Here is a 447917-nt window from a genome sequence, read left to right as displayed (position 1 = left end):
CTGCTGGCCGGCGATGAAGTTCAGGTTGTTCTGCAGCGCGGTGTCGAGTCCCCCGCAGTTCTCCTTGGGTGCCTCGGCCGCGTTGCTCGCGGGGCTGCTCAGCGCGATCGCGGCCGCGGTGACGCCGGAAACGCCCAGCAGCGCGGCCAGGCCGATGGTCGCTCGCTTGCGGTGCCGACCACTACTCAACCGGGGCATGTTCCGTTCCTCTCTGATCACCACCTCATCCGGAATACGGCCCGGTAACGAAGGTGGTTCACCGAGATGCGGGACTTTTTCGCCCTAGTTGCCCGAAGCCGAGGTCACGGGCTCGCCGAGGTGGTCCGGACCACTGACGCGCGCGGCGGTCGCCCGCGCCCACCGGCCGGTGGTGATCAGCCCCAGCGCGAACACCGCCACCCCGCAGCCGGCGATGATCACCCAGCCGGTGCGGCCCGTCCCCGGCGGCAGCCCGTCGCTCGAGGCGACGACCACGCCGACCACGGCCACGCCGAGGGAGATCCCGATCTGGCGGCTGGTCGAGGCGACGGCCGCGGCGAGCCCGGCGCGCTCACGCGGCATGCCGGACACCGCGGCGTTCGTGATCGGTGCGTTGAGCATGCCGAACCCGGCGCCGAAGCACACGTAACCCAGCATCAGCACGGGAATCGGGGTCGTCGGGCTGATCCCGGAGAGCACGATCCCCGACGCCGCGATCCCCGCGCCGGCGACGAGCAGCGGCAGCCGCGGGCCGCGCGCGCCGACGAGCCGGCCGGACAGTGGGGCGAACACCGCCGTCACCGCCGCCATCGGCAGCGTCAGCAGACCCGCGTCCAGCGCGGACAGCCCGCGGGCGTCCTGCAGGTAGAGCGAGTTGAGGAACAGGAAGCCCGACAGCGCCGCGAGCCCCGTGACGGCGGTCAGCGTCGCGCCGGAGAACGGCACGCTGCGGAAGAACTTCAGGTCCAGCAACGGATCCCGGCGACGGCGTTCGTAGGGCAGCAGCACGGCCAGCGCCACCGCGGCGAGCACGAAACAGCCGACGATCTCCGGCGAACCCCAGCCGGCGCCGCGCCCTTCGATGATCCCGTAGGTGACCGACGCCAGCAGGACGATGACCAGCAGCTGCCCCACCGGGTCCAGTCGGCGCGGGTACGGGGACCGCGACTCGGGGACGAACACCGCCGTGAGCACGATCGCGGCCACCCCGACCGGGACGTTGATCCAGAAGATCGAGCGCCAGCCCGCCCAGTCGACGAGCGCGCCGCCGAGCACCGGCCCGACGGCCATGCTCAGCCCGACGACCCCCGCCCAGACGCCGATCGCGCGGGCGCGTTCGCGGGGTTCGGTGAAGATGTTGGTGACGATGGACAGCGCGACCGGGTTGAGCATCGAGCCGCCGATCGCCTGCAGCGCACGGAACGCGACGAGCGAGCCGATGTTCGGCGCGATCCCGCACAGCAGCGAACCGAGGCTGAACAGGGCCAGGCCGGTCTGGAACGTCCGGCGGCGGCCGATGCGGTCCGCCGTCGAGCCCGAGAGCATGAGCAAGCTGGCCAGCACGAGCGTGTACGCGTCGATCGTCCACTGCAGACTGGACACCGACGCGCCCAGCTCGCGGCGGATCGACGGCAGCGCGAGATTCACGATCGTGTTGTCGAGCCCGACGATGAACAGGCTCATGCAGCAGACGGCGAGGACCACCCGCCGCCGGACCGGCTGTGGCACCCCGCACCCCGCTCAGTTGTCAGCGACAATACTTAGCACTGTACAACTAATTTTCCGCGGGGCCGGGTGACCCGAACCACGCCCGTCAGGCCGGGAACAGCTCCGTGAGCCGGGCCAGCGTCTTCTCGATGCCCTGGGCGTTCTTGCGCGGGAACGGGCTGAGGCTGATCGCGAGCGGGAACTTCGCCGTCGACCAATCGAACGTCTCGGTGACCTCGGTGCGGCCGCCGTCGAGGGGCTCGAGGCGCCAGCGCCAGCGGTGGCCGTTGAAGTGGCGCCACGCGATCAGGCGGCTTTCTTCGTACTCGACCACGGTGTTGAGGACCTTGTAGGACGCGCCCATCTTCATGTCCATGCCGAACTTCGTGCCGAGCGCGAGCCGGTCCGGGCCCCCCGGCTGGGGCGCCCGGACCGTGCCCGATCCGTCGATGAGCGGGTGCTGGGCCGGATCGGCCAGGAGCCCGAAGATCTTCTCCGGGGTCGTGGCGACGATCGTGGTGCGTGAGACCTGACGGCTTCCCATCACCCGAGCCTAGATCACTTGGTCGTCTTGAGTACGACCGTGCGCTGGTCCAGCGGCGCGGCCAGCGCGACGGAGATCACCGGGAACCGGATGTCCATCGTGCACATCTGGCCGGTCTGCGCCTTCGTCTCGCTCAGGTTGACGACGACGCGGTCGCCGGCCTGCTCGGTCGCCTCGCCGAGGGCGTGGCCGCAGCCGCCCTCCTGGGCGCGGATGTTGAGGATCGTGCCGCCGTTGGCCGTCCACACCTCGTGCGGGTAGCCGGCCGGCAGCGCCGCCGCGTCGACCTTGTTCGGCGGCACCGGGGTACTGCCTTCGGGCACGGTGAGCCGGGGTTTGCCCGGCGGGTTCGCCGAGGGCGCCGTCGGCAGCACCGACTCGCTCGGCGACGTCGAAACGCTGCCGGAGGGGGCCACGGAGTCACCCCCGGAAGCGGGCTGGCTGGTGGGCATGTCCTGGCCGGCGCAGGCCGTCGCCATCAAGAGGAGTGCGCCTGTCCCGACCACCTTCGCTGAGTACCTCATGCGTCCAGGACGGAACGGGTCCCGCACGGGGTTGCACGAAGATCGGTGACAATTAGGGAAGTACGTACTAATGTAGTGCTTCATCATGAAGCACGTAGATTTCACTCGTGACCCGGCCGGCCGGTTGTTCGACCCGGAGGTCCGGACGGCGCTCGCCGAGTTCGCCGTCGACGACGACACGGGCCTGCTGGAAGCGGCCGCGGCCGTCCGGACCGCCGCGCGGGGGCTGGACTGGCTGCGCTCGCACGGGACGGACAGCCGCGGGCTGAGCCCGGGCGCCCTCGACATCCTGATCCGGATCGGCGGCAGCGAAGCCGGGATCAGCATCAAGGACCTGGCCGGTGCCGCCGGGGTGAGCTCGCGGAACGTGACCGGCCTGGTGGACACGCTCGAGCGGGGCGGGCTCGCCGAGCGCGTCCCCGCCCCGGCGGACCGGCGGTCCGTGCTCGCCCGGATCACCCCGGCCGGGCGGACGTGGCTCGAGGAGTTCCGGCGCCCGTCCCAGGCGGCCATGGCGGCCGTCTTCCGCGGCTTCACCCCCGACGAAACCGCGGTGCTGCGGCACTTGTGCCTGCGTGTCGTGGAAAACCAGCACCACTTGGCCCGCTACCTGGAGGAACGGAAATGACGACCCGCGAGACTGTTCAGGCCTACCACCGGGCGAGGTTCGCCGGCGACGTGCCCGCCGCGGCTGCTCGCCTCGCCGACGCGTTCACCTTCGAAAGCCCGCTGCTCAGCGCCGACGCCGACGGTCACCTGGCCGGCCTCGCCGGCTTCCTCCAGGTGGTCTCGGGCGTGGAGATGATCAGCGAGCTGTACGGTGAATCGGAGGCCACGCTCGTCTACGACGTCCACACCGCGACGCCGGTGGGCACACAACGCACGGCGGAGCACTTCCGCCTCCAGGACGGCCGGATCGAGGCCATCACGCTGATCTTCGACGCCACCCGCTGGCACCCGATCATGGCCGCGGCCCAGCACCCTGAGTGAGCCAAAATCGCCACTTTCCCTACGAAAGATGCGTGTTTACGCGGGGCCGAGGTGACCCCTTCGTGGGGAATGCCACTTTGGAGTGATCTCGGGGCGTCAGCCTTGGCGGAGGACGACCGTGCGGGTGCCGAGGGGCGCGGCCAGCGCCAGCGGGATGCTGATCTCCTTGATGTAGTCCGGGCACATCTGGCCCTTCGTCCCGGACGTCACCGTGATCAGCACGACCACCTGCGCCACGCTCTGCTCGCCGACCCGGGCCGAGACGCGGCGGCACCCGCCCTCCTCCGCGCCCAGCAGCACCGTCTTGCCGTCCAGGCTGCGGGTCAGCGTGCGGGGGTAGCCCTCCGGCAGCCCCCGCGCGTCGACCTGCGTCTCGGCGATGACGTCGTCGCCCGGCGCGATGCCCTGCGTCGGGCGGCCGACCGTACCCGGGGGCGGCGGGTCGAACGTCGGCGTCAGCGTGCCCGGCGACGTCGGTGCTGTCGTCGGCGTCTCCGGTCCCGTGCTGCTGACCGGCGGAGCCGACGAAGCTGACGGGGCCCCGGCCCCGGTCGAAGAAGCCCCGCACGCCGTCATCGTGACCAGCAGCAGGCCCGTCCCCAGCAGTTCCACCGCGTTGCGCATACGTCCAGGACGGAACGCGGGGGCGTCTGGTTGCACGGCGCCTCCCAAGCGGCCCGGAACGTCACCGATGGGCGGCTCGTCCCCGGACCAGGCCCAGCAGGCTGACGCCTGCCAGCGTCACCACCAGCAGCAGCACCGTCGCCGCCGAAGCGAGGAACACCTGGCCGCGGTCGGTCAGCGCGAAGATGCTCGCCGGGAGCGTGCGCCAGTCCGGCGGGTACAGCATCATCGTCGCGCCCAGCTCCCCCATCGACATCGCCAGCGCGAGGCTCGCCGACGCCGTCATCGCCGGCAGCAGCACCGGGACGCGCACCCGCAGCAGCACCCGCACCGGCGACGCGCCGAGCGAGGCCGCGGCCTGCGCGAGCTGCGGGTCGACGCGGGCCAGCGCCGCGGAGACCGTGCTGTAGGCGAACGGCAGCAGGATCAGCAGGTGCCCGAGCAGCACGATCCACCGCGTCCCGTTGAACGCCAGCGGCGGCCGGCTGAACGCGACCAGCAGCGCCAGGCCGAGCACCACCGACGGCACCGCGATCGGCAGGTGGAACACCGTGTCGGTGAGCCGCCGCAGCCGTCGCGGCGCGGTCTCCGCCGCCAGCGCGGCCCACGTGCCGATCAGCACCGCCGCGGCGCCCGCGAGCACGCCCGTCTGGACGCTGACCGCCAGGCTCGCGAACGTCTCCCCCGACAACGCCTCCGTGTAGTGGCCGAGGGTGAACCCGCCCGGCAGCACGCCGGTCCAGTGCCCGGCGACCGACGCGAGCACGATCATCACCAGCGGCGCCGCGACGACCACCGCGAACAGCACACCGAACACCAGCCACAGCAGCGCCTTGCTACGCCGCGTCCACAGCAGCACCGCGGCTCCTTCCGCTCAGCATCCGGTAAGTCCCGTACAGCAGCAGGGAGATCGCGACGTCGACCAGCGCGACGACGCTCGCCGCCGGGAAGTCGAACGTGACCATCCCCTTGCCGTACACCAGCATCGGCAACGTCGTGACGCCCTTCGCGCCGAGGAACAGCACGATCCCGAACTCGTTCAGCGCGAGCAGCAGCGTCAGGCACGCACCCGACGCCAGCGACGGCAGCGCCGCGGGCAGCACGACCCGCCACAGCACCCGGCCGGGACGCGCGCCCAGTGCCGCCGCGACGTCCAGCTGCACGCCCGGGACCTGGCTGAACGCCGCGAGCGCCGGGCGCATCACGAACGGCGTGTAGAAGGTGATCTCGGCCAGCAGCACACCCCACGGCGAGTACAGGAACCCGCCGGCGCCGAAGACGCCCGCGCTGCCGTAGAGGAACGTGAACGCCAGCGCGATGAGGAACGACGGGAACGCCAGCACGGTGTCGACCAGCCGCGACAGCGTCCGCGCCCCGGGGAACGGGACGAACGCGACGACCAGCGCGAAGAACGTGCCGAGCAGCACGCAGCCGGTGGTCGCGCCCAGCGCCAGCAGCACTGTCTGCCAGGCCGCGTCCTGGAACTCGGCGGAGCCGAGCACCTCGGCCCACTTCGCCAGGCCGAAGCCGTTGTCCGTGGTCAGGGACTGCCCGGCCACCAGGACCAGCGGGTAGCCGAAGAAGACGGCCACGACCACCAGCGGCGGCAGCAACCAGAGCCCACGGCCGCGCCGCCCGGACGCCCGCCGCGGCGCCGGGGACACCGTGGCTTCGAGCGCCAGGCCGGTCATGAGCCGACTCCGACCAGCGGGCAACCGTCCGGAATGGACACTCCCACCGGGGTGCCCACCGCCAGCCCGGCGACGTCCGGGACCTCGGCGCGGATCGTGCCGCCCGTCGCCGCCAGTTCCAGGTCGAGGCGGTAGCCCGTGCCGCGCCACTGGACCGCGCGGACCAGCGCCGGGAGCGTGTCCGCGCCGGGTTCGCCGACGCCGACCCGGTGCGGGCGCACCCCGAGCGCCACCGCCTGCCCGGGGCTCAGCGCGCCGGTCGGCTCGGCGGTCAGCACGCGCTCGCCGAGCCGGACGGTCGACGGCGTCCCGGCGCGGATCACCTCGACCGGGATGAGGTTGGCCGCGCCGAGGAAGCTCGCGGTGAACCCGTCGGCCGGGCGCCGGTAGAGCTGTTCGCACGGACCGGTCTCGACCAGCCGGGAGTCGCGCATGACGGCGATCCGGTCGGCCAGCGCGAGGGCCTCGCCCTGGTCGTGGGTGACGTAGACCAGCGTCGTGTCCGGCAGTTCGGCGCGCAGCCGCAGCAGCTCCGCGATCATGTCCTCGCGCAGCGCGGCGTCCAATGCGGACAGTGGCTCGTCGAGCAGCAGGACGTCCGGCCGGATGGCCAGTGCCCTGGCGAGCGCGACCCGCTGCTGCTGCCCGCCCGACAGCTCGCGCGGGTACCGCCGGGCGTAGGCGCCCATGCCGACGAGGTCGAGGACTTCGGCGACGCGCGCGGCGACCTCGGCGCGCGGGGCCCGGCGCGCGTTGAGTCCGAAGGCGACGTTCGCGGCGACGCGCATGTGGGGGAACAGCGCGTAACTCTGCACGACGACGCCGAGGCCGCGCCGGTGCGGCGGCAGGTCGGTGACGTCGCGTCCGGCCAGGAACACCCGGCCCGAGCTGGGCCGTACGAACCCTGCGAGGGCCTTGAGCGCCGTCGACTTGCCGGAACCGGACGGCCCGAGCAGGGCCAGCGTCTCGCCGCGGGCCACGGCGAGGTTCAGCGAGTCCAGCGCCGTCGTCCGTCCGAAGTGGACGGATACGTCGCGGAACTCGACCGCCGGGGTCATCGGCCGACGGCCTTCTTGTACGCGGCGATGTCGGCGTCGAGCTTGCCGAGCACGGCGGTCCAGTCCGGGTTCCAGATGTCGACGCCCTGCAGCGCGGCCTGGATCTTGCCGGCGTTGGCGCCGGTCGCCGTGACGCCGGCGCGGGCGGGGATGCCGAACGCGTCGGCGGTCTTGGCCTGGACCGCGGGCGAGAGCAGGAAGTCGAGGAGCTTCTTCGCCTCGTCCGCGTGCGGCGCGTTCGTGACGAGCCCGGCGTAGTAGGGCAGCGCGAACGTCGAGCGCTTGCCCTGGGCGTCCGCCGGGAAGAAGACGTCGAAGCCGCCGCTCTTGGCGATCTCGGCGAGGTTCATCTGGACGTCGCCGTTGGCCACCAGCAGCTCACCCTTGGCCACCTTCGGCTGCAGCTTGCCGGTGGACGACGACGGCCCGGCGTTGTTCGCCTCCAGCTTGCCGAGGTAGTCGAGCGCGCCCTGCTCCCCCAGCACGTGCTGGAGCTGCAGCAGCACCGCGGTGCCGTCGCCGGCCTCGCCGGGCGTCGAGTACTGGACCTTGCCCTTGAGCTTCGGGTCGAGCAGGTCGTCCCAGGTCTTCGGGGTGGCGCCCGGGTTGTGGATGAAGCTGAGGTAGTTGTTCATCATCGCGAAGTAACGGCCCTGCGGGTCCTTGTCCGCCACCTGGTCCCCGCCCGCCGGGGTGTACGGCTGCAGGAGACCGGCGACGCGCTGGATGAACGGCGGCAGCGTGACGAGGACGTCGGCCTTGGTGTTGGCCTTCTCCTTTTCGACGCGCGAGGCGACCTCGCCGGAGCCGGCCGTCACGGCTTCGACGGTGATGCCGGTCTGCTGCTTGAACTCCGCGAACCGGGCGGTGTACCAGTCTTCCAGTCCGTCCACCGTGTACACGGTGACGGTCTTGCCGCCGGCGGACGCGGCGCCGGTGCCACCGCAGGCGGCGAGCAGGCCGGTCAGCGCCACGGCGAGCACGGCGATGGTCTTTCTCATCGGTTTTCTCCTAGCACGGCGGGAAGTTCGCGAACGGAATCGAGGACGTGGGTGGCTTCGAGGAGGTCTTCGCGGCGGCCCGCGCCGGTGAGGACGCCGGCGACGACCGACGCGCCCGCACGGCGGCCGCACAGGACGTCGGACGCGGTGTCGCCGACGACGGCGATCCGCCGCACGTCGGTGACTTCGAGCCGCAGGGCGGCGGTGAGGACGAGGTCGGGGAACGGGCGGCCGCGCACGCCGGCACCGGGGGCGAGCGCGAGGTCGGCCAGGTCGCGCCAACCGAGCGCGTCGAGGATGGCCAGCTGGGTCGCCGGGGCGAAGCCGGTGGTGAAGGCGACCTTGACGCCGTCCTCGCGCAGGCCGCGGACGACGTCTTCGGCGCCGTCGATCGGGGTGCACGCGCCGCCGCGCACGAGGTCGCCGTACGCGCCTTCGAACGCGGCGTTGGCTTGCTGCGCAAGGGTTTCGTCGTTGAGCAGGGCGCGGAAGACGGTGATCTTCGACTGGCCCATGGTGTCGATGACGTACTGGAGCATGTCCGGGTAGCGCTCATCGGGCACGCCGATGGCGCGGATCGCTTCGGTGAAGGCGCGGACGACGAGGCCGTCGTCCGCGACGGTCGTGCCGGCCATGTCCAGGACGACGAGTTCGGTGGTCACAGGTTCAGCTCCGCGGCGGTGTCTTCGGCGATGGCGGGGGCGCAGGTCATGCCGCGGCCACCCGGCCCGGTGACGAGCAAGGCGTTGTCCGCGACGCGCTCCCGGTGCACGATCCGGCCGGTGTCGGTGGTCTGCGCGTAGACGCCGGCCCAGCGGCGCCGGATGCGCGGCAGCGGCCTTCCGAGCAGCGCCGACGCGACGTCGGCGAGGTGCTCGTACGGGTCTTCGGTGACGTCGAAGGCGAACGGCTCGTCGTACTCGTGGGTGTCACCGATGGTGAGGGAGCCGTCGAGCCGCTGGACGAGCAGCAGCTGCATGCGGTGTTCCGCCGCGACGTCCCCCTGCGGCTGCGTTTCCGCCAGCGTGTCGAGGGCCGGCCCGCGGTAGGCGGGGTAGTAGCGGAAGCTGTCGCCGTCGGCGACGCTCGTGGTCAGCTCCTCACCGAGCGGCTCGGTCTGCGCCATCTGCAGCCGCACCTTGCGCACCGGCGGCTCGCCGGCGAGCTCGCGCACGAGCCCGCCGGTCCACGCGCCGGTGCAGAAGACGACGACGTCACCGTCGTGCCGCTCACCCCGGTCGTCGACGACGCCGGACGCGGTCAGGTGCCGGACCTCCCGGCCGGGCCGCCAGATGTAGCGGCCGCTGCGCTCGAGTTCGGCGCGCAGAGCGGGCTGCGCGACGCGCGGCTCGACGGCGGCATCGCGCTCGCACCACAGCGCGCCGCGGAAGTCCCCGCGCAGAGCCGGATTCAGGTCCTTTGCTTCGGCGGCGTCGAGCAGCTTGTACCCGCGATCGGCGGCCTCCGCGCCCGCGGCCACCTCCTGCGCCACGGCGAGCTCGGCCGCGGTCCGGACGACGGTCAGCGAGCCGTTCGCGCGGAAGCCGAGCCCCGCGACGCGCTCGCCGATCCGCTCCCACAGCGCCCGCGCCCGCAGCGCGGTGTCCAGTTCGGCGCCGGTGGCCCGGCCCCCGACCCAGACCAGGCCGAAGTTGCGCACGGACGCGCCCCGGGCCTCGGGTTCGCGTTCGAGCTGGATGACGTCGTGGCCGCGTTCGACGGCCTGCCAGGCGTGCAGCGTGCCGAGCACGCCACCGCCCACGATGAGGATTCGCACGCCGCCCACGCTCGCGGCCACGCGCCAACGGCGACTGTCCCGACGGCGAACACAGCGTGAAGCGCCATCGAATATTGGACCGGATGAGTTACCATTCTGTTATCACGCCGAACCAGAGGGCCGCGCACCAGCGAGCGCCGGGAGATGTCGAGCAGCCACGGCAGGATCACCGGAGAGAACATCGCTCGAGCCGGTTGTCCACAGGCACGCCGTGATGTGGACAGCGAGGCCCAGCAACGCACATATCCGGCTTCTCGTCGGATACCCCCGATACGATGGACTGGGGACGCCCCCCGGAGAGGGTGGGGGACGTTCTGGGCGCGGCGGCCGCGAACTCGCGTGGGTGCGGCCGACTTCGATCGGCGAACCTCCGCGCAGGACGGCCGCCCGAGCGACGCGGCAGGTCAGTCCACGCGGCCCAGGCGGGTCATGAAGCTCAGCCGGTCGCCGCGGTACAGCGAGCGCACGCGCTCGAACGGCGCGCCGTCCGGGCCCCACGACACGCGGTGCATCAGCAGCATCGGCAGGGCCGGGTTCGTGCCGATCAGCAGCGCCTCGCGCGGGGTCGCGAGCACCGTTTCGACGCGCTCCTCGGCGCCGTCGAAGACCACGCCGAGCCGCTGGCTCAAGCACGCGTAGAGGGACTGCTCCGGGTCGAAGACGTCCATCAACGTCGGAAACCGGGCCGCGAGGAGATATGTCGACTCCAGGCCGACGCGTTCCTCGTCGGCCAGCAGGACGCGCTCGATGTGGATCACCTCGGCGTCCGACGTGACCTGCAGGTCGGCCGCCAGCGCGCTGCCGGCGACGCGCCGCTCCAGCGTCACCACGTTGCGGCCGGGGCGGATGCCCTGGCGCCGCAGGCCCTCGGTGTAGCTGACCAGGGCGAGCGGCTGGATGAGCTTCGGGCCGGCGACGTACGTGCCGCTCCCCTGCCGCCGGCTGAGCTTGCCTTCGAGGACCAGCTCGCTGACCGCCTGCCGCACCGTCGCCCGCGACACCTCGAACCGCTCGCACAGTTCCCGTTCCGTGGGCAGCACCGAGCCTTCGCCGAGTTCCGCGATCACCGCCAGCAGTTCGACTTTGACCGCGTAGTAACGCGGGACACGGCCGTGCTCGGGAATCCCGTCGAGCACGGGACCGTCGGCGGACAGGCGGGAATAACGCGAAGGGGCGGGCACGGAATCGACCCTATTGCCTTACGCCGACGCCGTGGTTGGCTGTGGCGCGTAACACGGCCGACTCACGGAGGATCACCCGGATGCGCTCGGCACCACTGACTCGCCGGCTCGGCCTCGCCGACGCCGTTTTCCTGGGCCTGGGCTCGATGATCGGCGCCGGCGTGTTCGCCGCGTTCGCGCCGGCGGCGCACGCCGCGGGGGCCGGGCTGCTGCCCGCGCTGGTCGTCGCGGCCGTCGTCGCGTACTGCAATGCGACGTCTTCCGCGCGGCTCGCGGCGATTCATCCGGAATCCGGCGGAACCTACGTATACGGCCGGGAAAGGCTCGGTGAATTCTGGGGCTACCTCGCGGGCTGGGGATTCGTCACGGGCAAGACGGCCAGTTGCGCGGCGATGGCGCTGACCATCGTCGCCTACGCCGCGCCGGGGCTCGGGCAGCCGTGGCGGAGCCTCCTCGCCGTCGCGGTGGTGGCCGCGCTCACCGGCGTCAACTACTTCGGCGTCCACCGCTCGGCGCTGGCGACGCGGGTGATCGTGACGTGCACGCTGCTCGTGCTCACCGTCGCGGCGGTCACCATGGGTCTGGGTCCGCACGCGAGCGGCCCGCTCGTCGCCTGGCCCGGCACCGGCGGGATCCTCGAAGCGGCCGGGCTGCTCTTCTTCGCCTTCGCGGGCTACGCACGGCTCGCGACGCTCGGTGAGGAGGTCCGCGACCCCGCTCGCACCATTCCGCGCGCCATCCCGATCGCCCTGGGCGTCACCCTGGTCGTCTACGCCGCGCTCGCGGTGCTGCTGCTCGTCCGGCTCGGCCCGGCCGCCCTCGCCGCGAGCCCGGACCCGATCGCGGCCGCCGTCCCGGGCTGGTTCGCGCCGGTCGTCCGCGTCGGCGCGGCGCTGGCGGCGCTCGGCTCGCTGCTCGCGCTCGTCCTCGGCGTCTCGCGTACGACCCTGGCGATGAGCCGCGACGGCCACCTCCCCCGGTTCCTCGCCGCCGTGCACCCGCGCTACGGCGTGCCGCACCGGGCCGAACTGGCCGTCGGGCTGGTCGTCGCCGTGCTCGCGGCGACGCTCGACCTGCGCGCCGCGATCGGCTTCTCGTCCTTCGCCGTCTTGAGCTACTACGCGATCGCGAACGCGGCGGCGCTGACGCTGCGCTCGTCACGCTGGGTCGCCGTGATCGGCTTGGCCGGGTGCGTGGTGCTGGCCTTCAGCCTGCCGTGGACGTCGGTGCTGATCGGCGGTGGCGTGCTGTTACTGGGCGCGTCGGCCTACGGCGTTCGCCGGATCCGCCGGTGAGAAATCACCCAACCGCCCGAAACATCCGAAGAAAGTCGGTTGTCCGGGTGTGCGGACACCTGGTGTAGTCGTGGGGCCGCCGTCGGCAACCGCTTCCTTTGTGGACACTGGAAGGACTGATCCCCTTGGCTCCCAAGCGCTGGTTCACCCTGCTCAGAAACGTCACCACCGCCGTAGCGGCCGTCGCCGCGGCCGCGTCGTTCGCCACCCCGGCGATCGCCACCGCCGCCCAGCCGCCGTCCACCGACGTCGTCGGCGGGACCCGGGCCGCCCAGGGCGAATTCCCGTTCATGGTGCGGCTTTCCATGGGCTGCGGCGGCGCGCTCTACACCAACCAGATCGTGCTGACGGCCGCGCACTGCGTCAGCCGGACCGGCTCGAACACGTCGATCACGGCGACGGTCGGCGTGGTCGACCTCAACAGCACGAGCGCCAAGAAGATCAAGTCGACCTACGTCTACCAGTCCCCCACCTACGGCACCTCGACCGGCGGCGACTGGGCGCTGATCAAGCTCGCCAGCCCGGTCACCGGCCTCTCGACGCTGCCGATCGCGTCGACGTCGACCTACAACACCGGCACGTTCACCGTGGCCGGCTGGGGCGCGGCGACCGAGGGTGGCGCGCAGCAGCGTTACCTGCTGAAGGCGACCGTCCCGTTCGTGGCCGACAGCACCTGCGCCGCCCAGGGCGGCAGCTACCCCGACCTGATCCCGAGCGCGGAGATCTGCGCGGGCAACCTGAGCGCGGGCGGCGTCGACACCTGCCAGGGTGACTCCGGCGGCCCGATGTTCCGCCGGGACAACAACAACGCCTGGATCCAGGTCGGCATCGTCAGCTGGGGTGACGGCTGCGCCCGGCCGCACGCCCCCGGCGTCTACACCGAGGTGAGCACGTTCGCGTCGAAGATCGCCGCGGCCGCCGCTTCTCTCTAGCCCAAAGCCGTGAAGGCCTCCTTACCGGCTCTTATGGCCGGTAAGGAGGCCTTCACGGCTTTCAGCGGGTCTTGTCCAACCGGGACAGTGCGGCTTCGTAGCCGGTCACCAGGTCCGCGACGACGTCGGCGACCGGGCGGACGCCGTTCATCCGGCCGACGATCTGGCCGACCGGCATCGAGACCACCGTCGGGTCGCTCGCCGCGTGGATCCGGTTGTGCGCGTGGGAAACCAGCAGGTTCTGCAACGGCATCGGCAACGGCTCGGGCGCGTCCGCCGCGGCCCAGGCCTCCGTCCAGCGCGTCTTCAGCAGCCGCGCCGGCTTGCCGGTGTAGATCCGCGTGCGGACGGTGTCCGACGACGTCGCCGCGACCAGCGCCTGCTGCATCGCCGCCGACTCGCCCATCGTCTGCAGGTACTCCTCGGTGGCGAGCCAGTACGAGCCCATCCAGACCCCGGACGCGCCGAGCGCGAGCGCCGCGGCGACCTGGCGGCCGGACCCGATCCCGCCGGCGGCGAGCACCGGCACGTCGACGGCGTCGACGATCTCCGGCACCAGCACCATCGACGCGATCTCACCGGTGTGCCCGCCGGCCTCGTAGCCCTGCGCCACCACGAAGTCGACGCCGTTCTCGACGTGCCGGACCGCGTGCTGGGCCTTCCCGGCGAGCGCGGCGACCGGGATGCCGCGGTCGTGGCACTGGCCGATGACGTCGGGGGGCGGCGAGCCGAGCGCGTTCGCGATCAGCTTGATCGGGTGGTTGAGCGCGACCTCGACGTGCGACCGGGCGACCGAGTGCAGCCAGCCCAGGACGCCCGCCCGTTCGTCGGTGTCGTCCGGCAGCGGCGGCACCGCGAGGTCGCGCAGCACGCGGTCGACGAACTCGCGGTGGCCGTCCGGGATCATCTTCGCGAGGTCGACCTGGGTGCCCTCGGCGGGGATCTTCGCCGGCATGACGATGTCGACGCCGTAGGGCTTGCCGCCGGTGTTCTCGTCCATCCAGGTGAGCACCCGGTCGAGCTCGGCCGCGTCGTTGAACCGGACGCAGCCGAGCACCCCGAGCCCGCCGGCCCGGCTCAGCGCCGCGGCGACGTGCTCCGAAGGCGTGAACCCGACGATCGGCAGGTCGATGCCGAGCCGGTCGCACAGCGATGTCCGCACTCGTGTTCCTCCTCAGACGTGCTGGGCCGTGGCCGGGTCGTGCTCGGCCGCGTAGCGCTGGGCCCACGGGTAGTCCGGTTTGCCGCTCGGCGAGCGGCCGATCTCGGCCGTCAGCCACACGGTGCGCGGCACCTTGTACCCGGCGACCTCGTGGCGGACGTGCTCGTCGATCCCGGCGAGGTCCGGCTCGGCGCCCTCCCGGAGCTGGATGACGGCGGCGACGCGTTGGCCGGTCCGCGCGTCCGGGATGCCGATGACGAGCGCGTCGAAGACGTCGGGATGGGACTTCAGCGCCCCTTCGACCTCTTCGGGGTAGACCTTCTCGCCGCCGGTGTTGACGCACTGGGAGCCGCGGCCGAGCAGGGTGACCGTGCCATCCTCTTCGTAGCGCGCGTAGTCGCCGGGGACGACGTACCGGACGTCGTCGATGTCGACGAAGATCGTCTTGCTCTTCTCGGGATCGCCGTAGTAGCCGAGCGGGACGTGCCCGCGTCGGCCGATCAGCCCGATCGCGCCCGCCTTCGGCTCGACCAGGTGGCCGTCGTCGTCGAGCAGGATGGCGTCCTTGCCGAAGCTGACGCGCGGGCCGGCGCTGTGGTCGGAGTCCTTGCCCACCATGCCGATCCCGGTGAAACCGCTTTCGGACGAGCCGATCGCGTCGGTGATCACGGCGTTCGGCACGAGCGCGACGAACTCCTGCTTGACCGACTGCGAGAACAGCGCGGCGTGGCTCGACACGGCGACGAGCGACGACGCGTCATAGTCACCCTCGCGGAAGGCCTCGATGAGCGGGCGCGCCATGGCGTCACCGACGATCGTGAGGACCTGGACCTTGTGCTCCTGCACGGCTTTCCACACCTCGTGCGCGTCGAAGCGCGGCACGAACACCACCGGGCTGCCGGTGAACAACGCGCCGAAGGCGGCCCACTGCGCGGCGCCGTGGATCAGCGGCGCGGCGGGCAGCCGCGTCAGGCTGCCGGACTTGCCCTGCTCGGCGAGCGTCCACTCGTCGGGGACGTACTCGCCGGTGACGAAGTTGATGCCGCCGCCGAGCGCGCGCCAGATGTCCTCGTGGCGCCAGAGGACGCCCTTCGGGTAGCCGGTGGTGCCGCCGGTGTAGAGGATGTAGAGGTCGTCGTTGCTGCGCTCGCCGAAGTCGCGCTCGGGCGACTGCGCTTCGAGCGCTGCTTCGTACTCGACGCCGCCGTAGCTCCCGAAGTCACCGTCGCTGCCGTCTTCGACGACGACAACGTGTTTCAGTTTCGGCGCCTCGGGCAGGACGCCCCGCACCTTGTCGGCGTAGCTTCTCTCGTGCACGAGCGCGACGAGATCGGCGTCCGTGAAGAGGTACGCGAGCTCGCCGTGCACGTAGCGGTAGTTGACGTTGACGGCGATCGCGCGCAGCTTGTACGCGGCGATCATCGCCTCGAGGGCCTCGATCGAGTTGCGGGAGTAGACCCCGATGTGGGATCCGCGTCCCACGCCGTGCGCGGCGAGGTGGTGGGCGAGCCGGTTGGCCCGCGCCTCCAGTTCGGCGAAGGTGACTCGCCGGTCGCCGCACACGACCGCGACGCGCTCCGGCACGGCGTCGACGGCGTGCTCCAGAAGATCCGCGATGTTGAGTGCCACGCCCTCAAAGTAGAACATGTTATCGTTCCGGGCAATGGCACCGCGTTGTTCGAGGAGGTTTCGGTGGGTGAACCGCACGCGCTGGTTTCGCAGGAGGGGGCGACGCTGATCGTCACGATGAACCGCCCGGAGGCCCGCAACGCGATCACGGGCGAGATGATGTCGATCATGGTCGACGCCTGGGACCGGGTGGACTCGGACGACACGATCCGCAGCTGCGTCCTGACCGGCGCCGGGGGTGCGTTCTGCGCCGGGGCCGACCTGAAGTCGATGTCGCGGAACTCGCCGTCCGAGTCGTTCGCCTCGGGCAAGTTCGACCCCGCCCACATCCCGGGGCTCTTGAAGGGCCGTCGCTTGACGAAGCCGCTGATCGCGGCGGTCGAGGGCCCGGCCATCGCGGGCGGCACGGAGATCCTGCAGGGAACGGACATCCGGGTGGCGGGCACTTCGGCCCGGTTCGGAGTGTCCGAGGCCCGCTGGGGCCTGTTCCCGATGGGCGGCTCGGCGGTGCGGCTGCCGCGCCAGATCCCGTACACGGTCGCGGCGGACATCCTGCTGACCGGCCGTCACCTGTCCGCCGCGGAAGCCTTGGCGATCGGCTTGATCGGTCACGTCGTTTCGGACGGCTCCGCGTTGCCCCGGGCTCTCGAGCTGGCCGCGCTGGTCAACGCCAACGGACCGGTCGCGGTGCGCGCGATCCTGCGGACGATCCGGGACACCGAAGGACTCCACGAGGAGGAGGCCTTCAAGCTGGACTCGCAGTACGGCATCGAGGTTTTCGCTTCGGAAGACGCGAAGGAAGGGCCACGGGCCTTCTCTGAGAAGCGCAAGCCGGACTTCCACAACTGCTGACGCCGCAACCCGCGTGGCTGAGCACGTCACTCACGTGATCGAAGACGTAAGTCGCGTGAGTGGGGCCGGAACTCGCGAGTTCCGGTCCCAATCACGTGAGTTACGGCCCCGATCACGCGAGTGGCGGGTTACGACACGTACTTGGCTCGCAGGTGGCGCTTGTACAACTTGCCGTTCGGGTCGCGCGGCAGCTCCTCCAGGTAGTCGATCGACTTGGGGAGCTTGAACTTCGCCAGCCGCGTCGCCGCATAAGCCAGCAACTCGGCCGTGAGAGCGTCCGAAGGCGTGACTCCGGGAGCCGGCTGGACTACGGCCTTGATCTCCTCGCCCCAGTCCTCGTGGGGGAGGCCGAAGACCGCGACGTCCGCGACCGACGGGTGCATCACCAGCTCGCCCTCGATCTCCGCCGGGTAGATGTTCACCCCGCCCGAGATGATCAGGTCCGCCTTGCGGTCGTGCAGGAACAGGTAACCGTCCTCGTCCAGGTGACCCATGTCGCCCAGGGTGAACAGCTTGCCGACGCGCGCGGCGGCCGTCTTGTCCGGGTCGTTGTGGTACGAGAACTCCGACGAGCCCATCTGCATGTAGACCGTGCCCGTCTCCCCGGGCGGCAGCTCGAGCCCCGCGTCGTCCAGGACCTTGATCGTCGAGCCCGGCCACGGCAACCCCACCGAGCCCGGCTTGCGCAGCCAGTCCTCGCCCGAGATCACCGTGCCGCCGCCCTCCGTGGCCGCGTAGTACTCCGTGACCACCGGGCCCCACCACGCCAGCATCTGGCGCTTGACCTCCAGGGGGCACGGCGCCGCGCCGTGGATCATCACCCGCAGCGATGACAGGTCGTAACGAGCGCGGACGTCAGCAGGAAGGCCCAGCAGCCGGCGGAACTGCGTCGGGACCATGTGGCTGTGCGTGACGTGGTGGCGCTCGATCAGGCGCAGCATGTCCTCGGCGTCCCAGCGGTCCATCAGCACCGCGGAATGCCCCAGCTGCAGCGAAATCGCCACGAAGTTCAGCACCGCCGTGTGGTACAGCGGCGAGCCGCACAGGTGGACGTGGTCGTCGTGCGGGCCGAGGCCGAAGACGCCGAAGAACCACGTCGACGCCGCCGGCACCTCGTCCGGGTCGGTGCCCGTCAGCGGCCGCCGGACGCCCTTGGGCCGGCCCGTCGTGCCGGACGTGTACAGCATCGGCGAGCCCGCCGTACGCCGTGCGGGACGTCCGTCGCCTTCGCCGGCGCCCAGCTCTTCGATCCGGCGGAAGCCGGGGACGTTGCCGACCGCGAAGCGCGCCGAAGCGGGCAACCCGGCTTCGTCGGCCGCGGCGATCGCGACGTCGGCGAAGCGCTCGTGCGCGAGGAACGCCTTCGCGCCGCTGTCGCCGATGATGTACGCGACCTCCGGGCCGATCAGGTGCCAGTTGACGACCACGACGTACAGCCCGGCCTGGATCGCGGCGAAGTAGGCCGCCACCAGCTCGTCGCCGTTCGGCTGGAGCAGCACCACGACGTCGCCGACGTCGAGGCCCAGCTCCTGCAGCCCCCGGGTGTACCGGTTGGCCTTCGCGGCCAGCTCGCCGTAGGACACCGAACGGCCGTCCGGGTCGACCAGAGCCGTCTTCTCCGGCTCTTCCGCGGCGATGTTCCACAGGCCCAGCGTCTTCGCGGCAGTCGTCGTCATACCGCAAATCTAGAACGCGTTCCACCTACAGGCAACCGTCCGGCGGCGAATCTTGCCGACGAATCGAGAACGTGTTTCACTCAAGCCGTGACCGAGACACCGCTTGCGGCACCCCTCAACGTCGGCTTCGACTACACCCGCTCGACCGGGCCGGTGCTCGGCCGCTTCGTGAACGCGCTGCGTGAGCGCCGCATCGAAGGCATCCGCGGCAGCGACGGCCGGGTGCACGTCCCGCCGGTGGAGTACGACCCGGTCACGGCCGACCCGCTCAGCGAGTTCGTCCCGGTCGCCGAAGAGGGCACCGTCGTCTCCTGGTCGTGGTGCCCGCACCCCCTGGAAGGCCAGCCGCTGAGCCGCCCGTTCGCCTGGGCCCTGGTCAAGCTCGACGGCGCCGACACCGCGATGCTGCACGCCGTCGACGCCGGCTCGCCCGGGAACATCCACAGTGGACAGCGCGTCCGCGTCCGCTGGGCCGACGACACCGTCGGGCACATCCGCGACATCGCCTACTTCCTCCCCGCCGACGCGGAGGACACGACACCGACCGAGCCCGCTCCCCCGGTCGCCGAACGCGAAGAGGGCGCGCCGGTCAGCATCGTCATCACGCCGGTGCACCTGCGCTACCAGCACTCCGCGTCGCCCGAAGAGAGCCGCTACCTGCGCGGCCTGGCCGCAGGCAAGCTGATCGGCCAGCGCTGCCCCGCCTGCCAGAAGGTCTACATCCCGCCGCGCGGCTCCTGCCCGACCGACGGCGTGCCGACCACCGACGAGGTCGAACTCCCGGACACCGGCATCGTGACGACGTTCTGCATCGTCAACGTCCCGTTCCTGGGCCAGCGGATCAAGCCGCCGTACGTCGCCGCGTACATCCTGCTCGACGGCGCCGACATCGCGTTCCTGCACCTCGTGCTCGGCTGCGACGCCAAGGACGTCCGGATGGGCCTGCGCGTGCGCGCCGCGTGGAAACCCCGCGACGAGTGGTGGACGTCGCTGGAGAACATCGACCACTTCGAGCCGACCGGCGAGCCGGACGCGGCTTACGAAACCTTCGCCCACCACCTGTGAGGTCCTGATGCCAGACGTCGCGATCGCGGGCTTCGCCCACGCGCCGAACGTCCGCGAGACCGCGGGCACCACCAACGGCGTGGAGATGCTCGTCCCCATCTTCGCCGAGGTCTTCGCGCAGACCGGACTGTCCAAGCAGGACATCGGGTTCTGGTGCTCCGGCTCCTCGGACTACCTGGCCGGGCGCGCGTTCTCGTTCATCGCCGCGGTCGACGCGATCGGCGCGTTCCCGCCGATCCACGAGTCGCACGTCGAGATGGACGCCGCCTGGGCGCTTTACGAGGCCTGGCTGAAGATCCGGATGGGCGAGGTCGAGACGGCGCTCGTCTACGGCTTCGGCAAGTCCAGCGCCGGGCAGCTGCGCCGGGTGCTCGCGCTGCAGCTCGACCCGTACGTCGTCACTCCACTGTGGCCGGACTCGATCTCCATCGCCGGCATCCAGTCCCGGCTGGGTCTCGACGCCGGATTGTGGTCCGAAAAGGACCTCGCCGAGGTCGCCGCGCGCAACCGTGACCTCGACGCCGCCGAGCTGCTGGACACGCCGTACGTCGCGGACCCGTTGCGCGCCCACGACATCGCGCCGATCACCGACGGCGCCGCCGTGATCGTGCTGTCCACAGTGAAACGGGCGAAGGACATCGTCGAGCACCCCGCGGTGATCGCCGGGATCGAGCACCGCGTCGACTCCCCCGTGCTCGGCGCCCGCGACCTGACACGCTCGCCGTCGACCGAGATCGCGGCGAAGGCCCTCGACCTCGACGGCGTCGACCTCGCCGAGCTGCACGCGCCGTTCACGCACCAGGAGATCATCCTGCGCACCGCGCTCGGGCTCAAGGACAACGTGACCATCAACCCCTCGGGCGGCGCGCTGGCCGCGAACCCGATGTTCTCCGCCGGCCTCGCCCGCATCGGCGAGGCGGCGCGGCGGATCCACAGTGGAGAGTCCCGCAAGGCCGTGGCGCACGCGACGAGCGGACCGGCCCTGCAGCAGAACCTCCTGGCCGTGCTGGAGGCACGATGACCAAGCAGCTCACGGCCGTGCTCGGCACCGGCCAGACGCACCACCGCGCCAAGCGCACCGACGTCTCGATGCCGGGCCTGCTGCGCGAGGCGATCGACCGCGCGATGATCGACGCCCAGGTCGGGTGGGCCGACATCGACGCCGTCGTGCTCGGCAAGGCGCCGGACCTGTTCGAAGGCGTCATGATGCCCGAACTGTTCCTCGCCGACGCGCTCGGCGCGAACGGGAAACCGTTGCTGCGCGTGCACACCGCGGGCTCGGTCGGCGGGTCGACGGCGCTGGTCGCGGCGTCGCTCGTGCAGTCCGGCGTGCACCGCCGGGTGCTCACGGTCGCGTTCGAGAAGCAATCCGAGTCGAACGCGATGTGGGGCCTGTCGATCCTGCCACCGTTCCAGATGCCGGTCGGCGCCGGCGCGGGCGGCTACTTCGCGCCGCACGTCCGGTCCTACATCCGCCGCTCCGGCGCGCCCGAGCACATCGGCGCGATCGTCGCGGCGAAGGACCGCCGCAACGGCGCACTGAACCCGTACGCGCACCTGCGCCAGGCCGACATCACCGTCGAGTCGGTGCAGGCGTCGCAGATGCTGTGGGACCCGATCCGCTACGACGAGACGTGCCCGTCGTCGGACGGCGCGTGCGCGATGGTGCTCGGCGACGAGGCCGCCGGGGACGCCGTCGAAGGCGGGGCCGCCTGGATCCAAGCGACGGCGATGCGCACCGAGCCCACCACGTTCGCCGGCCGCGACCAGGTCAACCCGCAGGCCGGGCGCGACGCCGCGGCCGCGTTGTGGGCCGAAGCCAGGATCACGGACCCGATGTCCGAAGTGGACGTCGCCGAGATCTACGTGCCGTTCTCGTGGTTCGAGCCGATGTGGCTGGAGAACCTCGGGTTCGCCGCGGAAGGCGAAGGCTGGAAGGTCACCGAAGCGGGTGAGACGGCGATCGGCGGGCGGCTGCCGGTCAACCCGTCCGGCGGGGTGCTCTCGTCCAACCCGATCGGCGCGTCCGGCATGCTTCGCTTCTCCGAAGCCGCGAAGCAGGTCATGGGCCGCGCCGGGGACTACCAGGTGGACGGCGCGCGCGTCGCGCTCGGGCACGCCTACGGCGGCGGGTCGCAGTACTTCTCGATGTGGGTGGTCGGCGCCGCCAAGCCGCGTTGATACGCTCGACCCACCATGCCGAGACTCGCGGACCACGAACAACGCCGTCGCCAGATCGCCGAAGCCGTCTGGCGGATCGCCAGCGCGCGCGGGCTGGAAGACGTGTCGCTGCGCAAGGTCGCGGCCGAGGCCGGCGTCTCGCTGCGGCTCGTCCAGTACTACTTCGGCACGCGCAACGACCTGCTGCTCGGCGCGCTCGAGATCCTCAACAAGGTCGCCGAGGAACACACCCGCGCCGAGGTCGGGCCGGCGGCGGACGCGACACCGCGCCAGGTCCTGCGCACGATGCTGGTCGGGATGCTTCCGCTGGACGACGAGCGCCGCACGCGTTACCTCGTGCACCTGGCCTACTTCGTCCGCTCGCTGACCGACCCCGACCTCGCGACGGCGTTCAGTGCCGCGCCGCCGGAGCTGGAACGGCTGACCACCGATCTGCTGGTCTGGGGCCAGCAACGCGGTGAGGTGCCGCCGGACCTCGACCTGATGCCGGAGGCCGAGCTGCTCCTCTCGAGCGTCGACGGCCTGCAGACCAGCATCATCCTGGGGCAGCGCACCCCCGAGGCCGTGTTCGCGCTGATCGACCACCAGCTCGGGCGGCTGTTCCCCATCCGGCCGGAAGCAGGCGGAAATGGTCCGCAGGCGATCAGCGCGGGCCGCCCGTCTCCGCCGTGACTGAGGTCGGATGGGGAACGAACAGCACCGTCAGTCTCTCGAACGTCGCCACTTGAGCGCGAGCAGCGTCCCGAGCACTCCGGTCACGACGCCGACCGCGGCCGGCACCGCGACCGGCGGGTCCACCACGATCACCGGCTTCAGCTCCACCGGCGCCGGCGGCTGCACCGGCTTCGGCGGCGCGTCCGAACCGGTGGCCGTCCACGCCGTGACGTAGACGAGCATCCGCGCGATCAGCGAGATGAAGAAGATCAGGCCGATCACCGAGCCGAACGCGATCCCGGTCGGCGAGCTGCCGATCAGCCGCAGGTAGAAGCCACCGGCCAGCTTGAGCGCCTCGAAGCCGAGGGCCAGGGCGATCGCGCCGCGCACCGCGCTGCGCACGCCCACCGGCTGACGCGGCAGCCGGGTCAGCACCCAGAGGAACACCAGCCAGTCCGCCGCCAGCGAGAGCGGCACCGAAGACACGGAGACGAGCTGGTGCCCCCAGCTCGTGTCGTCGAGGCCGGCCAGCCGGAGCAGGTAACCGCCGAGCGCGGTGCCGGAGATGGTGATCGTGAACGACACCAGCAGCGCCGCCGTCAGGCCGAGCAACGCGAGCAGGTCGACGGCGATCAGCCGCGGCAGCGACTGGTCCGACCGGTTCTGCCCCCACAGCGCGGTGAGCGAGTCCCGCAGCGCGTTCATCCAGTTCCAGCCCGAGTAGAGGCCGATCACCAGGCCGAACGCGCCGACGCTCGTCCGCTGGTCGACGAAGCCGGTGAGCAGGTCGGTGGCCTTGTCCCCCAGCCCGCCCGGCAGCGTGCTGACGATCGCGCGCACCATCGTGTCGAGCAGGTGCGGCTGGCTGGCCAGCACGAACCCGGCCACCGACGACGCCACCATCAGCAGCGGCACCAGCGACAGCAGGCTGAAGTAGGTGATCGACGCGACGTAGTGGTAGCCGCCGCTGTCGACGTAGCGGTTGGTCGCGCGGGCGATGTGGTCCAGCCACCGGTACCGGGCACGGGCCCGCGCCCAGGGGCTCGGGGCCTTGGGGGAACTCTTCACGGACACTGTTTACCCAGCCGGGAGCCTCCTCGCGCACACAACACGCACTCTTGACACCCCATCACCCGCTCGCCGGACGTGCGGGGGCCTCAGAGTGACCTCGGCCAGGGGCGTCAGCTGAGCGCGACCAGCTCGGACCAGTCGTCCTGGGGCAGCTCGGCGTCCGTCGTCGCGAACACCGAGCTGCCCAGGAAGTCCAGGCTGCAGCCGAGGGTGGCCAGGAACGACGTGTCCGCGGCGTCGCGGCCGGTGGAGATGCGGAGCATCGTCTGGCGCGGTGCGAGGTGCGTGGCGTCGAAGACGTACCAGTGGCCGTCGATCGCGGCCTCGAACACGGCGTGGAAGTCCATCGGTGACAGCCCGGGCGCGTAGACGCCGACGTAGCGGGCCGGGATGTCGAAGAACCGGCAGAAGGTGACGCACACGTGCGCGAAGTCGCGGCAGACGCCTTCGCCGGCCAGGAGGGTGTCGATCGCGTCGTCGGTCGGCCGGGTGGCGCCGACGGTGTAGAGCAGCCGGTCGTTGACGTTCCGGACGATCGCGTCCACAGTGGACCGCGCGTCGGGGCGGCCGTACATCTCCGGCGTCGCCAGGCCGCCGATCCGATCGGACGGGCAGTACCGGCTCGGCCGGGTGAACACGGCGATGTCGGAGAGGGTGACGGGCTCGGGTTCGGCCGCGGCCAGGTCGCGCTCGGCGTGGTAGGTGACGCGGTGCTCCCCGAGCGGCAGGTCGAAGACGTCGGCCCGGGTACCGTGCTCGAACAGCACGGCTTCACTCCCGCCGTCCCAGGAGACGGTCAGGTCCTCGGTGTCGGCGTTCGCCGCCGCGACCGAGATCGCCGCCCGCCCGGGTTCGGTGACACGGATGGTGAACTCGACGTCGACACTCGCTCGCGGGGCCATCGCGCCATGATGACACCCGGGCCGCGTGCGACCATCACCCTATGGTGAACATCGTGGTCTTCCACTCGGTGCTGGGGCTCCGGCCGGTCGAGCTCGCCGCGGCCGAACGGCTGCGGGCGGCCGGGCACGAGGTTTACACGCCGGACCTCTACGCCGGCTCGACCGCGCCCACGCTCGAGGAGGGCTTCGCCCTGATGGACCACGTCGGCTGGACGACGATCAGCGGTCGCGCGTCCGACGCGGTGCGCGAACTGCCGCCCGCCACAGTGCTGCTGGGGGTGTCGATGGGCTGCGGCGTGGTCCAGGACGTCCTCCCGGACCGTCCCGCCGCCGCGGGAGTCCTGCTGCTGCACGCGTTGGGGGCCATTCCGGCGTCGGCGCGCGACGGCCTGCCGGTGCAGGTGCACGTCGCCGATCCGGACCCGATCGCACCGCCGGCCGAGGTCGCCGCCTGGCGAGCGGTCAACCCCGCGGCCGAGGTCTTCACCTACCCCGGCGCCGGCCACTTCTACACCGACGCCGAGGGTCCCGACCACGACGAAGCCGCGTCCGCCCGCACCTGGCAGCGGGTGCTCGACTTCCTCCGGACGCCGCCTCAGGCGTAGCGGACCGGGTAGTGCTTGATGCCGTTGAGCCAGCTGGACCGCAGGCGCACCGGGGGTTCCGCTTCGGTGATGTCCGGCATCACGTCGGCGATGGCGTTGAAGATCAGGTCGATCTCCAGCCGGGCGAGGTTGGCGCCGATGCAGTAGTGCGAACCGGTGCCGCCGAACCCGACGTGCGGGTTGTCCTCCCGCAGGATGTCGAACTTCTCCGCGTCGTCGAACACTTCGGGGTCGAAGTTGGCGGAGCTGTAGAACATCCCGACGCGGTCGCCCCGCTTGATCTGCGCGCCGCCCAGCTCGGTGTCGCGGGTGGCGGTGCGCTGGAAGGCGACCACCGGGGTGGCCCAGCGGACGATCTCGTCGGGCGCGGTCTTCGGGCGCTGGTCCTTGAACAGGTCCCACTGGGCCGGGTGGTCCAGGAACGCCTTCATGCCGTGCGTGATCGCGTTGCGCGTGGTCTCGTTGCCGGCCACCGCGAGCAGGATGACGAAGAAGCCGAACTCGTCGGAGCCCAGCGCCTCGCCGTCGACGTCGGCCTCGATCAGCTTGGTGACGATGTCGTCCATCGGGCACTTGCGGCGGTCCTCGGCCATGTTCCAGGCGTAGCCGATGAGCTGGGCCGACGCCTCGAGGGGCTCGAGCTGGTACTCGGGATCGTCGTAGGCGACCATCTGGTTGGACCAGTCGAAGATCTTGAGCCGGTCCTCCTGCGGGACGCCGATCAGTTCGGCGATCGCCTGCAACGGCAACTCGCAGGCGACGTCGGTGACGAAGTCGCCGGTGCCCTTCTTCTTCGCCTCGAAGACGATCTTCGCGGCGCGGTCCCGCAGCGTGTCCTCGAGCTTGGCGATCGAGCGCGGGGTGAAGCCCTTCGACACGATCCGCCGCAGCTTGGTGTGCTGGGGGGCGTCCATGTTGAGCAGGACCAGGCGGTTCGCGTTGAGGCGGTCCTCGGTCATGCTCTCGTCGAAGCGGATGATCGCGGTCTTCTCGCTCGACGAGTAGAGCGTGCTGTCGCGGGAGACCTCCTTGACGTCCGCGTGCCGCGAGACGACCCAATAGCCGTCGTCACCGAAGCCCGCGGTGTTGTTCTTCTGGGGGTTCCACCACACGGGGGCGGTCCGCCGGAGCTCGGCGAACTCGGCCAGGGGCAGCCGATGGGCGTAGAGGTCCGGGTCCGTGAAGTCGAAACCGGCGGGGATGAGCGGAGCGGCCACGTTGCCTCCCACGGTTCGCCACTGTGAAACACGTTCTAAGTGGATTTAAGCATACGGTGTTAACAAGCGGAAGGGCGTTCAGTGAAACCTGTTAACTTGACCGATGAGGCCAGGTGAACGAGCGCTCACTCGACCAAGATCGAGATCACGCCCGCGCTGCGACGCCTTGCATCGAACAATAACTTGTTCTAGTTTTTGGGCTACTGAACAGTCTTCCCGACGAACTTCCCGACGAAGGGGACCAGATGGGCGTGCCGGTCATCGTCGAAGCCGTGCGGACCCCGATCGGCAAGCGGGGCGGCCTGCTGGCCGGCCTGCACGCGGCCGAGCTGCTGGGGGCCGCGCAGCTGGCCCTGCTGGACCGCGCCGGGATCGACCCGGCGCTGGTCGAGCAGCTGATCGGCGGCTGCGTCACGCAGGCCGGCGAGCAGTCGAGCAACGTCACGCGCACCGCGTGGCTGCACGCGGGCCAGCCGGAGACGGCGGGCGCGACGACGATCGACGCCCAGTGCGGCTCCGCGCAGCAGGCCACGCACCTGATCGCCGGCCTGATCGCGGCGGACGCCATCGACGTCGGCGTCGCCTGCGGGGTCGAGGCGATGAGCCGCGTCCCCCTGGGGACGAACCGAGCGGGCGGCTCCCCCCGGCCGGCGTCGTGGTCGATCGACCTCCCGAACCAGTACGGCGCGGCGGAGCGCATCGCGGTGCGCCGAGGCTTGACGCGCCTCGACGTCGACGCGTACGGCGCCGCGTCCCAGCAGAAAGCGGCGGCCGCGTGGGAGGCCGGGCACTTCGACCGCGAGGTGGCGCCGGTGAAGGCCCCGGTCCTCGACGCTTCGGGCGCACCGACCGGCGAAACCCGGCTGATCACCCGGGACCAGGGCCTGCGCGAGACGACGGCCGAGGGCCTGGCCCGCCTCAAGCCGGTGGTCGAGGACGGCATCCACACGGCGGGCACGTCGTCCCAGATATCCGACGGCGCGGCCGCCCTGCTGCTGATGGACTCCACGCGCGCCTCGGCCCTGGGCCTGCGCCCGCGGGCCCGGATCATCGCGCAGGCACTGGTCGGCGCGGAGCCGTACTACCACCTGGACGGCCCGATCCGCGCGACGGAGCGGGTGCTGACGCGCGCGGGCATGACGATCGCCGACCCGGACCTGTTCGAGGTCAACGAAGCGTTCGCCTCGGTGCCGCTGTCGTGGCAGCGGACGCTCTCGCCGGACGAATCGCGAGTCAACGTCAACGGCGGCGCGATCGCCCTGGGCCACCCGGTGGGCAGCACGGGAGCGCGCCTCCTGACGACGGCGCTGCACGAGCTGGAGCGCCGCGACGCGTCGACGGCACTGGTGACGATGTGCGCCGGCGGCGCCTTGGCCACGGCGACGATCATCGAACGCCTCTGACCCGCGGTCCCCAGCCCGCCACCGTGTCGACCGCTCCGGCCGGCGTGCCGACTGCTCCCGCCAGCGTGTTGGCCACTCCCGTCGGCGTGTTGGCCACTCCCGTCGGCGTGTTGGCCACTCCCGTCGGCGTGTTGGCCGTCGCGGGCGGAGTTGGCCGCTCCGGTCACCGTGTTGGCCGCTCCGGTCACCGGGTTGGCCACTCCAGTCGCCAAGCTGGCCGCTTCGGTTACCGAGTCGGCGATGTCCGCGCGGCCGAAGTGACCGCCCGGCTGCTCAGCCGACGACGGCCGGGCCGATGGTTGTCGCCGAGTCCGTTCGCACCCGACCACAACGGCCAACACACCGGCCGGAGTAGCCAACACACCAGCGGGAACGGCCACCACAGCGACCGGAAGGGCCAACTCAGCTCACCGACGCCGCTCCAGCTCGCACCAGCCGCACGCCGTCGTTGGCTCAGCTTTGCCTTGCCGCCAAACGCATTCCTCCACGGTACCCGTCCTCCGTTACTCCACCACCTCTGCGGGACCGTTGCCCGGCCTGGCGAACTTCACCGTTCCCCGCCCCTCCTTCCAGCTCTCCACGAAGAGCGTGTCCTCGGCCACCCAGGTCAGCACGACCTCCCTGAGGTCCAGCCGGAACAGGTGGCACGGCTCGTCGTTCCCCTGCAGCGCCGCGATCTCCGCTGTGTCCGTCAGCTCCGCCACCACGCCCGCCAGCTTCGCGTCGCCGCCCTCTTCCATGCCCGGGAAGGCGTGGATCGCGAACCGGTTGTCGCGGCGCAGGTCGCGGGCCTTCAGCGCGTCCAGCATCGACCCGATGTAGGCCTCCGCGCCGCGGAAGTCCACCTCGGAGCCGCTCACCCGTGGCGCACCGTCGCGCCGCAATGTCGCCAGTACGTGCGACTTCTCCGCCGTGAACCGCGCGTGCACCCGCGAAGCCAGCGAAGGTGACTGCGCCGAGAACTCCTGCCAACTCGTCATGCCCAGCAGCGTCCCACCCACCACCGACAGTTTTCAGAGCCCGCCCACGACCAGGTGAACGAACGTCCCGGACAGCCCGTAGGTGCTGACCCCGGCCAACGCCCGCCCCGGGTGCGGCCATTCGGCTGGTGACGACGCGAGTGCGAGACCGGCCCAGTCGACCGCCGATGTCGGACGCGGGCAGTGCAGGGTCGCCGGAATCCGCCGTTCGCGGACCACCATCGCCGTCTTGATCAAGCCCGCCAAGCCGCCCGCCGCCTCCGGGTGGCCGATGTTCGACTTCACCGAACCCACCAGGCACGGCTGTCCCGGCGGCCGCCCGGCGCCGATCGCCTCGCTGATCGCCCGCAGCTCGATGACGTCGCCCGCCGGGGCCGCGTTGCCGTGTGCTTCCACGTAACCGAGCTCCGCGGGCGCGATCCCGGCCTGCGCGCACGCTCGGGTGATCACCTGCAGGTAGCCCTCGATGGAAGGGGCGATGATCGCCTTGGCCGTCCGGCCCTTGCTCGCCTGCGCGCTGCCCAGGATCAGCGCGTGGACGCGGTCGCCGTCGGCCAAGGCCTGGCCCAGGCGCTTGAGGACGACGACGCCCGCGCCGTCGCTGCGGACGAAACCGTCCGCGTCCTCGTCGCCGAAACGGCAGCGTCCGGTCGGCGACAGCATCCCCGCCGCCGAGTAGCCGAGCGTGTGGTCGGTGCCCAGGACCAGGCTGACGCCGCCCGCCACCGCCGTGTCGCACTCCCCCGTGCGCAGGCTCTGGCACGCGAGGTGCACGGCCAGGGTGCCCGACGAACACGCCGCGTCGACCGTGGCGCACGGGCCGCGCAGGTCCCAGGCGTAGCTGATCCGCCCGGACGCCATGCTCCGCGCCGCCGCGCCCGCGATCGCGTACATGTCGGCCGTCCCCTGCCGGCCGTCCCAGTGCTCGCCGGTGCTCTGCCCCATGAAGACGCCGATCTCGCGGCCCTCGATGCCGTCGAGCCCGGCGTCGGCCAGCGCGTCGCGCGTGGTCGTCAGGAGGACGCGGTGCTGCGGGTCGAGCACCGCCGCTTCCCGTTCGCTCACGCCGAAGAACCTCGGGTCGAACTCTTCGGAGCCGAGGAAACCGCCGGCCAGGCTGACGAGCCGGCCGCGGCGGCGGGGCACCGGGTCGTACAGCTCCGCCGCGTCGAACCGGGCGGCCGGTGCGGCGCCGACGACCGCGTCCCCGCGCGTGTCGAGCAGCTCCCAGAGCGCGTCCGGGCCGGCCGCGCCGGGGAACCGGCAGCCCATGCCGACGATCGCGATCGGCTCGTTCATCGTTCTCCTGTCGGGATGTCCACTGTGGACGGCAAATTCACCCGTCCGTGGCAGCGCGGGTTCCCGCGGCCGCGCACACCCTATGTGATCATTCAGGCCGCCCGGGTGATCGCCTCGGCGATCTCCCCTTCCCCGGAGGAATCCCCGTTATGTGTGGCATCGCGGGCTGGGCCGACCCCAGCTGCCCGCTCCCGGACGGCGGCATGACCGTGCACCGGATGACCGAGACCCTCGCCGCCCGCGGGCCGGACGACTCCGGCGTCTGGGCGGCCGCGCACGTCGCGTTCGGGCACCGCCGGCTCGCCGTCCTCGACCCCGCGAACGGCCGGCAGCCGATGGTGGCCTACGACGACCAGGACGAGGCCACGACCGTCCTGTCCTACAGCGGCGAGGTGTTCAACCACCGCGAGCTGCGCGTCGAGCTGGAGCTGCTGGGGCACAAGTTCCGCACGCACACCGACACGGAGGTCGTGCTGCACGCCTGCCTGGAGTGGGGCACCGACGCCCCGCGACGGCTCAACGGCATGTTCGCCTTCGCCGTCTGGGACGCGCCGCACCGCCGGTTGTTGCTGGTCCGCGACCGGCTCGGCGTCAAGCCGCTCTGCTACGCGCGGCACGGCGACGGCGTCCTGTTCGCCTCCGAACCCAAGGCGCTGTTCGCGTCCGGCCTGCTCGCCCCGGCCGTCGACGAAGACGGCCTGCGCGACTTCCTGGCCTCGGTCCGCACCCCTGGGATGACGCTCCACCAGGGCGTCCACGAGGTCCGGCCGGGCACGATGCTGCTGGTCGACGCCGACGGCGTCCGCGAGCGCCGGTACTGGTCGCTGGACGCGCAGCCGCACGAAGACGACCTCGCCACGACCGTCGACCGGATCCGCGAACTCCTCGAAGACATCACCGAACGGCACGTCCGGGCCGACGTCCCGCTCGGCGCGCTGCTGTCGGGCGGGCTCGACTCGAGCGCGCTCGCCGCGCTCGGCCGGCGGTTCACGACCGCGCCGCTGCGCACGTTCTCCGTCGGTTTCGCCGGCGAGTTCGTACCCGACGCGCTGCGCGCCACCCCGGACGCGCCCTACGTCCGGGACGTCGTCGCGCACTGCGGGCTCGACCACCGTGACCTGGTGCTCGGGTCGGCGGCACTGGCCGATCCGGCGGTGCGCCGGGCCGTCGTCCACGCGCGGGACGCGCCCGCGACCGGAGACATGGACACGTCGCTCTTCCTGCTGTTCAAGGCGGTCCGCGAGCATTCGACGGTGGCGCTGTCCGGCGAGAGCGCCGACGAGGTCTTCGGCGGCTACCCGTGGTTCCACCAGCCGCTCGCCGACGGCTACCCGTGGCGCTACTTCGCCGGCCGGAGCGGGACGTACCTCGCGCTGCTGCGCGACGACGTCGCCGCGGAACTCGCCATCGGCGCCCATCGCGAGACGCACTACCGGCAGGCGCTCGCCGAAGTTCCGGTGCTGCCGGGGGAAACGGCCGAGCGGCGCCGGATGCGCGAGGTCGTCCACCTGCACCTGACCCGCTGGCTGCCGGACCTGCTCGACCGCAAGGACCGGCTCAGCATGGCCGTCGGCCTGGAGGTCCGGGTGCCGTTCTGCGACCACCGGCTCGTCGAGTACGCCTTCAACACGCCGTGGTCGCACCACACTTTCGACGGCCGGGAGAAGTCGCTGCTGCGAGCCGCGGTGGCCGACCTGCTCCCGCGCAGCGTCACCGAGCGGGTCAAGGCGCCCTACCCGGCGACGCACGATCCCACCTACGACGTCGCGATCCGCGAGCAGGCCGCGGATCTGCTGGCCACGCCGAACGCGCCCGCGTGGACCTACCTCGACCCGGCGCGGCTGAGCGAGCGCCTGGCACGCCCGGAGACCGACCGGGCGACGCGTGCGGGCATCGACTTCGCGCTCAACCTGGACCTCTGGCTCACGCGCTAACCGGGCAGGTGCGCGTCGACCTCGATCTCGATCTTCATGCGCGGGTCGGCCAGGCCGGCCTCCAGCATCGTCGCGGCCGGGCGGACCTCGGCGAACGCCTTGCGCAGCACCGGCCAGCACGGCTCGAAGTCCGCCCGCGACGGCAGCAGGTAGCGCACCCGGACGACGTCGGCGAGGGTGCAGCCGGCCTCGATCAGCGCCGCTTCGATGTTGCGGAGGCACTGCGCGGCCTGCTCGACGACGTCGTCGGAGATCGTCATGGTCGAGTAGTCGAAGCCGGTGGTGCCGGAGACGTACACGCGGCCGCCGTCGACGACCGCGCGGGCGTAGCCGATCTGCTCTTCGAAGGTGGAGCCGCTGAGAATGGTTTGACGCGCCATACGCGCACGTTAGCGGCCCGCGCCAACCGAATTATCCGGCGCCGTAGACCGGTTCCGGGTCCGCCGACTCCGCCAGCAGCTCGGCCACCACCGGGCCCAGCTCCACCGGGGCCCAGCGCGCGCCCTTGTCGCGTTGCGGGCCGTGGCGCCAGCCGTCCGCGAGGCCGACGCGGCCGCCGTCCACCTCGAAGACCCGGCCCGTCACCCCCGAAGATTCCAGGCTGCCCAGCCAGACCACCAGCGGGGACACGTTCTCCGGGGCCATCGCGTCGAAGCCGTCGTCGGGGGCGGCCATGTCGAACGTCGTCTCGGTCATCCGGGTGCGGGCGGCCGGGGCGATCGCGTTGACCGTGACGCCGTAGCGGCCGAACTCCGCGGCCGCGACCGTGGTCAGCCCGAGGATGCCCGCCTTCGCCGCCGAGTAGTTGCCCTGACCGACGCTGCCGAGCAGCCCCGCTCCGGAGCTCGTGTTGATCACCCGCGCGACCCGCGTGCGGCCCGCCTTCGCCTCGGCGCGCCAGTACTCCGCCGCGTGCCGCAGGGGCGCGAAATGGCCTTTGAGGTGCACGCGGACGACCGCGTCCCACTCGTCCTCGGCCAGGTTGACCAGCATCCGGTCACGCAGGAAGCCCGCGTTGTTGACCAGGACGTCGAGGCCGCCGAAGGCATCCAAAGCCGCCCGGATCAGCGAAGCCGCGCCCTCCCACGAAGCGACGTCGTCGGTGCTCGCCACCGCTTCCCCGCCCGCCGCGCGGATCTCGTCGACGACTTCCTGTGCCGGCCCCGCCTCGCCGCCGCGGCCGTCCAGCGCCGCGCCCAGGTCGTTGACGACCACTCGCGCGCCCTCGGCGGCGAACGCGAGCGCGTGCGCGCGGCCGATCCCGCGCCCGGCGCCGGTGACGACCACGACGCGTCCTTCGACCAGCTTCATTCCTTCTCCTCCATCGCGTCGAGAAATGCCGGACGCTCGCCGCCGCCGTGCACCACGAGCCGCGCGCCGCTGACGTAGGACGCCAGCGGTGAAGCCAGGAACACCGCGCACGCGCCGACTTCCGCCGGTTCGGCGAGCCGGCCGAGCGGCACGGTCGCGCCGAGCGCCGCGGGGTCGCCGTACCCGTCGTCCGTGCGCACCATGCCGACGTCGAGCGCGTTGACCCGCACCTTCGGCGCCCATTCGACGGCGAGGGTGCTGGTCAGGTTGTCGAGCCCCGCCTTCGCCGCGCCGTAGGACGCGGTCCCCGGCGACGGCCGCAGCGCGCTCACGCTGCTGATGTTGACGATCGAGCCGCCCCGGTCCTGGTGCTGCATCACGGCGTTCGCGGCGCGCGAGACGATCAGCGGCGCCAGGAGATTCAGCCCGACGACCTTCTCGTGGAAGCGCGGCGACGCCGTCGACGTGTCCGCGAACGGCGCGCCGCCCGCGTTGTTCACCAGGACGTCCAGCCGCCCGAAGCGCGCCACGATCTCCGCGACCAGGGCGTCGACGGCGTCCGGATCCCGGATGTCACAAGGGAAGAACGCCTCCCCCGGCGACGACTCCGGCGTGCGCCGCGCGCAGGTCACGACCCGCGCACCCGCCTGCTCGAAGGCGTGTGAGATGCCGAGGCCGACCCCGCGGACGCCACCGGTCACCAGGACGACCGCACCGTCCAAGGCAAGTTCCAAAGCCACCGGCGACCTCCCGCTTTCGTCGTCCCGATGCTAACGTACCAAGCAAGTGCTAGGTTGTTAACCGCGAGAGGGTGCCGATGACGGTTTCGACGCACACCCCGGAGCCCGGGATCGCCGTGGTCACCGTGGCCGCTCCCCCGGTGAACGCGCTGACCGTGCGCGGCTGGTTCGACCTCGCCGAGGCGATCGAGAAGGCGGGCCGTGACCCGGCCGTGCACGTCGTCGTGCTGCGCGCGGAGGGCCGCGGGTTCAACGCGGGCGTCGACATCAAGGAGATCCAGCGCGACCCGGGGTACGACGCGCTGATCGGCGCGAACGAGGGCTGCGCGGCGGCGTTCTCGGCGGTGTACGACTGCCTCGTGCCGGTGATCGTTGCGGTGCAAGGGTTCTGCCTCGGCGGCGGCGTCGGGCTGGTCGGCAACGCGGACGTTGTCATTGCGGCCGACGACGCCGAATTCGGGCTGCCCGAAGTGGACCGCGGCGTACTCGGCGCGGCGACGCACCTGGCGCGGCTCGTGCCGCAGCACCTCATGCGCGCCTTGTACTACACGGCGTCGAAGATCAGCGCGCAGCAGCTGCACCACCACGGTTCGGTGTACGCGGTCGTGCCGCGCGAAGAACTCGACGAAACCGCGCTCGGCGTCGCCCGGCAGATCGCCGCGAAGGACACGCGGGTGATCCGCGCGGCGAAGCAGGCCATCAACGGCATCGACGTCCAGCCCGTGCACCGCAGCTACCGGTTCGAGCAGGGGTTCACGTTCCAGCTCAACCTCGCCGGGGTCTCGGACGGGGCGCGTCAGGAGTTCTTGCAGAAGGGAAAGCCTTGAGCGATAAGCGGATGAGCGTCGACGACGTCGTCGGCGAACTGCGCGACGGCATGACGCTCGGCATCGGCGGCTGGGGTTCGCGGCGCAAGCCGATGGCGCTGATCCGGGCCATCCTGCGGTCGCCGTTGAAGGACCTCACGGTCATCTCGTACGGCGGCCCGGACGTCGGGCTGCTGGCTTCGGCGGGCAAGATCCGGCGGCTGGTGTTCGGGTTCGTGACGCTCGATTCGGTGCCGTTCGACCCGTGGTTCAACCGGGTGCGCGAAGCCGGGTCGATCGAGGTCACCGAGTACGACGAGGGTGTTCTCGGCACCGGGCTTTCCGCGGCGGCGCAACGGCTCCCGTTCCTGCCGACGCGCGCCGGGCTCGGCTCCGACGTCATGACGTTCTCGCCGTCGCTGAAAACCGTCCGCTCACCTTATGAGGACGGTGAGGAGCTGCTGGCCGTGCCCGCGCTGCGGCTCGACGCGGCGCTCGTGCACCTCAACCGCGCGGACGCCCGCGGCAACGCCCAGTACCTCGGCCCGGACCCGTACTTCGACGAACTGTTCGCCCTCGCCGCCGACAAGTGTTACGTGTCAACGGAAAAAGTCATCCCCACCAGCGAGTTGACGGCGACGGCGCCCGTACAGAGCCTGCTGCTCAACCGTGCCAGCGTGCACGGCGTCGTCGAAACCCCACGCGGCGCGCACTTCACGTCCGCCGCACCGGATTACGGCCGGGACGAACGGTTCCAGCGGCACTACGCGGCGGCGGCGAAGGACCCGGACGCCTGGCCGGCGTTCGCGGACCGGTTCCTGGCCGGCGACGAGACGGACTACCAGCGGGCCGTCACGCGGTTCGCGGAGGAGGCGGCATGACGCGCGCGGACGTCACGGTCGTCGCGTGCGCGGAGCTGTTCCGCGGCGACGGCGAGATCCTGATCAGCCCGATGGGCTACGTCCCGGCGCTCGGCGCGCGGCTCGCGCGGCTGACGTTCGAGCCCGACCTGCTGCTGTCGGACGGCGAGGCGTACCTGCTCGAAAGCCCCGTCGGCGAGCCGGTGATCGAGGGCTGGCAGCCGTTCCGGAAGGTCCTGGACACCGTGGTGCCGCACGGGAAGCGGCACGTCGTGATGGGCGCCAACCAGGTCGACCGGCACGGCAACCAGAACATCTCCGCCATCGGCGACCACGAGAAGCCGAAGAAGCAGCTGCTCGGCGTGCGCGGCGGGCCGGGCAACACGGCCAACCACCGCACCAGCTACTGGGTGCCGCGGCACAGCACCCGGGTGTTCGTCGAAGACGTCGATGTCGTGTCCGGCGTCGGTTACGCCCGGGCACAGGCGGCGGGGTTGCGCTACCACGACGTCCACCGCGTGGTGACGAACCTCGGCGTGCTGGACTTCGGCGGGCCGGACCACGCGGCGCGGCTCGTGTCGACGCACCCCGGCGTCACGGTCGAGGAGGTCGTCGCGGCGACCGGGTTCCCGCTGGTCACCGACGGCGTCGCGGTGTCGAGGGAGCCGACCGGCGAGGAGCTGGAGCTGATCGCTCGGCTGGACCCGAAGTCGTTGCGGGAGAAGGAAGTCCCCGAATGAAGACGCGGCTGACCGAGCTGGCCGGCGTCCGGCACCCGGTCGTCCAGACCGGGATGGGCTGGGTGGCCGGGCCGCGGCTGGTGTCGGCGACCGCCGAGGGCGGCGGGCTCGGCATCCTCGGCTCCGCGACGATGACGTTCGACGAGCTGGAAGCCGCCGTCAAGGAGGTGAAGAGCCGGACGTCCGCGCCGTTCGGGGTCAACCTGCGCGCGGACGCCGACGACGCCGGCCGCCGCGTCGACCTGCTGATCCGCGAGAACGTGCGGGTCGCGTCGTTCGCCTTGGCGCCCAAGAAGGACATGATCGCGAAGCTGAAGGACCACGGCGTCGTCGTCGTGCCGTCGGTGGGCGCGGCGCGGCACGCCGAGAAGGTGGCGTCTTGGGGCGCGGACGCCGTCGTCGTCCAGGGCGGCGAGGGCGGCGGGCACACCGGTGGGGTAGCCACGACGCTGCTGCTGCCTTCGGTGCTGGACGCCGTCGACATCCCGGTGGTCGCGGCGGGCGGGTTCTTCGACGGCCGCGGGCTGGCCGCGGCGCTGGCGTACGGCGCGGCCGGGATCGGCATGGGCACGCGGTTCCTGCTGACGCGGGAGAGCACCGTGCCGGACGCCGTCAAGCAGGCCTACCTGGCGCGGGATCTGAACGGCACCGTCGTCACCCGGAAGGTGGATGGCCTCCCTCACCGTGTGTTGCGAACGGGGCTGGTCGACGGACTGGAGGCGTCCGGGACGCTCGGCGGGCTCGGCCGGGCCGCGGCGAACGCCGTCCGATTCCGGCGGCTGAGCGGGCTCTCGTGGGCGTCGCTGGTGCGCGAGGGCGTCCGGATGAAGCGAAGCGGGCAGCGGACGTGGGCGCAGGTGCTGATGGCCGCGAACACGCCGATGCTGCTGCGCGCGGGGCTCGTCGACGGCGACCTCGGAGCCGGCGTGCTGGCGTCCGGGCAGGTCGTCGGGCTGCTCGCGGATCTCCCCCGGGTGGGTGACCTGATCGAACGGATCGTGGGCGACGCCGAAGGAATCCTGCGCGGGCTGTGTGCTTGACTTTCCGGCATGATCTCGGAAAGCCGTTGCCCGGTGGAGGACGGTGAGCTCCAGGTCCGCCGCGGCGGTGCGGGGCCGGTGCTGCTGCTGATCGCGGGCGGCACCGGATCGGGTGACGCCTACCGGGCGCTGGCGAAGCACCTGTACGAGCACTTCACGGTCGTCACGTACGACCGGCGCGGCCACTTCGCCAGCACGGACACCACGACGGGCCCGGTCCCGGTGTCGCTGCAGGCCGACGACGCGCTGGCGGTGCTGAACCACGTGACGGGCGCGCCGGCCCAGGTGTTCGGCTCGAGCGCGGGCGCCCTGATCGGCCTCGACCTGGTGGCCCGCCACCCGGACAGCGTCACGACGCTGGTCGCGCACGAGCCCCCGGCGGTGCACCTGATGCCGGACGCGAGCGGCTGGCTCGACGCGGCGGCCGAGCAGGTCCGGTTGGCCCGTTCGGGTGACCTGATCGGCGCGGTGACCCGGTTCGCGGACGCGATCGCCGGGGCGGCGCTGCCGAACCTGCCCAACATCCGCCTGCCCCACGAGGCCGACTGGATCCGGCTGTTCGATCGCGAGCTGACGCCGTTCTTCGACTACCTGCCGGACCTGCGCGCACTGCGCCGGGCGAGCACGGAGATCCTGCCGGTGGCCGGCGAGGGAAGCCGGGGGCGGTATCACTACCAGCCGGCGAAGATCCTGGCGCTGGAACTGGGCTTGCCGTTCACGGAGACGCCCGGAGCGCACCTGGCACCGCAGCGAAACCCGGCGAAGTTCGCCGCGGCGTTGCGGGATCTGCTGGCCCCGGACGCGGCCTGACCTTCGCGCCGTGTCGTCGCCCCGATCACGCGAGCCGACGCCCTGATCACGCGAGCCGACTCTCCAGGCACGCCGGCCGACCCTCCGGGTACGCGAGCCGACTGTCTGGGTACGCGAGCCGACCGTCCAGGCACATTCGCGGCTGGTGGCGGGATCTGCTTTTCCGAAGCCCGACCTCGGCAGCCCCCCGCCCTTCCCTAGGGGGGGCGTCCCCAGGTCCAGTCTATCGGCGGAGCACGACAATTCGGCCGCGCGTGGCCTCCACGGCCGGAGTTGTCCACATCTGCCCCGGCCTGTGGACGACGCCGCACGGCGACCGAGCATCTGCCGTGACCAGACGGACGACACGCGTGCTCGTACGGACGACACACGTGATCAGGGGGACGACACGGCGTCAGACCACCCGGGTACCGTCCTTCCAGACCTCGCGGATGTTCGAAGCCAGCCCCGGGAAGTCGTACGGGTCCCCCGACACCACCACCAGGTCCGCCCGCAGGCCGGCCTCGATGCGGCCCAGCTCGCCGTCCAGGCCCATGAGCCGCGCCGCTGACGACGTCGTCGCCTCCAGGACATCGCCCGGGGTCATGCCGCACGCCGCCATCAGGGCCAGCTCCTCCAGGTTCGTCCCGTGTGGGCCGACGCCGCTGTCCGTGCCCATCGCGATGCGGACGCCCGCCGCGTACGCGCGGCGCACCGAGTCGCGGTGGGCCTCCACCACCTCGCGGGCCTTCGCGACGACCGCCGCGGGCAGGTCGACGCCCGCGTCGGCCGCGCGGACCACGTTCACCGGGGCGATCAGCGTGGGGACCAGCCACGTGCCGTGGCCGAGCATCAGCTCGATCGCCTCGTCGTCCAGGTAGATGCCGTGCTCGATCGACCGGACGCCCGCGCGGACCGCGTTCTTGATGCCCGCCGAACCCTGGGCGTGCGCCATCACCGGCCGGCCCTGCATCGCCGCCTCGGCGACCAGGACCTCCAGCTCCTCCGGCGTGAACTGCGAGTGCCGCGGGTCGTCACGCGGCGAGAGCACCCCGCCGGTCGTGCACACCTTCAGCACGTCCGCGCCCGCGCGCAGCAGCGTCCGGGCGACGCGGCGCATCTCGTCGGGGCCGTCGGCCGTCGCGTCCGGGCGGCCCGGGTGCGGCACCAGCAGCGGGACGCACATCCCGGACGGGCTCCACGCGTCGCCGTGGCCGCCGGTCTGGCTGATCAGCCCGATCGAGATCTGCAGCCGCGGCCCCGGGATCAGGCCGTCGTCCACCGCCTGCTTGATGCCGAGGTCCGCGCCGGACGCGTCGCGGACCGTCGTGATGCCCAGCCCGAGTGTCGCCCACAGGTTCCGCGCGGCCTCGTAGAACTGGTAGGAAAACGGTTTCTGCACCCGCGCCAGCAGCCCGATGTCCGACACCGTGACGTGCACGTGGCAGTCGAACAGCCCCGGCAGCAGCACCGCGCCGGCGCAGTCGACGCCCTCGTCGCCGTCCAGGTCCGTCCCGACTTCGACGATCCGGCCGTGCTCGACGGCGACGTCGGCCGCCGCCGGGTCCGAGCCGGTGCCGTCGAACACCGAACCGCCGGTGAACACCGTGCGAGTCACGCCGCCTCCTGGGGAGAAGCCTGTCGTTGGACCAGAGCGGCCAGTGCGAGGACGACGACGTTCGCGCCGAGCCCGACCAAGCCCACGTTGACGGTGCCGACCAGGTGAGTGTCCACAAAGGTCAGCCAGATGACGACGAGCTCGCCGGCGATCAGCCCGGCGAGCACCGGGCCCTTGCCGACCGGCACGCGCCGGAAGAAGCCCAGCAGGTTGGCCGGGGCCAGCTGGACCGACCCCGAATAAGTGAGCAGCAGCAGGTTGGCCAGCAGATCCGGCCGGAAGATGCCGAGCACAAGGGCAAGAGTACTCGCGACCACAACCGTGCCGTGGTTGATCCAGAACTGCTTGCGGCCACTGCGGACACGGACTATGTTGCGCGCCACCAGCGACGAGATACCGATCAGGATCCCGGCCGCCGGGACCATCGCGGTGGCCGTCGCGGCGACCACGACGATGCCCGTCACCCAGCCCGGCAACGCGTCCTTCGACAGCGTCAGCAGTACGCCGTTCGGGTCACTCCCTTTGGGCACCACGAGGATCGCGGCGAACCCGATGACCATCGGCAGCAGCAGGCACAGCTCGTACACCGGCATCCAGGCGTAGTTGCGCCGCAGCACCTTCGGGTCGCGCGCCGACATCAGCGCCGGCCACGAGTGCGGCAGCGTCATCAGGCCGACGCCGATGGCGCTGACCAGCATGCTCGTGATGAACCAGACGTGGTCGTTCGCTCCACTGTGGACGATCAGCTTCTCGGGGTGCAGCTGCTCGATCTTGTGGAACACCGCGGGAATCCCGCCCGCGAAGTGCGTCGGCACGGCGATGATGAGCACCACCAGCGCGACGAGCATGATGCCGTCCTTGAAGTAGGACGTCGCCGCGACGCCGCGCAGCCCGGCCCACAGCACGAACGCGACGATCAGCACGCTGCCGGTCACCATGCTGAGCGTGCCGGACGCGTTGTCGCCGGTGACCAGCCGGACGATCAGGCCCAGCCCGGTGATTTGCAGCTGCAGGTAGGGCAGCACGAACACGACGCCGAGCACCGCCGACAGCGTGCCGAGTGCCCGGCTGGAGTAGCGGTCCTCGAGGAAGTCGCCCTGGGTGAGGTAGCCGCGGTCCCTCCCCATCGTCCACAGCCGCTTGGCCAGGAAGAACAGCACGACGTAGGCGATCGGCACGTACGGCAGCGCGTACATCGCGGCGACGCCGCCGGAGAACGCGAGCCCGGCCATGCCGAGGAAGGTGAAGGTGGTGAACACCTCCCCCGCCTGCAGGAACCACATGGTCATGGCGCCGAAGCGCCGGCCGCCGACGGTCCACTCCGCCAGGTCGGCGACGGGCTTGCGGCGGCCGACGAAGCCGAGCACGCCGATCAGGACGATGCCCACCAGGGTGAAGGTGAGGATCACGCGTCGTCCTCCTCCCCCGCCGCGCGCAGCAGCCGTTCCGACAGCAGCAGCGCCGGGGTGAACATCAGGCACCAGAACGCGCCCCACACGACCATCCGCGGCAGCCCGAGCCACAGCCCGGTCGTGTTGACGAACGGCAGGAACGGCATCAGGACCAGCGCGAGCACCGGGAGCAGCGGCGGCCAGTGGTAGCGGCGCACGGCGTCACCCGGCCAGGAGCGCGAGCCGGCGGACGGCGAGCTCGGCCAGCAGCGCGGCGCCGTCGCCGAGCACGCTGTCGTCGAACCGCGCGCGCGGCGAGTGGTTGTCCGGCGCGGTCGCCGGGTCCGTCGGGCACGCGCCGAGGAACAGGTACGCGCCGGGCACGCGCTCGAGGACGCGGGAGAAGTCCTCCGACCCGGTGATCGGTTCGGCCATCTCGGTGAACCGCTCCGCGCCGAAGACGTCGCGGATGGTGGCCGCGACGAAGTCGTACGCGCCCGCGTCGTTGACCGTGGCCGGGTATTCGGGCTCGAAGGTGACGTCGATGTCGAGGCCGTGCGCGGCGGCGATGCCGCGGCAGACCTGGACGGCGCGGTCGCCGACGCGCGCCGCCGTCTCCGGCGAGAACGACCGCAGCGTCGCCTCGAACACCGCGTCGTCCGGGATGATGTTGCGCCGGGTGCCGGCGTGGAACGTCCCGACGGTGACGACGACCGGGTCGAAGACGTCGAAGGCCCGCGTCACCATCGTCTGCAGCGCGGTCACCATCTCGCAGGCGGCCGGGATCGGGTCGCGCGCGTCCTGCGGGGACGAGCCGTGGCCGCCCTCGCCCCGCACCCAGACGGCGAGCGCGCCGGAGGCCGCCATGAGCGTGCCGGGGCGGGCGGTGAACTGGCCCTTCGCGTAGCTCGCGGCCGAGACGTGCAGGCCGTACGCGGCGTCGACGTGCTTGCCGGACGCCGTCAGGACGCCTTCCTCGATCATGTGGCCGGCGCCGTCCCAGCCCTCTTCGCCGGGCTGGAACATGAACACGACGTCACCGGGCAGGTCGGCTTTGCGGGCGCAGAGCAGCCGGGCCGCGCCGACCAGGCCCGCGGTGTGGAGGTCGTGGCCGCAGGCGTGCATGGCGCCGTCGAGCGTCGAGCTGAACTCCTCGCCGGTCGCCTCGGTGACCGGGAGCGCGTCCATGTCGCCGCGCAGCAGGACGGTCCCGCCGGGTTTGCCGCCGCGCAGGACGCCGGTGATCGACGAGAGGTTCTTGCCGACGCTCAGTTCGAGGTCGAGGCCGTCGAGGGCGGCGAGGACGCGCTCCTGCGTGCGCGGCAGGTGCAGGCCGATCTCGGGGATGCGGTGCAGGTCACGGCGCAGAGCGACCAGATCGTCGAGCAGGACGGCGGCGTCGGAGCGCAGGGTCATCCGCCGATCATGCGAGAGTCGAGCACAATGGCGGGAGAAAATCCTCAAAACCACCGTTTCGAGGGCTGATGAGCGAAGAATCCGCCATGTTGGACGAGCAGGACCTCAAACTGGTCGACGCGCTGCAGGCGGCGCCGCGGGCGTCGTGGTCGACGCTCGGGAACGCGCTCGGGCTGGGCGCGGTGACCGCCGCCCGGCGCTGGGACGGCCTCGTCGAACGCGGGGACGCGTGGCTCACCGCGTACGCGGGCGGGGAGCTCACCGCGCAGCTCGCGCTGGCGTTCGTCGAGATCGACTGCGCGCCCGGCGCGGCGCTGCGCGTCGCCGACGTGCTGGCCGCCGACGTGCACGTCGTCACCGTCGAGTACCTCGCGGGGCGGTTCGACCTGCTCGCCCACGTCGTCGCGCCGACGTTGCGGGAGCTGGGCGCGCACGTGCTGGACCGGGTGACGGCGGTGCCGGGCGTGACGCGCGTGCGGACGGTGCTCTCGCCGCGGATGTTCACCGAAGGCAGCCGGTGGCGGGTGCGGGCGATCTCCCCCGGGCAACGGGAAGCGCTGACGCCGAAGCCGGTGCGCCACCGCGCCCCGCTGCGCTTCGACGACGCCGACCGGGCGCTGATCCTGGCGCTCGGCGTCGACGCGCGGGTGTCGGCGGCGGCGCTGGCGGCCGAGCTCAGCGTCGGGGCGACGACCGTGCGGCGCCGGCTGGACGCGCTGCTGGCCCGGGGCGCGATCCGCGTCCGGTGCGAGATCGCGCGGTCGGCGTCACCCGCGCCGGTCACCGTGACGCTGTGGCTGCGGGTCCCGCCGGACAAGCTGGAGACGACGGCCCGGTCGCTGGCCATGCTGCCGGAGGTCCGGATGTGCGCGGCGGTGTCCGGCGAGGCGAACCTGATGCTGGTGGTGTGGCTGCCGACGCAGCACGACACGGTGGCGCTGGAGAGCCTGATGGCCGCGAAGCTGCCGTGGCTGGAGATCGCCGGCCGGGCCGTCACGCTGCGGAGCGTCAAGCTGATGGGTCGGCTGCTCGACTCCGCGGGCCGGGGCGTCGGCCGTGTCCCGCTGGACTTCTGGGCCGCGGTCCCCGTGCCGGAGCACGGGGACCGCAGCTGAGCCGGTCCGGGGATGGGGGGTGAGGTGGAGGGAAGCATCCACCGGACCGGGGACTTCGGGGCCGGCGACCGAGGGGGCGGACGCCGGACCGGGATCCGGGCGGAGCGTGGAAGTTCCGACGCCGGATGCGCGTGACCGGAAGCGGATCTCGCGTGACTGGGGACGTGACTCGCGTGATGGGGGACGTGAGTCACGTGTCCAGAAGGGGATCTCGTGTGTCTGGAAGGGCATCTCGCGTGATTGAAGAGTCATCACGCGTGATTGGAGGGTCGACTCGCGTACCTGGGGAGTTGGGGGGTTCCGGGCCGGCAGGTTGGGGGGTGAGGTGGAGGGAAGTCGCCTGCCGGGCCGGAACTCGAGGGGCGGGGTCCGCACCCGCCGTTTCCTCCTTCGTCTGATCCGCGGGGATCGTTGTGGGGTAGGGAATCCCGGCCTGGTGGGCAAGGGGGGTGAGGTGGAGGGGAAACACCCACCGGGCCGGAACTCACGACCGGGACCGTGGTCCCGGGTACTGCTACCGGCCCGGCGAACGGGGGGGGTGAGGTGGAGGGAAGTGTTCGCCGGGCCGGGGATCGTGGGGCGGGTCAGTACCCGCCCGATGACGCTGCCGCAACCTGCTGGGCGTCGGGTTTGCGGGCCGGGTCGACCTTGCAGCCGCTGGGTTCCACGGCGTACCAGGTGTTCCCGACGCCGTGCCCGGTGGCTTCGCCGGGCGCGCCGTCCTTGCTGTAGGTGTAGACCGGCCAGCCGCCGACGGTCACCTGCATGGTGCCGTCCGGGCGCCGGATCTGGCCGATGAGGCCGGTGTCGACGCTCTCGGCGACGGTGATCCGGCCGTCCACCCGCACCGGCGGCCACGTCTTCGCGCAGGCACCGTCGCAAGTGGACTCACCGGAGTCCTTGCCGTCCTTGGTGAACAGGTAGAGCGTGTCGCCCGCCTGGTCGGTGAGGACCGGGCCGAGGCCGCCGACGTCGGTGGTACCGATCGTCGTCGGCTTGGCGGGTTCGGTGGCCGGGGCGCCGCTCTGGCCGGCCGCCTTCCCGCCGGTCGGGGTGATCGCCGCCCAGTCCGCGCTGACGTTCTGGCCGAGCGCGATGCCCCGGCCGGTGTCCTTGGCGTACCGGTAGACCGGCCAGCCGCCGACGGTCACCTGCCGCTGCCCGTCGGGTCTGGTGACCTCGCCGACGAGCTGCGCGTCCACGCCGGCGGCGAGCGCCGGGGCGTCGGAGACCAGCGGGGGCCACGTTTCCGCGCACGCGCCGTCGCAGACGGCCTTCGCGGGCTTGGCGCTGTCCTTCGCGTACCGGTAGAGCGTGTGGCCTTCGGCGTCGGCCAGGACCGTGCCGAGACCCTCCACTGTGGACGCGACGAGCTGGACTCGGCCGGCACCGGCCGGAACCGTGCTCGCCGGCTGCTGCTGCTGGAGACCGAGTGCCGCCGGCTGAACGTTGCCGGACGTGGCGTACGGATTGGTCCCGCAGGCCGTGACCAGCGCGAGGCCGGCGACGGCGAGCAGAGCGGCAGCGACCGGGCGAGCACGGTTCATGACGTTCACCCTTCCTGGAGCGATGACCGGTGGAGACGGTGGAGCGTTATTCCGCGCAGGCCTTGCCCGAGTTGACGCAGTTGACGAGGCGGTTCATGATCTTCTTGCTCATCACGTTGCCGAAGTCGTCGTGGTCGGAGCGCGGGTTGTGCTTCTCTTGGGCGAACGCGTCCACTTTGTACTGGCCGTTCTGCTGGACGTCCTGCGGGACGTCGTAGACCAGCGTCACCTGCAGCTGCGGGATGTTCTTGAACCCCTGCGGGCACTTGCCCTGCTGGTCGGCGAACACCACGTGGGTGCGGTGGTTCGCGCTGTCGGTGTTCTTGCCGTCCCAGCAGTTCGGGAAGGCGTGGATGCGCTCGACCTTGCTGCCCGCCGGGCAGATCGGGTAGAGGTCGGTCAGCCGGTCCTCGAACCCGGTGCAGGTCCAGCTGGGCCGGGCGTTGGCCGGGCCGTTGGTGCTCTGCTTGGCGTCACCGTAGAGGATCTTCAGTCCGAGCGGCATCGCGACGACGTTCTTCGCGCCGCCACCGATGAACTTCAGGGTCGCGGACTCGGGCTCGACGATCTCGCCGTCGTTGTCGCCGACCTCTTCGTTCGCGCCTTCGGGGCCGCCCAGTACCTCGGACGGCGGTGCCGCGGCGCTGCTGCTCTGGTTGCCGTTCTGGCCGCCCTGGTTCTTGCCGCCGCCATTGTTGTTCTGGCCGCCGTTGTTCTGGCCGCCGCGCCGGCGGTCCTGGCCCTGCTGCTGGTTCTGACCGTCCTGCTGCTGGGCGTTCTGGTCACCGCGCGTCGCGCCGCCACCGGTGTTCTTTTTCTTCTGCTGACCGTTCTGGTCCTGCGCGTTCGGGTCCTGCGTGGCCTGGTCCTGCGCGCTGGGGTCCGCGTTCGGGTCGGCAGCGTTGGGATCCGCAGCGTTGGGGTCGGCCGCGTTCGGGTCGGCCGCCGCCTGGTCCTGGCCCTGTCCGGCGGCGTCCGCGGCTTGGGCGTCCGCCGCGCTCTGGTCCTGCTGGACGTCGCCGGTCTTGCCCTGCTGCGACTGCTGGGCCTGCTGGTTTTCGCTCTCGTTCGCCGCGTTGTCCTCGCGGTCGATGCGGATGACCGGCCAGAAGTAGGCGGACTGGTCGCCGTTCTTGCAGGTGGTGTCGCCGGCGAGCAGGCTCTTGAGGCTCGAGTCGGCGTCGGTGGTCACGTTGCCGACGTAGTCGTGCAGGTGCTGCGCACCGTTCTTGATCCCGGGCTGGGCGATGAAGTTGTCCGGGTTGTGGTGGGCGCCATCGGCGTTCGTTCCACAGTCGACGGTGAAGGAGCCCTGCGCACCCTTCTTCTTCAAGGCCGCGTTGACGTTGTTGCCGGCGGGAACCTTGTTGATGTCGATGAAGAACGACGGGTCTGCGGGGTCCGCGCTGGCCTCGCCCGTGCGGCCCGTCGAGACCGCGACGGCGAGTGCGCCGACGGCGATCGCCAGGCCGAGCGCGCCCATCGCGATCTTGGTTCGACGGGCAACACGATGCTTGCCCGTCACGGGGGACCGAGAATTCCGGGGCATGGACTAGTTCACCTCGTTCGTTATTCCGGGCGCGCCGAACAGCGCGGCAGCCCGGGCAAGAACTACCGATAATTGAGGTCGTGATTGGTGCGGAACCCGGGGGAAGTGCCGACCGGGGCCTGCCGCCGTGCGTTCCGGCGTCGCTGCCCGGTGCCACTCGGTTCCGGCTCGGGGGCTATCGGGTGCATCGGGGGATGCATTGGGGGATACGGACGCTGGTGGTGTGAGGTTCAAAAGCGACCGGCCCGTTATCTTTTCGTTATCCAACGCCGCGCAACCGGACAGCATTCACCCAGGTCACCGGGGATCAGGCGGAAAAATGATTCAGTACTGCAGTCTCAACGTTGCACCATGACGAGGACGGTGCCGTCCTCACCACGGACCTCGAACCGGCCGATCTGGTCCATCGTCATCGACGTGGACCCCTGCAGCCGCAGCGGTTCGGGTGAGCCGGGGATGCCGAAGCCCTTGGGCGGCACCGACCAGCCGGTGACGACGCGCTCTTCGCCCGCGGCGGAGATGGCGACCAGCTGGCAGTTGAGCGGCCCGACGATCCCGCGCAGCTCGAGCTCGACCCGGCTGCCCCACTCGACGGGCAGGACGGTGACGAGCGCGTTGACGGCGGACCCGCCGCTGCCGCGGCCGTAGGTCTGGCCGCCACCGGGCGGCCGGCTCGTCGACGCGGCGGACGGCGGTGGCGTGGACGTCGCGGGGACGCTCGTCACCGCGGACGCCGGCTTGCCGCTCGGCGCGGACAGGGAGGCGGGCGGGACGGCGTCGGCGGGCCGGACGGCGAGCGTCACGAGCGGGCCGGCGATGACGAGCGCGGCGGCCGCGGTGCCGGCGATGATGCCGGCCCGGCGCCGGCGCCGCCGTTTCACGGACGCCTCTTCCATCAGGCCGCGCAGCACGCGGGGCCCGGGGGCGAGGGTGCGCGGGCCGGGCGCGGGCATCGGGGGCTCGGGCCAGCTGCGCTTGACGAGGTCGAGCACGTCCGGCAGCTGGTACAGCTCGATCAGGTCGAGCTGGCAGTCGGGGCAGTTCATCAGGTGGGCTTCGAACTGGTTGTTCTCGGCCTCACTGAGGACGCCAAGCACGTACGCGGCGACGTCGGTGTGTGCGGACCCGGCCACCTCAGCTCACCCCCGCTCGCGCAACGCTCGGCGCAGGGCGCGGACGGCGTGGTGGATGCGGGACTTGATGGTGCCCGGGGGCACGCCGAGGGTCGCCGCGACCTCGTTCACGGTCCGATCGCGCAGGTAGGTCTGCTGGATGGCCTCCCGCTGCTCGGGCGAAAGCCCCTGCAGCGCCTCGTAGACGATCATCGCGGCGAGCGTGCGGTCCGACTCGTCGGACACCGTGATCGCGTCCGATTCGATCTCTTCGAGCTCCTGGGGACGGACGCTGCGGCTGCGCCAGCCGTCGATGACGGTCCGCCGGGCCACCGTGAACAACCACGCGCGCAGCATCTCCGGCCGGCGGTCCAGCTTGTCCGCGTTCCGCCACGCCTTGATCAGGGTCTCCTGCACGACGTCTTCGGCCCACTGCCGGTCGTGGCCGGTCAGCCGGAGCGCGAACGCCATGAGGGACCCACCGAACTCCTGGTAGAGCGCCTTCGCCAGATCATCGGAGGCGTCGTTCGGCTCGACAACGACGACTTCTTGATCTTCGACGGGTCTCAGCGCTCGAGTGTGCCGTCCCACGCGGGACATCCTGGTGTGCCGGAGGCCCGGAGTCCAGTACCAAATGAGCCCGAAAGTTTTTTGAACCGTTTCCGGACCGTGTCCGTATCCCCTACCGAAGGCCCCCGACAAGGCGTTGTCCCCCGCAACGCTCCGCATCCACCCCGGACCAGTCGTCCACAGTGGATCTTCCGCGCGCTTTTTCGTTGCACCCCCGGCAACAGCGCGTAGTCATGCCCCACGGAGGAGCAGTGATCCGCATTCCCCGACCGGTGGTCCCCGCCGCCGTGTGCCTCACCGCACTCGCTCTGCTCACCGCCTGCACCGCCGGCGCCGCGACCACTTCCGGCGGTTACGCCGCAGGTGGGGGCGCCGGCATGCAGATGCCCGGCCAGCAGGCCCCGATGACCCTCGCCATGCCGCAGCCGATCACGGCCAACCCGAACGACCCCGCGAAGAGCCAGATCCGCGCCGCCAAGACGTTCGACCTCGGGCTCATGCTCGTCGACGGAACCGGCTACACGATCTACCGCTACGACCGGGACTCGTCCGACCCGTCCCGGTCCAACTGCACCGGCGCCTGCGCGACCAAGTGGATCCCGGTCAACGTCGGCGGCCCGGCGCCGATCGACGTCGACCCGTCCCTGATCGGGCAGCTCACCCGCGACGACGGCAGCCAGCAGCTCACGCTCGCCGGCTGGCCGCTCTACCACTTCACCGGCGACAGCGAACCCGCCGACACGTCCGGCCAGGGCGCCGAGCAGGCGTGGTACCCCATCGCGCCGGACGGCAAGAAGATCACGCTCACCCAGGACGAGTGGAGGCAAAATGCGTTCGGCCTCTGAGTTCGCCGCGCTGGAGCTCGACCCGCCGTCGCACCTCGAACGCTCCCGGCCGCTGGTCCGGATCCTGTTCGTGGTGGTCGCGGTGCTGGCGCTGCTCGCGCCGGGCTCGGCCTCGACCGCCCAGACCACGGCGGTCTCCCCCACCGACTCGGTGCTGCTGACGAAGGTCCGCCAAGCCGGTCTGTGGGAGATGCCCTCCGGCATGATGGCCATGCAGAAGGGCAGCCCGCTGGTCAAGGAAGTCGGCTTCGCGATCATGATGGATCACGGCCGGCTCGACGTCGCGACCCGCGCGCTGTCGGCGAAGCTGAACTCGCCGGTGCCCGACCAGCCCTCCGACGAACAGCGCGGCTGGCTGCTCGAAGAGATGAACGCGGCCCCCGGCCCGGCGTTCGACCGCGTCTTCACCAACCGGCTGCGCGCGGCGCACGGCCAGGTGTTCGCCATCCTCGCGCAGCTGCGGGCCGGCACCCGCAACGACGACGTGCGGGCGTTCGCGACCGTCGGCAACCAGGCCGTGATGCGGCACATGACGATGCTCGAGAGCACCGGGATGGTCGACTACACCGCCCTGCCCGAGCCCGCGGTGTCCACCACCGCGGCGCCCGCCGGGGCCTCCCTCGGCCTCGACACGTCCCAGATCGCCGTGGTGGCGGCCCTGTTCCTGCTGGTCGGTGGCGGCCTGTTCTACGTGCTGCGCCAGATCAAGGGCAACCGCGGCCGCGCCCGCGCCCGGACCTCGTCCCGGCCCGCCGGAGTGAGAACCGGGGGCAGTCATGGTTGAGACCTGGCACGACGCGACGATCCTGATCACCCAGCAGTTCCAGCCGAAGACCGACCCGGCGGCGCGCGGCCTCGCCGCTTTCGCGGCCCGGGCGTCCTACGCGGCGATGATGCTGACCCTCACCTGGGGCGTGCTCACCGCCACGGGCTGGGTGCGCTCGGTCACCGGCCGCAAGGCGCTGCGCAGCTCGCACCTGGTCCTCGCGACCGGCACGCTGATCTTCGGCGGCATCCACGCGCTGGGCTTCTTCTACCTGACCATCCAGCCCTACAGCCTGCAGTACCTGTTCCTCCCGTTCCTGTCCGGCCAAGAGATCCGGCACAGCATCGGCATCGTCGGTTTCGAGGTCATGGTGGCCATCGCGCTCACCGCCGGCCTGCAGCGGTTCACCTCCTACCGCCGCTGGCTGTGGCTGCACCGCTGCGCCTACCCGGCCGTCGCGCTGACCGCGTTGCACGCCTGGTTCGGCTCGATCGCCAACGGCCACCTCGCGGTCGTCTGGCTGGGCGGCATCACGCTGCTCATCCCGGCCGCGACGCTGTCGCTGCTGCGGTTCATGCCGGCCCGCACCCTCGAACGCATCGGACTCGTGGAAGAGCAGGTGGCTTGACATGCCGCTCCGTTTGCCCGGTGGCGGGCCCCGGATCAGCGTCGACAACGACCGGTGCGAGCTCTACGGCATCTGCGCCATGGAGGCGCCGGACGTGTTCGATCTCGGCCAGGACGGCCGGCTGCGCTTCCGCACGCGGCTGCTGGACGAAACCACCATGGAACAGGCGAAGATGGCCGCTCGCTGCTGCCCGATGCAGGCGGTCGTGATGAGAGGGGACCTCGATGGCTGACGGCGACCGGATCGTCATCGTCGGTGCGGGTGTCGCGGGGTTGCGCGCCGCGGAACGACTGCGGGAACAGAACTTCGACGGCGAGATCGTGCTCATCGGCGACGAGGCCCGGCGCCCCTACCACCGGCCGATGGTCTCCAAGGCCTTGGTGATGGGCACCGAACGGCCCAGCGACGTGGGCCTTTCGCACTACCTGCCGGACCTGGACGTGCACTGGCGCCTCGGCGCGCGCGTGACGCACCTCGACACCACCGAGCGGGTCGTGCACCTGCCCGGCGGCGAATCCCTCTGGTACGACGGCCTGATCGCCGCGACCGGCGTCTACCCGCGGCACCTGCCCGGGTCGCCGCGGCACGACCCGCGCGTGCGGATCCTGCGCACGGTCGAGGACTCGATGGCGGTGCGGCGCTGCCTCAACGCCAGCAAGAAGCCGGCCGTCGTGATCGGCGCCGGCCTGATCGGCAACGAGTTCGCCGCGAGCATGCGGCACATCGGCCGGGACGTCACGCTGATCGGCCACGCGAAGGCGCCCCTGCACCGCTTCGGCGACCGCGTCTCGAGCGGCGTCGTCGAGGCGCACCACGAGCACCGCGCGAAACTGTCGATGAAGAGCGAAGTGCGGCACTGGATCAGCACGAAGGACACCGTCGGGCTGCACCTGACGAACAACCAGCTGCTGGTCGCCAGCGTCGTCGTGCTCGCCATCGGCAGTGTCCCGTCGGTCGACTGGATGCGCGGCTCCGGCCTCGACATCAGCGACGGCGTGCTCTGTGACTCGAAGCTGTTCGCCGAGGGCGCGTCCGACGTCGTCATCGCCGGTGACATCGCGCGCTGGCCGAACCTGCGTTTCGACGAGACCCCGCGGCGGGTCGAGCACTGGATCAACGCCGTCGAGTCGGCCCGGCACGCGGCGGACAACCTGCTGCTGGGCCAGTCGAGCGCCAAGCCGTTCACCCCGCTCCCCCGGGCGTGGTCGACGCTGTACGACACGCGGCTGCAGATGTGCGGCATGCCTTCGCTGGCCGAAGACACCGTGACGCTGGCCGACGGCATCACCGGCTTCATCCGCGACGGCCGGCTCGTCGGCGTCTCGTCGTGGGACAAGCCGCGGGCCATGCTCGACTGGATGGCCGAGCTGGACCGCCGCCTTCCCGCCCCGGACTTCGTCCCGGAGCCGGAGCCCGCTCCCGCGGTGGCCGAGGTCCCGGTGGTCGAACCGTCGATCGCGGCACTGGCGGCCGAGGTGCCGCCGGAGTTCGAGAGCGGCTTCGACGCCCAGGCCTTCGAGCGCGAGTTCGAGAGCGAGTTCGCGAACAACATCCCGACGACCGCGTTCGCCGCGCAGTCCCTGCCCGCGCCCCCCACGACGGCGTTCGCCGCGCAGTCGCTGCCGGCGGAAGCGCTGCCGACGATGGCCATCCCGATGGGGAGGTAACCAAGACGGGGGCGAGGCTGCGCGCGGCGGCCCTCGCCCCTCGGCCGGTCACCACACACCCTCCGCGGCTGGGTGGCGTGGTGACCGGCCCCCACAACAGCGTCCCCCTGCCCGCCTCGCGCCCGGACTCGGGCCGAGCGTCCGGCGGGCCAGGAGAGGGCCATCCCGAGGGAACCCGACACCCCTCGAGATGGCCTTCTTCCGGCTCGCCGGACGGGGGTCCGGGGTCGTGCGCCACGGCGGTCCGCTGCCGGGGCGTGTGCCTCGTGAAGGCCTTCCCGCCCGGAAGGGTATGCCGGCGTGAAGGTCTTCACGGGGACTGAGTGCACAATCGGGGTTGCACCGGCCAGGGCCGGTTCGAGGGAACGGGAACCCTCGAACCGGCCTTCGCTGTGCGTGGGGCCGTCAGGTCCGGCACTCCCGCCGCTCCCCGAACGCCCCAATGTGGCGTTCGGTGCGTTGGACGCACCGAACGCCACATTGGGTGCGTCAGATGCACCCAACGCCACATTGGGGCGTACGGGACCCGCGTCAGGTCAGGTTTTCGACGATGGTCACGTTGGCCGTGCCGCCGCCTTCGCACATCGTCTGCAGCCCGTAGCGGCCGCCGCGGCGCTTCAGTTCGTGGACCAGCGTCGCGAACAGCTTCGTGCCCGACGCGCCGATCGGATGGCCCAGCGCGATCGCACCGCCGTTGACGTTCACCCGGGACGGGTCGGCGCCCATCTCGTCGATCCACGCGAGGACCACGCTCGCGAACGCCTCGTTCACTTCGAAAAGATCGATGTCACCGATCGTCAACCCGGTGCGACGCAACGCGTGCGCGGTCGCCGGGATCGGGCCGGTGAGCATCCAGACCGGGTCCGCCGCGCGGACCGACAGGTGGTGGATGCGGGCCATCGGCGCACACCCGTGGTCGCGCACGAATGACTCGGACGCGATGAGCGTCGCGCTCGCGCCGTCCGAGAGCTGGCTCGCCACCGCCGCCGTGATGCGCGATTCCGGCGACAGCGGTTTCAGTCCCGCCATCCGTTCCAGGGAAGTGTCGCGGCGCGGTCCTTCGTCCTTGCCGAATTCTTCGTAGGGCGCTATTTCGTCGTCGAACAATCCGCCGTCGGACGCCGCCGCCGCGAGCTGGTGACTCCGCAGCGCGAATTCCTCCATCGCGACGCGGGAAATGTCCCAGTGCCCGGCGATCATGTCCGCGCTGCGGAACTGCGACACCTCATTCGCGCCGTAGCGTTCCTGCCAGCCTTTCGAGCCGGAAAACGGATCCTCGAACCCGTATTCGCGCCCGGCGAGCATCGCCGCGCCGATCGGGACGGCGCTCATGTTCTGCACGCCACCGGCCAGCACCAGGTCCGCCGTGCCGCTCAGCACGGCCTGCGCCGCGAAGTGCACCGCCTGCTGGCTCGAGCCGCACTGCCGGTCGACGGTCACCCCCGGCACGTGCTGCGGGTAGCCGGCCGCCAGCCACGACGTCCGCGCGACGTTGCCGGCCTGCGGGCCCAGGGTGTCGACGCAGCCGAAGATGACGTCTTCCACCAGTTCCGGGTCGACGCCGGTGCGCTCGACGACCGCGCGGATCACGTGCGCGCCGAGGTCGGCCGGGTGGACCGCGCTCAGCGCTCCGCCGCGCTTGCCGACCGGCGTCCGCACCGCGTCCAGGACATACGCTTCAGCCACGCCGCCTCCGCTTGTTCGTTCCGATGCCGTCGAGCAGGATCCCGAGGTACTGCTCCGCGACGTCCTGCGCGGTGAGCGCGCCGTCGGGGTTGTACCAGCGCACGGCCACCCACACCGTGTCGCGGATGAAGCGGTAGGTCAGCTCGACGTCGAGGTCCGCCCGGAAGATGCCGTCCGCCACGCCGTCGGTGAGGATGCCGTTCCACAGCTTGCGGAACTCGGCGTTGCGGTCGTTGAGGTAGGCGAACCGCGGCAGCTGCATGAGGTGCTTGGCCTCGTTCTGGTAGATCGCGACCTGCGCCGGGCGCCGGTGGATCGAGTCGAACGACGCCACGACGACCGCTTCGAGCGTCTCGCGCGGGCCGAGCCCCTGGGCGACGATCTCGGCGTAGGAGCCGAACAGCTCGTCGAGGAAGCCGGTGAGGATCTCGTCGGCCATCGACTCCTTGGAGTCGAAGTGGTGGTAGAGGCTGCCCGAGAGGATGCCGGCGGCGTCGGCGATGTCGCGCACGGTGGTGGACACGTACCCGCGCTCGGCGAACAGCCGCGCGGCCAGGTCCAGCAGCTCCGCACGGCGGCTGTTCTTCACAGTGTTCATTTCTCCTCCGCGGGAAAAAGTACGTCGTCGGTACTCATCCAGGCACCTCACGCACGTTGCGAACTCACGGACACGACCTCGCCGGTGAGGTAGGAGGAGTACTCACTGGCCAGGAACACGATCACATTCGCCACTTCCCACGGCTGCGCCGCCCTCCCCGAAACCTCGCGGGCGGTCAGTTCTGCGAGCAGCTCGTCGCTGGTCACCTTGGCGAGGAACGGGTGCATCGCCAGGCTGGGGGCGACGGCGTTGATCCGGACGCCCAGCGGCGCGGCGTCGACGGCCGCACACCGCGTCAAGGCCATCACGCCGGCCTTGGCCGCCGCGTAGTGCGCCTGCCCTCTCTGGGCGCGCCAGCCGAGCACGGACGCGTTGTTGACGATCGCCCCGCCGTCGCCCTGGACGGCGAACCGGCGCAGGGCCGCGCGGGTGGCGCGGAAGGTGCCGTTGAGGGTGACGTCGAGGACGCGGGTCCACTCCTCGTCGGTCATGTCCACCAGGGACTTCGTGCCGCCGAGCCCGGCGTTGTTGACGACGACGTCGATCCGGCCGAACCGCTCGACGCTGCCGTCGATGAGGGCCTGCACTTGTTCCTCCTGAGTGACGTCGCAGGGGATCGCGTGGACGTCGCCGAGGTCCGCCAGCTCCGCGGCCTTCTCGCCGAGGCGGCGTTCGTGCCAGTCGCTGACGACGACCTTCGCGCCCTCCTCGAGCGCGCGTTTCGCCGTCGCGGAGCCGATCCCGGTGCCGGCCGCGGCGGTCACGACGACCACCTTGTCCCGCAGCAGGTTCGCGCCCTCGGGGTACTTCGGGACGGTGATCACGGGCGCGCCTCCCGGGGCAGGCCGAGCACGCGCTCGGCGATGATGTTCCGCTGGATCTCGTCGGAGCCGCCGTAGATCGTGTCGGCGCGGGTGAACAGGTAGAGCCGCTGCCAGTCGTCGAGCCCGCCGGGCGCGAGCAGCCCGGCCGCGCCGCGGATCGCCATGGCCAGCTCGCCGAGCGTCCGGTGCCAGTTCGCCCAGACGAGTTTCGCGACCGACGCCGTGCCGGGACCGGTGTCGCCGAGCGTGCGGATGGCGTGCGCGCGCATGACTTCGAGGCCGAGCCAGGCGCGGTCGACGCGCTCGGCGAGCACCGGGTCGTCGAGGGCGCCGGTGCTCCGGGCCAGGTCGGTCAACGCCGTCAGCTCGCGCCGGAAGCCGACCTGCTGGCCGAGGGTGGCGACGCCGCGTTCGACGGCCAGGGTGCCCATCGCGACGCGCCAGCCGTCACCCGGCTCGCCCACCACCAGGCCGCGCGCGGTGCGGGCGCCGTCGAAGAAGACCTCGTTGAACTCCGCCGTGCCGGTCAGCTGGACGATCGGGCGGACGTCCACTCCGGACTGTCGCATCGGGACGAGCAGGTAGGACAGTCCCTTGTGGCGCTTCGAGCCGGGTTCGGTGCGGGCGATGACAAAACACCAGTCCGCGTGCTGCGCCAGCGACGTCCAGACCTTCTGCCCGGTGACCACCCACTCGTCACCGTCGAGCCGGGCCGACGTCGAGACGGCGGCGAGGTCGGAGCCCGCGCCGGGTTCGGAGTAGCCCTGGCACCACAGTTCTTCGGCGGCGACGATCGGCGGCAGGAACCGGCGCTGCTGTTCCGGGGTGCCGAACGCGATGAGCGTCGGGCCCAGGAGTTCCTGGCCGAAGTGCCCGACCTTGGCCGGAGCGTCGGAGAGGGCGTACTCCTCGTGGAAGACGACCTGCTGCTCGAGGGTCGCGCCGCGGCCGCCGTGCTCGACGGGCCAGCCGACGCAGTTCCAGCCGCCGGTGGCGAGTTCGCGTTCCCAGGCCAGGCGCTCTTCGAACGCCTCGTGCTCGCGGCCGGGGCCGCCGCGGCCGCGCAGCTTCGCGAAGTCGCCGCGCAGGTGTTCGGCCAGCCAAGTCCGCACTTCGTCACGGAAGTCGTCCACCACGCCGCCTCCTCGACTCTGGCCAAAACCGGGGCTCCTGCGTAGGCTACCCTACCAAGCACTTGCTAGGGAGGCCGTGATGACGGAGACCGTCCCGGCGGCGCTCGACGCCGCGGCGGAGCGGTTCCCCGCGCGTGAAGCACTGGTGGACGGCGACGTCCGGCTGACCTGGCCGGAGCTGGCTTCGCGGGTGCGGCAGTGCGCGAACTTCTACGCCGCCGCGGGGATCGGGCCGGGTGACCGCGTCGCGGTCTGCGCGCCCAACACGTGGCACTGGCCGGTCGCGGCGCTCGGCGCGCACTACGCCGGCGCGACGCTGGTGCCGATCAGCACCCGTTTCACCGCGCGGGAAACCGCAGACGTCCTGACCCGCGGCGGCGTCTCGGCCCTCGCCATCACCGGGACGTTCCTCGGCGCCGACCGGCTCGCGGACCTGACCGAACGCCCGCCCACGGTCCTGCGGATCCCGGTCGAGGGCCCGGAAGACCCGGTCGACGGCGTCACCGAATGGGCCGCACTCGACAGCTTCGACGACACCTTCACCAGCCCCGCGCGGCCGGACGACGTCAGCGACATCCTCTTCACCTCCGGCACGACCGGCCGCAGCAAGGGCGCGATGTCGTCGCACCGGCAGGCCCTCGGCGTCGCCGCCGCGTGGGCCGAGTGCGGCGAACTGAACGCACACGACCGCTACCTCGTGATCAACCCGTTCTTCCACAGTTTCGGCTACAAGGCCGGGATCCTGGCCGCGACGCTGCACGGCACGACGCTCGTGCCGCAGCGCACCTTCGCCGTCGCCGAGACCCTCCGGCTGATCCAGGACGAGCGGATCTCCGTGCTGCCGGGCGCGCCGACGATCTTCCAGGTCCTCCTCGACGCCCCCGACCGCCCCGCGTACGACCTGTCCACGCTCCGGCTGGCCGTCACCGGCGCGGCGACCGTCCCGGTGGCGCTCGTCGAACGGATGCAGGCGGAACTCGGCTTCGACCTGGTCCTCACCGCGTACGGGCTGACCGAAGCCGTCGTCGCGACGATGTCGCTGCGCACCGACCCGCCCGACCTGATCGCGCGGACCGTCGGCCGGCCCGCCGCCGGGTTCGAGGTCCGGCTCGGCGAGCGTGACGAGGTGCTGCTGCGCGGGCCGAACGTGATGCTCGGCTACCTCGACGACCCGGCCGCCACCGCCGAGGCGATCGACACCGACGGCTGGCTGCACACCGGCGACGTCGGCGTCCTCACCGGGTCCGGGCACCTGCGGATCGTCGACCGGATCAAGGACATGTACATCTGCGGCGGCTTCAACGTCTACCCGGCCGAGGTCGAACAGGCGCTCGGCTGGCTCGACGGCGTGGCCGAGGCCGTCGTCGTCGGCGTGCCGGACCCGGTCTACGGCGAGGTCGGCAAGGCCTACGTCCGGCCGCGACCGGGCGTCACACTGTCCACTGAGGACGTCCTGAACCACTGCAAGGCCAACCTGGCGAACTACAAGCGGCCCCGGCACGTCGAGTTCCGGGACGAGCTGCCGCGCACGCCGTCGGGCAAGGTGCTCAAACGAGTTCTGCGGGAGGAAGCATGAGCGACATCGGCGAGGAGGTCACGTACGAGGTGCGCGGGCCGGTCGCGGTCGTCACCCTGAACCGGCCCGAGTACCGCAACGCGCAGAACTCGGCGATGACCTACGCGCTGGACGCCGCGTTCACCCGGGCCGTCGACGACGCCGAGGTGAAGGTGATCGTGCTGGCGGGCGCGGGCAAGCACTTCTCCGCCGGGCACGACATCGGCTCGCCGGGCCGCGACGCGGACGTCTCGTTCGAGCGCAAGGCCGTGATGTGGTGGGACCACGTCGACGCGGCGGGCGGTGACCAGCGGTTCGCGCGGGAGTCCGAAGTGTACTTGGGGATGTGCCGCCGCTGGCGGGAGATCCCGAAGCCGACGATCGCCAGCGTCCAGGGCGCGTGCATCGCCGGTGCGTTGATGCTGGCCTGGGTGTGCGACCTGATCGTCGCCTCCGACGACGCGTTCTTCGCCGATCCCGTGGTGCGTATGGGGATTCCCGGCGTCGAGTACTTCGCGCACCCGTGGGTGCTCGGGCCGCGCCGGGCCAAGGAGGTCCTGTTCACCGGCGAGCGCTTCACCGCCCAGCAGGCCCTCGACTGGGGCATGCTGAACCGGGTCGTCCCGCGCGCCGACCTCGAAGAGGAGACACTCAAACTGGCCACGAAGATCGCCGAGATGCCCCGGTTCGGCCTCGCGCTGGCCAAGAAGGCCGTGAACCAGGCCGAGGACCAGATGGGCTTGCGGTCCGGAATGGACAGTGTGTTCGGGTTGCACCACTTCGCGCACGCGCACAACGCCGAGACCGCCGGCGACTCCCTGGCCGGGTTGGACGCCCGGTCCATGCGGGATCGCTGATGGACCTCGACCTCTCCCCCGACGCCGAAGCGTTCCGCGACGAAGCCCGCGAATGGCTGGCGTCGCACGTCCCCGCCGAACCGCTCCCCTCGTTCGACACGCCGGCGGGCTTCGCCGCCCACCGCGAGTGGGAGGCCGAGCTGGCCGACGCGCGCTGGTCGGTCGTCTCCTGGCCGGCGGAGTACGGCGGCCGCGACGCGAGCCTCCTGGAGTGGGTGCTGTTCGAGGAGGAGTACTACGCGGCCGGCGCGCCACTGCGCGTCAACCAGAACGGCATCTTCATGCTGGCGCCGACGCTCTTCTCCCACGGCACCGACGAGCAGCTGGCCCGGATCCTGCCGAAGATGGCGCGCTCCGAAGAGGTCTGGGCGCAGGCGTGGTCGGAGCCGGAGGCGGGCAGCGACATCGCCGCGCTGCGCAGCACGGCGTCGCGAGTGGACGGTGGCTGGGTCCTCAACGGACAGAAGACGTGGAGTTCGCGGGCGGCCTACGCCGATCGCGCGTTCGGCCTGTTCCGCAGCGACCCCGAAGCCGAACGGCACCGCGGCCTGACCTACCTGATGGCGGACCTGCGCGCCGACGGCGTCACGGTGCGCCCGATCCCGCAGCTGGACGGCGAGCCGGGCTTCGCCGAGATCTTCTTCGACGACGTCTTCGTTCCGGACGCCGACGTCATCGGCGAGCCCGGCGCCGGCTGGAAGGTCGCGATGACGACGGCCAACAACGAACGCGGGCTGTCGCTGCGCAGCCCCGGCCGGTTCCTCGCCGCGGCCGGCCGGCTGACGGCGCTGTGGTCCGGCGCGGGCCGTCCCGAAGCCACCGCGGACCGGGTGGCCGACGCCTGGATCGGCGCCCGCGCCTACCAGCTCTACACGTTCGGCACGGTCACCAAGCTCGCCGAAGGCGGGCAGCTCGGGCCGGAGTCGAGCGTCAACAAGCTCTTCTGGTCGCACCTGGACGTCGAGCTGCACGAGACGGCGCTCGACCTGCTGGGCCCGGACGCCGAGCTGCGCGGCCCCTGGAGCGACGGCTGGCTGTTCTCGCTGGCCGGCCCGATCTACGGCGGCACCGACCAGATCCAGCGCACGATCGTCGCCGAACGCCTGCTCGGCCTGCCCCGGGAGGACCGATGAGGTTCGGATTGACCGCCGAGCAGACGGCGTTCGCCGCGTCCCTGCACGACCTGCTGTCCACAACGGACGACTGGCCGAAGCTCGCCGACCTGGGCGTCACGGCGCTCGGCGTCCCCGAGAAGCACGACGGCCTGGGCGCCTCCCCCGTCGACCTCGTGGTCGCGTTCGAGGCCCTGGGCCACCACGGCGTGCCGGGGCCGTGGACCGACACGGTGGCCGTGCTGCCCGCGTTGCTCGACGACCCGGTGCTCGCGTCGGTGGCCGCCGGCGAGACGCGGGCGTCGGTGGTCCTCGCGCCGCACGTGCCCTACGCGCTCGACGCCGACACAGCCGACCTGCGGGTTTTCCTTGATGGCAAGCGCTTGCGCACCTTCACCCCCGGCGATCAACTGTCCTCGGTGGACCCGTCACGACGGCTCTTCGAAGCCGTTCCCGGCGAGGACCTCGGACCGGCGCTCGACCCGGCGCGCGCGTTCGATCTGGGTGTCCTGGCGACGGCGGCCCAGCTGCTCGGCGCCGGGAACTGGCTGCTGACGACGTCTGTCACCTACGCCGGGCAACGGCGGCAGTACGGCCGCGAGATCGGGCGGTACCAGGCCGTCAAGCACCTGCTCGCCGACGTCGTCACGGCGCTGGAGCTGGCGCGCCCGTTGCTGTACGGCGCGGCCGTGACCCTCGCTTCGGAAGACGTCTCGGCGGCGAAGGTGGCCTGTGGCGAGGCCGCGTTGCTCGCGGCCCGCACGGGCCTGCAGGTGCACGGCGCGATCGGCTACACGGCCGAGCACCCGCTGGGCCGGCGGCTGCTGCGGGTCCGGGCCCTGACCACGGCGTGGGGCACGGCGGCGGCGCACCGGCGCCGGGTGCTGGCGGCGCTCGGATGACCCCGGAGCAGGACGAACTCCGTGCCACGGTCCGGAAACTCCTGGACCGGGAGGCCGAGCCGTGGCCCGCGCTGTGCGACGTCGGCGTACCCGCGCTGGCCATCCCTGAGGAGCACGGCGGCCTGGGCGCGGGACTCACGGAACTCCGGATCGTCGCGGAGGAACTCGGCCGCGTGCTGTCGGACGTGCCGTTCCTCGGCTCGGCCGTCACGACCCGGGCCGTGCTCGCCAGCGGCGACACCGCGCTGCTCCCCCGGCTCGCCTCGGGTGCGGTCGCGGCGCTGGCCTGGACCGGCGAGGACGGACGCTGGGACACGGCGGCCTGCCGGGACGATTTGTCGACCGTGGACGGACGCGCGCACTACGTCCTGGACGGCGACACAGCGGAAATCCTACTGGTTGCCACGGCCGACGGACTGCACGAAGCGGACCCGGCCGACGCGGTCCGCGAGCACGTGCCGTCCCTGGACGAGACGCGCCGGTTCGCCACGGTGACCTTCGACCACACCCCCGCCCGCCGTCTCGGCCCCCTGGACGTCGGCGCGCTACGCGACTTCGCCTGCCTGCTCCTCGCCGCCGAACAGACCGGCGCGGCGGCGAGGGCGCTGGAGATCACCGTCGACTACACGAAGCAACGGCAGCAGTTCGGCCGCCCGATCGGCGGCTTCCAGGCGCTGAAACACCGCATGGCGGACCTGCACGTCCTGGTGGAGACGGCCCGCTCGGCGGCATACGCGGACTTGGCGGCGGTGGCGAAGGTGTACTGCTCGGAAGCGCTGTCGGCGGTGGCAGCGGAGATGATCCAGCTGCACGGCGGCATCGGCATCACGTGGGACCACCCGGCGCACCGCTACTTCAAGCGCGCCCACTCGGCGTCGCAGCTGTTCGGTGCGCCCCACCACCACCTGCCACGCGTGCGCTGAGCGTTCAGCCGCCCGCTACCTCAAGCGCCCGCCAAGGCGCGCGGTCGCGGCGGACCACGGCCGCCGGGGACATCACGGCCCCCAGCCTGTGACGCCCGCCGGGGCGGCGTACCCGGGGGTACGCCGGCCCTTTTCGAAAGTCGTGCCGACGGGGTGTCGATTCCCGCTACGGTCGTTCGACGCACGGTCGAAGGACCACCCGGACGCAGAGGAAACCCCGATGATTGAACTGAACGCGGACACGGCCCGGCGCGCGATCGTCGAGCACACCCAGCGCCTGGCGGAAGCCGCCGCGACGGCCGGGCCGGCCGCGGCGGTGCCGACCGCGCCGGAGTGGACCGTCACCGAACTGGTCGCGCACCTGGGCCAGACCCAGAACTGGGTCGCGGAGATCGTCGAACGGCGGATCACCGACCCGACCCAGCTGCCCACGGAAGTGGTCGCGCTGCCCGCCGACCCCGGCGAGTGGACGGAGTGGCTTTCGGCGGCCGCGCGGCGGGTCACGAGCGCGTGCTCCGACGACGCACTCGACGCGCCGGTGTTCAACGCCGCCACGGACGGCCGGACCGGAACGCAGTTCTGGCTGTCCAGCATGCTGAACGAAGCCGTCGTGCACGGCTTCGACGGGGCCGCCGCGGCGGGCCGGCCGGCCGAGGTCGAGGCCGGCGTCGCCACCGCGCTGATCACCAACCACTTCGCGATGCTCACCTCGCCCACCTGGGCGATGCAGCGGCCGGAGTCCGCCCAGGCCCTCCGCGGCAGCGGGCAGACCCTGCAGTGGCGGGCCACGGACACCGCGGCCGCCTGGTTCGTCGAACGGCAGCCCGCCGGGGTGACGTGGCGGCCGGAAACCCGGCCGGCCGACGTGACGGTGACCGGTCCGGCCGGCGCGCTGCTGCTGGCCCTGACCCGCCGCGGCCCACTCGCCGGAGACGTCACCATCGAGGGTGACCCGGCCCTCGCGCAGCACTGGGTGGACCACTCCGCGCACGTCAGCGGCTGAGCCCTACCAGGCGCGGGGGTAGGGCCGGCCCCCCGAAACTCCCACCGGCCCGCAGGCTGCCGCACGACGCCGAATCCCCGAAGACTCGGCACGGTGACCGCAGACAACCTCGTGCACACCGGCAGCGACTTCGCCCGGCTGAGCCACCGCATCTCCGCCGCCGGCCTGATGAGGCGCCGGCCCGGCTACTACACCGCCCGGATCGCCGTCGTGACCACGCTCTTCGCCGCCGGCTGGGTCGCCTTCGCCTTCCTCGGGAACTCGTGGTGGCAGCTGGCCGTCGCCGCGTTCCAGGCCGTGATGTTCGGCCAGATCGCGCTGCTCTCCCACGACCTCGCGCACAAGCAGGTGTTCCGGCGCCGGCGGCCGACCGAGATCGCCGGGATGATCGCGGGCAACCTCGGCGTCGGCATGAGCTACGGCTGGTGGATGGACAAGCACACCCGCCACCACGCCAACCCGAACCACGAGGAGCTCGACCCCGACGTCGACCCGGACATCCTGGTGTGGTCGAAGGAGCAGGCCCGCGCCAGCCGCGGTGTCCCGCGGTTCATCGGGCGCTACCAGGCTTTCCTGTTCTTCCCGCTGCTCACCCTCGAGGGGCTGAACCTGCACTGGTCCGGCATCCGCGCGGTGCGCAAGCCGGGCCTGCGCCACCGCGGCGTCGAGGCCGCCCTGCTCGCCCTGCACTTCGCCGTTTACTTCAGCGCGCTGATCACGGTGCTGTCGCCGGGCATGGCCCTGCTGTTCTTCGCCGTCCACCAAGGACTGTGGGGTGTCTACATGGGATCGATCTTCGCGCCCAACCACAAGGGCATGCCGACGCTCACCGGGCGGCCCGAGCTCGACTTCCTGCGCAAGCAGGTGCTGACCTCCCGCAACGTCCGCGGCGGCGCGGTCGTCGACGTCGCCCTCGGCGGCCTCAACTACCAGATCGAGCACCACCTGTTCCCGAGCATGCCGTCGCGGCACCTGCGCCAAGCTCAGCCGATCGTCCAGGGCTACTGCGCCGAGCTGGGCGTCCCGTACCTGCAGACGAGCCTGGTGGAGTCCTACCGGCAGGCGCTCACCCACCTGCATGAAGCTGGGGCGCCTCTCAGGAACCGTTCGTAGACTCATCGTATGAGGAAGAAGATCGCGGCCCTGCGTGACCTGCCGGCGGCGTTCGGCGCGAAGGCCGCCGGGGCCCGGGCCGAGCGGGTGCGCCGGTCGCCGCAGTTCGACGGCAAGGTGTTCCGCAACGTGGCGCCGCGGCACCCGATGACCGCGGCGTCGATGAGCACCATCTTCCGCGAGATGTTCTTCGGGACCGACCGTGAGCTGCGCAAACCGGCCGGTGCGATCCCGATGGTGAAGGCCGCGCCGGTCGAGACGGCCGAGGGCCTGCACCTGACCTGGTACGGCCACGCGTCGACGCTGGTGGAGCTGGACGGCGCCCGCGTGCTGCTCGACCCGGTGTGGAGCGACCGCGTCTCGCCCGCGACGTTCGCCGGCCCGCGGCGGCTGCACGAGCCGCCGGTGCCGCTGTCCGGGGTCGGCCGGGTGGACGCCGTCGTCATCTCCCACGACCACTACGACCACCTCGACCTGGCGACCATCCGCTCACTGGTGACGTCGACCGCGGCGCCGTTCCTGGTGCCGCTGGGCGTCGGCGCGCACCTGGAGCGCTGGCACGTCCCGGCCGACCGGATCATCGAGCTGGACTGGCACGAAGAGGCGACGGTGGCCGGCGTCCGGTTCATCTCGACGCCGGCCCAGCACTTCTCCGGCCGCGGCATCACGAACGACGACACGCTGTGGACGTCGTGGGCGCTGCTCGGCCCGCGGCACCGGGTCTTCTACACCGGCGACACGGGCTACTTCGACGGCTTCGCGAGCATCGGCGCCGAGCACGGCCCCTTCGACGTCGCCCTGGTCCAGATCGGCGCGTACGCCCCGCAGTGGCCGGACATCCACATGACGCCGGAGGAAGGCGTCGCGGCGGGCCTCGACGTCCGGGCGAAACTGCTGGTCCCGGTCCACTGGGCGACGTTCTCGCTGGCGATGCACCCGTGGGGCGAGCCGGCGGACCGCGTCTGGACCGAGGCGAAGGCGGCCGACATCCCGCTGGCGATCCCCCGCCCGGGCGAGCGCGTGGACGTCGGCGAACCACCGGCGGTCGACGGCTGGTGGCAGGCCCTGTGAAGCTGAAGCTGGACCTCCACGACATCTACAACCGCGGCGGCGAGATCGACAAGGCCCTGCAGGGGATCATCGACGAGGCCGTCGCCAAGAAGGCGCCGCTCGTCGAGATCATCCCCGGCAAGGGCTCGGGGCAGCTGAAGAAGCACGTCCTGCGGTTCCTCGAGCGCAAGGACATCAAGGCGCTCTACCACCGGATCGAAAAGGACAAGGACAACTTCGGCCGGGTCTTCGTGCACTTCCGCTGGAAGTGAAGGACGCTCAGAACCGGCTGTCGTGGCGGGCTTGCGCCCAGGCCCGGTCCCACGCCGCGGCGCGGCGGCGGCCCAGGACGAACCGGGCGAGGCCGTAGAGCGCGGCCAGTGCTCCGGTGACGGCGACCCAGAGCAGGATCGCCGCGAACACACCGTCGGCCGCCGAGGTGGCCGGCGAGAGCGGCTCGGTCGTCAGCTCGCCGCGCTGGTCCAGCCACACCGACACGTGCGTGCCCTTCGGGCTGCCGGAGTCGGCGAGGACGTCGCCGGTGTGCCGGGTGCCGCGGGCGTCGGACCAGGCCGCCGGGACGGTCGTCTGGTCGGCGGGCGCGCCGGCACCGTCGGTGCTGTAGGTCTGCGTGGCGGCCGCGGCCAGCGAGGTCGCCGTCGCTGGCCGACGCGTGGTGCGCTCCTGCTCGGCGCGGGCGGTCTGTGCGGCGTAGGTGTCGGAGCCGACGGCGGCCGCGAACGGGAGCGTCAGCAGCGCCCCCGCGACCAGCAGGAGCAGCAACGCGGCTTCGACGCGGTCGCCGAACCGGGCGAGCGGGTTGCCGCCGGGGAACAACCGGCGCCGGAACCGGGCGATCCGACCCTGCATGCGCGGCACACTCCTCCCCGGGAACAGACTCTGCACCGTCAGTGTGCGCGCGAAGCGTCGGCTTTCTCACGTGAATGGGACGCGGCCCACCTGTGAACCCCTGCACAACCACCCGCCCGAGCTAACCGGCCGCGATCGCCGACCACAGCGCGTGAGCGATTTCCGGCCCGCGGACGTCGGTGTGCCCGCGCACGAACCCGTCGGCCCGCAGGTTGTGCGGCACGCCCGGGCGCCACGCGTAGCACCCGCCGACCGGCAGCAGCTCGCCCGGCACGGCTTCGGCGGTCCCCTGAGCGCCGTCCCGGCCGATGCTGCCGTAGCCCAGCCCGGTGACGCGCGACGCGATCTCGAACGCGACCCCGGCGACCAGGTCGTCCGCGGTGTGCGTGACGAGGATCGGGCCGGTCACGACGTGCGCGTCGAGCACGCCGCGGTACACCCCCGACTCGGCGAAGGCGTGGTGCGACAACGTCGCCTGCAGCAGGGTGAGCGTGCCCAGCGTCCCGGCGGGCCGGGCCAGCGCGGCCGCGGTGACCAGGCGGCCGCCGAAGCCGTGCCCGACCAGGTGAACGCGCAGGCCGGGCCGGGCGACCGCGCCGAGCAACGGCGCCAGCCCGTGCTCCCCCACCTCGCCCGCGCGCGCCTTCATCTCGTAGTACGTCAGGTAGTCCAGCAGCTGTCGCGCGGCCTCGACGAACCCGGACGCCGGTTTCGCGAGCCGGTCCATCACGGTGCCGCCGGGCAGGGCCAGCAGCTCCGCCGACGCGTCTTCGTGGTCCTGCGCGGCGGGGGCGGCCACCGACAGCAGCGCGGCGGCGAACGCGGTCCGCGCGGTCGAGCGGGCCGCGAGCGCCGGGACGAGCTCGGCCGCCGCGTCGATGGTCCGCCGGTGCTCGGGCACCAGCTCCCGCAGCAGGTCGAGCCGCTCCTCCAGACCGGCGGAGCCGGCGAACTTCCGCGACGGCCACAGCACGCAGGCGAAGGCGAGGGGTCCGTCGCACACCGAGCGCAGCGAGGACGCGAGATCGACGTACAGGTGCCTCGCCGTGCCGGGGTCGTCCCAGCCGTGGCTCAGCACGACGAGGTCGGTGGTCGCGCGGTCGGCGGCCAGCTCCCGCACCGCCGCGCCCCGATCGCCGGCAAGCGTGCCCGCGCGGTCGAACCCGACCTCCGCGGCCGGGAAACCGGACAGCTGCACGGGCTCCTCCTCGGGCGGCGGCGACCCAGTGAAGTCGCCTTCTCGACGGCCGTTGTTACCGCTCAGTCTTGCCGGGCGGTTAAGCTGACAACTGTCCGGTTACTGCGAAGGAAGGCTGGTGGCGTCGTGGCCACTCGGGAACGCCGGTCGGACGCGGTCGCCAACCGCGACCGGATCGTCGAGGCCGCACGGGCCGAGCTGAGCGAGTCCAACGGCGCGGCCGCCGACCTGAAGCTGCACCGGGTCGCCAAGGCCGCGGACGTCGGGCAGGGCACCCTCTACCGGCACTTCCCGACGCGCGAGCACCTGCTGGCGGAGGTGTACCGGTACGAGCTGACGCAGCTCGTCGACGCCGTGGGGCCGCTGCTGGCCGAGCACCCGCCGCTCGAGGCCCTGACCGCCTGGCTCGATCGGCTGGTCGAGTACGCGCGGGTCAAGCGCGGGGTCATGGCGGCGATCGAAGCCTCGGCGTGGCAGGACCTCTACTCGGGCCAGCACCACCGGCTCGACGAAGCACTCGAAATGCTGCTCCAGCGGGGAAAAGCCGTCGGTCGAGTGCGCGAAGAGATCGACGCGGCGGACGTCATCCTGCTCCTGGGTGCGCTGTCGCGGGTGCCCGAAGCCGAGTGGGACGCGCGGGTGCCCAAGATCGTGGCGGTGATCGTCGACGGCCTCCGCCCGCGGTGACGCGGGGTCAGAGCCAGTCGTCCGGGCGCGGCCACGGCATCAGCGCGGCGAGCGCGTCCCGCGCCGGCTCGGTGACCGAGTACTGCCCTCGGTGGAACAGCAACGGCCGCGCGTCCGACGGCGCGCCCAGCGCCGTGACGCGCCCGATCACCACGTAGTGGTCACCGGCTTCGTGCACCGCTTCCAGCTCGCAGTCGATCCAGGTCAGCGCGCCTTCGAGCAGCGGCGCCCCGGACGGCGCGGGTGTCCAGCCGAAGCGGGCGAACTTGTCCTCGCCGCGGGCGCCGAACACCGCGCTGACTTCCTGCTGGTTCTCGGCCAGGACGTTGATCGCGAACCGGCCGGCAGCCGCGAGCACCCCCCAGGTGCGGGACGTCTTCGCCGGGCAGAACAGCACCAGCGGCGGGTCGAGCGACAACGCGGCGAACGACTGGCAGGCGAACCCGGCCAGCGTGTCACCGTCGCGGCCGGTGACGACGGTGACGCCCGTGCAGAAGTGCCCGAGGACGCTGCGGAACGCGGTCTCCTCGACCGCCATCGCCGTCACGGCGCGCCGGGCGGCCGGGCGCCGACCGAGAAGTCGTGGCCCCACAGGGAAACCGCGGTACTCTCGCGGGCGATCCAGTTCTCGTCGTCGACCTGCCGGCCTTCACAGCCGAACTCGATGTCGAACCCGCCGGGGGTCTTCATGTAGAACGACAGCATCAGGTCGTTGACGTGCCGGCCGAGCGTCGCCGACAGCGGCACCTTGCGCCGGATCGCGCGGTCGAGGCACAGCCCGACGTCGTCGGTCTGCTCGACCTCGACCATCAGGTGCACGATCCCGCTCGGCGTCGGCATCGGCAAGAACGCCAGGCTGTGGTGGCGCGGGTTGCAGCCGAAGAACCGCAGCCAGGCGGGCGCGCCGTCGGCGGGCCGGCCGACCAGCTGCGGCGGAAGGCGCATCGAGTCGCGCAGCCGGAAACCCAGGACGTCACGGTAGAACCGCAGCGACGCCTCATCGTCCTTTGTGGACAAGACGACGTGGCCGAGGCCCTGCTCGCCGGTGACGAAGCGGTGCCCGTACGGGCTGACCACGCGCCGGTGCTGCAGCGCGACGCCGTGGAACACCTCCTGGGTGTTGCCGGACGGGTCGTCGAAGCTGATCAGCTCGTCGACGCGGCGGTCGGCCAGCTCTTCGGGCGTGCCCTCCTTGTAGGGCACCGACGCACTGTCCAACCGGGACCGGATCTCGGCCAGCTCGCCGGCGTTCGCGGCCTCCCAGCCGGTGGTCGTCAGCTGGTCGGCGTCGCCGGGCGAGATGACGAGCCGGGCCGGGAAGTCGTCCATGCGCAGGTAGAGCGCGTCGGGGTTCTCGCCCTGGCCTTCGACCATGCCGAGCACCTTGAGCCCGTATTCGCGCCACGCGGCCATGTCGGTGGCTTCGACGCGGAGGTAGCCCAGCGACCGGATGCCCATCAGGAACTCCCGAGGAAGTCGAGGGCCAGCCGGTTGAACTCGTCGAACTTCTCCAGCTGGGCCCAGTGCCCGCAGCCGCCGAACACGTGCAGCTGCGCGCGCGGGATGGTCTTCAGCGCGACCAACGCGCCGTCAAGCGGGTTGACGCGGTCTTCGCGGCCCCAGATCAGCAGCACGCGCTGGCGCAGCCGGTGGGCCTCGCGCCAGAGCATGCCCTCTTCGTAGGTTTCGGGCTGGGCGAACGACATCCCCATGGCCCGCATCGCGGCGAGCGACTCCGGGGTGTTCGCCGCGGCGAACCGGTCGTCGATCAGCTCGTCGGTGATGAGCGCCTGGTCGTGGACCATGATGCGCAGGAACGCTTCCATCCGCTCGCGGCTGGGTTTCGCGCCGAACTTCCCGAGGTTCTTGACGCCCTCGGTCGGGTCGGGCGCGAAGAGGTTGACGCTCAGCCCGCCCGGCCCCATCAGCACGAGCCGGCCGGCGCGCTTGCCGTGGTTCAGCGCCAGCCGGACTGCGGCCCCGCCGCCGAGCGAGTTGCCGATGAAGTGCGCGGTTTCGACGCCGAGCGCGTCCATCAGGCCTGCGACGGCGTCCGCGCTGTGGCGGAAGTACTGCGGGTGCGCGGTCGGCTTGCCCGACCGGCCGAAGCCGGGCTGGTCGACGGCGATCGTCCGGTAGTGCTTGGCGAACTCCGGCAGGTTGCGCCCGAAGTTGCTCCACGCCGACGCGCCGGGCCCGCCGCCGTGCAGCAGGATCACCGTCTCGGCGTGCTCGGCGCCGGCCTCGTGGTAGTGCAGCTTCAGGCCCCCCGCGACCTCGGCGTACTTCCCTTCCGGCGCGGCCATCAGTACATCGCGTTCTCGACGGGGAGCCCGAAGGCCCCGGTGCCGTACATGACGTAGGCGCGCTCGGCGTCGTTGGCCGCGTGCACCCGGCCCGCGTGCGCGTCGCGCCAGAAGCGCTGGATCGGCGTGCCGCGCTGGATGGCCCGGCCGCCGGAGTTCTCGAAGAGCCGGTCGATCGCGCCGATCGCGCGTTCGGTGCCGCGCACCTGGTCGCGCCGGACGCGCAGCCGCAGGTCCACGGGCAGCCGTTCTTCCCGCTTGGCCAGCTGGTACAGCTCGTCGATGTTGCGGGTCAGCTGCAGCCACGCGGCGTCGATCTCGCTGGCCGCCTCCGCGATCCGCACCTTGGCGAACGGGTCCTCTTTGGACTGTTCACCGGCGTACGCGGCGCGCACCCGCTTGCCCTGGTGCTCGACGTGCGCGTCGTAGGCCCCCTGGGCCATGCCGATGATCGGCGCGGTGATCGTGGACGGGTGCACCGACCCGTACGGCAGCCGGTACAGCGGCCCGGGGTTGACGGCCTGGCCCGGCACCTTGCACTTCGACGTCGCGATGAAGCTCAGCGCCCGGTGCTGCGGGATGAAGACGTCCTCGACGACGATGTCGTTGGAGCCGGTGCCCCGCAGCCCGACCGTGTCCCAGACGTCCACAATGGAGTAGTCCGCGATCGGCAGCAGGTAAGTACAGAAGTCGACCGGCTTGCCGTCCTTGAACGCCGGCCCGCCGAGCAGCACCCACGTGCAGTGGTCGCAGCCGGACGAGAAGCTCCACCGGCCGGAGAGCCGGTAGCCGCCTTCGACCACCTCGGCCTTGCCCATGGGGGCGTACGACGAGGAGATCCGGACGTCCTCGTCGTCGCCCCACACCTCTTCCTGCGCCTGAGCGTCGAACAACGCCACGTGCCACGGGTGGACGCCGAGGATGGAGGCGACCCAGCCGGTGGACCCGCACGCGCTCGCGATCAGCTTCACCGCGGTGTAGAAGCTCACCGGGTCCGACTCGAAACCGCCGTACGGCTTCGGTTGCAGCATCTTGAAGAACCCGGTCTCCTGCAGGGCCTTGACGGACTCTTCGGGGACGCGTCGCGCGTCCTCGGTGTCCTGGGCCCGTTCCCGCAGGACCGGCAGGAGGTCCCGGACCCCGGCGATCACCTGCTCGCTCATGCGCGGCCCTCGCTGACGCTCAGGCCGGCCTGAGCGGCGCGCGCAGTGTTTGATGATTCGCTCGCAGGCTCGCTCATGCGCATTCCTCTCTCGCGTTCACTCCCGCAAGACTAGAACACGTTCTCGTTTTTGTCGAGAACACCCTGCGCCAAGGCGGAGTTGATCCCCGCCCTGCGGCCGGAAAACACGCAGTCGGCCAGCGAGAGACCGCTGACGTAGGACCTGGAACAGATTCCCACCGCGGTGCGCCCGGCCGCGTACAGGCCGGGGATCGACGCGCCCGCCGTGCTCCGGACCGCGCCGGTGTCCTCGTCCACGACCAGGCCGCCGAGCGTCAGCATCGGCGTCGGGTAGCCGAGGTTGGGCCGCACCGAGACGTCGATGAGCGAGAACGGCGGGTTGTCGAGACGCCGGGCGAACTCGGCGGGCTTGCCCATCGGGTCCTCGGCACCGTGGTAGGCCTCGACACTCGCGCGCAGGCCCTGGGGGTCGACACCGGCCTTGCGTGCCGCTTCTTCGACCGTCGAGCCGACGACCCGCCCGCGCCGCAGGAGGTACCGCAGCTGGAGGCCCTGGAACCACTGGCTCTGCTTGGTGCCGTCACGCCGGGCCTCGGCGACGATCGGCGCGTCGACCAGCAGCCAGCCCTTGCTGTCGTGCCGCTCGATCAGCCGTTCGCCGACGGCGGCGCCGTAGCGCGACTCGTCGATGATCCGCCGGCCACCGGCGTCGACGATGATCCCGCCGAGGAACGCGCTCGGCGGCGTCACGAACCGCCACGCCGAGATCCGGCCGAGTTCCGCGGTCGCGCCGCCGGCTTCGACACCCAGCCGGATGCCCGAGCCGTCGTCGGCGGCGGTGCCCAGCGGCAGCCCGCCGCGGTAGGCGGGCGCGTGCTCGCGCACCATCGCGCGGTTGGCGATGAACCCGCCGGCGGCGAGAACGACCCCGCGCCGCGCGGTGATCCGCAGCTCGCGGGCGTGCGCGCGTTCGAGCCGTTCGACCCGGCGGTGCAGGGGTTTCCGCAGCGCCGGGACGTAGATGCCGGGCTTGGCGGAGTACTGCGCGAGCCGTCGGTGCCGGGCCTGCACCGAAGCCGGCGCGTCCCGCAGGCTGTCGGCGACGACCCCGGTGATGCCACCCTGGTCGTCGTGGATCAGCGAGCGCACCCGCGTCTGCGGCAGCACCCGGATCTCCCGGCGTCGCACGGCTTCGGCCAGCCGCGTCATCAGCATCTTCCCGGACGTGCCGGGGCCTTTGACGCGGTGGCCGCGCGGGGCCGGTTTCGCCGCGTCGCGGAACCCGCCGGCGGCCTCGCTGCCGGAGTAGTACAGGTAGTGCTCGTCACTCGGGTACGACGTCTTGTACGGGCATAGGCTGCCCTCGAACGGGACGCCGTTGCCCTCCAGCCAGGTGACCATCTCGCGACTGTCCTCGCAGAACCGCCGGAGCGTCTTGTCGGAGACGACGTCCCCGGCTTCGAGGCGCAGGTATTCGTACATCGCGTCGACCGTGTCGTCGACCCCCGCGTCCCGCTGCTGGCGGGTGCCGCCGCCCGCGTAGACCACGCCACCGCTGACCGCACTGGCGCCACCACCGGCGAAGCGCTCGACGATGACGACGTCCGCACCGGCGTCGGCGGCTTCGAGGGCGGCGCACGCGCCGGCCGCGCCGAACCCCACGATGACCACGTCCGCGACGAGTTCGTCCATGGTTCGCTACCCTAGAACTGAAACACGTTCTCGTCTATGGTGGCCGAAAGCGACCCTCAACTGGATACTTGTCTTGTGGAACACGTTATAGGTGAGGTGGCATGACGGAGCAGTTCGACGTCGTCGTGGTCGGCAGCGGCGCTGCCGGGATGACCGCCGCGCTGGCCGCGGCTCACGGCGGCCTGAGCGTCGTCCTCCTGGAGAAAGCGGCCTGTTTCGGCGGCTCGACCGCGCGCTCCGGCGGCGGGGTCTGGCTGCCGGGCAACCACGCGTTGCGCGCCGCCGGGATCGACGACCCACCCGAACGGGCGCGTGAGTACCTCGCCTCGATCGTCGGGGACGTCGTCCCGGCCGCCCGGCGCGACACGTTCCTCGCCCACGGCCCCGAGGTACTGCGGTTCGTCTGCGACCACACGCCGCTGAAGTTCCGCTGGGTCCGCGACTACAGCGACTACCACCCCGAAGCGCCCGGCGGGCGGCCCGGCGGCCGGTCCGTCGAGCCCGTCGCCCTCGACGGCCACCTGCTCGGCGACGAGCTGGCGCACCTCGAACCGCCGTACAGCGCTCCCCCGCTCGGCGTGCCGATCACCCAGGCCGACTACCGCTGGCTGAGCCTGCTCCTGCGGCACCCCCGCGGCGTCGTCCGGCTGCTGTCGCTGGGCACGCAGTGGCTGGTCGGCCGGATCCGGCGGCAGCACCTGCTGGCCATGGGGCAAGCGCTTGCGGCCGGCTTGCGGATCGGCCTGACCAGGGCGAACGTCGAAGTCCGGCTCAACACGGCGCTGGTGGACCTACAGGTCGAAGGCGACCGGGTCACCGGGGTGGTCACCGCGCGAGGAGTCATCGCGGCCCGCCGCGGCGTGATCCTCGCCAGCGGTGGCTTCGAGCAGAACCTCGAGATGCGCGAGAAGTACCAGCGCGCCCCGATCGGCACCGACTGGACCGTCGGCGCGGAGGCGAACACCGGCGACGGCATCACCGCCGGCCTCAAGCTCGGCGCGGCCCTCGACCTGATGGACGACGCCTGGTGGGGCCCGACGCTGCCGCTCACCGGCGGCCCGTGGTTCGCGCTGGCCGAGCGTTCGCGCCCGCGGTGCGTCATGGTCGACGCGCGCGGCGAGCGGTTCGTCAACGAGTCGGCGCCCTACGTCGAGGCCGTACACGCGATGTACGGCGAGGGCGACGGCCCGGGCGAGCACATCCCGACCTGGCTGGTGTTCGACCAGCGCTACAAGGACCGGTACATGTTCACCGGCGTCGGGCCGCGCCAGCCGCTGCCCGGCCGCTGGTTCAAGGCCGGGATCGCGGTCAAGTCGTCGTCGCTGGCCGGGCTGGCCGAGAAGATCGACGTCCCGGCGGATGCGCTGGAAGCCACGATCACACGGTTCAACGGCTTCGCGCGCACCGGCGTCGACGAGGACTTCCAGCGCGGGCTCAGCACCTACGACCACTACTACGGCGACCCGCGCAACAAACCCAACCCCAGCCTCGGCCCGCTCGACAAGGCGCCGTACTACGCGGTGAAGATCGTGCCCGGCGACCTCGGCACCAAGGGCGGGCTGCGGACCGACGAACACGCACAGGTCCTGCGCGAGGACGGCTCGGTCGTGCCGGGCCTGTTCGCCGCGGGCAACGTCAGCGCGGCCGTGATGGGCCGCACGTACGCCGGGCCCGGCGCGACCATCGGCCCCGCCATGGTGTTCGGCTACCTTGCGGCGACGCGGCTGGCGAACGAAGATCAGAGGACCACGGGAGGGCAGCGATGACGCAGGAATCGGTACGCACCATCTACGCCGGTGAGCCACCGACGCGGTTCGCCCGGGGCTGGCACTGCCTGGGGCTGGCCGAGCGCCTCCGCGACGGGAAACCGCACGCCATCACGGCGTTCGGCACCAAGCTGGTGGTGTTCGCGGACTCGAAGAGCGACCTGCACGTGCTCGACGGCTACTGCCGGCACATGGGCGGCGACCTCACCCAGGGCACGGTCAAGGGCGACGAGATCGCCTGCCCGTTCCACGACTGGCGCTGGAACGGCACGGGCAAGTGCGTCGCGATCCCCTACGGCAAGCGGGTTCCGCTGCGCGCGCGAACGCGCTCGTGGCAGACGCTGGAGCAGAACGGCCAGCTGTTCGTGTGGCACGACCCCGAAGGCAATCCGCCGCCGGCCGAGCTGGCGATCCCGCGGATCGAGGCGGCCTACAGCTCCGAGTGGAGCAACTGGACGTGGGACTCGATCTTCATCGACGGGTCCAACTGCCGTGAGATCATCGACAACGTCGTGGACATGGCGCACTTCTTCTACATCCACTACGCGTACCCGACGTACTTCAAGAACATCTTCGAAGGCCACATCGCGACGCAGTACCTGAACACCAAGGGCCGCCCGGACATGGGCATGGCGTCCAACTACGGCGGCGAGGACAACCTGCTGCGGTCGGAGGCGTCGTACTTCGGGCCGTCGTACATGATCAACGACCTGGTGAACTCCTTCCAGGGCTACGAGATCCAGAGCGTGCTGATCAACTGCCACTACCCTGTGACGCCGACGTCGTTCGTGCTGCAGTACGGCATGAAGGTCAAGAAGCAGGACGGGCTTTCGGACGAGCACGCCGACAAGATCGCGGCGAAGCTGGCGAAGGGCATCGGCGCCGGCTTCCTGCAGGACGTCGAGATCTGGAAGCACAAGACGCAGATCGAGAACCCGCTGCTGTGCGAAGAGGACGGACCGGTCTACCAGCTTCGCCGCTGGTACCAGCAGTTCTACGTCGACGCCGCCGACGTCACCGAGGACATGACCCGGCGCTTCGAGTTCGAAGTGGACACGTCGAAGGCGAACGAGGCGTGGTCGGCCGAGGTGGTGGAGAACCTGGCCAGGCAGAAGGCGGAGGCCGAGGTGTGACCACGCCGGAGACCGTCGAGTTCCTCACCGGCGGGCTGCGGCCGCACGAGTGCCGCGCCTGCGGGACCCGCGTGCTGGTGAAGAAGAACAGCATCAGCCACACCAGCATCCAGTGGACCACGAACGCAGCCGAGAGCTGCCCGGTGTTCGCCGACGCCGACCGCCCGACCGCGTTGCTCGACACCTGCCCGAAGCTGTCGGACAGCATCGACGACGCGGTGCGCGAAGGCACGCTGGCGGTCGCGGATGGCTGAGCGGGTCTACACCCTGACGGTCGCGGACGTCGTCGTCGAGACGCCGGACGCGCGCTCGGTGGTGTTCGAGATCCCCGGCGAGCACGCATCGGCGTTCTCCTACACGGCCGGGCAGTTCCTGACGCTGCGGATCCCGAGTGAGCGGACCGGTTCGGTGGCGCGGTGCTATTCGCTGTCGAGCGCGCCGCACGAGAACCGCGTCCAGGTGACGGTCAAGCGCACCGATGGCGGTTACGGGTCGAGCTGGATCTGCGACGAGCTGCGGGCCGGGATGACCCTGGACGTGCTGGCGCCGGCCGGGGTGTTCACGCCGTCCTCTGTGGACGAAGACTTCCTGCTCTTCGCCGCGGGCAGCGGGATCACGCCGGTGATGGCGATCCTCAAGACGGCGCTGGAGCAGGGCTCCGGCCGGGTCGTGCTGGTCTACGCGAACCGCGACGAGGCGTCGGTCATCTTCGCCGGCGAGCTGACGTCGCTGGCCAAACGCTACGGCGACCGGCTGGTCGTCGTGCACTGGCTGGAGAGCGTCCAGGGGCTGCCGGACGTGCCGCAGCTGCGCGGCCTGGCTTTCGCGTACCCGGCGTACGAGGCGTTCCTGTGCGGCCCGGCGCCGTTCATGGCGGCCGTGAAGGAGGCGCTCGGGCAGCTCGGCGTGCCGCGGAACCGGGTGCACGTCGAGAAGTTCTCGTCGCTGTCCGGGAACCCGTTCGACGCCGTCGAGGAGCCGGTCGCCGAGCCGGACTCGGACGAGGCGCCCGCGTCGCTGACCGTGACGCTCGACGGCGAGACGCGGTCGATGGCGTGGCCGCGCCGCCGCAAGCTCCTGGACCACCTCCTCGACGCGGGCCTCGACGCGCCGTATTCGTGCCGCGAGGGACAATGCAGTGCGTGCGCGTGCCGGATCACCTCGGGTGAGGTGAAGATGCTGCACAACGAGGTCCTCGACGCCGAGGACATCGCGGACGGCATCGTGCTCGCCTGCCAGTCGCTGCCGGTCACCGACGACGTCTCGATCAGCTACGAATAGGAGCACCGCGTGCCCATCGATCCCGCCGTCGCGATCGGCGCCGAAATCGGGGAAGTGAGCTTCGCCTGGACGTCGTCGGACGTGCTGCTCTACCACCTGGCGCTGGGCGCGGGCCCGGACGAGCTGCGTTACACCTACGAGCGTGACCTGGTGGTCGTCCCGACGTTCGCCACGGTCGCGGCCAACCTCCGGGTGTTCGAGCCGCCGGCGGTGTCGTTCCCGGGGGTCGAGATCGACCTCGCGAAGGTGCTGCACGGCAAGCAGGAGATCACCCTGCACGGACCGATCCCGGTCGAAGGCAAGGCGGTGGCCCGGTCGCGGGTCGCGGACGTCCACGACAAGGGCAAGGCGGCCGTGATCATCCAGGAGGTCGACGTCATGTCGTCGGACGGCAGTCCTCTGTGGACGGCCCGGTCGAGCATTTTCGCCCGCGGCGAAGGTGGTTTCGGCGGGTCACGCGGGCCGTCTGACCGCATCGAGTGGCCGATGCGCGAGCCGGACGCGGTGCTCGAGACGCTGACGCTGCCGCAGCAGGCGCTGCTGTACCGCCTGTGCGGCGACCGCAACCCGCTCCACGCGGACCCGGCGTTCGCGGAGGCGGCGGGCTTCCCGCGCCCGATCCTGCACGGGTTGTGCACGTACGGCGTGGTGGCCCGGGTCCTGATCGACGAGTTCCTGGACGGCGACCCGTCGCGGGCCGGGTCGTTCGCGACGAAGTTCGCCGGCGTGGTCTTCCCGGGCGAGACCCTCCGGACCCGGGTCTGGCGCGAGGACGACCGGCTGCTGGTGACGACGTCGGCCGTCGAGCGGGACGACGCCCCGGTTCTGGCGGACACGGTCCTGACGTTCGCCTAGCGAGCCTGCCGCGGCTTGTCGTGAGTGGTTAGGGCGGTTAGAACCGCCCTAACCACTCACGACAAGCCGGAGCGTGGCCCGCGTCACTCGTGTCCAGGTGGTGATCGACCCCTCGTGCGCGCGCTACCGTGGACGGGAGCGACCTCGGGAGGACGGAACACGATGCCGGAATACTTCGTGGTGCGGGGCACCGTCGAGCACGGCGACGAGCGCGGCCGGGAGCTGGGCTTCCCCACCGCCAACATCGCTCTCCGTGACCAGGACGGGTCCGTCGGCGACGGTGTGTGGGCGGGCTGGGTGCAGCGCGGGGACGGTACGCGCGTCGCCGCGGCCGTGTCCGTCGGGCGGCGGCCGACCTACTACGGAGCCGACGGCTACCGGCTGCTCGAAGCGCACCTGCTGGACTTCACCGGCGACCTCTACGACGAGACCCTCGTCGTCTGGCTCGGCGCCCACCTGCGGGACCAGCAGGCCTACGCCTCCGCCGAGGACCTCGTCACCGCGCTCAAGAACGACATCGCCGTCGCGACGCAGTGGACCGCCGGCCACCCCGCCGCCGCGCTGCCCGAGCCCGGCGACAGCCCGCTCGGCGAGGTCCGGCACATCCCCGGATAACACCGGGACGGTCACAGGGCCGCCGCGAGGAGCAGGTAGCCCATCCCGGCGCCCATCACCACCCGGCAGGCCGCGCGCGAGGCGTGCCCGGACACCGACACCACGGGGCCGCGCACCATGAGCACGCCCGTGCGCGCCGCGTCGACGACGAAGTAGGCCGCGGCGGCCACCGCGACCAGCGGCACCGCCAGCCGAGCGTCCATTGTGGACATCGTCAGCCACGGCCCGTGCGCCATCCCGTCGTCGGGCATCGCCGTGACCATGTAGAGCATCGCCGCCGCGGACAGCGCGTGGTGCGCGCAGCCGGACTGGCGGCCGCGCCACCAGGCGAGCGCGAACCAGCCCGCCGTCAGCACCAGGACCGCCTGCCAGCCGGCCGCCGGGATCGGGCCGCCGACCGGCGAGAGCATCGCCACCATCGCCACGACCAGCAGCAGCTCGGCCAGGTCGCCGTTGCGGACGCCGCGGCCGAGGCGGACGTAGTCGAGGCGGACGAGCCGCAGCACGCAGGGCAGCACCATCGCGGCGAAGACCGCGGTGAGCGCCCAGTCCACGCCGGCCACTACGAGACGGCCGGCGGCTCGGCGGGTTCACGCATGACGGCCTCACTCTGCGTCGCGGACAGTCCCTCCACCGTGACATCCGGAGCGAGCCCACACCAGCCGTCAAAGAGGTGACACCCGTTGACCCACAAGGGGGATCGTCAGTCACTCGTGAGGACGAGCCCGCTCGTCGGCACGCCGGTGCCCGCCGTGACCAGCACCCGGGACGCGCCGGGCACCTGGTTGACGGCGTCCCCGCGGATCTGCCGGACGCCCTCCGCGATGCCGTTCATGCCGTGGATGTAGGCCTCGCCGAGCTGGCCGCCGTGCGGGTTCAGCGGCAGCGCGCCGTCGAGCTCCAGCGCACCGTCGGCGATGAAGTCCTTCGCCTCGCCACGGCCGCAGAACCCCAGCTCCTCCAGCTGCATCAGGACGTACGGGGTGAAGTGATCGTACAGCACGGCGACGTCCACATCGGACGGTCGCAGGCCGGACTGGGCCCACAGCTGCCGGCCCACGACGCCCATCTCCGGCAGCGCGGCCAGGTCGTCGCGGTAGTAGCTGGTCATCACGTACTGGTCCGGCCCGCTCCCCTGCGCGGCCGCGGCGACGACCGCCGGCGGGCGGGCCAGGTCGCGGGCGCGTCCGACGCTGGTGACGACCAGCGCGACCCCGCCGTCACTCTCCTGGCAGCAGTCGAGCAGGTGCAGCGGCTCGGCGACCCAGCGCGACCCCTGGTGCTCCTCGAGGGTGATCGGCCGGCCGTGGAACCAGGCGTTCGGGTTGGTCGCCGCGTGCTTGCGGTCGAGCACCGCGATCCGGCCGAAGTCCTCGCTCGTCGCGCCGTAGTCGTGCAAGTACCGCTGGGCGACCATGGCGACCGTGGCCGCCGGGGTCGCGATGCCCATCGGGTAGTGGAAGGCGTTGTCCACACCGGACGAGTTGACCTGGCCGGCCGCGGCCGAGGACACCTGGCCGAAGCGCATCCCCGAGCGTTCGTTGAACGCGCGGTAGGCGACGACGACGTCGGCGACGCCGGTCGCCACCGCCATCGCGGCCTGCTGCACGGTCGCCGCCGCCGCGCCGCCGCCGTAGTGGATGCGGCTGAAGAACTTGAGCTCGGGGATGGCCAGCTCGCGGGCCAGCGCGATCTCCGCGTTGCCGTCCATGGTGAACGACACGAGGCCGTCCACTTCGGACGGCTTGAGCCCGGCGTCGGCCAGGGCGTGCGACACGCATTCCGCGGCCAGCCGCAGTTCGGTGCGTCCGGAGTCCTTCGAGAACTCCGTCGCGCCGATGCCGGCGATGGCCGCCTTGCCCGAGAGCGTCACGGCAGCGTCACCTCCACGGTCCCGGCGACGTGCTCGCCGAGACTGTCCACACCGGACACCGCCACCACGGCGTCCCGGCCTTCGCACGAGACCACGTGGCCGGTGAACGTCAGCGTTTCGTAGGCGTAACACGGCACGCCGAGCCGGATCTTGATCGACCGGATCAGCGCCTCCGGCCCGGCCCACGCCGAGACGAACCGCTGCACCAGGCCGGTGTCGGTGAGGATGTTGAGGAAGATGTCCTTCGAGCCGCGCCGCACCGCGGCGTCGCGGTCGTGGTGGACGTCCTGGAAGTCGCGGGTGGCCAGCGCCGTGCTGACCACGAACGTCGGGGTCGCCTCGATCGTCAGCGGCGGCAGTTCGGTTCCTACGGTGACGGTCATCGGGCCACCTTCCAGGCGGGCAGGGTCAGGTCGTCGTCCACGGTGATGAAGGCGGCCTCCACCGGGAGTCCGATGTGGACGTCTTCCGGAGCCGCGTCCAGCAGCTCGGCCATCACCCGGACGCCCTCCTCCAGTTCCACGAGGGCCACGACGAACGGGAGGTCCTTGCCCGGCACCGGCGGGTGGTGGTGCACGACGTAGCTGAACACGGTGCCGCGGCCGCTCGCCACGACGTAGTCCGGCTTGGCGTCGAGGTCGCCGTCCGGCGGCATCGGGCCCGGCGGGTGGCGCAGCGTCTCGCCCCAGCGCTGGATCCGCAGCTCCCCCGCTTTGAGGCCGTCCCAGAAGAACTCGGTGTCCTTGCTGATCACCGGCCGCAGCACCGGCGCCGGCGGCGGTTCCGGCGCGGGCGGCCGGAACTTGAGCACCCGGAACATCATCTCCGCGACCGGCTCGTCCTCGACGTACCAGGTCACGCGCGTGGTGACGAACCAGCCTTCGCCCAGTGCGGTCTTCTTGGGCCCGACCACGCTTTCCAGCGCAGTCCGCGCTTCGACCTGCTCGCCGTGACGCAGGTAGCGGTGATACGTCTGTTCGGAGTTGGTCGCGACGACCGAGGTGAACCCCGCCTCGTCGAGCAGCTCCATCATCAGGCCGAGCGGGTCGTCACTGCCGCGCAGCGAGTTCAGGCGGCCCATCGTCCACACCTGGGCCATCGCCGGTGGCGCCACGAGTCCCTTGTGGACGCTCTTCGCGGCGAACTCCGGGTCGACGTACACCGGGTTGTCGTCGCCGATGGCCTCGGTCCAGTTGTTGACCATCGCCTGGTTGACGGGGTCGCGCGCGAGGCGCGGCGCACACTCGCCGCGGGCGGCGATCTCGGCTGCGGCTTCCTTGATGTCGGTCATCGTGGCACCCTCGGCAGTCCCAGGCCGATCGAGGAGATCAGCTCCCGTTGGATCTCGCTCACCCCACCGCCGAACGTCAGCACGATGTTGCGTTTGGCCTGCAGGTCCAGCCATTCCGCCAGTTCCGCGGTGTCCGGGTCGGCCAGGTCGCCGTGCCGCCCGATCAGCTCCTCCATCGACCGGCCGATGCGCTGGATGACCTCGGAGCTGAACACCTTGGTCGCGGACGCGTCGGCGACGACGACCGGCGCGCTCGCGGCGGACGCGGCGACCTGCCAGTTCAGCAGCTCGTTGACCCGCGTCACGGCGAAGGCGTCGGCCAGCACGGCCCGGACGTCCGGCAGGTCCAGCAGCGCGTGCGCGGCGGCCCAGGTCCGCACCCGGTCGTACAGGCCGCCGATCCGGCCGGCCGGGCCGAGCATGACGCGCTCGTGGTTGAGCTGCGTCGTGATCAGCCGCCAGCCCTCGTTCTCCTTGCCCACCAAGCGGTTCACCGGCACGCGGACGTCCGAATAGTACGTCGCGTTGACGTGGTGGGCGCCGTCGCAGGTGATGATCGGCGTCCACGAGTAGCCGAGGTCGCTCGTGTCCATGATGAGGATCGAGATGCCCTTGTGCCGCGGCGCGTCCGGCGCGGTCCGCACGGCGAGCCAGAGGTAGTCGGCGTCGTGGCCGCCGGTGGTGAAGATCTTCTGGCCGTTGACGACGTACTCGTCGCCGTCGCGCACCGCCGTCGTCCGCAGCGCCGCCAGGTCGGTGCCGGCCTCGGGTTCGGTGTAGCCGATGGCGAAGTGGATCTCCCCGGCCAGGATCTTGGGCAGGAAGAAGGACTTCTGCTCGTCCGTGCCGTACTGCTGCAGGGTCGGCCCGACCGTCTGCAGCGTCACCGACGGCAGCTGGACGTCGGCGCGCGAAGCCTCGTCGACGAACAGGTGCTGCTCGATCCCGCCGAAGCCCTGCCCGCCGTACTCCACCGGCCAGCCGACGCCGAGCCGGCCGTCGCGGCCCATCCGGCGGACGATCTCGCGGAACACCGGCCCGTGGCGTTCGCGCCGCATCCCCTGACGCTCCGCCGGGCTGATCAGCCCGGCGAAGTACTCGCGCAGCTCGGTGCGCAGCTCCCGTTGCGCCGCGGTCAGTTCGACGTGCATCGCGCTCACCCCGCCACTCGTTCGCCGAGCTTGCCGAGCCGGTGCGCGGTGCCGCCGAGCGCCCGGCCGAGATCCTTCACCAGCGACGAATACCGGTGCAGTGGATAGGTTTCGTCGACGCCGACGCCGCCGTGCAGGTGGTGGCAGGTCGCCAGCGCGACCGGCGCCTGCTCGGCGAGCCAGTAGGCGGCGACGTCCAGTTCGGCGCCGGAGTCGAGACCCGAAGCCAGCCGCCACACCGCCGACGTCACGGCCAGGTGCACGGTCCGCGCGGCGACGTAGACGTCCGCGATCTGGCCGGCGACCGCCTGGAACGTCGCGAGTGGACGGCCGAACTGGACCCGCTCGCCGACGTGCTTCACGGTCAGCGCCAACGCGCCGGCCAGCAGGCCGTCACCGAAGGCCAGCGCGCCGGCCAGCGCGAACCGGTGCAGCGTCGCGATCGCGCCCCGGTCGGCGAGCAGGTCGGACTCCTCGACGACGACGTCGTCCAGGCGCACGGTGTATTCCGGCGTCCCGGCGGAGGTGCGCGTCAGGACCAGCGTGACGCCGTCGGCGCGCGGGTCGACCAGGAAGACGGCGGTGCCGCTGGGTGTCGTCACCGGCGTCAGGATCCGGACGGCCTCGCCGGCGTACGGGACAGCGGTCTTCAGGCCGCTGAGCAGCCAGTGGCCGTCACCCGCCCGGGTGATCGTCGCCGGCTGCTTCGCGAGCGGCGCGGACGGCTCGTGCAGCGCCGCGGTGAGCAGCGCCTCCCCCGCCGCGACCTGGGACAACAGCTCCGCGCGCTGCCCGGGCGTGCCGAGCGCCGCCACCGGCAGCACCCCCAGGGCGAGCGCGGCATAGGCGGGCACAGGCGCGGCGGCGCGACCGACCTCGGTGAGCACCTGCGCGACTTCGGCCACGCCCAAGCCGTCGCCCTCCAGGTCGGGGGGCAACGCGAGGGCGAGCAGGCCCGCGTCGGCGAGCGAGCGCCACGGGTCGTCGGCGCCCAGCACCTTCGCGGTGAGTGCGCCGATCTCCGTCTGCGTATCGTCAAGAGTGAAGTCCACGCCTGTCCTCCGGATCGGCGCAATACTGAAACCTGTTCTAGTCTTAGCCGTAAACGTCCTGGACGGCAACCCCTTGGAGGAGCGGAATGCCGGTGATCGAACCGGGCGGCGCGGGCTGGCGCGCGACCCGGCGACTGGTCACCGTGCCGCCGACCGCCGGGGTGCCCGACCCCGTGCCCCTCGACCTGCCCGGCCGCGGCAGGACGGTCGTCACCGACGTCGGCCCGCGGCACGCGCCCGCGCTCCTGCTGCTGCACTCGGTGGCCTGCACCGGCTTGCTCACCTGGTACCCGGCCCTCGAGCGGCTGGCGCGGCACTACCGCGTGGTCGTGTTCGACCAGCGGTGGCACGGCCAGGGCAGCCGTTCACCGGAGTTCCGGCTCGCCGACTGCGCCGCCGACGTCACCGCCGTCGCCGACGCGCTGGGCATCGGGCAGTTCGCCGTCGGCGGCTACTCGATGGGCGGGATGGTCGGGCAGCTCGTGGCCCACGCGGAACCAGAACGTGTTACCGGATTGGTGCTGTGCTCGACGGCGGGCAACTTCCGCCGCGGCCTGCGCCAGCGCGTCGCCCTCGACGTCTTCGGCCGCACGCTGACGCGGCTGCGCGAACGCGTCCGGCTCGGCACGATCCCCGGCGAGCCGCGGCGCGAGCAGCTGGCCCGGCTCGAAGACCACCGGTGGGCGCTGCGGGAGTTCCGCTCGACCACGCCGTGGGAGATCGCCGTCGCCCTCGACGAGATCGGCCGGTTCGACTCGACGCCGTGGCTGCACACGCTGCGGCTGCCGACCGCGGTCGTCGTGACCACCCGGGACCGGTTCATCGCCCCGGACCACCAGCGGTCGCTCGCGCGCCGGATCCCGGACGCGGCGACCTACGAAGTCCCGGCGGGGCACGCGGCCTGCGTGCTGGCCGCCGCCAAGTTCGTGCCCGCGCTGCTCGCGGCGGTCACGTCCGTGCACGCTCGCTAAGGAGTTCACATGGGACGCTTCAGCCTGCCCGACGAGGCCCCCGGCGGCCTGGACTCGCCGGTGACGGCCAAGGTCATGAAGTACGGGGCGAAGGCCCAGGTGGCGGTCTTCCGGCTGACCGGCGGGCGCGTCGGCAGCACCTGGCGGGTCGGCGCCGGCTTCCGCAAACCGGTGCCGACGCTGCTGCTGGAGCACCGCGGGCGCAAGTCCGGCCGGCTGTTCACCACCCCGCTGCTGTACCTGCGCTCCGGCGACGACGTCGTCCTCGTCGGCTCCCAGGGCGGGCTGCCCCGGCACCCGCAGTGGTACTTCAACCTGGTCGCGCACCCCGAGACGCGCATCCACCTCAAGGGGCGTCGCGACGTCGCCGTCACGGCGCGGATCGCCGGGCCGGCGGAGCGCGCCGACCTCTGGCCGCGGCTGGTCGAGCTGTACGCCGACTTCGCGAAGTACCAGGCGTGGACCGAGCGGGAGATCCCGGTCGTGGTGCTCAGCCCGCGGTAGGCCCGGCCTTCAGCAGCTCAGCGAGGGCCTCCGGGAGCGCGTCGGCCAGCGGCCAGAGGTCCTTGACCAGCTCGCGCGCGCCGATCAGGCCGATGTGCACCTTGCCCGCGTTGGACAGCACGGTGACGTTCAGCCCGGCGCCGTGGAAGACCGGCCCGAGCGGGTAGAGCCCGGTGATCCGCGCGCCGAGCAGGTACAGCGGCATCGGCGGGCCGGGCACGTTCGAGACGACCAGGTTGTGCACCACCGGGTGCTTTTCGGCCAGCCGCAACGCCGAGTAGGCGCGCACGGCCATGCCGAACGCCGTCGCCGCGGAGAACTGCGCCCAGTCCTGCAGCATGTCGGCGTCGATGTCGTGGTGGTGGTCCTTCGACAGCCGGTTGGCCTCGGCGAGGAAGAACACGCGCGCGGCCGGGTCGGCCAGGTGCGTCGGCAGGGAGGCGAAGAAGGCCGAGACCTTGTTGCTGCCGTGGTCGCGTTCGGTCCGGTCGTGCACCGACACCGGGACGGTCGCGACCAGCGGGTCCTCGGGCAGCTCGCCGCGCACGTCGAGGAACTCCCGCAGCGCCCCGGCGACGAGCGCGAGCACGACGTCGTTGACCGTGACGCCGAAGGCGTTCTTCACCGCCTTGACGTCGTCAAGCTCGAGCTGGGCGAACGCCACGCTGCGGTGACCGGTGATCGTGCCGTTGAGTGACGTCCTCGGCGCGGTGAACGGGATCGGCATCCCCTTGCCGCGCAACGCTTTCCCGAGCCAGCGCGGGACGAGCTCCAGCAGGTCCGGCAGCAGCCGGGCGACCTCCAGCGGCCCCTTCACGACGTTGAAGACGCTGGAACGCAGGATGTCGAACGCGGCCGGGACGCCGGAGTTGGCCCGCTCGGTGACCTCGGGCGCCGGCGCGTCGGGTTCGAGGCCGGCGAGGTAGGTGATCAGGCTGGCGCCGCTCACGCCGTCGACGGTCGCGTGGTGCATCTTCAGCAGCACGGCGATCTCGCCGTCGGCCAGGCCTTCGATGACGTAGAGCTGCCACAGCGGGTAGGCGCGGTCGAGCTGCTGCCCGGCGATGTGCGCGCAGAGTTCGGCCAGCTCGACGCGGTCGCCGGGAGCGGGCACGCCGATGCGGTGCACGTGGTGGTCGAGGTCGAAGTCCTCGTCCTCCACCCACACGGGGTGACTGAGGTTCCAGAGTGGATTGTGCAGTTTGCGGCGGAATGCCGGGATCACCCGGACGCGTTCTTCCAGGCGCTGCTTGAGCTTCGCGAAGGTGTAGCCGCCGGGGACGGTCGAGCCGTCGAGGGTGAGCAGCCCGCAGACGTGCAGCACCTGCGACGACGTCTCCAGGTACAGGAAGCTCGCGTCGAGGCCGCTCAGTCTCTGCATGGCGCCAGCCTAAGCCACTTCCCGTGAGCGGCGCGTCACCCTACTCGTCGGTACCATGACTGGGGTGCAGCCGAACTTCCTGATCCGTCGCGCGGTCCAGCTCGGCCTCGCCGCGAACGCGCTCCGCCCGCTGCGAGCGCGTTCGACGTCGATCCCGGCGTTCTTCGCCGGCTGGCTGACGAGTGAGCTCGCGCCACAGTTCCTGGCGTTGACGGCCGCCGACACGGCCGTCCACCTGGCGCGGCACGGCGCGAGCGACCGGTCCACCCGGGCCGGCCTCGCGCTCGCCGCGGCCACGGCCGTCGGCCTGGGCGCGTCGATCCGCACGGGCCACGGCGCCCGCGACGAGATCGAGCGCGCGCTGAAGGAGGCCCTCGGCGACGACTACGCCGAAGAGCTGGGCCGCTCCGACCTGGGCCTGCCGTGGGGCGAGCTGGCGCTGCCGTTCCGGATGGGCGCGCCGGACGTCAAGGTGGACCGCGACATCGCCTACGCCCCGGGCGGCAAGCGGTTCCTGCTCGACGTCTACCGCCCGCTGGAACCGGTGACCGGCGCTCCCGTGTTGCTGCAGGTCCACGGCGGCGCGTGGGTGATCGGCAACAAGGAGGAGCAGGGCCGGCCGCTGATGCGCTACCTGGCGCGTCGCGGCTGGGTGTGCGTCGCGATCAACTACCCGCTCTCCCCCACACACCGCTGGCCGGCGCACATCATCGCGGCGAAGCGGTCGCTGGCGTGGATCCGCTCGGAGATCGCTGCTTACGGCGGCGACCCGAATTTCGTCGCGGTGACCGGCGGTTCGGCGGGCGGGCACCTGTCGTCGCTGCTGGCGCTGACGCAGAACGACGCGGCGCTGCAGCCGGAGTTCGAGGACGTCGACACGAGCGTCCAAGCGTGCGCACCGCACTACGGGGTGTACGACTTCGCGGCGACTTCCGGCTCCCCGGCGAGCAAGTACCGCCTGGAGAGCCTGCTGGCGCGACGGGTGTTCGCGGCCGACCGCGACCCGGTGAAGCATCTGGACGACTACATCGCGGCGTCGCCGTTCGACCGGGTTTCGTCGGAGGCGCCGCCGTTCTTCGTGATCCACGGCCGTGACGATTCGCTCGTGCCGGTCCGGGAAGCACGCGAGTTTGTCCGGCGGTTGCGGGAGAAGTCGACGAACCCCGTGGCGTACGCGGAGCTGGCGGGCGCGCAGCACGCGTTCGACGTGTTCACGTCGGTTCGCAGCGCCCACGTGGTCCGCGGGGTCGCGCGGTTCCTGGACCACACGTACCTGCAGTGGAAGGCCGCTCAGTAGGCCAGGTCCACCGGGCTCGCCGAGGGCGGACCGTCGAGGCGCCACTCCGCGCCCGACCGCACGAAGCGGTACCAGCGGGCGTCACGGCCGTAGCGGAGCTGCCGGTCGCCCTGGGTGAGCCGGTTGCGCCAGATTCTCGGGGTGCCCGGGAAGCCCGCCTCGGCCAGGATCGCCTGGGCTTCGGCGAGCGGGCCGGGGCCGGGCTGCCAGGTCTCGCGCAGCGCGGTCAGGCCACCGCGGCCGGCTTCACGCCAGGCCGCTGCCCAGCGGGCCAGGTCGCGTGGCGGGACCTCGGCCGCCTCGGCCAGCGCGGTGACTTCGGCGGCGGACCGGCCGGCCGCGCGGCGGGTGAGGTCTTCTTCGAACGTCAGCTCCGCGGCCGTCGCGCCGCCGATCAGGATGTCCCGCGCCAGGGACGCCGCGTCCGCGGCCAGCGCGGACAGCGCCGCCGCCGTCCAGCCGGTGCCGGCCGGCGGGTCCAGGTCCAGCACCGCCGGTCGTCCCGCGGTGCGCGGCGGGGGCGGCAGCGCCGGGATCGCGCCCGGCCGCCGGGCGTAGGCGGCTTTCGGCGAGAGCCCGTGGTCCTCGGGCTTGGGCAGCTTCGGCCGCTCCCCGCGCGCCGGCGCCCGGCGGGCCCGCAGCTCGGCCAGGACGTCCGCCCGCGGCCGGCCGCGCAGCAGGAACAACACGAACGGGTCGCGGTCCACCTCGTCGGCGACCAGGTAGTACACCGCGGCGACGTGCTTGCACGGGTTCGCCGAGTCCGGGCACGAGCACCGCGGCCGCAGGTCACCCGGCCCCGGCAGCAGGTCGGCGCCCGCCTCGCGGGCCTGCTCGGCGAGCGCGCCCGGCAGTTCGCCGTCGAGCAGCGCCGCCGCGTGCCCGAGCTGGGTGCCGACCACACCCAGCAGGGTGTCCCATTCGCCGTCGGTGAAGGTGCGCATGGTGATCGTCACCCGGTAGGGCTGCGGCCGGCTGCCGCGCACCCGGGCGCTCACCGCCCCGGCCCCGACGCTCAGCTCGCTGACCGTGTCCTTCCGCGCGTAAGTCCGCCCGCGCGGCAGCCGGTTCGGGTCGAGCTTCGCGCGCTGCTCCAGCGCGTCGACCCAGGCCCGGCCCCACCACGTCGTGCCGAAGGTCCGCCGCGGCGGCATCACCCGCTCCCGAGCCGCACCAGGTCGGCCAGCTCGTCGTCGGACAGTTCGGTGATCCAGTCTTCCCCGGCGCCGACGATCGACTCGGCGAGCCCGCGTTTCCTCTCGAGCACGACGGCGATCCGCTCCTCCAGGGTGCCTTCGGCGATCAGCCGGTGCACCTGCACCGGCCGGTCCTGGCCGATCCGGTAGGCGCGGTCGGTGGCCTGGTCCTCGACCGCCGGGTTCCACCAGCGGTCGTAGTGGATCACGTGGGTGGCCTTGGTCAGGTTGAGCCCGACCCCGCCGGCCTTGAGCGAGAGCAGGAACACCGGGATCTCCCCGGCCTGGAACCGGTCGACCATGTCCTGGCGCTGCCCCGGCGAGCTCTCGCCGGAGAGCAGCTCGGTGGGCAGCCCGCGTTCCTCCAGCCGGCGCCGGAGCAGCTTGCACAGCTGTACGTACTGGCTGAACACGAGCACGCTCTCGCCCTCGTCGAGGATCACGTCCAGCAGTTCCTCGAACGCGGCGAGCTTGCCCGAGCGGCCGGTGAGCGCGCCGTGCGGTTCCTTGAGGAACTGCGCCGGGTGGTTGCAGATCTGCTTGAGCTCGGTGAGCAGCTGCAGCACCTGCCCGCGCCGCTGGATGCCCTGCGTCGCCTTGATCTCGGCCAGGTTCTCCCGCACCACGGCCTCGTACAGCGTGGTCTGCTCGGCGGTCAGCGGGACGAACCGGTCGGTCTCGGTCTTGGGCGGCAGCTCCGGGGCGATGTCAGGGTCGCTCTTGCGGCGCCGCAGCAGGAACGGCCGCACGGTCGTGGCGAGCCGCTCGGTCACGGCCTTGTCCCGATCACGCTCGATGGGCCGCGCCACGGTGCGGCGGAAGCGATCGAGCGGGCCGAGCAGCCCGGGCGTCGTCCAGTCCACAATGGACCACAGTTCGGTGAGCCGGTTCTCCACCGGTGTGCCGGTGAGCGCCACCCTGGCCCGCGCGGGGACCTTGCGCAGCTCCTTGGCCGTGGCCGACAGCGGGTTCTTCACGTGCTGCGCCTCGTCCGCGGCGACCAGCCCCCAGTCCACTTCGGACAGTGTCTCGCGGTCGCGGCGCAGCACACCGTAGGTGGCCAGGACGACTTCGTCGGGCGCGAGGTCGCCGAGGTGCCGGCGGCCACCGTGGAACCGGCGGACGGGGATGTGGGGCGCGAAGCGGGCGAACTCGCGTTCCCAGTTGCCGAGCAGGGAGGTCGGGCAGAGCACGAGGGTCGGCCCGCCGGGCTTCGGCTCGTCGCCCGGCGGGATGCCGGCGGCGGTCTCCGGGGAAACGTCGCCAGTGGGTGCTGTCGAGTCAGTGGGCGCCGTCGAGTCCGTGAGCGCGCGGCGGTGCAGGTGCAGGGCGATCAGCTGGATCGTCTTGCCCAGGCCCATGTCGTCGGCCAGGCACGCGCCCAGGCCCAGGCCGGTCATCGTCGCCAGCCAGGCCAGCCCCGCCTGTTGGTACGGCCTCAGCGTCGCCTGCAGGCCCGGTGGCGGGGCCGCCAGGTCGCCCGGGCGGTCGCGGAGGCGTTCCACCAAGCCGCCGAGGACCGAGGGGGCCGCGAACTCGACCCGCTCGCCGTCCAGTTCCAGCTCGCCCGTGAGCGCCGCCGCCAGCGCCTCACCCGCGCCGAGCTGGCGGCTGCGGCCGCGGACCTTGGCCAGCAGCTGCGGGTCGACGCGGACCCACTGGCCGCGCAATCGGACCAGCGGCCGCTTCGCCTCGGCCAGCGCCGTGACCTCGGCCTCGGTCAGCTGCTCGCCGCCCAGGCTGAGCTGCCAGCGGAACTCCAGCATGCTGCGCAGCGCGAAGTCCGGGCCGGTGACGCTCGCCGGCGCCTGCGTCGCGCTCGCCTTCGCCTTGACCTCGCCCGCGAACATGCCCTTCGACCAGAGCACCTCGATCCCGGCGCCGCCCAGGTCACGGCTGCCGTCGGTGAGCAGGTCGACGACCTCGTCGTCCGACAGCGGCAGCTCGGCGGGCGCGGACTCGGCCAGCACCCGGCCCAACGGCGGCCACGCCCGCGCGCCACGCCGCAGGCCGAGCAGCACCTGCGTCTCCACCTGGTCGCCGAGGCGGCTCAGCACCGCGTCCGGCGCGTCCCAGAGTGTCGCCGCCTCCACCACCAGGCTCGCCTCGGCCGTGCTGCGCACCGCGAGCACTCCGGCGAACGCGTCCTCGCCGCGCGCCTCGACCCGCAGGATCAGCTGGGCGCCCCGTGGCTCGCGCTCCGCCAGCTCGGCCAGCCAAGCCGCACCGTCCGGGCCGAGCAGCGCCGGTTCCCGCGCCGCGAACGCCGGGTCGCCCGCCCCGACCGGCGCCGCCGGGCTGCGCACCAGCAGGTCGGCCGTCGCGTCCCAGAGCGCGCGCACCAGCGAGTCCGGCGAGTGCAGCCGGATGCGTTTCAGCCCGGTCAACGGCAGCGCGTACGCCTCCGGTGGCAACGCGCCGGCGAGCCCGCGCAGCAGCTCCTCGTCCGCGGCGTCCAGCGGCCCGATCCGCCACGAGCCGACCCCGCTCGGCGTGACGGCCGGGCGCAGCCGCCCCCGCGCGACGAGGTTCACCCCGGCGTTGACGGCCGCCGACCACGCCGCGACGGCCGGGCTCGCTTCGTCCCCGACGGTCAGCAGCCGCGGCAGCGCGCGTTCGAGCGGGACGAGCTCGGCGTCCACCTTCGTCCGCGCGAACTTCCCGCCCCGAGGCAGCACGAGCTCGATCGTGGTCCCGCCGGCCACGTCACCGCCCCACAGCGCCAGCACGCCTTCCCTCGGCGGATCCGAGGGAAGGTAGGTGGCCTGGGTCTGTGCGCTGAACTCCACGCCCGCAACGCTAGATGACCGGTCCGACAGTTTCGGGTCCGGCGGCACGAACGGGCCGTTCGCACCGTCTCGCCATGCAACTCACACGCCGAAACGTCGTACCCGGACGGTCGGCCCGCGTGCCTGGAGAGTCGGTTCGCGTGATTGGACGGTCGGTTCGCGTGATTGGAGGGTCAACTCACGTGATTGGAGGGACGACTCGCGTGATCCGGGCCGGGTCTCGCGTGACTGGGGGCGTGACTCGCGTGATTGGGGGCGGGACTCGGTCAGCGGGGTAGGCCCAGCAGGCGTTCTGCGGTGAGGTTGCGGAGGACTTGGGTGGTGCCGCCGGCGATCGAGAGGCAGCGGGTCATCAGGAACTCGTGTTGCGCGGCCGCCGCGGGGCCGGTCGCGGCCATGGCGGCCGTGCCGGCCAGGGTCAGGGCGAACTCCGCGACGTCCTGGCGGTGCTGCACTCCGAGCAGCTTGCGGACGCTCGACTCCGCGCCCGGGTCCTGGCCGCCGAGCCGGCGCAGAGCCGCCCGGAGGTCAAGGACCGAGCCCGCGACGCCTTGGGCGACCAGCTCGCCGAGGCGATCGCGGGCGACGTCGTCCAGGGACGAGGCGTCCACTGTGGACACCAGCTGCTGCACGCTCTCGCCGACCGCCGAACCGCCGCCGATGGCCACGCGCTCGTTCGCCAGGGTCGTGCGCGCCAGCCGCCAGCCGCCGTTCGGCTCGCCGACGACGTCGGCGTCGGGCACGAAGACGTCGTCGAGGAACACCTCGTTGAACACGGCGTCGCCGGTGATCTCGCGCAGCGGCCGGGTGGTGATGCCCTCGGCGCGCATGTCGACCAGGAAGTACGTGATGCCCTTGTGCTTGGGCGCGTCCGGGTCGGTGCGGGCCAGGCAGATCCCCCAGCCGGCTTCGCGGGCCAGCGACGTCCACACCTTCTGCCCGCTCAGCCGCCAGCCGCCGTCGACGCGCCGGGCCGCCGTCCGCAGCGAGGCCAGGTCGGAGCCGGCGCCGGGCTCGCTGAACAGCTGGCACCACGTCAGCTCGCCCCGCAGGGTGGGCCGGGCGAACCGCGCGCGTTGCTCGTCGCTGCCGTGCTCGAGGATCGTCGGCACCGCCCACGCGCCGATGACCAGGTCCGGACGGCGAACACCGGCGGCGGCCAGCGCTCCGTCGATCCGCAGCTGGAGAGCGGCATCGGCACCACGGCCGAACGGCGCCGGCCAGTGCGGGGTCAGCAACCCCGCGTCGGCCAGCGCGACCCGCAGCTCGGCTTCGGGCAGCGCGGCGATCCGCGCGACCTCGTCCCGCAGTGAAGGATCGTCACCGACGTCGACGCCGAGAGTGCGTTCGGTCCCGGCGAGCGCGAGGGCCGCCGCCCGCCGCCGCCACGGCCCGGAGCCGCCGAGCCACTGCCGCAGCGCGATGGCCCGGCGCAGGTAGAGGTGGGCGTCGTGCTCCCAGGTGAAGCCGATCCCGCCGAGCACCTGGACGCAGTCTTCGGCGTTGGCGACGGCCGCGTCGAGGGCGACGACGGCCGCGCTCGCCACCGAGAGCGGGTGCTGCCCGTTGGCCGCGTCCCAGGCCAGCGCTTCGGCCGCTTCGGCGCGGCAAAGCATCTCGGCGCACAGGTGCTTGATCGCCTGGAATCCCCCGATCGGCTGACCGAACTGCTCGCGGACCTTGGCGTACTCGACGGCGACGGTGAGCGTCCGCCGCGCCACCCCGGCGGCCTCGGCGGCGGCCAGGGTCGCGGCGAGCTCGGCCACCGGCGGCAGCGTCAAGACCGCACCGGAAACATCGGCGACCCGGACGCGCCCCAACGGCCGGGAGAAGTCGAACGGCGCCACCGGTTCGATCGTGACGCCGGGAGTGCCGGGCGCGAGCAGCACGTGGCCGTCGCCGGAGGGCACCAGCAGCCAGGCGCCCGGGTGCGCGCCGGGCACGAGGACGTCGTCGGCGGGCTCGTCCAGCAGCACCGCGATCGTGGCCGTTCCTTCGGCCAACGCCGTCAGCAGCTCCTTGGCTTCGGCGACCGAGGCGAGCAGCAGGCCGCCGAGCGCGGTGCTCAGGACGGGCCCCGGCACCAGTTCCCCGGCCGCCGCGGCGAGCCCGGCGGCGAGATCGGCGATGCTGCCGTCGGCCCCGCCCGCGGCGGCCGGCAACGCGACGCCGAACAGGCCGAGGTCGGCGAACCCGGCGGGAATCCCCGCCGGGGGCCCGGTTTCCGCCGCCCGGACCGCGTCGCGCGGCCGGTGGGCGGCGGACCAGGCGTGGATCGCCGCGGCCAGCGCGGCCTGTTCGTCGGTGAGCGCGACCGGCATCGGGTCTCCTCGCGGTTACGGGACACTACTCGCGAGTGTAGAACGTGTTACAGTTTTTCGGCCAGTGGGTCATTGGTTGAACGTTTCGCCAGGACAGGTACTCTACGTCGTGAACTGGAACAAGTTCCGGAGGACGGGGGAAGCCGATGCCCGGCAAAGCCAAGGCACCGACCAAGGCGCGTGGTAACGGGCTGAGCGCGATCGGCGCCGACGAGCTCGGTTCGGCCGCCCAGCGCGACCGCCGTCGCCGGATCATCGACGCGACCCTCGCCCTGGCCTCGAAGGGCGGCTACGACGCCGTCCAGATGCGAGCCGTCGCGGAGAAGGCGGACGTCGCCCTCGGCACGCTCTACCGGTACTTCCCGTCGAAGATCCACCTGCTCGTCTCCGGACTGGCGCGCGAGTTCGAGCGGGCGCAGGAAAAGCTGGAGCGCCAAGCCATCCCGGGCGAGACGCCGGCCGAGCGGCTGATGTTCGTGCTGGGCCGCAACACGCGGCTGATGCAGCGCGACCCGCACCTCACCGAGGCGATGGTGCGCGCGTTCATGTTCGCCGACACGTCCGCCGCGGCCGAGGTGGAGCAGGTCGGCCTGCTGATGGAGAACATGTTCGCCCAGGCGATGGGCATCACCGACCCGACCGAGGCCGACCGCGACATCTTCCACGTCGTCGCGGACGTCTGGATGGCGAACCTGGTGGCCTGGGTGACCCGCCGCGCGTCGGCCGCCGACGTCGCGAACCGCCTCGAACTGTCGGTCCACCTGCTGCTCGACAAGTGATCCCGACGGCGGGGGTCGCCGACGCGCACCGCCACCTCCTCCGCGCCCTGGGCGGCCTGACCGACGCCGAGGTCGGCGCACCCACGACGTTGCCCGGGTGGACGCGCGGGCACGTCCTGGCCCACGTCACGGACGCCGGGCGCGCGCTGGCGGACCTGGTGGAGCACGCCGTGCGCGGGGTGCTGATCCCGCTGTACGACCCGGCGACGCACGACCGCGACGGCATCATCGAGGCGACCGCGGGCCGGACCGCCGACGAACACCGCAGCGCCCTGCGCGAGCACTCCGAACGGCTGGAAGTCGCGTGGAGCCGGGTCGCCGACTGGGACCAGCCGGTGAACTACCGCGACGGCAAGCTGTCCAGCACGGTGTTCGCGCGCTGGCGCGAGGTCTGGATCCACGCCGTCGACGTCGGAGCCGCGACGCCGGCCGACTGGCCGGGCGACTTCTGCGAACACGCCGTGGACTTCCTCAAGGAACGCCTGCCGCACGACGCGATCGTCACCGGGCCGCCGCGCGCGCTCGCCGGGTGGCTGTCCGGAAGGGACACCGGCGACGGCCTCACCGGCGACCTGCCGGAGCTGGGCCCGTGGCCGGGCGGGCGCCCCCGGAGCGGGGACGCCCGCTGAGCCGCTAGGCGTTGAGCTTCGGCAGGACTTCCTTGCCGAAGGTGCTCAGGAACTCGTCCTGGTTGCGGCCCACGTTGTGGATGTAGATCCGGTTGAAGCCGGCGTCGACGTACTTCTGCAGCGCCGCGCGGTGCACGTCCGGGTCGCTCGAGACGACCATGCGGCCCTCGAAGTCCTCGCGCCGCACCAGCTTCGCCATCTGCGCGAAGTCGAACGGCGAGCGGACGTCGGCCTTCGGGAACTTCATGCCGCCGTTGGGCCACTGGTCCAGGGCGTTGGCCCAGGCCGTCTCGTCGTCCTCGGCCCACGACAGGTGCACCTGCAGCAGCTTCGGCATCGAGTCCGGGTCCTTGCCGGCCTTCTTCGCACCCTGGTTGAAGTTGTCCACGATCCCGGCCAGCTTGTCGATGGACGCGCCGGGCGTGATCAGGCCGTCGGCCAGCTCACCGGTCTTGCGGGAGGTGTACGGGCCCGCGGAGGCGATGTAGACGGGCGGCGGCGGGCCGTCGGGCAGTGTCCACAAGCGCGTGTTGTGCAGCTTGAAGAACTCGCCCGAGTGCTTGACGTCCTTGCCGGTGAACAGCTTCCGGATGATCTCGAGGGCCTCGAACATCCGCCGGACCCGCTCCGGGGCCTCCGGCCAGTAGCCGCCGACGATGTGCTCGTTGAGGGCCTCGCCGGAACCGATGCCCAGCCAGGTCCGGCCCGGGTAGGTCGCCTCGAGGGTGGCCGCGGCCTGCGCGACCATCGCCGGGTGCAGCCGGAACGACGGGCACGTCACGCCCGGGCCGAGGTCACCGGTCGTGTTCTCGGCCAGCGACGCCAGCACGCTCCACACGAACGAGGCCTCACCCTGCTGGGGCACCCACGGCTGGAAGTGGTCGGCGGCCATCTGGCCGGAGAACCCCTGCTCCTCGGCCAGCTTCGCCAGCCGGATCGACTCCCGCGGCGAGAACTGCTCCAGCGCCGCGGCGAGACCGATTTGCACTTCACTCACGCGTCCTGCTCCTTCATCTTGATCCTCTCCCGCCATCGAACCACGATCACCGGTGCGCCGCCGCCACCTCGGCGAGCTCGTCGAGCGCCTTGAGCGTCTCGGCCTCCGGCAGGGTCTCCAGCATGAACGTGTAGCGCTCGGCGCCCGCGTCGCGGAAGCCGTCGATCACCTTGGCCTTCGTATCGCCGCCGAAGACGGCGAACTGGACGTCTTCGCGGCCCTCGGCGTTCAGCCGCTCGCGAACCTTCTTGGCCTCGTCGAAGTGCAGGTTCCCGCGCAGCAACCAGCCGTCGCCGTACTTGATCAGCCGCTTGATCGCGGCCTCGCTCTCGCCGCCGATGTAGATCGGCGGGTGCGGCTTGTGGACCGGCTTCGGCCAAGCGTAGATGGGGTCGAAGTCGACGTGCTCGCCGTGGAACTCGGCCTCGTCCTTCGTCCAGATCTCCTTGAGCGCGGCCAGCTGCTCGTCGATCAGCGCGCCACGGGTCGTCGGGTCGGTGCCGTGGTTGGCCATCTCCTCGCGGTTCCAGCCGACGCCGACGCCGAACAGCGCGCGGCCGTCGGAGATCAGGTCGAGCGAGGCGACCTCCTTGGCGGTGTGGATCACGTCACGCTGGATCAGCAGCGCGATGCCGGTGCCGAGCAGCAGCTCCGACGTCGTGGTCGCGGCCGCGGTGAGCGCCACGAACGGGTCGAGGGTGCGCTTGTACTTCTCCGGCAGGTCGCCGCCGCCCGGGTACGCGCTGTCGCGGCTCACGGGGATGTGCGAGTGCTCGGCCAGGAACAGCGAGTCGAACCCGCGCTCCTCCAGTGCGGCGCCCAGCACGTCCGGCCGGATGCCCTCGTCGGTCACGAACGTCGAGATCCCGAATTTCATACCAACGACTACCCCTCGCTCCGCCGCCGTATTCCCCGGGTTGACAGCCGGCCACCGACCGTCGCACGATGGAGTTATCTCATCATACGTTGAATAAGGGGGCAAGGATGACGAATCCGGGCACGAGCGCCGAAGATCTCGACTTCGAGCAGGCCTACCGCGGCGCCACCCCGATCGGGCGGAAGATGCCGTGGGACCTCGGCGCGCCGCAGCCGCTGGTGGTCGCGCTGGCCGACGCCGGCGGGTTCACCGGCGAGGTGCTCGACATCGGCTGCGGACTCGGCGACAACTCCGGGTTCCTCGCCTCGCGCGGGCTGAGCGTCACCGGATTGGATGGCGCGCCGTCGGCCGTGGAGCAGGCCCGCACCCGCGCCCCGGGAGTCACCTTCGCCGTGGCCGACGCGACAAAGCTCGAAGGCTACGAAGGCCGCTTCGACACGGTGCTCGACAGCGCGCTCTACCACTGCCTGAGCGAGGACGCGCGGCGCGAATACCTGGCCGCGCTGACCCGCGCGACCCGCCCGGGCGCACGGCTGCACCTCTTCTGCTTCTCGCAGGAGGTGCCGAACGCGTTCCCGGCGCCGTACCTGATCAGCGAGGCGAACCTGCGCGAGACCGTCGGCAAGGACTGGACGATCGAGCGGCTCGAGCCCGCCGTCTACACGACCGCGTTCGACGCGCGGGAGCTGCAGGCCAGCGTCCAGGCGTTCCTCGACCCCTCGGCCGACACGTCCGCGCTGGCCGGCCTGGACACCGACGCGGACGGGCGCGTGCTGGTACCGGTCTGGCAGCTGACGGCGGTCCGCAGCTGACCCGTCAGACGTTGCGGCGGTACTGGCCGCCGACCTCGAAGAACGCTTCCGTGATCTGGCCCAGCGAACAGACGCGGGCCGCGTCCATCAGGACGCCGAACAGGTTGCCGCCGCGGGTGGCCGCCTCGCGCAGGGCCTTGAGGGCCTGCTGGGCGTCTTCCTTGTGGCGGTGCTGGAAGTCCGACAGCCGGTCCAGCTGGGACTTCTTCTCGTCCTCGGTCGCGCGGGCGAGCTCGACCTCGATGTCGTCCTCGCCCGCGCGCGGGTTGCGGAACGTGTTGACGCCGATGATCGGCAGCGAGCCGTCGTGCTTCTTGCGCTCGTACAGGATCGACTCGTCCTGGATCTTGCCGCGCTGGTAGCCGGTCTCCATCGCGCCGAGCACGCCGCCGCGCTCGGAGATGCGGTCGAACTCGACCAGCACCGCTTCCTCGACCAGGTCGGTCAGCTCGTCGACGACGAACGAACCCTGCAGCGGGTTCTCGTTCTTCGACAGGCCCCACTCCTTGTTGATGATCATCTGGATGGCCATCGCGCGGCGCACCGACGACTCCGACGGCGTGGTGACCGCCTCGTCGAACGCGTTGGTGTGAAGTGAGTTCGCATTGTCGTAGAGCGCGCACAGCGCCTGCAGCGTGGTGCGGATGTCGTTGAAGCTCATCTCCTGCGCGTGCAGCGACCGCCCGGACGTCTGCACGTGGTACTTGAGCTTCTGCGACCGCTCGTTCGCGCCGTAGCGCTCCTTCATGGCCACGGCCCAGATCCGCCGCGCCACCCGGCCGAGCACCGTGTACTCCGCGTCCATGCCGTTGGAAAAGAAGAACGACAGGTTCGGCGCGAAGTCGTTGATGTCCATCCCGCGCGCCAGGTACGACTCGACGTAGGTGAAGCCGTTGGACAACGTGAACGCCAGCTGCGAGATCGGGTTCGCCCCGGCCTCGGCGATGTGGTAGCCGGAGATCGACACCGAGTAGAAGTTGCGGACGCCGTGTCCGATGAACCACTCCTGGATGTCGGCCATCATCCGGAGGCTGAACTCGGTGGAGAAGATGCAGGTGTTCTGACCCTGGTCCTCCTTGAGGATGTCGGCCTGCACCGTGCCGCGCACGTTCTTGAGCGCCCACTCGCGCAGCTCGGCGGTCTCGGCCTCGGAGGGATCGCGCCCGTGCTCGGCCTTGAACGCCTCGACGCGCTGGTCGATCGCGGTGTTGAGGAAGTAGGCCAGGATCGTCGGCGCCGGGCCGTTGATCGTCATCGACACCGACGTGTTCGGCGCGGTCAGGTCGAAGCCGTCGTAGAGGACCTTCATGTCCTCGAGCGTCGCGATGGACACGCCCGAGGTGCCGACCTTGCCGTAGATGTCGGGGCGGGTGTGCGGGTCGTGGCCGTAGAGCGTCACCGAGTCGAACGCCGTCGAGAGACGCTTGGCCTCGGAGTCGGCCGAGAGCATCTTGAACCGGCGGTTGGTGCGGAACGCGTCACCCTCGCCGGCGAACATGCGGGCCGGGTCCTCACCATCGCGCTTGAACGGGAAAACCCCCGCGGTGTAAGGGAAGTAGCCGGGCAGGTTCTCGCGGCGGAGGAACGACAGCAGCTCGCCCGACTCGGCGTACCGCGGCAGGGCGACGCGCGGGACGCGGTTGCCGGACAGCGTGTCGCGCCACAGCTGGGTGCGCAACTCCTTGTCGCGGATCTTCACGACCAGCTCGTCCTGGCGGTATTCCTCGGCCAGCGAGCGGAAGCGTTCGAGCAGCTCGGTCGCTTCGCCGTCCACATCGGACTTCGCGGTGGCGAGCAGCCCGTCGAGAGCGTCGGTCGACGCGTCCACCTTGGCCAGTTCCTCACGGGCGGTCGTCAGCGCCTCGTGCTTGCGGATCGCCGCGACCTGCTTCTCCGTCGTCGCGTGGTACCCGCGGACGGTCTCGGCGATGTCGGCCAGGTAGCGGGCCCTGGTGCCCGGGATGACGGTGCTCGCGTCCGTCGAGACCTTGCCCTCGACCTGCGGCAACGTCCCGGCCGAGACGGTCAGGCCGCGCTCGGCGAGCAGGCCCCGCAGCTGCTGGTACAGCGCGGTGACGCCGTCGTCGTTGAACTTCGCCGCGCTCGTGCCGTACACCGGCATGTCGTCCGGGCCGGACTCGAACGCCTCGCGGTTGCGCACCAGCTGGCGGGCGACGTCGCGGCGGGCGTCCTCGGCGCCGCGGCGCTCGAACTTGTTGATCGCGACGACGTCGGCGAAGTCGAGCATGTCGATCTTCTCCAGCTGCGACGCGGCGCCGAACTCCGGCGTCATCACGTACAGCGACTGGTCCACGAAGTCGACGATCCCGGCGTCACCCTGGCCGATGCCCGGCGTCTCGACGATCACCAGGTCGAAGCCGGCGGCCTTGCACGCCAGGATGGACTCGCTCAGGCCGGCCGGGATCTCACCGGACGTCGTCCGGGTGGCCAGCGAGCGGAAGTACACCGGAGAGCCGTCCAGGCAGTTCATCCGGATCCGGTCGCCGAGCAGCGCGCCGCCGCCCTTGCGCCGCGACGGGTCGACCGCGAGCACCGCGATCCGCAGCTTGTCCTCCTGGTCCAGCCGAAAGCGCCGGATCAGCTCGTCGGTGAGCGACGACTTGCCCGAGCCGCCGGTGCCGGTGATGCCGAGGACCGGCACCTCCCGCTTGGCCGCGGCTTCGGTGATCCCGGTCAGCACGTCGCCGGACAGGCGTTCGGCCTGCAGCTGCGTGATGACGCGGGAGAGCGCTGCGACGTCCCCGGACAGCACCTTGTCGAGGGCCGGGCCGTCGGCCGCCAGATCGACGTCGCAGGCCTTGATCATCATGTTGATCATGCCCGGCAGGCCCATCTCGTAGCCGTCTTCGGGCGAGAAGATCCGGGCGACGCCGCGCGAGTGGAGCAGGTCGATCTCCTCGCGCACGATCACCCCGCCCCCGCCGCCGAAGACCTTGATGTGACCGGCGCCGCGCTCGCGCAGCAGCTCGACCAGGTAGGAGAAGTACTCGACGTGCCCGCCCTGGTAAGCCGAGATGGCCACCCCCTGGACGTCTTCGGCGATGGCCGCGGTGGCCACCTCGTCGACCGACCGGTTGTGGCCGAGGTGCACGACCTCCGCACCCTGCGACTGCAGGATCCGCCGCATGATGTTGATCGACGCGTCGTGGCCGTCGAAGAGGCTCGACGCCGTGACGAACCGGACGGGGTGCGCGGGGCGGTACAGCTCACTGCTCATCCCTCCAAAATACTTTGACTTCCTACTATTGGAAACCCGACGGCCGGTGACGCGGGTCTCACGGCGGCTCGAGCGAACCTTGACAACCGCCAGCTGGACGCTATGTTTAACCAATCCCTTAATTAACAAGGTGCTGAAATGACTGCTGCCACCGATCACCTGAGCCGCACGTTCTCGGCGCTCGCCGACCCGACGCGGCGCGCCATCCTCGCCCGGCTGTCCGCCGGCGAGGCGACGGTCAACGAGCTCGCCGGGCCGCTGCCGATGAGCCTGCCCGCGGTGTCCCGGCACCTGAAGGTGCTGGAACAGGCCGGGCTGATCACCCGCGGCCGCACCCGCCAGTGGCGGCCCTGTCGGCTCGAGGGGAAACCGCTGGAGGACGTCGCCGACTGGGTGGCCGCCTACCGCCGGTTCTGGGAGGGCGGCTTCGACCGCCTCGACGAGCACCTGCGGGAGCTGCGGAAAGGAGCCGGAGGTGCCTGACTCCGCACTGACCATCACCCGCGTCTTCGACGCGCCCCGCGAGCTCGTGTTCACGGCGTGGACCGACCCGGACCACCTGGCGAGCCGGCTGGGCCCCAGCGGGTTCACCGGGTGCGCCGTCACCCTCGACACCCGCGAACGCGACGGCTGGACCTCCAGCTTTGCCGACCTGGCCGGCTCCTTCCCCACCCGACGAGAGGAAACCCGATGACCGCGATCGTCTCCCCGCAGGAATGGCAGGCCGCGCGCGACGCGCTCCTGGTCAAGGAGAAAGAGCACATGAAGGCGGCCGACGCCCTCGCCGCCGAACGCCGGCGCCTGCCGATGGTCCGCTTCGACGCGACCTACCCCTTCGACAGCGCCGACGGGAAGGTCAGCCTGCTCGACCTGTTCGAGGGCCGCCGCCAGCTGATCGTCTACCACTTCATGCTGCACCCGGGCGACGAAGCGGGCTGCCCGGGCTGTTCGCTGCTGGTCGACAACCTGCCGCACCTGGCCCACCTGCACGCCCGCGACGTCACGTTCAAGGTCGTCGCGCCGGCGACGCTGCCCGAGATCGAGCGGTACCGGACGCGCATGGGCTGGGACGTGCCGTGGGTGTCCGCGCACGGCACGAGCTTCACCGAGGACTGCGGGGTCGGCGCGGGCTTCGGCGTCAGCGTCTTCCTGCGGGAGGGCGACGACGTCTTCCGCACGTACTTCACCACCGGCCGCGGCGGCGAGGTGTTCCTGGCGTCGCACCGCTACCTCGACGTCACCCCGCTCGGCCGGCAGGAGGCCTGGGAAGAGGAGAGCCACGGCGACGACGCGCCCAGCTCCTGGTGGCGCCGTCACGACGAATACTGAGAGCTCCGGGCGCGCTTCAGCGCCGCGACGCCGGGCCCGGGGCACTCCCCCGGGCCCTGACGGCGTCAGCGCGCGTTGGCCGCCCGCAGTGCGATCCACTGCCGCATCGCGTACTCGACCAGCGTGATCAACGTCTGCTTCGTCGACTCCCGGTCCCGGGCGTCGCAGCGGACGATCGGGATGTTCGGGTCGATCGACAGCGCCTCGCGGACGTCGTTGATGTCGTGCTCCAGTACGCCGTCGAACGTGTTCACGCCGACGATGTAGGGCAGCCCGCGGTCCTCGAAGAAGTCGATCGGCGCGAACGAGTCCGCCAGCCTGCGGGTGTCGGCCAGGATCACCGCGCCGATGGCGCCGCGGACCAGGTCGTCCCACATGAACCAGAACCGCTGCTGCCCGGGCGTGCCGAACAGGTAGAGGATCAGGTCCGCGTCCAGCGACACCCGGCCGAAGTCCATCGCGACGGTGGTCGTCGACTTGTTCGGCGTCTGGTCGAGGTTGTCGATGCCGCGGCTCGCGTCGGTCATCATCGCCTCGGTGGTGAGCGGAACGATCTCCGACACCGACCCGACGAACGTCGTCTTCCCCGCGCCGAAGCCGCCCGCCACCACGATCTTGGCGGATGTCATGGTCGGGGGCGCGGTTTCCCGCGGTGCCTTAAAGCCGACGGAGTCCACTCAAAACCCTTTCCATCAACACCAGATGTGCCTCGGCGCCGTCATTGCCCGTTATCGTCTTGTGCACCGTGACCAGCCCCGCGTCCGCCGCGTCGCTGATCAGCACCCGGGCCACGCCCAGAGGCACCCGCATCACCGACACGATCTCGGCGACCGAACGGGGGGTCCGGCACTCTTCCATGATCGAGACGCACTCGATCTGCTCCGCGGCAACCTCGGGGAAGCCACCGGTAGCGTAGTCCCTCGCGGAGACCAATGTCTCCAGCTCCAGGGCGTAGTTTGCCCGAGTGCGTCCGCCGGTCAGCGCGTAGGGCCGGACAATCGCCGTCTGATCCTCGGGTGAGGGCGCCTGCTCGAACACCGCGGGCATCACGAACTCGCCGCTGGGTGGGCCCGGATCGAACAAACCCCCTGGTCGGGGGCCGTCCGAGTCGGTACTGCCGGGTGGAGAGACTAAAGAGGTCACTCGATCTCCTTGGTCGGCCGACGGCGCTGGTGACGCCGGCGGTTCCGCGACCGCGTGCGCACCGGCGGCCGGGGGTGGCGGGGACTCCTTGCCCTTCTTGCGCTTCCGGCGGGCACGGCCGGAATCCAGGGAGAACCCGTTGAAGACGTCGGCAAAAGTGCCGTCGCCTCCGTGACCGGGGGCCTCCGCCTCCGGGGGTTCGCCGGCAGATCCGGACCCCGTGCTCATCGCGCCATCATCCCACCGGTTCGCCGATCAGGGACCCACCCGAACCCTGGAGCTGGGCGCGCAGCTCCGGGGTCAGGATCTGGCCGACCCGGTCGACGAGCATCGTCATTTCGTACGCGACCTGGCCGATGTCGCAGTTGGGGGCGGCGAGCACGGCCAGGCAGGATCCGTCGCTGATCGACATCAGCACCATGATCCCCAGCTCCATCTCCACCACCGTCTCGTTCACCGCGCCGGCCTCGAAGCACCGTGCGGCGCCCTGAGTCAGGCTGACCAGTCCCGACGCGACCGCGGCGAGCTGGTCGGCCCGGTCGAGCGGAAGCCGGTTCGACGCGGACAGCAGCAGGCCGTCCGCCGAGACGACCACCGCGTGCGCCACGCCGGGTACTCGCTCGGCGAAGTCGTTGACCAGCCAGCCGAACTGATTCTGCGTCGGCTGAGCGCTACTCGGCGAGGTCATTCACCCTCCAGTGTCTCGTGGTTCGTCTCGGTCGCCCGAGCGTTGCGGTGGCGTCCGCGCTCGATGCCCTGCTGGAAACTGCGCAGGCGACCGCGCACGTCGTGTGCGTCGCGTTGTGGTCGGGGGGCCGCGGCCCCGATGGGCGGTGCGGCGCTGCCCGGGAGCAGCTGCTCCCCGCGGCGGCGCCGGGGCAATCCTGCCGAAGTGAACGTGGCGGGTGCCGACTGGGACACCGCTTGCACGGTCCGCCAGCCTTCGTCCGAGCCGAAGTTCCACTCCGCCGTCGCCTCCAGGGCGGCGTCTTCCCGGCGGGACGTCGGAGTCTCCTCCGGCGGCTCGGATGCCGGGCCGGACCGCCGGCTCGGCAGCGCCGGGGGTGGCTGGTCCTGGAAGGCGGGGTGTCCGCCCTGCTGGGGCAGCTCCTGCTGGTCCGGTTGGTGTTGCCCGGATTGCTGCTGTCCGGGCCGGCCCGGGTGTTGCCCGGGCTGCGGGAACGCCGACGGCTGCCGGTAGGCCCCCGGCGGCTGCTCCTGGAACGGACGGCCCGGCCCCGGCTGCGGCGGCATCGGCGGCTGCCCGCCGAACTGCCGCGGCAGGGAGAACTGCCCGGAGCCGGGCTGCCGGTACGCCTGCGGTCCACCAGGCTGGTGCGGCCCCGACGGCCGGGGTTGCCGGTCGCCGGGCTGCTGGTAGGCCGAGGGCGGCCGGAACTCCTGCTGCCCGCCGGGCTGGTACGCGCCCGGCCGGGACGGGTCGCCGGGCTGCCCGTCGGGCGGCTGGAAGGCCGCCCGCTGCGGCGCCGACGGCCGGGAACCGGGGTAGGGCCCCGCTTCCGGTCCACCGGGCTGCGGGAACTGCGGTCCGTCGGGCTGCTGCTGCTCGGCCTGCTGACCCGGCTGCGGCCCGCCGAACTGGTGGAGCGCCGACGGCTGGACCGGCTGCGGCCCACCGGAATACCGCGCCGCGGCCGGCCGGTCCGGCTGCTGGGAGTCGGGCTGCTGTTGGCCCGGCTGTCGCAGCCCGTTCACCTGGTTCGGCTTCGGCAGGCCGTTCGGCTGCTGCCGGCCCGGCTGCGAGAGACCGTTCTGCTGCCCAGGCTGCGGCTGGCCGTTCGACCGGCCCGACCACTGCTGCGCCTGCTGCGGCAGACCGTTCGACTCGGCCGGTTGCCGCTCGTCCGGCTCGAGCGAGCCGTTCGACTTGTCCTCGCCGGCCTGCGGCAAGCCGTTCTGCCGGCCCGGCCGCGCGTCGGGCTGGTCCTGCTGAAGGGCCTCCGCCTGCGACAGCGCGTCCTGCTGCTCGCTGCCGGACTCCGCACTCTGGGCCGCCGCGGCTTCGCGGGCTTCCTGGCGACCTCGGGTCACGCCCTGCTGGAAGCTGCTCAGGCGGCCGCGGACGTCCGCCGGGTCGCGGACCGGGAGGTCCGAACCCGCCGGGGCCGGTGAGGCGAAGGCCGCCGGGCTGGAGGTCGCGCTGCCCGGCATGAGCTGCTCGCCGCGGCGGCGGCGCGGGAGGCCCGCGTCGGTGAACGCCGTCGGCTCGGCCTTCGTGACCGCCTGGACCGTGCGGAACTCTTCGTCGCTCGCGAAGTCCCAGCTGCGGCCCTCCGGCTCGGCGGCCGGCTCCTCTTCGGGCGCCGATTCCTCGTCGGCGACGGACTCCTCGTCGACGACCGGTGTCGCGGCGGCCGGCACCGGCTTCCCGGCGGCGGGCTTCTCAGTAGCGGTCTTCTCGGCGGCCGGCTTCTCAGTGGCCGGCTTCTCCGCGGGCTTGTCCTCGCGGAACCACGCGGACAGCATCTCGTCGAAGATCGGCGTCGTCTCGGAGCGGTCCGGCGCCGGGGCGGGCGCGGGCTTGGCCGCCGGGGACGGCTTCCCGGTCGCGTGCCGCCACCAGTCGCTGAGCGTGGTCTCGTTGGCGGAGAACAGGTCCTTGCCCGAGGGCAGGTCGTCGTGGCGCGGCGGCTGCGGCACCGGCAGCACCGCGGGCAGGGTCGGCCGCGGCGGCGGGGCCGGGTCGTCCTTCGGGATCGGGGCGAACAGGTCCGTCCCCGAGATCTCCAGGTCCGTCGGCGGCCGCTCGGCGCCGGGGCCGTGCCCGTTGGCCAGCCCGGCGAGGTCGCTGGCCGACGGCCACCGCTCCTCCCCCATCGGCGGCTGCTGCGGGACGACGACCGGCTGCGGGCGGGAGCTGCCGTTGACCTGGCGGCGCGGCAGCATGCCGGCCGAGCCCAGCGGCGACTGCTGCACCGTGCCGATCTGGCCGGTCAGCGGACCGTCGGTCACCGGCATCACCAGCTCCGCCGGGACGACGACGGTGGCCCGGACGCCGACGATGTCCTTGCCGCCGTGCAGCGACACCCCGATCCGGTGGCGGCTGGCCAGCCGGCCGACCACGAACAGGCCCATCCGGCGTGACGTCGCCAGGTCGACCGACCCGGCCTCGGTCAGCCGGGTGTTCGCCTCGGCGACCTCGGCCTCGTTCATGCCGATGCCCTTGTCGAGGATGTCGATGTTGAGCGAACCGTCGTCGCCCAGCCGCGACGCCACCGTCACCGACGTCTCCGGCGCGGAGAACGCGGTCGCGTTGTCCAGCAGCTCGGCGACCAGGCGCATCAGGTCGCTCGCGGCGTACCCGACGATCCGTGCCGGGGGCGGCGGCTGCACCTGGACCCGTTGGTACTGCTCGATCTCCGACACCGCGGCGCGGAGCATGTCGGTGGTGCCGACCGGCTTGCCGGAGCGGCGGCCCGGCTCGGCGCCGGAGAGGACCATCAGGTTCTCGTTGTTGCGCCGCATGCGGGTGGCGAGGTGGTCGAGCTGGAACAGCGTCGCCAGCTGGTCGGCGTCCTCTTCGTCGCGCTCCAGCTGCTCGATCAGCTGCAGCTGCCGCTGCACCAGGCTCTGGCTGCGCCGGGACAGGTTGACGAACACGCTGCCGTAGCCGGTGCGCATCGCGGCCTGCTCGGTCGCCAGCCGCAGCGCCTGGTGGTGCACCTTGTCGAAGGCGCGCGCCACTTCGCCGACCTCGTCGTCGGTGCGGATCGGCACCGGCGTGACGTCCGTGCCCTGCGCGCGGCCTTCCTGGATGTTGCGGACGGCTTCGGGCAGCGCGGTCTCGGCGACGTCGAGCGCGCTGCGGCGCAGCACCTTCAGCGAGCGCAGCAGCTGGCGGGTGATGAGGAAGACGACCGCGACGGCGAGCACCAGCGCGGCGAACAGCAGCACCGCGAGCAGGCCCGCGCCGCTGCTGGCCTCCTCGACCATCGACGACGACGTGTCCGACGCCTGCGTGCCGAGCCGGTCGGCGACCTGGGCGATCTGCGCCCGCATCGCCGTGGACGCGATGTTCCAGTCGGTCGCGGAGAGGGCGCGGAAGGCGGCCCGCGCGGAGTCGGGCTGCGCGCCGAGCACGGACTCGACCATCCGGGCGCGGCTCTGCGCGTCGGTGCCTTCGGCGATCGCCGAGAAGTCGCGCTGCAGCGCGTCGCCCGCCGCGGCCCGGAAGTCGACGAGCCGGTCGGCCAGCCGCAGCTCGGCGGCGCGGAGGGTGGCCAGCTCGCTCGGCGAGAGCGCGCCGCGGTTGATGCCGTAGGACACCATCGCCTGGCTGAGCGACACCTGCTCGCCCGCGACGAGCAGCTCGTGCAGCCCGGCGGGCGTGCCGCCGAGGGTGCCGTCGCCGGCGCCGGCGGTGGCCGCGGTGTCGAGGCCGATCAGCGCGCCGGTGACCCCGGAGTACGCGGTGACGGCCTGGCCCGGGTCGAGCTGGCCGCCGTCGACCTGACGGCGGAGGAAGTCGAGGTTGTTGACCTGCGCGGTGGCCGCGCCCGCCGCCCCGGCCACGCCGGGCTCGATGGCGGACCCGCGGGCCTGCGCGTCGGTGAACGGGCCGACCGCGGCGTCGGTCGCCTTGCGGGCCGTCGCCAGCTCGGGCGTGCCGCCGACGGTGCCGTCGGTCAGCATCGCCGCCGTGACCGTGCGTTCCTGTTGCAGCGCGCTGGTGAGCGCGCGCACCTGGACGCCGAGCGCGACGAGCCGGTCGAGCCGCTGGTAGTCGTCCGAGCGGCCGACCTGGCCGGCGATCGTCGTGATGCCGAGCACCATCGCGAGGACGATGGGCACGACGGTGACGGCCGAGAGCTTGACGGGGAGGCTCCAGTCGCGCCAGCGCACGAGCGCCCGCAAGACGGCCTTCCCCTTCGACCGCCGGGGTGCTCGGCCGAGCAGTTCCCCGACGGGCACCTGACCTTCTCCTGCAACGGTCACGTGAGTGACTCCCTGTCCGGCGTCATGGATCCGCGTCGGCCGCACGGCGTCCCGGCTCGCGGCGTTCCGGCGGGCGGTCGTGCCGCCGCCGCCCAGCCGCTCCCCGGGCCCCCTCGCACGTCCCCGGCTGCCCCTCCGGCCGCGCGCAGCGAGCACCGTCCCGGCGTCCCGTTCCCGGGACTCTGCACGTGCACGGCGCAAGTTGCGGTCTGCACGGTCGTCGAGATCAACTTAATCGGTGCCAATCGGATCGCTGCGGTCAGCTGGGCCAAAGAATCGTACCCCCGCGGCCCGGCCGGTCAATTGTGTTCCCGACTCGGGCCCTGACCTGCGAAAAGTACTTTCCGGCCCGGTAGTGGGCTGACTCATTCTGCACGGCCGGGGCGGAAGAGGGAATTCCGGTTACCGGACGCGGCAGTGGTGAGCGTCCGGCCGTCACCCGATTAGCCCACCTGGCGGACTAAGTTCCCTCGGACGATCTACACTCCGTACCCCCATCGAGTGGGTCAAGTCTCAATGTGTGCCCGATGTTGTGGCATTCCGGCCGACCGTCGCTCGACCTGGTGATTCCATTCGGGAGCCCGGCTGACCAGTAGATCCTCTCCGCCACGCCCGCACCGGGGTGACCCTCTCCGAGGCGACCCGAGACCCTCATGACTACTCCAGGTGACACGTCTTGACGACTGTCCAGCACGGTTAGCCCGTTTGCCGCAGCTACCGCTAAGTAGGACAGCGCGGCGTCACAATTCTTTCCTCATTGTGGGTAACCCGTCCGCGAACTCGACGAAGTCCGGGTTTCGACATTTTCGACAAGAAAACGAATACCGCGCCGCGGTGACCCGCAAACGACCCGGCGCCTTTTCGGGCAGCCGGACGGCGTAGTTACGATGTGCGCTTCGCAGTCCGCAAGGGCGGCCCGGTGCCCTGCTCGCAGGGGCCAGTAGCCCCGCCGCCACGGAAGGCTTTCTGCCGGAGGCAACCCATGTACGACGTCGCGCGCCCCGCGACGGGCAACGCCCTGGAAGAGACCGGCCAGATGCCGGCCCTGTTCACCGGGGATCACCCGTCCGATGGCCGGCACGGCCAGCACCGCCAGCCCCGTCCCCGCTCGGGTCCCGACTACGCCGGGATCCAGGCCGGCCGTGAGTTCACCGCCCTGCGCCGGCGGTTCCGCGGGTTCGTCTTCCCGATGAGCCTCGCCTTCTTCGCCTGGTACATGACCTACGTGCTGCTGGCCGCCTACGCGCACGACTTCATGAGCACCAAGGTGTTCGGCCAGGTCAACGTCGGCATCCTGCTCGGCATCGGCCAGTTCGCCAGCACCGCGCTCGTGACCTGGCTCTACCTGCGCTACGCGCGCACCCAGCTCGACCCGCGGGTGGCCGAGCTGAGGGCCCGCGAGGGCCTGACCGAAGGGACCCCCCGATGACGACACCGACGGCAGTGACCGTGCTCGCCGCGGGTGTGCCCGCCAGCGACCCGATCGTCAACACCGCCGTGTTCGCCCTGTTCGTGGCGATCACGCTGTACGTCGTCTACCGGGCCAGCTCCCGGAACTCCTCGACGTCGGACTACTACGCCGCGGGCAGCGCGTTCACCGGCCGCCAGAACGGCATCGCGCTGTCGGGCGACTTCCTGTCGGCGGCGTCGTTCCTCGGCATCGCCGGCGCCATCGCGATCCACGGCTACGACGGCTTCCTCTACTCGATCGGGTTCCTCGTCGCGTGGCTGGTGGACCTGCTGCTCATCGCGGAGCTGCTGCGCAACACCGGCCGGTTCACGATGGGCGACGTGCTGAGCTTCCGGATGAAGCAGCGCCCGGTCCGCGCCGCCGCGGCGACGTCGACCCTGGTCATCTCGTTCTTCTACATGCTGGCGCAGATGGCGGGGGCCGGCGGCCTCGTGGCGCTGCTGCTCAACGTGCACTCCAAGCTCGGCCAGGCGCTGGTGATCGGCGTCGTCGGCCTGATCATGGTGCTGTACGTGCTGGTCGGCGGGATGAAGGGCACCACGTGGGTGCAGATCATCAAGGCGGCCATCCTGCTGATGTGCGGCGTGCTGCTGACGGTGTTCCTGTTCGGCAAGTTCGGCTTCGGGTTCTCGAACCTGCTGTCCTCGGCGGCCGAGAACAGCCCGCTCGGCGACAAGCTCCTCGAGCCGGGCGGCTCGTACGGCAAGAACGGCACCACCAAGCTCGACTTCGTGTCCCTGGCGCTGGCCCTGGTCCTCGGCGCGGCGGCCCTGCCGCACGTGCTGATGCGCTTCTACACCGTGCCGAACTCGCGGGAGGCCCGCCGCTCGGTCGTCTGGGCGACGGCCTGCATGTTCGTGTTCTACCTGTGCACGCTGGTGATCGGCTTCGGCGCGGCCGCGCTGGTCGGCGCGGACGAGATCAAGGGCGCCCCGGGCGGCGAGAACTCGGCGGCGCCGCTGCTGGCCCTGCACGTCGGCGGGACGCTGCTGCTCGGCATCATCGCCGCGGTCGCGTTCGCGACGATCCTGGCCGTGGTCGCCGGGCTGACGATCACCGCGTCGGCCTCGTTCGCCCACGACGTCTACGCGAACATCTTCAAGCGCGGCAAGGCCGAACCGGCCGACGAGGTCCGGGTGGCCCGGCTGACCGCGATCGTGGTCGGCGCGCTGGCGATCGTCGGCGGGGTGCTGGCCAACGGCCAGAACATCGCGTTCCTGGTGGCGCTGGCCTTCGCCGTCGCGGCGTCGGCGAACCTGTCGACGCTGCTGTTCTCGTTGTTCTGGAAGCGGTTCAACACCACCGGCACGCTGTGGGGCATCTACGGCGGCCTGACCGCGTGCCTGCTCCTGGTGATCTTCTCCCCGGTCGTGTCGGGTGCCCCCGACTCGATCCTCAAGGGCGTCGACTTCGCCTGGTTCCCGCTGAAGAACCCGGGCCTGGTCTCGATCCCGTTCTCGTTCCTCTGCGGCATCGTCGGCACGCTGGTCGGCAAGCCGAAGGCAGACGAGGAGAAGCACGCCGAGATGGAAGTCCGGTCCCTGACCGGCATCGGCAGCTGAGCTGCTCAACGGCGACCCGGGCGGCCTGCGCCACGCGCGCAGGCCAGCCCCGGCCGGTCAGAGCTTCTGGCCGGCCTTGACCTTGTGCGTCACCTTGCGCTCCACGAGGAACGAGACGAACGGGACGCAGCCGGCCAGCAGCACCAGCACGGTGCCCTTGATCGACCAGCGGGCCTTGATGGCCAGGTCGATGGTCAGCACCAGGTAGATCATGTACAGCACGCCGTGGATCGGCGAGTACACCGCGGACGGCGTCGGGTTGTCGAAGCCGTAGCGCAGCACCATCACGAAACACAGGCCGAGCAGGCCGACGCCGGTGACGTAGGCGGCGGTGCGGAACCGGACCAGGGGGCCGGTGAGCGGGACCGCGGTCTGCGCGGCGCCGTCGGTGCGGGTGGTCATCGGGACGTCCTCACTTTGCGGCCTCACTCTGCGGCCTGCTGGTCGCGGGCGTTCAGCTCGCGCAGGTAACGGTTGTACGCGGCCAGCTCCTCGTCCTCGTCGTCCACCGGCGTCGGCACGCCGGGGCGAGAGCGAGGGGCGGGCACTTCGGCGACGGGGGCCGGTTCTGTGGCCGATTCTGGGGCCGGTTCGGCCGCGGCCTTCTGCCGCAGCTGCCGGATCCGCCAGAACATGAAGGCCGGGAACAGCCCGAACAGCGGCCACTGCAGGACGTAACCGAGGTTCTGGAAGGTGCCGTTCGCCGAGGTGAACCGGTCCCACTGCCACCAGGCGAGCCCGCAGCAGATCAGCAGGCTCACCAGGCACGTCGCGACGATCGCGATCCGGCGGCCCCAGGGGGACCCCGCCGGCGGAGGGGATGCTGGCACGAGGCCCAAGCTAGCACTGGCCGGCTGAGGGGCGGCGATCGACCGCGCCCGGGGTGGCCGGGCTCTCAGCCCAGGTCGGCGGCCCTTTACCGGCCAGTGGGCTCAGCCTTGCCTGGGCTCAGCGTCGCCTGGGGCTCAGCCTTGCTTGCGCACCGACTGGGCGGCCTTGGCGTAGCCGTCGGCCAGGCCGAACACCTTCTGCGCGTACTCGGTCGAGTTGTTGTACGACAGGATGCCCGCCCACCAGCCCGACGGGCTCTGCATGTCACGGCCGCCCGCGCACAGGTAGCGGGCCGCGGCGAGGGCGGCGTCGTCGATCTGCTGCGGGTCGCCGAGGCCGTCGCCGTTGCCGTCGGACGCCCACTTGCGCCACGTGCTGGGGATGAACTGCATCGGCCCGACCGCGCGGTCGACCCCCGCGTCCCCGTCGTAGCGGCCGCCGTCGGTGTCGCCGATGGCCTGGACGCCGGACGAGCCGTCGAGCGGGACGCCGATGATCGGCTTCGACGGCCGGCCGTCCGCGCCGAGCACGGCGCCGGCGTACTGGCCGTGGTTCGACTCGATCCGGCCGATGCCGGCGAGCGTCGCCCACGAGATCTTGCAGTTCGGCTGGTTCGCGCGCATCGCCAGCTCGGCGTTGCCGTAGGCGGTCAGCGCCCGCGCCGGGACGCCGCTGGCCGCGGCGACCTGGCCCGCCCACTGCGAGAGCGTCGCCGATCCGGTGGCGCTGCGGGACTGGGCCTGCGGCGGCGTCTGCGGGTCGGCCCCGCCCGCGACGACGGCGCCGCCGGCCGGGACGACCGACCCCGGGCGGACGTCGGCCGCCTTGACCTGCAGGGCGGGGATCTCGGTGGTGGTCGGGCTCGCCTCGGGCGTCGACGCGCGGGTGACGAGCCAGACGCCGCCACCGGCGACGGCCAGCACGACGAAGACCACGATCAGCCGGGTGAGGACGGCGACGCCCGCGGAGCGCGGTGCCGGGGCAGCGGGGGCGGGCTCGTCGACGGAGTCGATCGGGTCGTCCTCGGTCTTTCCGGTACTCGTGCGCACGAAACTCCGGTCCTCCGGTGTGGTTGTCGACGATCAGTCAACGAGCCCGCGCAGGTTAGCGTTACGCGGGTCATCGAGATCGTCTCACCACACCGGTTCACCCGGCCGAGTGAAAGTCCGCCCCGTCAGGCGGACATCACGGTCAGGCGGACTTCTGCTGCCGCGCGAGCCGCGCCACGCACCAGGCCGGGGCGCTGCCGCGGCGCAGGTGCTGCAGGACGGTCATCGGGCCGAGGCGACGGCTGAGGTCCGACGGCGAGAGACCCGCCGCGCGGTAGTCGAGGGCCCGCTGGTCGAGGGGGCTGATGCCGGCGTCCCACCACTCCTCGGCCTCGGCGACGCCGCCGACCATCTGCCACCAGCCCGCGGCGGCGGTGAGAAGCTCTTCGGGCACTTCCGGCAGCCTGCGGCGCATCGCGTCGAGGTAACCGGGGTCGGCCGCTTCGACCTGGGCCCAGCGGGCGGAACCCGACCGGGCGCGCTGGCCGGGGATGCCCGGGGCCTGTGCGGGGGCGTCGGCCAGCCACGCGGAAGCGATGCGGTCGACCTCCTGCTCCTCGGGGGTCTGCTCGCGCTCGGCGGCCCACTGCCGGATCAACGCGTCCACTCCGGGATCTCCGGTCATCCCTGCCTCCTCATAGGTCCCCGACGGACAGGTCCTGACACCTGTCCCACGCGGCTGCGCCGCAAGCACCAAGTGCACCTTGCTGAGTGGAAACTGCCTGCGTACCGGGGTTCCCGAGGGGTTCGGAGAACCACCTGATCACGCAATGTGAGCACCGTAGGGCCGGGGTGGTCTCCTTCGCCAGACCCCGGCAGGCACGAATTCGCCGACCTGCGCGTTTTCAGACGCAATCCACCCGGATGGTCGAGCGTAGAGCCCGAAATCTGGGATTCGTGACGCTGAGTGATGCGCCGGGCGATGACACGCGCGGTGACCACCGGCGCACCCGATTGCGGCGCCGGTTCACGGGACTGGCCCAGGGTCAGGAAAAAAGCGTCCGGAAGAAGGTGACGATCGCTTCGGCGCCGTCCTTCAGCCACCCGAGCACGCGGTGGACGAAGTCGGCGGACTGCGTGGGCTGGGTGATGAGGAAGAACAGCACGAGCGCGACCACACCCACGATGAGGATCTTCTTCACGCCGCTCGACATGTACTTCCTCCCCGGCTCGCCAACCCGTCCGGGAGTGGCAGGGTCCCTACTCTAGGAGAGGCTTGCCCGGAAGACACCCCGATCAACCCCAGGGAGCCCCGATGACGCGGAACGTGCTGGTCGAGCGGGACGGCGCCGTGACGACGATCACCATCGACCGGCCCGCCGCCCGCAACGCCGTCGACGGCCCCACCGCGGCCGAGCTGGCCGACGCCTTCCGCGCGTTCGACGCCGATCCCGAGGCCGCCGTCGCGGTGCTGACCGGCGCGGGCGGCGCGTTCTGCGCCGGCGCCGACCTCAAGGCCATCGGCACCGATCGGCTGAACCGCACCCACCCGGACGGGGACGGGCCGATGGGCCCGACCCGGATGACGCTCGGCAAGCCGGTGATCGCGGCCGTCCACGGGCACGCCGTCGCGGGCGGCCTGGAGCTGGCGCTGTGGTGCGACCTGCGGGTCGCGGACGCCACCGCGGTGTTCGGGGTCTTCTGCCGCCGCTGGGGCGTCCCGCTGATCGACGGCGGCACCGTGCGGCTGCCGCGGCTGATCGGCCAGTCCCGGGCGATGGACCTGATCCTGACCGGACGGCCGGTCGACGCCACCGAGGCGCTGGCCATCGGCCTGGCGAACCGGCTGGTCCCCGCGGGCGAGGCGGTGCCGGCGGCGCAGGAGCTGGCCCGGCAGCTCGCCGGGTTCCCGCAGGCCTGCCTGCGGGGCGACCGCGCGTCGGCCCTCGGGCAGTGGGGGCTGACCGAGACGGACGCGCTGGCCGCGGAGTTCGGCGCCGCGATGGGCACCGGCGTCCTCGCGGCCGAGGCGGTCGACGGCGCGGCGAAGTTCAGCGGCGGCGCGGGCCGCCACGGCAGCTTCGGCTGAGCTGCTGCCCGCTCCGTGACCGGGCGTGGCTCCACCGGGTGGAACCCAGGCTGTCGCGGCGAATCCGGTCGATCGGCCGATAGGGTCGGCGGATGGACGACGACGTCAGCAGAGTCGCGCTCCGGCCGGTCGCGGAGTCCGATCTCGACCGGCTGGAGCAGCTGACCAACGACCCGGTCGCGGCGGGCGCGCACCAGTGGTTCGGCTGGCACGACCCGGGTTACCTGCGCCGCCGGTGGCGGGAGACCGGGATGCTGAGCGTCGAGACCGGCATGCTGGTGCCCACGCTCGGCGGGCGCCTGCTGGGCTTGGTCTCCTGGCACCGCAGCCGCAGCGGGCCGACGTCGTACTGCTGGAACATCGGGCTGGTGCTGGTCCCCGAGGCGCGCGGCCACGGCCACGGCACGGAGGCCCAGCGCCTGCTCGTCGAGTACCTCTTCGCGCACACGCAGCTCAACCGCGTCGAAGCGACGACCGAGGTCGACAACCGCGCCGAACAGCGGGCGCTCGAGAAGGCCGGCTTCACGCGCGAAGGAGTCCTTCGCGGCTACGGCTTCCGAGACGGCCGGTGGCGCGACAACGTCATGTACTCGGTCGTCCGCTCCGATCTCGCGCGCGACTAGGCGATCGCCCCGGCCTCCCGGAGCGCTCCGAGGTCCGTGACGCCCAGCTCGGCCAGCACCGCTTCGGTGTCGGATCCCTTGGTGCGCGGGGCTTCCGGCGTTTCCGGCGGGGTCCGGCCGAAGCGCGGTGCCGGGGCCGGCTGGACCAGGCCGCCGATCTCGACGAACGTGCCGCGCGCCGCGTTGTGCGGGTGGCCCGCCGCCTCCTGCGGCGACAGCACCGGCGTCAGGCAGGCGTCGGTGCCCTCCGCGCGGGCGACGAGGTCGTCACGCGTGTGCTTGCCGATCGCCTCGGCGACGATCTCGCGCAGCTTCGGCCACTGCGTCTTGTCCACGTGCAGCGGCAGTTCGGCCGGGTCGAGGTCGAGGACCTTGACGAGGTCGCCCCAGAACCGCATCTCGATCGCGCCGACGGCGACGTACTTGCCGTCCGCGGTCTCGTAGGTGTCGTAGAACGGGGCGCCGCCGTCGAGCATGTTGTCGCCGCGGCCGCCGCCCCAGAGCCCGGCCGCGGCCATGCCGTGCAGGCTGGTGGTGAGCAGCGCGGCGCCGTCGACCATGGACGCGTCGACGACCTGGCCCTCGCCTGACGTGTTCCGCTCGTACAGCGCGGCGAGGACGCCCATCGCGAGCAGCAGCCCGCCGCCGCCGAAGTCGCCGACGAGGTTGAGCGGCGGCACCGGCCGCTCCCCCGCGCGCCCGATCGGCTCGAGCGCGCCGGAAATGCCGATGTAGTTGATGTCGTGGCCGGCCGCCGTCGCCAGCGGGCCGTCCTGGCCCCAGCCGGTCATCCGGCCGTAGACCAGCCGCGGGTTGCGGGCGTGCACGACGTCCGGGCCCAGCCCGATCCGCTCGGCGACGCCCGGGCGGAAGCCCTCGATGAGGACGTCGGCGGTGTCGCACAGCTTCAGCACCAGCTCGACGCCTTCGGGCGTCTTGGTGTTGATCCCGACGGTCCGGCGGCCGCGGGCCAGCGGGTCGACCGGCAGGCCGAGCACGTCCTCCCCCGGCGTCGCGCGGTCCACCCGGACCACGTCGGCGCCGAGGTCGGCGAGGATCATCGTGGCGAACGGCCCGGGCGCGAGCCCGGCCAGCTCGACCACCTTCAGGCCGCTGAGCGGACCTGCCTTCATAGCGTGGTTCCCTTCGGAGCGGCTCAGAGCGAGCGGGAGATGATTTCCTTCATGATCTCGCTGGTGCCGCCGAAGATCCGGGAGATCCGGACGTCGGCCCAGGCGCGCGCGATCGGGTACTCGGACATGTAGCCGTAGCCGCCGAAGAGCTGCACGCAGTCGTCGACCACCTTGTTGACCCGCTCGGTGGTCCACAGCTTCGCCATCGCCGCGCCCTGGACGTCGAGCTCGCCCTTGAGGTGGCGTTCGACGCACTGGTCGAGGAACGCCCGCGCGACGGCGGCCTCGGTGGCGGCTTCGGCGAGCTTGAACTTGGTGTTCTGGAAGGAGAAGATCGGCCGGCCGAACGCCGTGCGCTCCTTCGTGTACTCCAGCGTGAGGTCGACCGCCGCCTCCAGCCCGGCCACCGCCGTGACGGCGATGATCAGCCGTTCCTGCGGCAGCTGCAGCATCAGCTGGATGAAGCCCTGGCCCTCGGCGTCGCCGAGCAGGTTGGCCGCGGGCACGCGGACGTCGTCGAAGAACAGCTCGGCGGTGTCCTGGCCCTTGAGCCCGACCTTGTCGAGCACCCGGCCGCGCCGGAAGCCCGGGGTGTCGGTCTCGACGGCGATCAGCGAGACGCCCTGGGCGCCCGCGTCCGGGTCGGTCTTCACCGCGACGACGACGAGGTCGGCGTGGAAACCGTTGGTGATGAAGGTCTTCGCGCCGTTGATGACGTAGTGGTCGCCGTCGCGCACCGCGCGGGTCTTGATGCCCTGCAGGTCCGAGCCGGTGCCCGGTTCGGTCATCGCGATCGCGCCGACCATCTCGCCACTGGCCATCTTCGGCAGCCACTCGCGCTTCTTCTCCTCGGAGCCGTACGCGCTCAGGTAGTGCGCGACGATTCCGTTGTGGACGGTCACGCCCCACGCGCTGTCGCCGGAGCGGGCCTGCTCCTCGTAGAGCACGGCCTCGTGCGCGAACGTGCCGCCGCCACCGCCGTACTCCTCGGGGATGGACAGGCAGAGCAGGCCGACCTCGCCCGCCTTGTTCCACAGCTCGCGGTCGACCTTCTTCTCCGCCGCCCAGCGCTCCTGGTTCGGGACGAGCTCCTTCTGCATGAACGACCGCGAGAGCTCGCGGAGGTCTTCGAGCTCGGTCGTGCTCCAGGAGCTCTTCGGGAGTTTCAGCGGCACGGGGACCCTCCTGCGGGACGAGTGCTGGAAAACATGACGGTCAGCATGTAAGTTCTCTTCGGAATGTACATCCGTTCAGCCCGGTAGGTAAAGCAGGGGAGGCCGGAGTGACCGAGACGGGTCACCGCACCCAGGCGCAGCGGCGGGAGCAGACCCGCACGGCGCTGCTCGACGCCACCATCGACTGCCTGGTGGACCTCGGGTATGCGCGCACGTCGGTCCAGGAGATCTGCGCCCGCGCGGGCGTCTCGAAGGGCGCGGTGCAGCACCACTTCACCGCGAAGGCCGAGCTGATGGCGGCCGCCGTCGAACACCTCACGAACCGGCTGCGGAGCCAGCTCGCGGCGTCGCTGGACCGGCTGCCCAGCGGCGGCACCGGCGTCGCCGCCGCGATCGACCTGCTCTGGACCGGCTACTCCGGCACGCTCTCGACCGCCGTCACCGAGCTGTGGGTCGCCGCCCGGACCGACCCCGAGCTGCGCGCGGCCATCCGCCCGGTCGACCGCGCACTCGGGCGCGCCACGCTCGAGCACGTCACCCAGGTCGCCGGCGAGCTCCCGCCCGAACGCGCGGAGATGCTGTTCTGGCTCACCGTGAACCTGACCCGCGGGCTGGCGCTGGACGCCGAGCTCGGCGGCGACCCGAAGCGGCGCCGCCAGCTCCTGGAGGAGTGGAAGCGGATCGCCGTTCTGCTCTACCAGGACGCCACCACTGCGCCGAGCTGACCAGCGCGGCGCACCAGTGTCACTTCACCCCTTATCCCGCAGGCCGATTCGTGGTCCAATCGCCGGAAAGAGGGAGAATCGATGACCCCCAGCGCGCCGCCGCCCCACCCTCAGCAGCCGTACCCGTACGGCCCACCACCGATGCAGCCGCCGCGGCCGCCGTCAGCGTCGCCGTCAGCCGATCCCGGCGCGCTCTTCCGGCTGATCGCCGGGTTGTTCGGCGCGCTCGCCGCGATCCTCGTGCTGGTCGGGTCGTTCCTGCCGCAGACGACGTTCGAGCAGATCGTCAGCGGCAAGACCGAGAGCAGCCAGACGATCAGCGCGTGGTCGCGGTCCTTCGACATCCAGCCCAGCCCCGACGCGCAGAAGTTCTACGAGAGCACCCACGTCGCGCACTACGGCATCCCGCTCTCCGTCGGCGCGGTGGTGCTGCTGGCCGGCGCCGCGCTGGCCCTGCTCGGCGTCCGCCGGTCGGCGAGCCCCGGCACGCGGACGGGCGCGCGGACGGCGTTGCTCGTCGGCGGCGCGGGCGTGGCCGCGGCGGTCTGGATGCTCGGCATGGACGTCTCGGCGACCCTGAGCTACGAGTCCGACGACGAGTCGATCAAGTCGCACTACACGACCGGGACCGGGTTCTGGCTGCTGCTCGGCGGCGGGGCGCTCGCGGTGGTCGTGCTGGCGTTCGCCCTGCTGGCCGGCCGGCGCGCGACGGCACCCGCCGGTCCGCCGGCGAACCTGCACGGCGGGCCGGGCTACCCGCAGCAGCAGTCGCGGCCGTACCCGGCCGGGCCGCAGCAGTCGGGCGGCTACCCGGGTTCGTCGCCGTACCCGGGCCAGCAGCCTTACGGCGGCCCGCAGCAGCAGGCGTTTCCCGGACAAGGCCCGCAGTCACAGCCGTTCCCCGCGCAGGGGCCGCCGTCCCAGCCGTTTGCCACACCGGGCCCGCCGTCACAGCCGTTCCCATCGTCACAGTCGTTCCCATCGTCACAGCCGTTCCCGTCACAGCAGCCCGCCGACGGCTACGAGGCGACGCAGGCCCAGCCGCATCCGGACGAGCCACCGTCGGCACCGACGACCGAGCCGACCTACCAGCTCCCGCCGCTGAACCCGCCCAAAACATGAAATAGATTCACGTCGAGCTGGACAGCTGACGTACCGACGGTATGCTGTACTCGTCGGTAACCCCTGCGCGTCGCCGCGCGGAACGGAGACGTCATGACCAGCACGACCCCCGCGAACCCGGTCCACGACACCGCGCTCCCGCCGACCGTCGGCGGGGTCGCCGGTGCGCCGGCCGCGGCCCGGGCGGCCCAGCTCGTCGCCCGGGTGGCCGGCGGCGCGGACTCGGCCCCGATCCGGATGACCGCGCCCTTCACCGGGCAGCCGATCACGACCCTGCCCCAGGCCACCGACGCCGACGCCCGCGCCGTGTTCGCCGTCGCGCGGACCGCGCAGCGGGCGTGGGCCGAGCACTCCCCCGCCGAGCGCGCCCGCGTGCTCACCCAGCTGCACGACCTGGTGCTGGCCAGGCAGGACGAGGTCCTCGACCTGGTCCAGGTCGAGGCGGGCAAGGCCCGGCTCGACGCGTTCGACGAGGTGAGCGCGACCGCGCTGGTCGCGGCCTACTACGGCAAGCACGCCGCGAAGATCCTCGCCCCGCGTCGCGTCGCCGGCGTCATCCCGGGCCTGACCCGCGCCGGTGAGCTGCGGCACCCGAAGGGCGTCGTCGGCGTCATCTCGCCGTGGAACTACCCCCTCGCGCTGACCGCGATGGACGTCTTCCCGGCTCTCGCGGCGGGCAACGCCGTCGTGCAGAAGCCGGACAACCAGACCGCGCTTTCCGCGCTGTGGCTGCACGAACTCGCCGAGGAGGCCGGTCTGCCGGCCGGGACCTGGCAGATCGTGCTCGGCCGCGGCTCGAAGATCGGCACCGCGCTGGTCGAGGAGTCGGACTACCTGTGCTTCACCGGGTCCACGCCGACCGGCAAGGAGCTGGCCGGGCAGGTGGCGAAGCGGCTGACGTCGTACTCGCTCGAGCTCGGCGGCAAGAACCCGATGATCGTGCTGCCCGACGCCGACGTCGCGAAGGCCGCGACGGGCGCGGTGACCGCGTGCTTCTCCTCGGCCGGGCAGCTGTGCGTGTCGGTCGAGCGGATCTACGTCCACGAGTCGATCCGCGAGGAGTTCACCCGCGCGTTCGTGGCCCGCACGGCCGCGCTGAAGCTCGGCGGCGCACTGGACTACCAGGCCCAGATGGGATCTCTGACGTCGGAAGACCAGCTCGAGACGGTGTCCGCGCACGTCGAGGACGCCCGCGCGAAGGGCGCGTCGGTGCTCACCGGCGGCCGCGCCCGGCCGGACCTCGGCCCGCTGTTCTACGAGCCGACCGTGCTTTCCGGCGTCACCGCGGAGATGGTGCCGTTCGCGGCGGAGACGTTCGGGCCGGTCGTCTCGATCTACGGCTACACCGACGTCACCGAGGCCATCGACCGCGCCAACGACACGCCGTTCGGGCTCAACGCCAGCGTCTGGTCGCGCAACGGCCACGCGGGCTGGGAGGTCGCGGCCCGGCTCAAGGCGGGCACGGTCAACGTCAACGAGGGCTACGCGGCGACGTTCGGCAGCGTCGGCGTCCCGATGGGCGGCATGAAGGACTCGGGCGTCGGCCGCCGCAACGGCGCCGAAGGCCTGCTGAAGTACACCGAGTCCCAGTCGATCGCCCTGCAGCGCGGCCTGGCCCTGCGCCCGCCGCGCGGGGTCTCGGGTTCCCTGTGGTCCCGCGGCATGACGCTGGGCCTGAAGGCCCTCCGCCGCCTCCCCCGCTGACCCGATCGGTGTGTTCGAAGGGTCAGCACGCGTGATTGGAGAGTCAGCACTCGTGATTGGAGAGTCGACACGGCGTGCTCGGCCGTGTCGACCCTTCAATCACGCGTGTCGACCCTCTGGTCACGCGTGTGCGGTGGGAGCTGTGAGCAGGCCTCGGTCGTAGGCGATCGCCACCGCTTCCGCGCGGCGGCTCGCGCCGAGTTTCGCCATCACCCGGGACAGGTGGACGCTGACCGTCTTCTCGCTGATGTACAGCTCCTCGCCGACCTGGCGGTTCGTGCGGCCCTGCGCCACGCGCTCGAGGACGTCGCGCTCGCGGTCGGTCAGCGGGTCGACGACCGTGCGGGCCGGGGCCGCCGGTTCCACGCCCGGCAGGTCCACCCGCGCGCGGTGCGCGAGGTCGCGGACGGCGTCCCGCAGCGGGATCGCGCCCAGCCGGGTCGCCACCGCGTGGGCCGCTTCCAGGGCGGCCCGGGCCTGGTCGACGTCGTCGGCCAGCAGGAGGGCTTCCGCCTCGTGCCGGCGGCAGATCGCCTGCTCGTAGACCGCGCCGTAGCCGAACGCGGCCGCCGCGGCCGCCCACTTCTCCGGGTCGCCCTTGCCGCTCAGGCCGGACGCCGCCGCTTCCAGCCGGGCCAGCCAGGCCCGGCCTTCCGGCCCGAGCGTCCCCGAGCGCGGCTGCCCGACGATCGCGCACATCCGGCCGTGCGCCAGCATCCGCTCCCCCGCCGCCAGCGCGGCGTCGACGGCCGCCGCGTCACCGCGGATCCGGGCCTCGGCGGCCAGCGCGGCCGCGGCGGTCGTGCCGAGCGCGGCCACCCGGATGCCGGGCAATAGACCGGGTTCGATCCGTTCGAGCCAGCCGATGAGGTCTTCCGCCTGCTTCACCGCGGCTTGGTGGTCACCACGCCAGTAGGCCAGCTCGATGCCGGCGTCCCCGGCGGACAGCGGGATCTGCATGTCCGCCGTCCAGTGCTGCCGCAGCCCGGCGACGAGCTTCGCGGCCTCGTCGAACCGGCCGCGGGCGACGACGAACAGCGACCAGATGGCGAGGATCCGCGCGGCGACCGCGCCGGACACCCCGCGCCCGGCCCGCCCGGCGCTCTCGTCCGGCCAGTCGCCCATCAGGTACCGCAGGGTCATCTGCCGCGCCCGCAGCTCCAGGCCGTAGACGCTCCAGCTGAGCCCGGACTCTTCGGCCCGGGCGAACCCGCGTGAGGCGTGTTCGAGTGCCTCGGCGAACTCGGCCTGGTCGTCGTGGCTCAGGGCGAGGAAGTAGGTCGCGCGGATCTCGGTGTTCAGCGCCCCGGAGTCACGCGCCTTGCGCTCGGCCTGGCGCAAACGTTCGCGCGCCTCCGCGGCGTCGCCCGCCGAGTCGGCCAGCGTGCCCAGGGTGACCAGCGCCGACGCCTCCGCCCCGGCCGCGTCGACCTCCCGCGCGTCGGCGACCGCGGTGAGCGCGCTGTCCAGCGCCGCGTCCGGCTGGTCGAGCAGCCGCAGGAACCCGGCCCGGCTGGCCAGCACCCACGCGCGGGTGCCGCTGGGTTCGGTGTCCTTGACCAGGTCCCACGCGCGGTCGATCGCCGCGACGGCCTCGTCGAGCGTGCCTTCCAGCGCCAGCAGCGCTTCCGCCAGCCGCCGCCACGTCTTCGCCGCGCGGTCGGCCGGGCCGCCGGCGGTCAGGGCCTGGGTGGCCGAGCGGGCGAACGCGGCGGCCCGCTCGGGCTCGCCGGACGTGCCCGCGAAGTACGACGCCTCGTGCAGCAGCCGCAGCTCGTCGAACCCCTCGGGCCGGTCGGCGGCCGGGACGGCGTCCCAGATGGACAGTGCCTGCTCGACGTGCCGCAGCGCCGACCCGGGCGCGCCCAGCTTCTCGGCCTCGTCCATCGCGCGCAGCAACGCCGGCAGCGCGGTGACCAGGTCGCTGCTCTGCATCGAGTGATAGGCCAGCTTCGCGTCGTGCCCACGGCCCTGTGGCCGCGACCGGATCCGCGTCGCGTAGGCCGCGTGCGTGCGCGACCGCTCCCCCGGCAGCAGGTCGCCGTACACCGCTTCCTGCAGCAACGCGTGCCGGAACCAGTAGGCGCCGTCCGGCATCACCACCAGCACGTGGTGCTGGACGGCCTCGCGCAGCGCTTCGTCCAGCTCCAGCTCGCCGAGCGCGGAGATCTCGGCGAGGGCCGCGTGCATCACGGGCTCGTTCGCGACCGACACGACGCGCACGACGCGGCGGGCGTCCGGCGAAAGCCGCTCCAACCGGGAGAGCAGCACCTCGGCCAGGCCAGCGGGCAGGTCGTTGCACTCGGTCTTGGTCGCGAGCAGCTCCTCGGCGAAGAACGGGTTGCCCTCGGAGCGGCTGACGATGTCGGCGACGACATCGGCCGGGAGCGGCTCGTCGGCCAGCGCCTCGACGAACGTGCGCGCGTCGGCGGTGCCGAACGGCTGCAGGTCGACGCGCTCGACGGTGGCGAGCCGGAACAGCTCCGCGAGGAGGCCGCGCAACGGGTGCCGCCGGTGGACGTCCTCCTCGCGATAGCTGCCCACGACCAGGAGCCGTTGCGCGCGCAGCCGGCTGAGCAGGAACGACAGCAGGTTGCGGGTCGAGGCGTCGGCCCAGTGGAGGTCCTCCAGCAGGATCACCACCGGCCGGGACTCGGCGATCTCGGTCAGCACCCCCAGTACCGCGTCGAACAACTGCAGCTGACCGAGATCCTGCTCCGGCCGGGGACGCACCATCGTCTCGCGGTCGTTCGAGGTCATCGGGGCGTGCTCGGCCGCCCGGGGCTCCTCGAGGCCCTGGCCCTGCGGCAGCAGCCGGCCGAGCGCGGGCCGGGCCCGCACGGCGGCGGCGATCGCCGGTTCCGTCGCGGTGCCGAGCGGGGCGAGCGCTTCGGCGAAGGGAAGATAAGGAAGACCGCCTTCGCGGACGTCGATGCAGCGGCCGGTGAGCACCAGCGCACCGCACGCGGCAACGTGCTCGGCGAGCGCGGTCAGCAGCCGGGTCTTGCCGACCCCGGCGTCCCCCGAGAGCAGCGCCGCGCCGGCTTCGCCCCGGTCGGCCCGGGCGAAGGCGGCGCGGAGCCGCCGCATCTCGTGGGTACGGGCGACGAGCGGGATTCCGGAGCCGAGTCGGGGCACAAGCAGCATTGTTGCTCACCCCACCGACAAGTTCCGCACGCTTATCGCCTTGGACACCATCACCCGCCCCTACCGGGCGGTCTCGCCGACGGCCGCGGTCTCCCGCGACACCTCCCGGCGCTCCTGCGCCGGGACGTCGACGACGCTGCGCCCGGCCCGTACGTGGCGGACGGCGCGGCGGGCGCGGGCGGCCCAGGCGCTGCGCCCGGCCTTGTGGAGTTCCTCGGCCCGGTAGGCCGCTTCGGCCCGGACCGCGTCCAGAAGCAGATCGCTGTGCATCGTGTTCACCTTGTTCCTGAGGTCACCGGTTGGTAGCACTCAGAGTCGTCCTGAGGGGATCCCTCAGACATCGGGTGATCACGTACCCCTGACGCGGAAAGACCCCTTACTCCCGGCCGAGCCCAGCTCGGCGGGGGTAAGGGGTCTTCGAAACCGCCTCAGTCTTCGAAACGCCTCAGTCCTCGAACTCGCCTCAGTCGCGCGCGGGGCCGCCCGGCCGCACCGCGGCCAGCAGCCCCCGCCAACCGGATGCGGGCAGGCGGAAAGCACCACCTTCGGGGTCTTTCGAGTCGCGCACCGCGGCACCCCCGGTGACGAACGCGACCTCGACGCAGTCGTTGCCGCCACCGCTGTGGCTGCTCTTGCGCCACCGCGCGCCGGAAAGCTCTCCGGAAAGCTCGGATTCCATGGTTCCCAACTCCCTCACTGTGTCCTCGGATCCAGATGGTGCACTGCCGCCGGAACGGCCGCCCGTTCGGCGAACCGCCCGGCCGCCTCGGCGATCAGCTCCACCGAGTCGTCCGGTTTCAGTGCCGCCGCGCGCAGATGGTCGAACATCAGCCCGTAGCGCCGGACGTCTGTGGGTTCCTCCAGGTAGAGGCCGCTGGACGTGCTGTCGTCGACGTAGACGACGTCCGGGTCGGCCTGCTCCGGGAACCCCATGATCAGGAAGGGGCCTTCCATGCCGGGGTGCGCGCCGGCATGGAACGGCACCACCTGGATGGTCACGTTCGGCTTCTCGGCGACGGCGACCATCCGGTAGAGCTGTTCGGCCATCACCTCGGGGGTGTCGACGACCCGGTGCAGCACGGCCTCGTCGATGACGGCCCAGTACTCCGGCGGCGGCGTGTCCGACAACAGCTCCTGACGCGCCATCCGCGCGGCGACGCGACGGCGGATCTCGGCTTCCTCGGCGTCCGGGCGCAGGGCCCGGATCACGGCGCGGGCGTACCGCTCGGTCTGCAGCAGGCCCGGCACGAGCAGGGCCTGGAACGCGCGCAGCGAGCTCGCGTCGGCTTCGAGCCCGACGAACGTGCCGGTGAAGACCTCGTTGTAGGCGTGCCACCAGCCGCGCTTGCGGGCTTCGCGGGCCAGCTGGACGAGCGCCTCCTGCTCGTCGCCGATGATCCCGTAGAGCGCCAGCATGTCCCGCGCGTCACGCGGGGTGACCCCGACGTGGCCGGTCTCGATCCGGCTGATCTTCGACGCCGAGCACTCGAGCTTCTCACCGACCTCGTCGATGGTGAGGTCCGCGGCCTCGCGGAGCCGGCGCAGCTCGCCGGCGAGCCTCCGGCGGCGAACCGTGGGGCTCTGTCCCCTGGCCATTCGGCACCTCCGGATGTCGACGGCGTCGTAGCCGTTCGCTTGCTCCCAGTATCTAACCAGGACAGTGGAGCATTAACACCGCACCGATTCCCGACCCGTCGCGCGCGGCGAACCTGCAATTTGCAGAATGCTCTTGTATCCTCGCACTCTGCACTGCGACAGGACGCGGTACGGACCCGGGTCGTTCGGCCCTCAGGCCCGGTCCGGCCTGTTGAGCAGCGTAGACGATGACTTCGCGGTCCGCCGCGTGGTCATTCGGAGAAGGGGTCCGGGGCCGTCCCCCGATCGGTCCCGGCCCCCTTCCCCGGCCCATATGCCCTATTCCGGCGTTGAATACGCTGACTATTTGTCGCCCGTAAGGGTGATTTCCCGTCCGCGTTCAGAGGACGCGCAGGAGTCCTTCTTGGACGACCGTGGCGATGAGGGTGCCGTCCGCGCCGAAGAACCGGCCGGTGGCCAGACCGCGTGCTCCGGAGGCGGTCGGTGACGCGCTGTCGTAGAGGAACCACTCGTCGGCGCGGAAGGGCCGGTGGAACCAGAGCGCGTGGTCGAGGCTCGCGCCGAGCACCTTGTCGGTGTCCCAGTAGACGCCGTGGCGCGCGAGGACCGAGTCCAGCAGCGTCATGTCGGAGGCGTAGGTCAGCACGCACACGTGCAGCAGCTGGTCGTCGCCCAGCTTGCCGTCGGCGCGCATCCACACCTGGTTGCGGGCGGGCGGCTCGCCGGTCTGGCGGGTGACCCACGGCGGGTCGTTGACGTAGCGCAGGTCGATCGGCCGCGGCCGGCTGTGCGCGCCGATCGCGTAGCCCTCGGCGCGTTCCATCAGCGTCGGCAGCGACTCCGGCGCGGGCACGCCCTCCGGCATCGCCTCGGCGTGATCGATGCCCGATTCGTCCTTCTGGAAGGACGCCGAGAGCGAGAAGATCGCCTTGCCGTGCTGGATCGCCACGACCCGGCGGGTCGTGAACGAGCGGCCGTCCCGGATCCGGTCGACCTCGTAGACGATCGGCACGCTCGGGTCGCCGCCGCGGATGAAGTACGCGTGCAGCGAGTGGACCCGGCGTTCGTCGGGCACCGTGCGCCCGGCCGCGACCAGCGCCTGCCCGGCCACCTGCCCGCCGAACACGCGGACCGGCGAGTGGGCGGGCGAGACGCCGCGGAAGAAGTTCTCCTCGAGTTTCTCGAGGTCGAGCAACGCCACCAAGCGGTCCAGCACCGGCTGGCCGCCACCCGGGATCTCCAGCTCGGTGGCGGCCGCTCTGGCCATTTCAGTCATGGCCAGACCCTATGTGGTCGACGTCCCCGACGTCCCTTACGCGTGGTCGTCTTCACCAAGGCGGTGGACGTGGATCAGGTTGGTCGACCCGACGGTGCCCGGCGGGGAGCCGGCCACGATGACGACCAGGTCGCCCTTCTGGTACTTGCCCATCTCCAGCATCGAGTGGTCGACCTGCTGGATCATCTGGTCCGTGGACTCCACCCGCGGCACGATCTGGGTGGTGGTGCCCCAGGTCATCGAGAGCTGGCTGCGGACGCAGTCCTCGGGCGTGAACGCCAGCAGCGGCAGCCGCGTGTGCAGCCGGGCCAGGCGGCGCACGGTGTCGCCGGACTGCGTGAAGGCGACCAGGGCCTTCGCGTTGAGCCGCTCGCCGATGTCGCGGGCCGCGTAGGAGATCACGCCACGCTTGGTGCGCGGGACGTGCGTCAGCGGCGGGACGACCGGCGAGTCGGTCTCGACCGCCTCGATGATCCGGCCCATCGTCTGAACGACCTCGATCGCGTACCGGCCGACACTGGTCTCGCCGGACAGCATCAGCGCGTCGGCGCCGTCGAGGACGGCGTTCGCGACGTCGGAGGCCTCGGCGCGGGTCGGCCGGGAGTTGTTGATCATCGACTCGAGCATCTGCGTCGCGACGATGACCGGCTTCGCGTTCTCGCGGCAGATCTGGATGGCGCGCTTCTGGACCAGCGGGACCTGCTCCAGCGGCAGCTCGACGCCGAGGTCGCCGCGGGCGACCATCACCGCGTCGAAGGCCAGCACGATGGCCTCGAGGTTGTAGACGGCCTCGGGCTTCTCGATCTTCGCGACGACCGGCAGCCGGCCCTTGCCGACGCGGTCCATCACCTGGTGGACCAGGTCGATGTCGGCCGGCGAGCGGACGAAGGACAGCGCGATGAAGTCGACGCCCAGCTCGAGCGCGAACTCGAGGTCCTCGATGTCCTTCTCGGACATGGCCGGGACGGAGACGTCCATGCCGGGCAGCGAGACGCCCTTGTTGTTGCTGACCGGGCCGCCTTCGGTGACCTCGCAGACCACGTCCTGGCCGTCGACCTCCTTGACCACCAGGCCGACCTTGCCGTCGTCGACCAGCAGGCGGTCACCGGGCTTGGCGTCCTTGGCCAGGCCCTTGTAGGTCGTGGAGACCCGGTCGTGGGTGCCGGCGACGTCCTCGACGGTGATCCGGACGATGTCGCCGGTGTCCCACTCGACCGGCCCGCCGGCGAAGGTGCCGAGGCGGATCTTCGGGCCCTGCAGGTCGGCGAGGATGCCGACCGCCCGGCCGCTCGCGGCGGCGGCGTCCCGGATCAGGTCGTAGACCTGCTTGTGGTCGCCGTGGCTGCCGTGGGAGAAGTTCATCCTCGCCACGTCCATGCCCGCGTCCACGAGTGCCCGCATCTTCTCCGGGGTGGCGGTGGCGGGGCCAAGGGTACAAACGATCTTCGCGCGTCGGCTCACGTTCGCATAGCGTAGACCCTGTCGGCGCGTTCGTCTGTACCGATCCCGAAAAGTTCAGAGAAACGGTTCAGAAACCTCAGGCGTCAGCGGCGCGGCTGCTCACTCGGGCCGACCCGGTCACGGGCCCATTCGTTGAACTCGCGCAGCTGCCGCCACGACTTCCGCACGCGGTCGAGGGCACCCCGCTCGTGCAGGACGTCGTCCGGCTCCCAGGTGCGCACGGCGTACACCGAGCGGTAGCGCAGCAGGTCGAGGCGCGGGTGCTCGGCGTCGAAGCCACGCGGCTTCGACTTCAGCCGGTCGCCGGCGACCGTCCAGCCGGCGCGCTCGAGCTTCTTGATGATCTTCTGGAGCGCTTCGCCGTGCAGGTCGGTGTCGACGGCCTGGCGGAACCGGGCGAGCTGGTCGGACGCGAGGTGGAAGCACCCGCCGCCGACGCGCAGGCCGTCCGGCCCGACCTCGACGTAGTAGGCGCCGCCGCCGCGGCCCTGTTCGAGCACGCCGCCGCAGTGGGTCTTGTAGGGCGTCTTGTCCTTGGCGAACCGGACGTCCCGGTAGGGGCGGAACACCTTGGGCTCGCCGAGGCCGTCGCCGAACTCGCCCTTGAGCTCGTCGAGCAGGGCCTCCATCGGCGCCCGGACGTCGGCCTTGTAGACGTCGACGTGGTCGTCCCAGTAGGGCTTGGAGTTGTCCTCGACGAGGCCGTCGAAGAAGTCGACGGCGTACTCGCCGAATCCGTTGAACGTCACGGCGGGAACGATAATCGGGGGGACCGACGGTTTCCCGCCGGTCCCCCCGCGCTGTCGGTCCCGCCGGGGAAGCCCGGTTACTTCGCGACGGCCGTGATCAGCTCGCCGTTGGTGGTGTCACCCGAGAGCTCCCAGAACATCGCGCCGCCGAGGCCCTGGGTCTTGGCGTAGCTCACCTTGCCCGCGATGGTCGAGGGGGTGTCGTAGCTCCACCAGTTGCTGCCGCACTTGGCGTACGCGGTGCCCGCGACGGTGCCGGTCGCCGGGCAGGACGTCTTCAGCACCTTGTAGTCCTCGATGCCCTGCTCGTACTTGCCGGGCGCCGCGCCGGTCGCGGTGCCGCCCGGGGCGGCCTGGCTGACGCCGGTCCAGCCGCGGCCGTAAAACCCGATGCCCAGCAACAGCTTGCCCGCCGCGACACCCTTGCTCTTGAGCTTCTGGATCGCCGCGTCGGAGTAGAAGCCGGCGGTCGGGATGCCCGAGTAGCTGTTCAGCGGCGAGTGCGGGGCCGTCGGACCCTGCGCGGCCCAGGCGCCGAAGTAGTCGTAGGTCATCACGTTGTACCAGTCGACGTACTGCGCGGCGCCCGCGTAGTCGGCGGCGTCGATCTTGCCGCCGCTGGTGCCGTCGGCCGTGATCGCCGCGGTGACGAGCTTCGAGGAGCCGAACTTGGCGCGCAGCGCGGCCATCACGTTCTTGTACGCGGCGGCCCCGCTGGTGTCGCAGGTCAGGCCGCAGGCGTTGGGGTACTCCCAGTCGATGTCGATGCCGTCGAAGACGCCGGCCCAGCGCGGGTCGTTGACCAGGTTGTAGCAGGAGTTCGCGAACGCCGTGGGGTTCTTCGCGGCCTGCGCGAAGCCGCCCGACCAGGTCCAGCCGCCGAACGACCAGATCACCTTGAGGCCGGGGTGCTTGGCCTTGAGCTTCTTGAGCTGGTTGAAGCTGCCGGCGAGGGGCTGGTCCCAGGTGTCGGCGACGCCGTCGACGCTGCCCGCGGCGTCGTAGGTCTTCTGGTAGTCGGCGTAGGCGTCGCCGATCGCGCAGCCGCCGTTGGTGACGTTGCCGAACGCGTAGTTGATGTGCGTCAGCTTGCTCGCCGAGCCCGACGTCTCGATGTTCTCGACGTGGTAGTTGCGGTCGTAGACCCCCCACTCGGTGAAGTAACCGACCACCTTGCCGACGGAGGCTTCGGTCGCGGCCGTCGCGGTGGCGGTGACGGCGGGGACCGCCGAACCGGCCGCGACGAGACCCGCGGCGGCCGCCAGGGTCAGCAGCGCAGAGAAGCTCTTCCTGCGGAAACGGGACATGCCTTCTCCCTCGGAGAATTTCTGACAACCAATGGGGACAACGTGGTGGAGACCACACTCACCGTAAGTGGACTAGACCACTAGGTCAATGGTTCAGACCAGCTGCCCGACGAGAGTAGGTGCGCATTCCTTGACAGGCATATGCCCGTCGGGGCACATTTCCGGGGTGATGCAGACCTTCGACGTCCTCGCCGAACCCCGCCGGCGCACCATCCTCGACCTGCTCCGGGACGGCGAACGCTCGGTCGGCGAGCTCGTCGACGAGCTGGCCCTCAGCCAGCCCGCGGTGTCCAAGCACCTGCGGGTCCTGCGCGAAGCGGGGCTCGTGACGGTCCGGGTCGCGGCCCAGCGCCGGTGCTACGCGCTGCGTCCGGAACCACTGGCCGAAGTGGACGCTTGGCTCGCGCCCTACCGTCGCTTCTGGACGGACCGCCTCGACGCGCTGGAACGGCGGCTGGATGAGACGCCCTAGTCAGCCGGTGGCGGCTCGAACGTGATGCCCTGGTCCGCCGCGCGGCGCTCGCCCCACTCGTAGAGCGCCGTGAGCGCCGGGCGCAGCTCCTCCCCCACCGCCGTCAGGTGGTACTCGACGTGCGGGACGCGGCCGGCGCGCTCCTCGCGGCGGACGATGCCGTCCGCCGCCAGCTCGCGCAGCTGCTGGGTCAGCATCTTCTCGCTCACCCCCGGCATCCGGCGGCGCAGCTCGCCGTAGCGGTGGGCGCCCTCCTTGAGGTGCGCGAGGATCACCGGCTTCCACTTGCCGCCGATCAGGTCGACCGCCAGCTCCGTCGCGCAGTGGTAACGCTTCATCCCGTTCCCCCTGCGCACCGGAAAGTACGTGGTTGCCCGACCGGGCCGCCGCTGGTTGCCTTGCCGGGTGATCGTGCCAGAAAACCCGCCCGCCACGCCCACCCTCTACGAGTGGGCGGGCGGCCACGAAGCCCTCGTGAAGCTCCTCACGATCTTCTACGGCCACGTCCTCGAAGACCCGCTGCTCGAGCCGGTGTTCCGGCAGATGGCCCCGCACCACGCCGAGCACGTCGCGGTCTGGCTCGGTGAGGTCTTCGGCGGGCCGGCCGCCTACTCGGCCGGCCACGGCGGGCACGCCCACATGATCGGCCGCCACCTCGGGCGCGGCATTACCGAGCCGCAGCGCCGCCGCTGGGTCACGCTGCTGCTCGACGCCGCCGACGAGGCCGGCCTGCCGGGCGACCCGGAGTTCCGCGCCGCGTTCGCCGGCTACCTCGAGTGGGGCAGCCGGCTGGCCGTGATCTTCTCCGCGCCCGGGGCCGAGCCGAACCTGCACGAGCCCGTCCCGCACTGGGACTGGCCGATGCCGCCCTGGCAGCCACCGGCGCCCTAGCCGCATAGTGAAGGGCAGTCAGTCGAAAGGAGGCTGCCCTTGATCCGGGTGGACGGTCGGACCCTGCGGTGCGCGGACGTCGTGACGGCGGCGCGCACCGAGGGACCGCTGGGTATCGACGTCTCGATCGCCGCGCTGCGCGGCGCCGAGCACGCCTGGAAGCTCGCCGAGGAGCTCAGCACGCGGCGGGTGGTCTACGGCCGGACCACCGGCGTCGGGGCCAACAAGGACGACACGGTCGCGAGCTCGAAGGAACACGGGCTGCGCCTGCTGCGCAGCCACGCGGGCGGCAGCGGCGACCCGATGCCGCCCGGCCAGGTCCGCGGGATGATGCTGATCCGGCTCAACCAGCTCCTCGCGGGGCGGTCCGGGATCAGCCCCGAGCTGATCGGCGCGCTGGCCGAGGCCGTCCGCACCGGCGCGCGGCCGCTGGTGCACCGGCTCGGCGCGATCGGCACCGGCGACCTGGCGCCGCTGGCCGAGACGGCGCTGGCGCTCACCGGCGAACGCGACTGGCTCGCCGGGCACGTCCCGCCGGTACCGGTGGTCGCGGGCGACGCGCTGGCGTTCATGAGCAGCAACGCCGCGACGCTGGCCGAGGCGACGCTGGCCGCGATGCGGCTGGACACCCTGACCCGGGCCAGCCACGCGATCGCCGCGCTGACCTACGTCGCGCTCGACGGCAACCCCGAGGCGTACGCGACGCCGGTGCACGAAGCGCGGCCGCACGCCGGGCAGGTCGCCTGCGCGGCGGAAATGCGGCGGCTGCTCGGCATGCACCAGACGCCGAAGCCGGGGCGGCGGATCCAGGACCCGTTCGGGCTGCGGGCGTTCCCGCAGGTCCAGGGCCCGGCGCTGGACGCGATCCACTACCTGCGCGACGTGCTCGCCATCGAGATCAACGCGAGCACCGAGAACCCGATGATCTCGACGGTGCACGGCGACGCCTACCACCACGCGCACTTCCACACGGCGTACGTGTCGACGGCCCTGGACCAGGCCCGCGCGACGGTGCACCAGGTGGCGGAGCTGTCGGTGGCGCGCCTCGGCGACCTCGTCGAGCCGGAGTTCACCGGCCTGCGCCCGTTCCTCGCGGCCGGCCCGGCGGGCAGCTCGGGCGTGATGATCTTGGAGTACGTGGCGCACGACGCGCTCACGGAACTGCGTCAGGCGGCGCTGCCGGCGACGCTCGGCACGGCCGTCGTGTCGCGCGGCATCGAGGACCACGCGAGCTTCTCGACCCAGGCGGCCCGCGCGGCGACGGCGGCTTGCACGTCGTACCAGCAGGTTCTGGCCTGCGAGCTGGTCGCGGCGGTCCGCGCGCTGCGGATGCGGGACGCCGACCTGGTCGACCTCCCGGTGCGCGACGCCTTCGACGTCGCGTCCGAGGTCCTGGACGAGAGCACCGACGACCGCCCGCTGACCGACGACATCGCCCGCGCGATCACGGTCCTGGACACCCTGTCCCGCATCTGAAACGCCGTGAGGGGCACCCTCAGGGACGTGGTGTCCCTGAGGGTGCCCCTCACGGCTTAAGACCCAGACTCAGCCGAAGAAGACTTCGGCCTCTTCGTAGCGCTCGGTCGGGACCGTCTTCAGCTCGGCGGTCGCCTCCGAGAGCTTCACGCGGACGATGTCGGTGCCCTTCAGGGCGACCATGACGCCGAAGTCGCCGTCGGCCACCGCGTCGACGGCGTGCAGGCCGAAGCGGGTCGCGAGCACGCGGTCGTACGCGGTCGGCGTGCCGCCGCGCTGGACGTGGCCCAGCACGACCGCGCGGGACTCCTTGCCGGTGCGCTTCGCGATCTCGTCGGCCAGCCAGGTGCCGATGCCGCCGAGACGGACGTGCCCGAAGGCGTCCTTCTCGCCGGTGAGCAGGCTTTCCTCGCCGCCCTCGGGCAGCGCGCCCTCGGCCACGACGATGATCGGCGCGAACTCCTTCTCGAAGCGGCGCTCGACCCAGGAGACGACCTGGTCGACGTCGAAAGCCCGCTCCGGCACCAGGATCACGCTCGCGCCGCCGGCCAGGCCGGAGTGCAGCGCGATCCAGCCGGCGTGCCGGCCCATGACCTCGACGACCAGCGCGCGGTGGTGCGACTCGGCGGTGGTGTGCAGCCGGTCGATCGCCTCGGTCGCGATGGAGACCGCGGTGTCGAAGCCGAACGTGTAGTCGGTGGAGCCCAGGTCGTTGTCGATCGTCTTGGGCACGCCCACGACGCCGACGCCGTCGTCGGTCAGGCGCTTCGCGACGCCGAGGGTGTCCTCGCCGCCGATCGCGATCAGCGCGTCGACGCCCTGCTCGGCGAGGACCTTCTTGATCTGCTCGACGCCGCCCTCGACCTTGTACGGGTTGGTCCGCGACGAGCGCAGGATGGTGCCACCGCGGGTGAGGATGTCCTCGACGTCGTTGAGGCCGAGCGGACGGCTGTCGCCCGTCAGCGGGCCGTTCCAGCCGTTGCGGAAGCCGACGAAGTCCCAGCCGTGCACCTCGATGCCCTTGCGGACCACCGCGCGGATGACCGCGTTGAGACCCGGGCAGTCGCCGCCGCCGGTCAGCACACCGACACGCATGAGAATCCTCCGTTTGTGTTCGCTGGAGATGACAGTCACATTTCGCCAGGGCCAAGCGTAGCTGGCTTCGTCTGGATCGGTGCAGCCCGTACCACCTGCCGAATCGGTCCGCGCCGTCGTTGTGCTAACTTGGTCACGTGCAGCGCTATTACTGGTTTACGAAGCCGGCCCCGGGTGGGCACGGCGGCGTGAACCTGCGCTGACCTCCACCCCCGAGCCGGATTTCCTACCGGCTCGGCGAGGGTCCCCCGCGCGGGTCGGTGTCCATCAGGAAGGAACACCCCCCGCCATGACGCTCTCCGCAGGCCCGGCCGCCATCGGTGACCTCGACGCCGCGCGCACCACGTCGATCAGTCCGCTCATCTCGCCCGCGATGCTGCGCGAGGATCATCCGGTCGACGCCGCCGTCGCCAAGGTCGTGCAGCACGGACGCGCCGAAACCGTCGACATCCTCGAAGGCCGGGACGACCGGCTGCTCGTCGTCGTCGGCCCGTGCTCGGTGCACGACCCCGAAGCCGCCCTCGACTACGGCCGCCGCCTCGCCGAGAAGGCCGAAGAGCTGCGCGGCGAGCTGCACGTCGTGATGCGCGTGTACTTCGAGAAGCCGCGCACCACGCTGGGCTGGAAGGGCCTGATCAACGACCCGGACCTCGACGGCACCTTCGCCGTCAACAAGGGCCTCCGGATGGCGCGCCGGCTGCTGCTCGACGTCTCCGAGCTGGGCCTGCCGGTCGGCTGCGAGTTCCTCGACCCGATCACGCCGCAGTTCATCGCCGACATCGTCACGTGGGGCTCGATCGGCGCGCGGACCGCGGCCAGCCAGGTGCACCGCCAGCTGTGCAGCGCGCTGTCGATGCCGGTCGGCATCAAGAACTCGACCGAGGGCGACGTCCAGGTCGCGGTCGACGCGACCCGCGCGGCCGCGGCGAGCCACGTGTTCCCCGGTATCAACACCGACGGGCTGGCGGCGCTGCTCACGACGTCGGGCAACCCGGACTGCCACGTGATCCTGCGCGGCCACGCGGGCGGCCCCAACTACGACGCCGAGACGGTCACCGGCACCCTGGCCCGGCTGGCGAAGTCGGGCCTGCCGGAGCGGGTGATCATCGACGCGAGCCACGGCAACAGCGGCAAGGACCACGTCCGCCAGGCGGCGGTGGTCCGCGAGCTGGCGGCGCGGATCGGATCGGGCGAGCGCGGCATCGTCGGCCTGATGATGGAGAGCTTCCTCGCGGGCGGCCGCCAGGAGCTGGACCTGGGCCACCCCGAGCAGCTGACCTACGGCCAGTCGATCACGGACGCCTGCATGTCCTGGGACGACACCGCTCCCCTGCTGGACGAGCTGGCCACAGCCGTCCGCACCCGCCGCTGAAAGCCGTGAATGGCACATCGAGGGACTCTGAGTCCCTCGATGTGCCATTCACGGATTCGGGCGCAGAGCTCTAGCGGCGGGGGAAGTACGACTCGATGACGTCCCAGCGGGCCAGGTTGTGCTTGGCGTCCGCGAGGGCGTCGTGCTGGTCGGTCGGGGCCGCCGGGAGCTTCGGCTTTCCGGCGTCCTCCCAGCGCTGGCGCAGGTCGCGGGTGAACCGCGGCAGCTGCCGCGGCAGGGCCGGCATCGGGCCCCACAGCTGCGCGAGCGCGACGTGGTCGTAGGCGGCGAACCAGGCCCACAGCTCGATCCCGCCCGGCGGCTTCCCGAAGAACTCCAGCAGGTCGGCGCGGATCTTCTCGCGGCTGCGCCAAGCCGGGTCGGCGGGTGAGGGCAGCTTCGGCAGCACGTTGTCGCGGACCCACGCCCCGGCACGAGCCGGGTCGAAGTCCGTGGAGACCGCGTAGAACTCGCGGCCACGCTCGTCAACGACACCGATCGACACCAGGTCGATCGTCACGCCGTCCTCGATGAACTCGGTGTCGTAGAAAAAACGCACCGGTGAACCCTAGTGGGCTAGCCGACCCTGCTGTCGGGCACCCGGGTCGCGTCCCGCGCGGTGGGCTGCGCCGGCACCTTCGGCTTGGCTCCGGCGGCCTCCGCGGCGAGCAGTTCCTTCGCCTTCGCCGCGTAGATGTCGACGTACTCCTGGCCGGACAGCTCCATCAGCGCGTACATGATCTCGTCGGTGATCGACCGCTCGATGAAGCGGTCGCCCGCGAGGCCCTCGTACCGCGAAAAGTCGAGGGGCTTGCCGAAGCGGACCTCGAGGCGGCGCGGCCACCACATCTTCGAGCCGATGGGGTTGACCTTGTCGGTGCCGATCATCGCCACCGGGACGACGACACCGCCGGAGTCCAGGGCGATCCGGGCGACGCCGGTCTTGCCCTTGTACAGCCGGCCGTCCGGGGAGCGGGTGCCCTCGGGGTAGATGCCGAGCAGGTGGCCGGCCTTGACCAGCCGGGTCGCGGTGTCGAGCGCGGCCTGGGCCGCGTTGCCGCCCGAGCGGTCGATCGGGAACTGGCCGACGCCGGTGAAGAACCACTTCTTGAGCAGGCCCTTGAAGCCCGGCTCGGTGAAGTACTCGGACTTGGCCGGGAAGGTCACCTTGCGCTTGACCCGCAGCGGCATGAAGAACGAGTCGGCGACCGCGAGGTGGTTGCCCGCGAGGATCGCGCCGCCGGTCTCGGGGATGTTCTCCGCCCCGACGACCTTGGTCGGCCACAGCGTCTTGAGCAGCGGACCGATGAACACCCACTTCGTGAGCCAGTACAGCACCGGTGCCTCAGTCCTCCATCGCAGCTGTAGCCCCTGTCACCCGCGTCGACCAGACTACGAAGCCGGGTGGCCTCCGCACAACGGCGACCACCCGGATACCCGCCGGGCAGCGATCGATCTCACAGAGAATTACGGGTCCGGGCGGACCCCCACAACGCCCTCGACCCGTGAGAGCATGGACGGTCTACACCGCTCACACGGAAGGCGATCGCATGGGCGTGCTCGCCGGCGCGGAACCGTTCGGCCACACCGGTTCGGCCGAGACCGGGTTCCTGCTCTGCCACGGGTTCACCGGTACCCCGGCGAGCATGCGGGCCTGGGGGGACCACCTCGCCGAGGCCGGGTTCACCGTGCGCTGCCCGCTGCTGCCGGGCCACGGCACCCGCTGGCCCGACCTCAACCGCACGACGTGGCAGGACTGGTACGGCGCGGTCCGCGAAGCGCTCCTCGAGCTGCTGTCGACGTGCAAGACCGTCTTCGTCGGCGGGCTCTCGATGGGTGGGACGCTCACGCTGCGCCTGGCCGAGGAGTTCGGCGACCGGATCGCCGGGATCGTCCTGGTCAACCCGTCGGTGACGCGGCTGAAGTGGGACACGAAGCTGCTGCCGGTGCTGGGCAGGATCGTGCCGTCGGTGCCGGCGATCGCGAACGACATCAAGAAGCCGGGCGAGACCGAGCTGGCCTACCCGCGGACACCGGTGCGGGCCGCGGCGAGCCTGGCGAAGCTGTGGGCGCTCGTGCGCGCCGACCTGCCGAAGGTGACGCAGCCGGTGCTGCTGCTGCACTCGGCGGTCGACCACGTCGTCGAGCCGGAGAACTCGCGGCTGGTGCTGGCCGGGATCTCGAGCGCCGACGTCACCGAAGTCGTGCTGGAGAACAGCTATCACGTGGCGACCCAGGACAACGACGCGGAACTGATCTTCACCCGCAGCGTCGAGTTCGCGAAGGCGCACGCCGGGCAAGCGGAGGAGACCGCATGAGCCGCGGGAAGGACGGGCCGGAGGACGTCGACGCGACGTTCGCCGAGATCGTCGCCGACCTGCGGGCCGGCGGGTTCGGGCTCCCCGAGCTGGACACCGCCGACACCGCGGACAACGCCGACAGCGCCGGTGGTGCCGCCGGCAGTGCCGCGGGCCGCGGGGTGGCCGAGGAGAGCGAGCCCCGCAAGGCCCCGGACCGGCCGGCCGAGCCGAAGCCGCCCGCCGCGGCCGACCCGCCGGACACCGGCTGGCGGTCGGGGGGCACCACGTGGGACAGCACGATGTTCTCCGACGACCCGGCGGAGGACGACGAGCACTTCGTCCCGCCGGACCCGCCGCCGTTGCCGCGGCCGAAGATGGGCGCGTTCCTCATCCTGCTGCTGTTCCTGGCCGGGCTGTTCCTGCTGATCCTGCCCGGCGTGATCGGCGTGGGCCCGACGGTGGCGACACCGCTGGGCATCCTCGCGCTGGCGACGTCGATCGCGTTGCTGCTGCTGCGCGTGCGGCAGGGCCCGCCGCCGGGCGCCGACCCGAGCACCGGCGCGCAGGTCTGACCGGACGTCGATGAACATCGAATTCACGCCTTCACGGCGCTCCACCGTCGGCGTGGAGTGGGAGCTGGGCCTGGTCGACCGGCGCAGCGGCGACCTGTCCTCGACCGCCGAGCGGATCCTCGACGCCGTGCGCCCGGACGGCGCGGCCGAGCACCCGAAGATCAAGCAGGAGCTGCTGCTCAACACCATCGAGATCATCACCGGCGTCTGCGAGACGATCGGCGAGATCAAGGCGGACCTGAACGAGTCCCTCGACGTCGTGCACGACGTCGCCGACCCGCTCGGCGTCGAGATGTTCTCGGCCGGCACGCACCCGTTCTCGAACTGGTACCAGCAGAAGGTCACCGACAAGGCGCGCTACGCCAAGCTGATCGATCGCACCCAGTGGTGGGGCCGGCAGATGCTGATCTACGGCGTCCACATCCACGTCGGGCTCGACCACCGCGAGAAGGTCCTGCCGGTGCTCGACGCGCTGCTCAACTACGCGCCGCACCTGCAGGCGCTGTCGGCGTCGTCGCCGTACTGGGGCGCCGAGGACACCGGGTACGCCTCGAACCGCGCGCTGATCTTCCAGCAGCTGCCGACCGCCGGGCTGCCGTTCCAGTTCCGGAAGTGGGCCGAGCTCGAGAACTACGTCGAGGACATGTTCACCACCGGCGTGATCGACAGCTTCTCGGAGATCCGCTGGGACATCCGGCCGTCACCCCAGCTGGGCACGATCGAGATGCGGGTCTGCGACGGGCTGCCGACGCTGGAGGAGGTCGGCGCGATCGCGGCGCTGACCCAGTGCCTGGTCGACGACTTCAGCGAGCGCCTCGACGACGGCGAGATCCTGCCGTCGCTGCCGCCGTGGCACGTCCAGGAGAACAAGTGGCGCGCGGCGCGCTACGGCACCGACGCGATCGTCATCCTGGACGCGGCCGGGCGCGAGCGGCTGGTCACCGACGACGTCGCCGACCTGCTGGACCGGCTGCAGCCGGTGGCGCGGCGGCTGGGCTGCGAGGCCGAGCTGCGCGACGTCGAGACGATCCTGGAGTACGGGCCGAGCTACCAGCGGCAGCGGGCGGTCGCGACGCGGCACAAGGGCAGCCTCAAGGCCGTCGTCGCGTCGCTGGTCGCGGAGATGCGCGACGGGATCCTCAAAGACTAAGGACTGAGCCGGTCCAGCTGGGTCCGCAGCGTGCCGGGGCCCATCGAGGACGCGCCGAGCGCCTCGACGCGGCCGCGCAGTTCGCGGTCGGCCGTCGCGACGAGGACCTTCGCCTCGCGGTGCTGCCCGGCGACCTCGACGATCTTCGCGTCGCCGTCGGTGTCGGCCGCCGCGACCTCGACGCCCTTCGCCGGCTGCACCCCGCCGGCCTTGCCCTCGACCACCAGAATCACCCGCGGCCACCAGGTCAGCGCGGGATCGTCGGGGTCTTCGAGGCCGGTTTCGGCGAGCCGGGTGAGCTGGTCGCGCAGGCGCTCGGTGGCGCCGTGGCGGTCGCGCCACCAGCCGTCCGGCCGCGAGCCGACGACGTTGGCCGCGTCGACGACCAGCACCAGCTCCTGCCCGACCCGCGGCCGCAACGCCGGCCAGGCCGCCGCGAAGTCGCGGTGCAGCCGGAAACCCGGGACGTCGTCGGGGTCCACCCAGCGCACCTCCGCACTCTCGGGGTTCGCGACCGTGGCGTCGACGTTGTCGGCCAGCGCCAGAACGGTCGTGTAGCTCCAGTCGCCATGGTCCACCACGGAGGCGGAAAGCGCCCGGAACGCGTCAGCCGGGATCGCCGCCTCTTCGAAGGCTTCCCTCGCGGCCGCGTCGACGGCGGTCTCTCCCGCTTCGATCGCCCCGCCGGGCAGGGCCCAGGTGCTGCCGTTGTGCACCCACCAGGCCCGGCGCTGCAGCAGCACCCCGCGAGCCGGGTCGAAGAGCAGCAACCCGGCGGCGCCGTACCGGCCCCAGTGCAGCCGCCCGCAGGAACACCGGACGAAGACACTGGCGGACGGCAGGCTCACCCCATCCACCTTGGCACACTCGCCGACGGAGTCCACGGAACGGACATCACACCGCCCGGAGTGGCCAACACGGTGACCGGAACGGCCAACACGCCGCCCGGAGTAGCCAACACAGTGACCGGAACGGCCAACACGCCGCCGGCGGCTCGAGATCAGACCGGGGTCTTGGCCGCCTCCACCGCCAGGGCCGCCGCGCCGACGATCGCCGTGTCGTCGCCCAGGTGGGCGGTGCGGATCCGGGCCAGCGGGCGGTGCCTCGCGCCGGTGATCGCGCCCGCGTAGTGCTCGCGGGCCTCGTCCAGGAACAGCGGGGCCGACTCCGAGACGCCGCCGCCGATCACGATGATCTCCGGGTCGAAGACGTCCGCGACCAGGGCGAGGCCCTCGCCCAGCCACTTGGCCAGCTCGGCCATGGCCAGCTGGGCGATCGGGTCGCCGTCGCGGGCCGCGCCCGCCACTCGCCGGCCCGTCACCGAACCCGGGTCGCCCGCGACCTGCGGGGCCAGCACCGTGGAGCGGCCCGGGTGCCGCGCGAGCAGCTCCACCGCCGTCGCGGCGAGGGCCGTTCCGCTGCAGTAACGCTCCCAGCAGCCGTACTTGCCGCACGGGCACGCCCGCCCGCCGCGGACCACCGTCAGGTGACCCAGCTCGGGGGCGACGCCGTACGCGCCGCGGTACAGCTTGCCGTCCAGCAGCAGGCCGGCGCCGATCCCGGTGCCGAGCGCCACCAGCGCGGCGATCTGGGCGCCGCGGGCCGCGCCGAACCGGTGCTCGCCCACGATCGCCGAGTTGACGTCGTGCTCCAGCAGCACCGGCAGGCCGACGCGCTTCTCGATCCGGTCGGCGACCGGCGCGCCGCGCCACGCCAGGTGCGGTGCGAACATCACCGACCGGCGGTCACGCGCGACGAAGCCCGCGACGGCCAGGCCGACCGCCGCCACCTCGTGCCGGTTGCGCAGGTCCTCGATCACGCCCGCGATGGCGTCCTCGAGGGCGCCTTCCTCCGTCGGCGTCGAGACCCGGGCCGTGTCGAGCAGCGAGCCGCGCTCGTCCACCACACCGGCCCGGATGCTCGTCCCGCCGACGTCCACCCCTATCGTCCGCACTCAGCTCTCCCGATCCGGCCGCCACTCGTCCCGTCTGCGGACGGTGATGTGCTGCACCCTCGCCGACGCCGTCGCATCCGCCGGTGGTCGCGGTGCGGGCCGGAACCCGGGCATGTGGACGCCCTCGTCCGGCTCCCAGCGATCCGCGAGCACCGCACGCAACAACGCCACCAGCTGGGCCAGCTGTTCCAGCAAGCGAGCCACGAATTCGGGCCGCTCACCCCGCACCACGGCGACGATCGCACACAGCGGACACCACCCGCACGCCGAGGCCTCGGGTTTCGCCTGGTCAGGGTCGCCGTGCCCGGCCGCGACCACGCCTTCGAGCCACGGCGCGGCCTTCTCGACGACCATCTCGACGAGCAGCCGGAGCTCCTCGGCCAGGCGCACCCCGTCGGTGACCTCTTCTTCGCTCACCCGCGGCCCCGGTTCCCGGCCAAGCTCACGAGCAGGCCGTCGGCGTCGGATTCCGCGCCGGTGATCCGGCACGGCCGCAGCGACTCCGGCAGGGCGATGAGCCTGCGGAAGCCGTCCACGGTGATCGCCAGGTCGTCGTCGACGCGAGCGAGGTCCACTTCGGCGTCCCGCCCCAGCGGGATCGCGACGCGCAGCGTGTAGCCCCCGGGCGCGGGCCGGACCCGCAGCAGCGGGGTGACCGGGGTGCCGTCGCCGGCCAGCGGGTCGCTGTCGCCGTAGAGCTCGTCGGCGATCGCCAGCAGCGCGGGCAGCCCGACCGGTTCGACGGCCCGGTGCTCGACGCGGGCGACCCGCGTGAACCCGGCCGCGATCAGCTCGGCCAGCACGGTGTCCTGCTGGGTGCGGCGGGTGCGCAGCCACGACGCGGCGCCACCGCGCCAGATCCCGGGCGCGGGCATCAGCCGGTTGGCGATCAGGCCGTCGACGGCGATGCCACGCAGGGCGAGCGAGCTGAGCGTGCGCCGGGCTTCGGCGACGACGACCCGTTCGGGCGTCAGGACGAGCCGGACGGTGGTCACCGACGGCTCGGTGAGCAGCGCGCGCAGGCCTTCCAGGTGCGTGCCGAGGCGGCGCACGGAGTCGGTGACCCGGCCGCGCCGGCCGAACACCCTGGTCAGGTAGCCGGAAACGGCTTCGGGCAGCGCCAGCAGCCGCAGCGTCTCGGCCGTCGGGCCGCAGTCGACGACGATGGTGTCCCACGGGCCGTGCTCGGCCAGCCGCCGGACCTCGCTCAGCGCGAGCAGCTCGTCGACGCCCGGGAGCACGGTCAGCTCTTCGGCGTCGAGGGTGTCGAACCCGGCGCCGGACAACGTCGTCCGCAGCTCGGCGCGCAGCTGGTGCCAGGTCGTGTCGACGAGCGTCCGGGAGTCGATCTGGACGGCGGAAAGGAGTGCGTCCACTTCGGACGGTTCGGCGCCGAGAGTGTGGCCGAAGGCGTCGCCGAGCGAGTGCGCCGGGTCCGTGGACGCGACGAGGGTCTTCCTGCCGCGGCCGGCCAGCGCGGCGCCGGTGGCCGCGGCCAGCGTGGTCTTCCCGACACCCCCCTTGCCGGTGAACAGCAGGATCCGCACGTGGTTACCCCTCGGCCCGCTTCTTGAGCTCCTTGAGCGCGGTGTCCATGACCATCTTCTCGGCCTTGCGGCGGAGCAACCCGATCATCGGCAGCGCCAGTTCCACCGAAAGCGTGTACGTCACGCGGGTGCGGCCGCCGAGGTCCTCGAGCGCGTACCGGCCGTTCTGCGCCTTCTGCATCTGGCCCTTGACCAGGTGCCAGCTGACGCCGAGGCCGTCGCCGTCCCACTCGTACTCAAGGGTGTAGACGTCCTTGATCGGGCCCGCGTCGAGGGTCAGCTTGACCTGCTTGGCCCGGCCTCCGGCGTCGGTGTCCAGGACCTCGGTCTGCCGGACGGCCTTGGCCCATTCCGGGTAGGCGGGGAAGTCGGCGATCACAGCCATCACCCGGCTGGGCTCGGCGTCGACCTCGATGGACTGTGTGGACTGCTCGGCCATGGACGAAGCGTAGCCGCCGCTGCCGGTCACCAGCGCAGCACGTAGGGCTGCCCGGTCTCCTTGAAGTGACCCACGTTACGGCACTCGGTCAGCCCGACCCGGGCGCGGGCGGCCAGGGGCTGGTGCACGTGCCCGAACACCGACCAGCGCGGCCGCTGGGCCCGGATGAGGTCCAGCAGGGCCGCCGAGCCGAGCTCGCTGCGGCGCGCGACGACGTCGTAGGTCAGCTCGGGCAGCGCCGGCGGGGCGTGCGTGCAAAGCACGTCGACCTCGGTGAGCGCGGCGACGCCGGCCTCGTAGTCTGCGCGATCCCGCAGGTAGGGGCGCCAGGCGGCGCCCTTGCGGCGGCGCGGGACGACGCCGTCGGGCAGCAGCGCGCCGCCGACGAACCCGAACCGCAGGCCGCCGATCTCGGCGACCTCGCCGTCCAGCACCCGGATGCCCTCGCCCGCGAACTCGGGCCACAGCGCCGGGGTGTCGACGTTGCCGGGGGTGGCGTAGGTCGGCGCGGTCATCGCCGCGAACAGCGTCGCGTACTGCTCGCGGATGGCCTCGTCGACGGCCGCGCCCGGGTCGTCGAGGCTCGCCCAGAGCGTCCGGGAGTAGGCAACGGTTTCGTCACGGGTGCCCTCGCGGCGCAGCCGGGCGAACTCGCCGACCTTCTCGGCGCCGAAGAGGGCGCCCATGATGCCCTTCTCGTGCTCGCGGTAGTCGACGAAGTCGAGCAGGTCACCGAGCACGACCAGCGCGTCGGCCCCGTCCCCGGCCCGCTTCAGCGCGTCCGCGTTGCCGTGCACGTCCGAGACGACGTGTACCCGCACCCCTGGTCCCCTTACTCGTCACCGCGCGGAGGGATTCCGGGCTCGCGCCCGTCCTCCAGGATCTCCTTGAGCCCGAGGGCGATCGCCTTCGCCGCGCGGGCCCGCCGGTCGAACTCCCGGCGCAGGTCGCGAGGCGCCAGCGCCCGGGGCGTCCCGGCCGCGTCGGCGGGGGTCGCCCGCAGGAAGTAGTGCAGCAGGGTGCCGTCGAGCACCGGCTCGAGCCAGACCTCCATGGTACCGACGAGCGCTCCGCGCACGGTCCAGCGCAGGCCCTTGTCCCCCCGGTCGGTGTAGACCTCGAGCACCAGGTCCGGCCAGTAGCGCGTCCAGGACCTCGGATCGGCGAAGACCGCGGCCACGGTGGCGGGCGGGACGACGAGGAACGTCTCGTCGACGACGTCGAGAGCGGGTGGCGCCTGGTTCACGGAGCGAAGAATGTCACGCCCTCGCCGTGCGACGGCGATCAGCATGGTCTTAAGGTGCTCCTCACGCTAAGTTGACTGGCGGGTAACAGCGGTGTCATCTGCCGCAGCACGCGTTGAACACGGAGGTCCCACGTGCGCGAATACAGCGCTCCCGCCGGCAAGCCGGTGGCCGACGACGAGAACATGGCCGATGTCGTCTGGGCGAACGCGGAGCGGTTTTCCGACGTGGTCAGCTTCCGTCGCCAGGTCGACGGCAGCTGGCTGGACGTCACCGCGAAGGAGTTCGCCGGCGAGGTACTGGCCGTCGCCAAGGGCATGGCCCAGGCCGGGATCGGCCGCGGCGACCGCGTCGCGATCATGTCGAAGACGCGCTACGAGTGGACGCTGATCGACTTCGCGATCTGGGCGGCCGGCGCGGTGACGGTCCCGATCTACGACACCTCGTCCCCCGAACAGGTGTTCTGGATCCTCTCCGACTCGGCCGCGAAGGGCGTCTTCGTCGAGACGAACGGCCACGCCGGCGCCGTCGACGAGATCCGCGACCGGCTCACCGAGCTGAACCACACCTGGCAGATCGACGGCGACTCCCCCGCCGTCGAGGAGCTGTCCGCGCTCGGCGCGACGCTGTCCGACGACGAGCTGCACGAGCGCCGCCGCGAGGTCGTCGCCGATGAGCTCGCCACGATCGTCTACACCTCGGGCACCACCGGCCGCCCCAAGGGCGTCGAGCTGACCCACCGCAACCTCCTCGCGGAGATCCGGGCCGACATCGAGGCGTTCCCGCAGCTGATGGAGCAGGGCAACTCGCTGCTGGTCTTCCTGCCGCTGGCGCACGTGCTGGCCCGCGCGATCTCCGTGACGGCGCTGTCCGCCCGGGTCACCCTCGGGCACACCCCGGACGTCAAGAACCTGGTCCCCGACCTGGGTACCTTCCGGCCGACGTTCGTGGTCGCCGTGCCGCGCGTGTTCGAGAAGGTCTACAACTCGGCGAAGCAGAAGGCCCACGGCGACGGCAAGGGCAAGATCTTCGACGCCGCCGAGGCCGTCGCGGTCGCCTACAGCGAGGCGCAGGACAAGGGCGGCGCCGGGCTCGGGCTGAAGGCCAAGCACCTGGTGTTCGACAAGCTCGTCTACGGCAAGCTGCGCGCGGCCCTCGGCGGCCGCTGCGTCGCCGCCGTCTCCGGCGGGGCCCCGCTCGGCGCGCGGCTGGCGCACTTCTTCCGCGGCATCGGCGTCCCGGTGTTCGAGGGCTACGGCCTGACCGAGACGTCGGCGGCGGCGAACGTCAACACGCAGTCGGCGTTCCGCGTCGGCACGGTCGGCAAGCCGGTCAACGGCACGTCGGTCCGCATCGCCGACGACGGCGAGGTCATGCTCAAGGGCGACGTCGTCTTCCGGGCGTACTACAACAACCCGCAGGCGACGGCCGAGTCGCTCACCGACGGCTGGTTCCACACCGGCGACCTCGGCGAGCTGGACACCGACGGCTTCCTCAAGATCACCGGCCGCAAGAAGGAGATCATCGTGACGGCGGGCGGCAAGAACGTCGCCCCGTCCGGCCTCGAGGACACCATCAAGGCGGCCCCGCTGGTGAGCCAGGCGATGGTGGTCGGCGACCAGCGCCCGTTCATCGCGGCGCTGGTGACGGTGGACGAGGAGTACTTCCCGTCCTGGAAGTCCCAGCACGGCAAGCCCGCTTCGGCCACGGTCGCGGATCTGGCCACCGACCCGGACCTCCTCGCGGAGATCCAGACGGCGGTCGACGAGGCCAACAAGACGGTCTCGAAGGCCGAGGCGATCAAGAAGTTCACCGTGCTGGCCAACGACTTCACCGAGCAGGGCGGCGAGATCACGCCGAGCCTGAAGCTGAAGCGCAACGTGGTGACCAAGAACTACGCGAACGACATCGAGTCCCTGTACAAGAAGTAGCCGAATGCCGTGAAGGCCTCCTTACCGGCTCTTATGGCCGGTAAGGAGGCCTTCACGGCTTTACGGGGTGTGCTGGGCCGCGATGTGGTCGCGGTACCAGCGGTAGCTCGCCCGTGGGGTGCGGCGTTGCGTCGTGTAGTCCACGTGCACCAGGCCGAAGCGGTGCTTGTAGCCGTGGGCCCACTCGAAGTTGTCCAGCAGTGACCAGGCGAAGTAGCCGCGCAGGTCGACGCCGGCGTCGAGTGCTTCCTGGGCCGCGGCCAGGTGGTCGCTCAGGAAGCTGATGCGCTCGTAGTCGGCGAAGTCGCTGCGGTCCGGGTAGACGCAGCCGTTCTCGGTGACGTACAGCGGCGGCAGGTCCGGGTAGCCGTTGTGCAGCGCGACCAGGGCTTCGGTGAGGCCCTCCGGCTCGACCGGCCAGCCCATCCCGGTGCGCGGGACGTCGGGCAGGCGGGTCGTGTCGACGCCGATGTCGGCGAGGGTCCGCCGCGCCGGGTCCGGCTCGCGCGGGGGCGCGTCGGCGACGTGCTGCCGGTAGTAGTAGTTGACGCCCAGGTAGTCCAGTGGCTGCCCGATCGTTTCCAGGTCGCCGTCGTGGCGGAACGAGAAGTCCGACGCGGCCCCGAACATCGCTTTCAGGCCCGGCGCGTAGCGACCGCCGAACAGCGGCTCGGTGAACTGCCGGCGCAGCACTGTGTCCTGCCGCGCGGCCGCCGCGGCGTCGGCCGCCGAGTCCGTGACCGGCACCGCCGGGGACTGGTTGAGCACGACGCCGAACCGGTGCGTGTGCGCGGCCTGCGCTCGCATCGCCTGCACCGCCAAGCCGTGGCCGAGCAGCAGGTGGTGGGCGGCGGCCAGCGCGCCGTGGCCCTCCTTCGCCCCGGGCGCGTGCCGGCCCTCGCCGTAGCCCGCGACCGCGCACGGGTACGGCTCGTTCAGCGTCGTCCAGTGGTCGACGAGATCGCCGAGCTCCTCGTGGACCAGGGCGGCGTAGTCGGCGAACCGGTGGGCCGTGTCCCGCGCCCGCCAGCCGCCTTCGTCCTCCAGGGCTTGGGGCAGGTCCCAGTGGTAGAGCGTCAGGAACGGCTCGATCCCGTGGTCCCGCAGCCCTTCCACCAGCCGTCGGTAGAAGTGCAGGCCGCGCCATTCGACGCGGCCGCGACCCTCGGGCTGGACCCGCGGCCACGACACGGAGAACCGGTAGGCGTCGACGCCGAGCTCGCCGAGCAGCTCGAGATCCTGCTCCCAGCGCTCGTAGTGCTCGGCCGCGGGCTCGCCGGTGTCGCCACCGGCGATGGCGCCCGGCACGGCGGCGAAGGTGTCCCAGATGGACGGTCCGCGGCCATCTTCGGTGGTGGCGCCCTCGATCTGGAACGCCGATGTGGCCACACCCCAGCGGAAGCCGGGCGGGAAACTGGAAGTCACGGATCTCTCCCGGGAGACTCAGCCCTTGAGCGCGCCCTGCATGATGCCGCCGACGATCTGGCGGCCGAACAGCAGGAACACGAGAAGGACGGGGATGGTGCCGAGGGTCGCGGCGGTGAGCACGAGCGTGTAGTCGGTGGTGTAGCCACTGGCCAGTGTGGACAGTGCCGTTTGGACGGTCGGGTTCTCCGGCACCAGCACCACCAGCGGCCAGAAGAAGTCGTTCCACGCCTGCATGAACGTGAACAGGCCGAGCACCGCCGCGGCCGGGCGCGCCGTGGGCAGCGCGACGTGCCAGAACAGCCGCAGCGAGCCGCAGCCGTCCATCCGCCCGGCCTCCAGCAGCTCCAGCGGCAGCGCCCGCTCGAAGTACTGGCGCATGAAGAACACGCCGAACGCGGTGACCAGGCCGGGCACGATCACCGCCTGCAGCTGCCCGGCCCAGCCGAAGTCGGCCATCATGATGTAGAGCGGCACGACACCCAGCTCGGTCGGGATCGCCTGGGTGGCGACCACCAGGAGCAGCAGCACGGTGCGGCCGCGGAAGCGCAGCTTGGCGAAGGCGAACCCGGCGAGCGTCGAGAACAGCACCACCGAGAGGGTGATGGTGCCCGAGACGATCACCGAGTTCGCCAGCGCCAGGCCGAAGTTCGTCTCGTCGAAGACGCGGGCGATGTTCTCGAACAGGTGCCCGCCCGGCACCAGCACCGGCGGCACGCTGCCCACCGCGTCCGGCGTCTGCGACGAGACGACGAACGACCAGTAGACCGGGAACGCCGAGCCGGCCAGGATCGCGACCAGCGCGGCGTAGGTCCACGGGCTCGTGACGCGCCGGGTGAACCGCCGCGTCCGGCTCGGCGGCCGGGCCACGGCGGGTGCCGAGGTCGAGGTCAGCACGGTGGACATGTCCGCTCCTCAATCGGTCTGGATGCGTCAGTCGGTTTGGATGCGCCGGGTCACCAGGTACGCCACGCCCGCCACGAGCATCGTGGCGATCGCCAGCAGCAGCGCCACCGCGGAGCTGTAGCCGAAGTCGTACTTGCTGAAGCCCTGCTCGTAGAGGTAGAGCGCGGCGGTCTGGAACTGCCGGTCGGACCCGCCGGTCGCGGCCGCGGTGCCCGGGTTGAACAGCAGCGGCTCGGCGAGCAGCCGCATGTTCCCGGTCGTCGCGATCACCGTGGAGAAGATGATTTGCGGCCGCAGCAGCGGCACGGTGATCCGCCAGAACTGCTGGTGCCCCTTCGCGCCGTCGAGCGTCGCGGCTTCGTACAGGCTCGACGGGATCGCCTGCATCGACGCCAGGAAGATCAGCGCGTGGTAGCCGGTCCAGCGCCAGACGACCATCGACGCGATCGCGGCGTGCGAGCTGGCCGTGCCCGCCTGCCAGTCGACGTGCCCGGCGCCGAACCAGCTCAGCACCCAGTTCACCAGCCCGAAGTCCCGGCCGAACAGCTGCGCGAAGATGATCGTCACCGCCGCCACCGAGGTGATGTTCGGCAGGATCATGCCGGTCCGGAACAGCGTCCGGCCACGCAGCCTGCGGTTGAGCAGGTGCGCGATGCCGAGCGCGAACAGGATCTGCGGGATCGTGGTCAGCAGCCACAGGCTGACCGTGTTCCCCATCGCGTTCCAGAAGTACGGGTCGTGGAACAGCAGTTCCCGGTAGTTGTCCAGCCCGATGAACTTCGCACCCTCGGCGTCGAGCAGGTTGCGCTTCTGCAGCGACACGAAAGCCGTGTACAGCAACGGGAACAACCCGAAGACGCCGAAGATCAGGAAGTGCGGGCTGATGAAGCCGAACGGCGAGAGCTTGACGTCCCAGTGCGCCCGCCGGTCGGCGAAGCTCAGCTTCGGCACGGAAGCCGTCACTTGAGCTTCGAGACGTCACCGACCAGCTGCTGCCACGCCGCCGCGCCGTCCTGCTTGCCCTGCTCGACGCGCTGCATCGCGTTGCCGAACTCGGTCTGCACGTCGCCGGCCTTCGGGCCCTGGTACTGCGGCTGCAGGTTCTTCGCCGCGTCGGTGAAGAGCTTGCCGACCGGCGCGTTGTTGAAGAACGGGTTGGTGTAGGAAGTGATCTTCGGGTCGGTGTAGAGCGACGGCGTCGAGGGCAGCAGGCCCTGGCTGGTGAACACCTTCGCCTGCTGCTCGGGCGCGGTCAGCCAGGCGGCGAGGTCGGCGGCCTCGGCGGTGTGCTTGCCCTGCTTGGGCACGGTCAGGTACGAGCCGCCCCAGTTGCCGCCGCCACCGGGCACGCTCGCGACGTCCCACTTGCCGGAGGTGTCCGGCGCCTGGTCCTTGATCTTGGTCATCATCCAGGCCGGGCAGGTGACGGTGGCGAACTGGCCCTGGGTGAAGCCGGTGTTCCAGGTCGGCGTGCTGTAGAGCAGGCCGGCGCTCAGGTTCGCCTTGACGGCGTCGACGACCTGGTCCCAGCCGGTCCGCAGCGCCGGGTTGCTGTCGACGACGAGCTGGTCGCTGGTGTCGTAGTAGCCGGTCGGGGCCTGGCCGAAGATCGCGTTGAGCACGGTCGGGCCGCCGTCCATCCACTTGACGCCGTTCGGCGCCTTGGCCTGGAAACGCTTGCCGGCGTCGAAGAACGCCTGCCAGGTGGGCCAGAGCGCGGAGACGGCGTCGCGGTCGGCGGGCAGGCCGGCGGCCTGGAGCAGGTCACGGCGGTAGCAGATGGCCAGGCCGCCGACGTCGGTGCCGTAGCCGATCTGCTGCCCGTCCTTGGCCAGCGAGGCCGACCACTTCCAGCCGAGCCAGCGGTCCTTGAGCTTGTCGCCGCCGACGGTGTTGAGGTCGACGAACTTGTCCGGCGTCGCCTTGAACTGGGCGACGTAGCCGGTGTCGATGGCCTCGATGTCCGCGGCGCCGCCCCCGGTGGCCAGGTGCGCGGCCAGGTTCTTGTGGTGGTCGGAGTAGGCGGCGGTGCGCTCGGTGATCTCGATGTTCGGGTGCGCCGCCTGGTACTCCTTGATCAGGTCGGTGTAGCCGAAGTTGCCGAAGAGCCCGAGGCTGAGCTTGATCTTGCCGCCGCCGCTCCCGCCGTCGCCGCCGCTGCAGGCGCTCAGGGCGGTGACGGCGGCCAGCACGGCCACCAGGACCATGCGGGTTCTCGTGTTCGGGCGCATGAGATCTCCGTTGTTCTGCTGAAAGCGCGCGGAAACACCGCGGCCGCCGGGAACGTGTCTCCGGGGCCGGGCGAGAATGTGGCCTCTATGAGAGCGCTCCCAGCCTCGTGCGTCAAGTAACGAAGAGATAACGACGTCTCGAATTTTTCGAAGCAGAGGCCGATGTGCTAGTTATGTAACCGGTTACAGCCGAAGGAGCCGCCATGGTCACCGCCCGCGAAATCGCCGAGCTCTGCGGCGTCTCCGTCGCCACCGTTTCCCGGGTCTTCAACCAGCCGGCGTCGGTCAGCGGGCCGACCCGCGAACGCGTCGAGCGGGTCGCCCGCGAGCTGGACTTCTCCCCCAACGAGTCGGCCCGCGCGTTGTCGCGCAAGCAGTCGGCGATGATCGGGCTGGTCTGGGACACCGACCACCGGCGGCCCGGCTGGCGCCACCCGTTCCTGCAGGACCTGTTGCTGGGCTTGAAGTCCGCGCTCAGCTCGCACGGCTACCACCTGCTGATGCTCGCCACGAGCGACGACGCGCGCAGCCGCACCCCAGGCGTCTCCCTGGCCGACCCCGTCGCCTACGTCCGGATGACGCGCCGGCACCACCTCGCCGGGCTGGTGCTGATCGACAGCGGTTCGGACGCGGAGGCGTTCACGGCGTTCGCCCGGTCCGGCCTGCCGTGTGTGGCACTCGACGTCGCGATCTCCGGTCCGAAAGCGACATACGTGACGTCCGACAACGTCCGCGGCGCGGCGGACGCCGTCCGGCACCTGGCCGGGCTCGGGCACCGCCGGATCGCGACGCTCACGGGCCCGCGCGCCAACGCCCCGGCGGCCGAGCGCACCCAGGGCTACCGGGAGGGCCTCGCCGCGGCGGGCCTCGAGGCGCGCGACGACTACGTGGTGTCCGGGGACTACTACCGCGAAAGCGGTTTCGTCGGCATGCGCCGGTTGCTGGCCCGCAAGGAACCCCCGACGGCGGTCTTCGCGGCGAGCGACGAGATGGCGGTGGGCGCCCTGCTCGCGGCCCGCGCGACGGGCCTGCGGGTCCCGGACGACCTGGCGGTGGTCGGCTTCGACGACATCGAGGTCGCGTCCCTCGTGGACCCGGCGCTGACGACGGTGGCCCAGGACAAACCGGGTTTCGGCACGGCGGCCGCGGAAGCGCTGCTGAAGATGATCGAGACGGACGCGGCCCCGGAACCGGTGCTGCTGCCGACCAGGCTGGTGGTCCGCGGCTCCTGCGGCGCCTAGGCTTCGATCTTCGCGTCCCAGTCGATGTGGTGCGAGTACAGCCAATCCCGCTCTTCGCCGACGTCCTGGCCCGCGCTCGCCGCCACCAGCTTCTCCACGCGCTCGCGCCGCGATCCTTCGTACGCGGCGAACGCCGAGACCGGGTCCGGCAGGTCACGCAGGCACTTCGCCAGCACGACGCTGTCCTCCAGGGCCATCGACGCGCCCTGGCCCGCGGCCGGGGACGCCGCGTGGGCCGCGTCGCCGACCAGCACCATCTCCGGCGTCGACCACAGGCGCGTCTCGGGGACGTCGTAGGAGTGACCGCCGAAGACCTCGTCGCCCGTGGCCGCGATGATGTCCGCGCAGGGCAACGGTTCCCCGGCGAACGCCGCGTGCGCGAACGCGCGCCAGCCGGCCGGGGTGACCGCCGCGATCTCGGCGCGGGGCCGCTCCGCGTCCGGGATGCGGGCGAACCAGAACGTCGCGCCGTCCGGGTCGGTCGTGAACCCGAAGGCCGCCTTGCTGCCGCGGACCATCCGGTAGATCCCCGGCGCCGACGGCAGTCCTTCGGCGCGCGTGTAGCCGTAGACGACGGTCAGCCCGGTGTAGCGCGGCTCGTCGGCGGCCGGGTCGATCAGGCGCCGCACCACCGAACGCAGGCCGTCGGCGCCGACCAGGACGTCACCCGTTTCGGTGACGCCGTCGGCGAACTCCGCCGTGACGCCGTCCGGGCCGGTCTTGGCGCCGGTCAGCCGCCGGCCGCGTTCGATCGCGATCCCCCGGCGCGCCGCTTCGTCCTGCAGGACGCGGTAGAGCGTCGCGCGGGTGAGCGTGCGCGGGCCGTCGAGGCCCTCGGTGTCGAACTCCCGCCGTCCCACGGTTTCCCCCGTCGGGACGACGAGCTCGACGCCGAACGCGGCGAAGGACGCGTCGATCACCGGGCCGTCGGCGCCGATCGCCCGCAGGGCGTCCATGCCGTTGTGCATGAGCGTCAGGAACGCGCCGATGTCTTCCCCGCCCGAAGCACAGGCCTCGAACACGACCGGGTCGTGTCCCGCCAGCTTCAGCGCCATCGCCGTGACCGTGCCGGAAATCCCGCCACCCGCGACCAGTACCCGCACCCCGCGCCCCCTCATGAACTCCGCATGCCGCCGTGCACGACGTTACCGTGACGGCGGCACGCGGCGCTCACTCCTTGGCACCGCTGGTGGCGATGTCGCCGTTGAGGCCGCGCGGGAAGAAGCCGCCCGAGGAGACCTTGTCCGGGTTGAGGTAGGCGATGTTGAGCACGCGGTCGGCGGAGCGGCCGAACGCGATGCCGTTGGCGTCGGCGGGGACGAGGTTGGCCTTGCCGTCCTTGAGCACGCCCTCGTCGTCGTCCGCCTTGCCGTCGAGGCTGTCACGGGCGTCGGAGATCTTGTTGGTGACGTCGCCGAGGCCGCGTTCGAACAGCTGCGAGCGCACGATGCCCGCGTGGTACGCCTCGACCGCGAGGATGCCGGCCGCCGCGTCGAGGAACGTCTTGTTGTTCACCAGCGGAGCCGCGCCCTTGTACGCCGAGACGCCGACGTCTTCGAAGAGGTAGGCGGCGAGCAGGAAGTTGTTCTCGCTCGCGAACGGGTCGAACGTCTGGTACTGGTTGATGATCCCGGCGGCCTGCATGGCCGCGGTGAAGCTGTTCTGGAAGTCGATCTCCGGCTGCGCGACGGCGGCCTTGTCGAGCGCCTTGCGCAGGAAGGTGACGTGGGCGACCTCGTCGCCGGCGATCTCCTGCGCGATCTGCTTGGTGTGCTCGCTCTTGAACTGCACCGCGTGCCCGCCGGAGACCTTGCCGAGGTTGCCGACGCCGTTGATGTACTTGTCGTTCAGCCCGTAGCCGTAGACCGCGAACGAGTAGAGGTTCGCCTCCAGGTACTCCAGGTTGAGCGCGAAGTTCAGCACCGCGGCGTCGCTGGCCGCCTCCTTCGCGGCGTCGCCTCCCTGCTCCGGGTACTGCGAAGTCGCACCGGCCGAGCCGAGGCCCAAGGACAGCGCGGTACCGAGCGCGCCGGCGCCCGCGACGCCGAGCCCCGCCGCTCCCGCAGCCTTCAGAAAGCGGCGGCGGTCGGTCGCGTTCTCCGCGCTGCGCTCGATCAGCTGCTGTGTGTAGCGTTTTCCGAACACCGGGGGACGTCCTCTCGTGACGAGTTCGTCCACCTCACCCACCGGTCATACGTACCCGGACGGCCCCCGGCTCGGTCAAAACGGAAAAAAGTTCTTGCCGATTTTGTTTGCCCTGGTCAGGACCGCTGCGCCGCCGCGAGCCGGACGCAGACGGCCAGCGCGCGGACGGCCTCTTCGACGTCGGCGAGCTCCGGGAACGTCGGCGCGACGCGGATGACGGCGTCGGCCGGGTCGTCGCCGTGCGGGTGGGTCGCCCCGGCGGGGGTCAGCGCGACCCCGGCCTCCTTGGCCAGCCGCACGACCTCCTTCGCGGTGCCCTCGGGCACGGTCAGCGAGACGAAGTAGCCCCCGGTCGGCTTGGTCCAGGAGGCCAGGCCGGAGTCGCCGAGCTCCTCGGTGAGGATGCGGTCGACGGCCTCGAACTTCGGGCCGATGACCTCGGCGTGCTTGCGCATGTGCGCCCGGACGCCGTCCTCGTCCTTGAGGAACAGGGCGTGGCGGAGCTGGTTGACCTTGTCCGAGCCGATCGTGCGCTTGCCGATCAGGCCGGTCCACCAGGCGAGGTTGGCCTCGGACGCGCCGAAGAAGCCGACGCCGCCACCGGCGTAGGTGATCTTCGAGGTCGAGCCGAAGACGAACGGGCGGTCGGCGTGGCCGGCCTCGGCGCTCAGCGCGAGGATGTCGGCGAGGGCCGGCTCGTCGTCGGTCAGGTGGTGCACGGCGTAGGCGTTGTCCCAGAAGATCCGGAAGTCCGGCGCCGCGGTGGTCATCGTAGCCAGCCGGCGCACGACGTCGTCACTGAACGTGACGCCGGTCGGGTTGCTGTACTTCGGCACGCACCAGATGCCCTTGATCCCGGCGTCCTCGGCGACGAGGCGCTCGACGACGTCCATGTCCGGGCCCTCGTCGGTCATCGGGACCGGGATGAGCTCGATGCCGAACCGCTCGGTGAGCGCGAAGTGACGGTCGTAGCCCGGGACGGGCGCGAGGAACGCGACGCGCGGCTCGTCGGCCCAGCGGCGCTCGGCGCCGGGGACCTTGCTGAGCAGGGCGTGCACGACGGCGTCGTGCATCAGCTCGAGGCTGGAGTTGCCCGCGGCGAGCAGCTGCTCGGCCGGCACCTGCAGGGCGCCGGCGAAGATGCGCCGGAGCTCCGGCAGGCCCTTGAGGCCGCCGTAGTTGCGGACGTCGGTGCCGTCCTCGGCCTTGAAGGAGCCGTCACCGGGGAGGGCGAGCAGCGCGTTCGCGAGGTCGAGCTGCTCGGGGGACGGCTTGCCACGGGTGATGTCGAGGGAGAGGCCGCGGTCGACGAGGGCCGCGTAGTCGGCGCGGGCCGTGTCGACGTCGACGGAAGCAGAGGTCATGGTGTCAACGCTAAACCCGGCGTCGATACCATTTCGGGGCGGGTCCTGGCTAGGGTGGTTGGTGTGCACCTAGTCGTCCACGCCGACCAGCGCCAGTTCTCGGTCCGCGATTCCGGGTCGAAGCTGAACGGCAGCGGCTGGACCGCGCGGGCGGTGGACAACCGGCTGGCCGCGGAGCCGGCCGGCCTCGCGATCGTCACGGCCCGCTCGGACCTCGTGGAGTCGTCGGTAACACTCGCTCCCGGTCCGCCGCCACTGCTGCCGGAAGCCGAGCACGTGGTGGAGGCGGATCTTCCGGTGCCGAGCGGGAAACTCGTGATTTCCGGGCCTGCGGACTACCCGTCGCAGGAAAGGTTCTTCTCGGTGCTGCCGGGGCTGTACCGGGCGCGGGTTTCGTACGTCCCGGCGGGCCCGCCCGCGACCGAGTGGAACGAGCACGAGTTCGGCGAGCACTTCCGGTACGTGGTGGAGATGTGGCCGGCGTCGGCACCCTCGGACGTCGAGGTGCTGAGGCAGGGCGCGACCGTCTGGGACGGTTAGTGCCGCGGGTCTGACAATGTGTTGGTCCAGGTGACCACGGCATGGAGAACGACCGCGGAGCCTTGTCCCCGCGGACACGGTCTGAGCGAGTACGGGCTCGCGCGACTCTGACAGCGCCACCTTCAGGAACCTGGTGTCGCGCGTCTGAGGTTCGTCGACAGCGGTCCGGCATCGCGTCCCAAGGCGGAGCCCGTCGATAGGGCTTCGGTGAGCGAACCGTTCCTCTCGTCGCAGCGAGAAGGGGTTTCCGGCGCCTGCCTGACGATGCGGCCCGAACCCGGGCACAGGTCTTGGCCCGGAGCCGATGGCTTCGGGCCTTTCCCTGTTCGGTTGGTCAGGCCGCGAACGGCAGCGGTTGGTGGATGTTGTTGCGCCTGGGTCTTCGGCGCTTGTCCAGGAATGCCGGTGGCAGGAACTCGGGTAGGCCGTCGGCGGCGGTGCGTACTTCCCAGCCGGAGCGGTGCAGCAGCCGGTGGTGGTGGGCGCACAGCAGGACCAGGTTGGTCAGGTCTGTGGGGCCGCCGTCGGCCCAGTGGCGGATGTGGTGGCCCTGGCAGTGCCGTGGTCGGCGGTGGCAGCCGGAGAAGGCGCAGCCTCGGTCGCGCAGGAACAACGCTCGGCGCAGCCCGGCGGAGATCAGGCGGCGCAGACGGCCCAGGTTCAGGGGTTCGCTCTTCTCACCCAGGACCGCCGGGATGAGCATGGCGTCGCAGGCGTGGACCCGGGCTTCGGCCGCGGTCATGGTGCCGGTGTCGCCGAGGGTGGCCTGGCCGACTCCGGACTTCAGGTCCGCCAGCGAGACCGCGACCATCACGTGGGCTCGTTCGCCGGCCTGCGTCGGCAGGTCCGGGGAGTTCAACGCGAGGTCGACAGCGTCGGAGAAGGCGTCGCCGTAACGTTCCTGCGGAGAGCGGAAGTCCGCGCCCTCGTCGCTGCAACGACGCTCGGCCAGCGAGTCGAGCAAGGCACTGGCGCGGGTGCCGGTCTCCTCGTCGAGGCGACCGTTCAGCTCCCAGACCCCGGATCGCTTACGCCGTAACGAAAGCTCCCGGGTCGGCAAGGACGGTTCGGCCTCATCGGGTTCGGCGCCATCAGGATCGAGGTGGGCCACGATCCGCGCCCCCAACGCAGCGACCTGCTTGTGCCCGGCCTCGGAAGCGAAGGACAGCAGGCTCTGTTCGACGTCATCACGATGCTCGGACGGAACCTGATCCAGCACCTCGACGACGGCGTCGATCATCGGATTGCTCAACGATCCACCAGCAGCAACAACCCCGGTGGCCGGAGCAACGGCGGACACCGGACTGCCATCAACAGCACGCCCAGCATTGAGAGCCGAAGCTCGTTTCACCACACGATCAGCAGCAGCCTTGGGAACATCGGCAAGATGCTCGAACAACCGAGCAACAGAGCGATATCCAAACAGCTCCATCACACCACGAGACTCGATTTCCACCAGCAAAGACCCAATTTCAGCCTCAGCAGACCGCACCACACCGAGCAGCAAGCTGACGCGATCGGCCAAGGCCACCGCATCTGCTCTCCACACCGATTCACCGTCCACACACCAAGATTACCGCCAGACGAACACATGTTCATCACACGAACGGATGATCACGGCAGGGTCACCGCTGCGTGGGGAATCGGCGCTGCCGAACACATCGACAAGCAACCACGAGAAGCGCCGATTTCCTACGCCACGGCGAAGCCGCATCTTGAAAGAGAGGAACCCGGTCGCCCTAAAGCGCAGTCAGCGTCGCAAGCTTCCAACGACCGTCCACGCGCTTAGCAGTAACAGAGAGCTGAGCCACCGAAGACGACGGCGCACCCCCACCCTGGGTAACCGTCTGCTGGTCCAGAAACAACAGCACAGAAGCCTCATCCCCGACCAACGAACGAACCCCGACAGCCCGAACCGTAGTAGTACGGATCAGCTTCCCCGCCGCAGCCCGCGTACGAGCCGAGGCGAACTGAGCCTGGTACTGACGAACCGCATCACCGATCAGATACTCCGACGCCGCGCGCTCCGTACGGGCCAGATTCGCGTAGTCGTAAGAGAAAACCGCCTTCACCGCTTCGCTAACATCAGCCGAAACCGATGCAGTCGCAGCAGTGTCGACCAAAGCCGCGTTGTCGGACGAAGACAGCGAAGCCGTCTCGACGCCGAACCAGACCGCGCAGCCCAACGCCACGACTACCACCGCCGCAAGGAAACGTTTCATGAGCCCGCCGCCTGAACGCCCGCGATCTTCCAGTCTGCGCCGGACCGCGTCACGTCCACCGTCAGGCGGCTCATGCGCGGAGCCGCAGGAGAACCACCCGTCGAGACCCGGACATCCAGCACCGCCAGCAACCGCGCCGAGCCCGCGGTGACGTCGATCTCCGTGACCGCCGCCTCCACCAGCGACGCCGTCGACACGGTGCGCGCCGTCGAGGCGCGGTCGATCTGCAGCTGACGGTCGCCAGTCAAGTCCTTGCCGTACTGCCCCGTCGTCGCCGCGATCCAGCGGTCGACGTCCGCGCCCGCGTTGCGGTAGTCGATCGTGTTGAGCGTGACCAGTTCCGGCCCGGCCGCCGCGAGGACCGCGTCACGCGCGCGGCCACGCGCCAGGGAGTCGTCCGACGCCGTGTGCCACCAGGACCAACCGGCGAAAGCGGCCACCAGTACGGCGACGACGGCCAAGATCTTCACGACACGCCCAGCAGCTTGCCCAGCCCGCCCGCCGACGGCCCGGTCAGCAGGCTCAGCATCCCCGGCAGCTGGGCCTGCGAAGGTGCCGACGCGGTCTGCGAAGGCGCGGCCGGGATCGACGGCGGCTTGCCCGCGTACGGCGCGTTCTGCGATCCACGCACCCCCGTCGGGCTGCCCGGCGGCTCCGCGCAGTAGGCGTTCATGTTCACCGGTGCCTCGGACGTGTCGTTCGCCGGACGCTCCTTCGTGCCTTCGTAGCCCTTCGTGCACGAAGCCGGGTCGAAGAAGTTGAACACCACGCCGAGGTGCCCCGTGCCGTCCGGGGACGTCGACGGCGAGAACGCCGAGATGATCGGGTACGCCACCAGCAGCTCCTCGACGGCGTCCTTGCGCGACGACGTGATCTGCGCGGTGGTGAGCAGGTTCGCGAACAGCACGCCCAGGTCGGTGCCGGACGCCGCGAGCACGTCGCTGATCTGCCGGCTCAGCTGCGGTGCCTCCGAGATCACGCGGCGCAGGTCCGGATCGGACGTCTTCAGCTGGCCCGCGATCGTACGCAGCCCGCTCGCGAAGTCCGTGATGTTCGCGGCCTGACGTTCTTGCGTGGTCAGCACGATCCGCGAGTTCGCCAGCAGCCCTTGGGTCTGCGGGACGTACTGCGCGGCCACCGCGGTGAGCGAACCTGTGCTGTCCAACAGTTGTTGCAGCTGTGGACCCGCCCCGGCGAACGCGTTGTACGTCTCGTCGACGACCGTGCGCAGCGAGTCCGGGTGGACGCTCGCGACCAGGTCGTCGAGGTGGGTCAGCACGGTGTCCGGCGACGGCGGCAGCGACGTCTTGTCCGGCGTGATCACCGAGCCGTCCTGCAGGTACGGGCCGCCGTCGTGCTGCGGGAGCAGGTCGACGAACTGCTCCCCCACCGCCGAGCGGTTCGCGACCTGCGCGTGCGCGTCGGCCGGGATGTCCGGGCCGCCGGAGTCGATGTCGAGCGCGACGTCGACGCCGTGGTCGGTGAGCGTCATCGACGTCACCCGCCCGACCGTGACGCCGCGGTAGGCGACCTCGGAGTTGACGAAGATGCCACCGGAGTCGGTCAGCTGCGCGGTGACGACGTACCCGCGGCTGCCGAAGAGCCGGTCGAGCCCGGCGTACTTGCCGCCCGCGTAGACGACCGAAACGACCGCGATGACGACGAACGCGATCAGCTGGATGCGGGTCTTGCGCGTGATCACCGGCCACCGCCGATCAGGCCCAGCAGGCCGCCCAGCAGCCCGGTGCCGCCGCTCTGCCCGGTCACCGCCCCGAGGTCGGGCAGGGGCAACGGCGGCGGCGCGGCGGTGCCGGTGGACGGCACGCCGCCGATCGTGTCGGGCAGCGCGATCGGCGGCTGCGACGAGTTCGTGAAGTTCTGGATCAGCTTGTCGAGATCCAGGTTCACGGTCGCCTCGACGTTCGCGTAGTCGCCCTTGACGACGTTGCCCGCGTAGTCCGGGAGCGGGTAGGTGAGCAGGATCTGCAGCGCGTTCGGCAGGTCCTGGCCGGCCTCGCCGAGCTTGGTCAACGTCGGCTGCAGTGTCTTGAGGTTCGCGACCAGCTGGTCGCGGCTCTTCGTCACGGTGTCGGTCGCGACGCCGGACAGCGTGGTGAGTGCGTTCAGCATCCCGACGAGCTGGTCCCGCTGGTCGGTGACGATCTTCAGGCCCGGCGCGAGGTTGTCGAGCGCGTTCGACAGGTTCTGCGTCTGGCCGGTGAGGGTCGCCGACAGCTTGCCAAGGCTGTCGATCGCCCGCAGGATCTCGGTCTTGTGCCCGTCGAGCTGCGTCGCCAGTTCGTCCACCCGGGACAGCAGCGCGCGGATCTCCGGCTCGTTGCCCGACAGCGCGTCGTTCAGCTCGTGGCTGATCTTCTGGATCTGCTCGACGCCGCCGCCGTTGAGCAGCAAGGACAGCGCGCCGAGCACCTCCTCGACCTCGGGGTTGCGGTTGGTGCGCCCGAGCGGGATCTGCACGCCGTCACTCAGCTTCCCGGTGGCCGGCTCCGCGGCCGGCACGCTCAGCTCGACGAACTTCTCTCCCAGAAGTGAAGACTGCTTCAGCTCGGCGTGCGAGTTGGCGGGCAGCGCGACGTCGCCGTTGACGGTCATCGAGACGAGCGCGGACCGGGTGTCCGGCGTCAAAGTGACTTTGTCGACCCGCCCGACCGCGACGTCGTTGACCTTGACGCTCGACTGCGGCACGAGGTCCAGGACGTCGGTGAACAGCGCGGTGACCTGGTAGGGGTGGTCGCCGACGTCGGCGCCGCCCGGCAGCGGCGTGCCGTAGAGGCCGTTGAACCCGCCGTCGCCGCACGCCGCCAGCACGAGTACCCCGGCGAGCACTCCCGCGAGCCGCTTCACTTGGCACCGCCGGAAAGCTGTTGCATCACGTCGACGAGCGGGAGCGGCAACGGCGGCAGTTCACCGTTCTGCAGGGAGTTCAGCACCTGCGGGATGGTCGGGAGCTTCAGCGCGCCGTCGAGGATCGGCGCGAGCTGCTTGCAGATGCTGCCCAGGGTGTCCGGGATCGGCTTGGGCGTGCCCGCGCTGATCAGCCGGCACACGGTGAGGATCGGCGGGTTGGTCAGCTCGTTGAGGTTGTCGCGCACGGCGATGGTGCCCGACGCCGCGTCGTAGGAGTTGATGAAGTTGGTGGCGCCGGTCGGCGCGATGTCGAGCACCTCGGCCAGCGAGGCCCGCTGGTCGACGAGCACCTTCGACAGTGACGCCAGCTTGTCCACATTGGACTCCAGCGCCGTCTTGTTGTCGTTGACGAACTGCTGGACGTCGCCGAGCGCGCCCCCGAGCGACTGCAGCGCGGCGCCGACGTCGGAAGAGTCGTCGGCGAGGAACCGGCTGACGTCGGCGACGCGGCCGTAGAACTCGTTGAGCTGCTGGTCGCTCTGGGCCAGCGCACCGGTGAAGGAGTTCAAGTTCTGCACGGTCGAGAACAGGTCGTCCTTCGAGCCGTCGAGGGTCTTGGCGAGGTCGGCGAGCTGCCCGACCGTCGAGTTCAGCGAAGCACCGTTGCCGCGCAGGGCGTCCGCGGCGGTGTCCAGGACGCCCGACAGCGCGCCGTCCTTGTTGGCGCCGTTCGGCCCGAGCGCCGTCGACAGCTTGTCCAGGCTCGAATACAGGTCGTCCAGCTCGACCGGTGTGGCGGTGCGATCCTTGGCCAGCACCGCGCCGGTGGCCAGGACCGGGCCGCTGTCGTAGGCCGGGGTGAGCTGGACGTAGCGGTCGCTGACCAGGCTCGGCGCGACGACGACCGCGCCGACGTCGGCCGGCAGCTGCACCTCGTCGACCTGCATGTCGACGCGCACCGCGTCGCCCTGCGGCGTGACGTCGGTGACCCGCCCGACCGGCACGCCGAGCACCCGCACCGACGAACCCGCGTAGAGCCCGACGGTCTTGCCGAAGTACGCCGACAGCTTCGTGCCGCTGGATTCGCGGAACACCAGCCACAGCCCGGCGGTGAGGACCAGCGCGACGACGCAGGCGAAGGCCACCCACGTCGCCAGGCTGCGGCCGCGGTACGTCCGGATCGTCATCGGCGACCCACCCCCTGGTTCGGCGCCGCGATCGGCGGGGTGCAGCCTTCGGGGTTGATGGACAGGCCGCCCACGGTGATCGTCGGCGGGAGCAGCCCGCACAGGTAGCCCTCGAACCAGCGGCCGTTGCCGGTCGCGTTCGCGCCGACGCGGGCGAACGGCGCCATCAGCTGCAGGCTCTTGTCGAGGTTGCCCTGGTTGCGCTGCAGGATGTCGGTCACCTTCCCGAGCTTGTCCAGCGTCGGCTTCAGCTGCGTGCGGTTGTCCGCGACGAGCCCGGACAGCTGCTGCGAGAGCTGCTGGGTGCCGGTGAGCAGCGCGTGGATCGCCGTCTTGCGGTTCTGCAGCTCGGTGAGCAGCAGGTTGCCGTCGCTGATCACGCGTTGCAGCTGCGCGTTGCGGTCGGAGAGCGTCTTCGACACCTGGCTGGTGTTGGCCAGCAGGGTGTGGAGGTCGGCGTCACGCGAAGAGACCGTGCGAGCCAGCGACGACAGGCCGTTCAGCGTGTCCTTCAGGTACTGCGGGCTGTCCTTGAGGCTGTCGGACAACGCGTTGAAGCTGTCGGCCAGCTGTTTCGTGTCGATGTCGCCGACCGTGGTGGACAGCTGGTCGAAGGCGTCCTGCAGCTGGAACGGCGTGCGCGTGCGGGCCTGCGGGATGGTCGCGTCCGGCTCCTGGGTGCCGTCGCCCTTGGTGTCGAGCGCGAGGTACTTCTCGCCCAGGAGTGTCTTGATCTCGATGGACGCGGTCGTCGCGTCGCCGACCCGGACGCCCTTGACGCGGAACCGGACGAGCACCTGCTTGCCCTTGAGCGTCACGGAAGACACCGCGCCGACCTTGACGCCGGCGATCTCGACCTCGTTGTCCGGTGCCAGGCCGGCGGACTCGCTGAAGTACGCCGAGTACGTCGTGCCGTTGCCGAAGAACGGGAGCTGGTCGGAGAAGTACGTCGTGGCCGTGACGAGCACGATGAGCACGAGCGTCACCGCGCCGACCGCGGCCTGGTTGCGATCCTTCAGCCGTTTCACGGACCACACCTCTCCGCGCGTTGCGTGCCGGGAATCGGGATGATCGGCAGGGTGATGTCGAGCGAGGAAATGCCGATGGTGCCGTTGATCCCGCACAGGTAGTAGTTGAACCAGCTGCCGTAGCTCAGGGTCCGGGTGAACTTCTGCAGGTTGCCCGGCAGCACCTCGAGGAGGTGGTTGAGCAGCTCGCCCGAGTCGCCGAGGTTCTGCGACAGCGTGCCGAGCTTCGCGACGTCGTCCTTGAGCGCCGGGCGCGCATCGGTCAGCAGGCCGGTGGTCGAGACGGCGAGGTCGCCGAGCGCGGTGACGGCGTCGCCGATCGGCTTGCGCTGCTCGGCCAGGCCGCTGACCAGCTTCTGCGTCTGCTCGATGAGGTCGCCGAGCTGCGGGCCGTGGGCGTTGACGGTGCCGAGCACGGTGTTGAGGTTGGCGATCACCTGGCCGATCACCTGGTCCTTGCTCGCGATCGCGGTGGTGAGCGACGCGGTGTGCTGCAGCAGGCTGGTGATCGTGCCGCCCTCGCCCTGGAAGACGCTGATGATCTCGGCCGACAGCTGGTTGACGTCGTTGGGGCTCAGGGCCTTGAACAGCGGCTTGAACCCGTTGAACAGCACCGTGAGGTTCAACGCGGGCTTGGTGCGCTCGGGCGGGATCGTGCCGCCGTCCGGCAGGGACTTGTCGCCCGGGACGTCGGTGCCGAGCGCGAGGTAGCGCTGGCCGACGAGGTTCCGGTACTTGATGGTCGCGGTCACCGACTCCGGCAGCCGGTAGGTGTGCTCGACGTCGAACCGCACCTCGGCGAGGTTCCGCTCCCCGACGGCGACGTCGATCGTGTCGATCTGGCCGACCTTGACCCCGGCGATGCGGACGTCGTCACCTTCCTTGAGCCCGGACGCGTCGGTGAACTTCGCCAGGTACCCCGAGGTGACGCCGAAGTTGGTGTTCGCGATGGTGGCCGCGAGGACGCCGGTGAACAGGACCGTGACGACGGCGAACACCAGCAGCTTCACCAGCGACGGGACGAAACTCCTCACTTGAGCTCCACCTCCGCTCCGCGGTAGAGCGGCCCCACGAGCAACCCCGCCCAGCCGGGCACCTGGTCCGGGGTGGCGCCGAGGGCGGGTGACGCGAGCAGGGCGATCAGGTCCGACTCGTCGGCCGAGCCGACGATGCTGCCGGATCCGCCGACCGCGCCGCCGCCGGCCGTGACCGGGCCGGGCAGGCTGCCGTCGGGCGACTTCGGCGGCGCGGGCTTGCTGGAGCCGTCCTTGATCGCGCCGTCCGGCGGGTACTGCGGCCAGTGCCCCGGTTTCGGCACCTGCGGGTAGCAGCGGGGGCCGCGCTTGTCGTCGTACTTCGGCTCGTCGACGCCGGGCAGGTACTTGCCGCGGCTGGCGCTGAACTCGATGGTGACGCGGCTGACCTCGGGGTGCGCGGTGCCCTTGCCGAACGCCAGCTCCGCCGGGGCGACCTCACCGGCGAGCTGGTGGAACAGGCACGGGTACTCCGGCGCGTACTTCGCCAGGACGTCCAGCGTCGGCTGGACGGCGGTGGTGAGCCGGATCAGGTTGTCCTTGTTGACCACCAGGAAGTTCGTGAGGTCGACCGACGCGGCCGACACCGTCGCGTAGAGGTCGCTCAGCTGCGTGCGCTTCTCGACGATCGTGCGGCTCGTGGTCGTCAGGTCCGACAGCGCCTGCAGCAGGTCCGGCGCGGCCTTGTCGTAGGTGGCCGAGACGTTCGCGAGGCCGGTGATGTCGGCCTTGATGTCGGGCAGCGACGGGTTGAGCTTGCCGAGGTAGTCCGACAGCTGCGAGAGGGTCTGGCCGAGCTGCTTGCCGCGGCCGTCGAGCGCGGTCGCCACGGCGGTGAGCGTGCTCGACAGCTTCTCCGGCTGGACGGCCTGCAGCAGCGGCATCACGTCGTCGAGGACCTTCTGCAGCTCGATCGCGCTGCTGCTGCGGTCCTGCGGGATGACGTCGCCGGCTTTGATCGCGGACTCGGGCTTTTCCGGCAGCTGCAGGGCGACGTACCGCTCGCCGAACAGCGTCTTCGGCAGCAGTCGCGCGGAGACGTTCTTCGGGATGACGGCCGTCTTGTCCGGATCGAGAGCCAGCTCCAGCTCGGCGTGGTCGCCCTTCGCGAGCACCGAACGGACTTCGCCGACGACCACGCCGCGCACCTTGACGTCGCCGCCCGTGCGCAGCTGGCTGCCGACGTGGTCCGTCTCGAGCTTCACGAGCGTCACCGCCGTGAACGCCTTGTTGTAGACGGCGAGGGTGAAGGTGATGAACAACGCGGCCACGAGCAGGAAGGCGAGCCCCAGCACCTGGTACCGGAGCCGCTGCCAGAGTGCCTTCCTCATCCGGAGATCCTCACCGTGGTGTTGGCGCCCCAGATCGCGAGGGACAGGAAGAAGTCCAGGACCGAGATCAGCACGATCGACGTCCGCACCGCGCGGCCCACGGCCACGCCGACACCGGCCGGGCCGCCGCTCGCGGTGTAGCCGTAGTAACAATGGGACAGGATCACGAGCACGCTGAACACGATCACCTTGCCGAACGACCAGAGCACATCGCCCGGCGGCAGGAAGAGCGTGAAGTAGTGGTCGTAGGTGCCGGCGGACTGGCCGTAGAGCCAGATGGTGATCTGCCGGGACGCGAGGTAGCTCGACAGCAGGCCGACCGCGTAGAGCGGGATCACCGCGGCGACGCCGGCGAGCACGCGGGTCGTCACCAGGTACGGCATGCTCGGCACGGCCATGACCTCGAGCGCGTCGATCTCCTCGGAGATCCGCATCGCGCCGAGCTGCGCGGTGAACCCGCAGCCGACCGTCGCGCTCAGGGCGAGCCCGGCCGAGAGCGGCGCGACCTCGCGGGTGTTGAAGTAGGCGGAGATGAACCCGGTGAGCGCGGCCGTGCCGAGCTGGTTGAGCGCGGAGTAGCCCTGAAGGCCGACGATCAGGCCGGTGAACAGCGTCATCCCGATCATCACGCCGAGTGTGCCGCCGATGACCGCCAGGCCCCCGGTGCCGAAACAGACTTCGGTGAGCAGCCGCAGCGTTTCCCGGCTGTAGCGGCGGATCGTGCGCGGCGACCAGGCGAGCGCCTTCGCGGCGAAGGACAGCAGCTGGCCCAGGCCTTCGAGACTCTGGCCGGGACGCGCGAGGTACTCGAGCGTCCGGTCCTGTTCGATGGGTTCGGCCGTCATCACATGGCCTTCGGCGGGACGATCCGCAGGTAGATCGCGGTGAGCACGACGTTGATGAGGAACAGCAGCAGGAACGTGACGACCACGGCCTGGTTGACGGCGTCGCCGACACCCTTCGGCCCGGGCGGCGGGTTGAGGCCGCGGAACGCCGCGACGACCCCGGCGACGAAGCCGTAGAGCAGCGCCTTGATCTCGCTGATCCAGAGGTCCGGGACCTGGGCCAGTGCGTTGAAGCTGGCCAGGTACGCGCCGGGCGTGCCGCCCTGCAGGACGACGTTGAAGAAGTACCCGCCGAGCACGCCGACCACGCTGACCAAGCCGTTGAGCAGTACCGAAACCACCATGGCGGCCAGCACACGCGGCACGATCAGGCGCTGGATCGGGTTGACGCCCAGGACTTCCATGGCGTCGATCTCTTCACGGATCTTGCGCGCCCCGATGTCCGCGCACACGGCGCTGCCGCCGGCCCCGGCCACGAGCAACGCTGTGATCAGCGGGCTGGCCTGCTGCACGATGGCCAGCGCGCTGGCCGCGCCGGTGAACGACTGGGCGCCGATCTGCGCGGTCAGCGAGCCGAGCTGCAGCGCGATCACCGCGCCGAACGGGATGGCCACCAGCGCGGTCGGCAGGATGGTGACGCTGGCGAAGAACCAGCACTGCTGGATCCACTCGCGGGTCTGGAAGGGGCGCTTGAAGATCGCGCGCAGGACCTCCCAGGAGAGCGTCGCGAGGCGGCCGACCTGCGTCAGCGCCGCGGTTCCCGGGAGCGTGCCAGTGCTGTCGCTCACCACACCTCCCCGAAGTAGTCGCTCACCCCCGAGTGTCGTCCATACCCGGTGTCCGCTTTTCGTTAGCGGTGTTAACCAACGTCGTTCCGTTCAGAAGTTGAGCGCGTGGGACGCTGTCGCCCCGCCGTCGGCCACGAACTCCGAACCTGTGCAGTACGAACTTTCTTCGCTGGCCAGGAACAGCACCAGCTTCGCGATGTCTTCGGGCTGCCCGACCCGGCCGAGGGCCACCTTCTTGCCGACGTACGACATGTCGACTTTCTGGCCGCCGGCCGCGGTCGAAACCATCTGCGTGTCGATCGCGCCGGGGTGCACCGAGTTGACCCGGATGTGCTTCTTGCCGAGTTCCATGGCCGCGACCTTGGTCATCCCGCGGATCGCGAACTTGCTCGCGGTGTAGGCGATGAGGTACGGCATCCCGGCCAGACCCTCCACAGAGGACACGTTGACGATGGAGCCACCGCCGGCGGCGGTCATGGGTTCAACGACCGAGCGCATCCCGAGAAACGCCCCGATCTGGTTCACCCGGATGACGCGCTCGTAATCGGCCAGCGTCGTCTTGCCCAGTTCCGAGAAATGGAGGATGCCCGCGTTGTTGACCAGCACGTTCAGCGCGCCGAACTCCGTGGTCGCCCGCTCGATCGCCGCCGCCCAGTCGTCTTCGCTGCCGACGTCGAGGTGCTGGTAGACGGCGGCGTCGCCCAGGTCGGCGGCGAGCTGCTTGCCCTCGTCGTCGAGGATGTCGGCGATCACGACCTTCGCGCCTTCGGCCACGAACGCGCGGGCGGCGGCCTCGCCCTGTCCGCGCGCGGCACCGGTGATGAGAGCGATCTTCCCGTCGAGCCTCACGATTCCTCCAGGATTTCGGTGGCGGCGAACATCCGGCCGGGGTCGCGGCCGGCGAAGTAGTCGCTGACGGTCGTCTCCAGCTCGTCGAGGGACCAGCGCCGCTCGATCCGCGGCGCTTCGACCAGCGCGACCGAGCCGCCGTGCACGACGAACACCTGGCCGTTGACGTGCTCGGCGGCGGGTGAGGCGAGGTAGGCGACGAACGGGGCGACGTGCTCGACCGAGAGCGGGTCGGCGCCTTCGGCAGGGGCGGCGCCGAACACGCCCTCGGTCATCGCCGTCCGCGCCCGCGGGCAGATCGCGTTGGCGCGGACGCCGTACTTGGCCAGGCCGCGGGCGGCCGACATGGTGAGCGCGGTGATGCCGGCCTTGGCCGCGGCGTAGTTGGGCTGGCCGGGCGAACCGATCAGGAAGGCCTCGGACGCGGTGTTCACCAGCCGCCCGTACACCGGCTTGCCGTCCTCTTTGGACTTGTCGCGCCAGTGCTTCGCGGCGTTGCGGGACAACAGGAAGTGCCCGCGCAGGTGGACGCGGAGCACGGTGTCCCAGTCGTCGTCGGACATCGAGAAGAGCATCTTGTCGCGCAGCACGCCGGCGTTGTTCACGACGATGTCGAGCCCGCCGAGGTCGAGCGCGGCCGCCACGAGCGTGTCGGCCGTGGCGCGCTCGCCGACGTCGCCGGCCACCGCGACGGCCTGGCCGCCGGCGGCTTCGATCTCTTCGACGACGTCCTTCGGCGCATCGATGTCGTTGACGACGACCGTGGCGCCCCGCGCGGCCAAGGCGAGCGCTTCGGCCCGTCCCAGCCCGGCGGCGGCACCCGTGACGATCGCTGTCCGGCCGGTCAGGCTCACGCGAGGCCTCCTCATCGAGTCCTGGTTGACGGGCCTACACTAGAATCTGTTCTCGTTTTGGGCAAGCTTTTCAGTAAACACCGCTAACTGACGATGAACAGGGCGTTCTTCGGGCAGCCCCGCACCGCACCGGAGACCCGTTCCGCCTGGTCGCCGGGCACTGGACCCGGCCGGACGACCAGTTCTTCGTCGTCGTCGAGGTCGAAGATGTCCGGCGCGAACCCCAAGCACACCGCGTTCGCCTCGCAGAGCGAACGATCGACGCCGATCTCCATGCTTCCTCCGCCGCGTCAGTCCTGGTACAACTAGAACAGGTTCTACTATAACGCCGGATCGAGGTGACGGGTGCGGATCGACTACACGCCGGAGCAGCGCGCACTGGCCGCGGAGCTGCGGGAGTACTTCGCCGAGCTGATGACGCCGGAACGTCGTGACGCCCTCCGCGCGGGCAGCGGCGAGTACGGCGACGGCTTGGTCTACAAGGAGATCGTCCGGCAGCTGGGCAAGGAGGGCTGGCTCGCGCTCGGCTGGCCGCAGGAGTACGGCGGCCAGGGCCGGCCGATGCTCGACCAGCTCATCTTCACCGACGAGGCGGCGGTCGCCGGGGTGCCGGTCCCGTTCCTGACGGTGAACACCGTCGGGCCGACCATCATGCGCTACGGCACCGACGAGCAGAAGGCGTTCTACCTGCCGAAGATCGCCGCCGGCGAGCTGCACTTCTCGATCGGCTACTCCGAACCGGAGGCGGGCACCGACCTCGCGTCGCTGCGGACGCGCGCGGTGCGCGACGGCGACGAGTACGTCGTCACCGGCCAGAAGATGTGGACGAGCCTGATCGAGCACGCCGACTACGTCTGGCTCGCCGTCCGGACCGACCCGGAGGCGAAGAAGCACCGGGGCCTGTCGATCCTGATCGTGCCGACCTCGGCGCCCGGGTTCTCGTGGACCAAGGTGCACACGGTGGCGGGCGCGGGCACCAGCGCGACCTACTACGACGGCGTGCGCGTGCCGGTGTCGGCGCGCGTGGCCGAGGAGAACGCGGGCTGGCCGCTGATCACCAACCAGCTCAACCACGAGCGCGTCGCGCTGACGTCGTCGGCCCCGATCCGCAAGGCCCTGTCCGACGTCCTGGCGTGGGCGAAGGAGACCGGCGCCATCGACCAGGAGTGGGTGCGGCTGCACCTCGCGCGGGTGCACGCCGGCGCGGAGTACCTGAAGCTGCGGAACTGGCGGATCGCCTGGGCGGCCGCGGCGAGCGAGCTGGGGCCGGCCGACGCGTCGGCGACCAAGGTGTACGGCACCGAGTTCGCGATCGAGGCGTACCGGCTGCTGATGGAGGTGCTCGGCGCGGCGGCCGTCGTCCGCGACGGCTCGCCGGGCGCGCTGCTGGCCGGGCGGATCGAACGACAGCACCGCTCGGCGCTGATCCTCACCTTCGGCGGCGGTACCAACGAGATCCAGCGGGACATGATCGCCGCGACCGCCCTCGGCCTGCCCGTCACGCGCTAGGAGCGTCTCAGTTAGGAGCTGTATGGACTTCACCCCTTCGGAGGCGTCGGCCGACCTCGCCGCGCTGGCCCGGCGGATCCTCGCCGACAAGGTCACTCACGACCCGCACGGTACCGGCGGCTTCGACGCTCCACTGTGGACGGCGCTGGGCCAGGCGGGCGTGCTGGACGCGGCGCTGCCGTCGTCGCTCGGCGGCGGCGGGTTCGGGCTGCTGGAGCAGTGCGCGGTGCTGACCGAGATCGGCCGCGCGGTGGCCGCGGTCCCCTACCTGACGTCGATCACGATGGCGGCGTCGGCGCTGGCGGAGTTCGGCACGCCGGAGCTGGTGGACCGCTGGGTGCTGCCGGTGCTGCGCGGCGAGCGCGTGCTCACGGTGGCCCTGCCGGACCCGGGCGCGCCGTGCGGCTTCCGGGTGACCGGCGGCCGGCTGACCGGCGCCCAGTCCGCGGTGCCGTTCGGCGCGTTCGCCCACGGCCTGCTGGTGGAAACCACGTCCGGCGAGGTGTTCCTGGTCGACGCGGCCGCTTCGGGCGTCACGGTCCGGCCGCAGCAGACGGTCGACCACGCGGACGCGGCGCTGCTGGAACTATCCGAGGTGGCCGGGATTTCCCTGGGCCCGATCGGCGAGTGGCTGCGCCTGCGCGGCACGGCCGGGATCTGCGCGCAGCAGCTAGGCGTCGTCGAACGGGCCCTGGAGCTGACGGCGGCGTACGCGGCCGAGCGGAAGCAGTTCGACCACGTGATCGGCGGCTTCCAGGCGGTCCGTCAGCGTCTCGCGGACGCGTACGTGGACGTCGAGGCGGTGCGGCTGACGTCACTGCAGGCGGCGTGGCGGCTGGCCTCGGACCTCCCGGCGACGGAAGCGGTGGCGACGGCCAAGTTCTGGGCCGCGGAGGCGGGCCACCGGGTGGCCCACACCACGGTCCACGTCCACGGCGGCGTCGGCATCGACGTCGACCACGTGGTGCACCGGTACTTCGTGGCGGCGAAGCGCCTGGAGTTCCTGCTGGGCCCGGCCACCCCGCAGCTGATCACCCTGGGCGACGAACTGGCGGCGTCGTAGCTACTTCGCCGCGTAGGTCCAGAACTCCCGCATCAACGGCGTCGGGTGCGGATCGGTCATCTGGAGCTGGGTCAGCAGGACCGTGACCGTGCCCGTCGCCGGGATCAGGTGGGCCGCGGTGCCCGCGCCGCCGATCCAGCCGTAGCGGCCCGGGGTGTGCCACGGCCGCGTCGGCGCCACGTCGACCGAACCGCCGAACCCCCAGCCCTGGCCCTGCAGGAACAGGCTCGCCGCCGCGCGCTGCGGGGCCGTCAGGTGATCGCTCGTCAGCAGGCGCACCGATTCCGGCGCCAGCAGCCGCCGCCCGGCCACCGCACCCCCGGCCAGCAGGCAGCGGGCGAACGCGAGCAGGTCGTCAGCCGTCGAAACCAGGCCGCCCCCACCGGACGGGAACACCGGCTCGGCGCTCCACCGGCCCTCCGGCGGGTCGGCCAGCACGAGCCCGGCCGCACCCTGGCGGTACGCGCTGGTGAAGCGGCCCAGTGCCGATGTCGGCACCGAGAACCCGGTGTCGGCCATGCCGAGCGGCCCGAACAGCCGCTCCGCCAGGAACTCCGGCAGCGACCGGCCCGACACCCGCGCGATCAGCACGCCCTGCAGGTCCGACGGGGTGTCGTACAGCCACGCCTCACCGGGCTGACGCAGCAGCGGGACCTGGCCCAGCGCCGCCAGCCACTCGTCCGGCGGCAGCGCGCGGGACGCCTCGGCCGGGTGGCCCAGCACCTGGAGCAGCAGGTCCACCGCGGGCAGCCCCATGTCGGCCGCGAGGCCGTACCCGCAGCGGAAGGTCAGCAGGTCCTCGACGGTGATCGGCCGGGCCGCCGGCACGACGTCGTCGACCGGACCGGCCGGCGTCCGCACGACCACCGGGGACGCCAGCTCCGGCAGCCAGCGCGCGATCGGGTCGTCCAGAGCGAGCTCGCCGCCGTCGACGAGGAGCATGACCGCCGCGGCCACCAGCGGCTTGGTCAGCGACGCGATGCGGAACAGCGAGTCCCGGGCCATCGGCACGGTGCCCCCGGCGTCGGCCGAGCCGACCGCCGCCACCTCGACCTGGTCGCCACGCGCGACGAGGGCGACCGCGCCGGGCAGGTCCGCGGCGTGCCGGGTCAGCAGTTCGGTGAGCACGCTCAGTCCTGGGGGTTGATGGCGCGCAGGCGCCGCGGGCCGGTGTCGGGTCGCGACGGCGGCGGGCCCAGCACCAGGCGGGCGTTCGCGACGAACGCGCCGTCGGGCGAGGCCAGGATCGGATCCAGCGTCAGCGACCGCACCTCGGGGTTGTCCTCGGCGAGCGCCGCCACGCGCAGCACCATGTCCTGCAGCGCGGCGAGGTCGGCGGGCTCGTCGCCGCGGTAGCCGGTGAGCAGCGGCGCCGTCCGCGGCTCGCGCAGCAGCGTGGCCGCGTCGACGTCGGTGACCGGCACCGCCCGGTAGGCGCGGTCCCCCAGCAGCGTGCTGACCAGGCCGGACAGCCCGAACGACACGAGCGAGCCGAACGACGGGTCGTCCTGCAGCCCGATCACGCACGACAGGCCCTTCGGCGCCATCTGCTGCACGTACACGTCGTCTTCGCCGGAGATCTCGCGCAGCACCGCGTAGGCCGTGCGCACCGAGTCCTCCGACGCCAGGTCGAGCCGCACCCCGGCGAGGTCGGGCCGGCCGCGCAGCCGCTCGTCGACGGCCTTGAGCGTCACCGGGTAGCCCAGCTCGGCCGCCGCCGCGACCGCGTCGTCCACTGTGGACACCACGCGGAACGGGACGACGTCGATGCCGTAACACCCCAGCAGCCGCACGACATCGGGGTCCGTCAGGAGGATCGCCTTGCCGTCCTCCGCGGCCAGGAGCTCGCGCACGATCACCTGCGCCTGCTCGGTGTGGATCCCCGACGGCCGTACCAGTGTCCCTTGTGGACGCTGCCGCCAGGCCGCGTAGCGGACGACCTTCGCCAGCGCGTTGACCGCGCGTTCCGGGCTCGGGTACGACGGGATCGAGCCACGACTGGCCACGCCGTCCTCGGAGAGCACGGCGAGCTCGTGCGGGACGCCTTCGGCGGCGAGGAACGTCGAGACGATCGGCTTGCGCTGCCCCAGTTCGACGACGGTCTCCCGCAGGGCGCGCGCGTACGCGGTGCCGGGGATCGCCACCGGCGGCGCGAAGACGACGACCAGCGCGTCGGTGTCCGGCGAGGTCAGCGCCGCCCCCACCGCGGCGGCGAACTCCTCCGGACCGGCCTGCGGACCGACGTCCACCGGGTCCGACGCCAGCCGCAGCCCCTGCGCGCGGGCGGTGTCGGCGGCGAGCAGCCCGATCGCGCTGGAGTTGCCGACGATGGCGATCCGCGGCCCGGCGGGCAGCGGCTGGTGCGCGAACACGAGCGCGGTGTCGAACAGCTGCGCCAGCGACTCGACCCGCACGACGCCGGCCTGCTCGAACAGGGCCTGGACGCTGATCTCGTCGATCTCGGTGGACGTCGCGGCCAGCTGCGAGCGGACCGCGTGCCGCCCCGACTTCACCGCGACGATCGGCTTCGTCCGGCCCAGCCGCCGCGCCAGCCGCGCGAACTTGCGCGGGTTGCCGAAGGACTCCAGGTAGAGCAGCACGAGATCGGTGTCCGGGTCGGTTTCCCAGTACTGCAGCAGGTCGTTGCCGGAGACGTCGGCGCGGTTGCCCGCCGAGACGAACGTCGACAGGCCGAGCCCGCGCGCCTCGGCGTCGGCCAGGATCGCCGTGCCCAGCGCGCCGGACTGGCAGAAGAAGCCGGTGCGGCCGCGGCCCGGCAGCCGCGGCGCGAGGGTGGCGTTGAGCCGGATGCCGGGCGCGGTGTTCAGCACGCCGAGCGCGTTCGGCCCGACGACGCGCATGCCGTGCGCCCGGGCCTCGCCGACCAGCCGCAGCTCGGCGTGCAGGCCGTGCGGGCCCGCCTCGCCGAACCCGCCGGACACGATCAGCAGCGTCTTCACGCCCTTGGCCAGGCAGGCGTCCAGCACGGACTCGACGGCCTCGGCCGGCACCGCGACCAGCGCCAGGTCGACCGAGTCCGGGATGTCGAGCACCGACGGGTAGGCGCGCACGCCGCGCACCGAGCGGTGCTCCGGGTTGACCGGGTAGACGGTGCCGGTGAACGCGGCGGCGAGGAGGTTCACGAAGGCGACGTGGCCGACCTTGCCCGGGTCGGTGGACGCGCCGATCACCGCGACCGACGTCGGGTGCAGCAGGTTGTGCACGCTGCGCGCCTCGGCGGCCTGCTCGCGGGAGCGGGCGACGGCCAGCGACTCCTCGGTCGGGTCGATGTCGAACTCCAGGTGCAGCACGCCCTCCTCGATCTCGCGGCTGACCTGGTAGCCGGCGTCGCGGAAGACGCGGACCATCGCGGCGTTCTCGGCGAGCACCTCGGCGACGAACCGGCGCAGCCCGCACTCCGACGCGGCCGCGGCGAGGTGTTCCAGCAGGATCGAGCCGAGGCCCCGGCCCTGGTGCACGTCGCTGACCACGAAGGCCACCTCGGCCGACGGCCCGCTGTCCAGCCGCTCGTACCGGCCGACCGCGACGATGTCGTCGCCGAGGAACGCCGCGAAGGCGACCCGGTCGTGGTGGTCGACGGTGGAGAACCGCTTCAGGTCCTTCTCCGGGATCCGCGGGTAGGCGCCGAAGTAGCGGAAGTAGCGGGTGCGCTCGGAAAGCTTCCCGTGGAAGGAGACGAGCCCGTCGGCGTCGGTCGGGAGCACCGGGCGCAGGTGGACGGTGCCGCCGTCGGACAGCACGACGTCGGCCTCCCAGTCACGGGGGTAGTCGAAGGGATCCCGTCCGGCCATGGTCACTCAGTCCCTGGGGTCGTCGGGATCCAAGCCGTGCAAGGGAAAGACGGCGCGGCGCGTGTCCCGGACGGCGACGTCGACCGGGTCGTCCTCGCCGTCGCCCCACGGCTTGAACCCCGTGTCGCGATCGTCGGTCATGGCCCGCGGCAGCTCGGCGTTCGGCGCGGCCTTGCCGACGGTCGAGACCCAGCCGGGCGGCAGCGGCGTCGCCGGATCGACGTCCCGGTCGAGCACGGTGGCGATCAGGTGCGTCCACGACCGCGGGACCACGCGGATCAGCTGGTAGCCGCCCCCGCCGACGGCGATCCACTTGCCGCCCGCGTAGGTCTCGGCGAGGTCGCGCAGGGTGGTGTAGATGGTCCGGTGGCCGTCGACGGACAACGAGAGGTCGGCGAGCGGGTCCTCTTCGTGGGAGTCGACGCCGCACTGGGTGAACAGCAGCTGCGGCTCGAAATCGGCCAGCAGCGAAGGGACGACGGCGTTGAACGCCCGCAGCCACCCCGGATCCCGGGTGCGCGGCGGCAGCGGCACGTTGACCGAGGTGCCGTCGGCCTTGCCGCGGCCCGTTTCGGCCGAGTAGCCGGTGCCCGGCCAGAGCGTGAACGGGTGCTGGTGCATCGAGATCGTCAGGACGCGGGGGTCGTCGTAGAACGCGGCCTGGACGCCGTCGCCGTGGTGGACGTCGGTGTCGATGTAGGCGATCCGCTCGAAGCCGTGGTCGAGCAGCCACGAGATCGCGACGGCGCAGTCGTTGTAGACGCAGAACCCGGCCGCCTGGTCCCGCATCGCGTGGTGCAGCCCGCCGGCGATGTTGACCGCCCGGGTGGCCTCGCCCTCGGCGATCTTGCGCGCGGCCAGCAGCGTCGAGCCCACGACCAACGCGGAGGCGTCGTGCATGTCGCTGAACACGGGGTTGTCGGAGGTCCCGAGCCCGTGCCCGACATCCCACCCGACGAGCGGCGCCTCCCGCACGGCGGCCAGGTACTCGGGCGCGTGGACCCGCAGGAGTTCCTCGTCCCCGGCGGCGGACGGGACGAGCAGCTCGACGCCGTCGAGCACGCCCAGTTCGGTGGCCAGCCGGACGGTCAGTTCCAGCCGGACGGGGTTGAACGGGTGATCCCCGCCGAGGTCATAACCCAGCAGGGAGGAGTCCCACACGACAGCCGGCGCCATACGCCCGACTGTAGTGCCGATCGCGGCGGCCCGCGGCCCCGAAAGCCGCGGTAGCCGGCCGCCGGTGCCGGCCGTGCGCTCGCCACCACGCCCGGCACGGCCGGTTCCCGCCGCCGGCCCCGGCCTCGCGAAAGCTCGGCCGTGCGCTCGCCGCCGCTGCCGACGTGTGCCGGTAAAAGCCGTGAAGGCCTCCTTACCGGCTCTTATAGCCGGTAAGGAGGCCTTCACGGCTTTCGAGGTGGGTCGCGCCAGGTCAGCCGGGGAGGTCGCCCGTTGCCGCGGGGCGGTCCGGGTCGCGGGACCAGTGGGACCACGAGCCCGCGTACAGGCCCGCGCCCGGGTGGCCGGCGATCTCCAGGGCCAGCACCACCGAACTCGCCGTCACCCCCGAGCCGCAGTACGCGGCGACCGGTTCGCCGGGGCGCAGGCCCAGGCCGGCGAAGCGGTCGGCCAGCTCTTCCGGCGTGCGCCAGCGGCCGTCATCGGCCGTGTGGCCGCTGAACGGGGCGTTCACCGCGCCCGGGATGTGGCCCGCGCGCGGGTCGACCGGCTCCGTCTCGCCGCTGTAGCGCGCGGCGGCCCGGGCGTCGAGCAGCAGGCCGTCGCGGGCCAGCGCGGCCGCCTCGTCGGCGTCCAGGACCGGCATGCCGCCCGGGCGGACCTCGACGTCACCCGGTTCCGGGTTCGCCTGCTCCGTGCTGACGGGGTGCCCGGCCGCGATCCACGCCGCGTAACCGCCGTCGAGCACCGCGACCTCGTCGTGCCCCGCCCAGCGCAGCAGCCACCAGGCCCGCGCCGCCACCGAACCGTCGGCGTCGTCGTAGACCACCACCGGCCCGCCAGCGCGCACGCCGGCCGCGCGCAGGTCTCGCCGCAGGTCGGCGGGGTCGGGCAGCGGGTGCCGGCCGCCCTCGCCCGGCTCGCCCGCGAGCACGTGGTCGAGATCGGTGAAGACCGCGCCGGGCAGGTGACCGTCCTGGTAGGACTCGGCCCCCGGCGGGCCGGCGAGCCGCCAGCGGACGTCGAGGACGACGGGCCGGTCGCCGGCCGGGCCGGCCAGTGCGGCGGCGAGGTCGGTGGTGCTGATCAGCGAGCGCATACCCCCATCTTGCAGCGGTCCGCGGCCCGGATCCGCCCGGGCCGGACATTTCCACCGCCGGTGAGTTGTTATCCCCAGGCCCGCCGCCGCTGTCGGGGCCAACGACTACGATGAGCAACGCGGACGAAGGGGACAGCGTGAACGATCTCATCGACACCACCGAGATGTACTTGCGTACGATCTACGAGCTCGAAGAAGAGGGTGTCGTCCCGCTGCGCGCCCGGATCGCGGAGCGACTGCAGCAAAGCGGCCCGACCGTCAGCCAGACCGTCGCCCGGATGGAGCGCGACGGACTGGTCGTGGTCGCGGACGACCGGCACCTCCAGCTCACCGACCACGGCCGGGAGCTGGCCATCGCCGTCATGCGCAAGCACCGCCTGGCCGAACGCCTCCTCGTCGACGTCATCGGGCTCGAGTGGGAGCACGTGCACAACGAGGCCTGCCGCTGGGAACACGTGATGAGCGAGGCCGTCGAGCGCAAGCTCGTCAAGCTCCTCGACCACCCGACCACCTCCCCTTACGGCAACCCGATCCCCGGTCTGGACAAGCTGGGCGACGGCGATCCGGCGCCGCCCGCGGAGGCCGACCTCGTCCGGCTCGACGAGTTCGCCCGCACCGGCGGCGGCCGGGTCGAGATCCGGCGCATCGCCGAGCACGTCCAGCTGGACGAGTCGCTGATGACCGAGCTCAAGTCCGTCGGGATCGTGCCGGGCGGCACGGTCGTCATCGGCAAGGCCAACGGCAGCACCATCGAGGTCACCGGCGGCGACAACACCGCGCAGGTCTCGACGTCCGCGTTGCACGCCGTCCTGGCGCAGGCCAGGTGAGCCCGGCCTCGGAGGCCGCGGCGGCGTTCCACACGGTGCACGGCTCCACGCCGGCCGGCGTGTGGTCGGCGCCCGGCCGGGTGAACCTGATCGGCGAGCACACCGACTACAACGACGGCTTCGTGCTGCCCTTCGCGCTGCCGCACCGCTTGGCCGCGGCGGCGTCGCCCCGGGAGGACGGTGTCCTGTCCGTGGCCACGCTCGGTGACGACGGGCAGCTCCAGCGTTCCGGCGAGCTCACGATCGCCGACCTGGAGCCCGGCAGGGTCGACGGGTGGGCCGCGTACCCGGCAGGGGTCGCCTGGGTGCTGCGCGACCAGGGCTTCACGGCCGGCGCGAACCTGGTCATCGCCGGCGACGTGCCGTCGGGGGCCGGGCTGTCCTCCTCCCACGCGCTCGAGTGCGCGGTGTCGCTGGCGCTGCTGGGCCTGGCCGGCCTGGAGCTCGACGGAACCGACGAGCGCGTCCCGGCCCGGCCCGAGGTGGCCCGGTGGGTGCAGCGCTCGGAGAACGACTTCGTCGGCGCGCCGACCGGCCTGCTCGACCAGACGGCGTCGCTGTGCTGCACCGAGTCCCACGTGCTGTTCCTCGACGTGCGGTCCGGCGAGCAGGAGCAGGTGCCGTTCGGGCTGGCCGAGGCCGGGCTGCAGGTGCTGATCATGGACACCCGCACCAAGCACTCCCACGCCGAAGGCGGTTACGGCGAGCGGCGCCGGGGCACCGAACGGGCGGCCGAACTGCTCGGGGTGAAGGCCCTGCGCGACATCACCGCCAAAGGCCTCGCCGACGCGCTCGACCGGCTCCCGGCGGACCTGGCGCCGCTGGTGCGGCACGTGGTCACCGAGAACCAGCGGGTGCTCGACGTCGTCGCGCTGCTGCGCGAAGGCGAGATCGCCGAGATCGGCCCGTACCTGGACGCCTCGCACGTCAGCATGCGCGACGACTACCGGATCTCCACGGCCGAGCTGGACCTCGCGGTCGACTCGGCCCGCGCGGCCGGCGCGCTCGGCTCGCGGATGACCGGCGGCGGCTTCGGCGGCTCGGCGATCGCGCTGGTCCGCGACGCCGACCTGGCCGGGGTCAATGCGGGCGTGGACACGGCGTTCGAGAAGGCCGGCTACCGGCGGCCGCGGATGTTCACCGCGGTCCCGTCCCGCGGCGCCGGGCGCGACGAGGTCTGAGCCCGGGCGGGGACAACCCCCGCCCGGGCCCGCCCGTCGGCGTGGGGGAAGACTGTGGCGCACAGTCACCCTCGGCAGGAAGGCTCGGACGTGTCGGAGCAGAGCAACGCCCTGAAACTGGTCGTGACGGGCGGAGCGGGGTACGTCGGCAGTGTCTGCGCGGCCCGGCTCGTCGAGGCCGGGCACCAGGTCACGGTCGTCGACGACCTGTCCACCGGGCACGCCGACGCCGTCCACCCGGACGCGCGGTTCATCGAGGGTGACGCCGCCGAGGTGGCGGGCAGCCTGCTGCGCGAGGGCTTCGACGGCGTGCTGCACTTCGCGGCGAAGTCGCTGGTCGGCGAGTCGATGACCGATCCGGCGAAGTACTGGGAAGGCAACGTCGTCACGTCGTTGCGGCTGCTCGAGGCCATGCACGAGCACGGCACGCCGCGCCTGGTGTTCTCCTCGACCGCGGCGACCTACGGCGAGCCGGAGTCGTCGCCGATCGCGGAGTCCGCGCCGACCCGGCCGACCAACACCTACGGCGCCACCAAGCTGGCCATCGACCACGCGATCACCACCTTCGCCGGCGCGCACGGCCTGGCCGCGGTGAGCCTGCGGTACTTCAACGTCGCCGGCGCGTACGGCGCCCTCGGCGAGCGCCACGCCACGGAAACCCATCTCATCCCTCTCGTTCTGCAGGTCGCCACGGGCGACCGTGAGCGCATCCAGATCTTCGGCGACGACTACCCGACGCCGGACCACACCGCCGTCCGCGACTACATCCACGTCGTGGACCTCGCGGACGCCCACCTGCTGGCGCTGAAGCACGCGACGGCGGGTGAGCACCGCATCTACAACCTGGGCAACGGCACCGGTTTCTCCGTGCTCGAGGTGATCGAGGCCTGCCGCGAGGTCACCCGCCACCCGGTCCCGGCCGCGGTGGCGCCGCGCCGCGCGGGCGACCCGTCGGTGCTCGTCGCGGCCAGCGACCGCGCCCGCGAGGACCTCGGCTGGAAGCCGGAGCGCACCGACCTGACGGGCATCGTCCGCGACGCGTGGACGTTCACCCAGTCGCGACGCGCCACCCAGGGCTGACGGCTTGTCGACGACGCGATGACCGGCCGGGATCCGTTGTGGCCCAAGGTGAGTCGCGTCAGGACGGTGGTTCCAGGCCGAAGCCGGTAGCGTCTTCCGGGTCCGTGGCCATGGCCAGGCCCAGGAGGACGTCCGGGGGTGTTCCGTGGTCCAGGACCCTCCTCAGCAGGTTGGCCAGCACGTGGTCCGGGGCCGCCTCCAGGGCGTTGTCCAACGCCATGCCCGCGAGGGTTCCGTCGCCGCGCATGAACGCCGTGTAGCCCAGTAGGGCCGCCGCCTCGGCTCGTTCGGGGGCCGGGAGTTCCTGGACCAGCGTCAGCCACAGGCGCTCGGCCTCGCGGGCCGCCGGGGCGCGGGGTGGGACCGCCATCGTCAGGCAGACGTCGCGGATGTCGGAGAGCATCAGGGCGCAGGCCAGCCGGACCGCTTCGGCGTCCGTGGGTCGACCTTCGCCGCGACGCTGGCGGTCGAACGCCGCGCGGACTTCCGCGGCCGCGTCGGCGACGCGGGTCGCCTCGGGCCACGGCAGTTCGGACAGCCGGGACAGTTCCGCGGACCGGCGGGCCACCGCCTCCGGCGATCGCGGGGCGAGCAGCGCCAGCATCTCTTCGCGGCTGTCGAACACCACCGTGCCGCTCTCGGTGGCGGCCGCGGCCGCCACCGTCGAACGCGGGTCCGGGAGCTCGCCGACGCAGTCCTCGCCGGGGTAGCAGGACCACGGGGCGCCCGCCACGATGTCGGCGGCCCACAGCGCGTGCACCACCGGGATGCCGTGCTCGGCGAAGGCGTCCGCCAGCTCGTCGACGAAGCCCGCGTGCGGCGGCGGGGCGCCGGGTCTTCGCTCACCGCCGATGATCGCCAGTGTCACGCCGATGTGCCGGGCGCCGGCGAACAGCGGCGCGAGCGCCTGGGCCTGGCGGGCGCGCTCGGCACCGGGCGGGAGGTCGGCGCGCATCACCAGGCCGACCTGGTGGCCGTCCGGTGGGCGGTGGCCGAGCAGGACGACGGAGGCGCCGGGCCGGAACCCGAGCAGGTACGGGAGCGCGGCCAGCAGCTGCGCGGGATCTCTGAGGCTGACCGGCGGCCGGCCGGTTGGAGTGGAGGTGGTCATGCCTCCACCGTGGGGCAGGACGGGGCCGGGTGGGGCGGTGGCGGCGAATCTGTGGATGGGCGGGACCGATGTGGACAACCGGGGTCCGGGCCGGCCGGGGCGGCGGTTCCTGTCGGTGGGGCGGGCTAGAGTGCCCGGCCCCACCGACCGGGGCCGCTCAGCCGCAGTGCTCGAACGGGCTGGTGTAGGTGTTGCTGCCCACCGAACCGCCCCACTTCACGCAGGTGGCCGCGGCGGTCTTCTTCACCGGCCCGGCGTAGTAGGTGAAGCTGCCGGAGTCGGTGGTCCGCGCCGCACCCTGGACCTCCAGGAACGCCGAGACCGGGCTGGCCGTGCCGAGCGACGTCGCCTTCAACGTCGTCACGCAGTTCGCCTTGGTCGAGGAGTTGTACAGCAGGTACGTCGTGCCCGACGAGCCGGCGAGCGCCTGCTGGTCGACGACGGAGAAGCCGGAACCGCAGACCTCTTCGGCGGAGTACGGGTTGCCGCCGCAGTTGTTCTTGCTGGTGAAGTCCGTGTGCCCGTAGTAGGGCACCGCGACGCCGTTCAGCTTGGCCTTCTGCACGACGCTGTCAAGCCGCTCCTCGAAGTGCAGGTGCGGCCCGGTGACCCCGCCGGTCGCGCCCGCCTTGCCGATCTCCTTGCCGCCGGCGACCGACTGCCCGACCGAGACCTCCTGGGCGGACAGGTGCGCGTAGCGCGTCCGCCAGCCGCCGCCGTGGTCGAGCTCGATCCACTTGCCGTAGCTGGTGTCGCCCTCGTTCGCCACCCGGGTCACGGTGCCCGACGCGGCCGCCAGCACCGGCATCCCGGTGATGCCCGACTTCTGGAAGTCGACCGAGTACTCCGGGCTGTGCCCGCTGAACGTCGCCGCGGTCACGGTGGTGCCGCACTTGAACGGCACCTGGAAGTTGGGCGCGGCCGACGCGGTCGCCTGGCCGGCGAGGGTGAGGCCGAGCGCGGGCAGCGCCGCGGCGGCGGCGAACACGGCGAGCCGTCGCAACCTGGACATAGGTGAACCTCCTGACAGGGGGAAGCTTGACACCGCACAGCGAAGCCCGCGTCGGTACATTTTCCGTACAAGCACCCCTCGGAGGACCGCGACGATGACCACCCGATGGGCTCGGTTCCACCGGATCCCCCAGGTCCAGGACTGGCTGCGCTGGGGGTTCATCGTGGTGCCGATGTTCGCCGCGATGCCGCAGGCGGACCTGCTCTCGTGGATCCTCATCGGGATCACCCTGGCCCTGTCGATCCCCCTGCTCTGGCTCTACACCGACGGCCGCCCGTCCCTGCCCGCGGCGCTGATGGTCACCGTGGTCGCCACGTCCGGCGCGCTCTGGGCGACCGTGCCGAACAGCTTCGCCTCGATCACGATGTTCAGCACCACGTTCTTCATCGTGCTCCGGCAGCCGGTCGTCCCGATCGTGGTGGCCGTCCTGTTCGACCTCGGTGCGATCACGGTCTGGGCCGCGGTGCACGACGCCTGGCGCGGCGCCCTGCCGACCTACACGATCGTGGCCGTGATCATCCTGCTCGGGCTGAACCGGCGGACCCGGCTCGCCAAGATCGAGCAGACCGAACTGGCCCTGGCCCGCGCGCAGACGGCGACCGAGGAGCACGCGCGCGCCGCCGCGCTCGCCGAACGCGCCCGCATCGCCCGCGAGCTGCACGACGTCCTCGCGCACTCCCTGGCCGGCCTCTCGCTCAACCTGCAGGGCGCCCGCCTGATGCTGGTGCGCGACAACGCGAGCCCGGACGCCGTCGCGCAGATCGAACGGGCCCAGAAACTGGCTTCCGAAGGCCTCGCCGAGGCCCGGAAGGCGGTCGCCGCGCTGCGCGAGGACGCCGTCCCGGTCGAACGGACCATCGCGGACCTGCTGACCGCGTACCGGCTCGACAGCGGGGCCCGCGCGGACCTGCGCATCGACGGCGAACCGCGCGAACTGGACCCGGCGGTGGGCACCGCGCTGGTCCGCGCGGTGCAGGAAGCCCTGGCCAACACGCGCAAGCACGCGGCGAAGGCGGACGTCGAGGTGCGCCTGGGCTACTCGGGCACCGAGGTGGCGCTGACCGTGGCCGACCGGCAGGGCATGCGGCCGCCGGACGCGCCGGCGGCAGGTTACGGTTTGCGCGGGATGAGTGAACGGGTCGCGCTGCTCGACGGGCGGTTCGAGAGCGGGCCGGGGGAGGACGGATGGCGGATTCACCTGACGGTGCCGGCGTGAACTTGCGCGTCGTGCTCGCCGACGACCAGGCGGTGGTGCGGGAAGGCCTGGTGACGCTGCTCGGGCTGCTGCCGGGCGTCGAGGTGGTCGGCGCGGCCGCCGACGGGCTCGCCGCGCTCGACCTGGTCGCCGAGCACCGGCCCGACGTGCTGCTGGTGGACCTGCGGATGCCGCGCTGCGACGGCGTCGAAACCACCGAACGCGTCCGCGCCGAGCACCCGGGCACCGAGGTCGTCGTGCTCACCACGTACGCCGACGACGAGTCGCTGCTGGCCGCGTTGCGCGCCGGGGCCCGCGGGTTCCTCACCAAGGACGCCGACGCCGAGGCGATCGCCCGCGCCCTGCGCTCGGCCGCCGACGGCCAGTCCACGGTGGACGGTGAGCTGCAGCGCCGGCTCGTCGAGGCGGCCACACGCAGCGCGCCCGCGCGGGTGAAGGAGATCGAAGGGCTGACCGCCCGCGAGATCGAGGTGCTGCGGCTGATCGCGGCGGGCCTGTCGAACACGGAGATCGCGCGGACGCTCGTGGTGAGCGAAGCGACCGTGAAGACCCACGTGAACCACCTGTTCACCAAGGCCGGGCTGCGCGACCGCGCCCAGGCCGTGGCGTTCGCCTACCGCGCGGGCATCGCGGACTGAGCCCCCGGCGTCACGAGCCCCGTCTCGTAGGCCAGCACGACGGCTTGGACGCGGTCCCGCAGGTCCAGCTTCGCGAGGATCCGCGCGACGTGCGTCTTCACCGTCGCTTCGGCCAGGTGCAGCCGCCCGGCGAGTTCGGCGTTGCTCAGGCCGCCGGCGAGCAGCCGCAAGACCTCCAGCTCGCGCGGCGTCAGCGCGGCCAGGTCCCGGTGCAGCCGCTCGGCGCCGGTGTCGCGCAGCGCGTACCGCTCGACCAGGCGGCGGGTGATCACCGGCGCCAGCAGCGCGTCTCCCGTGCGGACCGTGCGGACCGCGGCGACCAGGTGCTCCGGCGTGACGTCCTTGAGCAGGAACCCGCTGGCCCCGGCGGACAGGGCCGCGTAGACGTACCGGTCGAGGTCGAACGTCGTCAGGATGATCACGCGCGGCTCGCCCGGGGCGCCGGTGAGGATGCGGCGGGTCGCGGCGAGGCCGTCCAGCTCGGGCATCCGGATGTCCATCAGGACGACGTCGGGGCGGGTGCGGCGGACTTCGGCGACCGCCTCGGCGCCGTTGGTCGCCTCGCCGACGACGTCGAGGCCGTCGGCCGCGAGGATCATCCGGAACCCGGTGCGGACCAGGGCCTGGTCGTCGGCGACGAGTACACGGGTCACGCCGCCTCCAGGGGAACCAGGGCTTCGACGCGGAAGCCGCCGGCCGGGCGCCGGCCGGCCTGCAGCGTGCCGCCGTAGACGGCGAGGCGCTCGCGCAGGCCCAGCAGACCACGGCCGTTGCCGGTGGCCGCGGCGGGGGCGGCCGCTCCCCCGGTGTCGGTGACCTCGACGCGCAGCAGGCCGGGGCCGTACTCGACGACGACCCGCACGGCCGCGCCCGCCGCGTGCTTCACCGCGTTCGTCAGCCCTTCCTGCACCACGCGATACGCGGCCAGCCCGATCCCCGAAGGCACCGGCCGCGCGGGACCCGTCACGGTCAGCTCGACGTCCGCGCCGGCGTCCCGCACCCGGCCGACCAGCGCGGGGAGCTGGTCCAGGCCCGGCTGCGGGGCGAGGTCCGGGCCGTCGGGATCCGTCGTCAGCAGGCCCATCGCCTGCCGCAGCTCGGTCATCGCCAGCCGGCCGCTCTCCTCGACCGCGAGCAACGCTTCGGTGGCCTGGCCCGGCGACCGGTCCATGATCTTCCGCGCGGCACCGGCCTGGATGACCATGACGCTCACGTTGTGCGTCACGACGTCGTGCAGTTCCCGGGCGATCCGGGCGCGTTCGTCTTCGACGGCGCCGCGCAGCCGGTCCGCCTGCCGTCGCTCCACTTCGGACAGCCGCTCGCGCTCGGCGTCGGCCCGGACCCGCCACGCGCGCAGCCCGAGGGTCGCGACGAGCATCGGGACGACGACCAGCAGCGTGACGTACTGAGCCGGCACGACCGGCCAGACGTCGTAGCGCAGCTCCCCGGTCTCGAACACGCCCAGGACCAGGCTGACCAGCGTCGGGATCCGGTACGGGCCGAACGCGGCCGCGCTGTAGGCGGCGATCACGAACGAGTAGAAGGTCAGCCGCGACGCCAGGTCCGGCGTCGCCACGAGCGCCCCGAGCACGACCCAGAAGACGATCAGCGGGTAGCGGCGGCGGAAGACCAGCGCGCCGCCCGACACGAGCGTCAGCGCGACCAGCCCGATCATCCGGGCCGTGTGCGCGTCGAGCGGGATCCGGTTGCCGAGCGCCGTGAGGTAGTCGAGCCCGACCGTGGTCGCGGCGAACGCCAGCACGACGTCGAAGGCCCACCCCTGCCGGGACGGCCGCGGCAGCGGGCCGCTCGGCCGGGCGAGCGGCCCGGTCCAGGCGAAGGCGGTCACCCGCCCATTCTCGCCGAACCGGGCCACCACCGCGTCAGCCTCACGACTACATCGGAAGGATGACGCCGGCGGGCCGGGTCATCAGCCGAACGCGGCTCGCAGCGCCGGCTTGCCGCCCGTGACCGGGAGCGTCACCGTCGTCTTCGTCAGGTCCAGCGCCAGGCCCGCGCCCGGCTTGGGCCGCAGCGTGTAGTCGTGGTCGCTGGAGGCCAGCAGGAACTCGAGCCGGTGCCCGGTGGCCAGGATGTAGTCCTTCGGCATCAGCTCGACGCCGACGCGGTAGCTCTGCCCCGGTGTGATCGGCTCGGTGACGGCCGGGTCGGTGCGGTTCTGCGGGTCGGTCCAGCCGCGGCTGATCACGTGGGACGTGCCGTCGGGGGCGCGATCCAGCAGGATCGCCGAGACGTTCGCGGCGGGCCGGTCGAACGACAGCGCGAGGTCGGCCCGCGCCGTGCCGGAGAGGCGCACCGGCTGCTTCGCCGCGGAAGTCGCGTACAGCAGGCGGTTTCCCGACGATGTGGCGGCCGCCAGCTGCTCGATCGTCTTGCTCGCGTCGTCGGCGAGGGTTTCGACGGTCGCCTTGCCCGGCACCGGGGTGCGGGTGTCGATGGTGCCCTTCGACCGGCCGCCGGGCCACGGGTAGACGCGCACGTCGGACGTCCCGGGTGCCGGCCAGTCGGCTTCGTCGGCCCACGACAGGTCTTCGCGCTGGATGGTCGCCTTCGGCTCGTTCTGGACGCCGTTGCCGACACCGTAGAGGTAGTGCGACATCCACTTGTTGAGCGTCGCGAGCCAGACGTCGCGGCGCAGCGAGTACGGGTCCGCGTGCCCGGACTGGTGCAGCCAGATCTTGTGCTCGACGCCGTGCGCCTTCAGCGCTTCGTACCACTCGGCGACCTGGTCGGTCTTGACGTTCCAGTCGTTGAGGCCGTGCACCGCGAGCACCGAGGCGTGCACCTTGGCGACGTCGTCGCGGTAGTTGCGGACGTCCCAGAACGGCGTGTAGTCGCCGGTCACCCGGTCCTGGTCGCGGTTCAGCCCGTCGATGACCGGCCGGCAGATCCGCCGATCGGCGCGGGTGTAGACGTACTCGGCGAGCACGTCGGCGTCCTCGCCCTGGTAACCGCCGGCGGCGACGACCGCGCCGTCGTTGCGGTAGTACTGGTACCAGCTGGAGATCGCGGCGATCGGCACGATCGTCTCGAGGCCTTCGACGCCGGTGCTCGCGACGGCGTTGGGCAGCGTCCCGTTGTAGGACACGCCCATCATGCCGGTCTTGCCGGTGCTCCAGTCGGCCTTCGCCGCGACGCCGGCGGCGTCGTGAGCCGGTGTGCGGCCGTTGAGCCAGTCGACGACCGAGCGGGCGCCGATCGTCTCGTTGACGTCGCCGGTCGTCGGGCAGCCGGTCGAGAGGCCGCTGCCGAGCGATTCGCCGTACACCACGGCGAAGCCGCGCGCGGTGAAGTAGTCCTGGTAGCGCCAGGTGATCGGGGCGGCCGGGCCGACGCCGTGCGCGGCGACGCGCGGGCCTTCGGCTTCGCGGGCGTAGCCGGGCGCGGACAGCTCGACGTCGACGTCGTGGTTCGCGACGTCGTTGCCGCCCGCGTAGTACGGGCTGGCCTGGTACACGACCGGGACCTTCATGCCCTGCAGCGTCGCGCGCGGGCGCACCACCTGGGCGTGCACGAGGTCGTCGGCGCCGTCGTGGTCGCTGTCGACCGGCGCGGTGACCCAGACGTCCTCGCGCAGGACGTCGGCCGGGTCGAACACCGGCTGCGCCTGGCCGCCGGTGAACACCGGGGCGGGCGGTTCGGCGGCCTCGGCGGCGACCGCGGTCAACGGCAGCGCGAGCACGGCGGCGACCAGGATTGCGGCTTTCACTTAACCCCCCAAGCCGGGCGAAGCGGACGGGTCACCACACTTCCGTCCGGCCCGATCCGGCGTCAAGAGACTAACGTCGGAGGCATGCCGACCGTCGAAGCACCGATCGCCGCCGTGACCGTCTACCCGCAGCAGGCCCGGATCACCCGCCGGGGCAAGGCGCCCCTCGACGGCGGCTCGCGCCTGACGTTCGCCGGGCTGCCGCTGTCACTCGACCCGGGCTCGGTCCGCGTCACCGGCACCGGGCCGGCGCTGATCACCGGCGTCGACGTCCGCACCGAGCGGCACGTTTCGCCGGCCGACGCCACGCTGCGGGCCCTGACCGAGCAGCGGCGCGCGGACCAGGCCACGCTCGACGGCGTCATCGACGACGAAGCGGCCGAAGCGATGAAGGTGGATCTGCTGACGTCGCTCGCGAAGCGCAGCGGAGGAAGCTTCGCGAAGGCGTTGGCCGCCGGCACGGCCGAGCCGTCCCGCGTCGGTGAGGTGACCGACGCGCTGAGCGAGCGGCTCGCCGCGGCGTTGAAGTCACGGCGGCAGCTGTCCGACCGGATCACGAAGCTGCGCGACGACCTCGCCGCGCTCGACCGCCGGATCGGCGAGCACAGCGCCCAGTCCGAACAGGACAGTACGTCGGTGGTCGTGGAACTGGAGATCTCGGACCCGGCGGGCTCGGCGGACCTGGAACTGTCCTATGTGGTCCCCGGCGCCAGCTGGGAACCGGGCTACGACATCCGCGTCCGCGGCGCCGAGGTCACCGTGACGTCGTACGGCTTGGTCAGCCAGTACACGGGCGAGGACTGGCCGGAGTGCGAGCTGGCGCTGTCGACCGCGCGGCCGGCGGTCTCGGTGGTGGTGCCGGAACTGCAGCCGTGGTACCTGGACCGCCGCGTCCCGCCGCCCCCGACCCCCGCGGCGGCGTACGGCGGCTCGGGCGGCGGCGTCCCGGAGGGCGCGCGGATGGCCCGCTTCGCGGCGTCGGCCCCCGCGCCGGCGATGGCGCCGAAGTTCGCGGCGGTCGAGCAGGGCACGACGGCGGTCACCTACCGCCCGTCACGCCCGGTCGAGGTCCCCTCGGGCGCTCAGGGTCACCGCACGACGCTGGCCCAGCTGGACCTCACGGCTTCGCTGGGCTACGTCACGGCGCCGGTGCTGGCGCAGGAGGCGTACCTGCGGGCGGTCGTCGTCAACACGTCGGAGCACGCGCTGCGCCCGGGCCGGGCATCGGTGTTCCACGACGCGGAGTTCGTCGGGACGACTCAGCTGGAACCCTGGGCCCCCGGCGAAGAGCTGGAGCTGGCCCTGGGCGTCGACGACCGGATCCGCGTGGAGCGAGAGCTGTCCCGCCGCACGGCGTCGAAGGCGACGCTGTCGGGCCAGAAGCGCCGGGAGGCGGAGTACCGCATTTCGGTGGCCAACCACGGTCCGCGCCCGGCGGAGGTGACGGTGCTGGACCAGGCCCCGGTGTCGCGGGACGACACGATCACGGTCCGGGACATCAAGACGTCACCGGAGCCGGTGGAGAGGTCGGAGCTGGGCGAGTTCACCTGGAAGGTGACGGTGGAGCCGGGGGCGACGCAGGTGGTGACGCTGTCGTACCGGGTGGACGTGGCGAAGGGCGTGGAACTGTCGGGCTGGCGGGAGTAGGAGTGCAACAACGGCGAACGCGCATGCGGGCAGGGACGTCCCCGTCTCATGCGCGTTCGCCGAACTCCCGGTGAGCCTCAGCCCTGGGAGATGTAGGCCTCCAGTTGTTCCTGGCTCTTCTCCAGCTCTTCCATCCGGTTCTTCACCACGTCGCCGATGGAGATGATCCCGGCCAGGCGGCCGTTGTCCAGGACCGGGACGTGGCGGATGCGGCGCTCGGTCATCAGGATCGACAGCTGGTCCACCGAATCGTCCGGGCCGCAGCTGGCGACCAAGGTCGTCATGATGTCGGCCACCGGGCCGTCCAGGAGGGTGGGGCCGTGGTCGTTGAGCCGGCGGACGACGTCGCGTTCGGAGACGATGCCGGCGATCGACCCGTCCGGGGCGACGACCACCATCGCACCGACGTTCTTGTCCGCCAGTCCGGCCAGCAGCGTGGTCACCGTGGTTTCCGGAGTGACCGTGGCCACGGCCGTCCCCTTCTTGCGCAGCAGATCCGCAATCCGCATGGCGATCCTTCCCGTCGGTGAACTGGGTCACAACAGGTTAGGGCCCGGCAGCACTGCGCGAAAGTCCGGCAAACGGGGCGTATCCGTGGTATTCGAACCGATTCAGCCGATACGTTCGGCCAGGCCGTCCAGTGCGAGGCGGATGCCGGCGGCGTAGTCGTCGTCGCAGAGGGCGTCCAGGCGGGTTCGCGCCAGGTCCAGCTGCTCGCGGGCGGCCGTCAGATCACCCAGCTTGCGGTAGTCCTCACCCAGGTTGAGGTGCAGCGACGGGTAGAACCCGCGCACGGCCAGCGACGAGTGGTACTCCTGCGCCCGCGAGTCGGTCAGCGAGTCCGCCGCCGCCAGCGCGCGCAGGTCCCACTCGAGCTCCTCGGCCGGGTCGTCGCAGACGTCGGCCATGTGGTGGGCGAGCGCGACGCGGTGCAGCGGGTCGCCGTCCGGTCCGACCGTGGCCCACAACTGCGTGAAGGTCGCGTACGCGCCCGCGCGGTCGCCGCCCATGTGCTGCCGCAGACCGGCGTCGATCGCCACCATCACGTCGTCGGTCATGCCGTTCCTCCCTCGGCGAGTGAGCGCAGCCGGGCCAGTCCCGGCTCGAGCCGCTCGGCCGCGACCGCACCGTAACCGAACACGAGCCCGTGCCGCCGCTCGCCCACACCGAAGTCGCCCAGCGAATACAGCCGGACGCCGTGGTGCCGGGCGCGCCGGACCCACGAGCGCGTGTCGAAGACGGAGGCCGCGCTCAGGTGCAGGCCCGCGGTCGACGGCAGCGGCGTGAGGACGTCGGCGAAGTCCCGGACCAGCAGCCTCGACAGCAGCTCGTGCCGGTCGCGGTAGACCTTGCGCATCCGGCGGACGTGCCGGGCGAAGCCGCCTTCGGCCATGAACGCCGCCAGCGCGGCCTGCTCGACGTTCGGCGCGTGCCAGTCGGTCAGGTACCGGGCCTTCACGAGCGCGGGCACCAGCGCCGGCGGCGCGATGAGGAACCCGAGCCGCAGCGCCGGCGAAAGCACCTTCGAGAACGAGCCGACGTACACCACCCGGCCACGGGAATCCAAGCTGTGCAACGGTTCCAGCGGCCGCCCGGTGTAGCGGAACTCGGTGTCGTAGTCGTCCTCGACGAGCACGGCGTCGTGGCGCTCGGCCCAGTCGAGCAGCTCGAGCCGGCGGTCCAGTGACATCGACAGGCCCAGCGGGTACTGGTGCGACGGCGTCACGTAGACCAGCCGCGTCCCGGCCGGGATGGCGGCCACGACGATCCCGGAATCGTCCACCGGCACCGGCGCGACCCGCACGCCGCGCGACTCGAGCACCAGCCGCGGCGGCGGGTACCCGGGGTCCTCGACGGCCGCCAGGTCGCCGGGCCGCAGCAGCACCCGCGCGACCAGATCCGTCGTCTGCTGGGCGCCCGCGGTGACGACGACCTGCCCGGCGCTCGCCCGCACGTCCCGCGACACCCCGGCGTGCCGGGCGATCTCGGCGCGCAGCCCCGCGTGGCCCTGCGGGTCGCCGTAGGTCATCAGATCGGCCTGGCCGGCGCGCAGCCGCTGCGTGACGAGCCGGCGCCAGGTGACGAACGGGAACCGCGTCAGATCCGGGACACCGGGCCGGAAGTCGAACTCCGGCGCCGGGGCGAACGGCGCGGGTGGCGACGGCACGGCGTCCCACTCCGGCAGCGGCCGCACGCCGGAGACGTGGGACGGCTCGGGGCGCGCCGCCGGGGACGCCGTGACGAACGTGCCCGAGCCGACCCGCCCGGCCAGGAACCCTTCGGCGGTGAGCCGGTCGTAGGCCGCACTGACCGTCGTGCGGGAGACGGCGAGCCGCTGGGCCAGCTCGCGCGTCGGCGGCAGGGCTTCGCCGGGCCGGATCCGGCCCTCGAGGATCGCCGCGCGCAGCTGCCGGTAGATCGCGTCGCGGTGGCCGCGGGTCCCGGTCAGGTCGATGTGGACGTCCACCGGGCCGATCCTAGATCGGCCCACGAAGGTTGCCGTGGTTTTGGCACTGTCCGTGGTCCGCTTCCGCTCCTAGCGTCGGCCCCATGGACTTCCGTGAACTCGACCGCCGCACCCTGCTCGTCCTCGACAAGATCGTCGCCACGGCCACGCCCGCCGACCTCGCCCGCCCGACCCCGTGTGCGGGCTGGACGCTGGCCGACCTGCTCCGCCACCAGGTCGGCGAGAACCACGCCTTCGCGACGGCGGCCCGCGACGGCTCGGCGCCGGACTGGGACGCCGGCGACCTCGGCGACGACCCGTACGCCGCGTACCAGGCGTCCGTCGACGACTACCTCGACGCTTTCGCCGACGACGCCGTGCTGACCCGCGAACTCGCCGTCAATACCTTCGGCACGTTCCCGGGCCCGATCGCCGCGCTGATGCACCTGGTCGACACCGTCGCGCACGGCTGGGACCTCGCCCGCACGCTCGGCCTCCCCTACGAGCCGGACGCCGAGGCCGTGTCCGCCGCGTTGCGGATGGCCGAGCGCATCCCCGACGAGGGCCGCGAGAAGAACGGCTCGTTCGCGCACAGCGTCGACGTCCCGGTGGACGCGAGCGACCTGGACCGGTTCCTGGCGCTGCTGGGCCGCGACCCCGCCTGGCGCGTCAGCTGACCTCGGTGACCGGCGCGCCCCACGTGTCGCACGACTTCGTGGTCTTGCCGTCGTACCCGGCCTTCGCCCAGGACAGCTGGTGCGCGCGCGAGCCGTGGGTGTCGCTGTCGTCGGCCCGGCCGTAGTCGGCGACGGCGGCGTTGGCCAGCGACCGGCTGATCGAGCCCGTGCCGGCGACCGCGGCGAGGAACAGCGAGCCGAAGCAGTTCGCCTGCAGCTCGATCCGGCGGACGACCTCCTTGTCGGCCGGGCTGTCCTCGTCCGGCGAGGTCATCTTGTCGGCCGCGGCGGACAGGATGCCGCTCTCGCGCTGCACGTGGTGGCCGTACTCGTGGGCGATCGTCGCGATGTGGCGGGCCTTGTTGAGCCCGGCGTCCGACAGCATCCAATCGGTCGGGGCGTAGATCGTGGTGTCGCCGCCGCAGTAATAGGCGACGGCTTCGTTCTCCGACGGCGCCGCGCCGCACGCGCTGTGCTCGGGCAGCACCACCGACACCTTCGCGGTCAGCGTCGGCTCGTTGGCCTTCGCGAGCGCCGGGCGCCACGACTGTTCGAGGCAGCCGGCCAGCGCGCCGTAGTACGCCTTGAGCTGCTCGGCGGCCCGGCCGAGGGCGGGCAGCGCGCATTGCGCCGGCCCGGGTGTGATGCCGGCGGCGAGCAGCGGGTTGGTGGACAGCTCCGGCACGGACTTCGGCGGCTTGCCGTCCGACGTGCCGCCGTACGCGCGACCGGTGTCGACACCCTTGGCGACGAGCGCGTGGCCGTCGACGCGGTGCGGGAAAGTGGCGGCGATCAGCGAGAAGGCCAGCACGATCACCAGGACCCCGCCGACGGCGCCCCAAAGCCGGCTGCGCGGCGGCGCGATCGGGACGGGGGGTGCGGTCGCCCAGCCTGGTGACGCCCAGGGGTTCGGTTCCGGCGCCCACGCCGGTTCCGGAGGCCGCGCCGCCAGTACCGGTGACGGCGGTGGCGGCCCGGGCGGACCGGCCCTTTCGGCCTCGTTCACGTTCTCCCCCTGCTCGGTGCGCCCAGCATATCGACCGCCGAAGAGGCCGGGATCACGAATCGAAAACGCCGTCCGGTGGCCAGCCGGCCCGTGATCGGGCGAGACTGTCGGCATGAGTGTCGAGGATCCCCACCTGTGGCTGGAAGACGTGACCGGCGAGGAAGCGCTGGACTGGGTGCGCGCCCGCAACGGCGAAACGCTGGCCGAGCTGACCGAGGCCGCTCGGTTCGCCGAGCTGCGCGACGAGCTGCGCGAGGTGCTCGACGCCGACGACCGGATCCCGTACGTGCGCCGCCGCGGTGAGCTCCTCTACAACTTCTGGCAGGACGCGAGCCACCCCCGCGGCCTGTGGCGGCGGACGACGCTGGAGTCCTACCGGCGGGCCGAACCGGAGTGGGAACTGCTGCTCGACGTCGACGCGCTGGCCGAGGCCGAGGGCGAGAACTGGGTCTGGCAGGGCGCGACCGTGCTGCGGCCCGGCTACCGCCGCGGCCTGGTCGAGCTGTCGCGCGGCGGCGCCGACGCCACGGTCGTGCGCGAGTTCGACCTCGACGCGCACGAGTTCGTCGAGGACGGCTTCACGCTGCCGGAGGCGAAGACGCGGATCGGCTGGATCGACGAGGACCGCGTCTACGTCGGCACCGACTTCGGCCCGGACTCGCTGACCAGCTCCGGCTACCCGCGGTTGAGCAAAGAATGGCGCCGCGGCACGCCGATCGAGGCCGCGACGACGGTCTACGAGGGCAAGGCCGACGACGTCTCGATCGGCGCGTCCCACGACCCGACCGAGGGCTTCGAGCGCGACTTCGTCAGCCGCGCGATCGACTTCTACCGCTCGGAGCTGTTCCTGCGGACGCCCGACGGCCTGGTCAAGATCGACGTCCCGGACGACGCGAGCGCGTCGCTGCACCGCGAGTGGCTGCTGGTCCGGCCGCGGACGGCGTGGACCGTCGGCGGCACCGAGCACCCGGCCGGCTCCCTGATCGCGATCCTGTTCGACGCCTTCATGGGCGGCGAGCGGACTTTCACGACGCTCTTCACGCCCGACGCGCACACGTCGCTCGACTACTGGGCCTGGACGCGCAACCACCTGCTGCTCGGCCTGCTGCGTGACGTCCGGTCCGAGCTGCGCACGCTCACGCCGGGCCCGGACGGCTGGGCGGAGGAGCCGCTGTCCGGCGGCCCGGAGTTCGGCAGCGCGGACATCTTCGACACCGATCCCGACGTCAGCGACGAGTACCTGATCAACTCCAGCGGTTTCCTCCAGCCGTCGACGCTGAGCTACGGCCACGTCGGCGATCAGACGTCTTTGCGGGGGTCCGGGTGGCAGAGCCCCCGGCCCGGGGCGCAGTCCCGGAAGGGCACCGTCGAGGTGCTGAAGCAGGCTCCGGCGTTCTTCGACGCTTCGGAGATGAGCGTCGCGCAGTACTTCGCGACGTCCGAAGACGGCACGAAGATCCCCTACTTCGTCGTCCGGCCCTCCGGTGCCAAAGGCGGCCCGACGTTGCTGACCGGCTACGGCGGCTTCGAGGTCTCGCTGACGCCGTCCTACAGCGGGATGATCGGCCGCGGCTGGCTCGCGCGCGGCGGCACGTACGTCGTCGCGAACATCCGCGGCGGCGGTGAGTACGGGCCGGGCTGGCACACGCAGGCGATCAAGGCGCAGCGGCACCGGGTGTACGAGGACTTCGCCGCCGTCGCCGCGGACCTCGCCGAGCGCGGCATCACGACGCCGGAGCGGCTCGGCATCCAGGGCGGCAGCAACGGCGGCCTGCTGATGGGCGTCATGCTGACGCGCTACCCGGAGCGGTTCGGCGCGATCGTCAGCCAGGTGCCGCTGCTGGACATGCGCCGCTACCACCTGCTGCTGGCCGGCGCGTCGTGGATGGCCGAGTACGGCGACCCCGACGAGGCGACCGAGTGGGAGTTCATCTCGAAGTACTCGCCGTACCAGAACGTCCACAGTGGAGTGTCCTATCCGCCGTCGCTGTTCGTGACGTCCACGCGCGACGACCGCGTGCACCCCGCCCACGCCCGCAAGATGGTGGCGCGGATGCGTGAGCAGGGGCACGACGTCCGCTACCACGAGAACATCGAAGGCGGCCACGGCGCCGCGGCGGACAACGAGCAGCTGGCGTTCAAGTGGGCGCTGGTCTTCGAGTTCCTGTGGGAGCAGCTCACGAAGTGACGCGTGCGAGCACGACGCCGCCGACGATCAGGGCCAGCGCGGCCACCCGGCCGAGACTCAGCGGGTCCTTGGTCACGACGACGCCGAGCACGATCGCGCCGACGGCGCCGATCCCGGTGAACACCGCGTAGGCGGTGCCCACCGGGACGGTGTCCATCGCACGCGAAAGCAGGTAGACGGCGGCGGCGCAGAGCACGAAGCACAGCAGCGTCGGCCCCGGCTTCGTGAAGTTCTCCGTCGGCTTGATGCTCTGCGACCAGGCGATTTCGACGAGCCCGGCGCAGACCAGCGTCACCCAGCCCATCAGATGCCCTCGAGGGCCTGGTCGCGGGACGCCACCCGGTCGGCCTCGCGCGCGGCGAGGTGCGGATCGACCAGGGCGTTGGTCAGTTCGGCGTGCACGAAGCGGACGTCGTCGACGTCGTAGTGCCCGGCGATGAAATCCCGCAGGTAGGCCTCGTGGTGGTCGAACGGCGCGCGCGGCGTGCCCGGCGCGTACGTGCCGCCGCGCGCCCCGGCGATGACGAACGCCTTGCCCCGCAACGACATCCGCGGGAACGTCACCTGGTCGATCCACGCCTTGAGCGCGGCCGGGATCGAGAAGTTGTACATCGGCGCGCCGATGAGGACGACGTCCGCTTCGAGCAGCTCGGCCAGCAGCGGCACGACGACCGCCCAGGCTCTCTCCTGCTCCGGCGTCGCGACGACATCGGCGTAGTGCGCGGGGTCGGTGATGCCCGCGGTCAGGAGCGCGTCGCAGATCTCGGTCCAGGCTTCGCCGATCACCGGCACCGGGTCGGTGACGAGGTCGCGGTAGGTGCGCGTGCCGGCCCAGGTCGCGGCGTAGCGCGCGGTCAGCTCGCGCGAGAACGACGTGCGGCGGGCGCTGGAGTCGAGGTGCAGCAGGTGGGTCACGGTTCCTCCTCAAGTGGACACGGCGTCCACTTGAGGCTAACTGGACGCCTCGTCCGGATATTCCCTAGGCTGGTGCCATGCCCGAACGCGCCGACGCCGCCCGCAACCGCGCGAAGGTCCTGGCGGCCGCGGAGGAGCTGTTCGCCGCCCACGGCCCGGCGAACGTCACGATGGAGGACATCGCCCGCGCGGCCGGCGTCGGCCGGGGCACGCTCTACCGCCGTTACCCGGACCGCGCGGCGATCGCCGTGGCCCTGCTGGACGAGCACGAGCGCCGGTTGCAGGAGTCGCTGCTGCGCGGGGCTCCCCCGCTGGGCCCGGGCGCGCCGCCGGCCGAGCGGCTGGCGGCGTTCTACGCGGCGATGGTCGACCTGCTGACCCGCCACGCGCACCTGGTGCTGGGCACAGAGGTGGGCCACTCCCGCTTCAAGACGGGTGCGTACGGCTTCTGGCACACCCACGTCCGGGTCCTGGCGACCGCAGCGGGCGCCCCGGACCCCGGTGTCCTGGCCGACGTCCTGCTCGCGCCGCTGGCGCCGGAGCTGTTCCTGCACCAGACCGGCCAGGGCGTACCGCCGGAGCGGATCACGGCGTCGCTGCGGGCCCTCGCGGCCCGGGCGTTCTAGAAGGAGCCCGGCCGCCGGCGGATTCCGGGCCTATCATCGGCGGAATGCCGAGTACCCCGCGGTTCGAAGCCCGCATCCCGACGCAGGACCTGGCCCGCGCCCGGCGGTGGTACGCCGAGAAGCTCGGCCTCGAACCGGCCGAGGAGCGGCCCGGCGGCCTGAGGTACGAAAGCGAGTCCGGCGTCTTCTGTCTCTACACCTCCGCCGGGCGGTCCGACGGCTCGTTCACCCAGCTGGGTTTCTACGTCGACGACGTCGTCGCGGCGGTCGCCGACCTGCGCGGCCGGGGTGTCGTGTTCGAGGAGTACGACGGCTGCGTCGACGGGATCATGGACATCGAGGGCAACTACCCGAGCAAGGGCCGGGGCGAGCGGGCCGCGTGGTTCCGCGACAGCGAGGGCAACATGCTCGGCATCGCCGAGATCGTGCCCTAGCCCGGCACGCGAGCGCCGAGCACCACGGCCGGAGTCCAGAAGAACACCTTCGGGTCGCCGAGCCCGGACGCCGTCAGCCAGCGGGCGGCTTCGCGGGCGTCCGTCTCCGCCTCGATCAGGCCGTTGCCGGCCGGGCGGACGCCGGTCGCCGCGCGGACGTCGTCGACCAGGCCGCCGAGGCAGGCCCAGGAATGCCAGGTCCCGTCGTCGAACCCGATCGGCTCGAAGCCGAGGACCTGCCCGCTCGGCACGGGAAGCCGGTGGCACAGGCGGTCCGGCAGGCCGCCGCTCCCCCGCACCCAGCCCACCGCGGCCAGGGCGGCCGGCAGGGGCTCGACGTGCTCCACGGGGACGCCGACGATGAGCACCGTTTCACCGCGGGCCGCCGCGGCCGCGAAGTCGCCGAACCAGTCGTCCCCGCCCGGCTCGGCCGCGACGAGGTCGACGAGGCAGTCGCTCACCGACAACCGCTCCGCTCCGGCGGCCGTCGCGGCGTGGCCCGCGAACACGTAGTCGTCGATCACGACTCCAGTGTCCCGGGCCACGCAACGGGAAAACGGCCGATCAGCTGCAACCGGAGGTCGCGCCGCAGCCTTCGCAGGCGTAGCACGAGCCGGCCGGGCGCATCTTCGTTCCGCACGTCATGCACAGCGGGGCGTCCGCGGCCTTGCCGAGGCGGAGCTCCATCAGCTCCGTCGTGGTCTGGGCTTCGCGGTGCGGGTGCGCGCTTTCCCCGGTGTGCGGCTCCGGCGAGGAGTCCACTGTGGACTGCAGGGCGCCGAGGTCCACGGTGCCGCCGTAGCCGGCTTCGACCTCGGCCGAACGCTCGTCCGCGGACAGGATGCCCAGCTGCGACCGCTTGTCGGCCGGCAGGTAGTCCAGCGCCAGCCTCCGGAACAGGTAGTCCATCACGCTGGTGGCGATCCGGATGTCCGGGTCGTCGGTCATGCCGGCCGGCTCGAAGCGCAGGTTGCAGAACTTCGAGACGTAGAACTCCAGCGGGATGCCGTGCTGCAGGCCGACCGAGATCGACATCGAGAACGCGTCCATCACGCCGGCCAGCGTCGAACCCTGCTTGCCGAGCTTGACGAAGATCTCGCCGAGGCCGTCGTCCGGGTAGGAGCCCGCGGTCAGGTAGCCCTCCGCGCCGCCGACGGTGAACGACACCGTCTGGCTCGGGCGCTTCTTCGGCAGGCGCTTGCGCACCGGCCGGTACTCGACGACCTTCTCCGGCTCTGCCGCGACCTTGTCCTTCTTCGCCGTCGACAGCGGCTGGCCGACCTTGCAGTTGTCGCGGTAGATGGCCAGCGCCTTGAGGCCGAGCTTCCAGCCCTGGAAGTAGATCTCCTCGACCTCTTCCACCGTCGCCGTCTCCGGCATGTTGACGGTCTTCGAGATCGCGCCGGACAGGAACGGCTGCACCGCGGCCATCATCCGGACGTGCCCGATCGGCGCGATCGAGCGCTCGCCGACCGCGCAGTCGAACACCTCGTAGTGCTCCGGCCGCAGCCCCGGCGCGTCGACGACGTGGCCGTTCTGCGCCACGAACTCGACGATCGCCTCGACCTGCTCGGCCTGGTAGCCGAGCGCCTCCAGCGCGCGCGGCACGGTCTGGTTGACGATCTGCATCGAGCCGCCGCCGACGAGTTTCTTGAACTTCACCAGCGAGAAGTCCGGCTCGATCCCGGTGGTGTCGCAGTCCATCATGAAGCCGATGGTGCCGGTGGGCGCGAGCACCGAGGCCTGCGCGTTGCGCCAGCCGTGCTTGGTGCCGATGTCGATGCCGCGCTTCCACTCCTCGGTCGCCAGCGCGCGGACCGCGCCGTCGTTCGCGTGGTAGGTGCGGACGAGCTCGTTCGCCGCGGCGTGCTTGCGCATGACGCGCTGGTGCGCCTCGGCGTTGCGGGCGTACCCCTCGTACGCGCCGACGGCCTGGGCCAGCTCCGCCGAGCGCCGGTAGGAGACGCCGGTCATCAGCGACGTGATCGCGGCGGCGAGCGCGCGGCCGCCGTCGGAGTCGTACGCGTGACCCAGCGCCATCAGCAGCGCGCCGAGGTTGGCGTAACCGATGCCGAGCTGGCGGAACTTCCGCGTGGTGTCGGCGATCGGCTCGGTCGGGAAGTCCGCGAAGCAGATCGAGACATCCATCGCGGTGATCACGAACTCCACCGCGCGGGCGAACAGCGGCGCGTCGAACGTGCCCTCGGGCGTGACGAACTTGAGCAGGTTCAGCGAGGCGAGGTTGCAGCTGGAGTTGTCGAGGTGCATGTACTCGCTGCACGGGTTGGACGCGGTGATGCGGCCGGACTCCGGGCAGGTGTGCCAGTCGTTGATCGTGCCGTCGTACTGGATGCCGGGGTCGGCGCACTCCCACGCGGCCTGGGCCACGGTCCGGAACAGCTTCTTCGCGTCCGTGCGGGAGATCTCCTCGCCGGTGAGCCGGGCGCGCAGCGCGAAGTCCGTGTTGTTCTCGACCGCTTGCATGAACTCGTCGGACACGCGGACCGAGTTGTTCGCGTTCTGGTACTGCACCGAGGAGATGTCCGCGCCGGAGAGGTCCATGTCGAACCCGGCGTCGCGCAGGACCTTGATCTTCTCCTCTTCACGTGCCTTGGTCTGGATGAACTCTTCGATGTCCGGGTGGTCGACGTCGAGCACGACCATCTTCGCCGCGCGCCGGGTGGCGCCGCCGGACTTGATGGTGCCCGCGGAGGCGTCGGCGCCGCGCATGAACGAGACCGGCCCCGAGGCGGTGCCGCCGGAGGTGAGCAGTTCCTTGGAGGAGCGGATGCGCGAGAGGTTCAGCCCGGCTCCAGAACCGCCCTTGAAGATCAGGCCCTCTTCGCGGTACCAGTTGAGGATCGACTCCATGGTGTCGTCGACGGCGAGGATGAAACACGCCGAGACCTGCTGCTTCGAGGCCGTGCCGACGTTGAACCAGACCGGGGAGTTGAAGCTGAAGACCTGGTGCAGCAGCATCCAGGTGAGCTCGTGCTCGAAGATCTCGAGGTCTCGCGGCGTGGCGAAGTAGCCGTGGTCGCGCGCGCCCTTGACGTAGCTGCGCACGACGCGGTCGATGAGCTGCTTGAGGCTGCGCTCGCGCTGCGGGCTGCCGACGGCGCCGCGGAAGTACTTGCTGGTGACGATGTTCGTGGCGTTGACCGACCAGGACTCGGGGAACTCCACGCCGCGCTGCTCGAAGTTGACCGAGCCGTCGCGCCAGTTGGTCATGACGACGTCCCGTTGTTCCCAGGTGACCTGGTCGTACGGGTGCTCGCCCTCGGTGGTGAAGACGCGCTTCACGCTCAGCCCGGCGGCCTTGCTCTTCTTGCCGGTGGCCGCCCCGGCCCCGGTCCCCACGGTCTCGGTCATGGTCGAACCCTCACTCCCGCAGCGGGACGGTCAATCGCCGTCGTCGCGCTGATCGCTCTCCTTCGGCGCAGCAGCATCCGCGATGGCCTCACGCAGGTCGGCGATCTCCTTCTCGAAGTCCTCGACCGAGGAGAACGAGCGGTAGACGCTGGCGAACCGGAGGTAGGCGACCCCGTCGAGCTCACGCAGCGGGCCCAGGATCGCCAGGCCGACCTCGTGACTCGGGATCTCGGCCAGCCCGGCGGAGCGGATCGTCTCCTCCACGCGCTGCGCGAGCTGCTGCAGCGCGTCGTCGTCGACCGGCCTGCCCTGGCAGGCGCGCCGGACCCCGCTGACCACCTTGTCCCGGTTGAACTGCTCGGTGACCCCGGAACGCTTCACGACGGCGAGCACCATCGTCTCCGACGTCGTGAACCGCCTCCCGCAGGACGCGCACGAGCGCCGCCTGCGGATCGCCTGGCCTTCATCCACCTCTCGGGAGTCGACGACCCGAGAGTCCGCATGCCGGCAGAACGGGCACCTCATCCGCCGATCACCTTCCCCTCCGCGCCGGCCGCCCCGGTCGACGTCCCGGCCGCCACGCGCGGCCGTGCTGCGACCACCGGGCACCCCTGCACCCTGGTGATCGACTTGTGGACATCCGGTGGGTAAGAGCCGGTCAACTGTGGACAACTGCCGTCCAGTCTACCCCAACCTGTGGACCAACTACAGCGGTGTAACTACTACATATAGCGGCAGACAGTAGGACCCGGGAGGTGCGTGCGCAAGCGGCGCGACCGGGCGGAAACCCGCCCGGGTGAGAGTGGTTGACGGCCACGGCAAATCAGGGAGCGGGCACGGCCGCCGGGTCGGCGACCGGGACCGTGAGCGCCAGCCCGGGCACCAGAACGGGCTGGTCCAGGCGATTGAGCTCTTCGATCCGGGCGACAACCGCGCCAGTGTCGCTGTCTGGCGCGAATCGGGCCGCCAGCGCGGACAGCGTGTCGCCCTGCCCGACCGACACCGTGGCGGTCGATTCGGGCACCGGAGCACTCGCGCCACCGCCGCCCAGAAGACCCAATCCGGTGACCACGAGGCAGCTCGCGCCGGCGAGCGCGGCGAGCCACGGCCACCGCACCGGCACCCGCCGCGGCGCCGCGCAGGGCGCGCCGGCGGGACGACGGCCCGCCACGACCCGCGCGCGTGTCGGCGGGCGCTGCACCTCACCGCGCCGTCCGCGCAGCACGCGCACAGGACGGGGTTGCGCCGGAGCCGGGGTCGCCGGGCGAGCCGGACCGCGTTCGGCCAGAATGGACATCCGAACCTCCTCTGAACCCTGGTGTCCGCCCGATCCCGGAACCGGCTGCGATTCGTGGATCAAGGTCGAACAGACGTTCTATCGAACGTCAGTGCGAAGGTCTACCACCTACCACCGACAAAATCGAGCGGACACGGCGTGTCGATCGAACAGATGTTTGAAATCGTCGTGCCCGGGGGCTAACGTCGGTGACCAGGGCATCTGCCGGGCAGATGCCGCCGGCGAGGCTGCCCGCACCCAGCGGACGGCGGCCGGCGCGCATACGTGCAGCGAACGTCTGGGAGGCGACGCAGTGGCGAAGGAGAACAAGGCGGGCAGGACCAGTGGGTCCCCGGGGGGCACCGGAAAGGTGGCCTCCATGCCCGAGGTGTACGACGTGGACGACGCCCTCACCGTCCGCCAGCAGCAGGTCCTCGACGTGATCCGCTCGTGGGTGAGCCGGTTCGGCTACCCGCCGAGCGTCCGCGAGATCGGCGAGGCGGTGGGCCTGACGTCGACGTCGTCGGTCTCGCACCAGCTGCGGGCGTTGCAGCGCAAGGGGTACCTGCGCCGGGACGCGAACCGGCCGCGCGCGGTCGGCGTGCTCTCCGCGACCGACGACAACCCCATGGGCATCGAGATGGACCAGCAGCCGGTCATGCCGAAGGCGGCGTACGTGCCGCTGGTCGGCCGGATCGCCGCCGGTGGCCCGGTGCTGGCCGAGCAGGCCATCGAGGACGTCTTCCCGCTGCCGCGGGAGATCGTCGGCGAGGGTGAGCTGTTCCTGCTCAAGGTCACCGGCGACTCGATGATCGACGCGGCCATCACCGACGGCGACTGGGTCGTGGTCCGGCAGCAGCCGGACGCGGACAACGGCGAGATCGTCGCCGCGATGATCGACGGCGAGGCCACGGTCAAGACGTTCAAGCGCAAGGGCGGCCACATCTGGCTCATGCCGCACAACGAGGCGTACGAGCCGATCCCCGGCGACGACGCCACGGTGCTCGGCAAGGTTGTCGCGGTGCTCAGGCGGTTGTGACGAGGGGCGTGAAACGCGGGCGGAGTCTGCTCGCGGAGAGCGCTCGCCAAGCGTTTCCCGCCCGTGTCTCCTGGGGGTGCAACCCCCAGACCCCGCCCGGGGGCGAGCCCCCGGACCCCCACCTCGGTCGCCCTGGTCTGTCGGCCAGGGTTTCGCACCGCCGAGGCTGGGGTTGAGTTTCACCGGATCGAGTGGTCTTGGCCGTGGGGAGCCAAGCCCGCGAGAGCCGGCCCGCGATCGCTCGGCCAGTAAGAACTAGCGGCGGCTTCGGCGGCGCAGTTTGCCGAACCCGAACCAGCCGATCCCGACCACCGCGAGCGTGATCCCCGCGGCGGGCAGGATGGGGAGCCCGGCCCCGTCCCCCGCCGAACCGGACGACGCGCCGGTGCCGGTCGAGGCTTTGCCCTCCGCCGGTGCGCCGGACTGCGCGGCCAGAGCGGCCGCGCCCCGCACCGCGCGGAGGGGCTGGCCGACTCCTTCGCTGCCCGAGAGCAGCGTGCCGTCGGGATCGAACGCGATCGCCTCGCCCTGCTTCTCCCCCGGCAACGGGATCCGGACCGGGGTGCGCTGCAGCGCGGCGAGGACATCGCCGCCGGGTGCGGCATAGAGGTAGGCGTCGGTGTAGGTGCGCAGCGCCACGACCGTGCCGTCGGCCGTGGACGCGCCGCCGGTGACCAGCACCGAACCGATGGACCCGACCGGGCCGCCCTGCGTGTCGGTGGTCTCGATCTTCACCGAGCCGACCTTCTCCAGGTTCGTGGGCCCAGGGCTGGCCAGCGGGCCGGACGGCCGGTAGACCTTCGCGTCGCCGAGGACGTCCTTGGTGATCAGGTACGGCGTCCCCGCCTTGTCCATGATCAGCGCTTCGGTGTCGTGCTGGCCGTCGGGATAGGTGAGCCGGTGCAGCGTGAGCTTGCCCTGCGGGCTCAGCTCGAGCAGCGCGACGGTCAGCCGGCCCTTCAGGTTGTCGCCGGTGTCGGACAGCCAGAGCCGCCCGTCGGGCGTGCGGGCCAGGTCCTCGACGTCGAACGGGTCCGTCTTGTCGGTGAGGACCTTCTGCACCTTGCAGTCCCGGCCGAGCACGAACACCTGGACCTTGGTGCCGCCGTCGTTGATCGCGTAGAGGTGGTCGCCGTCGGACACGAGCCCGGACAGCTCACCGAGGCGCGAGTCCTTCACCGTGCACAGCGGCTGAGGCGTTTCCGCCGCCGACGCGGGTACCGGTCCGCTCAGTAGAGCCAAGAACCCCGCCGCAACCGCGACCGCCGACCGCACCCAGCCACCTCCGAAAACATTCCAGTGTGCGATCACCACGACCGCACACTGGAATGTAGACGTCTCAGGCCCTGGTCGAGTTGGTCTCGTACTCGCGCAAAGCCGCGGCGAAATCCGGGCGGACCCGCACCAGCAGGCGCGTGCCCTCCTCGACGTGCTCCTCTTCCAGCACTTCGCCGTCCGAGTGCGCCCGCGAGACCAGCTCGCCGTGCGCGTAGGGCACCAGCACCTCGACGGTGACCTCCGGCCGCGGCAGGCGTTCGGCGATCACGTCGACGAGTGCTTCGATGCCCGCCCCGGTCCGCGCCGACACCTGCACCGAGCCGGCGAGCGCGTGCCGCAGCCGGGCGAGGGTGACCTCGTCGGACGCGTCGATCTTGTTGATCACCAGCAGCTCCGGCGGGAGCGGCTCCTTGCGCTTGCGCGTGATCTCGCCGAGCACCTCGCGCACGGCGCTGACCTGCTCCTCGGGTGCCGGGTCGGCCCCGTCCACCACGTGCACCAGCAGGTCCGCGTCCGCGGCCTCTTCCAGCGTCGAGCGGAACGCGTCCACCAGCTGGTGCGGCAGGTGCCGCACGAACCCGACGGTGTCGGTCAGCGTGTAGGTGCGCCCGTCCGCGGTCTGCGTGCGCCGCGTGGTCGGGTCGAGGGTGGCGAACAGCGCGTCCTCCACCAGCACCCCGGCCCCGGTCAGCGCGTTGAGCAGGCTCGACTTGCCGGCGTTCGTGTAGCCGACGATCGCCACGCTGGGCACCTCGTTGGCCACCCGGCGGCCGCGCTTGGTCTCGCGGATGGTGTCCATGGCGGCGATCTCGCGGCGCAGCTTCGCCACGCGCTTGTTGATCCGCCGCCGGTCGGTCTCGAGCTTGGTCTCACCGGGACCACGCAGGCCCACGCCGCCGTTCGCGCCACCGGCCCGGCCACCGGCCTGCCGGGACAGCGACGCACCCCACCCGCGAAGCCGCGGGATCAGGTACTGCAGCTGGGCCAGCTCGACCTGGGCCTTGCCCTCCTTGGACCGGGCGTGCTGGGCGAAGATGTCGAGGATCAGCGCGGTCCGGTCGATGACCTTGACCTTCACCTTCTCCTCGAGCTGCCGCAGCTGGCCCGGCGAGAGCTCGCCGTCGCAGATCACGGTGTCGGCGCCGGTGGACCCGACGATGTCGCGCACTTCCCGCACCTTGCCCGAGCCGATGTAGGTGGCCGGGTCCGGCTTGGTCCGCCGCTGGATGAGACCTTCGAGGACTTCCGAACCCGCGGTCTCGGCCAGGCGCGCCAGCTCGGCCAGCGACGCCTCGGACTGCAGGGCGGTGCCCTCGGTCCACACGCCGACCAGCACGACCCGCTCGAGCCGCAGTTGCCGGTACTCGACTTCGGTGACGTCGTCGAGCTCGGTGGACAGCCCCGCGACCCGGCGCAGTGACGCCCGGTCCTCGAGCTCCATCTCGCCCGTCGACAGCTCGGCGTCGTACAGGTCGTCGTGGTCTTCGGTGTGTGTCAGATCTGTCATCGTGCCTCCATGGTCCCACGTTTCGACGCGGGAACCGAACTCTTCAGCTGCTCGGATAGGTGGCGAGGTAGATCGCGGTGCGTTCCGCGCCGGGACGGCGCGGTCGTGCGCGAAACTCCTCGAGGAGGGCGTTCAGCCGGTTGTCCAGCTCTTCGCGCTCCTCGGGGGCCACCTGGACGACCAGGCGTGACTGGTGCACGCCCTCGAACCCGGTTTCGGCGATCTCGGCCAGGTAGGCCTCGAGCACCGCCTCTTCAACGCCCCGATCACCGCATGAGTCGAGTGTCCACGAAAGTCCGGTGGAGAGGTAGGGGATTTCCTTGGCGCCCCGGGTGCCGCGCCGCGGCGGCTGCGCCGCCAGGAAGCCGGTTTCCACGAGCTTGCGCACGTGGTGCAGGGTCGTCGCCGGGTCGCGGCCGAGCCGCTCGGCGAGCTCCTTGTTCGTCAAGGCGTCCGAGAAGGTCAACCGGATGATGCGCAGCCGTATTCCGGACGCCAGCGCGGCGGCCTCGGCTTCGGTCGCGGTACGTCGTTTCCCAGGTGGCACCCGCACAGCCTAGAGAGCGAACAGTGATTGACACTTTCCAATCACTCGCGGCAGACTCGGAACCATGTCCAGGGGGTCACTCTTCTTCCACGCCGACTTCAGAAGACTGTGGGCCGGCGACACGGCCAGCCAGTTCGGCACCTTCGTCGGCAACACCGCCATCCCGCTGCTCGCGGCCGCGACGCTGGCCGCGACGCCGTTCGAGATGGGCCTGCTCACCGCGGCCGAGACGCTCGCGTTCCTGCTGCTCGGGCTGCCCGCCGGGGTGTGGGTCGACCGGCTGCGGCGCCGCCGGGTCATGCTCACGGCCGACTTCACCCGCTTCGCGCTGCTGCTCAGCGTGCCGCTCGCCTGGTGGGCCGGGGTGCTGACGCTCGCGCAGCTGCTGGTCGTCGTGCTGCTCGTGGGCATCGCGACGCTGTTCTTCGACATCGCCTACCAGTCGTACCTGCCTTCGCTCGTCGGCCGGGAGCACCTCCTGGAGGGCAACGCCAAGCTGCAGGCCGTCCAGTCGGTCGCGCAGATCGCCGGGCCGAGCGGCGCGGGCGTGCTGGTCCAGCTGGTCAGCGCCGCGAACACCGTGCTGATCACCGGCTTCGGCTACCTGACGTCGGCGCTGTGCCTGCTGCGCATCCGCGCGAGCGAACCCGAGCCGGAACCCCGCGGCCACACCCGGCTGCTCCCGCAGATCGCCGAAGGGCTGCGGTTCGTGTTCTCCGACAAGCCGTTGCGGGCGATGGTGGCGACCACGGCGACGGCGAACTTCTTCCACGGCGCGTTCAGCGCCGTGCAGGTGCTGTTCCTGACGCGGACCGTCGGGCTGGCGCCGGCCGCGGTCGGCGTGCTCCTGGCGGTCGGCGGCGCCGGCGGGATCCTCGGCGCGGTCTGCTCGGGCGCGGTGACCCGGCGGCTCGGCCAGGCGCGGGCGATCTGGCTGGTCCCGCTGTTCACCATGCCGGCCAACCTCCTGTTCCCCTTCGCCGGGCCGGACTGGCGGCTCGGGCTCGCCGGGCTCGGCGCGGCGATCGGCGGGTTCGGGATCATCATCTACAACGTCGCGCAGGTGTCCTACCGGCAGGCGATCTGCCCGGACCGGCTGCTCGGCCGGATGAACGCGAGCGTGCGGTTCGTCGTCTGGGGCGTGATCCCGCTGGGCGGGCTGCTGGGCGGCGCGCTCGGCGAGGGACTCGGGCTGCGCGGCGCGACGTGGGTGGGCGTGGCCGGCGAAGTGGCCGCGGTGCTGTGGGTGGTCTTCTCACCGCTGCGGCACATGCGCGATCTGCCGACCACGGCGAAAACGGGTTCCGGCGCCGCCTAGAGTTGCTTCATGAACACTCCCCTCGAGCGCCCACAGGTCCCGGACAAGGTCGGTGTCGACGGTCTGGAGGCCAAGTGGGTACCCGTATGGGAGTCCACGGGCGCCTACCGGTTCGACCGCACCAAAACCCGTGACGAGATCTACTCGATCGACACCCCGCCGCCGACGGTCAGCGGGTCGCTGCACATCGGGCACGTCTTCTCCTACACCCACACCGACGTCCTCGCGCGGTTCAAGCGGATGCGCGGGTTCGAGGTCTTCTACCCGATGGGCTGGGACGACAACGGCCTGCCGACCGAACGCCGGGTGCAGAACCACTTCGGCGTCCGCTGCGACCCGTCGCTGCCCTACGACCCGGACTTCCGGGCACCGGAGAAGCCGGGCAAGGACCCAGGAAAGAACACCGTCTCGATCTCGCGGCGGAACTTCGTCGAGCTGTGCGAATCCCTGACGGTGACCGACGAAAAGGTCTTCGAAGCGCTGTGGCGGCAGCTCGGGCTGTCCGTCGACTGGACGATGACCTACCAGACGATCGGGCACGATTCGCGGCTGATCTCCCAGCGCGCGTTCCTGCGCAACCTCGCCCGCGGCGAGGCCTACCAGGCCGAAGCGCCGACGCTCTGGGACGTCACGTTCCGCACCGCCGTCGCCCAGGCCGAACTGGAGGACCGCGAACGCCCCGGCGCCTTCCACGACCTCGCGTTCACCGCACCCGACGGTTCCGACGTCGTCATCGCGACGACCCGGCCCGAGCTGCTGCCCGCGTGCGTCGCGCTGGTGGCGCACCCGGACGACGAACGCTTCAAGCCGCTCTTCGGGACCACCGTGCGGACGCCGGTGTTCGGCGTCGAGGTGCCCGTGGTGGCGCACCACCTGGCCGACCCGGAGAAGGGCCGCGGCATCGCGATGGTGTGCACCTTCGGCGACACTACGGACGTCACGTGGTGGCGCGAACTGCGCCTCGCGACCCGCGTGGTGCTCGGCCGTGACGGCCGGTTCCTGCCCGACGCGCCGCACGGCGTGCCCGCGGAAGCCTATGCGCCGCTGGTGGGCAAGACCGTCCACACGGGACGCGAGATCCTGGTGCGCCTGCTGCGCGAAGCCGGGGCCCTGCGCGGCGAACCGCGGCCGATCACGCACTCGGTGAAGTTCTACGAGAAGGGCGACAAGCCGCTGGAGATCGTCGCCAGCCGGCAGTGGTACCTCCGCAACGGCGGCAACGACCCGGCGTTCCGCGAGAAGATGCTGGCCCGTGGCGAAGAACTGACCTGGGTGCCGACGCACATGAAGGTGCGCTACTCGTCGTGGGTGACGAACCTCGCCGGTGACTGGCTGGTCAGCCGTCAGCGGTTCTTCGGCGTGCCGATCCCGTTGTGGTACCGGCTCGACGCGAGTGGTGAGCCCGACTACGACGCGCGTCTCCTGCCCGGCGAGAGCGCGTTGCCGGTGGACCCGAGCAGCGACGTCCCGCCCGGCTTCACCGAGGACCAGCGGGGCGTGCCGGGTGGATTCGTCGCCGAAGCCGACGTGATGGACACGTGGGCGACGTCGTCGCTCACCCCGCAGATCGTCGGCCGCTGGAGCCTCGACGACGACCTGTTCGAGCGGGTCTTCCCGATGGACCTGCGGCCGCAGGCGCACGAGATCATCCGGACCTGGCTGTTCTCGACGGCGGTGCGCGCGGAGCTGGAGCACGGCGTGCTGCCGTGGCGGGCGGCGTCGATCGCCGGCTGGGTGCTCGACCCGGACCGCAAGAAGATGTCGAAGTCCAAGGGCAACGTGACGACTCCGGTGGACCTGCTGGAGCGGTTCGGCTCGGACGCGGTGCGGTACTGGGCGGCGAGCGCGCGCCCCGGCGTCGACACGGCGGTGGACGAAGGCCAGATGAAGGTCGGCCGGCGCCTGGCGACGAAGCTGCTCAACGCCAGCCGGTTCGTGCTCGGCCTCGGCGTGCCGTCCCCCTCCGCGGCGGTCACCGAACCGCTGGACCGGGCCCTGCTGGCGTCGCTGGCCGTCGTCGTCGAGCAGGCGACGGCGGCGCTGGAGGCGCTGGACTACGCGCGGGCGCTGCAGGTGACCGAAACGTTCTTCTGGACGTTCTGCGACGACTACGTCGAGCTGGTGAAGGGCCGCGCGTACGGCGACAGCGGCGCCTCGGGAGCTTCGTCGGCCCAGGCGGCGCTGGTGACGGCGTTGTCGGCGGTGCTGCGGCTGCTGGCGCCGTTCCTGCCGTTCGCGGCCGAAGAGGTGTGGTCGTGGTGGCAGCCGGGCTCGGTGCACCGGGCGCCGTGGCCGGTCGCTTCGGCTTCGGACGGCGACCCGGAACTGCTGACGCTGGCGGGCGAGGTGATCGCGGCGGTGCGCCGGGCGAAGACGGACGCGAAGGTCTCCATACGCACCGCGGTGGAAACGCTGACGGTGACCGGGCCTGCCGACGTGCTGGAGCGGTTCGCGCGCATCGAGCCGGACATCCGCCTGGCGGGCGCGATCGCGGACGTCACGACACGAGACGGTGAGCTGGCGCTGGAAGTGACCGTCGGCTGACGCCGGGGGCCGCCGTCAGGAACCGGCGGCGGCCCACCAGGCGTCGTCGATCTCGCCGCGGGCCACGATCTCCGCCGGGCCCGACAGCGTCGACGCGCCCCGGGACACCGTCACGTCCACCCGGCCGCCCGGGATGTCCACTGTGGACGCTCCGGTGTCGGTGCCCGCCAGGTGGAAGGCCGCGGCCACCGCGGCGACCGTGCCCGTGCCGCAGGCGCGCGTCTCCCCCACCCCGCGCTCGTGGACGCGCATCCGCAGCGCGCCCTCGCCGAGGCGGTTGACGAACTCGAGGTTCACACCGTTCGGGAAGACGTCGTGGTCGAAGTCGGGCTGGTCGCGCAGGTCCAGGTCCCGGACGTCGGTGTCGTCGAGCACCGTGACCAGGTGCGGGTTGCCGACGTCGACGGCCACGCCGGAGAACGGCCGGCCCGCGACGACGGTGACCGACGTGCCGGTGATCGTCGCCGGGCCCATCCCGACGGTCACCGTGCGGTCCGGGTGCACCACCACCGGACGGTCGCCCGCGCGGGTGCCGACGACGAACTCGCCCTCGGTCACGAGCCCGGCTTCCACGAGGTAGCGGGCGAAGACGCGCACACCGTTGCCGCACATCTCCGCGATCGAGCCGTCCGCGTTGCGGTAGTCCATGAACCACTCGCCCTCGGAGGCGATTTCGAGCGCGTCGGCCCGGACGATGCGGAGCACGCCGTCGGCCCCGAGGCCGCGGTGGCGGTCGCACAGCGCGGCGATCCGGGCCTCGGTCAGCTCGAGGCGGCCCGCCGCGTCGGGGAGCAGCACGAAGTCGTTCTGCGTGCCGTGCCCCTTGAGGAACTCGATTCCGCCCATGGGGAAAGGTTACCGGGCCAGGGTATCCAGGACGCGTGCGGCCAGCCCGGCCTCGGCGCCGTCGAACCACTGGATCCGCTGGTCGCGCCGGAACCAGGACCGTTGCTTCCGGACGAAGCGCCGGGTGGCCTGCGCCGTCGCCGCGGCGGCGGCCTCGAAGTCGCCTTCGCCGTCCAGCTCGGTGATCACCTGCTGGTAGCCGAGCGCGCGCGACGCCGTCTTCCCGTCGCGCAGGCCGCGCTCCAGCAACTCGCGGACCTCGTCGACGAGGCCGGCCTCGAACATCAGGCGAACGCGCTCGTTCACGCGCTCGTGGAGCTCCTCGGGCGCGCGGTCGACGCCGATCACGACCGTGCCGTACCGGGCCGGCCCCGGCTTCGGCAGGTTCGCGGAGAACGGCTCCCCGGTGATCTCGATGACTTCCAGCGCGCGCACGATCCGGCGGGTGTTGGTCGGCAGGATCGCGGCCGCGGCGACCGGATCGCGTTCACCCAACCGGGTGTAGAGGGTCGGCGTGCCCAGTTCGGCCGCCTCCGCGTCGAGCCGCGCGCGCACGGCCGGGTCGGTGCCCGGGAAGCGCAGGTCGTCGAGCACCGCCTGGACGTAGAGCCCGGACCCGCCGGTCAGCACCGGCACCCGGCCCGCGGCCAGGAGCCGTTCGACCGCGGCGCGCGCGTCGCGCTGGTAGGCCGCGACGGACGCCGTCTCGGTCACGTCCAGCACGTCGAGCAGGTGGTGCGGAACACCGCGACGTTCCTGGTCGGTGGCTTTCGCGGTGCCGATGTCCATGCCGCGGTAGAGCTGCAGCGCGTCGGCGTTGACGACCTCCCCGCCGAGCTTCAGCGCCAGCTCCACGGCCAGCGCCGTCTTGCCGGTGGCCGTCGGCCCGACCACCGCGACCGGGCGGATCGGGGGCGGGGCGGCGGGGCTGGTCACGGCGGCTGACGATACCGGCGTCCCGACACGGAGCGTCCACCGGAAGTAGGATCACGAGCTTCGAGTAGCTCATCCGGTACCACGGTGCGCGCTGAGCTGCTTGAATGCCGCGTGGAGGCCGTAGCATCCGAGCACGGCCCGTGACGACCGCATTACCCGGCCCCGCCGCACCGGCGGGGCGCCCGCGCCAGCGGGCGTACAGGCGATAAGGAGCCTGCGATGGCCCAGGAGAACACTTCCACCGGTACCCCGGCCCCGCACCCGGTGCCGCACGCGCTGCACACCGGGCACGCCGCACCGCCCGTGCCGCCCGCCGAGCCCACCCCGTCCACCTGGGGCCGGGTCGACGAAGAGGGCACCGTCTACGTCATCACCGCCGAGGGCGAACGCGCCGTCGGCGTCTGGCAGGCAGGCAGCCCCGACGAGGGCCTGGTGCACTTCGCCCGCCGCTTCGACGACGTGCGGACCGAGGTCGAGCTGCTGGAGACGCGCCTGGCGTCGGGCGCCGGCGACCCGAAGCACGCGCTGGCGAGCGCCACCCAGCTGCGCGACGGGCTGGCCGAGTCCGCCCTGGTCGGCGACCTGGCCGCACTGGGCGCGCGCCTGGAGTACGTCATCGGGCACGCCGAGAAGGCCCTGGCCAGCGCGAAGCAGGAGCGTGAGGAAGCCCGCGCCGCGGCGATCACCCGCAAGCAGGAGCTGGCGGAGGAAGCCGAGAAGATCGCCGCCGACTCCACCCAGTGGAAGGCGGCCGGCGACCGGCTGCGCACGATCCTGGACGAGTGGAAGACGGTCAAGGGCGTCGACCGCAAGACCGACGACGAGCTGTGGAAGCGGTTCTCCAAGGCCCGCGAGGGCTTCAACCGGCGTCGTGGCTCCCACTTCGCCGAGCTGGACAAGCAGCGCGCCTCGGCCAAGACGCGCAAGGAAGAGCTCATCGCCGAGGCCGAGGCCATCAGCGAGTCCGACGACTGGGGCGACACCGCGGGCCGCTACAAGGACCTGATGACCGAGTGGAAGGCCGCCGGCCGAGCCCCGAAGGACAGCGACGAGGCCCTGTGGCAGCGCTTCCGCGCGGCGCAGGACAAGTTCTTCGCCCGCCGGTCCACGGTGTTCTCCGAGCGCGACGCCGAGTTCTTGACGAACGCGTCCCGCAAGGAGGAGCTGCTGGTCGAGGCCGAGAAGATCGACGCGGGCGCGAACCTCGAAGCCGCGAAGAACGCGTTGCGCAAGATCCAGGAGCAGTGGGACGAGATCGGGAAGGTCCCGCGCGAGCGCATCCGCGAGCTGGACGGCAGGCTGAAGGCGGTCCAGGACTCGGTGAAGTCGGCCGAGGACTCCCGCTGGCGCCGCACGGACCCGGAGGCGCAGGCCCGGGCCGCGCAGTTCCGCGAGCGCGTCGAGCAGTTCGAGAGCCAGGCCGAAAAGGCCCGCGCGGCGGGCGACGAGCGTCGCGCCAAGAAGGCCGACGAGCAGGCCGCGCAGTGGCGCGAGTGGCTGCAGGCCGCGGAGGCGGCCATCGCCGACCGCTGAGTCGTTCGGAAGTGCCGTGAAAGCCTCCTTACCGGCTCTTATGGCCGGTAAGGAGGCCTTCACGGCTTTCAGGAGCGGGAGAAGGCCGTGCGCATCCACTGAACGGCGAGGCAGATCATCGCGATCCAGGCGATGATCAGGCCGGCGCCGGGTCCGCCGCCGGCGGCTCCGGGGGCGTGGGACGACTGCTGGGACCAGATGGCCAGGAGGCCGTCGACCGAGGCGAACCAGCCGCCGGCGGCGCAGACCCAGGCCAGCCACCACCGGCGCGTCACCAGCGCGAGCGCGGACGCGACGACGCCGACGGCGGTCGACGTCGCGGCGAACAGCTGCGGGATGCCGCCGCCCTCGCCGGCCAGCACCTGCCAGCCGGCGTGGTCGCCGACCCAGGGCAGCAGCAGGCAGCCGAGCAGCACGAACGTGAACACCGCGATGGTGAACCCGCGCCGGCCGAGCTCGACCGTGCGGGACGCCTGCTGCCCGACCTCGTCGATCTCGGCGGCCAGCTCATCCAGCTCGCCGGACTTCTGCGATTCGGTCACAACGCACACCCGCTCACCGGTTCGGGCCGGACCGCCGGGGCACCGAAGCCCGGCAGGCCCAGCGTGACGCCGTTGGTCTTGAGCCGCAGCCCCGCCTCGGCGTTGTCGCCCGCACGCGTCCGCCGGTGCGAGACCAGGTCCCCGTCGGCGACCATGTGGTGCGGCGCGCCGTAGGTGACGACCGTCTCGACGATGTCGCCGGGCCGCACGCCGCGATCGACGTTCAAGCCGGTCGGCGCGAAGTGCACCAGCCGGCCGTCACGGCCGCGGCCGCTCATCCGGTGCGTCTCGGCGTCCTTGCGGCCCTCGCCGTCGGCGACGAGCAGCTCGACACGGCGGCCGACGATCTTCTTGTTCTCGTCCCAGGAGATCTTGTTCTGCAGCTCGACCAGACGCTCGTAGCGTTCCTGGACGACCTCCTTGGGCAACTGGCCGTCCATCGTCGCGGCCGGCGTGCCGGGGCGCTTCGAGTACTGGAAGGTGAACGCGCTGGAGAAGCGGGCCTGCGCGACGACGTCCAGGGTCGCCTGGAAGTCCTCCTCGGTCTCGCCGGGGAAGCCGACGATGATGTCGGTGGTGATCGCCGCGTCGGGCATCGCCGCGCGGACCTCGTCGAGGATCTTCAGGTAGCGCGCGGAGCGGTAGGACCGCTTCATCTCGCGCAGCACCCGGTCGGACCCGGACTGCAGCGGCATGTGAAGCTGGTGGCAGACGTTCGGCGTCTCGGCCATCGCGTCGATGACGTCGGAGGTGAACGCCGCCGGGTGCGGCGAGGTGAACCGGACGCGCTCCAGGCCGTCGATGGCGCCGGTCGCGCGCAGCAGCTTGCCGAACGCCAGCCGGTCGCCGAACTCGACGCCGTAGGAGTTCACGTTCTGGCCGAGCAGCGTGACTTCGAGCACGCCCTCGGCGACGAGCGCCTCGACCTCGGCGAGGATCTCGCCGGGCCGCCGGTCGCGTTCCTTGCCGCGCAGGGCGGGCACGATGCAGAAGGTGCAGGTGTTGTTGCAGCCGACCGAAACGGACACCCAGCTCGCGTAGGACGATTCGCGGCGCGCGGGCAGCGTCGACGGGAACGTCTCGAGGGATTCGAGGATCTCGACCTGGGCCTCGGCGTTGTGCCGCGCACGCTCCAGCAGCACCGGCAGCGACCCGATGTTGTGCGTCCCGAACACGACGTCGACCCAGGGAGCGCGCTTGACGATCTCCCCGCGGTCCTTCTGCGCCAGGCACCCGCCGACGGCGATCTGCAGGTCCGGGTTGGCGGTCTTGTCGGGCCGCAGGTGCCCGAGGGTGCCGTAGAGCTTGTTGTCCGCGTTCTCCCGGACGGCACAGGTGTTGAACACGATGAGGTCGGGCTTGGCCCCGCTGTCGACGGGCACGTAGCCGGCCTCTTCGAGCTGCCCGGCGAGGCGCTCGGAGTCGTGGACGTTCATCTGGCAGCCGAAGGTGCGGATCTGGTACGCCCTGGGTGCCTGTGTCTCGGTCATCGCTGACCAGGGTAACCCCGGGGCCGGCGGGGCCTCCCCGGCCCTACGATCCGAGCAGCGCGATCACCGCGGCCGACTTCGATTCGTCGAGGAATCGCAGGCCCATGAAGTTGTCGCCGGCCGTGAAGCCGGGCAGCGCCCAGATCGCCTCGTACGGCAGCTCGACGGACCGGTAGTGGCGCAGGCTGTAGACGTTGCTCCACAAGCACTTGCCGGGGCCGGGACGCCAGAGCCGTCGCGCGAAGGCGGGGTTCCGGAAACCGTGCCCCACCTCGGCGGTGGCGCGCACGTGCTTGCCGCCGGTGAACAGCACGACGTCGCCGGTGGCGACGGTGTCCATCCGGCGGTCGTACTTGTCCTTGGCGCCCCAGAACCGGGCGTGCCCGCCTGGGTGCAGTGCGTTCAGGCGGGCGAGATCGGCCGGGTCCAGCAGCTCGGCGTACTCGCTGATGGCGACGGTCCGCTCCAGGGTTTCCGCCCCGTACCGGCGGGCTTCCGGGGTGCCGTAGGAAGGCTGGATGAACACCTGGGCCACGCCTGGCACGGTACCCGGGCACGTCGGCCCTGCCCGACGTCGGCCGCCATGAGGTCTGGCACACGGTCTTCGAGGTCAGTACTCGACGCGGGTGCCTGCTCCCGTCTCCTTCGCGCGGGCGTACACGAACCTGGCCGCCGCGAGGTCCTGGATCGCCAGGCCCACCGACTCGAACACCGTGATCTCCTCCTCCGACCCGCGGCCCGGCGCCCGGCCCAGCAGAACGTCGCCCAGGGGTGTCAGATCCACCGTCGCACCCTCGCGGGCCGCGAATACGTAGTCGCCCGCTTCGTGCGTTGCCGACTCCAGGGAGTCCACGAAGACCCGGGCCGACACCATCGTCGCCGTGTCCAGTTCGCGGGTGGTCGGGACACATGAGCCGATCGCGTTCACGTGGGTGCCTGGGCGCAACCACGAGTGTCGCAACAACGGTGAGACCGCGTTCGTCGCCGTGATCACGATGTCCGCCGTGCGGACAGCGTCTTCCGGGGAGGAGGCGACGACCACCGGTAGGTCCAGTTCCGCCGACAGGGCAGCGCACGCGGCCCGGGAGTCCGAGCGGGTCACCACCCGGACCCGGCGCAGCGGACGGACCGCCGCCAGGGTGCGGATGTGGGCCTTCCCCTGGACGCCGAGGCCGAAGATCGTCAGGTCCGCCGCGTCCGGGCGGGCCAGGGTCTCCGTGGCCACCGCCGTTGTCGCCGGGGTGCGCAGCTCCGTCAGGACCGAGGCGTTCAGCAGCGCCAGCGCCTCCCCCGTCTCGCCGCTGAACAGCACCATCGCGCCCTGGTGGGCGTCGAGTCCGCGGGCCGTGTTGCCCTCGAACAGGCAGACGATCTTGACGCCGTAGCCGTCGGCGCCGGTGTACGCCGGCATCATCGCCAGCAGGCCCGCCGCTCCCTCCGGGGCGACGACCGGCCGCAGCGGCTGGTGCGCGTCGCCCCGGGAGAGCGCCTTGAGGGCCTCGCGCATCGGCGCGAGGCCCTCCTTCGGCGGGAACGACGCGCGGACGTCGGCCCCGGAGAGCACCAGCAGGGTCATCGGGCGCCGGCGCCGAACAGCTGCTCGTCCAGGCCCGCCGGGCGGACGGCTTCGGGGATCGAGCGGGTGTAGTAGTTCATCGTGACGACCGCGCGCAGGGTGTCGTCGGTCCGCAGCGGCTGGACGTAGTGCGGGTGGAAGCGCGCGTCGAAGAAGAACAGCTGGCCGCGGCGCGGGTAGATGACGGCCGCGTCCGCGTCCACTTCGGACACGTCGCGGGCGTGGCGGTTGCGGGAGACGACCAGGCCGCCGCCGGTCTCCTCGGTGCAGTCGGTCAGGTACAGCAGGCCTTCCACCGGGTTGCTGTCCACGTGGCACGGGTAGCGCATGGTGATGCCGCGCTGCACGTTGAGGCTCAGCGCGCGGTTGGCCGTGCTCGTCAGCTCGAGGGGCTCGTCGGCGAGGCGCTCCCCCAGCTGCCGGAACCAGCCCGTGTACAGCTCGTTCACCCACGGTGCCTGCTCGACGAGCACCGCGCCGTCGACGGACTCCAGCGGAATGACGGCGTCGGCGGTCTCGCGCGCGGTGGTCATCGTCGGGCGGAAGCTGCGGCGGGCCGCCTGCCGGCGCGCGACGTCCAGCAGCTCGTCGATCCAGCCGGCGGGCAGTGCGCTGCCGACGTCGTAGATGTGCCAGTGGAACGGCAGGTCCCGCGGCGGGGTCCAGCCTGCGAACAGGCCGGTGGTGTGGTCGATCGTGGCCGACATGGGTTTCTCCTTCGGTCAATCGTCCTCAGTGGACGCTCACGTGCGCCCGCAGCAGCGCGGCCACCTCGGCCGGCCGCTGGAACGGGAAGTGGTGGCCGCCGGGGAAGGCGGCCGTGCGGAACCGCGCGGCGGTGTAGCGGGCCCAGCCGCCCACCGCGGCCGCCGGGGCGGAAAGGTCGTCGGCGCCGTGCCAGGCCATCAGGTCGACCGGCAGCGGCTCGCCCGGCTCCGGCCGGTACTCCGCCACCAGCCGCAGGTCCGCGCGCAGGGTCGGCACGAACAGCCCGCGCATCGGCGACTGCCGCGCCCCGGGCTCGACGAACCCGGCGGCGGCGAGCGCGTCGAGGAACTCGTCGTCGTCCGCGATCGCGACGAGCCGGGCGAACGCGCCGGCGGAGCTCAGGTGCGGCGGCCGGGCGCCGGCGACGACGACGAACTCGGGACGTGGCCGGGCATCCGTGGCACAGACGAGGCGGGCCATCTCGTAGGCGATCAGGCCGCCCATGCTGTGCCCGGCCAGTGCGTAACGGCCGTCGCGCGGGATGCGCTCGGCGAGCCGGGCGGCCGTCTCGACGAGCGTCGACACCGGGGTGTCGCGGCCGCGCAGGTTGAGCGGGCGGACCGTGACGTCCGGGGCGAGCGCGCCGACCCACGGGCGGAAGGCCCGGGCCGAGCCGCCGGCGCCCGGCACGCAGAACAGTTCCACGGGTCCCTCCCCTACTTGTGCAGGCTGCCGGCCGTGACCGGGTGCACGGTCAGCTCGCCGGGGCGCTCGTTGGGCGTCAGCAACGGGTACAGCGTCCGCCGGACGTCCTTTTCGGACAGTGCCCGGGTCTCGTCGACGTAGAGCGCCAGTGCCAGCGCGCCGGCGTGCTCGTCCGCGGGCGGCGTCACGATCGCGCGCAGGACGCCGTCCAGCGACTCCGCCGCCTTGCGGACCGAGGACAGCGAGACCTTGTCGCCGCGCACGATCGCGAAGTCGGAGATCCGCCCGCTCAGCCACAGGTAGCCGTCGTCGTCGAGGCGGCCGACGTCGCCGGTGGCGATGGTGTCGGCCGCGACGAGCTTGCCGCGCGACACACCGCCTTCCACGCCGACCTTGGCCCGGTACACCGTGTCGGCCGTGACCAGCACCTCCTGCTCGTCCGGGCCGCGGCCCGCGTCGCGCAGGCCCAGCCGGACGCCGTCGATCGGCGTCCCGGCCGAGGCGTACCGGGCCGGCGGCTCGCGGTGCGCGGCCAGCGTCGACACCCGCGGCCCGGCCTCGGTGAGCCCGTAGGTCAGGTACAGCTCCAGGTCCGGGTTCGCGGACAGGAGCCGGCCGGTGCGGGCCGGGTCGAGCGCGTGGCCGCCGACGCCGAGCGCGCGCAGGCCGCGGGGGAGCCGGCCGCCGTCGGCCTGCAGGTCGGCGACGAGCAGCGGGGTCAGCGCGGACACGGTGACGCCGTGGGCCGCCACGACGTCGCGGTAGCCGGCTGGAGTGAACGGCGGCCCGGTCACGACCAGCGACGCACCCGTGACGAGCCCGGCCAGCACCTGCGCGACGAGCGCGTACGAGTAGTGCATCGGCAGCGTGACCAGCATCCGGTCGGCCGGTCCCAGCCCGATGCTGCGGGCGTGGCGCGCGGCGTTGCGCCGCAGTGCCGTGAGGTCGTGCAGGCAGCCGGTGGCCATCCCGGACGTGCCGGAGGTCAGCAGGATCGCCTGTCCCGGCCGGTGGGTCCGGACCGGCCCGTCGTCCAGGCGGGTGACGGTCACCTGGTCGGTCTCGGTGCCCGGGCGGACGAGGGCCGTGGCGCCGAGCCGCCGGGCGGTCGCGCGCAGCCGGGACGCCGGGGTCGACGCCGCGAGCAGCGTCGGCACCATTCCGGCGAGGACCAGCGCGAAGAAGACCCGGATCAGCCGGGTGCCGTTGGGCAGCGCGACCAGCACGACGGAGCCGGGGGCGAACCCGGCCGCGGTGAACCGGTCCGCGAGCTCGCCCACCCCGGCGCAGGCGCCGGTGGCGCCCGGCCAGGTCGTGCGGGCGAGCAGGTCTTCGACCTCGCGCGCCGTGACGCCGGTGTTCACGCCGCCTCCAGGAGTTCGCAGGTGCCGCGGTGGGTGCCCGACCGGTCGACCTCGTGCGTCACGAGCAGCACCGCGGGCGCCGCGCCGGTCAGCCACCGGCCGGCGAGCACCCGCGCGACGGGCACGCCGTCGACCGGCGGCATCGTGAGCAGCAGGCTCGGCCCGTGCAGGCCGAACTGCAGGCAGCTCAGGCCGATGAGGGTGCCCGGGCTGGCCGCGACGAACCGCAGCGGCGAGACCACCTGCTTGACGACTTCGGCGGCGACGCGGCGCAGCGTGTCGCCGGTGGCGTACTCGCTGACGCCGAGGACGCCGACGGGCTCGTGCTCGCCGGGCCAGTCCCGCAGGACCTGGCCGACCAGGTCGCACACCAGCCAGGCGGCCGGGTCGGCGTAGCGGACCCGCGCTCCCGGTGGCCGGGGCGCGTCCGGGGCGCGGGTCCCGGTGGCGATCGGCTCAGGCATCGGCGTCGTCCCCCCGTTCGAACAGCACGCAGGTGTTGAACCCGCCGAACCCGAGGGTCAGGCTGATCCCGAAGTCGCCATCGACCGCGTGCGGGACGTCCTGGGCGACCGGCAGCCGCAGCTCCGGCATCGGCCGGGTCAGGCCGAGGACCGGCGGGACGGTCCGGTCGCGCAGGGCCAGCAGCAGCGTGATGGCCTCGACGACGCCGGTCGCGCCCAGCGAGTGCCCCAGCGCGCCCTTCGTCGCGAACACCACCGGCGGCCGCGGCAGGTCGCCGAACAGCCCGGACAGGCAGGTGGCCTCGGCCTCGTCGTTCAGGACCGTCGCGGTGCCGTGGGCGTTCACCACGGCGACGTCGGCCAGGCTCAGCCCGGCGGCTTCGACGGACCGGCGGACGGCCCGCGCGGCGGCCTCGCCGTCCGGTTTCGGCGCGGTCATGCCGGCCGCGTCGTTGGTGGAACCCCAGCCGCGCAGGAACCCGAGCGGGCGGGCGCCGCGGCGCCGCGCGGACTCCAGCCGTTCGAGGACGACGCAGCCCGCGCCGTCCCCGGGCAGCATCCCGGACCGGTCGGCGTCGAACGCGCGGTGCGTCGAGGGGGACAGCGTGCCGAGCAGCGAATGCCCGAGCCGCTTGCCCTTGGTCAGCAGGTCGACGCCCCCGGCGACGACGACGTCGGCGTACCCGGCCTCCAGCAGCTCGCCCGCGACGGCGATCGCGTCGGACCCCGACGAGCACGCCGTGGACAGCGAAACCGGCGGCCGGCTCAGCCCCAGCCGCTTGCCGGCCTCGGCGACCCAGTCGTGCAGCGAGCCGGGGTCCGCGTCGTCGATGTGCGGTCCCAGGCTGGTGCCGAGGACCAGGACCGGGTCGGCGGCCTCGGCGGGCAGCCCGGCGTCGCGCAACGCGGCTTCGGCCGTGGCCGTGGCGAGCTCGACGTGCCGCTCCCGCGGGCTCCCCGGCGCCGGCCCGCCCGGCAGCAGGCCGGCGACGAAGCTGCGCAGCACGTTTGCGCCGGGTACCACCCGCAGGCCGGACCGCCCGGCGAGCAGGCCGGTCCACACCTCGTCCAGACCGGCGCCGAGCGAGGTGTGCCAGGCGGCCCCGGTCACGCAGAGCGTCCCGGCCCGGCGGCGGTCCGACGTCAGCACGGGACCTGCTCGACGACCGCGAACGCGTTGGTGCCCCCGATCCCGGCCGACATGACCCCGGCCCGGCGCGGCCCGGCGGTCGCCCAGTCCCGGCCCTCGGGCAGGATCGAGAACCGGTCGCCGCCCGCGGTCAGCTCCTCGATCGCCTCGGTGGTGTTCGGGGTGGCGGGCAGGAACCCGTGCTCCACGGCGAACGCCGTCTTGATCAGCGCGGCCAGCCCGGCGGCGGTGTCGGTGTGCCCGATGCTGGCCTTGACCGACCCGACGGCCAGCGGCTGCCCGGCGGACCCGAGCGCCTCGGTCAGCGCGGTGGCCTCGATCTGGTCGTTCACCGGGATGCCGACGCCGTGCGCCTCGACGTACCCGAGGTCAGCGCCGGTCACCCCCGCCCCCGCGAGAGCCTGGTCGACGACGCGGATCTTGCCTTCGACGCCGGGGATCGTGAAGCCGGCCTTCTGCTTGCCGTCGTTGTCGACGGCGGTCGAGCGGATCACGGCGTGGATCGGGTCGCCGTCGGCCAGCGCGTCCTCGAGCCGGCGCAGCAGCACCGCGCCGACACCGTCGCCGGGGACGGTGCCGGTGGACGCGCGGTCGAACGGCCGGCAGACGCCTTCGCTCGAGTAGATGCCGTTCGGGGTGTACCCGTAGGTGCCGTCGGTGTCCATCACGGCGACGCCGCCCGCGAAGGCGTAGTCGCTGGCGCCGAGGCGCAGGCTCTGGCAGGCCAGGTGCACCACGACGAGCCCGGTCGCGCACGAGGCGTCCACCATGATGCTTTCGGCGCGCAGGTCGTGGAAGTAGGAGAAGTGCGGGCCCGCGAACGTGGCGTCGCGGTCCACAGTGGACTCGAAACTGCCCCGCTCGACGTGCTTGGTGCGCGCCACCCCGGCGTAGACGGCGGTTGTGTCGCCGATGTCCGAGAGCCGCACGCCGGCGTCCTCGGCCGCGGCCCACATCGCCTCGTAGAGCATGCCGTGCTGCGGGTCGCGCTCGGCGGTCTCGCTCGTGTAGCCGACCAGGCCGGCGTCGTAGAGGTCGCGGTCGGGGATGAAGCCCCACGCGGCGATGTCGCGCGGGCCGTCCCCCGGCGGCACGGGCGCGCCGCGGGTGAAGCGGTCGCGCCCGGCGCGCAGGTTGGCCCAGAACTGCGTGGCGCTCGCGGCCCCCGCGTACCGGCAGCCCACACCGACGATCGCGATCGCGTCGGATCCCTGTGTCCGGCTCATGCGGCGCTCTCCATTTCGTCGACGGTCTCGGGCGCGGGTTCCGCCTGGTGCGCGGGCAGCGTCCGGCGCAAGGTCAGCACCAGCAGCGTCGCGACGGCGCTGAGCACGATCATCACGACGACGAACACGGCCCCGGTCCCGAACGACAGCAGCGCACCGGCCAGCGCCGGGCCGATCACGGCGCTGGTGGACAGCGTGATCGAGAACAGGGCGTTCGCCCGGCCGCGCAGGTCTTCGCTGACCGCGTTGTTCAGCAACGTCGTGAGCAGCGGGACGACCAGGGACTCGCCGATGGACAGCAGGATCACCGCGACCGTGGCCAGCACCAGCGCCGTCGTGCCGTCGTGGCGCCCGGCCAGCAGCACGAACACCCAGCAGGCCGCGAACATCACGCCGCTGGCGCCGACCAGCAGCGTCCGGGAGAACCGTTCGAGGTGCGGCATCACGGCGAACTGCACGACCGCGCAGAGGATGATGTTGACGGCGAAGGCGAACGACAGCCCGCTCGCGGTGATGGCACCGGTCTGGGTCAGGTAGCCCGGGAGGCCGGCGCGGAACTGGCCGAAGGACACCAGCGCGGACAGCAGCAGCACGGCCAGCAGCGCCAGCAGGCTCGGCGAGCGCAGGACGGCCCGGTAGGTGCCGCGGACGGCGCCGGCCAGCTTCCGTTCGGCCTGGTGCGCCCGGTTCGGCAGCACCTTCACGGTCGCGACGGCCATCACGAAGAACGTCGCCGCGTCGATCGAGTACATCAGGAAGTACCGGCCGACCGGGCTGAGGAACGCCAGCGCGGCGAACACCCCGCCGAGGATCACGCCGATCCCCATCGCGACGTTCAGCACGCCGTAGTCCGCCGAGTACGCGGTTTCGCGCTGGTCGGTGCTCGTGGTCGCGCCGTACGCCGCGCGCACGGCGGTGCCGACGCCGCTGATGCCGAAGCCGAACACCACCGCGGCGGCGACGGCGATCCAGGCCTGCCCGGCGAAGGCGAACAGGAGCGTGCCGACGCCGGCGTTGACGTTGGCCAGCGGCACGACGACGTTGTAGGGCAGCCGGTCCAGCAGCGCGCCGTAGGCCAGGCCGCCGAACACCGCGGCGAACGCCTGGATGGCGAGCGTCGCGGCGGGTACCCAGGTGGGCAGGTGCCGGACCTCGGTGAGGTAGATCCAGAGGAACGGCATCACCATGCCCGCGCCGAGCGCGCTGATCCCGTTGGTGGCGATCAGCCAGCGCGCGGCCCGCGGCAACGCGGCGATCCGGCTCAGCCCCTTCATGCCGCGTTCGCCTCCAGCCGGGCGGCCAGCGCGGCGACCAGCGTCGACACGGTCTGGTGGTCGAAGAGCATCCGGACGGGCAGCCGGGTGCCGACCTCACGGCCGAGCGCCGCCATGACCCGCGTCGCGCCCAGCGAGTTGCCGCCGACCGAGAAGTAGAAGTCGTCGTCGGTGAACCGGTCGTGGCCCAGCACGCGGACCCAGGTCTGGCGGACCAGGTCGGTGAGGTCGGGCTGCGGGTGCGGTGTGGTCACGGCTGGGCTTCCTTCTCTTCGGGCTCTTCGGGCTCTTCGGACTTCTCGGCGAGGTGGGCAGCGAGACGGCGCGGAGTGGGGTGGCCGTAGAGGTCACGGATGCCGATCTGCAGACCGGCTTCCCGCAGCGCGGCCAGGGTTTTCGCGGCGAGCAGGGAGTTGCCGCCGGAGTCGAAGAAGTGGTCGTCGGGGCCGATCGCGGCCCCGAGCACCGCCCGCCACGCGCGCAGCACGACGTCTCCGTCTCCGGCTTCGGCCGGCGCCGCGGCCGGGGTGCCGCCGAGGACGGGGGCGGGCAGCGCCGCTTCGTCGAGCTTTCCGTTGACCGTCAAGGGAAGGGCGGGCACGGCGGTGAACGTCGAGGGGACCATGTACTCGGGCAGCAGGGCGGCCGCCCGGCTCCGCAGACCGGCCGGGGTCCCGCCGGTGAGGACGACGTAGGCGTCGAGGCGGGCTTCGGCCGTGCCCGGGGCGGCGAGCACGACCGCGGCCGCGACGACGCCGGCCTCGGCCAGCAGGACCTTGCGGATCTCGTCCAGCTCGATCCGGTAGCCGCGCAGCTTGACCTGGCTGTCGAGGCGGCCGAGGTGCTCCAGGCGGCCGTCCGGCAGCAGGCGGCCGAGGTCACCGCTGAGGTAACGCCGACGTCCGCCGCCGGTGACGAACCGTTCGGCCGTCAGGTCGTCCCGGCCCAGGTAGCCGTGGGCCAGGCCGGCGCCGCCGACGGCGATCTCACCCGGCACACCTGGGGGCAACGGCCGGTGGCGCGCGTCGACGACCTCGATGTCCCAGCCGGGGATGGCGTGCCCGACCGAGCGCGACCCGGCCAGCGCGGCCGCGCGGGTGACGGTCTGCGCGGTGACGTGCACCGTGGTTTCGGTGATGCCGAACATGTTCACCAGCCGGCAGCGCGTCTCCGGGTACCGGTCGAACCACGGCAGCAGCGCGAAGGCGTCGAGGGGCTCGCCGCCGAAGACGACCAGCCGCAGCGGGAGGTCGTCGAAGTGCCGCAGCTGCGTCTCGGTCACCTGCGCGAAGCTCGACGGCGTCTGGTTGAGGACGGTGACGCGTTCGTCCCGCAGCAGCGCGGCGAACTCGTCCGGCGAGCGCCGCGTCCACTCGGGCACGACGACCAGCCGGCCGCCGGTCAGCAGGCAGCCCCAGATCTCCCAGACCGAGAAGTCGAACGCCACCGAGTGGAACCACGTCCAGACGTCCGTGGCGCCCAGCCCGAACCCGGGCGCGGTGCCCGTGACCAGGTCCACGACGTTGCGGTGCGGGACGACGACGCCCTTGGGCCGCCCGGTCGAGCCGGAGGTGTAGATGACGTAGGCCGGGTCGTCGGGACCGGCGAGGCCGGCCGGCAGTTCGCCGTCGGCGGGCAGGGCCGCCGCGGTCACCGCGGGCCGGCCGGGCAGGCGGGCGGCCGCGGCGTCGTCGGTGACGACCAGCGCGAGCCCGGCGTCGTCGGCGATGTAGGCCAGCCGGCCGTCGGGGTAGGCCGGGTCGAGCGGGACGTACACCGCGCCCGCCCGGAGCACGCCGAGCAGCAGCGCGACGAGGTCGGCGCCGCGCTCGTGCACGATCCCGACGCGGTCGCCGGGCCGGATCCCGCGGTCCCGCAGCCCGGCGGCGAACCGCCCGGCCCGCGCGGCCAGTTCCGCGTAGCCGAACCGGCCGTCCTCGCCGGACACTGCGGGCGCGTCACCGCGGCGCGCGACCTGCTCGGCGAAGACGTCCGTGATCGTGCGCGGGCTCCCGACGGTCACCGGCGGCGGCGTGGCGACGGCTTCGAAGGCGATGTCGGCGAGCGGCCGGTCCTGGTCGCCGCCTTGCAGCTCCGCGAGCACGGCGGTGAGCTGCCGCCCGAGCTGCGCGGCGGCCCACGGCGCGACGGCGTCCGCGGCGAACCAGGCTGTCGCGCGCCCGCCGGTGACCTCGACGGTCAGCGGGTACGGCGTGCCCGGCACCGAACGGATCCGGTGCGGCACCGGCGTTTCCTCGGCCACGACGCCGACAGCGGGTACGTCACGCGTGGACCCGGCCGGCGCGGTGGCCGCGTGCTTGCGGAACACCGCCACCGGCTGGTCCTCGTCGACCGTGATGAGCGTGGCGCCGCCGGGCACGCCGATGGCCAGCGTCGCGGCACGCGCGTAGCGGCTGAACACGAGGCCGAGCGCGGCGATCACGTCGGCAGCATCAGCCGGGCCCAAGTCCACAGTGGACGGCTTCGACGACCCGGCCAGGTGCGTCAGCGGATCCCGGACGGCCGCGACGTCCGGCAGTGCGCTCGCGAGCTGCGGTTCGACGGCGGGCGTGGTCACGACCAGCTCGCGCACGCCGTCCACATAGGACAGCACCACGAACCGGGGCCCGCCGGCGATCCCGCGGCGCAGCTCCCGCTCGCGCCACGAATCCGCGTCGGCCGAGGCCAGGGGGACGCGCTGGAACCACACGCTCGCGCCCGCTTCGGTGGCTTGGACGCGGACGGCTTCGTCGCCGAGCCCGGCCGGCAGCCGGTACAGACCGGCGGACGCGAGGATGTTCGACACAGCTCCTCCTTCAGCGGCTCGTGAAGCCGCCGTCGACGGTGACGACGCCGCCGGTGGCGTGCCGGGACTCGCCGGTGGCGAGCCACAGCACGGCCGCGGCGACGTCACCGGCCTCGACGAGCTCGTTGGTCGGCTGGTCGCGCACGAACGTCGTCTCGTGCTCGGCGACGTCCAGCCCGAGCGCGCGGGCGATCTCCGACAGCATCCGGCCTTCCAGGGCCGGGTCGTCGCGGACCGAGCCGGGGCACACGGCGTTGACGCGGACCTTGTGCGGGGCCAGGTCGAGCGCGGCGGCCCGGGTCAGCCCGAGCACGCCGTGCTTGGCCGAGACGTAACCGGCGAAGTTGCGGTACCCGACCAGCCCCGCGGTCGACGCGATGTTGACGATGCTCCCGGACCGCTGGGCGATCATCGCCGGCGCCACGGCTTTGATGGCCCGCCACGGCCCGCTGAGGTCGACGTCGACCATCAGGGCCCATTCGGCCTCGGTCATCTCGTGCACCGCCTTGCCCGAGGGCGCGGCGATGCCGGCGTTGTTGACCAGGACGTCGATGCGGCCGAAGCGGTCGACGGTCTTACGCGCCACGGCCTCCAGCGCGCCGAGGTCGCGGACGTCGGCGGCGGCGACGAGCGTCGCCGCCCCGTGCTCCGCGCACAACGCGGCGGTGTGGTCGAGCTGGCTCGCCGTGCCGGCCGGGTAGCCGAGGCCCTCGATCGGCGCGGCGACGTCGAGCAGCACGAGGTCCGCGCCCTCGGCGGCCAGCGCCGTCGCGCACGCCCGGCCGATCCCCCGCGCCGCGCCCGTGACGAGCGCGATCCGCTCCGCGAGCCGGCCGGTCACGACCGGGCCTGTTCGCCGACCAACGTCCGTTCCAGCAGCGTGACCAGCGGTGCCCAGTGCTCGATCAGGTACATGTGGCCGCCGGGGAACTCCCGCGTCGTGCAGCCCGCGGCCGTCACCTCGCGCCAGCGGGCGGCGGCCGCCGCGGACACCAGCTCGTCGGCGTCGCCGCGGACCGAGACGACCGGGAACGCGGCCGGGGCCTGCTCGGCGGGCCGGTAGGATTCGTCGACCGCGACGTCGCCGCGCAGCGCCGGCAGGAGCAGTTCCCGCAGGTCCGGGTCGTCCAGCGCGGGGTGCTTGTATCCGGCCAGCTCGGCGACGGCGACGACGAACTCGTCGTCGGGCAGCCCGCCGATCGGCGAGGACCGCGGTACTCCCGGCCGCGGCGCGCCGCTGGCGAACAGCGTCAGGTCCACCGCCGGCCGCTCGCGTTCGACGAGCCGGGCGACCTCGTAGGCCACCAGGGCGCCGAAGGAGTGGCCGAAGACGCCGACGCGGCCGGCCGCGCCCACCTCGCGCAGCACGTCATCGGCGATCGCGTCGACCAGCTCGGTCATCGTGGTCGCCGGCTCTTCGGCGAAGCGCCGCTCCTTGCCGGGCAGCTCGACCGCGGCGAACCGGAGCGCGGGCGAGGCGTCCGGCCACGCCTGGAAGAAGCTCGGCCCCGCCCCCGCGGGCGGGAAGCACAGCACGGGCACCCGTTCCGTCATCGTCGTCCCCTCACTCGAACCGGTTGCCGGCGGTGACGAACGCGTCCGCGGCGACGAAGGCGGCGTGCAGCTCGGCTCCCGTCACGCCCTCGACCCAGACGTTCTGCAGCCGCCCGTTGGTGCCGGTGCGGTAGTCGGGCGTCTCGCCGACCGCGCTGCGGACGTCGACCCGCCACACGCCGGGCTCGCGGACGAGCTCGCCGGGGTCCGCCAGCGCGGTGATCCGCCCGCCGCCCAGCGGGACGTGGGTGAACACGCAGGCCGCGTAACCGGTCGGGACGACCGGACGGCGTTCGGCCTTGCCGACGGCCGCTTCCAGCGCAAGCCGCACCGGGTTCAGGTCGCTGACGTGCGGGACGATCGACGAGAGGAACCCGCCGAGCCGGCCGTTGACCTCGATCAGCCGCGGGCCGGTGGCGGTGAGCTTGAACTCCAGGTGCGTGATCCCGGTCGTGACGCCGAGCGTGGTCAGGATCGCCGCGGCGCGTTCGGACGCCAGCTGCTGCACGTCCCACGGCAGCAGCGACGGCCCGGTCATCCCGGTCTCGCGCAGCGGCGGGATCAGCGGGAACCGGTCGGACAGCCAGAACGGCCAGTGATCCCCTTCGCCCAGCGACAGCACCTCCACCGAGAAGTGGTCGCTGAGCCAGTCGCCCTCCGGGTGCGGGACGCCGATCAGCCGCTCCTCGAGCAGCCACGTCCGCGCGCCCGCGGACCCGTGGCCCAGGTTGAAGTTCGCCCGGACCGACGGCGCGGTGCCGGTCGCCTCGAGCAGCGCCGCCCGCAGGCCGGCCTCGTGGTCGACGGTGTAGACGTTGAGGCTTCCGTTACCCCGCACGGGTTTCAGCACGGCGGGGAACCCGACGGCCTCGATCGCGGCGGCCAGCGACTCCTCGTCGGTGAAGGCCGCGGCGCGCACGCCGAGGTCGGTGCCGGCGAGCCGCGCGCGCTGGACGTCCTTGTGCGTCACGGCTTCGGCGGTCGCTTCGTCGTGGTAGGGCAGGCCCAGCCGGGCCGCGACCGCGGCGACGAGCGGGATCCACTCGTCCTCCAGCGTCACCACGCCGTCGACGTCGAGGGCGGCCAGCCGCGCGGCGACGGTGGCGGCGTCCTGGCCGGCGGCGTCGACGACCTCGGCCAGGTCGGCGATCCCCTCCCGCTCGTCGGCGGACCACGGCTGCGGGCCCGCGTTGACGACGACCAGCTCGCACCAGTCCGCCGCCGCGTCGAGCAGGTCGGGCAGCCCGGACGCGTCGGCCGATTCGAACACCGCCACCTTGGTCATGACCCGGGCTCCCGCCGCTTCGCGTAGTTGCGGGTTTCGCCGTCGGAACCGAGGAAAGCGAACCCGGTCTTCTCCAGCACCCGCCGCGACGGCAGGTGGTCTTCGTCGGTCTCGGCGAGCACGGCGGTGACGCCGGGCTGCTCGAGAGTCCAGGTCAGCAGCGCTTCGACGGCCTCGGTAGCCAGCCCGCGACCCCGGAACGCCTCGATCAGGCCGTAGCCGATCTCGGCCTCCCCCGCCGCGTCGGGCGCGGAGTGGAAGCCGATGTCGCCGATCGCCAGCCCGGACTCGCGGTCGACGACCTGGTACAGGCCGAACCCCGGCCGGTAGGCGTCGGCGGTGACCATCCGCAGCACGAGCTTCGCGCCGCCGAGCGTCCCGTCGAACGGGTAGCCCGGCGCCCAGGCCCACTTCCCCGCGCCGGACTCGCCGGCGAGGATCGCGCGGACCTCGTCGAACGGGACCTCGCGCAGCGTGGTCCGCGCCGTCGCCAGGACCGTGAGCGGGGCCGGGGTCTTCGTATCCTGCGTCATGCCGCCTCTTCTTCAGGGGCCACCGCGCTCGCCGCGCGGTAGACCGCGGTGTTCTGCAACCACAGCTTCGGGAACAGCGGGCGCACGGCCAGCCGCTCCAGGTCGGAGATGGAGCGGCCGCGCATGCTCCGCGGCCGGTCGTCGGCGTCGTCGTCCTCGTCGGCGGCGCGGGGCTGGCCCCCGAGCATCTGCCACACGAGGTTGATGTGGACCTGCTTCCACTCGAGGACCTGCGTGTCGAACCGCTGGAGGCCGGTCATCACCTCGGCGAGCTGCATCGTGGCCGGCGCCGCCGACGTGTCCGGGCCGGTCGCCTCGACCAGGTCGGCCATCGTGACGCCGGCGGCGGTGACGGTGGCCTCGAACTCCGCCCAGACGGCGTGCGCGGCGCGGCGGATGTTGCGCGAACCCGGCGACGCGAGCCCCGAGGCCGCCCCGGCCAGGTCCTTGCGCATCTGCAGGAACGACACCTGCGCGAGGGAGTTCGTCATGACGCGCAGGCATTCGACGGTCAGCCCGGCGGTGTCGGCGCAGCGGACGAGGTGCCGGGTCGCCGTGATCGGGTCGCCCTTCGCCAGCGCCGCGGTCAGGTCGCACAGGCTGTGGTGCACCGCGACCCAGCAGTACTCGGTCAGCAGGTGCACGATCTGGAAGAAGCGGTGGTCGGAGTGCAGGAGCTCGTCCTCGGGAATCAGCGCCGAGAGCGCGGCGGTCAGCCTGAGCTCGCTCTCGTAACCGCTACCCCTGTCGAATTCGTACCGCAGCCGCGGATTCGATTGGGACGGATTGAGCGTCCGGACCTCACGGTCGCCCTCTTCGCCTTCCCTCCGCACCACGAAACGACCTCCAAAGTGTCAATACAACGGGGCTAGTGGCCCCTGTTGCACCACAGTGGCAGTCACCGAGCAACTACAGCAACAAAAATGAAAGGTGACTCAAATCACAGCATTTTGGAATATCTTCTATGTCGCGCCGAGCACCCTTGCGAGAATACGCATAAATGGAGAAGGGCGGTTCCGGCCGAGTCGCTAACGTCGAATCCGGCAGCGGTCCGGGGGCTCTCGGAACCGACGTGCGGTGCGTAGTGGGGGCGAGAGAGTGCCGGAGACGAACGAGGCCACGTACATCGCCGTGGTGAACGGCGAAGAGCAGTACTCGGTGTGGCCCGCCGGGCTCGCACTCCCCGGCGGCTGGACGGCTGCCGGGTTCGCCGGCACCGAGGAAGCCTGCCTCGACCACGTCGCTGAAATGTGGCGCGACATCACGCCGCGCTCGGTCCGCCGGTCCGCATGAGCCGCCACGCGGTCCTCGGGGCGGGCGGGGTCGGGCTCGCGCTCGCCGCCGCCCTCGCCCGCGGCGGCGAAGACGTCACACTCCTGCTGCGGCCCGCTTCCCTCGCGCGCTACGGCGGCCGTGTCACGGTGCGGCAGGGCCTCCGCGAGGGGTTCACCGTCGCGGTCCCGGCCGCCGCGCGCCTGACCGGGCCCACCGACGTGCTGTGGGTCTGCGTCAAGCACCCCGACCTGCCCGGCGCGTTGTCCACGGTGGCCGCCGTGGACCCTGCTGTCGGCGTCGTCGTCCCGCTGCTCAACGGCACCGGGCACCTGCCGCCCCTGCGGGAACGCTTCGGCGACCGGGTGGTCGCGGGTTCGATCCGGATCGAGGCCACCCGCACCGCCGTCGGCGAGGTCCGCCAGGAGTCCCTCTTCACCGAGATCGAGCTGGCCGGGCCGCCAGAGGTCGTCGCCGAAGCGCTGACCGCGGCCGGGATCGGCTGCACGGACGGCGGTTCCGAGGCCGACGTCCTCTGGCGCAAGCTCGCCCTGCTCGCACCGCTCGCGCTCGCCACGACGTGCGCCGGCGGGCCCCTCGACGCGGTCCGCGCCGACGAGGACCTGACCCGGCTGATGCTCGCCTGCGCCGACGAAGCGTGCGCGGCGGGCCGGGCCGAAGGCGCCCGGCTCGACCGCGGCCGCGTCCTGCGCGCGCTCACCCGCGCCCCCGGCCGGACCCGCACGTCGCTGCAGCGCGACGTCGAACGCGGCGAGGCGGGCGAGCTCGACGCGATCGCCGGCCCGGTCCGCGAAGCCGGGGCCCGGCACGCCATCCCGACCCCGGCCACCGACGAGCTCGTGCACCGGGCCCGTCACGACGCGGGCACGCCGTTGCCCGCCGGAAACCGAGAGTGAGGACGCGATCATGTCCCCGGAAATCGCCCCGAAGAACACACTGGAAGACACGCTGCGCGAGATCCTGGTCGCCGACCTGTACGTCGACGTCCCGGCCGACGGCATCCACGCCGACGACAGCCTGCAGGAGACGCTCGGGCTCGACTCGCTCGGCTTCGTCGAGCTGCGCGCCCGGTGCGAGCAGCAGTTCGGCGTCCCCATCTCCGACACCGACTTCACGCCGGTGAACTTCCGGTCCATCAGCACGATCGCCGACTTCGTCGTGCGGCGCCGGGCGAGCAACTGACCAGGCTTTCCCGACCGTGAAAGGAACCCCGTGATCGAGACGCGCAGGCCCGCGACGGCCGAGCAGACCGAGGTGTGGCTCGCCATGCAGCGGGAACCGGAGTCCGCCCGGTTCACCATCCCGCTCGACCTGGAGTTCACCCCCGGCGTCGACGTCGCGGCACTGCGGAGCGCGCTCGGCGACGTCGTCGAGCGGCACCCGAACCTGCGCAGCGCGTTCCTGGCCGACAGCGGCGAACTGGTGCAGGTGGTGCACCACCGCCCGCCCGTCCCGTTCGTCGAGCACCGGCGGCCCGGCCGCTACGACCGGGCCGCGGCGCTGGAGTGGGCCGCCGCGATCGCCGCCCAGCCGTTCGACCTCGGTTCCGCGCCGCTCGTGCGGGGCACGCTCCTGCACGCCGACGACGGCGCGTTGTTCGTGCTGGCCGTGCACCACGTCGTGTCCGACGGCTGGTCGCAGGGCATCGTGGCGCGGGACCTGGTGCACGCCTACCGGGAGCGCGTCGCCGGCCGGCCGCCGTGGGACGCGCCGCTGCCGGTCACCGAGTCCACTGAGTCCACTATGGACGTTTCCGACAGCGAGCTGACCGCGTACTGGTCGGGCCTGCTGGCCGACCAGCCGCCGTCGCTCGCGCCGATCGCGGACCGCAACCGCCCCGGCTCGGTGCCGGGCCCGGCCGGCTTCCACGAGGTCCTGCTGGCCGAGGACGTCCTCGAGCGCGTCCGCGCGGTGGCCCGGGACCGGCTGGCCTCGCCCGCGTCGGTCGTGCTGAGCGCGTGGCTGACGCTGCTGCACGCGTGGAGCGCCACCGCGGACGGCACCACCGGCATGCTGTTCGCCGCCCGCACGCCCGAGGACGAGGAGCGCGTCGACCTGCTGGCCCGCGTGCTCCCGGTGCGCAGCGCGCTCGACTTCACCGAGCCCTTCGCCGCGCTGGTCGACCGCGTGCGCGACCAGATGCTCGACTCGCTCGAGCACTCGGCCGTCCCGTCGGCCCGGCTGCGCGACATCCGCCGCGACGGCGGCGCGTCCCTCATCGACAACAGCGTGTTCATGTACTTCCCGGAGCAGGAGCTGTCCTGGACCGCCGGGGACACGACGATCGAGGTCGTCGAGCACGAGACCACCGCGGGCAAGTACGACCTGTCGCTGGCGGCGCTGGAAGGCGAGGCGCACATCCGGCTGCGCGTCGACCACGACACGCTGGTCTACCGCGACAGCACCGCCGAAGTGCTGCTCGCCCAGCTCGTCAAGCTCCTCACCGACGCCGTCGCCGACCCCGCCGCGACCTGCGGCGCGCTCGTCGCCGCCTGCGACCCGTTCGTGCCCGCCCGTCCGGTGACCGAGACCGAGCCGGTCAACCGGGTGCTGCTGCACGACATGGTGCGCCGGCAGGCCGAGCTGCGCCCGGACGCCGTCGCCGTCCGCTACCACGACGAAGTCCTCACCTACGCCGAGCTCGTCGCGCGCGCCGGCGCCGTCGCGAACTGGCTGCGTGCCGAAGGACTCGGCGCCGAGTCGCTCGTGGCGCTGCTGCTGCCGCCCAGCCCGGCGTCGGTCGTGTTCTGGCTGGGCACGCTCATGGCGGGCGCGGCCTACCTGCCGCTCGACCCGGCCTACCCCGACGCCCAGCTGCAGATGGTGCTCGACGACGCCCGGCCGCGGCTGGTCGTCGGCGCGCCCGGGTTCGTCGAACGCGTGCGGCTGCCCAAGTGCCCGATCTACCTCGTCGACGAGGCCCTCGCGGAGGCCGCGCGCCACCCGGGCACCCCGCCCGAGGTGGCGATCGACCCGGCGACGGCGTTCAACGTGCTCTACACGTCCGGGTCCACGGGCCGGCCGAAGGGCGTCATCTGGCCGCACGCCGGGTTCGTCCGGCTGCTCGACCGCCCCGACTTCGTGCCGCTGCACCACACCGACGTCGTCTCCCAGCTCTCGCCGCTCAACTTCGACGGCGCGACCTACGAAGTCTGGGGCGCGCTCACCCACGGCGCCGAGCTGGTGATCTTCGACAAGGAGCTGACGCTGAGCCCGCCGGAGCTGCGCACGGCGTTCCGCGAGCGCGGGATCACCACCCTCATCGTGTCGTCGCCGCTGCTCAACCGGCTGGTCGAGGACGTGCCGGACCTGTTCACCGGCCTGCGCCGGGTGTACTTCGGCGGCGAGATCGTCTCGGTGCCGCACCTGGAGAAGGCGCTGCGCTGGAGCGCGCCGGGCACCATGCTGCACAGCTACGGGCCGACGGAGAACTCGTTCACCACGACCTGGACGCCGATCACGGAGATCGAAGAGAACACGCGGACGCTGTCGATCGGCCGGGTCGTCCCGGAGACCGACGGCTACGTCGTGTTCGACCACACCACGATGCGCCAGGCGCCCCGGGGTGTGCCGGGCGAGCTGCTGCTGGGCGGCACCGGCGTCACCCGCGGCTACCTCGGCAACCCGCGCGAGACGGCGCGTCGGTTCATCCCCGACCCCTATTCGGGCGTGCCCGGCGCGCGGCTGTACCGCACGGGCGACCGGGTGCGCTGGCTGCCGGACGGCCGGCTGGAGTTCATCGGCCGCAACGACAACCAGGTCAAGATCCGCAGCCAGCGCGTCGAGCTGGGCGAGGTCGAGTCGGCCCTCGCCGCGCACACCTCGGTCGAGGCCGCGTTCGTGACGGTGTGCCTGAACAGCCGCAAGGAGAAGGAGATCGCGGCGTACGTGGTCCTCGGCGCGGGCGGCACGGTCGAGGAGCTGCGGCGGCACGCGCGCGAGGTGCTGCCGGTGTTCGCGGTGCCGCGGTACCTGGTGCCCTTGGACCGGATGCCGTTGACGCCCAACGGAAAGATCGACCGGCGCCGGCTGCCCGAGGCTGTGGACGCTCCGGTGGCTACCGCTGCGCCTGTTCCGGCCGTGGTCGCTCCTGCTGCTCCTGCCGCTTCGGCCGAGTCCACTGTGGACCTGGTGCGGGCGGCGTGGGCGGAGCTGCTGGAACACGACACGTTCGCCATGGACGACAACTTCTTCGACGTCGGCGGCCATTCGCTGATCCTGGTGAAGCTGCAGGCGGGCCTGCGGTCCCGGTTCGCGACGGCCCCGTCGATCGGCGAGCTGCTGCGGCACACGACGGTGCGGGCGCAGGTGGCGCTGCTGGCCAACGTCACGCCGGTGGCCGCTTCCGCTGGGGCGCCGGCTGGTCCTGCGGTCGCTTCCGCTGGGACGCCGGTGGCCGCGTCTCTCGGCTCGAACGGCACTCAGCCGGACTCCGCGGCTGCCCTCGTCACCGCTCCCGCGGCCGGATCTCCGGCACCGGCAGCTCCGGCCGAGCCGGTGAGCGGCGGTAGCCAGGTCGTCGCGGTGTCGGCGGCGTCCGAGGCGGCGCTCGCCGCGGCGCGGCGGCGGCTGGCCGACCACCTCACCAGCTCCCCCGGCGTCGACCTCGCGCAGGTCGCGGCCACCCTGGAACGCGGCCGCGAGCGGTTCCCGCACCGGTTCGCCGTCGTGGCCGCCGATCCCGCCGGCGCGGCCGCCGCGCTGCGGGCCGGCGCGCTGAGCACCGGCCCGGTGGCCGCCGGCGTGGTGGACCGGACCCGTCCGGTGCGGCTGGTGTTCGCGTTCGGCGCCGGCGAGCGCTCCGCGGCGCTGGCCTTCGCCGCCCAGCACGCGCTCCTCACGCAGCTCACCGGCCGCGGCGCCGCACCCGACGTCGTCACCGGCTCGGGCGTGGGCCACCTGATCGCCGCCGTGGCCGCCGGTGTCCTGACGCACGCCGACGGCCTGCGCCTGGCCACCGCCCTCGACCACCCCGGCACGCTCACCGAGGCACTCGAAGCCGTCACGTTCACGCCCCCCGCGGTCGCCGTGGCCGCCCCGGACGGCGTCACCCCGGCCGGCCGGCCCCTCGACGTCCGGTTGTGGGCCAAGCACCTCACGTACCCGGCCGACGCGCCGGAGCTGCTGGCCACCGCGACGGGCGGGCGGCCGGCGGTGGTCGTCGACCTCGGCGCCGGCGGCGAGTTCCTGGCCGCGGCGTCGACCCGCCCGGAGCTGACGGCGGTCCCGGGCACCGGCCCGCAGGCCGTGGCGCAGCTGTGGTGCAGCGGCGTCGAGGTCGAGCTGACCGACCGCCGGATCAGGCGAGTCCGCCTGCCCGGCTACCCGTTCGCGCGCCCCGGCACCACGGATCCCGCGGCGGCCGCGTCCCCGGAGCGCATCCGCGCCACCCTGGCCGCGGCCTGGCAGAGTCTCGCCGGCGAGCGGGACACGTTCCCGGCGGACCGCGTGCCGCAGCTGCACCACCGCCTGCGGCTGGCCTTCGACCGGGTCCCGGACACGGCGACCCTGTCGACGACCGCGGGCTTCGACGGTCTCGCGAACCTGCTCACGGAAACCGTGACGGCGCTGACCCCGACGGTGCTGCCCCTCGACTGAGCCCGCGGTGTTCCCGGTCCAGGGCTCGCCGTTCCGCGGAATCGGCCGGCTGGGGGCATGACCACGAGGTGTCGACGGAGGATTCGGGACGCTGAGCGGCCAGGATCCTCCATCGTCGAACGCTGAGGTGCCCCCGAAGGCGACCCCGGTCTCGCCGGAGCTTCAGCGGGCAGGAAGGTGCTCCCGCCTACGAACCCTCCGCACCGGGCAGGGCGAAGAGCGTCCGCTGGTCCGGGTCCTCCGGCTCCCCGCCCAGGCGGAGGCACTTGCGGCAGCTGACCCCCAGGTGGGTCGGCGTGACCTCGCCGCCCGCGCCCAGGCCCGACCAGCCCTGGTGGCACGCCGGCGCCGGCAGGGTCAGGCTGTTCAGCCACGGCACCCAGCTGACCCGGTGGGCGACACCGGACCGGCCGATGTGCAGCCGCATGCCGGTGAACTGGCGGTGCTGCTCGGCCGCGAAGCGCGCCGGATCGATGGGCGGGACCGGGAACAGGGGAATCGGCTCGCTCATCCCCCCAGTATGCCGCCCGGCCGGACGCCATCCTGGATGGCGGCCGCTGCCGCGCTAACGCGGTTCGACCACGCTCCGCACCGCTTCCAGCAACGCCGCCCGGTGCTCCTCGAGCCGATCCGGCTTCGCCGCCGCGGTCAGCGCGGGTGGTGCGCTCAGCCAGCTCTCCGTCATGCGCAGGACGATCGCGAACAGGTCCACCGCCGGGAGGTCCGCGCGGACCCGGCCGTCTTTCTGCGCCGCCGCCACCGCGTCGACGCGGGCGCGGAAGCGGTCGACCTCCGCGGGCGTCGGCTCGATCTGCTCCAGCGTGCGCCACGTGCTGATCCGCCGGGACGCCGCGTTCGCCAGCATGTGGTCGAACCTCGCGGCCGCGAAGGCACGCAGGTCGCCGTCGGTCATCGGGGCCGCCTCGAAGACCGCCCGGGCCTCCTCCTCCACCACCGCGTCGAACAGCTGGTTCTTGTCGCCGAAGTACACGTAGATGAGCCGCTTGTTGGCGCCCGCGCGCTCGGCGATGCGGTCGATCCGGCCACCGGCCGGCCCGTGCTCGGCGAACTCCGCCGTCGCCGCCGCGAGCAGCAGGGCCTTCGTGGCCGCGGCGTCGCGAGGACGGACGGTGGTCACCACGCCACCGGGCCCGCGGCGTCGAAGAACCCGCCCGTCGGACCGTCCGGGCCGGCCTGGGCCAGCCGGACGGCGGCTGCGGCGCCCTGCTCGACGGTCTGCGTGCCGCTGTTGTGGTTGAGGTCGGTCTTCGTGTAGCCGGGGTCCACGGCGTTGACCCGGAAGCCGGGGAGCGCCTTGGCGTACTGCACGGTGACCATGTTCAGCGCGGCCTTGGACGCCGGGTACGAGATCCCCGGGTAGAAGGCCGTGAACGAGTCCGGGTTCGCCAGGTCCGCGGTCCGCGCCAGGCCGCTGCTCACGTTGACCACCGCCGGCGCCGCCGACCGCCGCAGCAGCGGCAGGAACGCGCGGGTGACCCGGACGACCCCGAACACGTTGGTGTCGAACAGATCCCGCACCTGGTCGGCGGTCACGTCGGCGGCGCCGATCACGCCGCCGTCGGCCTGCCGGCCCTCGACGCCGGCGTTGTTCACGAGGACGTCCAGCCCGCCGTCGGCCTCGATGGTCTTGACCGCCGTCGCCACGGACGCGTCGTCGGTGACGTCCAGCTGCACGAACCGCGCGCCCAGCCGGTTGGCCGCCGTCTGCCCGCGCTCGGCGTCCCGCGCGCCGACGTACACGGTGTGCCCGGCGGCGACGAGCTGACGTGCCGTCTCGTAGCCGATGCCCTTGTTCGCTCCGGTGACCAGTGTCGTTGTCATGCTTGTTGCTCCCGTCCGGTATCTAACTGGATAGTTACAAGGTAGGCTCGCCCGGCGCCGCAAGTCAACAACCAGTTACCTCGCTCACCACGCGGTCACCCCGACGCGGGCGAACCCGGATTTCCCCAGTCTTCCGCGGAAAAGCTTGACAAAGCGCCATTCGCCGCATTCGAAATGCGTTTCACCTTTTCGCAATGGTGTGCACCCCGCACATTTCCCACCTGCCGAAACGCTGTGAGATACCTTACGGAAACATCGCCGAAACATCCTTCCCCGCTTATCGTTTCCCCATCCCGCAAAGAACGCCGAAGAAAGAACCAAAATGATGAGCACGCGGCAATCCGCACTGACCGTCCACGCTGTACACCTCGACGTGAAAGTGGCCTCACGCTGGGAAGCCGTGGCTCACCTGGGCGCCGAGCTCGAACGGACCGGCGCCGCCCACACCGGATACGCCGGCTCCCTCGTCGCGCGCGAACGCCGCTTTTCCACCTATCTCGGACACGGGATCGCCGTGCCTCACGCACTGCACACACACGACTACCTGCTCACCGGCGAAGGAATGGTGTTCGCCCGCTTCACCGCGCCCATTCCTTGGGACGACGAAGAGGTTTCGATCGCCGTCGCCGTCGCCGCTCCGGCGAGCGCCCAAGTGGAAATCCTCTGCCGGCTGACGGCCACGTTCCTCAACCCCGGGCACCTCGACACGCTCGCCACGTCGGCCGACCCCACCGCGATCGCGCGGATCCTGCAGCACACCTGATCCCGGCTTCGGGCGTGCGCGGGCCCCGGCGTCTGGCACGATCAGGCCGTGGCCCGGACCCGGCGGAAACGCGCGCTCGCGATGGCGACCGCCCTGCTCACGTTCGCCGCGCTGCTGACGGGGTGCTCCCCCGGCTTCGCCGGCCTCCGGCTGCGGATCGCCGCCGGCAACCCGGGCGGCGTCTACGACACGCTCGCGCAGACCCTCGCCACCGCCTGGCAGTCCGGCCTGGACATCGAGCGGCCGCAGGTGCTGCAGACCCAGGGCTCCCCCGACAACGTCACCAAGGTCCTGTCGGGCGCCGCCGACGTCGGGTTCGTCGCCGCCGACGTCGCGGCCGACACCTTCAAGAAGAACCCGGGGCTGCGGACGCTCGCCCGGATCCACGACGACTACCTGCACATCGTCGTGCGCACCGACTCCGCCATCCACTCCGTCACCGACCTGCGTGGCAAGCGGATCGCGATCGGCTTGCCCGCGTCCGGCGTCGAGTACATCGCCAGCCGGCTGCTGCAGGCCGCCGAGCTGACCGGCTCGGTCAGCACAACGACCACACGCGGGCTGGAAGACTCGGTGAAGGCGCTGCTGAACGGCGACGTCGACGCCTTCTTCTGGTCCGGCGGGCTGCCGACGCCGTTGATCGCCGGCCAGAACGACACGAAGTCCCTGCGCCTGCTCGACATCGCCGACCAGATGCCGCGGATGCAGACCCTGAACCAGGTGTACGGGACCGCGTCCATCCCGGCGAGCATGTACAACCAGGACGGCCCGGTCACGACGCTGCTGGTGCCGAACTTCCTCGTGGTGCCGGCCGCGATGTCCGACGACGTCGCCGAGGCACTGGTCCGCGGCCTGTTCGACGCCCGCGCGGAGCTCGCGCGGGCCAACCCGGCGGCGCTCTCGATCGACGTCCACCCGGGCATCGAGACGCAGCCGATCCCGCTGCACCCCGGCGCGCTCCGGTACTACCGCGCGCAGAAGGACTGACGCGCTCAGACGGCCGGGAACGTCATGATGATCCGCAGACCGCCGCCCTCGGGCAGGTCGAGGGCCAGCTTGCCGTAGGAGTGCGCGACGATCTCGCTGACGATCGCCAGGCCGAGTCCCGAACCCGGCACGTTCTGGTGCGCGCTGCTGCGCCAGAACCGGTCGAGCGCCCGGTCGAGCTCGTCGGGCCGCAGGCCGGGGCCGTGGTCGCGGACCACCAGCCGGACCTCGTCACCCTCGCGGGTGACGCCGATCCGGATCTCGGTGCCGGCGGCGGTGAACTTCAGTGCGTTGTCCAGCAGCGCGTCCAGGATCGTCTCGGCGCCGCGCGGGGGCATCCGCACCCGGACGCCGTCGCCGTAGACCTCCACCACCAGCCGCACGTCGCGCGCTTCGCCGACCACCGACCAGTCCGCGACGCGCTCGGCGACGGCCTCGCCGAGGTCGAGCGGGTCCAGCTCGCCGCCGGAGGCCTCGGCGCGGGCCATCGACAGCAGGCCGTCGAGGATCTGGTGCAGCCGGCCGGCGTCGATCCGGGCGGCTTCGAGGTCCGCGGCCGCGGCCTCGTCGTCGACGTGGCCTTCGAGGTTCCCGAGCCGGATCTTGAGCGCGGTGAGCGGGTTGCGCAGCTGGTGCGACGCGTCGGCGACGAACACCCGCTGCGCCTCCAGCGCGCCGGACACGCTCTCGGCCATCCGGTCGAAGGAGCGCCCGAGCTGCCGCAGCTCCGGCGGCCCGCCGCCCTCCCCCACCGGCTCGGCCGCCCGCCCGCCGACCACGGACGCGACCAGCGCGCCGGTCGCGTCGTCGAGCCGCTTCACCGGGCGCAGGATCCACCGGACCACCGGGATCGCCACCGCCAGGGCCAGCACGAACGCGAGCACCCCGCCCGCGGCCAGCAGCAGGAACCACCACAGCACGTCGGTGCGGGAGACCGTGGTGTCCGAGACCGTCACCACCGCGCCCCGCACCTCGCCGTCGGCCAGCACGGGTTCGGCCAGCACCAGCGGGTCGGTGTTCCACGGCAGCAGCATCCCGCCGGGCTGCGACCGGCGGCCGGCGAGCGCCTCGTGGACCGGGCCGGTGATCCGCGCGGCCTTGAGGTCGATCCGGGCGGCGCCGGAGCCGAGCGAGGAGCCGACCACGGTGCCGTCCTGGTTGACCACGACCACCTGCACGCCGTACACCTCGGTGTAGCGGCGCAGGTCGGGGTCGATCAGCTGGGGCTTGTTGTCCAGCAGCGGGCGTTGCGCGAGCGAGGCGAACCGCGCGGTGTCGGTCAGCCGGTCGAGGAACAGGTCCTGCTGGGCGCCCGCGGCGATCGTCGCGGCGAGCGGGATGCCGAGGCCGAACACGAGCAACGCCACCAGCGTCAGCACGATGCCCTGCAGCCGGACGCGCACCCGTCAGCTCCGGGCGGCCTGGCCGCCGAGGCGGTAGCCGACCCCGCGCACCGTCTCGATCAGCGCCGGGCGGCCGAGCTTGGTCCGCAGCGTCGCGACGTGGACGTCGAGCGACCGGCTCTCCGCCGGCCCGCGGTGCCCCCACACCTCGGTGAGCACGTGCTCGCGCGAGCAGACGTTGCCGCGCGCGCCCGCCACCAGGGCGAGCACCTGGAACTCCTTGCGGGACAACGCGATCGCCTGCCCGCCGACCAGCACCTCGTGCCGGGACAGGTCGACGCTGACGTCCCCGGCCCGGATCACCACCGGCTCGGCGGACCCGCCGTGCTCGCCGCGGCGGCGGCGCACCGCCTCGACCCGGGCCATCAGCTCTTCGACGTCGTAGGGCTTGACGAGGTAGTCGTCGGCGCCCGCGCGCAGGCCCTGGATCCGGTCGTCGACCTCGCCGCGGGCCGAGACCACGATGATCGCGACGTCGCTGACCGCGCGGATCTGGCGGCACAGCGTCACGCCGTCGATGTCCGGCAGGCCGAGGTCGAGCAGGATGACGTCGACCTCGTGCACCCGCTCCAGCACCCCCGCGCCGGACGCGAGCCGGGCGATCGCCAGGCCGCGCCGGGTCAGCGCCGGGATGAGCGCACCCGCGACCCGGTCGTCGTCCTCCACCAGCAGCACCCGCACCCGTCCACCCTCCGCGTGACCTGCTTCACCCCAGCCGGTAGCGAAGAACTCTAGGACGTCGCCGCGGCGACCGCACCGGACACCCGGATGGTGACTCTCCGTGAGTTGGACTCGACGGAAGTCACGAAGGCATCAATACTCGCCAAAAGGACATCGATACCCACTTGAAACCCTAAGTATTGGTCAAGCGGCCTTGCCAACCCGGAGGGCGGCGGTAGGTTTCCGCCATCGCGTGGTGACCCACACCCACTTGCCGGTACGAAACAGCTCTGGAGGCCAGATGACCGCGGAGGTGGCGGCGCCGATGATCAAGGCGTCCGCCGTGAACAAGTACTTCGGCGACCTGCACGTGCTCAGGGAGATCACGCTCGAGGTGCCTCGCGGCCAGGTCGTGGTGGTGCTGGGCCCCTCGGGGTCCGGCAAGTCGACGCTCTGCCGGGCCATCAACCGGCTCGAGCCCATCAACTCGGGCGAGATCGCCGTCGACGGCACGCCGCTGCCGGCGGAGGGCAAGGCGCTGGCCGCCCTGCGCGCCGACGTCGGCATGGTGTTCCAGTCGTTCAACCTGTTCGCGCACAAGACCATCGTCGAGAACGTGATGCTGGCGCCGACGAAGGTCCGCAAGGCCTCGAAGGACGAAGCCCGCAAGACGGCGATGGAGCTGCTGGAGCGCGTCGGGATCGCCAACCAGGCGGACAAGTACCCGGCGCAGCTCTCGGGCGGCCAGCAGCAGCGCGTCGCCATCGCGCGGGCGCTGGCGATGCGGCCGAAGGTCATGCTGTTCGACGAGCCGACCTCGGCCCTGGACCCGGAGATGGTCCAGGAGGTCCTGGACGTCATGACGGGCCTGGCCAAGGACGGCATGACCATGCTGGTCGTCACCCACGAGATGGGCTTCGCCCGCCGGGCAGCCGATCGGGTGATCTTCATGGCCGACGGCGAAATCGTCGAGGACACGACGCCGGAGGAGTTCTTCACCGCGCCGAAGAGCGAGCGCGCGAAGGACTTCCTCGGCAAGATCCTGACCCACTGACAAACACCACTGAGCACTTTTCCTCCGGCCATCGCCGGACGAGATTCGGAAGGAAACCTGAGAGACGATGCGGTTGAGTCGAGTTCTGCAGACGGGTGCGGTCGTCATGGCCGCCGGTCTGGCCCTGACGGCCTGCGGCGGCGGGTCCGGCAGCAGCGGCGCGAGCGGCGACAAGAACCTGGTCCAGCGGGCCAAGGACAACAAGAAGCTGACCATCGGCATCAAGTTCGACCAGCCGGGCCTCGGCCTGAAGAAGCCGGACGGCTCCTACGCCGGCTTCGACGTCGACGTCGCGAAGTACATCGCGAAGCAGCTCGGCGTGGAAGAGTCGGGGATCACCTGGAAGGAAGCGCAGTCCGCGCAGCGCGAGGACCTGATCAAGAAGGGTGAGGTCGACTTCATCGTCGCCACCTACTCGATCACCGACAAGCGCAAGAACGACGTCTCCTTCGGCGGCCCGTACTTCATCGCGCACCAGGACCTGCTGGTGCGGTCGGACAACACCGACATCACCGGCCCCGAGTCGCTGACCGGCAACAAGAAGCTCTGCTCGGTCAAGGGCTCGACCCCGGCCCAGAACGTGAAGACGAAGTACGCCAAGGAGGTGCAGCTGCAGGAGGTGGGCAAGTACACCGACTGCGTGACCTCGCTCCTGAACGGCAGCGTCGACGCGATGACCACCGACGACGTCATCCTCGCCGGATACGCCGCGCAGCAGCCCGGCAAGCTGAAGCTGGTCGGCAAGGGCTTCACCGACGAGAACTACGGCGTCGGCCTGAAGAAGGACGACGCCGACGGCAAGGCCGCCGTCAACAAGGCGATCCAGGCCATGGAGCAGGACGGGTCCTGGGAGAAGTCCCTGGAGACCAACGTCGGCCCGTCGGGCTACAAGATCCCGGCCGTGCCGACGATCGCGCCCTGACCCTCATCCGAAGTTGAACGGTGCGCCGCGAGCCGCGGCGCACCGTTCCCGTTCCGAGGCCAGGTTGGACAACAGTGTTCGATTTCCTCAACAATCCTGACTACGACCTCGTCGACGCGTTCTGGACGACGATCCAGCTGACGTTCTTCTCGGCGATCGGCGCGCTGATCTGGGGCACGATCCTGGTGGGCATGCGGGTCAGCCCGGTGCCGATCATGCGCGGGTTCGCCACGGTGTACGTCAACATCTTCCGGAACACCCCGCTGACGGTGATCATCATCTTCACCTCGCTGGGTCTTTCGTCCACCCTCGGCATCAACCTGGCTGCGTCCGACTCGCCCACCTCGCTGGCCGACAACGCGTTCCGGCTGGCCGTGCTGGGCTTCATCGTCTACACCGCGACCTTCGTGTGCGAATCGCTGCGCTCGGGCATCAACACCGTCCCGGTCGGCCAGGCCGAGGCCGCGCGGGCCCTCGGCCTCAACTTCGTGCAGGTGCTGGGCCTGATCGTGCTGCCCCAGGCGTTCCGCGCGGTCATCGCGCCGCTGGCGAACGTCCTGATCGCGCTGCTGAAGAACACCACGGTCGCCTCGGTGATCGGCGTCGCGGAGGCGTCGCTGCTGATGTCGACGATGGTGGAGAACGAGTCCGACTCCCTGTTCTACGTCTTCATCCTGTTCGCACTGGTGTTCGTCGCGCTGGTACTGCCACTCGGCCTGCTGCTCGGCTGGGTCGCCAAGAAAGCCGAGGTCAAGCGATGAGCACGCAGGCCGTTCTCTACGACGCCCCCGGCCCGAAGGCCCGCACCCGCAACTGGCTCTACTCGGTGCTGTTCGTGCTGGTCCTGCTGGCCGTGGCGTACTTCGTCTACGACCGCTTCGCCGAGAAGGGCCAGTGGGCGGGTGCCCTCTGGAAGCCGTTCGTCGAAGGGTCGACCTGGACCCAGTTCCTGTTGCCGGGCCTGGTGAAGACCCTCGAAGCGGCCGGGCTGTCGATCGTGATCGCGCTGCCGATCGGGGCCCTGCTGGGCATCGGCCGGCTGTCCGAGCACAAGTGGGTGCGGATCCCGGTCGGCGCCGTGGTCGAGTTCTTCCGGGCCATTCCGGTGCTGCTGCTGATGGTGTTCGGGGCGTCGCTGTACGCCTACTACACCGACATCAGCCCGGACACCCGCCCGCTGTTCGCCGCGGTCACCGGCCTGGTGCTCTACAACGGCTCGGTGATGGCGGAGGTGTTCCGGGCCGGGATCCTGTCGCTGCCGAAGGGGCAGACGGAGGCGTCGTCGGCGCTGGGCCTGCGCAAGACCCAGACGATGGTCAGCGTCCTGCTCCCCCAAGCCGTCACGCTGATGCTCCCGGCGCTGGTCAGCCAGCTGGTGGTCATCCTCAAGGACACGGCGCTGGCCGGCCAGCTGACGATCGGCTACGACGAGCTGATCCGCGGCTCGGGACCGATCACCGGCAACTTCAACAACACGATCCCGACGCTGATCGTCATCGCGCTCATCTTCATCGCGCTCAACCTGCTCCTCTCGTGGTTCGCCTCGTGGCTGGAGCGGAAGCTGTCGCGCCGGAAGAAGGCCCCGCGGGGCGCGAAGCCGATGGAGGGGCCGCCGTCCCTCGTGGCGGCGACCGACTTCAACACCGGCCGCTCGGTCTGACCTCGGATCACCGGAAGCGGGTGGGTGCGGAACTCCGCACCCACCCGCTTTTCGTTTCCCCCGATCGGCTGAGCCGGAGGGTTGTCGTACCCGGGGGTCTCCCCTAGCGTCGGGCGCATGGGTGTCGCACTGGTGACCGGAAGCTCCCGTGGCCTCGGCCGGGTGATCGCGCGGCGCCTGGCCCGCGACGGGTTCGCGGTGGCGGTGAACGCGCCGCACGACGACCCCGACCTCGAGACCGCCGCCGAGGAGGTCCTCGCCGCGGGCGGCAAGGCCGCCGCGTTCGCCGCGGACGTCACCGACCGGCGTCAGGTCGGCGAGCTGATCGACGCGGTGACGGCGCTGCTGGGCCCGATCGAGGTCCTGGTCCTCAACGCGACCGGCCCGCAGCCGGACGGCCTGGTGTCCGAAGTGGACTGGCCGGATCACCTGGCCGAGCTGGACTTCTTCGTGCGCTCGCCGGTGCTGCTCGGCCACGCGGTGCTGCCCGGGATGCGATCCCGGGGCCACGGCCGGATCGTGCACGTCGATTCGGAGCAGGCGGACCGGGCACCGGTCGGCCGCTCGGCGTACGCGACGGCGAAGGCGGCCCAGGTCGGCTTGGCCCGCGCGTGGGCCCGCGAACTGGCGCCGGACGGCATCACGGTCAACACGGTGGCGCCGGGCTTCGTCCCGGTGGAACGGCACGCGAACGTCCCGGAAGCCGAGCGCGAGGCCTACCGCGCCTCGGTGCCGGTGGGCCGCCTGGGCAAGCCGGAGGACGTGGCCGCGGCGGTGAGCTTCTTCGCGTCGAAGGACGCGGGCTTCATCACCGGCCAGCGCCTCCGGGTCGACGGCGGCCGCGCCCTCGGCTGACCCGCAGCGGCTTCGCGGCGCCCGCGAACGAGCGTGGACATTCGCTTTCGCCGCCCGGCAAGGCGGTTCATCACCGGTCGGCGGTGGTCCTGTTACGCGGCCGGTCGAGCTGCAGCGCCGCCAGCACGCCGACCACCAGCACCAGGGCCAGCGTCAGCGCCGCCCACATCGCGACGTGCAGCTGCAGCATCCCGCCCGCGAAGGCACCCGCCAGCATCGCCGCCACGGCGACCACCTTCCGCAGCGGATGCGCACCTTCGCCACCCGCGGCCTTGGAGTCCGCCGCGAAGCCCGTCAGCGTCATCGTCAGCACCGTGGTCGTCAGGTCGGGGGCGCCGATGCGGCGGACCGCCGCGTTCTGCAGGCCCATCGCCACGCCCAGCACCACGATCAGCAGCTCGCTGCCCAGCCGCGTGCCGCTGCCCAGGGTCGCCGACAGCACGACCGCCACCGCGACCAGCAGCGCCTGGGCCGCGGTCGCCTTCCGCAGCGCGCCGTGGTCCTCCTCGACGCGCGCCAGCCGGCCGCCGGCGAGGGCGCCCGCCAGGAACGCCGCGACCGCCGTCAGCGACGCCACCACCGACAACGTCGTCTCGCCCGCCGCCGCGAACCCGAGGAACACGACGTTGCCGGTCATGTTCGCCACGAACACGCGGCCCAGCCCGAGGAAGCTGACCGCGTCGACCACCCCGGTCACGACGGTCAGCGTCAGCAGCGGCACCGCCAGGTCGCGCGGTTTCGTCTCAGCCATCCGGGCAGTCAACCACCCGGCGCGTGAACGCGCGGTCGCCGAGCGCGTCGGTGCTGTCGACGAACTGGTCGATCGCCCCGGCGGGTGACGCCGTCCCGGCGTACAGCGCGGCGGCGAACCGCTCGGCGTGGATCACCCGGAACGGCCGGTCGTGGAACGCGCTCGCCCGCGGCTCCAGCGGTTCGGTGAGCCCGAGGGCGTTGTGCGCCCCGGCGACGGTCTCGCCGGCCGTCACGAGGTGCCGTTCCCGCTCCCGCCAGGTCGTCGCGGCGAGGGCCGCGGTCAACGACGGCGTGAGCGTCGCGGCGACCGGCAGCCGCGCGAAGGCGCTGCCGAGCCACTTGCTGTACGGCGGGTACCGGCGCGCCATCAGCAGGCACAGCCGCATCAGGTCCCGCACGAGCCGCGCCGCGACGACGGCCGAGCCCAGCTCGTCCCCGACCTCCCCGCACCGCCCGGCGAACGGCTCCTCCTGCTCGATCCGCCGCCACTGGCACGCGAGGACGTACCGCCAGACGTCGTCCGGGTACCAGGCGACGTTGCGCCGCAGCACTTCCAGCCCGAGGTCGTCGTGGAAGACCGCACCGCCGGTGAACTCCGCGAAGACCTGCGTCGGGGTGGCGAGCCAGTCGCGCCGCTCCGGCCGGCGCGGGTCGAAGCCGAGCACACCGCGCGGCCAGTCGTCGAGCGTCGCGACGATCAGCTTCGCCGGGTGACCGAGGAACGTCTCCGGCACCCGGACCTCGCGGACGCGCGGCAGGAACAGCTGGACGCGCGCGGTCCAGTCGTGGTCGGCCGAGCGTTCCGTGTCGAAGCCGAGAACTTCGGAACCGGGGCCGAGCAACGCGGCGCTGTGCGGCTCGCCGGCGAGCAGCGGGCGCACTACGCCGGCGTAGAAGCGGCGCGCGAGTTCGATTCCGGAAATGAACGTCATACGGCCATTCTGGCTTACTAACGTGCGAAGCGCGCTTCATTATGCGAAGCTGCTTCGCAGCGCTTCGCGGGCTGAACCCGTTGTCACACAGGCAGAACACCCCACATCCCTTCCGGTGAATCCTCGCGCGGCACGCGGCATTTTGTCGGTGGTTGCCTTTAGCGTGCGAGCATGACCGAAAAGAGCACGGTGCGCACACGGGAGATGGGCATCGAGTTGAAGACCCAGCGCGAAGCGAAGCAGATGTCGCTGCGCGAGCTGGCCCGGCGCGCGGACTGGTCTGCGTCGAAGGTGTCCGGCTGGGAGAACGGCCGCCGCATCTCCCCGATCGACGCGGCGATCTACCTGGCCAACTGCGGAACCAAGGCCCCGGAACGGAACAGGTTGCTGGAACTGACGAAACCCCCGAGCGACCTCTACTGGGTGCGGCCGTACTTCAGCGCGCTCGTCGATCCCGCGAAGTCCCTCATCGTCCAGGAGAACCTGGCGACCCGGGTGATCTCGAACAGCCCGACGGCCCTGCCCGGCATGCTCCAGACCGAGGACTACGTCCGCACCCTCTACGAGATGTCCGGCCGGTACACCACAGACCGGCTCCAGCTCCTGATCCAGGCGAGAATGGACCGGCAACGGCTGCTGCAGCGGACGAACCCGCCGGACTGCCTGTACTTCGTCTACGAACACACCCTGCGCTCGATCGTGCGCGATCCGGCGCTGATGCACGAACAGCTGCAGTCCCTCGTGCTCGCCACCAACCTGCCCCACTGCACCATCCGCGTCGTGCCCGCCTCGGCGCCGCCCTACCACCTGGTCGGCAGCCGGTTCACGATCATGGAGTTCGCCGAACACCCCGCCGTGGCCTACGAGGAAACCTTCGCCGCGGGGCTGTTCGTCGACGACCGGGTCGCGGTCGAGGCCTTCTACGTCCTGCGCACCCGCTTGGAGCAAGCAGCATTGTCCGAACGGGACTCGCGCGAGTTCCTGATCCGCCTGACCGAGGAGTTCGAACTCATGACGGACTGAACCCACCCCCGCCCACGCCCCCTCCCCATCATTCCCTTGTGCTGACGGCCTTTCCGTCGTGCCAGACCGCCCGGACCCGACCCGGCAGGTCGGTCACGTCGAGGTCCGTGCCGTCGAGCAGCACGAGGTCGGCCCGCAGACCCGGCTCGACGCGGCCGCGGTCGTCGTCGAGGCGCAACAGCCTCGCCGCTTCGCTGGTGGCCGCCTTCAGGGCCGCCGCGTCGCCGAGGACCGCGGCCAGCAACCGCAGCTCGGTCGTCAAGTCGACATGGGGGCGTGGGGCGAGGTCCGAGCCCGCGGCGATCCGGACACCCGCCTCGGCGGCGAGGCGCACCGACCGGCGGTGGTCCGCGGCGAACTCGCTGTCGCCGATCGGCACCAGCGTCGGCACGAACCAGGCGTTCCCCAGCGCCGCAACGGCTTCGTCGTCCAGGAAGGTGCCGTGCTCGACGCTCCGCACCCCCGCGCGGGCCGCCGAGACCACGGCGGCGGACGTGTGCGCGTGGGCCATGGCGTCCCGCCCGCACCGGCGGGCCTCGTCGACCAGCGCGACGAGCTCCTCGTCGGTCGGGCGGACGTCCACGCCCGCGCGGACCGCCCGCATCGCCCCGCTCGCCCCCACCTTGATCCAGTCCGCCCCGGCGCGCACCATCCGGCGGACCGCCGCACGCGCCGCGTCCGGCCCGTCGAACAGCGGGTCCGGCAGCGACGGGTCACCGAAGTGGTCGACGGCGCCGGCGGGCGGCTCCCAGCTGTCCCCGAGGCCGCCGGTCGGGCCGAGCTGGCGCAGGCTGACCAGCAGGTCCGGCCCGGTGATCCAGCCTTCGCGCAAGGCGTGCTTGAGGCCGGCGTCGGCACCCCAGGCGTCGCGGACGGTGGTGATCCCGCGCGCGAGCAGCTTCCGCAGCACGGGCACGGCTTCGAGCACCCGGGCGCTGCGGGGCAACGGCTCCGGCCGCGGGAACGCGACGTGCGCGTGGCAGTCGATGAGCCCGGGGATCAGCAGCCCGCCCGCGCAGTCGACGCGCCGGGCACCGTCGAGCCCGGGGCCGACCTCGGTGATCCGGTCGCCGTCGAGCCGGACGTCCGCGCGGGTCGTCTCGCCGGTTTCGGGGTCGAGCACCCGCGCGCCGGCGAGCAGCGTCATGCCAGTTCCTTGCGGTAGATGAGAAAGTCGCACGGCGTGGCCAGCGACGGCGCGAGGTGCGGGTAGTCCTCGGCGAGGTCGGCGCGGTGGGTCACGCGGTAACCGAGCCGGTCGTACCACTCGGCGAGGAACTGCTTCGACGGGTGCGTCCACTCGCGCGGCACGAGCAGTTCCAGCTGCATCTCCCGGCAGCCCGCGTCCCGGCTCGCCCGCTCCGCGAACCGCACCAGCTCCCGGCCGACGCCGGCGCCCCGCCGGGCCGGATCGGCGGCGAGCATCCCGAACTCGCCGGTGTGGTCGTCGAGCCGCCGGAGGCGCACCGCACCGGCGAGGTCGCCCTCGACCCGCGCGACGGCGATCTCCCCGCCGCGCACGAACCCGGCCACCTCGCCGGCGGACGTCCGGTCGGTGCTCCCCCGCCACAGCCCCTTCTCGGACTCGGCGTAGACCTGGTTGACCAGCGCGGTGATCCGGTCGATCAGCGGCAGGTCCGCCGCCGCGGACGGTGGCAGCAGTGCGATCTCCATGGCCTCAGCCTGTCACGCCGGCGCGACGATCTCCGCCGCGAACCCCGCCAGGCCCGGCTCCCGCCGCTCGCAGGCCCGCGCCAGCCGGGTGACGTCGGCGGCCCAGTCACCAGTGGCCCGGTCGGCCGAGCCGATCCGCGCGAACCCGCGGTCGAGCAGGCCCCGCGCGTCCTCGAACCGGCCGCGCGCGACGGCCTTCACCCCGCCGAGCGCGTTCGCGAGCGCGCTTTTCGGGCGAGTGCAAGAAGTCGAGCGAGAACCGCACCGAAGCCACCGGCTGTACCTCCGCCAGCACCGGCACCAGCCACTCGACGTCGATGTCGCTGTAGCCGTCCGCCGTCCCGTGGGCCAGCGACCCACGCAAAGACGCTCGCGAACCGGCTTCGGCCGCCGAAAAAGCGGCCGGCGCACGGTTCGCGAGCGTCGAACGAGAGAGCGTCACTTGTCCCGGCGGAAGAGCTTGTTGCCCAGCCAGACGATCGGGTCGTACTTGCGGTCCGCCACGCGCTCCTTCATCGGGATGAGCGCGTTGTCGGTGATGTGGATGCCCTCCGGGCAGACCTCGCTGCAGCACTTGGTGATGTTGCAGAGGCCGAGGCCGTGCTCCTCCTGGGCCGCGTCACGCCGGTCGGCGACGTCGAGCGGGTGCATCTCCAGCTCGGCGATCCGCATCAGGTACCGCGGCCCCGCGAAGGACTCCTTGTTCTCCTCGTGGTCGCGCACGACGTGGCAGGTGTTCTGGCACAGGAAGCACTCGATGCACTTGCGGAACTCCTGCGAGCGCTCGACGTCCACCTGCTGCATCCGGTAGTCACCGGGCTTGAGGTCGGCGGGCGGGGTGAACGACGGGATCTCCCGCGCCTTCGTGTAGTTGAACGACACGTCGGTGACCAGGTCGCGGATCACCGGGAACGTCCGCATCGGCGTCACCGTGACGACCTCGTCCTCGGTGAACGTCGACATCCGCGTCATGCACAGCAGCCGCGGCTTGCCGTTGATCTCCGCCGAGCACGAACCGCACTTGCCCGCCTTGCAGTTCCAGCGCACCGCGAGGTCCGACGCCTGCGTGGCCTGCAGCCGGTGGATGATGTCGAGGACGACCTCGCCCTCGTTCACCTCCACCGTGAAGTCCTGCAGCGCGCCGCCCGTGTCGTCGCCGCGCCAGACCCGGAAACTCGCCTTATAACTCATTGCTTGCTCCCACCGGGGTGCGTTTCGAGTTCTCCGTCGGTGTAGTACTTCCCGAGCTCGCCGAACTCGAACAGCTCCAGCAGGTCCTGCCGCAGCGGCACCTGCTCCTTGACCGTGACGCCGACGTCCGGCACCACCGGGTTCTCCCCCGGCGACGACGAGCACACGAGAAGCTTGTGCCGCCACTCGGGATCCATGCCCGGGTGGTCGTCGCGGGTGTGCCCGCCGCGGCTCTCCGTCCGGGTCAGGGCCGCCTTCGCGACGCACTCGCTGACCATCAGCATGTTGCGCAGGTCGATCGCGAGGTGCCAGCCGGGGTTGAACTGCCGGTGCCCCTCCACGGTGACGTGCAGGATCCGGTGCCGCAGCTCGGCCAGCTTCACCAGCGCCTGCTCGATCTCGCCGGCCTTGCGGATGATGCCGACCAGGTCGTTCATCGACTGCTGCAGCTCGGTGTGCAGGGTGTACGGGTTCTCGGCCGACGAGCCCGCCGGCGGGTCGAACGGCGCGAGCGCCATCTTCGCCGCGGCGTCCACATCGGACTGCGCGACCGCGGGCCGGTCGGTCAGCCCCAGCACGTACTCGGCGGCGCCGAGCCCGGCGCGGCGGCCGAACACCAGCAGGTCCGACAGCGAGTTGCCGCCGAGCCGGTTGGAGCCGTGCATGCCGCCCGAGCACTCGCCCGCGGCGAACAGCCCGGGCACGCTCGACGCGGCCGTGTCCGGGTCGACCTCGATGCCGCCCATCACGTAGTGGCAGGTCGGGCCGACCTCCATCGCCTCCGCCGTGATGTCGACGTCCGCCAGCTCCTTGAACTGGTGGTACATCGACGGCAGCCGCTTCTTGATCTCCTCGGTCGGCAGCCGGCTGGCGATGTCGAGGAACACGCCGCCGTGCGGGGAGCCGCGTCCCTCCTTGACCTCGGAGTTGATCGCCCGGGCCACCTCGTCGCGCGGCAGCAGGTCCGGCGTCCGCCGGTTGTTGTCCGCGTCGGCGTACCAGCGGTCGGCTTCCTCTTCGCTTTCCGCATACTGGCCCTTGAACACCTCGGGCACGTACTCGAACATGAACCGCTTGCCCTCGGAGTTCTTGAGCACGCCGCCGTCACCGCGCACGCCCTCGGTGACGAGGATGCCCTTGACGCTCGGCGGCCAGACCATCCCGGTCGGGTGGAACTGGACGAACTCCATGTTGATCAGCTTCGCGCCCGCCCGCAGCGCCAGCGCGTGGCCGTCGCCGGTGTACTCCCACGAGTTCGACGTCACCTTGAACGACTTGCCGATGCCGCCGGTCGCGAGCACGACCGCCGGCGCGTCGAAGAGGATGAACCGGCCGCTCTCGCGCCAGTAGCCGAACGCGCCGGCGATGGCGCCGTCGCTGGTGAGCAGCTCGGTGACGGTGCACTCGGCGAAGACCTTGATCTTCGCCTCGTAGTCGCCGGTCTCGGCGAAGTCCTCCTGCTGCAGCGAAACGATCTTCTGCTGCATCGTGCGGATCAGCTCGAGCCCGGTCCGGTCACCGACGTGCGCCAGCCGCGGGTACGTGTGCCCGCCGAAGTTGCGCTGGCTGATCCGGCCGTCCGCGGTGCGGTCGAACAGGGCGCCGTAGGTCTCGAGCTCCCAGACGCGGTCCGGCGCCTCCTGGGCGTGCAGCTCGGCCATCCGCCAGTTGTTGAGGAACTTCCCGCCGCGCATGGTGTCGCGGAAGTGGACCTGCCAGTTGTCGTTCGAGTTCGCGTTGCCCATCGACGCGGCGCAGCCACCTTCGGCCATCACCGTGTGCGCCTTGCCGAACAGGGACTTGCACACGACCGCGACGCGGTAACCGCGTTCGCGCGCTTCGATCACCGCGCGCAGACCGGCACCACCGGCACCGATCACCACCACGTCGTAGCTGTGCCGTTCGACCTCGGTCATGTAGGGATTCCACCTCGGAAAATGGGGACGGTCTTGTCGGGAAGGACGGGTGTCAGTTCACGAATCTCAGGTCCGCGATGGTCCCGCTGGCCACGAGCATGACGTAGAAGTCGGTCAGCACCAGCGTGCCGAGCGTCGTCCAGGCCAGTGCCATGTGGCGGGTGTTGAGTTTCGTCACCTGCGTCCAGATCCAGTACCGCACCGGATGCTTGGAGAAGTGCTTCAGCCGGCCACCGGTCACGTGCCGGCACGAGTGGCAGGACAGCGTGTACGCCCAGAGCAGGACGACGTTGGCGAGCAGGACGACGTTGCCCAGCCCGAAGCCGAAGCCGCCGGTCTTCCCGTGGAACGCCATGATCGCGTCGTAGGTGTTGACCAGCGACACGACCAGCGCCACGTAGAAGAAGTAGCGGTGGACGTTCTGGATGATCAGCGGCAGCCGCGTCTCGCCGGTGTACTTCGCCTTCGGTTCTGCGACGGCGCACGCCGGCGGGGAGAACCACACCGCCCGGTAGTAGGCCTTGCGGTAGTAGTAGCAGGTCAGGCGGAACCCGAGCAGGAACGGCAGCACGACGAAGCCGAGCGGGATGAACCCCGGCAGATCGCCGAACCAGTGGCCGAAGTGGCTCGAGCCCTCGACGCAGGACGTGGACAGGCAGGGTGAGTAGAACGGCGTCAGGTAGTGGTAGTCGGGCACCCAGTAGGCGGTCCGCACGAACGACCGGACCGTCGCGTAGACGATGAAGGCGCCCAGCCCGAGCACGGTGAGCAGGGGCTGGAGCCACCATCGGTCGGTACGCAGGGTGCGTTCGGCGATCCTGGCCCGCTTCGGGGACCGGACGCCGGTGCCGACGCCGTTGTCAGCCGGAGCGCTCACCGCTGGTCGCGCTTGTAGCCGCCGACGCCTTCGTCGTCCGCGCCGTGCCACAGCGCCGGGTCGTACGGCGTGTCGGGAACTTGGACGCGCTCCGCGGCCTTCGCCTGCGTCGGTACCGCGAGCGGCGTGCCGTCGAGGTCCGCGGTGTCGATGTCGAGGCGCTCCACGTCGTTGGCGAGGCGGCGGATGGCCGAAGCGTCGCCGTAGCGCGAGCGCAGTGCGCCGACGCACTGCCTGAGCTGACCGATGGTTCGCCGCAGCTCGGCGATCTCGGAGGTGGACATCATGCCTCCCGTGTGGTGGGGCCGGCCGGGCCGGTTGGCGATCGCGTCGCCGGGACCGACTCTGCCGTTCGTCGTGCAGTGTGACAAGTAGCACATTAGCTAAGTAGGGGCGTGATCGGGGTCACTGGGGTTGATCTTCTGAATCGATTTTGATTCGGCGTTCGCGGCGGGTAGTGTGGCCAGCGTCACGACCCAGAGGCGCCAGTGCAGCCGTCCCGCGGACCACCACGAACCAGTGATCCGGAGCCGGACATGAGCAACCCCGCCACCACACCCCTGCACGAGACCGTCGCCGGCGTCACCGCGCGGATCACCGCGCGCAGTGCCGCGACCCGCACCGCGTACCTCGGCCGCATGGCCGCCGCGCACGCCGAAGGCCCGGTCCGCCGCGGCCTGGCGTGCAGCAACCTCGCCCACGGCTTCGCCGCCATGGAGGGCGCCGACAAGGAGGCGCTGCGGGCCGCCCGTGCCCCCGGCGTCGCGATCGTCTCCTCCTACAACGACATGCTCTCGGCGCACCAGCCGATGCAGGAGTACCCGGCCTGGCTGAAGAAGGCCGTGCGCGGCGCGGGCGGTGTCGCCCAGTTCGCCGGCGGCGTGCCCGCGATGTGCGACGGCATCACGCAGGGCCGCGCGGGCATGGAGCTGTCCCTGTTCAGCCGCGAGGTCATCGCGATGTCGACGGCGATCGCGCTGTCGCACGACATGTTCGACGCGAGCCTGCTGCTGGGCGTCTGCGACAAGATCGTGCCCGGCCTGCTGATCGGCGCCCTGTCGTTCGGGCACCTGCCGGCGATCCTCGTGCCCGCCGGGCCGATGAACTCCGGCCTGCCGAACAAGGAGAAGGCACGGGTCAGGCAGCTGTACGCCGAAGGCCTCGCGACCCGCGAAGACCTCCTCGACGCCGAAGCGGCGTCGTACCACTCGGCCGGGACCTGCACGTTCTACGGCACGGCGAACTCCAACCAGATGGTCGTCGAGGTGATGGGCCTGCACCTGCCCGGCGCCAGCTTCGTCCAGCCCGGGTCTGCGCTGCGCCGCGCGCTGACCGAGGAAGCCGGGCGCCGCGTCGTCACGCTTTCGCGCGGCGAGGAGTACACGCCGGTCTCGCGGATCCTCGACGAGAAGGCGTTCGTCAACGGCGTCGTCGCGCTGCTGGCCACGGGCGGCTCGACCAATCACACGATGCACCTGGTCGCGATCGCCGCGGCCGCCGGCATCCAGCTGACCTGGGACGACTTCTCCGACCTCTCGGCCGTGGTGCCGCAGCTGGCGCGGGTCTACCCGAACGGCAGCGCCGACATCAACCACTTCCACGCCGCCGGCGGCATCCAGTTCCTGGTCGGCACGCTGCTCGACGCCGGGCTGCTGCACGAGGACGTCCACACCGTGGCCGGCTTCGGGCTGCACCGCTACCGGGCCGAGCCGATCCTGTCCGACGGCGAGCTGGTCTGGCGCGACGTGCCGACCCGCAGCCTCGACGAGGAGGTGCTGCGCCCGGCGTGGCGCCCGTTCGCCGCGGACGGCGGGCTGCGGATGGTCGCGGGCAACCTCGGCCGCGCCGTGGTCAAGGTGTCCGCCGTGGCGCCCGAGCACCGGATCGTCCAGGCGCCGGCGCGGGTGTTCACCACGCAGGAGGCGTTCACGGCCGCGTTCGAGGCCGGCGAGCTGGACCGCGACGTCGTCGTGGTGATCCGGCAGCAGGGTCCGCAGGCCAACGGCATGCCCGAACTGCACGGCCTCACCCCGGCGCTGGGGGTGCTGATGGACCGCGGGCACCAGGTGGCGCTGCTCACCGACGGCCGCATGTCGGGCGCGTCCGGCAAGATCCCGGCCGCGATCCAGGTGACGCCGGAAGCCGCGGCGGGCGGCCCGATCGCCCGCGTCGCGGACGGTGACGTCGTCCGGCTCGACGCCGCCGCGGGCACGCTCGACGTCTTCGTCGGTGACGAAGAACTCGCCCTCCGTGAACTTGTGGACGGGCCGCCGTCCGAAGCATCCTGGACCGGCACCGGCCGAGAGCTGTTCGCCGCGTTGCGCCGTGCCGTCGGCCCCGCCGACCAGGGCGCTTCGGTGTTCGGGGGTTTGACGCCGGAGCACTTCGGCATTCCCACGCACTCGTTGGAAACCCAGGAGGTTGGTCAGTGACCACCGGTTCGGACCTGCTCGCGCTGTCCCCCGTGATGCCCGTCGTGGTGATCGACGACGCCGACGACGCGGTGCCCACGGCCCGGGCCCTGCTCGCCGGCGGGATCGGGGTCATCGAGCTGACCCTGCGCACGCCGGCGGCGCTGGCCGCGATCGAGCGCGTCGCGACCGAGGTCCCGGACATCGTGATCGGCGCCGGCACGGTCACCTCGCCGGGCCAGGCGAAGCAGGCGGCCGACGCGGGAGCGAAGTTCCTCGTGACGCCGGGCTGCACGGACGCCGTCGTCGACGCGTGCTTCGAGTCCGGGCTGCCGTTCCTGCCCGGCGCGAGCACGGTGTCGGAGGCGATGAAGCTGGCCGAGCGCGGGCTCACGGCGTTGAAGTTCTTCCCGGCCGAGGCGTCCGGCGGGGTCGCGTACCTGAAGTCGATCGCGGGGCCGTTGCCGTCGCTGAAGTTCTGCCCGACGGGCGGGATCACGGTGGCCTCGGCGCCGACGTACCTCGCGCTGCCGAACGTCGGCTGCATCGGTGGTTCGTGGCTGACGTCCTCGATCGCCACCGGCGATTTCGCCACGATCGAGAAGCTGGCCGCGGAAGCCGCGCGGCTGTAGCGCAGATCACCTGCAGGAAGTCCCTCCCCGAACGGCGGAACCGGCGTCCGGATTCCGGGAGCACCGTTCCAGTGCGCTGGAACGGTGCTCCGAGAGAGTGTGGCGGCCGTCATGGGTTCCGCCATTCGTTCCAGTCACCGGGGCATTCGCGCCACGGTCGGTGATTCACCGCCTGTTAACGTCCCCCCTCGCAATTTCCAGCGAGGAGAACCGGTGTCCCTGACCAGCGTGGTCGCCCCCAGCACGTCCCCCGAGAACGTCGCCGCACTCGTCGGCGAACGGCTTTCCCTGTCCGCGCTCCACCAGTTGTGCGGCACCCTCGGCGGCTATTCCTTCGTCAAGGTCGTGGTCGATCGCGAACTGCGGACGATCCACTTCCTGAACGACGCGCGCCATTCCTTTCACGCGATCTATATCGGCGAGGAGATCCTCGGCGTCCCCGAAGCACGGGTGCGCGCCGAGATCGACGGCTACAACGAACGCTTCTACCACGCACCGGACCGCCGGTTCCTGCTCGGCATCCTCGCCCTGCACACGCGGCAGGAGAAGAAGATCCTCTCGCTGGAGACGGTCGAGGTCGACACCATGCCGGCCGCGCTGATCCGCGAGTTCCACGCCTTCGTGGCGGAGTACGTCGACCCGGCACTGCCGTTGCTGTTCAAGCCGGCGAACCAGCTGCAGGAGCGGCTCGTCCGGGAGATCCCGGCGGCCGAGCTCCCCCGCGTCTTCGCCCATGAGCTGTTCTCGACGGCGCCGTTCGTGGCGCTGAACCCCGGCACGACGACCGGGCGGCTGCGCGCGTTCCGGACCGAAGCCGAGTACCGGGCCGCCACTGCCACAGGCGGGCTGGCCTGGTCGGACATCATCGTGATGGACCGGGTGCCCGACGACATCCCGCGGCTGTCCGGCATCGTCAACGCGCGGCACACGACGCCGTTGTCGCACACCAACGTGCTGGCCACCGGCTGGCAGATCCCGAACGCCGTCCAGCTCGGCGCGCTGGCCGAGATCGACCGCCGCGGGCTCGACGGCAAGTGGGTCGAGTACACCGTGGACGCTCGGTCGCTCACGCTGCGGGAGGTCGACGAGCCGGCCGACGCGGCGCCGCCGTCCTGGTACGCCCAGCGCGTCACGCTCGAGGAGCCCGAGTCCGACCACAGCCCGATCGTGAACCTCGCGCGGCTGCGCGCGGCCGACCGCTACCGCTACGGCACCAAGGCGGCGAACCTCGGCGAGCTGCACCACGTCCTGGCCTGCGGCTCGCAGCGGCTGCTGGGTTTCTACCAGGTCCCGCGGCCGCCGCGGGAGAACCTGCTCCCACACCTGGCCCAGCTGCTGGGCATCCCCGCCGGCGCTTCGGTGGCCGACCTTTCCGACGCGGCCCGCCGGCTGCTGGACGAGCGCATCCGCGTGCCGCGCGGGATCGCCCTGCCGTTCTCCCTGCAGCGGCGGTTCCTCGAGTCGTCGCCGCGGATCCAGCAGGCGATCGGCAAGCTGAAGATGGCGCTGGAGCTGGACGCGCGGGAGATCGAGCCGTTGTGCGTCGAGCTGCAGAGCCTGATCCGCTCGGCGCGGATGCCGGGCGCGCTGGCCGGGGAGATCGACTCCGCGCTGGTGTCCCAGCTGGCCGGGGTGCGCGCGTTCGTCGTGCGCAGTTCGTCGAACGCCGAAGACCTCGCCGGGTTCTCGGCCGCCGGGATCTACGAGTCGATCAACCACGTCACCACCGCCGAGCGGATCTTCGCCAGTGTCAAGGAAGTCTGGGCGTCGCTGGTGTCGGTGCGCAGCGTCCGGCTGCGCCACCAGGCCGGGATCTCGCTCGACGAGTGCTACATGGGCGTGGTGATCCAGGAGCAGGTCGCGGCCGACTTCGGCGGCGTGCTGGTGACGACGAACCCGATGAACCGCGCGGACTTCCGCACGGTGTACGTCAACGTCTCGCCGAAGGTCACCGACGTCGTCGACGGCTCGACGCTGCCCATGCAGTACCTGTACTCGACGGTCGAGGGCGGCGGCCGCACGGTGTCCCTGGGCGACGCGGCAGCGGATCTCGACGAGCGAGCCCACGAGCAGCTGCAGCGGCTAGCGGTGGCCGGACGCCTGCTGCAGGCGCACTTCTCGCCCGACTACACCTTCGACTCGCCGGTGGACGTCGAGTGGCTCGCGGACCGCGACCACGTCCACATCGTCCAGCTGCGCCCCTATTCGGCCTGACTTTCCCGGGAGACACTCATCATGCTGGGCTTCCGCCTGCCCGCGAAGCCGGCCGTGCAGCGCGCCGTCCGGCTGACCTACGGGTTCCAGTTCTTCTTCGGCCTGTTGTTGTGGGTGCCGATCTTCTACCAGTACCAGAAGCTCGTCGGCCTCGACGACGGCCAGATCTTCGGCATCCAGAGCATCTACTACATCGTGTTCTGCCTGCTGGAGATCCCGACCGGGATGATTGCCGACCGGTTCGACTACCGGACGTCGCTGAAGGCCGGCGCCGCCGTGCTCGTGGCCGCGAACCTGGTGCCGGTGTTCCTCGGTTCCTACACCGGCTTCCTGATCCACTTCATCCTGATCGCCCTGGCCAGGTCCCTGATGTCCGGCGCGCAGAGCGCTTACCTCTACGAGTACCTGCACGCTCAGGGCGAAGGTGAGCACTACCTTCGCGTCGAAGGGGTCGGCCGCGCGTACAGCCTGATCGGCAAGATCGTGTACTGGCCGGTGATCGGCCTGCTGATGGCGTGGAACCTCCCTTCCCCGTACTGGCTGACTGCTCTCAACGCGGCCATCGCCCTGGCGTTCGCCTTGAAGCTGCCGCCGATCCCGGGCGGCCGCCGCGCGGCCGGCAAGACGGCGTCACTCCTCGCGGGCGTCGGCGGCGCACTGTCGGCGCTGCGGTCGTCACGGTGGTTGTTCTTGCTGATAGTGCAGGGCATCGCGATGTTCACGCTGGTGCGGATTTGCCAGGTGAACCTGTTCCAGCCGATCCTGGAGTCGAAGACGCTCTCGGTGAACTGGTACGGCGCGGTGCTGGCCGCCATGACGGTCTTCGAGGCCCTGGGCGCGGCCCGCCCCCACCGGCTGCGGCGCGCCATCGGCCCGGTTGCCTCGGTGTTCACCCTGACCATCGTGATGGCCCTGTGCCTGGGCTTCATCGTCCCGGCCGGCACGATCCCGACGGTGCTCCTGCTGTGCGTCTTCGCGGTGGCGACGGGCATCTCGTTCCCGATCCAGAAGCAGCTGCTGAACGACTCCATCCCGGACTCCCGCTACCGCGCGACACTCCTGTCGATGGAGTCCATTGTGGACCGAGCGGTGTGCGCGGTGGTGGCGGTCGCACTGGGCGCGTACCTGTCGGCCGGCCGCCTCGACGAGTTCCTGGTGCTCTCGGCGGTGGTCACGTGCGTGGCGATGGGCCTGCTGGCGATACTGCTGCTGGCGGTCCGCAAACACCGCTCCGACCGCCGGCCGCCGGTCGGACGGGAGCCGGTGTCCGCTCACTCCGCCTGACACGCGGGCCGGTGCTCGCAGGCCGGTGCTCGCGGCCGGCCGAGCACCGGCACTGTGCCCTGTCACCGTGCTCCGTCACCGGCGACGGGGCTCCCGGTCGTAGTACACCGTCATCGTCAGGTCGTCTTCGCCCTCGGTGACCTCGCTGTGGAAGGCGATGTCCTGCACCTGGACGTCACCGAGCTCGTCGAGGGTGTCCGCGACCCGGCGCAGCAGGGCCGCCACGTCACCCTGCCCGGGCCCCGCGGCGTTGCTGAGGGAGAAGTGCCGGATCGTCCACTCGTCGCTCGGGGACGCCATGGTCAGTCGATGTAGGCGTCGTCCAGCAGGGTGGACTCCGCGCCGTACTCGCGGAGTTCCTCCTTGATCACCGTGTACGCCAGCCCTTGCGGGTAGCCCTTGCGCGCCAGGAAGCCGAGCAGGCGCCGCAGCGCCGTCTGCTCGTCGACGTTGCCCAGGGACCCGAGCCGCTTGCGGACCAGCTCCCGGGCCATCTGTTCCTCGGACTCGCGGTCGACCTCGCCCGCCGCCTGCGCCGCGACCTCGTCGTCGACGCCCTTGCGCCGCAGCTCGGCCAGCAGCGCGGTGCGGGACAGCCCCTGGGTCGTGTGCCGGGACTTCACCCACAGCTCCGCGAACTCCGCGTCGTTGACCAGCCCCGCCCGGTCGAGCTTGCCGAGCAGGTTTTCGCTGGTGTCCTCGTCGAAGCCCTTGCGGTGCAAGGCCTGCCGGAGCTCCTCTTGAGTACGCGCCCGCACGGCCAGGAGGTCGTAACAGACCTCTTTGGCCTTCTTGAAGCGCTCCTCCGGGGGCAGCTCCGACGGCGGGATCTTCGGTGCCCTCGCCACCTCGGTCACTCCTTGTCGTTCATGCGCGCCTCACCGTGAACCGCTGCCACGGTGAGGACCAAGGACCCTCTCCTAGAAGTCGACCGGCGCCGGCACGGCTTCGACGGCTTCGACGTCGAGCTGCGGGCCGATGCCGAGCTTCTCCTTGATGCGCTTCTCGATCTCGTTGGCGATGTCCGGGTTCTCGAGCATGAACTTCCGCGCGTTCTCCTTGCCCTGGCCGAGCTGGTCGCCCTCGTAGGTGTACCAGGCACCGGACTTGCGCACGATCGCCTGGTCGACACCCATGTCGATGAGCGAACCCTCGCGGGAGACGCCGTGGCCGTACAGGATGTCGAACTCGGCCTGCTTGAAGGGCGGGGCCATCTTGTTCTTCACGACCTTGACGCGGGTGCGGTTGCCGACCGCCTCGCCGCCGTCCTTGAGGGTCTCGATGCGGCGCACGTCGAGCCGGATGGAGGCGTAGAACTTCAGCGCCTTACCACCGGTCGTGGTCTCCGGGGAGCCGAACATGACGCCGATCTTCTCGCGCAGCTGGTTGATGAAGATCGCGGTGGTGCCGGAGTTGTTCATGGCACCGGTCATCTTGCGCAGCGCCTGGCTCATCAGGCGGGCCTGGAGACCGACGTGCGAGTCACCCATCTCGCCTTCGATCTCGGCGCGCGGCACGAGCGCGGCCACGGAGTCGATGACCAGGATGTCGAGTGCGCCGGAGCGGATCAGCATGTCCGCGATCTCCAGCGCCTGCTCACCGGTGTCCGGCTGGGAGACGAGCAGCGCGTCGGTGTCGACGCCGAGCTTCTTGGCGTACTCCGGGTCCAGCGCGTGCTCCGCGTCGATGAACGCCGCGATGCCGCCGGCCTTCTGCGCGTTCGCCACCGCGTGCAGGGCGACCGTGGTCTTACCGGAGGACTCCGGGCCGTAGATCTCGACGACACGGCCGCGGGGCAGCCCGCCGATGCCGAGTGCGACGTCGAGGGCGATCGAGCCGGTGGGGATCACGGCGATGGGCGCGCGGCCGTCGTCGCCGAGACGCATGACCGAGCCCTTGCCGTACTGCTTGTCGATCTGCGCAAGGGCGAGTTCGAGCGCCTTGTCCTTGTCGGGTGCTGCAGGCATGGAAGTCCACCTCGCTGGTATGAGCCCGCCGGGGCTCTGTTCGGTTCTTCAGCTGTCCGGTCCGACGCTAGCGGCGGGGTCCGACAATTCCAGGCGCGGCGCCCCATCTGTGGATCGCTGGACCCGTATGTGGACAACACCATAGACGAACACCTGTTCGAGATCGGCAGCGACACACCCTTGCGCTAGGATTTTCGCCCGCCCGGGTAAGGGCTGGCCGGATCCCCGCAGGTCAGCGCCGTTCCGCCGGGACGTCGAAGGCGTCGCAGACCTCTCGCCAGATCTCTTTCGCCGGGATTCCCGCGGTCAGCGCCTGGTCGACGGTGCGGCCGCCGAGCGCGCTGAGCACGTGATCCCGTGCCAGCACCTGGGCCCGCCCGGGACCGAACTCGTCGGCCATCAGCCGCCGGAAAACCGTGATGCGCATCGGAGCCATGCTATCCGGGCGGTCGTGCCGGGCACGAACGGCCCGTTCGCGCCCTTCCCGGGTCAGTTCCGGGTCAGCTCCCCGGCTGGACGCTCGCCTCGAAGTAGTCGGCCAGCGTGCCCGGCGTGGTCGCCGCGGCCTGGTCGCTCAAGTTCAGCTGGTAGATGAAGCCGGTCAGCGGCCGGTCCGACACGGTGAACACGAGCACCGCCGACGTCCTGCCCGCGGCGGACGCGTAGTGGCCCTTGAGCCCGTTGCCGCCCCAGTCGGCCTCGGTGCGGTCGCCGCCCGCGGAGGTGAGCAGGCCGTCGGTGTACTGCTTCAACGTGTCGGCGTTGTCGCCGTGGACGTAGGTCACCTGGGTGCCCGCCCGGCCTGGCGCGGAACAGGTCGACGACGCACCGAGGTTCTCCGCCGGCGCCGCCGGGCCGTTGCCCATGCCCGGCTTGCAGTCGCCGGTGTCGGCGATCTTCCCGGCGAGCTGGCGCAGGCAGCCGGTGAAGCCCTTGTCGTCGGCCTGGCCCGGCGTCTTGCACTGGTCCGCGGTGTAGGTCGTCGCTGCGGACGACGACGTGAGGAAGAACGTCAGCCCCGCCGCGAGCACCACGACCACCGCGACCGCGATCCCGATGACCAGCTTCTTCCGGCCACCGGCCTTCGGCTCGGCCTGCTCGGCCGCGGGCGAGTACGCCGGGAAGTTCGACGGCGCGGGGGCCTGCACCCGCTGCGGCCCGCTGGGCGGGAAGCTCGAAGGCGCGTAACCCGGGTACTGCGGCGGAGGCGGCGGCGCGTACTGCGGGCGGTGCGGCGCGGTGCCGGCGGCCACGGCCCCTTCGACGTTCTGCGTCCGCGCGCCGAGCCCGTCGCGGGCGACGTGCTGGGCGCCGAGCGCGACGGCGGTCTCCGGCTGGTCGAGGCTGCCCGGCACGACACCGAGCTTCTCCGCGATCATCGCGCCGACCAGCGGCAGCCGGCTCGACCCGCCGACGAGGTAGATGCCCGCGAGCCGGTCCGGCGTCAGTCCGGACGAGCGCAGCGTCCGCGCCAGCAGCTCCACGCTGCGCAACATCGCCGGGCGGACCAGGCCTTCCAGCTCACCGCGCGTGACCAGGACGTCCTTGAACGGCTCTGGCATCGGCACCTCGGTCTGCGGGTGCCGCGAGAGGGCCTCCTTGGCCGCCTTCACGTCCTCCTGCAGCGCGCGCCGGGTCCGGCGGTCCGCGGTCGACTCGGGCCGCAGCAGCCGCTGCCAGCGCTGCGGGTCGGAGTGCGAGACCTCGCGCCCGACGTGCACCATCAGCGCCTGGTCGACGTCGAGGCCGCCGAGGTCGGGCAGGCCGTCCTCGGCGAGCACGGTGAACCCGGTCTGCGTGGCGCCGACGACGGCGACGTCGAAGGTGCCCGCGCCGAGGTCGTAGACGGCCAGCGCCTGCCCGGGCGCGAGGGCCTTGCCGGGGAACGACGCGAAGTGCGCCGCCGCGGCGACCGGCTCGGGCACCAGCAGGATGTTCCCGCCGATCCCGGCGAGCCGGGCGGCGGACATCAGGACGTTGCGGCGGGTCGGCCCCCACTGCGCGGGGTGGGTCAGCCGGACCTCGTCGGGCTGTTCGCCGCCGAGCTGGCGCGACGTCTCCTCGAGGACGCGGCGGAGGATGGCGGCGAGCGCCTCGTTCACCGGCACGACGTCGGTGCCCAGCAACAGGGTCTGCTCGTCGATGCGGCGCTTGGGGTTCGGCTCGAACCGGGTCGGGTCGAGGCGGGCGCGGCGTTCGGCGTCGCGGCCGACCATGATCGTGCCCTCTTCGGCGGCGAACACGGCCGACGGCATGTTGGCCGAACCGTCCACTTCGACGACCCTCGGCGGCATGCCGTGCGCCGACAGCACGGCGACGGTGTTGGACGTCCCGAGGTCCACCGACAGGATCCGCACAGCACTCCCCTTCGCGAAAACACGCCTTGACGACGCTGGCCGTGATGCTGCCACGTGCGCGGTCACCGTGCGTGCGGACCCGCGAAAGTCGCTGCCGCTCGGCCGAGCTGCGCACTTCGCGCAACCCGGTTGCACACTCTGCGCAAGTCGGCGTACTCTCTACTCCATGACACGCGGCGCGAGTCGCACCCGTTCGACGGACGACCCCGTACCGCAGTGCCGACCAGAAGGAAGCGCCCGTGAACGACCTCCCGATCCTCGCCGTCACCCTCGGCGACCCCGTGGGCATCGGCCCGGAGATCACCCTGAAGACCCTCGCCGAGCCCGAGTCCCTGCAGATGGCGCGCGGGGTCGCGGTCGGTGACGCGATCGTGCTGGAACGCCTGGTCCGGCACCTGGGCCTGAACCTGGAGGTCAACCCGATCGCCACGGTCGCCGACGCGCGCTTCACCACCGGCGTGATCGACATCCTCAACCTCGGCGTGGTCCGCGAGGACCTGCCGTGGGGCGAGGTGAACGCGACCGCGGGCGCGGCGGCGGTCGGCGCGATCGAGGTGGCCACCCGGCTCGCGCTGGCCGGCGAGGTCGACGCGGTCGTGACCGCGCCGATCAACAAGGAGGCGATCTGGGCCGCGGGCTCGCAGCACCTCGGGCACACCGAGATGCTCGGCGAGCTGACCGGCTCGACCCGGTTCAACACGATGTTCTGGGTGTCGGGGCTGAAGATCTTCTTCGCCACCAGGCACCTTTCGCTGCGCGAAGCGATCGACCGGATCACCCGGGAGAACATCGAGTACGCGATCCGCGAGGCGTACACCGCGCTGGAGGTGTTCGGCACGGAGAAACCGCGGCTCGCCGTGGCGGCGCTGAACCCGCACGGCGGCGAGGGCGGCAAGTTCGGCGACGAGGAGATCGTCGCCATCGCGCCCGCGGTGGCCGCCGCGCGGGCCGCGGGCCTCGACGTGGTCGGCCCGCTCCCCGCGGACTCCGTTTTCCACCAAGGGATCCAGGGCCACTTCGACGGCGTGCTCTCGCTCTACCACGACCAAGGGCACATCGCGTCGAAGACCTACGACTTCGACGGCACGGTGTCGGTCACCGTCGGGCTGCCGATCCTGCGCACGTCGGTGGACCACGGCACGGCGTTCGACATCGCCGGCACCGGCCGGGCCTCGCACGGCACGATGGTCGCGGCGTTCAAGGCGGCGGCGGCGCTGGCGCCGTACGCGCGGAAGCTGCCCTCGATCTACCCGCCCGGCCGATGACGTCCCAGCCACGACCGGGCACCCGTGACCGGCGCGCGATGCTGCTGGAAGCCGTCCGCGACGGCTCGGGCGGCATCACGCGGCTGGCCGAGGAGTTCGGCGTCTCCGAGTCGACGATCCGCCGCGACCTCGCTTCGCTCGCCGGAGCCGGGCATGTCGTGCGCACCTACGGCGGCGCGCTCGACACCGGGCCCAGGGATCGCGGTTTCCGGGAGAAGGACCAGGAGCACGCGGCGGCGAGGGACTCCATCGCCCGCGAAGCCGCCGCCTTGGTGCGGGACGGCGAAGTCGTGCTGCTCGACGCCGGGACGATCACCGGGCGGCTCGCCCGCCACCTGGCCCACCGCGAGGGGCTGACGGTGGTCACCAACAGCGTCACCGCGATCCGCGAGCTGGCCGGCTTCCCCGGGATCGACCTGATCGTGCTCGGCGGGCGGCTGCGGCACCCCGGCGAGGCGATCCTCGGCGAGAGCGTCCTCGCGCAACTGCGGCACGTCTCACCCGACCGGGTGTTCCTCGGCACCGACGGCCTGGTGTCCGGACGGGGTCTGTGCTGCCCGTCACTCGAGCAGTCGGTGGTCCAGCACGCGATGCTGCACGCGGGAGCCGAGGCGTACGTGCTGGCCGACCATTCCCAGCTGGGCCAGGCACCCTTCCCTTACTGGACCCCGCTGGACCGGGAGTTCCGCCTGGTCACCGACCGCACGAAGGTCGACATCCAGTACTCGCCGTTCGCCGAGAGCGGAGGCGTCCTGCTGGCCGGCGGAACCGAAACTGTCGGAGGGGGCGCGCATCATGGACCACGTGGCAGCTGACGTGCTCGACCTCTTCTCCCCCGCGACCCGGGACTGGTTCGCGGGCGCCTTCGCCGCGCCCACCGCGGCACAGGAGGGGGCCTGGCGGGCCGCGCACGCGGGCGAACACGCCCTCGTCGTCGCGCCGACCGGGTCCGGCAAGACCCTGTCCGCGTTCCTCTGGGCGCTGGACCGGCTCTCGATGGAACCGCCGCCGGCCGAAGCCACGAAACGCTGCCGGATCCTCTACGTCTCGCCGTTGAAGGCCCTGGCGGTCGACGTCCAGCGGAACCTGCGGGCCCCGCTCGCCGGGATCTCGCAGGCGACCCGGCGGCTCGGGCTGCCGGTGCCCGACATCACGGTCGGCATGCGCACCGGCGACACCACCGCGGCCGAGCGCCGCTCGTTCGGCAAGACCCCGCCGGACGTGCTGGTGACCACACCCGAGTCGCTGTTCCTGATCCTGACCTCGTCGGCACGGGAGTCCCTGCGCGGCGTCGAGACGGTGATCGTCGACGAGGTGCACGCGGTCGCCGGCGGCAAGCGCGGCGCGCACCTGGCCCTGTCGCTGGAGCGGCTGGACTCGCTGCTGGCGAAGCCCGCGCAGCGGATCGGCCTGTCGGCGACGGTCCGCCCGGTCGACGAGGTGAGCGCGTTCCTGGCCGGCGGCCGCCCGGTGCGGGTGGTGCAGCCGAAGCTGGCGAAGACCATCGAGGTGCGGGTCGAGGTCCCCGTCGACGACATGAGCAACCTCGACGCGCCGCGCGGTCCGGCGCCGAGCCCGTTCGACGAGCTGGAGTCGATGACCACCGCGTTCCCGCCGGGTGAGGTCGCCCCCGGCGGGCTGGGCACGCTGGAGGAGATCTCCGGCAACCCGGTGCAGCGGCCGTCGATCTGGCCCGCGGTCGAGGAGCGGGTGCTGAGCCTGATCCAGTCCCACCGCTCGACCATCGTGTTCGCCAACTCCCGGCGGCTCACCGAGCGGATGACCGCGCGGCTCAACGAACTCGCCGCCGAACAGACCGAGCTCACCGCCGGCGACACCTTCCCGGCGGAGGCCGTCGGGCAGTCGGGCGTGAGCACCGGCGCGCCGGCGGTGATCGCGCGGGCGCACCACGGGTCGATGTCGCGGGAGCAGCGCACGCACGTCGAAGAGGCGCTCAAGTCCGGGCAGCTGCCGTGCGTGGTGGCGACGTCGTCGCTGGAGCTGGGCATCGACATGGGCGCGGTCGACCTGGTGGTGCAGATCGAGGCGCCGCCGACGGTGGCGTCCGGGCTGCAGCGCGTCGGCCGCGCCGGGCACCAGGTCGGCGCGGTGTCCTCCGGGGTGATGTTCCCGAAGTTCCGCGGGGACCTCGTGTCCTGCGCGGTCGTCGCGGAACGGATGGCGAGCGGGGCGATCGAAGCCGTCCGGTACCCGCGCAACCCGCTCGACGTCCTGGCGCAGCACGTCGTGGCCATGGTGGCGCTCGAGCCGTGGTCGGTCACGGACCTCGCGACGCTGGTGCGGCGGGCGGCGCCGTTCGCCGCGCTGCCGGACGACGCGCTGCACGCGGTGCTCGACATGCTCGCCGGCCGGTACCCGAGTGAGGAGTTCGGCGAGCTGCGGGCGCGGATCACCTGGGACCGCATCGCCGGCGAGCTGCGCGGCCGGCCGGGTTCGCAACGGCTGGCCGTCACCTCGGGCGGCACCATCCCGGACCGCGGCCTGTTCACCGTCATGACCCCGGGCGGAGACGACAAACCGGGCTCGCGGGTCGGTGAGTTCGACGAAGAGATGGTGTACGAGTCGCGCGTCGGCGACACCATCCTGCTGGGCACGTCGTCGTGGCGGATCACCGACATCACGCACGACCGCGTCATCGTGGTGCCCGCGCCGGGCGAGCCGGCGCGGATGCCGTTCTGGAAGGGCGACGCACCAGGGCGTCCGCTGGAACTGGGCCGGGCGCTGGGGAAATTCGTCCGCGAACTGTCCACATCGGACGACGAGAAGGCGCGGGAGCGGGCCACCGCGGCGGGCCTGGACCAGCGGGCGTGCGACAACCTGCTCGCCTACCTGGCCGAGCAGAAGGCCGCGACCCGGCACGTCCCGAACGACCGCACGATCCTGCTGGAGCGCTACCGCGACGAGCTGGGCGACTGGCGGATCGTCGTGCACTCGCCGTTCGGCGCGCAGGTCAACGCGCCGTGGGCGCTGGCGATCGCCGCGCGGCTGCGGGAGAACCGCGGGGTCGACGCCCAGATCGCGCACTCCGACGACGGCATCGTGCTGCGCCTGCCCGACGCGCTCGACGCCGAGGGCGCGGACGTCACGATCGGCGCGGACGACATCCTGCTCGACCCCGAAGAGGTCGAGCAGCTGATCGTCGCCGAGGTGGGCGGCTCGGCGGTGTTCGCGGCCCGGTTCCGGGAGTGCGCGGCGCGGTCGCTGCTGCTGCCACGCCGGGACCCGCGGCGCCGGACCCCGTTGTGGCAGCAGCGGCAGCGGGCGTCGCAGCTGCTGTCGGTCGCGGCGAAGTACGAACGTTTCCCGGTCGTGCTCGAGGCGATGCGCGAGGTCCTGCAGGACGTCTACGACGTGGGCGGGCTGCGCGAGCTGATGGCCGACGTCCGGGCCCGCAAGGTCCGGCTGGTGGAGGTCGAGACGCCGGCCGCGTCACCGTTCGCGCGCAGCCTGCTCTTCGGCTACATCGGCATGTTCCTCTACGAGACCGACGCGCCGCTGGCGGAGCGGCGCGCGGCGGCGCTGTCGCTGGATTCGGGGCTGCTGGCCGAACTCCTGGGCACCGAGGCGATCCGGGAGCTGCTCGATCCCGACGCCGTCTCCGAGGTCACGCGGTCGTTGCAGCGCCTCGACCCCGACCGCCACGCGCGTTCGGCCGAAGACGCCGCCGACCTGCTGCGGTTCATCGGCGACCTGACCGTCGCGGAGGCCGGGGAGCGCGGGATCCGGCCGGAGTGGCTCACCGAGCTGGAAGGGGCGCGGCGCGCGCTCCGGGTGCGGATCGGTGGCGAGGAACGGTTCATCGCGATCGAGGACGCGGGCCGGGTGCGGGACGCGCTGGGCACCGCGCTGCCGGTCGGCGTGCCCGAGGCGTTCACCGAACCGGTCGCGGACCCGCTCGGGGACCTGCTGTCGCGCTACGCCCGCAGCCGGGGTCCGTTCGCGGCGGCGGCCGTGGCCGCGCGGTTCGGGCTCGGCACGGCCGTCGTCACCGGCGTCCTCGACCGGCTGACCGGGGAAGGCCGCCTGGTCCGGGGCGAGCTGAGTCCCGTCGGGCACCCGGACACCCACGGTGCCGGGGTCGAGTACTGCGATTCGGCGGTGCTGCGCCGGCTGCGGCGAGCGTCGCTGGCGAAGCTGCGGGCCGAGGTGGAACCGGTCGAACCGGCGGCGCTGGGGCGGTTCCTGCCGTCGTGGCACGGGTTCGGCGGTCGCGTCCGGGCGGCGCCGACGGCGGACGACGTGCTCTCGGTGGTTGAGCAGCTCGCCGGGGCGCCGTTGCCGGCGAGCGCGGTGGAGTCGCTGATCCTGCCGGGGCGGCTACCGGGCTACTCGCCCGCGTTGCTGGACGAGCTGACGACCGCGGGCGAAGTCACCTGGGCGGGCTGCGGCGCGCTGTCGGGCGGCGACGGCTGGATCGCCCTCGCGCCCACCGACGTCGCCGACCTGTTGCTGCCCGAGGTCGTCGAAGACATCCCGACCGGCCCGCTGCACGACGCCATCGTGTCCACTTTGGAGGGTGGCGCGCTGTTCTTCCGGCAGCTGGTGGACCGCGCGACCGTGCTGGTGGACAAGGCGCCGAGCGACGCCGAAACCGTGGCCGCGCTGTGGGATCTGGTGTGGGCCGGGCTGGTCACCGGCGACACGCTGGGGCCGTTGCGCGCCCAGGTCGCCGGGCACGGCGCACACAAACCCCGCCGCCAGGCCCCGCGCGGCCGGTACGCGCGGCTGCGGGCGGGGCGGCCGCAGATGCCGTCGCGCTCCGGCCCGCCGACCGTCGCCGGCCGGTGGGCGCTGACCCCCGTCCGCGAGACCGACGCCACCCGGCGGGCCCACGCGCGCACCGAGGCGTTCCTGGAGCGCCACGGCGTCCTGACCCGCGGCGCGCTCGACACCGAACGCGTCACCGGCGGGTTTTCCGGGATCTACAAGGTGTTGCGCGGCATGGAGGACACCGGCCAGGTGATCCGCGGGTACGTCGTGGAGGGCCTCGGCGCGGCCCAGTTCGCGGCGAAGGGCGCGGTGGACCGGCTGCGCGCGCTGTCCGGCCCGGGCCGTCCCGCTCCCGGGCGCGCGGTGGTCCTGGCGGCGGCGGACCCGGCCCAGCCGTACGGCGCGGCGCTGCCCTGGCCCGCCGCGACCGGCGACACGAAGCATCGTCCGGCGCGCAAGGCGGGTGCGCTGGCGGTGCTGGTGGACGGGGTGCCGGCGCTGTACGTCGAGCGCGGCGGCCGATCGCTGCTGAGCTTCACGGAGGAACGGCAACCGCTCACCGACGCGGCCCAAGCATTGTCAGCGGCGGTCCGCGAAGGCTGGCTTGGCCAGTTGTCGGTCCAGCGCGCGGACGGCGAGCAAGCCCTGACCTCCGAACTCGCGCAAGTACTGACGGAGGCGGGTTTCCGCGCGACACCCTCGGGGCTGCGGCTCCGCGCCTGATCCCCCGGCCACCCGCGGCGGGTTCGTGGTGATTCCCCGGCGGGGCGATTCACCGCTGGCCTAAGCTGCCAGTCCGACACCGCACGAAGGATGTTCTGCTCATGGCCATGCGCGAGCTGCGCTATTTCGGGGACCCGATCCTCAAGTCCGCCTGTGATCCGGTCACGGTTTTCGACGAGAAGCTCGAGGCGCTCGTGCGGGACCTGGTCGACTCCGTGAAACCCGACGGGCGGGCCGGGCTGGCCGCGCCGCAGATCGGCGTCGGGCTGCGGATCTTCAGCTACGACGTCGCCGGGCTCACCGGGTACGTCATCAACCCCGAGATCGTCGAGCTGTCCGAAGAGACGCACGAGATCAACGAGGGCTGTCTTTCGGTGCCGGAGCTGTGGTTCCCCACCGAGCGGGCGGTGCACGCCAAGGTCCGCGGTGTCGACGTGCACAACGAGCCGATCGAGGTGGAGGGCGAAGAAGTGCTGGCGCAGTGCCTGCAGCACGAAACCGACCATCTCGACGGCGTTCTCTACCTCGACCGGCTCACGACCGAGCGCAAGAAGACCGCTCTGCGCGAAGCGCGGGACAAGGACTGGTTCTGGAAGCGCTGACCGCGCTCAAGCCGGCAGGAACAACCTGAGCTTGGCCCCGTCCTCCGAGCCACGCTCGGTGCGCAGTCCGGCTCGGGCCGCGGTGCGGGGCAGGACGTCGTCGCCGGCGAGGCAGTCGGCGGTCAGCTCCGTGATGCCCTGGGCCTCGGCCATGACCGCGAGCCGGGCCAGCAGGGCCGTGCCGATGCCCTGGCGCTGCCAGTCGTCCTCGACGAGCAGGGAGATTTCGGCGCCGCCCGCCGCGGACGGGATGAGCTGGGCCAGGCCGATCACCTCCCGGCCGAAGACGGCCAGCACGCTCGTGCCGCGCGGGGGCATCAGCAGGCGGTGCAGCCAGCGGCGCGGCACCGTCCGCACCCCCGTGTGGTAGCGGCGGAACAGCGTCGCCATCGAGCAGCGGCGGTGCAGTTCGGACACCGCGTCGGCGTCGCCGGGGACGCCCTTGCGCAGGACGATCGCCGCGCCGTCCGGGCGGTCGAGGACGACCGGGCCCGCGACGTTCCGGGCCGCCGCGGTGAGCAGCGTGACGAGTGATTCGGCGCGGGTGAGCTCGAGCTGCACGAACGGCGCCCACTGGCGGCGCGCGACCAGCGCGGTGTCGGCGCCGAGCTCGAACACCGCGCGGTGCCCGCTCTCGGTGCGGGCCGGGTTGGTCTCGGTCGCGGGGACGAGCGTGACGACGTCGGCGGCCAGGACCTCCTTCAGCACCTCGGCGAGGCGGGCCGGATCGTCGATCGCGCGCCGGGCCGCGGCCAGCGTCGACGACGCCGAGTCGACCAGCTCGTGGACGTCGGCGTCGATGATCGCGGTGCACTCGCAGCCCTCGTCGCGGATGGCGTCGACCAGGAGCCGCCGGGGCAGGCCGATCGCGGGACGCAGCACGATCTCGTCCAGCACGCCGCCCGGGACCGGCAGCACGGTCAGGCCGAGGATGTTGCACTCGAGGTCGGCGAGCCGGATGGCGATGCGGGCCAGGGTGCCCGGGTGGTCGTGCATCCGGACCCGCACCCGCCACGCGGACGGCACGGCCGGCTCCTCGACGGCGGCCGGCTGACCGTGCTGGGGCAACGCTCGAGAGGTCTCCATGCCCACCACGGTCCCCCGCGGTTGTTGCCTCACCGGGACGCGAGTGTTTCGCGCAGGTCAGCGTTCGACGCGACCCGGCAACTCCGGCGAAACACACAAGCCCCACACCCCGTCGGCGCAGCCGCCAACGCGACACCGGGCTCAGGCCGGGCCCGGCTACGGCCGGCCCGCCGACCTGGGGAGAAACCCGGTCCCGGACGTACCCGCCGACCCACGGCAGCTCGCTTCCGGCTCGGCGACGGTCAGCCCGCTGCGCACCGACCGGGGAACAGGTACGGCCGGCGGCAGCTTCGCCGCCAACCGGGGACGGGCACGGCCTGCCGACCGCTGGGCCGCCGGCCAAGGACAAGCCTGTCCCGCGGCAGCCCGACCGCCGACCTGGGGACGGGCACGGCCTGCCGACCACTGGGCACCGGCTGAGGACAAGCCTGTCCCGCGGCAGCCCGACCGCCGACCCGAGGACCGGCTCAGCTCGCACCCGCGCACCAGCCGGGTCGGCCGTCGGCGCGAGAACTCGCCGCGGCCAGGCGGCAGGGGCTCAGGCCGCCACTTGCGTCAACCAGGTCCGCAGCTCGGTGGCCACCCTGACCGGGGCGTCCAGCTGGATGAGGTGGCCCGCCCCTTCGACCGGGGTCAACGTTGCGCCCGGGATGCCTGCCGCGAGCCGTTCGCCCAGCGAAATCGGGATCCAGGTGTCCTCCGTGCCCCACAGCACCCGCACCGGGAGGTCCAGCCGGCCCAGCCGCTGCTCGTTCTCGGCGAGGTAGCTCTCGTCGTACGCGGCGATCTGGCGGTAGAGCGCGGGCTGGCCCTCGTCGCCCAGCCACGGGGCCACGAGCGCGGCCAGGTCCGCCTCTCGCAGCTGACGGAAAGCCGCGTTACCGATGTACGCCCGGACCAGCGCCTCGTGGATGTACGGCGGCACGTGGGCCAGCACGTCCGGGTGCTGCTTGACCAGCTGGAAGAACGGCGATCCCGACGGCGGGATCGCCACCGCGTCGGCCAGCAGCAGCGACGCGTACGGAAACGCCGTGGAACAGGTGGGCGCGCAGCGACACCGCGCCGCCGTAGTCGTGGGCCACGACGTGCGGGCGTTCCAGGCCCCAGTGGGTGAGCAGGGCGGCGAACGCCTCCGTCTGGACGCCGAAGTCGACGGCGTGGGACGGGTCCTTCGACGACCGGCCGTAGCCTGGCATGTCCCAGAGGTACACCGTGAAGTCGCCGCTCAGCGCTTCGGCGAAGGGCCGCCACAGCCAGGACGACCAGGGCGTTCCGTGGCAGAACACCACCGCGGGCCCGGAACCCGCGCGCTCCCAGGCGATCCGGCGCCCCTGCCAGTCGAAGTTCTCCATGCCTCCCAAGCTAGGTCAGCGCGGGGTCAGCACGCAGAACTCGTTGCCCTCCGGGTCGGTCAGCACGCGCCACGGCACCCGGACGCCTTCGCGGTCCGCCGGGGCCGCGCCCGCCACCAGGACCTCCGACACCGCCGCCGCGTGATCGGCGCCGGCCGGGGGCGCGATGTCCAGGTGCACCCGGTTCTTCACGCGCTTCGCGTCCTCGTTGCGCAGGAACTCCAGCCACGGCCCGCGGCCCGACGGGGCGCGCAGGCCCACGATGACGTCACCCTGGCCGGCCCGGACCTCCCAGCCCGTGATGCCCGCCCAGAAGTCCGCCAGCCGCGGCGGGGACCAGGCGTCGACCAGGATCGACGCCACCGCGCCGGTGTCCGCGTACTGCTCGCGCGGCTCCAGGACGCAGAACTCGTTGCCCTCCGGATCCGCCAGCACCACCCACGGCACCGCGCCCTGCCCGATGTCGACGCGCCGGGCGCCCAGCTCCAGGGCGCGCGCGACCAGCTCCTCCTGGTGCGCGGGCGTCCGGCTCGCCAGGTCGAGGTGGATGCGGTTCTTGACGACCTTGGCTTCCGGCACCGGGACGAACACCAGGTCCAGGTCCCAGCCGTCGGTCTCCGGGGCGCGGACATCGACCTCGTCCGGCAGCTCCCCGGCGACGCGCCAGCCGAGCAGCGCGGCCCAGAAGTCCGCCAGGACCCTCGGCCGCGCCGCGTCGATCACCAGGTTGACCAGGCGAGTGCTCATGCGCCGCAGGCTAGCCGCGACCCCCGACAATTCCGGTTCGGCTTCCCCACCGGCCGGGTCATCGGGTCGCGAGCCGCAGCAGCGCCCAGAGCTGCGCCGCCTGGTCGTGCACTCCTCGCACGGTCACCGAGGTCAGGGACGCCCGGCCCCAGAGCCACAGGTAGATCCGCTCCGGTTCGGCCGTGACGACGTCGTCCGCGGCCTCGGCCTCCTCGGCCGAGCAGTGCCAGGCCTGCGTCACCTCCGGACCGGCCCGCGCGATCCAGCTGTGGCCGCCCGCCAGCACGCCGACCGAGCCCGCTTTCGTGCCGGTCAGCCCGAGCAGCGGCAGCTTCTGCCCGAACCAGAGGATCAGTGCTTCGTCGATGCCGTCGAGCGCCAGGTCTTCAGGCACCTCGCGCGGCTCCACACCCGCGGACTGTTCGACGTCGACGCGGTGCACCAGGGTCTCGTGCACCATCCGCCGCCGCCAGAAGCCGTACGTCGGGTCGGCGGGCCACCACGTGTCGGCGTGCTCCGCCGGGTCGTGCGCCGCCAGCTCGTCGAGCAGTTCGGCCAGCCCGGTCTCCAGGTAGTCCGCCAGGCCCTGGCCGGGCGCGGGGTCCCGCGGCCACTCGTCCGGGACGCGCCCTTCGGCCAGCCGGCGCCGGACCATCCGGTAGCGGCTGCCGACGTGCCGGGCCACCTCGCCGAGCGACCAGCCCGGGCACGCGGGCACCGGCGCCTCGAGCGGCGCCGCGCGCACCGCTTCGACCAGTACTCCGCCTTCGATCCCCAACGCCGTGAGCAGCCGCCCTTGGTCGATCAGGCCGTGCTCACGCGACATGGGCGTCCTCGGCGATCGGCAGGCCGTGCACGAGACGGCGGACCAGCTCCAGGAACGGCTCGGCGGCGCGCACCAGCGCCGCGGCCGACTCCGCGGTGACCCGGCCGGTGATGCCGGCCTGCGCGTCGGCGCGCATGGCCGAATTGCTCGCGAAGAAGGCGGACCACTCCCGCAGCTCGGGGGCATCGGCGTCGAGCAGGACCCACGTGCTGGCCGGGCGCGAACGACCGCGGTGCGGGCGGCCGTGGGCGGCGAGCACCGCGGCGGCGCCGCGCAACGCGGCGAGGTAGGCGCCGATGAACCGCTCCGCGGGATCGGCTTCCCGCTCGGCTTCGGCGAGGCCGCGCCGCGCCTGGGCGAGCAGGCCGGCCGCCGCCGGCGAGGCGGGCGGGCGCAGCGACAGGGGCAGCTGGGGCTGCCCGGGATCCGCGGGGGACACGACCGAGACGGACATGACGACCCTCCTCCTGCGCGTTGTGAGCCCGGGCGGTGCCCGGGGCGGGACGCTTGCCCCGCCCCGCGCCGGTCACCTGACCGGCGCGTGCTCACCAGATGTCGAACGTCTGTTCGAACGATTTCCAGAGTAACCCCGGACGTGGCGTTCGCTCAACCCCGAGGCGGAATCCCCCGGACGTGGTGCGGGACACCTCGCCGCCGGCGTGATCTCATAGGTTCATGAGTTCGCTGGACCACCCCGCCGTCACCAAGGTGGCGGCCGCGCTGTCCGAAGCCGGGCAGCACGCCGCCGCCGAAGGCATCCGCGTCCTGCCCGCCGAGGTCCGGACCGCCGCCCAGGCGGCCGAGGCACTCGGCGTGCCGGTGGGGGCCATCGCCAACAGCCTCATCTTCCGCGTGGGGTACGACAAAAACGCGCACGCGCTGCTCGCGCTGACCTCCGGCGCCCACCGCGCGGACCCGGAAACGCTCGCCGGCCTGGCCGGCGCCGAGGCCGTCGGGAAGGCCGACGCCGACTTCGTGCGGGCCCACACCGGGCAGCCGATCGGCGGCGTCGCCCCGGTCGGGCACCCCACGCGGCTGACCACGCTCGTCGACACCGCGCTGGCCGCCCACGACGTCGTCTGGGCCGCCGCCGGGCACCCGAAGACCGTCTTCCCGACGACGTTCGCCGATCTGGTCACCCTGACCGGGGGGACCCCCGGCGCGCTCGCGGGCGCGGAGGAGAATAGCCAGCTGTGACCGCGATGCGCTCCCGTTACGTCCAGCTCTCCGCGGACGAGTTCCGCGCGCGCCTGCCCGAGGCGCTGGACATCTACGTCCGGGCGATGCACTACCCGGCGGGCACCGCCGAGCAGCGGGCGCCGATGTGGCTGACCCACGCGCTGCGCGAGGGCTGGCGCTGCATGGCCGCCTTCGACGCCGACGACGTCCTGCTCGGCCTGGCCTACGGCTACCGCGGCCGGCCGGGGCAGTGGTGGCACGAGCAAGTGCGCCACGGCCTGAGCCGCCGGTCCGGGCCCGCCGAGGCCGACCGCTGGCTGATGGACTACTTCGAGCTGACCGAGATCCACGTCCGGCCGGAGAACCAGGGCCACCGGATCGGCGAGGACCTGCTGCACGGCCTGCTCGACGGCGTGCCGAGCGCGAACGTGCTGCTGTCGACGCCGGAGGGCACGAGCCGGGCGTGGAAGCTCTACCGCCGCACCGGGTTCGTCGACGTCCTGCGCGACTACCACTTCGCCGGCGACCCGCGCCCGTTCGCGATCCTGGGGCGGACGCTGCCCCTCGAGCCCCCCGAGCCCCTCGAGCCGCGCTGAGGGGCAGCGCCGCGACTCACCTCGGTTCGGGCCGCCAGTAGCCGACGGCCAGCGCCGCGACCAGCACGGCCGCGCCGCACCACGCCGTGCCGGCGAGCCGTTCGCCGAGCAGGACCGCGGACAGGATCGCCGCCGTCAGCGGTTCGAGCACCGCCGAGAGCGCGCCCAGCACGGGATGCGCGTCCGCGAGGCCGCGCAGGTACGCGGCGTACGCGAGGGCCGTCGGCACCACACCGAGGTACAGGGCGACCGCGAGGACGTCCGGGTGCAGCGGCAACGCCATGCCGGACCAGCTGGCCAGCGGCGTCAGCAGCAGACCGCCGAGCAGGCAGCCGAACGCCGTCGTGGACAGCGGGTCGAGGCCTTCGACCGGCTTCGCGGTGAGCAGGGTGAGCGTCGCGAAACCGGCCGCCGCGAGCAGCGCGAACGCGAGCCCGCCGAGGGACGCCGAAACGTCCGGCGACCAGCGGAGCAGCACCAGGCCGGCGAGGGTGCCGGCCAGGGAGACCAGCGTCCAGCGGCCGGGACGGCGCCACCTGGCCACGGTGACCACGACGGGCGCCGCGCCGATCGTGGTCATCGTCGCGACGCTCACCGAGCTGAGCGCGACGGCGGCGAAGTAGCTCGCCTGGAACAACGCGAACAGGCCGCCGACGGCGAGCAGCCGCCGGACCGCGGCGCGTCCTTTCGGGCGGGCCTTGACGAACAGGCACGCGACGCCGCCGCCGATGAGCAGCCGCCAGGCCGCGACGGCGAGCGGGTGGAGGCCGGCGAGTTCGCCGAGCAGCGAACCGGCGAGACCGCCGGTGCCCCACAGGACACCGGCGAGGACGAGCGCGGCCGACGAACGGGCGCGCACGGGTAGGGCGAGGGACATCGGAAAACGCTCCTGCGTCGAAGGAATCGGAATCGACGACGCGGGGCGATCTGCTTCAGAGCACCACGAAGAAGCCGCGGGTCACGCGGCGAAGACCACCCCGCTCAGGCGCGGGGCGGCGGGGTGACGAACAGGATCCGATGCACAGAGCCGACGTTAGCGGGGACGTCGTGGCGGGCGCGACCGGTTTTCGGGCCCGCTTGTCCACAGGGGTGCCTTGTTGTGGACAAGCGGGCCCGGAAAGGGCTTTCCGGGCGGGATCGTCGGCCAGGCCCGATAAACTGGACGTGGGACGCCCCCCAGGGATGGGCGGGGGCTCGGTTCTGGAGGGGCGGGGGCTCGGTTCCGGAGGGGCGGGGGCTCGGTTCCGGAGGGGCGGGGGCCTGGTCGGTCGTCAGTCCAGCTGGGCCAGCTGGTCCCGCAGTGTGTCCAGGCCCATGCCGCCCAGGTCGAGGGCCTGGGTGTGGAAGCGCTTGATGTCGAACGACGCTCCCGCGCGGGCCCGGGCGTCCTCGCGGGCCGCCAGCCAGAGGCGCTCGCCGATCTTGTACGACGGGGCCTGGCCCGGCCAGCCCAGGTACCGGTCGATCTCGTCGCGGACGTGGGCGGGGTCGGTGATCGTGCGGGTCAGCATGAACTCCAGCCCCAGGTCGGGGGTCCAGCGCTCCCCTTCGTGGAAGCCGGTGCCCGCCGGGATCTCCAGCTCCAGGTGCATGCCCAGGTCGATGATCACGCGGGCGGCGCGGAACAGCTGCTCGGACAGCATGCCCAGCAGGTCGCCGTCGTCGGAGAGGTAGCCCAGGTCCTGCATCAGGCGCTCGGAGTACAGCGCCCAGCCCTCCGCGTGGCCCGACGTGAACGCCATCATCCGCTGGTACTTGTTCAGCGCGTCCGACCGGTCGACCGCCGTCGCGATCTGGAGGTGGTGGCCCGGCGCGCCCTCGTGGTAGACCGTGCTCGTCTCGCGCCAGGTGATGAACTCGTCGCGGCCCGGCGGCAGCGACCACCACATGCGGCCCGGCCGGCCGAAGTCCTCGCTCGGCCCGGTGTAGTACGCGCCGACGCCGCCGCCCGGCGGGGCGATCAGGCACTCCAGCGCCATCACCCGGTCCGAGATGTCGAAATGCTTGCCGCGCAACGACTTCAGCGCGTCATCCGAGAGCCGCTGCATCCACGCCTCGAACTCGGCGCGCCCCTGGACGCGGTAGCGCGGGTCGGCGTCGAGCTGCGCCGCCGCCTCCGCCGGGGTGGCGCCGGCCTTGACGCGGTTCGCGACGGTGCGCATCTCGGCCTCGATGCGGGCGAACTCCGCCCAGCCCCACTCGTAGGCCTCGCGCAGGTCGAGCGCCGCACCGACGAAGTACCGCGACCACAGGCGGTAGACGTCCTCGCCGACGGCGTCCTTGCCCGGGGCCTTCGGCGCCAGCTCGGCGCGCAGGAATCCGGCGAACTCGGCGAACGCCTCTTCGGCGGCCCGCGCGCCGCGCGTGAGGTCGGTCTTGAGCGCGTCGCCCTGCTTCTCCGCACCGCCGACGAGCTCGCTGAAGAAGCCCTTCTCCTCCTTCAGCCCGGCCCACGTCTCGCACTGCTCCGCGACCTTCGCGACCTGACGCAACGCCGCGACGTGGCCCGCGTCGGAGCCGGCCAGCAGGCCCGTGCGGATCCCGGCCAGTGCCTTCGGCACCTCGCCGATCCGCGCCGCGACGACCGACCAGTCGGCCTCGGTGTCCACCGGCATCAGGTCGAAGGCCATCCGCAGTTCCTGGACCGGACTGGAGATCACGTTGAGCTGCGCCACGTCGAGGCCGGCTTCGTGGATCTCCAGTTCGAGCCCGACGCGCTCGGTGAACACGGCCTTCGCGGCCCGTTCGCCGGCGTCGGCGGGCTCGGCCGCGGTCACGGCGGCGTGCGCCCGCGCGGCCAGTCCGGCGCGCTCGTCGAACCCGGCGGGCGAGTAGTCGGTCAGCCGGTGGTCGTGGCCGATGATGCCGAAGGAGGTCGCGGCGACCGGGTCGGCGGCCGCGTAGTCGTCGACGTAGCGGTCGCAGATCCCGTGCACGCCATCGGAAGAAGAAGCCATGCGCCGCACGCTACCGGTCCACTGAGGGGGTGCGGTACGGACTTAAGTGCGGGGGCTCCGGGTGGCGGAGCCCCCGGCCCGGGGCGGAGCCACGGCTGTCGCAGTCTTAAGTGCGGGGGCTCCGGGTGGCGGAGCCCCCGGCCCGGGGCGGAGCCACGGCTGTCGCAGTCTCAAGTGCGGGCCGGCACCAGCCCCAGCCGCGCGATCACCTCGCGTGTCGCCTTCGACCGGTTGAAGGTGTAGAAGTGCAGGTTCGGCACGCCCTCGGCGATCAGCTTCTCGCACAGCTCGGTGATCACGTCGATGCCCGCGGCGCGGAACGCCTTGGGGTCGTCGGCCAGCGGTTCGAGCCGGTCGAGCACCTTCGCCGGGGCCGGCGCACCCGAGAGCCGGATCGTGGTGTGCAGGGTCCGCAGCGTCGTCAGCGGCATCACGCCGGGCAGCACCGGAACGTCGCAGCCGGTCGCCGCGACACGGTCACGCAGGCGCAGGAAGTCCTCGGCGTCGTGGAACAGCTGCGCGATCGCGAAGTCGGCGCCCGCACGCAGCTTGCGGACCAGGTACTTCGTGTCGTGCTCGAGGTCCGGCGAGCGGGGGTGGCCGTAGGTGTACGCCGAGACGCCGACGCAGAAGTCGCCCAGCTCGCGCACGAGCTGGACCAGCTCCTCGGCGTAGGTGAGGCCCTCCGGGTGCGGGGTCCACTCGCCGTAGACGTCGCCGGGCGGGTCGCCGCGCAGCGCGAGGATGTTGCGGACGCCGACGGAGGCGTACCAGCCGATCACGTTGCGCAGCTCGGCGACGGAGTGGTTGACGGCTGTCAGGTGCGCCATCGGCACCAGCGTCGTCTCGGTCGCGACGCGGGCGATGCTGCGGATCGTGCCGTCGCGGCTGGAGCCGCCGGCCCCGTAGGTGATCGACATGTAGGCCGGGTCGTACGGCTCGAGCTCCCGGACGGCCTTCCACAGGACAGCCTCGTCCGCCGCGTCCCGGGGTGGGAAGAATTCGATGGAGAACTTCGGCCCGTCTCCTCGCAACCGCTCGATCACCGACGTCATACCCGAATGTTAAGGGCCAGTGCCCGACATCCGGGAGTCCCCGTCCGCTTTCCGAGACGGAGAGTCGAGTGGTTTTCGAGTGTGGTTCGTGCGGGCGGCCCGACTAGACTGGGCAGCCACCGTGGGGAGCGAGCGATGAGGGACGACGCGAGCTGGGACGAGGACGTGCGCCTGGCCGTCTACCGCGCCTTCGCCGGCCATGGCCGCGCGCCGACGGCGCCGGAGCTGGCCGACGCCGCGGGCGGGTCGCTCGCCGTGGCCAAGCAGGCGCTGCACCGCCTCGCCGACGCTCACCACCTGGTGCTCGACGAGTCCGAGCACGTCGTGCTGGCGCACCCGTTCGCCGCGAAGTCGCTCGGCTTCTCGGTGATGGGCGCGCGCACGCTGTGGTGGGGCGGCTGCGCCTGGGACTCGTTCGCCATCCCCCACCTCGTCGACGACGAGCCGGAAGTGCTGGTCGCGACCCGGTGTCCCGGCTGCGAGCGGCCGCACGCGCTGGTCGTCGGCCGCGCCGGGCCGCCGACGGGGGCCCAGGTGGCGCACTTCCTGGTGCCCGCCGCGCGGATGTGGGACGACGTGCTGCACACCTGCGAGCACCAGCGGCTGTTCTGCGACGAGTCCTGTGTGGACGATTGGCTCGCCGCGACCGGGCAGGCCAGGGGGGACGTGCTGGACCTCGGGACGCTCTGGCGGCTCGCCCGCGGCTGGTACGCGGGGCGGCTGGAGCGCGGCTACCGGCGGCGCGAGCCCGGCAGTGCCGTCGCGTACTTCGCCGAAGCCGGGCTCACCGGCCCGTTCTGGGCGCCGCCCGCGACGAGAGTCTGATTCACCACATCCGGGCGCCCCGGCGGCCCGGTCGCGGCCGGGTTCGGCGAGGATGAGGGCATGAACGCGCCCGTCTCCGACGTCGATCTGCCCGCCAACGTCGAGCGCGCGCTGGCCGGGTTCCTCGGCCGGGCGGGCGAGCGGATCATCGAGACCGAGCCGACCGTGGCCGCCGGGATCGAGGCGCTCAGCGGGTTCGTGCTGACGGGTGGCAAACGTTTGCGGCCCACGTTCGCGTGGTGGGGCTGGCGCGGCGCGGGCGGCGACCCGGCCGGGCCGGACGCCGAAGGCGTGCTGCAGGCGGTGTCCAGCTTGGAGCTGATCCAGGCGTGCGCGCTGATCCACGACGACCTGATCGACTCCTCCGACTCCCGCCGCGGTTTCCCGACCGTGCACATCGCGGGCGCGAAGCTGCACGCCGACCGCGGCTGGCTCGGCTCCCCGGCGACGTTCGGGCTGGCCACCGCGGTGCTGGTCGGCGACTTGGCGCTGGCCTGGGCCGATGACATGTTCGCCGACGCCCCGCTGCCCGCCGAGACGCTCGCCGCGGCCCGCCCGGCCTGGCGCGCGATGCGCACTGAGGTGCTCGCCGGGCAGTACCTCGACGTCCGCACGCAGGCCACCGGCGACGCCTCCCCCGAGGCCGCGCTGAAGATCGACCGGCTCAAGACGGCCGCCTACACCGTGCAGCGGCCGCTGCACCTGGGCGCGGCGCTCGGCGGGGCCTCCCCCGAGCTGATCGAGACGCTGCTGGAGTTCGGCGGCGAGGTCGGCATCGCGTTCCAGCTGCGCGACGACCTCCTGGGCGTGTTCGGCGACCCGTCGGTCACCGGCAAGCCCGCCGGTGACGACCTGCGCGAGGGCAAGCGCACCCTGCTCGTCGCGCTCGGCCTGCAGCTGGCCGCCGAGAAGGGCGAGAAGGCGGCCGCCACGGTCATCGCGGACGCGATCGGTGACGCCGACCTGTCCGACGAGGGCGTCGAGACCGTCCGGATGGCGTTGCAGCAGGTCGGCGCGGTCGACGCGGTCGAGCACCGGATCGACGAGCTGACCACCGCCGCGATGACCGCGCTCGAGCGCGCGCACCTGGCCGAGCCGGCCCCCGCCGCGCTGACCGGGCTGGTCGTCAAGGCCACCCAGCGGACGTACTGACGTGCGGCGCGTGGAGGGGTCCACCGACCACGTCGTCGTCATCGGCGCCGGGCTGGCCGGCCTGTCGGCGACCCTGCACCTGCTCGGCGCGGGCCGCCGGGTGACGCTGCTGGAGCAGGCCGACGTCCCGGGCGGGCGCACCGGGCAGCAGCGGTTCGGCGGCAACGCCGTGGACACCGGCGCGAGCGTGCTGACCATGCCCGAGCTGCTGGACGAGGCGTTCGCCGCGGTCGGCGAGCCGATGGCCAAGAACCTGCGCCTGACCCGGCTCGACCCGGCCTACCGGGCGCGGTTCGCCGACGGCAGCGCCCTTTCCCTGCACACCGACGGCGACGCCATGGAGGCCGAGATCCGCGCCTTCGCCGGCGCGCGCGAAGCGGCGGGCTACCGGGCGCTGCGGCGCTGGCTGACCGGGCTGTACGCGGTGCAGAAGGACCGGTTCCTCGGCACGAACTTCGACTCGCCGCTCGACCTCGCCCGGCCCGAGCTGGCGAAACTCGCCGCGCTCGGCGGGTTCGGCCGGCTCGGCCCGCGCGTCGCCCGGTATCTGCGCGACGAGCGTGTCCGGCGGCTGTTCACGTTCCAGGCGCTCTACGCGGGCCTCGACCCGGCCCGCGCGATCGGCGCGTACGGCGTCATCTCGTACATGGACACCGTCGGCGGCGTGTACTACCCCGAAGGCGGCATGGGCGAGATCGGCCGGGCGCTGACCGGCGCCGCGACGCGGGCGGGCGCGGACGTGCGGTTCGGCACCGAAGCGGCGTGGCTCGAGCGCGTCTCGTCCCGGGTGCGCGCGGTCCGCACGCGCTCGGGTGAGCGGATCCCGTGCGACGCCGTCGTCCTCGCCACCGAGCTGAGCACGGCGTACCGGCTCATCGGCGCGCGGCCCCGGCGGCCGGTGCCGCTGCGCTACTCGCCGTCGGCCGTCGTCCTGCACGGGCGGACCACGAAGGCGTGGGACCTGGGCCACCACACGATCTACTTCGGCGCCGCCTGGGAACGGACGTTCGCCGAGATCATCCGCGAAGGACGGCTGATGAGTGACCCGTCACTGCTGGTCACGCGCCCGACGGCGACCGACCCGGGACTCGCCGGGAACGGTGGCGAGATCGTCTCCGTGCTGGCGCCCGCGCCGAACCTGAACCGCGGGCCGATCGACTGGGCGCGTGTCCGCGGGCCGTACCGCGAGGAGCTGCTTCGCACGCTCGAAGCGCGGGGGCTGACCGGGTTCGGCGACGAGTTCACCGTCGACCAGACGCTCACCCCGGCCGACTGGGCGGCCCGCGGGCTCGCCGCCGGGACGCCGTTCTCGCTGGCGCACACGTTCGCCCAGACCGGCCCGTTCCGGCCGGCGAACCTGGTGCGCGCGGCGGGCAACGTGGTGCTGGCCGGCTGCGGCACGACGCCGGGCGTCGGCATCCCGCCGGTGCTCATCTCCGGGCGGCTCGCGGCGGAACGGATCACCGGGAAGTGAACGAGCTCGACGCCGCCGGCATCACCGACCCGGCCCTGCGTGCCTCCTACGCCGCGTGCCGCCGGCTCAACGCCCACCACGGCCGCACGTTCTTCCTCGCGACGCGCCTGCTGCCGGCCCGCGCCCGGCCCGCCGCGCACGCGCTGTACGGCTTCGCGCGGATGGCCGACGAGCTGGTCGACAACCCCGAACCGGGCACGGACCCGGCGGCCGAGCTGGACCGCGTCGCGGCGATGGTCGAAGACGTCTTCGCCGGCGGCACCCCGGACGACCCGGTGCTCGCGGCCCTGTCCGACACGGTCCACTCCTACGGCATCGCCCAGGACCTGTTCGACGCGTTCCTGCGCTCGATGCGGGCGGACCTGAAGCCGGCCGAGTACGCGACGTTCACCGATCTGGGTGCGTACATGTACGGCTCGGCGGCGGTGATCGGGCTGCAGATGCTGCCGGTCTTCGGCACCGTCGGGCCGCTGGCCGACGCCGAGCCGGGGGCGATCGCGCTCGGCGAGGCGTTCCAGCTGACCAACTTCCTGCGCGACGTCGGCGAGGACCTCGACCGCGGCCGGCTGTACCTGCCGCTCGACGAGCTGGCCGCGTTCGGCGTCTCGCGTGAGCTGCTGGAACGGCGGCGACCGGACCCGCGGATCCGCGCGGCGATGGCGTACTTCGTGGCCAGGACCCGCGCGGTGTACCGGCGGGCCGAAGCCGGGGTTCCGTTGCTGCGCCCGGAATCCCGGCCGTGCGTGCGGACGGCGCTGACGCTGTACGAGGGCATCCTGGACGAGATCGCCGCGCTGGACCACGACGTCCTCACGCGGCGGGCGGTGGTGCCGAAGACGCGCCGGCTGGCGGTCGCGCTGCCCGCGTTCGCCGCGGTCTGGGCGCGCGAGACCCTCGGGGCCGGTCGTAAGCTGCGGTCATGACCTCAGCAGCAAAGCGACCGATCCGGATCGGGCTGCAGCTCCATCCGCAGCACGCCGACTACGACACCATCCGGCGCACCGCGTCCGCCGCCGAAGAGCTCGGCGCCGACATCGTCTTCAACTGGGACCACTTCTACCCCCTCTACGGCGAGCCCGAGGGCAAGCACTTCGAGTGCTGGACCATGCTCGGCGCCTGGGCGGAGTCGACGTCGCGGGTCGAGATCGGCGCGCTCGTCACCTGCAACAGCTACCGCAACCCCGAGCTGCTGGCCGACATGGCCCGCACCGTCGACCACATCTCCGGCGGGCGGCTCATCCTCGGCATCGGCTCCGGCTGGTTCGAGAAGGACTACGACGAGTACGGCTACGAGTTCGGCACCGCCGGCGGCCGCCTCGACAACCTGGCGGAGTCGCTCCCGCGCATCGAGGCCCGCCTCGGCAAGCTGAACCCGGCGCCGACCCGCAAGATCCCGGTGCTCATCGGCGGCGGTGGCGAGAAGAAGACCCTCAAGCTGGTCGCCAAGCACGGCGACATCTGGCACGGCTTCGGCGAGCCGGAGGTCGTCGAGCGGAAGGTCAAGATCCTCGACCAGCACTGCGCCGACGTCGGCCGCGACCCGGCCGAGATCGAGCGCTCGTGCGGCGTCCAGGACGAGCCGGACGAGCTGGGCCCGAAGCTGCTGAGCCTCGGCGTCTCGACGTTCACCGTCGGCGCCGGCGGCCCGGACTACGACCTCGGCCTGCTCAAGTCGTGGATCGCCTGGCGCGACAAGAACAACGGCTGAGTCTTTTGGTCCGTGAAGGCCTCCTTACCGGCTCTTATGGCCGGTAAGGAGGCCTTCACGGCTTTCCGGGGTGTAGGGCGGCGCGGTGGGCGGCGACGCGTTCGCGCGTTGCGCAGCGGGGTGAGCAGTAGCGCTTCGGGCTGCCGCCGCCCAGGTGGGCGAACGGTCGGCCGCACGACTGCGACGCGCACAGCCCGCCCGGCGGGCCTTGGCGGTCCGCGAGCAGCGTCGCCAGGCCCAGCGCCGACGACGTCACCAGCCAGCGGTCCCACGGGCCGTCGTCGGCCGCGTCGAGGTGCAGGTGCCAGCCGTAGCCATCCTCGTGGTCCGTCAGGCGGGGCGGGCCCGCGTAGCGCGTGAAGAGCCGGTTGAGCGCCGAAGCCGCTTCGGTGACGTCGGACGCTGCGAAGACGTCACGGAGTTCTCGTGCTGCTTCGCGCAGCTTCGTCAGGTCGCTCGTCGAAAGGGTCACGGCCGGTTCGCCGTGGGCCTGCAGGACGCGCTCGACGTCCGCCGCGCCGGTGTCCGGGGGCAGCAGCACGGCGAGGAGGTCGACGGCGCGCTGGACGGAATCCCGGTGCGGAAAGGCCATGCCCCACTGTAACGTCTCGATCATGTCGAGCCGTTACAGACTCGCCGGGTATCTCACCGGGGCGACGCTCGCCCGGACCGGCGACGAGCTGTCCGGGCCCGCGCTCCTGCTGCTGGGCCTGACCGCCGGCCCGCACGCGGGGGCGGCGCTGCTGGCCGGCCTGACCGCGGCGGCCGCGGCGGGTGGGCCGGTGTTCGGGGCCCTGCTGGACCGCAGCCCGGCGCCGGGGCGGCTGCTCGCCGTCGCACTGGCGGGGTACGCGGGCGGGATCGCCCTGGTGACGGCGGTGTTCGGGCACCTGCCGCTCTGGTCGGTGGTCGCGCTGGCGGTACTGACGGGCCTGCTCAACCCGGCCATCGCGGGCGGCTGGACGGCTCAGCTGCCGTCGGTCGTGAGCGGCGGGTCGGCTCAGCTGCCGCCGGTCGCGGGACCCGCCCTCGCCACCGCCAGCCGGCTCGACGCGGTGACCTTCACCGCCGCCGCTCTCGCCGGCCCCGGACTGGCCGGCCTGCTGGCCACCCTCGCCGGTGCCCCGGCCGCCCTGGCTGTCGCGGTCGCCATGGTCGCCGCCGCGCTCCCGGTCGCCTGGACTCTCCCCCGAAGACCCCGCCCGGCCGCGACCCGGCTCGGGAAACAGCTCGCGGACGGCTTCGGCGTCCTCCTGCGCAACACGCCGCTCCGGCGGGCCACCGCGACGTCCACGCTCTCGTGCGCCGGGGTCGGCATGGTCACCGTCTGTTATCCCCTGCTCGGCGCCGCGCACCTCGGGAGCGCCGCGGACGGCACCTTGCTCATGACCGTCGTCGCGGTGGCGTCACTGCTGGCCAACGCCGTCTTCGCGAGGAAACCGCTCCCCCTGGAGCCGGACACGATCGTCTGGGCGAGCACCCTGCTCCTGGCCGCGAGCTGCGTCGTCGCGGCGACGGCGACCGACGTGAAACTCCTGGTCGCGGCCTCGGCACTGGCCGGATTCGCCGAAGGACCGCAGCTCACGGCCCTGTTCGCGATCCGGCACCGGGAAACGCCCGCACGCGTGCGGGCGCAGGTGTTCACGACGGCGGCGAGCGTCAAGATCACCGGTCTGGCCGCCGGAGCGGCACTGGCCGGTCCGCTGGCGGCGTGGTCGATCCCGGCGTGCCTGCTCACGGCCGCGGCCGTTCAGCTGGTGGCCGCGCTGAGCCAGGTCAGAAGGCCTCAGAAAGCCATCGCCTGGGCGCGCCGCTTCACCTCGGTGCCGTGGCTCGTGCGCAGCGCGTTGACCGGCGTGTTGCCCGGCAGCGACTCGTCGACGGTGAACAGCCAGCGGAGCATCTCGGTGCGGCTGAACCCGGAGTCGTCGAGCACGGTTATCGTGCCGGACAGGCCCTTGACCACGCCGTCCTTGACGAGGAACGCGCTCGGGACGCACAGCTCGCCGCCTCGTTTGAGGGCGATCAGCTCGCCCTCGCGCAGCAGCTGGCGGACCTTGTTGGTCGACGTCCCGAGGGCGGTCGCGACCTCCGGCAGCGGCAGCACCGCGATGTCGGCGGCCAGGACGTCTTCGGCGACAGGAATCCCACTCACAGGTGACACTGTGCCACATTCGCCCCCCTCTCCCGCTAGTGCGCACGGGTGACCCGCGAGGTCTCCTCCACGCGGCGTGCCGGGTTCCGTACGATCCCTACTCGTGACACGCACCCATCCCAGCCTGGCCGGCACGCTGCTCGAGCGGCGCTACCGGGTGGACCGGCTGCTCGCCCACGGCGGGATGTCGTCGGTCTACCAGGGGACGGACACCCGGTTGGACCGCCAGGTCGCGATCAAGATCATGGACCCGCGCTTCGCGGACGACCGGTCGTTCGTGGACCGGTTCGTGCGGGAGGCCCAGTCGGCCGCCCAGCTGCACCACCCGAACGTCGTGGCGGTGCACGACAAGGGCGAGGAGGGCGGCCTCGCCTTCCTGGTCATGGAGCTCGTCGACGGCGGCACCCTGCGGGACCTGCTGGACGAGAAGGGCCCGCTCGACATCGCGCTCGCGCTGAGCGTCGCCGAGCCCGTGCTGTCGGCGCTCGCCGCCGCGCACCGGGCCGGGCTGGTGCACCGCGACGTCAAGCCCGAGAACGTGCTCATCGGCCGGTCCGGGCCGCACACCGGCGGCGTCGTCAAGGTCGCCGACTTCGGCCTCGTGCGGGCCGTGGCCAGCGCCGGGACGACGAGCGCGAGCGTCATCCTCGGCACCGTCGCCTACCTCTCCCCCGAGCAGGTCACCACCGGCGCGGCCCACGCGCGCGGCGACGTCTACTCGGCCGGGATCCTGCTCTACGAAATGCTCACCGGCCGCGCGCCCTACACCGGCGACACCGCGATCTCGGTGGCCTACCGGCACGTCAACGACGACGTCCCGCGGGCGAGCGAGCTGCGCCCGGACCTGCCGGCCGCGCTCGACGACCTGATCACGCGCGCGACCCGGCGCGACCCCGAGCTACGGCCCGCCGACGCCGGGGAGTTCCTCACCGAGCTGACCGCGGTGCGCGCGCAGCTGGGCCTGCTGCCGGTCACCGTGCCGGTCCCGGTGTCCCACGGCCAGGGCGACATCGCCGACACCGAGCGCACGCTGCCGCGGATCCCGCAGGTGCAGCCCGACACCGGGAAGACCATGCCGGTGCACCGGCCGAACGCGACGCGGGCGCTCAGCCACCCCGGCCACCCGGGCACCCCGCCGCCGGGAATCCCCGCGGCCGGGAACGTCCCGCCGCGCCCGCCCCGCCGGCGGGCCGAGCCGGAACCCGAGAAACCGGCGGACAACCGCAAGCGGATCGCGCTGATCGCCGGGGCCGTGCTGCTGTTCGGCGGGCTGATCACGGCGTTCATCTTCATGCTGACCGACACCGGCGGCGACAAGACGTCGACGGTGCCGAAGCTCGTCGGGCTGAACCAGGCGGCGGCCGGTGACGCCCTGCGCTCGGCGAAGCTGACGCCGCAGTTCAGCCAGGTGTTCGACAACACGGTGCCGTCGAACACCGTGCTGCGCAACGAACCCGCCGAGGGCACCACGCTGACGCCGAACTCGACGGTGTCGGTCGTGCTGTCCAAGGGCCGCCCGGCCGTGCCGGACATCCGCCCGGGCACCGCGCTGCCCGACGCCGAGCAGGCGATCAAGACGGCGCAGCTGACCCCGGTCCGCGGCACCGACGACTTCGACGCCGAAGTCCCGCAGGGCGCGGTGATCCGCACCGAACCCGGCGCCGGCAGCCAGCTGAACATCAACGGGCAGGTCACGATCATCGTGTCCAAGGGCCCGATCCCGCTGCCGCCGGTCCCGGACGTCACCGGGAAGGGCAAGGACGAGGCGTTCCAGCTCCTGCAGCAGGCCGGGTTCGAGCCGTTCCAGGCGGGCGAGGAGTTCAACCAGAACGTCCCGGGCGGCGCCGTCACCCGGACCGACCCGGGGGCCAACTCGCAGGCGACGGCGAAGCGGATCGGGGTGTTCCTCAACAACGCCGTCCAGGTGCCGGACGTCCGGTTCCGCTCGTTCGACGACGCCCAGAAGCTCCTCGAGCAGGCCGGGCTGCAGGCCGATCGCGACGGCGGCCGCGGGCGCGGCGGGGGCGGCGGGTTCGACTTCGTCTTCCAGCAGGACCCGCAGCCGGGCACGTTCGTGCAAAAGGGCTCCAAGGTCAAGCTGAAGGGCTTCGGTGGATGATCGGCAGCCGCGGGCGCGTGACCGGCACGATCGGCCCCGGCCTCATCGGTGAGGTGCTGCTGAGCGTCCGGGGCGGTACCGAGGCCTTCTACGCCTACCCGATCGACTCCGAAGCGACCTTCGCCTCCGGCACTCAGGTGCTCGTCGTGGACTTCGAACCTCCCCGCACGGTTTATGTCGAACGGTGGCAACCCCTGAGCCGTTAGCGGCGTCGAAGGGCTACCAACAACAGAAGACTGAGGGGTGTGGGAGGCCAATGAGCATCCTGACGATCGTCGGCATCGCCGTCGTGGCCGTGATCCTGATCTTCGGACTGCTGCGGGTCCTGTACAAGGTCGCGGAGCCGAACGAAGCGCTGATCGTGTCCGGCTGGGGGATCCGGGTCGAACGCAGCGAAACCGCGGACAGCCTGGGCTTCAAGATCATCACCGGCCGCGGCGTGAACGTCATCCCCGGGTTCCAGACCGCCCGGCGGCTGTCACTGGACACCCGGGGCGTCAACCTGCAGGTTTCCTGCGTGACCCGGCAGGGGCTGCCGGTCACCGTGCGCGCGGTGGTGATCTACAAGGTCGGCGACGACTTCTCGTCGATCGCCAACGCCGCCCGCCGGTTCCTGGACCAGCAGAAGGGCATGAACGACACGATCCACGAGCTCTTCTCCGGGCACCTGCGCTCGATCGTGGGCGGGCTGACCATCGAGGAGATGATCCACAACCGGGACGCGCTCACCGGTGAGGTGCGCCAGTCCTCGGCCACGGAGATGATCAAGCTCGGCCTGATCGTGGACTCCTTGCAGATCCAGGAGATCGACGACGAATCGGGCTACATCCTCAACCTCGGCAAGCCGCACGCCGCCGCGATCGCCGCGTCGGCCCGGATCGCCGAGGCGCAGCGCGACCAGGAAGCCGCCCAGGTCGAGCAGGAGTCGGCGGCGAAGAAGGCGGCCGCCGTCCGCGCGAGCCAGATCCAGCAGGCCGGTTACCAGGCCGAAGTCGACCAGGCGCGGGCGAAGATGTCCCAGTCCGGTCCGCTGGCCGAGGCGACCGCGCGCCAGGAGGTCGTCGTCCAGGAGACGCGGGCGGCCGAGCTGGAAGCGGCACTCGCGGAGCAGCGGCTGCAGTCGCAGGTCCGCAAGCCGGCCGATGCGAAGGCGTACGACACGCGCACGGCGGCCGACGCGGCCCGTGACGCTTCGATCGCCAAGGCCCAGGCCGAGGCGAAGGAGACCGAGCTGCGGGCGGCGGCGGACGCGACCCGCGTCAAGACCGCGGCCGAAGCCGAGGCACAGGCGACGAAGGCCCGTGCGGAAGCGGCGGCCGGGGCGACCCGGGCGACCGGTGAAGCGGAGGCTGCCGCGGCGAAGGCGCGCGGTCTCGCCGACGCGGAAGCCGCGAAGGCGAAGGGTCTCGCCGAAGCCGAGTCGGCCCGGGCGAAGGGTCTCGCCGAGGCGGACGCCATCAAGGCGCGCGCCGCGGCGCTGGCGGAGAACCAGGAAGCCGTCGTCGCGCAGCAGCTGGCCGAGCGCTGGCCGGAGATCGTCGAGGCGGGCGCGAGCGCGTTCGGCAACATCGACCACATGGTCGTGCTCAACGGCGCGGACGGCATGTCCGACATGTTCGCCAAGGCGCTGTCGCTCGGCGGGACCGGTCTCGGCCTGGCCCGGCAGCTGATGGAGTCGATGGGCAAGCCGGCGGACAAGGAGCTCGACGAGAGCGCCAGGAAGAACGGCGAGCTCAAGCTGAGCGACGGGGACCTCAAGCTGAGCGACTGATCGCGCACGCTGCGTACGGCCCTTGTGTCCCGGATCACGGGAGACGAGGGCCGTACGCCCGTTCGGGGGCGGAAATTCCCGGGACGTTGCCTTACCGTGGGCGCATGGTGCCGGACAGCACGTCGCGGGCCGCCCGATGAACTTCTTCACCGGCGGTCCCCGCGAACGTCCCCTGTTCCCCGTTCCGGAGCAGGAGCTGTACGCCTTCAACGGCAGACACTGGACCGATCCCCCGCGCGAGCACATCGTCCCGGCCGTGCTGCCGTGGGCGCAGGCGCTGGGCCGGTCCGAGCGCACGATCGTCGCGCTGCGGGCCGTCGAGGTGTGGCCGGAAGCGGTCACCCTGCGCGTCACGGTGTACTCGCGCGACAGCCTGGTCGACGACCCCGCGGAAGGCCTGATCGACCACCGCCGGGTCCCGGACTACAACGGCCTGCTCATCGGCGTGCTCTACGCCGACGGGAGCCGGGCCAGCTCGGAGACCATTTCGGTGCCCTCGGCGAGTGAGCCGGACGGGCCGGTGCTGCGGGCGCAGGCGGTCGGCGGGACGCGTTTCGCCGTCGAGCACGAGGTGTTCCTGTGGCCGCTGCCGTCGGCGGGGCCGCTCAAACTGATCGTCCAGTGGCGCGATCGGGGCATCGAAGAGTCCCGGACGACGCTCGACGGCGGCGCGATCCGCGCCGCTGCGAAAGACGCCGCGGAGATCTGGCCCGGGCTGGGCAGGCGTCACGCCGGCGCGTTGCCGGTGCGCCGCGTCGGCAAGCAGGTGGCGTTGACCCCCGACTGGGGGACCGCCGTGGCCCGGGCGGACGAGCCCGAAACCCCGCCCGGCGAATAAAAACCGGTTGATCTGTGACCCCGGGCACCGCTGCCCGGGTATCTCGAATGGCTGAATGGGGTGGTTAGTTAGCGTCGACGAAACACTTCGACGACCCGCGCGTCATGTCGGGCTGGTGCAGTGGATTTCTCCTCCCCTCGTCGCACGTGGCCGTGCAGACCCGCGAACGCCTGATGGGAAAGGTCGCTTATGGCAGGCTCGCCGCTCAGCGCACTCGACGTCGCTTTTCTTTGCCTGGAAAGCGAAAAGTCCCCGATGCACATGGGTGCGGTGATCACGTTCGCCGCGCGCCGGCCGGTGGATCCGCCGGCGTTGACCGTGATCCTCGCCGAACGGGCCGCCCGGCTCCCGAAGCTGCGCCAGCGAGCGCGCTCGGAGCTGTTCCCGCCCGGCACCGCCCGCTGGACCGAAGACGCGGATTTCGTTGCGGCGGACCACATCCACCACGTCGAGCTCAGCTCGCTCTACGACCCGGACCCGCTGGCGGCCTACGCGTCGCGGTGGATCGCCGAGCCGCTCGACACCGGCCGCCCGCTGTGGGACCTCACCCTGGTCACCGGCCTGCCCGGCGGGCAGTTCGCGCTGCTGATGAAGCTGCACCACGCGCTCACCGACGGTGCCGGGGCGTACGCGGTCGCGGCCGGGCTGCTCGACGGCGTCAAGCTGCCGGAACAGACCTCCAAGCCGGCTCGCCGGATCCCGGCCCAGCGGTCCACTTTGGACACGGTGAAGGGCGCGCTCGGCACGGTCTGGGACCAGGCGAACGAAGCCGCCGGCATCGCCTCGTCGGTGGTGCGGGCCACCCGGCCGACGCTGTCCCCGGTGTCGGCGCCGGCCTCGGCCGAACGCCGGCTGGGGTTCGTGCGGCTGCCGCTCGCCGAGCTGCGGCAGGTGCGCAAGGCCCACGGCGGCACGACCAACGACGTCGTGCTGGCGGTGCTGTCCGGCGCGCTGCGCGAGTGGCTGGTGAACCGCGGCCACCGCGCCGACGGCCGCACGCTGCGCGCGCTGATCCCGGTGAGCGTCCGCGGCCGGTCGGGTGACCAGCTCGGCGGCAACAAGCTGTCCGGCTACCTGTGCGACCTGCCGGTCGGCGAGGACGACCCGGTCGAGCGCCTGCGCGTGGTCCGCCGCGCGATGAACCGCAACAAGGCGGCGGGCCCGAGCCGCGGCGCGGGAGCGCTGCCGCTGCTGGCCGATCGCGTCCCGTCCCTGCTGCACCGGCTGGGCACGCGCACCGCGGGCCAGGCCGCGCCGCTGCTGTTCGACCTGGTGATCACCACGGTCCCGCTCCCCCCGGCCCGCCTCTCGATCGACGGCGCGCCGCTGGCGGAGGTCTACCCGTTCGTCCCGCTGGCGCCGCGCCACGCGGTCGGCATCGCGGTGGCCACCTACCGCGACTCGGTCCACATCGGACTCCAGGTCAACGGCGAGGCGGTGCCGGACATCGGCTCGCTGCGGGACGCGGTCCTGAAGTCCGCGTCCCGCCTGCTCGACGCCTCCTGAGGCCTCAGCCGCGCAGCATCTCCGCGACCAGGAACGCCAGTTCCAGGGACTGCTGCGTGTTCAGGCGCGGGTCGCACGCCGTCTCGTAGCGGCCCGAGAGGTCGATGTCCGAGATCTCCTGGGCGCCGCCCAGGCACTCGGTGACGTCCTCGCCGGTCAGCTCGACGTGGATGCCGCCCGGGTAGGTGCCGAGCTCGTTGTGGACCTCGAAGAAGCCCTGGACCTCGTCGACGATCCGGTCGAAGTGGCGCGTCTTGTACCCGGTGGACGACTCGTGGGTGTTGCCGTGCATCGGGTCGCACTGCCAGATGACCTTGTGCCCGGACGCCTCGACCTTCTCGACGATGCCCGGCAGCACGTCGCGGACCTTGCCGTTGCCCATCCGCGCGATCAGCGTCAGCCGGCCCGCCTCGACGCGCGGGTCGAGCCGCTCGACGTACTCCACGGCCTGCTCGGGCGTGGTCGTCGGGCCGATCTTCACCCCGATCGGGTTGGCCAGCAGCTCGGCGAACGCGATGTGCGCGCCGTCCAGCTGGCGGGTCCGCTCGCCGATCCAGAGGAAGTGCGACGACAGGTTGTACAGCTTCGGGTTCGACGCGTCGGCGTTGTCGAGCCGCAGCATCGAGCGCTCGTAGTCGAGCAGCAGCGCCTCGTGGCTGGCGAAGATCTCGGTCGACTGCAGCGACGTGTCGGTGACGCCGCAGGCCGACATGAACCGCAGGCCGCGGTCGATCTCGTTGGCCAGCGCCTCGAAGCGCTGCGCCGCCGGCGACGCCGACACGAAGTCCTTGTTCCAGTCGTGCACCTGGTGCAGGTCGGCCATGCCGGCGCCGGTGAGGGCGCGGACCAGGTTCATCGCCGCGCCCGCGTTCGCGTAGGCGCGGATCATCCGGCCGGGGTCGGGCACGCGCAGCTCGGGCTTGGCGACCAGCGAGTTGATGATGTCGCCGCGGTACACCGGCAGGCCCAGCGCGTCCGTCGCGGCCGAGCGCGGCTTCGCGTACTGGCCGGCGATGCGGCCGACCTTGACCACCGGCAGGCTCGCGCCGTAGGTCAGCACGACCGCCATCTGCAGCAGGGTGCGCAGGTTGGCCCGGATGTGCGGCTCGGTGTTCGACTCGAACGTCTCCGCGCAGTCGCCGCCCTGGAGCAGGAACGCCTCACCGCGGGCGACCATCGCCAGCCGGCTCTTCAGCCGGTCGATCTCGGCCGGGACGGTGATCGGCGGCACGCTCTCCAGCACCCCGCGCACCCGGTTGCTGAGTTCCGGATCGGGCCACTCCGGCTGCTGGGCCGCGGGCCGGGCCAGGGCCGCGTCGAGGCGGGCCCGCAGCTCAGGCGGAAGCGGCGGCAGTTCGGGCAGTGTGTCGACGGGGACGTCCACAGTCCAGTTCACCCCTCCAGGATAAGGTTCGCGCCGTGCCTCGTTCCGCCAGGTGGGCCACCGAGCTCCTCGCTCCCTGGGTCTGGGCGCTCGCGTTGCCTCTCGCGCTCGCCCGGGACGCGACCGGCTCTCCGCGCTGAGCTGGGGACTCCTCATCGCCGTCACGGGCTCGCCGATCCCGATGGCCGTCATCGTCCGCGGGGCGAAGCGCGGCCAGTGGGAGGGCCATCACGTGACGGCGCCGGGTCCCGATGCCGATCGCCGGGCTCTCCGGTCGCGCCGATACCGGGCTGGTCAGCCCGCTGGTCACGGCAGGCGCGAAGGTCGAGATCTCCCCGCACGCGGTCGCGCCCGAGGTGCCGACGCTCCCCCGCGGCCCGTCGGTGCTCCCACCGGTTCGACTGGGTGGCGTGGTCGCGGCTCGCCGGGCCGACGAGGGGCGTCGTCGTCGGTGGCGGCGGTTACCGGGCGCTGCTCACCGCGTCGACCGGCTGACGTTCCGCCCTCGCGAAGTCAGCACACCGGAAGAAACCGACTCGGCTCGAAGCCCGGAGTCAGGCGAGCAGCTCCTCGATCGTGTCGGCTCCGGCGCGCGGGCCGCCGGCCGCGCGCAGGTGGCCGGCCATCCGGGCCAGGTTCGCGCGGATCGCCGGGTCCGCCGCGACCTCGTCGACCGTCCGGCGCAGCTCCCGCGGGTCGGGTGAGCCGGTGAGCACCCGGCCCAGGCCCAGCTCCTCGACGCGGCGGCCGTTGACCGTCTGCTCCGGCGTCTGCGGGTAGGACACCAGCGGCACCTCGCACAGCAGCGCCTCCATCGTGGAGTTCATCCCCGTGTGCGACAGGAACACCTCCGCGTGCCGCAGCACGGCGGGCTGCGGGAAGTACGGCCGGACCTCGAAGTTCGCCGGGATCGGGCCCAGCCGGGCCGGGTCGACGCGGTCGCCGAGCGCCAGCACCACGGGCCGGCCGGTGCCGCCGAACGCCGTCACGCACGCGGCGAAGAAGTCGGGGCGGTCGTTGACCACCGTGCCCAGGGAAACGAACAGCACCGGGCCGGCCGCGGGCGTCCAGTCCGCGGCCCGGGAGCCGAACGACGGGCCGATGAACCGGTAGTCGGCCCCGAAAGTGTCACCGGCGATCTGGAACTCGCGTGGGAGGAAGACGAGCTTCCGGTCCGCGAGCCGGCCCACCGAGGCCGGCGTCTCGGCCGGGACCCCGGCGGACTCGGCGAACCGGGCCTGGTCAGCGGCGTACTCGGCCAGCCGCGGATGGCCCGGGTCGAAGTCGGGCGGGGCCAGCAGGGTCGTCGGGTCGAACTCGTCGTTGCCCGCGAACGTCGGCACCGTCGCCACCGACGGCCGGCCGAGCCGGTGGGCCAGCACCGGCCCGAACGGCGTCAGCGAGTCGTAGCAGACGACGTCCGGCGGGTCTTCGCGGAACACCTCCGTCAGCCGCGGCAGCACCGCGCGGGTGACGTCGAGAGCGCCGGTGAGCGTCTCGGCGACCTCCTCGGTGGTCCGGCTGCGCGCGGCGGCCACCTTCGCCCATGGCGCGTCCGGGACGACCGGCGCCGCCCCCGCCGCGGCGACGGCGTCCCGCAGCGCCGGACCGGTGGCGTAGGTGACCCGGTGCCCGCGCCGGACCAGCTCCTCGACCAGCGGCAGGGTCGGGTTGACGTGCCCCGCCGCCGGAACCGCGAGAAACGCGATGTGTGCGCCCATGGTCGGAACGGACCCCCATTTCCCGCCCATTGTGGCGGGCGCCGCTCGAATACGGAAAGGGCCACCCGGCACGCGGCCGGGTGGCCCTTTCCGCGACGCGCGTTCAGACGACAGCGAGTGGCAACGCCGTCGGGTGCACCGGGGACGGCAGGTCGGACGCGCCGGTCAGGTACGTGTCGACCGCGTTGGCCACCGAACGGCCTTCGGCGATCGCCCAGACCACCAGCGACGCGCCGCGGTGGGCGTCACCGCAGACGAACACACCCGGTGTCCCGGTCTGCCAGTCCGCGCCGCACGACAGCGTGCCGCGCTTGGTCAGCGACAGCCCGAGGCCGCCCAGCAGCGGCATGTCCTCGACGCCCTCGAAGCCGATCGCCAGCAGGACCAAGTCCGCCGGGACCGTCTCGACGTCGTCGCCGACCGGGATGACCTCGCGACGGCCGGTCGTGGGGTCCTTCTGCACCTTCACCTGCTGCAGCTCGACCGCCGTGACGCGGCCGGCGTCGTCGCCGACGAACCGCTTGACCGCAACGGCGAACTTCCGCTCCCCCGCCTCCTCGTGCGCCGAGTAGGTGCGCAGGATGTAGGGCCAGGTCGGCCACGGCGAGCGGTCGTCGTCCCTGGTGGACGGTGGGATCGGGTACTGGTCCAGCTGCGTCACGGAAAGCGCGCCCTGCCGGGTGGCCGTGCCGTAGGAGTCGGCGCCGGTGTCGCCGCCGCCGATGATCACGACGTGCTTGCCGCGCGCGTCGACCGGCGACGGGCCGTCACCCTCGACGAACTTGTTGGCCGGCACCAGGTGTTCCATCGCCAAGTGCACGCCGGACAGCTCGCGCCCGGGCGTGGTCGTGTCGTCGCGGCCGCGCAGGGCGCCGACCGCGAGCACGACGGCGTCGTACCGCTCGCGCAGGTCCTCCACGGTCAGGTCGACGCCGACCTCGCAGCCGGTGACGAACTTGGCGCCCTCCTTGCGCAGCTGCGCGAGGCGCCGGTCGAGGACCTTCTTCTCCATCTTGAACTCGGGGATGCCGTAGCGCAGCAGCCCGCCGAGCCGGTCGTCCCGCTCGAAGACGGTGACCTCGTGCCCGGCGCGGGTCAGCTGCTGGGCGGCGGCGAGCCCGGCCGGGCCGGAGCCGACGACCGCGACCCGTTGCCCCGACGACACTTCCGCCACCTGTGGCTGGACGTAGCCCGCTTCCCAGGACTGGTCGGCGATCGTCTGCTCGACGCGCTTGATCGACACCGGCCCGCCCGAGAGCGGCGAGATCGACAGCACGCAGCCCGCCTCGCACGGCGCGGGGCACAGCTTCCCGGTGAACTCGGGGAAGTTGTTGGTGGCGTGCAACCGATCGCTCGCCGCGGCCCAGTCGCCGCGGCGGACGAGGTCGTTCCACTCCGGGATCAGGTTGCCCAGCGGACAACCGGACCCCCCCGAATGACAGAACGGGATGCCGCAGTCCATGCACCGCGACGCCTGCTTGCGGACGTCTTCGTTGCGCACGCCCGGATCGACGTCCGCGTAGACCTCGCCCCACGAGTGGAGCCGGTCCTCTTTGGACTTCTTCTTGGGCTCTTCGCGGTCGTACTTGAGAAAGCCGGTCGGGTCAGCCACGAGCGGCCTCCATGATCGCCTCGTCGACGTCGCGGCCGGCGGCCTTCGCCGCCTTCGCCGCGTCCAGGACCCGCTGGTAGTCACGCGGCATCACCTTGGTGAACGCCACGCTGCGGCGCGGCCAGTCGCCGAGCAGCGACGCGGCCACCGCGGAGCGGGTGAGATCGTAGTGCTGCTGCACGGTTTTCTTGAGCCAGGCCAGGTCGTCCGCGGTCGGCTTGAGCAGGTCCACCATGTCCTGGTTGACCTTCTTGCGGTCGACGTCGAGCAGGAACGCGATGCCGCCGGACATGCCGGCCGCCAGGTTCCGCCCGGTCGGGCCGAGCACCACGGCGCGGCCGCCGGTCATGTACTCGAAGGCGTGGTCGCCGACACCCTCGGCGACGACGGTGGCGCCGGAGTTGCGGACGCAGAAGCGTTCGCCGACCTGACCGCGCAGGAAGAGCTCGCCGCCGGTCGCGCCGTAGGCGATCGTGTTGCCCGCGATCGTCTGCGCCTCGGCGGCGAAGGAGGCGTCCGGGTCGGGACGGACGATGATCCGCCCGCCGGACAGGCCCTTGCCGACGTAGTCGTTGGCGTCGCCGACCATGTCGAGGGTGATTCCGCGCGGCAGGAACGCGCCGAGCGACTGGCCCGCGGACCCGGTGAGCAGCACGTGGATCGTGCCCTCGGGCAGGCCTTCCCCGCCGTAGCGGCGGGTGATCTCCGAGCCGAGCAGGGTGCCGACGGTCCGGTTCACGTTGCGTACCGGCAGTTCGAGCCGCACCGGGTGCGCGTCTTCCAGGGCCGCCTCGGCGAGCTGGATGAGCGTGCGGTCCAGGGCGTGCTCGAGGCCGTGGTCCTGGCCGCGGGTGCGCCGTTTCGCGCCGCCGTAAGGTGTCTCGGCCGGCATCTCGAAGATCGGCGACAGGTCCAAACCGGACGCCTTCCAGTGGTGCACGGCCTCGTCGGTGTTCAGCAGCTCGGCGTGGCCGATGGCCTCGTCGAGGGTCCGAAAGCCCAGTGCCGCCAGGGTTTCCCGGACTTCCTGCGCGACGAACCTGAAGAAGTTCACGACGTGCTCGACCTGGCCGGTGTAGCGCTTGCGGAGCTCGGGGCTCTGCGTGGCGACGCCGACCGGGCAGGTGTCGAGGTGGCAGACGCGCATCATGATGCAGCCCGCGACGACGAGCGGGGCCGTCGCGAAGCCGTACTCCTCGGCGCCGAGCAGCGCCGCGATGACGACGTCGCGCCCGGTCTTCATGGCGCCGTCCACCTGCACGGTGATCCGGTCGCGCAACCCGTTGAGCAGCAACGTCTGCTGGGTCTCGGCGAGGCCGATCTCCCACGGCGTGCCGGCGTGCTTGAGCGAGTTCATCGGGGACGCGCCGGTGCCGCCGTCGTGACCCGAGATGAGCACGACGTCCGCGTGCGCCTTCGACACACCCGCCGCGACCGTGCCGACACCGAGTGAGGACACCAGCTTCACGTGGATGCGGGCGTGCTCGTTGGCGTTCTTGAGGTCGTGGATCAGCTGGGCGAGGTCCTCGATGGAGTAGATGTCGTGGTGCGGCGGCGGGGAAATCAGCCCGACACCCGGCGTCGAGTGCCGGGTCCGGGCGATCCACGGGTACACCTTGTTCGGCGGCAGCTGGCCGCCCTCACCGGGCTTCGCGCCCTGCGCCATCTTGATCTGGATGTCGTCGGCGTTGACGAGATATTCACTGGTGACGCCGAAACGGCCCGAAGCGACCTGCTTGATCGCGCTGCGGCGCTCGGGGTCGTAGAGCCGCTCCGGGTCCTCGCCACCCTCGCCCGTGTTGGACCGGCCGCCGAGCCGGTTCATCGCGATGGCCAGGGTTTCGTGGGCCTCGGCCGAAATCGAGCCGTACGACATCGCGCCGGTGTTGAAACGCTTGAAGATCGCCTCGGCCGGCTCGACCTCGTCGAGCGGCACCGGCTCGCGGACGCCGTCGCGGAAGGCGAACAACCCGCGCAGCGTGCCACCCTCGCGGTAGAGGCGGTGCACCTCGTCGGTGTACTTGCGGTACACCTCCTCGCGGCCGGTCTTGGACGCGTGCTGCAGCAGGAACACCGTCTCCGGCGAGAACAGGTGCAGCTCGCCCTCGCGGCGGTAGGCGTACTCGCCGCCGGTGTCGAGTCCACGGTGGACGCGGTCGGTCGGGTTGTCCGGGTACGCGCGGCGGTGCCGGACGGCGACCTCTTCGGCGAGCACGTCGAGCCGGACGCCGCCGAGCTTCGACGACGTCCCGGTGAAGTACTCGTCGAGCAGGTCCTGGGCCAGGCCGAGGGATTCGAAGACCTGGGCGGCGGTGTACGCGCCGACCGTCGAGATGCCCATCTTGGACATGATCTTCAGGACGCCCTTGACGAGCGCCTGCACGTAGTTGCGGATCGCCTTGCCGGACTCGATGCCGGTCACGGCGCCCTGCCCGATCATGTCCTCGATCGTCTCGAAGGCCAGGTACGGGTTCACCGCGGCGGCGCCGTAGCCGAGCAGCAACGCGATGTGGTGCACCTCGCGGGCGTCCCCGGATTCGACGACCAGCGCGACGCGCAGGCGTTCCTTCGTGCGCACCAGGTGGTGGTGCACGGCGGAAACCAGCAGCAGCGACGGGATCGGCGCCATCCGGTGGTCGGAGTCGCGGTCGGACAGCACCAGCGTGCGCGCGCCGGCCGCGATCGCCTCGGACGCCTCACGCCGGACGCGCTCGACCGCCGACGCCAGCGCCTCGGCGCCGCCGTCCACTTCGTACAGTCCGGAAAGGACACTGCACGCGAAGCCCGGCAGGTCGCCGTCGTCGTTGATGTGGATGAGCTTGGCGAGCTCGTCGTTGTCGATCACCGGGTACGGCAGCTTCAGGTGCCGGCACGACGCCGGGCCCGGCGCCAGCAGGTTGCGCTCCGGGCCCATGATCCGCGCCATGCACGTGACGAGCTCTTCGCGGATCGCGTCCAGCGGCGGGTTGGTCACCTGCGCGAAGTTCTGCTTGAAGTAGTCGTAGAGCAGGCGAGATCGCTGGGACAGCACCGCGACCGGGGTGTCCGAGCCCATCGAGCCGATCGGCTCGGCGCCCTTCTCGGCCATCGGCGCGAGCAGGATCTTGAGCTCTTCCTCGGTGTAGCCGAAGGAAAGCTGGCGCCGCAGCACCGAGTCGTGGCTTTGCACGACGTGGTCGCGGTCGGGCAGCTCGGCGAGCTTCAGCAGGCCGGCGTGCAGCCAGCCCTCGTACGGCAGGTCCTTGCCCAGCTCGGACTTGACCTCTTCGTCGTCGACGATCCGGCCGGCCGCGGTGTCCACCAGGAACATCCGGCCGGGCTTGAGGCGGCCCTTCGCGACGACATCCTTCGGAGCGACGTCCAGGACGCCCGCCTCGCTGGCGAGCACGACGCGGTCGTCGGCGGTGCGCCACCAGCGCGCCGGGCGCAGGCCGTTGCGGTCGAGGACCGCGCCGACCAGCGTGCCGTCGGTGAAGGTGACGCAGGCCGGGCCGTCCCACGGTTCCATCAGGCTGGCGTGGAACTGGTAGAAGGCGCGGCGCGCGGGCTTCATGGTGGTGTGGTTCTCCCACGCCTCCGGGATCATCATCAGCACGGCGTGCGGCAGCGACCGGCCGCCCAGGTGCAGCAGCTCCAGGACCTCGTCGAACGACGCCGAGTCCGACGCGTCCGCCGAGCAGATCGGGAACAGCCGGGTCAGGTCGCCGGGGATCAGGTCCGATTCGAGCAGCGCCTCGCGGGCCCGCATGCGGTTGCGGTTGCCGCGGATGGTGTTGATCTCGCCGTTGTGGGCCACGAACCGGAACGGGTGCGCGAGCGGCCACGACGGGAACGTGTTGGTGGAGAAGCGGGAGTGGACCAGCGCGATGGCGCTCGCCAGCCGCTCGTCGCGCAGGTCGCCGAAGAACGCGGGCAGCTGCTCCGGCGTGACCATGCCTTTGTAGACGATCGTGCGCGAGGACAGCGACGGGAAGTACGTGCCGCAGCCCGCGATCCCGCTCTCGTGCTCGGTGCGCTTGCGCAGGCAGAAGGCCAGGCGGTCCAGCTCGAGGCCCGCGGCGCCGTCGCCGGCGACGAACAGCATCGCGAAGTGCGGCATGACCGAGCGGGCGGACGGGCCGATGTCGGCGCGGCCGGCGTCGACCGGGACCTCGCGCCAGCCCAGGACTTCGAGTCCTTCTTCGACGGCGATGCGTTCGGCCAGCTCGACGGCCTTGCGGCGCTGCTCGGCGTCGGCGGGCAGGAAGGCGATCCCCGCCGCGTACCGGTGGTGGCCGTTTTCGTCGGGTTCGGGCAGCTCGAAACCGGCTTCCGCACGCAGCAGTTCGTCGGGCAGCTGCAGCAGGATGCCGGCGCCGTCGCCGCTGGTGGGTTCGGCACCGGCGGCGCCTCGGTGGTCCAGATTGGTCAACGCGGCGAGGCCGTCGGTGACGATGCCATGGGAGCGGCGGCCGCGGATGTCGGCCACCATGGCCACACCGCAGGAGTCCTGTTCGGTCTCCGGATCGTAGAGACCCTGCTTGCCGGGAATGGCGGAGAAGATCATGAAGGGACCTCCTTCGTCGTCTGTTCGTGCTGGCCGGGCTAGCGGCCGGGGAGCGCACGGGACGACGATGGCCCGCTCGTTAGCGCGACTTTAACACCTGGGAAACATGCCAGCATCAATTCAGAGCGCCCCGGACAACGTCGGACGGTAACGATCTGGCCGCGCGGAACGACGTAGTTCCTGATGGGTTCCTGGTAGTTCGCTCTGCTAAGTATACGACCCGGAAACCTTCGTCAAGTCTAACGTGACGCGGCCGACGCCGCCCGGTCCGATGCCCGCAACGCCCCCTTCGAGGCATTCCCGCACGCTAGTAGAACGTGTTACATTTCCCGCATGATCCTCGACCGGTTCCGGCTGCCCGGCCAGGTCGCGGTGGTCACCGGCGCCGGACGCGGGATCGGCGCGGCCACCGCCGTGGCCCTCGCCGAAGCGGGCGCCGACGTGGTCATCGCCTCCCGGACGGCAGCCCAGCTCGAAGAAGTGGCCTCCCGGGTGTTCTCGGCGGGCCGCCGCGCCCACGTCGTCCCGCTCGACCTCGCCGACCCGGCCGCCGCCGCGACGCTCGCCGCGGTGGCCGTCGAGGAGTTCGGGCGGCTCGACCTGGTGGTCAACAACGTCGGCGGCACCTACCCGCGACCCCTGACCGAGACGACGCCCGAGTTCCTCGAGGAAGCGTTCCGCTTCAACGTCTCGACGGCGCACGCGCTGACGGTGGCGGCGGCGCCCTCGCTCGTCAAGACGGGCGGCTCGGTCGTCAACATCTCGTCGATCATGGGCCGGGTCAGCGGCCGCGGCTTCGTCGCGTACGGCACGGCGAAGGCGGCCCTGGCCCACTGGACCCGCCTCGCGGCGGCCGACCTCGCGCCCAAGGTCCGGGTCAACGCGATCTCGGTGGGCTCGGTGGCGACGTCGGCGCTGGAGATCGTGGTCGGCAACCCGGAGCTCAAGGAGAAGATGGAGTCCGCGACGCCGCTGCGCCGGATCGGCGAGGCGGAGGACATCGCGGCGACCGTGGTCTTCCTGGCGTCCCGGGCCGGCGGCTACATCACCGGCAAGATCCTCGAGGTCGACGGCGGGCTCCAGTCCCCCAACCTGGACCTGGGCCTGCCGGACCTCTCCTAGCCGTTCCCGACCGTCGCGGCCCGGAACTGCCGGCGCTTCCCGGTAGCGTGGAAATCGGGGGGGGCCTGCTCGGCCCCGGCTCGCCTTATTGACCGGCGGCCAGCGCCCCAATGTGGCGTTGGGTGCGTCTGACGCACCGAATGCCACATTGGGTGCGTCTGACGCACCCAATGTGGCATTGGGGCGCTCGGTCAGTTCTCGGTCTTCTTGGGTTCCTCGGCCACCGGGACGTCTTCGGCGGGCTTCTCCGCCGAAGCCGGGGCCTCCGCAGCCACCTTCACGGAGTCGGCGTCGTCCGGTTCCGCCGGCGTGGCGCCGTCCGCAGGGGTCTCCCCGGCGGCGGCCGCGGGCGCGGCGGTGTCCTTGCCGTGCAGCAGCTCCGGGGCTTCCCGCGGCCCCCGCCGGCCCGCCAGCACGAAGTAGATCACCGCGGCGAGGAACAGCAGGATCGACGTCCACACGTTGACCCGCAGGCCGAGGATGTGGTTCGCGGTGTCGGTCCGCATCATCTCGATCCAGCCGCGGCCCACCGTGTAGCCCGCGACGTACAGCGCGAACACCCGGCCGTGGCCGAGCTTGAACTTCCGGTCGGCCCAGACGATCAGGCCGGCGATCAGCAGGTTCCAGATCAGCTCGTACAGGAACGTCGGGTGGACCGGGCTCTCCGGCAGCGGGATGTGGCCCGTCGCGACGCCGTTGAGCAGGTTTTCCGGGTCGTCCGGGTTGAAGCGCTGGAAGACCTCCAGGCCCCACGGCAGGTCGGTGTGCGCGCCGTAGAGCTCCTGGTTGAAGTAGTTGCCGAGGCGGCCGATGGCCTGCGCGACGATGATGCCGGGGGCGATCGCGTCGGCCATCGCCGGCAGCGGGACGCCCTTGCGGCGGCACGCGATGAGCGCGCCCACCGCGCCGAGCGCGATGGCGCCCCAGATGCCGAGGCCGCCGTCCCAGATCGCGAAGGCGTTCCAGGGGTTCTTGCCCTCGGTGAAGTACAGCTCGGGGTCGGTGATCACGTGGTACAACCGGCCGCCGACCAGGCCGAACGGCACGGCGTACACCGCCATGTCGATGATCGTGCCCTTGGTGCCGCCCCGGGCGACCCAGCGCCGTTCACCCCACCAGATCGCGACGATGATGCCGGCGATGATGCACAGGGCGTAGGCGCGGATCGGGATGATCCCCAGGTGCCAGACCCCGCGGTCGGGGCTGGGGATCGTCGCGAGGAAGGCGGCCGAGGCGGAAATCACGGGGCCACCGTAGCGCGTCTCCCGAGCTAGCGGGACTCCGCCTCCGTCGCGGCCAGGTAGCCCGCCACCAGCGCGTGCGCGACGCGGGTGACGGCGTCGTCGCCGGGAAGGAACACCTCGTCGTGCAGGCTGGGCGCGCCGGCGGTGTCGCCGAGGCCGACGAACAGCATCAGGCCACGGGTTTCGCCGCCGCAGTAGTGCGCGAAGTCGTCGGCGCCGAACGAGCGGAACTCGTGGTCGACGCGGGCGCCGCCGCGCACCAGCCAGCGCTGCGCCGCCGCGGCCAGGGCCGGGTCGTTGTGCAGCACCGGCTCGCACGGGCTGATCCGCAGCTCGGCGGAGCAGCCGTGGGCCGCCGCGGTGCCGTGCACGATCTGCTCCAGCGCTTCGAGCGCGCGCTCACGGTCCTCCGCGCGCATCAGCCGCAGCGAGCCGGCCGCGCTCGCCGAGTTCGGGACGACGTTCGCCGCGGTGCCGGCCTGGATCCGGCCGACCGAGCAGACCGCGCCGAACACCGGGTCGATCCGGCGCGACGCCAGCTGCTGCAGGCTCACCACCAGCTGCGACAGCGCGAGGATCGGGTCGCGCAGCATGTGCGGGTAACCGGCGTGCCCGCCCTGGCCGTGCAGGACGACCTCGAACTCGTCGGTGGACGCGTTGACCGGGCCCGGCACGGCCGACACGGCCCCGTCCGCGAGCCGGGGCTGGACGTGCCCGCCGATCACGGTGTCCACCCGGTGCTCGGCGAGCAGCCCGGACTCGACAACGTCGAGCGCGCCGGAGGGCGACGTCTCCTCCCGCGGCTGGAGCAGCGCGAGGATCGGGCGCGGCACGTCGACCCGCACCGCCGCGCGGGCCACCGCGACCAGCGCCGCGAGGTGCACGTCGTGCCCGCACGCGTGCATCAGGTCGGTCTCCGACGCCCACGGCACGCCGGTGCGCTCGGTGACCGGCAGCGCGTCCAGCTCGGCACGCAGGGCGATCGCGGGGCCGTCGGCCGCAGCGCCGGGCAGCGGGATCGCGCGGCCGGTCTTGGCGACGCGGACGCCGTCACCCGCGCCGATCGCCGCGGTGACCAGCCGGGCGGTGTCCTCCTCGTCGCCGGAGCCGCGCGGGTCGGCGTGCACGGCGTGGCGGAGGGCGACGGCGGCGGGCAGCTCGTCGTCGATCGCCCGGGTCCACCGGGTCCACAGGTCGGTCACACGTGCTCCAAGCGGTAGATCCTCTTCGCGTTCTCGTGCCCCACCAAAGCACACAGCCGGATGGCGTCCACTTCGGACATCGCGTCGGCGGCCAGCGCGGCCCGCGCGAAGTCCGACAGGCCGCGCCGGAACAGCGCCGTGCCCAGGTGGTACAGCTCGGCCAGGCCGAACGCGTCGGTGGAGAACAGCACCTTCCCGAACGGCGCGATCTCCAGCAGCTCGGCCAGGATCGCGGGCGCCCGGAACCCCACGTTGTGCGTGATCAGGCCGGCGTCGACGAAGACGTGCTCGAAGACCTGCGCGAGGTAGGCCGCGTGCCGGTGGAACGGGTAGTTGTGCAGCAGCAGGATCGGCACGCCCCGGTCGCGCGTCGCCCGCAGGAAGCCGGTGAGCAGCAGCGGGTCGCAGCGGTGCAGGTCGACGTCGGAGTCGCCGTACCCGACGTGGAACTGCACCGGCAGGCCCAGGTCGAGCCCGGTCCAGACGAGGTGGCGGTGCAGCACCTCGTCGGCCAGCCGGCCGTCTCCGGAGCGCAGCCAGCGTTCCGCCGCGGCCGTCACTTCGGACGGCGACGGCCGCTCCCCCGCCAGGTCGAGGCCGACGCGGTAGGCGGCGATCGACTTGAGCCCGACGGCCGTCGCGGCCCGTTTCCCCAGCTCGTCGGCGAAGGCCGCGGCGAACCCGGCCGCGGTCGTGCCCGCGATCACCGCCTCCGCGACCTGCTCCAGCCGGACGACGTCGTGCGCCCGGGTCGCGGCGAGGGCGCCGAACTCCGGCGTCGTCGTCACGGACTCCGGGAGGAACCCGCCGTCCAGCAGGAAGTCGGTCGTGCCGGTGGCCCGCAGGAACCGCCGTGCCACCTCGGCCGCGCCCAGCTCGGCGCGGCGGTCGAGGTAGACGTCGGCGGAAGCGTGCTGGGGCAGGTCGAGCACGGGCGCGCAGCGTGCGCGCACGGCCAGGCCGATGAGCGAGTCGAACAGGCTGGTGCCGAGCGGCGACGTCGTGTCGGCCTCGGTCAGCAGGGCCTCGAAGTCCGCGCGGGCCACGTCCCGGGTGAGGACGCCGTGGCAGTGGTGGTCCACGAGCGGCAGGTCCGCCACGAACGGGAGCAGCTCGGTCATGCGCGGCCCGCCGCTGGACGGGTTTCGACGGCGTCTGACACGATCTCCTCCACTTTCCCAAGGTATCCGGTTTTCTCGGGGTATCCAGTGAACAGGAGCAGGATGAGCCGGCTCGATCGGGCAGAACTCGCGCAGCAGGGCGCCATCCGGGCCGACGGCCTGCGCGCCGCCGGGGTGGAGCTGGTCGCGCTGACCTTCGTGGACAACAGCGGCATCACCCGGACGAAGGCGGTCCCGGTGGACCGGCTGTGGTCGGCGGCCGCGTGGGGCGTCGGCGCGTCGAACTCCTTCGACTTCTTCCTGGCCACCGACGAGATCGTGGACGGCACGTACTCGCGCGGCCCGGTCGGCGACCTGCGGCTGCACCCCGACCTCGACGCGCTCGTCCCGCTGGCCGCGCAGCCCGGCTGGGCGTGGGCGCCGGCGAACCGCTACGACCAGGACGGCGTCCCCCACCCGCAGGACTCCCGGGCGCAGGCGGCCGCGGCGACGGCGCGGCTCGCGGCGCTGGGCTACGACGTCCGGACCGCGTTCGAGATCGAATGGGTGATCACGACGGCGGACGCGCCGGACGACCCGCGCTCGGCGACGGCGGGCCCGGCCTACGGCTACGCGCGGCTTTCCGCGCAGGCGCCGTACCTGCGGGCGCTGGTGTCGGCGCTGGCCGCGCAAGGTGTTGCCGTGGAACAGATCCACCCGGAGTACGCGGCCGGGCAGTTCGAGCTGTCGGTGGCGGCGGACGACCCGGTGCGCGCGGCCGACATCGCGGTGCTGACCCGCGAGACGATCCGGGCGGTCAGCGAGCAGCACGGGCTGCGCGCGTCGTTCACGCCGAAGTTCGCCCCGGACGGCGTCGGCAACGGCGGTCACGTGCACCTGAGCCTGTGGGACGGCGACCGCAACCTCTGCGCCGGCGGCGACCGCCGGTTCGGGCTGACCGCGACGGCGGAGGCGTTCGGCGCCGGGATCTTCTCGCGGCTGCCCGCGTTGCTGGCGATCGGCGCGCCGTCGGTGGTCAGCTACCTGCGGCTGGAGCCGCACCACTGGGCGGGCGTGTTCCTGGCGTGGGGCCTGGAGAACCGCGAGGCGCCGCTACGGCTGGTGCGGGGCGTGGCCGGCCAGCGCGACCGGGCGGCGAACTTCGAGGTCAAGTGCTTCGACCTGACCGCGAACCCGTACCTGGTGGTGGCCGCGCTGCTGATCGCCGGCTTGGCCGGCGTGGACGCCGACGCGACGCTGCCGGTGCCCGTCGACGTCGACCCCGGGACGTTGCCCTCGGCCGAGCGGCTGCCGAAGACACTCGCCGAAGCCGTCACGGCGTTCGAAGCGGACGAAGCGCTGACGAAGGCGTTCGGCCCGGAACTGGCGACGACGCTGGTGGACGTCCGCCGCGGCGAGATCGACCGGTTCGGGCGCCTGTCGCCGGCGGAGCTGTGCGCCGTGATGCGGTACCTACACTAGGGCTTTCGCGACCTCCGTCCGCAGCTGCGGCAGCTTGGCGTAGAGGCGGTCGCCGGGGCACTCGGTGTTGTAGTAGTCGCGGTGGCCCTTGATCTCCTCGACCGGGATGCCGTACTGGCGGCAGATGTAGGCACAGAACACGACGAGCGAGTCCCACTGGGACTGCGGCGGTTCCACGCTGGTGTAGAGGCCTTCGTTCTCGATGCCGATGGCGTTGGTGTTCTGGCCGGGGCAGTGCGCGCCCTGGATCATGGTGGTCCGGCCGCGCAGCGCGTCGAGGCTGCCGTGCCGCCCTTCCAGCCGGTAGCCGCCGCGGCTGACGGTGAAGTGCTGGCCGGTGTCGGACCAGCCGTTGTTGTCCATGTGGTCGTGCTGATCGTCGCGGGCGACCTGGAAGGCGTGGTCGAGGGAGTAGTCGGTGCTGTTGGCACTGGCGATGTGGTGGATGAGAATCCGGTTCGCGGGGTGGTCGACGGTGACGAGTTCGTCCGACGGCGGCCGCGCACCCCACTCGGCACAGCTGTAGATCCGCGGCGCCTGCGCGGCCCTGGCCGCGGCGGGCCGAACCAGGCCGGCCGCCCCGGCGACGGCGAGACCGGTGGCGCCGCGAAGGAAGGTGCGCCGCGGAAGGTGTCCGATGTCCATGCACCGGACTCTCCCGCGGCCGCGTACAGCTTTTGTACAAAGCCCGGTCAGGCCAGGGTGATCTCGGCTTCGAAGGGCCGGGTGAGGTGGAGCTTCCCGGCTTCGCTCTTGGCGATGGGTTCGTACTCACCGCGTTGGAGTTCGAAGAGGGTCGCGGTGTCCGGCTCGCCCGGCTCGACCAGGAGGTAGAACGGGATCAGAGCTTCGGCGTAGACAACCCGTTTGAGGATCCGGTCCTGCACCCTGGAGGACGGCGACACGATCTCGACGACGAGAACGACCTGCTTCTCGGTCAGGCTCACGCCCGTCAGACCACACTCGTCGGCCACCACGAGATCCGGTATCAGCAGGCGGTTACCGCGGTTCCCGAGTACGACATTCGCTCCGGGGAAGACTTCGAACTGATCTCCAGCCCCCGCAGAGAGCTGGCCCCACAGGGTACCGACAAGACGCTGGTGCTCCAGCCGTGGCCATGGGCTCACGAGGAGTGCCCCGTCCACGAGTTCGATCCGCTGGAGTGAGGTCTGATCCTCCGGCAGTGCGAGGACTTCGTCGACCGTCCAGCCGTCGGGGTGCGGTGGGATGCTGAGCCCGGAATCGGGTTCAGTCGGTGCTGCCATCGCGCTTCACCTCCGCTCGCGCCGATCGCCGTCGGTCTGCTCCAGTGTGGCATGTCCGCTCGGTCCCCTCGTTGTGGATCATCACACGGGGAGTATGCGGACCACCACCGACAGTTCTGAGCCGGGTGATGGCGTCACGAGGATGCGACAGCCAGTTCGGACGCGCCGCTGTACAGCTTGATCTTGAACCGGATGTGCTCCTGGTGCTCGCGCAGCCGGTCGATCTGGGCCTCGACGCGGGCCTCGTGGTCGCGCAGGACCTCGAGGCGCTCGTCCTGCGTCGCGTCGCCGGAGCGCAGCAGCTCCACGAAGCGCAGCATCTCCGCGACCGGCATGCCCGTGTACCGCAAGCAGCGCAGGAGCTGCAGGAACTCCACGTCCTGGTCGGTGAACGTGCGGCGGCCGCCCGCCGTGCGGCCGACGTGGTGCAGCAGGCCGATGCGCTCGTAGTACCGCAGGGTGTCGATGGTGAAGCCGGTCTTTTCGGTCACCTGGGCCGGGGTGTAGGACGTCACCGGCCCAGGGTGGCACCTGGAGTGCGGTCCAGGTCAAGCGGTCGCGACGGCCCGCCGGACGCCGTCGGACAGCTCCTCCGACAGGCGACGGACTCCCGATGGACCCTCCGCCGCCGCCGTGACCAGGGCCGAGCCCACGATCACCGCGTCCGCGAACGCCGCCACCTCGGCCGCCTGGTCGCCCGAGCGCACTCCGAGGCCGACGCCGATCGGGAGCTTCGTGTGCGCCCGCGTGCGGCGCACCAGCTCCTCCGCGCCCGCGCCGACCTGGTCACGCGCGCCCGTCACGCCCATCACCGCGGTCGCGTAGATGAACCCCGAGGCCGCGTCCACCGTGCGGGCGAGCCGCTCCTCCGACGACGACGGCGCCACCAGGAAGGTCCGGTCGAGGCCGTGGGCCTTCGACGCGGTCATCCACTCGCCGGCTTCGTCCGGGATCAGGTCCGGGGTGATCAGGCCGAGCCCGCCCGCCGCCGCGAGGTCGCGCGCGAAGCGGTCGACGCCGTAGCGGTGCACCGGGTTCCAGTACGTCATGACGACCGCGCGGCCGCCGCGCGCCGCGATCGACTCGACGACCTCGAACACGTGCTTGAGGCGGAAGCCGTTGTCCAGCGCGGTCACCGACGCGGCCTGGATGGTCGGGCCGTCCATCACCGGGTCGGAGTACGGGACGCCGACCTCGATGAGGTCCGCGCCGCCGTCGACCGTCGCCGCGATCAGGTCCTTCGAGGCCTCGACGGTCGGGAAGCCGGCCGGCAGGTACCCGATCAGGGCGCCGCGGCCCTCCGCGCGCGTCGTGGCGAAGAGGTCGTCGAGCCCGCTCACTTGTCCACCAACCCGAACCACTTCGCCGCTGTGTCCATGTCCTTGTCGCCGCGGCCGGACAGGTTGACCACGATCAAGCCCTCCGGGCCGAGCTCGCGCCCCAGGTCCAGCGCGCCGGCCAGCGCGTGCGCCGACTCGATCGCCGGGATGATGCCCTCGGTGCGCGAGAGCAGCATGAACGCGTCCATCGCCTGGGCGTCGGTGATCGGGCGGTACTCGGCGCGGCCGGTGTCCTTCAGCCACGCGTGCTCCGGGCCGACGCCCGGGTAGTCCAGCCCGGCCGAGATCGAGTGCGACTCGACCGTCTGGCCGTCGTCGTCCTGCAGCAGGTACGTCATCGCGCCGTGCAGGGTGCCCGGGGTGCCCTTGGTGAGGGTCGCGCCGTGCCGGTTGCCGTCGATGCCCTCGCCGCCCGGCTCCAGGCCGACCAGCCGCACGGACGGGTCGTCGTAGAAGCCCGAGAAGATGCCGATCGCGTTCGACCCGCCGCCGACGCAGGCCGCGACGACGTCGGGCAGGCGGCCGGCCTGCTCGAGGATCTGCGCGCGGGCCTCGGTGCCGATGATGTGGTGGAAGTTGCGGACCATCGTCGGGAACGGGGCCGGGCCGGCCGCCGTGCCGAACAGGTAGTGCGTGCTGTCCGCGTTGGTCACCCAGTCGCGCAGCGCCTCGTTGATGGCGTCCTTCAGCGTCCGCGAACCGGTCTTGACCGGGATGACCTCGGCGCCGAGCAGCCGCATGCGGGCCACGTTCAGCGCCTGGCGCTCGGTGTCGACCTCGCCCATGTAGACGACGCAGTCGAGGTCGAGCAGCGCGCACGCGGTGGCCGTGGCCACGCCGTGCTGGCCCGCGCCGGTCTCGGCGATGACGCGCTTCTTGCCCATGCGCTTGGTAAGCAGCGCCTGGCCCAGCACGTTGTTGATCTTGTGCGAGCCGGTGTGGTTCAAGTCTTCGCGCTTGAGGAACACGCGCGCGCCGCCGGCGTGCTCGCCGAAGCGCTTGGCCTCGGTGAGCAGCGACGGGCGGCCGGCGTAATCGCGAAGCAGGCGGTTGAACTCGTTCAGGAACTCGGGGTCGTGCCGGGCCTTCTCGTACTCGGTGGCGACCTCGTCGACGACGCCGATCAGCGCCTCCGGCATGAACCGGCCGCCGTACGGGCCGTAGTAGCCACGCTCGTCCGGGTCGTGTGAGGTCTGCGGTTCGGCGGCACCGTGCTCTTCGGTCACCGGGACGGCCTCGGGCACGCGGGGTGCGATCCGGCCGTGACCAGCTTGACCAGGGCGCCCTTCGGGTCACCCGAGGCGACGAGGCCTTCGCCGACCAGCACCGCGTCGGCGCCGTGTCCGGCATACGACATCAGGTCGCCCGGCCCGCGGACACCCGACTCGGCGACCTTGTAGACGTCCATCGGCAGGCCGGGGGCCAGCCGCGAGAAGACGTCGCGGTCCACATCGAGGGTGTGCAGGTTGCGCGCGTTGACGCCGATGACCTTGGCGCCCGCCTCGAGGGCCCGGTCGGCCTCCTCGGCGTTGTGGATCTCCACCAGCGCGGCCATGCCCAGCGACTCGACCCGGTCGAGCAGCGCGGCGAGCGCGTTCTGCTCCAGCGCGGCGACGATCAGCAGCACCATGTCGGCGCCGTGCAGCCGGGCCTCGTGCACCTGGTACGGGCTGACGATGAAGTCCTTGCGCAGCACCGGGATGTCCACGACCGCGCGGACGGCGTCGAGGTCGGCCAGCGAGCCGCCGAAGCGGCGCTGCTCGGTGAGCACGCTGATCACCCGCGCGCCGCCGTCCTGGTAGTCCTTGGCCAGCGCGGCGGGGTCGGGGATGTCGGCCAGGTCGCCCTTCGACGGGCTGCGGCGCTTCACCTCGGCGATCACGCCGATGCCGGACTCGCGCAGCGCGGTCATCACGTCGCGGGGCGGCTGCGCGGCGGCCGCGCGGATCTTCAGCTGGTCGAACGGCAGCGCGGATTCCCGCACGGCGAGGTCTTCCCGCACGCCGGCGACGATCTCTTCGAGCACGCTCACCGGGCGCCCCCGCCCGGGCTCGTGGTCACGGTTTCACTCGCAAGGTCGCTCACAAAAACCTTCCCCTTCCCGCCGAAACGATGCTAACCCCCGCATCCGAAGCGCCCGGTTCCGGGTGTGCGCGTTACTCCGAATGCCGTCCGCCACCCTCCGTGGGATCCTCGCCCTCCGACAGCGCTTCCCACAGCTCGGCGTCCGGATCACGCACCTTCTTCCGGGTGGCCGGGGCCGCGTACTTCGCGCCGAGCCGGGCACCGCGCCCGGCACCCTTGATCGCTGCCAACCCGCCGGCGGCGACGAGAATTCCCCCGAGCACGGCCAGGCCGCGCCCGAGCAGCATCTGCGTCACCGGCAGCCCGTCGGCCCAGCCGGTGAACCGGGCACCCGCCACGCCGGCCCACCCGGCCGCCACGCCGGCCAGCGCCAGCACGGCGCCCAGGACACGCCGGGCCCAGCCGCCGGTGGCGATCAGGCCGGCCACCCCGGCGAGCGCGAGCAGCGCCAGCGGCACGAGCGCCGTCGCGCGCTGTTCGCCGGTCTCGCGGTAGAGGACCGTGCCGCGGACGCCGCCGTCGCGGAACTCGGCGTACCAGGTCAGCTTGGCCGCGCCCCACAGCGCGAGCGCGCCCAGCAGCAGCGCGACCACCATCATCCACAGTGGACGCCGGGAAGGGCGCGCCGTTGTGGTTTCGGGGTCCGCCACCTCCGGCTCAGACACGAGCGGCGTCCGCGGCCGGGTCGAGCCGGCCCGCCGGCACCATGGTCTGGGCCGCGGCGACCGCGGACAGCACGGTCCGCGCCTTGTTCAGCGACTCGGTGTCCTCGTAGTCCGCCACCGAGTCGGCGACCACCCCGCCCCCGGCCTGGACGTGCGCGATCCCGTCCTTCATCAGCGCGGTGCGGATCGCGATCGCCGTGTCGGCGTCCCCGGCGAAGTCGAGGTAGCCGACGACGCCGCCGTACAGCGCGCGGCGCACCGGCTCCAGCTCCTCGATCAGCTCCATCGCGCGGACCTTCGGTGCGCCGGACAGCGTCCCGGCCGGGAAGCACGCGGTGACCGCGTCGAAGGCCGTCTTGCCCTCCGCCAGCTCACCGGTGACGGTGGAGACGATGTGCATGACGTGGCTGTAGCGCTCGATCTGGAAGAAGTCGACGACGCGCACGGTGCCCGGCTTGCAGACCTTGCCCAGGTCGTTGCGGCCGAGGTCGACGAGCATCAGGTGCTCGGCGCGCTCCTTCTCGTCGGCCAGCAGGTCCTTGGCCAGCTGCGCGTCCTCCTCCGGGTCGGCGCCGCGCCAGCGGGTGCCCGCGATCGGGTGCGTGGTCGCCTTGCCGTCCCGTACGGTGACCAGGGACTCGGGGCTGGAGCCGACGATGTCGAAGCCGTCGAGCCGCAGCAGGTACATGTACGGGCTCGGGTTGGACGTCCGCAGCACGCGGTAGACGTCGAGCGCGTCGGCGCCGGTTTCGATCTCGAAGCGTTGCGAAGGCACGATCTGGAACGCTTCGCCCGCCTTGATCGCCTCGACGGCCTTGTCGACCGCGGCGTGGAAGTCCTCCTTGGTCCGCTTCCGGGTGAACTCCGGCTCGGGCCGGTCGAACGCGGCGACGGTGGCGGGCGCGGGCACCTGCAGCTGCTCGGTCATCGCGCCCAGCCGGGCGACGGCGTCGTCGTAGGCCGCGTCCACGCGCTCGGGCGAGTCGTCCCAGTTGACGGCGTTCGCGATGAGCGTGACCGTGCCCTCGTGGTGGTCGAACGCGGCCAGGTCGGTGGCCAGGAGCATGGTCAGCTCGGGGATGTCGAGGTCGCGCTCGGCCAGCTCGGGCAGCTTTTCGAGCCAGCGGACGGCGTCGTAGCCGATGTAGCCGACCATCCCGCCGGTGAGCGGCGGCAGGCCCGGCAGCGCCTCGGTGTGCAGCGCCTCGATGGTCTCGCGCAGCACGGTGAGCGGGTTGCCCTCGGTCGGCAGGCCGACCGGCGGGGTGCCGGTCCAGACCGCTTCGCCGTCGCGGACGGTGAGCGCGGCCGGGCTGCGGACGCCGATGAACGACCAGCGCGTCCAGGAGGCGCCGTTCTCCGCGGACTCGAACAGGAAGGTGCCCGGCCGGTCGGCGGCGAGTTTGCGGTACACCCCGATCGGCGTCTCGCCGTCGGCGAGCACCCGGCGCACGACCGGGATCACGCGGCGGCTCTCGGCGAGGGCGCGGAAGTCCTCGCGGGACGGGCTGACTGAGCCGGGGCCGGTGGAACCGGCGTAAGCGCTGACCATGGAACTCATTGTGCAGCCCCACGCGAACCGGGCCGCGCGGGGTCCTGAATTCAGCAAATGTTGAATTCGGGATCGCGGATGAGTCATGATGGGGTGGTGAGCACCACCGACAACCCCGAGACTACGGCGCGCCGACGCGGCCGCCGGCCCGCGGGCCAGGACACGCGCACGGCCCTGATCGACGCCGCGCGGTCGGTGTTCGCCGAGAACGGCTACGACGGCGCGACCGTCCGCGCGATCGCCACCCGCGCCGGCGTCGACGCCGCGATGGTCAACCACTGGTTCGGCAGCAAGGAGGGCCTGTTCGCCCGCGCGGTGCTCGAGCTGCCGTTCGACCCCCTGGAGCTGCTGGAAACCCTGCGCGACGGCCCCGACGAGGAGTTCGGCGAGCGGATCGTCCGCACGTTCCTCACCCGCTGGGACAGCGCGGGCGGCGGCGTGTTCGTGGCGCTCATCCGCAGCGTCGCCGGCCACGAGCAGGCGGGCCAGGTGCTGCGCGACTTCTTCCAGAAGTTCTTCACGCACGTGCTCTCGTCGGTCGGCTCCGACCAGATCCCCCTGCGCACCACGCTCTGCGCGTCGCAGCTGGTGGGCATGGGCATGATCCGTTACGTGGCGAAGTTCGAGCCACTGGCCGCGGCGGACGTCGAAACGCTGGTGGCGGCGGTGGCGCCGAACGTGCAGCGCTACATCAGCGGCGACATCGGTTAGGGCACGCGCCGGCCCATCTCGGCGCGCGACGTCCGCCCGAACGCCGGGACCGCGTACGGCCGGCGCAGGCTGCCGCGCGAGAAGAGGACGACCATGTCCGGGCCCGCCCCGCCGGCCCACGCCGGCCGTGCGGGCTGGTGCCACAAGTAGGTACCGCCGCGTGCCGCCGTCGCCACCGGAGGGAAGCGCCCCGACGTCACGGGGATGGTGGCGTAGCCCGGTTCACCCCGCACGTCGTAGGAGACGCGGATCGCCTGCGCTCTCGTCCGGTCGTCGAACCACAGCACCTTCCCGGTCACACCGTTCGCGGCCGCTACCTCTCCGGCGACAGCGGCCGGTCACCCGGCCGGTAGCCGCGGAGAAACCGGGTACCGCCTTCGCGACCCGCGTGCGTGGCCACCACTACGGGGAACGGGAGCAGCACCAGGGTGATGAGCAGCAGCACCACGTACAGCCCGACGAGGAACCGGTCGTCGTTCTTCTCCTCGGGCGTCCGGACGTGCGCGGGATCCGCCGGGTCGTAGACGACGGTGACACCTTCGCCGGTGAAGTAGGGCCGGCCCGAGTCCCACGTGATCTTCGCGACGCGTGACTCGCCCGCCACGGTGTAGCGGACCTCGATCGTCGGCGTGCCGCGGGCCGGGTCCCGGACGTCCAGCACGACTCCGCCGGTCCGCGCGCCCGTGGCCAACAGGTCGGCTTGGCCGAGATCCAGCGCCGACAGCCCGAGCACACCCGCCGCGAGCACGCCGTACAGCACCGCGGCGAAACCCCACGCGAGGCGGACCTGCTTGCGGGGGCGTGGGTTCGCGGTGGTGCCGACCCGAGGCCGCCCGGCCGCCTTCGGCGGGCCGGCGAGCACCGCCGCGCCGCGCCGGTCCGGCCGGCGCGCGAGGAAGACCGCGACCACGATCGCCGCGAGCGAGCCGCCGAGCACGGCGAAATCGGCCGCGAGTTCGCCGTTCTCGAACTCGTAGCGCGAGACCAGGAACGACCACACCGTGCCGGTCCCGAACGTCACGAACGCCGCCGCGCCGTACGCCGCCACGATGAGCCACGCGGTGCGCCACCGCCCCGGCGCCCGAGCGCCGCGTCTCCCCACCCGGCCAGCCTACGGTTTCGGCCGGCGGCGCGGGACCGGCGACCACCGGTAGGTCTCGGCCGACGCGGTCATCAGCTTCGGCCGGTCCCGCCACGGCGGCTTCGGCAGGATCAGGACCGTGAACGCGGAGCCGCGCCCGCCGATCAGCGCGGGCAGGTCCGGCAGTCCGGTCAGGGCCTGCCCGGAGAGACCCAGGTCGCAGGTCCGGAGCCGGATCAGGCTGCCGTCGGCGAACTTCACCGCCACGGTCGCCCAGGTCTGCCGCCTCCGCGCCGGCCCGAGTGTCACCGTCGCCGGCCGCCAGCCGGTCCGCTGCGCGGCTTCCGCGCGCCGGTACCAGCGGATGCAGTCGAAGAGGGCCGCCCCGGCGAAGGGCAGGAAGAAGAGCATCGCCGTCACGGGCTCACCCCCGATCAGGAGGCTGAAGAGGACCAGCGCGGTGCACAGGACCACGATGACGGCGACGATCGTCGCGCGGCGGAACCGGCGGGCGACCAGGGTCGCGGCCCGGCCGGCCCCCTCGACCGCCCGGCCCGGCGGCAGCCACTCGGCGAAGTCCGGCATCACGCCTCCCACCGGGGCGCCTTGGCCGGCACCGGCACCACGAGCTCACGGCCGTCGCGGCGTAGCAGGGCCACCACCCTGTCCTGGCCGGCCTCGCCGACCCGCACCGGCACCGGCACCTCGGCGAGGGTGCGCGGCACGCGCAGGGTTCGCAGCGACGGAGTGGTGCGGAGGCCGAGCGCGCCACCGCCGTCGAACCAGACCACCAGCTCGGCGTGCTCCTTGCCCAGCCGGTAGCCCCGCGCCCCCGGCTCCGCCACCGCGCGGTACCGCCGCTGCCGGCGGCGCGAGCCGTGCGTCAGGAGGTCGTCCGCCGCGACGAACAGCACGGTCGCGGACGCCGGCGCACTGTCTCCGCCGCGTCGCCGGGACCGGGAGTGTCCGACGTGGACGGAAGACACCACGGCGAGGTCGCCACGGCGAGCCGGGCGTCTCCGACGCGGACGCACCAGTTCCCGGTAGTCGCGCACGGCCCGCACCCTCGTCCCCATTCGCTCAGCGTAGAGCGAAAACCCCAGGTCGGAGGGCGATCAGAAGCACAGCGGTGACAGGCAACCCGGCGGGCCCGCCGAGCGTGCAAGGGAGCAGGTCTGCCGCCGTCAGCGGGCCAGCAGCAGCGCGATCAGCGTCACCACGCCCGGCACCACCTGCACGAACAGGATCCGCTTGTTCGCCGTCGCCGCGCCGTAGACGCCGGCGATGATCACGCAGACGATGCCGTAGAGCTTCAGCTGGTAGCCCGTGGGGTCGCTCGCGATCAGGCCCCAGACCAGCGCGAGGGCCAGGAAACCGTTGTACAGCCCCTGGTTCGCGGCCAGCGGCGCGCTTTCCTCGGCGAACTCCTCGGTGGTCCCGAACGCCGCGCGGGCGCGCGGGGTGGTCCAGAGGAACATCTCCAGGACGACGATGTAGACATGGATCAGGGCGACCAGCCCGACCAGGATGTCGGCGGCGATCTTCACGTGGTGTGCTCTTTCTCGTCGGCCAGGAGCAGGCGCTCCTCGGTGTCGAAACAAGTGTGGGTGCCGGTGTGGCAGGCGGGACCGGTCTGGTCGACGCGCAGCAGGACGGTGTCGCCGTCGCAGTCGATGCGGACCTCGCGGACGTGCTGGTAGTGCCCGGACGTCTCGCCCTTGACCCACAGCTTCTGCCGGCTGCGGGAGAAGTACGTGCCCCGGCGGGTGGACAGGGTCGCCGCGAGGGCGTCGTCGTTCATCCAGGCCATCATCAGCACGTCCGAGGTGGCGTGTTCGACGACGACCGCGGCGATCAGGCCGTCGGCGTTGCGCTTGAGGCGCGCCGAGACGCCCGCGTCGAGGGTCATGCTTCGGCTCCCAGCAGGTGCCGCTTGAGCGGCATCGAGTTCAACAGGACGAACGCGTAGCCGTACCCGAAGAAAGACAGGCCGGAGAACACCTTGTTGAACCACAGCTCGGCGCCCAGCAGCAGGAACGCGTGCAGCAGCGCGAACACCACGGTGACGACCAGGCCGCCGATCCGGGCGCCGCCCAGCTTCACCGCCAGCCCGGTGGTCACGACGCCGCCGAGGATCAGGGCGAGTGCGGGCGTCCGGTAGATGGCCAGGCTCGAGCCCGCGCTCAGCACGGGGATCAGGTCGAGCAGGGCCCACGCCACCGGCAAGCCGATCAGCAGGGCGGCGACGACCTTGACCTCGACGGGTGCGCGCCAGGACTTCATCGGACCTCCACCCCGCCGTCGCGCAGCGCGGTCTTGACCTCGCCGATCTTCAACTGTCCGAAGTGGAACACGCTGGCGGCGAGCACCGCGTCCGCGCCGGAGCGCACCGCGGGCAGGAAGTGCTCCAGGGCCCCCGCTCCGCCGCTGGCGATCACCGGCACCCGCACGGCCTTGCGCACCATTTCGATCAGCTCGAGGTCGAAGCCGTTCTTGGTGCCGTCGGCGTCCATCGAGTTCAGCAGGATCTCGCCGACGCCGAGCTCTTCGCCGCGCGCGGCCCACTCGACGGCGTCGATGCCGGTGCCGCGGCGCCCGCCGTGGGTGGTGACCTCGAAGCCGGACGGCGTCGCTTCGCCGCCTTCGGGCACGCGGCGCGCGTCGACCGACAGCACGATGCACTGGGCGCCGAACCGGCGCGAGGCCTCGTGCAGGAACTCCGGCCGGGCGATCGCGGCGGTGTTGATGCTCACCTTGTCCGCGCCGGTGCGCAGCAGCCGGTTGACGTCGTCGTTGCTGCGGACGCCGCCGCCGACGGTCAGCGGGATGAACACCTGCTCGGCGGTGCGGCGGACGACGTCGTAGGTGGTCTCACGGTCGCCCGAGGACGCCGTGACGTCGAGGAACGTCAGTTCGTCGGCGCCCTCGGCGTCATAACGCCGGGCCAGCTCGACGGGATCGCCGGCGTCGCGGAGGCCGGCGAAGTTGACGCCCTTCACGACCCGGCCCGCGTCGACGTCGAGACAGGGGATCACCCGCACCGCGACAGACATGACCGCAAGCGTAGTCAAGGGCGTTCTAAGCTCGGGCAATGGCACAGGCGGGGCGGCGGCCGGGGCGGACGGAGACGCGGGAGAAGATCCTCGACGCGGCCCGGCACCGGTTCGCGGAGCTGGGGTACGACGGCGCGACGGTCCGCGGGATCGCCGCCGACGCCGGGGTGAACGCGGCGCTGCTGCACCACTTCTTCGGCAGCAAGCAGCAGCTTTTCGCGGCGTCGATGAACCTGCCGGTGAACCCGGCTTCGCTGGTCCCGGCGATCCTCACGGGCCCGCGCTCGGGCGTGGGCGAACGGCTGGTGCGCGCCTTCCTGGCGCTCTGGGCCGCGCCGGAGGGGCGGACGCCGTTCCTCGCGATGCTGCGCGCCGCGGCGACGAACGAGCAGGTCGCGCTCATGATGCGCCAGTTCATCGAGCGCACGGTGCTGGCCGAGGTCGCCAAGGCGCTCGACGTGCCGCCGGTGCGCGTCACCGGGATCGCCGCGCAGATGATCGGGGTCGCGCTGCTGCGCTACGTGATCAAACTGCCCCCGCTGGCCGAGGCCGGCGACGAGGAACTCGTCGCGCTGCTCGCCCCGGTCGCGCAGTACTACCTCGACCCGGCACCCGGCGGTCGGGTTCCGGCCACCCGATCCGTCTAGTTCGCCCGGACGCGCGGGCTGCTCCCGGCTGCCGTCACCAGACGAAGATCCGCGGCATGCTCACCCGTGGTGGTGGCGCGATCCGGGGTACCCGGGCGATCTCCGGGGGCACCCGGAACGTGTCCGGCGGGGTGTAGCCGTGCAGGCCGTAGTCGCGCGTTCCGTAGCTGCCCAGGCCGTAGTCGTACGGGTACCGCAGGCTGTAGTACTCCGGCGGTGGCAGCCGCAGCGGCTCGAGGTCCGGCAGGGTGAGCCTCAGCTTGCCCGACGGGTCGTACTCCGGCGGTGGCCGCCGTGCCTCGATCACCTCCGTGACCTTCTGGTCCAGCTGAACCGGGGCGTCCCGCAGCGCCGAGACGGTCGTGGCGAACGTGCGCGCCAGGTCCTCCGCGCGCGGCGTGGCGTGCGCGACCGGCTTGTCGACGTCCGTCTGCCGGACCAGGTCCGCGGCCTCGCGGTCGACCGCCGCGCCGAGATCCTGCGGGGCGCGCAGCACCAGGTCGGCCAGGCGGTCGTACGCCCGGGCGAGCCGGTCCTGCAGGCCCTTGTCCGCTGCCTCGACGAACGCCTGCACCAGCGGGTCCAGGAACGGAATGGCGTCCGTCACCGGTTTCGTGAGCGCCGCGATCCGTTCGGTGGCCACCTTCTCGACCTGCAGCGTCACCTTCTTCCGGCTGTCGGCGACCAGGTCGATGCCCGGCTCGGCCGGCCGCGCGTCGACGACCGCCCGCGCGGCTTCGACCTGTTCCGGCGTCACCTCATCGGGTGCCGCCCGGCCGGTGGTCTCGACCCGCAGCTCCGGCCCGATCCCCGCGACCTTGTCGCGGCTCACGGTCTCCGCGCGGACGGCGTCGTCGACCGCGGGCAGGCTGACGTCGTACGGCTTGGCGCTCGCGGCGCTGCTCCGCGCGGTGTCGAGCAGGTCCGGCAGCTGCGCGCCCCGCGCCGCGAGCGCGTCCCGGTAGGACTGCGGGAACGCCGCTTGGACCTTGTCGTAGAGCTTGCCGGCGACGCGCTCGGTCAGGCCCGCCTCGAGCTTCTTCGTCACCTCGGCGTAGCCCTGCTGCGCCACCTTGAACTTCACCTGCAGGTCCGTGGCCGGCACGCCCACCTGCATGCCGAACAGCGTCAGCGAGGCGAGCGTGGCCAGCCCGGCGGCCGCCGGTCCGCTGTACTTCGTGTAGAAATCCGCGGCCCGCCCCAGCCCGGCGGCGGTCCGCCCGCGCCACGGCCCGGCGTCCCGGCGGGCGAGCAGCAGGCAGGTCAGCAGGTAGACGCCGATCAGCACGGCGAACACCGAGAACTCGCTCAGCTTCAGGTGGTCCGAGAAGAACCGCGACACCGTTTCGAAGAACCGCTGCAGTGAGATCAGCCAGCCGACGCTCGACGTGTCGCCGAACCACCGCAGGTACGCCGACAGCAGGAAGTACGCCGTCGCCGCTACGCCGATGGGCACGAGGTAGAGCACCCCGAACGAAGCCAGGTGGTACCGGAATCCCGGGCCCTCCCGCACCTGCTCGGCCGTGAACCGCCGCGTGTAGCCGCGGCCGAACCGCACCAGTCCCCAGACCACGCCCACGACCAGCGCGAACGGGCCGGCCACGAACGCCGCCACGAGCACCGCCGAGACGGCCAGAGCCGCCCGCTGCTTCCCCGCCGTCATCTCCCCCTCCGATCCGTCCGGTTCAGGAAAGCACGGCCCACCGACAGGTTTTCCGAGGCGATCCCCGACACCGCCGAAGGCCCGGGAACGCAGCGGAGCCGACGCTCACCCGGACTCGTGAACGGCCGCGACCAAGCAAGACCGAACCGCCCGGCATCTACCGCTCAGTGACGGACAAGGCTCACGAACTGGGCCGAACCGGTGAACTCCGTCACGAAAGAAACTTCCCGGCCGCGTGCATCAACTCGGCCGTCCCGGACGTCCATGAAGGTGACAGGCGGGCGAAGGGACGTACGTGGGCTTCGAAGAGTTCGTGGCGGAGCGGCTGGACGGGCTGCTCCGCTACGCGACCGTCCTGACGAACGACCCGCACCTCGCGCAGGACATCGTCCAAGACGTCCTGCTGCGCGCGCAGCAGCGCTGGGACGGCATCGACGCCCCGCCGACCTACGTCCGCAAGATGGTCACCAACGAGTACCTGTCGTGGCGCCGCCGGGCCGTGCGGCGGATGGTGCCGAGCAGCCACGAGGTCCTCGACGCGCTGTCCCCGCCCGAAGCCGACCCCGCCACCGCCTACGACGAGCGGGACGCGATGCTCGGCCTGCTCGCCACGCTCCCCCGCAAGCAGCGCGCCGCGGTCGTGCTGCGCTACTACGAGGGCTACTCGGACGCCGAGATCGCCGCCGTCCTGCGGTGCGGCACCTCCACCGTGCGCAGCCAGATCTCCCGCGCCCTGGCCACCCTCCGGGAAGCACCCCACCCCGCGCCCCTGACCACCGGAGCCCCCGAATGAGCCGCAGCGACCACGAGACCGAGACGCTGATCCGGGAGAGTCTCGACCGCCTCGCCGCCCGCGCGCCGGACGGCCACGCGGTCCGGGACGCGCTCGCGGACGCCCGGCGCCGTCGCCCGGTCGCGCGGCTGACGCTGGTGGCCGCCGCCGTGGTGCTGCTGGTGGCGGGGGTCTTCGTCGGCACGCAGGTGCTCACGAGCCCGCCGGTGCTCGACCCGGCGGCGGGCCGCCCGGTGCTCGGCTACACCCCCGGCTGGCTGCCCGACGGCTTCACCGAGCAGAGCCGCGAGGGCGGCCCGGGCCTCACGCCGCAGGTCCGCCGGTGGTTCGCCGGGCCGGCGGAGATCACGCTGTCGGCGTATCCGACGGCCGATCCCGAGTGGTCGCGGACCGCGCTGAAGATCGCGTCGATCAAGGACCAGATCGTCGTGCACGGCCGGGTCGCCATGGTCACCGGCGACACCGGCGCCGCCGCCCTGCTCACCTGGCTGGCCGACGACGACCACGTGCTCACCGCCCGGGTCGGCGGGATGCCGGACGCCCGCGCGGTCGCCCAGCGGATCGCCGAGTCGGTCGACGCGACCCCGGTCGGCGTCCGCGGCGAGCTGCGGTTCGGGCCGCTGCCGGCGGGGCTGGCGGAACGCTCGGCCGCCGTCCGGGGCACCGGCCCGGACGACGCGAGCACCGAGCTGACGGCGGCCGACCCGGCCCGCCCGTCGGTCCCGGCCGTGACGGCCGCCGTAGGCGCCGGCTCGCCCGGGATCGGCGGCGCCGCAAGCATTTCCGTGCGTGGGGGCCCAGGGTTCTACTCGGCGCCGAGGCCCGGCGAAGCCGCGCTGGTCGCGGTCCGGCTGCCGTCCGGGCGCTGGCTGACGGTGACCGGACCGCAGCCGGAGGCCGTGCTGGTCGCCGTCGCGGACGGCGTCCAGCTCGACCCTGCACCCGACTACCGCTGGCTCGGGCGGCCTACCAGCTGACCGTCGGGAACCAGATGATCCCGAGCCGGCCGAGCACCCGCACGTCCCAGTAGAGCAGCGTGAACGTGCCGCCGACGAGCAGCGCCGCGCCCGTCACGGCGGCGATGCGGCCCGGCTTCGCGGCCAGCCAGCGCTGCACGCGCCCGCCCGTCGCGTGCGTCAGGATCAGGAACAGCACGCCCATGATCACGATGTTGCCGAGTGACTGCAGGGCGAACGCGGCGGCGCCGTAGAACACGTTGTGCTGCTCGGCGGCGCTGCGGAACATGATCCGGAACAGCGGGTACGGCCGGCCGATGAGGAACCCGCCGATCAGCGCGCCCATCAGGACCAGCGGTGCGGCCGGGTGCCGCCGGGTCAGCGCGCCGATCGGGTTGCCGATCACGCCCACCGAAGCCAGGCCCAGCACCAGGAACACCAGGCCGACGACGCCGAAGGCGACCATCGACTGGATGCTGCGCGGCGTCAGCCCGCTGGCCGGCGCGGTGTCGAACTGCGGCATCCGCGTGCCGACGAGCGCGACGATCACGCCGTAGACGATCGACACGGTGAGCATGCCCGCCGCGATCCAGCCGAGCGGCTTGAGCGTCGTCGCGAACCGCCGCTTCCCGCCCGCCTCGCCGCCGACCAGCGGCGCGACCGCGCCGAACGCGGCGATGTTGCAGGCGGTGAACGAGCCGGCGAGGCCGGAGACGAACGCGAACAGCGTCCCGGCGAGCACGCCGCCGATCGGGGTGGCCTTCGCGTCGTAGCCGAGCAGCGTGTTGGCGACGCTGTCGCCGATGACGGAGTCGACGAACGGCGCCGACCAGAGCGCCGTCAACGCGAACCCGGCGAGGACCGCGATGACCACGACCCGCGCCCGATGCGCGGGATACGGGCCCGAGCCGAAGAAACCCGCTTGCGGATGAACCGGAACCTGCTGTGTGACGGCCATCTACACCCTCCAGTGTGCGGGAAAAACCCAGCCCGCAAAGCGTTGCAAATATTCCGTTGAAGCGCTTCCGCCGAACTGCGCCTCCGCGTTGGGCCGGAAGCCCGCTTGACGCCGTGACCTCGGCGAGCGCAGAATTAATCGCATGACTAATTCTGCCATCGAGGTCACCGGCCTGCGGGTCCGCCGCGGCGGGCGGCCGGTGGTGCGCGACGTGAGCTTCGCGGTACCGCGCGGTGTTGTCACCGGGCTGCTCGGCCCGAGCGGCTGCGGCAAGACGACGCTGATGCGCGCGATCGTCGGCGTGCAGCTCGTCGAGGGCGGCACCGTCACCGTGCTGGGCCTGCCCGCGGGCAGCCCGCCGCTGCGGCGCCGGATCGGCTACGCGACGCAGAACCCGGCGATCTACGCGGACCTGACCGTCCGGGAGGCGCTGCGCTACTTCGCCGCGGTGCTGCGCGCCCCGGTGTCCGATGTGGACCGGGTCATCGGCGAGGTCGGCCTGGGCGACCACGCCGGGAAGCTCGTCGGCTCGCTCTCGGGCGGGCAGCACAACCGCGCGAACCTCGCCGTCGCGCTGCTCGGCCGGCCGGAGCTGCTGGTGCTCGACGAGCCGACCGTCGGGCTCGACCCGGTGCTGCGCGACGAGCTGTGGGCGCTGTTCCGCCGGCTCGCCGAAGGCGGCGCCACGCTGCTGGTGTCCAGCCACGTCATGGACGAAGCCGCGCGCTGCGACCGCCTGCTGCTGATGCGTGAGGGCGTCCTGCTGGCCGACGACGCGCCGGCGGAGCTGCGACGGCGTACCGGCGCCGCCGACCTCGAGCAGGCGTTCCTGCGGCTCGTGCGGGTCGCGTCGTGAGCCCCGCGCTGACGCTCGCCACCACGCGGCGCATCCTGACCCAGCTGCGGCACGACCCGCGCACCGTCGTGATGCTGGTCCTGGTGCCGACGCTGCTGATGATCCTGCTGCGGTACGTCTTCGACTCGGCGCTCGTGTTCAGCCACGTCGCGCCCGCACTGCTCGGCGTCTTCCCGTTCCTGATCATGTTCCTGATCGCGTCGATCACGACGTTGCGCGAGCGGACCACGGCCACCCTGGAGCGGCTGATGACGCTCCCCCTCGGCCGGCTCGACCTGCTTTTCGGCTACGCGCTGGCGTTCGGCGTGATCGCCGTCGTCCAGGTGGCGCTCGCGACGGCCGTCTCACTGTCGTGGCTGGGCCTCGACCTGGCGGGCCCGGTCGTGCTGCTGCTGGTGATCGCCGTCCTCGACGCGCTGCTCGGGATGGCGCTCGGGCTGTTCGTCAGCGCGTTCGCGCGCACCGAGTTCCAGGCCATCCAGTTCATGCCGGTGTTCGTGCTGCCGCAGATCCTGCTGTGCGGCCTGATCGCGGCGCGCGAGGACATGGGCCGGCCGCTGCGGTGGCTGTCCGACGTGATGCCGCTGTCCTACGCGGTCGAGGCGCTGAACCGCGTCACGGCTTCGCCGACGGTGGACGCGGTGATCCTGCGGAACCTGGCGGTCGTCGCCGGCTGCGCGCTGCTGGCGCTGGTCCTCGGCGCGGCGACGCTGCGGCGCCGGACGCCCTGACTACCGTGGACGCATGGCATCCGAAACGGATCGGCTCGCGGCCGAGCGCTACGTCGTCCTGACCACGTTCCGCAAGGACGGCCGCGCCGTGCCGACCCCGATCTGGGTCGCCGGCGACGGTGGCGAGCTCGTCTTCAACTCGGTCCGGGACGTGGGCAAGGTCAAGCGGATCCGCAACAGCGGTCGCGTCGAGGTCCAGGCCTGCGACCTGCGCGGCAAGAAGACGCACGGCGCGGTGGCGAGCGGCCAGGCCCGGTTGCTGGACCTCGAGGAGACCAAGCGGGCCCAGCAGGTGATCGGGCGCAAGTACGGCGTCGTCGGGCGGGTGTCGATGTTCTTCTCGAAGCTGCGCGGCCCGGCGGACCGGACGGTCGGGATCGCCGTCAAGCTGAGCGAGTGAAGCCCCGGAACCCCCGCCGCAGGTAGTTCGGCAGGGCGTTCGGGTGATCGAGGGTCGAGGTGTGCAGCCAGACCCGGCGCGCGTCCGGCACCGTCCACGCGGCCGCGACGACGAGCGTGAGCGCGTACCCGCCGAGCCCCTTCCCGACGAACTCGGGCAGCAGCCCGAACGTCGTGATCTCGACGTCGTCGCCGGGCTGCGGCTCGAAGTCGGCGGCGCCGGCGATCTCCCCGCGGTACTCGACCAGGCGGTAGCGCCGGTGCGGCTCGGCGAGCCAGCGCGCCCAGTCGTCGTCGGTCCGGGACGCGCTCGGCCAGCGGTACGGCGTCCCGATCCGGACGTGCAGCTCGCGGATGAGCGGCGAGGCCTCGACGGTCCGCAGGGTCACCCCGTCGACCGGCGGCGCCGGGGTGAGCTGGTCGGCCGCGGTCATCTCGAGCTGGGTGACGATCTCCTCCACCGCGGCAACCTAGTGGTTCGAGGTGTCGCTGTCAGCCGCTTTTCGGCGTCAACCCGCCGCGCGCAGCGCCGCCGCCATGGCCGCCGAGTCGTGGTCCGGCCCGCAGCCTTCGACGATGACCAGGTCACCCGGGATGTGGTCGGCGCGCAGGCGCAGGATCGCCTGGTAGGCGGGCGAGTCGTACCACTCGCGGGCTACCGCGACGCTCGGGAACTCGATCACCACGAGCGCGCCGGGCCACTCGCCTTCGAGCACCTGCACGTCGGCCCCGTGCACGACGAACCGGCCGCCGTACGGATCGAGCGTGGCCTGGATGCGTTCGAGGTACCGGAAGACGTCTTCCGGCAGCACGGCGGGCGGACGCAGGTGCGCGAGTCCGTAGGCGGTCATGGTGGTCCTTTCGTTGTCCTGAAAGGAATCCTGACCGCCCGCGCGCACCGCGTCGATTACCCCGGAGGTAATCCTCAGACCTGCGCGACCGCCGCCAGCGCCTCGGGCAGCGTGAACGCCCCCGCGTACAGCGCCTTGCCGACGATCGACCCCTCGACGCCGTCCGACTCCAGGCCGGCCAGCGCGACCAGGTCGTCCACACTGGACACGCCGCCGGAGGCGATCACCGGGGCGTCGGTGCGGGCGACGACCTCGCGCAGCAGGTCGAGGTTCGGGCCCTTCAGCGTGCCGTCCTTGCTCACGTCCGTCACGACGTAGCGGGACGCGCCGTCGCGGTCGAGGCGGTCCAGGACCTCCCACAGGTCGCCGCCGTCGGACGTCCAGCCGCGGGCCGAAAGCCGGTGGCCGGCCTCGGTGATGCGGACGTCGAGGCCGATCGCGACGCGGTCGCCGTACTCGCCGATCACGCGCGCGGTCCACTCCGGATCCTCGAGCGCGGCGGTGCCGAGGTTGACGCGGCGGGCGCCGGTGGCCAGCGCGGCCTTCAGCGAGGCGTCGTCGCGGATGCCGCCGGAGAGCTCGACCCGCACGTCGAGCCGGCCGACGACCTCGGCGAGCAGCTCGCGGTTGCTGCCCTTGCCGAACGCGGCGTCGAGGTCGACCAGGTGGATCCACTCGGCACCGTCGCGCTGCCAGGCCAGCGCGGCCTCCAGCGGGCTGCCATAGGAGGTCTCGGTGCCGGCCTCGCCCTGAACGAGTCGCACGGCCTGGCCATCGGCCACATCAACGGCGGGAAGCAGCGTGAAAGTCACGCCGGTAACTCTAGGGCGGAGACCCGGGTCACCCGGTCAGAGGGTCGCGAGCCAGTTGCGCAGCAGCCGCGCACCGGCGTCACCGGACTTCTCCGGGTGGAACTGGGTCGCCCAGAGCGGTCCGTTCTCCACCGCCGCGACGAAGTCCTCGCCGTGGTTGGCCCAGGTGACCTTCGGCTCCCGGCCGGGCAGGCCGGACTCCAGCTCCCACGTGCGGGCGGCGTAGGAGTGCACGAAGTAGAAGCGCTCCTCGGGGTCGAGGCCCGCGAACAGCTGCGAGTCCGCCGGGGCGCGCACGGTGTTCCAGCCCATGTGCGGCAGCACGTCGGCCTTCAGCCGGTCGACCGTGCCGGGCCACTCCCCCGTGCCCTCGGTCTCCTCGCCGTGTTCGACGCCGCGCTCGAAGAGGATCTGCATGCCGACGCAGATGCCCAGCACGGGACGGCCGCCGGCGAGGCGCTTGCCGATGATCCGCTGCCCCTTGACCGACAGCAGGCCGGCCATGCAGGCGGAGTAGGCGCCGACGCCGGGCACGACCAGGCCGTCGGCTTCGACGGCGGCGTGCGGGTCGGCGGTGACCTCGACTTCGGCCCCGGCGCGCGCCACAGCGCGTTCGGCGGAGCGGAGGTTGCCGGAACCGTAGTCGAGAATCACCACACGAGACACGCCACACAGCGTAGCCGGAGGGCTCAGCGGCGCTCGAACGAATAGACGTCGGTCACGGTGTTGCACGGCGACGGCGGCACGACCTCGACCCGCAGGACCCCCGTCGGCGCGTCGTAGTCGACGCCTTCCGGGGTGAACGTGCCGGTGCAGGTGCTGACCAGCGGCACCTGGCCGAGCTCGCGCACCTTCGCCGTGATGTCGTGGCCGGTGAGCGGCCGGGCCAGGTCGACCTGCAGCAGCTGCAGGTTCGTCGGGTACAGGTCGTTGTTCGGGTCCGACGTCGCGCAGACCAGCCGCGTCGCGCTGACGAAGTCGCAGCCCTGGGCGCTGCGGATGTGGTGGTCGAGGTGGATGCGGGCGGCGATCGGCAGGTCACCGGCGACGCGCGGGGCGCGCGGGTTGAGGAACGGCGTCGGCGAGACGTAGAGCCGGTCGATCTCGCCGAGCGGGCCGGACACCAGCCACTGGCCGTCGGGAGTGGCCGCGACCTGGGCGTTCGCGTTGACGGCCGGCTCGTCGGCCTGCAGCGGGTGGACGAACTCCGTCGTCGTCCCGTCCGGCTTGGTGACCAGGTACATCTTCCGCGTCGGCGTCGGGGTGACGGTGTCCTGGTAGACGTCGAAGACGTAGCCGCGCAGGGAGTCGGGGTCGCCGACGTGGCCCCAGCCCTCGTCCTTGAGCGGCTGCGGGATGGTCGCGCCGTTGCGGTAGACGGTCTCGGGGGCCTGCCCGGGCCGCCGGAGCGTGGTGACGCCCTCGCCGCTCACGCGGTTCTCGGCGGTGGTGTGGCCGACCTGGTGCCACGGGTTGCCCTGGGCGGCGGCAACGCCGGTTCCGGCGCCGCCGAGCAGGGCTGTGGTGGTCAGGGCGAGCAGACTTGCCGTCCGCAGTGCGCGCATGTGCGCTCCTCAGAAGTCGAGACCACGGCGGCGGCAGCGCGATTCTGCCATGGGTGGGCGACGCGCCGGAAGAATCTTGAAGACCTGTGTTTCGGCGTCCCGCTCGCTGGGTATGTAGTAACCCGATCGTATGAGGCGTTCATTCGTGCGCGCCCGGACGCCAGGAGGCGGAGATGGCCGAGAACGACGTGCTGTCCCAGATGCTCGACGCCTGGCGCGATGACGTCGAAAGCGTCCCGTTCCCCCAGTTCAACGAGCTGCTGATCCCGCGCCAGCAGGTCCGGCGGCGGGCCGAGCGGCGCTGCACCGCGCGTCCTTCTGTCGCCCGCGTGACGAACGCCACGCAGGGGACAGACGCCTGACTGTGGTTTCCTGCGGGGACCGCACCGACGCGTCCCCTTGGAGCCCTCATGAGCCGAACTCCGGATCCGCACGACTTCCTGGACCTCGACGCCGGGCTCGCCGAGGAGGAACGCGCCATCCGCGACGCCGTCCGCGCGTACGCGAAGGACAACCTGCTGGACCGCGTCGCCGGCTGGTACGAGACGGGCGCGCTGCCCGCGTCGGAGCTGGCGAAGGAGTTCGGCTCGCTCGGCCTGCTGGGCATGCACCTGGAGGGGTACGGCTGCGCCGGCACCAGCGCGGTCGCGTACGGCATCGCGTGCCGTGAGCTGGAGGCCGTCGACTCGGGCCTGCGGAGCTTCGTGTCGGTGCAGGGCTCGCTGGCGATGTACGCGATCCACAAGTGGGGCAGCGAGGAGCAGCGCCAGGAGTGGCTGCCGCGGATGGCCACCGGCGACGCGCTGGGCTGCTTCGGCCTGACCGAGCCGGACGCGGGCAGCGACCCGGGCGCGATGCGCACGCGCGCGGTGCGCGACGGGTCCGACTGGGTGCTGTCGGGCACGAAGATGTGGATCACCAACGGAACCGTCGCCGACGTCGCGGTCGTCTGGGCGCAGACCGACGACGGCATCCGCGGCTTCGTCGTCTCGACGTCGACGTTGGGCTTCACGGCGAACGAGGTCAAGCACAAGCTGTCCTTGCGGGCGTCCCTGACGGCCGAGCTGGTCCTCGACGGCGTCCGGCTCCCCTCGTCGGCGATGTTCCCCGAGGTCAAGGGCCTGCGCGGGCCACTGTCCTGCCTGAACGAGGCCCGCTATGGGATCTTGTTCGGCGTCGTCGGCGCGGCGCGCGCGTGCTACGAATCGGCGTTGGAGTACACGCTGTCGCGGGAGCAGTTCGGGAAGCCGCTGGCGGGTTTCCAGCTGACCCAGCGCAAGCTGGCCGACCTGCTCGTCGAGGTCAACCGCGCCGGCCTGGTGGCGATGCAGATCGGGCGGCTCAAGGACAGCGGGCAGCTGCACCACAACCACGTCAGCTTCGGCAAGATGGCCAACGTGAGGTCGGCGATCGAGGTGGCCCGCACGGCCCGGACGATGCTGGGCGCGAACGGGATTTCGCTGGAGTACCCGGTGATGCGGCACATGGCGAACCTCGAGACGGTGCTGACGTACGAGGGCACCGAGGAGATGCACGCGCTGTCCCTCGGCCAGGCGGTCACGGGGCTGGCGGCGTTCCGCTGATCCTTTTTGTCGGTGGTGCCGGGTAGCTTTCGCCTCGTGACTTTCACCGAGTACGAAACGGTCCTGGAGCTGCGGCGCTACACGCTGCACCCAGGGCGTCGCGACGAGCTGATCGAGCTGTTCGAGCGCGAGTTCGTCGAGCCACAGGAAGCCGCCGGCGCGCACCTGTTCGGTCTGTTCCGCGTGCCGTCTTCCCCGGACGAGTTCTGGTGGCTGCGCGGATTCCGGTCGATGGAGGCCCGGAAGGAGGCGCTGGAGACGTTCTACTTCGGCCCGGCGTGGAAGGCCCACCGGGAGGAAGCGAACGAGACGATGATCGACTCGGACAACGTCCTGCTGCTACGCCCGGTCCAGCGTGGCCTGACGTCACCGCCACCGGGCTCGGAGCTGTATTTGTCCCTTTCGGCGCCGCCTACCGCTTTTGCCACTTTCGAGACGGAGCCATCCCCGAACACGTTCCCCCAGCTGCCGGTCCGCGACGACGGCCCGTTTTCGGTGTGGTTCAGCCGCTCTGCTTCACCTTCGGGGGTGCTGCTCGAGCCGACGGCGCGGTCACTGCTCCGGTGAGAGCAGCTCGGTGAGCCCCTTGGGGTAGAGAATCTTGGTGCCATTGCGAAAGTCCGCGACGTCGACCCACCGCGCGGTGGAGTCGTCGTCGAGGATCTTGAACTCTTCCCTGGCATAGAGGTTAGGGTCGGCGAACTGGGCGTCGTAGAGAAAGACGATCTCGTGCCCGGTCCGGCCTTCCGAGACGAAGACGTTCTCGAGCACCTCGATCCGCTCGCCCACCTCGACGTCGGCGTCGAGCTCCTCCCGGAACTCCCGCCGAAGGGCCTCCGCACCGGTTTCGCCGAACTCGATCCCGCCCCCGAGCGGCCGGTAGAAGGTCTCGTCCTTGACTTCGTCGTGCCCTTCGAAGACGAGCAGAGCGCCCCCACGCCGGATGACACCAAGCGCGAGCGGCCGGATTGTTGACCCCATACCGCTCACGCTATCGGGCTTGCCGTCCCGAAGCACGACCCAACCGAGCACAACGATGACTACCCCTAGCAACAGGGCCCAGCCGAGCCCGAGTTGTCCGGCGGCAGCCACGACGACGACGCCGGCAACGGGGTAACTCCAGGGCGAAATATCGATCACCGCCTCGTCCGAACCCGTCGACTGTGCGTGCATGCTGGCCTACCATGGTTCGATCCTGGAGGGCGGGGGCGAGACCATGCGAGCGCTGCGACTCATCCGCCGGATCACACTGCTCACCGAGTATCCGTCTTCTTCGCTGCCCGGGATCGAAAAGCAGATCGAGCTGGGGCAGATCGACTGCCAGAGGTGCGGGGGTACCGTGGAAATTTTCCACGGCAGGCCATACTGTCCGGATTGCGGTAGACCCATTCAATTCAATCCAGACGGAACTCAGAAGTGACATCACCTTCCGTCGCCGATGCGGCAGTCGGTCTCGGCGCTCGGATCGGCCGCTACTTCAGCATCGTCAGCATGGTGCCGTCACTCTTCCTGGTCGTGTGGACGACCGTATTGGTCGCAAGCGATGCCTGGCGGTCTGAGCCAAACTTGTCCCTAATGGTCGACCGCCTCGGCGACCTTGGTTTGCCCTCAATCGCGTGGCTGCTTCTGATCACTACCGTCGTGGCACTGTTCCTGCACCCGCTGCAGTTGGCAATGACCCGACTTCTCGAAGGTTATTGGGGCAGCTCACCGATAGCCGTAAGATTGTTGAGCATGCGGATAGCGCACTACCGAAGACGGTGGCGAAACCTTCACGCCCGGGAACGTGAACTTTCGACCATCCTCAAGAAGCGACTGAAAGTTCTCCTTGTCGAACAGTATTTCAACGACTTGCTCGACAGGCGAACCAATCTCGTCCACCCTGAGAATCTTGAGGCAAGTCAACGGAAAAAGGACGAGGAGTACATGCTTGCAAGCAACCGGGCCCATGACCTCAGCGGACTGCAAGCCGCACTTGAGTCGATCAGATACGAGAAGAGCCGCTACCCCGCGATCGACCGGATGATGCCGACCCGTTTGGGCAATGCGCTACGCCAGGCCGAGGACACTATCGGCAAGCAGTACGGCCTGAACGCGATCCGTACGGCCCCACACTTGACCCTGGTCTTGCCAGAACTGGATCGAAACTACCTCAACGACACACGACAACAGCTCGACACCTCCGTCAAGCTGTGTGTCGTCGCTTTGCTGATAACTATCGAAACAATAGTTTGCCTGTTCACAGACGGCTGGTGGCTATTGGTCGCGCTTGGCCCGTATTTCCTCACCTATACCGCCTACCGCTCCGCCGTAGCGGCAGCTGATGCTTACATGGCCGTCTTCCGCACCGTCCTTGACCTGAACCGGTTCAAACTCTACGAGAGCCTCCATGTGCGGCTTCCGATGAGCACAGCTTATGAGCGAAGAACCAATGCGAAGTTGATGGAACTGCTCAAGGGAAACGAGAAAGTCAGCGTCCGGTATAAGCACCCCGCCACCGGTACCCCCACCGACACCTCTTCTTCTACTCCCCCAGGAACTTCCTGATCGACAACCCTAGCGACCCCGCGTCCAGGCCGTGCGCCAGGTCGTGGTCCGCGATCTCCCCGTACGTCCGCACCTCCGCGTCCCGCCGCACCCCCAGCGACCGCAGCCGGTGCGGCACATCCGCCAAAGCCTCCGACACCCAATGCGCCGACGTCCCCGCCAAGTACGGCTCCACCATCACGACGGAAGCCGAAGCAGCGAGCACCGCCGACCGCAAGCCCGCCGCGTCGAAAGGGCGGATCGTCGACGCGTACAACACCGTCACGTCCAGGCCGGAAGTAGCCCGCAGCACCCGATCCAGCACCGGCCCGACCGCCACCACGACCCCGCGAGAGCCCGCCCGCAGCCGCGTGAACCCGACCCCCAAGTGCGGCGACGCGTTCTCCTGAGCCGAGAGGCGCAAGTAGACGCGGCCGTCTCCCGGGATCGACTCCAGCAAGAGCCGGCGCGCCTCCGAAGGATGGCCCGGGACGTGCACCGTCCAGCCCGGCAGAGAATCGATCAGCGCCACATCACCCGGGGCCTGGTGCGTGCGCCCCTCCGTCGGCATGTCGTACGACGCGCCGTACGACACCAGCACCCCGCCCAGCTCTTGGTGCGAGAAGTCCAGCTTGATCTGCTCGAACCCGCGCTCCACCAGGAACGACGAGAACGTGTGCACGATCGGCCGCAGCCCCGCCAGCGCCAGGCCCGCGCCCGTGCTGACCAGCAGCTGCTCGCGGATCCCGACGTTGATCACCCGGTCCGGGTGCCGTCGCGCGGCGCCGGCCAGCTGCGCGGCCGAGATGTCCGCGAGGACGATCGCGACGTCCGGGTCGGCGTCGAGGATCTGCTCGGTCGTGGTCAAGAACGTTTCGCGCACGAGTTCAGCCCTTCGGTTCGACGACGGCGACGACCGCGAGCGGCCGGCCCGGGTGCGGGGTGGTGAACGCGGCGAACAGCGCGTCGTGGTCGCGGCCGGGCACCGTGCGCGTCTCCCAGCCCTCGACGTCGAACCGGCGCGCGATGCCGCCCGGCCAGCCGCGCGTCGACGACTGGTTGTCGATCACCACCGTCGTGAGGTTCTCGAGCGCGAAGCGCGCGGCGACGACGATCGCCTCGTGGTTCGAGCCCTCGTCCAGTTCCGCGTCGCCGATCAGCGTCACCACCTTGGGCGACAACAGGCCGCGGGCGCGCAGGCCCAGCGCCGTGCCGAGTGCGATCGGGAGGCCGTGGCCCAGCGAACCGCTGGAGATCTCGACGCCCGGGATCCGCCGCCGGTCCGGGTGGCGGCCGAGGCGCGACACCCGGACGGACCACGTCGGCAGCTCCGCCTCGTCCAGGAAGCCTTTCGCGGTCAGCACGGCGTAGTACGCCATCGGCCCGTGCCCCTTGGACAGCAGGAACCGGTCGCGGTCCGGCTCGCGGAAGTTCTCGGTCGTGATGTCGAGCACGCGGTCGTAGAGCACCCACAGGACGTCCACAGTGGACTCGGCAGCGGCTTGATGCTTGTCGTCGCCCGTCATCAGCGAGATCAGTCGGGGCAGCTCGGCGTAGCCCGGTTCGGTCGCAGTGGTCATGCTTCCGACGATGCAACCTCGACTAAACTCGAAGTCAAGGCTAGCCTGAGCCGGTGACGAGGCTCGCCGAACATCTCAGCATCGGACAAGTGGCAGACCGCAGCGGGGTACCGCACACGGCGCTGCGGTTCTACGAGGAACGAGGGCTGATCAGCTCGGAGCGCTCGGCGGGCAACCAGCGCCGTTACGCGCGTTCGGTGCTGCGGCGGATCGCGTTCATCCGCGCGGCGCAACGGGTCGGCCTCTCCCTCGAAGACATCAGCGCGGCGCTGGCGACCCTGCCCGTCGACCACGCCCCGACGAAGGCCGACTGGGCCCGCCTTTCCCGCGACTGGCAGCACGAGCTCGACGCGCGGATCGACGCCCTGCAACGCCTTCGCGACCGTCTCACCGGCTGCGTCGGCTGCGGCTGCCTGTCCCTGCGCAGCTGTGCGCTCTACAACAACGACGACGACCTCGCGCGCTTCGGGCCCGGCGCCAGCAAACTGCGTCCCGCGGTCGAGGGCGGCATCTAAATCGCTTGCCCGCGGCGGGATCCTGGGGAGGCAATGAACGACAAAGAAATGATCCGCATCTCGAAACGGCTGGCGCTGCACCTGCGCCACGACCCCGCCGCGATCGGCCTCACCCTCGGCCCCGGCGGCTGGGTGGCGGTCGACGCGCTCCTGCGCGCGCTGCGCGCCCACGGCTTCACGCTCACCCGCGAGCAGCTCGACGAAGTCGTCGAGACCAACAGCAAACGCCGGTACGCCTTCGACGAAACCGGCACCATGATCCGCGCGAGCCAGAGCCACAGCGTGGACGTCGACCTCGGCCTGGCGGACGCGCCGCCGCCCGCCGTCCTCTACCACGGCACGGTGGCGAAGTTCCTCGACGCGATCCTGCGCGACGGCCTGCGCCCGATGAACCGTCACGCCGTCCACCTGTCGGCGACGATCGACACGGCCCGGACGGTCGCCGCCCGCCGCGGCAAACCGGTCATCCTGCGGGTGGACGCCGCGGCGATGACGGCCACGGGCCACACGTTCCAGGTGAGCGCGAACGGCGTGTGGCTGACCGCCGCGGTGCCGCCGGAACACCTCCACCGCCTGGCCTGACGCGGACGACACGCGCACCTGAGCGGACGACACGCGTACCGGGACGGTCGGCTCGCGTACCCAGACGGTCGGCGCGCCTACCTGGACGGTCGGCTCGCGCACCCAGACGGTCGGCTCGCGCACCTGGACGGTCGGCTCGCGGGATCAGAACCCGAACTCGCGTGATTGGGCGCGGGACTCGCGTGATTGGGCGCGTATCTCGCGTGACTGGGGAGTCGACTCGCGTGACTGGAGGGTCGACTCGCGTGATTGGGGAGTCGACTCGCGTGATTGGGGGGTCGACTCGCGTGACTGGGGGCGGCTCGTGGGTTAGAGGGTTGAGACGGGGAGGTGGGCTCGGCGGCGGGGGCGGCCCAGGAGGCGGCGGCCGACGTCGAGGAGTTCCGTGCGGAGCTCTTCGTCGTCGAGGCCGGCCAGGTCCGGGGAGCCGCCGGCCATCGCGATGCCCGTCAGGGCCACCATCGCGTTGACGCGGGCCGCCGTGTCCGGGTCCGGGCCCGACAGGATGCCGAGCAGCGCCTGGCCGAAGCCCTCCATGCCGCCGTGGGCCGACTTCTCGATCGCGCGGATGAGGCCCGGGTCGCTCGAGAACAGCGCCACCAGCGTGCGGTGCCGGACCACCAGGTCGACGAACCCCTCCAGCAGCAGGTCCACCTGCGCGCCGCGGCGCTTCTGCGCGGCCGCGCGCAGCACGAGCTCGTCCAGGTCGCGGATGCCGGGCTCGGCGACGGCCTCGGTGATCTCCGCCTTCGTCTTGAAGTGGTAGTAGACCGCGGCCTTCGTGATGCCGAGCGCGTCGGCGATCATCTGCAGCGACGTGCCTTCGACCCCGTGTTCGGTGAACAGCCGCAGCGCGGTGTGCAGCAGTCGGGTCCGGGTGTCCTCGGCCGGGCCGGCGGTCATTCTTCCTCCTCAGCGAGCCGTCGGAGCGTACGTCACGGCCTCCTCCGTGAGCAAACCGGTTACTTGCCGATCGGCTAGCGAGTCACTTGCTGTTCGACAAGTCACATACTTGCCGATCGACTTGGACGCGTCCTTGCCGATCGGCTAGCTTGGAAAGTAATCAGATGGAGTGAACCGAGCCCGTTCGGGCGAAACGGAGCTGACTCGTGGCAACCTTCCTGTACCGGCTAGGCCGGTTGTCCTTCCGGCGGCGCGCGCTGGTCGCGGCCGTCTGGGCGGCTGTACTCGTGGCCCTCGGACTGGGCGCGCTGACGCTGTCGGGCCAGCTGTCGAACTCGGTGACCATCCCCGGCACCGAGTCGCAGCGGGCGATCGACCAGCTCACCGAGAAGTTCCCGCAGGCCAACGCCGGGGGCGCCACCGCGCGCGTCGTGATCGAGGCCCCGGCCGGGACCACCGTGACCGACGCCAAGGGCAAGGCCACCGTCGAGGCGCTCGTCGGGCAGCTGAAGACCGCGCCGAAGGTGTCGAGCGTCGTCGACCCGTTCCAGGCCCAGTCGGTCTCGCCCGACAAGCGCGTCGCCCTCGCACAGGTCAGCTACGGCGCGAAGGCCTACGAGCTCACCGACGAAGACCGCCAGGCACTGCTGAACACCGCGAACGCCGCTCGCGACGCCGGGTTCACCGTCGAGCTCGGCGGCGACGCGGTGCAGGGCATCCCCGAAACCGGCGCGACCGAGGGCCTGGGTGTCGCGGTCGCGGCCGTCGTGTTGATCATCACCTTCGGCTCGCTGATCGCCGCCGGGATCCCGCTGCTCACCGCGCTGATCGGCGTCGGCACCGGGATGGGCGGCATCTTCCTCGCCTCCGGTTTCCTCGAGCTGAACTTGAACACGCCGATCCTGGCGCTGATGATCGGGCTCGCCGTCGGCATCGACTACGCGTTGTTCATCGTGTCGCGCTACCGGCACGAGCTCAGGCTGGGCCGCAGTCCCGAGGAAGCCGCGGGCCGCGCGACCGGCACCGCCGGGTCCGCCGTCGTCTTCGCCGGCCTCACCGTGATCATCGCGCTGGCCGGGCTGACCGTCATCGGCATCCCGTTCCTCGGCCAGATGGGCGTGGCCGCCGCGGTCACCGTCGCGGTCGCCGTCGTCATCGCCCTGACGCTGCTGCCCGCGATCCTCGGCTTCGCCGGGAAGCGGGTCGCCGGCGAGCGGATCCGCTTGCGCCGCAAGCCGGTCGAGACGACGCACGGCGAGCGCTGGGCGCGGTTCGTCGCCCGTCACCGGTGGCCGGTGCTGCTCGTCGCGCTGGCCGGGATGGCCGTCGTCGCGCTGCCCGCCCTCGGCATGCAGCTCGGCCTGCCCAACGACAGCACCGCCGCACCGGAGTCCACGCAGCACAAGGCGTACGAGATCGTCAGCCGCAGCTTCGGCGAAGGCGCGAACGGGCCGCTGCTGGTCGTCGTCGACGTCGGCTCGAGCACCAACCGCCAGGCCGCGCTCGGCCAGGCCGCGGCCGACATCCAGAAGCTGCCCGACGTCGCTGCCGTCACACCGGCGAAGGTCAACCAGAACGGTGACACGGCGTTGCTCTCGGTGATCCCCAAGAGCGGGCCGAGCAGCACCCAGACCGAGGACCTCGTCGCCGCGATCCGCACCGAATCCGGGACGCTGCAGGAGGCGACCGGCGCGAAGCTGGCCGTCACCGGGCAGACGGCGGCGAACATCGACGTCTCGGAGAAGCTCTCGGACGCGATGCTGCCCTACCTCGCCCTGATCGTCGGGCTGGCGTTCATCCTGCTGATGCTGGTGTTCCGCTCGGTCGTGGTGCCGCTGAAGGCGACGATCGGCTTCCTCGGCTCGGTCGCCGCGACGTTCGGCGCCGTGGTCGCGGTGTTCCAGTGGGGCTGGCTGACGGACCTGCTCGGGGTCGAGTCGACCGGGCCGATCATGAGCATGCTGCCGATCCTGCTGATCGGCGTGCTGTTCGGGCTGGCGATGGACTACCAGGTGTTCCTGGTGACGCGGATGCGCGAAGAGCACGTCCACGGCGCCGAACCCCAGGAGGCCATGGTCACCGGCTTCCGGCACGGCGCCCGCGTGGTCGTCGCGGCCGCGCTGATCATGATCAGCGTGTTCGCCGGGTTCATCCTGGCCGAGTCGACGCTGATCCAGTCGATCGGCTTCGCGCTGGCGTTCGGCGTGCTGGTGGACGCGTTCGTGGTCCGGATGACGCTGGTGCCCGCGGTGATGTCCCTGCTCGGCCGGGGCGCCTGGTGGCTGCCGAAGTGGCTCGACCGGATCCTGCCGGACGTCGACGTCGAGGGCGAGAAGCTCACGAAGCACCTGGACGACGCCCCCGGCGACGACCCGCGCGAACTGGTCGGCGCGAGCCGCTAGCGGCAAAGCCTGTGAAGGCCTCCTTACCGGCTCTTATGGCCGGTAAGGAGGCCTTCACGGCTTTACGGGGTCAGCTGACGAACCAGAAGATGGCGCCGCCGATGGCCAGCACGGCCGCGATGCCCAGGACTACCGCCATGAACTTGGCCGTCTTCCAGGCCGAATAGACGCCGCCCACCAGGAAACCACCCAGGGCCAGCAGCAGGACGCCCACCACTTCCTTGCTCACGCTGGTTAGGGTGCCACATGCCGTTCGACGTGATCGTGCTGGGCAGTGCCAGCCCCTACCCGCGCCCCGGCGAGCCGTGCTCGGGGTACCTCGTGCGCAGCGCGGGCGCGACGCTCTGGCTGGACGCCGGGCCCGGCACCCTGGCCGCGCTGCAGGAGCACACCACCCTCACCGACGTCGACGCGATCTGGATCTCGCACCTGCACGCGGACCACGTCGCCGACCTGCTGCCGGCGGTGTACGCGCTGCTGTTCGCCGACCTCCGTCCGGCGCGGCCGGTCCCGCTGTACGGCCCGCCGGGCATCGCGGCCCGGCTCGGCGCGTTCCTGACGAACACCGCGGCGGCGCCGATCGGCGAGGCGTTCGAGGTGCACGAACTGCACGACGGTCACTTCGCCGAGGCCGGCGGGCTGACACTGGCGACCACCGCGGTGGAGCACGGCTTCCCGGCGTTCGGCGTCCGCGTGACCGACGGCGACCGGGTGCTGGCGTACTCCGGCGACACCGGCCCGTGCGCCGCGCTCACCGAACTGGCCAACGGCGCCGACCTGTTCCTCTGCGAGGCGGACGGGCCGGAGCCGTCGACGGTGCACCTGACGCCGGAGGACGCCGCCCGGGCCGCGCACAGCTCAGGGCGGCTCGCGCTGACCCACCTCGGGCCGTTCCTCGGCGCCGCCGACGCCGTCGAGCGCGCCTCGGCCGTCCACACGGGACAGGTCGAGGTCGCGACACCCGGCGCGGTGTTCGCGGTCTAGAGCACGCCCTTCGTGGAGGGGATGCCGCCCGCGCGCGGGTCCGGCTCCGTCGCCGCGCGCAGGGCACGCGCCACCGCCTTGTACTCCGCCTCCGCGATGTGGTGCGGGTCGCGGCCGTGGATGACGCGGACGTGCAGCGCGATCTGGGCGTGGAACGCCAGCGAGTCGAACACGTGGCGGGTCAGCACGAACGGGTAGTTGCCGCCGATCGTAAAAGTGTTGAACTGCTCCGGCTCGCCCACGTGCACGCAGTACGGCCGGCCCGAGACGTCGATCGCCGCGTGGGCCAGGGTTTCGTCCATCGGGATCCAGGCGTCGCCGAAACGGCGGATGCCGCTCTTGTCGCCCAGCGCCTGGCGGATCGCCTGGCCGAGCACGATCGCCGTGTCCTCGACCGTGTGGTGGGCGTCGATGTGGACGTCACCGGTCGCTTCGACCTTGAGGTCCAGCGAGCCGTGCACGCCGAACGCCGTCAGCATGTGGTCGTAGAACGGGACACCGGTCGAGATCTCCACCTCGCCCGTGCCGTCGAGGTCCAGCTGCACGGAGATCGAGGACTCCTTGGTGGTCCGTTCGACCTTGCCGATGCGGGTCATCGTGATACTTCCTTACTCGCCTCGAGGAAGGCGTCGTTCTCCTCCGGGGTGCCGATGCTGACGCGCAGGTGCCCGGGGATGCCCGGGTCCCGGATCAGCACGCCGGCGTCCAAATAGGACTTCCACGCGGTCTCCGGTGAAGCGAACCGTCCGAAGAGGACGAAGTTCGAGTCGCTCGGCACCGGGTCGAAACCCAGTCCCGCCAACGCCTCCACGACGCGGTCGCGTTCCGCGGCCAGCTTGTGCACGGTGCCCAGCGTCGCGTCCGCGTGGCGCAACGCCGCGCGCGCGGCCGCCTGGGTCAGCCGCGAGAGGTGGTACGGCAGGCGCACCAGCAGCAGCGCGTCGACGACCGCGGGGGCCGCCGCCAGGTAGCCGAGGCGGCCGCCGGCGAAGGCGAACGCCTTGCTCATGGTGCGCGACACGATCAGCCGTGCCGGGTAGTCGGCCAGCAGCTCGACCGCGCTGGGCTGCGACGAGAACTCCGCGTACGCCTCGTCGACGACGACGATCCCGGTGGCCGCGTCCAGCACCACGCGCAGCTCGTCGAGCGGAATCGAACCGCCGGTCGGATTGTTCGGGCTGGTGACGAACACGATGTCCGGCCGCTTCTCCCGGATCACCGACGCCGCCGCGACCGTGTCGAGCGTGAAGTCGGCGCGGCGCGGCGCCGGGAGCCACTCGGTGCGCGTGCCCGACGCGATGATCGGGTGCATCGAGTACGACGGCTCGAAGCCGAGCGCGCTGCGCCCGGGACCGCCGAAGGCCTGCAGGATCTGCTGCAGCACCTCGTTGGACCCGTTGGCGGCCCAGACGTTCTCCTCGGTGAGCACGACCCGCGTCGACACGCTCAGGTAGTCGGCCAGGTCGTGACGCAGCTCGAGGGCGTCGCGGTCCGGGTAGCGGTGCAGCTCGGCGGCCTCGACGCGGACGGCCTCGGCGACGTCCGCGACCAGCTCGGGCGGCGGCGGGTACGGGTTCTCGTTGGTGTTGAGCCGGACCGGGACGTCCAGCTGCGGCGCGCCGTAGGGCGACTTGCCGCGCAGGTCTTCGCGCAGCGGCAGCTCGTCCAGCGTGATCTCGTCGCCGATGGTCATCGGGCCTCCCCCGCGAATCGGGCCGTGACGGCTTCGCCGTGCGCCGGCAGGTCCTCGGCGTTGGCCAGCGCGACGACGCGGCCGGCGACCTCGCGCAGGGCGTCCTCGGAGTAGTCCACGACGTGGATGCCCTTGAGGAAGCTCTGCACGGACAGGCCCGAGGAGTGGCGGGCGAACCCGCCGGTGGGCAGCACGTGGTTGGAGCCGGCGCAGTAGTCGCCGAGCGACACCGGGGCGTACGCGCCGACGAAGATCGCGCCGGCGTTGCGGACGCGGGCGGCGACCGCGCGCGCGTCGGCCGTCTGGATCTCGAGGTGCTCGGCGGCGTAGGCGTCGACCACGGTCAGGCCGTCATCCACAGTGGACACCAGGATGACGCCGGACTGCTTGCCGCCCAAGGCTTCGGTGACGCGCTCGGTGTGCTTGGTCGCCGAGACGCGCCCCACCAGCTCCTTGTCGACGGCGTCGGCCAGCTCCGGCGACGTCGTCACCAGGACGCTCGCGGCGAGGGGGTCGTGCTCGGCCTGGCTGATCAGGTCGGCGGCGACGTGCACCGGGTCGGCCGTCTCGTCGGCGAGGATGGCGATCTCGGTCGGGCCGGCCTCGGAGTCGATGCCGATCAGGCCGCGCAGCATGCGCTTCGCCGCGGTCAGGTAGATGTTGCCCGGCCCGGTGACGACGTCGACCGGGGTCAGCTCGGTGCCGTCGGTGTCCGTGCCGCCGTAGGCCAGCAGCGCGACGGCCTGCGCGCCGCCGACCGCCCACACCTCGTCGACGCCGAGCAGCTCGGCCGCGGCGAGGATGGTCGGGTGCGGCAGGCCGGCGAACCCGGCCTGCGGCGGCGAGCAGACGACCAGCGAGCCGACGCCGGCGATCTGCGCCGGGACGACGTTCATCACCACGGTCGACGGGTACACCGCGAGCCCGCCCGGCGCGTACAGCCCGACGCGCTCCACCGGGACCCACTTCTCGGTGACCGTGCCGCCGTCGACGACCGTGGTCGTGACGTCGGTGCGGCGCTGCCCGTCGTGCACCTTGCGGGCGCGGGTGATCGACTCCTCCAGCGCGGCGCGCACGGCCGGGTCGAGCTGGGCGAGGGCCTGGGTGAGCCGCTCCCGCGGCACGCGCACGCTCACCGGCCGGACCTTGTCGAACTTCTCGGTGTACTCCAGGACGGCTTCGACACCGCGATCGCGGACCGCCTCGACCACCGGCCGCACCTGATGCAGCGCCGCGTCCACGTCGTATTCGGCACGCGGGAGGGTGGCGCGCAGTTCGGCGGCGGTCGGGACCTGCCCACGCAGGTCGGTGCGGTTCAGCATGCCCACCAGGGTACGAGGTCACGATCCCGGCCCGTTCGGCGATACTCCCCGGTGACGGCGGATCCCAGCATGCAGGAGGCCACGGTGGCGCGAATCGCGTTGTGCCAGCTCACCTCGGGTGACGACCCGGAAGCGAACCTGAAGCTGGTTCGCTCGGGCGTCGAAGCGGCGGTCTCCGGCGGCGCCCGGATCGTCGTGTTCCCGGAGGCGACGATGGCGCGCTTCGGCCGGCCCCTGGACGCGGTCGCCGAGCCGCTGGACGGGCCGTGGGCGTCGGCGGTCGCCGCGGTGGCGGCCGAGCACGACGTGGTGATCGTCGCCGGGATGTTCACCCCGGCGGACGGGCGGGTGCGCAACACGCTGCTGGTCACCGGCGGCGGGCACCACCGCGGCTACGACAAGATCCACCTCTACGACGCGTTCGGCTTCGCCGAGTCCGACACGGTGGCGCCGGGTGCCACCTTGACGACGTTCGAGTTCGAAGGCGTCGTCTACGGCGTCGCGACGTGCTACGACGTGCGGTTCCCGGAGCTGTTCCGGGCGCTGGCCGACGACGGCGCCGACGTCGTGCTGCTGCCGGCGTCGTGGGGCGCGGGCGAGGGCAAGCGCGAGCAGTGGGAAGTCCTGGTGCGGGCCCGCGCGCTGGACTCGGGCTGCTGGGTCCTGGCGTGCGGCCAGGCCGACCCGGCGGCGACGGGCGTCACGGTGAACCCGAAGGCGCCGACGGGCATCGGGTACTCACTGGCGTCCGACGGCTTCGGCCGGGTGCACGCGTCCGCCGGGCCAGGTATGGAGACCCTGGTGGTGGACATGGACCCGGCGGTTTCCGCGCGAGCCCGGACCGCCACCGGCGCCCTGGCCAACCGCCGAATTTGAACCGCAAAGCGTCACTTTCGTAGGGAAAGATACGTCCAAGGGCCCTTCAGACGCATCTTTCCCTATGAAAGTGACGGCTTGGGCGTCAGCGGAGCAGGCCTTCGCGGATCGCTACCCGGACGAAGCCCGCGCGGCGGCGTTCGCCCGTCTTGTCGCGGATGCGGTCCAGGTAGGAGCGGACCGTACGGACGCTGATGTTGAGGATCTCCGCGACGTCGACGTCGCGCTCGCCCGCCGCCACCAGGCGCAGCACCTGCTTCTCGCGCTCCGACAGCACTATCTTCGGCCCGGCGTGCCGCTCCTCGCTGTCCTGGATGATCATCCCGGCCAGCGTCGGCGACACGTAGGCGTTGTCGTCGGCGATCGTGCGGATGGCGCGCAGCAGCTCGTCGCCGTCGACGTCCTTCGACAGGAAGCCCTTCGCGCCCGCTTGCATCGCGCCCAGGACCTCGGGCTGCTCCGCGTGGGCGGACACCACCAGCACCTTGTGCCCCATGTGCCCCACCTCCAGGACCGCGGCCGCGTCCTGGACGCCGCGCAGCTTGAGGTCGAGGACGACGACGCTGCCCGCCGGCTGGTCCTGCACCGCGAAGCGGGCCACCGAGTCGGCGACCGCGCCCAGCTCGATGTCCGGGGCCTCGGTGAGCACGCGGGTCAGCGCGTACCGGTAGAGCGGGTGGTCCTCGATCACGCCGACGCGGATGCGCCGCGGGGCCGGGGTCTGCTCGCCGGAGTCGCTCACTTGCGACCACCACGCCGCGGGCCCGACCCGCCGATGAGACCGCGCCGGATGGCTTCCTTGACCAGCCCCGGCCGTCGGCGTTCGCCCGTCTTGTCGCGGATCCGGTCGAGGTAACCGCGCACCGTGCGGACGCCGATGCCGAGGATCAGGGCGATGTCGACGTCCCGCTCCCCCGCCGCGACCAGCCGCAGCACCTGTTCCTCACGCGGTGACAGCTCGACCTCCGCCGCGGTTACCGGGCGGTCGGCGTTGTCCTTGATGATCATCCCGGCGACCACCGCCGAGACGTACGCGCCGCCGTCGGCGACCGTCTTGATCGCGATCAGCAGCTCGTCGGCGTCGACGTCCTTCGACAGGAAGCCGCGCGCGCCGGCCGCGATCGCGCCGAGCACGACGTCCGGTTCCGCCTGGGCGGACACGACGAGCACGTGGTGCCCCAGCTCGCAGACCTCCAGCACGGCCGCCGCGCCCGCGACGCCCGGGAGGCCGAGGTCGAGCAGCACCACGCTGCCCGGCGGCTGCCGGTGGACGTGGAAGCGCGCGACCGAGTCGACCACCGCGCCGAGCTCGACGAAGTCGGCCTCGGCCAGCACGCGCTCCACGGAAACGCGGTACAGCGGGTGGTCCTCGACGACCGCGACCCGGATCTTGCCCATCGCGGCCAGTGCGTCTTCGGTCGAGCGCTCTTCTGTCATGTGCACGACTTTCACCCCGTTCCACCCGACGGGGCCGGCCGGCCGGCGGTGACCGGATCCAGCGCGGGGCCCGTCGGCACCAATGCGAGCAAACTACCTGCGATCGACTGGCGGGCCACTCCTCCGTACCCCAGCGAGGCCAGCGCCTGTGTGTTCACCACCGGATACTTCAAGCCCGTGTCGGTCACCAAGTACGTCGTCGCCGAACCCGCTTCGACGACCACCGCACCTCCCGACGGCGGCACGAACACCTCGTCCGCCACCCGTGCTTCGGAGCGGGTCGCGACCTGGATGGCCCGGGATCCGGCGGGCAGCGGAAGTTCGGCCGAAACGAGCAACCGGTTCCCCTGACTGCACAGGGTCACCGAGTTCCCGGTGATCGGCGCCTTGCCGGGGATGCGGTCCGGGAAGGCGGCTGGGTCGGCGCCGCCGGCGCGGGGCGCGGCGAGCTTCGGCGCCCCGGCGACGTCGGCGGCGCGCACCTGGACCGGCGCCGGAGTGCCGGCGTAGGCCGCCGCGTTGGCCTCGGTCGTCACCAGCAGGCTCGCCTCGGTCTGCCCGACCGGCTCGAGCCCGTCCGCGCGGACCAGGTAGTACGACGTCGCGGTGCCGGGCGCGGCCATCGCGTCGACCACGGAAAGCACTTCGCCGACGCGCGTGTCGCGGCCGCCGACGGCAGGCCCGCGGCCGCCGGCGCCGTCGACCGGCAGCGCGGTAAGGTCCCGTCCGGAGGCGACGGTGTCGATCCAGCGGGCGGACACCGCGATCGTCGGGTAGCTGTCAAACTGCAGCGCGGTCGCGGCCTCGTCGCCGAGCTTGTAGCGGCGGCCGCCGGCGAGCAGGAACTTCTCGCCCTGCGGCAGCCGGACGATGACGCCCTGGTCACGCGGCAGTTCGACGCCGGACGCGGGCGCGGCGAGCAGGACGGCGGTGCGCGGCTCGGCCGACGCGGGCGCGTCCTGGGTGGTCCGGCTGCAGCTCGTCCAGGGCGCGGTGACCAGCGCCGGCGCCGCGGGCAGCGAGTCGGGGGCGCCGGCGATGCCGATCTGGGCGCCGCGCCCGGCCTTGCCGAGGTTCTCCGAGGACACCGAAACGGTCGCGTCGCCGTTGCCGCCGGCCAGCAGCCGGGCGGAGGCGTAGTTGAGGACCGGGTGCAGCACGCCGTCGGCACCGAGGACGAACCGCGCGCCGGTGCCCTCTTCGACGATCACCTTGCCGCCGGCCAGCCAGTCCTTGCCGCCGGAGGGGTTCAGCAGGCCGATGATGCCGAAGACGGCGGTGACGAGCAGGGCGGCGACGAGGCCCAGGACGGTGCCGAGCACGAGGCGGCGGCTGGGCGAGACGGGGTGGTTGGCGTCGGCGGCGACGAGCGCGGAGACCAGCCTGCGGCGGAGGAACTGGTACGCCTGGATCTGGTCCCGCTGCGTCCACACGCTGCTGCGCCCCCGGTGTGTGCGTACCGACCCTCCGAGCGGTTGATGCTAAGCACCCGATCCGGACACGGCGAGGGTAATTTTTACGCCCACGCCGTATCTGGGGAGGTACTAGCGTCCCGGACCGGGGAAAGGGGAACCTGTGTCCGTCGGAACCGCTGAATCCGCCGTCCGCCCGGCGCCGCCGCGACCCGCTCGCGCGCCGCTGCCCTGGCTGCTGCCGATCCGGCCGCTGCAGGCCGCGGTGTGGGAGATCGCGGCCATCGCCGCGCTGCTCGCGTGGACCGTCGGCGGCCTCGCGCAGCCCGTCCGGATCGGCGTCAGCGCCGCCGCCGGGCTGGTGGTACTGCTGACGTCGGTGCGGTTCGCCGGGCGGCACCCGGCCGGCTGGACGCTGACGTGGATCGCCTACCGGCTGCGGCGCCACGACACCCGCCAAGACAGCGCCTTCGCGGGGGCCGGCCCCCGCACCCCACGCCGGGGGGCTTCGCCACCCCGGACCCCCCGCACCGCCGGCAGTCCGGACCCCCTGATGCGCGTCGCCGGGCCGGTGAAGGTGCGCCAGCACGTCGACCGCGCGGGCAACCGCTTCGGCGTCGCCGAGGTCGACGGCGGGTGGAGCGCGCTGGTGCGCCTCACGCCCGGGTCGGGCTCGCCCTCGTCCGCGGCGCTGGTGGACATCCTGCGCGCGGCCTACCGCCGCACCGACGTCCCGCTGGCGTCGGCGCAGCTGCTGACGTGGGCCGTCCCGCGCGGCGACCAGGTACTGCGCGTGCGCTGGCTGGCCGTGCGCTACCGCCCGGACCTCGCGCCGATCGCGGCGCTGGCCCGCGGCGGCGGCGATCTGGGTGCGTTGCGCAGCACGGCGTCGGCGGCGCTGAGCCTGATGGGCGAGCTGGCCGAGGCCGGCTACCCGAGCACGGTGCTGGAGGCGGGCGAGCTGGGCCAGGAGCTGCGGGTGGCGCTGGGCGTCCAGGGTCCGTCCGCCGCGCAGGCCGACCACTGGCGAGCGTGGACGTGGGGCGACGCGAGCCAGATGTGCTTCATGCCGCGTTCGGTGCGGACGCTGGACGTCTCGGTCCCGGAGGCGGCCTTCACGGCGACGTCGTACACGCTGCGGCGCACGGCGGCGGGCAAGGAACACGAGGAGCTGACGATCCGGGTGGGCGGCCGTCCCGGCAAGCCGGTGCCGTCACCGGGCCACTCGGCCGTCCCGCTGCACGGCCGGCACGGCGCCGGAGTCCGCCGAACGCTCCCGCTGGCCTTGGATTCCTGAAAGCCGTGAATGGCACATCGAGGGACCCTGAGTCCCTCGATGTGCCATTCACGGCTTGGGACCAGCGTCAGCCGCGGACGGCTTCGTAGACTCCCGCGATCATGCCGACGAACGGGACCAGCGAGAGCAGCACCAGGAACTCCGAGACGTCCAGCAGCCGGGACCAGTACGGCGATCGCAGGCCGCGGGCGACTCGCGTGGCGTAGGCCAGGCAGATCGCCGCGGCGAGGACCACCGCGCAGCCCGTCGCGAAGATCGCCGTGCGGTTGCCCGAGGCCACCAGCCAGGCGCCCGCGACGACCAGGCTCGTGATGCCGAAACCCACCAGCACCAGGCGTTGCGTCTTCCCCGCGTACGACCGCGACCGCAGGATCCACGCCAGGCCCAGCACCGCCGCCAGCCCGGCGTCCCACGGGCCGCCCGTCGCCAGGACCACCGTCGAGAACAGGACCACCAGGCCCAGCGCCACCAGCAGGCCCGTCAAGACGGCCTGGGCGCGGGACGTCCGGCCGAACATCTCGTCGCCCAGTGACGGCTGTTCGTCGGCGCGGAACGCTTCCATGTCCTCCGGCACCCGCGGCAGCGGGAGCCGCGCCAGGCGCAGCGCCAGCATCGGGGCCACCGCGGCCAGCGCCGTGGCGAGCACCGCGGCCACCGCCGCGGCCGCCACCGGAGTGGTGCCGGCCAGCAGCACGACTCCGGTCGTCACCGCGCCGAAGCCGGCCGCGACCGTGATCGCGACGAACCACGGCAGCCGGTCGGCGACCGAGACCGCCGCGAGCACGCCGTAGATCGTCACGGCGGCGAACCCGGCGGCCAGCGGGCCCGCCGACAGCGAGAACAGCGGGTGCGGCGGCAGCACGGACATCCCGGCCAGCAGCGCGACGCCGACCCCGGCGAGCGACCCGGCCGCGCCGGCCTCGGCATCGCCGTACGCGCGGCTCAGCGCGCCGCCGCCCAAGAGCAGCACCAGCGCCAGCAGCCCGGTACCGATCGGGGCCAGGACGCTGCCGGACGCCGCGGCCTGCACCAGCAGCCCGCCCGCGAGCAGCAGCACGACCGCGGCCACCAGCCCGGACCGCCGCGCGACCGACGGGCCCCAGCCGCCGTTCGAGTCGGCGACGCTGGCGATCGAATCGATGACGTCGTCGAACAGCAGCGGACCCCGCGGGCGTTCCCGCGGGGTCAGGTGGAGGACTTCGCCGTCGCGGATCTGGGCCGCGGCGACGCTCAGGCCGAGTGCGAGTGGCGCCCCGCCGAGCCGGGAGAGCACCCAGCCGGGGTGGTCCGCGGACGCCTGCCCGGCGGCTCCGGCCAGCCGCACCAGCTGTGGCACCAATTCGGCGAACGTCGATTGCTGCGGCAGCGCGACGTCCACCCGGGCTCGCGGCGTGACCACGGTGACCCGGCGGGTTGTCCCCGTGATTGCGGCGGCGGTCATCGTGGCGCCTCCGCGGGAAAAAACACGTCGGCGGTCATCAGATGTTCTTGGCGGCCGAGATGACCGGGGCGAACTTCGCGTTCGACGCCTCGGCGAGCTTCGTGAGCCCGGCGTTCACCGCCTCCAGCACGATCTCCGAGAGGTTACGGGCGTCGTACTCGCGGATCGCGCGGGGGTCGATGTCGATCGAGGTGAACCGGCCGTCGCCGCGGAGGGTGACGGTGACCTCGTTCTGCCGCGAGTGCGCCTTGACCTCCATCGCCTCGACCGTGCGCTGGATCCGCTGGACCTCTTCGGTCTGCTTGCGCACCTGCGCCAGCAGTTCGTCCATGTCCGGCACCGCGTACGGATCGGTCACTGTTGTCTCCCTTCGTGCTGGCGGACGTGGACGCTGCCGACGAACCGCTGGAAACCGGGTGAGAGCGCCCGTGCGGTCGCGGGCGCGGCCGTGCAGGCAAGCTCGAGCACCAGCCGCTGCTCCGGCGTGGCGCCGGGGACGGTCAGGTGCACCTGGGTCTGGATCAGCTCGGTGCCCTCGCCGGTGCGCAGGCGCAGCAGCTGCATGACACCGGGCGCGGCCGGGGCGCCGACGTCCCGGTGGCTGAGGACGTCGAGCCCGGCCGAACTGAGAGACAGGCGTTCGACGGCTTCGGCGGCGATGTCGTCGATCGACTTCGCGTCGGGCCGCTGCTGCACGCTCACCGTGATGTTCGGGACGAACTCACCGGCCGGCGCGTCGTGCACGGCGACGAACACCGCGCCGGAGTCGCCGGGGTCGACGGCCGTCCAGCCGTCGGGGATCACGAAGTCCAGGGGAAGAGTCACCACGCCCCCACCGACGAAACCGCGTCGTCCCAAGCGGAACCGACGGCGTTGGCGGCGTCGTGCGCCGCGGTGCCGACGTAGTCGGCGGCCGCGCCGCCGTACTCGCTGATCGTGTGGCCGACCTTCGGCAGGTCGATATCGATCTTCGCGCCGACGCCGGCGCCGAAGCCGAGCGCGGCGCCCGCCTTGAAGTTGACCTTGAGGTGGCCGGCGTCGTAGACGGCCTGGGCGTCGAGCTGCGCGCCGATGCCGTACTGCAGCGTGCCGTTCGCGCCGACGCCGATGCCGGCGACGTCCGCGGCGACCTCGCCCTCGACCTTGCCGCCGACGAAGACGTTCGCGTGCGCGCCGACGCCGTGCGCGCCGAGGGTGCCGGACGCGCTGGCCTCGCCGCCCGCGAACAGCGTGCCCTTGGCGTGCGCCGAGGAGACGCCCCAGTCGCCCTTGAGCTCGCCCTCTTCCTTCACCGCGGCCAGCTCGGTGTGCCCGGACGCGCCGACGTCCCAGCCCTTCGACGTGATCTTCCCGTCGTACTCCGGGGTGAGCCCGTCCTGGTCCTGCTTGAACTTGTAGTAGGTGATCTCGGTGTTGTTGCCCAGCTTGTCCTTGAGCCCCTCGGGCTTCGGCTGCCCGAACGGCGTGTCCGCCTTCTTCGGCGCGCGCGTGCCCTCCAGGCCGTCCCAGGTGAGCTTCTTCCAGCCCGAGTTCTTGAACCACGACGGCGCGTCGCGCGGCCGCTTGCGCCCGTCGAGCGGGCTGCCGTTGAGCCAGCCCAGCGGGCCCGCGGTCTTCTTGCCCAGCTTGTACTCCAGCCGCTGGGTGCCCTCGGGCGGGAACAGCTCGGCGAGCGCGTCGGAGAACTCGTCGACGACCTGGCGCGCCGCCTGGACGCTCTGCTCGCCGAGCTGGCGGGCGGCCTGGATGAACGCGCCGACCGAGGCCGAGTTCACCGCGCGGGCCTGCGCGGTCAGCTGCTGGGCGTACTGGTCGAACTGCGCGAGCACCGAGTCGACGGCGGCCTTCGCGGACTGCACGAGCTGCGCCGCCGTGCTGAGCCGTTTCGCCTGGTCGTCGAGCTTCGTGGCGGCGTCGGTCAGCTCCCCGCCCAGTTTCTGCGCCGCGGTGGCGAACGCGGTGTAGGCGTCACCGTCCCAGTCCGCGTGCAGCGTCTTCGCGGACTCGTCGATCTCCTTGGCCTTGCCCGAAACCGTCGAGGCCTGGGTGGCGACCCGCTGCGACGCCGCGCTCAGCGCGCCCGGGTCACCCGTGACGCGCCGCTGGCACTCGACGAGGACCTGCCGGTACCCGGACAGCACGGAGCTGACCACGCCCGACGCGTCGACGACCCCCGAGCCCCACATCGGCTAGTTCCCCGCCGCGTCGTAGCCGACGTGCTGGCTGAAGTGCTTTCCGTTGTAGTCCAGGTTGATGTCGACGTCGAAGTCCTGCCCGCCCGGAGCCTCCACAGTGGACTCCCCGGTGGTGAGGTTGGTGTGGATGACGACTTCGTTCGCGCCGCCGATCGCGCCGGAGCCGCCGGTGACCGGGGCGGGCTGGGTGACGGGCTGGGTGACCGGCGCCGGCTGGGTCGGCACGGTCGCGCCGTGCTGGGCCGGGTCCACCGCGATCCAGCTGTTCGACGGGTCGAGCGGGGTGCCGTTGGCCGTCACCGGCGTCGTTGCCCCGGTCGCTCCGGTGCTGGAACCGCCGCCGGTGGCGAGCGCGGGCGGGGTGTAGTCGGTGAACGAAGGCTGCTGCGGGATCCCCCCGCCGCTCCCGCCCGCCACCGCCTGCTGCCCGGCTGGGCTCGCCACCGACGACGGGGCCTGCGGGGCCGTGACCGGGGTGGTCCCGGCCGACGGCGTCGTCGCTCCCGCGGTTGGAGTGTCGTGGTGGAACAGCTTCTCGATCTCCCCGATGACCGTCGCCAGCTGGGTGATCTGCTGGGCGAGGTCGGTCGCGCCGAGCGCCTTGAGCAGCGCGCCGATCGACGTGATGAAGGCCCGCAGCGACGCGCTCGTCCCGGTCGACAAAGCGACCGCCGCGCCGTAGGTCCACGGGTTCGACATCAGCGAGGCGACCGTCGGGTTCACCGCGGCGACGACCGCGCGGTAGGCCTCCTGCGCGGTCTTGATCAGCGTGCCGGAGATGCCGAGCAGCTCGGCGCCCTTCTGGACCACGCCGATGATCTTGGTGAGCTGGTCGAGGGAGTCGGTGATCTTCTTCAGCGCCGACTCGCTCGCCGCGCCCGACCAGATCTTGCCGAGCTGGTCGGCGGCCTTGGACAGCTCGGTGTACATGCTCAGGAACTGCTCGGCCTTCTTGACCAGGTCGAGCACGTGCTGGGCGATCTGCTCCGGCTGGCCGGTGACGATCTGCGGCAGGATGGTGATCGGCCCGCCCGAGGACGCGGTCGCGTCCATCGCGCTGGAGTTCGGGAAAGTCAGCATCGGACGACCTCACAAAGTCTCATCGGGCGGGAAACACAGCTCAGACGACGGAAGCGGGCCGGTACACACTGACTTTCGCCAGTCCGCTGATGCGGGCGTCGAGGAGCCCGTGGTTGTACAGGCGGCCGCCGTCGCCGGCGACGCCGATGACCGGCTGGCGGTCGGAGAACAGCAGCGGTTCGACCACCACGACGTCCCCGCTGTGCACGCCGCCGGGGACGTCGGAGAACGTGCGGGCGGTCCCCGCGTAGACCTCGATCAGCCCCATCCGCGCCTGGTTGTCGGCGTCGCCGGCGAGCCAGTCGTTGAAGTCGGCGACCCCGTGGAAGCGGGTGTCGGTGATCGGGTGGTCGCCGAGCTTGCCGAGGTCCGCGTCGCCGAGGTAGCGCAGGACGTTGCCGACCGACGACGGCTCGCCGTGGGCGCCCGCGCTGTCGTTGATCGCCAGTGTGGCGAGCTCGGAAGCGTGCGAGTTCCCCCAGATCGACGCGGGGGGTGTCGCCCCGCCGGTCGCGGTGCCGCCGCCGTAGCCGGTGGCGACGTCCTGGTCCGCCGCCTGGTAGGCGTCGGCGCTGGCCTTGACGAGCCCGTTGATCTGCTGCAACAGCTGCAGGAGCGTGCGGACCGCGGTGATCTGGCCGGAGTGCAGGGCGGCGTTGGCGGCGGCGACCGCGCTGCCGAACGTCGCGAACGACGTCGGCTGCACGACCAGGCGTTCCAGATCGGCCACGGCGTTGATGCCGTGGGCGATGATGCCACCGACGTTGCCCACGGCGGAGCGCATCGCCTCGGGCTCCGCCCGGTACTCGCCGGCCATGGCTCTCCTTCCGCGGATGGCTGCTCGGCAGAGCGTAAGTTCGTCCCCGGAAGCGGGCGGACGGCAAAAGTACCCACCGCGAGCGGGCGGTGAGTGGCCAAAATACCGGGCAGAGCCGTCCCGATCTGGAGTTTTCGCCGCATGAGCCTTACGCCCGAGCGCCCGACCGAGATCGTGCTGCAGTCGCCGCCGATGCTTCCGAAGAGCTCGTCCGGCGGGATGATGCAGCTGATGATGTTCCTGCCGATGATGCTCGGCATGGGCGCGATGTCGTTCGTCTACATCGGACGCGACGGCGGGGTGATGACCTACATCTTCGGCGCGTTGTTCATCTGCGCCATGGGCGGCATGGTCGTGATGTCGCTGGGCCGCGGCGGGATGGCGAAGAAGGCGCAGATCAACGACGAGCGCCGCGACTACCAGCGTTATCTCACCGGCCTGCGCGGCCAGGTCCGCGACATCGCCGACGGCCAGCGCGCCGCGATGGTCGCCGTCCAGCCGGACCCGGCCGACCTGTGGGCCTACGTCGAGACCGGGCAGCTGTGGGACCGGCGGCGCACGGACGGGCAGTTCGCGCAGGTCCGCGCGGGCACCGGGCCGCAGCGGCTGGCGACGCCGTTGAAGGCGCCGCAGACCGTGCCGCTGGAGGACCTGGACCCGGTGTCCTCGACCAGCCTCAAGCACTTCATCCGCACCTACTCGACGGTCGACGGGCTGCCGGTGGCGCTGTCGCTGCGGTCGTTCGCCGCGGTGAGCCTGGCCGGGCGCCGGCCGGACGTGCTCGGCCTGGCGCGGGCGCTGCTGTGCCAGCTCGCCACCTTCCACTCCCCCTCCGACCTGCGGCTCGCGCTGTGCGTGTCGCCGGATCGCCAGCACGACTGGGAGTGGCTGAAGTGGCTGCCGCACGCGACGGCCGCGACGGCGTCCGACGCCGTCGGCTCGCGGCGGCTGGCCGCCGACAACGCGGCCGCGCTGGCCGAGCTGCTCGGCCCGGACCTGGGCGAGCGCCCGGTGTTCAGCCGCCGCGCGGCGAGCGAGCTCGACCTGCCGCACCTGGTGGTCGTCGTCGACGGCGGCAACGCCCACGGCGAGCCCCGGCTGATCGGCGTGGACGGCCGGCTCGGCGTCACGGTGATCGAGGTCGGCGCGGAGCACCCGCGGACGTACTCGACCGAGAAGCTGCTGAGCCTGCACACCACGCCGGACTCGCTCGGCATGGTCGTCGGCGACGCCACCGAGCAGCGGCTCGGCTTCCTCGGCCGCCCCGACGTGCTCGACCGCGGCGCCGCCGAAGCGCTGGCCCGGATGCTGACGCCGTTGCACACGCCCGCGGCCGTCGCCGGCGAGAAGCCGATGTCGGCGACGTTCGGGCTGTCCGGGCTGCTCGGCATCGGCGACCCGCGCGACACCGACACCGCCGTGACCTGGGCGCCGCGCGCGGCCCGGGACCGGCTGCGGATCCCGCTGGGCATCAACCCGGAGGGCCGGCCGGTGGAGCTGGACCTCAAGGAGTCGGCCGAGGGCGGGATGGGCCCGCACGGCCTGGTCATCGGCGCGACCGGGTCCGGCAAGAGCGAGCTGCTGCGGACGCTGGTGACGGCGCTGGCCGTGATGCACTCGTCGGAGACGCTGAACCTGGCGCTGATCGACTTCAAGGGCGGCGCGACGTTCGCCGGGATGACCGGCCTGCCGCACACCTGCGCCGTCATCACGAACCTGTCCGACGACCTCGCGCTCGTCGACCGGATGGCCGACGCCCTGAACGGCGAGCTGCTGCGGCGGCAGGAGCTGCTGCACGCGGCCGGGAACTACGCGTCGGTGCGCGACTACGAGAAGGCCCGCGCGGACGGCGTCGCGCTCGACCCGCTGCCGTCGCTGCTGGTCATCATCGACGAGTTCAGCGAGCTGCTCTCCGCGCGGCCGGAGTTCATCGACCTGTTCGTCGCGATCGGCCGGCTCGGGCGCTCGCTCGGCATCCACCTGCTGCTGGCGTCGCAACGGCTGGAGGAGGGCCGGCTGCGCGGGCTCGACTCGCACCTGTCCTACCGCGTCGGCCTGCGGACGTTCTCCGCGGCGGAAAGCCGCGCGGTGCTGGGGGTCGCCGACGCCTACCACCTGCCGCCGGTGCCGGGGTCGGCCTACCTGAAGGCCGACACCGACACGCTCATCCGGCTCAAAGCGGCCTACGTCTCGGGTGAGCTGCCGCCGCGCAGCACGGTCGTGCGCGAGGACGGCCAGGCACTGGGCGTGCTGCCGTTCTCGCTGGCCCCGGTCGAGATCCCGGTGACGACCGAAGTCGAAGACGCGCCGGCCGCCGACGGCACCGGCGAGACGATCATCCACGCGATGCTCTCGCGGCTGGAAGGCCGTGGCCCGTCCGCGCACCAGATCTGGCTGCCGCCGCTGGCCGAACCGCCGACGCTGGACCAGCTCCTGCCGCCGCTGGGCGAGGACGCCGCGCGCGGCCTGTGCCCGCTCGGCTGGGGCGGCAACGGGAAGCTGACGGTCCCGGTCGCGCTGGTGGACAAGCCGTTCGAGCAGCGCCGCGACATGCTGTGGGCCGACTTCTCCGGCGCGGGCGGGCACGCGCTGATCGTCGGCGCCCCGCAGACCGGCAAGTCGACGCTGATGAAGGACATCGCGGGCATGCTCGCGCTGACTCACACCCCGGCCGAGGTGCAGCTGTTCGTGCTGGACATGGGTGGTGGTGCCCTCGCGCCGATCGCCGGGCTGCCGCACACCTCCGGCTACGCGACCCGCCGCGACGCCCAGCGTTGCCGCCGCGTCGTCGCCGAGCTGACGACGTTGCTCGAACAGCGCGAGGAGTTCTTCGCCGCCAACGGGATCGAGTCGATCACGACGTTCCGCCAGCGCCGCGCGGAGTTCACCGAGAGCACCGAAGGCCGCGAGTTCGGCGACGTCTTCCTGTTCGTGGACAACTGGACCACGATCCGGCAGGAGTACGAGCAGCTGGAGGAGCAGATCACCGGGCTGGCCGCGCGCGGGCTCGGGTTCGGCATCCACGTGATCGTCTCGCTCAACCAGTGGATCGGCGTCCGCGCGCAGCTGCGCGACGCCATCGGCACGCGTTTCGAGCTGCGTCTCGGTGACCCGATGGACTCCTCGATCGACCGCAAGGTCGCGATCAACGTCCCCGCCGACCGCCCCGGCCGCGGCATCACCGCGGAGAAGCTGCACTTCCTCGCGGCGCTGCCGCGGATCGACGCGGACCAGCGCCCGGAGACGATCGGCGCGGGCGGCGTCGACCTCACGCGCCGGATCAACGAGGCCTGGCAGGGCCCGCGCGCGCCGCAGGTCCGGCTGCTGCCGCCGGAGGTGCCGCTGGACACGCTGGCCGCGGGCCCGGGGAAGCAGGTCACGCTGGGCATCGCGGAGTCGACGTTGCGCCCGGTGTACCTGGACTTCGCGGCGGACCCGCACTTCGTGGCCTTCGGCGACGTCGAGTCCGGCAAAAGCTCGCTGCTGCGGGCGATCGCGACCGGCATCACCTCGGCGTACACGCCGGAGGAAGCGGCGATCATCGTCGCGGACTACCGCCGCGGCCTGCTCGGCGCGATCTCCGAGGAGCACCTGCTGGGCTACGCGGGCGCGGAAGGCAAGCTGACGGAGCTGATCGCGGACTGCGCCACGGCGATGCGCAACCGCTTGCCCGGCCCCTCGGTCACGCCGGAGCAGCTGCGCAACCGCTCGTGGTGGCGCGGACCGGAGCTGTTCGTCCTGGTGGACGACTACGAGCTGGTGGCCACGGTCGGCCGCAACCCGCTGCAACCGCTGCTGGAGTTCCTGCCGCAGGCCAGGGACATCGGCCTGCACGTGATCATCGTCCGCGGTTCGGGTGGCGCCGGGCGCGCGCTGTTCGAGCCGGTGCTGCAGCGGCTGCGGGAGCTGGGTTCGCCGGGGTTGATCATGTCGGGCACCAAGGACGAGGGCGCGCTGCTGTCGGACGTGAAGCCGTCACCGCAGCCGCCGGGCCGCGGAACGCTGGTCTCGCGCCGCCACGGCACGGGTCTGGTGCAGGTCGCGTGGACCAAGCCCGTGGAGTCCTGACCGCGGCGGATCGCCTGCCGACGCCGTCCGGGCGTGTTGGCCGCTCCGGTCAGCGTGTTGGCCAGTCCGGTCAGCGTGTTGGCCGCTCCGGTCGGCGTGTTGGCCGTCCGCGGGCGTCCTGGCCGGGGCCGTTTTCCGCTACAGTTCCCGGCCTGCGCCACCGCGGGCGCGGCCGGCTTCCCGGACGCGCGCGGTCGCCGGCGTCTTCCCCAGGGAGCTGTCCGTGAAGACCGTGGTCGTCGAGGAACCCGCCGCCGTCTCGCCGTGGCGGCTCGTCAACCGCGTCACGCTCGGGCTCACCGTGGCCGGGTTCGCCGCCGCGGCCTGGGATCGGCGGTGGATGAGCGACGACGGCCTGATCGTGCTGCGGACCGTGCGGCAGCTGCTGGCCGGGAACGGGCCGGTCTTCAACGTCGGCGAGCGCGTCGAAGCCAACACCAGCACGCTCTGGACGTACCTGCTGGCCGCGTTCGGCTGGGTCCCCGGCGTCCCGCTCGAATGGGTCGCCGTGGTCACCGGGCTCGTCTGCTCGGCCGCCGGGCTACTGCTGGCCCTCGACGGCGCCCGCCGGCTCAGCGGCGGGTTCACCCTGCCGGCCGGCGGGCTGGTCGTGCTCGCGCTGCCGCCGTTCCGGGACTTCGCGACGTCCGGGCTCGAGACCGGCCTGATCCTCCTGTGGCTGGGCGGCACGTGGTGGCTGCTGGTCCGCCGCGCCCGTCGGCAGCCGTCCGGTCCACTGTGGACGACGGCCGTCGTGGCCGGCCTGGGCGTGCTCGTCCGGCCGGATCTCCTGCTGTTCAGCGTCTTCGCCGGGATCGGCCTGCTCGTGCTGGAGTGGCGGGGCCGGCGGGCCGCGGCGGCCTGGCTCGCGGCCGGCGCGGCGCTTCCGGTGGCGTACCAGGTGTTCCGCATGGGCTACTACGGCCTGCTGACGCCGAACACCGCGCTGGTGAAGGAGGCGTCGAGGGTGCGGTGGGACCAGGGTTTCGCGTACCTGGACGACTTCTTCACGCCGTACCTCCTGTGGATCCCGCTGGCGTTGTGCGCGGTGGCGGCGCTTCTCCGGCGCTTTTCCTTCGACCGCCGAGTGGTCGTCGTGTGCGCGGTGCCGGTGGTGGCCGGGCTCGGCCTAGCGCTGTACGTCGTCCGCATGGGCGGTGACTTCATGCACGCCCGGATGCTGCTGCCGGCGCTGTTCTGCCTGCTGCTGCCGGTGATGACGGTCCGGCTCACCCGCGCATCGGCGCTGCCGGTGGCCGCGCTGGGCGCCTACGCCCTGATCGCCGCCGGCGACCTGCGGACCGCCTACGCCGACCTGCCGGCGCCGCTCGACGAGGCGACGGGAATCGCCGACGAGCGCGCGAGCTACGTCGTCGCCAGCGGCCACACGAACCCGGTACTGGCCAAGGACTTCACGCAGTTCACGGCGATCGCCGACCGCATCCGCCCGCACCTGGCGGCGGAACCGGGCCCGGTGCTCTTCTGGGACGACGGTTCTTGGCACGCGTACCCGTCGGCGGCCGGCCACAGCACCGGGATGTTCTTCAACATCGGCGGCCCGGGCCTGCTGCTGCCCCTCGACGTGGCGGTCCACGACCCGATCGGCCTGACGAACCCGCTGGCCGCGCACATGACGCCGTACCCGGGCCGCCGCGTCGGCCACGACAAGTACGCGGGCCCGATCTGGACGGTGGCGGACCAGGGCATCGGCACCCCGGCCGGCTTCCCGCCGGACCGGCTGGCGGCGATCCGCCGGACGCTGGCCTGCCCGGAGGTGCGCGAGATGCTGGACTCGGTCCGCGCACCGTGGACGTTCGAGCGCTTCCGGGACAACCTGGCGGGCGCGTTCGAGCGCACCGGCCTGCGCTACGACCCCGACCCGGTGAAGGCCCGGTACTGCGGCTCGGCTTGACCCCTCAGCGCGCGGGCGCGGTCATCTCGACCGCGAAACGGTAGTAGCAGACCGCCCGCGGCTTGCCGCCGATACCGCTGACCGAGATCGGGGTCATGACCTGGACGCGCACGCCGGGAATCGGGCGGGCGGCGGCCTGGCAGCGGTCCAGGATCGGCTGGTAGGACACGCCGACGTCGGGCATCGAGCCCTCGGCCAGCGGGAGCACCGCGAACGCCTCGGCGGTGTGCCGCTCGGTGCAGGGCGTCAGCAGCACGTCGACTTCACCCGTGCCCGTCGGAGACCAGAAGCACTGGCCCGCCGTGACGTCGAGCCCGTGCGCTTCGCCCGCGGGCAGCTGTTCCCGGAACGGCTGCCGCCACCACACCATGCAGGCGGCGAAGACGATCAGCCCGACCACGAGCGCCGCGATCGCGACACGGCTGACCGGCCGACGGCGACGTTCGGTGCGCATCGGCTCGTCGAACAGTTCCGGGTCGTGCTCCGGTGCCGCCATGGTTCCCCCTCGTGCGTGGCCGCGGGCACTCTAGCCCGTCCCGGCCACCGGGCCGGAGCACATTCACCGTCGACGACTTTCCGACTTCGGTAGGTTTCGGAAAATTCCGGCGCAACTTACCTTGGGCTGATCGTCCCGCTCGGGACGGATCACCAGGCCGAAGGGCATTTTCATGCGAATGTCGAGGGCTTCGAGGGCGGCTGCCGCCGTGGGTGCCGCTGCCGCCGCGTTGAGTCTGGTCTCCGCGGGAGTCGCGGGCGCCCAGGAGGACATCATCGGCGGGAGCACCGTCTCCTCCGCGCCGTGGGGCGCGCAGATCTACTGGAACAACGTCACCACCTACGGCGGGTTCGAGTGCTCCGGCACGATCATCGCCCCGCAGTGGGTGCTCACCGCCCAGCACTGCCTGAATTCGCCGGGCATGCACGTGAAGGTCGGCAACGTGACCCTCCAGCAGGGTACGAACGCCGTCGTCGACCAGCAGAAGGCCTCGCCCAACGGCGACGTCGCGCTGCTGCACCTCACGACCGCGGTGAACACCACCTTCATGAAGCTCGGCACCGGCAACCCGCCGGCCGGCGCCACCAACCAGATCTACGGCTGGGGCCGCACGCAGGGCACCAGCCCGCCGTCGAGCACGCTGAAGACCGCCAACGTCCGCGTCACCGGCACCAGCACAGACGCCTTCGGCGGCACGGCCATCGCGAGCCAGGGCGTCAACGGCTCGGCCTGGCACGGCGACTCGGGCGGCCCGGAGCTCTACAACGGCGTCCAGGTCGGCGTCTGCTCCACCGGCAACAACTCCGGTTCGAACCCGCAGGGCACGCAGAACTACGCGAGCATCGCGTCGAGCCGCAGCTGGATCCGCACCACGGCCGGCGTCTGACACGCGCCCCGCGCCGGCCTCACCGCCCGGGAGGCCGGCGCGGGGCATACTCGCCCCATGAAGTTCCGCACCACGGTCCTGCTCGGCGGCAAGACGGCGACCGGCCTGCCGGTGCCCGACGACGTCGTCGAGGCGCTCGGCGCCGGCAAGAAGCCCGCGGTCACCGTCACCCTCGGCGGCCACAGCTACCGCACCACGGTCGCGAGCCGCGGCGGGCAGTTCCTCGCGCCGCTCAGCGCCGAGAACCGCGAGCAGGCCGGGGTCGCGGCGGGGGACGACGTCGACGTCGAGATCGTCCTCGACACCGCCCCGCGCGAGCTGGCGATCCCGGACGACCTGGCCGCCGCGCTGGCCGCCGATCCCGAAGCCCAGAAGCGGTTCGAAAGCCTGTCCTACAGCCGGAAGCAAGGGTTCGTGCTGCCGATCGGGCAGGCGAAGACCGAGGAGACCCGGCAACGGCGGATCGCCAAGGTCGTCACGGACCTGCGCGCCGGGAAGTGATGGACGCCCGCACGGTCCTGCGGGTGCTCGAAACCCTGGCCCCGGCCGGGGCGCCGCTACTTCGGGACGTCCGACCTGCGCCCGCATGAGGCGGGCCGGCCGGCGCGACCTCGCGGACATGCGGGCCCTGCGTGAAGAATTCGGCGTCGACACCCACTTCTAGTCCACAATGGACGCCCGCAGCGCCGCCTTGTCCGGCTTCCCCGACGGTGCCACCGGTACCGCGTCCACCAGCTCGAACCGCGCCGGCACGGCGGCCTCCCCCAGCTCGGCCGCCACGCCCTTGCGCACCTCGGCCAGGTCCGGCGAGCGCCCCGGCACCGGCACCACGAACGCCACCGCGGCCTCACCGGTCAGCGCGTCCGGCACCGCGACGACGTACGCCTGGTCGACGTCGGGGTGCGCGGCGATCGCGTGCTCGATCGGGCCGGTGTAGTGGATGATCGCGTTGACGATCACGACGTCGCGGGCGCGCCCGGACAGGTGCAGGTAGCCCTCGGCGTCGAGGTGCCCGAGGTCCTGCGTGCGGACCCAGCCCTCGCGCAGGACCTCCGCTGTCGTGGTCTCGTCGCGCCAGTAGCCCGCCAGCGCCGACGGCGTGCGCACCCAGACCTCGCCCTCCCGCCCCTGGGCCACCGCCGCCCCGTCAGCGTCGCGGACCTCGATCTCGACCGTGTCGCACGCCTTCCCGACCGACCCGGGCCCCTCGTCCGCGCCGCAGACCGTCAGCATGCCGGTCTCGGTCTGGCCGTACGCGTGGTGCATCGCGGGCCCGATCAGCTCGGCCGCCTCGGCGAGCTTGTGCGGCGGCACCGGCGACCCGGCCACGATCAGCGTCCGCAGGTCGCTCAGGTCGACGTCCTCGGCCCGCAGGGTGTCGAGGACCTGGTGCAGCCGCGGCACGGTCATCAGCGCCGCGCTCACCCGCAGCCGCGGCAGGATCCACGGGAAGTCCGGGAGCCCGTCGGGGATCACGGCCGTGCCGCCCGAGAGCAGGCAGAGCGCCAGCTGTTCGAGCATCACGGCGCTGGAGAGCGTGCCGAACAGCAGGAACCGGCTGAACCCCGCGCCGAGCTTCTCGTGGGCCGAGCCGGGCACCGGGGCCCGCCAGACGCGGCCCTCGCTCAGGGCCCGGTAGTCGAAGGCGACGCCCTTCGGGACGCCGGTGCTGCCGCTGGTGAACACGACCGTCGCGATGTCCTCGGGCCGGCCGTCGGGCACCGGTTCCTCGTACGCGGCAAGCAGCTCCGGCCCGATCCGCAGGATCAGCGCGCCGGCGACGGTGCCCAGCAGCTCGGGCGACTCGGTCGCCTCGTCGACCACGAGCGCGTCGATGTCCTCGACGATGTGCCGCAGCTGCGGCACCGGCAGCCCGGCCCGCACGCAGACGACCCGGCAGCCGAGCACGTGCGCGGCGATGATCGCGGCGAAGCCCTCGGGCGTGACGGCGGTGGCGATCCCGACGCCGGCGCCCGGCCCGACCCCGGCGGCCCGCAGCCCGGCGGTGAACCGGCCGACCAGCTCCTTCAGCGACGCCCGGGTGGTCACCGCGTCCCCCCGCTCGAACGCGGGCACGTCCGGCGCGCGGTCCAGTTCGGTGAGCAGAGCGTGCGGGTGGACCATCTCGGGCCGCCTTCCGTCCGGGGCCCCCGGGTCTACCGGGCGGATCTCAGAATTTCGGCAGAGACCACCCGGAGCCGGATCGGCGTGTTGACCACCGTGCGATCATCTACGAGCAGCCCGAGCACCGACGCCGCGCACTGCGGCGCCGTGCTCCGGCGAGCACGACCAGGGGGCGGTGCCACGACCGGAGCGTGACCAGCGGATTCCCTTGTCTGCCATGGCATACAGCCTGGCCGGGACGGTCACGACGGGCACTGGAGCGCGCCCCCGCCCGGGGCCGGGGCGGGGCCTGCCGGGCCGCTGTGGGTAATAGTGCCGTCAGCACGACCGGCAGTTGTGCCGTTTGACCACACCTCCCTTCTTTCTAGCGTGACTTTCACACCGCGCGGATCACCGCGCCAGGGGAAATTCGCTTCAGGAAGGAGGTGGCCCGTCGATGTCCAGTCCGGGATTCCAGGCAGATTCCGCTGCTATGACGCGCGCCGTCCAGGGTTTCGAGGAAACCGCCACGAACGCCAAGTCCACGATGGCCAGCTTGGAGTCCGAGCTGACCGAGGCCCTGCGCAACTACAAGGGTGACCAGGCCGTGGCGTTCTGGGACCTCCAGCGCCGGCTCCAGGAGAAGATGACCACGGCCGTGAAGGAGCTCGACACCATGTCGCAGCTCGTCCACACCAGCCACGCGAACTACGGCCGCGGCGACTCCGACGTCCACCAGAGCTTCCAGGGGGTCGGCAACACCCTCGAGGGCTCGGGCGTGATCCCCCGCCTCAACCCCTGACCTGAGAGGACGTACCGATGGCCGACGTCGTCGAAATCAACTTCGCCGCGCTGCAGCACAGCTCGGCGTCCCTGGCCGCCAAGGCCAAGGCGCTCACCTCGCAGCTGGAGCAGCTGCACCAGAACCTCCAGCCCATCACCGCGACCTGGTACGCCTCCGGCAGCTCCGCCGGTGACGCGGCGCGCCAGTCGGAGACCCGGCTGCGCCAGGCCACCGCGGACATCGTCGCCATCATCGCGCAGTTCGGCGGCAAGGTCGGCGAGGCCCACGACCTCCAGCAGCAGCTGGAGAACCGCAACCAGGGACTGTTCGCGGGCTGATCCGCGCCCAGACGTCGGTCGGCCGGTGCGGGAAACCCCCCGCTCGCACCGGCCGACCGGCTTTCCCTCATCCCCCACGTGCGGACAGAGACGGGATCCGATGCACGACCAGTCGTACTACGTCCACCTGGAATCGCTGAAGGACTTCGTGCGGGAGCTGGAGACCCAGATCCAGGCGATGTCCAAACCGAACGACTTCCTGCTCACCCTCGGCGACGAGCCCCTGCTGTTCGGCGAGTTCGGCGAGGCCGGGTCGCTGGCCGACGCCAACCGCGCCGCGGTGTCGGAGATGCAGGGCCTGCTCGACCAGGTCCGCAGCGCGATCGGGTTCGCGCAGGACGTCACGAACACGGTCGCCGACGGCTACGCGAACGCCGACCAGTCGGTGGCCGGTGACCTGCACAGCTCGGGCGCCGTCACGGGCCTGCTGGACCCGGTGCTCGGCCTGCTCGGCCTCGGGCACAGTGACGGGAGCAAGGGATGACCCACCACCACGACACCACGGCCCACACGAACTTCGCCGCGTACAGCCATCAGCAGCTGTACGCGATGCTGCAGGCCGGCGACCCGAACAGCGCGCGGCACGCCGCCGACAAGTGGAAGTCCGCCTCGCTGCACCTGCACGAGCAGGCCCACAACCTGAACTCCGAGCTCACCGAGTTCAAGGACCAGTGGACCGGTGGCGCCGCCGACCAGTACCAGCACATGATCGTCGACCTCGCGAACGGCATCGCCAAGGTGGCGCAGACCGCCGAGGCGATGAACGTGATGCTCGACGACGCCGCCGACGCGCTGGTGAAGGCCAAGAAGGAGATGCCGCCGCCGGTTTCGGTGCCGGACGTCTCCCCCTCCGACGTCGCGCTCGCGGTGAACCCGCCGCTGCTGCCGCCGGACGCCTCGCCCGCCGTGATGCAGGCCGCCGCGCAGCAGCGCCAGCAAGCTATCTCGAACGTCGAGGCGCAGCAGTCCGCCGCCAACGCCGCGGGATCCGCGCACGGCAAGGCGATCGCGGTCATGACCACACTGGCCGGTGAGTACGGCGTCGCCGAGGACTCGATCCCGGCGTCGCCGAACGCCGTCGAGACGCCGGTCGCCCCGCCCGCCGGTGGCGGCGGCGCGGGCAGTGCCGGCGCGCCCGGGCTCGTCGGCAACGGCACGACCGACCCCGGCGTCGTCGTCACGCCGACCGACGGGCACCCGCTGCCCGGCGCCGACGGCACCACGCAGCAGCCCGGCACGACCGCACCGACGTCGAACCCGCTGTTCGGCGACATGTTCACCGCCGGGCTCGCCGCGGCTTCGGCCGCCGCGTTCGGCCGGTTCGGCTCGATCATGCCGAAGGTGCCCGGCTGGGCGTCCGGCAAGGACCCCAAGGAGAACAAGGACGAGGCGCCCGGCACGAAGCTCGGCGGCGGTGCCGGCGTCGAAGGCGGGGCGGGGGGCGGCATCCCGATCGGCGGGGGCGACGCGCCGTCGATCGGCGGCGGCATCCCGGGCGGTGGCGGCCTTTCGGCCGGCGGCGGCGCGGACGCCCCGGCGGCGCATTCCGGCCTGGCCGGCGACGGCGGCTCGGGCAACGCGCTCAGCGGCCTGGCCGGCAGCGCGGTCGGGGCCGCCGGTGCGGCGGCCGCCAAGAGCGCGATGCCGATGATGCCCATGATGCCGATGGGCATGGGCGGCGGCGGGGACATGGGCTCCGGCCGCCGGATCCCGGCCTGGCTGGTGGAGACCGAGAACGTCTGGGGTCAGTCCGCCCCGGTCGCGCCGCCGGTGATCGGCGAAGAGCCGGACGTCTACTGACCCGGTCGTGAGTGCGTAACAGTGTTCTAACACTGTTACGCACTCACGACCCCTTGCTGCAGAACGGAGGCGGGCCGTGACGGCTGCCGGGTATCGCGTGGCCCCCGCTCGCCTCGACACGGCGGCGGGAGAGTACGGCACGCGGGCGGAAGCGCTGTCTTCGGCGCAGTCCGCCGTCGCGGGCGAGAAGGTGCCGGCCGCGGCCTTCGGGCAGGTCAACGCGTCCAAAGCCGCGGCCAAGACGTTCGAGAAGACGATGACGGAGCTGGGCTCGAAGCTCTCCGGCGACGTCACGCTCGCCAAGAAGCTCCAAAGTGGACTGACCGAGTCGGCGGCCGGGTACCGGCGGGCCGACGCGCAGGTCGCCGCGATGTACCGGGCCCTGCTGCCCGAGGATCCCTTGCCCAAGGCCGGAAACCCGGCCGGCATCGGCGGCGCGGCCGACACCGGCGCGTGGGGCCAGGCGATCGCGTCCAACCACGCGTTGGTCGCCGACGCGCTGACCGCCGAGCGTTCACGGCTCGCGCAGCTCACCGACGCCGACGCGATCAAGGCGTCCCAGGCGCGGATCAAGCTGTACGAGGACATCCTCGCGAACAACCGGCAGATCCTGAAGTTCGACCCGTCGGGCAACGGCCGGATCGCCGAGCTGGTCGGGCACATCGAGCCGGGCACGCGCGACGTCGGGCTGTTCGTGCCCGGCGTCAACACGCAGATGTCCAACTTCGACGCCTACGCCGGCCTCGGGCGCAGCCTGGTGGCCGCGGACCCGACCGGGCGCACCGCGATGGTCGTCTGGGCCGACGGCGTGTTCCCGCAGAACCCGGTGGTGCAGGGGCCGGACGCGAGCTACGCGCAGACGATGGCGCCGGACCTCAAGCACTTCACCGACGACCTGCGCGGCGAGATCGCGAGCCACGCCGGTTCCGACGTCACGCTGACCGCGATCGGGCACAGCTACGGCGGCGCGACGGTCGGGCTGGCCGAGACGCAGGGCCTCGACGTCGACCGCGTCCTGCACGTCGAGTCGGCGGGCATGGGCCACGGCGTCTGGTCGCCGGCGGACCTGCCGGCGAGCCAGGCGGGCGTGCAGCGGTTCTCGATGACCGCGCCGCTCGACCCGATCCAGGTCGCCCAGGGCAACGCGTGGGGCCTCGAGTGGACCGGCATCGGCCACGGCGCCGACCCGGACACCTTCCCCGGCGTCACCGACCTGGAGACCGGGCGCGACGCGGCGGGCAACGAGATGTGGGGCCTGTCGTCGCACAGCGACGTGCTCAAGCCGGGTTCGGAGTCGTGGACGAACATCTACCGCGTCATCACCGGCGGCCCGACCACCGCGAACGGCACCTTCGACCCGCGTGGCATCCTCGAGAACGGCGTCGAGTTCCTCAACGACGGAGGTGTGCTGCGATGAGCGTCGAACTGGACCGCCTGGCCGGTGAGCTGACCGGCGTGATCGACAGTGTCGCGGCCGTCTTCGGCTCGCCCGCGGACCCCACGGTCGACGGCGAACTGGATTGCGACCCGACCCGGCCCGGCAACCTGCTGTGCTGGCAGTACGGCGTCCGCCTGGAGCACACGGGCGAGCCGGAACGCCGCTTGGCCGAGGTGATCCTCCCGTCCCTGGAAGAGCGCGGCTGGCAGGCCCACGACCGCAGCACGGCCCGCGAACTCATCGCCCGCTTCAGCCGCGAAGGCGCGGACTTCACCGTCCACGTCGCCCGAGCCAGCCACGCGGTGGCGATCATCGGCTCGACCCGCCCCGTCCCCGCCTGACCCACTTCGTGTCGACCTCCCAAACACGAGTGTCGACCCTCTAATCACACGAGTCGGCTTCCTGATCACACGAGCCGACCCTCCAGGCACGCGAGTTCGCCCTCCCGGTTCAGGACGCCCGTGATGGGAAAGCCGACTCGGGTGATTGAGGAGACGACACTCGTGATTGGAGGGTCGACACGGGTTACGGGGTGAAGCGGGAGGGGCGCCAGCCCCGACGGCGGGCCCGGCGGACCGCGGCCACCGTGACCCCGGCCGCGGCCGCGAAGGCGACGCCCGCCAGGGCGATCGTGCCGGCCGCGACGTTCGAGGCCGGGCGGGCCGGGGCCGCGGCCGGGATCACCGCCGGGCCGGGGGCCGGGGCGACGGCCGAGCCGGGCGGCGCGACGTCGGCGGGGAGGGTCGAGGAGACGGCAGCGTAGGCGTCCAGGACTCCCCAGCCCAGCCGCGGGTCGTGTGCCCCGGAAGGCGGGCGGTGCGCGGTCAACGTGAGCCGGGTGACGACCTGGTCGCCGGTCAGGTCCGGGTGGTACGCGCGGACCAGCGCCGCGACGCCCGCGACGTACGCCGCCGCGAGGCCCGGGTCCGTCACCGGCCAGCGGTGCGCGACCGCGCCGCCCGCGCCGGCCGACGTGCTGACCAGCTCCGCGCCCGGCGCCGCGACGCCGACGTAGTCGCCCGCCTCGGTCTGCACCGGCTCGCCCGCCTGGTTCACCGAGCCGACGCCCAGTGCCCCGGACGTCGCCGTCGGGTACGTCCGGGCGCCCTGCTGGGTCGCCGTCGCCGCCGAGACGACCACCGAGCCTTCCGCCCGCGCCCGCGCGACCGCGCCGGACAGCGCCGGGCTGTCGAACGCTGCGGGGACGGCCACGAGGATCACGCCCGCGTGCCGGTCCACCGCCGTGTCGATCGCGCCGGCCAGCGCGCCCGGGTCACCGCCGTCGTTGGACAAGCCGTTCGCCTGCGTGTAGCGGATCGGCAGCAGGTGCGCGCCGGGCGCGACGCCGGCGAACGTCGTCGACGGATCCGGTTGCGCGCCGACGATCCCGGCCGCGATCGTGCCGCGGCCGTCGCAGTCGGACGCCTCGGTGCCGCCGCCGCCTTCGAGCTGGCCGGGCGCGAACTGGGTGTTCTGCCCGTCGACGCCGGTGCCGATGACGGCGACCAGCTGGCCCGCACCCCGCGTCAGCGGCCAGAGCCGCGCCGGGTCGACCAGCCGCTGCCCCCATGGGACGCCGCCGGTGTAGGTGCCGGACGGGTTGGCGCACTGGGCTTCGGGGGCCGCGAAGGCGAGCGTGGGTGACGCGGTCAGCATCAGGCCCGCCACCGCGAGCACCGCCGGAAACCGCACCCCAACCCCCAGAAAGCCGGTGGCGGAAAAGGACTTCCGCCACCGGCAGTCTACCGGGGAAACACCGTTCAGCGAAGGTCCATGCCGAGATCCAACGCGGGCGAAGAGTGCGTCAACCCGCCAACGGACAGATAGTCCACACCGGACTCGGCGTAGGCCCTACCACGGTCGAGGGTGAGGCCACCAGAGGATTCCAGCCGCGTCTTCGGGGAGACGTCGTCGCGGCGCGCGACCGCGCGGGCGCATTCCTCCGGCGTGAAGTTGTCCAGCAGCACCTCGTCCGCCGCGGCCGCCAGCGCTTCTTCCAGCTGCGCAAGCGAGTCGACCTCGACCTCGCACGGCAGCTCCGGCGCGTGCGCCCGGGCCGCTTCCAGCGCGGCGGTGACCGAACCGGCCGCGACGACGTGGTTGTCCTTGATCAGCACCGCGTCACCCAGCCCCAGCCGGTGGTTGACCCCGCCACCGCACCGGACGGCGTACTTCTGCAGCAGCCGCAGCCCCGGCAACGTCTTGCGGGAGTCCCGGATCGCCGCGCCGGTACCGTCCACTTCGGACACCCAGGCGGCCGTCGCGGTGGCGACGCCGGAGAGGTGGCACAGCAGGTTCAGCGCCGTGCGCTCGGCTGTGAGCAGCCCCCGGACCGGCCCACGCAGCACCAGCGCGGGTTCCCCCGCCACCAGCCGGTCACCGTCCTCGCGCCCGGCCAGCACCTCGTACTCGTCGCCCAGCACCATGTCGAACACGGCCAGCGCGACCGGCAGCCCGGCGACCACACCGGCCACCCGTGGGGTCAGCTCGGCGACGGCGATCGCGTCAGCGGGCACGGTCGACGCGGTCGTCGCGTCGGGCCCGTACCGCAGGTCCTCGCCCAGCGCCGTCGTGACCACCCGCGTCACGTCCTCGACGTCGAGGCCCGACGCGGCGATCAAGCGCAGGACCGGTTCGGAGATCGGGAAAGTCATGCCACGCCCTCCAAGGGGATCGGGTCGGCCAGCACCGGCTGACCGGAGAGGCTGAGCCGGATGTGCTGGCTGCGCCGCCAGGTCTCGGCCGACGCGGGGAAGTCGGTCCGCACGTGGCAGCCGCGCGACTCGGTGCGCCGGTCGGCCGCGGTGAGCAACGCCTGCGCGACCACGGTCAGCGCCGCGTCTTCGACGGCCGCGTGCGTCCACAATGGACTGTCCTGGGTCGACAGGTCGAGCACGGATCCGGCGGCCGCCAGGCCGTCGGCGTCCCGGCCGATCGCCGCGTACCGGCTCATCACGCGCTGCAGCGCGTCGCGCTCGGCCGTCGGCGCGGTCGTCCACGACGGCAGCCGCCCCCGCGACGGATCGGCCAGCAGCCCGGCCGCGAGGTCCGCCGAAACGGCCTCCGCGACCCGCTGCCCGACGACCAGGCCTTCGAGCAAGCTGTTGGACGCCAACCGGTTCGCGCCGTGCAGGCCGGTCCGCGCCACCTCGCCGGCGGCGTAGAGACCGGGCACCGACGAGCGTCCGTCCACAGTGGTCACCACGCCACCGCACGAGAAGTGCGCCGCCGGGGTCACCGGGATCGGGTCGCGGGCCGGGTCGAGGCCCAGCACCGCGCACGCGGCGAACACGGTCGGGAACCGCTGGGCGAACCCGGCGATCCCGGTGGCGTCGAGGAACACGTGGTCGTCGACGCCGCCCGGCGCCGTCAGCATCCGCCGGGTGATCGCCGCCGAGACGACGTCGCGCGGGGCGAGGTCGCCGAGCGGGTGCACGCCGTGCATCACGGACGCGCCGGCGCCGTCGACCAGGGTCGCCCCCTCGCCGCGCACCGCCTCGGTGACCAGCGGGCAGCGGCCGCGCGCGCCCGGCGTGTAGAGCACCGTCGGGTGGAACTGGACGAACTCGATGTCGGCCACCGTCGCCCCGGCCCGCAGCGCGAGCGCGAGGCCGTCGCCGGTGGCGATCTCCGGGTTCGACGTCGCCTGGTAGAGCTGCCCGACCCCACCGCTGGCCAGCAGGACGGCCGGCGCCCGGACGACCCCGGGCACGCCGTTGCGGTCGAGCACCGTGACCCCGGCGACCCGGCCGCCGGGCGTGCGCAGCGCGTCGACGGCGATGTGGTGTTCGAGCACCGGCACCCGCGCCTGGCCGGCCTGCGCGACCAGGGCGCGCTCGACTTCGGCGCCGGTGGCGTCGCCACCCGCGTGGATCACGCGGAACGCGCTGTGCCCGCCCTCGCGGGTCCGCGCCAGCAAGCCGTCTCCGGACGAGTCGAACGTCGCGCCGTCCGCGCGGAGCCGGGCGATCGCGGCCGGTCCGCCGTCGAGGATCGAGCGGGCGGCGACCTCGTCGACCAGCCCGGCGCCCGCGGTGAAGGTGTCCTCCGCGTGCTTCTCCACCGAGTCGTCGAGGTCGTGCTCGTTTTCCAGGACGACGGCGACGCCGCCCTGGGCCCAGCGGGTGTTGCCGTCCGCGACCGCCGCCTTGGTGACCACCAGGACGTGCAGCCCGAGCACCTGGGCCCGCAGCGCCGCGGTCAGCCCGGCGACGCCGCTGCCGATCACGACCAGGTCGGCGCGCGCTTCCCAGACCGGGGTTTTCGCCTGTGGGTCATTAACCGGCGTGTTCATTCGGCGCCGCCGGGCTGCCCGATCTCGATCATCCGCTGCACCGAAGCGCGTGCCCGGGACGCCGTTTCGAGGTCGACGTGGACCTCGTCCAGGCCGTCGCGCAGGCACCGCAGCAGCGCCGCCGGGGTGATCATCTTCATGTACCGGCAGGACGCGCGGTCGTTCACCGCGCGGAAGTCGATGTCCGGCGCGGCCTTGCGCAGCTGGTGGATCATGCCGATCTCGGTGGCCACCAGCACGGTCTTGGCCAAGGTGGCGCGGGCCTCGTGGACCATGTCCCCGGTCGAGAGGATCTTGACCCGCTCCGGCGCCACCGCGCCCTCGCCGGCCAGGTAGAGCGCCGACGTCGCGCAGCCGCACTCGGGGTGGATGAACAGGTCCGCCTCCGGGTCCTCGGCCGCGCGCTCGGCCAGCTCCGCGCCGTTGATGCCGGCGTGGACGTGGCACTCCCCGGCCCAGACGTGGATGTTGTCCCGGCCGGTGACGCGCTTGACGTGCGCGCCGAGGAACTGGTCCGGCAGGAAGAGAACCTCCTGGTCAGCGGGGATGGACGCGACGACGTCGACCGCGTTCGAGGACGTGCAGCAGATGTCCGTCTCGGCCTTCACCTCGGCCGTGGTGTTGACGTAGGAGACGACGACGGCGCCCGGGTGCTCGGCCTTCCAGGCCCGCAGCTCGGCGCCGGTGATCGAGTCGGCGAGCGAGCAGCCGGCCCGCGCGTCGGGGATCAGGACGGTCTTCTGCGGGGCCAGGATCTTCGCGGTCTCGGCCATGAAGTGGACGCCGCAGAAGACGATGGTGGACGCGTCGCTGCTCGCCGCGATGCGGCTGAGCGCGAGCGAGTCGCCGGTGTGGTCGGCGATGTCCTGGATCTCCGGGAGCTGGTAGTTGTGCGCGAGCAGAACCGCGTCGCGCTGCTTCGCCAGGCGCCGCACCTCCTCCGCCCAGGCCGCGTTCGCCTCGACGCCGCCGAACGGCGTGAGACCTTCCGGAACCAACGTGGTGGTCATCTGGCCCTCCTGGACCTTTCTCCGGTTTTCGCCTTATAATCGAAAACCGTGCGAAGTCATCTTAACACCCAGACCCCCCTGGCCCACGAGGTTTTGGGAGCGGTACTGCAAGTGCGCTCGGACACACTGCGGGTCCTGCTGTGGCGGCGCGCGCTCGACCCGCACCTCGGCCGCTGGTCGCTGCCGGGCGGCCGGCTGCGGCCCGACGAGGACGTCGAGACGTCCGTCCGGCGCCAGCTGAAGGAGAAGGTCGACGTGCGCCAGCTCAAGCACGTCGAGCAGCTCGCGGTGTTCAGCGACCCGGACCGCGTCCCCGGCCCGCGCGTGGTGGCGACCGCGTTCCTCGCCCTGGTCCCCTCCGACGTCGACCCCGAGGTGCCCGAGGACACCGAGTGGCACGACGTCGCGAAGCTGCCGCGCACGGCGTTCGACCACGAGTCGATCGTGCTGCGCGCCCGCGACCGGCTGCGCTCGAAACTCTGTTACACGAACCTCGGGTTCGCCCTCGCGCCCGAGGAGTTCACGGTGTCGGCGCTGCGCGGGCTGTACTCGGCGGCGCTGGGCTACAAGGTGTCCGCGACGAACCTCCAGCGCGTGCTCTCCCGGCGGGGACTGCTGGTCCCGACGGGCCACACGGCGCCTCCCGGGCGCGCGGGCGGACGTCCCGCCGCGCTGTTCTCCTTCGCCGGCAAGGGCATGCAGATCACCGATCCGTTCGCGGTGTTCAGGCCGCCGAACCGGTGACCATCCTGCGGGAGGACCGACTTCCCCTTACCGTGGGACGCGTGACCGAGCCGGAATCGGAAAGTGACGCGACGACGACAATCCTGCCGTTGTTCCCGCTCCAGACCGTGCTGCTGCCCGGCACCCGGCTCCCGCTGCACATCTTCGAACCGCGGTACCGGCAGCTGATGGCGGACCTGGTGAGCGGCACCGTGCCGGGGCGCGAGTTCGGCGTGGTCGCGCTGCGCTCGTCGCTGACCCGCGAGGTGCGTGGTCTGGACCAGCTGTACGACATCGGCTGCAGCACGGTGCTGCGCGAGGCGAAACGCCTGCCGGACGGCCGGTTCGACGTCGTGACGCTGGCCCAGCGCCGCTTCCGCCTGCGGGAGCTGGACTGCACCTCCGCGCCGTACCTGATCGCCTCGGTGGAGTGGGTCGACGACGAGCCGGTGGCGCCCAGCGGCGGCGTCGCCGAGCGCTTGGCCGCCGTGGCGCGCACTGCCCACCAGCGCTACTGCGAAACGGCGTGGCGCAGCGACGACTGGGTCGAACCGGAGGCCGACGCCGCACTCGAAGACCTGGCCTACCTGCTGGCCGCGGACTGCCTGCTGCCGCTCGAAGACCGCCAGCGGCTGCTGGAGGAACGCCACCCGCTGCGCCGGCTGCGCATCGCCTGCCGCCTGCTGACGCGCGAGACCGGCTTCCTGAACACGCTCGGTGCGGTGCCCCTGCCGCCGGGCGAACTGACGGACCTCAGCCGCCCGGCCAGCCTGAACTGACCCGGACCCGAGCGCCCCAATGTGGCGTTGGGTGCGTTGGACGCACCCAACGCCACATTGGGGCGCATGGGGGCCTCAGGAAGCGGAGCCGGACTCCGGACTTGACCCGTTGCCGAACTTGTTCCAGACCTTGCCCGCGGCGCCGGACACCGTCTCGCCGACGTCGCTGAACACCTTCGTCAGCGGGTCGGCGGACGCGCTCCACGAGTCCTTGTACGACTTCGCGGCCGACTTCAGGTCGTCCTTCCAGTCGGCCGTCGGGCTGTCGTCGTCACGGCGCGGGTAGTCGCCGGCCAGGATGGCGCGGTACTCCGCCGACGCCGCCCACTTCTGCAGCTGCGCCACGCGGACCACGGCGAACGGGTGCGACTCCGTCTCGACGTAGCGGAGCTTGAGGAAGCTGTCGCGGATGTCGTCGACCGACTCGTACTCGGTCGCCTGCTGCAGGAACGACGGGATGTCGATGCGGGCCGGGTCGATGCCGCCGGCGACCTGGATCTGGGCCCGCAGCGCCGCCGTCGGGTCCTGGCCGCACAACAGGCCCGCGCGGTCGCAGGACAGCTCGGCCTTGCGGTACCACTCGCGCAGCGCCGCGATGATCGCCCGGATGCCGAGCGCGCTGACCGGCGTCCACGACATCGACAGCTGCAGGCTGATCAGCCGCACCATGATCGTGCGGTACACCGTGTGCCCGGACAGCACGTGCCCCATCTCGTGCCCCAGCACGAACCGCAGCGCGTCCGGGCTCATCAGCTCGACGAGCCCGGTGCTGAGCCGGATGAACGGCTCGTCCATGCCGACGGCCGACGCCTGGACCCGCGGGTCCTGGTAGACGAACACGTTCGGCACCGCGGGCAGGTCCAGCGTTTCGGCGCACTCGTGGCGGAGCTTCTCCAGCTCCGGGTACTGCTTCGGCCCGACGCGGATCGACGACGCGAGCGCCATCAGCCGCTCGCCGCGTTCGTTATAGAACCCCGAAACGGCCTTCACGACCTGCGCGAACCCCGGCACCGCGCGCAGCGTGGCGAGCGCGCCGCGGTCCACGGGGTGCTCGTAGGCGCGCGGGCTGATGCCGGGAAAACGGACGGCGTTGTGCCGCGATATCTCGATGTCCTCGGTCACTGCTGAAACCCCCTGTGGTTCGAGGGGGCCCAGCCTAGGGAACGCTCAGCCGAGCCGGCGGCCGAGGTCGTCCCGGCCGTTCCAGGTGGTCAACAGGCTGTAGGCCAAGGCCACGCCGAACGGGCCGGTGATCAGCACCCACCACGACTCCAGGCGCGGCGCCAGTTCGATCACCGCACCGAGCGCGGGCGGGCTGCCGATCGTGTAGTGGCTGTTGGCCCAGCCGACGCCGAGCAGCATGGCCAGCGCGCTCGCGAGCGCGACCCCGAGCACGGCGGCGAGGAAGACGACCGGCCCGCGGCGCTCACGCATCAGCCACGCGACGACGCCGACGACGATCCCCAGGCCCAGCGTCAGGAAGCCGAAGATCGCGAGATCGTCGAAGCGGTGCCAGCTCTCGAGTTCGAGGGCGCCCTGGGTGCCGTCGGAGGCGATGATCCGGACGCGCTCCGGCGGCGCGATCCGCGACCACAGGAAGGCGAGCGGGAAGCTCAGGACGCTGAGGATGCCGAGCACGCTCACGGCGGGCAGCAGGTCGGCCTTGACGACGACCCGCGGCTGCCGCTCCCGGAACAGCACAGGCACGGACCACGGTCCCGGCACGGCCGACGGCCGGTGCGCGGGGCCCGACGACTCACTCACCCGGACTCCCTCCTGCAACACGTGCGACCGAGCGTAACCGGTCGATGCGCGGCGGGCGTCAGCCGCTCGCCGTGTCGGCGGCCCTCACCCACCGGCCCGGCTCCGGAGGTCGGGCGCAAAAGCCGTGAAGGCCTCCTTACCGGCCATAAGAGCCGGGAAGGAGGCCTTCACGGCTTTCCGGGAGTGGGCGCTCAGCCGCCGGCCGTGTTGCCGTGACGGCTGCAGCGGGCCGTCCAGCCCAGCGGGCTCACCTGGACCACCAGGCGGCGCGCGCAGTACGTGCAGAAGCGCGGGGGCTCCAGCGCCGTGCGCGGGTTGTGGCACGCCGGGTGGTCCGTGCCACCCGGCGACTCCTGTCCACAGTGGACGCAGTAGGTCGCGGAAACCGCGTCAGAGGCTGTCACTGAGGGCCTTGATGGGCATCTTGAGCTCATCCAGCATCTCCAGGTCCGCGCTGGCCGGGCGGCCCAGGTTCGTCAGGTAGTTGCCGACGATGATCGCGTTGATGCCGCCCAGCATGCCCTGCTCGGCGCCGAGGTCACCGAGCGTCAGCTCACGGCCGCCGGCGAAGCGCAGCATCGTGCGCGGCATCGCCAGGCGGAACGCCGCCACCGTGCGCAGCGCGTCCTTGCCCTCGACGATCTCGTAGTGCTCGTAGGGCGTCCCAGGCTGCGGGATGAGGAAGTTCATCGGCACCTCGTGCGGGCTCAGCTCGGCCAGCTGCACGGCGAACTCCGCGCGCTGCTCGATCGTCTCCCCCATGCCGATGATCCCGCCGCAGCAGACCTCCATGCCCGCCGCGGCGACCATCCGGAGCGTGTCCGCGCGCTCTTCCCAGGTGTGCGACGTGACGACGGACGGGAAGTGCGACCGCGCCGTCTCGAGGTTGTGGTTGTAGCGGTGGACGCCCATCTCGACGAGCTCGTCGACCTGCTCCTGCGTGAGCATGCCCAGCGAGCAGGCGATCTGGATGTCGTTGCCGTCCGCGCGGATCGCCTTCACGCCCTCGCGGACCTGCGAAAGCAGCCGCTTGTCGGGCCCGCGGACGGCGGCGACGATGCAGAACTCCGTCGCGCCGGTCTCGGCGGTCTGCCGGGCGGCCTTGACCAGGTTCGGGATGTCGAGCCACGCCGAGCGCACCGGCGTCGGGAAGCGGCCGGACTGCGAGCAGAAGTGGCAGTCCTCGGGGCAGCCGCCGGTCTTCAGGCTGATGATGCCCTCGACCTCGACCTCGGGGCCGCACCAGCGCATCCGCACCTCGTGCGCCAGGGCCAGCAGGTCGGGGAGCCGGTCGTCGGGCAGCCGCAGCAGCTCGAGGACCTCGGCCTCACCCAGGCCGACGCCGTTTTCGAGGACCTGCTCGCGCGCGTAGGCGAGGACATCGGTGTCCGGGACTGCGGTCACGGGCGTCTCCTTGGTCGTGGTGGAGCGGAAAGCGTCTCTCATCGTGCACGAAGCGCGGTCGAGGCGACAGCGACGCAGGTCACTTCTGGGCGGACGCCCGTCCGGTGAACAGCTCCGGGTCGAACTCGCCGCCGAACCACGGCGAGAGCCCGGCCCGCGCCGCCACCAGGAACTCCTCGGGGGACGCGGTGCCGAGCCCGGCGGGCAGCACGCCCAGCAGCGGCGCCCCGGCCGCCACCGGCAGGTCTTCGAGGTTGGACAGCGCCGCGAGGTCCGGCTCGGCCGGCCAGGAGCCGATGATCACCCCGGCGACGGTCAGCCCGCGCTTCGTGGCGACCTCGGCGGTCAACGCGGTCGCGTTGAGCGTGCCCAGCCCGGCCTCGGCCACGATGATCACCAGCGAACCGAGCGACCAGGCGACGTCGGCGAGGCTCGACCCGGCGGCGTCGAACCGCACCAGCAGGCCGCCCGCGCCCTCGATCAGCGTCAGGTCGTGGTCGGTGTCGAGGTCGGACGCCGCCCGCGCGATCTCGCCGGGGTCGAGCGTCGGCAGGCCGCTGCGGCGGGCGGCGGCCTCGGGCGACAACGGGTCGGGGTAGCGGCGCAGCTCGCGCGTGGTCACCTCGGCCCCGGCCAGGCGGACGACGTCGGCGAGGTCACCGGGCTCGTCGGGGCCGACCCCGGTCTGCGCCGGTTTCAGCACCGCCACCCGCTGCCCGCCGGCCACGGCCAGCGCCGCGATCGCCGCCGTGGAGATCGTCTTGCCGACCCCGGTCCCGGTCCCCGTCATCACCAGCATCGTCACGGACCATCAACTTAGTGACCCCGGCCCGGGCCGCGCAGCCCGGGCGGTGCGGCCCGGGCCCGCGTCAGGCCTCCGGCACCACCGCTCCGGCGAGGCGGAACGAGCGCGCGTCGCCCTCCAGCAGGTGCACCTGGGCGGCGCCGACGTCGAAGTACATCCCGGTCAGCCGCAGCTTCCCGGCCGCCTCGGCCGCCGCGACCTGCGGGTACTCCCGGAGGTGGTCGAGCTGCTGCAGCACGTTGAGCAGGGCCAGCCGGTCGCCTTCGCGAGCCGGGCGCGCGCCGTCGACGGTGACCGGGCCGGACCGGCGGGCGCTGGGCACGGCGTAGCGCAGCCACGTCTCCAGCGGCCCCGGCGGCGGGCCGTCGGCGAGCGCGGCCATCGCCCCGCAGCCGGAGTGGCCGCAGACGACGATCTCCTCGACGCCGAGCACGCCCACCGCGTACTCGATCGACGCGTTCATCGACGGGTCGGCCTGCCCCGGCGGGACCAGGTTGCCGATGTTGCGGATGGTGAACAGGTCGCCGGGCCCGCTGGTGGTGATCAGGTTCGGCACGATCCGCGAGTCGCCGCAGGTGATGAACAGCGTCCGCGGTTTCTGGCCGTCGGCCAGCCCGGACAGGGTGTCCCGCAGCAGCGGCGCGGCCCGGCGGTGGAACTCCGTGGCGCCGCGGCGGGTTTGCTGGGCCGGGATGTCGACGGACTCCGCAGCCTGCCAGTCGGACCACGGCGCGAGCCACCGCGGCACGGCCTGGCTCGCGGCGAACCGCGACCGCGTCGGCCGGCCGGCCTTGCCCTCGCCGAACCACGGGTGGCCGACCTCGTCGACGTCCACCGTGCCGCCCGCGCGTTCGTGCGCCTGCTGCCAGGTGGTGAGGCTTTCGAAAGCGGCGTGGTCCAGGTAGTCGACGACCAGTTCCAGCCGCACCGGCACCCCGGCCGGGATGGCACCGAGCACCTTCGACAGCCGCGGCACGGACAGGAACGTCAGGACGCCTTCGACGACGACGCGGTGACGGTCGCCGTCGCTTTCGACGTGAATGCCCGACCAGACCGTGCGGCGCAGCATGAGCACCAGCGCCAGCCCGATCCCGGCGAGCACGCCGGTGAGCAGGTCGAACACCACCACCCCGGCGAGGGTGAGCAGGTAGACGGGCAGATCGCCGTGCCTGAGCGCGGTCTTCATGTGCCCGGGGTTGACCAGCTTCGCGCCGACGTGCACCAGCAGCCCGGCCAGCGCGGCGAGCGGGATGTTCTGGATCAGCCCGGCGAGCAGGACGACGAACACCAGCACCCAGACGCCGTGCAGGATCGCCGACACGCGGGTCTTCGCCCCGGCGGCGACGTTGGTGGAGCTGCGGACGATGACGCCGGTGACGGGCAGCCCGCCGAGCGCCCCGGAGACCATGTTGGCCGCGCCCTGGCCGACCAGCTCGCGGTCGAGGTTGGCGCGCGGGCCGGTGTGCATGCGGTCGACGGCGACCGCCGAGAGCAGGCTCTCCACGCTGGCGATCAGGGCGATGGTGACGACGGCGAGCGCGAACCCGCCCCAGCCGCCGTCGGGCAGCTGCGGGACCAGGTGGACGTTCAGCAGGTCCCCGGGCAGTTCGACGCGCGGCAGCGTCATCCCCGTGGCGACCGACGCCACGGTGGCGAACGCGATCGCCGCCAGCGGCCCGGGGACCCGCTGGACGGCCTTCGGCAGCCGCGGCCAGATCAGCAGGATCGCGATGGTGAGCAGGCCGATCACGGTGGCGGAGTCGTGGTGGGCGACGATCTGGCCGGGCAGCTCGGCGACGTTCTCCACGGCCGAGCTCTGGGCCTTGCCGCCGAGGATGACGTGCAGCTGGCCGAGCACGATCGTGACGCCGATGCCGGCCAGCATGCCGTGCACGATGGCCGGCGAGATGGCCAGCGCGGCGCGCGCGATGCGGCTCAGCCCGAGCAGGATCTGGAGGGCACCGGCGGCGACCGTGATCAGGCACGTGACGGCCCAGCCGAAGGTGCTGATGGTTTCGGCCATGATCACGGTCAGGCCGGCGGCGGGCCCGCTCACCTGGAGCGCGGAGCCGCCGAGGGCACCGGCGACGACCCCGCCGACGACGGCGGCGATCAGGCCGGCGGCGACCGGCGCGCCCGAGGCGAGCGCGATGCCGAGCGAAAGCGGTACGGCGACGAGGAAAACGACCAGGGAGGCCGGCAGGTCGTGGCGGAGCACGGCGAGGGGTCTCATGATCGCCATGCAACCGGAAATCGTGTGAAATGTCCGCTATGCACCACCCGATCGAGTGAACGACTGGCCATAATTTGCCCGAATGACATAAATCGGACGCCCGCTTAACCCGCCATTCACGCCCCGCGTGCCTGTCACCCGACAGTTGAACCCTTTACGACACAAGGGTTCCCCGGGAACCGGAACGGCCAGCATCCCGCCCGGAACGGCCAAGACACTGCCCGGAACGGCCAACACGCCGACACCGGAGTACCGCGGCCAACGCCGCACGCCGCGTTGGCCACTCCGGGCGCCGTGTTGGCCACTCCGGGCGCCGTGTTGGCCACTCCGGGCGCCGTGTTGGCCGTTCCGGAAGGAGCGTGACGAACGCTTGAACCGGCTTCGCGGGACCGCCCGGTCTCCGAAGGCCGCCTCCGGCATGCGAGGCGACCTCCGGAGGCCGGGGTCACTGCTCCAGTGCGCCGGCCGGGACGAAGCCGCGGGCCGCGTCGTCCAGCAGGGACACCTGCGCGGCGCCGACGTCGAAGTACATCCCGGTCAGCCGGAGGCCGCCGCGCTCCAGCGCCGCGGCCACCACCGGGTAGCCGCGCAGGGTTTCCAGCTGCTGCACGACGTTCTGCAGCGCGAGCTGGTCGGCCTCGGCGGCGGGACGGCGGCCGCCGAGCAGCAGCGGCGCTTCCCGGCCGCGGCGAAGCAGCGTCGGCTCGCCGTGGCGCAGCCAGGCGCCGAGCTGGTGCAGGCCCGCCGGGGCCTGGCCGAGCAGCGCCTTCATCGCGCCGCAGCCGGAATGCCCGCAGACCACGATCTCCGCGACCCCGAGCACGCCGACGGCGTACTCGATCGCCGCGCCGACCGAGGAGTCGGCGCCGCCGTCCGCCGGCGGGACGAGGTTGCCGATGTTCCGCACCGTGAACAGGTCGCCCGGCCCGCTGGTGGTGATCAGGTTCGGCACGATCCGCGCGTCGCCGCAGGTGATGAACAGGGTGTGCGGCTCCTGGCCGTCCGCGAGCCCGGTCCAGGTGTCGCGCAGCAGCGGCGCGGTGCGGCGCTGGAACTCCGACGCGCCGCGGCACAGCAGGGAGCTCGCGCTGCGCTGCACGGGCAGCGCGACGTGCTCGGCCTGCCACTCCGACCAGGGCGCCAGCCAGCGCGGCACCACGCGCGCGGCGAGGCCCCGGCGCACGGTCGGCGTCCCCGCGCGGCCGCGTTCGAACCACGGGTGGCCGATCTCGTCGACCGTCACCGGTCCGGCGTGCGCCTGCTGCCAGCCGCGCAGGCAGTCGAACGCGGCGTGGTCGAGGTAGTCGACGAGCAGTTCCAGGGTGACCTCGGCGTGCGCGGGCACCTCGGCGAGCACCCGGGTCAGCCGGGGCACGGACAGGAAGGTCAGCGCGCCTTCGATGACGACGCGGTGGCTGTCGCCGTGTATTTCGACGTGGATGCCGGAGAAGATCATCCGCCGCAGCATCAGCGCGAGGGCCAGCAGTATCCCGGCGGCGACGCCGGTGAGGAGGTTGACCGCGACCGCGCCGGCCAGGGTGACGACGTACACCGGGAGGTCGCCGTGGCGGCGGACGTCCTTGATCGCGGCCGGGTTGACCAGCTTCGTCCCGACGTACACCAGCAGCGCGGCGAGGGCGGCCAGCGGGATCAGCCGCAGCGTCCCGGTGAGCAGCAGGCAGGCGGCGAGGATCCAGGCGCAGTGCAGCATCGCCGACATCCGGGTGCGCGCGCCGGCTTCGTAGTTGGTCATGCTGCGCACGACGACGCCGGTGACCGGGAAGCCGCCGAGCGCGCCGGCGGCGACGTTCGCCATGCCCTGCCCGACCAGCTCGCGGTCGAGGTCGGTGCGCGGGCCGCCGCGGCGCTTGTCGACCGAGACCGCGGACAGCAGGCTCTCGAGGCCGGCGATCAGCGCGATGGTGACGGCGGCGAGGGCGAACCCGCCCCAGCCGCCGTCGGGCAGCCGCGGCACGAGGTGCAGGGTCGGCAGGCCGGCGGGCAGGTCGACGCGCGGCAGGGTCATGCCGGTCAGCACGGACAGCCCGGTGGCCAGGGCGATGGCGGCCAGCGGCGCGGGCACCCGGCGGACGACGGCGGGCAGCCGCGGCCAGGCCAGCAGCACGGCGAGGGTGACGACCCCGATCAGCACGGCCTGGTCGTGGTGGGCGGCGATCTGCCGCGGCAGCGCGACGACGTTGGCGTGCGCGGAGCCCTGCGCGGTGCCGCCCAGGACCACGTGCAGCTGGCCGAGCACGATCGTGACGCCGATGCCGGCGAGCAGGCCGTGCACGATGGCCGGCGACACCGCGAGCGCGGCGCGGGCGGTGCGGGTCAGGCCGAAGAGGATCTGGAGCAGCCCGGCGGCGACGGTGATCGCGCAGGTGACGGGCCAGCCGTGGGTGGCGATCGTGTCGGCCAGCACCACGGTGAGAGCGGCGGACGGGCCGCTGACCTGCAGCGGGGATCCACCGAAGACGCTCGCGACCAGCCCGCCGACGACGGCGGAAACGAGTCCCGCGAGCACGGGAGCCCCGGCGGCGAGCGCGATGCCGAGGGAAAGCGGTACGGCGACGAGGAAAACGACTATCGAGGCGGGAAGGTCGTGCTTGAGGTTCTGCTTCAGGTTGTCCAGCGGAGACGGCGGGCCGGTGTCGTGTTCACCACGAACGATCTCGATCATGGGGGCAGGATCGCCGAAAGACCGCGAAATGTCTGCTATGCAAGCATTTCTCGCGTTTACACCGGTACGGGATCGGTGCCGCACCGGGGACCTTTCACACTCGACGCCTCCGCCGTTCGCGTGGTGTAGATCAGGGGTTTGCACGCAGAGCGACGATGAGGGACCTTCGGGTCTCGCTGTGCGCGCGGTCACACCCGATGGGCTGAAATCAAGCGTTTACAAGCCCCGGGAGTCTCCCGCGGGTGATCACGCCTTCTCCGCCACCGCCAGCATCGCCCCGGTGATCACCGCGAGGTCCGCGTCGCTCGCCACGTACGGCGGCATCGCGTACACCAGGTCGCGGAACGGCCGCAGCCACGCGCCCCGCGCCGTCACCACCTCTGTGGCCACCGCCATGTCCACCGGGTGGTCGAGATGCAGCACGCCGATGCCGCCGAGCACCCGGACGTCCACCACCGACGGGAGGTCGCGGGCCGGGGCGAGGCCGTCCAGCAGGCCCTTCTCCACCCTCGTGACGTCGCGTTTCCACGCGCCGCCCGCCAGCAGCGCCAGTGACGCGTTCGCGACCGCCGAGGCGAGCGGGTTGCCCATGAACGTCGGGCCGTGCGCGAGCACCGGCAGCGCGCCGCGCGAGATGCCGGCGGCGACGTCCGGGGTGCACAGCGTCGCGGCCATGCTCAGGTAGCCGCCGGTCAGCGCCTTGCCGAGGCACAGCACGTCCGGCGTCACGCCCGCGTGCTCGGCGGCGAACAGCGCGCCGGTGCGGCCGAAGCCGGTGGCGATCTCGTCGAAGATCAGCAGCACGTCGTGCGCCTCGGTCAGCTCCCGCAGCGCGCGCAGGTAGGCGGGGTGGTGGAAGCGCATCCCGCCGGCCCCCTGCACCACCGGCTCGACGATCACCGCGGCCAGCTCCCCGGCGTGCCGGGCGATCTCCTCGCCCAGCAGGTCCACATAGGACTGGTCGGGCGGGGTGTCGAACCCCGGCGGCGGCATGGGCACGAAGACCTGCTCGGGCAGCACCCCGCGCCACAACGAGTGCATGCCGCCGTCGGGGTCGCAGACGCTCATCGGCGTGAACGTGTCGCCGTGGTAGCCGCCGCGCCAGGTGAGCAGCCGCCGTTTCTCCGGCAGGCCGCGGGAACGCTGGTACTGCAGGCACATCTTCGCCGCGACCTCGACCGACACCGAGCCCGAATCGCAGAGGAAGACGTGCTCGAGCCCGTCCGGCGTCAGGTCGACCAGCGTCTTGGCCAGGGTGATCGCCGGCTCGTGCGTCAGGCCGCCGAACATCACGTGGCTCATCCGCCCGGCCTGCGCGGCGAGCGCGGCGTCGAGGGCCGGGTGCCGGTAGCCGTGGATCGCCGACCACCACGACGACATCCCGTCGACCAGCTCCCGGCCGTCGGCCAGCTTGAGCCGCACCCCGCTCGCCTCGGTCACCAGCAGCGAAGGCACCTTCGCGGGCATGGGCGCGTACGGGTGCCAGACGTGCTGGGCGTCCAGGGCGAGCAGGTCGGCGGAGTCCATCCGCCGATTAAATCAGCGCAGCCGGACCGGAAGGGACTCCAGGCCGTGGATCAGCGAGCTGGGCCGGTAGACCAGCTCGTCCGGCTTCGCGTCCAGCTCGAGGTCCGGGAACCGCGCCAGCAGGCCGCCGAGGGCGATCTCCGCCTCCAGGCGGGCCAGCGGGGCGCCGACGCAGTAGTGGATGCCGTGGCCGAAGGCCAGGTGCCCGCCCGCGGCGCGCGTGACGTCGAGCTTGGCCGGCTCGGCGTAGCGCGCCTCGTCCCGGTTCGCGCCCAGCAGCGAGATCAGCACGAACTCGCCCTCCGGGATCGTCACGCCGCCGGCCTCGACCGGCGCCGTGGTGAACCGCAGGGTGGCCAGGTGGATCGGGCCGTCGAAGCGGAGGAACTCCTCGACGGCGTTCGGCAGCAGCGACGGGTCTTCGCGCAGCAGGGCGAGCTGCGCCGGCTCGCGCAGCAGCGCCAGCACGCTGTTGGCGATCAGGTTGACGGTGGTCTCGTGTCCGGCGACCAGCAGCAGGAACGCCATCGACACCAGTTCGGGCTCGGACAGCGAGTCGCCGTCGTCGCTCGCGTGGACCAGGTCCGACAGCAGGTCCTCGGCCGGCTCGGCGCGCTTCTGAGCGATCAGGCCGGTGAGGTAGCCGAACATGTTCTGCGCCGCGGCCTGCCCGGCCGCCGGCTCCGACGCGCTCAGCAGCGTCTTGGACCAGTCGGCGAACTCCGTGCGGTGCTCCGGCGCGACGCCGAGCAGCTCGCAGATCACCGTGATCGGCAGCGGCGCGGCGAAGGAGGGCAGCAGGTCGGCCCGCTCCCGCCCGGTCAGCGCGTCGAGCAGCTCGGCGGTGATCTCCTCGATCCGCGGCCGCAGCCGCGCCACGGTCCGGCCCGTGAACGCCTTGTTGACGAGCTTGCGCAGCCGCGAGTGGTCCGGTGGGTCCATGTTGAGCATGTGGTGACCCAGCGACTCGCCGAAGCCACCCTGCGCGGCCACTTCGTCGGGCAGCTTGGCCTCGAACAGCGCGTGCGCGCGCACGTTGTCCTTCTGCAGCCGGGAATCGGCCAGCAGCGCCCGGGCCTGCGTGAAGTCCGTGACGATGTAGCAGGTCAGGCCCCGCGGCATCCGGACCAGGCGCGTGGGCCCGCCCGCGCGCAGCAGTTCCGCGAACAAGTGCGCGTCCTGCGCGAAATCGTCGGCTACCTCGACCGTCGTCATACCGTCCCCCAAGCAAATCATCAGCGCTCGGCGAGCGCCGCCACCACGCGATCGATCACGTCCTGCCAGTATGCCCGTTGTTCTTCGCGTTCTTCCGCGTCCGAAAGCCATTCCTGGTGGAACCGCAGCGTGGTCTTGGCCCCGGAACCGCTCAGCCGCACCTGGACGGTGGAGTCGTGGTCCCAGTCCTGCGGCCGCCAGGTGAGCCGGACGCGGTCGCCCGCGACGAAGCCGCGGATCTCCCCGACGGTGCCGTTTTCGGTCTCGTACTCCGCGCCCGGCTCCTGCGGCAGGTCGACGCCGGGGCCGAGCCAGATCGCGACGCCCTCCCGGCTGACCAGGAAGTCCCAGACCTCCGCGCCGGAGTACGGCAAGGTGCGGGAAACCCCTATGTTCCAACCGACATCGGCGGTCTTCCCCACTGAAGAGCTCACTGAAGAGGTCATGCTCGCATCATCCCACCGGGGTACGACGAAAACCGTCCCCGGTCCGGGTGGAGGATCTCTTCCCGTGCGCTACCGCCCGATTTCCCCCGCCGTCCTGGCCGAAGAACTGACCGAGCGCATCAGCGCGCTCACCGAGCGCCCCCGGATCGCGGTCGCCGTCGACGGCGCGGACGGTGCGACGGAAACCACAGAACTCGCGGACGCCCTGGTCGAGCCCCTGCGCCTGCGCGGCCGTGCGGCCCTACGCGTGTCCGCGCGCGACTTCCTGCGCCCGGCGTCGCTGCGCTTCGAGCACGGCCGCACGAACCCCGACGCCCGCTACACCGACTGGCTCGACCTCGGCGCGCTGCGCCGCGAAGTGCTCGATCCCCTGGCCGGCGCCGGTTCCGGCGAGATCCTGCCGTCGTTGTGGGACACCGAGCGCGACCGCGCGACCCGCGCCGCCCGGGTGCCGGTGCCCGAAGGCGGCGTCGTGATCCTCGACGGCGAGCTGCTGCTCGGCGCGGGCCTGGCCTTCGACCTGGCCGTGCACCTGTGGCTCTCCCCCGCCGCGCTGCGCCGCCGCGTGCCGGACGCCTGGGCCGTCCCGGCCTACGAGCGCTACGAGGAGGAAGCGGACCCGAGCGCGCTGGCCGACGTCGTGGTCCGCGTCGACGACCCCCGCCACCCGGCCCTCTACACGCCCTGACGCTCCCGGCTTCCCCGCGCCCGTCTGAAAGCCGTGAAGGCCTCCTTCCCGGCTCTTATGGCCGGTAAGGAGGCCTTCACGGCTTTCGGCGTCAGCGGATCGCGGCCACCGGGTCGCCGTCCAGCAGGCCGGACAGCCGGTCCGCCATGACGTCCCAGCGCCAGTTCTCGGTCACCCACGCGCGGCCCGCCTCGCCCATCCGGCGGGCCCGCACCGGGTCCGCGAGCAGGCTGGCGACGGTCTCGCCCAGCTGGCCGACGTCCCGGCCGTCGACGACGTGCCCGGTCACCTCGTCCAGGACCGCCTCGGGCGCGCCGCCGGAGTTGCCCGCGACCACCGGCAGGCCGGTCGCCGAGGCCTCCAGGTAGACGATGCCGAGGCCCTCGACGTCGAGGCCCCGGCCGCGGGTGCGGGCCGGCATGGCGAAGACGTCACCGGCGGCGTAGTGCGCGGGCAGCTCGGCCCACGGGACCGACCCGGTGATGACGACGTCGCGCTCGACGCCGCACTCGGCGACCAGCTCGGTCAGCCGCTTGCGGTACGGGCCGCCGCCGACGATCAGCAAAGCCGCGCCGGGCACGCGTTCCTTCAGCTTCGGCAGGGCGCGGATCAGCTGGTCCTGGCCCTTGCGCGGGACCAGCCGCGACACGCAGACGACGGTCGGCCGGTCACCGAGGCCGTGCCGGGCGCGGATCTCCGCGCGCCCCGCCGGGTCCGGCCGGTAGATCCCGGTGTCCACACCGGACGGCAGCAGCTCCAGCCCGGCCATCGCGCCGAACGCGGCGGCGAACCGGCCGCGGGTGTAGCGGCTGACGTAGGTGACGACGTCCACGGTGTCCCCGATGCGCCGCAACGCCTGCCGCGAGCCCGGGAGCATCGACCAGCCGACCTCGTGGCCGTGCGTGGACGCCACGACGCGACGCGCCCCGGCCTGGCGCAGCGAGTGGCCCAGCAGCGCCAGCGGCGCGGCGGCGCCGAACCAGACGGCTTCGCAGTCCCGCGCGCGCATGATCTCCTTCGCCCGGCGCAGCACGTCCGGCGTCGGCAGCATCAGCGACGTCGGGTGCCGGACGACCTCGAACGGCGCCGCGGCGTCGAACTCCTGGTGCGACCCCGTGCTCGACTCCCACGACGGCGCGTAGACGACCAGGTCGTCCGCCGGCAGCCGGGTCGCGAGGGAGTTCAGGTAGTTCTGGATCCCCCCGGGCCGGGGCGGGAAGTCGTTGGTCACGAGCAGGGTCTTGAGCACGCTCCTGAGGCTAGCGGCCGCCACCTACGGCGAAGGGGCGGCACCGCGTGTGCGGTACCGCCCCTTCGAATGCTGCGCTGTGCTGCGTGGGTCACGACGTCGGGCGTCGCGCTCCCGCGTACTGGCTCTGCAGCGGCGAGATCTTCACGACGTCACCGGTGTCGGGCGCGTGCACCATCTTGCCGTTGCCGACGTACATGCCGACGTGCGAAACGGGCGAGTAGTAGAACACGAGGTCGCCCGGCTGGAGCTGGTCCCGCGGCACCGCGGCGCCGAAGGTGGACTGCTCCCGGCTGGACCGGGGCAGGGTGATGCCGGCCTGCTTGTAGGCCCAGAGCATCAGGCCCGAGCAGTCGAACGTGCTCGGCCCGGTGGCACCCCAGACGTAGGCGCTGCCCAGCTTGCTCAGCGCCGCGTCCAGTGCGGTCTGGGCGTCCGCGGTCGGGGCCTTGAGTCCCGGAGGCGCGGAGCCCGTGTCGCGCTGCGCCGCCTTGTCGAGCGAGCTCAGGTTCTTGTTGGCCGCCTTGAGCTGGTCGATCTGGTCGTTCAGCGTCTTCTGCTTGGCCTGGATGTCCGAGGTCAGCTTCGCCGCGGCGTCACGGGCGTCAGTCGCCCGCTTGGCGGCGTCGGTCGCCTTGTTCGTGGCATCGGTGGCCTGCTGGACGGCGCCGCTGAGGTTGCCCATGGCGGCGTTCTTGTCGGTCGCGATGACCTCGAGGGCCGACGAGCGGTCCAGGAAGTCCTGCGTCGACGTGCCGGCCAGCAGCGCGGACAGCTTGTTCAGCTGGACACCACTGGTGAACGACGCGCCGGCGAACTTGTCGACCTCGGTCTGGTACTTCTTCTCGTTGGCGCTCGCCGCTTCGGCCTGGCCCTTCGCCGCGTTGACGTCGGTGGTGGCCTTGTCGAGCTCACCCTGCTTGGCCTTCAGGTCGTCCTGGGCCTTGAGCAGGTCTTCGTTCAGCTTCTCGGCCTGTGCCGCGAGATCGCGGTACTGGGCGAGCGCGTCCGAACCGGTGGGCGGGGCTTGGAGAACGGGGATGGGGGCGGCGGTGGCCGACGGCTGGGCCATGGTGACGAGGGTGATCACCGAAGCCGCGGCGAGGGCACCTGACACCACGCGCCTGATGGAATGCGACTGCACGGTCGCGCGGGTCTCCTTTGCGTCTCGGCCGCCGAGGGGGACCGGGGCACGAAGAGGTCGGGGGTTCCTCTTCGCCGTTGTCCCGTCCATCGCGCGCGTTTTCCCCCGAGAGGGAAGCCCGCGATGGTGGTTCCGGTTCCCAGCTTCCCGACAAAGCTGCGTCCGGCGGCGATCTCGCGTCGCCGTCTCATCGACGGCCAGGGGCCACGAGATCTCGGACAGGTTACGAAAAGACCGCCACCGCGTCCACCACCCCCTGCGCTAAAACTCTGCGTAGCGCCGCTAAACACCATCGGACCAGCGAGGGAGAAAACATGTGATGGGCGTTACACGCTGGGGTTTCTTTGCTCGCCATTTCGACTACCTACCGTTCACCTGATCCGATCGACCACTCGGCGCGCCGACACGAAACGGGTCACTCAGGCGGTGCGCAAAGCCGGTCCTTCGACCATGCGCAGCCGGGGCACCATCCCCGCATCGGCCAGCGCCGCCACGGCGCGGCGCTCGTCGGCGTCCCACCCGACGGCGGGTGGCGCGCCGAGCAGGACGGTCACCACGCAGTCGTGGCAGGAGATGCCGCGCACGACGCAGCGGTCGCAATCCACCACGACGTTCTCGATGTCGGAAACGGAAATGTGCGAGACGTCCACTTCGGACAACTCGGGGGTGCCGGTCATGTGGTCCTCCTCACGTCGGAACTGCTGCCCCGCACGTTAGGCGGCACCACCGACAGTTTCCGGCGCTCAGATCGCCGAGAACGGCTCCGGTTCACCCGATCGGGGTCAAGGGCGAGAAATGCTCAGACCCGGCTCAGACGGCTCACCAGCACCGCGGACGGCGTCGGGTGCGCGCCGCCGCCGCGGACCGAATCGGCGACCGCGCGATCGGACGTCGCGACCACCATCGGCCGGCCCGCGGGCTCGGCCCGGACGATGTTGCGGATCACGTCGTCGGCCAGCACGCCGCGGTCGGAGAACAGCACCCGGACCCCGCGTGGCACCGAGGCCGGGACCGACAGCACGCCGGCGCCGTCGAAGACCACCGTGACCTCGGCCGAAGTCCGCGCGGCCAGCGCGGAGAGCTGGTGGATCAGCCGGTCGCGCTGGTCGGCCAGTGCGAGCTCGGGGTAGCCGGTCTTGGTGACGTTGTAGCCGTCGACGATCAGGTGCACGTTGGGCAGCGCGAGGTAGCGGTCCAACGTGGACACGTCGGCGATCTTGCCGCCCTGGCCGAGGCCGGAGCTGGCGCCGCGGACCATGTCCGCCGGACGGGCCCCGCGGGCGCCGAGGGCCAGTTCGCGGCGCAGGCCGTTGGCCGCGCCGTCGATCGTGTCGACGAGGAGCGCCAGCCGCACTTCGTCGGCTTCGCGCGCTTCGCGGGCCGACTGCCGGGCGATGTCGGCGTCGGCGCTGGCGCGTTCGGCCCGGGCGTGTTCGTTGGCGACGCGCTGGCGTTCGCGGGCGAGCTGGGCGGTGAGGGCGGCGATCTGCTCGGCGTGCGCCGAAATACCGCGTTCGGCGTCCACCGAAGCCGATTGCGCCGCGTCCTTGGCCTGCCGGAGCTGCACGCCCTGCTCGCGAAGCCGCTTCAAAAGTTTCTCGACTTCACCTTCGCGCTCGCCGCGGACGCTCTCGGCGGCCAGCCTCACGTCGGCGAGCTCGGCCCGGACCAGGGTCAGCTCGGCTTCGAGCCGCTGGGCGCGGGCGAGCGCGGCGTCCCGCTCGGCACGCAGGAGGTTCTCCTCGGCGTTCTTCGCGACCAGCCGGACCCGGCCCGCGGCCCCGGACTCGCCGAGCAGGACGGCGGCCGCCGCCCCGGCGATCGAGTCGACGGCGTTCGGGTCGAGGGCGTCGGTCCGGTGCTCGCGCAGCCACTCGATGACGGCGGTGCGGAACTGGGACGACTCGCCCAGCGCGGCCAGCAGGGCGGCGCCGCCGAGCTTCGCGCGCTTGGCCGGCGCGAACTTGGCGACGGGGCGCAGCTGGCGGGGCACGTCGGTGTTCGGCAGCTTGGCGACGGCGGCCGCGGCGAGCTCGGCGATCCGGTCGCGGACCGGCTCCGGCAGAGCGGGCCAGGTGGCGGGTTCGGGCCGCTCCCCCGCGTCGTCGGCCGGCTCGGGGCGCGGCGCGACACCCGCGGGACCGGCGTGGTCCCCGGGCGGCTCCGGCACGAGCGGCTGCGGGTGCATCGCTCCAGGGTAGGCCCCGCCCCCGGATCCCGCGTCGCACGCCATGCGAACCCGCGGTGACCGGCCGGTCGCCGAAAATTGTCGGGGGTGGCCTCTAGGGTCCCGGCCATGCGTCCGGTCCAGGCACAGCTCGCGTTCGACGAGCTCGGAACCCCGTTGCGGGACACCACGTTCGTGGTGTTCGACCTCGAGACGACCGGGGCGGCACCCGGCCCGAACGGGATCACCGAGATCGGCGCGGTGAAGGTGCGCGCGGGCGAGGTGCTGGGCGAGTTCGCCACGCTGGTCAACCCGGGCGTGCCGATCCCGCCGCAGATCGTCTCGCTGACGGGCATCACCCACGCCATGGTCTACGACGCGCCGCCGATTGAGGAGGTGCTGCCGGCGTTCCTGGAGTTCATCGGCGGGTCGGTGCTGGTGGCGCACAACTCGGGGTTCGACACCTCGCACATGCGCGCGGCCTGCGAGGGACACGGCTACGCCTGGCCGAAGGCGACCGTGGTGTGCACCGTCCGGCTGGCCCGGCGGGTCGTCCCGCGCGACGAGGTGGGCCGCTACAACCTGACGGCCCTGGCGCTGCTGTTCGGGGCCCGGACACGGCCGACGCACCGGGCGCTGGACGACGCCCGCGCCACCGTCGACGTGCTGCACGGCCTGCTGGAGCGCGTCGGCAACCTGGGCGTCCACTCGCTCGAAGAGCTGATGGGCTACCTGCCCGAGGTCACGGTGGCCCAGCGCGCGAAGCGGCACCTGGCCGCGGACCTGCCGGCCGCGCCGGGCGTCTACCTGTTCCGGGGGCCGAAGGAGGAGGTCCTGTACGTCGGCACGGCGAAGGACCTGCGGCGGCGCGTGCGGACGTACTTCACCGGCTCGGAGGGGCGCAGCCGGATCCGGGAGATGGTCGCGCTGGCCGAGCGCGTCGACCACGTCGTCTGCGCGCACTCGCTGGAGGCCGAGGTGCGGGAGCTGCGGCTGATCGGCGCGCACCGGCCGGCGTACAACCGGCGGTCGAAGAACCGGCACCAGGGCTGGTGGGTCGGCCTGACGGACGAGGCGTTCCCCCGGCTGTCGGTGGTGCGGCTGCCGCGCCCGGGGGTGCTGGGCCCGTTCCGCAACCAGGCCGACGCCCGCACGACGGCGGACACCCTGGCCGGCGCGTCCGGGCTGCGCACGTGCACCCAGCGGATCTCGCCGAAGGCGCCGAGCGGGACCCCGTGCGTCCTCGCCGAGCTGGGCCGCTGCGGTGCGCCGTGCGCCGGCCGGCAGAACGTCGAGGAGTACGGCCCGGCGGTCGAGTCGGTGTCGGGGCTCATCGCGGGCCTCGACGGCGCCCCGCTGCGCGCCGCGGCGGCCCAGCTGGAGCGGCTGGCGGAGGCGCAGCACTACGAGCAGGCGGCCCGCCACCGCGACGAGCTGGCCGGCCTGATCCGCGTCCTGGGCCGAGCCCACCGCCAGGCGGCGCTGGCTTCGATCGGCGAGCTGATCGCGGCGAACCCGGACGGCGCGGGCGGCTGGGAGCTGTCGGTGATCCGCTACGGCCGCTTGGCCTCGGCGGGTGTCGCCCGCCGCGGGGTGCCGCCGATGCCGGTGGTGGAGGCGCTGGTGGCCTCGGCGGAGACGGTCCTGCCGGACCCAGGGCCCCTGCACGGCGCGCCCCCGGAGGAGGTGGGCGTGCTGCTGCGGTGGCTGGCCCGCCCGGGCGTCCGGCTGGTCCGCACGACCCGCCCCTGGGCGGAACCGGCGACGGTCGCGGGGTGGCGGGGGTGGCTGGATCTGGTGACAGAGGCCCATTCGCTGGAACACGTCGGCTGAGAGCCGGGTCTGGTGGGTCGCGAGCGGGTCCGGCCGACGGCAACGCCGTGGCTCAGGCGGGCAGCGACTCCGCGTTCACGGCCGCGCCGGGCACGGCTCAGGCGGTGCGTGTCGCGCTCAGCGACGACCGGCACACTCGGCGGCTGGGCGGAGTCAGCCGGAGCGGCTCCCGCGGCCCTTAGCCAGGCCGCGTCGAGCCCAAGCAGGCCTGCCCGGCGACGAGTCAGACCGGCCGCGCCGGGCCGGGCTCACTAGGATCGCGGGCGATACCAGCAGACGAGTCTTGGAGGACCCAGGTGATCACCGCGATCGTGTTGATCCAGGTAGAGGCGGACGCGATCCCGGACGCCGCGCAGGCGATCGCCGACTTCGACGGGGTCGGCGAGGTCTACTCGTGCGCCGGGGACGTCGATCTCATCGCCACCGTGCAGGTTTCCGCGCACGAGGACCTGGCCGAGCTGATCCCCGGGCGGATCGGGAAGGTGGCGGGCGTGCTGAACACCGTCACGCACATCGCGTTCCGCTCGTACTCCCGCGCCGACACCGAGTCGGCCTTCTCGATCGGCGCCGAGGAGTGAGCGACCTCCCGGAGGAGCTGGCCGCCGCGCTCGCGGCGGCCCCGGACGCGGCGGCGCTCTTCGCGGCGCTGCCGCCGTCCCACCAGCGGGAATACACGAAGTGGGTCGCCGAGGCCAAGAAGCCCGAGACCCGCGTCTCCCGGGCCGGGAAGACCGTCACGAGACTGCGAACGCACTGAAGGCCACCTTCCGATCCGGAAGGTGGCCTTCAGCGTCAGTACCGTCTAGTGCTCGGAGCGCTCCGACGCCGTCTCGGCGCTCTCGATCTCCGCACGCGTGTGGCCGTTGCCGTTCGCATGGCCATTGCCGTTCGCATGACCGTTGCCGTTCGAGTGCCCGTTGCCGTGAGCCCGCTGCAGCGCGGTGGTCTCCTCGGCCGGGTCGGGCGACCAGAAAGTGCCCGGCACGGCGTGCCCCGCCGAACCCAGCTTGTTCATCTTCTTCGGCACGGACGCGCCCTGGTACTCGAGCGGGATCGCGTGGCCGTGGCTGTCGACGCCACCGAGCGGCTGGTGGATCTCGATGAACTCACCATGCGGCAGCCGCTTGATGATGCCCGTCTCGACGCCGTGCTCCAGCACCTCGCGGTCGGCCCGCTGCAGGCCCAGGCAGAGCCGGTAGGTGAGGTAGTAGGCGACCGGCGGCACGAGCAGGACGCCGATGCGGCCGGCCCACGTCGTCGCGTTCAGTGAGATGTCGAACTGGTCGGCGATGATGTCGTTGAAGCCCGACAGCTCGATCACCATGAAGAAGCCCAGCGCCATCGCGCCCAGCGCCGTGCGGACCGGGACGTCCCGGGGCCGCTGGAGCAGGTTGTGGTACGCGTTGTCCTTGGACAGCTTCCGCTCGATGAACGGGTAGCTGATGAACAGGCCGATCAGGATCGGCATGCCGACCGCGCCGGGGAAGAACACCGCCGGGATCGTGTAGTTCCCGAGGTAGACCTCCCACGCGGGCCAGATCCGGAGCATGCCGTCGGCCCAGGCCATGTACCAGTCGGGCTGAGACCCCGCCGAAACCTGCGCCGGGTTGTACGGGCCGAAGTTCCACACCGGGTTGATCTGGAACAGGCCGGACATGAGCGCCAGCACGCCGATGACCAGCGTGAAGAACGCGCCGCCCTTGAGGGCGAAGTACGGCATGATCCGGACACCGACGACGTTGGTCTCCTTGCGGCGCACCCCCGGGAACTGCGTGTGCTTCTGGTACCACACCAGCGCCAGGTGGGCCCCGACCAGCGCCAGCATGATCCCCGGCAGCAGCAGGATGTGCAGCGTGTACAGCCGCGGGATGATCTGGTCGCCGGGGAACTCCCCGCCGAACAACGCCCAGTGGATCCAGGTGCCGATCACCGGCACCGACAACACGATCCCCGACAGTGTCGCCCGGATACCGGTACCGGAGAGCAGGTCATCCGGCAGCGAGTAGCCGAAGAAGCCTTCGAAGCAGCCCAGGACCAGCAGCAGCCCGCCGATCACCCAGTTGGCTTCACGTGGCTTGCGGAACGCGCCGGTGAAGAACACCCGCAGCATGTGCACGGCCATCGACGCGACGAAGATCAGCGCGGCCCAGTGGTGCAGCTGCCGCATGAACAGGCCGCCGCGGACGTCGAACGAGAGGTCCAGCGTCGTGCGGAACGCCTGCGACATCTCCAGGCCCTGCATGTTCGTGAAGCTGCCGTGGTAGACGACCTCCTGCATCGAGGGGTCGAAGAACAACGTCAGGTACACACCGGTGAGCAGCAGGATGATGAAGCTGTAGAGCGCGATCTCGCCCAGCAGGAACGACCAGTGGGTCGGGAACACCTTGTTCATCTGGTGCCGCAGGCCCTTGGCCAGGCGGTAGCGCTGATCGGCGTTGTCCGCGGCGTCGCCTACCGCCCGCTCGATCGCGCTCGACCCCTTGGTCGGCGTGGTGAGTGAACTCATGACTTACGCTCCCAAAAGGCCGGACCGATGGCCTCGATGAAGTCGCCTCGCGCGATCAAGTATCCCTCTTCGTCCACCGTGATCGGTAGTTGGGCCAGCGGACGGGTCGCCGGGCCGAAAATCGGCTTGGCGTAGTGGAGGGCGTCGAACTGCGACTGGTGGCACGGGCACAGGATGCGGTTGGTCCGCTGCTCGTACAGGGAGGTCGGGCAGCCGACGTGGCTGCAGATCTTCGTGTACGCGTAGAGGTCGCCGAAGTTGAAGTCCTCCTGGCCGGACCGCTTGACCACCTTGGCGGCGTCGGTCGGGCGCAGGCGGATCAGCATGACCGGGTTGTCGACCCGGGTCAGCGCGGCGGCCAGCAGCTCCGGCTTGTCCTTCTCGGAGTCGCGGTACGGGAACACCGTCTCCATCGCGCCGGCGTCGAGGTCCTCGGCCTTGACCAGGCTGGCCTCCTGGCCCTCTTCCAGCGGCTTACCGGTGTTGCGGCGCAGGTAGACCTTCTCGCCGGGGAAGTTCGGCTGCCAGCCGGTGTGCCAGAGGGAGTCGCGGCCCTCGGTGTCCTTCCACGGGTTCTTGATGAAGGACGCGAGCGGCAGCGCGGCGGCCGCGAGGCCCAGCGTGCCGGCCCCGGCGATCGCCGAGCGCTTGATCAGCGACCGGCGGGCGATGGTGCTGCGGCTCCCGGCGTCGGCCAGGTGCGCGAGGATCGTGGCGCGGTCGACCTCGGTCGAGCCCTTGCCGTCACCGTCGTGGCGCTCCTGCACCGAGACCTCGGCGGGCACGAACTTCTTCGTGTAGAGGATCACGCCGATGCCCAGGCCGAGGATGGCCAGGCCGAGCGTGAGCCCCAGCATCGGGGTGTAGAGGCTGTACCAGAAGTGGCCGCTCTCGTTGTCCGGCGCCTCGTACTGCCACGGCCACCAGATCAGGGAGACGACGAACCCCAGCCCGGCCACCGCGGACAGCGCGAACCAGAACGCCACCAGGCGCTCGGCGCGCTTCTCCGCGCGGGTGCCCTCCACGGGCCACGGGGTCGGGTACTCGGCGATCTCGACGCCGTCGAGCTGACCGCCCAGCTTCAGCAGCTGGTCGCGGTCCATCTCCGCCAGCTCCGCCTCCGTCGGCGGCTTAGGCCCCTCGGCACTCATGCCTTCGATCCAATCCACAACGTCACGCCGATCAGCGCGGCGATCCCGACGATGAAGGCGATGACACCCTCGGAAGCGGGGCCGACCCCGCCGAGGCCGTTACCGCCCGGGTCATTGTTGCCGTCGGACACCGACTTCACGTAGGCGACGATGTCCTTCTTCTCCTCGGGCGAAAGCTGCCGGTCGGAGAACTTCGGCATGTTCTGGGGGCCGGTGAGCATGGCGGTGTAGATCTGCTCTTCGCTCGCCGGGTCCAGGTTCGGCGCGTACTTGCCCGCCGACAGCGCGCCGCCGCGGCCGGTGAAGTTGTGGCACGAGGCGCAGTTGAGGCGGAACAGCTCGCCACCGCGGGCCGGGTCGCTGCCGCGCAGCGCCTCGCCCTTCTCGGCCGGGCGCTGGGCGCCGCCGCCGTGCGCCTGGATGAAGGCGCCGACCGCGTCGATCTCGGCCTCGCTCAGCTTCGGCGGCTTGCGCTCGATCTGCGCTTCCTGCCGCGCGGCCGGCATCCGGCCCGAAGAGGTCTGGAAGTACACCGCGGCGTCACCGATGCCGATGAGGCTCGGGCCGCGGTCCTGCACGCCTTCGAGGTTCGCGCCGTGGCACGCGATGCAGGTGTTGTTGTAGACCTGCTCGCCGAGGCGCAGCTGCGCCGGCGTGCCCTGGGCCTGCGCGGTCTGCGGCTCGGGGGCGAACACGGCGTACAGGGCGCCGGCGCTCACCAGCGCGATACCGAGCGCGAGCAGGCCGGCGAACCGCCTCCGCAGCTTCGACCGCGCGCGGTAACCGCGCTCCGAGGACTTGGTGCTGGTGGTCATCTTGCGGCAACCCTTGCTGTCAGTTCAGGCCGATGGAGAAGGTGGTGGCGGCTGAAGGTGCGGACCTCACGGCAGGAGGTAGATCACACCGAACAGGCCGACCCACACGATGTCGACGAAGTGCCAGTAGTAGGACACGACGATCGCCGACGTGGCCTGGGCGGGGGTGAACTTGCTCAGCTTCGTGCGGATGAGCAGGTACACGAAGGCGATCAGCCCGCCGATGACGTGCAGGCCGTGGAACCCGGTGGCGAGGTAGAACACCGTGCCGAACGGGCCGGACGGGATCGTCATCCCCTCTTCGACCAGGTTGTGGTACTCGTTGGCCTGGCCGCCGACGAAGATCGCGCCCATGATCAACGTGATGATGTACCAGCGGCGCAGCCCGTAGACGTCACCGCGCTCGGCGGCGAACACACCGAACTGGCAGGTCAGCGAGGACAGCACGAGGATCACCGTGAACGGGATCGCGTACGTCACGTTGAGGTGGAACTCCTCGCCGTGCAGCGGTGGTGGCCACGCGCCGGTGGAGTTCTGCGCCTTGACGGTGAAGAACATCGCGAAGAGCCCGGCGAAGAACATCAGTTCGCTGGACAACCACACGATGGTGCCGACACTGACCATGTTCGGCCGGTTCAGCGAGTGAACCCGCTGACTGATGGTGGGAGCTGCCGTTGTCACGGATCGCATTATGTCCTCCCGCACCGCCGTCCCGCCGGGTGGGTCCACGGCAAGTCGCGTGCGGAGCCGATCACACCCCCGGAAACCGGCACCGCGGAAAGGTGAGAGCTACTCATGGGTTTACTCGATCGGCTTCGTGACCTGGTCAAGAAGGGCGAAACCGCTGTTCTGACGCCTGATACGCCGGGTTTGAAGATCGTCGCCGAGGCCTTCGACCCGGTCGTCGCGGACTCCGCCGTGCTCGCCGGTTCACCCGCCTGGGTCAGCACGGCACCCGCCGTTCTGCGGCACCACCTGCTGCTTCCGCCCGCTCGCCTCGCCGAAGCGGCGTCGATCCTCGCCCAGGACGGCTACGACCTGCGAGAAGAGTCACCCGAAGGGGATCGCGCGCGAGTGCACGCGGTCCGCGTCCAGGTGCTCGACGCGCTCCACTGCGCCCAGGAACGGTCCCGGATGGCGGGCCTGGCGCAGCGGCTGGGCGGCGACGCGCTGGGCTGGGACGCGCTCCAGCCGGAGGCGCCCGCGTGATGTCGGTCTCGGCCGATACGATCGGTGCGAGTGGAGCTTTGACGAAGACGGAGGCGTGCTCAATATGGCCGAGCGGGCGATGCGGGTCCTGGTGTTCAGCCACAAGGCGGAGGTGCGCGAGGCGATCGTGAACGCGGTCGGCCGGCGGCCCGCCGCCGACGTGGGCCGCGTGGAGTACGTCGAGGCGGCCGGCATCGCGGACGTGCTGTCCGAGGTGGACGCGGGCCACGTCGACCTGGCGATCCTCGACGGCGAGGCGCAGCCGACCGGCGGCATCGGGCTGTGCCGCCAGCTGAAGGCGGAGATCACCGACTGCCCGCCCATCGTGGTGGCGGTGCGGCGACGGGACGACCGGTGGCTGGCCACCTGGTCGCAGGCGGACGCCGTGCTGGTGCACCCGCTGGACCCGCTGACCGCCGCGGAGACCGTCGCCGACGTGCTGCGCGCGCGACGGGTCCCCGTCGTGAACGGCTGAGCCCGGTGACCACCCCGGTCCCCCGCACCTGGCCACCCCTGCTCAAGCAGCTCATCGCGCGGGTCGACCTGTCCGAGGACGACACGGCGTGGGCGATGGACCAGATCATGAGCGGCGCGGCGAGCCCGGCCCGGATCGCCGGGTTCGCGGTGGCGTTGCGCGCCAAGGGCGAGACGCCCGCGGAGATCGCCGGCATGGCCGCGACGATGCTGGCGCACGCGCGCCGGGTCGAGCTGGACCGCCCGGCCGTCGACATCGTCGGCACCGGCGGTGACGGCTCGAACTCCGTGAACATCTCGACGATGGCTACGATCGTCACGGCGGCGGCGGGCGCGCCGGTGGCCAAGCACGGCAACCGCAGCGCGTCGTCGAAGTCCGGGGCGGCCGACGTGCTGGAGACCCTCGGCGTGCGGATCAGCCTGCCACCGGAGGAGGTGCAGCGCAGCCTCACGGAGGTCGGTGTCGGGTTCTTCCTGGCGTCGGCGTTCCACCCCGCACTGCGCCACGCCGGCCCGGTCCGCAGCGAGCTCGGTGTGCCGACGACGTTCAACCTGCTCGGCCCGCTGACCAACCCGGCCCAGCCGGGCAGCGCGCTGATCGGCTGCGCGTACGCGGACAAGACCCGGGTGCTGGCCGAGGTGTTCGCCCGGCGCGGCACGCGGGCCCTGGTGGTCCGCGGCGACGACGGCCTCGACGAGATCACCACCACGACGACGTCGACGATCTGGGTGGTCTCCGGTGGCGAGGTCACCGAGCGCGGCCTCGACCCGCTGGAGCTGGGAATCCCCCGCGCGACGGCGGAGGACCTGCGCGGCGGCGACGCGGCGGCGAACGCGGAGGTCGTCCGCGAGCTGGTGGGCGGCAAGCCGGGCCCGGTCCGCGACGCCGTCCTGATCAACGCGGCGGCGGCCCTGGCGGCGTTCACGGGCTTCTCGGCGTCCCTGGAGGACGACCTGCGAGCGGGGTTGGCGCGAGCGGCCGAGGCGATCGATTCCGGCGCGGCAGCGGCCCTGCTGGACCGCTGGATCGCGTTCCGGTAGCCGGCCGCTGAACACTCGCCGGGCGCGCCCCCACCCTCCTCAGGGGGGCGTGCCCTTGTCCAGTCTATCGGTGGCGGGCACGCAAAACCGCCGGTCGCGGAATCTGTGGACAACCGGACCCGATGTGGACAACTCGGCCCCTCCGGCGACCGCGGATTTGACAGCCGCGGCCACTCGGTCCCGCACGCGTTCCGGACCCGGCCTCCCGGTGCTCCGACGTCCCGGCTTTGTCGATGGCGGATTTGGGACGCTGGACGGCCCGGATCCTCCATCGACCGCCACCCGCCGGAGGCCGGCCGGGCGCCTCAGCCGCGGAAGGCCGTGCGGTACGACGTCGGGCTCGTCCCCCGCAGCCGGGTGAACTGGTGGCGCAACGCCGCCGCCGAGGCGTAGCCGCACGCCACCGCGATGTCCTCCACCGACAAGCGGCCCTCTTCCAGCAGCGCTTGGGCGCGGTCCAGCCGGCGTTCCGTCAGCCAGCGGTGCGGGGTCGTGCCCGTCGCCGCCGAAAACCGCCGCAGGAACGTGCGCTCCCCCAGGCCGCTCCGGCGGGCCAGCTCCGCCACCGTGAACGGCTGGTCCAGCCGCCGCTCCACCCATTCCAGTGCTTCGGCCACCACGGAGTCGTCCGGCAGGGCCGGGACCGGGGCCTGGACGAACTGGGCCTGGCCGCCCGCGCGGAAGGGCGCCGCCACCATCCGGCGGGCCAGCGTCGTCGCCGCCGTGACGCCGCGCAGGCGGCGGACCAGGTGCAGGCACAGGTCGACCGCCGCGACCGTGCCCGCGCTGGTCAGGACGCCCTCGTCGTCGGCGTACAGCGCCTGGGGATCCACGAGCGCCGTCGGGAACCGCTGCCGGAACTCCGCCTCGTACACCCAGTGGACCGTGCAACGGCGGCCGTCGAGCAGGCCCGCGTACCCCAGGGTGAACACGCCCGCGCAGAACCCCGCTACCCACGCGCCGCGCGCGGCCGCGTCGCGCAGGACGTCCAGCACCGGCGACGGCGGCGGTGCCGTCCGCGGCGCGCACGTCGGCACGATCAGCAGGTCCGCCGACGCCGCGAAGTCCAGGTCCGCCAGCCCGGACAGCCCGAAACCCGACCAGCTGGCGATCGGCGCGCCACCCGGGGAGCAGACGGCGAAGTCCCAGCCCTCGATGCCGTCGGCGCTGCGGTCGGTGCCGAACACCTCGCACGCGACGCCCAGCTCGAACGGTGAAACGTGGTCGGCGAGCACCACCGCGACCCGGTTGACGTCCATGCCGGAGAGCATGTCACAAGTTTTGCGGTCGTTGTCATCTCTGACACTGGTCGGCCGGCGCGCGCGGGACGAACCTGGTCCGCATGATGAATTCGGAAAGCCGCCCGCTGCTCCAGTGGACCGCGGCGATGGCGATGTCCGGGACGATCGGCGCGGTCGTCCTGGAAAGCGGCGCCGCGGCCCCGGCCGTCGCGTTCGCCCGCTGCTTCGTCGGCGGGACGCTGCTCGTGCTCTGGTGCCTCGCGCGCGGCTGGCTGCAGGCCTGGCGGCCGTCGCGCCGCGACCTCGGGCTGGCCGTGCTGGGCGGGCTGTTCCTGGTCGGGAACTGGGTGCTGCTGTTCGCCTCGTACGCGCTGTCGTCGATCTCGGTCAGCACGGTCGTCTACCACACCCAGCCGCTGATCCTGGTCGGTCTGGCGGCGGCGTTCCTGGGCGAGAAGTTCGCGAAGAGTCACCTGATCCGGGCCGGGATCGCGTTCGGCGGCGTGGCGCTCATCTCACTGTCGGCCCACGGCGAGGACGGCAAGCCGGTGCAGCTCGCGGGAATCGGCCTCGCCCTCGGCGCGGCCGTGCTCTACGCCGGCGCGTCCTTCGTCGCGAAGCAGCTGAAGCACGTCCGCCCGCACCTGCTCGCGGCCGTGCAGACCACGGTCGGCGCGCTGCTGCTGGCGCCCGTGCTGCTGATCACGCCGCTGCCGGCGACGACGTCGGGGCTGCTCTGGCTGGTGCTGCTCGGCACGGTGCACACGGCCCTGATGTACGTGCTGATCTACGCCAGCATCGGCAAGCTGCCCACGACGACGGTGGCGCTGCTGTCCTACGTCTACCCGGTGGTCGCCGTGCTGGTCGACATCGCCTTCTACGGCCACCGCCCGACCTGGCCCGAGGCCGTCGGCATGCTCGCGGTGCTGGCCGCCGCGCTGGCCCCGCAACGCACGAAAACCGGCCGCCACACTGTCGAGCAGCGTGACGGCCGGTCAGCGGAGCTTGAGGTCAGTCGTGCGACGGACCCGTGTGGTACTCGAACACCAGGCCGCCGATCGTGATGAGCAGCGCGACCAGCGCGATGACCAGGAGCCAGATGTGGAAGAACGCCAGTGCGAGGGCGGCCAGGGCGGCGGTGGCCGCCATGCTGACCGGCCAGTAGCTGCCCGGGCTGAAGAAGCCCAGCTCGCCGGCGCCGTCGCTGATCTCGGCGTCTTCGCGGTCTTCGGGGCGCGGTTCGATGCGACGGGCGACGAACTGCATGTAGCTGCCCGCGAGGAACGCGAGACCACCGGTGAGGAACAGCGAAACGATGCCGACCGGCTCGGGTCCGTGGGTGGCGGCCAGCGCGGTCCACACCCAGTACACGGCCGCCATGAACACGGCGAAGCTCGCCACGATGAAGAAGATTCGCGCTTCGACCTTCATGGGTCTGTCCTACTCCTGTTATCGCTCTTCAGGGGGTCCGGATGGCGGAGCCCCCGGCCCGGGGCGGAGCTCCGGTTGGCACAGTCGCTCAGAGTCAGTTCGACGCGGTCCGCGCCGTGCGGTCGGTGTTGAACGGCTGGGTGGTGACCGCGTGCGGGGTGCACAGCTCGCCGCAGTTCATCTTCGTCAGCGCCTCGGACGCGGTGAACGTCTGGTTCGTGGCCGGGTTCACCTGCTTGCGCAGCGAGATGTACTGGTCGTACTTGTCCGCCGACAGCGCGCGGACCTCGAAGTTCATCACCGAGTGGTACGTGCCGCACAGCTCCGCGCACCGGCCGACGAAGGAGCCCTCGCGGTCGATCTTGTTCTGGAAGGAGCTGTCCTGGTTGTTCTTGTCCGGGTTCGGCATGACGTCCCGCTTGAAGTGGAACTCAGGCACCCAGAAAGAGTGGATGACGTCGGTCGAGATCAGGTCGTACTGGATCGTCTTGCCGACCGGCAGCACCAGCAGCGGGATCTCGCCGGACGAGCCGACCGTGCTGACCTGGCCGCTGCCGTCGGGCTTCGCGGCGCTGGGGTCCTCGTACCTGAACTCCCAGTTCCACTGGAACGCCACGACCTGGACCTTGACGTCCGGGTTCGGGATCTTGTCCAGGACCTTCGACTCCGTCGTCGCGGTGAAGAAGAACAGGACGCAGACCATGATCGTCGGGACGACGACCGTGAACAGCTCGAGCGGGATGTTGTACTGGAACTGCCGGGGCAGCTCCTCCGGCTCGCCGTCGACCGTCTTCTTCTTGCGGTGGAACGTCGCGGTCCAGAAGATCAGGGCCCAGACGATGACGCCGACGACGAGCGCCGCGATCACGGTCCAGGTCCAGAGGTTCCGCATCTCGTTCGCCTGCTCGGTGACACCCACCGGCCAGCCGAACCGCAGGATCTCGTCGCCGGAGCAGCCCGTCGCGGTCAACGCGACCAGCACGGCCAGCGCGGCTACGCGCACGGTCCGCTTACCCAGGGTGCGCTCGGGTTTTCCCACTGCGCCTCGCCCTTTCACCCAGAGCCTCCTACGACCGATCTTTGTGACAGGGCGGAGCCTAGCCGAGTTGGCGCAGTCCGCTGACCAAGGGGCCTCCCTCGACGCGCGTGGTACTCGCCACGGCGCGCCCGGCATACTGGGCGCTCCCCAGCCCCACGAAGACCCTGAAGGTGTGTGAGTACCCGTGTGCGGCCTGCTTGGACTGATCTGCGCGACCGAAACCGGCGCTGCGAACGCGCGTGACGCCGTCGGCGCGGCCATGCGCTGCCAGCGCCACCGCGGGCCCGACGAGCAGGACACCTGGGCCGACGCCGAGGTCGTCTACGGCTTCAACCGGCTGGCGTTCATCGACGTCGAGCACGCGCACCAGCCCCTGGTCTGGGGGCCGCCGGAGGCGCCGGGCCGGTACACGATGAACTTCAACGGCGAGATCTACAACTACCTGGAGCTGCGGGCCGAGCTGGCCGGGAAGCACGGGGCGAAGTTCGAGACCGAGGGCGACGGCGAGGCGATCGTCGCCGGCTACCACTACCTGGGCGCCGCGTGGGTCGAGAAGCTGCGCGGGATGTTCGCCTTCATGATCTGGGACTCGCAGGAGAAGCGGGTCTTCGGCGCGCGCGACCCGTTCGGGATCAAGCCGCTGTTCTACTCGGCCGGCCCCGGCGGCGTGGCGTTCTCCAGCGAGAAGAAGAGCCTGCTGGAGCTGTCGGACACCCTCGGCGTCGCGCAGGAGCTGGACCGCAAGGCACTGCAGCACTACCTGGTTCTGCAGTACGTGCCCGAGCCCGAGTCGCTGCACCAGGGCATCCGCCGCGTCGAGTCCGGGACGTCGTTCGAGGTGGTCCCCGGCGGTGAGGTGAAGTTCACCCGCTACTTCCACCCGCAGTTCGCGGCGAAGCCGGTCAACGGGCCGGCCGAGGCCGAGGCACTGTACGAGCGCATCGCCGATGTGATGCGCGACTCGGTCGGCAAGCACATGATCTCCGACCCGGACGTCACCGTCGGCGCGTTCCTCTCCGGCGGCATCGACTCCACGGCCACCGCCACGCTGGCCAAGGAGCACAACCCGAACCTGATCGCGTTCACCACCGGGTTCGAGCGCGAGGGCTACTCCGAGGTCGACGTCGCCGCCGAGTCGGCCGCCGCGATCGGCGTGAAGCACGTCGTCCGCACGGTCACCGCGGACGAGATGATGGAGGTGCTGCCGCTCATCGTCTGGTACCTCGACGACCCGGTGGCCGACCCGGCGCTGGTGCCGCTGTGGTTCATCGCGCGCGAGGCCCGCAAGCACGTCAAGGCGGTGCTGTCCGGCGAGGGCGCGGACGAGCTGTTCGGCGGCTACACGATCTACAACGAGCCGATCTCGCTGGCGCCGTTCGAGAAGATGCCGGGCGGCATGCGGAAGCTGATCGGCAAGGTCTCCACGAAGATCCCCGAGGGCACCCGCGGCAAGGACCTGCTGCGCCGCGGCGCGCTGCCGCTGGAGGACCGCTACTACGGCAACGCCCGCAACTTCCGCGACGACCAGCTGCGCCACGTGCTGAAGACGTACCAGGAAGGCGTGGGCTTCAAGGACGTCACGGCGCCCTGGTACGACGTCTCGCGCGGCTGGGACCCGGTGGCCCGGATGCAGCACGTCGACCTCTACACCTGGCTGCGCGGCGACATCCTGGTCAAGGCGGACAAGGTGACCATGGCGAACTCGCTCGAGCTGCGGGTGCCGTTCCTGGACGCCGAGGTGTTCAAGGTCGCCGCGTCGATCCCGCTGGACCAGAAGCTGGCGCACAACACGACGAAGTACGCGCTGCGCCAGGCGCTGGCGAAGATCATCCCGGCGCACGTGCTGAACCGCCGCAAGCTCGGTTTCCCGGTGCCGATCCGGCTGTGGCTGCGCAACGAGATGTACGACTGGGCCAAGGGCATCATCAACGATTCGCGGACCGAAGAGCTGCTGGACAAGAAGGCCATCCTGGCCCTGCTTGAGGAGCACAAGGCGGGCCAGCTGGACCGCAGCCGCCAGCTGTGGGCGCTGATCGTGTTCATGTTGTGGCACGGCATCTTCGTGGAGCACCGCATCAAGCCGGAGATCCCCGAACCGGTCTACCCGGTCAAGCTCTGACCGTCCATTGTAGACAGTGAATGTCCCGCGCGCGGGACACCGAAAAGGGCCTCCTCGCCGCGGCGGGGAGGCCCTTTTCGCTGTGTCAGCGCCACCACTGGTTGGTGCCGCCGGGCCGCTGCCGGGGTTCCCCCTGATGGAGCCGCCCGATCCCCTCTCGGCCGCCTCGTCCGCCATTCTCCGCACCGGACGGGGCGTCGTCGAGGGACTCAAGCCCAGACGCAAACCACCAGGTCAGGGCCATGAAAAGGCCCCCTCACCGACCGGCGAGAGGGCCTTCGCACGACAGTGCGTCAGACGGGCAGGACCACCGAGATCTCCTCGGCCGCGTCCGGGCCGAAGGCCTCGCCGATCCGGGCGAGCGCGTCGGCGCGGTCGAACGTCCACTCCTGGGTGCCCACCGTCTCGAGCACCAGCACCGCGATGAGCGAGCCGAGCTGCGCGGACCGCTCCACGTTCAGGCCGCCGTCCAGGCCCGCCAGGAAGCCCGCGCGGAAGCCGTCGCCGACACCGGTCGGGTCGGCCTTGGCGCGCTCGGGCACCGCGCCGATCTGCAGCGCGACGCCGTCCTTGCCGACGATCTCGACGCCCTTCTCCCCCAGCGTCGTGATGCGCACGCCGACCTGGTCGAGGACGTCGGCCTCGGTCCAGCCGGTCTTCTGGAGCAGCAGCTCCCACTCGTAGTCGTTGCTGAACAGGTACTTCGCGCCGGCGACGAACGCCCGCGCCTGCTCCCCGGACATCCGGGCCAGCTGCTGGGACGGGTCGACGGCGAAGGTGTACCCGCGCTGGCGGCACTCCTCGGCGTGGCGGACCATGCCCTCCGGGTCGTCCGGGCTGATCAGCACCAGGCTCAGCGTGCCGGCGCGGTCGGCGATCGGCGCGAGCTCGATGTTGCGGGACTCCGCCATCGCGCCCGCGTAGAACGTCGCGATCTGGCAGAGGTCCTCGTCCGTCGTGCAGACGAACCGCGCTGTGTGCGCGGTCTCCGACACGTGCACACCCGAGGTGTCGACGCCGTGGCGCTCCAGCCACGAGCGGTAGTCGGCGAAGTCGGCGCCGACCGCGCCCACCAGCACCGGCTTGACGCCCAGCACGCCGAGGCCGAACGCGATGTTCGCGCCGATCCCGCCGCGCCGGACCACGAGGTCGTCGGCGAGGAAGCTCAGCGAAACCCGGTGCAGCTGCTCGGCCACCAGCTGTTCGGCGAACCTTCCGGGGAAGTGCATGAGGTGGTCGGTTGCGATACTCCCGGACACTGCGATCCTGGCCCTGTCTGCCACCGGCTGCTCCTTTGTGGTCGACCTCACGGCAAACGGCGCGAACCTACCCCCGGGTCGTGCCCCATCCGGGTTGTTCGCGCACACCACCCGAGACTACCGGCTGGTACTCCTTCTCCAGTCGAGTCGCGATCAATAGCGTTACGAATCGTGAAAGCCGTCACCGAACCCGAGACCCTGTCCGAGCTGATCGCCGACTGCGCCCATATCCCCAGGACGCTGCGTGCGGACGACGTCCCGCTGCCGCGTGTCCAGGCGCCGCCGTGGCAGGTCGACGAGGCGTGTCACGCCCAGGTCGCGGAGCTCGACGCCTACGTCTGAGCCCGCAACCCCGCAGCAACGAAGAAGGCCCCGTCCTCCGTTCGGAGGCGGGGCCTTCTCGCGTCTTGCTCAGAACCGGCGCGCGACGCTCAGTGGAACGAGTCGCCGCAGGCGCAGGAGCCGGTCGCGTTCGGGTTGTCGATCGTGAAGCCCTGCTTCTCGATCGTGTCCACGAAGTCGATGACGGCTTCCGAGACGTACGGGGCGCTCATCCGGTCCACGGCGACCTTGAGGCCGTCGAAGTCGCGGAACAGGTCACCGTCGAGCGTGCGCTCGTCGAAGAACAGCTGGTAGCGCAGACCCGCACAGCCACCGGGCTGGACGGCGATGCGCAGGTGCATGTCATCGCGGCCCTCCTGGTCGAGCAGGGCCTTCGCCTTGGCAGCCGCGGTGTCGGTCAGCGTGACGCCGTGGGTCTCCTCGGCGGTCTCGGCCTGCGTCGCGCCGGCGTGCTCAGCGGTCGTCATGGCACTCCTCATAGGTTCGAACTCACTGCGGATACTCCTGGTGCCCTACGTCCAACACCCGGTGCGTCCGATCTGTTCCCTGCCATGGTCGCACATCGATCGACCTGGTGAAACGGCGGCGTGACGCCTGCAATACCCTGGTGACGTGAGGTTCCTGCGCCGAAGCACCACAGACACCGCCGCCGACGAGCCGGCCACGACCGAGGCCGTCGACGTCGGCGGCAAGTCGTTCACGCCCGGTAAGGGCAAGGCCACGCCCAAGCGGCGGGAGGCGGAAGCGAAGCGCCGAGGCCCGGTCGCACCCCCGCCGACCACCATGCGGGAGGCGATGAAGCGCAACAAGGAGCTTCGCAAGGCGAACCCGCAGAGTAAGGAGGACCGCCGCTCGGAGGCGAAGGTCCGCCGCGAGCGGATGATGTCGGGCGACGACAAGTACCTGCTGCCGCGCGACCGCGGGCCGGTCAAGGCGTACGTCCGCGACCTGGTCGACTCCCGGCGCAACCTGCTCGGCCTGTTCATGCCGCTGGCGATCCTGGTGTTCCTCGCGCTGCTGGTGCCGTTGCCCCAGGTCCAGTCGTACATCACCCTGCTGTGCACGGCGCTGCTGCTGGTGATGGCCATCGAGGGCTTCGTCAACGGCCGCAAGATCGGCAAGCTGGTGCGCGAGAAGTTCCCCAAGGAGACGGTGAACGGCCGGTCCGTCGGCTGGTACGCGTTCGTCCGGGCCTCCCAGATCCGGCGCCTGCGGGTCCCGAAGCCGCGGCTGAAGCCGGGCGACCCGATCCCCAACTGAGCTTTCCGGAAGAGCCGGGTGAGACGTGTCTCACCCGGCTCTTCGCTGTCTGGAACCGCCAACACGCCAACCGGAGCGGCCGACACACTGCCCGGAACGGCCAACACGTCGGCGGCGACCGACCTCGGCGCTGTGTTGGCCACTCCGGGCGCTGTGTTGGCCGCTCCGGGCGCCGTGTTGGCCACCACCGGGCGGATGTGCTTGGCGGGTGACTTGATCGGGCTTAGCTGCGGTTCGGTCGCCGGGGCTGGAGTTGCTCCAGGTCGTTAGCAAAGCAAACGATTACCGCCTAGGCTGGGCGGCATGGAGTTTCGTCGTCTCGGCCGCAGCGGCCTCAACGTCAGTGAGATCTCGTACGGGAACTGGCTCACCCACGGTTCCCAGGTCGAGGAAGACCAGGCTCACGCCTGCATCAAAGCCGCGCTCGACGCCGGCATCACCACCTTCGACACCGCCGACGTCTACGCGAACACCGCCGCGGAGTCGGTGCTCGGGCGCGGCCTGAAGGGGCAGCGGCGGGAGAGCCTGGAGATCTTCACCAAGGTCTTCTGGCCGACGGGCCCCAAGGGCCCCAACGACAAGGGCCTGTCCCGCAAGCACATCCTGGAGTCGGCGAACGCGTCGCTGCAGCGGCTCGGCACCGACTACGTCGACCTCTACCAGGCGCACCGGTTCGACCGGAGTGTGCCGCTCGAAGAGACCATGCTCGCCTTCGCCGACCTGGTCCGCCAGGGCAAGGTGCTCTACGTCGGCGTCTCGGAGTGGACCGGCGAGCAGATCAGCCGGGGCGCGGCGCTGGCCCGCGAGCTGAAGGTCCCGTTCGTGTCGAACCAGCCGCAGTACAACATGCTCTGGCGCGTCATCGAGGACCAGGTCATCCCCGCCTCCGAGCGCGAAGGGCTCAGCCAGATCGTCTGGTCGCCGATCGCGCAGGGCGTGCTGACCGGCAAGTACAAGCCGGGTGCGGCGTTCCCCGAGGGCTCGCGCGCCACCGACGAGAAGGGCGGCGCCAACATGGTCCGCCGCTTCCTCGACGACGAGGTCCTCAAGCGCGTCGCCGAGCTGGAGCCCCTCGCCAAGCAGGCGGGCCTGTCGATGGCGCAGCTGGCCGTCGCGTGGGTGCTGCAGAACCCGAACGTCGCGTCGGCGATCATCGGCGCCTCGCGTCCGGAGCAGGTCGTGGACAACGTCCAGGCCGCCGGCAAGAAGCTCGACGCCGACCTGCTCACCGCGATCGACGACGTCCTCGGCGACGTCGTGGAGCGCGACGCGAGCCTCACCAAGAGCCCCTGACGCCCAACGCCGTGAAGGGCACCCTCATGGGCATAAAAGCCATGAGGGTGCCCTTCACGGCTTTCAGTCCTGGTTGATCCGGGCCTGGTAGGGCACGTGGCCGTCCAGGTCGAGGCCGTCCTCCGGGGAGACGCGGGGCTCGACGCCGAACCCGCGCAGCAAGCGGCTCGCCCCGGCCAGCCGGTCGCCGCCGCGGCCCGGGAGCCGCTCCGGCGTGAAACCGCGCTCGGCCAGCAGGCTCTCGACGTCGTCCATCAGCCGGTACGGGTCGTAGCCCCGCGGCTCAACCACGGGGCCAGGTCTTCCCGGTGATCCGCTCGTAGACCTCGGTGTAGCGCAGCCGCGTCTGCTCGACGATGTCCGCCGGGATCTCCGGCCCGGGCGGGGTCTGGTCCCAGCCGGTGCTCCGCGACCAGTCGCGCACGAACTGCTTGTCGAACGCGTGCTGCGGCCGGCCCGGCTCCCACTCGTCGGCGGGCCAGAAGCGCGACGAGTCCGACGTCAGGACCTCGTCGCCCAGGGTCAGCGTGCCCTCGGCGTCGAACCCGAACTCCAGCTTGGTGTCGGCGATGATGACGCCTTGCGCGGCGGCGTGCTCGGCGCCCTTCGCGTAGATCTCCAGCGTCAGCTCGCGAAGCCGCTTCGCGGTGTCTTCGCCGATCTCGTTCAGCACCTCGTCGAAGGTCATGAACTCGTCGTGCCCGGTGTCGGAGATCTTCGTCGTCGGCGTGAAGATCGGCTCCGGCAGCTTGTCGCCCTCGACCAGGCCCGGCGGCAGCGAGACGCCCGAGATCTTGCCGTCGCGCTGGTACTCCCGCAGGCCGAGGCCCGCGAGGTAGCCGCGGGCGATGCACTCGACCTGGACCATCTTCAGCGGCTTGCAGCGCATCGCGCGGCCGGCGAACTCGTCCGGGACGTCGGTCGCGGAGACGACGTGGTTCGGGACGACGTCGGACATCCGGTCGAACCACCACGCCGACAGCTGGTTGAGCAGCTTGCCCTTGTCCGGGATCGGCGTCGGGAGCGAGACGTCGTAGACCGAGACGCGGTCGGTGGCGACCAGCAGGAGGTCGCCGTCGAGCTCGTAGAGGTCACGGACCTTGCCCGCGTGGATGTGCTTCATTCGCCGTCCTCAGTCGTGTACTCGTGGAAAACCCAGTGTTCGGGCAGCGCGGCGGACTCACCGTATTCCACGACCGTCCCGTCGGCCGCGAGGAAGGTGCTCCGGCCGAGCAGCACCGGCGACCCGGCCGGCACCGCCAGCTCGGCCGCCTCGTTCTCGTCCGCCCGGCCCGCCGCGTGCCGTTCCTGCGTGACGGCGATCTTCGTGCCGAGCCGCGCGGCCGCGTGGGCCGACGTGCCTTCGACGATCCGCTCCGGCACCAGCAGCGCCGGTGCCCTGGCCGAGAGCGCGCCGTCGAACCACGAGGTCGACGTCGACAGCGGGCGCGAGTCCGGCCCGTAGGTGGTGCGCCGGCGCCGGATGGCCGGGGCGCCCGCCTCCAGGCCGAGAGCGGCCGCGGCCCGCTCGATCGCCGGTTCGAGCCCGGCCGACCGGATCACGGCGTAGTGGCCCGGCGGGTAGATCTTGCCGGTCCGCGCCGAGGCGACGCTGCGGTCGAGCGCGCTGCGGTGCAGGCCGCCGCGGTCGACGACCGTGCCGACGCCGCGCACCGGGCGCACGAGACCCTGCGAGCGGAGCGTGGCCAGCACCTTGGTGGCCGTCGCCATCGCGACGGCCCACGTGCGCGCGATCTCGCGGGCGGAGGGCACCGCGTCGCCCTCCTGCAACCGGCCGGACAGGATGTCGTCACGGATCCGGCCCGCGATCTGCAGGTACGGCGGCTCAGGACGGTCGAGGGTGGGCAAGGCGGCTCCTCACGAGGACTACGCACAAGTGTTCTAGCACGCCAGGGGGTCTCCCTCAAAGCCCTGCTCAGAACCACCCAGGTGTACTAGTACACGCGCTGGACTGCGCTCTAGTACGCAAGTTACCCTCGAAAGTGTGTCCCCGCCCACATCCCACACCGGATCAGGCGGCCCGGATCTCGAGGAACTGCTCGAGGAACTCCGGCGCCGCAAATGGGTGCTGCACCTGTTCGGCGGCCGGGAGGCGCCGGAGATCTACGCGGCGGTCTTCCAGTGGCAGACCTGCGCGGACGTGGTCGTGCTGCGGGACGAGCACCGGGCGAGCGCCTACCGGGTGCCGACGTTCCCGGGCACCGACGTGTTCAGCCCGCGGGTGGTGACGTGGCAATACCACGCCACCCCGGTCTGGACGCTGCGGGCGGCGCTGACCTTGGCGGAGCCGGGCACCCCCGGCGCCCCACTGCAAGCGCTGCGCCCGCAGCCGGGCTGTCACATCCCGATGGAGCTCCGCGCGGACGTGACGATCCGCCCGACCTGGACCCGCTTCGAGGAGGAGAAAGGGGACGACGGCGGACCACCCGCCTGCGCTTAGCGGGCGAGCAGCCGCTCCGCGACCACCAGGTCGTGGGGGTAGGTGATCTTCAGGTTCTCGGGCGCGCCGGGGACCCACCGGATCGGCAGGGAGGAGTACCGCTCCATGCAGGACGAAGTGTCCGTTCCCGAGAAGCCCTCACGCTCCGCCTGTTCGTAGGCCTCGAGCAGCGGTCCGGCCCGGAAGCCCTGAGGCGTCTGGACGCGGATCGCGCCGGGCACCTGGGCGACCAGGTGCCCGGCATCCACTTCGACGACGTCGTCCGCGGCCAGGCCCGGCACAGCCCCCCCGTCCTCGCGTGTCCGGGCCAGTACCGCGCCGACCAGGTCGGAGTGGACCAGCGGCCGGGCCGCGTCGTGCAGCAGCACGGCGTCGACCCGGCCGCCTGTTATGCGCGGGGCGAGGTGGCGCAGCGCGTTCAGCTCGGACGCCTGCCGCGTGGGCCCGCCGTGCACGATCTCGACGTCGCCGTCGAAGCCGGCGAGCACCTCGTTCGCGAGCTCCGCGTCCTGCGGCCGGATCACCAGCACCAGCACGCCGACATCGGGCACCCTGGCGAAGGCGTCGAGGGACCAGGCGACCACCCGCCGCCCGGCCAGCGGCAGGTAGACCTTGTTCAGCCGCGCGCCGACGCGGGTGCCCGCGCCGCTGGCCAGCACCATCGCGGCCGCCGTCTTCTCCACCGTCTCCACGAGCGGCGAGACTACTGGGCGGGCGTGTAGCTCAGGATGATCATGCCGGTGTCGTGCACCTCGGTGCCGTTCAGCGTGAACGCCTTCTGGCCGGTCTCGCGGTAGAGCAGCTGGTCCGGGGTGGCGTTGCCGGAGAGCACCGGGTGCAGCCAGACGCGCAGCTCGTCGAGCAGGCCGTTGTCGAGCAGCAGCCGGGTGACGTCGCCGAAGCCGTACTGCAGGATGTCGCCCGCGGTGCGCTCCTTGAGCGCCCGGATCTCGTCGACGACGTTCTCCGAGAGCACCTTCGAGCCGGTCCACTCCGGGTCCTTCAGCGTGGTGGACACGACGTACTTGTCGATGCTGTTCATCCGCTCGGCGAAGGGATCCGCCTCGCCCCCCTGCTGCCACGCGACCGAGAACCCGTCGTACGTCTTGCGCCCCATGATCAGCGCGTCGCTCGCGGCCAGCTGCGCCTGCGCGGCCTTCATGGCATCGTCGCCGAGGAACGGCCAGTGCCAGGCCTGCATGTTGGTGATGTCGCCGTCGAGGGTCATGTACGTGGAGTTGACGATCCGGCCCATGGTGCGCTCCCTGTGTCCGTGCTCCCGCTTACGACCATGCGTCGAACGGCGCGGCCCCGGATCGACACGGCCCACGGACTTCTTTCGCGGGCCCGGTAGGTTGGGCGACGGCGTTACCGTGCACTGAGAAAGGGCCTGGTGTGGAGCCGGAAGACATCGAGTTCCCCGAGATCACCCCGCCCGACGAGCACGCCCGGTCCGCGGCGATCGCCCTGCACGACAAGCTGGTCAAGCCCGCCGGGTCGCTCGGCAGGCTCGAGGAGCTGGGTGTCTGGATCGCGGCCTGCCAGGGCCAGTCGCCGCCGCGGCCGTTCACCCGGCCCCGGGTCGTCGTCTTCGCCGGGGACCACGGGATCGCCGCCAAGGGCGTCTCGGCCTATCCCGCCGAGGTCACCTCGCAGCTGCTGGGCACGATGCTGACCGGCGGCGCCGTGATCAACGTGCTGGCCGCCGCCGCGGGCGCGAGCGTCCGCGTGGTCGACATGGCCGTGGACGCCGAGGCCCCCGCGACCCGCTCGATCGGCGAGTTCAAGGTCCGCCGCGGCTCCGGCTCGATCGACGTCGAGGACGCCCTGAGCGCCGCCGAAGTCAAGGCCGCGGTGCGCGCCGGGATCACGATCGCCGACGCCGAGGTCGACGGCGGTGCGGACCTGCTCATCCCCGGCGACCTCGGGATCGGCAACAGCACGCCCGCGTCCGTGCTCGTCGCGGCGCTGACCGGCACCGAGCCGGTGGCCGTGGTCGGGCGCGGCTCCGGCATCGACGACGACGCCTGGATGCGCAAGGCCACCGCGGTGCGCGACGCGCTGCGCCGGGCCCGCGTCGTGCTGGCCGACCCGATCGCCCTGCTGCGCACCACCGCGGGCGCCGACATCGCCGCGATGGCCGGGTTCCTGGCCCAGGCCGCCGTCCGGCGGACGCCGGTGGTGCTCGACGGCCTCGTCGCCTGCGCCGCGGCCCTGGTCGCCGAGGACCTCGCCCCGGGCGCCCGCCGCTGGTGGGTCGCCGGGCAGCGGACGGCCGAGCCGGCGCACGGCCTCGCGCTGGAGCACCTGGACCTGGGCCCGCTGCTGGAGCTGGACGTCCGGCTCGGCGAAGGCACCGGCGCGGTGACGGCGTTGCCGCTGCTGTCGATGGCCGCGCGCGTCCTGGCCGAGACGGCCACGCACGAGCAGGCCGGCGTCTCCGGCCCGCTCATCCCCGCCGTCGCCACCTGACCCCGAAAAGCCGTGAAGGCCTCCTTACCGGCGCTTATGGCCGGTAAGGAGGCCTTCACGGCTTTAAAGTTCAGCCGAGCGGGACCATCCAGTTGTCCGGGTCCGGGCGGGTGCCCTCCTGGATGCCGGTCAGCTCTTCGCGCAGCTTCATCGTGAGAGTGCCCGGCTGGCCGTCGCCGATCGTGAACTCGCCACCTCCGTGCTTGACGTGCCCGACCGGCGTGATCACCGCCGCCGTGCCGCAGGCGAACGTCTCCGTCAGCTCCCCCGAGGCCGCCGCCTTCTCCCACTCGTCAGTGGAGATCCGGCGCTCCTCGACCTTGTGGCCGAGGCGCTCCGCGAGCTGCAGCAGCGACTTGCGGGTGACGCCGGGCAGCAGCGAGCCGGTCAGCTCGGGGGTGACGAGCCGGGCGTTCTCGCCGGAGCCGAAGACGAAGAACAGGTTCATCCCGCCCATCTCCTCGACCCAGCGCCGCTCCACCGCGTCGAGCCAGACGACCTGGTCACAGCCCTTTTCGACGGCCTGCGCCTGCGCCACGAACGACGCCGCGTAGTTGCCGGCGCACTTGGCCGCGCCGGTGCCGCCGGGCGCCGCGCGCACGTATTCGGTCGACAGCCAGACGCTCACCGGCTTGATGCCGCCGGAGAAGTACGACCCGGCCGGGGACGCGATGACGGTGTAGATGTAGTCGGCGGCCGGGCTGTTGACGCCGAGGCCGGTGGACGTCGAGATCATGAACGGCCGCAGGTAGAGCGCGTCACCCTGACGGGTGGGAACCCACCGGTCGTCGACGGCGATCAGCTCGCGCAGCGACTCGAGGAACAGCTCCTCGGGCAGCTGCGGCATGGCGAGCCGCTCGGCCGACTGCCGGAAGCGCACGGCGTTGGCGTCCGGGCGGAACGACGCGATCGCGCCACTCGGCTGGCGGTAGGCCTTGAGACCCTCGAAGATGGCCTGGCCGTAGTGCAGCACCGACGTCGCCGGGTCGAGGGTGAACGGGGCGTAGGGGCCGACCTGGGCGTCGTGCCAGCCTTCACTCTTGGACCACTTGACCGTCACCATGTGATCGGTGAAGTACAGCCCGAAACCGGGGGCGGTGAGTACCTCCGCGACGCGTTCCTGGCTCGCAGGGCTCGAGTGCGGGACAGAGGTGAACTGCGTCGTGAGGGTCATGGCCAGAGAATACCTGTTGGTCGGAAGCGCGTTAGTCGGATGTCCACGTGTTTTCCGACGGCGTTTCCCGACCCGGCCGGGCGTCCCGCACCCCGGTCGCGACCACACTAGGATGACGCCGTGACCCTTCACTCGACTGAGCCGGTCCCCCGGTCCGCCCCGGGCGCCGGAGCCGGCGTCAAGACGTTCGTCACCGCGGTGCTGCTGACTTTCGGCGTCGGCCTGCTCGGCATGGTCGGCTGGGCCGTGCTCAGCAGCGGCTTCGGCGGCTTCCTCGGCCTGGTCGCCGGGGTCTTCGGCGTCGTGTGGTGGCGCAGCATCCACGACAAGACGGTGTTCCCGAAGGTGATCCCGACGAAGTCCGTCGTGATCCTCGCGGTCGTCAACGCCGTGCTGGCGCTGGTCCTGATCCTGACGGCGGGCTGAGCTCCGCCAGCAGCCCGGCGGGCAGCTCCGGCACCGGCCAGTCCGGGTCCGGGCGGAAGTCGGTGTCCGTCCCGTCGAACGGGTAGGCGCCGCGCTCGGCCAGCGCGCCGATCCGCTCGCCTTCGGCGCGCAGCCGGTCGAGCTGCTCCGGGGTCAGCCGCCCGGCGTCGATCGCCACCTCGGCCTCGTCCTCGTCGTCCCAGCGCCAGGTGCCGTCCCGGTCGACGACGACGTCGAGCACGCCGTCGACCCGGTCCACCACGCCCGGGCCGCGACCGAGCGGCACCTCGAGGTTGACGTACCAGTTCGTGAACCGGCCCGCGGCGTCGAAGAACCACCACACCGACGACCATTCGTCGTCGGCGATCCGGCGCAGCGTGGACGTGCGGTGCCAGAAGTCCGGGACGGCGACGCGCGGGATGCGGAACCGCTGCTCCAGGGGCGCGTCCGCCATGTGCCGGCCGTCCGCGAGCCGGCTGCCGACGATCGGCGTGCCCGCGGGGATCCAGCCGAGCAGGACGCGGCCGTCGTCTTCGAGGACGCGCAGCGGGTGGACCTGGCCGATCGAGCCGTCCGGCCGGTGGAACCGTTCGAGCACGGTCTGCCCGGACCGCCAGCGTCGATCACTCACGCGACCCACTGTACCGGCGGGCGCGCACGCCCAGTAGCAGTTCGATCACGGTCGCCAGCCCGGCGGCGACGAGCACCGGGAGCACGGGCAGGAAGTACGCGGCCACCGCGGCGACGGCCAGGCCCGCGAGGCCGGGCACACCGGCCCGCGCCCGGACTTCCGCGCCCGCGGCGAGCGCCGGCACCACGGTCGCGACCACGGCGAACGCGGTGAGCAGCGGCTGCAGCGAGTCCGCGTCGGCGGCGGACAGCAGATCGCGCAACGACGTCAGCGACAGCCCGAGCCGGACCGCGCCGAGCTGGTACAGCGCGGCGAAGGCGGCCAGCACCGCGACCGCGGCGAGCAGCAGCACCCGGAGCCCGGCGTTTTCCCGGCCCGCCGGCCGCAGGAACGGCAGCGTGAGCACGGCCGCGACGAGCACCCCGGCGAAGTCGGGCGGCTGCAGGCCACCGCCGACGGTCGACACCGGCGGCACCGCCACGCAGAGCGCCACCAGGACCAGACCGGCCACCAGGAGTACCCCGCCCGCGGCCCGTGCGACGAACGTAGGGATCTCGAGCCCGGCGAACCCCGTCCCGGCGACCACCACGATGAACACCGCCGCGGCGAGTTCCCGGTGCACAGGGAAGACGTACGCGCCGAACGCGATCGCGTAGACGGTGATCTCGGCCAGCCGCGCGACGGCCACGACGACCCGGTCCACCAGGGCATCACCCGGTTCCGGCACCCGCGCCGTCCCGCCCGCGGCCACCGCCGCGAGCACCAGCCCGGCCAGCAGCCACCAGCCCGCGCCCGCCGCCCCGGCCGCCAGCGCGACCAGCAGCCCACCGCCCAGCCGCACGCCGCCCTCCCTCTCCCTCTGTTCACCCGTGCACCGCTTGTCATTAGCATGGCTCACGATCCCGACCGGGCCGGTGCCCGGTGCCACGTGAACGCGCGAGGAGCCAGAAGTGACCGTGCCCAAGCTCGCCCTGTCCGACAACACCGGGGAGGCACTGGCCAAGACGCGCGCCGACGTGGTCGTCATCGGCACCGTGGCCGGCGAGGACGGGCCCGTGCTCGCCGCGGGCGCTGAGGCCGTGGACGCCGCCTTCGACGGCCGGCTCGCCGGCCTGCTCGCCACGCTCGGCGCGAGCGGCAAGGCCGAAGAGGTCGTCAAGGTGCCGACGCTGGGCAAGCTGTCCGCCGGTGTCGTCCTGGCCGTCGGCCTCGGCAAGGCGGGCGCCGGCGTCACCCCCGAGCAGGTCCGCCGCGCCGCCGGTGCCGCCGGCCGCGCGCTCGCCGGCACCGACCGCGCGTTCGTCACGCTGTCGGCGCTCGACCTGCAGGCCGCCGTCGAGGGCACGATCCTCGGCTCGTACGTCTTCACCGCCTACCGCTCCGAGAAGGGCGACGCGCCGGTCGCGAAGCTCGACTTCGCGAGCCCCGCTGAGGGGACGGCCCGCGACCACAAAGCGACGCTGAAGGCGTCCGCCGGCATCGCCGAAGCCGTGCTGACCGCCCGCGACCTGATCAACACCCCGCCGAACGACCTGTACCCGGCGTCCTTCGCCGAGCGCGCCAAGAAGCTCGCCGAGGACAACGGCCTCGAGTTCGAGGTGCTCGACGAGAAGGCCCTCAAGCGCAAGGGCTTCGGCGGCATCCTCGGCGTCGGCGGCGGCTCCGCGCGCCAGCCGCGCCTCGTCCGGATCGCCTACAAGCCGGCCAAGGCCGCGAAGAAGGTCGCGCTGGTCGGCAAGGGCATCACGTTCGACTCGGGCGGCATCTCGCTCAAGCCCGCCGCCAACATGGACCACATGACCTCGGACATGTCCGGCGCCGCCGGCGTGCTCGCGTCGGTCGTCCTGGCCGCCAAGCTCAAGTACCCGCTGGAAGTCGTGGCGCACATCCCGCTGGCGGAGAACCTGCCGTCCGGGACGTCGTACCGCCCGGGTGACGTCCTCACCATGTACGGCGGCAAGACCGTCGAGGTGCTCAACACCGACGCCGAGGGCCGGCTCGTGCTGGTCGACGCCATGGTGCGCGCCGCCGAGGAGAACCCGGACTACCTGATCGAGACCTCGACGCTGACCGGCGCCCAGGTCGTCGCGCTCGGCAACCGCACCGCCGGCGTGATGGGCTCGGACGACTTCCGCGACCGCGTCGCCGCGATCATGCAGGCCACCGGCGAGAACGGCTGGGCGATGCCGCTGCCCGAGGAGCTGCGCGCCGACCTCGACTCGCGGCTGGCCGACCTGGCCAACGTCACCGGGCACCGCTGGGGCGGCATGCTCGCGGCGGGCATCTTCCTGCGCGAGTTCGTCGCCGACGGCCTCGACTGGGTGCACATCGACATCGCCGGCCCGTCGTTCAACACGGCGGCGCCGTGGGGCTACACCGGCAAGGGCGGCACCGGGGTCCCGGTCCGCTCCATCGCCGCGGTGCTGGCGGACATCGCCGCCAACGGCTGAGTGGATCCGGGCGAGTACCTCGAAGCGGCGGTCAGGGACGTCCTGACCGCCGCTTCGCCGGGTGTGGACAACCAGGTCGGGTACGCGGCCCTGCTGCTGGCCACCGCCGGCGCCCTCGGCGAGGCCGACCGGCTGGTCACCCAGTGGCAGGCGCTCACCGAACGGCCGGTGAGCGCGCTCGCGAGCGACCCGATCCGGGCCCGCGCCTGGGAAATGCTCTTCGAGGCCCGCGGCGGCCGTCCGTCGTGGGCCGAAGGCCTGCCGCCGCTCGATCCCGACGCCGAAGAGCGCGCGCACACCGCGGTCCTGCGCCGCCCGGTCTCCGATCTCGACGGCGTCCTCCCGCCCGGGGTGATCGCCGAAGTCGTCAAGCACGTCGCGCCGTCGCGGCCGGACAAGGCCCGGACCGCGCTGGCCGACGGTGACCTCGCCCGCTGGGCCGAGCTGACCGGGCCGCGTCCCGACGTCGCGACGCTGGCCGCGACCCGCGCGCTGGCCCCGGCCCTGGTGGCCGGCGTGGACCCGCTCGGCCTGGGCGACTGGGCCGAGGCGTGCGCGGGCGCGCTGTTCGCGGCGCTGAACGAGCGGTACCCGCCCGACCTCGGCACCTGGCCGCAGCTGATCGCGGCGATCCTGCGCCTGCGCGGCAGTGCCTCCGCTGCTGCCTCCGCGCCACCGCCGGCGTCGGCCGCGGCGATCCGGTCGGCGGAGCAGCGGCTCGGCGTGGAGCTGCCCGAAGACCACCGCGCGTTCCTGCGCACCTGCGACGGCCTGCCCGCCGACGTCGTCTTCCCGCGGCTGCTCGGCACGGCGGACCTGCGCGCCGAGAACGGCGTGGTGCTGCTGGCCGACCCGGCCGTCCTGCTGCTGTCGGCGTCACACGTGGTGGAGGTCGACCCGGTGCTCGGGACGACCGTGCACCCGTCGTTCCGCGCGGTGCTCGAACGGCACGCCACCCTGTTAGCGTCGGCGCGGTGACCACCCTCACCGTGGAGAAGATCACTCCCGACAACGTCGCGGCCACGTGCCAGCTGGCGGTCGAAGAGCACCAGAAGAACTTCGTCGCGCCGGTCGCCGTCTCGCTGGCCGAGGCCTACACGCGGCCGGAGGTCGCCTGGCCGCGGCTGATCCGCGCCGACGGCGAGCCGGCCGCCTTCGTGATGGGCGCGTTCGACCCGGACGCGGAGCTGGACTTCTTCCGCTGCGGCATCTGGCGGCTCAACGTCGGGGCCGGGGTCCAGGGGCGCGGCTACGGCCGGTTCGCCGTCGAAGCCGTCCTCGACGAAGCCCGCAGGCGCGGCGAGAAGGCCGCGACGGTGCTGTGGCTCCCGGCCGAAGGCGGCCCGGAGAACTTCTACCTGCGGCTGGGCTTCCGCCGCACCGGCCAGACCTTCAACGGCGAGGTCGTCGGCCGCATCGAGCTGTAGGTCCGCCGCGGCCGGTCGTGAGTGGCAATGAGGGTTCTAACCCGCATTACCACTCACGACGGCGAGCGTGGCTAGACCTGGCCGCGCTTCTTGCGTTCGGTGTACTCGCGCATCCGCTTGGGGTAGCCGATCCGCGCGACCTCGTAGACCGGGATCGAGCGGCGCTGGCCGAAGTTCTGCGCGGCGTCGAGGCCGCTGATCCGGCGCCGGGTCCACTCGCCGTCGTGGGCGACCAACACCACTGTGGTCTCGGTGACGTTCGTCTTCGGCTCGACGAACGCCTCCACCCCGCGCCGTGAGGCCGCCCACTCTTCGAGGTGCTTGGTGTCCTCGGTGTTGGCTTTCCGCAGCGTGCCGGCCTTCTGCCCGCCCTTGCCGCGTCTGCGCAGCGAGTCGAAGAGCCCCACCGCGACCACCTCTCCTCCGGGTACTTTGACTGCTCATTATCCCGGAGCGCGCGTGTGGTCGGCGTCGCACACCCGGCTAGGTCGCAGCCCCGTCCGGCGTAGTGACAAGATGGCGGTGTCGCGCGCGCGGTTATACCGGGCAGGGGCGACAACAGAGCACCACCCCACTGCTTGCCGAGGAGCTATTGAAGTGACCGACACCTCCGCCGACCTCGTGATCCTGGGAGGCGGATCGGGCGGCTATGCCGCGGCGTTCCGCGCGGCCGAGCTGGGCCTTTCCGTCACGTTGATCGAGAAGGACAAGCTCGGCGGGACCTGCCTCCACCGGGGCTGCATCCCGACCAAGGCACTGCTGCACGCCGCCGAGGTCGCCGACGAAACCCGCGAAGCCGAGTCCGTCGGCGTCAAGGCCGTCTTCGAGGGCATCGACATCGCCGGGGTCAACAAGTACAAGGACGGGATCGTCTCCCGCCTGTACAAGGGCCTGCAGGGCCTGGCCAAGGCGCACAAGGTGAACCTCGTCGAGGGCAGCGGCACGTTCGTCGGCGGCACGACCGTCGAGGTGGACGGCACCCGCTACACCGGCAAGAACGTCATCCTCGCCACCGGTTCCTACTCGCGCACGCTGCCCGGGCTCGAGCTGGGCGGCCGCGTCATCGCCAGCGAGCAGGCCCTCGCCCTGGACTACGTCCCCAAGAAGGTCGTCGTCCTGGGCGGCGGCGTGATCGGTGTCGAGTTCGCCAGCGTCTGGGCCTCCTTCGGCGTGGACGTCACCATCGTCGAGGCGCTGCCCCGGCTGGTCCCGAACGAGGACGAGTTCGCCTCCAAGCAGCTCGAGCGGGCCTTCCGCCGCCGCAAGATCGCCTTCAAGACCGGCGTGCGGTTCACCGGCGCGAAGCAGGACGACAACGGCGTGAGCGTCTCGCTGGAGTCCGGCGAGACCCTCGAGGCCGACCTGCTCCTGGTCGCCGTCGGCCGCGGCCCGAACTCGGCCGGCCACGGTTACGAGGAGGCCGGCGTCAAGATCGAGCGCGGCTTCGTCCTCACCGACGACCGGCTGCGCACCAACCTGCCGAACGTCTACGCCGTCGGCGACATCGTCCCCGGCCTGCAGCTCGCGCACCGCGGCTTCCAGCAGGGCATCTTCGTCGCCGAGGAGATCGCCGGGCTCGCCCCGCGCGAGATCGACGAGAGCGGCATCCCGCGGGTCACCTACTCGCACCCGGAGGTCGCTTCGGTCGGGCTGACCGAGTCGCAGGCCAAGGAGAAGTACGGTTCGGACGTCACCACGTTCACCTACGACCTCGGCGGCAACGGCAAGAGCCAGATCCTCAAGACCTCCGGCGGGGTCAAGCTGGTCAAGGCGCCGGACGGCCCGGTCGTGGGTGTACACATGGTGGGTGACCGCGTCGGCGAGCTCATCGGCGAAGCGCAGCTGATCTACAGCTGGGAGGCTTTCCCCGAGGACGTCGCCCCGCTCATCCACGCCCACCCCACCCAGACCGAGGCCCTCGGTGAAGCGTTCCTTGCCTTGGCCGGCAAGCCGCTGCACGTGCACAGCTGACGTCTCACCAGCAGAATCCAGACCACGCAGAATCTTGAAAGAGGAGTCAGCGAACGATGGCCTACTCCGTCACATTGCCGGAGCTCGGGGAGAGCGTCACCGAAGGCACCGTCACCCGGTGGCTCAAGCAGGAAGGTGACACCGTCGAGGTCGACGAGCCGTTGCTCGAGATCTCGACCGACAAGGTCGACACCGAGGTGCCCTCCCCGGTGGCGGGCACGGTCGTGAAGATCAGTGCCCAGGAGGACGAGACCGTCGAGGTCGGCGGCGAGCTCGCCGTCATCGACGACGGGTCCGGCGGCGCGCCCGAGTCTTCCGCCCCCGCGCAGGAAGAGCAGAAGTCCGAGCCGGAACCCGAGCCCGAGTCCGCCCCTGAGCCGCAGGCCCAGGAAAGCGCACAGGACAGCGCGCCGAGCAAGCCGGACACCGCGCCGGCCGCCGACGGCGAAGGCACCGAGGTGAAGCTGCCCGAGCTGGGCGAGAGCGTCACCGAGGGCACCGTCACGCGCTGGCTGAAGCAGGTCGGCGACTCGGTCGAGGTCGACGAGCCGCTGCTCGAGATCTCCACCGACAAGGTCGACACCGAGGTGCCGTCGCCGGTCGCCGGCACGGTGCTGGAGATCCGCGCGGGCGAGGACGAGACCGTCGAGGTCGGCGGCGTCCTGGCCGTGATCGGCGCCGCGGGTGCCGCGCCGAAGGCGGAGTCGAAGCCGGAGCCGGTCCAGGAGTCCAAGCCCGAACCGAAGCCGGAGCCCAAGCCCGAGCCGGTCCAGGAGCGCAAGCCCGAGCCCAAGCCGGAACCGAAGCCCGAGCCGAAGGCCGAGCCCGCTCCCGCCGCGGCGAAGGAAAGCTCGGTGGACGGCCCGTACGTCACGCCGCTGGTGCGCAAGCTGGCGTCGGAGCACGGCATCGACCTGTCGAGCCTGACCGGCAGCGGTGTCGGCGGCCGGATCCGCAAGCAGGACGTCCTGGCCGCGGCCGAGGAGAAGCAGAAGGCCGCGGCCGCCCCGGCCCCGGCCGCCGCCGCTCCGGCGGCGCAGGCTCCCGCGGCGTCGGCCCCGGCCGCTCCGCGTCCGACGTCCACCGCGGTCTCCCCGGAGGTCCAGGCGCTGCGCGGCACCGTGCAGAAGGCCAGCCGGATCCGGCAGATCACGGCCACCAAGACCCGCGAGTCGCTGCAGATCGCCGCGCAGCTCACGCAGGTCCAGGAAGTGGACGTGACCAAGATCGCCAAGCTGCGCCAGCGGGCGAAGGGCGCCTTCAAGGAGCGCGAGGGCGTCAACCTGACGTTCCTGCCGTTCTTCGCGAAGGCGACCGTCGAGGCGCTGAAGCAGCACGCGAACGTCAACGCGTCCTACAACGAGGACACGAAGGAGATCACCTACCACGGCGCCGTGCACCTGGGCATCGCGGTGGACACCGAGCGCGGCCTGCTCTCGGTCGTGATCCACGACGCGGGCGAGCTGAGCCTGGCCGGTATCGCGCACCGCATCGCCGACCTGGCGGGCCGGGCGCGGGCCAACCAGATCAAGCCCGACGAGCTGTCCGGTGGCACGTTCTCCATCACCAACATCGGCAGCGTCGGCGCCCTGTTCGACACGCCGATCATCGTGCAGCCGCAGTCGGGCATCCTCGGCACCGGCGCGGTCGTCAAGCGACCGATCGTCGCCACGGACGCCGACGGCAACGACACCATCGCCATCCGCTCGATGGCGTACCTCCCGCTGACCTACGACCACCGCCTGGTGGACGGGGCCGACGCGGGCCGCTTCCTGATGACGATCAAGCAGCGTCTGGAAGAGGGCAACTTCGAGGACGAGCTCGGTCTCTGACTCGAGCAGGACGAAGGCCGCCACGGAATTCCCGTGGCGGCCTTCGCCGTTTCCGGACGCGAGTTTCGAGCGCCCCGATGTCCGTGAAGGACTCCTTCCCGGCGCTAAAGGCCGGGAAGGAGTCCTTCACGGCTTTCCGGGCCGGTTTCCCGCGGGACCCGGAGTGCGGCGCGGACTCCGATGGGCCACGATCGACCCATGCGAGTACTCATCGCCGGAGCGAGCGGCTTGATCGGGTCGGCGCTGCGCGACCGCCTGCGGCGCGACGGCCACGACGTCCGCACGCTGGTGCGGCGCGAAACCCGGGCGGCGGGCGAACACCGCTGGGATCCGCCCGCCGGCACCATCACCGACGGTGCTTTCGAGGGGGTCGACGCCGTCGTCAACTTGGGTGGCAAGCCGCTGTTTCCCGGCCGCTGGAGCGCGATGCGCAAGCAGCAGCTGACCGACAGCCGCGTCGAACCGACCGAGGTGCTCGCCGAAGCCGTCGCCGAACACGGTGTCGGCGTGCTGGTCAACGCCTCCGCCGTGGGTTACTACGGTAACCCCGGACCGTCCACTGTGGACGAGAATTCCCCGCAGGGGCAAGGGTTCCTGGCCGAACTGTGCGCGGAGTGGGAAGCCGCGACGGCGGCGGCGCGTGACGCGCGGGTCGTCCACATCCGGACCGGGCTCGTGCTGTCGGCCAAGGGCGGGCTCTACGGCACCCTGCGGCCGCTCTTCCGGTTCTGCCTGGGCGCGCGTCTCGGCGACGGCCGCCAGTACATGCCGTGGATCGCCCTCGAGGACGAGGTCGGCGCGATCGTCCACGCCCTCACGCACGATTCGCTGTCCGGCCCGGTGAACCTGACCGGGCCCGCGCCGGTGACCAACGCCGAGTTCACCCGCGCGATCGGCCGCGCGCTGCACCGGCCCGCGCCGTGGTTCGTGCCCGGGTTCGCGCTCAAAGCCGTGCTCGGCCAGGCCGGCGAGGAGATGGCCCTGTTCGGGCAGCGCGCGCTCCCGGCCGCGTTGGAGCGCTCCGGTTACGCGTTCCGGCACCCGACGCTGGACAGCGCGCTCGCCGCGGCATGACCGTCCGGATCCGGCGCTGGCTCGTCGTCGGCGTGGTGCTGTCCGCCGCGTTCGTCCTGCTCGGGCTGAGCGTCGCGCGGCAGCCGCTCGCCCTCGACGTCGCCGTGGCCGATGCCCTCCACGACGTCTACGCCCAGCCGCTCGGCCGGGTCGCCCAAGCCGGCAGCGACGTCCTCGGCCCGGTGCTCCCGTTCGTCCTCGGCACGGCCCTGGTGGCGCTGGCGCTGCGGCGGCGCGAGCATGTCGGCCTGTGCGTCCGGCTGGCGGTCGTGCTGGTGCTCTGCCGGCTGACCAGCCTGGTGTTCAAGCCGATCTTCCTGCGCGAACGCCCCCGCGACTACCCGGACCTGAGCTACCCGAGCGGGCACGTGACGTCGGTGGCGAGCACCGGGTTCGTCCTGCTCCTGCTGTGCGCGTGGTTGTGGCCGCGGCTGGTGAAGCGGGTCGCGGTGGCCGTCGTCGTGGCCACCGTGCTGATCGCCGCCTGCCGGGTCGTGCTGGGTGTGCACTGGGTCACCGACACGATCGGCGCGGTGCTGGCCGTGACCGGTGTCGGGCTGCTCTCAGCGTGCGCTTTGCGCCTGCTTCCGCCGGGTGACGGGCGTAGCCTCGACGGGTGAGTTCTTCCCGGATTTCCTGCCGCGCCAGCACCGAACCCGTCGACGTCCGCGAGCTCGGCACGATCGACTACACCGAGGCCTGGGAGCTCCAGCGGAGCTCGCTCACCGCCCGGGCCGACGGCACCGCCGGCGACACGATGCTCCTGCTGCAGCACCCGTCGGTGTACACCGCCGGGAAGCGCACCGAGCCCGCCGACCGGCCCACCGACGGCACCCCGGTGATCGACGTCGACCGCGGCGGCAAGATCACCTGGCACGGCCCCGGCCAGCTGGTCGGCTACCCGATCGTGAAGCTCGCCGACCCGATCGACGTCGTGCACTACGTGCGGCGGCTCGAGGAGGCGCTGATCCACGTGTGCGACCAGCTGGGCGTGCACACCGGCCGCGTCGAAGGCCGCAGCGGCGTCTGGATCCCGGCCGACGAGCGCGGCATCGAGCGCAAGATCGCCGCGATCGGCATCCGCGTCCAGCGCGGCGTGACGATGCACGGCTTCGAGCTGAACTGCGACGCCGACCTGGCCGCGTTCGACAGCATCGTGCCGTGCGGCATCCGCGACGCGGGCGTCACGTCGCTGTCGTACGAGCTGCAGAAGGACGTCAGCGTGGAGGCGGTCCTGCCGCTGGCGCGCGACGCCGTCCTCGCGGCCCTCGAAGGCGAGCTGCCGGTGAGCGACGACCGCTGGCTGCCGCGCCCCGAGGCCCCGCAGGCCGCGGGCGTCACCTTCGCCCTGCAGAACTGACAAAAGCCGTGAAGGCCTCCTTCCCGGCCATAAGAGCCGGGAAGGAGGCCTTCACGGCTTTTGAGCTCAGTCCAGCTGCGGGGCGACCTCGGCGGCGATGAGGTCGATCTGGTCCAGGTCGGACAGGTCCAGCAGCTGCAGGTAGACGCGGGTGATCCCGGTCTTCTCACGCCACTGCCCGATCCGGTCGACGACCTCGGCGGGCGAGCCGGCCAAGCCGCTCTCCCGCAGCCCGGCGACGTCGCGCCCGATGGCCGACGCCCGGTGCTCGACCTCTGCGTCGTCGCGGCCGACGCCGATGACCAGCGCCACCGAGCGCAGGATCTCCTTCGGGTCGCGGCCGATCTCCTGCGCCGCCGCCTCGACGCGGGCGAACTGCGCGGCCGCGGTCTCCTGGTCGGCGAACGGCAGGTTGAACTCGTCGGCGAAACGCGCGGCCAGCGCCGGGGTGCGCTTCTTGCCCGAGCCGCCGATGATCACCGGCGGCGCCGGCGACTGGGCCGGCTTCGGCAGCGCCGGCGAGTCGGTCAGCGTGTAGTGGCCGCCCGTGAAGGAGTACGTCTCCCCCGCCGGCGTCTTCCACAGCCCGGTGATGATCTCGAGCTGCTCGGCGTAGCGGTCGAAGCGCTCCTTCAGCGGCGGCAGCGTGAGGCCGTACGCCTCGTGCTCGGCGTCGTACCAGCCGGCACCGAAGCCGAACTCCACCCGCCCACCGGACATCTGGTCGACCTGCGCCACCGAGATGGCCAGCGGCCCGGGGTGGCGGAAGGTCGCCGCGGTGACGAGCGTGCCGAGCCGGATCCGGCTCGTCTCCCGGGCCAGTCCGGCGAGCGTGATCCACGCGTCGGTCGGGCCGGGCAGGCCGTCGGCCTCCCCCATCCTCAGGTAGTGGTCGCTGCGGAAGAAAGCGTCGTAGCCGGCGGCTTCGGTCGCCTTGGCGACGCGCAGCAGGTCGTCGTAGCTGGCCCCTTGCTGGGGCTCGGTGAAGATCCTCAAGTCCACGAAGATCAGCCTATAGACGGAGCGGCCTCTTCGCCGTCGGTGCGCCGCAGCCGGACCAGCATGCGGACGATCACGTCCTCGATCTCGGCGCCGACCTTCTTCGGGTCCGGCGAGCTGGCGATCTCGGTGGCCGCGCTCGACAGCGCGCCGAACAGCAGCCGCGCGGTGACCTCGACCGGCACCGGCTCGACCTCGCCCGCGTCGATCAGCGACTGCAGGCCCGTCCGCACCAGCCCGAAGCTGCACCGTTCCTCGGCCTCGCGCCAGCGCTCCCAGCCCATCACGACCGGCGCCTCGTGGATGGCGATCCGCTGGTAGGCGGGGTCGAGGCAGGCGCGGATGAACGCGTTGAGGCCGCCGAGGGCCCGCTCCCAGGGGGTGCCCTCGCCGTTCATGATCTTGTCCAGGCGGTCGTAAACGAGGCTTTCGACCGAGTCGAACGCGGCTTCGAACAGGGCCTGCTTACCGCTGAAGTGGTGGTAGAGCGCACCCTTCGTCACCCGGGCGCGCTTGGCGATCTCGTCGAGCGAGGTCCCCGCGTACCCGCGCTTGGTGATCAGTTCCACCGCGCTGTCGACCAGCGCCGACCGCGTCGACTCGGAGTAGTCGAGTCGCCTGGACCTCATTGTCGCCACCTTCACAACTTTACGCCCGGAGGACCTCTCCATACCCATGGTATGTTCACCGGGTCAGGTCCGTACCGGGAGTATGCCGCAGACCCGCGGTATGACCCCCGCCACGGAAGGGGAGCCACACCATGAGCTGGACCGACTTCTACCGACGTCAGGAAATCCTCGAAGCCACCGTCCGCCAAGCGGGCCGGGACCCGGGCGCGCCGCTGCCGCTCGACGAGGTACCCGGAGCCGAAGACCACTTCGGCGGCGAAGAGAACGTCCTCGCCGCCCTGCAGTACAAGTGGACGCAGGTGCTGGCCGGCCGGCTGCGCACCGAGGTCACCGACCCGGACGACGCCGACGGCTACGGCGACCACGTCGACGCCGTCACCCGCGCCTGGCGCGCCACCGTCGACGAGCACGAGACGCTGCGTGCGGTGCTCGACGGCGGGCTCAAGCGCCACGCGTCGCTGCGCCGCATGCACGAAGGCGAGCTGCGGATGCTCGCCGTCACCTCGGGGCTGGCGGACCCGCGCGAGCCGGCCGACGAGATCGTCCAGGTGGGCCGCACCCTCGAGGCGCTGCTGCGCACGAGCCGCGAGGAACCCGCCCGCCGCCGTCCCATGATGGGACACCTGCGCCGCCTGCTCGCGCCGAGCGCGTAACCACGGTTAAGTAAGCGCATGACTGAGCGTTGGGCCGAAGCCGACATCGCCGACCAGACCGGCCGCACCGCGGTGGTCACCGGCGCGAACTCCGGCCTCGGCCTCCGCACGGCCGAGGTGCTCGCGGGCAAGGGGGCCCGCGTGCTCCTCGCGTGCCGCTCCGCCGAACGCGGCGCGAAGGCCCTGGAGCAGGTACGCGCGGCCGCCTCGGGCGCCGCACCCGAACTGGTGAAGCTGGACCTGGCCGACCTCGCTTCGGTCCGCGAAGCCGCCGCGTCGGTGCGGGAACGCACCGGCGACCGGCTGGACCTGCTGATCAACAACGCCGGGCTGATGATGACACCGCGCGGCAAGACCGCCGACGGCTTCGAGACCCAGTTCGGCACCAACCACCTCGGGCACGCGGCACTGACCTGGCTGCTGCTGCCGGCGTTGCGCGGCGGCGGCGGCGCCCGCGTCGTCACACTTTCGAGTGTCGCCGCGACCGGCGCGCGCATCGACGTCGCCGACCCGAACTTCGCGCACCGCCGCTACAACCCGGGCGCCGCCTACGGCCAGTCGAAGCTGGCCAACCAGGTGTTCGCGCTCGAGCTGAACCGCCGGCTGCGCGCCGCCGGCGACGACATCCTCAGCGTCGCCGCCCACCCGGGTTACACGTGGACCGGCCTCGGCCAGGGCATGGCCCGCTCCTACCGCAACCCGCTGCTGCGCGCCGTGATCGGCGGCGGCAACCGGCTCGGCGAGATCCTGCTGGCCCAGGGCCCCCGCATGGGCGCGCTCCCGCAGCTGTACGCGGCCACCGCGGACGGCATCGAAGGCGGCGAATACATCGGCCCGCGCGGCGTCGGCGGCCTGCGGGGTTACCCCGTGAAGGTGAACCCGCTGACGCCCGCGCGCAGCGAGGCGCTGGGGGCCGCGTTGTGGGACCTCACCGCGAAGTTGACCGGCGTCACGCCCGACCCCGCGTAGGCGGAACGGCCCGCGCGGCGGGCGTAGGCTTGATCCCGTGAGTGCTGCGCCTGAAGGCCGGAAGCTGCTGCGTCTCGAAGTCCGCAACAGCGAAACGCCGATCGAGAAGAAGCCGCCGTGGATCAAGACGCGGGTGCGGATGGGGCCGGAGTTCACCGAACTCAAGGGCCTCGTGCGCCGCGAAGGTCTGCACACCGTCTGCGAAGAAGCGGGCTGTCCCAACATCTACGAATGCTGGGAAGACCGCGAAGCCACGTTCCTCATCGGTGGTGACCAGTGCACGCGCCGGTGCGACTTCTGCCAGATCGACACGGGTAAGCCCGCTGAGCTGGACCGGACGGAGCCGCGGAAGGTCGCGGAGTCCGTCCAGGCCATGGGGCTGCGGTACTCGACGGTCACCGGCGTCGCTCGTGACGACCTCGCCGACGGTGGCGCCTGGCTGTACGCCGAGACCGTGCGCCAGATCCACGACCTGAACCCGGGCACCGGCGTCGAGTTGCTGATCCCGGACTTCAACGCGGACCCGGAGCAGCTGGCCGAGGTCTTCGGCTCGCGGCCGGAGGTGCTGGCGCACAACGTCGAAACGGTCCCGCGGATCTTCAAGCGGATCCGTCCCGGCTTCCGCTACGCGCGTTCCCTGGACGTCATCACGGCCGCGCGTGAAGCGGGCTTGGTGACGAAGTCGAACCTGATCCTCGGCATGGGGGAGACCCCGGACGAGGTCGCCCCGGCGATGCAGGACCTGGTCGACGCGGGCTGCGAGATCCTCACCATCACGCAGTACCTGCGGCCGTCGCCGCGGCACCACCCGGTGGACCGGTGGGTCAAGCCGGAGGAGTTCGTCGAGCACTCTCACGCGGCCGAAGCGATGGGCTTCGCCGGTGTCATGGCGGGTCCGCTCGTGCGCTCGTCGTACCGCGCGGGACGTCTTTACGCCCAGACGAAGGCCCACCGCGGCGAGGTTCTGCCGGAGAACCTGCAGCACCTCGCGGTCGAAGGCCCCGCCGCCCAGGAAGCCGCGTCGCTGCTGGCGCGGTGACCGACGCCACACCACCAACCTTAAAGGATCGGTAAAGTGGCGCGCATGGCCCTGGTTTCGGATCTCCTCAGCTGGTTGCAAGGACTCCCGGAACCGGGGCTCGTCGCGGCGACCGGCGGGCTGGTGTTCGCCGAGTGCACGATCGGCCTGGGTTTCCTGGCCCCCGGCGAATCCGGCCTGCTCATCGCCGCGACGACGGCGAACACGGTCGCCCGCTTCCTGGCACTGTGGACGGTCGTCACGCTGTGCGCGACAGCGGGTGACGCCCTCGGCTACGTCATCGGCCGTCGCTTCGGACCGCGGCTGCGCGAGACCAAACTGATCCGCAAGTACGGCCTTGAGGCCTGGGACAAGGCGACGTCGGTCCTGGAACGCCGGGGCGCGTGGGCGGTGTTCTTCGCGAGGTTCCTGCCGGTGATCCGCACGCTGACGCCGGCCGCGGCGGGAACGTCGGGCCTGCCGTTCCGCCGGTTCCTGCCCGCGGCCGCGGCGGGCGCGTTCTGCTGGTCGCTGGTCCACATCAGCATCGGCGCCGCCCTGGGCGAAGCGGCGAAGCGCATCGAAGGCGCGTTGAACACGGGCGGCCTGGTCGTGATCGGCGTGCTGGCGGCGGTCGCGGTGTTCTTCTTGCTGCGCTTGAAGAAGCGCAAGACGCTCGCGGCGGCCGAACCGGAGCCCGAGCGCGTTCCCTGACACGGAAAGCCCTGAAGGTGCCCCTCACGGCCTTTAGCGCCGTGAAGGTGCCTTCACGGCTTACAAGCCGGGTCCACGAGGGTGCGGCCCGAGACGCCAGGCCGCACCCTCCCGGCGTCAGCGACGGGCGCGCGTCGCCTTGCCGGCGGCCCAGCCGATCAAGCCGAGCGCCAACAGCGCCCCACCGGCGACGAACGGCCAGGAACCGGTGCCCGGCGCGGACGCCGGAACGGGAGTGGCGGCGAGGTCGTAGCCGCCGAGCTTGCCCTGCGCCCGGTACGCCGAACCGGGCAGCTTGTCGCCGTACAACCGGTGCACCAGCTGCTGGTACGCCGGCACCGCGACGCCGTCGCCGACCCGCGAGCGAGCCGGGTCGTTGAGCGGCAGCACCCGGCCGTCGCGGATCCGGTACCAGGCGTTGACCTGCGGCTCGGTGAACACGACGTCCGCGCCCGCCTGCGCCGGGTAGGTCACCTCCTCGGTGCCGGTGGTGAAGTTGGTCGCCGCCCAGCCCGACGCTTCCGGGGTGAGCCAGACCGTCGCCTGACGGCCCGTCGACGCCTGCGTCCGCACGGCGAAGTACGCGAACGCCGCGGGCCGCGCGTCCGGCGTCCCGGCGACGAACGCGGGGTCGAGCGAGTAGACGCGCAACGGCTCGCCGGTGACGCGAGGCGCCTGCTCCGCGTCGGCCCGCGTGACGCCGGAACGCTGGTCGAGCTGGCCGAAGAACGACGACAGCTTCGCCGTCGTGTCCGCCGAGGCGAGCACCTGCTTGGCCGCCGTGACGTCGGTGCCGGACGGTTCCGAAGCCGAAGCCGGGCCGCCGAAACCGAGCACCAGGGCGGAGCCGGCGAGGAGGGTGACGAGTCCGCGGTAGAGGTTCATGTCACGCCCCGATCCGGTAGAGGGACTGGGCCCACTGGAACTGCCCGTTGCGGACGTAGCTCGAGTGCGCTGTAGCGCTGGCTGCTCGGCCACGGGTCGCCGTAGTAGACGAGCCCGCTCGCGTCGTAGCCGTAGATCACCTGGGCGTGGCCGCCGCCGGCCGTCCAGTAGATGCCCGTCTCGACCGGGCGCCGCGCGGTGATCTCGCTCTGCACGGACGCGAAGCTCAGTGCGCTGGTCACGGTGCCGGGCCGCAGCCCGAGCGCCTGGTAGCCGCGCTGGACGTACGTCAGCTCGCCGGCCTGGTTGGGGCACTGCGAGCCGGCCGGGTAGCCGCGGGAGTAGTCGCAGAAGGTGTTCTGGCTGACGCTCGAGCCGTAGCCCAGGAACCGCGCGATGGTCAGGCCGCTCGCGGCCCAGCACCACTGGTTCTGTTCCTGGACGAGCTGGCTGATGGCCAGGGTGGTGGCGGCCCGCGGGGCGGCCGTCGCGGGCGGGGAGAACAAGCCGGCCAGCGCGACGCACAGCACGCCGATCGCCATTGATCGTCTGAGGTGCATTCGTTGCTCCTTGTCGGCAACAGGTGGGGACTTCGTGAGCGTCTCCCGTTGCCGCGCCGGGCAGTAATCCCAGCGGGGATAACATCGGCGTTATGCCGCCTATCGGGCGGAGACCAACCGTTCGCCCGGTTCCTCCGGATGCTGGCGGCACCACCGCGCGAAGTGCGGGTTCCGCTGCCGCGACGCCACATACGCGACCTCGGCGCAGCGGAACACCTCGTCGGTCGCCGGCGTGCGGGCGTCGTCCTCCCGCGTCGCGAACAGCAGCGTGGTCCACAGCGGGTCACCGGCGAGCGGCAGCGCGAGCAGCCCGGGCGGCGGAGCGGACGCGGCCTGCGCGAGGCACACCGCCCCCTGCGCGATCAGCGTCCCCGCGGTACCCGCCTCGGACGTGAAGTGCCGCACCCGCGGCGTGAACCCGGCCGCCGCGCAGGCCTGCAGGAACCGCACGCGCACGCAGTTTTCGTGCGGTGGCGGCAGGATCCAGTCGACGTCGGCCAGATCGGCGAGGTCGACGACGCCGCCGCGGATGGCCGGGTGCCCCTGCGCGATCCCGACGAAGATCGGCTCGGTGGCCAGCGTCCGCACGGTCAGCCCGGCGTAGTGGTGCGGCTCGGTGCCGTCGAACCGTTCGAGCAGCGCGACGTCCACCCGGCCGGTCGAAAGCAGCTTCAGCAGGGTCAGCGACGCCGGTTCGGCGTAGGTCTGGACGTCGAGCGTCTTCCCCAGCTCTTCGATGAACCGGCCGATGATGAGCAACGGCACGTACCCGACCTTCAGCGTCTCCGCGACACCTTCGCCGTGACTCCGCGCGGTGGCGACGAGGGCCTGCATGTCGGACAGCAGGGCGTCGGCGCGGGCGAGCACGAACCGGCCGAGCTCGGTGGGGCGCACCCCACTCGGCTCGCGGACGAACAGGTCGCCGCCGAGGATGCGCTCGATGCGCTTGAGCTGGGCGGTGAGGGCAGGCTGGCTGACGCCCAGCACGGTGGCGGCACGGCTCACACTGCCGCCGTCGGCGACGGCGCGGACGGCCCGGAGATGGCGCAGTTCCAGCTCGGCCACGTCCAGCAGGTTAACGCCGGCTTCACGGCCGGCACGACCTGCGAAAGTCGGGCTTACTACATTCGGCGGTATGAGTTTCGCGGATCTTCCCCGGCCGATCGGCTTCGTCCTCGGCGGTGGCGGCAGTCTGGGCGCGATGCAGGTCGGCATGCTGCGCGCGGTCGCCGAGGCCGGGATCACCCCGGACCTGGCGGTCGGCACGTCGGTCGGCTCGCTCAACGCGGCCGTGCTGGCCCTGACCCACGACGACCCGATCGAGCGGCTGCGCGGCATCTGGGCGCACATGACGCGCGACGAGGCGTTCCCCGGCGGCGTGCTGAGCCGCGTCCGGACGCTGACACAGAGCAAGACACATCTGTTCACCAACCGCGGCCTGACGAAGATCATCGACGAGCACGTCGGCGCCGGCCGCCGGTTCGAGGACCTGGCGCTGCCGCTCGGCGTCGTCACCACGCAGGTCGACACGGCCGAGCCGCTGCTGATCCGGTCCGGTCCCCTGCTGGCGCCGCTGCTGGCCAGCTGCGCGATCCCGGGGATCTTCCCGCCGGTCGAGTACGAGGGGCGGCTGCTGTACGACGGCGGGCTCGTCGCGAACGTCCCGATGCGGCAAGCGCTGGCGATGGGCGCTCGCACGTTGGTCGTGTTCGACTGCGCGTTCCCCGGGAAGCTGCCGAGCGCGCCGCGGACGTTCGCCGAGGTGATGATGTTCACCGCGATGATCAGCATGCGGAACCAGGCCGTGCTGGAGGCGCCGCTCGCGGCGTCCCAGGTGCCGGTGGTGTACCTGCCCGGGCCGGCACCCTCACGGGTGAACCCGCTGGACTTCGGACACACAGACGCGCTGGCCACAGAGGCGTACGACGCGGCGCGGGAGTTCCTCGACGGGATTTCGGTGTCCGGTGCGGGCCTTTACGGCGCTCCTGGTCTGGTCGTCACGTGATCCACGTCACGACGATGCACCGATCCGGTCGGAAGGACGTCATCGCTATCGCGTAGTTTTGATGGTAATGCCCGCCGATCCCAATTTCCCAAAAAGAGACAATATGCTCCCCAAGAAGACTTTACTTTCGGTGGCCGGGATTCTCGCCGGAGCACTGCTGCTTTCCGCCTGCTCGTCCGGTGACGACGGTGGTTCGCCCGCCAACGGGGCGCCGACGTCCGGATCCGAGGCGCCATCCGCGACCCCGGTGGCGGTGACGTTCGAGCCGGCGGGCGGCACAGGAGTGAACCCCGCGATCCCCGTCGTCGTCAAGGCGGCCAACGGGAAGCTCATCGACGTCACGGTCACCAACACGGCGAAGGGGAAACCGGTGGCCGGCAAACTGGCGACGGACTCCCTCAGCTGGACGTCCAGCGAACCGCTCGGCTACGGCGCGACGTACAAGATCGTCGCGCACGCCCAGGGCGCCGACGGGAAGCCGATCGAGCAGGACAACCAGATCAGCACGATCGCCCCGAAGAAGCAGGCCAACGCCAACCTGATCCCGGCGCCGTCCGCGGTGTCGAGCACCGGTGTCGGCGTCGGGCAGCCGATCGTCTTCAGCTTCGGCAAGATCGCCGTCAAGAACAAGGCGGACGTCGAGAAGGCCCTCACGGTGGAGTCGTCACCGAAGCAGGAGGGCGGCTGGTACTGGATCGACGACTCGAACGTCCACTACCGGCCGAAGGAGTACTGGAAGGCCGGCACCACGCTGAAGGTCACGGCGAAGATCTACGGCGTCGATTTCGGAAACGGCGTCTTCGGCGCAGAGGATCGCACGGAGACGTACAAGGTGCACGATTCCTGGATCGCGAAGGCGGACGGGAACACCGAGCAGATGCAGATCTTCCACAACGGCGCCATGGTGAAGGCCATGCCCATCTCGATGGGCAAGGACGCGACGCCGACGCATTTGGGCGCGCACATCATTTCGGACAAGCAGGCCAACTACACGATGGACTCGTGCACGTACGGCGTCTGCCCGCCCGACCCGAAGGCGTACCGCTCCAACGAGAAGTTCTCACAGCGGATTTCGAACGACGGCGAGTTCGTCCACGAGAACCCGAACAGCGTGGGCCAGCAGGGAAGCTCGAACGTCTCCCACGGCTGCATCAACCTGAACGCCGCGAACGCCCAGTGGTTCTTCCAGAACCTGGGCCTGGGCGACGTAGTAGAGGTAACCAACTCGGGCGGCCCCCAGCTCCCGGTCTGGGACCTGTACGGCGACTGGTCCAAGTCCTGGGCCGACTGGCAAGCCGGCTCGGCGGTGAAGTAACTGCGGTTTGGTCAGGGGCCGGGAGCTTTCGCTCCCGGCCCCTTTCTTTGTGCCCTGCTTCGCAAGTCATGCTCCGAGAGTCACGAGGTCTAGTACTACAGGGCTAGATCTCGCGTGTCGGTCTGTGATGCTGATCGCCGGTTGTGCGATTATTTATCGGTGACCATTCCTTTTGCTGGGCAGGCTGACGTTGCGGGCGGTGTGAGTCGGGAAGATCTGGCCGCGTGGGATCAGAAGTTCCAGGATGTCTGCGCGCGGCTTGACGGATTATTCTACCGGACGGATTCACGTACGCATGCTCGGCATTACCTGCGTGGGTTGATCGCTCCGCTGGAACGGAAGAACGGTTGGACGATCGCCGAGTATTCCGGGAACCCGGAGCCGAAGGCACTGCAGCGACTGTTGAACCTGTCGCCATGGGATGCCGATGAGGCGCGGGATCTGGTACGCGCGTACGCGATGGAACATTTCGCTGACCCGCGTGGAGTGCTGATCGCGGATCCGACCGGGTTCGCAAAGAAGGGGGACAAGTCGGCGGGTGTTCAACGCCAGTATTCAGGAACACTGGGCAGGATAGATAATTGTCAGATCGGCGTATTTCTGGCCTATGCCAACACGGCAGGTGATCGGGTGCTCATCGATCGGGAACTGTACATACCCGACGAATCCTGGTGCGCTGATCCCGGCCGCCGAGCCGAAGCGCATGTGCCGGAGGAACTGACCTTCGCCACACGCCCGAAGCAGGTCCAGGACATGATCGAGCGGGCCGTGACGGCGGAGGTGCCGTTCGCCTGGTTCGCCGCGGACGAGGAGTTCGGGCAAAATCCGGGGCTGCGTACGTATCTGGAAACCGGGGGAATCGCGTATGCGATGGCCGTGCCGAAGAACACCGATATCGTCACCGGCGGCATCTCCTCGGCGGCCGGCCTGCCGACACTGGTCAAACATGTCGCATCCCGGCTGAAACCCCATGATTGGTCCCGTCGTGCCTGCGGGATCGGCGCCAAGGGCTTCCGGACCTATGACTGGGCACTGGTGGATGCCGGCGA

443 protein-coding genes (1 of these 443 running past the window's edge) are annotated in these 447917 nt (G+C 71.8%); 174 read left to right on the top strand and 269 right to left on the bottom strand.

The annotated features are described in order from the left end of the window. The 4 genes from ACLJQZ_RS13710 to ACLJQZ_RS13695 form a co-directional block, all read right to left on the bottom strand. A protein-coding gene (locus ACLJQZ_RS13710; protein ID WP_410620379.1) for a hypothetical protein crosses the window boundary here: on the bottom strand, positions 1–198 show its beginning. Its footprint begins 477 nt before the window's first position; only the first 198 of its 675 coding nucleotides appear in the window; the start codon lies at positions 196–198; its stop codon lies beyond the left edge, outside the window. An 84-nt stretch (positions 199–282) separates the two neighbouring features. Next, entirely contained in the window at positions 283–1707 is a 1425-nt protein-coding gene (locus ACLJQZ_RS13705) for an MFS transporter (protein WP_410620378.1), read from the bottom strand. An 85-nt stretch (positions 1708–1792) separates the two neighbouring features. Further along, positions 1793–2230 (bottom strand): SRPBCC family protein, encoded by a 438-nt coding sequence (locus ACLJQZ_RS13700; protein ID WP_410620377.1) that lies wholly within the window; start codon positions 2228–2230, stop codon positions 1793–1795. Between the two features lie 14 nt (positions 2231–2244). Next, positions 2245–2736 carry a hypothetical protein gene (locus ACLJQZ_RS13695; protein ID WP_410620431.1) on the bottom strand — a complete coding sequence of 164 codons (492 nt, stop codon included), beginning with the start codon at positions 2734–2736 and terminating at the stop codon, positions 2245–2247. Between the two features lie 103 nt (positions 2737–2839). Here ACLJQZ_RS13695 and ACLJQZ_RS13690 point away from each other — a divergent pair, with 103 nt between their 5' ends. After that, the gene (locus ACLJQZ_RS13690) at positions 2840–3382 is read left to right on the top strand and encodes a MarR family winged helix-turn-helix transcriptional regulator (protein WP_410620376.1); all 543 of its coding nucleotides are present in this window, start codon (positions 2840–2842) and stop codon (positions 3380–3382) included. Continuing rightward, positions 3379–3744 carry a hypothetical protein gene (locus ACLJQZ_RS13685; RefSeq protein ID WP_410620375.1) on the top strand — a complete coding sequence of 122 codons (366 nt, stop codon included), beginning with the start codon at positions 3379–3381 and terminating at the stop codon, positions 3742–3744. The genes ACLJQZ_RS13690 and ACLJQZ_RS13685 overlap by 4 nt, the downstream gene beginning before the upstream one ends. A 96-nt stretch (positions 3745–3840) precedes the next feature. On the opposite strand, the gene ACLJQZ_RS13680 is transcribed toward ACLJQZ_RS13685, so the two are convergent. From ACLJQZ_RS13680 to ACLJQZ_RS13645, 8 genes are all read right to left on the bottom strand, one after another. Further along, positions 3841–4368: a hypothetical protein gene (locus ACLJQZ_RS13680; RefSeq protein WP_410620374.1), complete on the bottom strand. Its 528-nt coding sequence runs from the start codon at positions 4366–4368 to the stop codon at positions 3841–3843. Positions 4369–4429: 61 nt separating this feature from the next. Then, positions 4430–5227, bottom strand: coding sequence for an ABC transporter permease (locus tag ACLJQZ_RS13675; protein ID WP_410620373.1), 798 nt, complete (start codon positions 5225–5227; stop codon positions 4430–4432). Further along, positions 5205–6059 carry a 2-aminoethylphosphonate ABC transporter permease subunit gene (locus tag ACLJQZ_RS13670; protein ID WP_410620372.1) on the bottom strand — a complete coding sequence of 285 codons (855 nt, stop codon included), beginning with the start codon at positions 6057–6059 and terminating at the stop codon, positions 5205–5207. The genes ACLJQZ_RS13675 and ACLJQZ_RS13670 overlap by 23 nt, the downstream gene beginning before the upstream one ends. Further along, complete coding sequence (locus ACLJQZ_RS13665; protein WP_410620371.1) at positions 6056–7117, bottom strand: ABC transporter ATP-binding protein; 1062 nt, start codon at positions 7115–7117, stop codon at positions 6056–6058. Before ACLJQZ_RS13665 ends, ACLJQZ_RS13670 begins: the two co-directional genes overlap by 4 nt. Beyond that, positions 7114–8118, bottom strand: a complete 1005-nt coding sequence (locus ACLJQZ_RS13660; RefSeq protein WP_410620370.1) for a 2-aminoethylphosphonate ABC transporter substrate-binding protein — start codon at positions 8116–8118, stop codon at positions 7114–7116. The genes ACLJQZ_RS13665 and ACLJQZ_RS13660 overlap by 4 nt, the downstream gene beginning before the upstream one ends. Further along, positions 8115–8780, bottom strand: a complete 666-nt coding sequence (locus ACLJQZ_RS13655; RefSeq protein ID WP_410620369.1) for an HAD family hydrolase — start codon at positions 8778–8780, stop codon at positions 8115–8117. The genes ACLJQZ_RS13660 and ACLJQZ_RS13655 overlap by 4 nt, the downstream gene beginning before the upstream one ends. After that, positions 8777–9895 carry a TIGR03364 family FAD-dependent oxidoreductase gene (locus ACLJQZ_RS13650; RefSeq protein ID WP_410620368.1) on the bottom strand — a complete coding sequence of 373 codons (1119 nt, stop codon included), beginning with the start codon at positions 9893–9895 and terminating at the stop codon, positions 8777–8779. Before ACLJQZ_RS13650 ends, ACLJQZ_RS13655 begins: the two co-directional genes overlap by 4 nt. 404 nt (positions 9896–10299) lie before the next feature. Further along, the gene (locus ACLJQZ_RS13645; protein ID WP_410620367.1) at positions 10300–11076 is read right to left on the bottom strand and encodes a GntR family transcriptional regulator; all 777 of its coding nucleotides are present in this window, start codon (positions 11074–11076) and stop codon (positions 10300–10302) included. 80 nt (positions 11077–11156) lie between these two features. Between ACLJQZ_RS13645 and ACLJQZ_RS13640 the strand changes: the two genes are divergently transcribed. Next, positions 11157–12371, top strand: a complete 1215-nt coding sequence (locus ACLJQZ_RS13640) for an APC family permease (protein ID WP_410620366.1) — start codon at positions 11157–11159, stop codon at positions 12369–12371. 125 nt (positions 12372–12496) lie between these two features. Then, positions 12497–13303, top strand: coding sequence for a S1 family peptidase (locus ACLJQZ_RS13635; RefSeq protein ID WP_247063449.1), 807 nt, complete (start codon positions 12497–12499; stop codon positions 13301–13303). A 61-nt stretch (positions 13304–13364) separates the two neighbouring features. On the opposite strand, the gene ACLJQZ_RS13630 is transcribed toward ACLJQZ_RS13635, so the two are convergent. Together ACLJQZ_RS13630 and ACLJQZ_RS13625 are read right to left on the bottom strand one after the other, a co-directional pair. After that, positions 13365–14465 carry a nitronate monooxygenase family protein gene (locus ACLJQZ_RS13630; protein WP_326954834.1) on the bottom strand — a complete coding sequence of 367 codons (1101 nt, stop codon included), beginning with the start codon at positions 14463–14465 and terminating at the stop codon, positions 13365–13367. Positions 14466–14477: 12 nt separating this feature from the next. After that, positions 14478–16094 (bottom strand): acyl-CoA synthetase, encoded by a 1617-nt coding sequence (locus ACLJQZ_RS13625; RefSeq protein WP_410620365.1) that lies wholly within the window; start codon positions 16092–16094, stop codon positions 14478–14480. A 63-nt stretch (positions 16095–16157) separates the two neighbouring features. On the opposite strand from ACLJQZ_RS13625, the gene ACLJQZ_RS13620 reads away from it, so the two are divergent. Beyond that, a complete protein-coding gene (locus ACLJQZ_RS13620) occupies positions 16158–16946 on the top strand; it encodes a crotonase/enoyl-CoA hydratase family protein (protein WP_410620364.1) in 789 nt (262 codons plus the stop codon). Positions 16947–17074: 128 nt separating this feature from the next. Here ACLJQZ_RS13620 and ACLJQZ_RS13615 read toward each other — a convergent pair whose 3' ends face one another. Continuing rightward, complete coding sequence (locus ACLJQZ_RS13615; RefSeq protein WP_410620363.1) at positions 17075–18622, bottom strand: acyl-CoA synthetase; 1548 nt, start codon at positions 18620–18622, stop codon at positions 17075–17077. A gap of 87 nt (positions 18623–18709) precedes the next feature. Here ACLJQZ_RS13615 and ACLJQZ_RS13610 point away from each other — a divergent pair, with 87 nt between their 5' ends. From ACLJQZ_RS13610 to ACLJQZ_RS13595, 4 genes are read left to right on the top strand one after another with little or no spacing between them, the layout of a single operon-like run. Then, on the top strand, positions 18710–19687 hold the full coding sequence (locus ACLJQZ_RS13610; protein WP_410620362.1) for a Zn-ribbon domain-containing OB-fold protein: 978 nt from the start codon (positions 18710–18712) through the stop codon (positions 19685–19687). 7 nt (positions 19688–19694) lie between these two features. After that, on the top strand, positions 19695–20708 hold the full coding sequence (locus ACLJQZ_RS13605) for a thiolase domain-containing protein (RefSeq protein ID WP_410620361.1): 1014 nt from the start codon (positions 19695–19697) through the stop codon (positions 20706–20708). Then, positions 20705–21868: a thiolase domain-containing protein gene (locus ACLJQZ_RS13600; RefSeq protein WP_410620360.1), complete on the top strand. Its 1164-nt coding sequence runs from the start codon at positions 20705–20707 to the stop codon at positions 21866–21868. The genes ACLJQZ_RS13605 and ACLJQZ_RS13600 overlap by 4 nt, the downstream gene beginning before the upstream one ends. A gap of 15 nt (positions 21869–21883) precedes the next feature. Beyond that, positions 21884–22540, top strand: a complete 657-nt coding sequence (locus tag ACLJQZ_RS13595) for a TetR/AcrR family transcriptional regulator (protein WP_410620359.1) — start codon at positions 21884–21886, stop codon at positions 22538–22540. A gap of 30 nt (positions 22541–22570) precedes the next feature. Here the strand turns inward: ACLJQZ_RS13595 and ACLJQZ_RS13590 are convergent, their stop codons facing one another. Further along, positions 22571–23590: a YhjD/YihY/BrkB family envelope integrity protein gene (locus tag ACLJQZ_RS13590; RefSeq protein WP_410620358.1), complete on the bottom strand. Its 1020-nt coding sequence runs from the start codon at positions 23588–23590 to the stop codon at positions 22571–22573. A gap of 113 nt (positions 23591–23703) precedes the next feature. Continuing rightward, positions 23704–24495 carry a transglutaminase-like domain-containing protein gene (locus tag ACLJQZ_RS13585; protein WP_410620357.1) on the bottom strand — a complete coding sequence of 264 codons (792 nt, stop codon included), beginning with the start codon at positions 24493–24495 and terminating at the stop codon, positions 23704–23706. 41 nt (positions 24496–24536) lie between these two features. On the opposite strand from ACLJQZ_RS13585, the gene ACLJQZ_RS13580 reads away from it, so the two are divergent. Beyond that, positions 24537–25100 (top strand): dienelactone hydrolase family protein, encoded by a 564-nt coding sequence (locus ACLJQZ_RS13580; protein WP_410620356.1) that lies wholly within the window; start codon positions 24537–24539, stop codon positions 25098–25100. Here the strand turns inward: ACLJQZ_RS13580 and ACLJQZ_RS13575 are convergent. Then, a complete protein-coding gene (locus tag ACLJQZ_RS13575; protein ID WP_410620355.1) occupies positions 25091–26317 on the bottom strand; it encodes a cytochrome P450 in 1227 nt (408 codons plus the stop codon). The two genes, ACLJQZ_RS13580 and ACLJQZ_RS13575, sit on opposite strands and share 10 nt — an antisense overlap. A 245-nt stretch (positions 26318–26562) precedes the next feature. Between ACLJQZ_RS13575 and ACLJQZ_RS13570 the strand changes: the two genes are divergently transcribed. After that, positions 26563–27720 (top strand): steroid 3-ketoacyl-CoA thiolase, encoded by a 1158-nt coding sequence (locus ACLJQZ_RS13570; protein ID WP_410620354.1) that lies wholly within the window; start codon positions 26563–26565, stop codon positions 27718–27720. A 503-nt stretch (positions 27721–28223) separates the two neighbouring features. Here ACLJQZ_RS13570 and ACLJQZ_RS13565 read toward each other — a convergent pair. Further along, a complete protein-coding gene (locus ACLJQZ_RS13565; protein ID WP_410620353.1) occupies positions 28224–28700 on the bottom strand; it encodes a pyridoxamine 5'-phosphate oxidase family protein in 477 nt (158 codons plus the stop codon). Between the two features lie 33 nt (positions 28701–28733). Beyond that, the gene (locus tag ACLJQZ_RS13560) at positions 28734–29999 is read right to left on the bottom strand and encodes a polyketide synthase (protein ID WP_410620352.1); all 1266 of its coding nucleotides are present in this window, start codon (positions 29997–29999) and stop codon (positions 28734–28736) included. A 149-nt stretch (positions 30000–30148) separates the two neighbouring features. Here ACLJQZ_RS13560 and asnB (ACLJQZ_RS13555) point away from each other — a divergent pair, with 149 nt between their 5' ends. Next, positions 30149–31933 (top strand): asparagine synthase (glutamine-hydrolyzing), encoded by a 1785-nt coding sequence (asnB, locus tag ACLJQZ_RS13555; protein WP_410620351.1) that lies wholly within the window; start codon positions 30149–30151, stop codon positions 31931–31933. Here the strand turns inward: asnB (ACLJQZ_RS13555) and ACLJQZ_RS13550 are convergent. From ACLJQZ_RS13550 to ACLJQZ_RS13540, 3 genes are read right to left on the bottom strand one after another with little or no spacing between them, the layout of a single operon-like run. Further along, positions 31930–32313 carry a RidA family protein gene (locus ACLJQZ_RS13550; RefSeq protein WP_410620350.1) on the bottom strand — a complete coding sequence of 128 codons (384 nt, stop codon included), beginning with the start codon at positions 32311–32313 and terminating at the stop codon, positions 31930–31932. The two genes, asnB (ACLJQZ_RS13555) and ACLJQZ_RS13550, sit on opposite strands and share 4 nt — an antisense overlap. 31 nt (positions 32314–32344) lie before the next feature. Next, a complete protein-coding gene (locus ACLJQZ_RS13545) occupies positions 32345–33244 on the bottom strand; it encodes an SDR family oxidoreductase (protein ID WP_410620349.1) in 900 nt (299 codons plus the stop codon). After that, on the bottom strand, positions 33241–33984 hold the full coding sequence (locus ACLJQZ_RS13540; RefSeq protein ID WP_410620348.1) for an SDR family oxidoreductase: 744 nt from the start codon (positions 33982–33984) through the stop codon (positions 33241–33243). The genes ACLJQZ_RS13545 and ACLJQZ_RS13540 overlap by 4 nt, the downstream gene beginning before the upstream one ends. A 77-nt stretch (positions 33985–34061) precedes the next feature. On the opposite strand from ACLJQZ_RS13540, the gene ACLJQZ_RS13535 reads away from it, so the two are divergent. The 5 genes from ACLJQZ_RS13535 to ACLJQZ_RS13515 are packed head-to-tail and all read left to right on the top strand — an operon-like array spanning position 34062 to position 38240. Next, positions 34062–34811 (top strand): enoyl-CoA hydratase family protein, encoded by a 750-nt coding sequence (locus ACLJQZ_RS13535; RefSeq protein WP_410620347.1) that lies wholly within the window; start codon positions 34062–34064, stop codon positions 34809–34811. Next, positions 34808–35671 (top strand): CoA transferase subunit A, encoded by an 864-nt coding sequence (locus ACLJQZ_RS13530; protein WP_410620346.1) that lies wholly within the window; start codon positions 34808–34810, stop codon positions 35669–35671. Before ACLJQZ_RS13535 ends, ACLJQZ_RS13530 begins: the two co-directional genes overlap by 4 nt. After that, positions 35668–36390 carry a CoA-transferase subunit beta gene (locus tag ACLJQZ_RS13525; RefSeq protein WP_410620345.1) on the top strand — a complete coding sequence of 241 codons (723 nt, stop codon included), beginning with the start codon at positions 35668–35670 and terminating at the stop codon, positions 36388–36390. The genes ACLJQZ_RS13530 and ACLJQZ_RS13525 overlap by 4 nt, the downstream gene beginning before the upstream one ends. Continuing rightward, positions 36387–37430 (top strand): NAD(P)H-dependent flavin oxidoreductase, encoded by a 1044-nt coding sequence (locus ACLJQZ_RS13520; RefSeq protein WP_410620344.1) that lies wholly within the window; start codon positions 36387–36389, stop codon positions 37428–37430. Before ACLJQZ_RS13525 ends, ACLJQZ_RS13520 begins: the two co-directional genes overlap by 4 nt. A gap of 9 nt (positions 37431–37439) precedes the next feature. Continuing rightward, positions 37440–38240: an alpha/beta fold hydrolase gene (locus ACLJQZ_RS13515; RefSeq protein ID WP_410620343.1), complete on the top strand. Its 801-nt coding sequence runs from the start codon at positions 37440–37442 to the stop codon at positions 38238–38240. A gap of 394 nt (positions 38241–38634) precedes the next feature. Here the strand turns inward: ACLJQZ_RS13515 and ACLJQZ_RS13510 are convergent, their stop codons facing one another. The 4 genes from ACLJQZ_RS13510 to ACLJQZ_RS13495 are packed head-to-tail and all read right to left on the bottom strand — an operon-like array spanning position 38635 to position 42644. Next, positions 38635–39837 (bottom strand): amidohydrolase family protein, encoded by a 1203-nt coding sequence (locus ACLJQZ_RS13510; RefSeq protein WP_410620342.1) that lies wholly within the window; start codon positions 39835–39837, stop codon positions 38635–38637. Next, on the bottom strand, positions 39834–41246 hold the full coding sequence (locus tag ACLJQZ_RS13505; protein WP_410620341.1) for a sodium:solute symporter family protein: 1413 nt from the start codon (positions 41244–41246) through the stop codon (positions 39834–39836). Before ACLJQZ_RS13505 ends, ACLJQZ_RS13510 begins: the two co-directional genes overlap by 4 nt. Next, positions 41243–41446 (bottom strand): hypothetical protein, encoded by a 204-nt coding sequence (locus ACLJQZ_RS13500; protein WP_247063390.1) that lies wholly within the window; start codon positions 41444–41446, stop codon positions 41243–41245. Before ACLJQZ_RS13500 ends, ACLJQZ_RS13505 begins: the two co-directional genes overlap by 4 nt. A gap of 4 nt (positions 41447–41450) precedes the next feature. Then, the gene (locus ACLJQZ_RS13495) at positions 41451–42644 is read right to left on the bottom strand and encodes a M20 metallopeptidase family protein (RefSeq protein ID WP_410620340.1); all 1194 of its coding nucleotides are present in this window, start codon (positions 42642–42644) and stop codon (positions 41451–41453) included. A 68-nt stretch (positions 42645–42712) separates the two neighbouring features. Here ACLJQZ_RS13495 and ACLJQZ_RS13490 point away from each other — a divergent pair, with 68 nt between their 5' ends. Next, positions 42713–43759 (top strand): Lrp/AsnC family transcriptional regulator, encoded by a 1047-nt coding sequence (locus ACLJQZ_RS13490; RefSeq protein WP_410620339.1) that lies wholly within the window; start codon positions 42713–42715, stop codon positions 43757–43759. A 584-nt stretch (positions 43760–44343) separates the two neighbouring features. Here ACLJQZ_RS13490 and ACLJQZ_RS13485 read toward each other — a convergent pair. From ACLJQZ_RS13485 to ACLJQZ_RS13470, 4 genes are all read right to left on the bottom strand, one after another. Then, entirely contained in the window at positions 44344–45306 is a 963-nt protein-coding gene (locus ACLJQZ_RS13485) for an SCO0930 family lipoprotein (protein WP_410620338.1), read from the bottom strand. A 46-nt stretch (positions 45307–45352) separates the two neighbouring features. Further along, complete coding sequence (locus ACLJQZ_RS13480; protein WP_410620337.1) at positions 45353–46855, bottom strand: DUF1996 domain-containing protein; 1503 nt, start codon at positions 46853–46855, stop codon at positions 45353–45355. A gap of 338 nt (positions 46856–47193) precedes the next feature. Continuing rightward, positions 47194–47988: a zf-HC2 domain-containing protein gene (locus ACLJQZ_RS13475; protein ID WP_247063382.1), complete on the bottom strand. Its 795-nt coding sequence runs from the start codon at positions 47986–47988 to the stop codon at positions 47194–47196. Positions 47989–47994: 6 nt separating this feature from the next. Then, positions 47995–48558 carry a sigma-70 family RNA polymerase sigma factor gene (locus tag ACLJQZ_RS13470; RefSeq protein WP_410620336.1) on the bottom strand — a complete coding sequence of 188 codons (564 nt, stop codon included), beginning with the start codon at positions 48556–48558 and terminating at the stop codon, positions 47995–47997. A gap of 230 nt (positions 48559–48788) precedes the next feature. Here ACLJQZ_RS13470 and ACLJQZ_RS13465 point away from each other — a divergent pair, with 230 nt between their 5' ends. From ACLJQZ_RS13465 to ACLJQZ_RS13445, 5 genes are read left to right on the top strand one after another with little or no spacing between them, the layout of a single operon-like run. Then, entirely contained in the window at positions 48789–49382 is a 594-nt protein-coding gene (locus ACLJQZ_RS13465) for a hypothetical protein (protein WP_247063380.1), read from the top strand. Next, on the top strand, positions 49366–50166 hold the full coding sequence (locus ACLJQZ_RS13460; RefSeq protein ID WP_410620335.1) for a DUF4142 domain-containing protein: 801 nt from the start codon (positions 49366–49368) through the stop codon (positions 50164–50166). Before ACLJQZ_RS13465 ends, ACLJQZ_RS13460 begins: the two co-directional genes overlap by 17 nt. Further along, on the top strand, positions 50159–50776 hold the full coding sequence (locus tag ACLJQZ_RS13455; RefSeq protein WP_410620334.1) for a hypothetical protein: 618 nt from the start codon (positions 50159–50161) through the stop codon (positions 50774–50776). The genes ACLJQZ_RS13460 and ACLJQZ_RS13455 overlap by 8 nt, the downstream gene beginning before the upstream one ends. A 1-nt stretch (position 50777) precedes the next feature. Further along, a complete protein-coding gene (locus tag ACLJQZ_RS13450; protein ID WP_247063377.1) occupies positions 50778–51008 on the top strand; it encodes a ferredoxin in 231 nt (76 codons plus the stop codon). Beyond that, the gene (locus ACLJQZ_RS13445; RefSeq protein ID WP_410620333.1) at positions 51001–52443 is read left to right on the top strand and encodes an NAD(P)/FAD-dependent oxidoreductase; all 1443 of its coding nucleotides are present in this window, start codon (positions 51001–51003) and stop codon (positions 52441–52443) included. The genes ACLJQZ_RS13450 and ACLJQZ_RS13445 overlap by 8 nt, the downstream gene beginning before the upstream one ends. Before the next feature lie 531 nt (positions 52444–52974). Here ACLJQZ_RS13445 and ACLJQZ_RS13440 read toward each other — a convergent pair. The 4 genes from ACLJQZ_RS13440 to ACLJQZ_RS13425 are packed head-to-tail and all read right to left on the bottom strand — an operon-like array spanning position 52975 to position 56687. Further along, on the bottom strand, positions 52975–54129 hold the full coding sequence (locus tag ACLJQZ_RS13440; RefSeq protein WP_410620332.1) for an acetyl-CoA C-acetyltransferase: 1155 nt from the start codon (positions 54127–54129) through the stop codon (positions 52975–52977). After that, a complete protein-coding gene (locus ACLJQZ_RS13435) occupies positions 54122–54727 on the bottom strand; it encodes a TetR/AcrR family transcriptional regulator (RefSeq protein ID WP_410620331.1) in 606 nt (201 codons plus the stop codon). The genes ACLJQZ_RS13440 and ACLJQZ_RS13435 overlap by 8 nt, the downstream gene beginning before the upstream one ends. 47 nt (positions 54728–54774) lie before the next feature. After that, a complete protein-coding gene (locus tag ACLJQZ_RS13430) occupies positions 54775–55551 on the bottom strand; it encodes an SDR family oxidoreductase (protein ID WP_410620330.1) in 777 nt (258 codons plus the stop codon). Then, entirely contained in the window at positions 55548–56687 is a 1140-nt protein-coding gene (locus ACLJQZ_RS13425) for an acyl-CoA dehydrogenase family protein (protein ID WP_410620329.1), read from the bottom strand. Before ACLJQZ_RS13425 ends, ACLJQZ_RS13430 begins: the two co-directional genes overlap by 4 nt. A gap of 76 nt (positions 56688–56763) precedes the next feature. Between ACLJQZ_RS13425 and ACLJQZ_RS13420 the strand changes: the two genes are divergently transcribed. The 9 genes from ACLJQZ_RS13420 (at position 56764) to ACLJQZ_RS13380 (ending at position 65471) form a co-directional block, all read left to right on the top strand. Further along, entirely contained in the window at positions 56764–58260 is a 1497-nt protein-coding gene (locus tag ACLJQZ_RS13420) for a FadD3 family acyl-CoA ligase (protein WP_410620328.1), read from the top strand. Continuing rightward, on the top strand, positions 58257–59096 hold the full coding sequence (locus tag ACLJQZ_RS13415; protein WP_410620327.1) for an enoyl-CoA hydratase: 840 nt from the start codon (positions 58257–58259) through the stop codon (positions 59094–59096). Before ACLJQZ_RS13420 ends, ACLJQZ_RS13415 begins: the two co-directional genes overlap by 4 nt. Then, on the top strand, positions 59096–60229 hold the full coding sequence (locus ACLJQZ_RS13410; RefSeq protein ID WP_410620326.1) for an acyl-CoA dehydrogenase family protein: 1134 nt from the start codon (positions 59096–59098) through the stop codon (positions 60227–60229). Before ACLJQZ_RS13415 ends, ACLJQZ_RS13410 begins: the two co-directional genes overlap by 1 nt. After that, positions 60226–61110, top strand: coding sequence for an acyl-CoA dehydrogenase family protein (locus ACLJQZ_RS13405; protein WP_410620325.1), 885 nt, complete (start codon positions 60226–60228; stop codon positions 61108–61110). Before ACLJQZ_RS13410 ends, ACLJQZ_RS13405 begins: the two co-directional genes overlap by 4 nt. Continuing rightward, positions 61107–62033, top strand: a complete 927-nt coding sequence (locus ACLJQZ_RS13400) for an acyl-CoA dehydrogenase family protein (RefSeq protein ID WP_410620324.1) — start codon at positions 61107–61109, stop codon at positions 62031–62033. Before ACLJQZ_RS13405 ends, ACLJQZ_RS13400 begins: the two co-directional genes overlap by 4 nt. A gap of 220 nt (positions 62034–62253) precedes the next feature. After that, the gene (locus ACLJQZ_RS13395) at positions 62254–63036 is read left to right on the top strand and encodes a maleylpyruvate isomerase family mycothiol-dependent enzyme (protein ID WP_410620323.1); all 783 of its coding nucleotides are present in this window, start codon (positions 62254–62256) and stop codon (positions 63034–63036) included. Between the two features lie 93 nt (positions 63037–63129). Continuing rightward, positions 63130–64149: a fatty acid desaturase family protein gene (locus tag ACLJQZ_RS13390; protein ID WP_410620322.1), complete on the top strand. Its 1020-nt coding sequence runs from the start codon at positions 63130–63132 to the stop codon at positions 64147–64149. Positions 64150–64158: 9 nt separating this feature from the next. Next, positions 64159–65220: an MBL fold metallo-hydrolase gene (locus ACLJQZ_RS13385; RefSeq protein WP_410620321.1), complete on the top strand. Its 1062-nt coding sequence runs from the start codon at positions 64159–64161 to the stop codon at positions 65218–65220. After that, entirely contained in the window at positions 65217–65471 is a 255-nt protein-coding gene (locus ACLJQZ_RS13380; protein WP_247063355.1) for a Smr/MutS family protein, read from the top strand. Before ACLJQZ_RS13385 ends, ACLJQZ_RS13380 begins: the two co-directional genes overlap by 4 nt. Positions 65472–65478: 7 nt before the next feature. On the opposite strand, the gene ACLJQZ_RS13375 is transcribed toward ACLJQZ_RS13380, so the two are convergent. Both ACLJQZ_RS13375 and ACLJQZ_RS13370 read right to left on the bottom strand, forming a co-directional pair. Further along, positions 65479–66069, bottom strand: a complete 591-nt coding sequence (locus tag ACLJQZ_RS13375) for a hypothetical protein (protein WP_410620320.1) — start codon at positions 66067–66069, stop codon at positions 65479–65481. A 121-nt stretch (positions 66070–66190) separates the two neighbouring features. Continuing rightward, entirely contained in the window at positions 66191–67267 is a 1077-nt protein-coding gene (locus ACLJQZ_RS13370; protein WP_410620319.1) for a hypothetical protein, read from the bottom strand. A gap of 126 nt (positions 67268–67393) precedes the next feature. On the opposite strand from ACLJQZ_RS13370, the gene ACLJQZ_RS13365 reads away from it, so the two are divergent. Further along, a complete protein-coding gene (locus ACLJQZ_RS13365; RefSeq protein ID WP_410620318.1) occupies positions 67394–67954 on the top strand; it encodes a TetR/AcrR family transcriptional regulator in 561 nt (186 codons plus the stop codon). 7 nt (positions 67955–67961) lie between these two features. Here ACLJQZ_RS13365 and hsaB read toward each other — a convergent pair whose 3' ends face one another. From hsaB to ACLJQZ_RS13340, 5 genes are all read right to left on the bottom strand, one after another. Continuing rightward, on the bottom strand, positions 67962–68492 hold the full coding sequence (hsaB, locus tag ACLJQZ_RS13360) for a 3-hydroxy-9,10-secoandrosta-1,3,5(10)-triene-9,17-dione monooxygenase reductase subunit (RefSeq protein WP_410620317.1): 531 nt from the start codon (positions 68490–68492) through the stop codon (positions 67962–67964). 5 nt (positions 68493–68497) lie between these two features. After that, positions 68498–69412, bottom strand: a complete 915-nt coding sequence (hsaC, locus tag ACLJQZ_RS13355; RefSeq protein ID WP_410620316.1) for an iron-dependent extradiol dioxygenase HsaC — start codon at positions 69410–69412, stop codon at positions 68498–68500. Continuing rightward, on the bottom strand, positions 69412–70260 hold the full coding sequence (gene hsaD / locus ACLJQZ_RS13350) for a 4,5:9,10-diseco-3-hydroxy-5,9,17-trioxoandrosta-1(10),2-diene-4-oate hydrolase (RefSeq protein ID WP_410620315.1): 849 nt from the start codon (positions 70258–70260) through the stop codon (positions 69412–69414). The genes hsaC and hsaD overlap by 1 nt, the downstream gene beginning before the upstream one ends. Beyond that, on the bottom strand, positions 70260–71423 hold the full coding sequence (gene hsaA, locus ACLJQZ_RS13345; RefSeq protein WP_410620314.1) for a 3-hydroxy-9,10-secoandrosta-1,3,5(10)-triene-9,17-dione monooxygenase oxygenase subunit: 1164 nt from the start codon (positions 71421–71423) through the stop codon (positions 70260–70262). The genes hsaD and hsaA overlap by 1 nt, the downstream gene beginning before the upstream one ends. Positions 71424–71533: 110 nt before the next feature. Beyond that, positions 71534–73135, bottom strand: coding sequence for an FAD-binding protein (locus tag ACLJQZ_RS13340; protein ID WP_410620313.1), 1602 nt, complete (start codon positions 73133–73135; stop codon positions 71534–71536). Between the two features lie 101 nt (positions 73136–73236). On the opposite strand from ACLJQZ_RS13340, the gene kstD reads away from it, so the two are divergent. The 6 genes from kstD to ACLJQZ_RS13310 all read left to right on the top strand — a co-directional run bounded on the left by kstD (position 73237) and on the right by ACLJQZ_RS13310 (position 78785). Next, positions 73237–74901: a 3-oxosteroid 1-dehydrogenase gene (kstD, locus tag ACLJQZ_RS13335; RefSeq protein ID WP_410620312.1), complete on the top strand. Its 1665-nt coding sequence runs from the start codon at positions 73237–73239 to the stop codon at positions 74899–74901. Beyond that, positions 74898–76034, top strand: coding sequence for a Rieske 2Fe-2S domain-containing protein (locus ACLJQZ_RS13330; protein WP_410620311.1), 1137 nt, complete (start codon positions 74898–74900; stop codon positions 76032–76034). Before kstD ends, ACLJQZ_RS13330 begins: the two co-directional genes overlap by 4 nt. Then, positions 76031–76288, top strand: coding sequence for a hypothetical protein (locus tag ACLJQZ_RS13325; protein WP_410620310.1), 258 nt, complete (start codon positions 76031–76033; stop codon positions 76286–76288). Before ACLJQZ_RS13330 ends, ACLJQZ_RS13325 begins: the two co-directional genes overlap by 4 nt. Further along, the gene (locus tag ACLJQZ_RS13320) at positions 76281–77315 is read left to right on the top strand and encodes a 2Fe-2S iron-sulfur cluster-binding protein (RefSeq protein WP_410620309.1); all 1035 of its coding nucleotides are present in this window, start codon (positions 76281–76283) and stop codon (positions 77313–77315) included. The genes ACLJQZ_RS13325 and ACLJQZ_RS13320 overlap by 8 nt, the downstream gene beginning before the upstream one ends. Positions 77316–77324: 9 nt before the next feature. Beyond that, positions 77325–78170, top strand: a complete 846-nt coding sequence (locus tag ACLJQZ_RS13315) for a MaoC/PaaZ C-terminal domain-containing protein (protein ID WP_410620308.1) — start codon at positions 77325–77327, stop codon at positions 78168–78170. Positions 78171–78332: 162 nt separating this feature from the next. Continuing rightward, the gene (locus ACLJQZ_RS13310; RefSeq protein ID WP_410620307.1) at positions 78333–78785 is read left to right on the top strand and encodes a riboflavin kinase; all 453 of its coding nucleotides are present in this window, start codon (positions 78333–78335) and stop codon (positions 78783–78785) included. An 11-nt stretch (positions 78786–78796) separates the two neighbouring features. On the opposite strand, the gene ACLJQZ_RS13305 is transcribed toward ACLJQZ_RS13310, so the two are convergent. The 6 genes from ACLJQZ_RS13305 to ACLJQZ_RS13280 all read right to left on the bottom strand — a co-directional run bounded on the left by ACLJQZ_RS13305 (position 78797) and on the right by ACLJQZ_RS13280 (position 84152). After that, positions 78797–79306 carry a DUF5134 domain-containing protein gene (locus ACLJQZ_RS13305; protein ID WP_410620430.1) on the bottom strand — a complete coding sequence of 170 codons (510 nt, stop codon included), beginning with the start codon at positions 79304–79306 and terminating at the stop codon, positions 78797–78799. Positions 79307–79488: 182 nt separating this feature from the next. Beyond that, entirely contained in the window at positions 79489–80658 is a 1170-nt protein-coding gene (locus ACLJQZ_RS13300) for a lipid-transfer protein (RefSeq protein ID WP_410620306.1), read from the bottom strand. Continuing rightward, on the bottom strand, positions 80655–81041 hold the full coding sequence (locus tag ACLJQZ_RS13295; protein ID WP_410620305.1) for a MaoC family dehydratase: 387 nt from the start codon (positions 81039–81041) through the stop codon (positions 80655–80657). Before ACLJQZ_RS13295 ends, ACLJQZ_RS13300 begins: the two co-directional genes overlap by 4 nt. After that, complete coding sequence (locus ACLJQZ_RS13290) at positions 81038–81949, bottom strand: bifunctional MaoC family dehydratase N-terminal/OB-fold nucleic acid binding domain-containing protein (protein ID WP_410620304.1); 912 nt, start codon at positions 81947–81949, stop codon at positions 81038–81040. Before ACLJQZ_RS13290 ends, ACLJQZ_RS13295 begins: the two co-directional genes overlap by 4 nt. Further along, on the bottom strand, positions 81946–83100 hold the full coding sequence (locus ACLJQZ_RS13285) for an acyl-CoA dehydrogenase family protein (protein ID WP_410620303.1): 1155 nt from the start codon (positions 83098–83100) through the stop codon (positions 81946–81948). Before ACLJQZ_RS13285 ends, ACLJQZ_RS13290 begins: the two co-directional genes overlap by 4 nt. Positions 83101–83105: 5 nt before the next feature. Then, positions 83106–84152 (bottom strand): acyl-CoA dehydrogenase family protein, encoded by a 1047-nt coding sequence (locus ACLJQZ_RS13280; RefSeq protein ID WP_410620302.1) that lies wholly within the window; start codon positions 84150–84152, stop codon positions 83106–83108. An 86-nt stretch (positions 84153–84238) separates the two neighbouring features. Here ACLJQZ_RS13280 and ACLJQZ_RS13275 point away from each other — a divergent pair, with 86 nt between their 5' ends. Both ACLJQZ_RS13275 and ACLJQZ_RS13270 read left to right on the top strand, forming a co-directional pair. Then, positions 84239–85123: an alpha/beta fold hydrolase gene (locus tag ACLJQZ_RS13275; protein WP_410620301.1), complete on the top strand. Its 885-nt coding sequence runs from the start codon at positions 84239–84241 to the stop codon at positions 85121–85123. Positions 85124–85132: 9 nt separating this feature from the next. Further along, on the top strand, positions 85133–85627 hold the full coding sequence (locus ACLJQZ_RS13270) for a nitroreductase family deazaflavin-dependent oxidoreductase (RefSeq protein ID WP_410620300.1): 495 nt from the start codon (positions 85133–85135) through the stop codon (positions 85625–85627). On the opposite strand, the gene ACLJQZ_RS13265 is transcribed toward ACLJQZ_RS13270, so the two are convergent. Beyond that, the gene (locus ACLJQZ_RS13265) at positions 85614–87008 is read right to left on the bottom strand and encodes a WS/DGAT/MGAT family O-acyltransferase (protein ID WP_410620299.1); all 1395 of its coding nucleotides are present in this window, start codon (positions 87006–87008) and stop codon (positions 85614–85616) included. The two genes, ACLJQZ_RS13270 and ACLJQZ_RS13265, sit on opposite strands and share 14 nt — an antisense overlap. Before the next feature lie 64 nt (positions 87009–87072). Here ACLJQZ_RS13265 and ACLJQZ_RS13260 point away from each other — a divergent pair, with 64 nt between their 5' ends. Next, positions 87073–88305, top strand: a complete 1233-nt coding sequence (locus ACLJQZ_RS13260) for an alpha/beta hydrolase (RefSeq protein ID WP_410620298.1) — start codon at positions 87073–87075, stop codon at positions 88303–88305. On the opposite strand, the gene ACLJQZ_RS13255 is transcribed toward ACLJQZ_RS13260, so the two are convergent. The 3 genes from ACLJQZ_RS13255 to ACLJQZ_RS13245 form a co-directional block, all read right to left on the bottom strand. Next, positions 88299–89459, bottom strand: a complete 1161-nt coding sequence (locus ACLJQZ_RS13255) for an SWIM zinc finger family protein (RefSeq protein WP_410620297.1) — start codon at positions 89457–89459, stop codon at positions 88299–88301. The two genes, ACLJQZ_RS13260 and ACLJQZ_RS13255, sit on opposite strands and share 7 nt — an antisense overlap. Beyond that, positions 89459–92290 (bottom strand): DEAD/DEAH box helicase, encoded by a 2832-nt coding sequence (locus tag ACLJQZ_RS13250; protein WP_410620296.1) that lies wholly within the window; start codon positions 92288–92290, stop codon positions 89459–89461. Before ACLJQZ_RS13250 ends, ACLJQZ_RS13255 begins: the two co-directional genes overlap by 1 nt. 266 nt (positions 92291–92556) lie before the next feature. Then, on the bottom strand, positions 92557–94611 hold the full coding sequence (locus tag ACLJQZ_RS13245; protein WP_410620295.1) for an acyl-CoA dehydrogenase family protein: 2055 nt from the start codon (positions 94609–94611) through the stop codon (positions 92557–92559). Positions 94612–94757: 146 nt separating this feature from the next. Between ACLJQZ_RS13245 and kstR the strand changes: the two genes are divergently transcribed. Then, positions 94758–95390 carry a cholesterol catabolism transcriptional regulator KstR gene (gene kstR, locus ACLJQZ_RS13240; RefSeq protein WP_247063307.1) on the top strand — a complete coding sequence of 211 codons (633 nt, stop codon included), beginning with the start codon at positions 94758–94760 and terminating at the stop codon, positions 95388–95390. Then, positions 95387–96019: a maleylpyruvate isomerase family mycothiol-dependent enzyme gene (locus ACLJQZ_RS13235; protein ID WP_410620294.1), complete on the top strand. Its 633-nt coding sequence runs from the start codon at positions 95387–95389 to the stop codon at positions 96017–96019. The genes kstR and ACLJQZ_RS13235 overlap by 4 nt, the downstream gene beginning before the upstream one ends. 4 nt (positions 96020–96023) lie before the next feature. On the opposite strand, the gene ACLJQZ_RS13230 is transcribed toward ACLJQZ_RS13235, so the two are convergent. Continuing rightward, complete coding sequence (locus ACLJQZ_RS13230; protein ID WP_326954893.1) at positions 96024–97016, bottom strand: TIGR03557 family F420-dependent LLM class oxidoreductase; 993 nt, start codon at positions 97014–97016, stop codon at positions 96024–96026. Positions 97017–97062: 46 nt separating this feature from the next. Then, a complete protein-coding gene (locus ACLJQZ_RS13225; RefSeq protein ID WP_410620293.1) occupies positions 97063–97893 on the bottom strand; it encodes an LLM class F420-dependent oxidoreductase in 831 nt (276 codons plus the stop codon). 107 nt (positions 97894–98000) lie between these two features. Here ACLJQZ_RS13225 and ACLJQZ_RS13220 point away from each other — a divergent pair, with 107 nt between their 5' ends. Then, positions 98001–98705, top strand: coding sequence for a class I SAM-dependent methyltransferase (locus ACLJQZ_RS13220; RefSeq protein ID WP_410620292.1), 705 nt, complete (start codon positions 98001–98003; stop codon positions 98703–98705). Between the two features lie 4 nt (positions 98706–98709). Here the strand turns inward: ACLJQZ_RS13220 and icmF are convergent, their stop codons facing one another. Beyond that, complete coding sequence (gene icmF / locus ACLJQZ_RS13215) at positions 98710–101943, bottom strand: fused isobutyryl-CoA mutase/GTPase IcmF (RefSeq protein ID WP_410620291.1); 3234 nt, start codon at positions 101941–101943, stop codon at positions 98710–98712. Between the two features lie 138 nt (positions 101944–102081). Here icmF and ACLJQZ_RS13210 point away from each other — a divergent pair, with 138 nt between their 5' ends. Genes ACLJQZ_RS13210 through ACLJQZ_RS13200 form a run of 3 tightly spaced genes read left to right on the top strand, consistent with a single transcriptional unit; the run spans position 102082 to position 103272 of the window. Beyond that, positions 102082–102426 (top strand): ArsR/SmtB family transcription factor, encoded by a 345-nt coding sequence (locus ACLJQZ_RS13210; RefSeq protein ID WP_410620290.1) that lies wholly within the window; start codon positions 102082–102084, stop codon positions 102424–102426. Then, the gene (locus ACLJQZ_RS13205; protein WP_410620289.1) at positions 102419–102637 is read left to right on the top strand and encodes an SRPBCC domain-containing protein; all 219 of its coding nucleotides are present in this window, start codon (positions 102419–102421) and stop codon (positions 102635–102637) included. The genes ACLJQZ_RS13210 and ACLJQZ_RS13205 overlap by 8 nt, the downstream gene beginning before the upstream one ends. Next, positions 102634–103272 carry a DUF899 domain-containing protein gene (locus ACLJQZ_RS13200; RefSeq protein ID WP_410620288.1) on the top strand — a complete coding sequence of 213 codons (639 nt, stop codon included), beginning with the start codon at positions 102634–102636 and terminating at the stop codon, positions 103270–103272. The genes ACLJQZ_RS13205 and ACLJQZ_RS13200 overlap by 4 nt, the downstream gene beginning before the upstream one ends. A gap of 65 nt (positions 103273–103337) precedes the next feature. Here the strand turns inward: ACLJQZ_RS13200 and ACLJQZ_RS13195 are convergent, their stop codons facing one another. Genes ACLJQZ_RS13195 through ACLJQZ_RS13180 form a run of 4 tightly spaced genes read right to left on the bottom strand, consistent with a single transcriptional unit; the run spans position 103338 to position 109347 of the window. Then, positions 103338–103901 (bottom strand): GTP-binding protein, encoded by a 564-nt coding sequence (locus ACLJQZ_RS13195; RefSeq protein ID WP_247063294.1) that lies wholly within the window; start codon positions 103899–103901, stop codon positions 103338–103340. 28 nt (positions 103902–103929) lie between these two features. Beyond that, on the bottom strand, positions 103930–104643 hold the full coding sequence (locus ACLJQZ_RS13190) for a DUF742 domain-containing protein (protein ID WP_410620287.1): 714 nt from the start codon (positions 104641–104643) through the stop codon (positions 103930–103932). A 7-nt stretch (positions 104644–104650) separates the two neighbouring features. Then, a complete protein-coding gene (locus ACLJQZ_RS13185) occupies positions 104651–105103 on the bottom strand; it encodes a roadblock/LC7 domain-containing protein (RefSeq protein WP_247063292.1) in 453 nt (150 codons plus the stop codon). Next, entirely contained in the window at positions 105100–109347 is a 4248-nt protein-coding gene (locus ACLJQZ_RS13180) for a nitrate- and nitrite sensing domain-containing protein (RefSeq protein WP_410620429.1), read from the bottom strand. Before ACLJQZ_RS13180 ends, ACLJQZ_RS13185 begins: the two co-directional genes overlap by 4 nt. 1006 nt (positions 109348–110353) lie before the next feature. Here ACLJQZ_RS13180 and ACLJQZ_RS13175 point away from each other — a divergent pair. Both ACLJQZ_RS13175 and ACLJQZ_RS13170 read left to right on the top strand, forming a co-directional pair. Next, positions 110354–110800, top strand: a complete 447-nt coding sequence (locus ACLJQZ_RS13175) for a DUF485 domain-containing protein (protein ID WP_326947574.1) — start codon at positions 110354–110356, stop codon at positions 110798–110800. Further along, the gene (locus ACLJQZ_RS13170) at positions 110797–112404 is read left to right on the top strand and encodes a cation acetate symporter (protein WP_410620286.1); all 1608 of its coding nucleotides are present in this window, start codon (positions 110797–110799) and stop codon (positions 112402–112404) included. The genes ACLJQZ_RS13175 and ACLJQZ_RS13170 overlap by 4 nt, the downstream gene beginning before the upstream one ends. A 57-nt stretch (positions 112405–112461) precedes the next feature. On the opposite strand, the gene ACLJQZ_RS13165 is transcribed toward ACLJQZ_RS13170, so the two are convergent. From ACLJQZ_RS13165 to ACLJQZ_RS13145, 5 genes are all read right to left on the bottom strand, one after another. After that, complete coding sequence (locus tag ACLJQZ_RS13165; RefSeq protein ID WP_247063289.1) at positions 112462–112806, bottom strand: DUF3817 domain-containing protein; 345 nt, start codon at positions 112804–112806, stop codon at positions 112462–112464. A 23-nt stretch (positions 112807–112829) separates the two neighbouring features. After that, on the bottom strand, positions 112830–113234 hold the full coding sequence (locus ACLJQZ_RS13160; RefSeq protein WP_410620285.1) for a hypothetical protein: 405 nt from the start codon (positions 113232–113234) through the stop codon (positions 112830–112832). Positions 113235–113369: 135 nt separating this feature from the next. Next, positions 113370–114284, bottom strand: a complete 915-nt coding sequence (locus ACLJQZ_RS13155; RefSeq protein ID WP_410620284.1) for a lytic transglycosylase domain-containing protein — start codon at positions 114282–114284, stop codon at positions 113370–113372. Between the two features lie 142 nt (positions 114285–114426). Next, the gene (locus tag ACLJQZ_RS13150) at positions 114427–114909 is read right to left on the bottom strand and encodes a helix-turn-helix transcriptional regulator (protein ID WP_247063287.1); all 483 of its coding nucleotides are present in this window, start codon (positions 114907–114909) and stop codon (positions 114427–114429) included. Positions 114910–115270: 361 nt separating this feature from the next. Further along, positions 115271–115438, bottom strand: a complete 168-nt coding sequence (locus ACLJQZ_RS13145) for a hypothetical protein (RefSeq protein WP_323333010.1) — start codon at positions 115436–115438, stop codon at positions 115271–115273. A 101-nt stretch (positions 115439–115539) separates the two neighbouring features. Here ACLJQZ_RS13145 and ACLJQZ_RS13140 point away from each other — a divergent pair, with 101 nt between their 5' ends. Together ACLJQZ_RS13140 and ACLJQZ_RS13135 are read left to right on the top strand one after the other, a co-directional pair. Then, positions 115540–116313 (top strand): crotonase/enoyl-CoA hydratase family protein, encoded by a 774-nt coding sequence (locus ACLJQZ_RS13140; RefSeq protein ID WP_410620283.1) that lies wholly within the window; start codon positions 115540–115542, stop codon positions 116311–116313. A gap of 92 nt (positions 116314–116405) precedes the next feature. Beyond that, the gene (locus ACLJQZ_RS13135) at positions 116406–116936 is read left to right on the top strand and encodes a GNAT family N-acetyltransferase (protein WP_410620282.1); all 531 of its coding nucleotides are present in this window, start codon (positions 116406–116408) and stop codon (positions 116934–116936) included. Here ACLJQZ_RS13135 and ACLJQZ_RS13130 read toward each other — a convergent pair. Together ACLJQZ_RS13130 and ACLJQZ_RS13125 are read right to left on the bottom strand one after the other, a co-directional pair. Continuing rightward, positions 116933–118069 (bottom strand): CaiB/BaiF CoA transferase family protein, encoded by a 1137-nt coding sequence (locus tag ACLJQZ_RS13130; protein ID WP_410620281.1) that lies wholly within the window; start codon positions 118067–118069, stop codon positions 116933–116935. The two genes, ACLJQZ_RS13135 and ACLJQZ_RS13130, sit on opposite strands and share 4 nt — an antisense overlap. A gap of 23 nt (positions 118070–118092) precedes the next feature. Then, entirely contained in the window at positions 118093–119244 is a 1152-nt protein-coding gene (locus ACLJQZ_RS13125; protein ID WP_326947569.1) for an acyl-CoA dehydrogenase family protein, read from the bottom strand. A gap of 107 nt (positions 119245–119351) precedes the next feature. Here ACLJQZ_RS13125 and ACLJQZ_RS13120 point away from each other — a divergent pair, with 107 nt between their 5' ends. The 3 genes from ACLJQZ_RS13120 (at position 119352) to ACLJQZ_RS13110 (ending at position 122795) form a co-directional block, all read left to right on the top strand. Next, positions 119352–119969: a TetR/AcrR family transcriptional regulator gene (locus ACLJQZ_RS13120; protein WP_247063276.1), complete on the top strand. Its 618-nt coding sequence runs from the start codon at positions 119352–119354 to the stop codon at positions 119967–119969. 81 nt (positions 119970–120050) lie between these two features. After that, entirely contained in the window at positions 120051–121091 is a 1041-nt protein-coding gene (locus ACLJQZ_RS13115; RefSeq protein ID WP_410620280.1) for a hypothetical protein, read from the top strand. A 93-nt stretch (positions 121092–121184) separates the two neighbouring features. Next, positions 121185–122795, top strand: a complete 1611-nt coding sequence (locus ACLJQZ_RS13110; RefSeq protein WP_410620279.1) for a succinic semialdehyde dehydrogenase — start codon at positions 121185–121187, stop codon at positions 122793–122795. 120 nt (positions 122796–122915) lie between these two features. Here the strand turns inward: ACLJQZ_RS13110 and ACLJQZ_RS13105 are convergent, their stop codons facing one another. From ACLJQZ_RS13105 to ACLJQZ_RS13070, 8 genes are all read right to left on the bottom strand, one after another. Further along, positions 122916–125942, bottom strand: a complete 3027-nt coding sequence (locus tag ACLJQZ_RS13105) for a helix-turn-helix transcriptional regulator (protein ID WP_410620278.1) — start codon at positions 125940–125942, stop codon at positions 122916–122918. Between the two features lie 60 nt (positions 125943–126002). Beyond that, a complete protein-coding gene (locus tag ACLJQZ_RS13100; protein ID WP_247063269.1) occupies positions 126003–126212 on the bottom strand; it encodes a hypothetical protein in 210 nt (69 codons plus the stop codon). Positions 126213–126405: 193 nt separating this feature from the next. Next, positions 126406–126621, bottom strand: coding sequence for a DUF397 domain-containing protein (locus tag ACLJQZ_RS13095; RefSeq protein WP_410620277.1), 216 nt, complete (start codon positions 126619–126621; stop codon positions 126406–126408). Between the two features lie 14 nt (positions 126622–126635). After that, the gene (locus ACLJQZ_RS13090) at positions 126636–127538 is read right to left on the bottom strand and encodes a helix-turn-helix domain-containing protein (RefSeq protein WP_410620276.1); all 903 of its coding nucleotides are present in this window, start codon (positions 127536–127538) and stop codon (positions 126636–126638) included. 379 nt (positions 127539–127917) lie between these two features. Further along, on the bottom strand, positions 127918–128814 hold the full coding sequence (locus ACLJQZ_RS13085; protein WP_247063257.1) for an acyl-CoA thioesterase: 897 nt from the start codon (positions 128812–128814) through the stop codon (positions 127918–127920). Between the two features lie 36 nt (positions 128815–128850). Then, positions 128851–130275 carry a pyruvate kinase gene (gene pyk, locus ACLJQZ_RS13080; RefSeq protein ID WP_410620275.1) on the bottom strand — a complete coding sequence of 475 codons (1425 nt, stop codon included), beginning with the start codon at positions 130273–130275 and terminating at the stop codon, positions 128851–128853. Positions 130276–130358: 83 nt separating this feature from the next. Next, positions 130359–131024 carry a DUF2461 domain-containing protein gene (locus ACLJQZ_RS13075; protein ID WP_410620274.1) on the bottom strand — a complete coding sequence of 222 codons (666 nt, stop codon included), beginning with the start codon at positions 131022–131024 and terminating at the stop codon, positions 130359–130361. 77 nt (positions 131025–131101) lie between these two features. Continuing rightward, positions 131102–132331 (bottom strand): glycoside hydrolase family 18 protein, encoded by a 1230-nt coding sequence (locus ACLJQZ_RS13070; RefSeq protein ID WP_410620273.1) that lies wholly within the window; start codon positions 132329–132331, stop codon positions 131102–131104. A 169-nt stretch (positions 132332–132500) separates the two neighbouring features. Here ACLJQZ_RS13070 and ACLJQZ_RS13065 point away from each other — a divergent pair, with 169 nt between their 5' ends. Beyond that, positions 132501–132803 carry an ArsR/SmtB family transcription factor gene (locus ACLJQZ_RS13065; RefSeq protein ID WP_410620428.1) on the top strand — a complete coding sequence of 101 codons (303 nt, stop codon included), beginning with the start codon at positions 132501–132503 and terminating at the stop codon, positions 132801–132803. Here the strand turns inward: ACLJQZ_RS13065 and ACLJQZ_RS13060 are convergent. Beyond that, positions 132800–133141, bottom strand: a complete 342-nt coding sequence (locus tag ACLJQZ_RS13060; protein WP_410620272.1) for a winged helix-turn-helix transcriptional regulator — start codon at positions 133139–133141, stop codon at positions 132800–132802. The genes ACLJQZ_RS13065 and ACLJQZ_RS13060 overlap by 4 nt on opposite strands. A gap of 67 nt (positions 133142–133208) precedes the next feature. On the opposite strand from ACLJQZ_RS13060, the gene ACLJQZ_RS13055 reads away from it, so the two are divergent. After that, a complete protein-coding gene (locus ACLJQZ_RS13055) occupies positions 133209–133694 on the top strand; it encodes a group II truncated hemoglobin (protein WP_410620271.1) in 486 nt (161 codons plus the stop codon). Between the two features lie 39 nt (positions 133695–133733). Then, positions 133734–135170, top strand: a complete 1437-nt coding sequence (locus ACLJQZ_RS13050; protein WP_410620270.1) for an aromatic amino acid ammonia-lyase — start codon at positions 133734–133736, stop codon at positions 135168–135170. Positions 135171–135239: 69 nt separating this feature from the next. Here the strand turns inward: ACLJQZ_RS13050 and ACLJQZ_RS13045 are convergent, their stop codons facing one another. Beyond that, on the bottom strand, positions 135240–136265 hold the full coding sequence (locus tag ACLJQZ_RS13045; protein WP_326947560.1) for a 6-phosphofructokinase: 1026 nt from the start codon (positions 136263–136265) through the stop codon (positions 135240–135242). A 289-nt stretch (positions 136266–136554) separates the two neighbouring features. Between ACLJQZ_RS13045 and ACLJQZ_RS13040 the strand changes: the two genes are divergently transcribed. Then, the gene (locus ACLJQZ_RS13040) at positions 136555–137637 is read left to right on the top strand and encodes a 3-deoxy-7-phosphoheptulonate synthase (protein ID WP_410620269.1); all 1083 of its coding nucleotides are present in this window, start codon (positions 136555–136557) and stop codon (positions 137635–137637) included. A 70-nt stretch (positions 137638–137707) separates the two neighbouring features. Here ACLJQZ_RS13040 and ACLJQZ_RS13035 read toward each other — a convergent pair whose 3' ends face one another. Next, positions 137708–138196 carry a polyadenylate-specific 3'-exoribonuclease AS gene (locus ACLJQZ_RS13035; protein ID WP_247063239.1) on the bottom strand — a complete coding sequence of 163 codons (489 nt, stop codon included), beginning with the start codon at positions 138194–138196 and terminating at the stop codon, positions 137708–137710. Between the two features lie 17 nt (positions 138197–138213). Then, positions 138214–138975, bottom strand: coding sequence for a lysophospholipid acyltransferase family protein (locus ACLJQZ_RS13030; protein ID WP_410620268.1), 762 nt, complete (start codon positions 138973–138975; stop codon positions 138214–138216). 212 nt (positions 138976–139187) lie between these two features. Between ACLJQZ_RS13030 and ACLJQZ_RS13025 the strand changes: the two genes are divergently transcribed. Genes ACLJQZ_RS13025 through ACLJQZ_RS13015 form a run of 3 tightly spaced genes read left to right on the top strand, consistent with a single transcriptional unit; the run spans position 139188 to position 141659 of the window. After that, positions 139188–139955, top strand: coding sequence for an alpha/beta hydrolase (locus ACLJQZ_RS13025; protein WP_410620267.1), 768 nt, complete (start codon positions 139188–139190; stop codon positions 139953–139955). Continuing rightward, positions 139952–140509, top strand: a complete 558-nt coding sequence (locus tag ACLJQZ_RS13020; RefSeq protein WP_410620266.1) for a hypothetical protein — start codon at positions 139952–139954, stop codon at positions 140507–140509. Before ACLJQZ_RS13025 ends, ACLJQZ_RS13020 begins: the two co-directional genes overlap by 4 nt. Before the next feature lie 10 nt (positions 140510–140519). Then, positions 140520–141659 carry a glutamate--cysteine ligase gene (locus ACLJQZ_RS13015; protein WP_410620265.1) on the top strand — a complete coding sequence of 380 codons (1140 nt, stop codon included), beginning with the start codon at positions 140520–140522 and terminating at the stop codon, positions 141657–141659. Here the strand turns inward: ACLJQZ_RS13015 and ACLJQZ_RS13010 are convergent. From ACLJQZ_RS13010 to ACLJQZ_RS12980, 7 genes are all read right to left on the bottom strand, one after another. Further along, entirely contained in the window at positions 141656–142507 is an 852-nt protein-coding gene (locus ACLJQZ_RS13010; RefSeq protein ID WP_410620264.1) for an NUDIX domain-containing protein, read from the bottom strand. The two genes, ACLJQZ_RS13015 and ACLJQZ_RS13010, sit on opposite strands and share 4 nt — an antisense overlap. A gap of 152 nt (positions 142508–142659) precedes the next feature. Then, on the bottom strand, positions 142660–143598 hold the full coding sequence (locus tag ACLJQZ_RS13005) for an ROK family protein (RefSeq protein ID WP_247064109.1): 939 nt from the start codon (positions 143596–143598) through the stop codon (positions 142660–142662). 15 nt (positions 143599–143613) lie between these two features. Further along, on the bottom strand, positions 143614–143967 hold the full coding sequence (locus tag ACLJQZ_RS13000) for a hypothetical protein (protein WP_410620427.1): 354 nt from the start codon (positions 143965–143967) through the stop codon (positions 143614–143616). Positions 143968–144026: 59 nt separating this feature from the next. Beyond that, a complete protein-coding gene (locus ACLJQZ_RS12995; protein WP_410620263.1) occupies positions 144027–145160 on the bottom strand; it encodes an ArsA family ATPase in 1134 nt (377 codons plus the stop codon). A gap of 4 nt (positions 145161–145164) precedes the next feature. Beyond that, positions 145165–145599 carry an SRPBCC family protein gene (locus tag ACLJQZ_RS12990; RefSeq protein WP_247063221.1) on the bottom strand — a complete coding sequence of 145 codons (435 nt, stop codon included), beginning with the start codon at positions 145597–145599 and terminating at the stop codon, positions 145165–145167. 26 nt (positions 145600–145625) lie between these two features. Beyond that, complete coding sequence (locus tag ACLJQZ_RS12985; protein ID WP_410620262.1) at positions 145626–146420, bottom strand: metallophosphoesterase family protein; 795 nt, start codon at positions 146418–146420, stop codon at positions 145626–145628. Positions 146421–146431: 11 nt separating this feature from the next. Further along, a complete protein-coding gene (locus tag ACLJQZ_RS12980; RefSeq protein ID WP_410620261.1) occupies positions 146432–146845 on the bottom strand; it encodes a polyketide cyclase / dehydrase and lipid transport in 414 nt (137 codons plus the stop codon). A 132-nt stretch (positions 146846–146977) separates the two neighbouring features. Here ACLJQZ_RS12980 and ACLJQZ_RS12975 point away from each other — a divergent pair, with 132 nt between their 5' ends. Next, positions 146978–148774: an AMP-dependent synthetase/ligase gene (locus ACLJQZ_RS12975; RefSeq protein WP_410620260.1), complete on the top strand. Its 1797-nt coding sequence runs from the start codon at positions 146978–146980 to the stop codon at positions 148772–148774. A 60-nt stretch (positions 148775–148834) separates the two neighbouring features. On the opposite strand, the gene ACLJQZ_RS12970 is transcribed toward ACLJQZ_RS12975, so the two are convergent. Genes ACLJQZ_RS12970 through ACLJQZ_RS12955 form a run of 4 tightly spaced genes read right to left on the bottom strand, consistent with a single transcriptional unit; the run spans position 148835 to position 153336 of the window. Continuing rightward, positions 148835–150199: a GH1 family beta-glucosidase gene (locus ACLJQZ_RS12970; RefSeq protein WP_410620259.1), complete on the bottom strand. Its 1365-nt coding sequence runs from the start codon at positions 150197–150199 to the stop codon at positions 148835–148837. A gap of 18 nt (positions 150200–150217) precedes the next feature. Beyond that, positions 150218–151105, bottom strand: a complete 888-nt coding sequence (locus ACLJQZ_RS12965; protein WP_410620258.1) for a carbohydrate ABC transporter permease — start codon at positions 151103–151105, stop codon at positions 150218–150220. Positions 151106–151132: 27 nt separating this feature from the next. Beyond that, positions 151133–152068, bottom strand: coding sequence for a carbohydrate ABC transporter permease (locus tag ACLJQZ_RS12960; protein ID WP_410620257.1), 936 nt, complete (start codon positions 152066–152068; stop codon positions 151133–151135). Then, positions 152065–153336: an extracellular solute-binding protein gene (locus ACLJQZ_RS12955; RefSeq protein ID WP_410620256.1), complete on the bottom strand. Its 1272-nt coding sequence runs from the start codon at positions 153334–153336 to the stop codon at positions 152065–152067. The genes ACLJQZ_RS12960 and ACLJQZ_RS12955 overlap by 4 nt, the downstream gene beginning before the upstream one ends. Positions 153337–153539: 203 nt before the next feature. Between ACLJQZ_RS12955 and ACLJQZ_RS12950 the strand changes: the two genes are divergently transcribed. Beyond that, a complete protein-coding gene (locus ACLJQZ_RS12950) occupies positions 153540–154577 on the top strand; it encodes a LacI family DNA-binding transcriptional regulator (RefSeq protein WP_410620255.1) in 1038 nt (345 codons plus the stop codon). Here the strand turns inward: ACLJQZ_RS12950 and ACLJQZ_RS12945 are convergent. The 3 genes from ACLJQZ_RS12945 to ACLJQZ_RS12935 all read right to left on the bottom strand — a co-directional run bounded on the left by ACLJQZ_RS12945 (position 154574) and on the right by ACLJQZ_RS12935 (position 158086). Beyond that, on the bottom strand, positions 154574–155680 hold the full coding sequence (locus tag ACLJQZ_RS12945; RefSeq protein WP_410620254.1) for an FAD-dependent oxidoreductase: 1107 nt from the start codon (positions 155678–155680) through the stop codon (positions 154574–154576). The genes ACLJQZ_RS12950 and ACLJQZ_RS12945 overlap by 4 nt on opposite strands. Positions 155681–155747: 67 nt before the next feature. Beyond that, complete coding sequence (locus ACLJQZ_RS12940) at positions 155748–156722, bottom strand: ferritin-like domain-containing protein (RefSeq protein ID WP_410620253.1); 975 nt, start codon at positions 156720–156722, stop codon at positions 155748–155750. 116 nt (positions 156723–156838) lie between these two features. Beyond that, a complete protein-coding gene (locus tag ACLJQZ_RS12935; protein WP_410620252.1) occupies positions 156839–158086 on the bottom strand; it encodes an aminotransferase class I/II-fold pyridoxal phosphate-dependent enzyme in 1248 nt (415 codons plus the stop codon). 63 nt (positions 158087–158149) lie between these two features. On the opposite strand from ACLJQZ_RS12935, the gene ACLJQZ_RS12930 reads away from it, so the two are divergent. Beyond that, on the top strand, positions 158150–158626 hold the full coding sequence (locus ACLJQZ_RS12930; RefSeq protein ID WP_410620251.1) for a hypothetical protein: 477 nt from the start codon (positions 158150–158152) through the stop codon (positions 158624–158626). Between the two features lie 334 nt (positions 158627–158960). On the opposite strand, the gene ACLJQZ_RS12925 is transcribed toward ACLJQZ_RS12930, so the two are convergent. The 14 genes from ACLJQZ_RS12925 to ACLJQZ_RS12860 all read right to left on the bottom strand — a co-directional run bounded on the left by ACLJQZ_RS12925 (position 158961) and on the right by ACLJQZ_RS12860 (position 171907). Beyond that, complete coding sequence (locus ACLJQZ_RS12925; RefSeq protein WP_410620250.1) at positions 158961–160190, bottom strand: DUF222 domain-containing protein; 1230 nt, start codon at positions 160188–160190, stop codon at positions 158961–158963. Between the two features lie 175 nt (positions 160191–160365). Further along, positions 160366–160848 (bottom strand): hypothetical protein, encoded by a 483-nt coding sequence (locus ACLJQZ_RS12920; RefSeq protein ID WP_410620249.1) that lies wholly within the window; start codon positions 160846–160848, stop codon positions 160366–160368. Continuing rightward, the gene (locus tag ACLJQZ_RS12915; RefSeq protein WP_410620248.1) at positions 160845–161318 is read right to left on the bottom strand and encodes a hypothetical protein; all 474 of its coding nucleotides are present in this window, start codon (positions 161316–161318) and stop codon (positions 160845–160847) included. Before ACLJQZ_RS12915 ends, ACLJQZ_RS12920 begins: the two co-directional genes overlap by 4 nt. Continuing rightward, positions 161315–162550, bottom strand: coding sequence for an MCE family protein (locus ACLJQZ_RS12910; protein ID WP_410620247.1), 1236 nt, complete (start codon positions 162548–162550; stop codon positions 161315–161317). Before ACLJQZ_RS12910 ends, ACLJQZ_RS12915 begins: the two co-directional genes overlap by 4 nt. Next, entirely contained in the window at positions 162547–163713 is a 1167-nt protein-coding gene (locus ACLJQZ_RS12905) for an MCE family protein (RefSeq protein ID WP_410620246.1), read from the bottom strand. Before ACLJQZ_RS12905 ends, ACLJQZ_RS12910 begins: the two co-directional genes overlap by 4 nt. Then, positions 163710–164903, bottom strand: coding sequence for an MCE family protein (locus tag ACLJQZ_RS12900; protein ID WP_410620245.1), 1194 nt, complete (start codon positions 164901–164903; stop codon positions 163710–163712). The genes ACLJQZ_RS12905 and ACLJQZ_RS12900 overlap by 4 nt, the downstream gene beginning before the upstream one ends. After that, positions 164900–165931 carry an MlaD family protein gene (locus tag ACLJQZ_RS12895; protein ID WP_410620244.1) on the bottom strand — a complete coding sequence of 344 codons (1032 nt, stop codon included), beginning with the start codon at positions 165929–165931 and terminating at the stop codon, positions 164900–164902. Before ACLJQZ_RS12895 ends, ACLJQZ_RS12900 begins: the two co-directional genes overlap by 4 nt. Further along, positions 165928–166965, bottom strand: coding sequence for an MCE family protein (locus ACLJQZ_RS12890; RefSeq protein WP_410620243.1), 1038 nt, complete (start codon positions 166963–166965; stop codon positions 165928–165930). The genes ACLJQZ_RS12895 and ACLJQZ_RS12890 overlap by 4 nt, the downstream gene beginning before the upstream one ends. Next, positions 166962–168296 carry an MCE family protein gene (locus tag ACLJQZ_RS12885; protein WP_410620242.1) on the bottom strand — a complete coding sequence of 445 codons (1335 nt, stop codon included), beginning with the start codon at positions 168294–168296 and terminating at the stop codon, positions 166962–166964. The genes ACLJQZ_RS12890 and ACLJQZ_RS12885 overlap by 4 nt, the downstream gene beginning before the upstream one ends. Next, on the bottom strand, positions 168293–169141 hold the full coding sequence (locus ACLJQZ_RS12880) for an MlaE family ABC transporter permease (protein ID WP_410620241.1): 849 nt from the start codon (positions 169139–169141) through the stop codon (positions 168293–168295). Before ACLJQZ_RS12880 ends, ACLJQZ_RS12885 begins: the two co-directional genes overlap by 4 nt. Further along, positions 169141–169929 carry an MlaE family ABC transporter permease gene (locus tag ACLJQZ_RS12875; protein WP_247063189.1) on the bottom strand — a complete coding sequence of 263 codons (789 nt, stop codon included), beginning with the start codon at positions 169927–169929 and terminating at the stop codon, positions 169141–169143. Before ACLJQZ_RS12875 ends, ACLJQZ_RS12880 begins: the two co-directional genes overlap by 1 nt. Before the next feature lie 90 nt (positions 169930–170019). Continuing rightward, positions 170020–170781: a glucose 1-dehydrogenase gene (locus tag ACLJQZ_RS12870; RefSeq protein ID WP_247064107.1), complete on the bottom strand. Its 762-nt coding sequence runs from the start codon at positions 170779–170781 to the stop codon at positions 170020–170022. After that, complete coding sequence (locus ACLJQZ_RS12865) at positions 170775–171632, bottom strand: 3-oxoacyl-ACP reductase (protein WP_410620240.1); 858 nt, start codon at positions 171630–171632, stop codon at positions 170775–170777. The genes ACLJQZ_RS12870 and ACLJQZ_RS12865 overlap by 7 nt, the downstream gene beginning before the upstream one ends. 83 nt (positions 171633–171715) lie before the next feature. Next, positions 171716–171907 carry a ferredoxin gene (locus tag ACLJQZ_RS12860; protein WP_410620239.1) on the bottom strand — a complete coding sequence of 64 codons (192 nt, stop codon included), beginning with the start codon at positions 171905–171907 and terminating at the stop codon, positions 171716–171718. 70 nt (positions 171908–171977) lie between these two features. Between ACLJQZ_RS12860 and ACLJQZ_RS12855 the strand changes: the two genes are divergently transcribed. Both ACLJQZ_RS12855 and ACLJQZ_RS12850 read left to right on the top strand, forming a co-directional pair. Continuing rightward, the gene (locus ACLJQZ_RS12855; protein WP_410620238.1) at positions 171978–173141 is read left to right on the top strand and encodes an acyl-CoA dehydrogenase family protein; all 1164 of its coding nucleotides are present in this window, start codon (positions 171978–171980) and stop codon (positions 173139–173141) included. 22 nt (positions 173142–173163) lie between these two features. Further along, complete coding sequence (locus ACLJQZ_RS12850; RefSeq protein ID WP_410620237.1) at positions 173164–174204, top strand: acyl-CoA dehydrogenase family protein; 1041 nt, start codon at positions 173164–173166, stop codon at positions 174202–174204. On the opposite strand, the gene ACLJQZ_RS12845 is transcribed toward ACLJQZ_RS12850, so the two are convergent. From ACLJQZ_RS12845 to ACLJQZ_RS12830, 4 genes are all read right to left on the bottom strand, one after another. After that, positions 174205–175338, bottom strand: a complete 1134-nt coding sequence (locus tag ACLJQZ_RS12845) for a serine hydrolase domain-containing protein (protein ID WP_410620426.1) — start codon at positions 175336–175338, stop codon at positions 174205–174207. It abuts the gene before it with no gap. Further along, positions 175335–178016 carry a GNAT family N-acetyltransferase gene (locus ACLJQZ_RS12840; RefSeq protein ID WP_410620236.1) on the bottom strand — a complete coding sequence of 894 codons (2682 nt, stop codon included), beginning with the start codon at positions 178014–178016 and terminating at the stop codon, positions 175335–175337. Before ACLJQZ_RS12840 ends, ACLJQZ_RS12845 begins: the two co-directional genes overlap by 4 nt. A gap of 6 nt (positions 178017–178022) precedes the next feature. Then, positions 178023–179192, bottom strand: a complete 1170-nt coding sequence (locus tag ACLJQZ_RS12835; protein WP_410620235.1) for an acetoin utilization protein AcuC — start codon at positions 179190–179192, stop codon at positions 178023–178025. 253 nt (positions 179193–179445) lie between these two features. Then, positions 179446–180291: a sulfurtransferase gene (locus ACLJQZ_RS12830; protein ID WP_410620234.1), complete on the bottom strand. Its 846-nt coding sequence runs from the start codon at positions 180289–180291 to the stop codon at positions 179446–179448. A gap of 110 nt (positions 180292–180401) precedes the next feature. On the opposite strand from ACLJQZ_RS12830, the gene ACLJQZ_RS12825 reads away from it, so the two are divergent. The 3 genes from ACLJQZ_RS12825 to galE all read left to right on the top strand — a co-directional run bounded on the left by ACLJQZ_RS12825 (position 180402) and on the right by galE (position 183379). Further along, on the top strand, positions 180402–181118 hold the full coding sequence (locus ACLJQZ_RS12825) for a metal-dependent transcriptional regulator (protein ID WP_305879379.1): 717 nt from the start codon (positions 180402–180404) through the stop codon (positions 181116–181118). Continuing rightward, on the top strand, positions 181115–182299 hold the full coding sequence (gene galK, locus ACLJQZ_RS12820; RefSeq protein ID WP_410620233.1) for a galactokinase: 1185 nt from the start codon (positions 181115–181117) through the stop codon (positions 182297–182299). The genes ACLJQZ_RS12825 and galK overlap by 4 nt, the downstream gene beginning before the upstream one ends. A 90-nt stretch (positions 182300–182389) precedes the next feature. Beyond that, entirely contained in the window at positions 182390–183379 is a 990-nt protein-coding gene (galE, locus tag ACLJQZ_RS12815) for a UDP-glucose 4-epimerase GalE (RefSeq protein WP_410620232.1), read from the top strand. Between the two features lie 58 nt (positions 183380–183437). Here the strand turns inward: galE and ACLJQZ_RS12810 are convergent, their stop codons facing one another. Beyond that, complete coding sequence (locus ACLJQZ_RS12810) at positions 183438–184490, bottom strand: DUF4192 domain-containing protein (RefSeq protein WP_410620231.1); 1053 nt, start codon at positions 184488–184490, stop codon at positions 183438–183440. Positions 184491–184647: 157 nt separating this feature from the next. After that, positions 184648–185502, bottom strand: a complete 855-nt coding sequence (locus tag ACLJQZ_RS12805; protein ID WP_410620230.1) for a M23 family metallopeptidase — start codon at positions 185500–185502, stop codon at positions 184648–184650. 94 nt (positions 185503–185596) lie between these two features. On the opposite strand from ACLJQZ_RS12805, the gene ACLJQZ_RS12800 reads away from it, so the two are divergent. Together ACLJQZ_RS12800 and ACLJQZ_RS12795 are read left to right on the top strand one after the other, a co-directional pair. After that, complete coding sequence (locus ACLJQZ_RS12800) at positions 185597–186718, top strand: sensor histidine kinase (protein ID WP_410620229.1); 1122 nt, start codon at positions 185597–185599, stop codon at positions 186716–186718. Continuing rightward, positions 186715–187356 (top strand): response regulator, encoded by a 642-nt coding sequence (locus ACLJQZ_RS12795; protein WP_410620228.1) that lies wholly within the window; start codon positions 186715–186717, stop codon positions 187354–187356. Before ACLJQZ_RS12800 ends, ACLJQZ_RS12795 begins: the two co-directional genes overlap by 4 nt. Here the strand turns inward: ACLJQZ_RS12795 and ACLJQZ_RS12790 are convergent. From ACLJQZ_RS12790 to ACLJQZ_RS12780, 3 genes are all read right to left on the bottom strand, one after another. Then, a complete protein-coding gene (locus tag ACLJQZ_RS12790) occupies positions 187332–188009 on the bottom strand; it encodes a response regulator (RefSeq protein WP_410620227.1) in 678 nt (225 codons plus the stop codon). The genes ACLJQZ_RS12795 and ACLJQZ_RS12790 overlap by 25 nt on opposite strands. Further along, a complete protein-coding gene (locus ACLJQZ_RS12785) occupies positions 188006–189205 on the bottom strand; it encodes a sensor histidine kinase (RefSeq protein WP_410620226.1) in 1200 nt (399 codons plus the stop codon). Before ACLJQZ_RS12785 ends, ACLJQZ_RS12790 begins: the two co-directional genes overlap by 4 nt. A gap of 81 nt (positions 189206–189286) precedes the next feature. Next, positions 189287–191086, bottom strand: coding sequence for a Xaa-Pro dipeptidyl-peptidase (locus ACLJQZ_RS12780; protein WP_410620225.1), 1800 nt, complete (start codon positions 191084–191086; stop codon positions 189287–189289). Positions 191087–191170: 84 nt separating this feature from the next. Here ACLJQZ_RS12780 and ACLJQZ_RS12775 point away from each other — a divergent pair, with 84 nt between their 5' ends. Beyond that, complete coding sequence (locus ACLJQZ_RS12775) at positions 191171–192733, top strand: DUF4139 domain-containing protein (RefSeq protein WP_410620224.1); 1563 nt, start codon at positions 191171–191173, stop codon at positions 192731–192733. A 77-nt stretch (positions 192734–192810) separates the two neighbouring features. Here the strand turns inward: ACLJQZ_RS12775 and ACLJQZ_RS12770 are convergent, their stop codons facing one another. The 3 genes from ACLJQZ_RS12770 to ACLJQZ_RS12760 all read right to left on the bottom strand — a co-directional run bounded on the left by ACLJQZ_RS12770 (position 192811) and on the right by ACLJQZ_RS12760 (position 195200). Beyond that, entirely contained in the window at positions 192811–193242 is a 432-nt protein-coding gene (locus ACLJQZ_RS12770) for a CBS domain-containing protein (RefSeq protein WP_247063162.1), read from the bottom strand. Between the two features lie 102 nt (positions 193243–193344). Next, a complete protein-coding gene (locus ACLJQZ_RS12765; RefSeq protein WP_410620223.1) occupies positions 193345–193791 on the bottom strand; it encodes a hypothetical protein in 447 nt (148 codons plus the stop codon). Continuing rightward, positions 193788–195200 carry a PLP-dependent aminotransferase family protein gene (locus ACLJQZ_RS12760; RefSeq protein ID WP_410620222.1) on the bottom strand — a complete coding sequence of 471 codons (1413 nt, stop codon included), beginning with the start codon at positions 195198–195200 and terminating at the stop codon, positions 193788–193790. Before ACLJQZ_RS12760 ends, ACLJQZ_RS12765 begins: the two co-directional genes overlap by 4 nt. Before the next feature lie 83 nt (positions 195201–195283). On the opposite strand from ACLJQZ_RS12760, the gene ACLJQZ_RS12755 reads away from it, so the two are divergent. Next, a complete protein-coding gene (locus ACLJQZ_RS12755) occupies positions 195284–195856 on the top strand; it encodes a TIGR03086 family metal-binding protein (RefSeq protein WP_410620221.1) in 573 nt (190 codons plus the stop codon). On the opposite strand, the gene ACLJQZ_RS12750 is transcribed toward ACLJQZ_RS12755, so the two are convergent. Further along, on the bottom strand, positions 195849–196862 hold the full coding sequence (locus tag ACLJQZ_RS12750; RefSeq protein WP_410620220.1) for a neutral zinc metallopeptidase: 1014 nt from the start codon (positions 196860–196862) through the stop codon (positions 195849–195851). The genes ACLJQZ_RS12755 and ACLJQZ_RS12750 overlap by 8 nt on opposite strands. Positions 196863–196974: 112 nt before the next feature. Here ACLJQZ_RS12750 and ACLJQZ_RS12745 point away from each other — a divergent pair, with 112 nt between their 5' ends. Next, positions 196975–199050, top strand: coding sequence for a prolyl oligopeptidase family serine peptidase (locus ACLJQZ_RS12745; protein WP_410620219.1), 2076 nt, complete (start codon positions 196975–196977; stop codon positions 199048–199050). On the opposite strand, the gene ACLJQZ_RS12740 is transcribed toward ACLJQZ_RS12745, so the two are convergent. After that, a complete protein-coding gene (locus ACLJQZ_RS12740; protein WP_410620218.1) occupies positions 199040–199354 on the bottom strand; it encodes a DMT family transporter in 315 nt (104 codons plus the stop codon). The two genes, ACLJQZ_RS12745 and ACLJQZ_RS12740, sit on opposite strands and share 11 nt — an antisense overlap. Next, positions 199354–199965, bottom strand: a complete 612-nt coding sequence (locus ACLJQZ_RS12735) for an FMN-dependent NADH-azoreductase (RefSeq protein ID WP_410620217.1) — start codon at positions 199963–199965, stop codon at positions 199354–199356. Before ACLJQZ_RS12735 ends, ACLJQZ_RS12740 begins: the two co-directional genes overlap by 1 nt. Positions 199966–200042: 77 nt before the next feature. On the opposite strand from ACLJQZ_RS12735, the gene ACLJQZ_RS12730 reads away from it, so the two are divergent. Further along, positions 200043–200591: a TetR/AcrR family transcriptional regulator gene (locus tag ACLJQZ_RS12730; RefSeq protein WP_410620216.1), complete on the top strand. Its 549-nt coding sequence runs from the start codon at positions 200043–200045 to the stop codon at positions 200589–200591. A gap of 44 nt (positions 200592–200635) precedes the next feature. Continuing rightward, a complete protein-coding gene (locus ACLJQZ_RS12725; protein WP_410620215.1) occupies positions 200636–201025 on the top strand; it encodes a VOC family protein in 390 nt (129 codons plus the stop codon). On the opposite strand, the gene ACLJQZ_RS12720 is transcribed toward ACLJQZ_RS12725, so the two are convergent. The 4 genes from ACLJQZ_RS12720 to ACLJQZ_RS12705 all read right to left on the bottom strand — a co-directional run bounded on the left by ACLJQZ_RS12720 (position 201022) and on the right by ACLJQZ_RS12705 (position 205694). Further along, a complete protein-coding gene (locus ACLJQZ_RS12720; protein ID WP_410620214.1) occupies positions 201022–201549 on the bottom strand; it encodes a hypothetical protein in 528 nt (175 codons plus the stop codon). The two genes, ACLJQZ_RS12725 and ACLJQZ_RS12720, sit on opposite strands and share 4 nt — an antisense overlap. Before the next feature lie 40 nt (positions 201550–201589). After that, positions 201590–204397, bottom strand: coding sequence for a vitamin B12-dependent ribonucleotide reductase (locus ACLJQZ_RS12715; RefSeq protein WP_410620213.1), 2808 nt, complete (start codon positions 204395–204397; stop codon positions 201590–201592). A gap of 30 nt (positions 204398–204427) precedes the next feature. After that, positions 204428–204922 carry a transcriptional regulator NrdR gene (gene nrdR, locus ACLJQZ_RS12710; protein WP_410620212.1) on the bottom strand — a complete coding sequence of 165 codons (495 nt, stop codon included), beginning with the start codon at positions 204920–204922 and terminating at the stop codon, positions 204428–204430. A 298-nt stretch (positions 204923–205220) separates the two neighbouring features. Next, positions 205221–205694, bottom strand: coding sequence for a LysM peptidoglycan-binding domain-containing protein (locus ACLJQZ_RS12705; protein WP_410620211.1), 474 nt, complete (start codon positions 205692–205694; stop codon positions 205221–205223). Positions 205695–206052: 358 nt separating this feature from the next. Between ACLJQZ_RS12705 and lexA the strand changes: the two genes are divergently transcribed. Then, entirely contained in the window at positions 206053–206712 is a 660-nt protein-coding gene (gene lexA, locus ACLJQZ_RS12700) for a transcriptional repressor LexA (protein WP_284741108.1), read from the top strand. A gap of 255 nt (positions 206713–206967) precedes the next feature. Here lexA and ACLJQZ_RS12695 read toward each other — a convergent pair whose 3' ends face one another. The 3 genes from ACLJQZ_RS12695 to ACLJQZ_RS12685 form a co-directional block, all read right to left on the bottom strand. Further along, positions 206968–207987, bottom strand: a complete 1020-nt coding sequence (locus ACLJQZ_RS12695; RefSeq protein WP_410620210.1) for a hypothetical protein — start codon at positions 207985–207987, stop codon at positions 206968–206970. Positions 207988–208051: 64 nt separating this feature from the next. Continuing rightward, positions 208052–209497, bottom strand: a complete 1446-nt coding sequence (gene hflX, locus ACLJQZ_RS12690) for a GTPase HflX (protein WP_410620209.1) — start codon at positions 209495–209497, stop codon at positions 208052–208054. A gap of 43 nt (positions 209498–209540) precedes the next feature. Next, positions 209541–210044 carry an ArsR/SmtB family transcription factor gene (locus ACLJQZ_RS12685; RefSeq protein ID WP_410620208.1) on the bottom strand — a complete coding sequence of 168 codons (504 nt, stop codon included), beginning with the start codon at positions 210042–210044 and terminating at the stop codon, positions 209541–209543. Positions 210045–210108: 64 nt separating this feature from the next. Between ACLJQZ_RS12685 and ACLJQZ_RS12680 the strand changes: the two genes are divergently transcribed. Together ACLJQZ_RS12680 and valS are read left to right on the top strand one after the other, a co-directional pair. Then, positions 210109–211362 (top strand): MFS transporter, encoded by a 1254-nt coding sequence (locus ACLJQZ_RS12680; protein WP_410620207.1) that lies wholly within the window; start codon positions 210109–210111, stop codon positions 211360–211362. 9 nt (positions 211363–211371) lie between these two features. Next, complete coding sequence (gene valS / locus ACLJQZ_RS12675; RefSeq protein ID WP_410620206.1) at positions 211372–213906, top strand: valine--tRNA ligase; 2535 nt, start codon at positions 211372–211374, stop codon at positions 213904–213906. A gap of 15 nt (positions 213907–213921) precedes the next feature. Here valS and dapF read toward each other — a convergent pair whose 3' ends face one another. Next, positions 213922–214752 (bottom strand): diaminopimelate epimerase, encoded by an 831-nt coding sequence (dapF, locus tag ACLJQZ_RS12670; RefSeq protein ID WP_410620205.1) that lies wholly within the window; start codon positions 214750–214752, stop codon positions 213922–213924. Between the two features lie 9 nt (positions 214753–214761). Beyond that, complete coding sequence (gene miaA, locus ACLJQZ_RS12665; protein ID WP_410620204.1) at positions 214762–215688, bottom strand: tRNA (adenosine(37)-N6)-dimethylallyltransferase MiaA; 927 nt, start codon at positions 215686–215688, stop codon at positions 214762–214764. Positions 215689–215907: 219 nt separating this feature from the next. Between miaA and ACLJQZ_RS12660 the strand changes: the two genes are divergently transcribed. Further along, on the top strand, positions 215908–217221 hold the full coding sequence (locus ACLJQZ_RS12660; protein WP_410620203.1) for a DUF349 domain-containing protein: 1314 nt from the start codon (positions 215908–215910) through the stop codon (positions 217219–217221). Positions 217222–217289: 68 nt separating this feature from the next. Here the strand turns inward: ACLJQZ_RS12660 and ACLJQZ_RS12655 are convergent, their stop codons facing one another. The 18 genes from ACLJQZ_RS12655 to ACLJQZ_RS12570 all read right to left on the bottom strand — a co-directional run bounded on the left by ACLJQZ_RS12655 (position 217290) and on the right by ACLJQZ_RS12570 (position 234734). Next, positions 217290–217763 carry a hypothetical protein gene (locus tag ACLJQZ_RS12655; RefSeq protein ID WP_326954966.1) on the bottom strand — a complete coding sequence of 158 codons (474 nt, stop codon included), beginning with the start codon at positions 217761–217763 and terminating at the stop codon, positions 217290–217292. Next, positions 217760–219253: a tRNA (N6-isopentenyl adenosine(37)-C2)-methylthiotransferase MiaB gene (gene miaB / locus ACLJQZ_RS12650; RefSeq protein ID WP_410620202.1), complete on the bottom strand. Its 1494-nt coding sequence runs from the start codon at positions 219251–219253 to the stop codon at positions 217760–217762. The genes ACLJQZ_RS12655 and miaB overlap by 4 nt, the downstream gene beginning before the upstream one ends. A 43-nt stretch (positions 219254–219296) precedes the next feature. Then, the gene (locus ACLJQZ_RS12645) at positions 219297–219788 is read right to left on the bottom strand and encodes a hypothetical protein (protein WP_410620201.1); all 492 of its coding nucleotides are present in this window, start codon (positions 219786–219788) and stop codon (positions 219297–219299) included. A gap of 75 nt (positions 219789–219863) precedes the next feature. Beyond that, positions 219864–220829, bottom strand: a complete 966-nt coding sequence (locus ACLJQZ_RS12640; protein WP_410620200.1) for an ornithine cyclodeaminase family protein — start codon at positions 220827–220829, stop codon at positions 219864–219866. Further along, positions 220826–221536, bottom strand: coding sequence for a 2OG-Fe(II) oxygenase (locus ACLJQZ_RS12635; RefSeq protein ID WP_410620199.1), 711 nt, complete (start codon positions 221534–221536; stop codon positions 220826–220828). Before ACLJQZ_RS12635 ends, ACLJQZ_RS12640 begins: the two co-directional genes overlap by 4 nt. Before the next feature lie 25 nt (positions 221537–221561). Next, positions 221562–222242, bottom strand: a complete 681-nt coding sequence (locus ACLJQZ_RS12630) for a thioesterase II family protein (RefSeq protein WP_410620198.1) — start codon at positions 222240–222242, stop codon at positions 221562–221564. 11 nt (positions 222243–222253) lie between these two features. Continuing rightward, on the bottom strand, positions 222254–223606 hold the full coding sequence (locus ACLJQZ_RS12625) for a class I adenylate-forming enzyme family protein (protein WP_410620197.1): 1353 nt from the start codon (positions 223604–223606) through the stop codon (positions 222254–222256). After that, positions 223603–224070 (bottom strand): hypothetical protein, encoded by a 468-nt coding sequence (locus tag ACLJQZ_RS12620; RefSeq protein WP_247063069.1) that lies wholly within the window; start codon positions 224068–224070, stop codon positions 223603–223605. Before ACLJQZ_RS12620 ends, ACLJQZ_RS12625 begins: the two co-directional genes overlap by 4 nt. Then, entirely contained in the window at positions 224063–225220 is a 1158-nt protein-coding gene (locus ACLJQZ_RS12615; protein WP_410620196.1) for a beta-ketoacyl-[acyl-carrier-protein] synthase family protein, read from the bottom strand. The genes ACLJQZ_RS12620 and ACLJQZ_RS12615 overlap by 8 nt, the downstream gene beginning before the upstream one ends. Then, a complete protein-coding gene (locus ACLJQZ_RS12610) occupies positions 225214–226446 on the bottom strand; it encodes a polyketide synthase (RefSeq protein ID WP_410620195.1) in 1233 nt (410 codons plus the stop codon). The genes ACLJQZ_RS12615 and ACLJQZ_RS12610 overlap by 7 nt, the downstream gene beginning before the upstream one ends. Continuing rightward, complete coding sequence (locus tag ACLJQZ_RS12605; protein WP_410620194.1) at positions 226443–227720, bottom strand: MFS transporter; 1278 nt, start codon at positions 227718–227720, stop codon at positions 226443–226445. Before ACLJQZ_RS12605 ends, ACLJQZ_RS12610 begins: the two co-directional genes overlap by 4 nt. Then, a complete protein-coding gene (locus ACLJQZ_RS12600; protein ID WP_410620193.1) occupies positions 227717–227974 on the bottom strand; it encodes an acyl carrier protein in 258 nt (85 codons plus the stop codon). Before ACLJQZ_RS12600 ends, ACLJQZ_RS12605 begins: the two co-directional genes overlap by 4 nt. Then, positions 227971–230526, bottom strand: a complete 2556-nt coding sequence (locus ACLJQZ_RS12595; protein ID WP_410620192.1) for a non-ribosomal peptide synthetase — start codon at positions 230524–230526, stop codon at positions 227971–227973. Before ACLJQZ_RS12595 ends, ACLJQZ_RS12600 begins: the two co-directional genes overlap by 4 nt. Before the next feature lie 10 nt (positions 230527–230536). Continuing rightward, positions 230537–231367 (bottom strand): SDR family oxidoreductase, encoded by an 831-nt coding sequence (locus tag ACLJQZ_RS12590; protein ID WP_410620191.1) that lies wholly within the window; start codon positions 231365–231367, stop codon positions 230537–230539. Next, positions 231364–232080 (bottom strand): thioesterase II family protein, encoded by a 717-nt coding sequence (locus ACLJQZ_RS12585; RefSeq protein WP_410620190.1) that lies wholly within the window; start codon positions 232078–232080, stop codon positions 231364–231366. The genes ACLJQZ_RS12590 and ACLJQZ_RS12585 overlap by 4 nt, the downstream gene beginning before the upstream one ends. A 10-nt stretch (positions 232081–232090) precedes the next feature. Then, positions 232091–233365, bottom strand: a complete 1275-nt coding sequence (locus ACLJQZ_RS12580; RefSeq protein ID WP_410620189.1) for an acetyl-CoA carboxylase biotin carboxylase subunit family protein — start codon at positions 233363–233365, stop codon at positions 232091–232093. Then, positions 233362–233898 carry a GNAT family N-acetyltransferase gene (locus ACLJQZ_RS12575; RefSeq protein ID WP_410620188.1) on the bottom strand — a complete coding sequence of 179 codons (537 nt, stop codon included), beginning with the start codon at positions 233896–233898 and terminating at the stop codon, positions 233362–233364. Before ACLJQZ_RS12575 ends, ACLJQZ_RS12580 begins: the two co-directional genes overlap by 4 nt. Continuing rightward, a complete protein-coding gene (locus ACLJQZ_RS12570) occupies positions 233895–234734 on the bottom strand; it encodes a hypothetical protein (protein WP_410620187.1) in 840 nt (279 codons plus the stop codon). Before ACLJQZ_RS12570 ends, ACLJQZ_RS12575 begins: the two co-directional genes overlap by 4 nt. A gap of 262 nt (positions 234735–234996) precedes the next feature. On the opposite strand from ACLJQZ_RS12570, the gene ACLJQZ_RS12565 reads away from it, so the two are divergent. The 4 genes from ACLJQZ_RS12565 to ACLJQZ_RS12550 are packed head-to-tail and all read left to right on the top strand — an operon-like array spanning position 234997 to position 240789. Beyond that, complete coding sequence (locus ACLJQZ_RS12565; RefSeq protein ID WP_410620186.1) at positions 234997–235191, top strand: MbtH family protein; 195 nt, start codon at positions 234997–234999, stop codon at positions 235189–235191. After that, a complete protein-coding gene (locus tag ACLJQZ_RS12560; protein WP_410620185.1) occupies positions 235188–236087 on the top strand; it encodes a ketopantoate reductase family protein in 900 nt (299 codons plus the stop codon). The genes ACLJQZ_RS12565 and ACLJQZ_RS12560 overlap by 4 nt, the downstream gene beginning before the upstream one ends. Positions 236088–236097: 10 nt before the next feature. Then, positions 236098–236373, top strand: a complete 276-nt coding sequence (locus tag ACLJQZ_RS12555) for an acyl carrier protein (protein WP_326947470.1) — start codon at positions 236098–236100, stop codon at positions 236371–236373. Positions 236374–236403: 30 nt separating this feature from the next. Beyond that, entirely contained in the window at positions 236404–240789 is a 4386-nt protein-coding gene (locus tag ACLJQZ_RS12550; RefSeq protein ID WP_410620184.1) for an amino acid adenylation domain-containing protein, read from the top strand. A gap of 187 nt (positions 240790–240976) precedes the next feature. On the opposite strand, the gene ACLJQZ_RS12545 is transcribed toward ACLJQZ_RS12550, so the two are convergent. From ACLJQZ_RS12545 to ACLJQZ_RS12535, 3 genes are read right to left on the bottom strand one after another with little or no spacing between them, the layout of a single operon-like run. Next, entirely contained in the window at positions 240977–241300 is a 324-nt protein-coding gene (locus tag ACLJQZ_RS12545; RefSeq protein ID WP_328644153.1) for a hypothetical protein, read from the bottom strand. 54 nt (positions 241301–241354) lie between these two features. Continuing rightward, entirely contained in the window at positions 241355–241927 is a 573-nt protein-coding gene (locus ACLJQZ_RS12540; protein ID WP_410620183.1) for a TetR family transcriptional regulator, read from the bottom strand. Continuing rightward, a complete protein-coding gene (locus tag ACLJQZ_RS12535; RefSeq protein WP_410620182.1) occupies positions 241924–242631 on the bottom strand; it encodes an SDR family NAD(P)-dependent oxidoreductase in 708 nt (235 codons plus the stop codon). The genes ACLJQZ_RS12540 and ACLJQZ_RS12535 overlap by 4 nt, the downstream gene beginning before the upstream one ends. A 325-nt stretch (positions 242632–242956) precedes the next feature. On the opposite strand from ACLJQZ_RS12535, the gene ACLJQZ_RS12530 reads away from it, so the two are divergent. Together ACLJQZ_RS12530 and ACLJQZ_RS12525 are read left to right on the top strand one after the other, a co-directional pair. After that, the gene (locus ACLJQZ_RS12530; RefSeq protein WP_410620181.1) at positions 242957–243394 is read left to right on the top strand and encodes a PTS sugar transporter subunit IIA; all 438 of its coding nucleotides are present in this window, start codon (positions 242957–242959) and stop codon (positions 243392–243394) included. A 48-nt stretch (positions 243395–243442) separates the two neighbouring features. Next, entirely contained in the window at positions 243443–244381 is a 939-nt protein-coding gene (locus tag ACLJQZ_RS12525; protein WP_410620180.1) for a TAXI family TRAP transporter solute-binding subunit, read from the top strand. A 5-nt stretch (positions 244382–244386) separates the two neighbouring features. Here ACLJQZ_RS12525 and ACLJQZ_RS12520 read toward each other — a convergent pair whose 3' ends face one another. Next, positions 244387–245784, bottom strand: a complete 1398-nt coding sequence (locus ACLJQZ_RS12520; protein WP_410620179.1) for an ATP-binding protein — start codon at positions 245782–245784, stop codon at positions 244387–244389. A 3-nt stretch (positions 245785–245787) separates the two neighbouring features. Further along, positions 245788–246465, bottom strand: coding sequence for a response regulator transcription factor (locus tag ACLJQZ_RS12515; RefSeq protein WP_410620178.1), 678 nt, complete (start codon positions 246463–246465; stop codon positions 245788–245790). A gap of 304 nt (positions 246466–246769) precedes the next feature. On the opposite strand from ACLJQZ_RS12515, the gene ACLJQZ_RS12510 reads away from it, so the two are divergent. The 5 genes from ACLJQZ_RS12510 to ACLJQZ_RS12490 all read left to right on the top strand — a co-directional run bounded on the left by ACLJQZ_RS12510 (position 246770) and on the right by ACLJQZ_RS12490 (position 250935). Continuing rightward, positions 246770–247498, top strand: a complete 729-nt coding sequence (locus tag ACLJQZ_RS12510) for an amino acid ABC transporter ATP-binding protein (protein ID WP_247064103.1) — start codon at positions 246770–246772, stop codon at positions 247496–247498. Between the two features lie 67 nt (positions 247499–247565). Next, entirely contained in the window at positions 247566–248420 is an 855-nt protein-coding gene (locus tag ACLJQZ_RS12505) for a glutamate ABC transporter substrate-binding protein (RefSeq protein WP_410620177.1), read from the top strand. A gap of 74 nt (positions 248421–248494) precedes the next feature. Further along, the gene (locus ACLJQZ_RS12500) at positions 248495–249181 is read left to right on the top strand and encodes an amino acid ABC transporter permease (RefSeq protein WP_410620176.1); all 687 of its coding nucleotides are present in this window, start codon (positions 248495–248497) and stop codon (positions 249179–249181) included. Next, positions 249178–250080 carry an amino acid ABC transporter permease gene (locus ACLJQZ_RS12495; RefSeq protein ID WP_410620175.1) on the top strand — a complete coding sequence of 301 codons (903 nt, stop codon included), beginning with the start codon at positions 249178–249180 and terminating at the stop codon, positions 250078–250080. The genes ACLJQZ_RS12500 and ACLJQZ_RS12495 overlap by 4 nt, the downstream gene beginning before the upstream one ends. A gap of 117 nt (positions 250081–250197) precedes the next feature. Next, a complete protein-coding gene (locus tag ACLJQZ_RS12490; RefSeq protein WP_410620174.1) occupies positions 250198–250935 on the top strand; it encodes an SDR family NAD(P)-dependent oxidoreductase in 738 nt (245 codons plus the stop codon). Positions 250936–251005: 70 nt separating this feature from the next. Here the strand turns inward: ACLJQZ_RS12490 and ACLJQZ_RS12485 are convergent, their stop codons facing one another. Continuing rightward, positions 251006–251686, bottom strand: coding sequence for a YoaK family protein (locus ACLJQZ_RS12485; protein WP_410620173.1), 681 nt, complete (start codon positions 251684–251686; stop codon positions 251006–251008). Then, positions 251679–252620 carry a DUF4037 domain-containing protein gene (locus tag ACLJQZ_RS12480; RefSeq protein ID WP_410620172.1) on the bottom strand — a complete coding sequence of 314 codons (942 nt, stop codon included), beginning with the start codon at positions 252618–252620 and terminating at the stop codon, positions 251679–251681. The genes ACLJQZ_RS12485 and ACLJQZ_RS12480 overlap by 8 nt, the downstream gene beginning before the upstream one ends. Before the next feature lie 171 nt (positions 252621–252791). Between ACLJQZ_RS12480 and ACLJQZ_RS12475 the strand changes: the two genes are divergently transcribed. Next, positions 252792–253643 (top strand): helix-turn-helix domain-containing protein, encoded by an 852-nt coding sequence (locus ACLJQZ_RS12475; RefSeq protein ID WP_410620171.1) that lies wholly within the window; start codon positions 252792–252794, stop codon positions 253641–253643. Positions 253644–253671: 28 nt separating this feature from the next. Here ACLJQZ_RS12475 and ACLJQZ_RS12470 read toward each other — a convergent pair whose 3' ends face one another. From ACLJQZ_RS12470 to ACLJQZ_RS12440, 7 genes are all read right to left on the bottom strand, one after another. Next, positions 253672–254790, bottom strand: a complete 1119-nt coding sequence (locus ACLJQZ_RS12470) for an amidohydrolase family protein (protein WP_410620170.1) — start codon at positions 254788–254790, stop codon at positions 253672–253674. Beyond that, the gene (locus ACLJQZ_RS12465; protein ID WP_410620169.1) at positions 254787–255317 is read right to left on the bottom strand and encodes a GNAT family N-acetyltransferase; all 531 of its coding nucleotides are present in this window, start codon (positions 255315–255317) and stop codon (positions 254787–254789) included. The genes ACLJQZ_RS12470 and ACLJQZ_RS12465 overlap by 4 nt, the downstream gene beginning before the upstream one ends. Positions 255318–255329: 12 nt before the next feature. After that, positions 255330–255518 carry a hypothetical protein gene (locus ACLJQZ_RS12460; protein WP_410620168.1) on the bottom strand — a complete coding sequence of 63 codons (189 nt, stop codon included), beginning with the start codon at positions 255516–255518 and terminating at the stop codon, positions 255330–255332. A gap of 237 nt (positions 255519–255755) precedes the next feature. Continuing rightward, positions 255756–256508, bottom strand: a complete 753-nt coding sequence (locus ACLJQZ_RS12455) for a succinate dehydrogenase/fumarate reductase iron-sulfur subunit (protein WP_247063007.1) — start codon at positions 256506–256508, stop codon at positions 255756–255758. Next, positions 256505–258424, bottom strand: coding sequence for a fumarate reductase/succinate dehydrogenase flavoprotein subunit (locus tag ACLJQZ_RS12450; RefSeq protein WP_410620167.1), 1920 nt, complete (start codon positions 258422–258424; stop codon positions 256505–256507). The genes ACLJQZ_RS12455 and ACLJQZ_RS12450 overlap by 4 nt, the downstream gene beginning before the upstream one ends. A gap of 52 nt (positions 258425–258476) precedes the next feature. Further along, a complete protein-coding gene (locus tag ACLJQZ_RS12445) occupies positions 258477–259301 on the bottom strand; it encodes a hypothetical protein (RefSeq protein ID WP_410620166.1) in 825 nt (274 codons plus the stop codon). After that, a complete protein-coding gene (locus ACLJQZ_RS12440) occupies positions 259298–259585 on the bottom strand; it encodes a hypothetical protein (protein WP_410620165.1) in 288 nt (95 codons plus the stop codon). Before ACLJQZ_RS12440 ends, ACLJQZ_RS12445 begins: the two co-directional genes overlap by 4 nt. A 252-nt stretch (positions 259586–259837) precedes the next feature. Here ACLJQZ_RS12440 and edd point away from each other — a divergent pair, with 252 nt between their 5' ends. The 4 genes from edd to ACLJQZ_RS12420 all read left to right on the top strand — a co-directional run bounded on the left by edd (position 259838) and on the right by ACLJQZ_RS12420 (position 265842). After that, positions 259838–261733, top strand: a complete 1896-nt coding sequence (edd, locus tag ACLJQZ_RS12435; RefSeq protein WP_410620164.1) for a phosphogluconate dehydratase — start codon at positions 259838–259840, stop codon at positions 261731–261733. Then, positions 261730–262344, top strand: coding sequence for a bifunctional 4-hydroxy-2-oxoglutarate aldolase/2-dehydro-3-deoxy-phosphogluconate aldolase (gene eda, locus ACLJQZ_RS12430; protein WP_410620163.1), 615 nt, complete (start codon positions 261730–261732; stop codon positions 262342–262344). Before edd ends, eda begins: the two co-directional genes overlap by 4 nt. A gap of 213 nt (positions 262345–262557) precedes the next feature. Further along, positions 262558–264558, top strand: a complete 2001-nt coding sequence (locus tag ACLJQZ_RS12425; protein WP_410620162.1) for a PEP/pyruvate-binding domain-containing protein — start codon at positions 262558–262560, stop codon at positions 264556–264558. 21 nt (positions 264559–264579) lie between these two features. Then, positions 264580–265842 carry an MFS transporter gene (locus ACLJQZ_RS12420; RefSeq protein ID WP_410620161.1) on the top strand — a complete coding sequence of 421 codons (1263 nt, stop codon included), beginning with the start codon at positions 264580–264582 and terminating at the stop codon, positions 265840–265842. Between the two features lie 75 nt (positions 265843–265917). On the opposite strand, the gene ACLJQZ_RS12415 is transcribed toward ACLJQZ_RS12420, so the two are convergent. The 5 genes from ACLJQZ_RS12415 to ACLJQZ_RS12395 form a co-directional block, all read right to left on the bottom strand. Continuing rightward, positions 265918–266142: a hypothetical protein gene (locus ACLJQZ_RS12415; protein WP_410620160.1), complete on the bottom strand. Its 225-nt coding sequence runs from the start codon at positions 266140–266142 to the stop codon at positions 265918–265920. Between the two features lie 2 nt (positions 266143–266144). Further along, positions 266145–266672, bottom strand: a complete 528-nt coding sequence (locus ACLJQZ_RS12410; RefSeq protein WP_410620425.1) for a regulatory protein RecX — start codon at positions 266670–266672, stop codon at positions 266145–266147. A gap of 90 nt (positions 266673–266762) precedes the next feature. Then, entirely contained in the window at positions 266763–267809 is a 1047-nt protein-coding gene (gene recA, locus ACLJQZ_RS12405; RefSeq protein ID WP_410620159.1) for a recombinase RecA, read from the bottom strand. A 232-nt stretch (positions 267810–268041) separates the two neighbouring features. Further along, positions 268042–268236, bottom strand: coding sequence for a DUF3046 domain-containing protein (locus ACLJQZ_RS12400; RefSeq protein WP_247062976.1), 195 nt, complete (start codon positions 268234–268236; stop codon positions 268042–268044). Positions 268237–268309: 73 nt separating this feature from the next. Beyond that, positions 268310–270166 carry an Hsp70 family protein gene (locus tag ACLJQZ_RS12395; RefSeq protein ID WP_410620158.1) on the bottom strand — a complete coding sequence of 619 codons (1857 nt, stop codon included), beginning with the start codon at positions 270164–270166 and terminating at the stop codon, positions 268310–268312. 239 nt (positions 270167–270405) lie between these two features. Here ACLJQZ_RS12395 and pdxA point away from each other — a divergent pair, with 239 nt between their 5' ends. The 4 genes from pdxA (at position 270406) to def (ending at position 277487) form a co-directional block, all read left to right on the top strand. Beyond that, positions 270406–271431: a 4-hydroxythreonine-4-phosphate dehydrogenase PdxA gene (pdxA, locus tag ACLJQZ_RS12390; RefSeq protein ID WP_410620157.1), complete on the top strand. Its 1026-nt coding sequence runs from the start codon at positions 270406–270408 to the stop codon at positions 271429–271431. Further along, positions 271428–272246 carry a DeoR/GlpR family DNA-binding transcription regulator gene (locus ACLJQZ_RS12385; RefSeq protein WP_410620156.1) on the top strand — a complete coding sequence of 273 codons (819 nt, stop codon included), beginning with the start codon at positions 271428–271430 and terminating at the stop codon, positions 272244–272246. Before pdxA ends, ACLJQZ_RS12385 begins: the two co-directional genes overlap by 4 nt. Then, complete coding sequence (locus ACLJQZ_RS12380; RefSeq protein WP_410620155.1) at positions 272227–276885, top strand: DEAD/DEAH box helicase; 4659 nt, start codon at positions 272227–272229, stop codon at positions 276883–276885. Before ACLJQZ_RS12385 ends, ACLJQZ_RS12380 begins: the two co-directional genes overlap by 20 nt. 101 nt (positions 276886–276986) lie before the next feature. Continuing rightward, positions 276987–277487, top strand: a complete 501-nt coding sequence (gene def, locus ACLJQZ_RS12375) for a peptide deformylase (RefSeq protein WP_247062962.1) — start codon at positions 276987–276989, stop codon at positions 277485–277487. A 6-nt stretch (positions 277488–277493) separates the two neighbouring features. Here def and ACLJQZ_RS12370 read toward each other — a convergent pair whose 3' ends face one another. The 6 genes from ACLJQZ_RS12370 to ACLJQZ_RS12345 form a co-directional block, all read right to left on the bottom strand. Further along, the gene (locus tag ACLJQZ_RS12370; protein WP_410620154.1) at positions 277494–278573 is read right to left on the bottom strand and encodes a GNAT family N-acetyltransferase; all 1080 of its coding nucleotides are present in this window, start codon (positions 278571–278573) and stop codon (positions 277494–277496) included. Between the two features lie 538 nt (positions 278574–279111). Beyond that, positions 279112–279567 carry an alpha/beta fold hydrolase gene (locus tag ACLJQZ_RS12365; RefSeq protein WP_410620436.1) on the bottom strand — a complete coding sequence of 152 codons (456 nt, stop codon included), beginning with the start codon at positions 279565–279567 and terminating at the stop codon, positions 279112–279114. Next, positions 279452–279925 (bottom strand): alpha/beta fold hydrolase, encoded by a 474-nt coding sequence (locus tag ACLJQZ_RS12360; protein ID WP_410620153.1) that lies wholly within the window; start codon positions 279923–279925, stop codon positions 279452–279454. Before ACLJQZ_RS12360 ends, ACLJQZ_RS12365 begins: the two co-directional genes overlap by 116 nt. Before the next feature lie 15 nt (positions 279926–279940). Beyond that, on the bottom strand, positions 279941–280672 hold the full coding sequence (locus ACLJQZ_RS12355; RefSeq protein ID WP_410620152.1) for a VOC family protein: 732 nt from the start codon (positions 280670–280672) through the stop codon (positions 279941–279943). A 58-nt stretch (positions 280673–280730) separates the two neighbouring features. Beyond that, positions 280731–281498 (bottom strand): maleylpyruvate isomerase family mycothiol-dependent enzyme, encoded by a 768-nt coding sequence (locus tag ACLJQZ_RS12350; protein WP_410620151.1) that lies wholly within the window; start codon positions 281496–281498, stop codon positions 280731–280733. Continuing rightward, on the bottom strand, positions 281488–281952 hold the full coding sequence (locus ACLJQZ_RS12345) for an SAV_6107 family HEPN domain-containing protein (protein ID WP_326955005.1): 465 nt from the start codon (positions 281950–281952) through the stop codon (positions 281488–281490). Before ACLJQZ_RS12345 ends, ACLJQZ_RS12350 begins: the two co-directional genes overlap by 11 nt. A gap of 221 nt (positions 281953–282173) precedes the next feature. Between ACLJQZ_RS12345 and ACLJQZ_RS12340 the strand changes: the two genes are divergently transcribed. Together ACLJQZ_RS12340 and ACLJQZ_RS12335 are read left to right on the top strand one after the other, a co-directional pair. Then, on the top strand, positions 282174–282695 hold the full coding sequence (locus ACLJQZ_RS12340; RefSeq protein WP_410620150.1) for a YbaK/EbsC family protein: 522 nt from the start codon (positions 282174–282176) through the stop codon (positions 282693–282695). Between the two features lie 5 nt (positions 282696–282700). After that, entirely contained in the window at positions 282701–283273 is a 573-nt protein-coding gene (locus tag ACLJQZ_RS12335; RefSeq protein ID WP_410620424.1) for a GNAT family N-acetyltransferase, read from the top strand. 16 nt (positions 283274–283289) lie between these two features. Here the strand turns inward: ACLJQZ_RS12335 and ACLJQZ_RS12330 are convergent, their stop codons facing one another. The 3 genes from ACLJQZ_RS12330 to ACLJQZ_RS12320 form a co-directional block, all read right to left on the bottom strand. Continuing rightward, the gene (locus ACLJQZ_RS12330) at positions 283290–284150 is read right to left on the bottom strand and encodes a DMT family transporter (protein ID WP_410620149.1); all 861 of its coding nucleotides are present in this window, start codon (positions 284148–284150) and stop codon (positions 283290–283292) included. A gap of 394 nt (positions 284151–284544) precedes the next feature. Further along, positions 284545–286230 (bottom strand): DUF885 domain-containing protein, encoded by a 1686-nt coding sequence (locus ACLJQZ_RS12325; RefSeq protein WP_410620148.1) that lies wholly within the window; start codon positions 286228–286230, stop codon positions 284545–284547. 170 nt (positions 286231–286400) lie between these two features. Beyond that, positions 286401–287285, bottom strand: coding sequence for a methylenetetrahydrofolate reductase (locus ACLJQZ_RS12320; protein WP_410620147.1), 885 nt, complete (start codon positions 287283–287285; stop codon positions 286401–286403). A gap of 135 nt (positions 287286–287420) precedes the next feature. Here ACLJQZ_RS12320 and merB point away from each other — a divergent pair, with 135 nt between their 5' ends. Genes merB through ACLJQZ_RS12295 form a run of 5 tightly spaced genes read left to right on the top strand, consistent with a single transcriptional unit; the run spans position 287421 to position 292444 of the window. Continuing rightward, complete coding sequence (merB, locus tag ACLJQZ_RS12315) at positions 287421–288110, top strand: organomercurial lyase (RefSeq protein ID WP_410620146.1); 690 nt, start codon at positions 287421–287423, stop codon at positions 288108–288110. Positions 288111–288170: 60 nt separating this feature from the next. Next, entirely contained in the window at positions 288171–289262 is a 1092-nt protein-coding gene (locus ACLJQZ_RS12310; protein ID WP_410620145.1) for a polyprenyl synthetase family protein, read from the top strand. Position 289263: 1 nt separating this feature from the next. Beyond that, positions 289264–290736, top strand: coding sequence for a phytoene desaturase family protein (gene crtI / locus ACLJQZ_RS12305; RefSeq protein WP_410620144.1), 1473 nt, complete (start codon positions 289264–289266; stop codon positions 290734–290736). Beyond that, on the top strand, positions 290733–291659 hold the full coding sequence (locus ACLJQZ_RS12300) for a phytoene/squalene synthase family protein (protein ID WP_410620143.1): 927 nt from the start codon (positions 290733–290735) through the stop codon (positions 291657–291659). Before crtI ends, ACLJQZ_RS12300 begins: the two co-directional genes overlap by 4 nt. Further along, positions 291656–292444: an LLM class F420-dependent oxidoreductase gene (locus tag ACLJQZ_RS12295; protein WP_410620142.1), complete on the top strand. Its 789-nt coding sequence runs from the start codon at positions 291656–291658 to the stop codon at positions 292442–292444. Before ACLJQZ_RS12300 ends, ACLJQZ_RS12295 begins: the two co-directional genes overlap by 4 nt. Before the next feature lie 55 nt (positions 292445–292499). Here ACLJQZ_RS12295 and ACLJQZ_RS12290 read toward each other — a convergent pair whose 3' ends face one another. From ACLJQZ_RS12290 to ACLJQZ_RS12280, 3 genes are all read right to left on the bottom strand, one after another. Continuing rightward, entirely contained in the window at positions 292500–293036 is a 537-nt protein-coding gene (locus ACLJQZ_RS12290) for a CGNR zinc finger domain-containing protein (RefSeq protein ID WP_410620423.1), read from the bottom strand. Positions 293037–293774: 738 nt separating this feature from the next. Continuing rightward, positions 293775–294182: a hypothetical protein gene (locus ACLJQZ_RS12285; RefSeq protein WP_410620141.1), complete on the bottom strand. Its 408-nt coding sequence runs from the start codon at positions 294180–294182 to the stop codon at positions 293775–293777. Between the two features lie 48 nt (positions 294183–294230). Then, entirely contained in the window at positions 294231–294599 is a 369-nt protein-coding gene (locus ACLJQZ_RS12280; RefSeq protein ID WP_247062933.1) for an Rv2175c family DNA-binding protein, read from the bottom strand. 103 nt (positions 294600–294702) lie between these two features. On the opposite strand from ACLJQZ_RS12280, the gene pknB reads away from it, so the two are divergent. From pknB to ACLJQZ_RS12255, 5 genes are all read left to right on the top strand, one after another. Next, positions 294703–296718, top strand: coding sequence for a Stk1 family PASTA domain-containing Ser/Thr kinase (pknB, locus tag ACLJQZ_RS12275; protein WP_410620140.1), 2016 nt, complete (start codon positions 294703–294705; stop codon positions 296716–296718). Beyond that, positions 296715–296924 carry a hypothetical protein gene (locus ACLJQZ_RS12270; protein WP_410620139.1) on the top strand — a complete coding sequence of 70 codons (210 nt, stop codon included), beginning with the start codon at positions 296715–296717 and terminating at the stop codon, positions 296922–296924. The genes pknB and ACLJQZ_RS12270 overlap by 4 nt, the downstream gene beginning before the upstream one ends. A gap of 50 nt (positions 296925–296974) precedes the next feature. Beyond that, on the top strand, positions 296975–298489 hold the full coding sequence (locus ACLJQZ_RS12265) for an SPFH domain-containing protein (RefSeq protein ID WP_410620138.1): 1515 nt from the start codon (positions 296975–296977) through the stop codon (positions 298487–298489). Positions 298490–298625: 136 nt separating this feature from the next. Further along, complete coding sequence (locus ACLJQZ_RS12260; protein WP_410620137.1) at positions 298626–299327, top strand: hypothetical protein; 702 nt, start codon at positions 298626–298628, stop codon at positions 299325–299327. A gap of 255 nt (positions 299328–299582) precedes the next feature. After that, the gene (locus ACLJQZ_RS12255) at positions 299583–300833 is read left to right on the top strand and encodes a wax ester/triacylglycerol synthase family O-acyltransferase (protein ID WP_410620136.1); all 1251 of its coding nucleotides are present in this window, start codon (positions 299583–299585) and stop codon (positions 300831–300833) included. A gap of 4 nt (positions 300834–300837) precedes the next feature. Here ACLJQZ_RS12255 and ACLJQZ_RS12250 read toward each other — a convergent pair whose 3' ends face one another. From ACLJQZ_RS12250 to gltB, 4 genes are all read right to left on the bottom strand, one after another. Continuing rightward, positions 300838–302229 carry a class II 3-deoxy-7-phosphoheptulonate synthase gene (locus ACLJQZ_RS12250; RefSeq protein WP_410620135.1) on the bottom strand — a complete coding sequence of 464 codons (1392 nt, stop codon included), beginning with the start codon at positions 302227–302229 and terminating at the stop codon, positions 300838–300840. Between the two features lie 542 nt (positions 302230–302771). After that, positions 302772–303938, bottom strand: coding sequence for a macrolide family glycosyltransferase (locus ACLJQZ_RS12245; protein ID WP_410620134.1), 1167 nt, complete (start codon positions 303936–303938; stop codon positions 302772–302774). Between the two features lie 103 nt (positions 303939–304041). Further along, positions 304042–305550 (bottom strand): glutamate synthase subunit beta, encoded by a 1509-nt coding sequence (locus tag ACLJQZ_RS12240; RefSeq protein WP_410620133.1) that lies wholly within the window; start codon positions 305548–305550, stop codon positions 304042–304044. Then, a complete protein-coding gene (gltB, locus tag ACLJQZ_RS12235; protein WP_410620132.1) occupies positions 305543–310096 on the bottom strand; it encodes a glutamate synthase large subunit in 4554 nt (1517 codons plus the stop codon). Before gltB ends, ACLJQZ_RS12240 begins: the two co-directional genes overlap by 8 nt. Positions 310097–310429: 333 nt before the next feature. Between gltB and ACLJQZ_RS12230 the strand changes: the two genes are divergently transcribed. Beyond that, complete coding sequence (locus tag ACLJQZ_RS12230) at positions 310430–311218, top strand: SDR family oxidoreductase (protein ID WP_410620131.1); 789 nt, start codon at positions 310430–310432, stop codon at positions 311216–311218. A 191-nt stretch (positions 311219–311409) separates the two neighbouring features. On the opposite strand, the gene lgt is transcribed toward ACLJQZ_RS12230, so the two are convergent. The 3 genes from lgt to ACLJQZ_RS12215 are packed head-to-tail and all read right to left on the bottom strand — an operon-like array spanning position 311410 to position 314785. Further along, positions 311410–312462 (bottom strand): prolipoprotein diacylglyceryl transferase, encoded by a 1053-nt coding sequence (gene lgt / locus ACLJQZ_RS12225; RefSeq protein ID WP_410620130.1) that lies wholly within the window; start codon positions 312460–312462, stop codon positions 311410–311412. Between the two features lie 26 nt (positions 312463–312488). Further along, positions 312489–313664, bottom strand: a complete 1176-nt coding sequence (locus tag ACLJQZ_RS12220; protein ID WP_410620129.1) for a M20 metallopeptidase family protein — start codon at positions 313662–313664, stop codon at positions 312489–312491. Further along, the gene (locus ACLJQZ_RS12215; RefSeq protein ID WP_410620128.1) at positions 313661–314785 is read right to left on the bottom strand and encodes an amidohydrolase family protein; all 1125 of its coding nucleotides are present in this window, start codon (positions 314783–314785) and stop codon (positions 313661–313663) included. Before ACLJQZ_RS12215 ends, ACLJQZ_RS12220 begins: the two co-directional genes overlap by 4 nt. 102 nt (positions 314786–314887) lie before the next feature. Between ACLJQZ_RS12215 and ACLJQZ_RS12210 the strand changes: the two genes are divergently transcribed. Further along, entirely contained in the window at positions 314888–316246 is a 1359-nt protein-coding gene (locus tag ACLJQZ_RS12210; protein WP_410620127.1) for a glutamine synthetase family protein, read from the top strand. Here ACLJQZ_RS12210 and ACLJQZ_RS12205 read toward each other — a convergent pair. The 8 genes from ACLJQZ_RS12205 to ACLJQZ_RS12170 all read right to left on the bottom strand — a co-directional run bounded on the left by ACLJQZ_RS12205 (position 316238) and on the right by ACLJQZ_RS12170 (position 323153). After that, positions 316238–316891 carry a peptidoglycan recognition family protein gene (locus ACLJQZ_RS12205; RefSeq protein WP_410620126.1) on the bottom strand — a complete coding sequence of 218 codons (654 nt, stop codon included), beginning with the start codon at positions 316889–316891 and terminating at the stop codon, positions 316238–316240. The genes ACLJQZ_RS12210 and ACLJQZ_RS12205 overlap by 9 nt on opposite strands. Before the next feature lie 47 nt (positions 316892–316938). Next, positions 316939–317511 (bottom strand): Uma2 family endonuclease, encoded by a 573-nt coding sequence (locus tag ACLJQZ_RS12200; protein WP_410620125.1) that lies wholly within the window; start codon positions 317509–317511, stop codon positions 316939–316941. Positions 317512–317645: 134 nt separating this feature from the next. Then, on the bottom strand, positions 317646–318026 hold the full coding sequence (locus ACLJQZ_RS12195; protein WP_410620124.1) for a MerR family transcriptional regulator: 381 nt from the start codon (positions 318024–318026) through the stop codon (positions 317646–317648). 33 nt (positions 318027–318059) lie between these two features. Then, the gene (gene trpA, locus ACLJQZ_RS12190; RefSeq protein WP_410620123.1) at positions 318060–318851 is read right to left on the bottom strand and encodes a tryptophan synthase subunit alpha; all 792 of its coding nucleotides are present in this window, start codon (positions 318849–318851) and stop codon (positions 318060–318062) included. Further along, positions 318848–320095: a tryptophan synthase subunit beta gene (trpB, locus tag ACLJQZ_RS12185; protein ID WP_410620122.1), complete on the bottom strand. Its 1248-nt coding sequence runs from the start codon at positions 320093–320095 to the stop codon at positions 318848–318850. Before trpB ends, trpA begins: the two co-directional genes overlap by 4 nt. Further along, on the bottom strand, positions 320074–320883 hold the full coding sequence (gene trpC / locus ACLJQZ_RS12180; RefSeq protein WP_410620121.1) for an indole-3-glycerol phosphate synthase TrpC: 810 nt from the start codon (positions 320881–320883) through the stop codon (positions 320074–320076). The genes trpB and trpC overlap by 22 nt, the downstream gene beginning before the upstream one ends. A 124-nt stretch (positions 320884–321007) precedes the next feature. Beyond that, positions 321008–321535: a Trp biosynthesis-associated membrane protein gene (locus tag ACLJQZ_RS12175; protein WP_410620422.1), complete on the bottom strand. Its 528-nt coding sequence runs from the start codon at positions 321533–321535 to the stop codon at positions 321008–321010. Between the two features lie 58 nt (positions 321536–321593). Next, a complete protein-coding gene (locus ACLJQZ_RS12170; protein ID WP_410620120.1) occupies positions 321594–323153 on the bottom strand; it encodes an anthranilate synthase component I in 1560 nt (519 codons plus the stop codon). 78 nt (positions 323154–323231) lie between these two features. Between ACLJQZ_RS12170 and ACLJQZ_RS12165 the strand changes: the two genes are divergently transcribed. Continuing rightward, positions 323232–323864: a TetR/AcrR family transcriptional regulator gene (locus ACLJQZ_RS12165; protein WP_410620119.1), complete on the top strand. Its 633-nt coding sequence runs from the start codon at positions 323232–323234 to the stop codon at positions 323862–323864. On the opposite strand, the gene ACLJQZ_RS12160 is transcribed toward ACLJQZ_RS12165, so the two are convergent. The 8 genes from ACLJQZ_RS12160 to hisF form a co-directional block, all read right to left on the bottom strand. Next, positions 323861–324163 (bottom strand): hypothetical protein, encoded by a 303-nt coding sequence (locus ACLJQZ_RS12160; RefSeq protein ID WP_410620118.1) that lies wholly within the window; start codon positions 324161–324163, stop codon positions 323861–323863. The two genes, ACLJQZ_RS12165 and ACLJQZ_RS12160, sit on opposite strands and share 4 nt — an antisense overlap. Before the next feature lie 14 nt (positions 324164–324177). Further along, entirely contained in the window at positions 324178–324966 is a 789-nt protein-coding gene (locus ACLJQZ_RS12155; protein ID WP_410620117.1) for a DUF3592 domain-containing protein, read from the bottom strand. A gap of 9 nt (positions 324967–324975) precedes the next feature. Next, positions 324976–325530 (bottom strand): hypothetical protein, encoded by a 555-nt coding sequence (locus ACLJQZ_RS12150; RefSeq protein WP_410620116.1) that lies wholly within the window; start codon positions 325528–325530, stop codon positions 324976–324978. After that, positions 325530–326021 (bottom strand): hypothetical protein, encoded by a 492-nt coding sequence (locus ACLJQZ_RS12145; protein WP_410620115.1) that lies wholly within the window; start codon positions 326019–326021, stop codon positions 325530–325532. Before ACLJQZ_RS12145 ends, ACLJQZ_RS12150 begins: the two co-directional genes overlap by 1 nt. A gap of 108 nt (positions 326022–326129) precedes the next feature. Beyond that, positions 326130–326492, bottom strand: coding sequence for a DUF1304 domain-containing protein (locus ACLJQZ_RS12140; RefSeq protein WP_410620114.1), 363 nt, complete (start codon positions 326490–326492; stop codon positions 326130–326132). Then, positions 326489–326854 (bottom strand): phosphoribosyl-AMP cyclohydrolase, encoded by a 366-nt coding sequence (hisI, locus tag ACLJQZ_RS12135; protein ID WP_328442982.1) that lies wholly within the window; start codon positions 326852–326854, stop codon positions 326489–326491. The genes ACLJQZ_RS12140 and hisI overlap by 4 nt, the downstream gene beginning before the upstream one ends. Then, the gene (locus tag ACLJQZ_RS12130; RefSeq protein WP_410620113.1) at positions 326851–327228 is read right to left on the bottom strand and encodes a hypothetical protein; all 378 of its coding nucleotides are present in this window, start codon (positions 327226–327228) and stop codon (positions 326851–326853) included. The genes hisI and ACLJQZ_RS12130 overlap by 4 nt, the downstream gene beginning before the upstream one ends. Then, a complete protein-coding gene (hisF, locus tag ACLJQZ_RS12125) occupies positions 327225–327998 on the bottom strand; it encodes an imidazole glycerol phosphate synthase subunit HisF (protein ID WP_410620112.1) in 774 nt (257 codons plus the stop codon). Before hisF ends, ACLJQZ_RS12130 begins: the two co-directional genes overlap by 4 nt. 38 nt (positions 327999–328036) lie before the next feature. On the opposite strand from hisF, the gene ACLJQZ_RS12120 reads away from it, so the two are divergent. Further along, entirely contained in the window at positions 328037–328645 is a 609-nt protein-coding gene (locus ACLJQZ_RS12120) for a TetR family transcriptional regulator (protein ID WP_410620111.1), read from the top strand. Between the two features lie 34 nt (positions 328646–328679). Here the strand turns inward: ACLJQZ_RS12120 and ACLJQZ_RS12115 are convergent, their stop codons facing one another. Further along, entirely contained in the window at positions 328680–330308 is a 1629-nt protein-coding gene (locus tag ACLJQZ_RS12115; protein WP_410620110.1) for a hypothetical protein, read from the bottom strand. A 295-nt stretch (positions 330309–330603) separates the two neighbouring features. On the opposite strand from ACLJQZ_RS12115, the gene ACLJQZ_RS12110 reads away from it, so the two are divergent. Continuing rightward, on the top strand, positions 330604–331101 hold the full coding sequence (locus ACLJQZ_RS12110; RefSeq protein WP_410620109.1) for an RNA polymerase sigma factor: 498 nt from the start codon (positions 330604–330606) through the stop codon (positions 331099–331101). After that, a complete protein-coding gene (locus tag ACLJQZ_RS12105; RefSeq protein ID WP_410620108.1) occupies positions 331098–332078 on the top strand; it encodes a hypothetical protein in 981 nt (326 codons plus the stop codon). The genes ACLJQZ_RS12110 and ACLJQZ_RS12105 overlap by 4 nt, the downstream gene beginning before the upstream one ends. Here the strand turns inward: ACLJQZ_RS12105 and ACLJQZ_RS12100 are convergent. Then, on the bottom strand, positions 332068–333015 hold the full coding sequence (locus tag ACLJQZ_RS12100; protein ID WP_410620107.1) for a hypothetical protein: 948 nt from the start codon (positions 333013–333015) through the stop codon (positions 332068–332070). The genes ACLJQZ_RS12105 and ACLJQZ_RS12100 overlap by 11 nt on opposite strands. 142 nt (positions 333016–333157) lie before the next feature. Here ACLJQZ_RS12100 and ACLJQZ_RS12095 point away from each other — a divergent pair, with 142 nt between their 5' ends. Genes ACLJQZ_RS12095 through ACLJQZ_RS12085 form a run of 3 tightly spaced genes read left to right on the top strand, consistent with a single transcriptional unit; the run spans position 333158 to position 335002 of the window. After that, a complete protein-coding gene (locus ACLJQZ_RS12095; protein ID WP_410620106.1) occupies positions 333158–333871 on the top strand; it encodes an ABC transporter ATP-binding protein in 714 nt (237 codons plus the stop codon). After that, complete coding sequence (locus tag ACLJQZ_RS12090; RefSeq protein WP_410620105.1) at positions 333868–334602, top strand: ABC transporter permease; 735 nt, start codon at positions 333868–333870, stop codon at positions 334600–334602. Before ACLJQZ_RS12095 ends, ACLJQZ_RS12090 begins: the two co-directional genes overlap by 4 nt. A 13-nt stretch (positions 334603–334615) precedes the next feature. Further along, on the top strand, positions 334616–335002 hold the full coding sequence (locus tag ACLJQZ_RS12085; RefSeq protein WP_326947388.1) for a PPOX class F420-dependent oxidoreductase: 387 nt from the start codon (positions 334616–334618) through the stop codon (positions 335000–335002). On the opposite strand, the gene ACLJQZ_RS12080 is transcribed toward ACLJQZ_RS12085, so the two are convergent. The 5 genes from ACLJQZ_RS12080 to ACLJQZ_RS12060 all read right to left on the bottom strand — a co-directional run bounded on the left by ACLJQZ_RS12080 (position 334986) and on the right by ACLJQZ_RS12060 (position 338229). Then, a complete protein-coding gene (locus ACLJQZ_RS12080; RefSeq protein WP_410620104.1) occupies positions 334986–335462 on the bottom strand; it encodes a GNAT family N-acetyltransferase in 477 nt (158 codons plus the stop codon). The two genes, ACLJQZ_RS12085 and ACLJQZ_RS12080, sit on opposite strands and share 17 nt — an antisense overlap. Before the next feature lie 48 nt (positions 335463–335510). Continuing rightward, the gene (locus tag ACLJQZ_RS12075; RefSeq protein WP_410620103.1) at positions 335511–335852 is read right to left on the bottom strand and encodes a DUF1330 domain-containing protein; all 342 of its coding nucleotides are present in this window, start codon (positions 335850–335852) and stop codon (positions 335511–335513) included. Between the two features lie 74 nt (positions 335853–335926). Further along, complete coding sequence (gene priA / locus ACLJQZ_RS12070; protein WP_326955040.1) at positions 335927–336664, bottom strand: bifunctional 1-(5-phosphoribosyl)-5-((5-phosphoribosylamino)methylideneamino)imidazole-4-carboxamide isomerase/phosphoribosylanthranilate isomerase PriA; 738 nt, start codon at positions 336662–336664, stop codon at positions 335927–335929. A 36-nt stretch (positions 336665–336700) separates the two neighbouring features. Next, positions 336701–337321, bottom strand: a complete 621-nt coding sequence (hisH, locus tag ACLJQZ_RS12065) for an imidazole glycerol phosphate synthase subunit HisH (protein WP_410620421.1) — start codon at positions 337319–337321, stop codon at positions 336701–336703. A gap of 32 nt (positions 337322–337353) precedes the next feature. Continuing rightward, a complete protein-coding gene (locus tag ACLJQZ_RS12060) occupies positions 337354–338229 on the bottom strand; it encodes a hypothetical protein (protein WP_410620102.1) in 876 nt (291 codons plus the stop codon). Positions 338230–338402: 173 nt separating this feature from the next. On the opposite strand from ACLJQZ_RS12060, the gene ACLJQZ_RS12055 reads away from it, so the two are divergent. From ACLJQZ_RS12055 to ACLJQZ_RS12045, 3 genes are read left to right on the top strand one after another with little or no spacing between them, the layout of a single operon-like run. Beyond that, complete coding sequence (locus tag ACLJQZ_RS12055) at positions 338403–338591, top strand: hypothetical protein (RefSeq protein WP_410620101.1); 189 nt, start codon at positions 338403–338405, stop codon at positions 338589–338591. Between the two features lie 48 nt (positions 338592–338639). Further along, on the top strand, positions 338640–339812 hold the full coding sequence (locus ACLJQZ_RS12050) for an acyl-CoA dehydrogenase family protein (RefSeq protein WP_410620100.1): 1173 nt from the start codon (positions 338640–338642) through the stop codon (positions 339810–339812). Between the two features lie 36 nt (positions 339813–339848). Then, a complete protein-coding gene (locus ACLJQZ_RS12045; RefSeq protein WP_410620099.1) occupies positions 339849–340379 on the top strand; it encodes an NIPSNAP family protein in 531 nt (176 codons plus the stop codon). Here ACLJQZ_RS12045 and ACLJQZ_RS12040 read toward each other — a convergent pair. Then, positions 340365–340985 (bottom strand): NUDIX hydrolase, encoded by a 621-nt coding sequence (locus tag ACLJQZ_RS12040; RefSeq protein WP_410620098.1) that lies wholly within the window; start codon positions 340983–340985, stop codon positions 340365–340367. The genes ACLJQZ_RS12045 and ACLJQZ_RS12040 overlap by 15 nt on opposite strands. 243 nt (positions 340986–341228) lie before the next feature. On the opposite strand from ACLJQZ_RS12040, the gene ACLJQZ_RS12035 reads away from it, so the two are divergent. Further along, a complete protein-coding gene (locus ACLJQZ_RS12035; RefSeq protein WP_410620097.1) occupies positions 341229–342359 on the top strand; it encodes a hypothetical protein in 1131 nt (376 codons plus the stop codon). Here ACLJQZ_RS12035 and ACLJQZ_RS12030 read toward each other — a convergent pair. Together ACLJQZ_RS12030 and ACLJQZ_RS12025 are read right to left on the bottom strand one after the other, a co-directional pair. Continuing rightward, positions 342337–343221 carry a transketolase family protein gene (locus ACLJQZ_RS12030; protein WP_410620096.1) on the bottom strand — a complete coding sequence of 295 codons (885 nt, stop codon included), beginning with the start codon at positions 343219–343221 and terminating at the stop codon, positions 342337–342339. The genes ACLJQZ_RS12035 and ACLJQZ_RS12030 overlap by 23 nt on opposite strands. 4 nt (positions 343222–343225) lie before the next feature. Further along, a complete protein-coding gene (locus tag ACLJQZ_RS12025; protein WP_410620095.1) occupies positions 343226–343918 on the bottom strand; it encodes a thiamine pyrophosphate-dependent enzyme in 693 nt (230 codons plus the stop codon). A gap of 53 nt (positions 343919–343971) precedes the next feature. Between ACLJQZ_RS12025 and soxR the strand changes: the two genes are divergently transcribed. Continuing rightward, the gene (gene soxR, locus ACLJQZ_RS12020) at positions 343972–344433 is read left to right on the top strand and encodes a redox-sensitive transcriptional activator SoxR (protein ID WP_247062842.1); all 462 of its coding nucleotides are present in this window, start codon (positions 343972–343974) and stop codon (positions 344431–344433) included. 33 nt (positions 344434–344466) lie between these two features. Continuing rightward, positions 344467–345015, top strand: coding sequence for an RNA 2'-phosphotransferase (locus tag ACLJQZ_RS12015; protein ID WP_410620094.1), 549 nt, complete (start codon positions 344467–344469; stop codon positions 345013–345015). A gap of 309 nt (positions 345016–345324) precedes the next feature. Here the strand turns inward: ACLJQZ_RS12015 and ACLJQZ_RS12010 are convergent, their stop codons facing one another. Further along, positions 345325–345918, bottom strand: a complete 594-nt coding sequence (locus ACLJQZ_RS12010) for a TetR/AcrR family transcriptional regulator (RefSeq protein ID WP_410620093.1) — start codon at positions 345916–345918, stop codon at positions 345325–345327. Positions 345919–346124: 206 nt separating this feature from the next. On the opposite strand from ACLJQZ_RS12010, the gene ACLJQZ_RS12005 reads away from it, so the two are divergent. Then, positions 346125–348320, top strand: a complete 2196-nt coding sequence (locus ACLJQZ_RS12005) for an MMPL family transporter (protein WP_410620092.1) — start codon at positions 346125–346127, stop codon at positions 348318–348320. A 70-nt stretch (positions 348321–348390) separates the two neighbouring features. Here the strand turns inward: ACLJQZ_RS12005 and ACLJQZ_RS12000 are convergent, their stop codons facing one another. Continuing rightward, positions 348391–348549 carry a hypothetical protein gene (locus ACLJQZ_RS12000; RefSeq protein ID WP_410620091.1) on the bottom strand — a complete coding sequence of 53 codons (159 nt, stop codon included), beginning with the start codon at positions 348547–348549 and terminating at the stop codon, positions 348391–348393. Between the two features lie 17 nt (positions 348550–348566). Here ACLJQZ_RS12000 and ACLJQZ_RS11995 point away from each other — a divergent pair, with 17 nt between their 5' ends. Continuing rightward, positions 348567–349304: an MBL fold metallo-hydrolase gene (locus ACLJQZ_RS11995; RefSeq protein ID WP_410620090.1), complete on the top strand. Its 738-nt coding sequence runs from the start codon at positions 348567–348569 to the stop codon at positions 349302–349304. On the opposite strand, the gene hisB is transcribed toward ACLJQZ_RS11995, so the two are convergent. Genes hisB through hisD form a run of 3 tightly spaced genes read right to left on the bottom strand, consistent with a single transcriptional unit; the run spans position 349301 to position 352319 of the window. Then, positions 349301–349900: an imidazoleglycerol-phosphate dehydratase HisB gene (gene hisB, locus ACLJQZ_RS11990; protein ID WP_308675145.1), complete on the bottom strand. Its 600-nt coding sequence runs from the start codon at positions 349898–349900 to the stop codon at positions 349301–349303. The genes ACLJQZ_RS11995 and hisB overlap by 4 nt on opposite strands. After that, positions 349897–350997, bottom strand: coding sequence for a histidinol-phosphate transaminase (locus ACLJQZ_RS11985; RefSeq protein ID WP_410620089.1), 1101 nt, complete (start codon positions 350995–350997; stop codon positions 349897–349899). The genes hisB and ACLJQZ_RS11985 overlap by 4 nt, the downstream gene beginning before the upstream one ends. Continuing rightward, entirely contained in the window at positions 350994–352319 is a 1326-nt protein-coding gene (hisD, locus tag ACLJQZ_RS11980) for a histidinol dehydrogenase (protein ID WP_410620088.1), read from the bottom strand. The genes ACLJQZ_RS11985 and hisD overlap by 4 nt, the downstream gene beginning before the upstream one ends. Before the next feature lie 84 nt (positions 352320–352403). Between hisD and ACLJQZ_RS11975 the strand changes: the two genes are divergently transcribed. Next, a complete protein-coding gene (locus tag ACLJQZ_RS11975) occupies positions 352404–353195 on the top strand; it encodes a carbon-nitrogen hydrolase family protein (protein WP_410620087.1) in 792 nt (263 codons plus the stop codon). Between the two features lie 85 nt (positions 353196–353280). Here the strand turns inward: ACLJQZ_RS11975 and ACLJQZ_RS11970 are convergent, their stop codons facing one another. Genes ACLJQZ_RS11970 through eccB form a run of 3 tightly spaced genes read right to left on the bottom strand, consistent with a single transcriptional unit; the run spans position 353281 to position 356065 of the window. Beyond that, on the bottom strand, positions 353281–353937 hold the full coding sequence (locus ACLJQZ_RS11970; RefSeq protein WP_410620086.1) for a response regulator: 657 nt from the start codon (positions 353935–353937) through the stop codon (positions 353281–353283). Continuing rightward, entirely contained in the window at positions 353934–354632 is a 699-nt protein-coding gene (locus ACLJQZ_RS11965; RefSeq protein WP_247062827.1) for a response regulator transcription factor, read from the bottom strand. Before ACLJQZ_RS11965 ends, ACLJQZ_RS11970 begins: the two co-directional genes overlap by 4 nt. Before the next feature lie 11 nt (positions 354633–354643). Continuing rightward, entirely contained in the window at positions 354644–356065 is a 1422-nt protein-coding gene (gene eccB, locus ACLJQZ_RS11960) for a type VII secretion protein EccB (protein ID WP_410620085.1), read from the bottom strand. Between the two features lie 142 nt (positions 356066–356207). Between eccB and ACLJQZ_RS11955 the strand changes: the two genes are divergently transcribed. Continuing rightward, the gene (locus tag ACLJQZ_RS11955; RefSeq protein ID WP_410620084.1) at positions 356208–357341 is read left to right on the top strand and encodes a type VII secretion protein EccE; all 1134 of its coding nucleotides are present in this window, start codon (positions 356208–356210) and stop codon (positions 357339–357341) included. Between the two features lie 67 nt (positions 357342–357408). On the opposite strand, the gene eccD is transcribed toward ACLJQZ_RS11955, so the two are convergent. Genes eccD through ACLJQZ_RS11925 form a run of 6 tightly spaced genes read right to left on the bottom strand, consistent with a single transcriptional unit; the run spans position 357409 to position 362874 of the window. Continuing rightward, positions 357409–358782 (bottom strand): type VII secretion integral membrane protein EccD, encoded by a 1374-nt coding sequence (eccD, locus tag ACLJQZ_RS11950; protein WP_410620083.1) that lies wholly within the window; start codon positions 358780–358782, stop codon positions 357409–357411. A 37-nt stretch (positions 358783–358819) separates the two neighbouring features. Further along, positions 358820–359140 (bottom strand): YbaB/EbfC family nucleoid-associated protein, encoded by a 321-nt coding sequence (locus ACLJQZ_RS11945; protein ID WP_247062813.1) that lies wholly within the window; start codon positions 359138–359140, stop codon positions 358820–358822. After that, a complete protein-coding gene (locus ACLJQZ_RS11940; protein ID WP_326947367.1) occupies positions 359137–359610 on the bottom strand; it encodes a hypothetical protein in 474 nt (157 codons plus the stop codon). Before ACLJQZ_RS11940 ends, ACLJQZ_RS11945 begins: the two co-directional genes overlap by 4 nt. Then, positions 359604–360968 (bottom strand): WXG100 family type VII secretion target, encoded by a 1365-nt coding sequence (locus tag ACLJQZ_RS11935; protein WP_410620082.1) that lies wholly within the window; start codon positions 360966–360968, stop codon positions 359604–359606. The genes ACLJQZ_RS11940 and ACLJQZ_RS11935 overlap by 7 nt, the downstream gene beginning before the upstream one ends. Positions 360969–360971: 3 nt before the next feature. Beyond that, positions 360972–362057: a hypothetical protein gene (locus ACLJQZ_RS11930; protein WP_410620081.1), complete on the bottom strand. Its 1086-nt coding sequence runs from the start codon at positions 362055–362057 to the stop codon at positions 360972–360974. Positions 362058–362097: 40 nt separating this feature from the next. Beyond that, positions 362098–362874: a WXG100 family type VII secretion target gene (locus tag ACLJQZ_RS11925; protein ID WP_326947363.1), complete on the bottom strand. Its 777-nt coding sequence runs from the start codon at positions 362872–362874 to the stop codon at positions 362098–362100. 141 nt (positions 362875–363015) lie between these two features. On the opposite strand from ACLJQZ_RS11925, the gene eccCa reads away from it, so the two are divergent. Both eccCa and ACLJQZ_RS11915 read left to right on the top strand, forming a co-directional pair. After that, positions 363016–366942, top strand: coding sequence for a type VII secretion protein EccCa (eccCa, locus tag ACLJQZ_RS11920; RefSeq protein WP_410620080.1), 3927 nt, complete (start codon positions 363016–363018; stop codon positions 366940–366942). Positions 366943–367165: 223 nt separating this feature from the next. Further along, complete coding sequence (locus ACLJQZ_RS11915; RefSeq protein WP_410620079.1) at positions 367166–368854, top strand: arabinofuranosyltransferase; 1689 nt, start codon at positions 367166–367168, stop codon at positions 368852–368854. 4 nt (positions 368855–368858) lie between these two features. Here the strand turns inward: ACLJQZ_RS11915 and ACLJQZ_RS11910 are convergent, their stop codons facing one another. Next, on the bottom strand, positions 368859–369350 hold the full coding sequence (locus ACLJQZ_RS11910; protein ID WP_410620078.1) for a hypothetical protein: 492 nt from the start codon (positions 369348–369350) through the stop codon (positions 368859–368861). A gap of 208 nt (positions 369351–369558) precedes the next feature. On the opposite strand from ACLJQZ_RS11910, the gene ACLJQZ_RS11905 reads away from it, so the two are divergent. Then, positions 369559–370236, top strand: coding sequence for a S1 family peptidase (locus ACLJQZ_RS11905; protein WP_410620077.1), 678 nt, complete (start codon positions 369559–369561; stop codon positions 370234–370236). 57 nt (positions 370237–370293) lie between these two features. Continuing rightward, positions 370294–370737, top strand: a complete 444-nt coding sequence (locus ACLJQZ_RS11900; RefSeq protein WP_410620076.1) for a YdeI/OmpD-associated family protein — start codon at positions 370294–370296, stop codon at positions 370735–370737. Between the two features lie 159 nt (positions 370738–370896). Here the strand turns inward: ACLJQZ_RS11900 and ACLJQZ_RS11895 are convergent, their stop codons facing one another. Beyond that, positions 370897–372360, bottom strand: coding sequence for a class I adenylate-forming enzyme family protein (locus ACLJQZ_RS11895; RefSeq protein ID WP_410620075.1), 1464 nt, complete (start codon positions 372358–372360; stop codon positions 370897–370899). A gap of 436 nt (positions 372361–372796) precedes the next feature. Between ACLJQZ_RS11895 and ACLJQZ_RS11890 the strand changes: the two genes are divergently transcribed. The 6 genes from ACLJQZ_RS11890 (at position 372797) to ACLJQZ_RS11865 (ending at position 377040) form a co-directional block, all read left to right on the top strand. Continuing rightward, complete coding sequence (locus ACLJQZ_RS11890; protein ID WP_256475974.1) at positions 372797–373141, top strand: WXG100 family type VII secretion target; 345 nt, start codon at positions 372797–372799, stop codon at positions 373139–373141. A gap of 17 nt (positions 373142–373158) precedes the next feature. After that, positions 373159–373461: a hypothetical protein gene (locus tag ACLJQZ_RS11885; RefSeq protein ID WP_072480751.1), complete on the top strand. Its 303-nt coding sequence runs from the start codon at positions 373159–373161 to the stop codon at positions 373459–373461. 100 nt (positions 373462–373561) lie between these two features. Then, positions 373562–373945 carry a hypothetical protein gene (locus tag ACLJQZ_RS11880; protein ID WP_247062789.1) on the top strand — a complete coding sequence of 128 codons (384 nt, stop codon included), beginning with the start codon at positions 373562–373564 and terminating at the stop codon, positions 373943–373945. Next, entirely contained in the window at positions 373942–375261 is a 1320-nt protein-coding gene (locus tag ACLJQZ_RS11875; protein ID WP_410620074.1) for a WXG100 family type VII secretion target, read from the top strand. Before ACLJQZ_RS11880 ends, ACLJQZ_RS11875 begins: the two co-directional genes overlap by 4 nt. A 76-nt stretch (positions 375262–375337) precedes the next feature. Continuing rightward, on the top strand, positions 375338–376678 hold the full coding sequence (locus ACLJQZ_RS11870) for an alpha/beta hydrolase (RefSeq protein WP_410620073.1): 1341 nt from the start codon (positions 375338–375340) through the stop codon (positions 376676–376678). Next, complete coding sequence (locus ACLJQZ_RS11865; protein WP_410620072.1) at positions 376675–377040, top strand: hypothetical protein; 366 nt, start codon at positions 376675–376677, stop codon at positions 377038–377040. Before ACLJQZ_RS11870 ends, ACLJQZ_RS11865 begins: the two co-directional genes overlap by 4 nt. 184 nt (positions 377041–377224) lie before the next feature. Here ACLJQZ_RS11865 and ACLJQZ_RS11860 read toward each other — a convergent pair whose 3' ends face one another. The 4 genes from ACLJQZ_RS11860 to nadA form a co-directional block, all read right to left on the bottom strand. Then, positions 377225–378355: a S8 family serine peptidase gene (locus ACLJQZ_RS11860; protein ID WP_410620420.1), complete on the bottom strand. Its 1131-nt coding sequence runs from the start codon at positions 378353–378355 to the stop codon at positions 377225–377227. 104 nt (positions 378356–378459) lie between these two features. Continuing rightward, positions 378460–379353: a carboxylating nicotinate-nucleotide diphosphorylase gene (gene nadC / locus ACLJQZ_RS11855; protein ID WP_410620071.1), complete on the bottom strand. Its 894-nt coding sequence runs from the start codon at positions 379351–379353 to the stop codon at positions 378460–378462. Continuing rightward, complete coding sequence (locus ACLJQZ_RS11850; protein WP_410620070.1) at positions 379350–380993, bottom strand: L-aspartate oxidase; 1644 nt, start codon at positions 380991–380993, stop codon at positions 379350–379352. Before ACLJQZ_RS11850 ends, nadC begins: the two co-directional genes overlap by 4 nt. Further along, on the bottom strand, positions 380990–382003 hold the full coding sequence (gene nadA, locus ACLJQZ_RS11845) for a quinolinate synthase NadA (RefSeq protein WP_410620069.1): 1014 nt from the start codon (positions 382001–382003) through the stop codon (positions 380990–380992). The genes ACLJQZ_RS11850 and nadA overlap by 4 nt, the downstream gene beginning before the upstream one ends. Positions 382004–382114: 111 nt before the next feature. Here nadA and ACLJQZ_RS11840 point away from each other — a divergent pair, with 111 nt between their 5' ends. Next, the gene (locus ACLJQZ_RS11840) at positions 382115–382747 is read left to right on the top strand and encodes an NUDIX hydrolase (RefSeq protein ID WP_410620068.1); all 633 of its coding nucleotides are present in this window, start codon (positions 382115–382117) and stop codon (positions 382745–382747) included. A 41-nt stretch (positions 382748–382788) separates the two neighbouring features. After that, positions 382789–383505: an LON peptidase substrate-binding domain-containing protein gene (locus tag ACLJQZ_RS11835; RefSeq protein WP_328443038.1), complete on the top strand. Its 717-nt coding sequence runs from the start codon at positions 382789–382791 to the stop codon at positions 383503–383505. A gap of 75 nt (positions 383506–383580) precedes the next feature. Here ACLJQZ_RS11835 and ACLJQZ_RS11830 read toward each other — a convergent pair whose 3' ends face one another. The 10 genes from ACLJQZ_RS11830 to ACLJQZ_RS11785 all read right to left on the bottom strand — a co-directional run bounded on the left by ACLJQZ_RS11830 (position 383581) and on the right by ACLJQZ_RS11785 (position 395510). Continuing rightward, a complete protein-coding gene (locus ACLJQZ_RS11830; RefSeq protein ID WP_410620067.1) occupies positions 383581–384627 on the bottom strand; it encodes a M48 family metallopeptidase in 1047 nt (348 codons plus the stop codon). A gap of 45 nt (positions 384628–384672) precedes the next feature. Further along, a complete protein-coding gene (locus ACLJQZ_RS11825) occupies positions 384673–385269 on the bottom strand; it encodes a DUF2567 domain-containing protein (protein ID WP_410620066.1) in 597 nt (198 codons plus the stop codon). Between the two features lie 191 nt (positions 385270–385460). Then, a complete protein-coding gene (locus tag ACLJQZ_RS11820; protein WP_410620065.1) occupies positions 385461–385673 on the bottom strand; it encodes a hypothetical protein in 213 nt (70 codons plus the stop codon). Then, complete coding sequence (gene bioB / locus ACLJQZ_RS11815) at positions 385660–386673, bottom strand: biotin synthase BioB (RefSeq protein WP_410620064.1); 1014 nt, start codon at positions 386671–386673, stop codon at positions 385660–385662. The genes ACLJQZ_RS11820 and bioB overlap by 14 nt, the downstream gene beginning before the upstream one ends. Before the next feature lie 79 nt (positions 386674–386752). Next, positions 386753–387478, bottom strand: coding sequence for a dethiobiotin synthase (gene bioD / locus ACLJQZ_RS11810; RefSeq protein WP_410620063.1), 726 nt, complete (start codon positions 387476–387478; stop codon positions 386753–386755). A gap of 64 nt (positions 387479–387542) precedes the next feature. Then, a complete protein-coding gene (locus tag ACLJQZ_RS11805) occupies positions 387543–389720 on the bottom strand; it encodes a SulP family inorganic anion transporter (protein WP_410620062.1) in 2178 nt (725 codons plus the stop codon). A 436-nt stretch (positions 389721–390156) separates the two neighbouring features. Further along, positions 390157–392394 (bottom strand): bifunctional SulP family inorganic anion transporter/carbonic anhydrase, encoded by a 2238-nt coding sequence (locus ACLJQZ_RS11800; protein WP_410620061.1) that lies wholly within the window; start codon positions 392392–392394, stop codon positions 390157–390159. Positions 392395–392640: 246 nt separating this feature from the next. Further along, positions 392641–393921, bottom strand: coding sequence for an adenosylmethionine--8-amino-7-oxononanoate transaminase (locus ACLJQZ_RS11795; RefSeq protein WP_410620060.1), 1281 nt, complete (start codon positions 393919–393921; stop codon positions 392641–392643). Between the two features lie 12 nt (positions 393922–393933). Further along, positions 393934–395136: a cytochrome P450 family protein gene (locus ACLJQZ_RS11790; RefSeq protein WP_410620059.1), complete on the bottom strand. Its 1203-nt coding sequence runs from the start codon at positions 395134–395136 to the stop codon at positions 393934–393936. A 20-nt stretch (positions 395137–395156) separates the two neighbouring features. Beyond that, positions 395157–395510, bottom strand: a complete 354-nt coding sequence (locus ACLJQZ_RS11785) for an SRPBCC family protein (protein ID WP_410620058.1) — start codon at positions 395508–395510, stop codon at positions 395157–395159. Between the two features lie 136 nt (positions 395511–395646). Here ACLJQZ_RS11785 and ACLJQZ_RS11780 point away from each other — a divergent pair, with 136 nt between their 5' ends. Further along, a complete protein-coding gene (locus tag ACLJQZ_RS11780) occupies positions 395647–396270 on the top strand; it encodes a uridine kinase (protein WP_410620057.1) in 624 nt (207 codons plus the stop codon). Between the two features lie 91 nt (positions 396271–396361). On the opposite strand, the gene ACLJQZ_RS11775 is transcribed toward ACLJQZ_RS11780, so the two are convergent. From ACLJQZ_RS11775 to ACLJQZ_RS11760, 4 genes are all read right to left on the bottom strand, one after another. Beyond that, the gene (locus ACLJQZ_RS11775) at positions 396362–397519 is read right to left on the bottom strand and encodes a glycosyltransferase family 4 protein (RefSeq protein ID WP_410620056.1); all 1158 of its coding nucleotides are present in this window, start codon (positions 397517–397519) and stop codon (positions 396362–396364) included. A gap of 91 nt (positions 397520–397610) precedes the next feature. Beyond that, positions 397611–398663, bottom strand: a complete 1053-nt coding sequence (locus tag ACLJQZ_RS11770; RefSeq protein WP_410620055.1) for an NlpC/P60 family protein — start codon at positions 398661–398663, stop codon at positions 397611–397613. A gap of 419 nt (positions 398664–399082) precedes the next feature. Beyond that, complete coding sequence (locus ACLJQZ_RS11765) at positions 399083–399340, bottom strand: hypothetical protein (RefSeq protein ID WP_410620054.1); 258 nt, start codon at positions 399338–399340, stop codon at positions 399083–399085. Positions 399341–399462: 122 nt separating this feature from the next. After that, positions 399463–400851, bottom strand: a complete 1389-nt coding sequence (locus tag ACLJQZ_RS11760) for an NYN domain-containing protein (protein ID WP_410620053.1) — start codon at positions 400849–400851, stop codon at positions 399463–399465. Between the two features lie 108 nt (positions 400852–400959). On the opposite strand from ACLJQZ_RS11760, the gene ACLJQZ_RS11755 reads away from it, so the two are divergent. The 3 genes from ACLJQZ_RS11755 (at position 400960) to ACLJQZ_RS11745 (ending at position 403420) form a co-directional block, all read left to right on the top strand. Beyond that, positions 400960–402663 (top strand): DEDD exonuclease domain-containing protein, encoded by a 1704-nt coding sequence (locus ACLJQZ_RS11755; RefSeq protein WP_247062731.1) that lies wholly within the window; start codon positions 400960–400962, stop codon positions 402661–402663. A 296-nt stretch (positions 402664–402959) separates the two neighbouring features. After that, positions 402960–403241: an Lrp/AsnC family transcriptional regulator gene (locus ACLJQZ_RS11750; protein WP_410620052.1), complete on the top strand. Its 282-nt coding sequence runs from the start codon at positions 402960–402962 to the stop codon at positions 403239–403241. Continuing rightward, complete coding sequence (locus ACLJQZ_RS11745; RefSeq protein WP_410620051.1) at positions 403238–403420, top strand: YdeI/OmpD-associated family protein; 183 nt, start codon at positions 403238–403240, stop codon at positions 403418–403420. Before ACLJQZ_RS11750 ends, ACLJQZ_RS11745 begins: the two co-directional genes overlap by 4 nt. 45 nt (positions 403421–403465) lie before the next feature. Here the strand turns inward: ACLJQZ_RS11745 and ACLJQZ_RS11740 are convergent, their stop codons facing one another. The 4 genes from ACLJQZ_RS11740 to ACLJQZ_RS11725 all read right to left on the bottom strand — a co-directional run bounded on the left by ACLJQZ_RS11740 (position 403466) and on the right by ACLJQZ_RS11725 (position 407825). Then, positions 403466–405169, bottom strand: coding sequence for a cytochrome b (locus ACLJQZ_RS11740; RefSeq protein WP_410620050.1), 1704 nt, complete (start codon positions 405167–405169; stop codon positions 403466–403468). Further along, positions 405166–406320 carry a ubiquinol-cytochrome c reductase iron-sulfur subunit gene (locus ACLJQZ_RS11735; RefSeq protein ID WP_247062723.1) on the bottom strand — a complete coding sequence of 385 codons (1155 nt, stop codon included), beginning with the start codon at positions 406318–406320 and terminating at the stop codon, positions 405166–405168. Before ACLJQZ_RS11735 ends, ACLJQZ_RS11740 begins: the two co-directional genes overlap by 4 nt. Next, complete coding sequence (locus ACLJQZ_RS11730) at positions 406317–407135, bottom strand: c-type cytochrome (RefSeq protein WP_326947330.1); 819 nt, start codon at positions 407133–407135, stop codon at positions 406317–406319. The genes ACLJQZ_RS11735 and ACLJQZ_RS11730 overlap by 4 nt, the downstream gene beginning before the upstream one ends. 66 nt (positions 407136–407201) lie before the next feature. Continuing rightward, the gene (locus ACLJQZ_RS11725) at positions 407202–407825 is read right to left on the bottom strand and encodes a heme-copper oxidase subunit III (RefSeq protein WP_247062718.1); all 624 of its coding nucleotides are present in this window, start codon (positions 407823–407825) and stop codon (positions 407202–407204) included. Between the two features lie 105 nt (positions 407826–407930). Between ACLJQZ_RS11725 and ACLJQZ_RS11720 the strand changes: the two genes are divergently transcribed. The 3 genes from ACLJQZ_RS11720 to trpD all read left to right on the top strand — a co-directional run bounded on the left by ACLJQZ_RS11720 (position 407931) and on the right by trpD (position 409859). Next, entirely contained in the window at positions 407931–408344 is a 414-nt protein-coding gene (locus ACLJQZ_RS11720) for a hypothetical protein (protein WP_410620049.1), read from the top strand. A 64-nt stretch (positions 408345–408408) separates the two neighbouring features. Beyond that, complete coding sequence (locus tag ACLJQZ_RS11715; RefSeq protein WP_410620048.1) at positions 408409–408819, top strand: hypothetical protein; 411 nt, start codon at positions 408409–408411, stop codon at positions 408817–408819. 5 nt (positions 408820–408824) lie between these two features. Next, positions 408825–409859 carry an anthranilate phosphoribosyltransferase gene (gene trpD, locus ACLJQZ_RS11710; RefSeq protein WP_410620047.1) on the top strand — a complete coding sequence of 345 codons (1035 nt, stop codon included), beginning with the start codon at positions 408825–408827 and terminating at the stop codon, positions 409857–409859. Between the two features lie 305 nt (positions 409860–410164). Here trpD and ACLJQZ_RS11705 read toward each other — a convergent pair whose 3' ends face one another. Then, complete coding sequence (locus tag ACLJQZ_RS11705) at positions 410165–411118, bottom strand: GlxA family transcriptional regulator (RefSeq protein ID WP_410620419.1); 954 nt, start codon at positions 411116–411118, stop codon at positions 410165–410167. 83 nt (positions 411119–411201) lie between these two features. Between ACLJQZ_RS11705 and ACLJQZ_RS11700 the strand changes: the two genes are divergently transcribed. Then, positions 411202–412164, top strand: coding sequence for a DMT family transporter (locus tag ACLJQZ_RS11700; protein WP_410620046.1), 963 nt, complete (start codon positions 411202–411204; stop codon positions 412162–412164). Here ACLJQZ_RS11700 and ACLJQZ_RS11695 read toward each other — a convergent pair. After that, complete coding sequence (locus ACLJQZ_RS11695; protein ID WP_326947325.1) at positions 412112–412531, bottom strand: cytochrome c oxidase subunit 4; 420 nt, start codon at positions 412529–412531, stop codon at positions 412112–412114. The two genes, ACLJQZ_RS11700 and ACLJQZ_RS11695, sit on opposite strands and share 53 nt — an antisense overlap. Positions 412532–412625: 94 nt before the next feature. Next, complete coding sequence (locus ACLJQZ_RS11690) at positions 412626–413570, bottom strand: cytochrome c oxidase subunit II (protein ID WP_410620044.1); 945 nt, start codon at positions 413568–413570, stop codon at positions 412626–412628. 184 nt (positions 413571–413754) lie between these two features. Here ACLJQZ_RS11690 and asnB (ACLJQZ_RS11685) point away from each other — a divergent pair, with 184 nt between their 5' ends. Then, positions 413755–415689: an asparagine synthase (glutamine-hydrolyzing) gene (gene asnB, locus ACLJQZ_RS11685; protein WP_410620042.1), complete on the top strand. Its 1935-nt coding sequence runs from the start codon at positions 413755–413757 to the stop codon at positions 415687–415689. A 293-nt stretch (positions 415690–415982) separates the two neighbouring features. Here asnB (ACLJQZ_RS11685) and ACLJQZ_RS11680 read toward each other — a convergent pair whose 3' ends face one another. Beyond that, positions 415983–416972, bottom strand: coding sequence for a carbohydrate kinase family protein (locus tag ACLJQZ_RS11680; protein ID WP_410620041.1), 990 nt, complete (start codon positions 416970–416972; stop codon positions 415983–415985). 147 nt (positions 416973–417119) lie between these two features. Between ACLJQZ_RS11680 and ACLJQZ_RS11675 the strand changes: the two genes are divergently transcribed. Further along, a complete protein-coding gene (locus tag ACLJQZ_RS11675) occupies positions 417120–417290 on the top strand; it encodes a hypothetical protein (RefSeq protein ID WP_410620040.1) in 171 nt (56 codons plus the stop codon). Positions 417291–417379: 89 nt separating this feature from the next. Here ACLJQZ_RS11675 and ACLJQZ_RS11670 read toward each other — a convergent pair whose 3' ends face one another. Then, the gene (locus ACLJQZ_RS11670) at positions 417380–417757 is read right to left on the bottom strand and encodes a HesB/IscA family protein (RefSeq protein WP_247062697.1); all 378 of its coding nucleotides are present in this window, start codon (positions 417755–417757) and stop codon (positions 417380–417382) included. 145 nt (positions 417758–417902) lie between these two features. Between ACLJQZ_RS11670 and ACLJQZ_RS11665 the strand changes: the two genes are divergently transcribed. Together ACLJQZ_RS11665 and ACLJQZ_RS11660 are read left to right on the top strand one after the other, a co-directional pair. Then, positions 417903–418550 (top strand): DUF3043 domain-containing protein, encoded by a 648-nt coding sequence (locus ACLJQZ_RS11665; RefSeq protein ID WP_410620039.1) that lies wholly within the window; start codon positions 417903–417905, stop codon positions 418548–418550. A 303-nt stretch (positions 418551–418853) separates the two neighbouring features. After that, positions 418854–419843: an aldo/keto reductase family protein gene (locus ACLJQZ_RS11660; RefSeq protein WP_400543373.1), complete on the top strand. Its 990-nt coding sequence runs from the start codon at positions 418854–418856 to the stop codon at positions 419841–419843. Between the two features lie 63 nt (positions 419844–419906). Here the strand turns inward: ACLJQZ_RS11660 and ACLJQZ_RS11655 are convergent, their stop codons facing one another. From ACLJQZ_RS11655 to ACLJQZ_RS11645, 3 genes are read right to left on the bottom strand one after another with little or no spacing between them, the layout of a single operon-like run. Continuing rightward, on the bottom strand, positions 419907–420134 hold the full coding sequence (locus tag ACLJQZ_RS11655; RefSeq protein WP_247062693.1) for a hypothetical protein: 228 nt from the start codon (positions 420132–420134) through the stop codon (positions 419907–419909). Continuing rightward, on the bottom strand, positions 420127–420966 hold the full coding sequence (locus ACLJQZ_RS11650) for a phosphoribosylaminoimidazolesuccinocarboxamide synthase (protein ID WP_410620038.1): 840 nt from the start codon (positions 420964–420966) through the stop codon (positions 420127–420129). The genes ACLJQZ_RS11655 and ACLJQZ_RS11650 overlap by 8 nt, the downstream gene beginning before the upstream one ends. Next, complete coding sequence (locus ACLJQZ_RS11645) at positions 420963–421712, bottom strand: GntR family transcriptional regulator (protein ID WP_410620037.1); 750 nt, start codon at positions 421710–421712, stop codon at positions 420963–420965. The genes ACLJQZ_RS11650 and ACLJQZ_RS11645 overlap by 4 nt, the downstream gene beginning before the upstream one ends. 136 nt (positions 421713–421848) lie before the next feature. Between ACLJQZ_RS11645 and ACLJQZ_RS11640 the strand changes: the two genes are divergently transcribed. Beyond that, positions 421849–422304: a hypothetical protein gene (locus ACLJQZ_RS11640; RefSeq protein ID WP_410620036.1), complete on the top strand. Its 456-nt coding sequence runs from the start codon at positions 421849–421851 to the stop codon at positions 422302–422304. Here ACLJQZ_RS11640 and ACLJQZ_RS11635 read toward each other — a convergent pair. Beyond that, complete coding sequence (locus ACLJQZ_RS11635; RefSeq protein WP_410620418.1) at positions 422301–422966, bottom strand: 2-C-methyl-D-erythritol 4-phosphate cytidylyltransferase; 666 nt, start codon at positions 422964–422966, stop codon at positions 422301–422303. The genes ACLJQZ_RS11640 and ACLJQZ_RS11635 overlap by 4 nt on opposite strands. 41 nt (positions 422967–423007) lie before the next feature. Further along, positions 423008–423559 carry a dihydrofolate reductase family protein gene (locus tag ACLJQZ_RS11630; protein ID WP_410620035.1) on the bottom strand — a complete coding sequence of 184 codons (552 nt, stop codon included), beginning with the start codon at positions 423557–423559 and terminating at the stop codon, positions 423008–423010. 140 nt (positions 423560–423699) lie between these two features. Here ACLJQZ_RS11630 and cobT point away from each other — a divergent pair, with 140 nt between their 5' ends. Beyond that, positions 423700–424776, top strand: a complete 1077-nt coding sequence (cobT, locus tag ACLJQZ_RS11625) for a nicotinate-nucleotide--dimethylbenzimidazole phosphoribosyltransferase (RefSeq protein ID WP_247062686.1) — start codon at positions 423700–423702, stop codon at positions 424774–424776. Positions 424777–424846: 70 nt separating this feature from the next. Here cobT and ACLJQZ_RS11620 read toward each other — a convergent pair whose 3' ends face one another. Continuing rightward, positions 424847–425950, bottom strand: a complete 1104-nt coding sequence (locus tag ACLJQZ_RS11620) for a branched-chain amino acid aminotransferase (protein ID WP_410620034.1) — start codon at positions 425948–425950, stop codon at positions 424847–424849. Between the two features lie 120 nt (positions 425951–426070). Between ACLJQZ_RS11620 and ACLJQZ_RS11615 the strand changes: the two genes are divergently transcribed. Further along, entirely contained in the window at positions 426071–426376 is a 306-nt protein-coding gene (locus ACLJQZ_RS11615) for a hypothetical protein (protein WP_410620033.1), read from the top strand. On the opposite strand, the gene ACLJQZ_RS11610 is transcribed toward ACLJQZ_RS11615, so the two are convergent. Further along, complete coding sequence (locus tag ACLJQZ_RS11610) at positions 426333–427007, bottom strand: DUF402 domain-containing protein (RefSeq protein WP_410620032.1); 675 nt, start codon at positions 427005–427007, stop codon at positions 426333–426335. The genes ACLJQZ_RS11615 and ACLJQZ_RS11610 overlap by 44 nt on opposite strands. Next, positions 427000–427848 carry a hypothetical protein gene (locus ACLJQZ_RS11605; protein WP_410620031.1) on the bottom strand — a complete coding sequence of 283 codons (849 nt, stop codon included), beginning with the start codon at positions 427846–427848 and terminating at the stop codon, positions 427000–427002. The genes ACLJQZ_RS11610 and ACLJQZ_RS11605 overlap by 8 nt, the downstream gene beginning before the upstream one ends. Before the next feature lie 109 nt (positions 427849–427957). Between ACLJQZ_RS11605 and ACLJQZ_RS11600 the strand changes: the two genes are divergently transcribed. From ACLJQZ_RS11600 to ACLJQZ_RS11590, 3 genes are read left to right on the top strand one after another with little or no spacing between them, the layout of a single operon-like run. Beyond that, positions 427958–429457, top strand: a complete 1500-nt coding sequence (locus ACLJQZ_RS11600) for a leucyl aminopeptidase (protein WP_410620030.1) — start codon at positions 427958–427960, stop codon at positions 429455–429457. Beyond that, positions 429458–430435: an SMI1/KNR4 family protein gene (locus tag ACLJQZ_RS11595; protein WP_410620029.1), complete on the top strand. Its 978-nt coding sequence runs from the start codon at positions 429458–429460 to the stop codon at positions 430433–430435. Next, positions 430432–430884, top strand: a complete 453-nt coding sequence (locus ACLJQZ_RS11590; RefSeq protein ID WP_410620028.1) for a GNAT family N-acetyltransferase — start codon at positions 430432–430434, stop codon at positions 430882–430884. The genes ACLJQZ_RS11595 and ACLJQZ_RS11590 overlap by 4 nt, the downstream gene beginning before the upstream one ends. A 71-nt stretch (positions 430885–430955) precedes the next feature. On the opposite strand, the gene ACLJQZ_RS11585 is transcribed toward ACLJQZ_RS11590, so the two are convergent. Beyond that, positions 430956–431300, bottom strand: coding sequence for an oxidoreductase (locus ACLJQZ_RS11585; protein WP_410620027.1), 345 nt, complete (start codon positions 431298–431300; stop codon positions 430956–430958). Positions 431301–431481: 181 nt separating this feature from the next. Between ACLJQZ_RS11585 and lpdA the strand changes: the two genes are divergently transcribed. The 5 genes from lpdA to lipB all read left to right on the top strand — a co-directional run bounded on the left by lpdA (position 431482) and on the right by lipB (position 437121). Beyond that, entirely contained in the window at positions 431482–432855 is a 1374-nt protein-coding gene (gene lpdA / locus ACLJQZ_RS11580; protein ID WP_328443084.1) for a dihydrolipoyl dehydrogenase, read from the top strand. Positions 432856–432911: 56 nt separating this feature from the next. Further along, positions 432912–434687, top strand: coding sequence for a 2-oxoglutarate dehydrogenase, E2 component, dihydrolipoamide succinyltransferase (sucB, locus tag ACLJQZ_RS11575; RefSeq protein WP_410620026.1), 1776 nt, complete (start codon positions 432912–432914; stop codon positions 434685–434687). A 198-nt stretch (positions 434688–434885) separates the two neighbouring features. Continuing rightward, positions 434886–435761 (top strand): TIGR01777 family oxidoreductase, encoded by an 876-nt coding sequence (locus tag ACLJQZ_RS11570; RefSeq protein WP_410620025.1) that lies wholly within the window; start codon positions 434886–434888, stop codon positions 435759–435761. Further along, positions 435758–436381 carry a phosphatase PAP2 family protein gene (locus ACLJQZ_RS11565; RefSeq protein ID WP_328644249.1) on the top strand — a complete coding sequence of 208 codons (624 nt, stop codon included), beginning with the start codon at positions 435758–435760 and terminating at the stop codon, positions 436379–436381. The genes ACLJQZ_RS11570 and ACLJQZ_RS11565 overlap by 4 nt, the downstream gene beginning before the upstream one ends. Further along, positions 436378–437121 carry a lipoyl(octanoyl) transferase LipB gene (gene lipB, locus ACLJQZ_RS11560; RefSeq protein ID WP_328614592.1) on the top strand — a complete coding sequence of 248 codons (744 nt, stop codon included), beginning with the start codon at positions 436378–436380 and terminating at the stop codon, positions 437119–437121. The genes ACLJQZ_RS11565 and lipB overlap by 4 nt, the downstream gene beginning before the upstream one ends. A gap of 66 nt (positions 437122–437187) precedes the next feature. Here lipB and ACLJQZ_RS11555 read toward each other — a convergent pair whose 3' ends face one another. Further along, positions 437188–438123: an LLM class F420-dependent oxidoreductase gene (locus tag ACLJQZ_RS11555; RefSeq protein WP_410620024.1), complete on the bottom strand. Its 936-nt coding sequence runs from the start codon at positions 438121–438123 to the stop codon at positions 437188–437190. Positions 438124–438128: 5 nt separating this feature from the next. Beyond that, the gene (locus ACLJQZ_RS11550; protein WP_326947303.1) at positions 438129–438749 is read right to left on the bottom strand and encodes a TetR/AcrR family transcriptional regulator; all 621 of its coding nucleotides are present in this window, start codon (positions 438747–438749) and stop codon (positions 438129–438131) included. A 131-nt stretch (positions 438750–438880) separates the two neighbouring features. Here ACLJQZ_RS11550 and ACLJQZ_RS11545 point away from each other — a divergent pair, with 131 nt between their 5' ends. Genes ACLJQZ_RS11545 through ACLJQZ_RS11530 form a run of 4 tightly spaced genes read left to right on the top strand, consistent with a single transcriptional unit; the run spans position 438881 to position 442103 of the window. Beyond that, entirely contained in the window at positions 438881–439402 is a 522-nt protein-coding gene (locus tag ACLJQZ_RS11545; RefSeq protein WP_410620023.1) for a hypothetical protein, read from the top strand. 18 nt (positions 439403–439420) lie between these two features. Then, positions 439421–440371, top strand: coding sequence for an oxidoreductase (locus ACLJQZ_RS11540; protein ID WP_410620022.1), 951 nt, complete (start codon positions 439421–439423; stop codon positions 440369–440371). A gap of 37 nt (positions 440372–440408) precedes the next feature. Further along, the gene (gene lipA / locus ACLJQZ_RS11535; RefSeq protein ID WP_410620021.1) at positions 440409–441410 is read left to right on the top strand and encodes a lipoyl synthase; all 1002 of its coding nucleotides are present in this window, start codon (positions 440409–440411) and stop codon (positions 441408–441410) included. 45 nt (positions 441411–441455) lie between these two features. Further along, a complete protein-coding gene (locus ACLJQZ_RS11530) occupies positions 441456–442103 on the top strand; it encodes a DedA family protein (RefSeq protein WP_410620020.1) in 648 nt (215 codons plus the stop codon). Positions 442104–442220: 117 nt separating this feature from the next. Here ACLJQZ_RS11530 and ACLJQZ_RS11525 read toward each other — a convergent pair whose 3' ends face one another. The 3 genes from ACLJQZ_RS11525 to ACLJQZ_RS11515 all read right to left on the bottom strand — a co-directional run bounded on the left by ACLJQZ_RS11525 (position 442221) and on the right by ACLJQZ_RS11515 (position 444613). Beyond that, a complete protein-coding gene (locus ACLJQZ_RS11525) occupies positions 442221–442988 on the bottom strand; it encodes a hypothetical protein (protein ID WP_410620019.1) in 768 nt (255 codons plus the stop codon). After that, positions 442985–443548: a papain-like cysteine protease family protein gene (locus tag ACLJQZ_RS11520; protein WP_410620018.1), complete on the bottom strand. Its 564-nt coding sequence runs from the start codon at positions 443546–443548 to the stop codon at positions 442985–442987. The genes ACLJQZ_RS11525 and ACLJQZ_RS11520 overlap by 4 nt, the downstream gene beginning before the upstream one ends. Positions 443549–443647: 99 nt before the next feature. Continuing rightward, positions 443648–444613 (bottom strand): LysR family transcriptional regulator, encoded by a 966-nt coding sequence (locus ACLJQZ_RS11515; protein ID WP_410620017.1) that lies wholly within the window; start codon positions 444611–444613, stop codon positions 443648–443650. Between the two features lie 70 nt (positions 444614–444683). On the opposite strand from ACLJQZ_RS11515, the gene ACLJQZ_RS11510 reads away from it, so the two are divergent. From ACLJQZ_RS11510 to ACLJQZ_RS11500, 3 genes are all read left to right on the top strand, one after another. After that, positions 444684–445553: a patatin-like phospholipase family protein gene (locus ACLJQZ_RS11510; protein WP_410620016.1), complete on the top strand. Its 870-nt coding sequence runs from the start codon at positions 444684–444686 to the stop codon at positions 445551–445553. Positions 445554–445656: 103 nt separating this feature from the next. After that, positions 445657–446868 carry a L,D-transpeptidase gene (locus ACLJQZ_RS11505; protein WP_410620015.1) on the top strand — a complete coding sequence of 404 codons (1212 nt, stop codon included), beginning with the start codon at positions 445657–445659 and terminating at the stop codon, positions 446866–446868. Positions 446869–447027: 159 nt separating this feature from the next. Beyond that, positions 447028–447917, top strand: an 890-nt coding sequence (locus ACLJQZ_RS11500) for an IS701 family transposase (RefSeq protein ID WP_410620014.1), incomplete at its 3' end; no start/stop codon positions are given.

The organism is Amycolatopsis sp. cmx-8-4 (assembly GCF_046548675.1).
GTDB lineage: Bacteria > Actinomycetota > Actinomycetes > Mycobacteriales > Pseudonocardiaceae > Amycolatopsis.
This window is presented reverse-complemented; position numbering and strand designations above follow the sequence as displayed.

Bases quoted from the DNA above. Each gene is read 5' to 3' on its own strand.
- ACLJQZ_RS13065 (WP_410620428.1), top strand. From the start codon at position 132,501: ATGCAGACCTTCGACGTCCTCGCCGAACCCCGCCGGCGCACCATCCTC.
- ACLJQZ_RS12025 (WP_410620095.1), bottom strand. From the start codon at position 343,918: ATGACCACTGCGACCGAACCGGGCTACGCCGAGCTGCCCCGACTGATC.
- ACLJQZ_RS11620 (WP_410620034.1), bottom strand. From the start codon at position 425,950: ATGACCCTCACGACGCAGTTCACCTCTGTCCCGCACTCGAGCCCTGCG.
- ACLJQZ_RS11720 (WP_410620049.1), top strand. From the start codon at position 407,931: ATGGGTTTACTCGATCGGCTTCGTGACCTGGTCAAGAAGGGCGAAACC.
- ACLJQZ_RS11880 (WP_247062789.1), top strand. From the start codon at position 373,562: ATGCACGACCAGTCGTACTACGTCCACCTGGAATCGCTGAAGGACTTC.
- ACLJQZ_RS13670 (WP_410620372.1), bottom strand. From the start codon at position 6,059: ATGACCGGCCTGGCGCTCGAAGCCACGGTGTCCCCGGCGCCGCGGCGG.
- ACLJQZ_RS13455 (WP_410620334.1), top strand. From the start codon at position 50,159: ATGGTTGAGACCTGGCACGACGCGACGATCCTGATCACCCAGCAGTTC.
- ACLJQZ_RS13660 (WP_410620370.1), bottom strand. From the start codon at position 8,118: ATGAGAAAGACCATCGCCGTGCTCGCCGTGGCGCTGACCGGCCTGCTC.
- ACLJQZ_RS11885 (WP_072480751.1), top strand. From the start codon at position 373,159: ATGGCCGACGTCGTCGAAATCAACTTCGCCGCGCTGCAGCACAGCTCG.
- hsaC (WP_410620316.1), bottom strand. From the start codon at position 69,412: ATGGGCATCCGGTCGCTGGGCTACCTCCGCGTCGAAGCCACCGACATG.
- ACLJQZ_RS11530 (WP_410620020.1), top strand. From the start codon at position 441,456: ATGGCCCTGGTTTCGGATCTCCTCAGCTGGTTGCAAGGACTCCCGGAA.
- ACLJQZ_RS13025 (WP_410620267.1), top strand. From the start codon at position 139,188: ATGGGCGTGCTCGCCGGCGCGGAACCGTTCGGCCACACCGGTTCGGCC.
- ACLJQZ_RS11525 (WP_410620019.1), bottom strand. From the start codon at position 442,988: ATGAACCTCTACCGCGGACTCGTCACCCTCCTCGCCGGCTCCGCCCTG.
- ACLJQZ_RS11540 (WP_410620022.1), top strand. From the start codon at position 439,421: ATGACTGAGCGTTGGGCCGAAGCCGACATCGCCGACCAGACCGGCCGC.
- ACLJQZ_RS13665 (WP_410620371.1), bottom strand. From the start codon at position 7,117: ATGACCCCGGCGGTCGAGTTCCGCGACGTATCCGTCCACTTCGGACGG.
- ACLJQZ_RS12105 (WP_410620108.1), top strand. From the start codon at position 331,098: ATGAGCCGCAGCGACCACGAGACCGAGACGCTGATCCGGGAGAGTCTC.
- ACLJQZ_RS12555 (WP_326947470.1), top strand. From the start codon at position 236,098: ATGTCCCCGGAAATCGCCCCGAAGAACACACTGGAAGACACGCTGCGC.
- ACLJQZ_RS12170 (WP_410620120.1), bottom strand. From the start codon at position 323,153: ATGGTCAGCGCTTACGCCGGTTCCACCGGCCCCGGCTCAGTCAGCCCG.
- ACLJQZ_RS12860 (WP_410620239.1), bottom strand. From the start codon at position 171,907: ATGGAGATCGGCGTCGATCGTTCGCTCTGCGAGGCGAACGCGGTGTGC.
- edd (WP_410620164.1), top strand. From the start codon at position 259,838: ATGAGCAACCCCGCCACCACACCCCTGCACGAGACCGTCGCCGGCGTC.
- ACLJQZ_RS13170 (WP_410620286.1), top strand. From the start codon at position 110,797: ATGACGACACCGACGGCAGTGACCGTGCTCGCCGCGGGTGTGCCCGCC.
- ACLJQZ_RS12805 (WP_410620230.1), bottom strand. From the start codon at position 185,502: ATGTCCAGGTTGCGACGGCTCGCCGTGTTCGCCGCCGCCGCGGCGCTG.
- ACLJQZ_RS11725 (WP_247062718.1), bottom strand. From the start codon at position 407,825: ATGCGATCCGTGACAACGGCAGCTCCCACCATCAGTCAGCGGGTTCAC.
- ACLJQZ_RS11895 (WP_410620075.1), bottom strand. From the start codon at position 372,360: ATGGTCCACCCGCACGCTCTGCTCACCGAACTGGACCGCGCGCCGGAC.
- ACLJQZ_RS13385 (WP_410620321.1), top strand. From the start codon at position 64,159: ATGAGGAAGAAGATCGCGGCCCTGCGTGACCTGCCGGCGGCGTTCGGC.
- ACLJQZ_RS12340 (WP_410620150.1), top strand. From the start codon at position 282,174: ATGAGTTCGCTGGACCACCCCGCCGTCACCAAGGTGGCGGCCGCGCTG.
- ACLJQZ_RS12755 (WP_410620221.1), top strand. From the start codon at position 195,284: ATGGACTTCCGTGAACTCGACCGCCGCACCCTGCTCGTCCTCGACAAG.
- ACLJQZ_RS12850 (WP_410620237.1), top strand. From the start codon at position 173,164: ATGGACTTCACCCCTTCGGAGGCGTCGGCCGACCTCGCCGCGCTGGCC.
- hisB (WP_308675145.1), bottom strand. From the start codon at position 349,900: ATGACCCGCATCGGCAAGGTCGAACGGACCACCAAGGAGTCCTCGATC.
- ACLJQZ_RS12400 (WP_247062976.1), bottom strand. From the start codon at position 268,236: ATGCGCATCACGGTTTTCCGGCGGCTGATGGCCGACGAGTTCGGTCCC.
- ACLJQZ_RS13085 (WP_247063257.1), bottom strand. From the start codon at position 128,814: ATGACTGAAATGGCCAGAGCGGCCGCCACCGAGCTGGAGATCCCGGGT.
- ACLJQZ_RS13330 (WP_410620311.1), top strand. From the start codon at position 74,898: ATGACGCAGGAATCGGTACGCACCATCTACGCCGGTGAGCCACCGACG.
- sucB (WP_410620026.1), top strand. From the start codon at position 432,912: ATGGCCTACTCCGTCACATTGCCGGAGCTCGGGGAGAGCGTCACCGAA.
- ACLJQZ_RS12575 (WP_410620188.1), bottom strand. From the start codon at position 233,898: ATGACGCAGGATACGAAGACCCCGGCCCCGCTCACGGTCCTGGCGACG.
- ACLJQZ_RS12740 (WP_410620218.1), bottom strand. From the start codon at position 199,354: ATGGGCTGGGTGACGCTGGTCTGCGCCGGGCTCGTCGAAATCGCCTGG.
- ACLJQZ_RS13445 (WP_410620333.1), top strand. From the start codon at position 51,001: ATGGCTGACGGCGACCGGATCGTCATCGTCGGTGCGGGTGTCGCGGGG.
- kstD (WP_410620312.1), top strand. From the start codon at position 73,237: ATGACGGAGCAGTTCGACGTCGTCGTGGTCGGCAGCGGCGCTGCCGGG.
- ACLJQZ_RS13290 (WP_410620304.1), bottom strand. From the start codon at position 81,949: ATGACCGACATCAAGGAAGCCGCAGCCGAGATCGCCGCCCGCGGCGAG.
- ACLJQZ_RS12530 (WP_410620181.1), top strand. From the start codon at position 242,957: ATGAGCACGCGGCAATCCGCACTGACCGTCCACGCTGTACACCTCGAC.
- ACLJQZ_RS13000 (WP_410620427.1), bottom strand. From the start codon at position 143,967: ATGGTCGTCGAGAAGGCCGCGCCGTGGCTCGAAGGCGTGGTCGCGGCC.
- ACLJQZ_RS11510 (WP_410620016.1), top strand. From the start codon at position 444,684: ATGAGTTTCGCGGATCTTCCCCGGCCGATCGGCTTCGTCCTCGGCGGT.
- ACLJQZ_RS12265 (WP_410620138.1), top strand. From the start codon at position 296,975: ATGAGCATCCTGACGATCGTCGGCATCGCCGTCGTGGCCGTGATCCTG.
- ACLJQZ_RS11660 (WP_400543373.1), top strand. From the start codon at position 418,854: ATGGAGTTTCGTCGTCTCGGCCGCAGCGGCCTCAACGTCAGTGAGATC.
- ACLJQZ_RS12420 (WP_410620161.1), top strand. From the start codon at position 264,580: ATGCTGGGCTTCCGCCTGCCCGCGAAGCCGGCCGTGCAGCGCGCCGTC.
- ACLJQZ_RS12640 (WP_410620200.1), bottom strand. From the start codon at position 220,829: ATGACCCTGCTGGTGCTCTCCGGGGCCGACGTCCGCGCGTCGTTCCCG.
- ACLJQZ_RS13225 (WP_410620293.1), bottom strand. From the start codon at position 97,893: ATGAAATTCGGGATCTCGACGTTCGTGACCGACGAGGGCATCCGGCCG.
- ACLJQZ_RS13565 (WP_410620353.1), bottom strand. From the start codon at position 28,700: ATGACGAGTTGGCAGGAGTTCTCGGCGCAGTCACCTTCGCTGGCTTCG.
- ACLJQZ_RS12270 (WP_410620139.1), top strand. From the start codon at position 296,715: ATGATCGGCAGCCGCGGGCGCGTGACCGGCACGATCGGCCCCGGCCTC.
- lexA (WP_284741108.1), top strand. From the start codon at position 206,053: ATGCCCGAGGTGTACGACGTGGACGACGCCCTCACCGTCCGCCAGCAG.
- ACLJQZ_RS11570 (WP_410620025.1), top strand. From the start codon at position 434,886: ATGCGAGTACTCATCGCCGGAGCGAGCGGCTTGATCGGGTCGGCGCTG.
- hsaB (WP_410620317.1), bottom strand. From the start codon at position 68,492: ATGGCGGTCGAGGAGACCGCGTTCCGCAGCGTCCTCGGGCACTTCTGC.
- ACLJQZ_RS12610 (WP_410620195.1), bottom strand. From the start codon at position 226,446: ATGAGCCGGACACAGGGATCCGACGCGATCGCGATCGTCGGTGTGGGC.
- ACLJQZ_RS13520 (WP_410620344.1), top strand. From the start codon at position 36,387: ATGAAGACGCGGCTGACCGAGCTGGCCGGCGTCCGGCACCCGGTCGTC.
- ACLJQZ_RS12965 (WP_410620258.1), bottom strand. From the start codon at position 151,105: ATGTCCACCGTGCTGACCTCGACCTCGGCACCCGCCGTGGCCCGGCCG.
- ACLJQZ_RS12055 (WP_410620101.1), top strand. From the start codon at position 338,403: ATGGCCGAGAACGACGTGCTGTCCCAGATGCTCGACGCCTGGCGCGAT.
- ACLJQZ_RS11765 (WP_410620054.1), bottom strand. From the start codon at position 399,340: ATGACCGGCACCCCCGAGTTGTCCGAAGTGGACGTCTCGCACATTTCC.
- ACLJQZ_RS12115 (WP_410620110.1), bottom strand. From the start codon at position 330,308: ATGACGGCGGGGAAGCAGCGGGCGGCTCTGGCCGTCTCGGCGGTGCTC.
- ACLJQZ_RS13105 (WP_410620278.1), bottom strand. From the start codon at position 125,942: ATGCTGCTTGTGCCCCGACTCGGCTCCGGAATCCCGCTCGTCGCCCGT.
- ACLJQZ_RS12290 (WP_410620423.1), bottom strand. From the start codon at position 293,036: ATGGCCTTTCCGCACCGGGATTCCGTCCAGCGCGCCGTCGACCTCCTC.
- ACLJQZ_RS13525 (WP_410620345.1), top strand. From the start codon at position 35,668: ATGACGCGCGCGGACGTCACGGTCGTCGCGTGCGCGGAGCTGTTCCGC.
- kstR (WP_247063307.1), top strand. From the start codon at position 94,758: ATGCCCGGCAAAGCCAAGGCACCGACCAAGGCGCGTGGTAACGGGCTG.
- ACLJQZ_RS13460 (WP_410620335.1), top strand. From the start codon at position 49,366: ATGCGTTCGGCCTCTGAGTTCGCCGCGCTGGAGCTCGACCCGCCGTCG.
- ACLJQZ_RS13640 (WP_410620366.1), top strand. From the start codon at position 11,157: ATGCGCTCGGCACCACTGACTCGCCGGCTCGGCCTCGCCGACGCCGTT.
- ACLJQZ_RS13485 (WP_410620338.1), bottom strand. From the start codon at position 45,306: ATGAACCGTGCTCGCCCGGTCGCTGCCGCTCTGCTCGCCGTCGCCGGC.
- ACLJQZ_RS13045 (WP_326947560.1), bottom strand. From the start codon at position 136,265: ATGCGTGTCGGTGTGCTGACCGGCGGCGGCGACTGCCCGGGTCTCAAC.
- ACLJQZ_RS12060 (WP_410620102.1), bottom strand. From the start codon at position 338,229: ATGCGCGCACTGCGGACGGCAAGTCTGCTCGCCCTGACCACCACAGCC.
- ACLJQZ_RS12835 (WP_410620235.1), bottom strand. From the start codon at position 179,192: ATGGCGCCGGCTGTCGTGTGGGACTCCTCCCTGCTGGGTTATGACCTC.
- ACLJQZ_RS13175 (WP_326947574.1), top strand. From the start codon at position 110,354: ATGTACGACGTCGCGCGCCCCGCGACGGGCAACGCCCTGGAAGAGACC.
- icmF (WP_410620291.1), bottom strand. From the start codon at position 101,943: ATGAGCAGTGAGCTGTACCGCCCCGCGCACCCCGTCCGGTTCGTCACG.
- ACLJQZ_RS12950 (WP_410620255.1), top strand. From the start codon at position 153,540: ATGGTCACCGCCCGCGAAATCGCCGAGCTCTGCGGCGTCTCCGTCGCC.
- ACLJQZ_RS13110 (WP_410620279.1), top strand. From the start codon at position 121,185: ATGACCAGCACGACCCCCGCGAACCCGGTCCACGACACCGCGCTCCCG.
- ACLJQZ_RS11630 (WP_410620035.1), bottom strand. From the start codon at position 423,559: ATGGGCCGGATCGTCAACTCCACGTACATGACCCTCGACGGCGACATC.
- ACLJQZ_RS13595 (WP_410620359.1), top strand. From the start codon at position 21,884: ATGCCGAGACTCGCGGACCACGAACAACGCCGTCGCCAGATCGCCGAA.
- ACLJQZ_RS12990 (WP_247063221.1), bottom strand. From the start codon at position 145,599: ATGGCCGAGCAGTCCACACAGTCCATCGAGGTCGACGCCGAGCCCAGC.
- ACLJQZ_RS13410 (WP_410620326.1), top strand. From the start codon at position 59,096: ATGGACCTCGACCTCTCCCCCGACGCCGAAGCGTTCCGCGACGAAGCC.
- valS (WP_410620206.1), top strand. From the start codon at position 211,372: ATGAACACTCCCCTCGAGCGCCCACAGGTCCCGGACAAGGTCGGTGTC.
- ACLJQZ_RS13185 (WP_247063292.1), bottom strand. From the start codon at position 105,103: ATGACCTCGCCGAGTAGCGCTCAGCCGACGCAGAATCAGTTCGGCTGG.
- ACLJQZ_RS12900 (WP_410620245.1), bottom strand. From the start codon at position 164,903: ATGACGATCCGGACGTACCGCGGCCGCAGCCTGGCGACGTGGGTGGCC.
- ACLJQZ_RS12355 (WP_410620152.1), bottom strand. From the start codon at position 280,672: ATGAGCACTCGCCTGGTCAACCTGGTGATCGACGCGGCGCGGCCGAGG.
- ACLJQZ_RS13615 (WP_410620363.1), bottom strand. From the start codon at position 18,622: ATGACGACGACTGCCGCGAAGACGCTGGGCCTGTGGAACATCGCCGCG.
- ACLJQZ_RS13040 (WP_410620269.1), top strand. From the start codon at position 136,555: ATGACGCTCTCCGCAGGCCCGGCCGCCATCGGTGACCTCGACGCCGCG.
- ACLJQZ_RS13285 (WP_410620303.1), bottom strand. From the start codon at position 83,100: ATGCACGTCGAACTGACCGCGGCGCAACGGGAGCTGCGCACCGAGCTG.
- ACLJQZ_RS11910 (WP_410620078.1), bottom strand. From the start codon at position 369,350: ATGGCGGCACCGGAGCACGACCCGGAACTGTTCGACGAGCCGATGCGC.
- ACLJQZ_RS11670 (WP_247062697.1), bottom strand. From the start codon at position 417,757: ATGACGACCGCTGAGCACGCCGGCGCGACGCAGGCCGAGACCGCCGAG.
- ACLJQZ_RS12465 (WP_410620169.1), bottom strand. From the start codon at position 255,317: ATGGAGATCGCACTGCTGCCACCGTCCGCGGCGGCGGACCTGCCGCTG.
- hisD (WP_410620088.1), bottom strand. From the start codon at position 352,319: ATGCTGAACCGCACCGACCTGCGTGGGCAGGTCCCGACCGCCGCCGAA.
- ACLJQZ_RS13690 (WP_410620376.1), top strand. From the start codon at position 2,840: ATGAAGCACGTAGATTTCACTCGTGACCCGGCCGGCCGGTTGTTCGAC.
- ACLJQZ_RS12320 (WP_410620147.1), bottom strand. From the start codon at position 287,285: ATGACGTCGGTGATCGAGCGGTTGCGAGGAGACGGGCCGAAGTTCTCC.
- ACLJQZ_RS12825 (WP_305879379.1), top strand. From the start codon at position 180,402: ATGAGCAACGCGGACGAAGGGGACAGCGTGAACGATCTCATCGACACC.
- ACLJQZ_RS13150 (WP_247063287.1), bottom strand. From the start codon at position 114,909: ATGACCGGAGATCCCGGAGTGGACGCGTTGATCCGGCAGTGGGCCGCC.
- ACLJQZ_RS13600 (WP_410620360.1), top strand. From the start codon at position 20,705: ATGACCAAGCAGCTCACGGCCGTGCTCGGCACCGGCCAGACGCACCAC.
- ACLJQZ_RS13415 (WP_410620327.1), top strand. From the start codon at position 58,257: ATGAGCGACATCGGCGAGGAGGTCACGTACGAGGTGCGCGGGCCGGTC.
- ACLJQZ_RS12165 (WP_410620119.1), top strand. From the start codon at position 323,232: ATGAGTCATGATGGGGTGGTGAGCACCACCGACAACCCCGAGACTACG.
- ACLJQZ_RS12765 (WP_410620223.1), bottom strand. From the start codon at position 193,791: ATGACCGACGACGTGATGGTGGCGATCGACGCCGGTCTGCGGCAGCAC.
- ACLJQZ_RS12730 (WP_410620216.1), top strand. From the start codon at position 200,043: ATGCCCGAACGCGCCGACGCCGCCCGCAACCGCGCGAAGGTCCTGGCG.
- ACLJQZ_RS12085 (WP_326947388.1), top strand. From the start codon at position 334,616: ATGGCATCCGAAACGGATCGGCTCGCGGCCGAGCGCTACGTCGTCCTG.
- ACLJQZ_RS13265 (WP_410620299.1), bottom strand. From the start codon at position 87,008: ATGCAGAGACTGAGCGGCCTCGACGCGAGCTTCCTGTACCTGGAGACG.
- ACLJQZ_RS13060 (WP_410620272.1), bottom strand. From the start codon at position 133,141: ATGAAGCGTTACCACTGCGCGACGGAGCTGGCGGTCGACCTGATCGGC.
- ACLJQZ_RS13310 (WP_410620307.1), top strand. From the start codon at position 78,333: ATGCCGGAATACTTCGTGGTGCGGGGCACCGTCGAGCACGGCGACGAG.
- ACLJQZ_RS12440 (WP_410620165.1), bottom strand. From the start codon at position 259,585: ATGTCCACCTCCGAGATCGCCGAGCTGCGGCGAACCATCGGTCAGCTC.
- ACLJQZ_RS13405 (WP_410620325.1), top strand. From the start codon at position 60,226: ATGAGGTTCGGATTGACCGCCGAGCAGACGGCGTTCGCCGCGTCCCTG.
- ACLJQZ_RS12745 (WP_410620219.1), top strand. From the start codon at position 196,975: ATGAGTGTCGAGGATCCCCACCTGTGGCTGGAAGACGTGACCGGCGAG.
- ACLJQZ_RS11930 (WP_410620081.1), bottom strand. From the start codon at position 362,057: ATGCTGACTTTCCCGAACTCCAGCGCGATGGACGCGACCGCGTCCTCG.
- nrdR (WP_410620212.1), bottom strand. From the start codon at position 204,922: ATGAGGTGCCCGTTCTGCCGGCATGCGGACTCTCGGGTCGTCGACTCC.
- ACLJQZ_RS11740 (WP_410620050.1), bottom strand. From the start codon at position 405,169: ATGAGTTCACTCACCACGCCGACCAAGGGGTCGAGCGCGATCGAGCGG.
- recA (WP_410620159.1), bottom strand. From the start codon at position 267,809: ATGCCTGCAGCACCCGACAAGGACAAGGCGCTCGAACTCGCCCTTGCG.
- ACLJQZ_RS12245 (WP_410620134.1), bottom strand. From the start codon at position 303,938: ATGGGCGCACACATCGCGTTTCTCGCGGTTCCGGCGGCGGGGCACGTC.
- ACLJQZ_RS11890 (WP_256475974.1), top strand. From the start codon at position 372,797: ATGTCCAGTCCGGGATTCCAGGCAGATTCCGCTGCTATGACGCGCGCC.
- ACLJQZ_RS13220 (WP_410620292.1), top strand. From the start codon at position 98,001: ATGACGAATCCGGGCACGAGCGCCGAAGATCTCGACTTCGAGCAGGCC.
- ACLJQZ_RS12040 (WP_410620098.1), bottom strand. From the start codon at position 340,985: ATGCACGCACAGTCGACGGGTTCGGACGAGGCGGTGATCGATATTTCG.
- ACLJQZ_RS13200 (WP_410620288.1), top strand. From the start codon at position 102,634: ATGACCGCGATCGTCTCCCCGCAGGAATGGCAGGCCGCGCGCGACGCG.
- ACLJQZ_RS12885 (WP_410620242.1), bottom strand. From the start codon at position 168,296: ATGAGGAAGGCACTCTGGCAGCGGCTCCGGTACCAGGTGCTGGGGCTC.
- ACLJQZ_RS13680 (WP_410620374.1), bottom strand. From the start codon at position 4,368: ATGCGCAACGCGGTGGAACTGCTGGGGACGGGCCTGCTGCTGGTCACG.
- ACLJQZ_RS12490 (WP_410620174.1), top strand. From the start codon at position 250,198: ATGGGTGTCGCACTGGTGACCGGAAGCTCCCGTGGCCTCGGCCGGGTG.
- ACLJQZ_RS12050 (WP_410620100.1), top strand. From the start codon at position 338,640: ATGAGCCGAACTCCGGATCCGCACGACTTCCTGGACCTCGACGCCGGG.
- ACLJQZ_RS12775 (WP_410620224.1), top strand. From the start codon at position 191,171: ATGCCGACCGTCGAAGCACCGATCGCCGCCGTGACCGTCTACCCGCAG.
- ACLJQZ_RS13570 (WP_410620354.1), top strand. From the start codon at position 26,563: ATGGGCGTGCCGGTCATCGTCGAAGCCGTGCGGACCCCGATCGGCAAG.
- ACLJQZ_RS12100 (WP_410620107.1), bottom strand. From the start codon at position 333,015: ATGGCCGTCACACAGCAGGTTCCGGTTCATCCGCAAGCGGGTTTCTTC.
- ACLJQZ_RS13255 (WP_410620297.1), bottom strand. From the start codon at position 89,459: ATGCCGCCGCGGCGGACCTTCGGCACGACGTGGTGGGGCCGGGCCTGG.
- ACLJQZ_RS12380 (WP_410620155.1), top strand. From the start codon at position 272,227: ATGGACCACGTGGCAGCTGACGTGCTCGACCTCTTCTCCCCCGCGACC.
- ACLJQZ_RS13375 (WP_410620320.1), bottom strand. From the start codon at position 66,069: ATGCAGGGTCGGATCGCCCGGTTCCGGCGCCGGTTGTTCCCCGGCGGC.
- ACLJQZ_RS12470 (WP_410620170.1), bottom strand. From the start codon at position 254,790: ATGACGCTGCTCGCCGGCGCGCGGGTGCTCGACCCCGAAACCGGCGAG.
- ACLJQZ_RS11730 (WP_326947330.1), bottom strand. From the start codon at position 407,135: ATGACCACCAGCACCAAGTCCTCGGAGCGCGGTTACCGCGCGCGGTCG.
- ACLJQZ_RS11520 (WP_410620018.1), bottom strand. From the start codon at position 443,548: ATGCACCTCAGACGATCAATGGCGATCGGCGTGCTGTGCGTCGCGCTG.
- ACLJQZ_RS13605 (WP_410620361.1), top strand. From the start codon at position 19,695: ATGCCAGACGTCGCGATCGCGGGCTTCGCCCACGCGCCGAACGTCCGC.
- ACLJQZ_RS12920 (WP_410620249.1), bottom strand. From the start codon at position 160,848: ATGAAACGTTTCCTTGCGGCGGTGGTAGTCGTGGCGTTGGGCTGCGCG.
- ACLJQZ_RS11505 (WP_410620015.1), top strand. From the start codon at position 445,657: ATGCTCCCCAAGAAGACTTTACTTTCGGTGGCCGGGATTCTCGCCGGA.
- ACLJQZ_RS12485 (WP_410620173.1), bottom strand. From the start codon at position 251,686: ATGGCTGAGACGAAACCGCGCGACCTGGCGGTGCCGCTGCTGACGCTG.
- ACLJQZ_RS12480 (WP_410620172.1), bottom strand. From the start codon at position 252,620: ATGACGTTCATTTCCGGAATCGAACTCGCGCGCCGCTTCTACGCCGGC.
- ACLJQZ_RS11805 (WP_410620062.1), bottom strand. From the start codon at position 389,720: ATGGCGATCATGAGACCCCTCGCCGTGCTCCGCCACGACCTGCCGGCC.
- ACLJQZ_RS13140 (WP_410620283.1), top strand. From the start codon at position 115,540: ATGACGCGGAACGTGCTGGTCGAGCGGGACGGCGCCGTGACGACGATC.
- ACLJQZ_RS12200 (WP_410620125.1), bottom strand. From the start codon at position 317,511: ATGGCAGCACCGACTGAACCCGATTCCGGGCTCAGCATCCCACCGCAC.
- ACLJQZ_RS12210 (WP_410620127.1), top strand. From the start codon at position 314,888: ATGAGCCGGCTCGATCGGGCAGAACTCGCGCAGCAGGGCGCCATCCGG.
- ACLJQZ_RS12535 (WP_410620182.1), bottom strand. From the start codon at position 242,631: ATGACAACGACACTGGTCACCGGAGCGAACAAGGGCATCGGCTACGAG.
- ACLJQZ_RS11700 (WP_410620046.1), top strand. From the start codon at position 411,202: ATGATGAATTCGGAAAGCCGCCCGCTGCTCCAGTGGACCGCGGCGATG.
- ACLJQZ_RS12360 (WP_410620153.1), bottom strand. From the start codon at position 279,925: ATGGAGAACTTCGACTGGCAGGGGCGCCGGATCGCCTGGGAGCGCGCG.
- ACLJQZ_RS13070 (WP_410620273.1), bottom strand. From the start codon at position 132,331: ATGTCCCGTTTCCGCAGGAAGAGCTTCTCTGCGCTGCTGACCCTGGCG.
- asnB (WP_410620351.1), top strand. From the start codon at position 30,149: ATGTGTGGCATCGCGGGCTGGGCCGACCCCAGCTGCCCGCTCCCGGAC.
- ACLJQZ_RS12935 (WP_410620252.1), bottom strand. From the start codon at position 158,086: ATGACCTCTGCTTCCGTCGACGTCGACACGGCCCGCGCCGACTACGCG.
- ACLJQZ_RS13490 (WP_410620339.1), top strand. From the start codon at position 42,713: ATGAGCGAAGAATCCGCCATGTTGGACGAGCAGGACCTCAAACTGGTC.
- ACLJQZ_RS12150 (WP_410620116.1), bottom strand. From the start codon at position 325,530: ATGCCGGACTTCGCCGAGTGGCTGCCGCCGGGCCGGGCGGTCGAGGGG.
- ACLJQZ_RS13090 (WP_410620276.1), bottom strand. From the start codon at position 127,538: ATGGCCAGGGGACAGAGCCCCACGGTTCGCCGCCGGAGGCTCGCCGGC.
- ACLJQZ_RS13450 (WP_247063377.1), top strand. From the start codon at position 50,778: ATGCCGCTCCGTTTGCCCGGTGGCGGGCCCCGGATCAGCGTCGACAAC.
- hisF (WP_410620112.1), bottom strand. From the start codon at position 327,998: ATGTCTGTCGCGGTGCGGGTGATCCCCTGTCTCGACGTCGACGCGGGC.
- ACLJQZ_RS13135 (WP_410620282.1), top strand. From the start codon at position 116,406: ATGGACGACGACGTCAGCAGAGTCGCGCTCCGGCCGGTCGCGGAGTCC.
- ACLJQZ_RS13190 (WP_410620287.1), bottom strand. From the start codon at position 104,643: ATGAGCACGGGGTCCGGATCTGCCGGCGAACCCCCGGAGGCGGAGGCC.
- ACLJQZ_RS13305 (WP_410620430.1), bottom strand. From the start codon at position 79,306: ATGGTGCTGCCCTGCGTGCTGCGGCTCGTCCGCCTCGACTACGTCCGC.
- ACLJQZ_RS12120 (WP_410620111.1), top strand. From the start codon at position 328,037: ATGGCACAGGCGGGGCGGCGGCCGGGGCGGACGGAGACGCGGGAGAAG.
- ACLJQZ_RS13270 (WP_410620300.1), top strand. From the start codon at position 85,133: ATGGGACGCTTCAGCCTGCCCGACGAGGCCCCCGGCGGCCTGGACTCG.
- ACLJQZ_RS11850 (WP_410620070.1), bottom strand. From the start codon at position 380,993: ATGAACACGCCGGTTAATGACCCACAGGCGAAAACCCCGGTCTGGGAA.
- ACLJQZ_RS11635 (WP_410620418.1), bottom strand. From the start codon at position 422,966: ATGGTGCTGGCCAGCGGCGCGGGCACCCGCGTCGGCGCGCGGCTGAAC.
- ACLJQZ_RS12075 (WP_410620103.1), bottom strand. From the start codon at position 335,852: ATGACCGCCTACGGACTCGCGCACCTGCGTCCGCCCGCCGTGCTGCCG.
- ACLJQZ_RS12495 (WP_410620175.1), top strand. From the start codon at position 249,178: ATGAGCACGCAGGCCGTTCTCTACGACGCCCCCGGCCCGAAGGCCCGC.
- ACLJQZ_RS12255 (WP_410620136.1), top strand. From the start codon at position 299,583: ATGCACATGGGTGCGGTGATCACGTTCGCCGCGCGCCGGCCGGTGGAT.
- hisI (WP_328442982.1), bottom strand. From the start codon at position 326,854: ATGACCCTCGACGCGGGCGTCTCGGCGCGCCTCAAGCGCAACGCCGAC.
- ACLJQZ_RS11985 (WP_410620089.1), bottom strand. From the start codon at position 350,997: ATGACCATCGGCGACGAGATCACGCTGGACGAGCTGCCGCTGCGCGAA.
- ACLJQZ_RS11545 (WP_410620023.1), top strand. From the start codon at position 438,881: ATGAGCTGGACCGACTTCTACCGACGTCAGGAAATCCTCGAAGCCACC.
- ACLJQZ_RS12095 (WP_410620106.1), top strand. From the start codon at position 333,158: ATGACTAATTCTGCCATCGAGGTCACCGGCCTGCGGGTCCGCCGCGGC.
- ACLJQZ_RS12705 (WP_410620211.1), bottom strand. From the start codon at position 205,694: ATGTCCATTCTGGCCGAACGCGGTCCGGCTCGCCCGGCGACCCCGGCT.
- ACLJQZ_RS13395 (WP_410620323.1), top strand. From the start codon at position 62,254: ATGATTGAACTGAACGCGGACACGGCCCGGCGCGCGATCGTCGAGCAC.
- ACLJQZ_RS12510 (WP_247064103.1), top strand. From the start codon at position 246,770: ATGATCAAGGCGTCCGCCGTGAACAAGTACTTCGGCGACCTGCACGTG.
- ACLJQZ_RS11695 (WP_326947325.1), bottom strand. From the start codon at position 412,531: ATGAAGGTCGAAGCGCGAATCTTCTTCATCGTGGCGAGCTTCGCCGTG.
- ACLJQZ_RS13580 (WP_410620356.1), top strand. From the start codon at position 24,537: ATGGTGAACATCGTGGTCTTCCACTCGGTGCTGGGGCTCCGGCCGGTC.
- ACLJQZ_RS12330 (WP_410620149.1), bottom strand. From the start codon at position 284,150: ATGTCCCTCGCCCTACCCGTGCGCGCCCGTTCGTCGGCCGCGCTCGTC.
- ACLJQZ_RS11760 (WP_410620053.1), bottom strand. From the start codon at position 400,851: ATGCACCCGCAGCCGCTCGTGCCGGAGCCGCCCGGGGACCACGCCGGT.
- ACLJQZ_RS13195 (WP_247063294.1), bottom strand. From the start codon at position 103,901: ATGACATCCGCCAAGATCGTGGTGGCGGGCGGCTTCGGCGCGGGGAAG.
- ACLJQZ_RS12715 (WP_410620213.1), bottom strand. From the start codon at position 204,397: ATGACCGAGACCGTGGGGACCGGGGCCGGGGCGGCCACCGGCAAGAAG.
- ACLJQZ_RS13145 (WP_323333010.1), bottom strand. From the start codon at position 115,438: ATGTCGAGCGGCGTGAAGAAGATCCTCATCGTGGGTGTGGTCGCGCTC.
- ACLJQZ_RS13245 (WP_410620295.1), bottom strand. From the start codon at position 94,611: ATGCCGGTCGCGCTCACCGACGAACAGGCCGCGCTGGCCGCGGCGATC.
- ACLJQZ_RS12370 (WP_410620154.1), bottom strand. From the start codon at position 278,573: ATGGAGACCTCTCGAGCGTTGCCCCAGCACGGTCAGCCGGCCGCCGTC.
- ACLJQZ_RS12175 (WP_410620422.1), bottom strand. From the start codon at position 321,535: ATGATGGTGGTCGCGCTGCTGCTGGGCGCGCTCGCGCTGTGGGGCGCG.
- ACLJQZ_RS13165 (WP_247063289.1), bottom strand. From the start codon at position 112,806: ATGACCACCCGCACCGACGGCGCCGCGCAGACCGCGGTCCCGCTCACC.
- ACLJQZ_RS12770 (WP_247063162.1), bottom strand. From the start codon at position 193,242: ATGCGGATTGCGGATCTGCTGCGCAAGAAGGGGACGGCCGTGGCCACG.
- ACLJQZ_RS13435 (WP_410620331.1), bottom strand. From the start codon at position 54,727: ATGAACACTGTGAAGAACAGCCGCCGTGCGGAGCTGCTGGACCTGGCC.
- ACLJQZ_RS12620 (WP_247063069.1), bottom strand. From the start codon at position 224,070: ATGCCTGAGCCGATCGCCACCGGGACCCGCGCCCCGGACGCGCCCCGG.
- ACLJQZ_RS13095 (WP_410620277.1), bottom strand. From the start codon at position 126,621: ATGGAATCCGAGCTTTCCGGAGAGCTTTCCGGCGCGCGGTGGCGCAAG.
- ACLJQZ_RS12215 (WP_410620128.1), bottom strand. From the start codon at position 314,785: ATGACCGAGCTGCTCCCGTTCGTGGCGGACCTGCCGCTCGTGGACCAC.
- ACLJQZ_RS13550 (WP_410620350.1), bottom strand. From the start codon at position 32,313: ATGGCGCGTCAAACCATTCTCAGCGGCTCCACCTTCGAAGAGCAGATC.
- ACLJQZ_RS11795 (WP_410620060.1), bottom strand. From the start codon at position 393,921: ATGGACTCCGCCGACCTGCTCGCCCTGGACGCCCAGCACGTCTGGCAC.
- ACLJQZ_RS12015 (WP_410620094.1), top strand. From the start codon at position 344,467: ATGAACGACAAAGAAATGATCCGCATCTCGAAACGGCTGGCGCTGCAC.
- ACLJQZ_RS12145 (WP_410620115.1), bottom strand. From the start codon at position 326,021: ATGGGGACGAGGGTGCGGGCCGTGCGCGACTACCGGGAACTGGTGCGT.
- ACLJQZ_RS13685 (WP_410620375.1), top strand. From the start codon at position 3,379: ATGACGACCCGCGAGACTGTTCAGGCCTACCACCGGGCGAGGTTCGCC.
- ACLJQZ_RS13420 (WP_410620328.1), top strand. From the start codon at position 56,764: ATGACGGAGACCGTCCCGGCGGCGCTCGACGCCGCGGCGGAGCGGTTC.
- ACLJQZ_RS12880 (WP_410620241.1), bottom strand. From the start codon at position 169,141: ATGACGGCCGAACCCATCGAACAGGACCGGACGCTCGAGTACCTCGCG.
- ACLJQZ_RS12415 (WP_410620160.1), bottom strand. From the start codon at position 266,142: ATGGCGTCCCCGAGCGACGAGTGGACGATCCGGCACTTCTCCCTCAGC.
- ACLJQZ_RS13015 (WP_410620265.1), top strand. From the start codon at position 140,520: ATGAACATCGAATTCACGCCTTCACGGCGCTCCACCGTCGGCGTGGAG.
- ACLJQZ_RS12560 (WP_410620185.1), top strand. From the start codon at position 235,188: ATGAGCCGCCACGCGGTCCTCGGGGCGGGCGGGGTCGGGCTCGCGCTC.
- ACLJQZ_RS13275 (WP_410620301.1), top strand. From the start codon at position 84,239: ATGCCGGTGATCGAACCGGGCGGCGCGGGCTGGCGCGCGACCCGGCGA.
- ACLJQZ_RS11965 (WP_247062827.1), bottom strand. From the start codon at position 354,632: ATGACAGAAGAGCGCTCGACCGAAGACGCACTGGCCGCGATGGGCAAG.
- ACLJQZ_RS12800 (WP_410620229.1), top strand. From the start codon at position 185,597: ATGACCACCCGATGGGCTCGGTTCCACCGGATCCCCCAGGTCCAGGAC.
- def (WP_247062962.1), top strand. From the start codon at position 276,987: ATGGCCATGCGCGAGCTGCGCTATTTCGGGGACCCGATCCTCAAGTCC.
- ACLJQZ_RS12585 (WP_410620190.1), bottom strand. From the start codon at position 232,080: ATGACGGAACGGGTGCCCGTGCTGTGCTTCCCGCCCGCGGGGGCGGGG.
- ACLJQZ_RS13210 (WP_410620290.1), top strand. From the start codon at position 102,082: ATGACTGCTGCCACCGATCACCTGAGCCGCACGTTCTCGGCGCTCGCC.
- ACLJQZ_RS13115 (WP_410620280.1), top strand. From the start codon at position 120,051: ATGACCCCCAGCGCGCCGCCGCCCCACCCTCAGCAGCCGTACCCGTAC.
- ACLJQZ_RS11735 (WP_247062723.1), bottom strand. From the start codon at position 406,320: ATGAGTGCCGAGGGGCCTAAGCCGCCGACGGAGGCGGAGCTGGCGGAG.
- ACLJQZ_RS12505 (WP_410620177.1), top strand. From the start codon at position 247,566: ATGCGGTTGAGTCGAGTTCTGCAGACGGGTGCGGTCGTCATGGCCGCC.
- ACLJQZ_RS12475 (WP_410620171.1), top strand. From the start codon at position 252,792: ATGACCGAAAAGAGCACGGTGCGCACACGGGAGATGGGCATCGAGTTG.
- ACLJQZ_RS13100 (WP_247063269.1), bottom strand. From the start codon at position 126,212: ATGCACAGCGATCTGCTTCTGGACGCGGTCCGGGCCGAAGCGGCCTAC.
- ACLJQZ_RS12010 (WP_410620093.1), bottom strand. From the start codon at position 345,918: ATGACCGCCGGCCCGGCCGAGGACACCCGGACCCGACTGCTGCACACC.
- merB (WP_410620146.1), top strand. From the start codon at position 287,421: ATGAGGGACGACGCGAGCTGGGACGAGGACGTGCGCCTGGCCGTCTAC.
- ACLJQZ_RS13480 (WP_410620337.1), bottom strand. From the start codon at position 46,855: ATGCCCCGGAATTCTCGGTCCCCCGTGACGGGCAAGCATCGTGTTGCC.
- ACLJQZ_RS12260 (WP_410620137.1), top strand. From the start codon at position 298,626: ATGAACTTCTTCACCGGCGGTCCCCGCGAACGTCCCCTGTTCCCCGTT.
- ACLJQZ_RS11875 (WP_410620074.1), top strand. From the start codon at position 373,942: ATGACCCACCACCACGACACCACGGCCCACACGAACTTCGCCGCGTAC.
- ACLJQZ_RS13130 (WP_410620281.1), bottom strand. From the start codon at position 118,069: ATGAAGGCAGGTCCGCTCAGCGGCCTGAAGGTGGTCGAGCTGGCCGGG.
- ACLJQZ_RS11995 (WP_410620090.1), top strand. From the start codon at position 348,567: ATGCCGTTCGACGTGATCGTGCTGGGCAGTGCCAGCCCCTACCCGCGC.
- ACLJQZ_RS11865 (WP_410620072.1), top strand. From the start codon at position 376,675: ATGAGCGTCGAACTGGACCGCCTGGCCGGTGAGCTGACCGGCGTGATC.
- miaB (WP_410620202.1), bottom strand. From the start codon at position 219,253: ATGACCGAGACACAGGCACCCAGGGCGTACCAGATCCGCACCTTCGGC.
- ACLJQZ_RS12810 (WP_410620231.1), bottom strand. From the start codon at position 184,490: ATGACCACCTCCACTCCAACCGGCCGGCCGCCGGTCAGCCTCAGAGAT.
- ACLJQZ_RS12310 (WP_410620145.1), top strand. From the start codon at position 288,171: ATGAACGCGCCCGTCTCCGACGTCGATCTGCCCGCCAACGTCGAGCGC.
- dapF (WP_410620205.1), bottom strand. From the start codon at position 214,752: ATGGGCGGAATCGAGTTCCTCAAGGGGCACGGCACGCAGAACGACTTC.
- ACLJQZ_RS12955 (WP_410620256.1), bottom strand. From the start codon at position 153,336: ATGCGCCCGAACACGAGAACCCGCATGGTCCTGGTGGCCGTGCTGGCC.
- ACLJQZ_RS12545 (WP_328644153.1), bottom strand. From the start codon at position 241,300: ATGAGCGAGCCGATTCCCCTGTTCCCGGTCCCGCCCATCGATCCGGCG.
- ACLJQZ_RS13295 (WP_410620305.1), bottom strand. From the start codon at position 81,041: ATGACCGTCACCGTAGGAACCGAACTGCCGCCGCTGACGATCGAGGCG.
- ACLJQZ_RS11900 (WP_410620076.1), top strand. From the start codon at position 370,294: ATGAAGTTCCGCACCACGGTCCTGCTCGGCGGCAAGACGGCGACCGGC.
- ACLJQZ_RS11550 (WP_326947303.1), bottom strand. From the start codon at position 438,749: ATGAGGTCCAGGCGACTCGACTACTCCGAGTCGACGCGGTCGGCGCTG.
- ACLJQZ_RS12605 (WP_410620194.1), bottom strand. From the start codon at position 227,720: ATGAAGGGGCTGAGCCGGATCGCCGCGTTGCCGCGGGCCGCGCGCTGG.
- ACLJQZ_RS12295 (WP_410620142.1), top strand. From the start codon at position 291,656: ATGACCTCAGCAGCAAAGCGACCGATCCGGATCGGGCTGCAGCTCCAT.
- nadA (WP_410620069.1), bottom strand. From the start codon at position 382,003: ATGACCACCACGTTGGTTCCGGAAGGTCTCACGCCGTTCGGCGGCGTC.
- ACLJQZ_RS13320 (WP_410620309.1), top strand. From the start codon at position 76,281: ATGGCTGAGCGGGTCTACACCCTGACGGTCGCGGACGTCGTCGTCGAG.
- ACLJQZ_RS12230 (WP_410620131.1), top strand. From the start codon at position 310,430: ATGATCCTCGACCGGTTCCGGCTGCCCGGCCAGGTCGCGGTGGTCACC.
- ACLJQZ_RS12325 (WP_410620148.1), bottom strand. From the start codon at position 286,230: ATGGCTTCTTCTTCCGATGGCGTGCACGGGATCTGCGACCGCTACGTC.
- ACLJQZ_RS13700 (WP_410620377.1), bottom strand. From the start codon at position 2,230: ATGGGAAGCCGTCAGGTCTCACGCACCACGATCGTCGCCACGACCCCG.
- ACLJQZ_RS11935 (WP_410620082.1), bottom strand. From the start codon at position 360,968: ATGTGGGGCTCGGGGGTCGTCGACGCGTCGGGCGTGGTCAGCTCCGTG.
- eccD (WP_410620083.1), bottom strand. From the start codon at position 358,782: ATGACCGCCGCCGCAATCACGGGGACAACCCGCCGGGTCACCGTGGTC.
- ACLJQZ_RS11565 (WP_328644249.1), top strand. From the start codon at position 435,758: ATGACCGTCCGGATCCGGCGCTGGCTCGTCGTCGGCGTGGTGCTGTCC.
- ACLJQZ_RS13400 (WP_410620324.1), top strand. From the start codon at position 61,107: ATGACCCCGGAGCAGGACGAACTCCGTGCCACGGTCCGGAAACTCCTG.
- ACLJQZ_RS11790 (WP_410620059.1), bottom strand. From the start codon at position 395,136: ATGACGACGGTCGAGGTAGCCGACGATTTCGCGCAGGACGCGCACTTG.
- ACLJQZ_RS13585 (WP_410620357.1), bottom strand. From the start codon at position 24,495: ATGGCCCCGCGAGCGAGTGTCGACGTCGAGTTCACCATCCGTGTCACC.
- ACLJQZ_RS12455 (WP_247063007.1), bottom strand. From the start codon at position 256,508: ATGAGTTATAAGGCGAGTTTCCGGGTCTGGCGCGGCGACGACACGGGC.
- ACLJQZ_RS13515 (WP_410620343.1), top strand. From the start codon at position 37,440: ATGATCTCGGAAAGCCGTTGCCCGGTGGAGGACGGTGAGCTCCAGGTC.
- ACLJQZ_RS12345 (WP_326955005.1), bottom strand. From the start codon at position 281,952: ATGTCCGTCTCGGTCGTGTCCCCCGCGGATCCCGGGCAGCCCCAGCTG.
- eccCa (WP_410620080.1), top strand. From the start codon at position 363,016: ATGAGCCTTACGCCCGAGCGCCCGACCGAGATCGTGCTGCAGTCGCCG.
- ACLJQZ_RS11800 (WP_410620061.1), bottom strand. From the start codon at position 392,394: ATGATCGAGATCGTTCGTGGTGAACACGACACCGGCCCGCCGTCTCCG.
- hsaA (WP_410620314.1), bottom strand. From the start codon at position 71,423: ATGAGCGAGCAGGTGATCGCCGGGGTCCGGGACCTCCTGCCGGTCCTG.
- ACLJQZ_RS13535 (WP_410620347.1), top strand. From the start codon at position 34,062: ATGACGGTTTCGACGCACACCCCGGAGCCCGGGATCGCCGTGGTCACC.
- gltB (WP_410620132.1), bottom strand. From the start codon at position 310,096: ATGATCTTCTCCGCCATTCCCGGCAAGCAGGGTCTCTACGATCCGGAG.
- ACLJQZ_RS11755 (WP_247062731.1), top strand. From the start codon at position 400,960: ATGCGTCCGGTCCAGGCACAGCTCGCGTTCGACGAGCTCGGAACCCCG.
- ACLJQZ_RS13560 (WP_410620352.1), bottom strand. From the start codon at position 29,999: ATGAACGAGCCGATCGCGATCGTCGGCATGGGCTGCCGGTTCCCCGGC.
- ACLJQZ_RS11705 (WP_410620419.1), bottom strand. From the start codon at position 411,118: ATGGACGTCAACCGGGTCGCGGTGGTGCTCGCCGACCACGTTTCACCG.
- nadC (WP_410620071.1), bottom strand. From the start codon at position 379,353: ATGACTTTCCCGATCTCCGAACCGGTCCTGCGCTTGATCGCCGCGTCG.
- ACLJQZ_RS12680 (WP_410620207.1), top strand. From the start codon at position 210,109: ATGTCCAGGGGGTCACTCTTCTTCCACGCCGACTTCAGAAGACTGTGG.
- ACLJQZ_RS13340 (WP_410620313.1), bottom strand. From the start codon at position 73,135: ATGGACGAACTCGTCGCGGACGTGGTCATCGTGGGGTTCGGCGCGGCC.
- ACLJQZ_RS12830 (WP_410620234.1), bottom strand. From the start codon at position 180,291: ATGCGCTCGCTGATCAGCACCACCGACCTCGCCGCCGCACTGGCCGGC.
- ACLJQZ_RS12350 (WP_410620151.1), bottom strand. From the start codon at position 281,498: ATGTCGCGTGAGCACGGCCTGATCGACCAAGGGCGGCTGCTCACGGCG.
- ACLJQZ_RS11650 (WP_410620038.1), bottom strand. From the start codon at position 420,966: ATGAAGCACATCCACGCGGGCAAGGTCCGTGACCTCTACGAGCTCGAC.
- ACLJQZ_RS12840 (WP_410620236.1), bottom strand. From the start codon at position 178,016: ATGGCCGGACGGGATCCCTTCGACTACCCCCGTGACTGGGAGGCCGAC.
- ACLJQZ_RS11925 (WP_326947363.1), bottom strand. From the start codon at position 362,874: ATGGCCGGCGAGTACCGGGCGGAGCCCGAGGCGATGCGCTCCGCCGTG.
- ACLJQZ_RS13495 (WP_410620340.1), bottom strand. From the start codon at position 42,644: ATGACCCTGCGCTCCGACGCCGCCGTCCTGCTCGACGATCTGGTCGCT.
- ACLJQZ_RS13545 (WP_410620349.1), bottom strand. From the start codon at position 33,244: ATGAAGCTGGTCGAAGGACGCGTCGTGGTCGTCACCGGCGCCGGGCGC.
- ACLJQZ_RS12450 (WP_410620167.1), bottom strand. From the start codon at position 258,424: ATGACCGAGGTCGAACGGCACAGCTACGACGTGGTGGTGATCGGTGCC.
- ACLJQZ_RS12635 (WP_410620199.1), bottom strand. From the start codon at position 221,536: ATGTCGGCCACGATCGACCACACCACCGGCCTGTTCGCAGGCTGGACC.
- ACLJQZ_RS12335 (WP_410620424.1), top strand. From the start codon at position 282,701: ATGCGCTCCCGTTACGTCCAGCTCTCCGCGGACGAGTTCCGCGCGCGC.
- ACLJQZ_RS13020 (WP_410620266.1), top strand. From the start codon at position 139,952: ATGAGCCGCGGGAAGGACGGGCCGGAGGACGTCGACGCGACGTTCGCC.
- ACLJQZ_RS11715 (WP_410620048.1), top strand. From the start codon at position 408,409: ATGGCCGAGCGGGCGATGCGGGTCCTGGTGTTCAGCCACAAGGCGGAG.
- hflX (WP_410620209.1), bottom strand. From the start codon at position 209,497: ATGACAGATCTGACACACACCGAAGACCACGACGACCTGTACGACGCC.
- ACLJQZ_RS12725 (WP_410620215.1), top strand. From the start codon at position 200,636: ATGCCGAGTACCCCGCGGTTCGAAGCCCGCATCCCGACGCAGGACCTG.
- ACLJQZ_RS12205 (WP_410620126.1), bottom strand. From the start codon at position 316,891: ATGGACATCGGACACCTTCCGCGGCGCACCTTCCTTCGCGGCGCCACC.
- ACLJQZ_RS12385 (WP_410620156.1), top strand. From the start codon at position 271,428: ATGACGTCCCAGCCACGACCGGGCACCCGTGACCGGCGCGCGATGCTG.
- ACLJQZ_RS11860 (WP_410620420.1), bottom strand. From the start codon at position 378,355: ATGCTGACCGCGTCACCCACGCTCGCCTTCGCGGCCCCCGAAGCCCAG.
- ACLJQZ_RS12130 (WP_410620113.1), bottom strand. From the start codon at position 327,228: ATGAAGTCCTGGCGCGCACCCGTCGAGGTCAAGGTCGTCGCCGCCCTG.
- hsaD (WP_410620315.1), bottom strand. From the start codon at position 70,260: ATGGCCGCGCCGGAAGGGAAGTACGCCGAGGTCGCGGGGGGCCTGAAG.
- ACLJQZ_RS12580 (WP_410620189.1), bottom strand. From the start codon at position 233,365: ATGACCAAGGTGGCGGTGTTCGAATCGGCCGACGCGTCCGGGCTGCCC.
- ACLJQZ_RS12660 (WP_410620203.1), top strand. From the start codon at position 215,908: ATGGCCCAGGAGAACACTTCCACCGGTACCCCGGCCCCGCACCCGGTG.